This is a genomic window from Gluconacetobacter tumulisoli, from assembly GCF_014174155.1.
Classification (GTDB): Bacteria; Pseudomonadota; Alphaproteobacteria; order Acetobacterales; family Acetobacteraceae; genus Gluconacetobacter; species Gluconacetobacter tumulisoli.
Genome location: NZ_JABEQM010000003.1, coordinates 1 through 422,137, shown reverse-complemented (window position 1 = coordinate 422,137; position 422,137 = coordinate 1). Strand labels below are relative to the sequence as shown.

Annotated in this window: 350 protein-coding genes, 1 pseudogene, 1 CRISPR repeat array and 2 riboswitches; of the genes and pseudogenes, 156 read left to right on the top strand and 195 right to left on the bottom strand. The window is 64.7% G+C overall.

What is annotated here, in order from left to right:
* The 7 genes from HLH28_RS06020 to HLH28_RS05990 form a co-directional block, all read right to left on the bottom strand.
* Nucleotides 1–1,887 (bottom strand): tetratricopeptide repeat protein (locus tag HLH28_RS06020; protein ID WP_182955954.1); only part of this gene is annotated, 1,887 nt, incomplete at its 3' end.
* A gap of 278 nt (nucleotides 1,888–2,165) precedes the next feature.
* The gene (locus tag HLH28_RS06015; protein WP_182955951.1) at nucleotides 2,166–3,008 is read right to left on the bottom strand and encodes a hypothetical protein; all 843 of its coding nucleotides are present in this window, start codon (nucleotides 3,006–3,008) and stop codon (nucleotides 2,166–2,168) included.
* 382 nt (nucleotides 3,009–3,390) lie between these two features.
* Nucleotides 3,391–4,374 (bottom strand): ADP-glyceromanno-heptose 6-epimerase, encoded by a 984-nt coding sequence (gene rfaD / locus HLH28_RS06010; protein ID WP_182955948.1) that lies wholly within the window; start codon nucleotides 4,372–4,374, stop codon nucleotides 3,391–3,393.
* A gap of 46 nt (nucleotides 4,375–4,420) precedes the next feature.
* Entirely contained in the window at nucleotides 4,421–5,590 is a 1,170-nt protein-coding gene (locus HLH28_RS06005; protein WP_182955945.1) for an AGE family epimerase/isomerase, read from the bottom strand.
* 68 nt (nucleotides 5,591–5,658) lie between these two features.
* A complete protein-coding gene (gene rfaE2, locus HLH28_RS06000) occupies nucleotides 5,659–7,215 on the bottom strand; it encodes a D-glycero-beta-D-manno-heptose 1-phosphate adenylyltransferase (protein WP_182955942.1) in 1,557 nt (518 codons plus the stop codon).
* A gap of 84 nt (nucleotides 7,216–7,299) precedes the next feature.
* Nucleotides 7,300–8,352: an HAD family hydrolase gene (locus tag HLH28_RS18015; RefSeq protein ID WP_246395708.1), complete on the bottom strand. Its 1,053-nt coding sequence runs from the start codon at nucleotides 8,350–8,352 to the stop codon at nucleotides 7,300–7,302.
* Nucleotides 8,353–8,528: 176 nt separating this feature from the next.
* Nucleotides 8,529–9,833 carry a UDP-glucose dehydrogenase family protein gene (locus HLH28_RS05990; protein WP_182955939.1) on the bottom strand — a complete coding sequence of 435 codons (1,305 nt, stop codon included), beginning with the start codon at nucleotides 9,831–9,833 and terminating at the stop codon, nucleotides 8,529–8,531.
* A 558-nt stretch (nucleotides 9,834–10,391) separates the two neighbouring features.
* On the opposite strand from HLH28_RS05990, the gene HLH28_RS05985 reads away from it, so the two are divergent.
* The gene (locus HLH28_RS05985) at nucleotides 10,392–12,179 is read left to right on the top strand and encodes an ATP-binding protein (protein WP_182955936.1); all 1,788 of its coding nucleotides are present in this window, start codon (nucleotides 10,392–10,394) and stop codon (nucleotides 12,177–12,179) included.
* Nucleotides 12,180–12,554: 375 nt separating this feature from the next.
* Here the strand turns inward: HLH28_RS05985 and HLH28_RS05980 are convergent, their stop codons facing one another.
* Nucleotides 12,555–14,753 carry a glycosyltransferase gene (locus HLH28_RS05980; protein WP_182955933.1) on the bottom strand — a complete coding sequence of 733 codons (2,199 nt, stop codon included), beginning with the start codon at nucleotides 14,751–14,753 and terminating at the stop codon, nucleotides 12,555–12,557.
* 63 nt (nucleotides 14,754–14,816) lie between these two features.
* A complete protein-coding gene (locus HLH28_RS05975) occupies nucleotides 14,817–19,112 on the bottom strand; it encodes a tetratricopeptide repeat protein (RefSeq protein WP_182955930.1) in 4,296 nt (1,431 codons plus the stop codon).
* Nucleotides 19,113–19,778: 666 nt separating this feature from the next.
* Between HLH28_RS05975 and HLH28_RS05970 the strand changes: the two genes are divergently transcribed.
* The 8 genes from HLH28_RS05970 to HLH28_RS05935 all read left to right on the top strand — a co-directional run bounded on the left by HLH28_RS05970 (nucleotide 19,779) and on the right by HLH28_RS05935 (nucleotide 37,896).
* The gene (locus tag HLH28_RS05970; RefSeq protein ID WP_182956088.1) at nucleotides 19,779–21,311 is read left to right on the top strand and encodes an LTA synthase family protein; all 1,533 of its coding nucleotides are present in this window, start codon (nucleotides 19,779–19,781) and stop codon (nucleotides 21,309–21,311) included.
* Between the two features lie 154 nt (nucleotides 21,312–21,465).
* Nucleotides 21,466–22,809 (top strand): glycosyltransferase family 4 protein, encoded by a 1,344-nt coding sequence (locus HLH28_RS05965; RefSeq protein ID WP_182955927.1) that lies wholly within the window; start codon nucleotides 21,466–21,468, stop codon nucleotides 22,807–22,809.
* A gap of 12 nt (nucleotides 22,810–22,821) precedes the next feature.
* Nucleotides 22,822–23,970, top strand: coding sequence for a polysaccharide pyruvyl transferase family protein (locus HLH28_RS05960; RefSeq protein ID WP_182955924.1), 1,149 nt, complete (start codon nucleotides 22,822–22,824; stop codon nucleotides 23,968–23,970).
* Nucleotides 23,967–26,096, top strand: coding sequence for a polysaccharide pyruvyl transferase family protein (locus HLH28_RS05955; RefSeq protein WP_182955921.1), 2,130 nt, complete (start codon nucleotides 23,967–23,969; stop codon nucleotides 26,094–26,096). The genes HLH28_RS05960 and HLH28_RS05955 overlap by 4 nt, the downstream gene beginning before the upstream one ends.
* Entirely contained in the window at nucleotides 26,097–27,416 is a 1,320-nt protein-coding gene (locus HLH28_RS05950; protein WP_182955916.1) for a glycosyltransferase family 4 protein, read from the top strand.
* Nucleotides 27,400–34,611 (top strand): type I polyketide synthase, encoded by a 7,212-nt coding sequence (locus HLH28_RS05945; protein ID WP_182955913.1) that lies wholly within the window; start codon nucleotides 27,400–27,402, stop codon nucleotides 34,609–34,611. The genes HLH28_RS05950 and HLH28_RS05945 overlap by 17 nt, the downstream gene beginning before the upstream one ends.
* A complete protein-coding gene (locus tag HLH28_RS05940) occupies nucleotides 34,608–35,894 on the top strand; it encodes an aminotransferase class I/II-fold pyridoxal phosphate-dependent enzyme (protein ID WP_182955911.1) in 1,287 nt (428 codons plus the stop codon). The genes HLH28_RS05945 and HLH28_RS05940 overlap by 4 nt, the downstream gene beginning before the upstream one ends.
* Before the next feature lie 94 nt (nucleotides 35,895–35,988).
* On the top strand, nucleotides 35,989–37,896 hold the full coding sequence (locus HLH28_RS05935) for a hypothetical protein (RefSeq protein ID WP_182955908.1): 1,908 nt from the start codon (nucleotides 35,989–35,991) through the stop codon (nucleotides 37,894–37,896).
* Here HLH28_RS05935 and HLH28_RS05930 read toward each other — a convergent pair.
* Nucleotides 37,880–39,091 carry a hypothetical protein gene (locus tag HLH28_RS05930; RefSeq protein WP_182955905.1) on the bottom strand — a complete coding sequence of 404 codons (1,212 nt, stop codon included), beginning with the start codon at nucleotides 39,089–39,091 and terminating at the stop codon, nucleotides 37,880–37,882. The two genes, HLH28_RS05935 and HLH28_RS05930, sit on opposite strands and share 17 nt — an antisense overlap.
* Nucleotides 39,092–39,208: 117 nt before the next feature.
* On the opposite strand from HLH28_RS05930, the gene HLH28_RS05925 reads away from it, so the two are divergent.
* A complete protein-coding gene (locus HLH28_RS05925) occupies nucleotides 39,209–40,393 on the top strand; it encodes a capsular biosynthesis protein (RefSeq protein ID WP_182955902.1) in 1,185 nt (394 codons plus the stop codon).
* A gap of 94 nt (nucleotides 40,394–40,487) precedes the next feature.
* On the opposite strand, the gene HLH28_RS05920 is transcribed toward HLH28_RS05925, so the two are convergent.
* The 7 genes from HLH28_RS05920 to HLH28_RS05895 all read right to left on the bottom strand — a co-directional run bounded on the left by HLH28_RS05920 (nucleotide 40,488) and on the right by HLH28_RS05895 (nucleotide 46,309).
* Nucleotides 40,488–41,708, bottom strand: a complete 1,221-nt coding sequence (locus tag HLH28_RS05920) for a hypothetical protein (RefSeq protein ID WP_182955899.1) — start codon at nucleotides 41,706–41,708, stop codon at nucleotides 40,488–40,490.
* Between the two features lie 15 nt (nucleotides 41,709–41,723).
* Complete coding sequence (locus HLH28_RS05915) at nucleotides 41,724–42,386, bottom strand: ATP-binding cassette domain-containing protein (RefSeq protein WP_182955896.1); 663 nt, start codon at nucleotides 42,384–42,386, stop codon at nucleotides 41,724–41,726.
* Complete coding sequence (locus tag HLH28_RS05910; RefSeq protein ID WP_182955893.1) at nucleotides 42,383–43,177, bottom strand: ABC transporter permease; 795 nt, start codon at nucleotides 43,175–43,177, stop codon at nucleotides 42,383–42,385. The genes HLH28_RS05915 and HLH28_RS05910 overlap by 4 nt, the downstream gene beginning before the upstream one ends.
* A gap of 122 nt (nucleotides 43,178–43,299) precedes the next feature.
* A complete protein-coding gene (locus HLH28_RS05905) occupies nucleotides 43,300–44,496 on the bottom strand; it encodes a polysaccharide biosynthesis/export family protein (protein WP_182955890.1) in 1,197 nt (398 codons plus the stop codon).
* A gap of 390 nt (nucleotides 44,497–44,886) precedes the next feature.
* A complete protein-coding gene (locus HLH28_RS18010; RefSeq protein WP_246395707.1) occupies nucleotides 44,887–45,267 on the bottom strand; it encodes a hypothetical protein in 381 nt (126 codons plus the stop codon).
* Between the two features lie 26 nt (nucleotides 45,268–45,293).
* Nucleotides 45,294–45,566 carry a hypothetical protein gene (locus HLH28_RS18005; RefSeq protein WP_246395706.1) on the bottom strand — a complete coding sequence of 91 codons (273 nt, stop codon included), beginning with the start codon at nucleotides 45,564–45,566 and terminating at the stop codon, nucleotides 45,294–45,296.
* 542 nt (nucleotides 45,567–46,108) lie between these two features.
* A complete protein-coding gene (locus tag HLH28_RS05895; protein ID WP_182955887.1) occupies nucleotides 46,109–46,309 on the bottom strand; it encodes a hypothetical protein in 201 nt (66 codons plus the stop codon).
* A gap of 141 nt (nucleotides 46,310–46,450) precedes the next feature.
* Here HLH28_RS05895 and gloA2 point away from each other — a divergent pair, with 141 nt between their 5' ends.
* The gene (gene gloA2 / locus HLH28_RS05890; protein WP_182955884.1) at nucleotides 46,451–46,834 is read left to right on the top strand and encodes an SMU1112c/YaeR family gloxylase I-like metalloprotein; all 384 of its coding nucleotides are present in this window, start codon (nucleotides 46,451–46,453) and stop codon (nucleotides 46,832–46,834) included.
* A gap of 14 nt (nucleotides 46,835–46,848) precedes the next feature.
* Here gloA2 and HLH28_RS05885 read toward each other — a convergent pair whose 3' ends face one another.
* Nucleotides 46,849–47,508, bottom strand: a complete 660-nt coding sequence (locus HLH28_RS05885; protein ID WP_182955881.1) for a helix-turn-helix domain-containing protein — start codon at nucleotides 47,506–47,508, stop codon at nucleotides 46,849–46,851.
* Between the two features lie 246 nt (nucleotides 47,509–47,754).
* On the opposite strand from HLH28_RS05885, the gene HLH28_RS05880 reads away from it, so the two are divergent.
* Nucleotides 47,755–49,077: an ammonium transporter gene (locus HLH28_RS05880; RefSeq protein ID WP_182955878.1), complete on the top strand. Its 1,323-nt coding sequence runs from the start codon at nucleotides 47,755–47,757 to the stop codon at nucleotides 49,075–49,077.
* A 49-nt stretch (nucleotides 49,078–49,126) separates the two neighbouring features.
* Here HLH28_RS05880 and HLH28_RS05875 read toward each other — a convergent pair whose 3' ends face one another.
* The gene (locus HLH28_RS05875; RefSeq protein ID WP_182955875.1) at nucleotides 49,127–50,134 is read right to left on the bottom strand and encodes a helix-turn-helix transcriptional regulator; all 1,008 of its coding nucleotides are present in this window, start codon (nucleotides 50,132–50,134) and stop codon (nucleotides 49,127–49,129) included.
* A 740-nt stretch (nucleotides 50,135–50,874) separates the two neighbouring features.
* Between HLH28_RS05875 and HLH28_RS05870 the strand changes: the two genes are divergently transcribed.
* The 3 genes from HLH28_RS05870 to HLH28_RS05860 all read left to right on the top strand — a co-directional run bounded on the left by HLH28_RS05870 (nucleotide 50,875) and on the right by HLH28_RS05860 (nucleotide 54,952).
* Nucleotides 50,875–53,208, top strand: coding sequence for a TonB-dependent receptor (locus HLH28_RS05870; protein WP_182955871.1), 2,334 nt, complete (start codon nucleotides 50,875–50,877; stop codon nucleotides 53,206–53,208).
* Between the two features lie 217 nt (nucleotides 53,209–53,425).
* Nucleotides 53,426–54,577, top strand: coding sequence for an acyl-CoA dehydrogenase family protein (locus HLH28_RS05865; RefSeq protein ID WP_182955868.1), 1,152 nt, complete (start codon nucleotides 53,426–53,428; stop codon nucleotides 54,575–54,577).
* 87 nt (nucleotides 54,578–54,664) lie between these two features.
* Entirely contained in the window at nucleotides 54,665–54,952 is a 288-nt protein-coding gene (locus HLH28_RS05860) for a DUF1330 domain-containing protein (RefSeq protein WP_182955865.1), read from the top strand.
* A 22-nt stretch (nucleotides 54,953–54,974) separates the two neighbouring features.
* Here HLH28_RS05860 and HLH28_RS05855 read toward each other — a convergent pair whose 3' ends face one another.
* Nucleotides 54,975–55,955: a DMT family transporter gene (locus HLH28_RS05855; RefSeq protein ID WP_182955862.1), complete on the bottom strand. Its 981-nt coding sequence runs from the start codon at nucleotides 55,953–55,955 to the stop codon at nucleotides 54,975–54,977.
* 205 nt (nucleotides 55,956–56,160) lie between these two features.
* Here HLH28_RS05855 and HLH28_RS05850 point away from each other — a divergent pair, with 205 nt between their 5' ends.
* The gene (locus tag HLH28_RS05850) at nucleotides 56,161–56,661 is read left to right on the top strand and encodes an L-2-amino-thiazoline-4-carboxylic acid hydrolase (protein WP_182955859.1); all 501 of its coding nucleotides are present in this window, start codon (nucleotides 56,161–56,163) and stop codon (nucleotides 56,659–56,661) included.
* 13 nt (nucleotides 56,662–56,674) lie between these two features.
* Here the strand turns inward: HLH28_RS05850 and HLH28_RS05845 are convergent, their stop codons facing one another.
* From HLH28_RS05845 to HLH28_RS05835, 3 genes are all read right to left on the bottom strand, one after another.
* Nucleotides 56,675–56,890 (bottom strand): hypothetical protein, encoded by a 216-nt coding sequence (locus tag HLH28_RS05845; RefSeq protein WP_182955856.1) that lies wholly within the window; start codon nucleotides 56,888–56,890, stop codon nucleotides 56,675–56,677.
* A gap of 122 nt (nucleotides 56,891–57,012) precedes the next feature.
* Nucleotides 57,013–57,969, bottom strand: a complete 957-nt coding sequence (locus tag HLH28_RS05840; protein ID WP_220789943.1) for a CHAD domain-containing protein — start codon at nucleotides 57,967–57,969, stop codon at nucleotides 57,013–57,015.
* Between the two features lie 127 nt (nucleotides 57,970–58,096).
* Nucleotides 58,097–59,011, bottom strand: a complete 915-nt coding sequence (locus HLH28_RS05835) for a LysR family transcriptional regulator (RefSeq protein WP_182955853.1) — start codon at nucleotides 59,009–59,011, stop codon at nucleotides 58,097–58,099.
* Nucleotides 59,012–59,159: 148 nt separating this feature from the next.
* Between HLH28_RS05835 and HLH28_RS05830 the strand changes: the two genes are divergently transcribed.
* A complete protein-coding gene (locus tag HLH28_RS05830; RefSeq protein ID WP_182955849.1) occupies nucleotides 59,160–60,266 on the top strand; it encodes an alkene reductase in 1,107 nt (368 codons plus the stop codon).
* Nucleotides 60,263–61,162 carry an NAD-dependent epimerase/dehydratase family protein gene (locus HLH28_RS05825; RefSeq protein ID WP_246395705.1) on the top strand — a complete coding sequence of 300 codons (900 nt, stop codon included), beginning with the start codon at nucleotides 60,263–60,265 and terminating at the stop codon, nucleotides 61,160–61,162. The genes HLH28_RS05830 and HLH28_RS05825 overlap by 4 nt, the downstream gene beginning before the upstream one ends.
* Nucleotides 61,163–61,300: 138 nt before the next feature.
* Here the strand turns inward: HLH28_RS05825 and HLH28_RS05820 are convergent, their stop codons facing one another.
* The 3 genes from HLH28_RS05820 to HLH28_RS05810 form a co-directional block, all read right to left on the bottom strand.
* Nucleotides 61,301–61,717 carry a tautomerase family protein gene (locus HLH28_RS05820; RefSeq protein ID WP_182955846.1) on the bottom strand — a complete coding sequence of 139 codons (417 nt, stop codon included), beginning with the start codon at nucleotides 61,715–61,717 and terminating at the stop codon, nucleotides 61,301–61,303.
* 39 nt (nucleotides 61,718–61,756) lie between these two features.
* Nucleotides 61,757–63,106 carry an aspartate aminotransferase family protein gene (locus HLH28_RS05815; protein ID WP_182955842.1) on the bottom strand — a complete coding sequence of 450 codons (1,350 nt, stop codon included), beginning with the start codon at nucleotides 63,104–63,106 and terminating at the stop codon, nucleotides 61,757–61,759.
* Nucleotides 63,107–63,285: 179 nt separating this feature from the next.
* A complete protein-coding gene (locus HLH28_RS05810; RefSeq protein ID WP_182955838.1) occupies nucleotides 63,286–63,729 on the bottom strand; it encodes an Lrp/AsnC family transcriptional regulator in 444 nt (147 codons plus the stop codon).
* A gap of 135 nt (nucleotides 63,730–63,864) precedes the next feature.
* On the opposite strand from HLH28_RS05810, the gene alr reads away from it, so the two are divergent.
* The 3 genes from alr to HLH28_RS05795 all read left to right on the top strand — a co-directional run bounded on the left by alr (nucleotide 63,865) and on the right by HLH28_RS05795 (nucleotide 67,862).
* Nucleotides 63,865–65,013 carry an alanine racemase gene (gene alr / locus HLH28_RS05805; RefSeq protein WP_182955835.1) on the top strand — a complete coding sequence of 383 codons (1,149 nt, stop codon included), beginning with the start codon at nucleotides 63,865–63,867 and terminating at the stop codon, nucleotides 65,011–65,013.
* Between the two features lie 46 nt (nucleotides 65,014–65,059).
* Nucleotides 65,060–66,316 carry a D-amino acid dehydrogenase gene (locus tag HLH28_RS05800; RefSeq protein WP_182955832.1) on the top strand — a complete coding sequence of 419 codons (1,257 nt, stop codon included), beginning with the start codon at nucleotides 65,060–65,062 and terminating at the stop codon, nucleotides 66,314–66,316.
* 112 nt (nucleotides 66,317–66,428) lie between these two features.
* Nucleotides 66,429–67,862, top strand: coding sequence for an aminotransferase-like domain-containing protein (locus tag HLH28_RS05795; protein WP_182955828.1), 1,434 nt, complete (start codon nucleotides 66,429–66,431; stop codon nucleotides 67,860–67,862).
* 204 nt (nucleotides 67,863–68,066) lie between these two features.
* Nucleotides 68,067–68,583: a CRISPR direct-repeat array (repeat unit 29 nt; unit sequence CGGTTCATCCCCGCGCATGCGGGGAACAC).
* Nucleotides 68,584–68,655: 72 nt separating this feature from the next.
* On the opposite strand, the gene cas2e is transcribed toward HLH28_RS05795, so the two are convergent.
* The 8 genes from cas2e to cas3 all read right to left on the bottom strand — a co-directional run bounded on the left by cas2e (nucleotide 68,656) and on the right by cas3 (nucleotide 77,750).
* Nucleotides 68,656–68,997: a type I-E CRISPR-associated endoribonuclease Cas2e gene (gene cas2e / locus HLH28_RS05790; protein WP_182955825.1), complete on the bottom strand. Its 342-nt coding sequence runs from the start codon at nucleotides 68,995–68,997 to the stop codon at nucleotides 68,656–68,658.
* On the bottom strand, nucleotides 68,978–69,937 hold the full coding sequence (cas1e, locus tag HLH28_RS05785) for a type I-E CRISPR-associated endonuclease Cas1e (protein ID WP_182955822.1): 960 nt from the start codon (nucleotides 69,935–69,937) through the stop codon (nucleotides 68,978–68,980). Before cas1e ends, cas2e begins: the two co-directional genes overlap by 20 nt.
* A gap of 13 nt (nucleotides 69,938–69,950) precedes the next feature.
* Complete coding sequence (gene cas6e / locus HLH28_RS05780) at nucleotides 69,951–70,637, bottom strand: type I-E CRISPR-associated protein Cas6/Cse3/CasE (protein ID WP_182955819.1); 687 nt, start codon at nucleotides 70,635–70,637, stop codon at nucleotides 69,951–69,953.
* Nucleotides 70,634–71,416, bottom strand: a complete 783-nt coding sequence (gene cas5e, locus HLH28_RS05775) for a type I-E CRISPR-associated protein Cas5/CasD (RefSeq protein WP_182955816.1) — start codon at nucleotides 71,414–71,416, stop codon at nucleotides 70,634–70,636. Before cas5e ends, cas6e begins: the two co-directional genes overlap by 4 nt.
* 8 nt (nucleotides 71,417–71,424) lie before the next feature.
* Nucleotides 71,425–72,483: a type I-E CRISPR-associated protein Cas7/Cse4/CasC gene (gene cas7e / locus HLH28_RS05770; RefSeq protein ID WP_182955813.1), complete on the bottom strand. Its 1,059-nt coding sequence runs from the start codon at nucleotides 72,481–72,483 to the stop codon at nucleotides 71,425–71,427.
* A complete protein-coding gene (gene casB / locus HLH28_RS05765) occupies nucleotides 72,480–73,073 on the bottom strand; it encodes a type I-E CRISPR-associated protein Cse2/CasB (protein WP_182955810.1) in 594 nt (197 codons plus the stop codon). Before casB ends, cas7e begins: the two co-directional genes overlap by 4 nt.
* A complete protein-coding gene (gene casA, locus HLH28_RS05760; RefSeq protein WP_182955807.1) occupies nucleotides 73,070–74,725 on the bottom strand; it encodes a type I-E CRISPR-associated protein Cse1/CasA in 1,656 nt (551 codons plus the stop codon). Before casA ends, casB begins: the two co-directional genes overlap by 4 nt.
* Nucleotides 74,726–74,855: 130 nt before the next feature.
* Nucleotides 74,856–77,750, bottom strand: coding sequence for a CRISPR-associated helicase Cas3' (gene cas3, locus HLH28_RS05755; protein ID WP_338029666.1), 2,895 nt, complete (start codon nucleotides 77,748–77,750; stop codon nucleotides 74,856–74,858).
* A 204-nt stretch (nucleotides 77,751–77,954) separates the two neighbouring features.
* Here cas3 and HLH28_RS05750 point away from each other — a divergent pair, with 204 nt between their 5' ends.
* Nucleotides 77,955–78,398: a DUF1810 domain-containing protein gene (locus HLH28_RS05750; protein ID WP_182955804.1), complete on the top strand. Its 444-nt coding sequence runs from the start codon at nucleotides 77,955–77,957 to the stop codon at nucleotides 78,396–78,398.
* Between the two features lie 14 nt (nucleotides 78,399–78,412).
* Here the strand turns inward: HLH28_RS05750 and HLH28_RS05745 are convergent, their stop codons facing one another.
* Nucleotides 78,413–79,573, bottom strand: a complete 1,161-nt coding sequence (locus tag HLH28_RS05745; protein ID WP_182955801.1) for an FAD-dependent monooxygenase — start codon at nucleotides 79,571–79,573, stop codon at nucleotides 78,413–78,415.
* Between the two features lie 66 nt (nucleotides 79,574–79,639).
* Nucleotides 79,640–80,917 (bottom strand): MgtC/SapB family protein, encoded by a 1,278-nt coding sequence (locus HLH28_RS05740; RefSeq protein WP_182955798.1) that lies wholly within the window; start codon nucleotides 80,915–80,917, stop codon nucleotides 79,640–79,642.
* A 106-nt stretch (nucleotides 80,918–81,023) separates the two neighbouring features.
* A riboswitch (SAM-I-IV-variant riboswitch) is annotated at nucleotides 81,024–81,129 on the top strand.
* A 57-nt stretch (nucleotides 81,130–81,186) separates the two neighbouring features.
* On the opposite strand from HLH28_RS05740, the gene HLH28_RS05735 reads away from it, so the two are divergent.
* The 4 genes from HLH28_RS05735 to HLH28_RS05720 all read left to right on the top strand — a co-directional run bounded on the left by HLH28_RS05735 (nucleotide 81,187) and on the right by HLH28_RS05720 (nucleotide 84,701).
* Nucleotides 81,187–82,260, top strand: a complete 1,074-nt coding sequence (locus HLH28_RS05735; RefSeq protein ID WP_182955794.1) for a threonine aldolase family protein — start codon at nucleotides 81,187–81,189, stop codon at nucleotides 82,258–82,260.
* A 5-nt stretch (nucleotides 82,261–82,265) separates the two neighbouring features.
* Complete coding sequence (locus tag HLH28_RS05730; protein WP_182955790.1) at nucleotides 82,266–82,889, top strand: LysE family translocator; 624 nt, start codon at nucleotides 82,266–82,268, stop codon at nucleotides 82,887–82,889.
* A gap of 100 nt (nucleotides 82,890–82,989) precedes the next feature.
* Complete coding sequence (locus HLH28_RS05725; protein ID WP_182955787.1) at nucleotides 82,990–84,234, top strand: aconitase X; 1,245 nt, start codon at nucleotides 82,990–82,992, stop codon at nucleotides 84,232–84,234.
* On the top strand, nucleotides 84,231–84,701 hold the full coding sequence (locus tag HLH28_RS05720; RefSeq protein WP_182955784.1) for an aconitase X swivel domain-containing protein: 471 nt from the start codon (nucleotides 84,231–84,233) through the stop codon (nucleotides 84,699–84,701). Before HLH28_RS05725 ends, HLH28_RS05720 begins: the two co-directional genes overlap by 4 nt.
* On the opposite strand, the gene HLH28_RS05715 is transcribed toward HLH28_RS05720, so the two are convergent.
* From HLH28_RS05715 to HLH28_RS05675, 9 genes are all read right to left on the bottom strand, one after another.
* Complete coding sequence (locus HLH28_RS05715) at nucleotides 84,661–86,478, bottom strand: ABC transporter ATP-binding protein/permease (protein ID WP_182955781.1); 1,818 nt, start codon at nucleotides 86,476–86,478, stop codon at nucleotides 84,661–84,663. The two genes, HLH28_RS05720 and HLH28_RS05715, sit on opposite strands and share 41 nt — an antisense overlap.
* Complete coding sequence (locus HLH28_RS05710) at nucleotides 86,475–87,350, bottom strand: extracellular solute-binding protein (RefSeq protein WP_182955778.1); 876 nt, start codon at nucleotides 87,348–87,350, stop codon at nucleotides 86,475–86,477. Before HLH28_RS05710 ends, HLH28_RS05715 begins: the two co-directional genes overlap by 4 nt.
* A 9-nt stretch (nucleotides 87,351–87,359) precedes the next feature.
* Entirely contained in the window at nucleotides 87,360–87,872 is a 513-nt protein-coding gene (locus tag HLH28_RS05705) for a molybdopterin-dependent oxidoreductase (RefSeq protein ID WP_182955768.1), read from the bottom strand.
* Nucleotides 87,873–87,878: 6 nt separating this feature from the next.
* Entirely contained in the window at nucleotides 87,879–88,085 is a 207-nt protein-coding gene (locus HLH28_RS05700; RefSeq protein WP_182955765.1) for a TOBE domain-containing protein, read from the bottom strand.
* A gap of 70 nt (nucleotides 88,086–88,155) precedes the next feature.
* Nucleotides 88,156–88,782 carry a TRIC cation channel family protein gene (locus HLH28_RS05695; protein WP_182955761.1) on the bottom strand — a complete coding sequence of 209 codons (627 nt, stop codon included), beginning with the start codon at nucleotides 88,780–88,782 and terminating at the stop codon, nucleotides 88,156–88,158.
* A 20-nt stretch (nucleotides 88,783–88,802) separates the two neighbouring features.
* The gene (locus tag HLH28_RS05690) at nucleotides 88,803–89,369 is read right to left on the bottom strand and encodes a TIGR00645 family protein (protein ID WP_182955757.1); all 567 of its coding nucleotides are present in this window, start codon (nucleotides 89,367–89,369) and stop codon (nucleotides 88,803–88,805) included.
* Nucleotides 89,370–89,463: 94 nt separating this feature from the next.
* Entirely contained in the window at nucleotides 89,464–91,425 is a 1,962-nt protein-coding gene (locus HLH28_RS05685) for a M61 family metallopeptidase (RefSeq protein ID WP_408869821.1), read from the bottom strand.
* 154 nt (nucleotides 91,426–91,579) lie between these two features.
* Complete coding sequence (locus HLH28_RS05680; RefSeq protein WP_182955751.1) at nucleotides 91,580–92,782, bottom strand: MFS transporter; 1,203 nt, start codon at nucleotides 92,780–92,782, stop codon at nucleotides 91,580–91,582.
* A 3-nt stretch (nucleotides 92,783–92,785) separates the two neighbouring features.
* On the bottom strand, nucleotides 92,786–93,886 hold the full coding sequence (locus tag HLH28_RS05675; RefSeq protein ID WP_182955749.1) for an alkene reductase: 1,101 nt from the start codon (nucleotides 93,884–93,886) through the stop codon (nucleotides 92,786–92,788).
* 451 nt (nucleotides 93,887–94,337) lie between these two features.
* Between HLH28_RS05675 and HLH28_RS05670 the strand changes: the two genes are divergently transcribed.
* The 4 genes from HLH28_RS05670 to HLH28_RS05655 all read left to right on the top strand — a co-directional run bounded on the left by HLH28_RS05670 (nucleotide 94,338) and on the right by HLH28_RS05655 (nucleotide 101,281).
* Nucleotides 94,338–95,240, top strand: coding sequence for a fatty acid desaturase (locus HLH28_RS05670; protein ID WP_182955744.1), 903 nt, complete (start codon nucleotides 94,338–94,340; stop codon nucleotides 95,238–95,240).
* A 341-nt stretch (nucleotides 95,241–95,581) separates the two neighbouring features.
* Complete coding sequence (locus HLH28_RS05665) at nucleotides 95,582–96,712, top strand: efflux RND transporter periplasmic adaptor subunit (RefSeq protein ID WP_246395703.1); 1,131 nt, start codon at nucleotides 95,582–95,584, stop codon at nucleotides 96,710–96,712.
* A complete protein-coding gene (locus tag HLH28_RS05660; RefSeq protein WP_182956074.1) occupies nucleotides 96,705–99,797 on the top strand; it encodes an efflux RND transporter permease subunit in 3,093 nt (1,030 codons plus the stop codon). The genes HLH28_RS05665 and HLH28_RS05660 overlap by 8 nt, the downstream gene beginning before the upstream one ends.
* Complete coding sequence (locus HLH28_RS05655) at nucleotides 99,794–101,281, top strand: efflux transporter outer membrane subunit (protein WP_220789941.1); 1,488 nt, start codon at nucleotides 99,794–99,796, stop codon at nucleotides 101,279–101,281. Before HLH28_RS05660 ends, HLH28_RS05655 begins: the two co-directional genes overlap by 4 nt.
* Nucleotides 101,282–101,288: 7 nt before the next feature.
* On the opposite strand, the gene HLH28_RS05650 is transcribed toward HLH28_RS05655, so the two are convergent.
* The 5 genes from HLH28_RS05650 to HLH28_RS05630 all read right to left on the bottom strand — a co-directional run bounded on the left by HLH28_RS05650 (nucleotide 101,289) and on the right by HLH28_RS05630 (nucleotide 105,965).
* Complete coding sequence (locus HLH28_RS05650; protein ID WP_182955738.1) at nucleotides 101,289–101,774, bottom strand: hypothetical protein; 486 nt, start codon at nucleotides 101,772–101,774, stop codon at nucleotides 101,289–101,291.
* Nucleotide 101,775: 1 nt separating this feature from the next.
* On the bottom strand, nucleotides 101,776–102,639 hold the full coding sequence (locus HLH28_RS05645) for an SDR family NAD(P)-dependent oxidoreductase (RefSeq protein ID WP_182955734.1): 864 nt from the start codon (nucleotides 102,637–102,639) through the stop codon (nucleotides 101,776–101,778).
* Nucleotides 102,640–102,677: 38 nt separating this feature from the next.
* Nucleotides 102,678–103,484, bottom strand: coding sequence for a dienelactone hydrolase family protein (locus HLH28_RS05640; RefSeq protein WP_246395702.1), 807 nt, complete (start codon nucleotides 103,482–103,484; stop codon nucleotides 102,678–102,680).
* Between the two features lie 72 nt (nucleotides 103,485–103,556).
* Nucleotides 103,557–104,993 (bottom strand): amino acid permease, encoded by a 1,437-nt coding sequence (locus tag HLH28_RS05635; RefSeq protein ID WP_182955731.1) that lies wholly within the window; start codon nucleotides 104,991–104,993, stop codon nucleotides 103,557–103,559.
* 66 nt (nucleotides 104,994–105,059) lie between these two features.
* Entirely contained in the window at nucleotides 105,060–105,965 is a 906-nt protein-coding gene (locus HLH28_RS05630) for a LysR family transcriptional regulator (protein ID WP_246395701.1), read from the bottom strand.
* A gap of 113 nt (nucleotides 105,966–106,078) precedes the next feature.
* On the opposite strand from HLH28_RS05630, the gene HLH28_RS05625 reads away from it, so the two are divergent.
* Nucleotides 106,079–106,957 carry an SDR family oxidoreductase gene (locus HLH28_RS05625; RefSeq protein ID WP_182955728.1) on the top strand — a complete coding sequence of 293 codons (879 nt, stop codon included), beginning with the start codon at nucleotides 106,079–106,081 and terminating at the stop codon, nucleotides 106,955–106,957.
* 80 nt (nucleotides 106,958–107,037) lie between these two features.
* On the opposite strand, the gene acs is transcribed toward HLH28_RS05625, so the two are convergent.
* Both acs and HLH28_RS05615 read right to left on the bottom strand, forming a co-directional pair.
* Nucleotides 107,038–108,978, bottom strand: a complete 1,941-nt coding sequence (acs, locus tag HLH28_RS05620) for an acetate--CoA ligase (protein ID WP_182955725.1) — start codon at nucleotides 108,976–108,978, stop codon at nucleotides 107,038–107,040.
* A 113-nt stretch (nucleotides 108,979–109,091) separates the two neighbouring features.
* Nucleotides 109,092–110,540, bottom strand: coding sequence for a helix-turn-helix domain-containing protein (locus HLH28_RS05615; protein ID WP_182955722.1), 1,449 nt, complete (start codon nucleotides 110,538–110,540; stop codon nucleotides 109,092–109,094).
* A 144-nt stretch (nucleotides 110,541–110,684) separates the two neighbouring features.
* Here HLH28_RS05615 and HLH28_RS18495 point away from each other — a divergent pair, with 144 nt between their 5' ends.
* A complete protein-coding gene (locus tag HLH28_RS18495) occupies nucleotides 110,685–111,041 on the top strand; it encodes a hypothetical protein (RefSeq protein ID WP_456305439.1) in 357 nt (118 codons plus the stop codon).
* 53 nt (nucleotides 111,042–111,094) lie between these two features.
* Nucleotides 111,095–113,308, top strand: a complete 2,214-nt coding sequence (locus HLH28_RS05605) for a malate synthase G (RefSeq protein WP_182955719.1) — start codon at nucleotides 111,095–111,097, stop codon at nucleotides 113,306–113,308.
* A 140-nt stretch (nucleotides 113,309–113,448) separates the two neighbouring features.
* Here the strand turns inward: HLH28_RS05605 and HLH28_RS05600 are convergent, their stop codons facing one another.
* The 8 genes from HLH28_RS05600 to HLH28_RS05565 form a co-directional block, all read right to left on the bottom strand.
* On the bottom strand, nucleotides 113,449–114,243 hold the full coding sequence (locus tag HLH28_RS05600) for an ABC transporter permease (protein ID WP_182955690.1): 795 nt from the start codon (nucleotides 114,241–114,243) through the stop codon (nucleotides 113,449–113,451).
* Complete coding sequence (locus HLH28_RS05595) at nucleotides 114,240–114,875, bottom strand: ABC transporter ATP-binding protein (RefSeq protein WP_338029665.1); 636 nt, start codon at nucleotides 114,873–114,875, stop codon at nucleotides 114,240–114,242. The genes HLH28_RS05600 and HLH28_RS05595 overlap by 4 nt, the downstream gene beginning before the upstream one ends.
* Before the next feature lie 268 nt (nucleotides 114,876–115,143).
* Entirely contained in the window at nucleotides 115,144–116,409 is a 1,266-nt protein-coding gene (locus tag HLH28_RS05590) for a discoidin domain-containing protein (RefSeq protein ID WP_182955688.1), read from the bottom strand.
* A 120-nt stretch (nucleotides 116,410–116,529) separates the two neighbouring features.
* A complete protein-coding gene (locus HLH28_RS05585; protein ID WP_246395718.1) occupies nucleotides 116,530–117,177 on the bottom strand; it encodes a methyltransferase domain-containing protein in 648 nt (215 codons plus the stop codon).
* 660 nt (nucleotides 117,178–117,837) lie between these two features.
* Nucleotides 117,838–118,341: an HD domain-containing protein gene (locus HLH28_RS05580; protein ID WP_182955682.1), complete on the bottom strand. Its 504-nt coding sequence runs from the start codon at nucleotides 118,339–118,341 to the stop codon at nucleotides 117,838–117,840.
* A gap of 175 nt (nucleotides 118,342–118,516) precedes the next feature.
* Nucleotides 118,517–119,026: a RidA family protein gene (locus tag HLH28_RS05575; RefSeq protein ID WP_182955678.1), complete on the bottom strand. Its 510-nt coding sequence runs from the start codon at nucleotides 119,024–119,026 to the stop codon at nucleotides 118,517–118,519.
* Between the two features lie 4 nt (nucleotides 119,027–119,030).
* Complete coding sequence (locus tag HLH28_RS05570) at nucleotides 119,031–119,450, bottom strand: c-type cytochrome (protein WP_182955675.1); 420 nt, start codon at nucleotides 119,448–119,450, stop codon at nucleotides 119,031–119,033.
* Nucleotides 119,450–121,051, bottom strand: a complete 1,602-nt coding sequence (locus tag HLH28_RS05565) for a flavin monoamine oxidase family protein (RefSeq protein WP_182955673.1) — start codon at nucleotides 121,049–121,051, stop codon at nucleotides 119,450–119,452. Before HLH28_RS05565 ends, HLH28_RS05570 begins: the two co-directional genes overlap by 1 nt.
* 346 nt (nucleotides 121,052–121,397) lie before the next feature.
* On the opposite strand from HLH28_RS05565, the gene HLH28_RS05560 reads away from it, so the two are divergent.
* Nucleotides 121,398–123,965: a TonB-dependent receptor plug domain-containing protein gene (locus HLH28_RS05560; protein WP_182955670.1), complete on the top strand. Its 2,568-nt coding sequence runs from the start codon at nucleotides 121,398–121,400 to the stop codon at nucleotides 123,963–123,965.
* A 243-nt stretch (nucleotides 123,966–124,208) separates the two neighbouring features.
* Here the strand turns inward: HLH28_RS05560 and HLH28_RS05555 are convergent, their stop codons facing one another.
* Complete coding sequence (locus tag HLH28_RS05555; RefSeq protein ID WP_182955667.1) at nucleotides 124,209–125,642, bottom strand: M20 family metallopeptidase; 1,434 nt, start codon at nucleotides 125,640–125,642, stop codon at nucleotides 124,209–124,211.
* A gap of 113 nt (nucleotides 125,643–125,755) precedes the next feature.
* Nucleotides 125,756–127,054 carry an MFS transporter gene (locus HLH28_RS05550; protein WP_182955664.1) on the bottom strand — a complete coding sequence of 433 codons (1,299 nt, stop codon included), beginning with the start codon at nucleotides 127,052–127,054 and terminating at the stop codon, nucleotides 125,756–125,758.
* Nucleotides 127,055–127,132: 78 nt separating this feature from the next.
* Here HLH28_RS05550 and HLH28_RS05545 point away from each other — a divergent pair, with 78 nt between their 5' ends.
* A complete protein-coding gene (locus HLH28_RS05545) occupies nucleotides 127,133–127,738 on the top strand; it encodes a TetR/AcrR family transcriptional regulator (RefSeq protein WP_338029664.1) in 606 nt (201 codons plus the stop codon).
* Nucleotides 127,739–127,760: 22 nt separating this feature from the next.
* On the opposite strand, the gene HLH28_RS05540 is transcribed toward HLH28_RS05545, so the two are convergent.
* Nucleotides 127,761–128,525, bottom strand: a complete 765-nt coding sequence (locus tag HLH28_RS05540; RefSeq protein WP_182955661.1) for a class I SAM-dependent methyltransferase — start codon at nucleotides 128,523–128,525, stop codon at nucleotides 127,761–127,763.
* Nucleotides 128,526–128,631: 106 nt separating this feature from the next.
* Between HLH28_RS05540 and HLH28_RS05535 the strand changes: the two genes are divergently transcribed.
* Nucleotides 128,632–129,423: a helix-turn-helix transcriptional regulator gene (locus HLH28_RS05535; RefSeq protein ID WP_182955658.1), complete on the top strand. Its 792-nt coding sequence runs from the start codon at nucleotides 128,632–128,634 to the stop codon at nucleotides 129,421–129,423.
* 3 nt (nucleotides 129,424–129,426) lie between these two features.
* Here the strand turns inward: HLH28_RS05535 and HLH28_RS05530 are convergent, their stop codons facing one another.
* A complete protein-coding gene (locus tag HLH28_RS05530) occupies nucleotides 129,427–130,326 on the bottom strand; it encodes a DMT family transporter (RefSeq protein WP_182955655.1) in 900 nt (299 codons plus the stop codon).
* 98 nt (nucleotides 130,327–130,424) lie between these two features.
* On the opposite strand from HLH28_RS05530, the gene HLH28_RS05525 reads away from it, so the two are divergent.
* Nucleotides 130,425–131,285 (top strand): LysR substrate-binding domain-containing protein, encoded by an 861-nt coding sequence (locus tag HLH28_RS05525; RefSeq protein WP_182955653.1) that lies wholly within the window; start codon nucleotides 130,425–130,427, stop codon nucleotides 131,283–131,285.
* 199 nt (nucleotides 131,286–131,484) lie between these two features.
* On the opposite strand, the gene HLH28_RS05520 is transcribed toward HLH28_RS05525, so the two are convergent.
* The gene (locus tag HLH28_RS05520; protein ID WP_182955650.1) at nucleotides 131,485–132,288 is read right to left on the bottom strand and encodes an aldolase; all 804 of its coding nucleotides are present in this window, start codon (nucleotides 132,286–132,288) and stop codon (nucleotides 131,485–131,487) included.
* Nucleotides 132,289–132,357: 69 nt separating this feature from the next.
* Here HLH28_RS05520 and HLH28_RS05515 point away from each other — a divergent pair, with 69 nt between their 5' ends.
* A complete protein-coding gene (locus HLH28_RS05515; RefSeq protein ID WP_338029663.1) occupies nucleotides 132,358–133,812 on the top strand; it encodes an aspartate aminotransferase family protein in 1,455 nt (484 codons plus the stop codon).
* The gene (locus HLH28_RS05510; protein WP_182955648.1) at nucleotides 133,809–134,846 is read left to right on the top strand and encodes a C45 family autoproteolytic acyltransferase/hydolase; all 1,038 of its coding nucleotides are present in this window, start codon (nucleotides 133,809–133,811) and stop codon (nucleotides 134,844–134,846) included. The genes HLH28_RS05515 and HLH28_RS05510 overlap by 4 nt, the downstream gene beginning before the upstream one ends.
* Before the next feature lie 405 nt (nucleotides 134,847–135,251).
* Here the strand turns inward: HLH28_RS05510 and hutG are convergent, their stop codons facing one another.
* Together hutG and HLH28_RS05500 are read right to left on the bottom strand one after the other, a co-directional pair.
* On the bottom strand, nucleotides 135,252–136,061 hold the full coding sequence (gene hutG, locus HLH28_RS05505; protein ID WP_182955645.1) for an N-formylglutamate deformylase: 810 nt from the start codon (nucleotides 136,059–136,061) through the stop codon (nucleotides 135,252–135,254).
* A gap of 60 nt (nucleotides 136,062–136,121) precedes the next feature.
* Nucleotides 136,122–137,504: a formimidoylglutamate deiminase gene (locus HLH28_RS05500; protein WP_246395699.1), complete on the bottom strand. Its 1,383-nt coding sequence runs from the start codon at nucleotides 137,502–137,504 to the stop codon at nucleotides 136,122–136,124.
* A gap of 124 nt (nucleotides 137,505–137,628) precedes the next feature.
* On the opposite strand from HLH28_RS05500, the gene hutI reads away from it, so the two are divergent.
* The 3 genes from hutI to hutU all read left to right on the top strand — a co-directional run bounded on the left by hutI (nucleotide 137,629) and on the right by hutU (nucleotide 141,571).
* Nucleotides 137,629–138,885, top strand: coding sequence for an imidazolonepropionase (hutI, locus tag HLH28_RS05495; protein WP_182955643.1), 1,257 nt, complete (start codon nucleotides 137,629–137,631; stop codon nucleotides 138,883–138,885).
* A gap of 34 nt (nucleotides 138,886–138,919) precedes the next feature.
* Nucleotides 138,920–139,636, top strand: a complete 717-nt coding sequence (gene hutC, locus HLH28_RS05490) for a histidine utilization repressor (protein ID WP_182955641.1) — start codon at nucleotides 138,920–138,922, stop codon at nucleotides 139,634–139,636.
* 255 nt (nucleotides 139,637–139,891) lie between these two features.
* The gene (hutU, locus tag HLH28_RS05485) at nucleotides 139,892–141,571 is read left to right on the top strand and encodes a urocanate hydratase (RefSeq protein ID WP_182955639.1); all 1,680 of its coding nucleotides are present in this window, start codon (nucleotides 139,892–139,894) and stop codon (nucleotides 141,569–141,571) included.
* A gap of 121 nt (nucleotides 141,572–141,692) precedes the next feature.
* Here hutU and HLH28_RS05480 read toward each other — a convergent pair whose 3' ends face one another.
* The 3 genes from HLH28_RS05480 to HLH28_RS05470 form a co-directional block, all read right to left on the bottom strand.
* The gene (locus HLH28_RS05480; RefSeq protein ID WP_182955637.1) at nucleotides 141,693–142,661 is read right to left on the bottom strand and encodes a glycosyltransferase family 2 protein; all 969 of its coding nucleotides are present in this window, start codon (nucleotides 142,659–142,661) and stop codon (nucleotides 141,693–141,695) included.
* A 32-nt stretch (nucleotides 142,662–142,693) separates the two neighbouring features.
* Complete coding sequence (locus HLH28_RS18380; RefSeq protein ID WP_338029662.1) at nucleotides 142,694–144,559, bottom strand: DUF4422 domain-containing protein; 1,866 nt, start codon at nucleotides 144,557–144,559, stop codon at nucleotides 142,694–142,696.
* Nucleotides 144,560–144,701: 142 nt separating this feature from the next.
* Nucleotides 144,702–146,114 (bottom strand): glucosyltransferase domain-containing protein, encoded by a 1,413-nt coding sequence (locus HLH28_RS05470; protein ID WP_182955632.1) that lies wholly within the window; start codon nucleotides 146,112–146,114, stop codon nucleotides 144,702–144,704.
* A gap of 237 nt (nucleotides 146,115–146,351) precedes the next feature.
* Here HLH28_RS05470 and HLH28_RS05465 point away from each other — a divergent pair, with 237 nt between their 5' ends.
* Nucleotides 146,352–148,004: a phospholipase C gene (locus tag HLH28_RS05465; RefSeq protein WP_182955628.1), complete on the top strand. Its 1,653-nt coding sequence runs from the start codon at nucleotides 146,352–146,354 to the stop codon at nucleotides 148,002–148,004.
* Nucleotides 148,005–148,074: 70 nt separating this feature from the next.
* Nucleotides 148,075–148,428: a RidA family protein gene (locus HLH28_RS05460; RefSeq protein WP_182955625.1), complete on the top strand. Its 354-nt coding sequence runs from the start codon at nucleotides 148,075–148,077 to the stop codon at nucleotides 148,426–148,428.
* Between the two features lie 7 nt (nucleotides 148,429–148,435).
* Here HLH28_RS05460 and HLH28_RS05455 read toward each other — a convergent pair whose 3' ends face one another.
* Entirely contained in the window at nucleotides 148,436–149,380 is a 945-nt protein-coding gene (locus HLH28_RS05455) for a LysR family transcriptional regulator (protein WP_182955622.1), read from the bottom strand.
* Nucleotides 149,381–149,499: 119 nt separating this feature from the next.
* Between HLH28_RS05455 and HLH28_RS05450 the strand changes: the two genes are divergently transcribed.
* The gene (locus HLH28_RS05450) at nucleotides 149,500–150,273 is read left to right on the top strand and encodes an SDR family oxidoreductase (RefSeq protein ID WP_182955619.1); all 774 of its coding nucleotides are present in this window, start codon (nucleotides 149,500–149,502) and stop codon (nucleotides 150,271–150,273) included.
* Between the two features lie 15 nt (nucleotides 150,274–150,288).
* On the opposite strand, the gene HLH28_RS05445 is transcribed toward HLH28_RS05450, so the two are convergent.
* The 10 genes from HLH28_RS05445 to HLH28_RS05400 form a co-directional block, all read right to left on the bottom strand.
* Nucleotides 150,289–152,040, bottom strand: coding sequence for a glycoside hydrolase family 32 protein (locus HLH28_RS05445; protein ID WP_246395698.1), 1,752 nt, complete (start codon nucleotides 152,038–152,040; stop codon nucleotides 150,289–150,291).
* Nucleotides 152,041–152,124: 84 nt separating this feature from the next.
* The gene (locus tag HLH28_RS05440; RefSeq protein ID WP_182955615.1) at nucleotides 152,125–152,928 is read right to left on the bottom strand and encodes an alpha/beta fold hydrolase; all 804 of its coding nucleotides are present in this window, start codon (nucleotides 152,926–152,928) and stop codon (nucleotides 152,125–152,127) included.
* A gap of 14 nt (nucleotides 152,929–152,942) precedes the next feature.
* A complete protein-coding gene (locus HLH28_RS05435) occupies nucleotides 152,943–153,695 on the bottom strand; it encodes a maleate cis-trans isomerase family protein (RefSeq protein ID WP_275943711.1) in 753 nt (250 codons plus the stop codon).
* Between the two features lie 32 nt (nucleotides 153,696–153,727).
* The gene (locus tag HLH28_RS05430) at nucleotides 153,728–154,372 is read right to left on the bottom strand and encodes an isochorismatase family protein (RefSeq protein WP_408869819.1); all 645 of its coding nucleotides are present in this window, start codon (nucleotides 154,370–154,372) and stop codon (nucleotides 153,728–153,730) included.
* The gene (locus HLH28_RS05425) at nucleotides 154,369–155,418 is read right to left on the bottom strand and encodes a 2,5-dihydroxypyridine 5,6-dioxygenase (RefSeq protein ID WP_182955612.1); all 1,050 of its coding nucleotides are present in this window, start codon (nucleotides 155,416–155,418) and stop codon (nucleotides 154,369–154,371) included. The genes HLH28_RS05430 and HLH28_RS05425 overlap by 4 nt, the downstream gene beginning before the upstream one ends.
* Nucleotides 155,419–155,422: 4 nt before the next feature.
* A complete protein-coding gene (locus HLH28_RS05420; RefSeq protein WP_182955609.1) occupies nucleotides 155,423–156,736 on the bottom strand; it encodes a solute carrier family 23 protein in 1,314 nt (437 codons plus the stop codon).
* Nucleotides 156,733–160,362 (bottom strand): molybdopterin cofactor-binding domain-containing protein, encoded by a 3,630-nt coding sequence (locus HLH28_RS05415; RefSeq protein WP_182955606.1) that lies wholly within the window; start codon nucleotides 160,360–160,362, stop codon nucleotides 156,733–156,735. Before HLH28_RS05415 ends, HLH28_RS05420 begins: the two co-directional genes overlap by 4 nt.
* A gap of 8 nt (nucleotides 160,363–160,370) precedes the next feature.
* Entirely contained in the window at nucleotides 160,371–160,859 is a 489-nt protein-coding gene (locus HLH28_RS05410; RefSeq protein ID WP_182955602.1) for a (2Fe-2S)-binding protein, read from the bottom strand.
* A gap of 24 nt (nucleotides 160,860–160,883) precedes the next feature.
* Nucleotides 160,884–162,011, bottom strand: coding sequence for an FAD-dependent monooxygenase (locus tag HLH28_RS05405; protein WP_182955599.1), 1,128 nt, complete (start codon nucleotides 162,009–162,011; stop codon nucleotides 160,884–160,886).
* A 109-nt stretch (nucleotides 162,012–162,120) separates the two neighbouring features.
* Nucleotides 162,121–163,470: an MFS transporter gene (locus tag HLH28_RS05400; RefSeq protein ID WP_182955595.1), complete on the bottom strand. Its 1,350-nt coding sequence runs from the start codon at nucleotides 163,468–163,470 to the stop codon at nucleotides 162,121–162,123.
* 218 nt (nucleotides 163,471–163,688) lie between these two features.
* Here HLH28_RS05400 and HLH28_RS05395 point away from each other — a divergent pair, with 218 nt between their 5' ends.
* Complete coding sequence (locus HLH28_RS05395) at nucleotides 163,689–164,165, top strand: MarR family winged helix-turn-helix transcriptional regulator (protein ID WP_182955592.1); 477 nt, start codon at nucleotides 163,689–163,691, stop codon at nucleotides 164,163–164,165.
* 159 nt (nucleotides 164,166–164,324) lie between these two features.
* Here the strand turns inward: HLH28_RS05395 and HLH28_RS05390 are convergent, their stop codons facing one another.
* The 3 genes from HLH28_RS05390 to HLH28_RS05380 form a co-directional block, all read right to left on the bottom strand.
* A complete protein-coding gene (locus tag HLH28_RS05390) occupies nucleotides 164,325–165,419 on the bottom strand; it encodes a branched-chain amino acid aminotransferase (RefSeq protein WP_182955589.1) in 1,095 nt (364 codons plus the stop codon).
* Nucleotides 165,420–165,584: 165 nt separating this feature from the next.
* Nucleotides 165,585–166,409: a nitroreductase family protein gene (locus HLH28_RS05385; RefSeq protein WP_182955586.1), complete on the bottom strand. Its 825-nt coding sequence runs from the start codon at nucleotides 166,407–166,409 to the stop codon at nucleotides 165,585–165,587.
* 7 nt (nucleotides 166,410–166,416) lie between these two features.
* Nucleotides 166,417–167,859, bottom strand: a complete 1,443-nt coding sequence (locus HLH28_RS05380) for an NAD-dependent succinate-semialdehyde dehydrogenase (protein ID WP_338029661.1) — start codon at nucleotides 167,857–167,859, stop codon at nucleotides 166,417–166,419.
* A gap of 172 nt (nucleotides 167,860–168,031) precedes the next feature.
* Between HLH28_RS05380 and acuR the strand changes: the two genes are divergently transcribed.
* The 3 genes from acuR to HLH28_RS05365 all read left to right on the top strand — a co-directional run bounded on the left by acuR (nucleotide 168,032) and on the right by HLH28_RS05365 (nucleotide 169,939).
* Nucleotides 168,032–168,721 (top strand): acrylate utilization transcriptional regulator AcuR, encoded by a 690-nt coding sequence (gene acuR / locus HLH28_RS05375; RefSeq protein WP_182955580.1) that lies wholly within the window; start codon nucleotides 168,032–168,034, stop codon nucleotides 168,719–168,721.
* A 2-nt stretch (nucleotides 168,722–168,723) separates the two neighbouring features.
* Nucleotides 168,724–169,701: an acrylyl-CoA reductase (NADPH) gene (gene acuI, locus HLH28_RS05370; protein WP_182955577.1), complete on the top strand. Its 978-nt coding sequence runs from the start codon at nucleotides 168,724–168,726 to the stop codon at nucleotides 169,699–169,701.
* An 85-nt stretch (nucleotides 169,702–169,786) separates the two neighbouring features.
* Complete coding sequence (locus HLH28_RS05365; protein WP_182955575.1) at nucleotides 169,787–169,939, top strand: hypothetical protein; 153 nt, start codon at nucleotides 169,787–169,789, stop codon at nucleotides 169,937–169,939.
* Nucleotides 169,940–170,056: 117 nt separating this feature from the next.
* Here the strand turns inward: HLH28_RS05365 and HLH28_RS05360 are convergent, their stop codons facing one another.
* From HLH28_RS05360 to HLH28_RS05340, 5 genes are all read right to left on the bottom strand, one after another.
* Nucleotides 170,057–171,289 carry an acyltransferase family protein gene (locus tag HLH28_RS05360; protein ID WP_182955571.1) on the bottom strand — a complete coding sequence of 411 codons (1,233 nt, stop codon included), beginning with the start codon at nucleotides 171,287–171,289 and terminating at the stop codon, nucleotides 170,057–170,059.
* Between the two features lie 94 nt (nucleotides 171,290–171,383).
* Entirely contained in the window at nucleotides 171,384–172,865 is a 1,482-nt protein-coding gene (locus tag HLH28_RS05355; RefSeq protein ID WP_246395697.1) for a hypothetical protein, read from the bottom strand.
* Between the two features lie 58 nt (nucleotides 172,866–172,923).
* Nucleotides 172,924–174,123: a glycosyltransferase gene (locus HLH28_RS05350; protein WP_182955568.1), complete on the bottom strand. Its 1,200-nt coding sequence runs from the start codon at nucleotides 174,121–174,123 to the stop codon at nucleotides 172,924–172,926.
* Between the two features lie 137 nt (nucleotides 174,124–174,260).
* Nucleotides 174,261–174,845 carry a polysaccharide biosynthesis/export family protein gene (locus tag HLH28_RS05345; RefSeq protein WP_246395696.1) on the bottom strand — a complete coding sequence of 195 codons (585 nt, stop codon included), beginning with the start codon at nucleotides 174,843–174,845 and terminating at the stop codon, nucleotides 174,261–174,263.
* Nucleotides 174,846–174,871: 26 nt separating this feature from the next.
* Nucleotides 174,872–176,107, bottom strand: coding sequence for an outer membrane beta-barrel protein (locus tag HLH28_RS05340; protein WP_338029660.1), 1,236 nt, complete (start codon nucleotides 176,105–176,107; stop codon nucleotides 174,872–174,874).
* Between the two features lie 611 nt (nucleotides 176,108–176,718).
* Here HLH28_RS05340 and wbaP point away from each other — a divergent pair.
* From wbaP to HLH28_RS05255, 17 genes are all read left to right on the top strand, one after another.
* Nucleotides 176,719–178,056 carry an undecaprenyl-phosphate galactose phosphotransferase WbaP gene (gene wbaP / locus HLH28_RS18000; RefSeq protein ID WP_246395695.1) on the top strand — a complete coding sequence of 446 codons (1,338 nt, stop codon included), beginning with the start codon at nucleotides 176,719–176,721 and terminating at the stop codon, nucleotides 178,054–178,056.
* A gap of 76 nt (nucleotides 178,057–178,132) precedes the next feature.
* On the top strand, nucleotides 178,133–180,355 hold the full coding sequence (locus HLH28_RS05330; protein WP_182955561.1) for a GumC family protein: 2,223 nt from the start codon (nucleotides 178,133–178,135) through the stop codon (nucleotides 180,353–180,355).
* A 21-nt stretch (nucleotides 180,356–180,376) separates the two neighbouring features.
* A complete protein-coding gene (locus HLH28_RS05325) occupies nucleotides 180,377–180,859 on the top strand; it encodes a hypothetical protein (RefSeq protein ID WP_246395694.1) in 483 nt (160 codons plus the stop codon).
* A gap of 20 nt (nucleotides 180,860–180,879) precedes the next feature.
* On the top strand, nucleotides 180,880–182,073 hold the full coding sequence (locus HLH28_RS05320) for a glycosyltransferase family 4 protein (protein WP_246395693.1): 1,194 nt from the start codon (nucleotides 180,880–180,882) through the stop codon (nucleotides 182,071–182,073).
* Nucleotides 182,070–182,960, top strand: coding sequence for a glycosyltransferase family 2 protein (locus tag HLH28_RS05315; RefSeq protein ID WP_246395692.1), 891 nt, complete (start codon nucleotides 182,070–182,072; stop codon nucleotides 182,958–182,960). The genes HLH28_RS05320 and HLH28_RS05315 overlap by 4 nt, the downstream gene beginning before the upstream one ends.
* A 25-nt stretch (nucleotides 182,961–182,985) precedes the next feature.
* Nucleotides 182,986–183,837: a glycosyltransferase family 2 protein gene (locus tag HLH28_RS05310; RefSeq protein ID WP_182955558.1), complete on the top strand. Its 852-nt coding sequence runs from the start codon at nucleotides 182,986–182,988 to the stop codon at nucleotides 183,835–183,837.
* A 47-nt stretch (nucleotides 183,838–183,884) separates the two neighbouring features.
* Nucleotides 183,885–184,949 carry an acyltransferase family protein gene (locus HLH28_RS05305; RefSeq protein WP_182955555.1) on the top strand — a complete coding sequence of 355 codons (1,065 nt, stop codon included), beginning with the start codon at nucleotides 183,885–183,887 and terminating at the stop codon, nucleotides 184,947–184,949.
* Between the two features lie 250 nt (nucleotides 184,950–185,199).
* Entirely contained in the window at nucleotides 185,200–186,657 is a 1,458-nt protein-coding gene (locus tag HLH28_RS05300) for a flippase (RefSeq protein WP_246395691.1), read from the top strand.
* Nucleotides 186,658–186,737: 80 nt separating this feature from the next.
* The gene (locus HLH28_RS05295) at nucleotides 186,738–187,583 is read left to right on the top strand and encodes an SGNH/GDSL hydrolase family protein (RefSeq protein ID WP_246395690.1); all 846 of its coding nucleotides are present in this window, start codon (nucleotides 186,738–186,740) and stop codon (nucleotides 187,581–187,583) included.
* A gap of 2 nt (nucleotides 187,584–187,585) precedes the next feature.
* The gene (locus tag HLH28_RS05290; RefSeq protein ID WP_182955550.1) at nucleotides 187,586–188,638 is read left to right on the top strand and encodes a glycosyltransferase family A protein; all 1,053 of its coding nucleotides are present in this window, start codon (nucleotides 187,586–187,588) and stop codon (nucleotides 188,636–188,638) included.
* On the top strand, nucleotides 188,635–189,495 hold the full coding sequence (locus tag HLH28_RS05285; protein WP_182955547.1) for an SGNH/GDSL hydrolase family protein: 861 nt from the start codon (nucleotides 188,635–188,637) through the stop codon (nucleotides 189,493–189,495). The genes HLH28_RS05290 and HLH28_RS05285 overlap by 4 nt, the downstream gene beginning before the upstream one ends.
* A complete protein-coding gene (locus HLH28_RS05280; protein ID WP_182955545.1) occupies nucleotides 189,492–190,427 on the top strand; it encodes a thiamine pyrophosphate-dependent dehydrogenase E1 component subunit alpha in 936 nt (311 codons plus the stop codon). The genes HLH28_RS05285 and HLH28_RS05280 overlap by 4 nt, the downstream gene beginning before the upstream one ends.
* Nucleotides 190,417–191,406 carry an alpha-ketoacid dehydrogenase subunit beta gene (locus tag HLH28_RS05275; protein ID WP_182955542.1) on the top strand — a complete coding sequence of 330 codons (990 nt, stop codon included), beginning with the start codon at nucleotides 190,417–190,419 and terminating at the stop codon, nucleotides 191,404–191,406. Before HLH28_RS05280 ends, HLH28_RS05275 begins: the two co-directional genes overlap by 11 nt.
* A 28-nt stretch (nucleotides 191,407–191,434) precedes the next feature.
* A complete protein-coding gene (locus HLH28_RS05270) occupies nucleotides 191,435–191,740 on the top strand; it encodes a lipoyl domain-containing protein (RefSeq protein ID WP_182955539.1) in 306 nt (101 codons plus the stop codon).
* 418 nt (nucleotides 191,741–192,158) lie between these two features.
* The gene (locus tag HLH28_RS05265; protein WP_182955537.1) at nucleotides 192,159–193,598 is read left to right on the top strand and encodes a UbiA family prenyltransferase; all 1,440 of its coding nucleotides are present in this window, start codon (nucleotides 192,159–192,161) and stop codon (nucleotides 193,596–193,598) included.
* A gap of 1 nt (nucleotide 193,599) precedes the next feature.
* A complete protein-coding gene (locus tag HLH28_RS05260; protein WP_182955532.1) occupies nucleotides 193,600–195,321 on the top strand; it encodes a DUF6798 domain-containing protein in 1,722 nt (573 codons plus the stop codon).
* Nucleotides 195,318–195,698: a DMT family transporter gene (locus tag HLH28_RS05255; RefSeq protein ID WP_182955529.1), complete on the top strand. Its 381-nt coding sequence runs from the start codon at nucleotides 195,318–195,320 to the stop codon at nucleotides 195,696–195,698. The genes HLH28_RS05260 and HLH28_RS05255 overlap by 4 nt, the downstream gene beginning before the upstream one ends.
* Before the next feature lie 110 nt (nucleotides 195,699–195,808).
* Here the strand turns inward: HLH28_RS05255 and HLH28_RS18375 are convergent, their stop codons facing one another.
* Nucleotides 195,809–196,270 (bottom strand): hypothetical protein, encoded by a 462-nt coding sequence (locus HLH28_RS18375; RefSeq protein WP_338029659.1) that lies wholly within the window; start codon nucleotides 196,268–196,270, stop codon nucleotides 195,809–195,811.
* Between the two features lie 36 nt (nucleotides 196,271–196,306).
* On the opposite strand from HLH28_RS18375, the gene HLH28_RS18370 reads away from it, so the two are divergent.
* The 3 genes from HLH28_RS18370 to HLH28_RS05240 all read left to right on the top strand — a co-directional run bounded on the left by HLH28_RS18370 (nucleotide 196,307) and on the right by HLH28_RS05240 (nucleotide 198,958).
* Complete coding sequence (locus HLH28_RS18370; protein WP_338029658.1) at nucleotides 196,307–197,011, top strand: transglutaminase-like domain-containing protein; 705 nt, start codon at nucleotides 196,307–196,309, stop codon at nucleotides 197,009–197,011.
* A 208-nt stretch (nucleotides 197,012–197,219) separates the two neighbouring features.
* Nucleotides 197,220–197,588 (top strand): hypothetical protein, encoded by a 369-nt coding sequence (locus tag HLH28_RS05245; RefSeq protein ID WP_182955524.1) that lies wholly within the window; start codon nucleotides 197,220–197,222, stop codon nucleotides 197,586–197,588.
* Entirely contained in the window at nucleotides 197,585–198,958 is a 1,374-nt protein-coding gene (locus tag HLH28_RS05240) for an SGNH/GDSL hydrolase family protein (RefSeq protein WP_182955522.1), read from the top strand. The genes HLH28_RS05245 and HLH28_RS05240 overlap by 4 nt, the downstream gene beginning before the upstream one ends.
* Nucleotides 198,959–199,006: 48 nt before the next feature.
* On the opposite strand, the gene HLH28_RS05235 is transcribed toward HLH28_RS05240, so the two are convergent.
* The 3 genes from HLH28_RS05235 to HLH28_RS05225 all read right to left on the bottom strand — a co-directional run bounded on the left by HLH28_RS05235 (nucleotide 199,007) and on the right by HLH28_RS05225 (nucleotide 201,525).
* Entirely contained in the window at nucleotides 199,007–200,443 is a 1,437-nt protein-coding gene (locus tag HLH28_RS05235; protein ID WP_182955520.1) for a sodium:solute symporter family protein, read from the bottom strand.
* 79 nt (nucleotides 200,444–200,522) lie between these two features.
* Nucleotides 200,523–200,780: a DUF3311 domain-containing protein gene (locus tag HLH28_RS05230; RefSeq protein ID WP_182955518.1), complete on the bottom strand. Its 258-nt coding sequence runs from the start codon at nucleotides 200,778–200,780 to the stop codon at nucleotides 200,523–200,525.
* Between the two features lie 31 nt (nucleotides 200,781–200,811).
* Complete coding sequence (locus HLH28_RS05225; protein WP_182955516.1) at nucleotides 200,812–201,525, bottom strand: GntR family transcriptional regulator; 714 nt, start codon at nucleotides 201,523–201,525, stop codon at nucleotides 200,812–200,814.
* A 169-nt stretch (nucleotides 201,526–201,694) separates the two neighbouring features.
* Here HLH28_RS05225 and HLH28_RS05220 point away from each other — a divergent pair, with 169 nt between their 5' ends.
* A complete protein-coding gene (locus tag HLH28_RS05220; RefSeq protein WP_182955514.1) occupies nucleotides 201,695–202,894 on the top strand; it encodes an FAD-dependent monooxygenase in 1,200 nt (399 codons plus the stop codon).
* 11 nt (nucleotides 202,895–202,905) lie between these two features.
* A complete protein-coding gene (locus tag HLH28_RS05215) occupies nucleotides 202,906–203,949 on the top strand; it encodes an aromatic ring-hydroxylating oxygenase subunit alpha (RefSeq protein WP_182955511.1) in 1,044 nt (347 codons plus the stop codon).
* 78 nt (nucleotides 203,950–204,027) lie between these two features.
* On the opposite strand, the gene HLH28_RS05210 is transcribed toward HLH28_RS05215, so the two are convergent.
* Both HLH28_RS05210 and HLH28_RS05205 read right to left on the bottom strand, forming a co-directional pair.
* Nucleotides 204,028–204,738: an NUDIX domain-containing protein gene (locus HLH28_RS05210; protein WP_182955509.1), complete on the bottom strand. Its 711-nt coding sequence runs from the start codon at nucleotides 204,736–204,738 to the stop codon at nucleotides 204,028–204,030.
* Between the two features lie 139 nt (nucleotides 204,739–204,877).
* A complete protein-coding gene (locus HLH28_RS05205) occupies nucleotides 204,878–205,885 on the bottom strand; it encodes an NAD-dependent epimerase/dehydratase family protein (RefSeq protein ID WP_182955506.1) in 1,008 nt (335 codons plus the stop codon).
* A gap of 293 nt (nucleotides 205,886–206,178) precedes the next feature.
* Between HLH28_RS05205 and HLH28_RS05200 the strand changes: the two genes are divergently transcribed.
* The 3 genes from HLH28_RS05200 to HLH28_RS05190 all read left to right on the top strand — a co-directional run bounded on the left by HLH28_RS05200 (nucleotide 206,179) and on the right by HLH28_RS05190 (nucleotide 208,273).
* A complete protein-coding gene (locus tag HLH28_RS05200) occupies nucleotides 206,179–207,051 on the top strand; it encodes a dimethylarginine dimethylaminohydrolase family protein (protein ID WP_182955504.1) in 873 nt (290 codons plus the stop codon).
* Nucleotides 207,052–207,140: 89 nt separating this feature from the next.
* Nucleotides 207,141–207,878 (top strand): ferric reductase-like transmembrane domain-containing protein, encoded by a 738-nt coding sequence (locus HLH28_RS05195; protein ID WP_182955501.1) that lies wholly within the window; start codon nucleotides 207,141–207,143, stop codon nucleotides 207,876–207,878.
* Nucleotides 207,875–208,273: a cytochrome c3 family protein gene (locus tag HLH28_RS05190; protein ID WP_182955497.1), complete on the top strand. Its 399-nt coding sequence runs from the start codon at nucleotides 207,875–207,877 to the stop codon at nucleotides 208,271–208,273. Before HLH28_RS05195 ends, HLH28_RS05190 begins: the two co-directional genes overlap by 4 nt.
* 11 nt (nucleotides 208,274–208,284) lie before the next feature.
* Here HLH28_RS05190 and HLH28_RS05185 read toward each other — a convergent pair whose 3' ends face one another.
* The 4 genes from HLH28_RS05185 to HLH28_RS05170 form a co-directional block, all read right to left on the bottom strand.
* Nucleotides 208,285–209,580: an MFS transporter gene (locus HLH28_RS05185; RefSeq protein ID WP_182955493.1), complete on the bottom strand. Its 1,296-nt coding sequence runs from the start codon at nucleotides 209,578–209,580 to the stop codon at nucleotides 208,285–208,287.
* A gap of 63 nt (nucleotides 209,581–209,643) precedes the next feature.
* Nucleotides 209,644–211,335, bottom strand: a complete 1,692-nt coding sequence (locus HLH28_RS05180) for an alpha-keto acid decarboxylase family protein (protein WP_182955490.1) — start codon at nucleotides 211,333–211,335, stop codon at nucleotides 209,644–209,646.
* A gap of 513 nt (nucleotides 211,336–211,848) precedes the next feature.
* Nucleotides 211,849–212,181 carry a hypothetical protein gene (locus HLH28_RS05175; RefSeq protein WP_182955488.1) on the bottom strand — a complete coding sequence of 111 codons (333 nt, stop codon included), beginning with the start codon at nucleotides 212,179–212,181 and terminating at the stop codon, nucleotides 211,849–211,851.
* A 69-nt stretch (nucleotides 212,182–212,250) separates the two neighbouring features.
* Nucleotides 212,251–212,736 (bottom strand): GlcG/HbpS family heme-binding protein, encoded by a 486-nt coding sequence (locus HLH28_RS05170; protein WP_182955486.1) that lies wholly within the window; start codon nucleotides 212,734–212,736, stop codon nucleotides 212,251–212,253.
* A gap of 1,605 nt (nucleotides 212,737–214,341) precedes the next feature.
* On the opposite strand from HLH28_RS05170, the gene HLH28_RS05165 reads away from it, so the two are divergent.
* Entirely contained in the window at nucleotides 214,342–215,013 is a 672-nt protein-coding gene (locus HLH28_RS05165) for a flavin reductase family protein (protein ID WP_182955483.1), read from the top strand.
* A 199-nt stretch (nucleotides 215,014–215,212) separates the two neighbouring features.
* A complete protein-coding gene (locus tag HLH28_RS05160; RefSeq protein WP_246395689.1) occupies nucleotides 215,213–215,947 on the top strand; it encodes a TetR family transcriptional regulator in 735 nt (244 codons plus the stop codon).
* Between the two features lie 16 nt (nucleotides 215,948–215,963).
* On the opposite strand, the gene HLH28_RS05155 is transcribed toward HLH28_RS05160, so the two are convergent.
* Both HLH28_RS05155 and exaC read right to left on the bottom strand, forming a co-directional pair.
* On the bottom strand, nucleotides 215,964–217,247 hold the full coding sequence (locus HLH28_RS05155; protein ID WP_182955480.1) for an NAD(P)/FAD-dependent oxidoreductase: 1,284 nt from the start codon (nucleotides 217,245–217,247) through the stop codon (nucleotides 215,964–215,966).
* 71 nt (nucleotides 217,248–217,318) lie between these two features.
* The gene (gene exaC / locus HLH28_RS05150; RefSeq protein WP_182955477.1) at nucleotides 217,319–218,821 is read right to left on the bottom strand and encodes an acetaldehyde dehydrogenase ExaC; all 1,503 of its coding nucleotides are present in this window, start codon (nucleotides 218,819–218,821) and stop codon (nucleotides 217,319–217,321) included.
* 401 nt (nucleotides 218,822–219,222) lie between these two features.
* On the opposite strand from exaC, the gene HLH28_RS05145 reads away from it, so the two are divergent.
* A complete protein-coding gene (locus HLH28_RS05145; protein WP_182956019.1) occupies nucleotides 219,223–221,748 on the top strand; it encodes an excinuclease ABC subunit UvrA in 2,526 nt (841 codons plus the stop codon).
* A 41-nt stretch (nucleotides 221,749–221,789) separates the two neighbouring features.
* On the opposite strand, the gene HLH28_RS05140 is transcribed toward HLH28_RS05145, so the two are convergent.
* The gene (locus tag HLH28_RS05140; protein WP_182955474.1) at nucleotides 221,790–222,269 is read right to left on the bottom strand and encodes a YaiI/YqxD family protein; all 480 of its coding nucleotides are present in this window, start codon (nucleotides 222,267–222,269) and stop codon (nucleotides 221,790–221,792) included.
* 164 nt (nucleotides 222,270–222,433) lie between these two features.
* On the opposite strand from HLH28_RS05140, the gene HLH28_RS05135 reads away from it, so the two are divergent.
* The 8 genes from HLH28_RS05135 to HLH28_RS05100 all read left to right on the top strand — a co-directional run bounded on the left by HLH28_RS05135 (nucleotide 222,434) and on the right by HLH28_RS05100 (nucleotide 232,447).
* Nucleotides 222,434–222,847 carry a VOC family protein gene (locus tag HLH28_RS05135; protein ID WP_182955471.1) on the top strand — a complete coding sequence of 138 codons (414 nt, stop codon included), beginning with the start codon at nucleotides 222,434–222,436 and terminating at the stop codon, nucleotides 222,845–222,847.
* 96 nt (nucleotides 222,848–222,943) lie between these two features.
* The gene (locus HLH28_RS05130; RefSeq protein ID WP_182955468.1) at nucleotides 222,944–224,302 is read left to right on the top strand and encodes an MFS transporter; all 1,359 of its coding nucleotides are present in this window, start codon (nucleotides 222,944–222,946) and stop codon (nucleotides 224,300–224,302) included.
* A gap of 154 nt (nucleotides 224,303–224,456) precedes the next feature.
* Nucleotides 224,457–224,870 (top strand): hypothetical protein, encoded by a 414-nt coding sequence (locus HLH28_RS05125; protein WP_182955465.1) that lies wholly within the window; start codon nucleotides 224,457–224,459, stop codon nucleotides 224,868–224,870.
* Nucleotides 224,871–224,926: 56 nt separating this feature from the next.
* Nucleotides 224,927–226,636 (top strand): adenine deaminase, encoded by a 1,710-nt coding sequence (gene ade, locus HLH28_RS05120; RefSeq protein ID WP_182955462.1) that lies wholly within the window; start codon nucleotides 224,927–224,929, stop codon nucleotides 226,634–226,636.
* 258 nt (nucleotides 226,637–226,894) lie between these two features.
* A complete protein-coding gene (locus tag HLH28_RS05115; RefSeq protein WP_246395687.1) occupies nucleotides 226,895–228,595 on the top strand; it encodes an alginate export family protein in 1,701 nt (566 codons plus the stop codon).
* 306 nt (nucleotides 228,596–228,901) lie between these two features.
* Nucleotides 228,902–229,957 (top strand): NAD(P)-dependent alcohol dehydrogenase, encoded by a 1,056-nt coding sequence (locus tag HLH28_RS05110; protein WP_182955456.1) that lies wholly within the window; start codon nucleotides 228,902–228,904, stop codon nucleotides 229,955–229,957.
* Between the two features lie 169 nt (nucleotides 229,958–230,126).
* On the top strand, nucleotides 230,127–231,272 hold the full coding sequence (locus HLH28_RS05105) for an acyltransferase family protein (protein WP_182955453.1): 1,146 nt from the start codon (nucleotides 230,127–230,129) through the stop codon (nucleotides 231,270–231,272).
* A gap of 308 nt (nucleotides 231,273–231,580) precedes the next feature.
* A complete protein-coding gene (locus HLH28_RS05100) occupies nucleotides 231,581–232,447 on the top strand; it encodes a 2OG-Fe(II) oxygenase (RefSeq protein WP_182955447.1) in 867 nt (288 codons plus the stop codon).
* Nucleotides 232,448–232,458: 11 nt separating this feature from the next.
* On the opposite strand, the gene HLH28_RS05095 is transcribed toward HLH28_RS05100, so the two are convergent.
* From HLH28_RS05095 to HLH28_RS05075, 5 genes are all read right to left on the bottom strand, one after another.
* Nucleotides 232,459–233,991, bottom strand: coding sequence for a lipopolysaccharide biosynthesis protein (locus tag HLH28_RS05095; RefSeq protein WP_182955444.1), 1,533 nt, complete (start codon nucleotides 233,989–233,991; stop codon nucleotides 232,459–232,461).
* 61 nt (nucleotides 233,992–234,052) lie between these two features.
* Nucleotides 234,053–235,207 (bottom strand): glycosyltransferase family 2 protein, encoded by a 1,155-nt coding sequence (locus tag HLH28_RS05090; RefSeq protein ID WP_182955441.1) that lies wholly within the window; start codon nucleotides 235,205–235,207, stop codon nucleotides 234,053–234,055.
* A gap of 79 nt (nucleotides 235,208–235,286) precedes the next feature.
* A complete protein-coding gene (locus tag HLH28_RS05085) occupies nucleotides 235,287–236,285 on the bottom strand; it encodes a glycoside hydrolase family 5 protein (protein WP_182955438.1) in 999 nt (332 codons plus the stop codon).
* Nucleotides 236,286–236,306: 21 nt separating this feature from the next.
* Nucleotides 236,307–237,614: a polysaccharide polymerase gene (locus HLH28_RS05080; RefSeq protein ID WP_246395686.1), complete on the bottom strand. Its 1,308-nt coding sequence runs from the start codon at nucleotides 237,612–237,614 to the stop codon at nucleotides 236,307–236,309.
* On the bottom strand, nucleotides 237,611–238,804 hold the full coding sequence (locus HLH28_RS05075; RefSeq protein WP_182955435.1) for an acyltransferase family protein: 1,194 nt from the start codon (nucleotides 238,802–238,804) through the stop codon (nucleotides 237,611–237,613). The genes HLH28_RS05080 and HLH28_RS05075 overlap by 4 nt, the downstream gene beginning before the upstream one ends.
* Nucleotides 238,805–239,311: 507 nt before the next feature.
* Here HLH28_RS05075 and HLH28_RS05070 point away from each other — a divergent pair.
* The 10 genes from HLH28_RS05070 (at nucleotide 239,312) to HLH28_RS05025 (ending at nucleotide 252,321) form a co-directional block, all read left to right on the top strand.
* Nucleotides 239,312–240,418, top strand: a complete 1,107-nt coding sequence (locus tag HLH28_RS05070; RefSeq protein ID WP_182955432.1) for a GumK N-terminal domain-containing glycosyltransferase — start codon at nucleotides 239,312–239,314, stop codon at nucleotides 240,416–240,418.
* A 58-nt stretch (nucleotides 240,419–240,476) separates the two neighbouring features.
* Nucleotides 240,477–241,661, top strand: a complete 1,185-nt coding sequence (locus HLH28_RS05065; RefSeq protein WP_182955429.1) for a glycosyltransferase — start codon at nucleotides 240,477–240,479, stop codon at nucleotides 241,659–241,661.
* Nucleotides 241,658–242,674: a glycosyltransferase family 2 protein gene (locus HLH28_RS05060; RefSeq protein ID WP_182955426.1), complete on the top strand. Its 1,017-nt coding sequence runs from the start codon at nucleotides 241,658–241,660 to the stop codon at nucleotides 242,672–242,674. The genes HLH28_RS05065 and HLH28_RS05060 overlap by 4 nt, the downstream gene beginning before the upstream one ends.
* A 12-nt stretch (nucleotides 242,675–242,686) precedes the next feature.
* Nucleotides 242,687–244,012, top strand: a complete 1,326-nt coding sequence (locus HLH28_RS05055) for a UDP-glucose dehydrogenase family protein (protein WP_182955423.1) — start codon at nucleotides 242,687–242,689, stop codon at nucleotides 244,010–244,012.
* A 467-nt stretch (nucleotides 244,013–244,479) separates the two neighbouring features.
* Nucleotides 244,480–245,988 carry an exopolysaccharide biosynthesis polyprenyl glycosylphosphotransferase gene (locus tag HLH28_RS05050; RefSeq protein WP_182955420.1) on the top strand — a complete coding sequence of 503 codons (1,509 nt, stop codon included), beginning with the start codon at nucleotides 244,480–244,482 and terminating at the stop codon, nucleotides 245,986–245,988.
* On the top strand, nucleotides 245,978–246,838 hold the full coding sequence (locus HLH28_RS05045; protein WP_182955417.1) for a WecB/TagA/CpsF family glycosyltransferase: 861 nt from the start codon (nucleotides 245,978–245,980) through the stop codon (nucleotides 246,836–246,838). Before HLH28_RS05050 ends, HLH28_RS05045 begins: the two co-directional genes overlap by 11 nt.
* Nucleotides 246,839–246,898: 60 nt before the next feature.
* Entirely contained in the window at nucleotides 246,899–249,067 is a 2,169-nt protein-coding gene (locus tag HLH28_RS05040; protein WP_246395685.1) for a GumC family protein, read from the top strand.
* A gap of 50 nt (nucleotides 249,068–249,117) precedes the next feature.
* On the top strand, nucleotides 249,118–250,311 hold the full coding sequence (locus tag HLH28_RS05035) for a glycosyltransferase family 4 protein (RefSeq protein ID WP_182955411.1): 1,194 nt from the start codon (nucleotides 249,118–249,120) through the stop codon (nucleotides 250,309–250,311).
* 56 nt (nucleotides 250,312–250,367) lie between these two features.
* A complete protein-coding gene (locus HLH28_RS05030) occupies nucleotides 250,368–251,663 on the top strand; it encodes an outer membrane beta-barrel protein (protein WP_246395684.1) in 1,296 nt (431 codons plus the stop codon).
* A 55-nt stretch (nucleotides 251,664–251,718) separates the two neighbouring features.
* Nucleotides 251,719–252,321, top strand: coding sequence for a polysaccharide biosynthesis/export family protein (locus tag HLH28_RS05025; RefSeq protein WP_246395683.1), 603 nt, complete (start codon nucleotides 251,719–251,721; stop codon nucleotides 252,319–252,321).
* A gap of 31 nt (nucleotides 252,322–252,352) precedes the next feature.
* Here the strand turns inward: HLH28_RS05025 and HLH28_RS05020 are convergent, their stop codons facing one another.
* From HLH28_RS05020 to metE, 3 genes are all read right to left on the bottom strand, one after another.
* A complete protein-coding gene (locus HLH28_RS05020; protein ID WP_182955402.1) occupies nucleotides 252,353–253,945 on the bottom strand; it encodes an amino acid permease in 1,593 nt (530 codons plus the stop codon).
* Nucleotides 253,946–254,051: 106 nt separating this feature from the next.
* Nucleotides 254,052–255,242, bottom strand: a complete 1,191-nt coding sequence (locus HLH28_RS05015) for an aminotransferase-like domain-containing protein (RefSeq protein WP_182955399.1) — start codon at nucleotides 255,240–255,242, stop codon at nucleotides 254,052–254,054.
* A gap of 176 nt (nucleotides 255,243–255,418) precedes the next feature.
* On the bottom strand, nucleotides 255,419–257,761 hold the full coding sequence (metE, locus tag HLH28_RS05010; protein ID WP_182955395.1) for a 5-methyltetrahydropteroyltriglutamate--homocysteine S-methyltransferase: 2,343 nt from the start codon (nucleotides 257,759–257,761) through the stop codon (nucleotides 255,419–255,421).
* 110 nt (nucleotides 257,762–257,871) lie between these two features.
* Nucleotides 257,872–258,073, bottom strand: a riboswitch (cobalamin riboswitch).
* A gap of 65 nt (nucleotides 258,074–258,138) precedes the next feature.
* Here metE and HLH28_RS05005 point away from each other — a divergent pair.
* The 3 genes from HLH28_RS05005 (at nucleotide 258,139) to HLH28_RS04995 (ending at nucleotide 260,307) form a co-directional block, all read left to right on the top strand.
* Nucleotides 258,139–259,074: an ArsR/SmtB family transcription factor gene (locus tag HLH28_RS05005; RefSeq protein ID WP_182955392.1), complete on the top strand. Its 936-nt coding sequence runs from the start codon at nucleotides 258,139–258,141 to the stop codon at nucleotides 259,072–259,074.
* A 25-nt stretch (nucleotides 259,075–259,099) separates the two neighbouring features.
* The gene (gene metF / locus HLH28_RS05000) at nucleotides 259,100–259,993 is read left to right on the top strand and encodes a methylenetetrahydrofolate reductase [NAD(P)H] (protein ID WP_182955389.1); all 894 of its coding nucleotides are present in this window, start codon (nucleotides 259,100–259,102) and stop codon (nucleotides 259,991–259,993) included.
* 122 nt (nucleotides 259,994–260,115) lie between these two features.
* On the top strand, nucleotides 260,116–260,307 hold the full coding sequence (locus tag HLH28_RS04995; protein WP_182955387.1) for a hypothetical protein: 192 nt from the start codon (nucleotides 260,116–260,118) through the stop codon (nucleotides 260,305–260,307).
* Between the two features lie 93 nt (nucleotides 260,308–260,400).
* On the opposite strand, the gene HLH28_RS04990 is transcribed toward HLH28_RS04995, so the two are convergent.
* Both HLH28_RS04990 and HLH28_RS04985 read right to left on the bottom strand, forming a co-directional pair.
* Complete coding sequence (locus tag HLH28_RS04990) at nucleotides 260,401–261,105, bottom strand: DUF2459 domain-containing protein (protein WP_246395682.1); 705 nt, start codon at nucleotides 261,103–261,105, stop codon at nucleotides 260,401–260,403.
* Nucleotides 261,106–261,399: 294 nt separating this feature from the next.
* The gene (locus tag HLH28_RS04985) at nucleotides 261,400–262,416 is read right to left on the bottom strand and encodes a zinc-binding alcohol dehydrogenase family protein (RefSeq protein ID WP_182955383.1); all 1,017 of its coding nucleotides are present in this window, start codon (nucleotides 262,414–262,416) and stop codon (nucleotides 261,400–261,402) included.
* A gap of 98 nt (nucleotides 262,417–262,514) precedes the next feature.
* On the opposite strand from HLH28_RS04985, the gene HLH28_RS04980 reads away from it, so the two are divergent.
* The 3 genes from HLH28_RS04980 to aroE all read left to right on the top strand — a co-directional run bounded on the left by HLH28_RS04980 (nucleotide 262,515) and on the right by aroE (nucleotide 264,869).
* Nucleotides 262,515–262,874, top strand: coding sequence for a winged helix-turn-helix transcriptional regulator (locus HLH28_RS04980; protein ID WP_182955381.1), 360 nt, complete (start codon nucleotides 262,515–262,517; stop codon nucleotides 262,872–262,874).
* Nucleotides 262,823–263,899 (top strand): LacI family DNA-binding transcriptional regulator, encoded by a 1,077-nt coding sequence (locus HLH28_RS04975; protein ID WP_408869820.1) that lies wholly within the window; start codon nucleotides 262,823–262,825, stop codon nucleotides 263,897–263,899. Before HLH28_RS04980 ends, HLH28_RS04975 begins: the two co-directional genes overlap by 52 nt.
* A 109-nt stretch (nucleotides 263,900–264,008) precedes the next feature.
* The gene (gene aroE, locus HLH28_RS04970; RefSeq protein WP_182955378.1) at nucleotides 264,009–264,869 is read left to right on the top strand and encodes a shikimate dehydrogenase; all 861 of its coding nucleotides are present in this window, start codon (nucleotides 264,009–264,011) and stop codon (nucleotides 264,867–264,869) included.
* Here aroE and HLH28_RS04965 read toward each other — a convergent pair.
* The 8 genes from HLH28_RS04965 to HLH28_RS04930 form a co-directional block, all read right to left on the bottom strand.
* Entirely contained in the window at nucleotides 264,839–266,305 is a 1,467-nt protein-coding gene (locus HLH28_RS04965; protein ID WP_182955376.1) for an FAD/NAD(P)-binding protein, read from the bottom strand. The genes aroE and HLH28_RS04965 overlap by 31 nt on opposite strands.
* A 38-nt stretch (nucleotides 266,306–266,343) precedes the next feature.
* Nucleotides 266,344–267,309 (bottom strand): aliphatic sulfonate ABC transporter substrate-binding protein, encoded by a 966-nt coding sequence (locus tag HLH28_RS04960; RefSeq protein ID WP_220789937.1) that lies wholly within the window; start codon nucleotides 267,307–267,309, stop codon nucleotides 266,344–266,346.
* Nucleotides 267,306–268,685, bottom strand: a complete 1,380-nt coding sequence (locus HLH28_RS04955) for an LLM class flavin-dependent oxidoreductase (protein WP_182955372.1) — start codon at nucleotides 268,683–268,685, stop codon at nucleotides 267,306–267,308. Before HLH28_RS04955 ends, HLH28_RS04960 begins: the two co-directional genes overlap by 4 nt.
* A 23-nt stretch (nucleotides 268,686–268,708) precedes the next feature.
* On the bottom strand, nucleotides 268,709–271,024 hold the full coding sequence (locus tag HLH28_RS04950) for a TonB-dependent receptor family protein (protein ID WP_408869818.1): 2,316 nt from the start codon (nucleotides 271,022–271,024) through the stop codon (nucleotides 268,709–268,711).
* Nucleotides 271,025–271,145: 121 nt separating this feature from the next.
* Nucleotides 271,146–271,670 (bottom strand): flavin reductase, encoded by a 525-nt coding sequence (locus HLH28_RS04945; protein WP_182955369.1) that lies wholly within the window; start codon nucleotides 271,668–271,670, stop codon nucleotides 271,146–271,148.
* A 22-nt stretch (nucleotides 271,671–271,692) separates the two neighbouring features.
* A complete protein-coding gene (gene ssuD, locus HLH28_RS04940) occupies nucleotides 271,693–272,871 on the bottom strand; it encodes an FMNH2-dependent alkanesulfonate monooxygenase (protein WP_182955367.1) in 1,179 nt (392 codons plus the stop codon).
* A gap of 1 nt (nucleotide 272,872) precedes the next feature.
* On the bottom strand, nucleotides 272,873–274,315 hold the full coding sequence (locus tag HLH28_RS04935; RefSeq protein ID WP_246395681.1) for an LLM class flavin-dependent oxidoreductase: 1,443 nt from the start codon (nucleotides 274,313–274,315) through the stop codon (nucleotides 272,873–272,875).
* The gene (locus tag HLH28_RS04930; RefSeq protein ID WP_182955364.1) at nucleotides 274,312–275,562 is read right to left on the bottom strand and encodes an acyl-CoA dehydrogenase family protein; all 1,251 of its coding nucleotides are present in this window, start codon (nucleotides 275,560–275,562) and stop codon (nucleotides 274,312–274,314) included. The genes HLH28_RS04935 and HLH28_RS04930 overlap by 4 nt, the downstream gene beginning before the upstream one ends.
* A 397-nt stretch (nucleotides 275,563–275,959) precedes the next feature.
* Between HLH28_RS04930 and HLH28_RS04925 the strand changes: the two genes are divergently transcribed.
* The 6 genes from HLH28_RS04925 to HLH28_RS04900 all read left to right on the top strand — a co-directional run bounded on the left by HLH28_RS04925 (nucleotide 275,960) and on the right by HLH28_RS04900 (nucleotide 282,762).
* Nucleotides 275,960–277,654, top strand: coding sequence for an ABC transporter substrate-binding protein (locus HLH28_RS04925; RefSeq protein WP_182955361.1), 1,695 nt, complete (start codon nucleotides 275,960–275,962; stop codon nucleotides 277,652–277,654).
* Nucleotides 277,651–278,634: an ABC transporter permease gene (locus HLH28_RS04920; protein ID WP_182955359.1), complete on the top strand. Its 984-nt coding sequence runs from the start codon at nucleotides 277,651–277,653 to the stop codon at nucleotides 278,632–278,634. The genes HLH28_RS04925 and HLH28_RS04920 overlap by 4 nt, the downstream gene beginning before the upstream one ends.
* Complete coding sequence (locus tag HLH28_RS04915; RefSeq protein ID WP_182955356.1) at nucleotides 278,631–279,491, top strand: ABC transporter permease; 861 nt, start codon at nucleotides 278,631–278,633, stop codon at nucleotides 279,489–279,491. Before HLH28_RS04920 ends, HLH28_RS04915 begins: the two co-directional genes overlap by 4 nt.
* Nucleotides 279,488–281,143, top strand: coding sequence for a dipeptide ABC transporter ATP-binding protein (locus HLH28_RS04910; RefSeq protein WP_182955354.1), 1,656 nt, complete (start codon nucleotides 279,488–279,490; stop codon nucleotides 281,141–281,143). The genes HLH28_RS04915 and HLH28_RS04910 overlap by 4 nt, the downstream gene beginning before the upstream one ends.
* A gap of 79 nt (nucleotides 281,144–281,222) precedes the next feature.
* Nucleotides 281,223–282,200, top strand: coding sequence for an aldo/keto reductase (locus tag HLH28_RS04905; protein WP_182955351.1), 978 nt, complete (start codon nucleotides 281,223–281,225; stop codon nucleotides 282,198–282,200).
* A 13-nt stretch (nucleotides 282,201–282,213) separates the two neighbouring features.
* Nucleotides 282,214–282,762 (top strand): GNAT family N-acetyltransferase, encoded by a 549-nt coding sequence (locus tag HLH28_RS04900; protein WP_182955348.1) that lies wholly within the window; start codon nucleotides 282,214–282,216, stop codon nucleotides 282,760–282,762.
* A 19-nt stretch (nucleotides 282,763–282,781) separates the two neighbouring features.
* On the opposite strand, the gene HLH28_RS04895 is transcribed toward HLH28_RS04900, so the two are convergent.
* Complete coding sequence (locus HLH28_RS04895) at nucleotides 282,782–284,974, bottom strand: beta-N-acetylhexosaminidase (protein ID WP_246395680.1); 2,193 nt, start codon at nucleotides 284,972–284,974, stop codon at nucleotides 282,782–282,784.
* A 98-nt stretch (nucleotides 284,975–285,072) separates the two neighbouring features.
* Entirely contained in the window at nucleotides 285,073–286,215 is a 1,143-nt protein-coding gene (locus tag HLH28_RS04890) for an ROK family transcriptional regulator (RefSeq protein ID WP_182955346.1), read from the bottom strand.
* 162 nt (nucleotides 286,216–286,377) lie between these two features.
* Here HLH28_RS04890 and gluP point away from each other — a divergent pair, with 162 nt between their 5' ends.
* Nucleotides 286,378–287,697: a glucose/galactose MFS transporter gene (gene gluP, locus HLH28_RS04885; RefSeq protein WP_182955343.1), complete on the top strand. Its 1,320-nt coding sequence runs from the start codon at nucleotides 286,378–286,380 to the stop codon at nucleotides 287,695–287,697.
* Between the two features lie 35 nt (nucleotides 287,698–287,732).
* Here gluP and HLH28_RS04880 read toward each other — a convergent pair whose 3' ends face one another.
* Nucleotides 287,733–288,839, bottom strand: coding sequence for an N-acetylglucosamine-6-phosphate deacetylase (locus HLH28_RS04880; RefSeq protein ID WP_182955340.1), 1,107 nt, complete (start codon nucleotides 288,837–288,839; stop codon nucleotides 287,733–287,735).
* Nucleotides 288,836–289,642: a DeoR/GlpR family DNA-binding transcription regulator gene (locus tag HLH28_RS04875; protein WP_220789936.1), complete on the bottom strand. Its 807-nt coding sequence runs from the start codon at nucleotides 289,640–289,642 to the stop codon at nucleotides 288,836–288,838. The genes HLH28_RS04880 and HLH28_RS04875 overlap by 4 nt, the downstream gene beginning before the upstream one ends.
* Nucleotides 289,643–289,844: 202 nt before the next feature.
* Between HLH28_RS04875 and nagB the strand changes: the two genes are divergently transcribed.
* Both nagB and ybaL read left to right on the top strand, forming a co-directional pair.
* Nucleotides 289,845–290,636 carry a glucosamine-6-phosphate deaminase gene (gene nagB / locus HLH28_RS04870; RefSeq protein WP_182955336.1) on the top strand — a complete coding sequence of 264 codons (792 nt, stop codon included), beginning with the start codon at nucleotides 289,845–289,847 and terminating at the stop codon, nucleotides 290,634–290,636.
* A 78-nt stretch (nucleotides 290,637–290,714) separates the two neighbouring features.
* Nucleotides 290,715–292,517: a YbaL family putative K(+) efflux transporter gene (gene ybaL / locus HLH28_RS04865; protein WP_182955334.1), complete on the top strand. Its 1,803-nt coding sequence runs from the start codon at nucleotides 290,715–290,717 to the stop codon at nucleotides 292,515–292,517.
* A gap of 16 nt (nucleotides 292,518–292,533) precedes the next feature.
* Here ybaL and HLH28_RS04860 read toward each other — a convergent pair whose 3' ends face one another.
* The 5 genes from HLH28_RS04860 to HLH28_RS04840 form a co-directional block, all read right to left on the bottom strand.
* Nucleotides 292,534–293,949, bottom strand: coding sequence for a M20 family metallopeptidase (locus HLH28_RS04860; protein ID WP_182955331.1), 1,416 nt, complete (start codon nucleotides 293,947–293,949; stop codon nucleotides 292,534–292,536).
* A 40-nt stretch (nucleotides 293,950–293,989) separates the two neighbouring features.
* Complete coding sequence (locus HLH28_RS04855) at nucleotides 293,990–296,323, bottom strand: TonB-dependent receptor (protein WP_246395679.1); 2,334 nt, start codon at nucleotides 296,321–296,323, stop codon at nucleotides 293,990–293,992.
* Nucleotides 296,324–296,462: 139 nt separating this feature from the next.
* Complete coding sequence (locus HLH28_RS04850; protein ID WP_338029657.1) at nucleotides 296,463–297,638, bottom strand: M20 aminoacylase family protein; 1,176 nt, start codon at nucleotides 297,636–297,638, stop codon at nucleotides 296,463–296,465.
* 18 nt (nucleotides 297,639–297,656) lie between these two features.
* Nucleotides 297,657–299,084, bottom strand: coding sequence for an amidohydrolase (locus HLH28_RS04845; RefSeq protein ID WP_182955992.1), 1,428 nt, complete (start codon nucleotides 299,082–299,084; stop codon nucleotides 297,657–297,659).
* A 47-nt stretch (nucleotides 299,085–299,131) separates the two neighbouring features.
* Nucleotides 299,132–300,460, bottom strand: coding sequence for an MFS transporter (locus HLH28_RS04840; protein WP_182955327.1), 1,329 nt, complete (start codon nucleotides 300,458–300,460; stop codon nucleotides 299,132–299,134).
* A gap of 252 nt (nucleotides 300,461–300,712) precedes the next feature.
* On the opposite strand from HLH28_RS04840, the gene HLH28_RS04835 reads away from it, so the two are divergent.
* Together HLH28_RS04835 and HLH28_RS04830 are read left to right on the top strand one after the other, a co-directional pair.
* A complete protein-coding gene (locus HLH28_RS04835; RefSeq protein WP_182955324.1) occupies nucleotides 300,713–301,639 on the top strand; it encodes a LysR family transcriptional regulator in 927 nt (308 codons plus the stop codon).
* Between the two features lie 15 nt (nucleotides 301,640–301,654).
* Entirely contained in the window at nucleotides 301,655–302,560 is a 906-nt protein-coding gene (locus HLH28_RS04830; RefSeq protein ID WP_182955320.1) for a LysR family transcriptional regulator, read from the top strand.
* Between the two features lie 43 nt (nucleotides 302,561–302,603).
* Here HLH28_RS04830 and HLH28_RS04825 read toward each other — a convergent pair whose 3' ends face one another.
* Both HLH28_RS04825 and HLH28_RS04820 read right to left on the bottom strand, forming a co-directional pair.
* Nucleotides 302,604–302,834, bottom strand: a complete 231-nt coding sequence (locus HLH28_RS04825) for a hypothetical protein (RefSeq protein ID WP_182955317.1) — start codon at nucleotides 302,832–302,834, stop codon at nucleotides 302,604–302,606.
* Nucleotides 302,835–302,893: 59 nt separating this feature from the next.
* A complete protein-coding gene (locus tag HLH28_RS04820) occupies nucleotides 302,894–303,094 on the bottom strand; it encodes a hypothetical protein (RefSeq protein WP_182955315.1) in 201 nt (66 codons plus the stop codon).
* A 355-nt stretch (nucleotides 303,095–303,449) separates the two neighbouring features.
* Between HLH28_RS04820 and HLH28_RS04815 the strand changes: the two genes are divergently transcribed.
* From HLH28_RS04815 to HLH28_RS04805, 3 genes are all read left to right on the top strand, one after another.
* Nucleotides 303,450–304,049, top strand: coding sequence for a TetR family transcriptional regulator (locus HLH28_RS04815; RefSeq protein WP_182955312.1), 600 nt, complete (start codon nucleotides 303,450–303,452; stop codon nucleotides 304,047–304,049).
* Between the two features lie 100 nt (nucleotides 304,050–304,149).
* Nucleotides 304,150–305,205, top strand: a complete 1,056-nt coding sequence (locus tag HLH28_RS04810) for an alkene reductase (protein WP_182955310.1) — start codon at nucleotides 304,150–304,152, stop codon at nucleotides 305,203–305,205.
* Between the two features lie 135 nt (nucleotides 305,206–305,340).
* Nucleotides 305,341–307,473, top strand: a complete 2,133-nt coding sequence (locus tag HLH28_RS04805; RefSeq protein WP_182955307.1) for a M3 family metallopeptidase — start codon at nucleotides 305,341–305,343, stop codon at nucleotides 307,471–307,473.
* A gap of 66 nt (nucleotides 307,474–307,539) precedes the next feature.
* Here the strand turns inward: HLH28_RS04805 and HLH28_RS04800 are convergent, their stop codons facing one another.
* From HLH28_RS04800 to HLH28_RS04750, 11 genes are all read right to left on the bottom strand, one after another.
* On the bottom strand, nucleotides 307,540–308,013 hold the full coding sequence (locus HLH28_RS04800) for a nuclear transport factor 2 family protein (RefSeq protein WP_182955304.1): 474 nt from the start codon (nucleotides 308,011–308,013) through the stop codon (nucleotides 307,540–307,542).
* Nucleotides 308,014–308,025: 12 nt separating this feature from the next.
* On the bottom strand, nucleotides 308,026–309,819 hold the full coding sequence (locus HLH28_RS04795; RefSeq protein WP_182955302.1) for an AMP-binding protein: 1,794 nt from the start codon (nucleotides 309,817–309,819) through the stop codon (nucleotides 308,026–308,028).
* A 123-nt stretch (nucleotides 309,820–309,942) separates the two neighbouring features.
* Entirely contained in the window at nucleotides 309,943–311,214 is a 1,272-nt protein-coding gene (locus tag HLH28_RS04790) for an MSMEG_0569 family flavin-dependent oxidoreductase (protein WP_182955299.1), read from the bottom strand.
* Between the two features lie 17 nt (nucleotides 311,215–311,231).
* Nucleotides 311,232–311,528, bottom strand: coding sequence for an MSMEG_0570 family nitrogen starvation response protein (locus tag HLH28_RS04785; protein WP_182955296.1), 297 nt, complete (start codon nucleotides 311,526–311,528; stop codon nucleotides 311,232–311,234).
* Nucleotides 311,521–312,666 (bottom strand): MSMEG_0565 family glycosyltransferase, encoded by a 1,146-nt coding sequence (locus tag HLH28_RS04780; RefSeq protein ID WP_182955294.1) that lies wholly within the window; start codon nucleotides 312,664–312,666, stop codon nucleotides 311,521–311,523. The genes HLH28_RS04785 and HLH28_RS04780 overlap by 8 nt, the downstream gene beginning before the upstream one ends.
* A complete protein-coding gene (locus tag HLH28_RS04775; protein WP_182955291.1) occupies nucleotides 312,663–313,637 on the bottom strand; it encodes a sll0787 family AIR synthase-like protein in 975 nt (324 codons plus the stop codon). Before HLH28_RS04775 ends, HLH28_RS04780 begins: the two co-directional genes overlap by 4 nt.
* The gene (locus HLH28_RS04770; RefSeq protein ID WP_182955288.1) at nucleotides 313,634–314,191 is read right to left on the bottom strand and encodes an MSMEG_0567/Sll0786 family nitrogen starvation N-acetyltransferase; all 558 of its coding nucleotides are present in this window, start codon (nucleotides 314,189–314,191) and stop codon (nucleotides 313,634–313,636) included. Before HLH28_RS04770 ends, HLH28_RS04775 begins: the two co-directional genes overlap by 4 nt.
* 3 nt (nucleotides 314,192–314,194) lie before the next feature.
* Nucleotides 314,195–315,304, bottom strand: a complete 1,110-nt coding sequence (locus HLH28_RS04765; protein WP_182955286.1) for an MSMEG_0568 family radical SAM protein — start codon at nucleotides 315,302–315,304, stop codon at nucleotides 314,195–314,197.
* A gap of 4 nt (nucleotides 315,305–315,308) precedes the next feature.
* Complete coding sequence (locus HLH28_RS04760; RefSeq protein ID WP_182955283.1) at nucleotides 315,309–316,286, bottom strand: Nit6803 family nitrilase; 978 nt, start codon at nucleotides 316,284–316,286, stop codon at nucleotides 315,309–315,311.
* Nucleotides 316,287–316,308: 22 nt separating this feature from the next.
* Complete coding sequence (locus tag HLH28_RS04755) at nucleotides 316,309–316,791, bottom strand: MSMEG_0572/Sll0783 family nitrogen starvation response protein (RefSeq protein ID WP_182955281.1); 483 nt, start codon at nucleotides 316,789–316,791, stop codon at nucleotides 316,309–316,311.
* Nucleotides 316,792–317,110: 319 nt separating this feature from the next.
* Nucleotides 317,111–318,511, bottom strand: coding sequence for an aminotransferase-like domain-containing protein (locus HLH28_RS04750; protein WP_182955278.1), 1,401 nt, complete (start codon nucleotides 318,509–318,511; stop codon nucleotides 317,111–317,113).
* Nucleotides 318,512–318,879: 368 nt separating this feature from the next.
* On the opposite strand from HLH28_RS04750, the gene HLH28_RS04745 reads away from it, so the two are divergent.
* Genes HLH28_RS04745 through HLH28_RS04735 form a run of 3 tightly spaced genes read left to right on the top strand, consistent with a single transcriptional unit; the run spans nucleotide 318,880 to nucleotide 321,447 of the window.
* A complete protein-coding gene (locus tag HLH28_RS04745; RefSeq protein WP_182955275.1) occupies nucleotides 318,880–320,277 on the top strand; it encodes a cytochrome ubiquinol oxidase subunit I in 1,398 nt (465 codons plus the stop codon).
* 25 nt (nucleotides 320,278–320,302) lie between these two features.
* Nucleotides 320,303–321,316, top strand: a complete 1,014-nt coding sequence (gene cydB, locus HLH28_RS04740) for a cytochrome d ubiquinol oxidase subunit II (RefSeq protein ID WP_182955271.1) — start codon at nucleotides 320,303–320,305, stop codon at nucleotides 321,314–321,316.
* Nucleotides 321,316–321,447: a DUF2474 family protein gene (locus HLH28_RS04735; protein WP_182955269.1), complete on the top strand. Its 132-nt coding sequence runs from the start codon at nucleotides 321,316–321,318 to the stop codon at nucleotides 321,445–321,447. The genes cydB and HLH28_RS04735 overlap by 1 nt, the downstream gene beginning before the upstream one ends.
* Before the next feature lie 85 nt (nucleotides 321,448–321,532).
* Here HLH28_RS04735 and HLH28_RS04730 read toward each other — a convergent pair whose 3' ends face one another.
* Nucleotides 321,533–322,168, bottom strand: coding sequence for a TetR/AcrR family transcriptional regulator (locus HLH28_RS04730; protein ID WP_182955266.1), 636 nt, complete (start codon nucleotides 322,166–322,168; stop codon nucleotides 321,533–321,535).
* A gap of 70 nt (nucleotides 322,169–322,238) precedes the next feature.
* Between HLH28_RS04730 and HLH28_RS04725 the strand changes: the two genes are divergently transcribed.
* Together HLH28_RS04725 and HLH28_RS04720 are read left to right on the top strand one after the other, a co-directional pair.
* On the top strand, nucleotides 322,239–322,814 hold the full coding sequence (locus tag HLH28_RS04725) for a hydrolase (protein ID WP_182955263.1): 576 nt from the start codon (nucleotides 322,239–322,241) through the stop codon (nucleotides 322,812–322,814).
* An 8-nt stretch (nucleotides 322,815–322,822) separates the two neighbouring features.
* Entirely contained in the window at nucleotides 322,823–323,911 is a 1,089-nt protein-coding gene (locus tag HLH28_RS04720) for an AbrB family transcriptional regulator (RefSeq protein ID WP_182955261.1), read from the top strand.
* A gap of 9 nt (nucleotides 323,912–323,920) precedes the next feature.
* On the opposite strand, the gene HLH28_RS04715 is transcribed toward HLH28_RS04720, so the two are convergent.
* On the bottom strand, nucleotides 323,921–325,231 hold the full coding sequence (locus tag HLH28_RS04715) for an NRAMP family divalent metal transporter (protein ID WP_182955258.1): 1,311 nt from the start codon (nucleotides 325,229–325,231) through the stop codon (nucleotides 323,921–323,923).
* Nucleotides 325,232–325,535: 304 nt separating this feature from the next.
* Between HLH28_RS04715 and HLH28_RS04710 the strand changes: the two genes are divergently transcribed.
* The gene (locus HLH28_RS04710; RefSeq protein ID WP_182955256.1) at nucleotides 325,536–325,928 is read left to right on the top strand and encodes a DUF1488 family protein; all 393 of its coding nucleotides are present in this window, start codon (nucleotides 325,536–325,538) and stop codon (nucleotides 325,926–325,928) included.
* Nucleotides 325,929–326,043: 115 nt separating this feature from the next.
* Nucleotides 326,044–326,931 (top strand): slipin family protein, encoded by an 888-nt coding sequence (locus HLH28_RS04705; RefSeq protein WP_182955254.1) that lies wholly within the window; start codon nucleotides 326,044–326,046, stop codon nucleotides 326,929–326,931.
* A gap of 57 nt (nucleotides 326,932–326,988) precedes the next feature.
* On the opposite strand, the gene HLH28_RS04700 is transcribed toward HLH28_RS04705, so the two are convergent.
* Both HLH28_RS04700 and HLH28_RS04695 read right to left on the bottom strand, forming a co-directional pair.
* Complete coding sequence (locus HLH28_RS04700; protein ID WP_182955252.1) at nucleotides 326,989–329,379, bottom strand: glycoside hydrolase family 15 protein; 2,391 nt, start codon at nucleotides 329,377–329,379, stop codon at nucleotides 326,989–326,991.
* 327 nt (nucleotides 329,380–329,706) lie between these two features.
* A complete protein-coding gene (locus HLH28_RS04695; protein ID WP_182955250.1) occupies nucleotides 329,707–330,072 on the bottom strand; it encodes a hypothetical protein in 366 nt (121 codons plus the stop codon).
* Nucleotides 330,073–330,083: 11 nt separating this feature from the next.
* On the opposite strand from HLH28_RS04695, the gene HLH28_RS04690 reads away from it, so the two are divergent.
* From HLH28_RS04690 to HLH28_RS04670, 5 genes are all read left to right on the top strand, one after another.
* Nucleotides 330,084–330,449 (top strand): hypothetical protein, encoded by a 366-nt coding sequence (locus tag HLH28_RS04690; protein ID WP_182955248.1) that lies wholly within the window; start codon nucleotides 330,084–330,086, stop codon nucleotides 330,447–330,449.
* Between the two features lie 34 nt (nucleotides 330,450–330,483).
* The gene (locus HLH28_RS04685) at nucleotides 330,484–331,440 is read left to right on the top strand and encodes a D-2-hydroxyacid dehydrogenase family protein (RefSeq protein ID WP_182955245.1); all 957 of its coding nucleotides are present in this window, start codon (nucleotides 330,484–330,486) and stop codon (nucleotides 331,438–331,440) included.
* 6 nt (nucleotides 331,441–331,446) lie between these two features.
* A complete protein-coding gene (locus HLH28_RS04680; protein ID WP_182955243.1) occupies nucleotides 331,447–332,004 on the top strand; it encodes a flavin reductase family protein in 558 nt (185 codons plus the stop codon).
* A gap of 56 nt (nucleotides 332,005–332,060) precedes the next feature.
* Nucleotides 332,061–332,957 (top strand): fructose bisphosphate aldolase, encoded by an 897-nt coding sequence (locus HLH28_RS04675; RefSeq protein WP_182955240.1) that lies wholly within the window; start codon nucleotides 332,061–332,063, stop codon nucleotides 332,955–332,957.
* A 285-nt stretch (nucleotides 332,958–333,242) separates the two neighbouring features.
* Nucleotides 333,243–335,480: a S9 family peptidase gene (locus HLH28_RS04670; protein WP_246395678.1), complete on the top strand. Its 2,238-nt coding sequence runs from the start codon at nucleotides 333,243–333,245 to the stop codon at nucleotides 335,478–335,480.
* 13 nt (nucleotides 335,481–335,493) lie between these two features.
* Here HLH28_RS04670 and HLH28_RS04665 read toward each other — a convergent pair whose 3' ends face one another.
* The 26 genes from HLH28_RS04665 to HLH28_RS04540 form a co-directional block, all read right to left on the bottom strand.
* On the bottom strand, nucleotides 335,494–336,072 hold the full coding sequence (locus HLH28_RS04665) for a DNA-3-methyladenine glycosylase I (RefSeq protein WP_182955238.1): 579 nt from the start codon (nucleotides 336,070–336,072) through the stop codon (nucleotides 335,494–335,496).
* Nucleotides 336,073–336,155: 83 nt separating this feature from the next.
* Nucleotides 336,156–336,707, bottom strand: coding sequence for a DUF4232 domain-containing protein (locus HLH28_RS04660; RefSeq protein ID WP_182955235.1), 552 nt, complete (start codon nucleotides 336,705–336,707; stop codon nucleotides 336,156–336,158).
* A 19-nt stretch (nucleotides 336,708–336,726) separates the two neighbouring features.
* Nucleotides 336,727–337,194: a hypothetical protein gene (locus HLH28_RS04655; RefSeq protein WP_182955232.1), complete on the bottom strand. Its 468-nt coding sequence runs from the start codon at nucleotides 337,192–337,194 to the stop codon at nucleotides 336,727–336,729.
* 72 nt (nucleotides 337,195–337,266) lie between these two features.
* A complete protein-coding gene (locus HLH28_RS04650; protein ID WP_182956093.1) occupies nucleotides 337,267–337,608 on the bottom strand; it encodes a hypothetical protein in 342 nt (113 codons plus the stop codon).
* An 83-nt stretch (nucleotides 337,609–337,691) separates the two neighbouring features.
* Nucleotides 337,692–338,504: a copper resistance protein B gene (locus HLH28_RS04645; protein WP_182955230.1), complete on the bottom strand. Its 813-nt coding sequence runs from the start codon at nucleotides 338,502–338,504 to the stop codon at nucleotides 337,692–337,694.
* Entirely contained in the window at nucleotides 338,501–340,279 is a 1,779-nt protein-coding gene (locus HLH28_RS04640) for a copper resistance system multicopper oxidase (RefSeq protein WP_182955227.1), read from the bottom strand. Before HLH28_RS04640 ends, HLH28_RS04645 begins: the two co-directional genes overlap by 4 nt.
* A gap of 76 nt (nucleotides 340,280–340,355) precedes the next feature.
* Entirely contained in the window at nucleotides 340,356–340,769 is a 414-nt protein-coding gene (locus tag HLH28_RS04635; RefSeq protein WP_182955225.1) for a hypothetical protein, read from the bottom strand.
* A 197-nt stretch (nucleotides 340,770–340,966) separates the two neighbouring features.
* Nucleotides 340,967–341,257: a hypothetical protein gene (locus HLH28_RS04630; protein WP_182955222.1), complete on the bottom strand. Its 291-nt coding sequence runs from the start codon at nucleotides 341,255–341,257 to the stop codon at nucleotides 340,967–340,969.
* A complete protein-coding gene (locus HLH28_RS04625) occupies nucleotides 341,257–341,904 on the bottom strand; it encodes a cytochrome c oxidase subunit 3 (RefSeq protein ID WP_182955220.1) in 648 nt (215 codons plus the stop codon). Before HLH28_RS04625 ends, HLH28_RS04630 begins: the two co-directional genes overlap by 1 nt.
* Entirely contained in the window at nucleotides 341,897–343,552 is a 1,656-nt protein-coding gene (locus HLH28_RS04620) for a cytochrome c oxidase subunit I (RefSeq protein WP_182955218.1), read from the bottom strand. The genes HLH28_RS04625 and HLH28_RS04620 overlap by 8 nt, the downstream gene beginning before the upstream one ends.
* Nucleotides 343,553–343,557: 5 nt before the next feature.
* Nucleotides 343,558–344,550, bottom strand: a complete 993-nt coding sequence (coxB, locus tag HLH28_RS04615; protein WP_182955216.1) for a cytochrome c oxidase subunit II — start codon at nucleotides 344,548–344,550, stop codon at nucleotides 343,558–343,560.
* Nucleotides 344,547–345,347 (bottom strand): SCO family protein, encoded by an 801-nt coding sequence (locus HLH28_RS04610; RefSeq protein WP_246395677.1) that lies wholly within the window; start codon nucleotides 345,345–345,347, stop codon nucleotides 344,547–344,549. The genes coxB and HLH28_RS04610 overlap by 4 nt, the downstream gene beginning before the upstream one ends.
* Nucleotides 345,344–345,709 carry a hypothetical protein gene (locus HLH28_RS04605; RefSeq protein WP_182955213.1) on the bottom strand — a complete coding sequence of 122 codons (366 nt, stop codon included), beginning with the start codon at nucleotides 345,707–345,709 and terminating at the stop codon, nucleotides 345,344–345,346. Before HLH28_RS04605 ends, HLH28_RS04610 begins: the two co-directional genes overlap by 4 nt.
* Nucleotides 345,702–346,760, bottom strand: a complete 1,059-nt coding sequence (locus HLH28_RS04600) for a hypothetical protein (RefSeq protein ID WP_182955211.1) — start codon at nucleotides 346,758–346,760, stop codon at nucleotides 345,702–345,704. Before HLH28_RS04600 ends, HLH28_RS04605 begins: the two co-directional genes overlap by 8 nt.
* Nucleotides 346,757–347,272: a c-type cytochrome gene (locus HLH28_RS04595; protein WP_182955208.1), complete on the bottom strand. Its 516-nt coding sequence runs from the start codon at nucleotides 347,270–347,272 to the stop codon at nucleotides 346,757–346,759. Before HLH28_RS04595 ends, HLH28_RS04600 begins: the two co-directional genes overlap by 4 nt.
* Nucleotides 347,269–347,757, bottom strand: a complete 489-nt coding sequence (locus HLH28_RS04590) for a DUF3341 domain-containing protein (RefSeq protein ID WP_182955205.1) — start codon at nucleotides 347,755–347,757, stop codon at nucleotides 347,269–347,271. Before HLH28_RS04590 ends, HLH28_RS04595 begins: the two co-directional genes overlap by 4 nt.
* Nucleotides 347,754–349,100 (bottom strand): NrfD/PsrC family molybdoenzyme membrane anchor subunit, encoded by a 1,347-nt coding sequence (gene nrfD, locus HLH28_RS04585; RefSeq protein WP_182955201.1) that lies wholly within the window; start codon nucleotides 349,098–349,100, stop codon nucleotides 347,754–347,756. The genes HLH28_RS04590 and nrfD overlap by 4 nt, the downstream gene beginning before the upstream one ends.
* Entirely contained in the window at nucleotides 349,097–351,970 is a 2,874-nt protein-coding gene (locus HLH28_RS04580; protein ID WP_182955197.1) for a 4Fe-4S dicluster domain-containing protein, read from the bottom strand. Before HLH28_RS04580 ends, nrfD begins: the two co-directional genes overlap by 4 nt.
* Nucleotides 351,958–352,551, bottom strand: coding sequence for a cytochrome c3 family protein (locus tag HLH28_RS04575; protein WP_338029656.1), 594 nt, complete (start codon nucleotides 352,549–352,551; stop codon nucleotides 351,958–351,960). The genes HLH28_RS04580 and HLH28_RS04575 overlap by 13 nt, the downstream gene beginning before the upstream one ends.
* Nucleotides 352,552–352,779: 228 nt before the next feature.
* Nucleotides 352,780–354,087: an MFS transporter gene (locus HLH28_RS04570; protein WP_338029655.1), complete on the bottom strand. Its 1,308-nt coding sequence runs from the start codon at nucleotides 354,085–354,087 to the stop codon at nucleotides 352,780–352,782.
* Nucleotides 354,088–354,308: 221 nt separating this feature from the next.
* Nucleotides 354,309–355,238: an electron transfer flavoprotein subunit alpha/FixB family protein gene (locus HLH28_RS04565; RefSeq protein WP_182955189.1), complete on the bottom strand. Its 930-nt coding sequence runs from the start codon at nucleotides 355,236–355,238 to the stop codon at nucleotides 354,309–354,311.
* Nucleotides 355,239–355,263: 25 nt separating this feature from the next.
* Entirely contained in the window at nucleotides 355,264–356,013 is a 750-nt protein-coding gene (locus HLH28_RS04560) for an electron transfer flavoprotein subunit beta/FixA family protein (protein ID WP_182955187.1), read from the bottom strand.
* 108 nt (nucleotides 356,014–356,121) lie between these two features.
* The gene (locus HLH28_RS04555; RefSeq protein WP_182955184.1) at nucleotides 356,122–357,270 is read right to left on the bottom strand and encodes a dihydrodipicolinate synthase family protein; all 1,149 of its coding nucleotides are present in this window, start codon (nucleotides 357,268–357,270) and stop codon (nucleotides 356,122–356,124) included.
* 242 nt (nucleotides 357,271–357,512) lie between these two features.
* On the bottom strand, nucleotides 357,513–358,658 hold the full coding sequence (locus tag HLH28_RS04550; RefSeq protein WP_182955180.1) for an acyl-CoA dehydrogenase family protein: 1,146 nt from the start codon (nucleotides 358,656–358,658) through the stop codon (nucleotides 357,513–357,515).
* Between the two features lie 182 nt (nucleotides 358,659–358,840).
* The gene (locus HLH28_RS04545; RefSeq protein ID WP_182955177.1) at nucleotides 358,841–359,629 is read right to left on the bottom strand and encodes an enoyl-CoA hydratase/isomerase family protein; all 789 of its coding nucleotides are present in this window, start codon (nucleotides 359,627–359,629) and stop codon (nucleotides 358,841–358,843) included.
* Nucleotides 359,626–361,215 (bottom strand): acyl CoA:acetate/3-ketoacid CoA transferase, encoded by a 1,590-nt coding sequence (locus tag HLH28_RS04540; RefSeq protein WP_182955174.1) that lies wholly within the window; start codon nucleotides 361,213–361,215, stop codon nucleotides 359,626–359,628. The genes HLH28_RS04545 and HLH28_RS04540 overlap by 4 nt, the downstream gene beginning before the upstream one ends.
* Nucleotides 361,216–362,018: 803 nt before the next feature.
* Between HLH28_RS04540 and HLH28_RS04535 the strand changes: the two genes are divergently transcribed.
* From HLH28_RS04535 to HLH28_RS04520, 4 genes are all read left to right on the top strand, one after another.
* Nucleotides 362,019–362,798 (top strand): TetR/AcrR family transcriptional regulator, encoded by a 780-nt coding sequence (locus HLH28_RS04535; RefSeq protein WP_338029654.1) that lies wholly within the window; start codon nucleotides 362,019–362,021, stop codon nucleotides 362,796–362,798.
* Between the two features lie 499 nt (nucleotides 362,799–363,297).
* Nucleotides 363,298–365,754, top strand: coding sequence for a membrane-bound PQQ-dependent dehydrogenase, glucose/quinate/shikimate family (locus tag HLH28_RS04530; protein WP_182955170.1), 2,457 nt, complete (start codon nucleotides 363,298–363,300; stop codon nucleotides 365,752–365,754).
* Between the two features lie 78 nt (nucleotides 365,755–365,832).
* A complete protein-coding gene (locus HLH28_RS04525; RefSeq protein WP_182955167.1) occupies nucleotides 365,833–366,723 on the top strand; it encodes a transporter in 891 nt (296 codons plus the stop codon).
* 185 nt (nucleotides 366,724–366,908) lie between these two features.
* The gene (locus tag HLH28_RS04520; protein WP_182955164.1) at nucleotides 366,909–367,859 is read left to right on the top strand and encodes a helix-turn-helix domain-containing protein; all 951 of its coding nucleotides are present in this window, start codon (nucleotides 366,909–366,911) and stop codon (nucleotides 367,857–367,859) included.
* A gap of 190 nt (nucleotides 367,860–368,049) precedes the next feature.
* Here the strand turns inward: HLH28_RS04520 and HLH28_RS04515 are convergent, their stop codons facing one another.
* Nucleotides 368,050–370,782 carry a TonB-dependent receptor plug domain-containing protein gene (locus HLH28_RS04515; protein ID WP_182955162.1) on the bottom strand — a complete coding sequence of 911 codons (2,733 nt, stop codon included), beginning with the start codon at nucleotides 370,780–370,782 and terminating at the stop codon, nucleotides 368,050–368,052.
* A 533-nt stretch (nucleotides 370,783–371,315) separates the two neighbouring features.
* Here HLH28_RS04515 and HLH28_RS04510 point away from each other — a divergent pair.
* Nucleotides 371,316–372,251, top strand: coding sequence for a LysR substrate-binding domain-containing protein (locus HLH28_RS04510; RefSeq protein ID WP_182955983.1), 936 nt, complete (start codon nucleotides 371,316–371,318; stop codon nucleotides 372,249–372,251).
* Nucleotides 372,252–372,259: 8 nt separating this feature from the next.
* On the opposite strand, the gene HLH28_RS04505 is transcribed toward HLH28_RS04510, so the two are convergent.
* The gene (locus tag HLH28_RS04505) at nucleotides 372,260–373,759 is read right to left on the bottom strand and encodes an aspartate ammonia-lyase (protein ID WP_246395676.1); all 1,500 of its coding nucleotides are present in this window, start codon (nucleotides 373,757–373,759) and stop codon (nucleotides 372,260–372,262) included.
* Nucleotides 373,760–373,998: 239 nt separating this feature from the next.
* Between HLH28_RS04505 and HLH28_RS04500 the strand changes: the two genes are divergently transcribed.
* On the top strand, nucleotides 373,999–375,201 hold the full coding sequence (locus tag HLH28_RS04500) for a pyridoxal phosphate-dependent aminotransferase (protein WP_182955159.1): 1,203 nt from the start codon (nucleotides 373,999–374,001) through the stop codon (nucleotides 375,199–375,201).
* A 64-nt stretch (nucleotides 375,202–375,265) separates the two neighbouring features.
* Here the strand turns inward: HLH28_RS04500 and HLH28_RS04495 are convergent, their stop codons facing one another.
* From HLH28_RS04495 to HLH28_RS04480, 4 genes are read right to left on the bottom strand one after another with little or no spacing between them, the layout of a single operon-like run.
* Entirely contained in the window at nucleotides 375,266–375,727 is a 462-nt protein-coding gene (locus HLH28_RS04495) for an acetyl-CoA carboxylase biotin carboxyl carrier protein (RefSeq protein ID WP_338029653.1), read from the bottom strand.
* A complete protein-coding gene (accC, locus tag HLH28_RS04490; RefSeq protein ID WP_182955152.1) occupies nucleotides 375,724–377,091 on the bottom strand; it encodes an acetyl-CoA carboxylase biotin carboxylase subunit in 1,368 nt (455 codons plus the stop codon). The genes HLH28_RS04495 and accC overlap by 4 nt, the downstream gene beginning before the upstream one ends.
* Nucleotides 377,088–377,522, bottom strand: coding sequence for a biotin/lipoyl-containing protein (locus tag HLH28_RS04485; protein WP_182955150.1), 435 nt, complete (start codon nucleotides 377,520–377,522; stop codon nucleotides 377,088–377,090). Before HLH28_RS04485 ends, accC begins: the two co-directional genes overlap by 4 nt.
* 5 nt (nucleotides 377,523–377,527) lie before the next feature.
* On the bottom strand, nucleotides 377,528–378,283 hold the full coding sequence (locus tag HLH28_RS04480; RefSeq protein ID WP_182955147.1) for an SDR family oxidoreductase: 756 nt from the start codon (nucleotides 378,281–378,283) through the stop codon (nucleotides 377,528–377,530).
* Between the two features lie 411 nt (nucleotides 378,284–378,694).
* Between HLH28_RS04480 and pxpB the strand changes: the two genes are divergently transcribed.
* The 5 genes from pxpB (at nucleotide 378,695) to HLH28_RS04455 (ending at nucleotide 383,498) form a co-directional block, all read left to right on the top strand.
* Complete coding sequence (gene pxpB, locus HLH28_RS04475; protein ID WP_182955977.1) at nucleotides 378,695–379,327, top strand: 5-oxoprolinase subunit PxpB; 633 nt, start codon at nucleotides 378,695–378,697, stop codon at nucleotides 379,325–379,327.
* Entirely contained in the window at nucleotides 379,324–380,331 is a 1,008-nt protein-coding gene (locus tag HLH28_RS04470; RefSeq protein ID WP_182955145.1) for a 5-oxoprolinase/urea amidolyase family protein, read from the top strand. Before pxpB ends, HLH28_RS04470 begins: the two co-directional genes overlap by 4 nt.
* Nucleotides 380,328–381,095, top strand: coding sequence for a LamB/YcsF family protein (locus HLH28_RS04465; RefSeq protein ID WP_182955142.1), 768 nt, complete (start codon nucleotides 380,328–380,330; stop codon nucleotides 381,093–381,095). Before HLH28_RS04470 ends, HLH28_RS04465 begins: the two co-directional genes overlap by 4 nt.
* A gap of 172 nt (nucleotides 381,096–381,267) precedes the next feature.
* Nucleotides 381,268–382,191 (top strand): DMT family transporter, encoded by a 924-nt coding sequence (locus tag HLH28_RS04460; RefSeq protein ID WP_182955139.1) that lies wholly within the window; start codon nucleotides 381,268–381,270, stop codon nucleotides 382,189–382,191.
* A gap of 62 nt (nucleotides 382,192–382,253) precedes the next feature.
* Nucleotides 382,254–383,498 carry an MFS transporter gene (locus HLH28_RS04455; protein ID WP_182955974.1) on the top strand — a complete coding sequence of 415 codons (1,245 nt, stop codon included), beginning with the start codon at nucleotides 382,254–382,256 and terminating at the stop codon, nucleotides 383,496–383,498.
* Nucleotides 383,499–383,523: 25 nt separating this feature from the next.
* Here the strand turns inward: HLH28_RS04455 and HLH28_RS04450 are convergent, their stop codons facing one another.
* From HLH28_RS04450 to HLH28_RS04440, 3 genes and pseudogenes are all read right to left on the bottom strand, one after another.
* Nucleotides 383,524–384,273, bottom strand: a complete 750-nt coding sequence (locus tag HLH28_RS04450; RefSeq protein WP_182955137.1) for an ABC transporter ATP-binding protein — start codon at nucleotides 384,271–384,273, stop codon at nucleotides 383,524–383,526.
* On the bottom strand, nucleotides 384,270–385,109 hold the full coding sequence (locus HLH28_RS04445; protein WP_182955134.1) for an ABC transporter permease: 840 nt from the start codon (nucleotides 385,107–385,109) through the stop codon (nucleotides 384,270–384,272). Before HLH28_RS04445 ends, HLH28_RS04450 begins: the two co-directional genes overlap by 4 nt.
* Before the next feature lie 668 nt (nucleotides 385,110–385,777).
* Nucleotides 385,778–386,175 (bottom strand): annotated as a pseudogene (locus tag HLH28_RS04440) (purine nucleoside permease); the annotation flags it as partial.
* Nucleotides 386,176–386,392: 217 nt separating this feature from the next.
* Between HLH28_RS04440 and HLH28_RS04435 the strand changes: the two are divergent.
* From HLH28_RS04435 to HLH28_RS04410, 6 genes are all read left to right on the top strand, one after another.
* A complete protein-coding gene (locus HLH28_RS04435; protein WP_182955131.1) occupies nucleotides 386,393–386,665 on the top strand; it encodes a YtcA family lipoprotein in 273 nt (90 codons plus the stop codon).
* 17 nt (nucleotides 386,666–386,682) lie between these two features.
* A complete protein-coding gene (mdtN, locus tag HLH28_RS04430; RefSeq protein ID WP_408869817.1) occupies nucleotides 386,683–387,717 on the top strand; it encodes a multidrug transporter subunit MdtN in 1,035 nt (344 codons plus the stop codon).
* Nucleotides 387,698–389,485 carry an FUSC family protein gene (locus HLH28_RS04425; protein ID WP_182955126.1) on the top strand — a complete coding sequence of 596 codons (1,788 nt, stop codon included), beginning with the start codon at nucleotides 387,698–387,700 and terminating at the stop codon, nucleotides 389,483–389,485. The genes mdtN and HLH28_RS04425 overlap by 20 nt, the downstream gene beginning before the upstream one ends.
* Entirely contained in the window at nucleotides 389,482–391,050 is a 1,569-nt protein-coding gene (locus tag HLH28_RS04420) for a TolC family protein (RefSeq protein WP_246395675.1), read from the top strand. The genes HLH28_RS04425 and HLH28_RS04420 overlap by 4 nt, the downstream gene beginning before the upstream one ends.
* A gap of 174 nt (nucleotides 391,051–391,224) precedes the next feature.
* Nucleotides 391,225–392,262, top strand: a complete 1,038-nt coding sequence (locus HLH28_RS04415) for a Dyp-type peroxidase (RefSeq protein WP_182955123.1) — start codon at nucleotides 391,225–391,227, stop codon at nucleotides 392,260–392,262.
* 1 nt (nucleotide 392,263) lies between these two features.
* The gene (locus HLH28_RS04410; RefSeq protein WP_182955120.1) at nucleotides 392,264–393,073 is read left to right on the top strand and encodes a family 1 encapsulin nanocompartment shell protein; all 810 of its coding nucleotides are present in this window, start codon (nucleotides 392,264–392,266) and stop codon (nucleotides 393,071–393,073) included.
* Between the two features lie 234 nt (nucleotides 393,074–393,307).
* Here HLH28_RS04410 and HLH28_RS04405 read toward each other — a convergent pair whose 3' ends face one another.
* The 10 genes from HLH28_RS04405 to HLH28_RS04360 all read right to left on the bottom strand — a co-directional run bounded on the left by HLH28_RS04405 (nucleotide 393,308) and on the right by HLH28_RS04360 (nucleotide 404,138).
* Nucleotides 393,308–394,666, bottom strand: a complete 1,359-nt coding sequence (locus tag HLH28_RS04405) for an inorganic phosphate transporter (protein ID WP_182955117.1) — start codon at nucleotides 394,664–394,666, stop codon at nucleotides 393,308–393,310.
* Between the two features lie 429 nt (nucleotides 394,667–395,095).
* On the bottom strand, nucleotides 395,096–396,043 hold the full coding sequence (locus HLH28_RS04400; protein ID WP_246395674.1) for a metallophosphoesterase family protein: 948 nt from the start codon (nucleotides 396,041–396,043) through the stop codon (nucleotides 395,096–395,098).
* Nucleotides 396,044–396,081: 38 nt separating this feature from the next.
* The gene (locus tag HLH28_RS04395; protein WP_338029652.1) at nucleotides 396,082–398,616 is read right to left on the bottom strand and encodes a TonB-dependent receptor; all 2,535 of its coding nucleotides are present in this window, start codon (nucleotides 398,614–398,616) and stop codon (nucleotides 396,082–396,084) included.
* A 115-nt stretch (nucleotides 398,617–398,731) separates the two neighbouring features.
* Nucleotides 398,732–399,706, bottom strand: coding sequence for a DUF4880 domain-containing protein (locus tag HLH28_RS04390; protein WP_182955114.1), 975 nt, complete (start codon nucleotides 399,704–399,706; stop codon nucleotides 398,732–398,734).
* Nucleotides 399,675–400,238 (bottom strand): RNA polymerase sigma factor, encoded by a 564-nt coding sequence (locus HLH28_RS04385; protein WP_182955111.1) that lies wholly within the window; start codon nucleotides 400,236–400,238, stop codon nucleotides 399,675–399,677. The genes HLH28_RS04390 and HLH28_RS04385 overlap by 32 nt, the downstream gene beginning before the upstream one ends.
* A 168-nt stretch (nucleotides 400,239–400,406) precedes the next feature.
* Complete coding sequence (locus HLH28_RS04380; RefSeq protein ID WP_182955106.1) at nucleotides 400,407–401,582, bottom strand: thioredoxin family protein; 1,176 nt, start codon at nucleotides 401,580–401,582, stop codon at nucleotides 400,407–400,409.
* Entirely contained in the window at nucleotides 401,579–402,616 is a 1,038-nt protein-coding gene (locus HLH28_RS04375; RefSeq protein WP_182955103.1) for an alpha/beta hydrolase, read from the bottom strand. Before HLH28_RS04375 ends, HLH28_RS04380 begins: the two co-directional genes overlap by 4 nt.
* Nucleotides 402,617–402,634: 18 nt before the next feature.
* Entirely contained in the window at nucleotides 402,635–403,105 is a 471-nt protein-coding gene (locus HLH28_RS04370; RefSeq protein ID WP_246395673.1) for a DUF6130 family protein, read from the bottom strand.
* 18 nt (nucleotides 403,106–403,123) lie between these two features.
* The gene (locus HLH28_RS04365; protein WP_182955099.1) at nucleotides 403,124–403,648 is read right to left on the bottom strand and encodes a DUF1097 domain-containing protein; all 525 of its coding nucleotides are present in this window, start codon (nucleotides 403,646–403,648) and stop codon (nucleotides 403,124–403,126) included.
* 70 nt (nucleotides 403,649–403,718) lie between these two features.
* The gene (locus HLH28_RS04360; RefSeq protein WP_182955097.1) at nucleotides 403,719–404,138 is read right to left on the bottom strand and encodes an organic hydroperoxide resistance protein; all 420 of its coding nucleotides are present in this window, start codon (nucleotides 404,136–404,138) and stop codon (nucleotides 403,719–403,721) included.
* Between the two features lie 211 nt (nucleotides 404,139–404,349).
* Between HLH28_RS04360 and HLH28_RS04355 the strand changes: the two genes are divergently transcribed.
* Genes HLH28_RS04355 through HLH28_RS04345 form a run of 3 tightly spaced genes read left to right on the top strand, consistent with a single transcriptional unit; the run spans nucleotide 404,350 to nucleotide 406,247 of the window.
* On the top strand, nucleotides 404,350–404,811 hold the full coding sequence (locus HLH28_RS04355) for a MarR family winged helix-turn-helix transcriptional regulator (protein WP_182955094.1): 462 nt from the start codon (nucleotides 404,350–404,352) through the stop codon (nucleotides 404,809–404,811).
* 59 nt (nucleotides 404,812–404,870) lie between these two features.
* Nucleotides 404,871–405,437 carry a TetR/AcrR family transcriptional regulator gene (locus HLH28_RS18465; RefSeq protein WP_182955091.1) on the top strand — a complete coding sequence of 189 codons (567 nt, stop codon included), beginning with the start codon at nucleotides 404,871–404,873 and terminating at the stop codon, nucleotides 405,435–405,437.
* A 39-nt stretch (nucleotides 405,438–405,476) separates the two neighbouring features.
* A complete protein-coding gene (locus HLH28_RS04345) occupies nucleotides 405,477–406,247 on the top strand; it encodes an SDR family NAD(P)-dependent oxidoreductase (protein ID WP_408869816.1) in 771 nt (256 codons plus the stop codon).
* A 125-nt stretch (nucleotides 406,248–406,372) separates the two neighbouring features.
* On the opposite strand, the gene HLH28_RS04340 is transcribed toward HLH28_RS04345, so the two are convergent.
* Nucleotides 406,373–406,858, bottom strand: a complete 486-nt coding sequence (locus HLH28_RS04340) for a MarR family winged helix-turn-helix transcriptional regulator (RefSeq protein WP_182955085.1) — start codon at nucleotides 406,856–406,858, stop codon at nucleotides 406,373–406,375.
* Nucleotides 406,859–407,056: 198 nt separating this feature from the next.
* Between HLH28_RS04340 and HLH28_RS04335 the strand changes: the two genes are divergently transcribed.
* Nucleotides 407,057–407,485, top strand: a complete 429-nt coding sequence (locus HLH28_RS04335; protein WP_182955082.1) for an organic hydroperoxide resistance protein — start codon at nucleotides 407,057–407,059, stop codon at nucleotides 407,483–407,485.
* Nucleotides 407,486–407,558: 73 nt separating this feature from the next.
* Complete coding sequence (locus HLH28_RS04330; RefSeq protein WP_182955079.1) at nucleotides 407,559–407,945, top strand: MAPEG family protein; 387 nt, start codon at nucleotides 407,559–407,561, stop codon at nucleotides 407,943–407,945.
* 206 nt (nucleotides 407,946–408,151) lie between these two features.
* On the opposite strand, the gene HLH28_RS04325 is transcribed toward HLH28_RS04330, so the two are convergent.
* Nucleotides 408,152–408,778 (bottom strand): TetR/AcrR family transcriptional regulator, encoded by a 627-nt coding sequence (locus HLH28_RS04325; RefSeq protein WP_182955077.1) that lies wholly within the window; start codon nucleotides 408,776–408,778, stop codon nucleotides 408,152–408,154.
* A 146-nt stretch (nucleotides 408,779–408,924) separates the two neighbouring features.
* On the opposite strand from HLH28_RS04325, the gene HLH28_RS04320 reads away from it, so the two are divergent.
* The 6 genes from HLH28_RS04320 to HLH28_RS04295 all read left to right on the top strand — a co-directional run bounded on the left by HLH28_RS04320 (nucleotide 408,925) and on the right by HLH28_RS04295 (nucleotide 418,988).
* Nucleotides 408,925–409,671: a glucose 1-dehydrogenase gene (locus tag HLH28_RS04320; RefSeq protein WP_182955075.1), complete on the top strand. Its 747-nt coding sequence runs from the start codon at nucleotides 408,925–408,927 to the stop codon at nucleotides 409,669–409,671.
* 89 nt (nucleotides 409,672–409,760) lie between these two features.
* Nucleotides 409,761–410,471 (top strand): SDR family NAD(P)-dependent oxidoreductase, encoded by a 711-nt coding sequence (locus HLH28_RS04315; protein WP_182955073.1) that lies wholly within the window; start codon nucleotides 409,761–409,763, stop codon nucleotides 410,469–410,471.
* A gap of 276 nt (nucleotides 410,472–410,747) precedes the next feature.
* Nucleotides 410,748–415,568: an ATP-dependent helicase gene (locus HLH28_RS04310; RefSeq protein WP_182955060.1), complete on the top strand. Its 4,821-nt coding sequence runs from the start codon at nucleotides 410,748–410,750 to the stop codon at nucleotides 415,566–415,568.
* Nucleotides 415,569–416,158: 590 nt separating this feature from the next.
* The gene (locus tag HLH28_RS04305; RefSeq protein ID WP_182955045.1) at nucleotides 416,159–416,767 is read left to right on the top strand and encodes a cysteine hydrolase family protein; all 609 of its coding nucleotides are present in this window, start codon (nucleotides 416,159–416,161) and stop codon (nucleotides 416,765–416,767) included.
* A gap of 888 nt (nucleotides 416,768–417,655) precedes the next feature.
* Nucleotides 417,656–418,393, top strand: a complete 738-nt coding sequence (locus HLH28_RS04300) for a hypothetical protein (protein WP_220789933.1) — start codon at nucleotides 417,656–417,658, stop codon at nucleotides 418,391–418,393.
* Between the two features lie 67 nt (nucleotides 418,394–418,460).
* Complete coding sequence (locus HLH28_RS04295; protein WP_182955011.1) at nucleotides 418,461–418,988, top strand: DUF4142 domain-containing protein; 528 nt, start codon at nucleotides 418,461–418,463, stop codon at nucleotides 418,986–418,988.
* Between the two features lie 238 nt (nucleotides 418,989–419,226).
* Here HLH28_RS04295 and HLH28_RS04290 read toward each other — a convergent pair whose 3' ends face one another.
* Nucleotides 419,227–419,571 (bottom strand): hypothetical protein, encoded by a 345-nt coding sequence (locus tag HLH28_RS04290; protein WP_182955007.1) that lies wholly within the window; start codon nucleotides 419,569–419,571, stop codon nucleotides 419,227–419,229.
* A 142-nt stretch (nucleotides 419,572–419,713) separates the two neighbouring features.
* Nucleotides 419,714–420,904: a Gfo/Idh/MocA family protein gene (locus tag HLH28_RS04285; RefSeq protein ID WP_338029651.1), complete on the bottom strand. Its 1,191-nt coding sequence runs from the start codon at nucleotides 420,902–420,904 to the stop codon at nucleotides 419,714–419,716.
* Nucleotides 420,905–421,001: 97 nt separating this feature from the next.
* Between HLH28_RS04285 and HLH28_RS04280 the strand changes: the two genes are divergently transcribed.
* Nucleotides 421,002–422,057, top strand: a complete 1,056-nt coding sequence (locus HLH28_RS04280) for an SDR family oxidoreductase (RefSeq protein ID WP_182955003.1) — start codon at nucleotides 421,002–421,004, stop codon at nucleotides 422,055–422,057.
* Nucleotides 422,058–422,137 lie beyond the last annotated feature (80 nt).

Here is a 422,137-nt window from a genome sequence, read left to right as displayed (position 1 = left end):
ATAGACGCGCGCCATGCCGCGCAGGAACTGCTCGCCCCCGCCATAGAGTTCGAAGCCGTGGCGCGACACCAGGAAGACCTTGTCCCTTCCCTCGAGCACCGGCGCCGGCAAACGGCGCATGATCCCTTGGGGATTGACGACAAGGGTTCGTATCATGGTCCCATTTTCGTCGATCAGGGACCGGACAGGGCGCCCTTCGATCTCTGCCATATCGATGAAAAAAAGCAGCAGATCACGACGCATCACCGTCAGTTCGGACTGTCCCGCAGCGTCGGTAAAGATGACGCGGCCGTAGATTTTTTCCAGTGGCCGAAGCGTCGCCTCGATAGTCGGGCCCGCCAAGCGCGCCAACACGGAAGAGGCAACCACGGCGGGCTCGATCGCCATCCACGGCGCCTCGGAAAGCTGCGCCAATTGCGCCTCTACCGTATCATGCTGGGCGGTGATTACCCGTGCGCCCTGGATGGAGGCAGGGAAGCGGTCCGGCGCGGCGATCCAATATTCGTGCAGCCCTTCTTCTGCCTTAGCCATTACCGCGCGCAACTCGAGCACGTCGTCGACTTCCCCAAGAAACGCAATCGCCACATGTACCGGGGGTATTTCGTCGCTCATTTCGCGCACGAGATTAACGATCTGCGTCGCCTTGAGATTTTTGGGCTCCACTACCAACGCTGCCTCGGCATCAGCCTTTGCTGCATCGAAATGATTCAGAGCTAAATTCATGCGCGCGCGATCGATGCGGTAGTTGACGCGCTCTGGGTCGAGTGAAACGGCATGCCCGATATGTTCGACAGCCCGAGCGACATCACTAGCACGGAGCGCAAGTTGCGCTAAGCGGTAATGGGCCTGATGCAATTCGGGCTTGTCTTGCAACGCCTTCTCAAATGCCTCACGTGCCCGATCCGGCGCCCCGGTTTCCATGCAGACCCGGCCGTATTCAAAATGCACATCAGGGTTTTCCGGATGTAATGCAATCAGCTTATCGGCCATGTCCTTTGCTGGACCGAACTTACGTGCCATCATCGCTTGGCGGATAAACTCGAGCGATGCCTGAAAATCATCAGGATTTACAGCAAGAACTCGCCCGAACAGTTCCATGGCGGCCAGACGATCGCCTGTGCGCGCGGTGGCGCGCGCAAGTTCACGCAATAGTTCAGCAGACTCACCACACTTTTTGATCCCTTCGCCCAGCGTGACCAATGCCTCGACATTACGTCGAGCCGTGGATAGCGCATTCGCCAGTTCACGGTAGCTACGCGGATTATCCGGCTGGATACTCAGCACTGTCCGCAATAACTCAGCGGCGTTCTCAGCATCCCCTTGCTTTAGACGCAGTCGACTATATTCGCGCAATGCATCGACCCGAGAGGGTTCAAGTTCCAAGGTCTTATTAAATGCATCTTCCGCTTCGATAAAATTACCAGAACGTAGAAATGCGGTACCGAGCAAATGCAATCTTGCCGATGTAGGCGGCGATAATATGAGAGCCTTCCTTAGAAAGAAAATTGCATCATCAAAACGCTCAAGTTTAACAAAAACCGCAGCAAGTTTTTGAAAATCACCGGCATCACTCGAAAGTTCGGCGATGGCATGCCACTGGTAAATAGCTTCGTCATAACGACGCTGAGCATTCAGCAGATTAGCCAACTCTCGACGCAGACCTAAATTATTTTTATCTTGCAGCAAACCCTTTGTGAACTGCCACTCCGCCTCGTCAAATCGATTTTGACGAATGGCAATGCGACCGGCAACCAACTTCAGAAGAGGTGGACCGTCTGCACTATAATCGCTTTCGGTGATAACTTCTGCAGCATCAGCAACGCAGCCAGATCGAAGAAATGCCTGCGCTTTCGAGATACGACCAGAAAGATCCGAATTAGAATTCACAGGTAAACGCCCTTTTTATTTCATTTGAAAAGACAAAATTCATACCATGCACCCACCTTGACAATACAGACCCCAAAAAATGCAATTTCTGCAAATCATTATCCGGAGGCAGGTCTACTACTGCCTCTGGATTTCTCGTCTTTAAATTAGGGTCACAACATCTTCCAGACCACGAGAGAGCTGCGCTAGGATTCTACTGAAGTCTCCTTGGATTAAGATTTCAAAGTTTTCAAATCAGTCAAGAAAATGACGCAGGAAAAATATCATACCAAGTCATTTCAAACGCTTTCCATTTCTCTTTCAGGTATTTCGTATCCAAATTGATCCTTCAGGATCTTCGCAGCGTCATCCTTAGCCATGACGTCTCGATGTCTAAGTGTCCGGATTTCTCCATCCTTTCTAGCCATCTGAGTACTCTCAATATGGTTCATCATGTAAACGACCGCAGGAAAAGGCACAGCGACGGGGCTTTTTCCTTTCTGTTGAGCCAGTTCCTCCCTAATAGAATGCCTCACAAACTGACCAAAATGAGAATTTAAATCATTTTCATCCGTTGGGTAATCGTCCTTTTTAAAATGCCCAACAAAGCAGGATCCACACGAGCCGTGAAAATTACCCGTCTGCAGCGCCAATTCACAATTTACTGTATCAAAACGGTATCCATCCCGAATGCCGTAACCAGATTTATTATCATCCTGCAAAACATAACGCACAAGAGATTTGTGCACGAGATCATCTGCATCCAAAAACATAACGTAGGATTCTTCAACATTTTGTTGAAGAATCCATGACCCAATAAGGCGAATTTTGGCGTATTTGTCTCTATCTCCAAATTTTCTATCCTTCTGAGGAGGAAAATTTACAGGAAGATAGATAAACCGAGGATCATTAAAATACGGAGTTTCTGGTCTATCCTGACAAGCAAGAACGACAAGAAAATTTTTCTCGTCAGATCGAAAAATTGATTGCAATGTATCGTTCAATTTTCGAACAACATTATTCCAGTCGACTGAGGAGGCCTTCGGCTTCAGTGGAACTGCAAAAATGAACGGATTTTTCATTTGTGATAACTTTCCATTGACTATGAAAATATAATTCAAGTCACCGAACTGCTGCAGCACAATACCTTCCAACAGTAGCGCGCCGCCATCCGATTTGGACTTGAATGAATTTAACAAGAACCTCAAACACCCAACTTATACGCTAGTCGCACATTTACTCCTTTCAAAGACAGACCGTTTAGATTAGCCATAAGCCCAAAAGCTGCTGACCATGTAGTTCCAGACCATTATTATACCTATAGAAATCTCGACGATGCGCAGAATGACAAGCACTTGGATGAGCTAGCCCGCTTTTGGGATCTTTCAATTTGCGTCCATTGTGCGCATACACAACCTAGCCGAATATCTTTCCTCTTTTTCCATCATCGGTCTACCTTTCGCCAATAACCCTCAAAGATTCGGCAGCCGTCCAAATTTTTGATCCAACCTTTATTCCCACTCTTCACCGATATGGATCACTCGTATCGAGATGATTGCGCACGAAATGCTCGATCGCATCCTCCAGCTTGGTGCCGGGCTTGTTATAGCCGGCAGCGCGAAGGCGCGTATCATCGGCCTCGGTAAAGTACTGGTACCGCGGCCGCATTGCTTCCGGCATGTCGATGAAGCGGATACGGTGTTCCAGTCCCAGCGTATCAAAAATTGCCCCGACCAGGTCGAGGAAGCTGCGTGCCTGGCCGCTGCCGAGGTTATAGAGCGCCACGCCCTGCGGCTGATCCAGAAGCCATAAGATGATGCTCGTGATGTCCGCCACATACACGAAGTCGCGCAACTGTTCCCCATCCTTGTAATCCGGACGGTGGGAGCGGAAGAGGTCGATCGTCTCACCAGACTTGATCTTGTCGAAATATTTCGATGCAAGGCTCATCATCGGTCCCTTGTGGTGTTCATTGGGACCAAAAACGTTGAAGAATTTGAGGCCGATGCAAAGAGGAGGAAGAGTTTGCCCGCTCTCCAGCCGTGTCGCAACCACCTGATCGAACAGATGCTTGCTCCAGCCATAGAGATTCAGCGGTCGCAACGTCTGCAGATGGGCCAGTGACAGATCGTCATTGAAGCCTTGCGTGCCGTCGCCGTACGTCGCCGCAGACGAGGCGTAGATCAGCTTGACACCCCGCGCCGTGCACCAATCAAGAAGTGCCAAGGAGAAACGAAAATTATTCTCCATCACCTCATCGCCATCCTGGGCGAGGGTGGAGGAATTGGCCCCCATGTGGATAATCGCTTCGATATCGTCGCGCTGGCCGAGCCACGCTATAAGCTCATGCGGCGGCACGATATCCTGTACCACGCGCTTGCGAAGGTTCTGCCACTTTCCCTCGCTTCCCAGCGTGTCACAAACGACCACATCCATCCGCCCCACATCATTGAGTGCGGCAACAATGTTGGAACCGATGAAGCCGGCCCCCCCCGTCACGACGATCACGTGCGATTCTCTCCCTGAATCAAAATTGAAAATATACCAACTGCCATCATGATGGTACCGCCAGCGCACGGCGCGCAACCGTGATTGCGGCGGTCAGATGGTAAAGACTGGAAGCCGGGGCTGGATCGTCCCCCCATTCCCCGTTCGCATGCCGCCGTTCCATCCACAAGCCGCTGGGGGCTGGTGTCAGATAACTCTCCAATATGCGATAGGCATCCAAAATCTTCGCTTCGGTCGCGTCGGGGCGCAGAATCTCGGCCTTCAGGCGTTCGGTCTGTGGCCAGAGGCGCTGGCCGCCTGCGCGTAGCGAACCGTCGCTCCAGAGTTCGTCCACCAAGGCACCACTCGCCGGATCAAGACCGTAACGGTCGATAAAGCCTGTCAGCCCGGCCACGGCCTCCGGAACGCCGGCTAGTGGCGGTCGGTTGGCCAGCGCACGCCGGCGCGTGTGCCAGACCAGCAGCCAGACCCATTCCGCGTGATGCCCGGGCTCGACCACGAATCCCGTCCTCTCTCGGCGGGGGACCAGATCTTCATCGAAATATTCGGGCAATGCGCCTTCCGCCGGCTGCCAGAGATGGTCGAGGAATAGCCGGGCAATATCATCGGCCCGATCCAGGAACGGATCATCCCCGAAACTCTCGGCCGCCGCCAGACAGGCTTCGAAGAGATGCATATGGGGATTCTGCCGCCGGGGAAGACTGATAGGCAGGCCCTCATGATAACCAGCGACAGGGTGAAGGAGTGCCTTCCGCAGATAGGAATCAAGCGCCAGCGCTTCTTTCCGTAGGTCATCAGACGGTATCGCCCGCATAGCGCTCGCCAGCGCTAGCAGCACGAAGGCATGGTCATAAAGATCATGCCTTGCATCGATTACCCGACCGGAGAGGTCGAAGCGCCAATAATACCCCCCCGCCGGATCCACAGCAAAGCGGCGCAGATAATTCAAGCCGGCCTCGACTGCCTCCACAGCCTCGGCCACACCCGCGATCACGGCTTCGCTGAAGACGTAAATCTGGCGAGTGACTACTCGTAATCGACGGAAATCCGCCGTGCAGTGCCACTCATCGAGCGTCAGATGCTCATGGAAGCCCAAAGGCCGTCCATCCGAAGCCCGATCGAGGCCCCTCCTCAGCCAGAAAGGCCACGCAACGTCCCGCAACCAGTTGAATAACCGATTATCGGACGCCTGTAGCAATGGCGAAAAGACCGTCATTCGTGCCACCCGTCCATTGCAACAACGTTTTCCCTCATCGGCCCTGCAAAGCTATCCTCCCAGAAGGTTTACTCTGCGACGTTCATCGGCAGATCCACGCTTACTTTCGGCACGACGCTCCCGGTCCCTATACCACCCGGCGCGTCAGCGTCTATTGCGCTCATTCGACGTATCATCGCCGTCGTGCTGGTATTGGGAAGGTAATCTATCAGTTCGACCCGGCCACCATAGGATTCCACAAGGTCTCGTCCCACCACCGTCTCGGGTTTATAGTCTCCACCCTTCAACAGCACGTTGGGACGAAGCTGGGAGATAAGTTCAAGAGGCGTGTCCTCCCCGAAGAGAATCACGGCATCAATCGCTTCGAGCGCTGCGGCAACCGTCATACGTGCCGTTTCGTTCTGCACCGGTCGGCTCATCCCCTTCAACCGTTGCACGGACGCGTCGGTATTCAGCGCCAGCACCAAGCGATCGACACGATTGCGCGCCTCGGTAAGAGTAAAAATATGACCGGGATGCAGCAGGTCGAAACAGCCATTGGTAAAGCCGACGACAAGCCCTTCCTCCTGCCAGGCGGCTACCTGATCGCGCAGGGTACGGACGCCCGTAAAGATCTTCGGGCTGACATGATGCTCATGCCGTTGCAGGAGAAGTTCGCCCAACTCCTCCACGCTTGCGGAAGCCGTACCAGACTTGGCAACGACCACTCCTGCCGCCGCATTGGCAATGCGCGTCGCGCCGCCGAGGTCCGCGCCGGCGGCCAGCGCCATGGCGAAGGCCGCTACCAGCGTATCACCCGCCCCTGAAACATCGATAACCCGTCGTGCGAGGGTTGGGAAACGCGCTTGCGTCATCCCCTTTTCAATAAGTTGCACCCCTCCCTGGCTGCGCTTCACGCAGATGGCAGCGACGCCCGAACGTTCGGCGATCTCAGCAGCCGCCCTCTCCACCTCGGCATCGTCCTGCGGAATGACACGATCAAGCGCCACGCCGACTTCGTGCAGATTGGGCGCGATCACCGTGGCACCACGATAGCGGCTGAAATCGCGCCCTTTGGGATCGACGACAACGGGGATCCCGCGGGCCTGCGCCGCCGCGGTCACTGCCGCCATCAGGGGCGGCTGGAGCACACCCTTCAAATAGTCGGAAAAGATCACCACATCTGTTTCCGGCAAAGCAGCCAATGCCCGCCGCGTAATTTCTTCCAACTCCTGCCCCGAAGCCGGCACCGCATGTTCCCAATCGAGCCGCAGCAGATGCGTATTATATTGCGGATTAATGAAACGGGTCTTGATCGTTGTGGAGCGGCCCGGATCGCAGACAAGATCGGCGACGATATTCGGAAAGCGGGCAATCTCGTCCCGGAGTTCCTGGGCAACGGCATCATCGCCGCAGACGCCCAGCAAACGGCATTTTCCTCCGAGGCCTGCGACATTGACGGCCACATTTGCCGCCCCCCCCAACATTTGCTCTTGCCGGCGCGCAGCCAGAACCAGAGAGGGCGCCTCGGGCGAGACACGTTCCGTGCTGCCATAAATAAAGCGGTCCAGCATGACATCGCCTATGACAAGAAGGCGACGATCCGACATAGCCAGCAGGATGTCGGCAATGGGCGTCGTGGTCATGCGTCTCATTCTCCCGGACGATTATCCGTTTTCACTGTATTTAAACCAATTTTAGCATTTTACATATACGTTACATCGTAACGGTTATGCACTAAATTGCGCCATCCCGCTCGGAATTTTGCCTTGCTCGATCAGGGCGACAATGAACTGATCCAGATTTCCGGGCCAAAAAAGATAACCGGGGAGGCCGGCTGCGGCGGCAGCCTGCATATCCGTCGCGCGGTCGCCGATCATGAAAGAGCCCTCGCGCTGCACGGGCCACCGCTCCATCAAATCGATGATCATACCGGGCCCGGGCTTGCGGCGCCTACAGACACGACGGAAGGCTTCAATTGCGGCTTCCGGATGATGGGGACAATATTCCCATGAATCGATATGGGCACCATTTGCCGCCATTTGCGCGGCCATCCAGCCGTGCAGGCGATGCACTGCATCTTCGGAGTAATAGCCTCTGGCTACGCCAGCCTGATTTGTGACGACAAAAACAAAATACCCGATCTCGTTAAGCCGCCGAACGGCGTCATGAGCACCTGGCATCCATTGAACCCGCCCTGGATCATGCGGATAGCCGTCGTCCACAATCAGTACGCCGTCTCGGTCAAGGAAAGCCGCCGGGCGCGACCAGGGAAGCAGATCATCGATTTGCCGTTGCATCCCCGAAGCACGCAGATGTGGAATATCCAGCGCCAATAGCGCCGGCCCGAGAGACTGCGTCGAAGAGCCGAGAAGACTTAACAGGGAACGACTGAGAGAAGCGACGCCGTCCCAAGCATATCGCGAGGACTCGACCAAAATCGCTCCCGGTTCATTCCCGACCATGAGAGACAGCGCCAGCAAATTAACATCGGACATGCGACACCCGTCGATCAACAGAAACGACGGCTCTAATGCCGCTTCAACGGCATGCAGAAGACCCACACTACCAGACGCCGCTTCGGCAGTAAGCAGGCGTATAGTCTTCGGCATACCTTGCGGAATGGGTCTCCCCTGCGGCACAACGACCAGACAGTCCGTGATACCGTATCGGTAAGCTTCGCCCGCAAGTGCTGCCAGGAATTGATCCGCTGCCTGATCGGACCGTGCCGTCGCAAGCAGGACGGCCTGGCAGGGAAAGGTGGTGGGCAGAACGAGGGACATTGTCTAAATTCTATCCAAACCAGAAATATTTCGATAATAAACAGTGCCCACAGAAAACGGTCTCATATCGTTCTCAAACCCCAGAGAACACGAATAAATCACTCCCCAAAGCAGGAGACTTTTGCCTTTTAGACAAAGATTTCACCCTCCATTTCCTGCCTTGACGAGCACAAGCATCACATACGACCGATGGATGAATATTGGAATCCACACTCGCGCATCAGGACCGGATCGAAAACATTTCTAAGATCACACAGAACGGTGCCGGCCATGGCAAGCTTGAGCTTTTTTGGATCAATCGCGCGAAACTCGTTCCATTCCGTCAGCAATACGACCGCATCGGCACCATGGGCCGCGCCTATCGCCGTCTCGACGAAGCTCACTGCGTCAGGCAATACCTGCCGCGCATAATGCGGCTGCGGATCATAAGCCTGCACCTTGGCTCCGGCCTCCAGAAGCTTCGGTATAATGACCAATGAGGGCGCATCGCGCATGTCGTCTGTCTCGGGCTTGAACGTGACCCCCAAGATCGCAACTACCTTGCCTTTCGCGTCCCCACCTAACGCTGAGATCACACGATCGGCCATTGCGGCCTTGCGCGCCTCGTTCGCCACGACAGCCTGTTCTACGATCGTTACGGGTGCCCCCAGCTCCTGCGCCGTGCGCGCCAATGCCAGCGTGTCTTTCGGGAAGCAGGAGCCACCATAACCCGGACCGGCGTGAAGGAATTTTCTGCCGATTCGTCCATCCAGGCCCATGCCGCGGGCCACGTCATGGACATCCGCCCCTGCCTTTTCGCACAGATCGGCCATCTGGTTGATGAACGTAATCTTCACCGCCAGGAAGGAATTGGCGGCGTATTTAATCAACTCCGCACTCTCGATCGAAGTTGCAACGATCGGCGTTTCAATCAGATAAAGCGGCCGATAGAGCCGCTTGAGCTGGGCAAACGCCCGCTCATTTTCCGCGCCGATCACCACACGATCAGGTCGCATGAAGTCCCCGATAGCACTTCCTTCGCGCAAAAATTCCGGATTGGACGCCACGTCGATCGCCAGATCCGGCCGCGCCTCACGCACAATGGCCTGAACCTCTCGCCCGGTTCCCACCGGCACGGTTGACTTCGTCACCAACACCAAAGGCCCGGTCGCCGCTTCGGCCACCTGACGCGCCGCAGCGTAAACATAGCTCAGATCCGCATGGCCATCACCACGGCGCGTTGGCGTGCCCACTGCCAGGAAAACCGCATCGGCGCCCGCCACGGCACTTTTCAGGTCAGTCGTGAATGTCAGCCGCCCGTCGGACACATTCTCCGCGACCAAATTATCAAGACCAGGCTCGTAAATCGGCATACGCCCCTGCTTCAGAGCCTCGATCTTGGCCGGCTCGACGTCCACCACGACAACGTCGGTTCCGAATGCCGCAAAACATGCCCCTGACACCAGCCCGACGTAACCGGCACCAATCATTGTGACTTTCATACCTTCAGGCACTCCCAATCCGAGCAACGAGACATAGTCGCCCCATCTCGGCACCTATTAGCGTTTCCTTAACGATAATATAGTCCGTCCCGAACACCTAGACATTTCGCTACCCGGATAGACAATATTTCGTAACGGATCATATTCACGAAAGCTTAACTGGGGCCATCGGCATATGGAGGCCGAACCATCGTACTGAGCAAGGTCATCACCATTTCACCGCAAGGCCGTCTAGCGCAGGATTAATCCTCCAACCGACCCGCTTCAGTCATCTCCACTTTTAGGCGGAACCGGATCCCATCAACTTAGCGAATGCTCCCGTGTCCAGGTATCACTTTCACTCATTTCCCGCTTGCTGAAGGCAGCAGGATCAGGCTGCCGCAACGACGGATATGCAATTGAATTAGGTTATGCTAAGGAATGGGTCGTCGGAACGACGATGCTTGGTTCGAAATCGCAGCACTATCTCCACATGTCGGTCGACATTTTTCCCTCTTTTTACGACCGTACTGATGGATGCGCCCCGACAAGGGGATCCATGGTCAAGACGGAGTCATAATGTCTGATACCTTTACCGTTTCAGCCCTTCGGGTCGCCAATGAGTCTTTCCTCGTGGCCAGCATGATCGAACGCTGTCCCAAGACCATGATGATACGAGAACTCGTGGTAAATGGTATCGAAGCGGCAGCAAATGCGCCAGCGGGGCAACGCAAGATTCACATTGATGCCCAACGCATCAATGACGCGACGAAACTTTGCATCTGGAATACCGGCCCGGGCCTCAGCCCCGAGGAATTGCTGCGCATCACCGACCTGGCCTCGTCTCTCAGGAAGGAGAACAGTCTCGATAAAAACTTCGGCATGGGTGCCAAGGTTGCCTCACTCCCGTCCAATCGCTACGGATTGCGTTACCGTTCTTGCAAGGCCGGCCGGGTCAGCGAAGTCATGCTGGGCCAACGGAATGGTGTCTATGGCAGATTGCGCCAAGGATCTGACGGACAAGAGGTCATCGACGTCAGCGACCAGGTCAGGGCGGAAGGCCTCTACGATCTGGATCAGGACTGGACAGAAGTACTCCTTCTCGGCAATTCGGCGGAACAGAACACGGTCCTGAGCCCCTACGACGAATCACCTCGTGTCGGAGCAGACTGGCTTCCGCGCTATCTGGAACAGCGGTTTTTTCGGTTGCCGGCCCGGATCGACGTCCTCCTCTCTCCCGATGTGACAGCTCGCCGCGGAACGTTTCGTCTCCGGGGAATGGTAGATCGCTTGGCAGGTTTCCAGCGCATCGAAAGCGTCACGACGCCGAATAATATCATCCTGCATTACGGCTTTCATGCTCCATCCGGTGTCGCGCCCGGTACGTCGGGCAACGGCCAGAGCGCGATCGTTCATCGCGGGGAGATGTACGACGTAACGTCCCGAAAGAGCTGGGCTCGGGAAGCACCGATCTTCGGCATTCCCTTTGGCGCGGCTTTCATCTCGGTCTTCGTCGAACTGCCTGACGACTATCCGGTATGGCCGGAGGCCTATCGACAGTTCCTGCGCTTCCGTGGCGGTGATCAGAAACAAGTCTTCATGGTCGCCTTTGCCCCCGTCGTCCGTACCTTCATGCCGGATTGGCTGAAGCAACTCATCCAGTCGCTGGGTCCACAGCAGGCTGAATATCTTGACGAAATCAACGACGAACTACGCGATCTGTTAGCTGAGCTCGAGGTACCCCCTTCGAACCAGGGGCAGCCAGCAGGCTACGATCCGGCCCCTCCTCCCTCCCCGCCGAAGCCATCCAAGCCGACGACGGACAGGGCCAATCAGCCGTCCCGTGAGTTGCCTCTTGAGCAACCCCCGCGTGAACAGCCTCCCCGCCCTCGCGAGGATGAGCCAGAGAAGCCGCGTCCCAGGACGTATGAGCGGCCGCCTGAAATCATTGGCCTACGGGACGAAGCTCTGATTGCCGAGCGCGGCCTGAACGGCCGCGCCGCGAAATATTTCCCGCAAAGCCATCAGCTCTTCCTTAACCTGACCTATCCGGCAGTCGCCGATCTGGCCGAACGTCTTGCTCAAGGGGCTGCAATGGAAGACCCCACACAGGACGAGGAAGCACTACGTCTTGCCGCCATTGAGGTCGCCGAATGGTGTATTACTCGAAAAATCTCGCGCGCGCTTGTCTATAGCCTGGCAAAGCGAGGTGCGGGCTGGCATCCTGAAGAAGTAAATAGGGCCCAGTCGCCGGAATGTCTTACTCTGGTTGCCGATGACTGGCACAATATGCTGGACATTGGACAGCGACGACTTGCCACAACTTTGCCAACCTATGTCGCTACGTCCATGACACAAGTAGGATAGCCATTACGAAATGCGTCCGCCGGAAGGGGGACGCTGCAGCATCGACAGAAAAATGAAGGATCGTTTCCGGGGTATCGCATGACGATACCCCGGAAACCGCTTGAGCTGATAAAAAAAGCACTCGCCCGATTGTACTGGCGATAGATCCAGTAGACGAACACGAAACAATGGTGGTATTTCTGTCATCACCGTTGTCGTCGAGTAAGTGTCCATTTTTCTGTAGAATTTGGCTGCCTGCTCACCTTATATTTCCTACATAAAATATTTACTCTTCGTTAAGATTAAATGTAAATTATTACAATATAAATTTTTAAATTTCCTAAAGAATATTTTTATTCTGCCACAAACTAAAATAATTGAAGTGATAATTTTCAATTACTTTTTATATTCTCTTATATTCGCAATTATTTTTTCCATGGTAGGAAATGTCAGAAGACTGAATGGTCTCGCCGTACGAACCCAAGACGGCCCTACACTTGACTCGTTCTCCATGCCCTGCCCCCAGCGATCTTTCATAACCGCCAGTTCAGCCCGCGCTCGCGCGCTTCGTTCACCATCAAGGTGATCCAGTCCCCTGCTTTTGGATTCAAAGTGCCGAAGCATAATGTGTGGCGTCCAGACAATCTTGAAGCCCGCCTTGCGAACCCTGAGACATAGATCGATATCAGACTGGCCTACCGGAAGGTGCCGTTCGTCGAATTCTCCAATTGCGCGAAACAGCTCGCATCGCATAGCCATAAACGCGCCCGTTACGGCGCTGGCCGTTCGCGTGACCTGCCACCGAGATCCAGGCCCCGGTGTTCCCCATGCTTCGTGCAGACCGTCATGGGTACTATTTCCGTACCATCCCATCAGCACACCCGCGTGCTGAATGGTATCGTCGGGATAGAGCAGCAACGCCCCGACGAGGCCAACATCAGGGCGCGCCAGCAACCCGCGGACCCGGTCGTCCCATCCTTGCGTCAGCATCGTCATGTCGTCATTGGCGAAGACGACCAGTGGTGTGTCCACATGACGGACAGCCAGGTTGTTCAGACGCGACCAGTTGAACGGTTCATCGATCCGCACGACCGTCGTGTCCTCCGACCGTGCAAGGACATCCAGGCCATCGACCGCATCCAGCGTCTCACTTCCATTGTCGACGATGACGAAGCGCAGGGCTTCTGGCCTTTCGGCCAGTCGTCGCAGGCTGCCGACCATGCCAGCCAGATCGTCGACATTGTCACGCGTGGCCAGGACGACCGTCCGCTTCTCCGGCATATCCGGCACGCGCCACATCACGCCCAGGGGCAAGGCCTCCCTCGCGTTTTCCGTTCCCATAATAGCATCAACAAAGCCATGAGCGCGCGCATGCAGCGTAACTGCCATCGCGTGATTATCCGGGCGAGGCTTGCATGCGCTTCGCCGAAACAATGCAAGCGGTATATGCCCCACCCGCCCCGCGCGCGTCAGATCCAGCAGCAACAACGATCGAAGCGTTTCCAAGGGAACCGCGTCACAGCGATTGCACACGCCGAGGAATGCCTCGCGCCGGACGATGACCGTCTGCCCTTCGCTTCCCATATCGAGACACCAGTCGTAATCCGGCATCTGTCGCAAACAGGGGGTCAGACCGTCCACATCTACGGATGCGTCGCCGGTCGTGAATTCCTCGTCACAGATCCAGGCATCGACCTGCGATGCAAGGGAGCTTGCCGCCTTTACCCAGGCGAGGGCCTGCGGATCGGCAATCGCACCCTTTGCCAGCAGGACCACCCATTCCGTCCCCTCCCCCATCACGATGTCCCGCAACTGGATCGTGATATCATCGGCATGATCCAGCCTGACGCATGCCAGACGGTCGAAAGACGGAGCCATGCGCGCAACGACACGCAATGCCTCGCTCTCCACCCCGATGGCGTGGACATAAAATGCTTCGTCAGCCTGATCGACCAGACCACGCATCTGGCGCCACATGGTTTCAGCTTCGACGCCATCGCACATCATAAACAGACTAACCGATATGTCCCGATCATCGATCGCAGGCGGCGGTGGCGGCCGAAAGTGCGCGCGGAAACGATCATACAGTGCCGGCGGCCAAGCCGTCAGAGAGGAAAGCGCTGGCAATTGCGCCGCAATACGATCCAGGGAAGCGCGCAAATGGGCGACCTCATCCGCGATCCGGAATACAAGGCCCATCTCATGTTCGGCGTGCCGGTTCTCGAACGACTGTCGGACATATCGATCGATGCCCAGGGACGCCAATTCCCGCATCGCGTCGGTATGACTCGCGGCAACGACCAGCGCGGCCTCATAAGCAATGATTGCAGCAGATCGCCGGCCCAGGCGCTTCAGAAGATGGCCCAGTTGCAGATGACCGTCGCCCATGTCGGGACGCAGCGCAACGGCCTGGCGATACGCGCGCTCGGCGGAGGCAAACCGCTCCTGTTCCTTCAAGACATGACCGTACTGTATCCAGATGTGCGCCAATGAAGGATCGGCCTTCAGTGCTTCGGCATAGGCCCGCTCGGCCGTCGGCCAGTCGCGTAGACGATTGGCCGCATCGCCTCGCGCGATTGCATCCGCCTCCGTCACGTCCCTCTTCCCCACATCGCGTCACCCCGGCCGGCGTCCACCTGCATTGCGACCGTCATGCTGTCAAATCGCCTCTGGAGCACGGAACACCAGACTTTCCGCCGCGCGGCGTTCCATCGCCGAGCCATAGACCTGCTGGTATCGCAACGACATGATAAAAGCCGTCTCCTCTTTCGCAGCCGTTTCCTGCCAGTGCGCGACAGCCCGATATCTCTTATCGATACCTTGCCTGTCGAACAGATCCGAGATGATCGCCGCATACAGCGTATCAAGGTCATCATTGGAGTAGACCCATCCCGCACCGCTCTCGCGCACGCGCCCGGCAACGGTCGGATAATCCAGGACGATGACCGGCAGGCCGACCGCCCAGAGCTCGGTCAGCGTATGGCACCATGTCTCGTCCCAGATCGAGAAGACGGCCCCGACATCCGGCGCGATTTTTTCCGCGAGGACGGCAAATTCCTCCCGATGATACGGTCCATGCACAATCAGTCGCGGATGATCGGACAGGAATTGATGCCGTCCCATGATATGAAATTCCAGGCGGCCGGCCGTATCGCGCTCCAGCAAGCCCATGATGACGTCACGTCCCTTGGCCTGATTGATGTTCCCCGGCACCAATATGCGCACACGCTCATCCCGCCCCTCACGGGGGCACACGACCGACGAAAACGCCGGAAAATCCCGCCCGTGCGGAATGACGTGAAAGCGTTCCTTCGGCAGTGCGGGCAAACCGCGCAGGATCGTGTCCCGCGCATGAGGCGATGTCGTGACAAACGCGTCGCAATCAGCCAAGGCCGCCGCGTACCGGTCGCGCCAATATCGTACCCATCCATTCTTCAATCGCGGCATCATATCCTGGGGCCAAAGTTCGACGGCGCAATCGCCCTCTCCAGAACCGCATTGCCCGCCGCAATACGCACCGCTGTCATCCAGAAGCTTGATGCTGGGGCAGACGACGTGGAAATCATGCAGCGACATCACGACCGCAGCCCCGGAACGACGGGCCAGGCGGGGCAATGTCAGGCTGTGCCATCCCATGTGACGGATATGCACGATATCGAATTCATATAAATCGAGCCATCCTCCTACGATGCGGTCATAATCGAAGGACACGTGGGTGATCGGCTCCACAGGTTCGACCAATTCGTGACGCGCAACGACCGCAAGCCCGTTACCATCCAGGCGCGATAGGGTCACGACACGCGCATCGCAGACCAGAACCCAGCACGCCCATTGTGCCGACAGGGCTTTCATCAAATCCTGATTGGTGTGCGGCGTCCCGCCGCTGAGCGTGGAGAGAACGAAAAGCGCATGCTTGCGCCCTCCCTCCAGGGCCAATTCCGATTGCGCCTGCCGCGCCCGGAAGCGGGCCAGAGTCAGGCGGGGATCGGTACCAAATCGCGATATCAGCCTGGCATATTCCGGATAGCGGCGATCGACGACTGCCCGTCCTGCCTCCAGCAGGCTATCCTTTTCGTTGCCGAAGCTCCGCCCCCGCTCGTGGAAAACATAGGTCCGATCGTCAATGACATGACGCCAACCGGCGCGCACCGCCCGCATGCAAAACTCGTTTTCTTCCCCATATCCCCGAGGGAAAGCCATTTCATCGAAAAGCCCAACGGAATCGAACAGCGCGCGGCGTACATACAGGCAAAAGCCGTTCCCGGTGGGAACGGAAACGGAGCCGGAAACATTTGAAGAACCGCGACGAAACGCGCGAGCAAACTCTTCTTCCGAGATACCAGGCGGCAGGCAATTATCGTTGCCGACATCAGGTGCAGAAAAAGCTCCAGCGCGGTCCGACATGGCCGTCACGGTGCCGATACCGTTATCCTGCGCGACTGCGCTCAGCAGGCCTTCCAGCCATCGGGGCGTAACCCTCGCATCGGAATTGAGCAGAACCACATCATCACGGGCCGCATAGGCGATGCCGCGGTTCACGGAATAGGTAAAGCCCCGATTCCGCTCGTTTCGGAGAACCGTAACGTTGTCCATTGCCTCGACGCGACGCAGTAGGTCGATGATGCGTCCATCGGTGCTGGCATCGTCGATCAGGATCAGCCGGGCCGGCGCTGTCGTGTAGGTAAATAGCCGTTTCACGCACTCCGCAACGTCGTCAAACGCATTGTGAATCGGAACGATTATGGACACCGTTCGACCAGGATCCCACCGCACAGGCGTCCGGCGGGGCACCTGTGTCGCCGCCGCAATCCGCACCGCGTGCGACCGCCCGCCGTCTGGCAGGCCGATCGACAGCTCAACCGGCCCCCTATCGAACAGTTCGGGAGCGAACATGATTTGAAAGCCCCCCCGTCCTCCCGTTACTCCCGCCTGTCGCAGATCCGCGCGCGATATCGTATTGAGGGTCCTGGCGTAATGCACGCTCCCTATAAGAATATCGATCTCGACGGTCGTGTCGGGCGCATCGGGGAGGACGACCCATCCCCTCACCCCTCTCTCATCCGCACGTTCGATACGATACGTGTACACGCTCGGCCGCTCGCTGGCGTGTGCCGTGCTGGCGGCCGCAGAAGCAGGCGATACGACCTGGATGATATCGGCCGAACCACCAATTACGATTTCCCCGACCCCCCTCTCTTCAAGGGTCCGGATTTCCTCCCGGATATGCGGTTGATCCGACAACGCCACCAGCTTGCGAAAGGCTGCAATGGCCTCGTCACGCCGTCCCAGACTCTTGAGAAGAAAGCCCAGATGCAGCCATGGGTCTGCGTCCTGCTCATCAAGCGCGCACGCTGCCCGATAGGCCGCCACAGCTGCGTCCCTCTGGCCGCCCTCTTTCAAGCAATGGCCGTATTGAACCCAGATATGTCCCAGTTGCGGTTGCCGATCAAGAGCGCGACGATAGCAAGTTCCGGCGTCTTCCCATTGCTGTGCCGCACGATGACGATCCGCTATCGAGATCCAGTCCGTGCCTTCGTCCTCGTCGGATCCGCCCTCTACGCGCCGCTCTTCCGAACCATCGACGTCACCGACATCGCCATCCTCGGCCTGAGCCAAAGCGGCCTCCAGTCCCCGGATCTCGTCATCGACATCGAACAGGCCTGCCTCCTGAAGCGTCTCGAATAGCTCCAGCGCGTCTCCCAATTTGCCTTGCATTTTAAATAGGTGGGCTAGATGCAGTCCCGCATCGCCATCCGGGTCCAGCGACCTCGCCTTGCGATAGGCCAGTTCCGCCTGCAGAATCCGTCCGACCTCCTTTAGACAATGACCGAGTTGCGTCCAGATGGGCGCACGTCCGGGCTCACGCGCCAGCGCCGCATTGTAAGCCTGTGCCGCGTCCTCCCATTCACCGGCATCGCGGAGTTCGTTGCCTCTACGGATATATGCGGCCGCCGTGTCATTTTCGACGGCCGGCGGCAATTCGTCAGGCGACTTCGTGACGGATGAGTCTGCACTCTCCTCCATCCTCTGACGGATATACGCGATGTCCGCTCCGACATCGTACGCACCAGATGCATGCAAACGCTCGAACAGCTGCAATGCGTCGGCAAATTGCTCCTCAGATTTCAGAAGATGCGCCAGATGGAGCTCGGTCTCCTGATTATCTGGTTCATGCGCCAAGGCCTGTCGATAGGCAGCCGCAGCATCGACAGCACAGCCACTTTCCTTTAGAGCATGGCCAAGCTGCACCCATATAGCCGGCTGCTCCGCCTCAGCCGACAAAGCCGCACGATAGGCTATCGCAGCATCTTCCCACCAACCAGCGCCGCGGGCGCGATTTCCTTTGGCTACAAAATCTGCCGCAACAAGGTCATCATTCTCTTCTGCAACTACGGATTGCAATGAAAGAAGCGTTTCGAGATAAGAAATTTCAGATTCAACAGAATATAGACCATTCCGGTCTATAATATAAAATAGATCAATCGCTTCTCTGAACTTTCCAATATTTTTTAACAGATGCGCCAAATGCACCATCGTTTCGAATTCATTTTCATCTATTCGGATAACTTCCCGATAGACACGCTCGGCAGCCTCCAGATTGCCACTTTCCTTTAACGCATGGGCAAGCTGGATTCTGATATCGTTTCGCTCCGGATCACGAGCCACAGCAACCGCATAGGCTTCCGCCGCCACATGCCATGCGCCATCCGCTGCAAGCCGGTCTCCCTGAATGACTGGGTCCAACTCCAGATCCAGCGCCTCCGTGACATCGGAAAATGCGCCTCCCTGGGTGGGCAGACCAAAAGCATAATTTATATCGGATGCAACATAATCGCTTTCCGAGACAAGGTCGAACGTAACCATCCCTCGATCCGTTCCTTCAGGGATGCGGGAAACAGTACCTTCCACAGACGTCACGTCATCATCCCGACGCATCCGGGCCGCCTCGTCCATTTCAATGCATTCCCCTGAACATAGCCCGAGATGATCTGACCACCATCTCCAACGTTTTCTCATCACGCATGACACACGTGAGGCCCGTATGCCAATGGCATTGCAAATGCATGCCGTGATTTTCTTCAGCCACAGCGAACCAAAATCAAAGCGACAAAGCCAATGGATGCCAAATTACGGAAGCCCCCCAGCTTCTCGGCAACCGCAGACAATAAACTAAATTATTTTTTATTCATCGGTCGACATCCTACAAACAGCCGATTTGATATATGAGATTCTTTTTCAGGGGCGACTTCGGACATTAGAAAAGACATGATTTGTCACAAAATGACGCACTACATCTTGATAGGTTGTTCCTATATCGTAGAGGGAACAATTATGAATATTGTTATGAACAGAGGTCCATCTGCAGATAGCCCGCCCCCAGAAAATTCAGTCTTGTCTACTTTATATGTGTTAACTTTTTATCCGATATGCCAAATATAATGACACGAATATTACTTCTTAAAATTAGAGAAAAATAATGCAGACCAATTCCAGGCGCTGTAAATCAATCGCAATTTTCTCAATTGTTCTTCAGGCGTTTTAACTTCGTTAAATTTGACCATAGCCTCCCGAACAGCCCTATGATCCTCGCGAATAGCCGGGCAGAAAGATATCGTGGTCATGATAGAAACGTGGGAGATCCTCGCAACAGCCATCCTGATCATCGTCGCGGTGCTTCTGCTGAGGATTGCTGCCACCCGGATTCGACGCCCATTTCATTGCGATCTTCCCGATTTGGCCGTTGGCCTCACATTATGGCTCTCAACGTCGCTGATAACATTACGCCCCACTTCTTCGGCGCTTTTGTGGACCACGCTGGCGGCTGGCCTGGCGCTAGCCGATCATACCAAACGAAAGATCTTACGCGAACCAGTGGTTTTCGCCGATGCTGCTGAACTACTGCAGATCTTTACCCATCCCAGATTTTATTTACCATTCGTTCATCCGGTCCTGTTTTATGGAATCGGATCCATTCTAGTATCCAGTACTGCAATATTATTTTCTTTCGAAAATCCGATTTTTACTGGAGATGCCATTGGGCTGCGCCTGATAGGATTACTGCTGATCGTCTTGCCGGCACTCGGCTATTTTTGGCGGCCATCTTTGAATGTGATGGCCTATTGCATGCGTCGCCTTCGTCCGACAGAAAACCCGGTCATCGATGCCGAGCAACTCGGGTTGCTTGCCAGTTTTGCCGTTCATACGGTTCTTTCCCGGGAAGAACGGCCCAAACGCCGGGCACAAGCCACGTTCGGAATCGTTACTGTACCACCCTGTGCGCCACCTGTAGTCGTCGTGCAAGCCGAGTCTTTTTGCGACCCGAGGCGCTGGTACTCCGGCCTTCCTCCCATTCTGCCCGAATATACGGCCTGCACGCAACGCGCCTGGCGGCACGGACGACTGGGGGTCCCTGCATGGGGAGCGAATACGATTCGAAGCGAGTTCGCCTGCCTCAGCGGCCTTTCGTCCACGGACCTCGGCCTCGATCGGTTCAATCCATATCATTCGTTCGCGCGCAGGCGGGTGGACACGCTGGCCTGGCGCCTGAGAGAGGCCGGCTATGCGACAGTTTGCGTACACCCTTATGCCCGCAGTTTCTATGCACGCAACAAGGTCATGCCCCAACTCGGCTTCGAATATTTCATCGGCGTCGAGGAATTCACGGCGTCCCGCGGGACATTCGTCACTGACGAAGCCCTCGCGGACTGGATCAACCGCTTCATGCTGCGTGAAGCAAGACCTGTATTCCTCTTCGCGATTTCCGTCGCCAATCACGGCCCCTGGAACGGCCGCACGACAAGCGAATGCGGGGCGGAGATGGCAGGCTATCTCGACGGATTAAGTCGGACGGACCGCATGATCGGCATGCTTTCCCAGGCCTCATGGCTTCAGGACCGCGATGGAATTCTGGCCATCTACGGCGACCATCAACCAAGCCTTTCCTGCCTTTCACAGACTATCTGTGGGACAGATACGGCGACCGACTACTGCATCCTGGACGCAACGATCTCCCACGGAATGCGGCACGATATCGATGTACATCATCTTGGACACGACATATCGCACCGCCTCGCCGAACGCGCCTCTATCCAAGAAAATCTGGGACGAGCCGCTTCTTGCGCCACCGATCGGCTGGCGTTCGCTCATGTCTAAAGAGGTACAAACCCGTTCATATATCGATAAATTAATCCTCTCGATAACGCATTTTTTTGGATTGATGATTTTGCCGCCAGGGTTGCACTTGATGTGGACATCAACAATCAGTTGAGCGATAATCTTGCATATGCGCCCTTTGAAGAATTCGGGAATGAGAGCAGAATCAAAAAATTACCTGATATTTGACTGCACACGCCTGTTCTTGCGCACATTAAATAATACCCCCACTGGAATTGATCGGGTCGAGATGGCCTACGCGCAGCATCTCGACACCCATTATCGTCATTGCACCCGCTATCTCGTTACGTTGAACGGCTATCCGCAGATTATTCCTACGCCGGTCATGCGAAAATTCATCACCGCGACACAAGCGGTCTGGAATGATGCTCCGGTCGCCGAATCGGCCAATGCCATCGAACGCCTGTCCAATTTCCTGGACGTTCCCGAAACGGTCCTGCGGGACGGCAATCGGCAGGAGGGGGAGCGGCGCGGTAGATCCGCCCAGCGCAAACTCAGCGCAGCGCATATATTATTCCGCTCAGCCCTGGGACAGATACGCCCACGTAGAATCTGGGCTTTTAACCGAGGCTTGCGTCGGTCGATCTATATCAACGTATCGCATGAAAATCTGGACAACGTTCATATCGCACGATGGCTGGAACGCGGGGGCGTCAGCGGGTCGATCTTCATGGTCCACGACCTTATTCCGATCACCCACCCGGAATATGTGATACCGGGCGCTCCGAAGCGCCATATCCGCCGTCTCGAAACGATTGCACGAAACGCTTCATGCATTTTGGCCAACTCCCGCTATACCAAAGACGTCCTGACCACCTATTTGACCGAACAGAATTTGACGATCCCGCACGCGCGGATCGCGCCTCTGGGTGTTGAGGACGTTTTTGGCAGGCGATATGAGCAGGCTGCCGAAGTGCCGCCTTATTTCGTCTGTGTCGGCACAGTGGAACCAAGGAAAAATCACACTTTTCTGCTGCAGGTCTGGGCGCGTTTGGTCGACGAAATGGGCCAGTCGGCGCCCAAGCTGGTGATTGTCGGACGCCGTGGGTGGGAAAATGAGAATACCGTCGACCTGCTGGAGCGGGCGCCGAACATACGCAGCCATGTAATCGAATCTGCCAATCTGCCAGACCCGGTTTTGAGTCGCTTGATCGTGAATTCGCGCGGCACCCTGTTTCCCTCATACGTTGAGGGATATGGACTGCCCGTGGCCGAATCCCTGGCGCTTGGAACGCCAGCGATCTGTTCAAATATCGACGTGCTACACGAGATCGGTGGTAAACTCATCGAACGCTTGGATCCTCTGGATGGCCCAGCATGGATCGAAGCCATCAAGGAATACACGCACATTCAGGCCCCCCGCGCCCAACTGATGCGGACGCGCATCGCGCATTATCGGGCGCTACGCTGGGCGGACCATATGCGCATTTTCGACAATGCGGTGGCCGACCTCTTCAAGGCAGCTCTCGCTGCCTAATGGTAAGGACATATGTCAATATCGAAATTTCCGCTGTCTTTTGATGCGCTCCGCAAAAACATTGCCGCCGGCCTGGAGAACATCGCGCATCTCGTAGCGGGCGCCGACAACGGCAACCAGTCCACAGCAACTGCACGAGAGATCCAGGCTGTCGTGTCTTCCGGTGCCATCTCCTTATGCTGGGCCGCGGCTACCCCCTCGCAGAATTATGTGAATTTGGGCGATGCTCTTAGTCCCGTGATCGTCGCAGCGCTTTCCGGTCTTCCCGTCAGGCATATGGCATCCCGATCGGTTGAAGATCGCATGAGCGCTATCGGGACCATCGGGCAGTCTCTTGTCGGCGGCCGGATTGATGTCTGGGGTACAGGCTGCTCCAACTTCGCCAATCCCTTGGCCACGGGCACCGAAAAACGTCCATACACCCTGCCACCCGACACCATCCTGAAGGTCCATGCGACCCGCGGACCGATTTCCTGGCGCCTGCTGACGGGCACGGAACCGGGCCCCGAAGCCGTTTTCGGCGATCCCGGCTGGTTGCTGCCCCGATTCTACCGCCCCTCTCTCTCGAAGACCGCGGAACTGGGGGTTATCCTACACCTCTCCGAATTGGCGGATCGCGCCTTCGAAGTCCACCCGAAGCCCAATTTGCTGCGCTACGCTGTTCCTCCTCAGTTCGAGGGCAAGGTGCGATTGATCAACACGATCACACCGATCAGCGCCGAGGGTCTACGTGCGAATCTTGACGAGATCCTGTCCTGCAAGCGAATCGTCTCGACCAGCCTGCATGGCCTCGTTTTTGCCGAAACCTACGGGATCCCCTGTCTCTATCTGCAGGCGCGCCGCGGCCCCGTCGGGTTGACGAAGGTAACCATCGGAGAGGATGACGGCATGAATTTGCGTATGAGTGATTTTTATGCCGGCTTGGGGGAAGAGGCGGTCTATCTCTACAACCAGCCGCGTCTGGCCGAGACCGACTGGGACGCAGTCATAGCCGCAATAGATAGTACGTGGCAACCCAAGACCTTGGACGAGAACCGACTGATCTCGGCATTTCCTGGCCGGTTGGCACCGATTGCCACGAGCGACATTTTCGCGCATTCCTTGGTTTCAAACCTTCCATTCCAGCCTATCCACGAAGCACAGGTCGCGGTCGATTCATGAACCTCATTTCGCCGGATTTCGAAGCCCTGATCACCGAACGCGACGCGATCCCACTGTCCTGGGCGGGCAGTACGACGAAAATGGACTATCTCAATTTCGGCGACGCCCTCAGCCCGGTGATGGTAGCGCTCTGTAGTGGGCGGAACATCCAGCGCGTTCCCTCCCGATCACAGACCCCCCGTATGGCGGCCGTCGGAACGATCGGACACGGGCTGAGCGGAGGAGACGTACAAGTATGGGGGACGGGTTGTTCCCCTTACGCAAACCCTCAAGCTCCGGCGGCGGAAAGGATACCTTATACACCGCCCCAGGATACGAATCTGGTTGTATCCGCCACGCGAGGACCGGTGTCATGGCAATTGCTGACCCAGGAGAAGCCGGCGCAGGACGCGACGTTCGGCGACCCCGTGTGGATGCTGCCCCGCTTCTATCCCAACACCGTGCCGAAACGCTGGGATATCGGGGTCATCCTCCATCTGTCGGAACTGGCCGATCGCGACCTCGAGGCGCATCCGCTCCCGAACTATATCCGCTATGTCGTGCCGGAAGACGAACGCTCCAGCGTCCGGCTGATCAATACCGTCACCGCCATCAGTGCAGCTGGGCTGCGCGATAAGCTTGATGAAATCCTGGCCTGCCGGCGGATTGTCTCGACCAGTCTCCACGGGATGGTCATCGCCGAGAGCTACGGCATTCCCTGCCTGTATTTCCCTCCCCATGGAAGCGCCCCGGGCCTGGGCCGGGTCGAACCCACGGTAAGTTCCGGACTCGATCTCCGTATTGTCGATCTTTATCAGGGACTTGGTGTCACCAGCCTGCCCGTCTATGTGCAGGATCGAAAGTCCCCTACCGACTGGTCGGCTCTGGCGCGGGCAATCGACATATCCTGGTCCCCTGTCACCCTGGACGAGGACGCGCTTCTTCGCGCACTGCCTGTACCGGCAAATCCGATTCAGGCACGTCCCGATGAAACCATTTTTGAACATCCACTCATCGCTTCGTTGAAATTTCAGCACGATGTCAGCGAACTGAATCGTCAGGACCGCATCTCCTTCCGGCAGTTCCAGAAATCTGTACGTCCGAATCAGGCGGTGGACTGTTCTGCTCCTTCGTTCCAGATAGCTGCCGACGCTCCCGTTCATTCCTCGCCCGGATTGCAGGCTGTGGTCGACGAAACGGGAGGCGTGCCCTTGTCCTGGGCCATGCCGACTGCCCCGCATCCATACCCCAATCTCGGGGACGCATTGAGTGCGGTCATGGTTGGAACCATGGCCGGCCAGCCGATCATTCCCCGGCATTTCGACGCCGTTCAGGAACGGCTGGCCGCCGTGGGGACCATCGCGCATGGTCTGCGTAATGGCCGCGTCCATTTGTGGGGCGTCGGACTGGACGGCAGTCGCTTTCACGAATTGCCGCCCAACACCGAATTTGTGGTCCACGCGACACGCGGCCCCCATACCGCTGCCCTACTGCGCGAAAAAGGCATTTTCGTGCCAGATGTCTACGGCGACCCGGTCTGGTTCCTTCCGAAGCTGCTTCCTCGCAAGCCGGTTTCCCCACGTTGGGAACTCGGGGTCATCGTCCATATTTCCGAACTGAATGGATCATCACCTGAGTCACTGGTGAAGGAAACTTACCTGCGATACGCCATTCCGGAAGAGTTCCAAAATTCCATCAAAATCATCAATACCTTCACGGATAGATCCACAGAAGGTCTGATGAACAGGATCGACGAGATCCTGTCCTGCCGGCGGATCGCCTCGACCAGCTTTCACGGCCTGCTGATCGCGGATACCTATGACATTCCCGGCGTCTGGTTCGGCACGCAGGGCACGGGTCCGGTCATTATCGACGCCAGCGATCCGCAAGCCCTCATGGACCATCGTTTCCGCGATTTCTATTGCGGTTGCCGCACCACCAGCCGTCCGGTCTATCGCACGGAACGGCATGCGCCGACCGACTGGAACGCCCTGATCAAATGGATCGATACCGCCTGGACCCCTGTCGAATTCGATTCGGCCCCTCTCTTCGATTCATTTCCTCTCGCCCACGCCGTGTCGATGCAGGACAAGGTCTGGAAAATCGATTATCGAACATTGACCAGCCTTGTCCCGGGGGCAGCCTGAATGGCGCAGAAAAGAATTCTTTTTGACGGATATAATCTTGGTCTCGAAACCGGCACCGGTGTTGCGACATATGCGCGCAACCTGACCTATTGCGCGCATGACCTGGGTTATGGCGTCGACGTGCTGTACGGTACGCGCGCCGCGCCGGGCAAATCCGCGCTGCTGCGGGAAATTGCGTTCTTCGACCCCCATGTGGGCAATCCCCCCCGCTGGCTGGAATGGTCCCGCTGGGCCAAGCAACTGACCACATCATGGATGGGCCTGAAGGCAAAGGCCGTCCCCATGACAGGGGCGGTCATTCCGACTCATTTCCGGTCGCGCATGCCGTATGCGGATCGTTTCTGGAACATCGCCGACCTCTGGGGACGGGCCGATCGTCATGAATATCTGTTCGGCACGCCGATGCGCACACGCATCCCGCAAAAGCCGGACCTGATGCACTGGACCTACCCGATCGCGACGACGATGCCGGGCGTCAAGAATATTTACACGCTGCACGACCTTGTTCCCTTGCGTCTTCCCTTCACGACGCTCGACAATAAGCGCCGGTATTTCAACCGTGTCCGAAGAATCGTCCGGAAGGCCGACCATATCGTCACGGTTTCGGAAACGTCGCGCCAGGACATCATCAATCTGCTGGGCGTTCCGGAAGACCGGGTGACGAATACGTTCCAGGCAGTGGACATCCCGGCGAAATATGCCAACAAGACCGAGGAAACCGTCAGCCAGGAGGTCGAGGGCACATACAACCTCAAATACAAGAACTACATGCTCTTTTTCGGTGCAATCGAGCCCAAGAAAAATATCGGCCGCATGATCGAGGCCTACCTGTCCAGCAAGATCGATACCCCCCTTGTCATCGTCGGCAAGCTGGCATGGAAGGCCGAACAGGAACTGCGGCTGCTCAATGACGATACGATTCGCTACCTCGAACATATCGACAATCAGACATTTTCCCGCCATCGCATCCTGCGCATCGACTATGCCACATTTCCGCTGCTGGTCAGCCTGATCCGGGGCGCCCGCGCGGTGCTGTTTCCCTCTCTCTATGAAGGTTTTGGCCTGCCGGTGCTGGAGGCCATGATGCTCGGTACGCCTGTCCTGACATCGAACAGCGGCGCCTTGGCCGAGGTCGCCGGTGATGCGGCACTTCTATGCGACCCCTACGATGTTCGCCAGATGGCGGACGGCATCCGAAAGCTGGATTCGGATGCGGAATTGCGCAGCGAACTCGCGCAGCGTGGTCTGAAGCAGGCAGCTCTTTTCTCGGCCGATCGCTATCGCGCACGCATGAGCGAGCTTTATGATCGCGTCATCTGAATTCCCTCATGCTCTGCCGGTCCCTCCCCCGACCAGCGGCGTGGTCGACCTGAGCGGAGACCCGATCGCAATCGTCGGTGCAGCCTGCCGCCTGCCAGGCGCGCGCGACCTGCGGGAATTATGGTCGCTGTTATCCGAGGGGCGAGAGGCCGTTCGTCCTCTCCCCGAAAACCGCTTTCCATTGCGCGATTACTGGCATCCCCGCCGCGGTGAACCGGGCAAGTTCTATGCCACGCGCGCCGGCACGCTGGACGACGTCGAAACGTTTGATGCGGCTTTTTTCGGCATTTCCGCGCGCGAAGCACGGCAGATGGATCCGCAACAGCGCCTGCTGCTCGAACTGGCGTGGGAGGCGCTGGAGGATGCCGGCGCCGTGCCGTCCGACCTGACTGCGGCCGGCGTCTATGTCGGCGCATCCGGTCCCGAATATGCCAATATGCGCCTGGGTGATCCGGCATCGACGGATGCCTATTTCATGCCGGGCAACACGCTCAGCATCTTTTCGAACCGCATTTCCTATTTGCTCAATCTGCATGGGCCGAGCATGACCGTGGATACGGCGTGTTCGTCTTCGCTTTTTGCGCTCCATCTCGCCTGCGAGGATCTGCGTCACGGGCGCGCGCCGGCGGCGCTGGTCGGCGGGGTCAACCTGCTGCTGTCGCCCTATCCCTTCATCGGGTTTTGCAGCGCCGGCATGCTGTCACCCACCGGCCACTGTCACGCCTTCGATGCCGCAGCGGATGGTTATGTCCGTGCCGAAGGCGGGGTTATGCTGCTGCTCAAGCCCCTGTCGACGGCACGGCGCGACGGCGATGCCATCCATGCCGTACTGATGGGCACGGGGATCAATTCGGACGGCCGCACGCACGGAATGGCCTTTCCGGGTCTGGCCTCCCAGACCGCTCTGCTGCGCACGCTCTATGGTCAGGCCGGGATAGATCCGCGGCAATTGGCGTTTATCGAAGCGCATGGCACCGGGACCGCAGCGGGCGATCCCGTCGAAACGGCGGCGCTCGGCACCGTTCTGGGACGGGGACGTTCCTCCCCCCTGCCGATCGGATCGATCAAGACCAATATCGGCCATCTGGAACCGGCGTCCGGCCTGGCAAGCGTGCTGAAGGCCATGCTGGCCTTCCGGTACCGCCAATTGCCGGCGTCCCTGCATTACCGTACCCCGAATCCAAATATCGACTTCGGTACGCTCAATCTCGCCGTCGCCTCGGCACCGGTCGGACTGGGCAGCGGACAGCTTGTCGCCGGGGTCAACAATTTCGGATTCGGGGGAGCCAACGCGCACGTCATCCTCGCCACCGCCCCCGCCGACAGCCGCCCCGAGACCCTGCCGACCGACAAGCGCCGCAGCGACGACCGGCCGCCGATCCTGCTGTCCGCCCGCTCGGAAGGGGCATTGCGCGCCTTGGCCGCACAATGGGCCGCGACATCATGGGACGATTCGGCCGTGCGGGGCCTCGCGCGCAGGCGGGTGCATCACCCGCATCGCGTCGGCATCCTGCCGAGCGACGATGCGACGATGCGCGAAGCCCTGCTTGCCTGTGCGCAGGGTCAGCCCCATGCGGCGGCGGTGGAAGGCCGCGCGATCTCCGATGCACGGACGGTTTTCGTCTTTTCAGGCAATGGCTCCCAATTTCCCGGCATGGGACAGGACCTGCTGGAATGCAGCATCGATTTCCAGGACGGTGTCACGGCGGCCGATACGGCACTGACGCCGTATCTCGGATGGTCCGTCCTTGCCGCCATGCGGACTGCCGACTGGTCGCTGGAGCGCGCCGAATCTGCCCAACCGATGCTTTTCGCGTTTCAGGTCGGCCTGTTGCAGGCGCTGCGGCGTCAAGGCGTGCAGGCCGATACGGTGATCGGGCATAGCGTGGGCGAAATCGCCGCCGCCTATTGCGCCGGGGCTGTCGACCTGGCCGAGGCTGCCCGCATCGTTGTGCTGCGCAGCCGCCACCAGGAAATCGCAGCGGGCGGCGGCATGGCCGTCCTGAATTGCAGCGCTGACGACGCGGCAGCCCTGATCGCGGATATCGGCGTCCATATGGCCATTGCCGCGATCAATGCTCCACATTCGGTCACGCTCGCCGGGGATGATTCGGCACTCCGGGCTGTCGAAGCGGCCGCATCTGATCGATCCCTGGTCTTCCAGCGCCTTGCCATCGGCTATGCTTTCCATAGTCCGGAAATGGACCCGATCGAACGGCCGTTACTGGAGGCACTGGGCTCCATCAAGTCCGTCATGCCAGCGCGAGAGATCATTTCCACTGTCACGGGCGACACGATTACCGCCGCGCTGGACGGGACATATTGGTGGCGCAACGTGCGTCAGCCGGTCCTGTTCGCCACGGCCGTGCGACATCTCGCCGAGCGCGGCAACTGCATTTTCGTCGAGATTGGTCCTCGCCCGGTCCTGCAGCATTATCTGCGCGAGATCGTACGTGGCTGCGAGACGCAGGCCCGAATCCTGCCGACAGTCCGCAAGAGGTCGCCGGCGGACCCTTTCCCGCGGATCGGGCTGGCCTGCCATGCCGCCGGGACCGATATCCAATCGGCCCCGCATTTCGCCGGACCGGCCCGTGTGCGCGACCTGCCCGGCACGCAATGGCAGAAAGAGCGGCATTGGTACGAACCAACCGACAGTGCCGTCCTGACATTATGGAATCAGCAGGACGGTCATCCCCTGTTGGGAACGCGGGGGCAGACCCAGCCAAACGAATGGGTCGCGCATCTCGACACGACCATCCATCCCTGGCTGGCGGATCATGTCGTAGGCGACACCGCCGTGCTCGCCGCCGCCTGCATGATCGAATTCGCCTTCGCCGCCGGGCGAATAGCGCTACCCGCCGCATCACTCCTCGAATTGCAGGATTTCCATATCCTGCGTCCGGTGGTGCTGGACGCGGCACAATTGCGCGAAATCCGTGTCCGTCTGGATAGCAGCAACCTTGTCACCATCGACAGCCGGCCACGACTGGCGCATGCGGCCTGGGTCCATCATGCCTCTGGCCGGCTGACCGCCGCCCCTGCCGAACCGACAACGTTTCCACCAGCCGCCATCACGGGAAGCCTGGCGGGTGACATACTCTATGCACAGGCTGCCGCGGCAGGACTGAATTACGGTCCCAGCTTCCGGCGGGTGGAGCGGATAACGCTTGGCGGTCCCCGTTCGGCGGAAGCCCGCCTGACGGAAGGAACGGTGATACCGGGCCTTACCATCGACCCGGCCGCCCTGGACGGCACGTTCCAGACCCTGATCGCACTTGCCATCGGACAAGTGGACCCGACCGAAGGCGGCGCACCGTTGCCGCAGCGATTCGGACGAATCCGTCTGGACCTCGATGCAGACGCCCCGGCCGTTGGCCAGGTACATACCGTCACGTCCGGGCCACGCGAGACCAAGGCCAATATCGCGCTGCTGGACGCGACGGGCCGGCCGATCCTGTCGGCCGAATCGTGCTGGTTCGCCAGAATGCCAGGCGAAAGCCCGCTGCCGGTTTCCGAACGCAGCTTCCACGAACATTGGGTTCACGCCCCCCTGATCCAGGCCAGTTGGCCGGACAGCCGCTTTCTGGCGATGCGACCGGTCCTGATGGGTCAACCCGCCGGATCCGACGCGGACCAGGATGCCGCCCTGCTGGCATGGGCATTCCTTCGAAGCAGCGGCGTGGAGGCCCTGCGGCGGGCCGGACCGGCACCAGAATCGAATTCCGCACTTATCCAAACCATCCGGTCGTTGCTACAGGATGCCGAGGATGAGGTGGATTTCGCTTCCCTGCCGGATTCCACCAGCATATGGCAGACCTTGTTTCTCGACCCGGGCGATTGGCTGGCATCGTCCCTGCTGCTGGCCTGGATGGGCGATCGAATCGGCCAGGCTTTCGCATCGTCGGACGAGTCGGCCAATGAACTGCAAGCCATTCCAGCCGCGCCCCTGAAACAATTGCTGGCGGGCCGATCGGCGGTCCTCGCCGCGCGCCTGCTGGGCGATGCCATCCTGGCATTCGCCGAAGACTGGCCCCGCGACCGCCCGCTGCGCATTCTGGAAATCCATTCCGACCGTGGCGTACTGGCCCGCCATTTGATGCCGAGACTGACGGCTGTATGTCCCGGGGTCACCTACACCGTCCTGGAAGGCGACGATAAACGCCTGGCGCATCTCCGGACCTCTCTGCTGACGCGCTTGCCCGGCATATCGATCGTCCAGGATACCGCGCCCCGGTCCCATGATCTCGTCGTCACCTTTGCCTGTGGTTTACGAGGCATCGGCCCTGCCACAGTCCTGGACAGCATGAACGCGCTTGTGCCGGGGGGTGTCCTGCTGGCCGTGGAGACCGCAGCAACACCCACATGGGCGATTCTGCAAGCCCTATCTCCGGGCGAAGTGGCAGGAATCGAGGCCTGGCGGGGCCTGCCGCACCGCCTGCGGGCGGCAGTCGAGGGACAGCCTACCCGGTCGCCGTTCCCGATCGCCCTGCTGGCGGCGTGCCCTGCCGAGGAGGAGGTCGTTGCCGGAAACGGAAATCCAGACCCGGAAGACGACGGCAGGACAATCGCCTCTCGTATCGCTCCGCGGATCGTCATGGCGCCTCCGGCTGCCGTCCCGGACGAAACCGGGCAGGTTGCCCACGCCCTGTTGACTCTGGCAGCCGAGGCCAGACGGGCGGCAGCGGACGGCACCGCGCTCGTTGTCGTCACCCGTGGCGAGGACACCGATCCGGTCGAGGCGGCGCGCGCCGCGTTTGCTCGCGTGATCGCCAACGAATATCCTGCCCTTGCCTGCCGCCGGATCGAATTGTCGCCCGACCTGTCGGATCCCGAAGCCGAATCCTGCCTCGATGCGGAGCTGGGCGCGACCGACGGCGAGTCGGAATTACGCTGGACCGCCGAGGGACGTTTCGTCCGGCGCCTGCGCGAGGGTGTGCCGGCCTTCCGGACCGTTTCATCGGCAACCCTGTGCCTGCGTCAGCCTGTGCCAGGCCCCCTCAACCGGCTGCGCTGGACGAAGACCAGGAGCGAGCCGCCAGGACCGCACGACGTCGCGATCCGCGTCATGGCCAGCGGCCTGAATTATCGCGACGTACTGTCGGCGATCGGCATGCTGCCCGAGGAATTGCTGCTGGACGGTTTCGCCGGGGCGACGCTGGGCATGGAATGCGCCGGCATCGTCGAAGCCGTAGGCGACGCGGTCGAAGGTGTGTCGGTCGGGGATCGCGTCATGGCATTGGCGGCATCCGCGCATGCCACGCACGTCGTAACGGACGCGCGCAGCGTCCTGCCTCTGCCCCCCGCACTGTCGTTCGCCGCGGGGGCGACGATCCCGGTTGCGTTCCTGACCGTCATCTATGCCCTGGAAACCGTCGGATCGCTCCGCCCGGGCGAAACGGTGCTCATCCACGGTGCGGCTGGCGGGGTAGGTCTGGCAGCGGTGCAATACGCCGCCCATGTCGGGGCACGGGTAATCGCCACGGCCGGATCGCCGGCGAAACGCGCGGCCCTGCGCCGTTTGGGCATCGAAATGGTGCTCGACAGCCGCTCGTTGCGGTTCAGTGCCGAAATCGAGGCCGCGACCGGCGGGGAAGGCGTCGACGTCGTGCTGAACGCGCTCAGCGGTGATGCAATGGAACGCAGCCTCGCACTGCTCCGGCCATTCGGACGTTTCCTGGAACTGGGCAAGCGCGATTTCCTGGCCAATACGCGGGTGGGCCTGGGACCGCTGCGCCGCAATGTCAGCTATCACGCGATCGACGTCGACGCGCTGGTGCGCCATCGCCCGGCCCTGGTGCGTACGCTGATGCAGACGTTGCACGATCTGGTCGCCCAGGGTGCGCTCGCCCCGCTCCCCCACACCTGCTTCCCGTTCGGCGAAGCGGACGAGGCATTCGCCTTGATGCGGACGTCCGCCCATGTCGGCAAGATCGTCCTGACGACCGACGACGTGACAGTGCCGCCGCGCATGGTCGTTCCGACAGACCGGACCGTCCTGATCAGCGGCGGCACGACCGGTTTCGGCGGCCAGATGGCACGCTGGCTGGTGTCGGCCGGTGCACGGCACATCGTTCTGATCAGCCGACGCGGTACCGGGACACCCGAAGCCGAAGTCTTGCGCAACGTCCTGCTGCAGGGCGGCGCCAAAACCGTGGATATACGTGCCTGCGATGTCGGCGATGTCGGCCAACTGTCGACCCTGCTTGCGGATGTTCGGGCAACCCTGCCACCGATCGGGGCGGTCGTGCACGCCGCCACGGTGGTCGCCGACGGGCTGATCACCTCGATTACGCCGCAACATATTCAGGACTCCCTGCACGCAAAGCTCGGTGGGGCCCTGGCGCTGGATTCGCTGACGCGCGAGGACCCGATTTCGCTTTTCCTCGTCTTCTCCTCCGCCACGATCACGCTCGGCGCGCCGGGCCAGGGTGCCTATGTCGCGGCGAACGCGGCCGTCGAGGCCCTGGTCCGGCGGCGACGAGCCGAAGGCCTGCCGGGCTGCGCGGTCCGTTGGGGGCCGATCGCCGATGCAGGATTGCTGGAACGGAACGCGACGGCCCGCGAGGCATTGAGCCGGCGGCTGGGCGCGCGCGCCATGCGCGCCAGGCTCGCGCTCGACGCCCTGCCGGACCTGCTGGCCTCCGGCGAGCCTACCCCTGTCCTGGCCGAACTCGACTGGCAGGCGACCAGCGGCACGCTGCCGATCATGGCCGAACCTCTGTTCGCCGCCGTGGCGCGCCGTCCGCATGGCGATGGGGAGACGACGGACCTGCGCGCGATGCTGGCGGGACTGGACGAGACGGAACGACAAGGTGTCATTGTCGACCTGATCCTCGACGAACTGACGCGCATCATGCAGACCGAGCGCGCGGCTCTGCCGCTCGACCAGCCCCTGACCGATCTCGGCATGGATTCGCTCACTGCCGTGGAACTGGCGCTGGGGCTGGAACGTCGCCTCGCCGTCACCCTGCCGGGCTTCGCATGGCAGGAAATGACCGTGCAGCGCGTTGCCCGTCAGGTCGCCGGCCTGATCCAGGGGGCGCCGGCCGCGGCGGCAACCGATGCCATGGCGGACCGGCACCTCTCCGAAACGCAGATCGAGGCATTGGCCGCGGCGACGGACCGGCGCCCGGAGCCCCCGGCCATGGCACCATCGTCCCAGGCCACGCTGCTCCAGACGGAAGTCGCCCGATGACCCTGCCGAAATTTGGCCTCCGCCTGTCGGAGCGCGCCAAGCTTCTGGCAACGCTGTCGGGCAGCAAGCAACCGACACAGTCGGCAAGAAGCTGGTCGCTGCCCGGTGCGGAGGAGATGGACATCATGGCCCGGGGGGCGGCGGCGCTGGGAATCGCTGATCCGTTCTTCCGCGTGCATGACGCTATCGCCGGCGCACAGAGTGCCATCGCGGGTCGGGATTACATCAATTTCTCATCCTACGATTATCTCGGCCTTAACGGACGCCCGGAAATCGCCGCCCGCGTGGCTGGCGCGGTCGAACGATACGGTACGACCGTTTCGGCAAGCCGCATGGTCTCGGGCGAGCGACCGATCCACCGGGAACTGGAAGGCGCGTTGGCCGAGTGGCACGGTGCCGAAGATGCCGTGGTCATGGTGTCGGGTCACGCCACCAACGTCACGACGATCGCACAGATCATGCAGCCGGGCGACCTGATCGTCCATGACTCCCTCGCGCATAACAGCCTGATCCAGGGGGCGATCCTGTCGGGCGCGCGCCGGGTATCGTTTGCGCACAATGCAGTCGATGCGGCGCGGGAACAATTATGGATGCACCGCCGGGCCCACAAGCGCGCCTTGCTGGTCCTGGAGGGGCATTACAGCATGGATGGCGATGTACCCGACCTCGCGGCGTTTATCGCCCTTGCGCGGGAATTCGACTGTCTGACCCTGGTGGACGAAGCACATGCGACCGGCGTCTTGGGCGCCACCGGGCGCGGCATCGCCGAGCATGCGGGCATCGACCCCCGCGATGTGGATTTATGGATGGGTACGATGAGCAAGAGCCTCGTATCCTGTGGCGGTTACATCGCCGGCAGCGCCGACATCATACGCTATCTGAAACGGGCGGCGCCGGGATTCGTCTATTCGGTCGGCGTATCGCCACCGACGGCCGCCGCTGCCTTGGGAGCCCTGGACCTCATCCGCCAGGAACCATGGCGCCTGGAACGGCTGGCGGCGAATGCGACGCTTCTGCTGACCTGCCTGCGAGAGGCCGGCTTCGACACCGGCACATCCGACGGACATGGCATCGTCCCTCTGGTGACCGGCAGTTCCCTGACCGCCGGGCGGCTGGCCCAGGCCGTGTTCGAACGCGGCATCAACGTGCAGCCGATCATTCACCCGGCCGTGCCGGAACGCGCGGCACGGCTCCGCTTTTTCGTCAGCGCGTCTCATACGGAAGCGCAATTGCGTGATACCGTCATGATCCTGCGTCAGGAAATGGACCGCCTGTCAGCATGATCCCGACATCGCATCTGTCTTGTCGCTCCATGAACGCGTGCCCACAGCACTGCCCTTTTTCACCTTGTGATATGTCCTTGCCGGCGAAAGCGCGATGATCTTCCTCCTGAAACGTAATCTCGCTTCTCTGGATGCCGAGGCAGAACGTCTGCTCTCCCGCCAGACCGCCCGCAATCCGTTACGCCCGCAGATCGGCGACCTGATTGCGCGCTATCAGGTGGTCGTGGACCAACCGGCCTGCACCGACCGGGCCTTGATCGCCATGGCGAAACTGCATGAATCCCTGGCCGATCCCGTCGCGGCGCTGCAGGCGCTGTGCCGCGTTACGGAAGGCGCATCCCCCGCCTACCGGAAAAAGGCAGCGACACAGGCGCTACCTGTCGTACGCCTGCTGCGCACCAGGAAATACAGGATCCAGAAAAAAGATTCCGCTGTGCAATCCAGTCTGGAGAGCAGCATAGGGACCATCATCGCGCGGACCCAGGACCTGGAAATCTCCCGGCGGATCGAAGTTCATTTTTTACTCTTCCGGGGTGAGGCACGCGCTGCTCTCGAGCGAGCCTTCCATCTGGCGCTGACGTCCAAGGCTGGCCTCACGGACTTCATGACGGTCGCAAAAGTCATTTTCCATCGCGGAGACGCCGAAAAATATATCGACGACCTTGCCCGGATGATGCAGCAACTCGCCCCCGCCCTGCGCAAGGCAAAAAGCGGCACGTTCCTGATCGATGTCCGGATCGGCCAGCGGGGGGTGATCATCAGGAATGGATGCGCCGTCCCCTTGTCACTCGACGGGGTCATGGACGCTCTGGCCACGGCATCTCCTGCGGACATCCTCGCCCTCGTGTCGGAAAAACCGCCATTCCTGTTCCGGTATCCGGATTGCGAACCGATCAAGCAGGCAATCCTCGACCGTTTCCTTCCGATGGCCAAAGGCGCCGGTGCGGTCAAGAAATGTCTGGAAAAGATGGCCCAGAGCGAAACCTTCTGGCGCGATCCCCTTTTCCGCGACCGTATCCTGGCCGACCTGCTCCACCGCCTCGGCAGGAATACGGGTCCGGAAGCCGAACTCACCCGAGGCAGTATTGCCTTGATACGCGGTGAGCTGGAAAACGCACGGATACATTTCGCGCGAAGTGTCCAGAAGAACACGTCCTTCGAGGAAGGCGGCGCAACCAGCTTCTTCCTGGACCTGACCGCAAAGGACGAAAAAGAATTCACACAGGTCGCAGTTGATTTCAGTGACGTCGAACGGGCTCCGATTGCCTATGTCTGTTGCGCCGACCTTCCCTATTTCGCCCGCTATGCTCGCAAATATGTCGCCTCGCTCCGCGATGCCGGGAATGGCACCCGCATTCATTTCCATCTCTCGGCCCCCTCGCACACCATCGCCCGGAACAGCGTGACCGAGCATCTTGGGGATTTTGACAATATCTCTGTCTCATCCGAACTTTCAAAACTGCATGTCCCGACCTACTACGCCAGCATGCGTTTCCTTCGGGCGGCGGATTTTCTTGCTCATGTCGCCGATCGCGTCTTCCTGACCGACATCGACGTCGCGTTCCACTCGACGCCTGCCGCCTTTACCCACGCTCCCATCTGGAACGACACCGATCTCGGACTGCGGATCTATGACAAGGTCCGTGTCCTGCGACAGGCAGTGGCCCCGGGGCGCGAATTGTTCCGCTATCCCCGCCTCGTGCCGTGGGCGCAGGTCAACGCGGCCTGCGTGGCGCTTCTGAATACACCCCGAGGCCGTGCGGCAGCCGACACCATCTCGCGCGCCATGCATCGCCATCTGGGCCGCGCCTTGTCCGAAAGGGACACGGCTTGGTGGATCGACCAGAACATGCTTTTCCTGGCCCTGCTGGAACTGAAGGCGGACCCCGGCATGCGCGTCGTGAATATCGAGGATATCGGCCTGCCGTTCGGATCTTTTTCCTACGCCGGTAGCATCACCATGCCCGGTGGCCACCCGCTGCTTGTCACTTCGCGCTCTTGAACTGATCGATAAATCCCTGTCCGAACGTTTCTGCGTTCACGAGGTGGGACGGAACATAGTCGGGCACCTGATGGATGTTGGTAAAATCATGACAGCCGGTCATGTACCACCAATGCGTATCGGTCCCGCCTGAACGCGTCCGGGTCGTGATCTGCTGCTTGAAGACCTTCAGAACCGGGTCGTCAATGACCGGTCCAATGACGAGATCCGGCGTCACCTGTCCTTCGACCGTAGCCGGCATCGAGCAAGCCGCCTGCGCATAGGCGGTCCTGGCCAGATGCATTACATCCTTGCGGTTATCGTCCCGCGCCCAGCTTTCCCAACGGGTAGCGTACCCCAATTCACGCGTCAGATAGATATGCTCGGACCCGACGGACTCACCCGGCGCCTGGTCCGTATCGTTCGTCCGCGCGAAGCCCATATGCAGCAGCGTATCGATCGGTCGGGTCGGCTTGTCACGGGTGCCGAAGACAAAACTCATATGTTTCCAGGCCTGGAACGTTTCCGACAACTTGAAACCGGGATCGGACGGCGGAAAATTTGCGGGAGAGAAGGCATCGTTGTCGAACGACATGGTATGGCGCGGAAACACGTGCCACCCCGTCGCCCCGAGGGGCGGCAGGGTAGCGGGAAATGACCATGTTCCAACGAAACGGCTAACCCCTTGCCGCGCCGGATTGCGATATCCGGAACCGACGGTCAGATACCAGTGCTTGTGATGGAACGCCCCGACCAGGCTGGCCAGGCTGTCGGTCACAGTCAAAAGGGTCAGGGTGTCACGGGAATCGAACTGTCCATAGTCACAGGCGTCACCATGCGGAGGATAGTCGGTCCATCCGACAATCAATGGATAAGAATTACCGGTCTCGTCCGATGCCTTCACTGCAAGGGGAAAGGCATAACGCCGTGACAGGCCAAGGGCACGGCATCCTTTCGCATCGGGTGAGATGGGATAATCGGAATGCACTACCGAGACGTGATCGTCCGGACGCATATCCCGCTGGTGCGCCAATGGGCAGGACAGAGGGGACTCGGCCGTCGGGCGCCCGGCCGGATCTACACAGACGTTGGACACGACATAATCATAGATCGACGGCGGCCCCCCTGATGGGCCAGCCCAGGCGACGATCGGTCGACACGTACCGAAAACCGCAACGACCAGAATTCCGCAAAAAAGAGGATGACGATATTTCATATGAGATCTTCCATGGGATGCCGGACACCGCAAGAATTGGGGCGTTCACATTATCGCCCGAAATCCAGATATCGTTGACAGCATTTCCTGAAACGGTAAACAGGATCGGTGCGTATCTTGTTTCTTCAGGGCAACGCGACTCCTTTCTTTCCAATGTTGGGAGCAGAATTATCGCGCCGCGGCCACGATGTCATACATGTGGCATTCAATGCTGGCGATCATCTGTTCTGGCACGCGGGGCGGCCCCGCATTTTCCGGGGCCGCATGGCAGCCTGGACAGACTATTTCGCTGCGTTGCTCCAGACAGAATGTCCCGATGCCATTGTCCTCTTCGGGCAGTGGCGCGATGTCCATCGCCACGCCATAGCCTGCGGCACCGCCAAGGGCATCCCGGTATGGATTTTTGACGAAGGATATATCCGGCCCGGCTGGATCCGGATGGAACGTGCCATGCCGGAAAATGGATCGTCTCTTCCGAATCGAGCCCCCGACATTCTGGATGCGGCTCATACCCTACCCGACTTGACCCAGCCCGGCCCGTTCCGGTCCAGTTTCTTGCGTCGGGCTGCCTTCGACGTCCTCTACCATGTCGTCCGCTTGGCCGGATGGGCTGCCTACCCGTACCATCGCTTCCATGCGCCGATCAGTCCTTTCATGGAATATGGCGGTTATCTGCGAAAATTTCTGTTCACTGCCCTGACACGCAGACAACGCAAGGCCAAGGATGCCCCGACCCGAGATCATCGGCCATACATTCTTTTTCCCATGCAGTTGGATGGCGATTTTCAGGTCCGCCTCTGTTCCCGTTTCCAAGGTAATTTTCCGGCCATCGCAGAAACACTGACGTCCTTCAGTGCCCATGCGCCGGCAGACCTCCACCTGATCTTCAAACTGCATCCGCTCGATAATGGCCTCTTCAACTGGCGAAAAGCCATCATGACGCAGGCAGCGGCGCTCGGTGTCTCGGATCGCGTCCACTACGTTGAATCTGAAATGCTCGACGAACTCGTCATGAACGCGTCCGGAATTGTCACGATCAACAGCACGGTTGGGCTATTTGCCCTGGAACGTGGCCGTCCAGTCAAGACATTAGGATCCGCGATTTACGACATTGCTGGCCTGTCCTGCCAGAACGACCTCGATCATTTCTGGCAGGAGAGACACGGACCGAACCCGCTCCTGTTGTCGGCGTTCCGCAAACTTGTGCTGAACCGAGCCTCTGCCCCAGGTGATTATTTCAGTACGGAGGGCCTGCAACAAGCTGTCCGCGCGGCCGCCACACGTATTGAAATCCCAGATTAAGCCTATAATTGCCAAGAGAAACACAAAACCCGGCAATCTGAAGAAAAAATGCCGGGTGACAGATAACCAAAGGCTGCTAGATCACTCAACCGGCTTAGGTCAGGTGATCCTTCAGCGCCGCAACCACAATACGCACCGTCAGCCAGGCGCAGAAGGACAGAACGAGAATGATCGCCAGATCCTTCCAGCGCTGAGGATATTGCGCCTCTTCCGGAGCACGCGGCGGCACGACATTGACGATATAAAGCATCTGACGTTTTATGGTGAACAATTCGGTGTCGAGTGTTGACAACGCCGAAACATATTCCTGCTGGGCAATGGATTGCGCGGTGGTCAGGGTCGAGAACCCGGCGATGGTCCGGGCCAGCGCATCATTATGTCCGGTCAACCGAGTCTGTTGCCGGTCGATTTCCTGCTCCAAGGCAGTTAACTGGTTGCGCAGAGGGCCGACTTGCCCTACCGGTTCCCCCAACTTGCCAACCGCCGCGATCTGCGCCCGCAGCGAGGCGGCCTGTCCAACCAGTGTCATGATCACATTGTTATAGGATGTCGAGGAGAGGGCAGGATCAATGACGTCATTGGCAAGCCGGAAATTCATCAGCGCCTCGCTGGCCTGATCCCATTCCCGCTTCTTTTCCACGACCTGCTGCCGCGCTACGGCTAGATAATCCTGGGCCGCCTGATCATTGAACCTGTTTACCAGATGTTCGCTGGCATGAGTCAGGGCATTGGCGATGGCCAGGGATGTTTCAGGCGTAAAGGCATAGGTCGAGAGCAGGATTTGTCCCTGAAAATCATCATAATAGACATGTACATGCCGCAAATAATAACGATATGCCCAGCGAAAGCTGGCATGGGGCGACAGGCGATGGAGCCAGTCCACCCCGGGTTGGGACATCAATTTGCGGAAACCAATTTCCCGCTCGACCTGCCGAAAAGCTTCTTCCGACTGGATATATTGTACGACCGCATAGGATTCATCGATTGCACGCGTGGTCGGCGTTGCACTGCTCCCGCCCCCACCTCCACCCATCAGGGCGGCCATCGCGCCCCCTCCTCCCCCCGATGAACCGGAAGACTGGCCAAAAAGCGGCACCCTGACCATGACGATGGAATTGGTCGCGTAGACATTGGAACTGAACACGAACAGATACAGCGCCCCCACCAGGGTCGGTACGCACAAGATGATTGCCGAAATGATAATGGACCGGATGCGCTGACGGCGCCGCTGCTGAACAGTCGGATGCACGTACGGACGTACGGCACGAACCTCGAACTCGAAATCGTCCTCGTCTTCATTGAGTCTTTCGAGCACGTCGATCCCCTGTTCCTACTTCGCGTCGTCAAGAGCCTTGAAGGCCCGAATTGCCTGGGTTGTCCGATCGAAGGAGAGAAGCTGTCCATCATGAAGCACATATGCGCGTTCACAATGCTTCTTGATCGCCGCGGGGCTCCTGCTCACCAGAATGACCGTCCGTTCCGACGCCGTCGCAGCCAGGTAACCGGTCATTTTTTCCCGAAACGCATTATCGCCGATCACGATGGCTTCATCCGCCAAGTAATAATCGAACCTGAGACATAAGCCAAGACAATAAACCAAACGTGATTGAATATCACGAGAAAGCGTATTCAACCTGAGGTCCATCACATCGTGTAAATCGGCCAAATCCGCCACGTCACGCATCAATCCATGGACCGACGCGCTATAGAGCATGGCGATGAACCGGATATTAGCACGCACCGTCATGGTCGGAAGCAGCGGCCGATGGGACGACAGAACCCAGGAAACGCTTCCATGACAGGTCAATTTTCCTGCCTGCGGAGTTAGATTGCCGGCTAAAAGATTGATCAGCGTAGTCTTTCCTGCTTCCCGCTGTCCAAGAATACCGACGATTCCCCCATTGCGTTCGAACGAACCGCATAGATTGACCAGTACATCCCGCCGCGCCCTGCCCTTTCGGAACGATACACTGACATCCTCAAGGAGGATCATGCCGGGACCTTCTTCGCCTCGATTGCGTTTCTCAAGGCCCGTTCGACCATCAGTCCCAGCAATAGGCTTCCGCCTATCCAACCTGTGACATAGGTCAGACTCGTCCAGTTTTCCTGATAAGATGGGAAATAGGCCTCCCGCGCCATATCATTGAGATGCAGATTGGGAATCCAGATCGCATAAGGGCGCAAATTGGGTGGAAGGTCCGGATAAAGAAAAAAAGTCCCATCGATCAGGGACAAAATCCTCATCGCACCGATCATGACGACGGTCCGAAGAAAAGGAAGATAGTGGAACGGGCCGGCGAGTACCAAACCGCAACCAATACCAAAAATTCCATTTGCAACGAGAATCAGAATGACCTCGGTCCAATTTCCGACTGGGCCGGAGTAACCAAACAATTGCAGGAGCCAGAAAGTCACCACTGCAAGTCCGATATAAAGTAGCATATTGACCGCACCGCGCGCCAGCGCCACGTCCAGAGGCGTCACCTGCGAAAATGCCCGATAGGAACCTGCCGAAAGAGCGGTAGGTATTTGCGAAATACCGGTCCGGAAAAGCCAGAAATTATATATGCCCACGCAAACAAAAGGCAAAACCGGCAGCCCGTGCTGCACTTCCACTCCAGCATAGAGCCGCATCAATGAAAAAACGACGATATGGACTGCAATCGAACCAATTTCTTCAAGAAGCCCCAGCGACCGCCGTCCGAACCGGACCAAGGCTTCACGATACATGACAGCTTTAAGAACATCCAGTTGCCGCCACGCACCGAACACCAGTTCATTCATGCGAAACTTCCCCGTTGCGGACCGACATGAACCATAAATCGAAGCGACAATACGATTTCAACCGGACAGTCCGCAACGCCAGCAAGCATGTGCCTGCCAGTCCAGGCAGCCATCCCCTGCGGTCACATACCGCCCCCGAAAGTGGCCCCTCTGGAACCGGCCTGTGTCAGGGTTCCCAGCAGGTTGAAGACCTTCATCCACTGGACGAGGCGTGCGTCGGAGGTAAACAGAAGGTCTCCGGACCGCAACTGAAATTTCATCGCCATGAAGTAGCCGGTCGGCTTGCTCATGTCGAACGCATAGACCACCGGAACCTGATCCGTCCCGGCAACCGGCAGAGGTCGATCCAATGTCCGCAGAATCGAAGGTGCTTCATACCGGAACAGATAGACCCCGCGCGGGTCGGCCTGAGCGTCCAGAAGTCCGCCTCCATGAGCCAATCCATCCGCCACGCTGGAGCCACGCTCTCCGAGCGAATATTCGGATATGGTACGAGCCGCACCGAACACCTGATACATTCGCGGCTTGAAAACCAGATTGATCAGGTCACCCCGGTCCACATGAATGTCATTGGCCGGTATCCGAACGATATCCTCCATTGGAACGGAAACCGTTCGGCCGTGCCGGGTCAGTTCAACCAGAATATCGGTCGGCAGGCTGGTCGGACCGCCAGCAGCGGTGATCACCTGCAGGATCGTCTCAGACGCAGGTGTCAGGGGAAAGCGTCCAGGCGTCTTCACTGCCCCCATGACCGTCGCCAGGTTGGACACGTTGCTGATGACGGCGACGATGACCTGTGGATCCGTCAATTTTTCCTTCAACCGCGAAAGCAGCAAATTCTGCGCTTCGGTCACGGTCAGGCCACCGACATGCACCCGGCCGGCATAGGGAAACGTGATGTATCCACCCTCATCGACCGCCAGGCCGGAAATAAAGGTACTGGGAGGCGCCCCCGGAGCCGACGGTCCCGAACCGCCTCCCTGGGGCATTCCCAACGTCTGACTCTGGGAAAACACACCCAATGGCCCGACCTGATAGATCGCGACCTGCAACAGGTCGCCGGGTCCCAGTGTCAGAAAAGCGGGGCGATCTTCATGGAGCGCCGCCAGTTTCGTGTTGCCGGAAGGCGTGCCGACCAGGTTCAGAACCTGCTGGTCGACCGGCACCAGCGCGAACCTGAAACCGGTCTTCTCTTCGGCGCCACTTTTGACGTCCGATACCATTGGGCCGCCATTGGGCAACACCGAACATCCCGCCTGCATGGCAACGGCAAACAGGGCCACGCCGAGGCGTACACCAAAACGATCGCGCGCACTCATGCTGCGTATGGCCCGAACAGTTATTGCGCTTCGCCCAGAAAGGGCCACCAAATGATTGACCAGCGCAGTTTTTCCACCATTTTGACCAAACACTATTCGATACATTTCTATATATGCATAAGTTACGCCGGAACCGTATCGCGCCCCCTCGGATTTGTCCAGCATGCGATCATGTTTGACTTAAACCAACCATGCGATATTTTCCGTCCAAATAAATAAATACTATTCAATAATAAATTTCTACCAATTTGTATATTTACAAATAGTTTTTCATTATTTTTATAAATTATCTTGAATTCGTCAAAATGACTGCTCACACTCTCCCGTATTTGACCTCCAGCCAACTCAGCGCCCTTCAGTTGCATGAAAGCGTGTATAATAGACGATAATTCATCCATTGGGCACCGCGTCAATGATATCGACGAAACGATGATTGTATAGAACATGGTCAAAGCCATAGGCAGTACGTGCAAATACCGCCTGGCCGGACACCTCATTCGGTACCTCGATGGTCACGACGATCTCTGCCTCCTCCGCCCGCAATTGCTCGAACTCCAGCCCATTGAGCGGACTATGTTCATCCAGGACATGCAGCGGCGAGAAGGCAAGCACAAACCGGGAATGTGCGATTGTGTGAGTGGCAATGGATCGAACTGCCGCGCCAGCCGACCATTCGGCTGCACGATCAGGCGCGCCAAGGACATTTCCGCCTCGACTGGCAGAATTGGCTGAGACGCCGATTCGCGATCCGGACGCTGAGATGGGGAACATGGTTTTCGTTACGGATCAGAGCCCGATCACTGAAGATCACCCGCGCTCTGGAGCGGGAAAACCGCGCGAAGACAAGGCCGGTGACCACTGCGTTCAGGATCATTCCCCCCAGCAATTCGAACGACACGATGACATGCCCGACCGGGCCGACCGGCGGTCGACAGGGTCGGGATGCTGAAGAAGGATTCCCAAAAAGCGTGAGGATGCGTTCCCGCCACCTGTCCGGGAACGATCATGTACAGCAGCGCGAAATCGACATTGATCAGAATATAGAGCGCCAACGAAACCCAGAAAAACATGCTCCAGAGAACCGGTCAGCGCATGACGATACAGATTGGAACACGCCCGGTCGGCATGACCGATGCGAACGATATTGTCGTGCCCCCTGTCTTCCAGGGTGATGATGAAACAGGTGGAGAACAGGCTTCGACACATACGCCGCGAATGGCACCGCCTTTGGTCCATCCGCCTCAGCGGATTCCGATGGAACCGTATTCTGACCCATTGCCGGACGGCCCTGCAGCCCTCGCTTTTCGCACAGGATGCGCGAAAAGCGTGCGGTGCGTATCGGGAAAATCCACCGAGGTCTCATGCGCCGGGGCGATATCAGCGGCACCGGGAACATCCGGCCATCATCTCCTCGCGCCGACCGGTCAGTGGGTCACGGCCAGGGTGATGTATCCCACAGCAAGAAGAAACAATATCGCGGACTGAACCCATGTCGCCATGATGAGCTTCCCCCGTTCTTTTTTGGGGACACTACACGACGGAAGGCCGAACCGGTGATGTCATAATATGACTTGCGCGCCCCACGGATCACGAACGGATGAGACCTGCCGTCCTACCGGTCGAGGTCGATTTCAACCACGTTCTCGTCGGCATGCAGGCGTCGTATTTCGTCGCAGGCTGCGATCCAGTGCCGGGCCATGCGCGCATCTCCCGCCTGCCGGGCCTCGTCCAGATGAGTCTGCGCGATCGCAAGGGCATCGGACCCGTAGCGATTATATAGGTCGGCCGCGACCGCTTCCGGCGTGCTGGTCATGACGTCCTCCGAGGCTTGGCGGGCAGTACCGCCCTTTAGCTGGAATCTGGGGTCGAACTGCCACTCCGCAAGAGGCCGTCTGTCCCGACGCCGCCGGCCATGGCATGGATGGGCGATCACCGATATCGGAACCTTTTCCCCATGATCGATGCCATCCACCACGCCGCCATCATCTGCTCGGATTATGAACGATCGAAGGATTTTTATACGCGTATCCTCGGGCTGCCGATCATCCGGGAAACCTATCGTGCCGAACGTGGGTCCTGGAAATGCGACCTGGCCGTGGGTGCCACCCAGATCGAACTCTTTTCATTCCCCGCCCCCCCGCCCCGGGTATCACGGCCCGAAGCCTGCGGCCTGCGGCATCTGGCCTTCGCGGTAGCCGACCTGCCAGCGACGGTCCGCCACCTGCAGCAGGCGGGTATCGAGGTCGAGCCTATCCGAACGGACGCGTTGACCGGGCGCGACTTCACCTTCTTCGCCGATCCGGACGACTTGCCGCTGGAACTGTATCAGGCCGGATAGGTCGCGCCGATCGCCTACTCCGCCGAACGGGGATAGGCGATGATCGAGAGATAGGTCATCGGCTTCTCCAGCAGCTTTTCCGGCCCGTGCGGGGCCCCGCTGTCGAACAGCAATGTATCGCCGGGCCCCATCTCGTAGGTATCCGTGCCATGGCGGTATACGACCCGGCCGGACAGCATGTAGATCAGCTCCACTCCACTATGCCGGAAATTGGTATAAGGCTGGGCTTCCTCATGCAGGGTGATCAGATAGGGCTCCATCACCAGGGCGCCCCCCAGAAGATGACCCAGCAACTGGTACTCATGGCCCGCCTTGGTGCCCCGCCGTTCGATCACCACCCCCTGGCCCGAGCGGACATAGGAACAGTCGCGCTGCTCCTCGAATGTCGAAAAAAGCTGACTGAGCGGCACGTTCAGCGCGCGGCAGACCGCCTGCAATGTCGACAGCGACGGCGAAATCTGGCCGTTTTCGATCTTCGACAGCATGCTCAGCGAGATGCCGGCGGTATGGGCCACATCCCCCCCGCGCAGGTCCGCCTGCCGGCGCAGCAGCCGGATCTGGCTTCCCAGCGATTCCTCCAGCGTCATCTCCCTGACCGGGGCAGCGGAGGATCCCGTCGCCAGTTCCTCGATATCGGGGCGGTCGGCGGCGGAGCCGGGATGGGATGGAGACATGGGGCGGACATTCCTTTCTGCCGGCAAGCCCGGGCAGTATAGGCCGACCTGTCGCCACAAGGAAATGTCATGCATGACCCTGGCGCACCCACGCGACATAACGCAAGTCGGACCCCCGGGCCGGAACAGAATGGCAGACGCGGCCTTGTCAACGCGCGGCACACCATGAATGATGCGAAACGAATTCATGGCCGTCCCCATGACGCGGACAGGCAGGCCACCATTCCGACGGGTAAGCTGGGGTCTATGACAATCGTACGTGTTCCTTCTCGCCTATCCTGGCTTTGCGCGCTTTTCCTCTGTCTTGCCCCGTTTTCCGCCGCATCGGCGGCCGAAGGCGGCCCGCCGCTCTCCGGCGGCGATACGGCCTGGATCCTGGTGTCATCGGTCTTCACCTCGCTGATGCTGCTGCCCGGCCTGGCCCTGTTCTATGGCGGCATGGTGCGCAAGAAAAACGTGCTGGCCATTGCCGTGCAGTGCGCGGCGGGCTGCGCGCTGGTGTCGCTGATCTGGGTCATATGTGGCTACAGCCTCGTCTTCTCGCCCGGGACGCCGATCCTGGGCGGGTTTGGTCAGCTCTTCCTGGCAGGCGTTTCACTGAATTCCGTGTCGCCCGGCGCGCCGACGATCCCGGAATATCTCTATGTGATGTTCGAACTGACCTTCGCGACGATCACCCCCCTGATCGTGCTGGGCGCCACGGCGGACCGGATGAAATTCACCGCCGCCATGCTGTTCGTGGTGCTGTGGGTCCTGCTGATCTACTGCCCGATCGCCCACATGGTCTGGGGTCCCGACGGCCTGCTGGCGCAAAGCGGCGAGCTGGATTTCGCCGGCGGGACGGTGGTGCATGTCACCAGCGGCACCTCGGCGCTGCTGGCCTGCCTTGCACTGGGCAAGCGCATGGGCCTGGGGTCCGAGAACATGGCCCCGCACAATATCCTGCTGACAATGATCGGCGGGTCGCTGCTGTGGATGGGCTGGTTCTGCTTCAATGGCGGATCGGCGCTGTCGGCCGGCCCGACCGCGGCGCTGGCCATCCTGAACAGCCAGGTCGCGGCTTCCGCCGCACTGGTGTCGTGGACCCTGGCCGAATGGAAATTGCACGGTAAGCCCAGCCTGCTCGGTGCACTGTCGGGCGCGATTTCGGGCCTGGTCGTCATCACCCCGGCCTGCGGCTTCGTCACCGTCTCCGGCGCCCTGGCCATGGGCCTGATCGGTGGGGTGGTCTGCCTGTGGGCCGTCAACTGGCCCAAGCACCGCTTCAAATATGACGATGCGCTGGATGTCTGGGCCATTCACGGCATCGGTGGCATCGCGGGCGCGTTCCTGACGGGCGTGTTCGCCACCCGTGCCATAGGCGGCCCCGACCATTCCGGCCTGCTGGACGGCAATTGGCACCAGTTGCTGGTCCAGTCGAAAGCGATCGGCCTGATTGCCTTGTGGACAATCGTGGCGACCGCTCTGATCCTGGTCATCGTCAAACGGGTATGCGGCTTGCGTGTCTCGCCGGATGTGGAGCTTGAGGGCCTCGATATCGCCCTGCATGGCGAAATGCTGCACGACTGAAAGAGTGCTCTGCAAGGCGTTCCGCGAGCCGTCCGACCTTCCGGCGTCCTCAGCCGTCCGGATGCAGGACGGGTCGGAACAGGGCGACCAGCGCCCGTTCGGATGAGACCTGGGCTTTGCGGTAGAGGCGCATGCGGTGGTTCTTCACCGTCCCCTTCCCCACACGCAGCGCCTGGGCGATTTCGCCAGTGCAGAGACCCTGCAGGATCAGGGACAGAATCTCTCGTTCTCGCGGAGTCAGATGACGCATCAATTCCGACGTGGGTGCAGGCGATGCATCCTGCGCACCGGCCCGTTCCAGGACATACAGCCGTCCGCTCCGCTCTATCGAAAAATCGGCGTCGAACGGTTCTACCCGCGCACCCCTTCCTGATGGGTCGGATATGCGGCACGACATGGGTTGGGCCGTGTCCCGGGCGGGCCGAACCAGGCGATCCGCTTCGTATCCCGCATGGCCGGCCGCCTGCCGCAGGCTGACGAACAATCGACCGACATGGGCGCGATGCAGCCCTTCCAGCACCGGAAAAACCCGTCGCGCGACCTCGATTTCCGCCGGGGCGAAGGATTCGCCGCTGCGTTGAAGGAACAGGGTCACCGATGCCCCCGACAGCGCCGGCAGCACGACCGCCAGTTCGTCGGCGAACCCGGCATCCGTCTGGAACAGGGTCGTGTAGATGTCGGATTTCACCGATGCGTCCAGGGTCTGCAACGTCACAACCCCGGAATGGGGACGGCGCTGCCACTGCCGCCAGAAAGGGTCGAAATCGCGATAGGCATCTGTATAATCGGCCCGCACGGCGGCCGGCACTCCCGCCGTATACAGGACGTCGGGTCGGGCCGCCGACGAATAGGAAATGATCCAGGACGATTGATGCGGGATCAGGGTCTCGACAAGGGACAGCAGGCGCTCGTGGAAATCGCCCACCCCGATCGACGCCGCCACCATGCCGACCTGCCGGAGCCATCCCGGATGGAAGGGGCTGTCGACCGGCGGAAATGCCCCGTCCGCCACCATAATGCCGACACCCGGCCTCTGGCCGCCTGCTCCCTCGCGCATCCGGACCCTCCTCGTCGCCATCCCGGCACGAACCACACGCGAAACCGGCCGCAAGTTTAGGCCGCCGAATGACCGCCGGGCAATGGAAAAGAGAATTTCTTTCCCCCTGGGAAATGGCTGGGGCGTCCGATCCGCTGGACGGACTCCGGCCCGGACGACGTCGCGGCTGACCGCGACAGTCCAGCGTGACGGCCCCGGATCGATCAGATGGGCCTTGGCCGGTCCAAGAGAATTGGATACGTAATTTAGATAACATCCATACCCATATCGCCGATATAACCGGTCGCCGATGCCTCCGGCACCGCACTGCCGATCAGGCCCGCGAATCATTCCGCTGCTCGCAAAACGGCAACGATCCGTTCCTTTTTTTATCCTTGAGGCAGGCTCGACGGAGGATTATGTTCCGATTCCGGACCGTTCCAGAAAATACTTTCGGACAGGACAGCGCAGATCACGAAATCATAAAGCAACTGGAATAAAATAAATATCATTCCGATATTATATCTATTGGTCGACGCTACTCCCATTGCAAAATACCGAACCTTCATTGGTTCCCTGCTTTGCACGGGTGCGCCAGTCTGCAAGGCGCCATCTCCCGGTCCACGGATCGTGATTGCAATCAATCATCGGCGACAAAAAGGTTCCCGCCTGTTAGGCGGGGCCATATCCAAGTAACGACATGACGCGAGTCAGGACAAATTCGTGCCGCGACTGGTGGAAAGAATGAAGGGTAACAGAGAATGACGCGCTATTATCGGAAGCCGGGGCTGCGGAGCCGGCTGCAAGCCATGTCCTGCCTGGCAGGCGTGGTTTGCATTGCGGCGTGGCCGGAACGTCCGGCGGCCGCAGCGACGACTCCGGCGCCCACCACCCTGCCCCATCCGGCCTCCACCGCCGCGCGTCATCCCGTACCCTCCGCAGCCCCCACCCCGCGCCCGCAGACGACCACGCCGCGAACGGCGGAAGACATCTCGGTCGTTTCGTCCCGCCAGGCCCTGAATGGCGGCGGCGGCATGATGCGATTGGAAACGGCGCCGCACACGGTGCAGACCGTCGCCAAGGAATATATCGAGATGCGCGCGCCCACCAGCACCGCGCTCGACCTGATCAAGAACCTGCCGAGCGTGAGCGTGTCGACCCCCGACACCGCCGGCATGCAGGGCGGCATGATCGAGGTCCGGGGCCTGACCGACCTCGACATGGGCCTGATGATCGACGGCGCGCCGGCGGCAGCGGCGAAATACATGGCCGAGGACATCGACTCCGAAAACCTGGAGGAGGTCAACGTGACGCCCGGCAGTTCGGCGACCGACATACCGGTCATGTCGGCGGCCGGCGGCGTGATGGACGAGCGTTCGCACACCGCGTCGCATAAATTCGGCGGCCTGATGGATTTCTCCTACGGGACGAACAATCTGTCGCGCGAGTTCCTTCGCCTGGAATCCGGCGATATCGGCAACAGCGGCGTGCGCAGCTATATCTCGTTCTCTCATACGCACAACCGCGCCTGGATGGGCGCCGGCGCCAACGATCGGCAGCATCTGGATTTCGGCATACAAAAGGATTGGGAAAACGGCTCGACCGCCAAGGTCTTCCTGTCGTGGAACAATGAAAATTTCATCATCGACAATTATCCGACCGCGCAGGAGTTCTATACCTACAAGCATACCGGAACCGGATACGGCCGCACCACCGACCGGAGCAGCGACAATTACTGGAAAAACAGCACCGACCACTGGAACCAGGTCTTCCTGACCGCGCCGGTCCATCTGGTGCTGCCCGCGCGCTTCAGCTTCGACCTCCAACCCTATTTCAGCTTCGGCCAGGGCTGGGACGCGTCCCCGGGCAATCCGATCGACAACGGCGCGGGCGGCCCGTACACCGGTCCCAACCTGACCGATTTCTTCCTCCAGAACTCGACGCGCCAGGTGGGTGCGGTGACGAATCTGGGATACCGGATCGATTCGCACAATGATTTCTCGGCCGGATATTGGTACGAGAACACCTACACGCTCCAGTCCTATCCCAGCGGCCTGACGAACGCGGATGGCACCCCGCCGAGCCCCTGGCAGCTTTACAAGACCACGGCGCCCTACGGGCAGGATGCTGGCTACGAGCTCCATTCGCTGTTCGTGCAGGACAACGCGAAATATTTGCACGACAAGCTGGTGATCCATGCCGGCTTCAAGTTCGTGATGGCCAACAGCTGGACCGCGGACCCTTACAGCCGATACAGCACCAACGCGACCGAGCCGCTGCCACAGCTGTCCATCGGCTATACGTTCAACGAGCATCACCAGATCTATGTCAACGCCGAGGGCGATTATCGCCAGCCCAGTGCCGTCGACATGGGATGGCTGCCCACCAGCCCGAATTTCCTGAAGAACCAGTATTCCATCAAGGAAGAGTTGGGATACCGGTATCACGACCAATACATCATCGCCGACGTGGCGCTGTTCAACTACAACGTCACGAACCGTATCGTGAACCAGTATGTGGGCATGAACAGCTTCTCGCCCTTCTCGATCGGCAACCAGACCATGCGCGGCTTCGACGTGATGGTGTCGGGCCGTTCCATCCACGGCTTCAGCCCCTATGCGTCGGTCGAATATCTCAACGCCACGCAGGACAGCAACGTGCTCGACCCTTATACGAACACGATGCTCCATTCAAAGGGCACGCAGGCGGTCATGGCGCCGCATGTGATGGCGAACTTCGGATTGACCTACACCTACAAGGGTTTCTTCGCGAACGGGAACGTCCATTACACGGGCGCCCAGTCGGTCAGCGTGGCCGGGGACCAGCGCATGCCGGGCTATGTGACGGACACGCTGTCTCTGGGGTATCATTTCGCGCCCTTCCTGTTCGCCAAGTCGCCGACCTTCCGGCTGAACTTCACGAACCTGACCGGATCCATCGTCCGCACCGGCGCGATGGGCGTGGTCTACAGTGCCAAGGACCTCAACGCCCACCCCGTCTGGAGCGGAAACCTCGCCCCCTATGCCGGCTACGGCAACTCCTTCATGGTGGAACCGCGCTTCAGCATGACCGGGACGATCTCGACCGCGTTCTGATCGAACCGGGCCAGTCGGGAGCGGACGGGTCAGGCGGCATCGGCCGCGTCCCCTCCGTCCCATGGTTCCTGCAGGGCAAAGACCCGTCCCGCTTCCCGGCAGGGCGGGTCTTTGCCTGTACGGCCGGCGATCGCCCGTGAATCGTCATCACAACTTGATGATGGGCCGACGGGGCCGTAACGTCGGCCTCCACACCGAAGGCACGACGATGGATGGCATGCACCCGCGGCTTCCCTACACGCCCGACCTGCTGCGGAACCTGACCGAACGGTTCGCCGCACGGGCCGCCGCCTATGACCGGTCCGGCGAGATCGCGACCGACAATCTGGACGATCTGCGCCAGGCCGGGCTGCTGGCCCTGACGGTGCCGTCCCGCCATGGCGGTCACGAACTGGGCCTGCGCCAGGTTGCAGAGGTGATCGGGACGATCGCCCAGGGCGATCCGTCCACGGCGCTGATCCTGTCTATGCAATATCTGCAGCATGCCGCGATCGCCCAGTCCGGTCGCTGGCCGGAAGACGTGCACCGCCTGGTCTCGACGGCGGCAGTGCGCGAGGGCGCATTGCTGAACGCCTTGCGCGTCGAACCGGAACTGGGCACCCCGGCCCGGGGCGGCATCCCGGCGACGGTGCTGCATCACGACGGCACGACATGGCGCCTGAACGGCAGCAAGATCTATTCCACCGGCTCCACCGCGCTGCGCTGGGGTATCGCCTGGGTCAGCACGCGCGAGGACACGCCCCGGATCGGCCAGGCGTTGGTGCCGCTGGACGCGCCGGGGGTGCGGATCGAGCGGACATGGCACCAGATGGGCATGCGCGCGACCGGCAGCCACACCATCGTCTTCGACAATGTCGCGCTGCCGGCCGACCATCTGGTGGATCTGCGTCCGCCCCAGGACTGGACCCGGCGCGATGGCGGTGCCGAAACCGGCCATGCATTCGTCATCGGCGCCCTGTATGACGGCGTGGCCCGTGCCGCGCGGGACTGGCTGATATCCTTCCTGCATGCCCGTATTCCCGCCAATCTGGGCCAGCCGCTGGCCACCCTGCCGCGTTTTCACAGCCTGCTGGGCGAAATCGACGGGCTGTTGATGAGCAATCGCGCCCTGCTAGCCGATGCCATCGACCGGCATGAAGGGGGCGCCCTGTCGACGATCGACGCCAATCTGGTCAAGCACCTGACGACCGAAAACGCGATCCACGCGGTAGAACAGGCCGTCGCCGCCATCGGCAATCCGGCATTGAGCCAGGACAATCCGCTGGAACGCCATTACCGCAACGTGCTGTGCGCGCGGATCCACACGCCGCAGGCCGACGTGGCGCTGGCCGCCGCCGGCCGGGCCGCCCTGGCACCCTCGCCCCGATAACGAGGCCCCTTTTGGAAAACCCGCACGTCGTGCCAGTCTCGATCCCAGAGCCGCCGGCAAAGGCGGCCCCACCAGGAGGTTCGGGACATGTCCGCCTACATCGTCTTCACCCGCGAAAACACCACGGATCAGGCCGAACTCGACGCCTACATGAAGGCGGTCGCCCCCACCTTCGAGGGCCATCCGGTCCGGATTCTTGCCGCCTACGGCACCCAGGACGTCCTGGAAGGCACGGCGCCGGAAGGGGTCGTGATCGTGGAATTCCCCACCATGGCCGAAGCCCGCGCCTGGTACGACAGCCCGGCCTACCAGGCCGTCGCACAACGCCGGCACCGCGGATCGGCCTATCGCGTCGTCATCGTCCAGGGCACGTAAGGGGCGCGGCGGGGACCCAGCATCACGTCACCGCCGGGATGCGACCCGCCGCCAGCCGCTTGCGCTTGCCGGCGTACAGCAGCCCATACATGCCGGCGACGATCACGCCCAGGGCCGCGAGTTGATAGGGCCGCACCGGCACCTGCATGAACACCGCGCCGATCAGCATCGTCAGGGCGGGCGCCGGAATGGTGATCGAACTGGCGACCGATACATCGACATGCCGGACCGCATGGAACCAGGCCAGCAATTCCAGGTAGTAGATCGCCCCCAGCAGCAGGGCGAGTGCCTCAAAGCGCGGCGACATGACGTCCCGCAACCCCGCCTGCGCACCACCCGCCGCCAGCCACAGCACGAACAGGAAGCAGGTCGAGATCAACAGGCGGGAGAAAGTGACCTGCGCCGGCGTGATGGCGCTGCGGTCCAAGATTTCCTTCAACGCGACGTGCGCCACGCTCCATAACAGGGGGGTGCCCAGCGCCACCAGGAACCACAGGGACAGGCCCTCGATCCGGAAGGTGCCGTTGGTGGCCAGATACACCAGCGCCAGGATCATCAGCAGCGTGAAGAACAGCTCCAGGCTGCTCTTGCGCTTGCCCAGGAAGATGATCTCCCACAGCATCGAGAACAGCGGATAGGCCTGCAGCGCAATGGCGGTGGAGACCTCGCCCGCCTTGCCGACCGACAGCACGAACACATAGGTCGACAGGCCGAACATCATGCCGGTGCCCAGGGTCACGACATGCATCCAGCCGCGTGGAACGGTGGTCCTGATGCGGCCCAGGATCACGTCGGCGGCCTGCCCCTTGCGCCACACCAGCGGCAGAGAGCAGACCAGTTGCCAGAACGACATCAGCAACGCGAAGCTCAACGCGTCGGACCCGGCCGGACGGCTGCCCGAGATGATGGGCATGACCCCCACGATGGCCAGGCAGATGAAGGCGAACCCGATTCCCAGCGCTTCGCGCCTGTGGGCTTCGTGCCCGTGTGCCTGCTGCGACATGATTTTCCGCCTGCGCTACGATACGGCGCGGTGTTCCGCGTCGCGAAACGGCCCGCCCGACATCCGGATAGCGAAACGTTTTCACCTCGATAATATTGACCGCGCCGCACGACAATCGGAACATCGCCAGAACCGAAATATTGGGCCTGTTGCCGGACAGGCATGCACCGGGTGCGGGACACGGACCGGCGGAGCACAGGACGCCATGTCGACACAGCAGACCATGCCCATCATCGAACGCCGACGAATCGAGGCCGATATCCTGCGCTGCGTCCATGACGTGCTCGCAGCGTCCCACGGGGCGGAGGTCGCGCGCGACACGATCCGCGATGCGGTGACGCGCTCGGCCGTGGACCAGGGGGCGTCCTTCCGCGCGGCGCTGGGCCACATGCCGGACCTTGCCGATTTCGCCGAGGCCCTGCGCCTGTGGACGGCCGAAGGCGCGCTGGAACTGACGGTGCATGTCGCGCGGGCCGACATTCTGGAATTCGACGTCACCCGCTGCCGCTATGCCGAGATGTATCGCGCGATGGGTCTGGGCGAACTGGGGCCGCTGCTGTCCTGCAATCGCGACGGACAATTCTGCGCCGGCTATAATCCCGACATCGTCTTCACCCGGACCCAGACGATCATGGAAGGCGCATCCCACTGCGACTTCCGCTATCGTCTGGCGCCCGCCGAACCGCAGGCGCCATCAGGCGCCTGACGGCACCGGCCCGTCAGCTCGCGGCGGAGGCAAGGCCCGAAGTCACCCGGCGGCGGCGGAACTGTCCGGTGGCGATGTTCCGTGCCTCCTGGAAGGACGACATGATCTGGCCGTTCAGGGGACGCAGCCATTCATGAATGGCGCGAAACACCCGTGCGCCATCGCGCCGGGTCTGGATAAGGACCCCCACGAAGACGCCGTCGATCTCGACGATCTCGGATTTGAACATGACGCAGGTCCCTTCGTTCACGGCGATATGCCAACGGAAGACGTGCGTGCAAGAGCACAGGCCGGGCCCACAGGCAACGACAGCTGCAAGAACAGTTCGTGACAGTTCCATGACAGCCGGGGTCAGGCCCGCCAGAACACCGACTGGCGCCTGAATTTGCGCCACCGGGAATAGGTCCTGTCCTGCGTGGCGGCCTGGCGGCAGCACAGGAAGCCCGCCACGGCACCCAGCGTATGCTGGATGTCCGGTCCCGGTGCGGACTCGCCGATCCGCGACAGCAGGGCCCGGGTCGTCAGCACGTCGCTGTCCATGCCCAGCACGTCCTGCAGGCGTGACAGACGACGGATGTAGGGGGCCGCCCCGGTGCCGGGGGCGTGCAGGGACTCGAAGAATTCGGCGGTATAGCGCAGTTTCTTCAGGGTCAGGCGCAACCTGTGGCGCTCTTCGGCCGTCAGCAGCGCGAGGTCCCGCCCCTGACGGTTCGCCTTGCGGTGCAGGCGCGTCAGGTGACGTGCGGCGAAATCAGCGGCCGGTTCGTCCAGTGTTTCCTGGACCGCCGCCGGCAGGGGCGTGATCCATACCGCCCCGTCGATCATCTGTTCCAGCAGGTACAGGAACTGGCGGGCCTCGGCCCCATCCAGCGCCGCCCGCGCCTCCCCGGCCGCCCCTTCCCGCAGCGGAACCGCCAGCGGGCCCAGGACGCCCGGCGCATCGACCCCGACATGCGCCAGTGCGCCCAGGCCCGGCAGCGTCGTGTTCATGAAGACGTCCCAGTTGCGCGCACCGTTCAACGCATGGGCCAGTGTCCGGGCATGGCCCGACGCGCCGTCCAGCACCACATTGGGACTGTCACGCCGCAACAGGCCGGTCAGGGCACGAAAGCGCCGCAACGCCACGCGGACCTGATGGACCCCCTCGGAATTGCGCCCGTCCAGGGCGGCATCCAGATTGGCGGTCAGATGGGCATGGATCGCGCCGAGGATCGTGCATGCCGCCGTCCGGATCGTATCCCCATGACCCAGCACGATCGGTCCGGCCTTCCGGCTGTCGGGGATTGCGGACATCAATGTGTCGGGCATGACCCTGTTCCGTTTCCAGTGAGCCCACGGGCGTTCATGGTAACGGCAGGCGGCCGCGTTACCTATTGCCGATTGCGCGAACCGGCCCGGAGCCGCCGTCAGGACACGCACGCGTGGCCGTGCCGCATCAGGTCACGGCGGCATCGCGCAGGAAGGCCTGCATCCGGGGCACCATGAAATCCAGGAACAGGCGAATGCGCTGCGGCATGCGCTGGCCCCCCAAATACAGGGCGTGGACGTCTTCCGTTTCTTCCGGTCCGGCCTCCATCAGGACCTCCACCAGCCGGCCGGCCCGGATGTCGCGATGGACATGGAAATCGGCCAGGCGGCCCAGGCCCACACCCGCCAGCACCATGCGATGGACGGTCTCGCCGTTATTCGCAAGCAACGTGCCGCCGACGCTGCGGTCGACCAGGCGCCCTCCGTCGCGCAGCGGCCAGACCGGGACGGCGCGGCGGAAATTGAAGCCCAGGCAATTATGCGCCGGCAGATCCTCGATCGTGCGCGGTGTCCCGCGACGCGCCAGGTATTCCGGCGAGGCCACGATCATGCGCCGCGCGGTCCCGAGCTTGCGGGCCACCAGGCCCGAATCCCCCAGGGGCCCGACCCGGAACGCGATGTCGGTCCGATCCAGGTAAAGATCCACGATCTCGTCCGACAGCGACAGATCGACCACGATGTTGGGATAGGTCCGCCAGAATTCCGGCAGGAACGGTTCGATCCCCCGCACGCCGAATCCCACCGAGGCATTGATCCGCACCGTGCCGCCGGCATTGCGCGCCCCGTGGGCCAGTTCGCCCTCGATCGCATCCAGTTCGGACAGCAGGGCCACGCTGCGTTCGTAATAGAGCCGCCCCTCGTCGGTCAGGGACAGCCGCCGGGTCGATCGTTCCACCAGCCGGACGCCCAGCCGGTCCTCGATCCGGGCGACGAGCTTGCTGACGGTGGATGGGGTCATCAGCATCTGCCGCGCCGCCTCGGAAAAACTGCCGGCCTCGACCACCCGGGTGAAGACCATCATCTCGCCGGCCCGGTTATCCATCTACCCATCCGATCTGTGAAACATCCTCATAAATGATGTGCCCTTTCGCCGAATTATCAAGCATCGCCATGCGGACCAGATTTCGCGGACCACGCCACCCGGATGACAGGCAGAACTCCTGCTATCGTCCTGCAAGGAACCCGTTTCGATGGATCGTCTCTTCCAGCCGTTCCGCATGGCCGGCCATACGCTGCGCAACCGCATCGCGATGGCGCCGATGACCCGTGCGCGGACGCCCGACGGCGTGCCGGATGACCTGACCGCCCTCTATTACGCGCAACGCGCCACGGCGGGCCTGCTGGTTACCGAAGGCACGCCGATCTCGGCGACCGCCGAAGGCTTCCTGTGCATTCCCGGCCTGTACCGCGCGGAGCAGGTCGCGGGCTGGCGCAAGGTCACCGATGCCGTCCATGGCGCGGGCGGCGTGATCTTCACCCAGTTGTGGCACGTCGGGCGGGTCAGCCACGTCAGCAACCAGCCCGGCGGTGTCGCACCGGTCAGTTCGACGGCGCGGATCGCCCGCGACAGCCAGGCCTGGGGGATGACGGAAGACGGCGTGCCGGGCGCGGTCGATGTGTCGCGGCCCCGTGCGCTTTCGACCGACGAAGTGCGCGGCGTGATCGCCGATTTCGCGCAGGCGGCCGCCAATGCCCTCGCGGCCGGGTTCGACGGGGTCGAACTGCACGGCGCGAACGGCTACCTGATCGAGCAGTTCCTGAACCCGACCGTCAATGACCGCACCGACGCCTATCGCGGCGACACGCTGCAAGGGCGCACCCGCTTCGTGCTGGACGCGATCGACGCCGTCATCGCCCGCATCGGCGCCGAACGGACCGCCATCCGCCTTTCTCCCTATGGCGGGCTGTTCGACATGCAGCCTTATCCCGAGATCGAGGACACCTATCTGTTCCTGGCGGACGAATTCAGCAGGCGCGGCCTCGCCTATGTCCATCTGATGGACCAGAAATCACGCGGCAGCGTGGCCATCCCGCCCGATTTCCTCGGCCGGTTCCGGGCGCGTTACACGGGCGTGCTGATCCTGGCCGGGGGCATGACCCGCGACCGCGCCGCAACATTGACCGCCGAGGGGCTGATCGACATCGCCGCCTTCGGCGAGCCGTTCATCGCCAATCCCGACCTGGTGGCGCGGCTGGAACAGGGCTGGCCGCTGCGCTCCGCCGACCGCGGCCTGCATTACGGCGGCGGCGCGCGTGGCTACACCGACTATCCCACCTACCAGCAGGAAAGTGCATGACCATGAAGATCTTCGTTACCGGTGCCAGCGGCTATATCGGCGGGTCGGTCGCCGTCCTGCTGGGCGACAGGGGCCATGAGGTCCGTGGCCTGGTCCGTTCGCCGGACAAGGCGGCGGGCGTGGCGGCCCACGGCATCACCCCCGTCATGGGCACGCTGGACGACGCGGCCCTGCTGGCGGCAGAGGCCCGCGCCGCCGATGCCGTCATCAACGCCGCCGACAGCGACCATCAGGGCGCGGTCCTGGCGTTGCTGGCCGGGCTGGCGGGCACGGGCAGGCCCTTCATCCATACCAGCGGCACCAGCCTGGTCGGCGACGAGGCCATGGGCGAGCCATCGGACGCGATTTTCACCGAAGACACGCCCGTTACGCCCGAACCCGACAAGGAACACCGCGTCGCGCTCAACCGGCTGATCGTCGACGCCGCCCCCGGCGTGCGCACGATCGTGCTGTGCAACAGCCTGATCTATGGCAACACGCTGGGTGCACCGGCGCAGAGCGTGCAGATCCCGCCCCTGGTGGGGCAGGCGAAGGAAAGCGGCGTCGCCCGCTATATCGGGCGCGGGCTGAACATCTGGTCGAACGTCCATATCGCCGACATGGCGGATCTGTACCTGCTGGCGCTGGAAAAGGCCCCGGCCGGCAGTTTCTATTATGTCGAGAACGGCGAGGAATCGTTCGGCGCGCTGGTGGGTGCCATCGCCCGTGCGCTGGGCCTGGGGCCGGCGCAGTCCTGGCCGGCGGCGGAGGCCGTGGCCCGCTGGGGCCGTGAACTGGCGGTCTTCGCCCTGGGGTCGAACAGCCGCGTCCGCGCGGGCAAGGCCCGGCGCGAACTGGGCTGGGCGCCGACACGGCATTCGGTCACCGACTGGATCGAGGCCGACATGCCGCGCTGACCCAAGGCAAGGGCGTTGCCCTTGACCCACCAAAGGGCATAGCCCTTTGGAAACCCACGACTTTGTAAGAGAAAGGGATGCAAGGGCCTGGGCCCTTGCCGGGTTCGGGCGGAGCCCGACCTTCCCTGTTGGCTGGTATCAGGGGGCCGCCGGCTTGGCCGGGCCGGGCAGTTCCCCGGTCAGGAACTGCGCGCGGCCATGGCCGAAGGACCAGTGGGCGTCTTGGTTCTCGACCACCGAGATCATGACGTCGGACGGCGCGATGCCGCACGCCTGCTGCAACCGTTCGACCAGCAGGCGATAGAACAGGGCGTTCTTCTCGTCCCCGCGCGGGCGGCTGAACATCTGCACCAGCACCACGTCGCGGGTGCGGGGGATATCAAGTCCCGTATCCTCGACGATCATGCGCAAAGGCTTGTGTTCGGACACGATCTGGTAGCGATCGCCGGCCGGTACCTGGAAGGCCTCCAGCATCGCCGCGTGGGCCGCGTCCAGCAACGTCTTGATCTCGGCGTCGGAGCGGCCTTCGATCAGGTGAAAATGCAGCAAGGGCATGGATTTTCTTTCTTTTGGTCCAACGTGGAACAGGTGCGGTCAGTCGGCGGCCTGGATCAGCCGCCGCACGCCGTCGACCATGGCGTAAATCTGCTCCGGCGTGGAAATGAACGGAGGGCCGAAGGCGATGGTGTCGCCGGTGCAGCGCAGCAGCAGCCCCGATTCCAGCCCCTTCTCGAAGATCGACAGTCCCCGTGCGCCGGGTGCGCCGTCGACCGGCACGACGTCCACCGCCGCCGTCAGGCCGATATTGCGGATGTCAGAGACGAGGTTGAGTCCGCGCAGCGTGTGCACCGCTTCCTCCAGCACCGGTTCCAGGGCGCGCACGCGCTCCAGCACCGCGTCCTCCTCCATCACGTCCAGCACGGCATGGGCCACCGCCGCCGCCAGCGGATGGCCGGAATAGGTGTAGCCATGGCAGAACTCGATGGCGTTTTCCGGACCGGTCATGAAACTGTTGTAGATCTCGTCGCTGACGATCACGCCGCCCATCGGCACCACGCCGTTGGTGATCGCCTTGGCGAAGACGATCATGTCGGGCGTCACGCCGAAACGTTCGGCCGCGAAATTCGCGCCCAGGCGGCCGAAACCGGTGATGACCTCGTCGAAGATCAGCAGGATGCCATGCCGGGTGCAGATCTCGCGCAGGCGCTGCAGATAGCCGACCGGCGGCACGATGACGCCGGACGACCCCTGCACCGGCTCGACGATGACCGCCGCGATGGTCGACGCGTCATGCAGGGCGACCAGGCGCTCCAGGTCGTCCGCCCGGTCGGCGCCCCAGTTCGGCTGCCCGCGTGAAAACGCCATGTGGACGGGATCGTGGGTATGGCGCAGGTGATCGACGCCCGGGATCATGGCGGTGGCGAACATCTTGCGATTCGGCACGATACCGCCGACGGACATGCCGCCGAATCCGACGCCGTGATATCCCTTTTCCCGCCCGATCATGCGGAAGCGGTTTCCCTCGCCGCGCAGGCGGTGATAGCCAAGCGCGATCTTCAGCGCCGTATCGACGGATTCCGATCCCGAATTGGCGAAGAAGACATGGTTCAACCCCTGTGGCGCCCGCTCGGCGATCCGCCCGGCCAGGCGGACGGTGACGGGGTTGGTCACCTGGAAGGCCGTGCAGTAATCCAGCGTTTCGGCCTGGGTCTTCAGCGCCTCGACGATCCGGGGATGACCGTGGCCCAGCGGGGTGCACCACAGGCCCGACAGCGTGTCGAACAGTTCCTCGCCCGCCTCGGTATAATAATAGGGGCCCTTCGCACGCGCCATGATGCGCCGCACGGGGTTGGCCTTCATCCGGCGGTTGGCGGAAAACGGAAGCCAGTACGCCCCGTCCGTCACGGCGGCCGGGCAGTCGAAATCGTCGGAAAGCTGCGTCATTGTGCGATCCCGTATCCTGATACCAGGTGACGCGCGCCGTCCCGGTCCGGATGTCCGAAATCGATACGCGCCCGACCAGTATCAGGCGTCGTTTCGTATCCGCATATATACAGTTCGCGGCGTTCCGCACGAACCTGTACCGGTCCGTGAACCTGTACAGGTTCCGGGGCCGGCCGGCGCTATTTCCGTACGACCGACCGGATCGAAAAATTGCTCTGGATCTGCGCGACGCCAGGCATGCGCGACAGTTCTTCCTTGTGGATGCGTTCGTAATCGGCGGCGTCGCGCGCCACCACGCGCAGCAGGTAATCCGCATCGCCCGTCATCAGATAGCATTCGCGCACGTCGGGACATTCGCGAACCCGGGCCTCGAACCGGCGCAGGCACTCCTCGGTCTGGCGCTCCAGGGTGATCTGCACGATCACGGTGGTCGCGCCGTGATGCGACCGTTCGTCGATGATCGCGCGATATCCGCGGATCACCCCCTCCTGTTCCAGTTGCCGCACCCGGCGCAGGCAGGCGGACGGCGACAGGCCGACCTTCTGCGCCAGGTCGGCATTGGTCATTCGCCCGTCCTGACCCAGATGCCGCAGAATCGCCTCGGTCACCTTGTCAGAAATCATGAGGCCACATTCCACCATCCCGTCGCATGATGATGCGATATTCGGTCCCTGCGCGGCATATCATGCGATTGATCGGCAGGAAATGCCGTCCCCTCTCCGGTAAGATCGGACCAGTCCCCCGAACCGGAGCGCCGCATGCCCGTTCCTTGCGCTATCGAGACAGGCTGGCCCCGCGCGCGGGCCGGTGCCGTCCTGACCATCGACCTTGCGGCCATCCGCGCCAATTACCGCCTGCTGCGTGCCCGGGCCGGGGGGGCGGAATGCGCCGCGGTGGTCAAGGCCGACGCCTACGGGCTGGGCGCGGCACAGGTGGCCCCGACGCTGGAGGAAGAAGGGGCACGTACCTTCTTCGTCGCCCATATCGACGAGGGCATCGCCCTGCGCCGCCATGTCTCGCCCGGTGCGCGGATCATCGTCCTGCACGGCGCCCTGCCCCAGACCGAGGACGAGTTCGTCCGGCACGACCTGGTGCCGGTCATCAACGATATCGACCAGCTGCGCCGCTGGCGCGCGCAGGCGGCCATGCTGGCGCGCCCGCTGCCGGCGGTCCTGCAACTGGATACCGGCATGTCCCGCTTCGGCCTGGCCGAGCGCGACGTCCACGCCATTGCCGACGATCCCGACGCCCTGCGCGGAATGGACGTGCGCCTGGTCATGAGCCACCTGGCCTGCGCCGACGATCCGGCCGACCCGGCCAGCGGCCGGCAGCGCGTGCGGCTGCTGCATCTGCGGGGATACCTGCCCCGCGCGCCGGCCAGCCTGTCGGCCTCGTCGGGCATTTTCCTGGGCCCGGACTTTCATTTCGACCTGGTCCGTCCCGGCGCCGCCCTCTACGGCGTGGCGCCCAACGCGACGCGTCCCCATCCGCTGCATCCGGTGGTGCGGCTCCAGGCCCGGATCCTGCAGACGCGCACGATCGGCCCCGACGACGGGGTGGGGTACGGGCTGACCTACCGTCCGGTGTCGCCGCGACGGATCGCGACCATCGCCACCGGCTATGCCGACGGGTTCATGCGCAGCGGCGCGCAGGACGGCTGCGCGTGGCTGGATGGCGTGCGCCTGCCGGTGCTGGGCCGGATTTCGATGGATTCGATGACCGTCGACGTCACCAACGCGCCCGAACGGCTGATCCATCCGGGTGCCATGGTGGACCTGCTGGACGCCCGGCGCGGCGTCGACGACGTGGCGCGTGCCGCCGGCACCATCGGCTACGAAATCCTGACCGCGCTGGGTCACCGCTATCACCGCGCCTACGTCGCGGAACCCGCCCCGGCCAGCTTCTGACATCCCACTGAAACGGCCGTTCCGCGGCCCCGAAAAACGGACAGACATGAAAATCATCATTCTCGGCAGCGGCGTCGTGGGCGTGACGTCCGCCTGGTACCTGGCCCAGGCCGGCCACGAGGTCACGGTCGTCGACCGCCAGCCGGGCCCCGGACTGGAAACCAGCTTCGCCAATGCCGGACAGGTCTCGCCCGGCTATTCGTCGCCGTGGGCGGGGCCGGGCGTGCCGCTGAAGGCCATCCGCTGGCTGATGATGAAGAACCGGCCCTTCGTCTTCTGGCCGATGCCGGATCCGAAACAATGGCGCTGGATGGCGCAGATGCTGGAAAACTGCACCACCGCCGCGTACGATCGCAACAAGGGGCGCATGGTGCGCCTGGCGGAATACAGCCGCGATGTCCTGCGCGACCTGCGGACCGCCACCGGCATCACCTATGACGACCGGCAGCAGGGCACGCTGCAGGTCTTCCGCACGCAGAAGCAGCTGGACCACATCGCCGACGACACCCGCGTCCTGGATCAGTACGGCGTCCCCTACGACGTCCTCGACGCGGCGGGCTGCATCCGGGCGGAACCGGGGCTGGCGCAGGCCCAGGGCAAGATCGTCGGCGGCCTGCGCCTGCCGGGGGACGAAACCGGGGATGCGTTCCAGTTCACGCAGCGCCTGGCCGCACTGGCAGTCCGGCAGGGCGTGACGTTCCTGTACAACACCGCGATCCGGTCGCTGCAGCGCGACGGCACGCGCATCTCGGCGGTCGTTACCGACAAGGGCACGCTCCAGGCCGACGCCTACGTGCTGTCGCTGGGCAGCTTCTCGCCCGCGATGGTGCGGGCGCTGGGGCTGGACCTGCCGATCTATCCGATCAAGGGCTATTCCATCACCGCCCCGATCGTCGATGCGGCGCGCGCGCCGGTGTCCACCGTGATGGACGAGACGTTCAAGATCGCCATCACCCGGCTGGGCAACCGCATCCGCGTGGGCGGCACGGCCGAACTGGCCGGTTTCAGCACGTCGCTGCGCGCCCCGCGCCGCGCGACCCTGGAACATTCGCTGACGGACCTGTTCGCGGGCGCGGGCGACGTGCCGGCCGCCACCTTCTGGACCGGCCTGCGACCGATGACGCCGGACGGCACGCCGATCATCGGCCGGACGGATATCGGCAATCTGTTCCTCAATACCGGCCACGGCACGCTGGGCTGGACCATGGCCTGCGGATCGGGCCAGGTCCTGGCCGACATAATGTCGGGCCGCGCGCCCGACATCGCGCATGAGGACCTGGCCCTGGCCCGCTACCGGGCCTGACCAACAGGCGGGGCCTGCCGGCCCCGCCTGCATTGCCATCCGCGTCGCCCGGATCTAGACGGGAACGATTCTTTTCATTCCGACCGTACCAGAACCGGGCCACGCCTTCGCGATGGTTTTTCCCTTTCCCTTCCGCATCGACCCCACGCATGCGCGTCCGCTGGTCACCCAGATCGTCCAGGCGCTGGCCGGACGGATCGGCGACGGCAGTCTGGCGCCGGGCAGCCGCCTGCCCTCGGTCCGGCGGCTGGCGGCGCAATGCGGGGTCAGCACCCTGACGGTGTCCAACGCCTATAACCGCCTGGTCGCCGACGGCGCGCTGGAGGCCCGGCCCGCGCGCGGGTATTTCGTGGCGACGCGTCCCCGCGACTGCCCCCGCGATCGGACGCGCGACGTGCCGGCGCCGGTCGCGACCTCGGTCGATTCCCTGTGGCTGCTGCAACGGGCGTACGAGGAAAACTCCCCGCTGCTGAAGGCCGGCGGCGGATGGCTGCCCGAGGAGTATCTGTTCACCGACGCGATCCGCCACGCGCTGGCCGTCCAGGCCCGCCGGCCGGACCCGGCGATCATGCGCTACGGCAATCCCTACGGGCATCCCGGGCTGCGCCAGAGCGTCCGCCTGCTGCTGGCCCAGCAGCAGGTCGCATGCGACGAGAACGCGATCGTCCTGACGCACGGCGCCAGCCAGGCGCTGGAACTGGCCATCCGCTGCGTGATCCGGCCCGGCGACACGGTGCTGGTGGACGATCCGGGCTACAGCAACCTCTACCCTACCCTGCAATCGCTGGGCGCACGGATCGTCGGCATCCCGCGCCTGCAGGACGGACCCTGCCTGGAACATCTGGACCGGCTGGCGCACCGCCATGCCGCGCGACTGTTCGTCACCAACACGCGGCTGCACAATCCCACGGGCACCAGCTATTCCGCGCCGATCGCGCATCAGGCGCTGATGCTGGCGGAACGGCATGATTTCCTGATCGTCGAGGACGACATCTTCGCTGGCCTGGCGCCCGAGGACACCGTCACCCTGGCCCGGCTGGACCAGTTGCGGCGGGTCATCCACGTCAGCAGCTTTTCCAAGACGATCTCGCCCGGCCTGCGGGTGGGATTCCTGGCCTGCCGGCCCGACCTGGCGCAGCATGTCCTGCGCCTGAAGATGGCCGGCAGCCTGACCAGCTCCGGCCTGGGCGAAAGCATCGTCCACACGATCCTGACCGAAGGCCGCTACCGCCTGCATCTGGCCCGCGTGCGCGACAGGCTGGCGGTGGCGCGGAAATCGCTGTACGACGCGCTGGACGACGCCGGTCTGGACCTGTTCTGCCGGCCGGAGGGCGGCATGTTCGTCTGGGCGGCGCCCCGCCGGCCGATGAACATGCGCGCCCTGGCCGAACGGGCGGCGGCACGGGACATCATGCTGGCCCCCGGCTGCCTGTTTCGCCCCGACCAGGACGAATCGCCCTGGATGCGCCTGAACGTCATCCACGCCAACGACCCGCGCCTGTTCAGCTTCCTGCACGAGGCGATGCAGAACCTGGATGCCCCCTGACCGCCGCACCACAGCGTTATCTGGTAGTGGCCTAACCGCGTTCGCAGAGCGGCTATCCGTCAGACGGCCATATCCATCAGAACGATCCCGGTATCTTCAGGCTGCGCCCCGCGACACATCGGCTTGGAAAATAGCCGCACTGAGGCGCTCATCCCAGACACGTAGGGAATACTTGAAGCACTGGAACATGTTCGCCGCCTCGATCGGTCCATCCCCGCGCATGCGGGGAACACCCCGCACACCAGACCGGCGCGATCGGGGGCGCCGGTTCATCCCCGCGCATGCGGGGAACACGCGTACCGCATAATTCGGATCCTGCATCACTGCGGTTCATCCCCGCGCATGCGGGGAACACCACGACGGGGCAATTGTGCGCACCTACTGCATCGGTTCATCCCCGCGCATGCGGGGAACACGACGACAGGGTCAGGACGGATGCCGTCGCCGGCGGTTCATCCCCGCGCATGCGGGGAACACTCTGGACCAAGCTGCCTGTGGCGCAGCGGTATCGGTTCATCCCCGCGCATGCGGGGAACACGCGGGGCGACTAGGCCATGGTGGATCTCGCCTCGGTTCATCCCCGCGCATGCGGGGAACACTTTGACCGGGACTTGTGTCCCTGATGGTAGTACGGTTCATCCCCGCGCATGCGGGGAACACGCCGTCTGTGGGGTCTAAATGAGTGCTGTTCCCGGTTCATCCCCGCGCATGCGGGGAACACACTTCCCAGAGAGGTTTGGTATTAAAAGACTATTTTGTTGTCAAAGATTCTACCGATCGAAAGCCTGTTTTATCAACCACGACCTCGCCCGCGTGGAGGTATGACGGCCATGGGCCCAGGCTGTGCCGGAAGGGCGGCTTCCGGCCCGAAGGAGACCAGCCGGAATCCGTCAAAGTCAACAGGGACACGCCGGTTCCGGCCACATGTATCGAACGCAAACCCGGCATCGTTCGGGGCGGCCCAGGCGATGACGGCGTTTCCGTCCTCGATATAAGCGCATACCTGTCCCCAGATCATCTCGCGGACGCGCCGGCCGTAATTGCCGACATAGACGCCGGCACGCACCTCCAGAAGCCAGACTGCCAGCCGCCCGCGCAGGCGTGGGGGCGCGTTCTCAACCACGATGACCAGCATCGCCCAATCCTTTCCGGTCTTCGAACGCCACGGGCATGGCCTCATCCTGTGCTGGTGGCATGTCCAAGCCCCCCGCGGCCAGGACCTCCTCGATCAGCGGGATAAGCCGTGCCAGGATGTTCGTGCGCCGGAACTGGTCACGGCATCGGTGACGAACGGCAGCCACCGGGTTCGAGATCCGTTGCCCGTCCAGCGGGCGCTCGCGCTGAACGGCCGCCGCCACCCGGAAGGCTTCGGGCACGACGGTCTCAAATTTCACGATGTCCGCAATATCATATACGAAGCTCTGGGGCTTTCCCGTATGCAGGAAACCTATGGCCGGGGCATAGCCCGCCGCCAGGACCGCCGCTTCCGTAATCCCGTAAAGGGCGGCCGTGGCCGCTGACAGACAGCGATTGACCAGGTTGGCGGTATCCCATTCATGTGGATCGTAGCGTCGTCCATCCCACTGCGCGCCATGCGTGCTGGCCAACAGGCGATAGGTTTCACGCACCCGCGCGCCCTCTATCCCCCTCAACTGATCGACCGAGCGCCGTTCAGGGGCATCCTCGCCAAAGCGAAGCGCATACATCCTGCGGACAATCTTCAGTCGCGCGGCGTCATCCAGCGCCAGCCGCGCCTGAAGCAGAAGCCTGTCGGCCCTTGCACCCCCCGGCTGTCCCGAAGCATAGAGCCTGACACCCGCTTCCCCCACCCAGATCAGCAGCGTCCCGGCGCGCGCCGCCAGCGCCGCCGCCGCATGACTGACGCGCGTTCCGGGCTCCAGCATGAGGCAGACAAGGCCGCCGATGGGGATGTGCGACCGGATGCCGTTCTGGTCGACCAGAACGAAGGCGCCGTCGAGCACGTCAAGCTGTCCCTTCTCCACAAAAAGAACCGAGGACCGTTCTTTCAACGGAATCGGCCGTGGTGGGGGCAGGCCCGGTATAGAGTGGGACATGACTGCCCTCCGTTCAGATCGCCCGCCGGATGAGCATCAGCCCACAGCCAAAGGCCCGAGCGCGACCGAATCCCTGCATGATCGCGCCAAGAAACGTTTCGGGCACCGTGACGCGCAGTTCCCCCGTCAGTTCGACCACTCCGAACGACATCATGCCACGGCCGCCGGAACGCGGAATTCGCCACACGTCGCACCCCTCTACCGCCACCGGAGCCGTCAGCGCGAAGCCTGCGCGCGCACCCTGCCGCCCGGTCCATGAGTCCAGAGCGCTCGCCACCATTCCCTCGCGCGCTTCTACCCGTTCATGCCGGGGCAGGCGATGGAGCGCGTCCATGACCACGTCATGACGCTGGCTGCGCGCCCGTTCGGGCGCCTTCCGGTCAACCGTGGCATTCGCCCGCAAGAGGAAACGCAGCCGGTCCCCCGCTTCTAGGGCAGGCTCGAAAGGTCGGGTCTCGATGTCGAAGAGAGAATGGGCGTCGATTGGTTCGCGGGCCGACAGCACCATGAAATGCCCAGCTTCCACCTGCCGCCACAGGAAATCGCGCCGCCGCTCCGGCGCATCGCCAAAGAGGGTCCAGAGCAGATGATGGGCCACGCCATGCCGGGGTCCTTCTCCATCGGGGACAAGAAGCTGGGCCAGAGCCTGCACCGGCGCATCGCGCCGCAGCGTGACGCGGGAGAGAAAGCCGCCGTTCACGCCGTGAGTCCCTCGCCATATGCCAGCACGGCCTCTTCGCGCAGTCCGAACTGCCATCGCGTGCGCGAGAGCGGCTGGTCCCGCCGTATCTCGCGATGCAGGAGGGTGCAGCCGTCCCCATGTTCAGCCACGTCGGCCTCGTCGAGAACCAGCAGTGGACTTCCGCCCCGCGACGGCCCAACAAGCTGCTCGCGAAAGGCGCGGCGCCGCACATGAAGGCGTGCCTCGGGCCCGTTCCGGTGACGCTCCAGCAGCACAGCCGCGGCGGCGGAGCCGCCCGTTATGCAAGGCGCCAGAGGCAGCCCCGCGGGACAGGCGCGACGCCCGAGGGAAGGCGTGAAAACCGGCTCGTTCATGGCCGCCTGCATCGCCTGCAATGTCCAGCGGGCGCGCTCCCGCCGTGGCCATAGGGCGCCGAGATGCCACGTCCCCGTGCGGTAATCGCGGCGGGACAGGATGGTCGCCAGATCGCCCGGCGACGCGGCCAGTTCCTCGGCCCGGGTCGCCGGACGCCAGTTGCGCCGCGCCGGAGCCGCCTGCGTGGTGTGATAATCCGTCAACAGCCTTCCTGGTGCATGGCACAGGATGGCCACCCCATACTCCGAGGCCAGCGCCGCCTGCGCCTGCTCGTCATTGCGGGTCAGGCCGAGGCAGGCTGCCACGAGCCCCAGCACGGCCGAGCGCGCCGGACGGTCCCAGCCGTCACGCCGCTCGCCGACCGCGATCGCGCCGAAGGACGCCATTGGCGCCACCATGGCGAATGTCAGGAACTGCCCCATGGCTGCGCTCAGGACCGGCAGAATGCCGCGATGTCGGCAAGGGTCATACTGTCCTTCCGGCCGACTTCCAGTTCACCTTCCGTGTCGCTGGCCCGGCCGTAGACCCGCGCCAGCTCATTGCGGAAGTCCGTCAGGGCCGCGATCGAGCCTGCCATCAGGTCGGGGCCGGCAACCGGCCTTGCGAACGCTCCTGCTAGGGTGCGCGGCTGGGCGTTGCCCTTCTCGGCCAGAATGTACTGCGCCCGGGCAAGGGCGGCAAAGCTGTTCTGCTTGCCGGAGGGCGCGACCGTCGCCGCCGCCGCGGCCAGCGCGCCCAGGGCCGCTTCCATCACGCCGCTTTCGCTGTCTCCGCCAAGGTTCTTCCGAAGCAGGTCGCGATTCACGCAGAGATAGAGATAGAATACACCCGACCCGAACCCGGCCTCGCCCAGAAAGCCGGCCCCGGCATCCTCGTCCGGGCGTTTCAAATCGTCAATCGCCGTATAGTAATCGTCCTCGACCGTGACGCGATGTGTCGTGATGGCGTGCGCGACCTGCACCGCCGCCTCCCGGTTATAGGACGGCTCGCTGGCCAGCATCCGGCCGAACAGGGCGATGTCGGCCGCCGTATCCGTCCGATGCAGCAGCGCGTCCTTCTCTTTTGCCGGGTCGATCTTCTCCCCTGCGGCCAGCCGGTCCGCCATCGCCAGCGCGGCGTCGCGCTCGGCGGGCGAAATGAAGACAAGCTGTTCGGTAGAACAGGCGTTGCTGTCCTTCTCCGCCTTCACCTTGCCGTAGACGCCGGCGATCGCGCGGGCAATCCCGATCGATTTTTTTTCGTCCACGCCCTTGCCCAGAAGATGCTGCCGGATCTCGTCCCCCAGGCGCTGGGTGCGCTGGCCCATATGCCCGGCAAGCGCCGAGGAAAAGATGTCCGACGTACGCCAGGCCCGCTTAAGCGCCTGCGACGAGATCCGCAGGCGCGTCACACCCCCGACCGTCGCCGTCTTGGGGTTGCCCGTGTCATCACGGTTGACGTTGGACGGCGGATAGAAGGTCAAGAGATGCAGTTGCAGAAATCGGCTCACGACTGACGTTCCTTCTCGGATTCCATGGACTCTCCGGCAGTCACCCCGTTGCCCGGCTCTCCCGCGTTCCAGTATTCGTACACCCAGCGCACGCGGATTCGCTCCGCCGCCGCATGGTCCCACATGCCTTCCCGGGGCCACGCAAGGACCGATCTCGCGAGATCGGAAACATTCACGTTGCTACCGGAAAGAATCACGAGGCGACGGAATGCCCTGAGGCATTCGTCGAACCCGTCGGCGTCCAGCACCCTGCGGAACCGGACCGGTTTGCACAACGCCGTCTTCGCGTCCGTTGCATCGACAGGTCCGACCTGCCGCGCCACGGGCTGCGAGGCATCGTCCGAGCGAACATGCGCCAGAACCGCCGCGACCAGCGCTACACGGGCCAAGTCATCCTCATGCCGCGCGCCGCAGCGCCGCGCGAGCGCCTGCACCGCCGGCTCGAACAGTGCATCCGCCACGCACCCACAGCGTCGCAGCCGCGCCAGCGTCGCGCGGTCGCCCGGTTTTCCGCGTCCGGGGTCCGGCCGCAATTCACGCCACCAGTCCCTGGCCTTTTCGGCAAAGGCGTTGCGGTCTGGCCCCGTCATTGCCGCTTTGTCCTTGCGGCTGCTTTCCGCGCCACCGGAACCGGAATTTTCAGAACCGCCATGATCGAACCGCCTTCCTTTCCGCCGCCGGAAACGGCCACTCGAAGCCGCCGTCGCGCCAGCGCCGATCGCTGCGCCTGGGTCGCCCCGGTATCCGGGGCCAAAACCACCGACGCGTCGAACAGCGCCATGGCCGCCCGGCCGATCTTGTGCAGCCAGTCTTTCCGCAGGCCGATATCGTCCCCGTCGGTCAGGCGCGCCGCCTGGTGGAGGAGGTCGAAGAACGCCCATTCCGTCCGCGTCCAGAACTGTTCGCGCACATTGGCAAGCAGCGTCGCATCCAGCGAAACCGTCCCCTTGCCGAACAGCGCATCCCGCACGCAGCCGCGAAGCACGGCCGTCATCTGATCTGCCGCCGCGACACAGTCACGCGCCAGCGTATCCAGCACCTCCTGCCGTGCCGGATCGGCGGCGCCCGGCAGGGGCATTTCGCTTTCCACGAAACCGCGGGCCTTCATGTTATCCATGTCGTAGCCGGCCGCCAGAAGCCGGGGCCGAGGCGACTCCGCGATATCGCGGGCACGCGCGTCGCGCCATGTCAGCACCGCGCTGGCGGGAAGCCGCTGCCCGTCGACGTTGTTCACGACAAGCCCGGTCCAGTGGCGGTATCCGATGCCGCCGGGCTGCGGGTGAACGCTGAGCCATTCGGCATCCGTCTTCTGTCGATACCGCGGCGTAAGCGGATGGATCACGGCGCCCTCGCCATAAGGCATGCCGGTCCATCCGGCGTAGCTGGCCCCATAGGGACGCTGCCGCCAGCCGGGCACCAGAACGTCATCCGGCCGCCCCGTCAGGTCACACACACCGTCTTCTGCCGCCTCGAAATCAAGACGGATGCGACGTGGCATGCCCCACCAGCACTGCAAAGGATGGGCATTGTGGCCGAGGCGTACGCTGGTTCCGTCCTTGCCTGACCCGATCGTTGGCGCAAGCCAGGGAAACACGCGCGGCAGATCGGCGTCCCGTACCGGAGATCCGACGGGGGTGTTCGCCCAGACGATTTCCCACAGATTCGCCCCCTCACGCGGAAGGACCAGCGTGACCAGCGGCCCACCGCCCCGCAACCCTGTCATGTTTCCCGCGCCGCCGCTGGGTGCCCACGATTGAAGGGTGAACAGGGCCATGGCCGCTGCCGGACGCCCGAGCGCCGTGACGTGCCCGCGATGCACGAACAGGTCCGCGTTCTTCTTTACAGTACTGTCGCCGGGCGCATTGATCAGCAGCCGTTCCACGGGCTCCTGACCGCTCTGCAACTCTTGCAGATCCTGAAGGAAGCGCGGCCCCGGCCCGTCGAGCCAGAAGGCGTCCGCCACGCGACCGAAGGCTTCGTCCAGCGCCTCTACCGAGGGCGGCTCTTCCCAGCTTTCGCACCAGGCGTCCTCGTCCTTCGGGGGAAAGGCGGTGGCCAGCAATCCGATCAGGAACTCCATAGAGGCAATCCGGAAATCCGGCCGCGACCAGTCGAGCGCCACGACCGGATCGTCAGCCGTGCCCTCCACGATCTGTGCCGGGCGGATGGAAGCAACAGCGCCGGATTTTCGGCGGACGGGCAACCATGGATCGGTGATGAGATTGAGATGATGCGAAGTCATTGCCTATGTGTAGAATTTAAAAATTTCATACGATATCGCATACGAGTGCATGTTCTTTTGTCATAAGAAAATGACTATCGCCTGTTCCGCGACTCTGACAACGACATCAGAATCGGAGTATTATCCAGTTTTACTGATCGCGGAATATCTCAAGACCATAAATCTGATCATACCCGATTATAATTTCCTGATTCGTTTCTGTCCGCCCGGTGCCCCGCCAGCCTGTCTCCATTTCCTGAAGCACCAGCAACAGGACCTGATCTTCCGCCTCGCGCTCCCAACGTGACCACCCTGCCCGGGCGGCCATTACTGCCGCCTCAAGGCCAGCGGGAGGCGGACAACTGGCCAGGCGGTAGCGCGCCACCGACACCTCGGACAGTGCCCATGCCCGATGGCGTTCGCTTTCGCAGGCAAGGCTGCCGTCGGCCCTGGCAGCCCAGGGCAGCAGCCTCTCATCCTGCATCACTGCAAGCCGCACGGTTACGTACGGCACGTCCTCCAGTCGGGTCGGCGTTCTCGCCTCCCGTTCCCACAGAGCCGTGGCCGCGGCGTATCCCGCATCAAACGACAATACGTTCCGGTCCGCAGCGGCGCCGGCGGCATAGGCTTTTCCCATGGCGTCCGTGCTGCCTGCCATCAACCCTTCCGGAACGGCGTCGGGAGCATCGGCATCGTCAGTTTCCTCGATCAGGGCGCGAAGGCCGGTAGGGCTTTCGATCCGCCCACGCCTGAACAGCACCCGCGCCGTCCGCCAGAGCAATGCCGGATCGCGATACACCGCAGCCGTTCCCGGCAATACGCGCTGTATCCAACGGGGATCGGGATCGGCGACCGGCTCGGGCGAAATGACCAGCAATTCCTCCTGATCGACCGGTCGGGCAGTGCGCCGATGACGGCGCAGCCGTCCGGCCCGCTGGATCAGCTGGTCCATAGGGGCGAGGTCGGTACAGAGCACATCGAAATCCAGATCGAGGCTCTGCTCGATGACCTGGGATGCTACCAGCACGGCAGAACGCTCCGTCCCCTCGCCTTCCTTTCCGAACCGCGCGAGCACGTCCCGCTCGATCATCAGCCGATCCACCATGGCAAAACGTGCGTGAAAGACCAGCGCCTCCACTCCCTGGGCACGAAGCGACCGGGCCGTTGCGATTACCTCGTCCACCGTGTTGCGGATCCACGCTACCGCGGCACCGGTGGCCGCTGCCTCGGTCACCGCGCCCGTGGCCGCGTCGGCATCGGCAAGGCGCCGGACGGCGATGCTCCGCGCCAGACCCGGCCTGGGCGCGCAGGGACGTTCCTCGACTCCGCTCTTGCCGACGAGGGTAACCAGCGGATAGGCCGTGCCGGACAAGGGTATGGGGCCCGAAACACCCAGCCCCTTGCGGAACGCCTCGGTCAGTTCCTGCCGGACCCGGTGCGTCAGCGTGGCCGACAGCAGGATCACCGATCCGCCCATCGCCGCGTGAAAATGAAGCAGCGCGACCATTTCACGCCGCATGTACGGGTCGAATGCATGACATTCGTCCACGATCAGGATCTTCCCCGCCAGGCCGGCCTGCCGCACCGTCGCGAAACGCACGGGCAGCACGGCCATCAGCGCCTGATCGATCGTGCCGATTCCCACCTGCGCCATCAGGGCCCGTCGCGATTCGCTCCCGAGCCATGCCGCGCAGTAGGCCTCGGCCGTCTCATCCATGGACCGGGCCGCCAAATGCGCGTCCGCCCCGTCGTCGGGGACCAGCGCCGCGACAAACCGTTCGTCAAGCCGGGCACGTCCATGCGCCAGCGCCAGCGACGGGCGCGCCGAGGGCTGGAAAAGCCGGCGATAGGCCATGGCAAGCCGGTCATACATGGCGTTTGCCGTGGCCATTGTCGGCAGTGCGACGAACAATCCGGAGCCGCGCCCGTGGGCCATCAACCTATGGGCCAGGACCAGCGCGGCCTCGGTCTTGCCGCTGCCGGTCATGTCCTCGATGACCGCGAGTACCGGTCCGGACGGCAGCGCCGTGCCTTCGAGCAGGGCCTGAACCGGCGACGGCTCGCGGATATGATCGAAGAGACGCAGGGCGCCGGCAAACGGCGCCAGCGCCATTGGCCCCAGGCCGGCCCGAAATATGGCCGCCTGCGCGCGGGGCAACGCATGGTTCCAGAAATATCCCGACGGATCACGCACGTCTTCCGGTTGCACGTAAGGAAACCATTCCCGTCTCGAGCCGATCCAGTCTGCATGGATCGTGATGCCCGCCAGCACCCATTCGAGCCGTCTGAGGATATCATGTCCGGGGCGTGGGATCGGCGGCGGTCGGAACACATCCAACAGGATGGCCACGACCCTCTGTGCGTGCCCGATCGTGTCTGGCGTCAGAACACCCTTGTCGACAATCGATGCCGGTTGTCCGTGATGACCGGCGACGGCACGCAGAATCTGCAATTTCAGACTGGGCAGCCAACGTTTTCCGTCTGACCCGTTCCCAAACAGCGGGGCAAGTACGCCATCCACCAGCAGGTCCATAAGCGCCAGCCCTGCCGCATCGTGACGACATTGAACGTGCTCCGCGCGGAAAGGCCCCAGGACGGCCTCTGGCCAGCATGTCTCCACCATTGCCTGAAAGGCCGGTATGAGCTTCCCGATATCATGCAGCGCGACCAGCAGGCCGAGCTGGCGCCGATCGAGACCGCAATTCCCGCTTCCCGGCAGAAGCATGGCCACGGCGGCAACATCCAGCATATGCGCCAGGAGCGGATGCATGAAGGGGCCGCCCGTCGTACCCTCATCTGGAAAGGGACGAGCTTTTCCCCAGAAGAATTCCAGTCCATCCGGATGCATACCTGCGACCATTCCTCTTCGGATTAACCGCCCAGATGCGTCGGAGGTAACCAACGGTTCCTGCACGGTCACCGGGATCATTCCAGGATGATATGGAATATTCAAAATCAGAAAACGTAGCCTGTATCCGATTTCTGTTTTTGGGTTAACCACGCCGAACATCTTTCTCCACCGGCCCCTGGTCTTCTGACCACCCACGCAAACGACCCGTGCCTGTTTCGCTTCCTGCGTGGGGCGATGCAGTATCCGGATGCCGGTTACCCGCTCCCCCGACCGCCACGCCGGGGCGAGCTTGTTTCAACCCCTTTCCCCCAGCAACATCTTGTCCTCGACCAGTCTGAAAACGACATGGCAGGGGCCGGGCGCACACCGGCGACCCACCGGGACAGGAGACGAGACGACATGACAGCCGATCCGTTCGATCCCGACCGCTTCCTCGCGGCCCAGGCACCGGTCATGGCCGACGTGCAGCGCGAATTGTCCGCCGGGTGCAAGCGCACCCACTGGATGTGGTTCGTCTTTCCGCAACTGGCCGGACTGGGCCACAGCGACATGGCGCGGCGGTATGCCCTGGCATCTCTGGACGATGCCCGCGCCTATCTCGCCCATCCGGTTCTGGGGCCGAGGCTTCGGGACTGCGTCACGCGTGTGAACCAGACCACCGGGCGTTCGGCGCATGAGATCTTCGGATCGCCCGACGACCGGAAATTCCAATCGTCCATGACCCTGTTCCATCGGGCGGGACCCGGGGAAGCCGCCTACGGCGATGCCCTGCAGCGCTATTACGGCGGCCGGGAAGACGAACGGACCATCGCCTTGCTGGCCGGCAACTCCCCTTCGGCATAGCCCGGACCGCCCCGTCAGCGCCGATCGAGTTCGGCCAGCTTCCCGGCGATCCGTTCTGGCATGCCCGGCAGCCGTCCCACCACGCCGATGACCAGATTGCGCAGCAGGCGCATCGGCATCGATCGCGCCGTCGCGACGCGCGTCATCCGGTCCGTCATGGTCACGACTTCCCGCGCGATCCGCAGGCGACGGGCCGCCCATGTATCCAGGTCGCCCTCGTCGCCGTCATGCACCGCCCGGGCCAGCGATGCCGCAAGGCTTATCGCGTCCTGAAGGCCGGTGTTCATCCCCTGTCCGCCCGCCGGACTGTGCACATGCGCTGCATCGCCGCACAGCAGAACCCGCCCCTTGCGCATGACGGTCGCGACACGGTGCTGGATATGGAAACGCGACCCCCAGACGACATCGGTCACGCGCATCGTCTCCCCTGTCGGCCCGCGCGCGGACAGCAGGGCCTGCATATAGGCCACATCCGGCACATCGGGCGCATCGGCGACCGTGGCGACGATCCGGAAGCGATCGCCCGGCAGCGGCACGACGACGACCAGCCCATCGGGGGACAGGAACAGGCTGACCTCCTCCCGGTCCAGCGGCCAACTCATGTGGACGTCCGCCAGGGCAAATTCCTCGGCATAGGCGCCCCCGACAAATCCGATCCCGGCCTGCTGGCGTACCAGGCTGTGCACCCCGTCGCAGCCGACCACCCATTGCGCCCGGACGGTCCGCACCCCGCCGTCCATGCTGGCATCGACCTCGATCCCGTCCGCCACCGGCCGGATCGCTGTCACGTCCACTGGCCGCAGGGCGGTGCCGCCGCATTCCACCAGCCGGGACAGCAGGATCGCCTCGGTCCGGTTCTGCGGGCATGTCAAGGCGAAGGGATAGGTCGTCTTGGTCACGCCCAGGTCGATTTCCATCAGAACCCGGTCATGCTCGCGCACCCGGAACAGCGGGATCTTCAGCCCCTCGCGCAGCAGCAGAGGCGTGGCCCCGATATCCTCCAGCATTTCCAGCGACCGGGCGTGGACCACGGCGGCCCGCGATGTGTTCGCCCCTTCCGCCTGCCGGTCCAGCAGGCAGGCCGACACCCCCGACCGGCACAGGGCGGCGGCCAAGGCCAGGCCCACCGGGCCCGCGCCGACGATCAGGACATCGATGTGATCCGGAATATCCATCGTGCCACCCCCTTCGTGCGGGGTGAAAGCGATCCAGCAGCCTCCGGGTTGCCCGACGCTCCGGTTTCACCCTCCGCCGGCGCCCGGGACCAGGCCGCCGAGCATCAGCGCCGCCCCGATCCCCGCCGCCCCCAGCAGGACCAGCAGGCATGCCGGCAACGCACCATGCCGCCACCCGGCGAAAGCCAGCGTATAGACGGCCTTCAGCACGTTGTTCGACGATGCCGCGATCAGGATGGCCAGCACCGCGGCGGCGATCGGCATGCCCGGCGCGCCGCCCTGCGCCAGGCCCAGTACGAACGGATCGATGTCACTGACCCCCACGACGGCGGCCAGGGCATACAGGCCCGCCACCCCGAAACGGGCGCGCGCCCATCCGGTCGCGAGCGAGATCGCGACGAACAGCGCCGCGAAGACCAGCGCCGCCGTCAGGGCCAACGGATTGGACGGATCGCGCGGCGCCGCCTGCGCCGCCGCCGGGTCCGGTGCGCCGCACCGATATACGATGGCGGCGACCAGCCCCCCGCAGGCGGCGAGCCCGATCGCCAGCGGCGCCAGACGCAGCGCCAGCGGCCAGTCGAACACGCCCACGATGACCGTCAGGCGCAGGTACATGATCGCGGTGGTCAGGACGATTCCGGCCTGCGTCTGACGCCAGTCGGATGCGACGCCCCCCAGGCGACGCGCCAGCACGATCGTCGTCGCGGTCGAGGAATAGAGACCGCCGAGCAACGCCACCCACACCCCCGCCCCCTTCGGCGCGACGTAGCGTTGCAGCAGGTAGCTGGCATAGGACACCGTGCACACCGCCAGCACCGCCAGCCAGACCTGGTGCGGCGTCAGGTTGGTCAGGCGGGTGACCGGAACGTCCGGCAGCAGCGGCATCACCAGGCCCGTCAGGATCAGGAACTTGCCGGCGGTCACGATCTCGTCCAGGCCCACGCGCCGGGCCAGCGCGTGCAGCCAGTCGCGGCCCGTCAGCAGCAGCACCGCGCCCACCGTCCCCCCGACCGCGACCCAGCGCGGACCGGCCATGACCACCGCGCCCAGCAGATAGACCAGCAGATTGCACACCAGCACGACGATGCCGTTATCGCCGCCGGTCCGCAGGCGCGTCGCATAGAACAGCGCCAGCCACGCGCCCACCACCAGAAGACCGATACAGAACGGAACCGGATTGCCGGGGGTCAGCCAGAACAGCAGCGCCCCGCACAGCGCCAGCAGCGGAAAGGTCCGGATGCCGCCGGGCCGCGTGCCGGTATCGTCGCGATGGAATTCCTCGAACGCCAGGCCGAAGAAGAAGCCCAGGCCCAGAGTGGCCAGAAGATCCGCGACCAGTTTCATCCAGGCCCCCTCCTGCACGGGCAGAAGGGAACCATGCCGCCGCCCTTCGCACAACGCAGGGTTTCCGATATCGGATTGTCGCAGGCTGGGCCATGCGCTATCAGACGTCACGCATCCAGAGTCGGGCCGTCGCCCGACACCAACCTGCATCCGAGCAAGGTGGCGTTCCCGCACGGGAAGATGTGGCCGATCCGGCAACCAACGGACAGGAGCCGCACGTCATTTCGTTCGCGATGGACCGAACCGGACGACGAAAGGCCCACGATCCGATGCCCCACACACAGCAGCAGTTCGCCAGCGACAATTACGCAGGCATCTGTCCCGAAGCCATGCGCGCGATGGATGAGGCGAATCGCGGATCGGCCCAGGCTTACGGCGACGACCCGTGGACGATGCGCGCGGCGGACGCCTTCCGCGCGACGTTCGAGACCGATTGCGAACTGTTTTTCGTCTTCAACGGCACGGCCGCCAATTCGCTGGCCCTGGCGGCGCTGTGCCAGTCCTATGAAAGCATCATCGCGTCCGAGACCGCCCATGTGGAAACCGACGAGTGCGGGGCGCCGGAATTCTTTTCCAACGGCGCGAAGATCCTGGTGGCGCGCGGCGAAAGCGGAAAGCTGACCCCCGAGGCCATCCGCGCGTTCGCATTGGGCCGCACCGACATCCATTTCCCGCGCCCGCGCGCCGTCACCATCACGCAACCGACGGAAACCGGGCAGGTCTACAGCCTGGAGGAGATCCGCGACATCGCCCGGACCTGCCGGGAACTGGGCCTGAGGCTGCATATGGACGGCGCGCGCTTCGCCAATGCGATCGAAAGCCTGGGGTGCAGCCCGGCCGACATGACCTGGCGCGCCGGCGTGGACGTGCTGAGCTTCGGCGGCACCAAGAACGGCATGGCGATCGGCGAGGCCGTGCTGTTCTTCAACCGCGCATTGGCCAACGGGTTCGATTACCGCTGCAAGCAGGCAGGACAGCTTGCCTCCAAGATGCGCTTCCTGTCCGCCCCGTGGGCCGTGATGTTCGAAACCGGTGCGTGGCGCGCCAATGCGGCCCACGCCAATGCCTGCGCGCGGCATTTCGCCGACCAGGTCGCCGGACTGCCGGGCGTCGACATCCTGTTCCCGGTCCAGGCCAACGCGGTATTCCTGAAGCTTCCGCCCGAGATTACGGCGGCGCTGCATGAACGGGGCTGGATCTTCTACAGCTTCATCGGCGACAGCGCGCGGTTCATGTTCGCCTGGGATTCCGACCGGACGCGGATCGATGCGCTGGTGCGCGACCTGCGCGACGTCACGGGGGCGGACGCCGCCGGGACAAACCTGTCGTACGCACGAACCTGATCGTCATGACGCTCCAGGGGTGGCTGCTCTATCTGAACGCCGTATTCCTGCTGTCGGCCATTCCGGGGCCGAACATGACGCACATCATGACGTTCAGCATCCGGCACGGCCTGCGCAAATGCATCCACAGCATGGCCGGATGCCTTCTGGCGCTGGTCGTGCTGCTGAGCGCGTCCGCAGCGGGGCTGAGCGCGGTGCTGATGGCATCGCCCACACTGTTCAGCATCCTGAAATATGCCGGCGCGTTCTACCTGATCCAGCTCGGCCTGCGGGCGTGGCTGGACAGGACGGCGGACAGGCAGGACGTCGACGGGCAGGCCGTCCTGTCGGTCCGCGCGTCACTGGCCGCGTCGTTCCTGGTCGGCATCAGCAACCCCAAGGCGATCATCTTCGCGGCGTCCTTCCTGCCGCAATTCGTCAACCCCTCGGCGCCGCAACCCGCGCAATACGCCATTCTGATCGCGACCTCGGCCGCGACCGAAACGCTGTGGTTCCTGATCTACGCCACCGGCGGCGCGCGGCTGTCCGCCGTGCTGACCCGTCCGGCATGGCGGCGGCGCGTGCAGCGGGCCAGCGGTTCGCTGTTCATCCTGTTCGGCGGGATCCTGCTGCTGCACGACCGGCGATAGGTCCGTTTTGAAAATGCCACCGTCGGCCTATGATGATGGCGTCCAACCCCCCGATGACAGGACCGGCCATGCCCCTTCCGCGCGTCGATCGCGTGACCTCGTGATCCTGTCGCTGGACGACGACGACCGCGCCCTGCTGGACGGGGGGCATGGGCCGGGCGCGAAGGCGGCCATGGAACTGCTGCTGCGTTATGCCCGCGTGGTCGATGCCGAATCGTTCGTGCCGATCGCCTCGGCCCATATCGACGGCTGCCTCTATCACGGACCGTCGGGGCTGGATTTCGTCAACCGGTTCCGGGCGCTGGGGGCGCGGGTGCGGGTTCCGACAACGATGAACGTCGCGGCCGTGGACGTCACGCAACCGCCCCTGCACCGGGGCGATCCGGCCCTGATCGCCGAACAATCGGACCTGACGGCGGGCTATGTCGCGCTGGGCTGCATGCCGACGCTGACCTGCGCGCCCTATCAGCGGATCATCCGTCCCCGATTCGGCGAACAAGTGGCCTGGGCGGAATCGAACGCCATCGTCTTCGCCAATTCCGTGCTGGGCGCACGGACCGACCGGTATGGCGATTTCGCCGACCTGTGCGCCGCGCTGACCGGGCGCGTGCCCCGTTCGGGATTGCATCTGGATGCCCGGCGAATCCCGCGCCTGTCGCTGCATATGTCCACGATCGCGTCGGCCGGCCTGCCGCGCGACCTGTATTTCGCCACCGTGGGCTATGTGACCGGCACCCGGGCGGGAAGCCTCGTGCCGGTCCTGTCCGGCCTGCCGGCCGACACGACCGAGGATGACCTGAAGGCGCTGGGCGCCGCCGCCGCATCCTCGGGGTCCGTGGCCCTGTTCCATGCGACCGGCATCACGCCGGAGGCCCCGTCGCCGAATGCGCTGGCCGCGCTGGACCTGCCGACCCTTCGCGTCGACGCCACCGAACTGCACGCCGCCTTCGCCCGATTGTGCCCGGTCGCGCCGAGGGACCCGGTGGCGGCGGTCTGCCTGGGCACGCCGCATTTCTCGTGGCGGGAGTTCCAGGACCTGGCGGCCTGCATCCGCGATGCCGGCGGCCCGGCACGCGTGCCGGTCTTCGTCTCAACCGCGCGCGAGATCGCCGAGGCCGTGCGCGCCGACGCGATGGCCGCGTCCTTCGACGCCTTCGGCGTGACGCTGGTGGTCGATACCTGCACCTACCTGGCTCCGGTCGCGCCGGATGCGCCGGGGGTGATCCTGACCAATTCCGCCAAATGGGCGCATTACGGCCCCGGCAATCTGGGACGACGGGCCGGGTTGCTGGACATGGCGCGCTGCATCACCTCGGCCGTCGCGGGCGTGGTGGTGTCGTCATGATCCAGGGTGGATCCGCCGATAGCCGTACCGTGGTCGAGGGGCTCGCCGAAGGGCCGGTCGTCTTCCTGGCGGTGCCGCTCAGCCTGTGGGGCGGCCTGGACCTGGATCGCGGGACCATCTGCGACACCACCCATCCGGATGTCGGCCGCACCCTTGCCGGCGCGGTGCTGGTCATGCCGCAGGCGCGGGGGTCGTCCTCGTCCTCCAGCGCGTTGGTCGAGGCCGCGCGCCGCGGCCTGGCACCCCGGGCGATCGTCCTGGGGGCGCCCGACCCCATCCTGACCATCGGCGCGCTGGTCGCCGATTTCCTCTATGGCCTGCATATTCCGGTCGTGACCGCCTCGCCCGCCGATCTGGACCGGCTGCGGCACGCGGCCTACGCCATCGTCGACGCGGGACCGGGCGGGGCAAGGATCACGGTCCCGATCAGGCCGGCCAGACCTGAAGCGCCATGGGATCGATCGTGACCCGGCATGGCCCGGTGTCCGGGCAGGACGGATCGGCGACGACATCCAGGACCGCATCCCCCAGCAGCAGGCGGACGGATCGCTGCCCATCGCGGATCGCGGCACGATGCAGGATCGTCGCCGCGTAATCCCCCCGGTCGTCCAGCCGGACCTGATGCGGCCGTACCGCCCAGCGCACGCGCGCGCCGGGCGAAAGGGGCGCGCCCGCGACCCGCAGCGCGACGCCGCCGCCGATATCGATCCGCGCGGGTGACAGCACATGTCCCGCGCCAATCGTCCGCGCCCCCAGCAAGCCTGCGGCGACCTCCCCCCCGGGGCGGGAGAAGACCTCATCCACCGGACCCGCCCGGATGACGCCCCCCCCGTCCAGCAGCAGCAATTCGTCGGCCAGCAGCATCGCCTCGACCGGGTCGTGCGTGACCAGGATCATCGTCGCCCGAATCCCGCCCTGCACGGCCAGGACATCCCGCCGCAGCCGGGCGCGCAACGGCGCATCCAGCGCCGAGAACGGTTCGTCCAGCAGCACGAGGTCGGCCGACGGCCGGGACAGCGCCCGTGCCAGCGCCACGCGCTGCCGCTGCCCCGGCGACAATTCGTGCGGGTAGCGCCCGGCCAACTCCGCCAGCCCGAATGCAGCCATCCAGTGCGCCACCAGCGCCGGGTCGCTGTCCACGGCGAAACGCACCTGCTCCTCCACCGTCAGATGCGGCGGCAGGGCGTATCCCTGCGGAACATAGGCGATGCCCCGCGCCTCGGGCGGCAGGGCGGCCAGGTCGCGCCCATCGCACCGGACGACCGAGCCCGCCCCGCGCTCCAGCCCCGCGATGGTCCGCAGGCTCATGGACTTCCCCGACCCGGAGGCGCCGAGGATGGCCAGCCGCCGGGCCTGCGTGCGGTACTCCACCCGCAAGGTGAAGCCTTCCAGCTTCTGACGCAGGTCCAACACCAGTATCCGACCCGGCCCCACCACCGCCGGACCGGCGGCGACAGGCGGCAGGACATCGCGCAACGGCCCGTACCGGCGGCGTCGCGGTACCGCGACGGCCTGCCCCAGGACCAGGACGATCGCAGCCACCGCCAGCGTCGGCGCCAGCACCGGCAGCATGGCCGGCAGCCCCGCGCCCCCGAAGGCGACATAGGTGAAGACCGGCAGGGAATATGGGTGGTAGGCGACCATCATCGTCGCCCCGAATTCGCCGAACGCGCGCAGCCATGCCAGCAGCAGCCCCGCCAGGATGGCGCGGCGGGCCAGCGGCAGGCCGATGCGACGGAACACAGCACCGGGGCCGTGCCCCAGGGTGGCCGCGACCTCTTCCAGCGCGGGGTCGATCGCAGCGAAGGCCGACCGGGCGGCGACGATCAGGAACGGTGCCGCGACGAAGGCCTCGGCCAGCACGATTCCGGCGAAGGATTCGGTCAGCGCGCCATGCGTCAGCCCGCCCAGAAGCCCCCCATACCCCAGCAGGAACAGCAGCAGGATGCCGCTGGCCAGCGGCGGCAGGGCCAGGGGCAATTGCACCACGCCCCCCAGTACCGCCACCCGCCATCCGCGCCCGCGCGCCAGGACATAGCCCAGGGGAATGCCCGCCACCGCGATCAGCACGGTCGCGGCCGTCGCGCTGGCCACGGACACGCACGCCGCGTGCACCAGGGCCGCCCGGTCGACGCCGCGCCAATCCGCATCGCCCATCCGCGACAGGCCCGCCGCGAACGGCGCCAGCAGATACAGGGTCAGGACGCCGCCCAGGATCCGGATCGCCCCGGGCGTACGCCTCATTTCCCGGGGGCGAGGACGGGACGCAGCAGGTCCGGCACGGCGGCGGCATCACCGGTCAGGGTCGGCCCCACCGTATCCAGCCCATGCCGGCGCAGGATCGCACGCCCCTCCGGCCCCAGCAGGAAGGCGACGAACCGCCCGGCCCCCGTCGGGTTCGGCGCATCGCGCAGGATCGTGATCGTATAACGCGCTGCCGCCACGATGTCCGCCGGCAGGGCGACGGCGGGGATATGCAGGTCGGCGACTTCCGTGGCGTAGAAGAAACCGACATCGACCTGCCCCGATTGCAGGCGGCCGACCAGGCTTTCCTCCGGCCGGACCTGCTGCGGATTATCGGGCGCGCCCAGCACCCGGGACGCCAGCCCAGGCAGGCGGTACGCGGCCTCCGCCCGTTGCATCACCTGCACCGTCAAGGCCCCCTTCGGGTCCAGGACGGGATCTGTGCGGCCGATGCGGATTCCAGGCTCCCGCAGGACCTCGTACCACGGGCGGGTCTTCAGGTCGGCGGCGAAACGGCTGTGCGGGTCATAACCGATCATCAGGGGCGAGCGGGCGAATTCGACATACCAGCGGACCCGGTCGCCATGCCCGCCGCCCAGCGTGTCGTTCAGCTTCGGGCTGGCGCTGATGAAGATATCGGCGCGACGCAGCCCGTCGCGGATCTGGTTCGCCAACGCCCCCGATCCGCCGGCATAGCCCATGAAGACGCCCTCGCCCCGCGCATCGAAGGCCGGGCCGATGCCCTTTTCCATCAGGGTCAGCAGGGACCCCGCATAAAGCACGCTGACCGGTTCCGCCGCCTCGGAACGGCCTGCCGCCACGGCCGGCAGCCCGCCCAATATCGCACCCAGCAGGAACGAACGCCTGTGCATCGCCCGCCCCTATCGCGCCGTGCCGTCCGGCACGGCGACAATCGAAATCCGTGTCAGGTCGTGCACCCCGCGGGCGCCGCGCCGGTCACCCGGTACCACGACGCGCAGATGGGCCGGGTCGATATCCGTGCCATCCATGCGTTCGGCGAGAATGACCTGCTTGCCCTCGAAATCCGGCGCGATTTCGCCTACCGCCAGGACCGCGCGATACTGGTCCGCGCCTTCCAGCAGGATCGCGCGTCCCGCCAGTTCGCGCGGCGTGCCGCCGACCGCCCCGACATGCGACAGGACCGTCCACAGCAGCGGCCCTTCGAACAGATGCGGCGCGGTCTGCCCCTTGCCGGGCGGCATCGTGACCCGCACGGCCGGCAATGCGGCCAGTTCCGACATGCCCAGGCGATGTTCGTCCCCCGCCGCGTCACGGATGACGGGGCCGGGTGCGTCCGCGCGGGCGGGCGGGGACGCCAGGGCGACGGGCAGGAACAAGGCGGCGGCGACCGCCACGCGCACGACCGGACGCATGGCCGCCTATTTCCCGATCATGACGTCGGATGCCTTGATGACGGCGATGGCCGCATCGCCCGCCTTCAGCCCCAGATCGTCGATCGCCTCGTTCGTGATCGACGATGTGATCAGGATTCCACACCCCACGTCGATCTGGACACGGCCGGTGGTCTGCCCCTTCTCCACGACCACGATCGTTCCGGTGATCTGGTTTCTGGCGCTCAGCTTCATGGGATCGTCGGTCTCCATATCCGTGGAATGTAACATTCGGAGACAACATAGAGCGACGATGAGGGTTTTGTCAGTCCATTCCGCCGGGCAGGCGCCAGCCATAATGCAGGGCCGCCATCCGCAGGCAGAAGCAGGCAGCCGCCCCGGCGCAGGCGACCGGGGCCGCCGGCAGGGCCCGCCATCGTCCGGCAACCACGACCGACGCCCCCGCCAGCGCCGCCGTGGCATAGATATCCGACACCAGGATCAGCGGCACCCGTGCCAGCAGCACATCGCGCATCACGCCGCCGCCCACGCCGGTGATCATCCCCATCAGGGCCGCCGCCAGCGGCCCGATCCCGTGGGACAGGGCCTTCTCCGCCCCGGCCACGGCAAACAGCGACAGGCCCGCCGCATCCAGCACCGCCAGCAGATGACCGCCGGGTGCGAGATGCAGCACGCGGCGGCACGCGAACACGCCCAGGCCGGTCAGGAAGGCCAGCACCGGATAACGCCAGTCACGAATCGCGCTGGGCGGCGCGGCGCCGATCAGCACGTCGCGGATCATCCCGCCGCCCAGTGCCACGACGAATGCCACGACCATGACCCCGAACAGGTCCAGCCCGCGCGTCATCGCCGCCATCGCGCCTTCGGCGGCGAACACCACCGTTCCCGCCAGGTCGGCAAACAGGATGACGGTACCCAGCCGTGCCCGCACGGAAGGCAGTGGCCGGGACCTTAATGATCCGTGGCGGACGCCGGGTGCGTCCCGCCCGGCTCCATCAGGCGGTCCATCACCGCCAGCAGCACGCCGGAGGCGACGAAGGCCAGATGGATCCCGACCGTCCAGGCCAGCGCGCGGTCCGTCATCGTATCGACCCGAATGAAATCGGCCAGCAGATGGATCCCCGACATCGCGACGATGGATGCCATCAGCTTCAGCTTGATATCGCCGAAGGTGACATGTCCGATCCAGCTCGGAAAATCGGGATGGTCGCGGATATCCAGCCGCGACACGAAATTCTCGTAGCCCGCGAACATCACGATCAGCAGCAGATTCGCCAGCATCACCAGATCGATCAGATCCAGGATCCCGACGAACACGTCGTCGAATTGCAGGACGAACACCCGGGCCAGAAGCCCCCAGGCCAGCTGGAAGAACTTGACCGGGATCACGATCAGGCCAACCGCCAGGCCCAGATAGAGCGGGGCGGCCAGCCAGCGGGAGGTGAAGAAGGCACGCTCGGCGACATGTTCCGGGCGTGACAGGGTGACCCGCGTGTCGGGTCCGTCCGTTTTGGTCATGCACGGACCCTACACACCGACCCCGTCCCTGTCATTTATTTCTCCCGCGCGGATGGCCTCCCGCGCGGGGCTTCCTGTCCTGTTCCCGCCGGGCTCAGTGACGGGGCGCCAGGATGGCCGCCAGCATGTCCGGCGTGCCGGCGATCCGCTCCAGATGCGGGTAGCGCAGGCCGCCATGATACGGGATCGACAGCGTCAGGTAGCGATCCCCCGCCTTCATCAGAAGCGTCAGCGGCGCCGCGTCCCTGGCCTGCGCCGCGACGATCGCATCCTTCAGCACGTCGGGGTCGTAGGCCTCGCCATTGACCGCGACAAGCTGCTCGTCCCGCGTCATGTCCGCCTGCCAGGCCGGGCTGCCCCATTCGACATTCGTCACGCTGCCGCCCTTACCCACCACGAACCCGAGCGAGTAGCTGAAATCCGTCACATGTCGCATCGCGGCGTACGACGTCAGGTAATCGTTCGGCTTGTCGGTATAGACCAGGCGGTAGCCCGCGCGCGCGAACCCGTCCAGCGGCGCATGCGTCGACGTCCGGTCCAGGCGCTGATGCAGGAAAGCGGCCCAGTCGTAAGGCTGGATGTCGTTCAGCGCATGCACGATATCGTCGAAACTGTAGGTCCTGGTCACGAAGCTGCCGTTGTCCGTGCCGAAGAAATGACGCGCGAAATCGTCCAGCGACCGCTTGTCGCCCGACAACTTGCGGATCAGCGTGTCGGCATCCAGCCAGACCAGCTGCCCTTCCGAATAATAATCCTCGCTCCGCTGCCAGCTTCTCCATGACAGGGGAGAGCGCCGGGCGATGACCGGATCGTTCGTCGTGTCCTGGAGCGGACGCCAGGTCCGTCCCTGCCGCGTGTCGTACATCGCCGCGACCTCGGCCAGTGCCTCGACCACCTGCGGGGCGGTCATCAGGCCGGAACGCGCGGCCAGGACGTATCCCCAGTACTGGGTCTGGCCTTCATAGACCCACAGGCCCGATCCCCGCTGCGGCGTGTTGAAATTCGGTGCCCACAAATCGGCGGGACGGCGGAACTTGCCGTTCCACGAATGGGTATATTCATGCGCCAGCAGGTCGCGCGCCGCGAAGGTCTTGTCCCAGTCGGTGAAATAGCCGCGCGGGCCGCTGTTCTCGCTCGACCGGTGATGTTCCAGGCCGATGCGGCCCAGTTCGTTAGTCAGGGCCAGCAGGAAATCGTAATGGTCGTAATGGTGCGCGCCATAAAGCAAGCCGGCCTGCGTCACCAGCGCCTGATGCGCCTTGATCTGCGCGTCGGTCGCCGCCAGTTCCGCAGGCTTGTCGGCCACCAGGTTCAGCGTCACCGGCACCGCGGCACCGGGCGCCAGGTCGATGCGGCGGAAATACCGTCCCGCGAACAGCGGCGAATCCACCAGTGTGTTGAACGGCACGGGATCGAACGCAACGAGCTTGCCGCCGCCATGGGCGCGCAACGCCGTGCCGTACTGCCAGCCCTCGGGCAGGCGCAGGTCGGCCTGGACCGTGATCTGCCGCGTGAAATATCCCGCCGGATACAGCGCCAGCGAATTCCACTGGACATTGAGCATGTCCGGCGTCATGACCACGCGCCCTTCCTCGGGCGATACCGGGGACAACAGCTGGAAGCGGACATCCAGGGCATGCGCGCCCTTGGGCACCTTCACGTGGAAGGCACTGACCGTCACCGTGTCGCGCACCCATTCGACCGGTGTCCCCCCGGCCTGCACCGTCAGGCCGCCGAACTGGTCGATCGTGCCCGTCGGTGAATGATCGCCCGGCAGCCACATCGGATAAAGCAGCGTCAGGTCCCCGCCCGTCGCCGCCAGGGCGGCGGGCACCGGCACCGTCTCGTGAACGGTGAAGATATGACGCGCCAGGTCCGTCGCATCGACCATCAGCCTGATCGTCCCGTCGAACGGCACGTCGCGCGGCGCGGGAATGGACTCGGGCAATGCCAGTTGCCCGGGCGGGGGGACCTCGGCATGGGCGGTCCGGCCGAATGCCGGCGCGGCTGCCAGCGCGGTGGTCAGGGACAGGGCAAGAAAGCGTTTCTGGAACAGACTCAACGGGGTGCACCTTCTCGGGCTGATCGGTTGCAGGACGCGGCACGGCTGGCCGCCTCGATCATCGTTCCTCCGAAATGGCATGGAACGATCCGTCCTGTCACGACGCCCCCTGATCCGGTCGCGTGGCCTGTTCCGGCCTGACGATGCGTTATGCCGGGTCCGCAATCCCCTGCGCGCGGCGCGCCCGGCCCCCTATCCATGCCAGTGGCGCCTGTGCCGCGACGACGCCGATCACGCCGGCCCAGGGCGTCAGGCCCAGATGCCCGTGCGCCACCAGCATGCCGCCGACCGTCTCGCCCAGTGAAATCCCCAGGTTGAACGAGGAGATATTGAGGCCGGAGGCGAAATCCACCGCCTGCGGGGCGTCGCGTTCCGCCGTTTCCAGCATGGCGGCCTGCACGCCGGGCGACATGCCGAACGCCAGCACGCCCCAGGCGAACAGCATGACGACCATGGGCAGCGGATGAGACAGCACCAGGCCGATGACCGCCAGAACCATCCCCAGCAACGCGAACAGCAGCCGCAATGCCGGACGCCAGCCCAACGACGCCGCGAACCGGCCGCCGGCCAGGTTGCCCACCAGGGTCGCGGCGCCGAACACCACCAGCAGCACACCGGCCATCGTCGGGGAAAAGCCGGTCATTCCGGTCAGGATCGGCGTGATGAAGGTAAAGGCCGCGAAGCTGGACCCGAATCCCAGGATGGTCACCAGCATCATCGCCAGGATCGACGGCTGCCCCAACGCCGCAAGCTGGGTGGAGATCCGCCCGACACGCGGCGCGGGCATCGGCGGCAGCCACCATGCCGTCGCCATCAGGGCCAGCGCCGCCAGGCCCGCGACCGCGAAGAACGGCAGGCGCCACCCCAGCCCGTTCCCCAGGACGCTGCCCAGCGGCACGCCGATCACCATCGCCAGGGTCAGGCCGGAGAACATGATGGCGATCGCCCGGCTGGCCTGGCCGCGCGGCGCCAGCGCCGCGGCGACGGTCGCGCCGATGGCGAAGAAACTGCCATGCGCCACGGCGGTGACGATCCGCCCGATCAGCAGCGACGCATAATCGACCGACATCGCCGACAGCAGATTGCCCGCCAGGAATACCGCGACCAGCGCCAGCAGCACCGGCTTGCGCGGAAAGCGCGCCAGCGTCAGCACGACCAGGGGCGTTCCCACGGCCAGCGCCAGCGCATACAGCCCGACCAGCCCGCCCGCCCGGTCCAGCGATACCTTCAGGTCGTCCGCGATGGCGGGCAGGATGCCCACCACCACGAATTCGGCGACCCCGATGGCGAAGGACGTGACGGCCAGCGCCAGCACGCCCCGATGAACGCGCCGCGTTCCGTTGTCAGTCATGAATCAGCCCGCGACCGGATAATCGACATAACCCCTGCCCGCCCCGCCGAAGAACCGGCTGGCATCCGGTTCCGCCAGCCCCAGGCCGGTTTCCAGGCGCGCCGGCAGGTCGGGATTGGCGATGAACGGACGCCCGAAGCCGATCAGGTCGGCCCATCCCCGGCGCAGGGCGTCCTCGGCACGGGCTGCGGTGTATTTGCCCGCATAGACCAGGGTGCCCCCATAGACGATCCGAAGCGCTTCCTTGAAGGCCGGCGGCATGTCGGGCGCGTCATCCCAATCGGCCTCGGCGACATGAAGGTAGGCGACGCCGATCTCGTCCAGCACCCGGGCGGCAGCCAGGTAGGTCGCCTGCGGGGTGTCGTCCACCGCGCCCTGCAAGGTGGTCAGCGGCGCCAGCCGCACGCCGATGCGGTCCTTGCCCACGATTTCGGCCACGGCCTCCGTCACCTCGCGCAGGAAACGCAGGCGGTTCGACAATGACCCGCCATAGGCGTCGGTCCGGGCGTTGGCCCGCGAATCGATGAACTGGTTGATCAGGTAGCCGTTGGCGGCATGCAGTTCGACCCCGTCGAAACCGGCCTCCAGCGCGTTGCGCGCCGCCTGCGCGAAATCCCGCACGACATCCGCGATTTCGGCCACGGTCAGGGCCCGGGGGGTGGAATGCTGCACCATCCCGCCGACGCCGGCCTCGGGCCCGCGCCGATCGGGATCGATGAAAACCTTCACCCCTTCGGCCACCAGGGCCGAGGACGAGACCGGCGCCGCCCCGCCCGGCTGCAACGCGACATGCGATACCCGCCCGACATGCCAGAGCTGGGCGAAGATCCGCCCGCCCTGCGCATGGACCGCGTCGGTCACCAGCCGCCAGCCGGCAATCTGCGCGGGACTATAGATCCCCGGCGTCCAGGCATAGCCCTGGCCCTGCGGGCTGACCTGCGTCCCCTCGCTGACGATCAGGCCCGCCGACGCGCGCTGGGCATAGTACTCCGCCATCAGCACGGTCGCGACGTCGCCCTGCCCCGCGCGGGACCGCGTCATCGGCGGCATGACGATGCGGTTGGGAAGATCCAGGAGACCCAGTCGATATGGCGTGAACAGCATGCGATGATCCTTCGGGGAGGCGGCGCCGAGCGACGCCTGGCTAATGCCGTGGATACCGCGTCAGGCCCGTCCCGCGAACCATGCGGGCCGGCACAGGATCTTGGAAACAGAGGAACAGGTGACACGGCCCCCCCCGGCCGGACGACGGCTGGGAGCGGACAGGGAATGGCATCTCAATTTTTAATGAAATTTTCATGACAAATAACACATCGAAACAATGATAGGGATTTTTTATTAAATTATGACAACAATGAATAATAACTTGAAATATTTTTTGACAATCTTTACTCGATGATCCTCGAAAGCGTCGTGTTTTCGTGGAGCCACCGTGACATCTAATCATACCTCTCTGAAATCCATAAAATATTTTCAGAAATCCTGTAATTTTCGCAGTTTTTTTCAGATGTTCACGACTATTTTTCTTCTTTTATTGTGTTATGCGCTGATTTACGTGGGGATTTACCACGGATATTACAGTGCCCTGCTGCTGGCGCCGCTGGCGTCCGGCCTGTCGGTCAGGACGTTCGTTCTGCAGCATGATTTCGGGCACGGGTCGCTCTTTCGCGCGGCCTGGGCCAATAACTGGGCCGGCCGGCTATGCTCGGTGCTGACGCTTACCCCCTACGATCATTGGCGGCGTCACCACGGGATCCATCATGGGTCGTGGAACAACATCGCCAACCGGGGCAAGATGTCGAACATCTACTCCGACTGCATCACCGTGGCGGAATATCGCGCCATGTCGACGAGGCAGAAACTGTCCTACCGCATCGCCAACCAGCCCTTCCTGTCGATGTTCATCATGCCGCCCATCATCTTCTTCCTGGTGTACCGCTATCCGTTCGACACTCCGAAAGGCTGGTGGCGCGAGCGCCTGGGCGTCCACCTGACCAACCTGACGATCCTGCTGATCTACGCCGCCATCGGCCACGCGGTCGGATATGCGACCATGCTGATGGTCTCGCTCCTGGTGATCTATCCGGCCAGCGTCTTCGGCATCTGGCTCTTCCTCGTGCAGCACAAGTTCGAGGGCGTGCACTGGGAGGCTGATGCCAACTGGAATTCCTTCGACGCGGCGCTGACCGGCTGCTCGCTGTTCAAGCTCCCGCGTGTGCTGCAATGGTTTTCCGCGTCGATCGGCTATCATCACGTGCATCACGCCGCCCCGGGCATCCCCAATTACCGGCTGGAGGAATGCCATCACGCCAACCCGGTCTTCCATGATGTGAAGACGCTGGGCCTGCGCGACAGCTGGGCCGAGGTCTGGAGCCACCGGCTGTGGGACGAGGACGCCGGCAGGATGGTCGATTTCCATACGCTCGGCGCCCCGCGGCCGGCCTCCTCGGGCGCCTGACGCAACGTCGGGGGCGGCGTGCAGGATGGCCGCCCGGCCGCCGCCCTCCCTCGCCATGGACACCCACGGCCGTGACCGCTATTGGCAGCGCGCGCTACCTTGCGCGTGCCTGGACGCACGTCGCCCCTGACCGGGGGAAGGCGGCGCGTTTATTTGCACGCGCCGCGACGAAACAGTATGAGACCCCAGACAGAAAATAACCGACCCGATACACCGGGCATGTAACGCACTCTCGGGATTTCGACCGGCCAGACCCCGGGCATTTACTTATCAGCATGCAGGCCGGCAGCCCCAGGGCCAGCGCCGGGACTGCCGGACCGCCAGATCATCAGACCATGCCCATGACATTCTATCCACATAAGGGGTGGCGCATCCTGCCCCCCCTGATCGCGATCCTGGCCGCGATCGTCCCTCCCGGTTCCCGCATGCAGGCCCATGCGGCCGACATGGGGACCGCGATGGTCCGCAACGATCACGGCCGGCTGACCGTGGCGGACAATTCCCCCCTCCAGCACCAGTTGACCGTGGAGGCGGTGACGGCGGCCACCCCGCGGCGGCACCTGGAGGTCCCCGGCACAGTTGCGGCCGAACCCGCACGCACCGTGGCGATGCTGGCCCCGCTGGCCGGCCATATCACCACCCTGAACGTCGCGCCCGGCGACCATGTGGCGCGCGGGCAGGTCCTGGCGGAACTGCTGTCCGGCGACATGGCGCAGGCCACCACCGACGAGACGAAGGCCCGCGCCGCGCTCGACCTCGCGCGCCGGGCGCTGGCGCGCGCGCAGGGCGTGGCCCAGGCAGGGGGGGCCGCCACCCGCGACGTGGAAGCGGCGCGCAGCACCCTGCAGCAGGACCAGGCCGAGGAAGACCGCGCCCAGGCCCGCCTGACCGCGCTTGGCGGCCAGGCGGGGGCCGACGGGGTCATGAAACTGGTGTCGCCGGTCGATGGAACGGTCGCGTCGGTGAACGTCGCGGCCGGCGGAAACGTGACCGACCTGACCGCCCCCCTGCTGACGGTCGAGGATTTGTCCGAAATCTGGGTCGTCGCCAGCGTGCCCGAGGACGAAATTCCGCTGGTCCAGCCGGGACAGCAGGCGTCGATCACCCTCGCCGCCTGGCCGGACCAGGTGCTGCACGGACGGATCGACGCGATCGAGCCCGTGTTGCGCGCCGACACCAGGACCATGCAGGCGCGGATCGTCCTGCCCAATCCCGATGGCGCGCTGAAACCCAACATGTTCGCGACCGTCGCCATCCAGGCCACGCAGGTACCCGGCGTCACCGTGCCGCAATCCGCCCTTCTGATGAACAATGACGAGGTCACGGTCTTCGTCGAGGTCGCGCCGTGGACCTTCGTCCGGCGCGCCATCACCATCATCTACGACGATGGCGCGCGTTGCCGCGTGCTGGCCGGGCTGAAGGAAGGCGAGCGGGTGATCACCCGGGGCGCGGTGCTGCTGAATGATGATTGATCGTGTCATCGCGATCTGCCTGCGGGAACGGCGGATCGTCTTCGTCGCGGTGGCGATCCTGACCCTGTGGGGGATGTGGGCGTGGCGGCGGCTTCCGGTCGAGGCCTATCCCGACCTGGGCGCCGTCACCGTGCAGGTCACGACGCAGGTGCCCGGACTGGCCGCCGAGGAAATCGAGCAGCAGATCACCACGCCGCTGGAACGGCAGCTGGCCAGCACGCCCGGCCTGGTGGACAGCCGGTCCAGCAGCACGTTCGGCCTGTCGCTGATCACGCTGATCTTCCGTGACGGCGTCGACGTCTATTTCGCCCGCCAGCGCGTGACGGAACAGATGGCCCAGGCCACGCTACCGGCCGGCGCCACGCCGACCCTGGGTCCCGTGACCAGCCCGTCGGGCGAGATCTATCGCTATACGCTGGAATCGGACCGGCAGAACCTGATGCAACTGTCCGATATCCAGAAATGGATCGTCATGCCCGCGCTGACCCAGATCCCGGGGGTGGCGGGGGTCAATAATTTCGGCGGATTCACCAAGGAATACCAGCTTGTCCTCGATCCGGACGCCCTGCGACGCTATGGCGTCGGGGTGAACGACGTCCTGGCCGCCATTCGCAACAACAATGCCAATGCCGGCGGCGGACGGGTGGCGCGCGGGGAACAATCCTACATCGTGCGCGGCGTCGGCATGGTCCATACGCTGGACGACATGGGCGCCATCGCGGTGACCCAGCATGACGGCGTCCCGATCCTGCTGCGCGACCTGGGACGGATGCAGATGGGCCACCAGGTGCGCGAGGGCATCCTGGGCAAGGACGCGAACCCGGACACGCTGCAGGGCATCGTGACCATGCTGACCGGGGAAAACCCGTCCCTGGTCCTCCGGCACCTGCACGCCCGGGTCGACGATCTGCAAAGGCAGCTTGCCCCCATGGGCGTGCGGATCGTGCCCTATATCGACCGCGACCACCTGGTCCACGCCACGACCGAGAAGGTGCTGCATACGGTATCCGAAGGGGTCGGGCTGGTCTTCGTGATCCTGGTCCTGTTCCTGGGCAGTCCGCGCTGCGCGCTGGTGGCGGCGGTGACCGTCCCGCTGGCACTGGCCACCGTCTTCGTCATCATGAACATGCTGGGCATGGCGGCGAACCTCTTCTCGCTCGGCGCGATCGATTTCGGTGTCATCGTCGACGGCGCGATCGTGGTGACGGAGGCCATCCTGCTGATCCGCGAGGAGCGTCCCGGCCACACCCTGACCCAGGGCGACGTGCTGGGCGTCACCAACCATATCGGCAAGGCGATCGTCTTCTCCACCCTGATCATCGTCATCGCCTACAGCCCCCTTTTCGCGTTCGAGGGGGCCGAGGGCCGCCTGTTCCGCCCGATGGCCTTCACCGTCAGCTTCGCGCTGCTGGGCGCGCTGGCCAGCGCCACCATGCTGACGCCGGCACTGGCCTACCTGGCCATGCGCCGTCCCCATCGGCTGTTCCATAACGTGCCGCTGGAAAAGCTGCGCCAGGCCTACCGCCACTGGCTGGGCCGCATGGTCGACCGGCCGCGCCTGGCCTACGCCATCGGCCTGGTCGCCTTCGGGCTGGTCCTGGTGCTGGGGGCGACGACCGGCCGCGAATTCCTGCCCGACCTGGACGAAGGCGCGCTGTGGCTACAGATCCAGCTGCCATCGGGCCTGTCGCTGGACGCCGCCAGCCGGATGGCCGCCGGAATCCGCGACGTGATCGGCTCCTATCCGGAAACGAAATACGTGGTCACGCAGCTGGGCCGCAACGATTCCGGTACCGATCCCTGGACGCCGTCGCATATCGAGGCCCCCGTCGGCCTGACCGCCTACGATACCTGGCCGCATGGCGAGACGAAGGCCGAGTTCGTCGCCCGCCTGCATGATCGCCTGGCACAGATCCCCGGCATCAGCTTCGGCATAAGCCAGCCGATCGCCGATGGCATGAACGATCTGGTGGGCGGCGCGCACAGTCCGCTGGTCCTGCGCGTCTATGGCCAGGATTTTCGTGAATTGCGGCATATCGGCAACCAGATCGTCGATGTGCTGCACGCCGTTCCGGGCACGGTCGACGCCTCGATCTTCCAGGAACCGGAAATCCCGGAACTGGACATCACCGCCGATCGTGCGGCCGCCGCGCGATACGGTGTCAGCGTGTCCGACATCATGGCCGTCGTCCAGAACGCCATCGGCGATGCCCCGATCTCGCAACTCTATGTCGGCGACCGGTCCTACAACATGACGATCCGCGCCCCGGCCGGTGCGATCAGCAATCTTCAGACGCTGAACCAGCTGCCCTTGACCGGGCTGAACGGCGCGCAGATCCCGCTGGGCCTGGTCGCCCACGTCAGCCTGCAGACCGGCGAAGGCAACATCGCGCACGAGATGAACCACCGCCAGATCACCATCCGTGTCGATAACGGCCGTCGGCCGCTGTCGCAGTACCTGTCCGACGCCCAGGCGCGGATCGACGCGCAGGTGCATTTCGATCCCACCCAGTACCATCTGGAATGGGCAGGGACCTTCCAGCAGGAACAGCGCGCGCAGGCCCGGCTGGCCGTGGCGCTGGCGGTCATGTTCGCGGTGATGCTGCTTCTGCTGTTCGGCGCGTTCCGCAAGATGCGACAGGCGGTTCTGGTCCTGGGGGTGGTTCCCCTGGCGACGCTCGGCGGCCTGGTGGCGCTGCATGTGCGCGGCGAGACACTGAATGTCGCCACCGCCGTCGGCTTCATCGCACTGTTCGGCGTGGCGATCCAGAATGGCATCATCATGGTGTCGAACATCAATCGCCTGCGCGGAGGGGGCATGGACCTGCGCGAGGCCGTTCTGGAAGGCGCCGGCGAACGGTTCCGTCCCGTACTGATGACTGCGACTGTGGCCAGCGCCGGCATGCTGCCGGCCGCATTGGCCACGGGTGTCGGCACGGACGTGCAGCGCGGCCTGGCCACCGTGGTCGTCGGGGGGCTGGGGATCGCCACGATCCTGACCCTGTTCATCCTGCCGACCTATTATTGCGAAATGGAGGCCTGGTGCGCCCGGCGCGACGCGGCCCGGGGAAGGATCCCGTCATGATGGCATCCTCCGTCCGTACCTGGCCGATGCTGCTCTGCGGCGTGCTGGCCATCGGCGGCTGTGCGGTCGGGCCGGATTTCAGGCGACCGGCGATCCCCGCGCCCACGCAGTACGGCCAGGCCGGGCAACCGTCAGCCACACCGGCCTCGGCCGGAGCGGACGGCGCGGCCCAGCTCTTCCGCCCGGGCCAGGACATTCCGGCGCAATGGTGGACGCTGTTCCACTCCCCGGCGCTGGACCGGCTGGTCCGCCACGCCCTGGCCCACAGCCCGACTCTGGAGGCCGCCCGCGATGCGCTGCGCGCCGCGCAGGAAAACCGGCTGGCCCAGGAAAGCCCGCTCTACCCCAGCATCAGCGCCAGCTACAACCCGGCGCGCTTCAAGACGTCGCGCACGTACTCACCTGTCCCGGGGAACAATACCTATCTGTATACCGTCCATACCGCGCAATTGAGCATTTCCTACATGCCGGATATCTGGGGCGGCGTACGACGGGGCGTGGAGGCCGCATCGGCCCAGCGCGATGCCCAGCGCTACCAGTTGGAAGCCGCGTACCTGACCCTGACCAGTTCGGTGGTGCAGGCCGCGATCGACTATGCCGCCGTGAAGGCGCAGATCGACACGACACAGGCATTGATCGTCAGCCAGCAGGCCGTCCTGTCGTCCAGCATCCGCCAGCAGGCCCTGGGCCAGTTGGCGGATGCCGACGTCGCCGCGCAGCGCGCCCTGCTGGCGCAGGACCAGGCCACCCTGCCCCCGCTGCAACAGCAGCTGGCGCAGCAGCACGACCTGATCGCCGCCCTGGCCGGGGACATGCCCGACGACCCGACGCCCGAATTCACACTGGACGGGTTCACGCTGCCCCGCGACCTGCCCGTCAGCCTGCCCGCGCGGCTGATCGAGCAGCGGCCCGATATCCGGGTATCGGAAGCCAACTGGCACACGGCCTGCGCGCAGGTCGGCGTGGCGGTGGCCAACCGGCTGCCCAATATCCAGCTGGGGGCCACGCCGGGGGTCGCCGCCGCCTCGATCGCCCAGATGGCGGTGCCGGGTTATGGTCAGTGGATGATCGCCGGCACGCTGACCCAGCCCCTGTTCGACGGCGGCCTGCTGCGGCACCAGGAACATGCCGCCCGCGCCCAGTATGACGCGGCGGCCGCGCAATATCGCGCCACCGTCGTCAGCGCGGTCCAGGACGTCGCCGACAGCCTGAATGCCATCCGGACCGACGCCACTGCCCTCGCCGCGAACGCCGACGCCGAAGACGCCGCCGCCCGCAGCCTCGCGGTCGCCCGGTCCCGCTTCACGCTGGGCGACGCCAGCCAGGTCATGATGCTGACCGCGCAACAAACCGAATTCCAGGCCCGCCTGGCCGTGGTACAGGCCCGATCCGCCCGCCTGTCCGACACGGTCGGGCTATTCCAGGCCCTGGGCGGGGGATGGTGGAACCGGACGGACGATCACGCCCCTCCGTCGAAAGGCTGACGGACCCTCAGCACACCAGGACACGCCCGACCTCGCGGCATGTCGCCTGCGGAACGCCTTGCGGGTTCTGGATGGTCCAGGCCCCCGGCCCCAGCGGCTGCGCGTGATACAGGCCGCGCGTGGCCGCGGTCTCCCGGTCGATATCTTCCCGCAGGGCCTGTTCCTGCCGTCGCCGGTCCAGGTCCCCGGCCGATCCGGGCGACCCGACCGGCTGCTGCCCCAGTTGATCAAGGCGGGCGCGATCCCGTTCGACCTGCTCCAGGCCGCGTTGCCGGGCCGCGAATTGCCGCTGCTGGATTTCGGTCTGCAACTGCAGGCGCATCTGCGCCTGCGCGGCCGGGTTGGGCGCGCAACCGACCGGCCCGGGGCCACATCCCGCCTGGGCCCGGGCGATCGGCACCTGCGCCGGGCCACCGGCCAGCGCGATCACGGCAATGACGGCGATGACGGCGCGCAATGTCCGCACGCGGCGCACGGGGGGTGTCCCTGCCATCTCACTCTCCGTCGGCGGGGCCCCGCAGGAACGCCGCGAAACGATCGGCATAATCCGGATGCCAGCGCGACAGCGGCGGCTGATTCTCGACGATATCGCTGGCGGCCCAGAGCATCCGGCGCTCATCCACCGCGCGCGTGACCTCATTGTCGGGGCAGAGGATGTAGAAATCGCCCTGCGCCAGCCCCCGCATCATGAAATCGACCGTCTGTTCCGGCGTCCAGGCCCCCGCAGGTTTTTCGGTCCGGCCATTGGCCGTCAGCGGCGTGAAAACGAAGCCCGGGATCAGCAGGTGGGCGGAAATCCGGCATCCCGGCCGATTGCGCAGATCGTGCTGCACTGCCTCGGCGAACGCCTTTACCCCCGCCTTGGCGACGTTATAGGCCGGATCGCCCGGCGGGGTCGTGATCCCCTGCTTGGATCCCGTGACGATCACCAATCCGGGATGTCCATCCGCAATCATGCCCGGAAGGACCGCCTGCACCGTGCGGATCACCCCGTACAGGTTGGTGTCCAGGATCCGGTCCCAGGCACCGTCGGGTCCCATGATGTCGCTGCCCGGCTGCACCGCCGCATTGGCCATCAGGATATCGATCCGGCCGAAGGCATCGCGGGCCTCGGCCTCGAGGATCTGCATCTCGTGGCGCAGCGTCACGTCGCACCGCACCCCGCGCACCGCGCCGCGCCCGCGGGGTGATGCGGCCGCGACCTCTTCCACCGCGCGGGCCAGTCCCTCGGCATTCACGTCCGCGACGACGACCGAAAGCCCCTGGGCGGCAAAGGCCCGGCAGGCGGCCAGCCCGATCCCCGAGGCACCGCCGGTCACGACAGCGACATGGGATGGCTGGATACAGACATGGCTCATGCTCTCATCCTCCGTCGCCGGCCGGGAACCGGCCCGGATCAGGGTCCGCGGGCGAAACGCACGGCCAGCCACTGCCGCATCAGGGCATAAGACCGCGCGGCGGCTCCGGCGTCGTAGCGGCACATGCCCGTCGGGGCGGTCGCCTCGGTTTCGGTGAAACAATGTACCGCATGGCCGATCACCACGAACTGCCAGTCCGTGGGCGTCTGCCGCATCTCGTCCAGGAAGGCGCCGAAATCGGGTGATGTCATCGCATCGTCGGCGCCGTTCATCACCAGAACGTCCGCCCGGATCCGCCGGGCCAGCGCCGGGTCATCCGTCGTCAGGTTCCCGTGGAAGGAAACGACCGCCTTCACGTCCGCCCCGCTGCGCGCCAGGTCCAGTACGGCGGCCCCGCCGAAGCAGAAGCCGATGGCGGCCAGGCGGGACAGGTCGATCGGCGCCGTCGCGGCCTGGGACCGCAATTCATCCAGCGCGCGCCGGATCCGGGTGCGCATCAGCACGCGATCGGACAGAAGGGGTTTCACCACCGCCCCGGCCTGCATGTCATTGGCGGGGCGGACCGCCGCCCCATACATGTCGGTCAGCAGGATGACGTAATTCCGGCCCGCGATCATTTTAGCCTTGTCGATGGCGATCGCATTCACGCCATACCAGTTAGGCACCATGACCAGGCCCGGGCGCCTTGCCGCCACCGCGTCGTCATAGACCAAGACGCTGTGGAAGCGCGTCCCGTCCAGCGTCCAGTCCACCGGCCTTGCGACCATCCGCGCCCATGCCGGCGGGGCGGCCAGGATGCAGAGCACAAGGACGACGAGCCGGATCATGCGGGTGGAACACGTCATGGAACAATCCCGAAACCGCCCGTGCCCGCGTTCCCGCCGGACCGGGCCTGTGCGGCCTTTGACAGAAGCGCCTCAGATCCGCCGCGGTTCCAGCACCGTGCCCGTCACGGGATCGACGGCCCGGCGGGGCAGGTCGCCCCCGGACCGCCGCTGGACGGCATGGCGCCGGATGCCGTACAGCGCCAGCACGAAGCCGGCGCAGCCCAGGCTGGACAGGGCGGTCATCCTCTGCCCGTCATCCAGCAGCATGGCGCTGTAGATGCCGCCCATCCCCGCCACGACGAGGTAGTTGATCCAGGGAAAGAACGGCAGCGTCGAAAATGCGAACCGATGACCCGCCCTTTCCAGCCTGCCGCGCACCGCAAGATGCGCGGTGACGATCAGCATGTAGACCAGCAGGATCACCGCCCCGCTGGCGCCCAGCAGGAAGGCGAAGATCGTATCCGGCGCCAGGATGGACGAAAACGCGACCAGCAGGCCGGACACGCTGCTGACGATGACGGCCCGCGTCGGCACCCCGCGCGCCGCCAGCCCGCCGAACCAGCGCGGGGCGTCCCCCGCCGCCGCCAGCCCCAGCAGGACCCGCGAGGTGATGTAGATGCTGGAATTGAGGCAGGAAAAGATCGCGCTGAACACCACCAGCTGAATGATCATCCCCGCGCCGGGGACGCCCATCGCCACCATCGCCGTCACGAACGGCGAATGTCCCGGCACGATATCCGTCCACGGCACCGAACAGAGGATCAGCCCGATCGAGCTGACATAGAACAGCGAGATCCTCAATGCGGTGGACCGGGTGACCCGGGCGATATTGGCCTCGGCGTTTTCGGTCTCGGCGGCCGCGACGGTCGCCGTTTCCGACCCCATCATCGAGAACAGGATCGTGGGAATCATGCCCACGACCGCCAGCGCGCCATGCGGCATCGGGCCGCCATGCGCCGTCAGGTTCGCCAGCACGTGGGGGGCATGGCCCAGCCCGTGCAGGACGAACAGCAGGCCCGTCGCGATGAACCCCACGACGCAGACCAGCTTGACCGCCGCCAGCCAGAATTCACATTCGCCGAACAGATCCACCGAAACCATGTTGATCAGCTTGACCAGCAGCACCAGCATGACCGCCAGCATCCAGACCGGCAACGACACCCAGTCCTGCAGCAGGATCGCCCCCGCGATCGCCTCGCTGCCGATGACGATGACCCAGTAGAACCAGTAGAGCCAGCCGCTGAGAAACCCCGCCCATTCGCCATTGCCCAGCCGGATATAGTCGATGAACGATCCCCGTCCCGGCACGGCCAGCAGCATCTCGCCCAGCGCGCGCAGCACGACCATGACCAGGGCCCCGGTCGCCATGTAGCCCAGCAGCACGGCCGGGCCGGCCCCCGCCACGGCCACGCTGCTGCCCACGAACAGACCCGCCCCAACGATGCCGCCGAACGCGATCATCGAGACATGACGAGTCTTGAGCCTGCCCGGACCGGCCGATCCGGGCTGCCGTGAAATTCCGGCCATATGCTCGCCCCCTGTCGATTGCCGCAAGAACGTTACGGTACTGCGTCAATCGGTTCAACAACCGTGTCAGCGGGCCGCCCGACCGGATATCCACAGCGCCAGTTCCTGTTCCAGCACGTTCAGGAATGCCCGCGCCCGGGCGCCCACAAGACGACGGGAGCTCTGCAACGCCCATATTTCGACCGGCGCCCCCGCCGCGGTCCCGTAACAGGCCAGCCGCCCTGCGGCGACATCCCCTGCCACCAGCAATCCGGGCAGCAGCGCGACCCCAGCGCCCTCCCGCACCGCACTGTGGATCATCAGAAGCGATGAAAGGCGCAGGACGGGACGCGGCACGACCGGGACGACCTGTCCGTCCCCGGTCACGATCTGCCACACGACATCCCCCGACGTGCTCGCAGGAAGCACGCCCGGAATATCCGGCCCGTCGCCGGACAGGCTCGGGAACACCGCCCGGGCGAGTTCGGGCGCCGCCACAAGCAGTCGGTCATCGCGCAGCACCCTGCGGCCGACCAGATGGTCGGCAGGTGCAGGATTGATGCGGATCACGAAATCATAGCCTTCCTCGATGGGATCGACGACCCGGTCCTCGGCGACCAGCTCCAGCTGCACCTCCGGATAGGCCCGGGCGAACCGTGCCGCGATGCGTCCCAATGCGACATGGGCAAGAACCACCGGCGCGCTGACGCGTAGACGCCCCTGCGGGACCGAGGCGGCCGACACGACGGCCTGCCCCGCCTCCGCGATCTCGGCGAGCAATCCCGCGGTGCGGGCATGGAGCGCCTGCCCTTCGTCGGTCAGGCGCAGGGTATGGGTGCCCCGTTCGATCAGCCGCACGCCGAGACCCTGTTCCAGTTCCGTGACCTTGCGCGACAAGGTCGCCTTGGGCCGCCCCGTGGCGCGGCTGGCACGACCAAAGCCCCCATGAGAGGCAACGAGGTTGAAATCGGCAAGCGCATGCAGATCCATCATGTGTTCCATTCGTGGGACGGGTTGTCCCGATCATGCCGGCTTTCGCCAGATCATGGAACATCTAGGTTTTCTCGAGGCCGCAAGACGGCGACCGGTTGCGAGGAGTTTCCGACATGACGATTCTGATCACCGGGGGCACGGGCACGATCGGCTCGCAGGTCCTGGCGTCCCTGAACGGACAGGATGCGGATATCCGTGCCCTGACACGTACGCCCGAAAAGGCGAAGCTTCCCCCCGGCGTCCGACCGGTCGGGGGCGACCTGTCCGACATCGATGCCGTCCGCGCGGCACTGGCCGGGGTCAGCACGCTGTTCCTGCTGGTGCCGAATGTCGCTGACGAATTGACGCAGGCCATTCTCACGCTGAATGCGGCACGCGAGGCCGGCGTGAAAGGCATCGTCTATCTCTCGGTCTTCAAGGGGGAAACCTATGCCGACGTGCCGCATTTCGTGGGCAAGCATACGGTCGAGCGGATGATCGCCGCTTGCGATCTGCCCGCCACGGTGTTGCGGCCAGCCTATTTCATCCAGAATGACATGCAGCAGAAGGACGCGCTGCTGACCCATGGCACCTATGGCGTTCCCGTCGGCGCCAGGGGCATTTCCATGGTGGATACGCGCGATATCGGTGAAGCCGCCGCGAAGGAACTTCTGCGCCGCGACCGCAGCGCAACGCCTCTCCCGCGCGAGACATATGATCTGGTGGGACCGGATTGCCTGGATGGCGAGGCCATCGCTGCGATCTGGAGCGAGGCCCTGGGCAAGACCGTCCAATATGGTGGCGACGATCTGGATAGCCTGGAACAGCGTGTCCGGGCATTCGCGCCCGCCTGGCTGGCCTATGACCTGAAACTCATGTTCCGGCGTTACCAGCAGGACGGTGCCCCGGCCGACGGGACGCAGGTCGCCCGGCTCACGACATTGCTGGGCCGCCCCCCGCGCCCCTATCGCGATTTTGCGGCTGACAGCGCGCAGCAGTGGCGCGCGGCCTGACACGCCACGGGAACGGGATGACGGCAAGCGCCGCGCCCGTCCCCTCCTTTTCTTTCGGATGACAGGGCGTCTCCGATGTCTCAGCCCTGGCGCGCGACATCCATGATCAGGCGCTCCACGATCGTGGCATCGGCCAGCGTCGACAGGTCGCCCAGCGCATCCAGTTCGTTGCAGGCGATCTTGCGCAGCAATCGCCGGACGATCTTGCCCGATCGCGTCTTGGGCAGGTCCGGCACGATATAGACCCGTTCGGGCGCGGCATACCGTCCGATCCCCCGGCTGATGACCTGGGCGGCCTCCTGCGCCAGGCCCCCGTCGGGGCCGCCGCGCGGCACCACGAAGACGACCAGCCCCTGGCCCTTCAGATCGTGGGGCACGCCCACCGCGGCGCATTCGGCGAAACGATGGTCGGTCGCGATCACGTCTTCGACCTCCGCCGTGCCGATGCGATGGCCTGATACGTTGATGACGTCATCGATGCGGCCGGTAATCCAGTAATAGCCGTCCGCATCCCGGCGCGCCCCGTCGCCGGAAAAATAATACCCCTCGTGGAACGAGAAATAGGTCTGGCGAAAGCGCGCATGGTCGCCCCAGATGGTCCGGGCCTGCCCAGGCCACGACCGGGCGATGCACAGGCATCCCTCGCCTTCACCCGCGACGACGCGCCCCTTCTCGTCCAGCAGGACGCAGTCCACGCCCGGCAGCGGCAACGTCGCCGAACCGGGTTTCTGCGGCACGGCCGCCGGGACCGGGGCGATCAGGATGCCGCCGGTTTCGGTCTGCCACCACGTATCGACGACCGGGCAGCGTCCCCGGCCGACCGCTTCGTGGAACCACAGCCAGGCATCGGCGCTGATCGGCTCGCCCACGCTGCCCAGCAGGCGCAGGCTGGACAGGGAATGCCGGGCGACGACATCGTCGCCCTCGCGCATCAGGGCGCGGATCGCCGTGGGCGCGGTATAGAACGTGGTAACCTTGTGCGTATCGATCACCTGCCACCATTGGCCCGGCGCGGGATGGGACGGCAGCCCCTCGAACAGGACCACGGTCCCGCCATTCGCCAGGGGTCCGTACACGACGTATGTGTGGCCGGTGATCCAGCTGATATCCGCCGTGCACCAGAAGACGTCGCCCGGACGATGGTCGAAGACCAGGGCATGGGTATAGGCCGCCCACACCATGTAGCCGCCCGTGGTATGGACCATGCCCTTGGGCTTCCCCGTGCTGCCGGACGTATACAGGACGAACAGCGGGGCCTCGGCCTCCATGACGGCAGGCGCGCATTCGGGCGACGCCGCCGCCAGCAGGGGCGCCAGCGCCAGGTCGCGTCCGGCCTGCATCGATGTCTCGATACCGGTCACGGCCAGGACCAGGACATGGCGCACCGCATGTCCCGTGGCGCGGTCCAGCGCCTCGTCCATCGTCGGCTTCAGGGGAATGCGCTTGCCGCCCCGGCGTCCCTCGTCCGCGGTCAGGACGACGACGGCGCCGCTGTTCACCAGGCGGTCCGCCAGCCCTTCGGCCGAGAAGCCCCCGAACAGGACGACGTGAACGGCGCCCATCCGCGCGCAGGCCAGCATCGCGACGACGCCTTCGACCACCATCGGCAAATGGATCGCCACCCGGTCGCCGCGTCCGACGCCCAGCCCGCGCAGCACGTTGGCCATCCGGCAGACCCGTTCATGCAGCGCCCGATAGGTCAGCCGTTCGACCTGCCCCTCATCCTGCCCCTGCCAGATCAGCGCCACCTGCTCGCCCCGCTCGGCCAGATGGCGATCCAGGCAGGCGACGCTGGCATTGAGCCTGCCGTCCGCGAACCAGTTGATCGGGACCTCGCCTTCGAACGACGAGGAGGATGCGATGGTCGGAAACGACGCCCATTCGATGCGCCCTGCCTGTTCCAGCCAGAATTGTTCCGAATGATGCAGCGCATCATCCTTCATCTGCCGCAGGCGGCTGGAATCGACGGTGGCGCGCGCCGCGAAGGACAGGGGGGCGGGGAAAATAGATGATTCTGACACGGCTTCTTCAATCCGTATGGGTTGATCGGTATGAAATCCGATTTCTTGGGGGTCTTTCCGACGACGAATATAGCGGCTTCACCCCCATGACACGAGCCCTATTCCCGCCGCCGTTATCGGGACGGCGTGCCCCCCGGATCGGCGGGCGCGGGGGCGAAAGTGAACGGAAGCGAATCCCGCCGATTGATGTCCGGCGCCAGGCGGTGGTGCAAGGGCGGGAACGCGCGCGACCGGCATTCGGTCCAGTCGCACAGATGGCACGAAATCCCGACAGGTATGGCTGGCGCCTGAAGATTCAGGCGATCGGAATAGACAATTTCGCCGGCCCGGGTGATGTCGCATCCCATGGCAACGGCATGCACCGGGCGAATATCATTCCATCCGGTTGAAATGCCCGTGACCGTGCGCGCGAAGCACAGGAAGGTCCGGCCGTCGGTGAACTGCGCCACCTGCGCCTGCGTGACGCCCGGCGTGGAAAAGCATGTATTGGCGTTCCACTGGGGACAGGAATTGCCCTGGCGGGGCACCGGGAAGCCGCAGGCGGAAAAACTCTTGGTGATATTGCCCGCCGGGTCGGTCCGCACGAAGAAAAACGGCACGCCGCGTTCCCCGGGCTTCTGCAGGGTCGACAGCCGCTGCGCCGCCTGCTGGTACGATACGCCGAACCGGGCGGACAGGATATCGAGGTCGTAGCGCAGCGCGGTCGCGGCCGACAGGAAGGCGGAGTACGGCATCAGCAGCGCGGCGGCGGCATAGTTCACCAGGCCGATCTGGATGACCAGGCGTGCCTCCTCGCTGCTGGGCGCGATCTCGTGCAGCAGGCGCTCCATGCTGTCGCGCCCCTCGATCAGCATCAGCTGGAACGCCAGCTGGAATCCGCGGCTCTCTCGCGGCAGCAGATCCGACAGCAGCAGCAGCCGACTGTCGGGATCGTAGCGCCGGAACGCGCCGTCCAGGGCCGCGATCCGCACCACGATTCCATGATGCTGGCGCAGCCGCGTCGCGATCATATGGTTGCTTTCCGACGGCGGCAGCGCGTCGGCGTCGGGCAGGCGCGCCCCGTGCGCCATGTCGGTGCGGACCCGTTCGGCGGCTTCTTCCAGGTCGGGAAAGTAATTCAGGCGTTCGTCATAGACCAGGCGCGCCTCTTCCTGCGGCAGGATCACGCGCGTGCCCGTCGGCAGCATCAGGCGCGTCGCGTCGTGATGGGCCGCACGGAACGCCTGATGCAGCGTCAGGACCGCCCGTGCGACCTCCGGCTGCGCCGCCAGGGCGGCGATTTCCTGCGCCGGCACCCCATGCGCCCCCAGCAGCGGGTCGGACAGGGCCTCGTGCAGCAGGCCTTCCAGCCTCTGCTCGTCGATGCCCGACAGGGTCTCGATCGACACGTCCAGCGCCCGCGTCAGCTTGATCAGCAGTGACGCCGTCACGCTGCGCTGGTCATGTTCGATCAGGTTGAGGTAGCTGGACGATATGCCCAGCCGCACGGCCAGTCCCTGCTGGGACAGCGACCGTTCGATCCGAAGCCGCCGGACGATGCGGCCGATGCGCGTGGGGGCCATGAAATTTCCTTCGTTTTACAAATACACAAAACGAATTGTAAATCCATTTACAGCATTCACCTTCGGTCGTCCCCTTTTATATGGCACATATTGATGCCCTCCCCTTAACTCATCGGACAAGACGATCGAAGAAGGGAGTCGTCAATGTCCGTCGAATCTGTGTCCGTCGAATCCATCGAAACCTTCGTGAATGATCCGGAGCGCTTCGCCGGAATCCAACGCGATCATGACGCCCGCGATGTGGCGCGGTTGTCCGGTTCGGTCGACATCTGCCCTATGCTGGCCGGCTTCCACAGCCTGAACTATTCGATGTTCAAGCTGGCGCACGGCTACGCGAAACGCGACATGGCGGCCTGTTCCGAATTGCAGGAAGCCGAATTCGGCGCCGTCGCGGCCGTGGCGAGGGACGGACATACCTCCATCGCGGCCATGGCTTACTCCACGGAAACCGACCAGTTCCACGCCAAATTACCGTTCGGCAAGAACACAACACCCGTCTGAGATTTTCCAGGTCGAAAATTCCCGCTCTGGAACAAGATATTGGAGGAAACACCATGTCCCGTCGTACGATCGGCCAGTTACGCATCGACTACGCCCTCGACGATTTCGTCACGCACGAAGTCCTGCCCGGGACGGGTGTGGACGCCACCCGCTTCTGGACCGGATTTTCCGAAATCGTCGCCACGTTCACGCCGAAGATCCTGAATGCACTGGCGCGACGCCGCCTGATGCAGCAGGCGGTGGATCATGTCCTGACATCGCCCGGGCATGACCCGGGCGACATCGGCGCCCAGATCCGGATCCTTCGCGATATCGGATATATCGCGAAGGAACCACCTCATTTCTCGATCACCACCACGAACGTGGATGACGAGATCGCACGGATCGCCGGTCCGCAGCTTGTGGTTCCGGTCACGAACGCCCGCTATGCCCTGAATGCCGCCAACGCACGGTGGGGCAGCCTGTACGATGCGCTCTACGGCACGGACGCCGAGCCGTACACGGGCGGCCGCGTCCCCGGCGCCACCTTCGACACCGGGCGCGGAGACCTTGTGATCCGGCGGATCCGGCTGCTGCTTGACGAAATCATGCCCCTGGCACGCGGCAACCACGCGGACGTGACGCGCTATCACGTCGCGGACGGCCGGCTTGTCGCCGATTTCGGGGACGGTACCGCCCCCACCGGGCTGCGAGTCCTGGCACAGTTCGCCGGATTCTCGGGTCCGGCCGAGGCACCGCGCATCGTGCTGCTGCGCAACAACGGGCTGCATATCGAGCTGCGCTTCGACCCGACATCGGCGATCGGCAGCCGCGACCGCGCCGGCATATCCGACGTCATCGCCGAATCCGCCCTCAGCACCATCATCGATTGCGAGGACAGCGTCGCGGCCGTGGATGTCGAGGACAAGATCCTCGTCTATCGCAACTGGCTGGGCCTGATGCAGGGCACGCTCGCGACCTCGTTCCGCAAGGACGGCCGCCTGCTGGAACGGCGCCTGGCCCCCGACCGCCATTATACCGCGCCCGACGGCACGACGCTGGCCCTGCCCGGACGCAGCCTGATGCTGATCCGCAACGTGGGCCATCACATGTTCACCGACGCGGTCGTGGACCAGGCAGATCATCCGGTGCCCGAAGGGGTGCTGGACGCGGCGATCACGGCCGCGATCGGCCTGCACGACCTGCGGGGCGGGTCGCGGACGACCAACAGCCGGGCGGGATCGATCTATATCGTCAAGCCCAAGATGCACGGGCCGGAGGAAGTCGCCCTGTCGAACGCCCTGTTCGCGCGGGTCGAACGCCTGCTGGACCTGGCGCCGAACACCATCAAGATGGGCATCATGGACGAGGAGCGGCGCACCAGCGCCAACCTGGCCGCCTGCATCCATGCCGCCCGCGAACGGGTGGTGTTCATCAATACCGGCTTCCTGGACCGGACAGGGGACGAAATCCATTACTGCATGCAGGCCGGCCCGGTCGTGCGCAAGGCCGACATGCGCGCCGAACCCTGGATGACGGCCTACGAGCAGCGCAACGTGGCCATCGGCCTAGCCTGCGGCCTGAAGGGAGGGGCCCAGATCGGCAAGGGCATGTGGGCGATGCCCGACCGCATGGCCGACATGATGGCGCAGAAATCGGCCCATCCCCGTGCCGGCGCCAATACGGCGTGGGTGCCCTCGCCCACCGCGGCGACGCTGCATGCGCTGCACTATCATTTCGTCGACGTCGCCGCGGTCCAGACACGGCTGGAAACGGTACCGCCCGCGGCGCTCGAACAATTGCTGACCCTGCCGCTCGCCCGGACGCCCGACTGGTCCGCCGCCGAGATCCGCGAGGAACTGGACAACAACCTGCAGGGCATCCTCGGCTATGTCGTGCGCTGGGTGGATATGGGCATCGGCTGTTCGAAAGTGCCGGACCTGCACGATGTCGGCCTGATGGAGGATCGGGCGACCCTGCGCATTTCCTCGCAGCACGTGGCGAACTGGCTGCGTCACGCCGTCATCTCGGAAGACGATGTGCGGACGTCGATGATGCGCATGTCCGCGGTGGTCGACGACCAGAACCGGGACGAGCCCGGCTATCGTCCCCTGTCCCACTACACGACGGGGCCGGCCTTCCGCGCCGCCTCCGACCTGGTCTTCAAGGGCGCCGTGCAACCCAACGGCTATACCGAGGCCACATTGCATCGCTGGCGGCGGGCGGCAAAGGATGCCGCCCCCCGCACCCGGCAGACGACGCCCGAACTGGACAAGGCGACGCTATAGGACAACGGTCGCGATCACAGAGGCTGGATGCCGGCCAGGATCGCGACCGTCCGTGTGGCAAGGCCGGTCGGGCGGCCTTGCCACGCATGGAAACTGCCGACGACTTCCTGCGCCGCACCTCCTGCCGCGTCTGGCTGGGGTCAGTCGCGCAGGCGGTCCAGCCGCAATCGGCCGCGCGCATCCGTCAGGCGTGCCGCCGTCAGGCCCGCCGACAGCGTGGCGCCGATCATGTTTCCGCTGACGATCAGGCTCATCAGCACGATCTGGTATTTGGAGGCCTCCAGCGGATTCATCCCGGCCAGAATCTGTCCCGTCATGATCCCGGGCAGGGTAATGACGCCAGCCGCCGCCATCTGGTTCAGGGTCGGGATCAGGGCGGTGCGGATGGCCTGGCGGATCAGGCTGTTCATGGCCTCGGCCCGGGTGGCGCCCAGGATGATCCGCGCCTCGATGGCGATGCGTTCGCGCGCGATGGCCGACAGCAGCGTGTTCATCGACAGGCTGGTCGCGTTCATGACGTTGCCCAGCAGCAGGCCGGTCATCGGGATGGCGACGCGCGCCTGGTACCAGGGATGCGGCTGCAGCGCCGTCAGCAGCCCGATCAGCACGACGATTACCGTGCCGAAAATCGTGGCGCCCCCGCTGATTCCGAAATGCCAGGACGGGGCCAGACGCACCTGCTGGCGCGATCCGGCCTCGTACGAGGCCGCCGCGAACATGAAGGCCAGCACCAGCAGCGTCAGCCACACCGACGACCTGCCGAACACGAACAGCAGGACGCTGCCGGTCAGGACCAGCTGGGCCGTCATCCGCACTGCCGCAATCACCAGCGTGCGATGGATATCCAGCGACAGCACGACGGACAGCAGCGCGCAGATGCCGACCAGGCCGCCGGCCAGCAGCAGGTCGGACGTCGTCAGCAGGATCGGCGTCATGCCGCGTCCTCGGTGAAACGACCGGACGTCATGTAACGGCGACGGTCCGCCATGCGATCGGCCTGCGCCTGATCATGCGAAACCAGGACGAGCGCCAGCCCCTGCGCCTTCAGGTCGCGCAGCAGGGCTTCGACTTTCCGGGTCGTCGCATCGTCCAGCGCGGAACACGGCTCGTCCAGCAACAGCACACACGGACCCCGCAGCAGCCCACGGACCAACGCCAGACGCTGCCGTTCGCCGGTCGACAGGCGATGGACAGGGGTCCGCAGAACGCTCTCGCGCAGGCCGAGCCTGTCCAGCAGCGCGCGGGTCGCGGTATCGTCGGACACATGATCGAGCACGATGTCGGACCACCAGCCCGGTTCGGCAGGCAGGTAAAGCACCCGCCGCCGCCATTGATGCGCCGGCATGTCGGCGCAGGCGACGCCGTCCAGCGCAACGAGACCCTGATGCGGGTCAAGGTCGGCGATCATCCGCAGCAGGACCGACTTGCCGGCACCCGACATGCCAGCGACGACCAGGCATTCCCCCCGCGGCACGTCGACCGTGAACGGCCCGGCATGCGCGTTCCGCAGCCCCCGCACCGACAGGCCGGCGGAGGACAGGGAAAGAGAGGGAGATTTATCCGACACTCTGCTGTAACCACCAGGATCTGTGCCGGGATGGCGTCATCGGCGGCATTCGGGATACCGCTCGACGATCAGGAACGCTTGCTCCGGCGGGAGAGATGCTCTCCAGCCTGTAGACCGACCCGTCGAGGAACGGAAGACGCCGCCATGCCCCGCCGGACCTTGCGACGCGACAGCTGGAGGACAATGCACCCCCGGCCCGGATCTGGACGACGCGGCATCCGGCCACTTGCGGCCGACCATCGAGACGGTAGGTGGTAGGCCGCCTCAATCAGTTCCGACGCAACCCGGCGCGGTTTCTGATCAACCGGCCTATCGTGGTGAAACGGCGCCCCGTAAACGCGTCTTCGTTCCACTCATGGCTGAACTGAGGCTGCGGGACGCGCCACGATGGCCCGTAAATGGCTTCCAGGTAGCGGAACGGATTGGCCGGAATCGGAACGATGCAGTCGCATAATTTGACCGGAATCGTGGGAAACACGTCCGCGATCGGGCATCCCCCCACCGGTCCGGGATAGAACAACACTCGGTCATTCGAATAAAGGCTGACAAAGACGTCCAGGGTCTTGTCGCCCCGCGCCGCGACCCAGCGATGCGAGAAGAAATCCCCGTCGAGCCGGAATCCCCGTTCGGCCAGGAACGCGCTGACCGCCCGCGTGGCCGTCGGTATATCAGCAAAAGCTGCCTGGTCCATCGCAATGACTACATCGACATCGTCGTCATGCGGCATCAGATCGCCGGAACGGATATAGGACAGCACGGCCCCGTACCCGATCATGACGTGAGGGGACAGGTCCTTCAGGGCGGCCACGAGCGCCAGGGCATCCTCGACATATTGCTTTTTTTCATCCGCGCTCCAGTAGCGGAACGTCCGGATCATGCCATGCGCGGTGATTTCCTGCTGGAACCGGTACAGCAGCTTGCTGTTGACGACGTCGCCCAGGACGCCGCGTTCCTCGTCGCTGATCGACAGGGTGTCGAAAAACCCATGCTCGATGATCGCTCCGGACAGGAACACACGCAGGGTCTGCCAATATAGGCGGAAGGCCCGGCCCTGCCCGGGCGACGCCGCATTCGCGATCTGCTGCTCCACCAGAACGTTCACCGCGTCGATGACGGCCCGGTGGTCGTATATCGTCCGCCAGTCCTGGCCGTCCTCGGATCCTTCGACCGTCAGGGACCAGTTGCGGCATGCCCAGACATCGGCCCGGTTCCGGATCAGGATACTTTCGACATCGGTCAGGCGCTGCAGATCGATCTGCACCCAGGGCGTGGTATCCTTGTCCCCCGTATGCAGGCCGTCCCCTCCGACAATCGGAAAGTACAGCAGCGACCGGGCACGGGCCTGCAAGGCCTGCTTCTGCTCCGCCGGGGATCTGCCGGTCATGCCGTAGAGGGAACTTGCCGTGACCTGGCGGACCTGCAGGTCCAGCGCCCCGTTCCGGTCCCGGACCTCGACATGGATCACATGCAGAGGGCCTGTGCCATGGACCCTCAGGCGCAGGAAACGCACCGGCCCCGCCCCACCGACAATCAAGGGGGATCCGTCGGATCCACCGAAAAACAGCGTAGGGGCAGCCGCGTTGATAAAGTCCGCGATGTGGGCCAGGGAGCGGGAAAACGTCCCGGCGGCCGTCCCGTCAGGCAAACCCGCCATTCAGCGCGCCAGGATCACACGGGCGACATGGGCGTCGTCGGATTTATATTTGGCGAAACCGAATCCTTCGGTCAGGTACTCCGTCCTGAACCCGAAGCGCGCGGCGTTCTGCACGAATTCAGGGGGATTGAGGTACCGCCGGAAATGGTCCGGGGTTTCCTTCGGCAGGCTCTTGTCTCGTACGGTCCGGAACTCCACCGCCACGGACACATCCCGCAGGGTGGAAATCGCCCGGCAGACCTCCAGGAACGCGTCCTCTCCGGTCTGGTCGATGGCGTGCAGGAAAAAGCGGGCATAGACAACGCCCCGGCCTTCGATTCCGTTATCCGTGAGAACCCTGCGGATATCCTCAGCCGTTCCTGCACCATCGATCCGGCATTGCAGGGCCAGCGGCCCCGCCATGTCTCCGCACTTGTCCTGGATCGATTCGATTGCCGCCGCACTGGCATCCACTGCGACGACGCGATAGCCCTGCTTGCAGAAGAAAAAAGCATCTCGACCATTTCCACACCCGATATCAACAATAAAATCGGCGTCTGGAAATTCGGAAGCGACGAAAACCGAAAATTGAGACGGCAGCATAGGGACGTCGTCAGACGCGTAATACCTGTTCCAGTGCGTGTCATGATTTTTACTGATCTGATTCATGGGCACGTTACTCTCACGGGAACGTCATGGATAAAGATGATTATTCCGCCAGACATGCTGGATCAATCTATTTTACTCTAACAAAAATTTCATAAAAGTTTCATATCGTTTTGTTACGAATCGTTCCGACGCTGCAATACGACCCGGAACCGGTGTCGCCCTCCCCCCTGTCCGGCGGTATCCCGCTGAAAAGCAAAAAACCGGCATCACGCCGGTTCATCCCATCATGCGTTCTTGTGATGGCGGCCTGGGACCGTCCTGCAGCACTATTGCGCGTGCCGGATCGCGTCGCCGGCCATCCTGGCCGCCCTGGCTCCGGACCCGATCGCTCTGGGATCGGGTCCGGAACGACATCGTCACGACGACGAGGGCGGTGCGTTGTAGGAACGCGGTGTGCCCAGGGGCACGGTTTCGAAACACAGGGAATCCGCGACCAGCGGATAACCTGTGGGTGTGCACGTTCGATCGCGATCCTGCGAGAGGGACGAGCGATCCGGCTTGACGCTTTCATCTGTTTGCATGACGAGACCTCCCGTTGAGGATAGAAACGTCAACATCGTCCGGCGAAGAAAGTTGCGCATGTTCGATGGAACGTCGCCGTCACGCCTCCGGCACCGGCGGGAAGGCTCACCGCCGTGGTCATGCCATCAACATGGCCCGTCAGGCCACGACGAGCGCCGCCTGCATGTACAGCCCCGCGTCGCCCTTGCCCAGCACCCGCAGCAACTCCAGCTTTTCATGGAGATGATATTCCGCCTGTTCGGCTTCGTACCGGGCGATCAGCTCGGCATTGTCCATCAGGCTGGCGATGCTGATCGTCTGCGCCTCGGCCGACGCCCGGGCCAAATGGTCCCGATTCAGCCCCAGGCACAACGCCCGCGCGCCCTCCTCGGGGGGAATGACATCCGTGACCATGTCCACCAGGGTCGCGATCTCGGCGCCGAAGACGGCCTCGATTTCCGCCAGGGTGACGTTCGTATCCTCGACCACGTCATGCAGCCACGCCGCCGCCACGACTTCGTCGCGCGCGCCGGTGCTGGCAACCAGTTCGGCAACACGCCGCGGATGCACGATAAAGGGTTCGTTTGTATATTTCCGGCGCTGGCCGACACCGGCATGTGCCGCCGTCGCGAAGGCGGCAGCGCGCGAAACAAGATCCGTCACCCGACGGTCTCCCCGACGATTGTCCCGGCGCCTTAATGCATCACGCCTGCATAAGGTTGCTTGCCGCCCAACATAATTCGCTGTTCGCGATTGAATGTGCCGGGGTCGCCGATCGTTCGGCCCTGTCCGGCAGGATACGCCTGCCGGACAGGGCCGAAACCGCTCGCGGGGCGGATTACGGGGTGCGAACCGCCGTAACCTCGATTTCCACAAGCCAGCCCGGGTTCGCCAGGTGCGCGACCTCGAACGCCGAGCGGGTCGGCAGGTTGGGCTGCGACGGCGTGCCGAAGAACTGGGTATAGGCCTTCATCATGCCCGCGAAATCGATCTTCCCCAGCTTGGGATCGGCCACCATGTAGATATGCATCTGCACGACGTCGCCCAGGGTCAGTTTCAGCTTCGCCAGTTCGCCCTGGATGCGCACCAGCGACGCACGGACCTGGGTTTCGGTGTCGCCATAGGCGGCCAGCGTATTGGGCTTGGCCGACTTGTCGGCCGGGGGGGCGCCCATGCCGCTCAGATAGATGGTGGTGGCCCCGGGGGGCACCTCGATCGCCGTGGCGATGGGAAAATGGCTCGCCGGATCGGAATGGCGCACGACCCCTTCGGCCCGGGCCGACGACAACGCCGCCGTGCCCAGAAGCACCGCCAGGGCGGTCATGCGTACGGTCTTCAACGTCGTCATGTTCTTATTCCTGTTCCGGGGTGATGGTCGGACGCTGCGCGGCGACGTCCTCGGGCTTGAGGGTGTCGGTGTAGTGATTGCCGAAATGAGTGCGGATATGGTTCACCACGTCCGCTACCTGTGCATCCGTCAGCAGCCCGGCGAAGGACGGCATGCCGCCGAACCCGTTCAGGATGACGTAGGCAGGATAATCCGGGCTGGCCAGCTTGGCGTTGCCGGCCAGGGCGGGAAAGCGCGCCCCCGATCCCATCGCGCCACGGCCGTCGGGCATGTGGCAGCCCTGGCAGACGTGCTGGTAGACTGCCGCCCCGTCGGCAAGCGGCTGCAGATGGCCGGCGACGGCGCTGGCGCTGTCCGCGCGGGCCTGCGTGGCAAGGGTCGTGCCGGCGACGAGTCCGGCGAGCAGAAGGAAAGCGGGACGCATCAGGCAGCTCCCAGCGCGCGTTTGTGCAGACGGGTGACGGCGTCGAGCGAGGACAGGATCGCACCTTCCTGCCAGCAGCCGATATAAGAGGCATGTTCGCCGGCCAGGACGATGCGGTTGTCCACAGCGCACAACGTCTTGTAGTGCGTCTTGCGGCTCTGCTCGGTCCACATCGAGCAGCATCCCAGCGTCCAGGGCATCCGGCTCCAGGACACGGCCACGCCGTTGCGGAATTCCTTGCGATAGTTCGGATGGATCACCGACCCCTGCGTCAGGCCGTGCTCGATTCGCTCGGCCGGAGTCATGCCCGCGAAATCGTAGGCGGCGGGACCGAACATGTAGCCGCCCAGTAGGACCGCCGGCCCCCGCGAGAAATAGCCGTGGCTGGGATAGGAGATCTGGCTGATCGGCTGGTCGGTGAAGCTGATGCCGCCATAGATCTGGTCGTCTTCCTCCCAGAACCGGCGGTTGAACTCCATGCCCAGCTTGACGGACGAGGCATAGGGCACGGCGGCGATCGCGGCCTTCAGCGGGCCGCTGACCTGGATATCCAGCTGCGACAGCACCGACAGGGGAATGGTGCAGACGCAATAATCCGCGCTTTCCTGACGGACGGCGCCGCCATTGGCCATGTCGTTATACGTGACCTGAACGCCATGATCGTCCTGGTGGATGGACGATACCTTGCAGTTCAGGGTGATCAGGTCATGGACCTGACGGGTGAAGCCCTTGCCGATCTGGTCCATGCCCCCCACGGGCTGGAACATGGTCGTCTGCATGTCCAGCCGTTCATGGAACGCCAGCCATTGCCACAGGCCGGACCGCATCACCTCGTCGCGGGCGAACAGGTCCGAGGGGATCGGCGCGCCGTCGACGCCGCCGCCCTGCGGCTTGGCGAAACCCCGGCGCAGCGAACTGACGATGCCCTTGCGGTACGCACCGTCGGCCTCCAGCCCGGCCCAGCCGCGCATCGCCGCCGCGACATGCGCGCGCTCGTCGGCCGAGACGGCGTCATCCAGCCTGTGCTGGTTGATGGCCTTGGACAGCAGCTCCGCCGTGTAACCCATGAAGTCGCTGGCATAGTCGCGATAGCGGACCGGCTTGCCGCCGAAATTGTCCGACGAATGCAACCACGAATTGTGGTTCAGCTCGACGAACGGTTCCAGCTCCACGCCGAACTCGCGACAATAATGCAACAATCCCTGGTGGTGATAGGGAATGCGCCACGGACCCGGATTGATGTAGTTGCCAGGGGCGAACTGAACCTTCTGGGTGGCGCCGCCCAGTTCCGTCAGCGTGTCGCCTCCGCGCAACGAAATGTTGCGGCCGCCGCTGCGATTCTGGAATTCGAGGATCCGGACCTGATAGCCGGCCTTGCGCAGTTCGTAGGCGGCCAGCATGCCGGCCAGGCCGGCGCCGAGCACCAGCACCCGCGTGCCGCGCTTCGCCCCCGTCAGGGCCGGCGCGCCGCGAAAATCGGTGCCGGCCGCATGGCCGAGGCTGGTCATCGCCTGATAGAGGGCCGCGCTGCCGCCCATGATACCGATTCGGGTCAGCATCTGGCGGCGCGTGGCCGCCGGACGCTGGAAAGCGTTTGTCATCAAGCTTCCCCAGGATGAAGTGACGCAGGTCGAATGGCGATCCGTGCGAGAGGAACGGTAGTTACAGGGAGATGTCGCGCCGGAGCAATCATCCGATCACAGGATCGTAATGGTTTTTTCCCTCGCGGCCCATTCCGCCGGCCCCCCGATGGCCCGAACGGCCATCATATATCTGCGTCTATCTGCGTCCGGGAGAACCGTCCCCAGGTGGTCCACCACACCTACTGTCATCAAAATGCAACAGATCGAGACGAAAGCGTCACGGTCCCCAATTCGTCTATTACCGGAACGTTACGACCCAACTAAGGTTACGAGGGTTTTATCAAATCATGAACGGGTCATCTATATGAGCTTACGACGACGCCTTGTTGCCGCAACCATGATTTCGGCCATCGGTTGCCTCGGCACCGCGGGCGCCCGCGCGGCAACGGTCCCCCACAAGACCACGCGCCATGCGTCGAAGCCCGCCGCCGCCGTCGCACAGAAGGCCCCAGCGGCCACCATGGCCGCGCCCGCCAGTCCTGCCGTCGTTCCGGCAGTTGCCCCGGTCGTCCCCGCTTATCGCGCGCCGCCGGCCGACGCGGGCGAGGCCGTGATCGTCACCGGCACGCACGCGTTCCATCGCCGCGCCCGCGATTCCACGGCGCCCATCAGCATCCTGACCGCCCAGACCCTGATGCGCTCGGGCCAGGTCAACCTGGCCGACGCCATCGTGCGCACCGATCCGTCCATCACGACCCAGGCCATGGGCGCCGACGCGGGGGCGCTGACCTCCTCGATCCGCATGCGCGGCCTGAACCCGAACGAGGTGCTGGTGCTCGTCGACGGCAAGCGCCGCCACACCACCGCCAACATCTATGCCGACCAGGGACCGCAGCAGGGCTCCACCCCGGTCGATCTGAACATGATCCCGGCCAATGCGATCGACCATATCGAGGTCCTGCGTGATGGCGCGGCGGCCATGTATGGTTCGGATGCGATCGCCGGCGTGGTCAACATCATTCTCAAGAAGACCGCCCACGGCCTCAACATCAGCGGCCAGACCGGCGCGAACGCCTATAACGGCGATGGCTGGCAGGAACAGGTCGGCATCGACGGCGGCTTCAGCTTCGGCGACGACGGCTATGTCCATATCAGCGGGCAGCAGATGCACGCCGACCACATGGTCCCGTACTCGGCCGACGTGCGTACGATCCAGGGGAACCCGGAGTACAAGGGGTACGTGGTGCCTCATGATTCCAACAAGATCATGAGCACGCCCGAGGAAACGCGCGAAAATCTGAGCATCGAATTCGGCAAGACGCTGACCGAAGGCGTGCAGGGCTACGGCCTGATCACCTACGCCCATCGTCATTCCGAAGCGTATGAGAATTACCGCCTGCCGAACGTGGCGCCCTCCATCTGGCCGGCCGGTTTCTCGCCGCTCGAGACGATCGACGAGAATGATTATGCGGCGACCCTCGGCCTCAAGGGCGACAATTTCTTCGGCTTCGGCTGGGATCTGAGCACCACCTACGGCGCGGACGACGATTCGATCGGCAACAAGAACACTGCCAACCCGAATATGATCGCGCAGGAGGGCTGGTCGCCGAACAAGGCGAATGCCGAATCCTACACGCTGATGCAGTGGACCAACAATCTGGACATGCGGCGTAATTTCAACATCGGTCATGTCGTGCCGATGACGCTGGCATTCGGCGCGGAACACCGGCTCGAGCAATATACCATCCTTCCCGGCAACCCGGCCTCGTACATGTACGGCGGCACCCAGGGTTATGCGGGTCTGATGCCGGAAAACTCGGGCAAGTGGGGCCGCGACGTCTGGGCGGGCTATCTGGACGGCGACTTCCATCCCCTGAAGCACTGGGACCTCGATTTCGCCGGCCGGTTCGAGCATTACACCGATTTCGGCAACACCGAGAACGGCAAGGTCTCGACCCGCTACGACATCACGAAGCGCATCGCGATCCGCGCCACCATCAGCAACGGCTTCCGCGCGCCCACCCTGCCGGAAGAGCATTTCAGCGCGTTGAACGTGTCGCCGACCGGGGCCACCGGGCTGCTGGCCACCGAAGGCGCCGCCGCCAAGGCCCTGGGCGCACAGCCGCTGAAGCCGGAACGTTCGACCAGCGTCGAAGGCGGGTTCGTCCTCGAACCGGTGGACGGCTTCCATATTTCGGCTGACGTGTATCAGATCAATATCCGTGACCGTATTTTCGGCGGCGGCACCGCGAACGGTTCGGAGGCGATCGACGCGATCGCGATGACGGGCGCGACCCTGCCCGCGGGCATCACTTCCGCCGACGTGTCGGCCAACTATTTCGCCAATGTCGGCAGCACCCGCACGCAGGGCCTGGACATCATGGGGGATTATATCTTCCATCTGAACCAGTACGGAACCCTGGACACCAGCCTGGCGCTGAACCTCAACCGTACGCGCATGACGCACATCAACAATGCCTCGGATGGCAGTTCCTATATGAACGACCAGACGATCGGGTATCTGACCACGGGTTCGCCGCGCAGCAAGATCATCCTGAACGCGTACTACACCGTCGGGAACTGGGACGTGAATATCCGCGAGACCCGGTACGGCGAAACCACGTCGATGATGCAGTTCCAGGACCAGACGCCGGCCAACCTGACCTGCCCGGACGGCTCGCCGATGCAGTATTCCATCACGTGCTTCCAGCAGTTCAAGAACACGCCGGTCTGGATGACCGACCTGGAAATCGGCTATCGCCTCAACCGGCACTGGCATTTTGCTGTGGGCGGCAACAACCTCTTCAACCAGCGCCCGCGCATGCTCACGCCCTACACCAACTATCTGGGCGCCAACCAGTACGACCAGAACTCCTCGAGCATCCCCATCACGGGCGGCTATTACTACGGCCGTATCAACGCCTCCTTCTAACTCCCGACATCCGGGACAGATCCACGGGCGGATCGTCTATCGGTCCGCCTGACCATGGATTACCCGGACTGCCTGCAAACCCCGCCAGAGATGGCGGGGTTTGTTTTTTTGAAGGGACGTGCTGTCGGCCCCTTCCGACCCGGACTATTTGGCCGGGTCGCATGGATCCCCCAGGCGACTACAAGGCAGGTCGCTTTATCCGGCTTCCCTCGCGCGCCCTTCGGCTGATCGGGGGCCACCGATTCACTCGGCGGCCTGATCCGGGTAAAGGACCGGGGGCTGGACCTCCGGCGGGATCGGGCTGACATACGGCCGCTGCCGCAGCTTCGCGGCATGGTCCTGCTTCGCACGCTCCAGCAGGGCCGGGTCCGACAACAGGTCGGTCGCGGTCGCTGCCATGATCTTGGCGACATGGACCATGCCCTTGTGGGCCAGCGCGGACGTGCCCTGCGCCGTCATCTGCCAGGAATGAAGTGCCGTACCGATGGCGCAGGTCGCCCCCAGCGCCTGAACGGTCGGCACCGTCCAACTGACGTCGCCGACATCGGTCGATCCCAGGATCACCGGGCCGGCCGCCGTCGGATAGGGCAGGATCATGTCGCACAACGCCGTATCGCGATCGACCGGCAGGCCCACCTGCCGGAAGGCCGAGGCGATGTCCTGTTCGGTAAAGGTCGCCTGCATCTCGCGCGCGAAGGCCTGGTCGGCAGCATCGAAGGGCGGCGGCCCCAGACGTTCGAGGTTGGCCTGCATCGCGGCCTCCAGCGGCGGATTGCCCAGCAAATTCGCCATGCCGCTGATAACCGCGCAGGTGACAGTGGTTTCCGTCATCATCGCGGCCCCCTCGGCCACCCGGCGCACGCGCTCGGCCAGCGCCAGCATGTCCTCCAGTTCCGCTGCCCGAACGGTATATCGGATGACGGTTCGGGCCTGCACCACGTTCGGCGCGACACCGCCCGCATCCTGATAGGCATAATGGATGCGTGAAGTCGGCAGCATATGTTCGCGCAGGTAATTGACGCCGATATTCATCAGCTCCGCCGCATCCAGCGCCGACCGGCCCAGGTGCGGGGCGGCGGCGGCATGTGCGGCACGGCCGGTGAAGGTGAAATCCAGCCGCACATTGGCCAGCGCCGCCGGCGGAAAGATGGTGGCGAAACAGAACGGATGCCAGGAAATCGCGGCGTCGACATCATCGAACACCCCGGCGCGGACCATGAATCCCTTGCCCGCGCCACCCTCCTCGGCCGGGCAGCCGTAATAGCGGACGCGGCCCGGCGTCCCGGTGGCGGCCAGCCAGTTCTTGACCGCCGTCGCGGCCAGCAGCGATGCGGAGCCCAGCAGATTATGCCCGCACGCATGGCCGTTTCCGTCGCCCGGCAAGGGACGGTGTTCGGTGATGCCGGCCTGCTGGCTCAGGCCCGGCAGGGCGTCATATTCGCCCAGGATGGCGATGACCGGACCGCCCTCCCCAGCCTCGCCCATGATCGCCGTCGGCAGGCCGGCGACGTCGCGGGTCACGCGGAAGCCCTCATTCTCCAGCGTCGCGCCATGCAGGGCGACCGACCGGAATTCGCCGAAATTCAGTTCCGGGACCGCCCAGACCGCATCGCTGAGCGCGATAAGCGGGTCCTTCCGTGCCTCGACGAAATCCCATATTTCATTGCTGTTGCGCATCGCCTGCCCCGGATCTGAAGACGTGGTGTTCCCACCCTGTTTTCATCCCGGGCGGCGTGGAAGATCAAGCCGTGGATACGCGCCCCAGGCCATCACGGCCGGAGTGAGCGCATTCAGGTCGCAGCCGAGGCCGGCTCGCCCCCGCCGGCGGGAACGCGCCTGCCGATCCCCATCGCCAGCAGCGCCGCGACCAGGCCCGTCAGCCCGGCCATGATCAGCATCTGTTCATAGGTTCCCGTCCGTTCCCGCAGCATCCCGGCAATATAGGCGGCGCAGGCGGCACCGACCTGGTGGCCGAAGAAGACCCAGCCGAACACGATGGGGGCCAGGCGTTCGCCGAATGCCGCGTTGGTCAGGCGCAATGTCGGGGGCACCGTAGCAATCCAATCCAGACCGTAGAACACGCCGAACACCATCAGGGCGGTCGGTGAAAAATCGCAGAATGGCAGGAAGATCAGCGAGACCCCGCGCAGCCCGTAATAAACGCACAGCAGCCGGCGCGCATCGAACCGGTCGGTCAGCCAGCCCGACAGGGTCGTGCCCACCAGGTCGAACAGCCCCATGGTGGCCAGCAGCCCCGCCGCCGGGACCTCGGCGATGCCGTGATCGGCGCAGATGGCGATGAAATGCGTGCCGATCAGCCCGTTGGTGGTGAAGCCGCAGACGAAGAACGTCAGGAACAGCAGCCAGAAATCCAGGCGCCCCGCCGCCCATGCCAGGGTGCCCAGCGCCACCGCCACCGGATGGCCATGTGCCGGCGCCGGCGGGACGTAGCCCGGCCCGGCGCCGTAGGGCACCAGGCCGCGATCGGCCGGCCGTTCCGGCAGCAGCGCCGCCACCAGCGGGATCAGCACCACGCATGCGGCGCAGACCGCCATCACCACGGCCTGCCATCCCCGGTTCTGGGCCAGTGCCGCCAGCAGCGGCAGGAACAGCAGCGAACCGGTGGCCGTGCTGGCCGCCAGGATGCCCATCATCAGACCCCGGCGCGCGACGAACCAGCGATTGACCACCGTCGCCCCCAGAACCATCGCGACCGACCCGGTCCCCAATCCGGTCAGCACACCCCAGGTGGCAAAGAACTGCCACGGCCGGGTCATCCACAGCGACGCGCCCGTGGCGGCCGCCATCACCGCCAGCGCGCCCAGCAGGGTCCGCCGGATGCCGACCCCCTGCATCAGCGCCGCCGAGAACGGCCCCATCAGCCCGTACAGGAAAATCCCGACCGCCGCCGAAAACGAGATATCCTCGCGCGTCCAGCCCAGCGCATGCTGCAACGGCATCATCAGCACACCGGGCGTGGCCCGCAGCGCCGCCGACATCAGCAACGCGACGAACGTGACCGCCAATACGACGAAGACGTAGCGGGGATGGGCGGGAACATCCCTGCCCGCGGGAGAGGATATGCGCATGTGGCCGACCGATGGGTTATTGTGCTATAAATAGATACGTACCGTTCAGTAACATTGTCAATCGCGAGCTTGCCGATCGTGTCCTCTGGAACCGAGTCCCCTGCCCCGCCACGCCGCCGTGCGGCGGAGAAAATCCGCGATGCCGCGCGTGACCTGTTCTACAGCCACGGCATCCGCGCCGTAGGCGTGGACGAGATCGTGCAGAACGCCGGGGTGACGAAGCCCAGCCTCTATCGGGCCTTCGGCTCGAAGGACGACCTGGCCGCCGCCTATCTGTGCGATTACCAGGAGGAATTCTGGCGGCGCTTCGAAATGACGGCCGACCGCCACCCGGACAATGTCCGTGCCCAGGTCCTGGATTATTTCAGCGGCCTGGCCGACCGTGCGTCGCGGGCGGAGTATCGCGGCTGCGGCCTGACCAACGCGGTGGTGGAATATCCCGACCGGGCCCATCCCGTCCGCCAGGTGGCCGGCAGCCTGAAGGAGGAAGTCCGGCAGCGCCTGACCGTCATGTCCCAGGCCATGAACGCGCGCGACCCCGCCCTGCTGGCCGACGGCCTGCTTCTGCTGATGGAAGGGACCTACATCGCCGCCCAGATCTTCGGGCCCGGTGGGCCGGCCGGCAATGTCGCCATCCTTGCCCGACAGGTCATCGACGCCAATTGTCCACCCGACCAGGACTGACTTCCCCCGGGATATCGGACATTCAGGCAGGCGCGACCGTTATCGTGACGGTGTCGAGCGTGAAGCTGCCATCGTTTTCGACCGCGAAGGCCGCGCGCACGGTCGCCGGGGCCTCGATTTGCAGGGACCGGATGGCGGCTGCCCGTTCGGCCGGGGTGCGGGTCCGGGCGATCCAGTCGGCGAACTCCATCCGCAGCCGGTGCGATGTCATCCGCCGCACCGCGAACCCGGCCCGCCCCAGCACCGCGATCCATTCCGCCACGCGATAATCGCGCACGTGCGACGGGTCCCGCAGCAGTTCCATCGTCTGCAACCAGCTGTCGCACAGCGGGTCCGCCGGGGCAACGACGTCGGCGAAGACGGCGATGCCGCCCGACGCCAGCACCCGACGCGCCTCACGCATTCCGGCCTCCATGTCGGACCAGTGATGGGCAGTGAACCGGCACAGCACGGCGTCGAACGCACCGTCCGCGAACGGCAGGGATTCGGCCGCCGCGCGGCGCGTCACGATATTGTCCAGGCCGCGCTGTCGCGCGGTGTGCGCCACGACCTCCAGCATTTCCGGGGTGACGTCGCAGGCCACGACCTCATCAACGTGCGGGGCAGCGCGATAGGCGACATGACCGCCGCCGCACCCCAGATCCAGGACGCGGCGCAAGTCCCGGCCCGCGACCACCCGCTCGATCTCGTCCAGATCCGCGCCGGCGCCGTGGACCGCGCTGCTGACATAGTTGGCCGCGCGCGCACCGTAATGGCGCGCCGCGAAATGATCCTGTTCGTCTGCCATATGTCCATCCCCCTATCGGCCGCCCCTTCGGGCCGGTAACGGCAAGGTGCCCGGTTCCGAACACGGGTATAAGATGTCAATTTATCCTGGTATAAAACATGCCACCATGCCGATTCCCCCTGACCAGCGGCCGATCCTCGGCGCCTTCCTGCGGGCCCGGCGCGAGGCGTTGCCACCCGAACGGGCCGGTTTGATACGCGCCTCCGTCCGCCGGCGCACCCCCGGCCTGCGGCGCGAGGAAGTGGCGCATCTCTGCGGCATCAGCACCACCTGGTACACCTGGGCGGAACAGGGACGCGACATCGCCCTGTCTGCCGCGACGCTCGGCCGCCTGGCCGATGCGTTGCACCTGTCGCCGGCCGAACGTGCCTATCTGTTCGAACTCACGCGCCAGAAGGACCCGCGTCCCCCCGGGGCAGCGGAGGCAGGATCCCTGCCGGCCGAGCTGGGCCGCCTGCCCGACCTGATGGACGCACCCGCCTATCTTCTGGACCGGCTATGGTGCGTGCGGGCTGCGAATGCCCGGGCACGTCATCTGTTCGCCGGCTGGTTGTCGGGGCCGGAGCCAAACCTGCTGCGCTACGTCTTCCTCGACCCCGCTGCCCGAACGTTCCTGCAGGATTGGGATGACCGCGCGCGCCGGATCCTGGCCGAATTCCGCGCCGATACGGCGCGTCTGGCTGACGACCCGGCCCTGGAGCGCGTCATTGCGGCCTTGCTGCGGAACAGTCCCGATTTCGCGCGGTTCTGGACCGGACATGCGGTGCTGTCGCGCACGGGCGGCCCGCGACGGTTCATGCACCCGCAGGATGGCCCGCTGGTCCACGACCAGATCACGCTGATTCCTGCCGGCCATCCGGACTACAAGCTGGTGATGCTGCCGCCCTGCGACGGGTAAATTCTATCCGGCGCGGGAATAGCCGCGCGGCCATCCCACCCGCCAGCCCAGCCGCGACCCCAGCGTCGCCACCGCGATCACCAGCGCGCCGGTGATCTGCGCCGCCGTCAGCCGATGGCCGTAGACCATCCAGTCGCTCAGGATCGCCACCAGGGGATAGATGAAGGACAGCGTAGCGATCGCCGAGGTCGTCAGCCGGGAATAGGACGCATACATCAGCACGTAGCACAGGCCGGTATGAATCGCCCCCAGCCCCAGCAGCCACCCCCAGGATGCGGCGGCCGGCATCGGATGGGACAGGTCGACCAGCGGCGCCAGCAGCACGATGCCGGTCGCGGTCTGCCAGAACACGGTGATTTCCGGCCGCTGATGCCCCATGCCCTTGGAAATCAGGGTCGTCATCGCATACAGCATCGCCGCCACCAGGGTGATCGCGGTGCCGGCCGCCCAGCCCGCCTCCCCATGTCCCCCGGACGACAGCAGGCCGCTGGCCAGCACCACGCCGCCGAACGCGGCCAGCATCCAGACCAGCTGGTCACGGGTAATCGCCTCACCCAGGAACAGGCGTCCCGCCAGCACCACGAAGAATGGCGAGGCGTTATAGACGATCGTGGCCGTCGCGATCGACGTCAGGCGATAGGCGGTGAACAGCGTGATCCAGTTCAGGACCACCAGCACCCCGCACAGGATCGCCATCCCTACGCCCCGCCAGGCCAGATCACGGAAATAGCCGCGAAACAGGCACCACGCCCCCATGAACGCCGCGCCGAACACACACCGCCAGAACACGACGTCGATCGGGCCGAGCCCGCTCTGCACCACGAACACGCCGATGGTGCCGGAGAGCAGCATGGCGAAGGCCAGCTTCAGTGCGGGATGACCGTGATGGTCGCGAAGGATCATGACGAAAACCTGTCGTGGCGGACGGCCGCACAGTGGACGGCTTCTTCCGTTCAATCAAACGAATAGAACTGAACGCTGCCATCCGTTATGCTGATGGCATGTCTCATCCGCTCGATCTTGATCTTCTCCGCAGTTTCGTGACCGTCGTGGAATGTCGCAGCCTGTCGGCGGCCGCCCCACGGATCGGACGCAGCCAGTCCGCCGTCAGCATGCAGATCCAGCGGCTGGAGGAAAGCGTTGGGCGGCCGCTGCTGGTCCGCCATCCCCGTTCCGTCGTCCCCACGCCGGCCGGCGCGGATTTCCTGGTCCAGGCACGGCGGTTGCTGCATGTATCGGACGAGGTCTGGGCCAGCGTGACCCAGCCCGAGGAACGCGGTTGCGTCCGGCTGGGCGTCCCGGACGATTATGCGGGTTTCCTGCTGCCCCCCATCCTGTCGCATGTCGCGGCGCATCATCCCCTGGTCACCGTCGAGCTGGTCTGCGAACCATCGGTGCGGCTGGTGCCGGCCATCGCGGCCGGGCGGATCGACCTGGCGATCGTCACCCGCCTGCCCGAACAACCCTATCCGGTCCTGCGACGCGAACCGCTGGTCTGGGTGGCATCCCGCGCGCATGAAGCCTGGACGCGCAATCCTCTGCCGGTCGCGCTGTTCGAACCCGGATGCGCCGCGCGGTCGGGCGTGCTGCAGGCGCTAGGCGAGGCCGGCCGCCCCTATCGCTGCGCCTGCTTCAGTGCGGGCCTGCCGGGGCTGGTCGCCGCCGTTCAGGCCGGCCTCGCGGTCGCGGCCCTCGCGCGATGCAGCGTGCCGCCGTCCGTCGACATCATCGGCGAGGCCGAGGCCCTGCCGCCACTGGACCATCTGGAATTCAGCCTGCTGCGCAGCCACGCGGCCACGGGTGCCGCGGTGGAATGCATGGATGATTTCCTACGTGCCAACCTGGCGCTGATCGCCCTCTAGCCGTCCGTCTGAATCCGGTCCGGCGCGCGAAAGCGCCCTGAAAAAGCATGTATCTGTCGTGGGTTTCCCGCATCGAAGCGGTGCGGCCTCATGAGCCGTCCACCGCGCAGCGCAGGGAGTGCGCATCGGATCGCCGTCGGACCGGGTTTCCAAACGGCCCCAGCCAAACGCCCCCCAGACGGTGTTCCGCGCCGCATTCTCACGACCGGTAGGACGGATCCTCGGCGTCCAGAACGCGCCGCACCGATGCAAGGTGCAGCCGCGCGGAATCCGGGTCCCCCTCGCGCATCTGACGCACCGTCGCCTCGGCGATCGCAGGGTCGACGGGCAGCAGGGGTCGTCCGGTCGCCATGGCCAGGCACTGCACCTGGCAGGCCCGTTCCAGATAATACAAATCGTCCCAGGCCTCGGCGATCGTCGGGCCCAGCACCATCACGCCGTGATGCCGCATGAAGACGATGTCAGCCGCGCCGATGGCCGCCGCGATGCGATCGCCTTCTGCCGCGTCCAGCGCCAGCCCGTTATACTGTCGATCCACCGCGACGCGGCCATAGAATTTCAGGGCGGTCTGCCCGGCGAACAGCAGGGGATCCCCTTCGGTCATCGTCAGGGCGGTGGCGTAGGGCATGTGGGTGTGCAACGCCACCCGCGCACGCGGCACCTGGTGATGGATACGGGCATGGATATGAAACGCCGTCGCCTCGGGCTGGCCCGCACCGGCGACGACATTGCCGTCGAAATCGCAAATCAGGAGGCTGGAGGCCGTGAGTTCGCGAAAGGCATAGCCATGGGGATTGACGATGAACAGATCGTCATACCCCGGAACAAGGGCCGAGAAATGGTTGCAGATCCCTTCTTCCAGCCCCAGGCGGGCCGCCATGCGGAAGCACGCGGCCAGATCGGCCCGCGCCTGCCATACGATCTCGGCCTCCAGATCCGGCCGGTTATGGCCGGCCGATGGGCCGGAGGAACCATCCCCGTGGGGAAGGAGCGGATGGGCCATATATCGTACCTCATGCCTCGGGACGGCGGGTTCGGCCGTCGGACCGATTGTTGCACAACCGGATGAAGCGTGCCAAGAATCGGCCATGCCCACCCCGTCCCCGGTGCTGCGCCGAATGACCGCATTCGCCGGCGGCTTGCCAACGCGATGGCCGACCATGACCCGTTTCCTGCCTCGCGGGCGCGCCGCATGACCCGCCTGCTGTATCGCACGACGCGCGCCACCCTGCCCGTCGCCGTCGGCGGACAGGGAATCGAACTGATCGACAGCGAAGGACGGCGCTATATCGACGCCTCGGGCGGGGCCGCCGTTTCCTGCCTTGGTCACCAGCATCCCGACGTGCTGGCCGCGCTGCATGCGCAGCTCGACCGCCTGGCCTATGCCCATACCGGGTTCTTCACTTCGGAACCGGCCGAGCAACTGGCCGAACGGCTGATCGCGGACGCCCCGCCGGGTCTGGATCGCGTCTATCTGGTCAGCGGCGGGTCCGAGGCGATCGAAGCCGCCGTGAAAATGGCCCGCCAGTATATGGTGGAGACCGGGCAGCCACAGCGCCGCCACGTCATCGCCAGGCGGCAGAGCTATCACGGCAACACGCTGGGCGCACTGGCCGCCGGGGGCAATGCGGGCCGCCGCGCGGCCTTCCAGCCGCTGCTGATCGACACCCATCATATCGATCCCTGCTACGCCTATCGCCTGCGCGAACCCGGCGAGAGCGACGCGGCCTACGCCGCGCGCGCCGCCCAGGCGCTGGAAGATCGGATCCTGGAACTCGGCCCCGACCAGGTCATGGCCTTCGTCGCCGAAACCGTCGTCGGCGCGACGGCCGGCGCGGTTCCCCCCGTCGGGGATTACCTGAAACGCATCCGCGAGATCTGCGACCGGTACGGCGTGCTGCTGATCCTGGACGAGGTCATGTGCGGCATGGGCCGGTGCGGCACGCTGCATGCCTGCGAGCAGGACGGCGTGTCGCCCGACCTGATGACGATCGCCAAGGGGCTGGGCGGCGGGTACCAGCCGATCGGCGCGGTCCTGCTGTCGGGCCGGATCTTCGATGCGTTCGCCGGCGGGTCCGGCGCATTCATGCATGGCCACACCTATATGGGCCACCCGATGGCCGCGGCCGCCGGCCTGGCGGTTCAGGATATCCTTCGTCGCGACGGGCTGCTGGCCAACGTGGCGGCGATGGGCGAGACCCTGCAGCAACGCCTGGTCGAACGGCTGGGCGACAGCCGGCATGTCGGCGACATCCGGGGACGCGGCCTGTTCCGCGCGGTCGAACTGGTGGCCGACCGCGCGACCCGCGCACCCTTCGACCCGTCCCTGAAACTGCATGCCCGCATCAAGCAGGAGGCGATGGCGCGCGGCCTGATGGTCTATCCATCCGGCGGCACGATGGACGGAACGCGCGGCGACCATGTGCTGCTGGCCCCGCCCTTCATCGTCACGCCCGACGATATCGACAGCATCGTCGACCGGCTGGGCGCCGCCATCGACGCGGCGCTGGCCACACTGCCGTCATGACGGCGACCCATGCCGCGCTGCGGGCGCTGACGGTCCGCGGAAGCCCTTACGACATCGGCGCGGGAATGGGCCGGTTCGGGCGGGACATCGTGCATGCCCACCTGATCCGCACCACCGGCTGGACGCATGTGACCGCCTATCGCGACGACCAGCGCGTCAGGCACATGCGCGATCAGGTGGAGCGGCTGTTCCCCCGCCAGTTCGCCGAATTGCAGGGCATGGCCCACGGGCTGGACGTGCCGTTCGCCGACCTGTTCGCCTGGAACTGTCGCGGCGACATCTGGGCGATGGCGCCGGAAGGCTGCACGACCGTGATGCTGCCCGGCCCGCCGATCACCATCGCGCATAACGAGGACGGAGATCCTGCCTTCCGGGGACATTGCGCCTGGGTGCGGGTGGAACCGGCGGACGGGATCGCCTTTTCGTCGTTCCTCTATCCGGCCTCGCTGCCCGGACATGCCTTCGCGCTGAATGATGCCGGGCTGGTCGTGACGGTGAACAATATCCGCTTCCGGGCCGTCGCCACGGGCGTGCCCCGCATGGTACTGGCGCGGGCGATGCTGGATTGCACCGGCCTGGACCAGGCCATCGACCTGCTGCGCCATGCGGAACGGGCGGGCGGCTATCATCTGGCGATGGCCCAGGCGGGCGATCCGCGATTGGTGAGCATCGAATTCTCGGCCCATGGCTGCTCCGTCCAGCCTGTCACGGCGCCGGCGGTCCATGCCAACCACGCCATCCATCCCGACGACCGTCACATCCCGCAAATCGTCACCGATTCCTCGGCCAGTCGGCAGTCGCGAGGGGACGATCTGGTAAAATCCGGCCTGGCGGCACGCGATCCGCTGGCGGTGTTGCGCGACCGGGCCGGTCCGGGCCTGCCGATCCGCCGCGACGACCCCGCCGACCCGGACGAGGAAAATACGCTGGCCACCGTCCAGTTCATGGTAACGGAGGACGGGGTCGCAGGGCAGATCCACGACACCATGTCCGGCCCCGCCCGCTTCATCTTCGACATGCCGCGACGGGCATAGGGACAGGACCGCCTGTCGCCGTATACCGGCCTCAACGAGTCGGGGATCGACCTGCCGCACAGCGTCGAATATTTCCTGTCTCCGTTCGCCGAGCAGGGGCCTGGTGCCGCATATCACGCTGCGCAGCCCGTCGCAGGAAACCGTTCGGTCCTTCGTCAGAGAAAGGCTGCTGGGCTATTCCGTGCTGACCGCCCGGCCGGCCATCCCAATCTGCCAGAATGGGCGGCGGATCGCGTTTCGTCCCTGCACGGCGTGACGCCGCAGCACATCTGCCTGGCCTTGCCGGACGGCAGCGGCCAGGGCTTGCTGGCGGAAAGGCTGGTCCCGCTGGTCCGCGACATCGCCCGTGGGGCCGACGCCCCGGATACCCGCGTCACAGGCCGCAGAGGGTGACGGACTGCGCGATTATGCCGAACCCTCGGGCCGCCAGGCGATGACGATGTCCAGGAAGCCGTCGATGACCGAACGCAGCCGTGCCTCTTTCGCCGGATCGGCCGGCCATGGGGCATCCTCGCTGGCCAGGTAGGCGCTCTGCGCGATTTCCAGCTGGATGGCGTGGATATGCCCGGACGGCTGCCCGTAGTGGCGGGTCGTGTATCCGCCCTGGAACCGCCCATTCAGCACATGGGTGTAACCCGTCAGGCCTGCGGCATGACGAATCAGCCGGTCGGTCAGTCCCGCGTCGCACGACCGGCCGCCATGGGTGCCCAGATTCAGGTCGGGCAGCACGCCCTCGAACAGACGCGGACATTCGGACCGGATGGAATGCCCGTCCCACAGCACGGCCCAGCCCCAGATATCGCGCAGACGCGCCAGTTCCGCCGTCACCGCGTCATGGTACGGGGCCCAGAACAGGCGGGTTCGTTCCGCCAGGGACGCAGCGTCGGGTTCCTGGCCGGGAACGTAGAGGGGATCACCGTCGAAGGACAGCAGCGGCGCCAGCCCCGTGCTGGGCCGGCCGGGATAGAGCGCCGCATCGTCCGCGCCGCGATTGAGGTCGACGACATAGCGGGAATAGTTCGCCCGCAGCACCCCCGCCCCGCGCGTCAGCGCGCCGGCATACAGACGGTCCACGTACCAGTCGGTATCGGGCAGCATCCGGCCGCGCGGGGTCAACCGCGCCTCCATCCCCGCCGGCAGGGCGGTTCCGGTGTGCGGCAGGGTCACCAGCACGGGCGAACTGCCCGGCGTGAACGAAAAGACGGGTGCGGTCATCGATGCTTCATCCCTTGTCATGATCCCTTGTCATGTCCCGCCGTGGCCTCTCCCTGACGGTCAGTCCGCCAGCACGGCCGTCACGGTGGTGCGAAACGCCTGTGTCAGCCGGTCATGATCCGCGTGCCGGCCGTCGCGCACACGCCAGGCGCCGGCGCACATCACGTCGCGCACCGGCAGGCGCGGGCTGGCGAACAGCGCCGCGTCCAGGATCGCGTCCCCTTTCAGTCCGGGCAATGGCAGGCGATCGGCATCCAGCACGCACAGATCGGCGCGTGCGCCCGGCGCCAGCCCCCATGCCGGAAGCCCACACGCCTGCGCCCCGCCCTGCAGCGCCGCGCGATAAAGATACCCGCCGACCGATCCCGTCCGTCCCGACGGCAGGGACACGCAACGCTGCTGCCGGCCCAGCCGCTGGCCATATTCCAGCAGGCGCAGTTCCTCGCCCGGGCTGATCAGGACATTGCTGTCGGTACCGATGCCGAACCGGCCCCCCGCATCCAGGAAATCGCGCAACGGAAACAGGCCGTCCCCCAGGTCGGCCTCGGTGATCGGGCACAGGCCCGCCACCGCGCCGGACGCGGCCATCCGCGCGGTTTCATCCGCGTCGAGATGGGTGGCATGCACCAGGCACCACCGCGCATCGACTGGAATTTCGTCCATCAGGAACGCCACCGGCCGGCGTCCGGTGGCAGACAGGCTGTCGGCGACCTCGCGCTGCTGTTCGGCCACATGGATGTGGATCGGCCCGTCATGCCCGGGTTCGGCCAGCGCGCGGCGCATGGCGTCGGCCGTCACCGCGCGCAGCGAATGGAAACCCAGCCCCACCGTCACCAGCGGATCGCCCGCCGATGCGCGCCGCAGGTCGGCGGCGATGGCGCCGATCATCTCGACATCGGTGGCGAAGCGCCGCTGGTCGGATTGCAGCGGTGCCGCGTTGAAGCCCGCCTGCGCATAGAGGGTCGGCAGGATGGTGATCCCCATTCCCACCCCCTGCGCCGCCGCCAGCAGGCGCAGCGACATCTCCGCCTTCCGGTCGTAGGGCGTGCCGTCCGGCGCATGGTGCAGATAATGGAATTCGGCGACCTGCGTGTACCCGGCGCACAACATTTCCATATACAGAAATGCCGCGACGATTTCCATCTGGTCGGGCGACAGCCGCAGCGCCAGGCGGTACATCAGCGTACGCCACGTCCAGAACGTGTCGGTGGGATTCTGGCGCGTTTCCGTCATCCCGGCCATGGCGCGCTGAAAGGCATGGGAATGCAGGCTGGGCATCGGCGGGATCACGATGTCGGTCCGCCAGTCCGCGCCTTTCGGGTCGCCCCCGGGCTCGACCACTGCAATGCGCCCGGCGTCCGTCACGATACGGACATTGTCGTGCCAGCCGCCGGGCAGCAGCGCCTGCCCGGCAAACCCTACCGTCGTCCGATCCATTGTCATCGAAATCGACCCGCCCCGCCTGCCATGTCCGTTATCCGTTTCGGATGGATGCCAGATATGCCATAGACGTATATACATATCTGAACATGTTTCAACGCCCGACCGAATCGTAAGGACAACGATAATGTGGGACACGCTGTGGATCGACATGCATCTGGCCACGATGGTCGCGCGGCCGGACGATGCGTACGGGCGGATCGCGGATGGTGCCATCGCGGCGCAGGACGGACGGATCGTCTGGGTCGGTCCGCGCGACGCCCTGCCCGGCCGGCCGCAGGACCTGGCGCGCGACGTCATCGGTTGCGACGGCGCATGGGCGACGCCGGGACTGGTCGATCCGCACACGCACATCGTCTATGCCGGCGACCGCAGCGGCGAGTTCGAGGAACGGCTGAATGGCGTATCCTATGAAGCCATCGCCCGGCGCGGCGGGGGAATCCTGTCCACGGTGCAGGCGACGCGCAACGCCAGCGCCGACGAATTGCTGTCCCTGGCGCTGGATCGCACGCGGCGCCTGATCGCAGGCGGGGTCACGACGGTCGAAATCAAGTCCGGCTACGGCCTGACCCTGGATGACGAGTTGAAGCAGCTGCGGGTGGCCCGCGCGGTGGCGCGGCATTTGCCGGTGCGCGTGCATACGACCTTCCTGGGCGCGCATGCCGTGCCGCCGGAATTCGCCGGCCGGCGGGAGGCCTATGTCGACCATCTGCTGGACACCGTCCTTCCGGCCGTCGCGGCCGAGGGGCTGGCCGACAGCATCGACGCCTTCTGCGAAGGGATCGCCTTCCAGCCCGACGAAGTCGCCCGCCTGTTCGACGCCGCCCAGGCGCTGGGCCTGCCGGTGCGGCTGCACGCTGACCAGCTGTCCGACCTGGGCGGCGCCGCGCTGGCCGCGCGCTACCGCGCGTTGTCGGCCGACCATGTGGAATATGCCAGCGAGGACGGCGTCCGCGCCATGGCTGCCGCCGGGACGGTGGCGATGCTGCTGCCCGGCGCGTTCTATTTCGTGCGGGAAAAGACCGTGCCGCCGGTCGAGCTGTTCCGCCGCCATGGGGTGCCGATGGGCCTGGCCACGGACTGCAATCCCGGTACCTCGCCGGCGCTGGACCTGACGACGATGATGAACATGGCCTGCACCCTGTTCCGGATGACGCCGGCCGAGGCCCTGGCCGGCGTCACGCATGTGGGTGCCCGGGCGCTGGGCCTGCAGGACGAGGCCGGACGCCTGGCCGCCGGCCTGTCGGCCGACATCGCATTCTGGCCGGTCGGCGGCCCGCACGAACTGTCCTACTGGATCGGAGGCGTGCGTCCGCTGGGCCGGGTGTTCCAGGGCCGGCCCGACGCGGCGCCTGCGCTCGCAAACCGGCATGGGCCGGTCTAATCAGACCGGCGCCGAATTTCAGGAGAGACGCCCCATGTCCGACACCATCCGCCCGCCGACCCGGTACGGACAGGTCAAGCAATATATCCTGGACCGGATCCAGAGCGGCGAATGGGAGGTCGGGTGCCGGCTGCCGTCCGAAAGCGCGTTCGTCGAGACGCTGGGCGTATCGCGCATGACGGTCCATCGCGCGCTGCGAGAACTGACCAGCGAGGGCGTGGTGACGCGGGCGCAGGGCGTGGGCACGTTCGTCTCCGCCCCCTCGACCGGGGCGGAACTGCTGGAGCTGCGCGATATCGCCGACGATATCGTCGCCAGCGGCCATATCCATCGATCGCGCATCGTCTCCCTGGACACGATCCGCGCGGACATGGATCTGGCGATCGCCTTCGACCAGCGGCCGGGGACGCGGCTGTTCCATTCCGTCATCGTCCATTACGAGGACGATATCCCCCTGCAGGTCGAGGAACGCTTCGTCTCTCCGCATTTCGCGCCGGACTATCTAGACCAGGATTTCTCGATCGCCCATCCGCACCGGCACCTGTACCGCATCGCCGGTCCGGAGGAGGTCGAGCACGTGGTCTTCGCCATCACGCCCACCGCGCACATCTGCGACCTGCTGGAACTGGATGCGCCCGAGGCCTGCCTGCAACTGGTGCGCCGGACCTGGGTGGACAGCCGCGTCGTGATGAAGGGCATCTTCACCTATCCCGGCAGCCGCTACAGCCTTGGTGGACGCTACCGCCCCTGAGACGGGCTTGAAATCCGCCCTTTCGGGGATCGCCTGTCGGGGATCCGGCGCGCCTTTCCCGCGCTTCGCGGCGGGCGGCCTCCTCAAGGCCGTTCCGCTCCGATGCTCGGAAAATCACGCGGGGCGTGCCGTTGCTCGGCATTCTGCCCTGCCGGCGCAATCGGGCGACTGGTCCGATGCCGTTACGAATTGCGTTGACAGGCGGTGCGGGTCGCCGCTACCACTTGCCTATACAAGTACAGTCAAGGTGCAGCCATGACCGAACAACCATCCCCGAACGACCGCATCGTCCGCGCCGCCACCGGCACGTCGCGTTCCGCCAGAAGCTGGCAGACCGAGGCCCCCCTGCGCATGCTGATGAACAATCTGGACCCGGACGTTGCCGAACGGCCGTCCGACCTGGTGGTATATGGCGGCATCGGCCGCGCCGCCCGCAACTGGGCGTGCTACGACAGGATCGTCGAATGCCTGCGTGACCTGGGCGATGATCAGACCCTGCTGGTGCAATCGGGCAAGCCGGTCGGCGTCTTTCGCACCCATGCCGATGCGCCGCGCGTCCTGATCGCCAATTCCAACATCGTTCCGCACTGGGCCAACTGGGACAAGTTCAACGAACTCGACCGGCTGGGCCTGATGATGTACGGGCAGATGACGGCCGGTTCGTGGATTTATATCGGATCGCAGGGCATCGTGCAGGGCACGTACGAAACGTTTGTCGAGATGGGACGCCAGTCCTACGGCGGTTCGCTGAAGGGCAAATGGATCCTGACGGGCGGCCTGGGCGGCATGAGCGGCGCGCAGCCCCTGGCCGCCGTCATGGCCGGGGCCTCGATGCTGGCGGTGGAATGCCAGCCCAGCCGGATCGAGAAACGCCTGCAGACCGGCTACCTGGACCGCAAGGCCGACACGCTGGACGAGGCGCTGGAGATCATCCACGCCGCCTGCGCGCGCGGCGAGGCCGTGTCGGTCGGCCTGCTGGGCAACGCGGCGGACATCTTCCCCGAACTGGTCCGGCGCGGCATCCGTCCGGACGCGGTGACCGACCAGACCTCGGCGCATGATCCGCTGAACGGCTACCTGCCCGCGGGCTGGACGCTGGAACAGGCCGAGCGGATGCGCGTCACCGACCCCGCTGCGGTCGAGGCAGCGGCGAAGGCCTCGATGCGCCTGCATGTCGCGGCCATGGTGGCCTTCCACCGCATGGGCATCCCGACCTTCGATTACGGCAACAACATCCGCCAGATGGCCTTCGAGGCAGGGCAGGAAGATGCGTTCGCCTTCCCCGGCTTCGTCCCGGCCTATATCCGCCCCCTCTTCTGCCGTGGTGTCGGGCCGTTCCGCTGGGCGGCCCTGTCCGGCGACCCCGAGGATATCTACCGCACCGACCAGAAGGTGAAGGAATTGCTGCCCGACGATGTCCACCTGCACAACTGGCTGGACATGGCGCGGGACAAGATCCAGTTCCAGGGCCTGCCATCGCGCATCTGCTGGGTCGGGCTGGGCGATCGCCACCGTCTGGGCATGGCGTTCAACGAGATGGTGGCCAGCGGCGAACTGAAGGCCCCGATCGTGATCGGCCGCGACCATCTGGACAGCGGGTCGGTCGCCAGCCCGAACCGTGAGACCGAATCCATGCGCGACGGCAGCGACGCGGTGTCCGACTGGCCGCTGCTGAACGCGCTGCTGAACACGGCATCCGGGGCGACCTGGGTCTCGCTGCATCATGGCGGCGGCGTGGGCATGGGCTTTTCGCAGCATGCCGGCATGGTCATCGTCGCCGACGGCACGCCCGAGGCCGCGCGCCGCCTGGAACGCGTGCTGTGGAACGACCCGGCCACCGGCGTGATGCGCCATGCCGACGCCGGTTACGACATCGCGGTCGACTGCGCGCGCGAACAGGGGCTGGATCTGCCGATGATCACGCGGCAGCAGTAATCTTCAACTCCGACGGCCCCGGGGCCGTCGGATTGACCACCTTAGCCGGGAATTATCGACCGCCCTACTTCCGACCGAAGATGTTCAGCGGAAGGCCGCAAGAACCGTACGGCATCGGGCATCACAGGGCATTATGGGGACCACCGACGTGCTTCTCCACAAAGAACTTCGGGCGCCCCTTCGTTTCCATGTAAATTTTACCGACATATTCGCCGATAATACCGAGGGAGAGCATCTGCACGCCCCCCATGAAGAAAATCGCGATCATGACCGATGTCCAGCCTTCCACCGTCTTGCCGGTATATTTCAGCAGGATCGAATAAAAGGTTGCCACCATCGACAGCGCCGATATCGACAAGCCCAGGGTCGCGATGATCCGCAACGGCGTAATGGTCAGGGACGTGATTCCCTCCAGCGCCAGGGCCAGCATCTTTTTCAGCGGATATTTCGATTCCCCGGCTGCGCGCTCGGCCCGATCATAATAGACGGAAGACGTGTGGAAACCGATCAGCGGGACCAGGCCACGAAGGTAGATATTCTGCTCCCGGTAAGAGAGCAACGCCGCGCAGGCCCGCCGACTGAGAAGTCGGAAATCGGCATGGTTGAAAACCTGCTGCACCCCCATCAGTTCCATAAGCCTATAAAAGCCTTGGGCCGTGAAACGCTTGAAGCCGCTATCCGCGTCGCGTGACCTGCGCACGCCATACACGACGTCACTTCCGGCGAGGTATGCCTTCACCATGTCCTGTATGACTGAAATATCATCCTGAAGATCAGCATCTATACTGACGATGATGTCGGCGTCCGCCGCCGTAAGCCCTGCCATCAGGGCGGCCTGGTGGCCCTTGTTCCGTGACAGTTTCACGCCCTGCACATGTCCGTTGCCACGGCAGGCGCCTTCAATCTGCCGCCAGCTGTCGTCTTTGCTGCCATCATCGACAAACAATATATAGCTGCTGTCTGCGATCAGCCCGTTGCCGGCCAAGTCGGCCACGACCGCCGACAGTTCACGCAGACATAACGGAAAGACTTCCGATTCATTATAGCATGGCACGACAATGGCCAGTTTCGGAGTCGCCTGCTTCGTCATCTCAGCATGAATCCAGACACATCTTCACCGATTCAGTATCGAACTTTCTGCGCGACATTATATATCTTCCTCAATGTGGATCGCCGCTTCGACCCCAGTGGGGCAATCGGATTTGCAACGGCGCGTGCGATGTCGCGCAACCCGACGGTGAACGACCCGTGATGCACGACGGTCTCCGAGGTCGCTTTCATGTTCCGCATCAGGACAAATTCGTACCACGGGGTTTCTCGCATCACCGTCCAGAAATCGGTCGCAAAATCGATCAACGGAAAGGACCAGGGCTTTTTTTCACCCGCATAATGAATGATGTAAGGTGCCTTTCGCGCATCCATATAAATTTTCCGGATGCTGGAAGGCAAATTGGCGAAAAACGTATGGACATCACCATTGCCATGGTAGACGTTCCACTTCATGTCCAGGTAATGGACGTTACCCTGATAGAGCTTGTTCAGGATATCCTGGTCCAGGAACCAGTATCGCCGACCCGTTGCCAGGATCTGCCTCACCTTGTCGGCATAACCTGCGGGCGTCCGGGCAATGTCAAAGATCAGCACGCCTGCCTGGAAATAGCCGGCCGGATCCGGCAATCCGACATAGCCGCGGACATAGGTATCAGCATCCTGCCCACCGCATTCGGCCATCGCGGGAATCCGCAGCTTGCGAAAACCGATCATGACGCAGTCGCGCACCGCGCCGATCGCCTGCCCCTGCAGGTCGGTCGCCAGCAGCTGCGCGACGTCATGCTTTACGATCATGTCCGCGTCGAGATAGAGAACCCGTTCGTAAGCCGAGAACATCAACGGAATATAGAGACGGAAATACGTCTCTTTCGAAAAATGCATATGGGTGTTCAGGACGAATTTATCGAACAGAAACCCGACGCTGAAAAAGCGGATCGACAGATTGGTTCTTCCGGCCACGAGGCCGGTCAGAAGCGCCTTGCTTTCCGCCGATATATTTTCGTTGATGACGACGATATCGTAATTGGACGAGGCTGACGCCGTATCGATAAGGGATTTGATGCAGGCCCCGCCATACGGGACGAACGCCTCGTTGAACGACATGACGACCGGCACCGCCGCGCTGTCGAAAAACGGCCTGATCGTCGTCAGCGTATTTTCGATGAATGTTCCCTGCGCTTCCTTTACGCCGTCCGGCCCATGATCGTGGACATATTTTTCCACGAATATATTCATAAGCCACTCAGAAATATATCCGAATACGCGATCCTCCTGGATCGAATATTCAGAAAGATCAATTCGCTTTTCCAGTTCGAATAGGATATCGAACAGCCATGCGCAGTACTGGTCGAATATGCTCCGTCTCATGACGAACATATTGGTGAAATATCCGGCCTGGCTTTCGTTTACTTTCCAGGCAAACGGCGCATAGGACGGATATTTATCCTTCAGGATCTCGATCGCGAGATCATAGTCCGCGATGTTGTGGTGACTGCCATTGCCGTAATGGTCCCGCATCGTGCGCGACCCGGCGTTCTCCACATTCCATAACCGGGGAAGGATGATGTCCTTGTTCCCGATGAAGAATGCGGCCCCCGCGTCCGTCAGATTGTTCGCGTCCACATATTCCGCATCCAGAGCCGGATAGACTACCCGGCCCCACTGATCCTCGACACGCTCGACCAGTGAAAAATCCAGATGACGACGGTAGTGGAACAGGCCGACATAATCCTGCCCGGACGTGTTCTTCCAGATCCAATACAGTGCCGTCAGTTCACAGAAACTGTGGTTCCTTTCGGATATATTGTCGCCCGTTCCATCGGTTACCGGGTATATATCCTCTCCGGATAATGTTTTTCCGACCTGAATCGGAATAAAACACGACCCGGAAAGCATGTCGGCTTCCTTGTGGGCAGCAATATATATTTCAATCCTCACCGAAACCTCAACAATTATAAAATTTCCTCGTCATCTTTTACCCTAGCATATCCTTCAAAGTCATAACAACGGTGACCAAATCCGTCGCCGCGTCCATGGTCCAGCCGTCGGAAAAATCTGTACCCTCATGGGCGGCAGCGCTCTACAGGCAGGCAAGGATGCCGTTATCCTTCTGCCGATGAAGATAGCCGGCCACGGGAAAATGGACGGAACCATCGCATTGCGCGCGCATGTCTGGTGTGGGGTCGCTGATCGGCCACTCGACATGACCGGCCTCGTACAGCAGTCCCTTGATCGACCAGCCGACCCTGAAGCTCGATCGCCCATAATATGACGGATGCACGACGACGGAGAGCGAAGACGGCTGCTGATTTTTTTCAAACACCCGTATGTCCTTGATCAGGGACCAGGCAACGTTCATGTCCCATCGATTTTCCTTGATCTGATCTATCAGGAAAGAATTCGATTCCATCATCGAATGCACGGACAGCAGGCCCAGGAACAGCGCCGTCCCCCGAACGAAAATGCCCGCAGTCCCGGCCGTCCAGAGGACCCAGAAGCCGATCACGAAATAGACCCCCAGCAAGGTCCGTGGCGTCGGATCCCAGGATGAAAGAACAGAAATCGGCAGCAGCACCACAACGTATGATGCCAGCGACGCCAGGAAGACCATTACGGTCACCTGACGATTTCTTGCTTGGGCCATTCCCGCCAGAAACAGAAGATACATCGAGATGAGGATCTTCGCGGAAATATGGATAGTATTGATGTCGAAAGAAAATTTCGTAACATCGTAAATATCGTGAAGCCGCGTTCCGATCCCCGACAGGCCGAGCAACGATCCTCTCTGGTCCCAGTTATTCACGCCTGCGATGTTCTTGGTCGCCGCAAACAGGACCATATACAGGACAACCGCACAAAATGGGGCCGAATAGGCTTTGACCAGATATGGCAGACCGATTACCTCGCCCTCATATTTTCTCCTGACCACCAGAAAGGACACATACAGGAATATGATGACGATGATGACCTGGTAACACCCCAAAGAAAAACAGAACAAAGCGGATGCCACAGGAATATCTATCCCCCATCGATCCCCCGACATATATTTTTGATGAAAATATATACCAAGGCAAAGAAATGATAATCCAACCGCAAGATCAAACTCGACCTGTCGGTAATTCAGCAAGGTCGCCATAAACGGACTGGCCGCGATATACAGGCCGGCGGCCCCCACCAGTCGTATATCGAAGGTTCCCGGAACACATAGCTTCAGCAGATAGGCGATCAGAAACGCGTAAAGTAGCAGAACCATCAGCGAGAAGCCGAAACCGACATTGAACATCGTCAGATGCGACATGTTCAGTGCATGGATCAGCACCCCTTCGGTAAATCTTCCCTGGCTGAAATAAAGCGCCGCCGGAAGATAAGAATTTCCGGTCAAGAAATCGTCAGGCGTATATCCCGGAATCAGGATCTGACCAAAGCTGAATATGGTCATAGCAAAAATACATAAAAAGACAGAAATAAATCGTCTTTCAATCAAACTTTCCATCTACACTCATTCCTTCGGTCCGCGAGACGACGCGTCCGCCAATTCCTACTCCAGGCTTCCCTCGTAACACTATGTTTCATTGCAAGGTTGCCGAAAGACTATCAAAAGATGGCTAAAAATTCGCTCGATCGGCGGCAGACTGCCGCGTGGCGGTCAGGAACCCGTTTTGCATCGGACATCTCCCCACCCTATAAATACTGCTTTGGAAGGCGAAACGGGGATCGGGATGACCTGTCGATGAGAAATGAAACTTCGTTTTTCCGGGCGCTGATGCTGTCCGCGTCACTGCTGGTCCCGCTTGGCACGGCCGCACATGCGGCGGCGCCCCACGCGGCCGAGACCGCGACGCCGATCCGCCACCTGATCGTCCTGTATGACGAAAACGTTTCGTTCGACCATTATTTCGCCACCTACCCGCATGCAGCCAACCCGCCGGGCGAGCCGGCCTTCGTCGCACGGCCGGATACGCCGGTGGCCAACACGCTGGCGGCCGCGGGCCTGCTGACGTCCAACCCCAATGCCGGCCCGATCAACGGTCGCAACGCCGCCCTGCCCTTCCGGCTCGACCGGACCCAGGCCGCCACCGCCGACCAGAACCATGCCTATACTGCCGAACAGATGGCCTATGACGGCGGCAAGGCCGACCTGTTTCCCCTTTACACCGGGCGCGGCACGCCGGGAGGGGTGGCGGCGTTCGCCACCCGTGGGCAGGTCATGGGCTATTACGACGGCAACACCGTCGCCGCCCTCTGGCGCTATGCCCAGCGATTCGCCATGAGCGACGCCACCTATACCGACACGTACGGCCCCTCGACCCCCGGCGCGCTGGAAGTCGTGTCCGGCCAGACCAACGGCATGCAGATCGTCGCGACCACGCAGAAGCCTGCGACACGGCAGATTTCCTCGCCCTATATCGCCGATGGACAGGGCGGCTGGACGATGATCAACGACATTGATCCCGCCCATGACGTCTGTTCGGTGCCGGGCGACCAGGTCCTGATGCGCGGACGCAATATCGGCGACCTGCTGAATGCCGCCGACATTTCGTGGGGCGGATTCATGGGCGGGTTCGACCTCGGCCTCCATAATCCCGACGGGTCCACGGGATGCCAGCGCGCCACGCCCTCGCCCGTGGTCGGTGACACGATCGTCGACTACATCCCCCATCACAACTGGTTCCAGTATTATCCCAGCACCGCCAATCCCACCCATGCCCGCCCGGCGTCCACCGACGCCATCGGCCATACGTTCGATGCCGACGGTACCACGCGCGATCCGGCGAACCACGAATATGATCTGCATGATTTCTTCGCCGTCCTCCGCGCCGGGCACCTGCCTGCGGTGTCCTTCCTGAAACTGCCGGCCTATCAGGATGGCCATGCCGGCTATTCCGATCCGCTGGACGAGCAGCACGGCATGGTGGACATCATCAACGCCGTGCAGCATCGGCCGGAATGGAAGGATACCGCCATCATCATCGCGTGGGACGATTCGGACGGCTGGTACGATCACGCCTTCACGCCCACCACCCGCGCCTCATCCGACGCCGAGACCGACCAGTTGAACGGGCCGGGCAGGTGCGGCACCGGCCCCCGGCCCGCCGGCGTCGACGGCAAGCCGGTTAACGGGCGCTGCGGTCCCGGCACGCGCATTCCGCTGATCGTCGTCTCGCCCTGGGCGCGGACCAACCATGTCGGCCATACCCTGCTCACTCAGAGTTCGATCACCCGGTTCATCGAGGACAACTGGCTGGGGGGTGCCCGACTGGGCGGCGGCTCGTTCGATGCCGATGCCGCGGACCTGTCCGGCCTGTTCGACTTTACGCAGCCGCCGCGCCTTGATCCGCTTTATCTCGATCCCCGGACCGGCGCACCGCAACAACGGTATTGAGCAGGTCCCGGACCGGGTCGGCCTGTCGTCCCGATCCTCCCTTATCCACCCGCATGAGGAAGCCAATCCGATGTCCACCATCACCCGCCTGCAGCCCGAGGCCCGCCTGACCGGCGCGGTCGTCCATAACGGGCTGGTCTACCTCGCCGGCCAGGTGGCCGACGACGCCACCCTGGACGTCGAAGGCCAGATGGCCGACATCCTGCGCCAGGTCGACGCCCTGCTGGCCGAAGCCGGGACGGACAAGAGCCGCCTGATCACGGTCCAGATCTTCCTGGCGGACATGGGCGACATGGGCGGCATGAACCGGGCATGGGACGCCTGGCTGGACCGTGGCAACAAGCCCGCCCGCGCGACCGTCGAAGCCCGCCTGGCCGACCCTCACTGGCGCGTGGAACTGACAGGCATCGCCGCGCTGCCCTGATCACCGGTCATCCCCCATCCACAACCGCCGGACGGGATGACGCGCCGTCCGGCATGTCGATCACGCGTGCCGCCAGCAAATCGGTCATCCAGTCGGTAAATACCGCCAGCCGCCGCGTGCGCAGACCGCGATGCGGGAATACCAGGCTGACCGGCATCGGCGCCGCACGCGCATCGGGCAGCACCTCGACCAGCGCGCCCGTTTCCAGATGGGCGCGCACGTCATAGAGCGGTACCTGGATCAATCCCAGCCCCGACAGGCAACAGGCAATATAGGCTTCGGCGCAATTGACCGTGACCCGGCTGGGAAGGACCACCTGCGCGCCATCGTTGCCCGCGACCTCCCATTTTTCGGTCCGGCCCGTCGAGGAAACCGTATAGCCGACGGCCATGTGCCGGATCAGGTCGTCGGTCGCGCACGGGACGCCGTACCGCGCCAGATAATCCGGACTGGCGCAATTGACCAATGTCAGTTCCCCGATCCTGCGCGCGACCAGGCCCGAATCGTCCAGGGCGCCGACCCGGACGGCGCAATCGATCCCTTCCCGAACCAGGTCGACCGCCCGATCGGTGGAGCCCATGTCCAGGTCGATCCCCGGATACTGATCGAGGAATTTCGGCAGGGCCGGGGCAATCACCAACCGCCCCAGCCGCGCCGGCACATTGATCCGCAACCGGCCGCTCGGGGGCGCCCCGTCGCGGCGGAACAGCGTTTCGGCCTCGTCGTACTCCTGCAGCAGACGCAGGCAGCGATCGTGGAACGCCCGCCCGTCCTCGGTCAGTGCCATGCGGCGGGTCGTGCGGTGAATCAGGCGCGTACCCAGCAGCGTCTCCAGCGTCCGGACGGACGTGGACACCGTCGAGCGCGGAAGATGCAGGGTCTGGGCGGCCTGCGTGAAATGCCCGCATTCGACGACGCGGGCGAAAATCCTGAACAGGTCGATCCGGTCCATCGCATCTCTCCCCTGCGATTGTTCGCAATCGGCGACGGATCATGTCAAGGCAGGCGGCTTTATCCCGCAATCCGGACCACCCATTCTCTTTTCGATCACGGGGACAAGGAAACAGGACCATGACCAGCCATACCATCCAGGGCAAAACCGTCCTGATCGCGGGCGGCGCCAAGAATCTGGGCGGGCTGGTGGCCCGCGACCTGGCGGCACGCGGCGCGCGGGCGGTGGCCATCCATTACAACAGCGCCGCCAGCCGTGACGCGGCGGACGAGACCGTGGCGGCCATCCGCGCCGCCGGGGCCGAGGCCGCCGCCTTCCAGGCCGACCTGACCACCGCCGGAGCGATGGAAACGCTGTTCGCCGACGCGATCCGGGCCTTCGGCCGACCGGATATCGCCATCAACACCGTGGGCAAGGTCCTGAAGAAGCCGATCGTCGACACCGACGAGGCCGAGTACGACGCCATGGCCGCGATCAACGCCAAGAGCGCCTTCTTCTTCCTGCGCGAGGCCGGGCGCCACGTGAATGACGGCGGCAAGGTGCTGACGCTGGTGACCTCGCTGCTGGGGGCCTACACGCCATTTTACGCGACCTATGCCGGGACCAAGGCATCGGTCGAGCATTTCACCCGCGCCGCGTCGAAGGAATTCGGAACGCGCGGCATTTCGGTCAACGCGGTGGGTCCCGGTCCGATGGATACCCCGTTCTTCTACCCCGCCGAGGGCGCCGACGCCGTAGCCTACCACAAGGCCGCGGCCGCATTGTCGGCGTTCTCCCCCACCGGCCTGACGGACATCGCCGACATCGTGCCGATCATCCGCCACCTGGTCTCGGACGGCTGGTGGATGACGGGCCAGACGATCCTGGTCAATGGCGGCTACACGACCAAATAATTCCCGCCCCGGCCGTCACGTGGACGAGGGTGACGGCCCGGGTGCCGAGACCGGCGGAGGCGGCACGCGGTTCATCGCGCGTGCCAGGGGATAGATATGCAGGTCGCGGACGGTCGCCCCCGCGCCGCTGGTTTCCATCCGCAGGCGATCCAGCGCCGCCGTCGGAAAGATCAGGGCGGTACCGACATCCATCCCGTCGTTCAGGAACAGCTCGACCGAACAGGCATCCAGCACGATCCGGAACGACACCTTGCGCGTGTCCGGGGTCACCGCGACCGAAAACGATTCCGTAAAGAAGGGCTGGGAAAATCCGTGCAGTCCCTCGCGATCCAACCAGACCTGACCGGAAAACGCGTCGAAGCCGATCGACAGGAGGTCGTCATTGGCATTGGCGAACCCGATGATGAAGCGCCCGCTGCGTCCCTTGTCCCCCGGCGGCAGGCCTGACGGGCGCGGATCGACCTCGACGCTCAGCACGATATCCAGCGCCGCATTGGCCGGCAGCGGCAGTTCCACGCCGTGACCGGCCTCCAGCCGTCCGACCGTGGCCTCGATTTCGGGGCCGCGCAGGGCCTCCAGCCCTTCGGGCGCCTGGACGACCCGCAGGCGCGATGCCGCATCCCGTCGCAGGCGCATGCGCCGCGGCAGCGACATCACGCCCCGCCACGACCGCGTCGGCGTTTCCTCGCAATATTGCCAGTTGCCCATCCAGCCAATCGCGACCGGATCGCCCGAAGGGACGTTTTCATAGAATTGCAGGGCGTAGAAATCCTTGGCGAAGTCGATCAGCGTGACCACCGGTTCGTCGGGGACGAAACGCGTCCCGTCGAAGGTGCCGACGAAATACTGCGTGGCGCTGCCTCCCTGCGGTGCGCCGGGATTGATCGACACGAACAACACCCAGCGCGTCCCCCCACCCTCGACCGGCAATTCCACCAGGTTCGGGCACTCATAATCAACGCCCGGCAATCCCGCCGGCCCGAACCGGCTGATTTCGGTCCAGTGCAGCAGGTCCGGCGATGCGTAGAAGATGATCCGGTGCTGGCGGGCCAGGGCCACGACCATGATCCACCGCCCGGTTTCGCGATGAAAGACCACCTTGGGATCGCGGAAGGAATTGCTGCCGACATCCAGGACCGGATTGCCCGCATATTCCGTGAAACTCGTCCCGCCATCGCTGCTCCATGCGAGGTTCTGGGTCTGCGCTTTCGCCGTGGCGCGGGTAAACAGGACGACGATGCCACCCGTTCCGGCCGGAAACAGGCCTGAACTGTCATGGGCGTCGAGGACGGCGCTGCCGGTGAAGGCCTCGCCGGCTTCGGTCATGTCCAGCGCGATCGGCCGGTCTTCCCAATGCATCAGGTCGGTGCTGACCGCATGCCCCCAATGGACCTGTCCGGCATAGGGCGCGAACGGATCGTACTGATAATACAGGTGCCAGTACCGGCCGTCATGCAGCAGGCCGTTCGGATCGTTCATGAAGCCCGTCGCGGGCGTGAAATGGACCGATGGCCGATAGAGGGTCTCGTCCGTCGCACGGGCCGCCGTCGGCGCGTTGCCGCCCGGACGATCCGCCGGCGCCGGATGCGACGTCTCGGGCTCTTCCCTGCCGCGCCGCAGGGGACTGCCGCCCTGCGGCGCCGGTTCCGCGCGGGCGCGGGACGTCATCCAGCAGCTGATCCCGGCCAGTACCGATGCGGCGAATCCTCGTCTCATGATCATGATGAACGTGTTGTCCTGCCTGGCCGGGTCGGCACGTCGTGCCATCGGCCCCCGTCATAGGGGCACGGCGTGGCAGATCAAAGCCGAAAAGGCAGGCACAAACGGCGGGGGCTTACCCTGCCATCCGGATCAGGAGGACAGGAAACCGGCCACCGCGTCGCAGAACCCGTCCAGATTATCCCACGGGATCATGTGGCCGGCATCGGGGATGCGGGTGGTGACGATCGAGGGTAGCAGACCGCGAATCTCGTCCTCGTCCTCCGGCAAAATGACGTCGCCGAGTGCGGCGCTCATCAGCAGCGTGCGGGGCGTCAGATAAGGGATGTCCTGGTGCACGTCCTCGGTATGGAATTTTTCGAACGTGATGCGCGTCGCCAGTTCGTCGCAGGTGTGCAGCCATTCGGCACGCAGGCGACGCTGCTCCTCGGTCCAGGTGGGGCAATAGCGGCGCATGGCCTTGGCATCCATGCCGCGCCGGGCCTCGCGGATCGAATCCGCATACCATTCGATCCGCGCCGGATAGGCCCGGCGGCCCGGGCCGCTGACCGGCGGGTCGACCAGGACCAGCGACGCGATGCCGCTGGCATCCTGCCGCGCCATGCGAATGGCGATCCGCGCGCCCATCGAATGGCCCAGCACCACATATTCCGTCAGCCCCAGGGCGGTGACGAATCCCCGTACGTCGGCGGCATAGGCATCCAGGTCGTAGGCCAGGTCCGGCCCACCCTCGGACAGGCCGCGCCCGCGCACATCCAGGACGTAGACATCGTGCGTCATCGCCAGCCGTTCGGCGACGAAGCCCCAGGTGATGGCCGGGCTGGTGATTCCCGGAACCAGCACCAGCGGCATGCCCTTGCCGCCATAGCGCAGATAATGCTGGCGAATGGAATTGGCGTGGACGTTCGCCCCGTACAGGAAGGTGCTCTCGGTCATGATCTCGTCCTCCATCAATAGGCGCCGGACAGCAGGGCGCCCGCCCCCGGCGCAACCCGTTCCAGCCCAAGCGCCCCCAGCATCGACCATGTGGTGGCGACCGCCGCCGTGATGACCGGCTTGCCGGTCAGGGCCTCGACCTTCGCCACCACGGGCAGCGAGGGCATCTGGACGCAGGCCGACAGCACGATGGCGTCGGCATCCGCGTAGTTCAGTCCGGCCACGATATCGGGCAGGCGCTCGGGATCGTGGGCCGCGACAGCCATGTTGTCGGGAATTTCCAGCGCCACATGATCGATGACGTCATAGCCTTCGCTGGCCAGGTACTCGACGACCAGCCTGGTCAGCGGCTTCATGTAGGGCGCCACGACGACGATCCTCCTGGCGCCGATCGCCTTCAGCCCCTCGACCAGCGCCCCGGCGCTGGTCACCACCGGGGCCGGGGCGCCGTTTTCCACGGTGCGCTGATGCAGGCGGGCTTCCGACCGGCGATGATAACCAATGCCCATCGACATGATGGCGACCAGGCAGGCATAGCCCAGCACGTCGACATGCGCGTCGCTGAGTTCCAGGGCGCAGCGGTCGGATTCCCCATCCATCGCCGCCAGTTCGTCGTGGCTGACGGTCTTCATGCGCATGCGGCTGGAATGGAACAGGAAACGTTCCGGCCGAACCAGCTGGCGCGCCGCCAGCATGGCGGGAATTTCCGTCTCCATCGTGATGTTCGAACTCGGGACGATCTGCCCGATGCGATAGTGCGATTTCATCTGGGATCCTGCAACGATGGGGGCACCGGAAGTCACTGGTTGGACAGGCGGGACAGCAGGGTTTCGTACGCCATGACGTCCCCGCATTTCTGCGCCATGTCGAACAGGTTCGCCTCGTGCGGGCCGATCGCACGGTCGCCGACGCAGTCGGAGACGACGATCGGGCGGAAGCTCAGCGACATGGCGTCGATCACGCTGGCGCGGACGCAGCCGCTGGTGACGCAGCCCGCGACGACCAGCGTCTGTACGCCGCGATGCGCGTACCACGATGCCAGCGGCGTGCCGGAAAACGCCGACGGCACGGTCTTGCGCACTACATACTCGCCTGCCACGGGGGCCAGTTCGGGCACGATGGCGCTGGCGGGATTGGTCTCGGTCAGGCCCAGCATGCTGGGCACCTTGGCCGAGAAGACATTGGCGTCCGACCCGTCATCGGCAAAGACGATGCGCGTATGCGCGACCGGCCAGCCCAGGCGGCGGGCCGTGGCCAGCAGCGGACCGGTCTGCGCGATGGCCTGCGGAATATTGCCGCCGCCGAACGCCGCCGGATCGGCGAACCCGTTGACGAAATCGACGATCAGCAGGCCGACCTGCCCCACGATTCCCAGTTCGCGGCCGAAGCCCTGACGCTGGTACAGCGCGTTATCCGTCTCGCCCGTCATGGCTGCGTCGGTCATTGCCCGCCCTCCGTTCCGTTCACCAGTTTGCCGTTTCGCACCACCGCGTCGCCATCCAGCATGACGGTGCAGTTGCGCATGGGAATATCGATATGACAGGCGGTGTCGCGCGTGCCCCCGGCCTCGTTGTTCGGGCCGGTCGACCACAGGAAATTGCCGGCGCAGGCACGCGAATCCATGCCGATCGTCGCCTCGCGGTCGTACAGGCCCAGCACCGACCAGTGCGCGCGTTCCTGCAATCCCCAGCCAACATGGGAAATCGCGTAGACTTCCGGATCATTGAAGGATTCCATGTATCCTTTCAGAAGATCGGCATCGAGGCCGCCCTCGATCTCCGTCACGTAGCCATCGCGGATCGTGAAGACGACCGGTTCCTGCACATAGGATTTCTGCGGCAGCAGGATGTCCCCGCGATCCAGTACGATCCGGCCCTGGGCCGTGCCCTCGTTCGACCAGGTCGCCAGGAAGCCGCTGGGCCAATGATCCCATCGGCCGGGCCGTTCGCAGAAGCCGTACTCCTCCAGGATCGGATAATCACCCAGGGCAAAGCGGACATCGGTTCCGGCCGCCGAGGTCACGCGCATCTCGCGCGCCGCGCGCAGCACCTTCGACGCGGCCAGGACCTTCTGCCGATCTTCCTCGGTGGGCACCATGCGCAGCAGGATCTCGGGCGGCTCGACCGCCAGCAGGATGCGCCCGCCGGCCGCCAGGATTTCGTGCTGCTCGGCCGAGAACAGCAGGGTCATCAGATCCAGCACCAGGTCGCTGGCCTTCAGCAGTTCCAGCGCCGCGCGGTTGCCGGTCAGCGGCGTCGTGCCGACGAAGGCCAGCGGATCACGCGACAGCGACGTGCCGCCATTGACCGGCAGCAGGTCCAGCCGGTTGACGATGGCCCCCCTGGCCCGCGCGGCCAGGATCGCCGTGCGCATCGTCTGCGCGTTCGTGTCGCTGGAGGTCAGGACCGTCACCGTCTGCCCGGCCTGCACCCCCGACAGGGCCAGGACCTGGCTCCAGGCCTCCACAAGTTCGAAGTCGCTTACAGGCATCGTGTTACTCCCTGCCGGAAGACAAGGCGGCGGCATCGCGCGCGCGGCCCCACCCCAGAAATTGGTACAGGCCGATCGCGGCCACGGTCGCGGTGGTGATTCCGCCCAGCGTGACGCCGCCCACGGACACGGTCAGGTTGCCCGCCCCCGCCACCAGGGTCACGCCAACGGTGAACAGATTGCGCGGATCGGTGAAATCGACGGCATGATCGACCCAGATCCGGACCATGGTCGCCGCGATCAGGCCGAATACGGCGATAGCCAGGCCACCCAGCACCGGGTCGGGGATCGCCCGCAGCACGGCCCCGAAGCGCGGCGAAAACCCCAGCAGAATGGCGAACAGCGCCGCAACGACGAAGATCAGCGTCGAATAGACGCGCGAGATCGCCATGACGCCGATATTCTCGACATAGGTCGTCACGCCGGTGCCCCCGCCGCCGCCCGCCAGCATCGTCGCCAGACCGTCACCCAGAAAGGTCCGCCCGGCCATGCGCGTGAACGACTGGCCGGTGATCGCGCCCAGCGCCTTCAGATGCCCCAGATTTTCCGCCACCAGCACGATCGCGACCGGGGCAATGGCCAGCATGGCGTGGGGCTGGAAGCGTGGCGTGCGCAGCGGGGGCAGGCCGAACCATGCGGCGGCACGCACCGGGGCGAAATCGACCGGCGACGCCAGGCCCAGCCCATTGGCCGCCAGCACATAGACCAGGCAGGACAACGCCATCGCGCACAAAATCGACAGGCGGCGCAGCAGCGGCGGCGCATAGACAGCGAACGCCGCGACGGCCAGCAGGGTGAACAGGCCCGTCACGGTCGCGACCGGCGATCCGCTGACCCCGTGGGCGGCCATGGGCGCCAGGTTGAGGCCGATCGCAGCCCCCACCGCCCCCGTCACCACCGGCGGCATCAGCCGTTCGATCCACCCGGTCCCGGTCGCACATACCAGCAGCCCCAGCAGCGCGTAGACCGCCCCCGCTGCGACAATGCCGCCTGCCGCCAGGGGAATATCCGGGTTCGGTCCGTGCCCGACATAACACGTCACCGACGCCACCAGGGCGATGAAGGAAAAGCTGGATCCCAGATAGCTGGGCACCCGTCCGCCCGTCACGACGAAGAACAGCAGGGTCCCCAGCCCCGAAAACAGGATCGCCACGTTCGGGTCGAATCCCATCAGCAACGGGCCGAGGATGGTCGATCCGGCCATCGCCAGCACATGCTGCAGGCCCATCATCACGGTCTGGCCCCATGCCAGGCGCTCGTCGGGCGCGACGACGCCCTGGCCGTCCACCCGACGCCAGGTCGGCAGCAGGCGGCTCATGGCAGCACCGGATGGGAGGCAGCGTGGGACGGGGCGGCGCGCAGCCGGGCCACCGTCGCCTCGACCCCGTCCCAGGCCGGGCGGCCGGGGGCGAAGGTCGCGCGGATATGGCGCACCAGATCGACGATCTGCCCGTCGGCCAGGCTGTCGCGGAAGGCGGGCATCGCCCCCACGCCCGGCGTGGCGGGATGCGCGATTCCGTCCAGGATCACATGGATCAGATTATCCGGCCGGTCGGCGGCGACATTGGTATTCAGCGCCAGCGACGGACGGGCGCCGAACATGTGCGCCGCCTGTCCCTCGTGGCAGGACGAACAACTGCCGCCATAGACCCGCGCGCCCTGCCCGGCCCAGGCCGCGTCGGCCTGCCGCACGGCAGCCGCGTCCTCGATGCGTTCGGCCAGATCCCCGGCAGCCAAATCCCCTGTCTCGCGCGTGTCGAACGAGGCGACATAGGTCGCGATCGCCCGCACATCGGCCTCGGGCATCCGGGCCATCTCGGCCACCACGGGCGCCATCGGCCCCGCCGCCGGTCCGTGCCGCTCGGAAAAGCCGGTGCGCAGATAGGTGAACAGATCGTCCGCCGTCCACGGCACCGGCGCGCGCGACAGCGCACTCAACGCCGGCGCATCCCAGCCCTCGGCCTCGCCGCCGCCCAGATAGGCCCGTTTCCACCGCTCCGCCCCCAGGGCGTTGCGCGGGGTGTGGCAGGCGCCGCAATGGCCCAGCCCCTCGGCCAGATAGGCGCCGCGATTCCATTCCGCCGAACGGGCGGGGTCGGGCGCGAACGGCCGGGGATCGTGATACAGCACGTTCCACCCCGCCATCATCGGCCGGATATTGTAGGGGAAGGCCAGCTTCGTTTCCGGCACCACGTTCCGCACCGGCTGCTGCGCCATCAGATAGGCGTACAGCGCCTCCATGTCCGGTTCGGTAATTTTGGCAAACGCGGTATAGGGAAAGGCCGGATACAGATGCCGGCCGTCGCGGCCGATTCCTTCGCGCATGGCGCGGGCGAAGGCGGGATAGGACCAGCGGCCGATGCCGGTCTCCTCGTCGGGCGTAATGTTGGTCGTGCGGATGATGCCGAACGGCGTGTCCAGTTCCAGCCCGCCGGCATTGGCGATCCCGCCGGGCGCGGTGTGGCACACGGCGCAATCGCCGGCCGCGGCCAGCGCGCGGCCCCGCGCGATGGTCGCGGCCGAAAACCGGCCCGGATCCGAACGGGCGATCGGCGCGATTTCCGGCCGCCACGGCGACGCCGTCACCGCCAGCCCGCCGAGGGTCGAACAGAGCGTCCCCAGCGCCGCCAATCCCGTCCAGAGGCGCTGGCGCGCCAATGCGGGCAGGGGCGCGGGCCGCGCGGCCAACGGTTGCGGCAGAGGCTCGGGTTCCGGTTCGGGCAGTGCGCCCAGCGCCGCATCCAGCCCGGCACGGATGCGGTCCGGCGTGAAGGGCAGTTCGCGAAAGCGCACCCCGGTCGCGTCATGCAGCGCATTGGCGATGGCGGCGGCGCTGGGAACCGATGCCGATTCCCCGACACCCAGCGGCGGCTGGTCCTGCCGGTCCAGCATCAGCACGTCGATGTCCGGCACCTCGGGGAAGGTAATCAGCGGATAGCCGCCCCATTCCCGGCTGGCGACGCCGCAGCCGTCGAACGACACTTCCTCGCGCAGGGCGCGGCTGGTGGACTGGATGACGTTGCCGTGGATCTGGTGTCGCACCCCGGCGGGGTTGACCATCATCCCGGAATCCTGGCCGACGACGACGCGCGCCACCGTGACCTGGCCGGTCCGGCGATCGACCTCGACATCCGCCACCCAGGCCGCCCAGGCCGCCGGCACCCCCGGAAAAGTGCCGTGGACATATTGGGCATAGGCCACCCCGCGCCCACGCAGCACCCGTTTGCCCGGATCGATCCGGCGCGGTGCGGTGCGCGGTACCCAGTCCGCCCGCCGCGCCACGGCGCGCAGCAATGCGGCGGCACGCCCGTCCTTCATGTAGCGCAGGCGATATTCCACCGGATCGACCCCGGCGGCGGCGGCCAGTTCGTCGACATAGCATTCATGGGCGAAGCTGTTGGGCATCGCCGACACGCCGCGAAACCACGACGCCCGCGCGATCGGCGGCATGTCATGCACCGTGACCCGCGCATTGTCGTACGCATAGGGCGGGATGCAGGTCCGGTCGCCCATCTGCACGACCGACGGCAGGGCGGCCGGGACGATGCCGGTCAGCACCAGCCCCAGCAGCGGGGACACGTTCGAGGGATAGCGCGTGGAAAAATCATACGCTGCCGGCGTGCCGTCGGGATTGACGCCGCCGCGCACCTGCATCAGCTGCGCGGCGCCCTTGGGTTCCCAGACATGTTCCTGTTCGCGGCTAAGCTGCACCCGCACGGGGCGCCCGACCGCACGCGACAGCAGCATCGCGTCGCCGCAGACATCGTCGGCGCAGTTGCGGCCATAGCAGCCGGCGGCCTCGTGCCGGACGATGGAAATCCTGTCCTCGGGCAAATCGGCCAGCAGGGCGATATCCGCGCGCAGCATGTGCGGATTCTGCGTCCCGGACCAGATCGTCAGCCCATCCGCCCGCCAGTCCGCCACCGCGCAGGACGGGCCGATCGAGGCGTGCATCTGGTACGGCCACAGATAGGTCCGGTCCATCCGGCCCGCCAGCCCGTCCAGCGCCGCGTCGACATCGCCCCGGTCCAGCAGGCGGCGCGGCGTCGCCGGGTTGGCCAGCAACGCGCCTTCCAGATCGGACAGGTCCGGCAGGTCGGGCACGTCCCAGACGACATGCAGCAGGCGCGCGGCCTCGGCGGCCTGTTCCTCGCGCTCAGCCACGACGCCGACGAAATCGCCGATGACGACCACGTCGACCATGCCCGGCAGATGCGCCACCGACGCGCGGTCCACCCGCCGCAGGCTGCATCCGACGAACGGCCCGTGATCGAACCCGCCATAGGGCGGACGGACCACCCGTCCGTGCAACATGCCCGCGACGCGCACATCGTGCACATAGACCGCGCGGCCGGTCACCTTGTCGGGGATGTCGACACGGGGCACCGTCCGTCCCACCACCCGATAGCGATCGGGCGACTTGACCGGGATGTCCTCGTCCAGCCGCATCCGCAGGGCCTGCCCGTCCAGCAGCATGCCGTAGGTCAGGGCGGCATTGTCGGGCAGCGGCAGGTCGCTGACGACCAGCCCGTCCCGCAGGTCCAGCTCCGCCGCCGGGCGGCCGGTCCGGTCGGCGGCCAGGTCCAGCAGCACGGCGCGCGCGTGGGCGGCGGCCTTGCGCAGAGGGATGGCGGACACCTGGATGGTCTCGCTGGCGATCGTCGCCCCCTGGTTCGGGGTCTCGCCGGTATGGCCCAGCACCATGGTGACGTCGCCGAACGGCACGTCGAGTTCCTCGGCCACGATCTGGGCCAGGGCGGTGCGGATGCCGGTGCCCAGGTCGACATGCCCGCAATATCCGGTCACGCCACCCGTCGCATGCACGACGACGAAGATCTCGTCTGGCAGGCTCTCGATGGACACTGCCCGCGCCACAAGGCCGCCCGGCGCCCGGGCGGGACGGACGATGGCAAGGAATCCGCCGGAATGGGCGATGTCGTCCATGGCCGCCCTCACCCGCCCGCCGCCACGCGGACCGGCAGGCCGCAGGCCCGGCGCGCCGCGTTCAGGATTTCCATATGCGTGCCGCAGCGGCACAGATTATACCGCAACGCGTCGCGGATCTCGGCCTCGGTCGGGGTCGGGTTGGCGTTCAGCAGCGCCCGCACGGTCATGACCATGCCGTTCAGGCAATAGCCGCACTGCGCCGCCTGCTCGGTAATGAAGGCGTCCTGCACCGGGTCGGGCACGCCGTCCACGACCAGACCTTCCAGCGTCGTGACCGGCCAGTGGCGGGCGACGTCGACCGGCACGCTGCACGATCGCGCGGCCCGCCCCGCGATCAGCACCGTGCAGGCCCCGCATTCCCCAAGGCCGCAGCCGTATTTGGGTCCGTTCAGCCCCAGGTCGTTGCGCAGCACGTACAATAATGGCGTGCCGGGATCGACATGCACGGCGTGCCGCGTCCCGTTGACCATGATCTCGACCGCGCCGTCCGCCATGCCTGCCCTCCCCGGCCCGCGCCGTCAGCCCCGCAGGTCGACGCCGTAGATGTCGTAGCCGTAGACCCAGAACGGATCCTCGTCGGCCCGCAGCCAGGTGTTCGCGTTGGAAACCTGCTGCACCCGCGACGCGCGCTCGATCCGGTGGGTGCGATAGGCCTCGAACGTGGCGCCCAGGTCCGCGGTGCCCAGTTCCGACAGGCAGCGGGTCAGCATCGCCGCGTCCTCGATCGCCATCGCGGCGCCCTGCGCCATGTGCGGCTTCATCGGGTGGCAGGCATCGCCCAGCAGGACGATGCGCCCCTTGTGCCACAGCGGCAGCGGATTGCGGGTGAAGAGCGGCCATTTCGTGATCGTGTCGGCCGCCTCGATATAGGCCTGCACCAGCGGGTGATAGCCCTTGAAGGACGCCTGCATCTCCTCGCGCGTGCTGGGCACCCAGGCCACGCCGCGCGGCCAGCTTTCAGCGGGCTCGCCGGTCACGAAGTAGAATTCGCTGCAGTTCCTGTCGAGGAAATACGCCATCATGTGACGGTCCGCGGACCACCATTTCACGCACGGCTCGACATCCAGGCCGGACAGCCTCGATGCCGGGATGATCGCCCGATGCCCGACCCAACCGGTGAACAGCGGGTCTTCCGGACCCAGCAGCTTTTCGCGCACCCGCGAATTCAGCCCGTCGGCGCCCACCACTATATCTACCGTGTCGACCGATCCGTCCTCGAACGACAGGACGACGCCGGCTGCCGTTTCCTCCAGATCCACCAGCTTCTTGCCGAAGCGGATCAGGGCGGGATCGACCGCGCCGATCATGATTTCATGCACGTCGCCCCGATGGATGGTGATGTAGGTCGCGGCATAGCGGTCGTGCTCGGCATTCAGCGGAATGCGCGACAGGTAGGCGCCGTCATCCCAGTTCCGGCTGAACCAGTAATCGGGATGGCACGAAACTTCCTCGATCTTCTGCTCCAGCCCCAGGCGCCGCATGGTCTTCATCACGTTCGGCCCGAACTGGATCCCGGCCCCGAGGCGCGAGAAGGACGGCGCCTGCTCGTACAGCGTGACGTCGAACCCCGCGCGCTGCAGCAGGCCGGCCGCCGCCGTCCCGCCAAGCCCTGCCCCGATGATCCCGATCCGCAACGCTTCAGCCATTGTTCCACATCCTGTTCACATTCGAGCCGCAGGGCCGATGCCCCGATTCATTTACAGTGTATACGCGATATTTCGGTCCGGCAAGAAATTTGGTGCCTCGGGCCTCGCGTCACGCCGTGGGGCGTTTCCCGCCGCGATCGACCACCGACCGGGGGATCAGGAACAGGCTCAGCGCCGCGCACGCCATCGCCAGGGCGAAGACATCCAGCGCCAGGTCGGGGCTGTGGGTGCGTTCGATGGTCCAGCCGATCAGGGCCGTCGCGAAAAATCCCGCCAGGTTGGCGAAGGAACATGCGATCGCAAGGCCCGCCGCGGCGGCCGGCCCCGTCAGGAAATTGGCGGGAATGCACCAGAAGGGCGGCAGGGCCCCCAGGATCGCCCCGTTGGCCAGCGCGATCAGCGTCACCGACAGGATCAGGCTGCCCTCCGCCAGCGTGCTGCAGGCCAGCAATGCGGCCCCCGTCACGATCGGCAGCACGATATGCAGCCGGCGCTCACCCGACCGGTCGGAATGCCATCCATTCAGGATCATGCAGCAGACCGCCACCAGGTGTGGAACAATCGTGATCCAGCCGATGGTCATCGGATTGCCGATTCCGTGCCCCTTCAGGAACGAGGGAAACCAGAACGCCACCGTATACAGGCCCAGAAGCACCGACCCGTCGATCAGGCCCAGGTGCCAGACCCGGATGTCGCGAAAGGCGGCCCACAACTGCGATGCCGCATGATCGTCGTGGGCGTCCTGCAACCGCCCGCGCAGAAAATGCCGCTCCGCCCCGCTCAGCCACTGCGAGCGCTCGATGCTGTCGGGCAGGAACAGCAGGGCCCACAGGCCCAGCAGGATGGGCGGCAGGGCCTCGATCGCGAACAGCCAGCGCCAGCCCGCGATCCCGCCCACGCCCGAGGCATGCGCCAGGATGAAGCCCGACAGCGGCGCCCCCAGCACGCTGGACAGCGGAATGCCGACCATGAACAGCGCCGTGACCCGCGCCCGCCGGTCCGGCGGGAACCACTGGCTGAGATAGAGCAGCGCGCCCGGCATGAACCCGGCCTCGGCAACGCCCAGCAACAGGCGCAGCACGTAGAAGGACATCGGCGTATGGACCAGGCACATGGCCCCGGACAGCAGGCCCCAGGTCAGCATGATGCGGGCCAGCCAGAATCGTGCGCCCACGCGTTGCAGCAGGATGTTGCTGGGCACCTCGCACAGCACGTAGCCGATGAAGAACAAGCCGGCGCCCAGGCCGTACGCAGCCTCGCCCAGGCCCAGGTCGGACGCCATCCGCAGCTTGGCGAAACCGACATTCACCCGGTCGACATAGGCCGCGAGGAAGCCGAGGCACAGGAAAGGCGCGATCCGCCAGGCAACCCGACGATACAGCGCGGCGACAGGGTCGCCCGCCACGCCGCCGCGCGCGAGGCCGCCATCAAGATCGAGGGAGAGATCGGAACCCGTCATTACGCGCACCCGGCCGTTCGAGATCGTTCGGATATAGCGTATGCATTATGTGTCGGGCCGACCAGACATTTCGATCCAAAATCGTTCCGCATGGGGAACCGCGATCGCGAAACAGATTACACGTTACCCGGTATCGGCTTTTTGCATGACAGGACCAAGTCACGTATGGTCCTTGTCCGACAGGCCCCCGCGACAGGGCCAGAACGGAAAGAGACAGCATGACGGCGGCGACCAGGAACACGAATTCAGGCAAGCCGCGCAAACCCGTGCCCCCCGCCCCCTACGACCTGTCCGCCCAGATCGGTCATCTGCTGCGCCGCGCCTACCAGCGGCATACCGCGATCTTCCAGGAAACGATTCCCGACGACAGGCTGACCGCCGTGCAGTTCGCGGTCCTGGTGGCCATCCGTGACGAACAGCCCGCCCCGCTGATCCATATCGGCCGCACGACCGCCATCGACCACGCGACGCTGCGCGGCATCGTGGCGCGCCTGAAGGAACGGCATCTGGTGGACATCCATAACGACACCGCGGACCGGCGGCAGCGCATCGTGTCCCTGACCCCGCAGGGCGAGGAACTGGTTCGCACCCATGTGCCCGAGGCCTTGCATATCAGCGAGCTGACCCTGGCCCCGCTGAACGAATGCGAACGGATCGCGGCGGTGCATATCCTGCGCAAACTCGCCGGGATTTGAGTTCCTCTACGGCGACAGGCCTCAGGGCGCCGCCCTGAAACCCGCCAAAGGGCGTCGCCCTTCGGAAAAACCCGGCATTTATCCGCGATCGGGTCCAGGACCTCGAAGGCAGGTGGATTCGGGCACTGCCCGCCCCGCGGCCGCGGCCGGCGGTGCGGGTCAGTCGACCCGCTGCACCCAGCCGTGCGGGTCGGGAAGCTGGCCGCGCTGGATGCCGATCAGGGCGGAGCGCAGGCTTTCCGTCACCGGGTCGGCGCCATTGCCGCTGCCGATCACGATTTCACCCCTCTGGCCGCGCAGGCGGCCGACCGGCGTCACGACCGCCGCCGTCCCGCAGGCGAAGACTTCCTTCAGCCGGCCGCTGGCGGCGTCGGCATAGCACTGATCGATGCTGTACGGTTCCTCGCGCACCGCAAGGCCGCGGTCACGCGCCAGCGTCAGGATCGCGTCGCGGGTGATGCCAGGCAGGATGGTCCCGCCCAGGGGCGGCGTCACCAGCGAGCCGTCGTCCATCACGAAGAAGATGTTCATGCCGCCCATCTCCTCCACCCAGCGATGTTCGACGGCGTCCAGGAACACCACCTGGTCGCAGCCCTGGGCCTTGGCCTCGCGCTGCGCCAGCAGGCTGGCGGCGTAGTTGCCGCCGCACTTGGCCGCCCCGGTGCCGCCAGGCGCCGCGCGGGTATAATCCTCGGACACCCAGACGGACACCGCGCCGCCGCTGAAATAGGACCCGACCGGCGAGGCGATGACGATGAACAGATATTCCGACGACGGCTTCACGCCCAGGAACGCCTCGTTCGCGATCATGAACGGACGCAGGTACAGGCTGGCGTTCGCGCCTTCGGGGATCCAGTCGCGGTCGACGCGCACAAGCTGGCGCACCGCCTCCAGGAACAGGGCGTCGGGGATGGGGGCCATCGCCATGCGTTCGGCCGACTGGTGGAAACGGCGGGCGTTGGCATCGGGGCGGAACATGACCACGCCACCATCGGCGGCACGGTAGGCCTTCATCCCCTCGAAGATTTCCTGCGCATAATGCAGGACGGCAGCGGCGGGATCGAGCGGGATCGGCGCCCGGGCCTTGATGGTCGGGTTATGCCAGCCCTGGCCTTCCTTGTATCGGACGACCGCCATGTGATCGGTGAAGACCCGGCCGAATCCCGGATCGGCCAGCAGGGCCGCACGCTGCGCGGCCGGAACCGGCGCGGGATGCGGAGAAAGCGTGAAATGAAAATTATCGGCGCTATCCATGATCTTGCTCTTTCACCACCACATCGGCGCGATCCTCTGCGCGCCGGCCCCTGACAGGCATGCGCGGCCCCATCGGACGGGCCGCGTCGATCGGCCAGAGTCCCCAGATCGCGCCACACGTCAAGCCCGCCCGCCCGCGGGACAGGGCGGCCCTGACAAGCGGCGTCAGCGCAGCGGAAAGCCCAGCGCCGCCAGCGCATCGCGCAGCCGGTCGCGGCCGCTGAGCGATTCCGGCCCGGCCACCCGGCGGACCACGGCGTCGGACCAGGCACGCGGCGCCAGCCCCTGTTCGCGCTGGAACGCGGCGTCGCTTTGGTCATAGGCCGCGATGCCCGCGGCCTCGTCCACCATGCCGTAGCGTTCGCGATGCAGGACCACCGATTGCGGCAGGCGCGGCTTGATGGCGGCCGGCCGGTCGGAATCGGGATGGCCGACGCACATGCCGAACACGGCCATGGACCGCTGCGGCAGTTCCAGTTCCCGGGCCACCTGTTCGGGATGGTTGCGCAGGCCGCCGATATAGACGATCCCCAGCCCCTGCGATTCGAAGGTCGCGGCCGCGTTCTGCGCCGCCAGGGCCGCGTCCACGACCCCCACGACGAACGTTTCCAGATAATCCAGCCCGTCGGTGGCATGGGCGTGGGCCACCCCCAGCCGCGACAGGCGCGACAGATCCACCAGCCAGGCCAGGAACAGGGGCGCCTGCGTGATATGCGCCTGGCCGCCGGCCAGCGCCGCCAGACGGGCACGCCGGGCCGGATCCTCGACCGCCACCACGCTCCAGGCCTGGAGGTTGGAGGAGGTCGAGGCCGATTGCGCGGCCGCCACCGCGGCCTCCAGCGCGCCGTCGGGCAGCGGGTCGGGACGATAGGCGCGGACCGAGCGATGCGACAGCAGCTGGCGCAGGACGTCGTCCCCGGACCGTCCGCCGGCCGGCGGGTCGGTCCGGTAACGCGCCCGCCACAGGTCGGCGATCACATCATCGGCCATGCCGGGCTCATGCATATTCGCGCATCGTGAAGAAACGCGTGTCCAGATAGGCTTCCAGCGCCTCGCTGCCGCCTTCCGACCCGTATCCGGAATCGCCGATTCCGCCGAACGGGACCTCCGGGAAGGCCAGGCCCAGATGGTTGACCGTCAGCATGCCGGTCCGCACCTCGTCGCGCAGACGCGCCGCCGTGCGGCCCGACCCGGTGAAGGCATAGGCGGCCAGCCCGTACGGCAGCCGGTTCGCCTCGGTCACCACGTCGTCCAGCGTGTCGAACGGGCACATCAGCGCCACCGGGCCGAACGGCTCCTCGTTCATGATCCGCATCCCGTCCGTCATGCCGGAGAGGACGGTCGGCGCGAAGAAATAGCCCGAATTGCCGACGCGATGGCCGCCAGTGACGATTTCCGCTCCCTTGGTCGTGGCGTCGGCGATCAGCGATTCCATGGCGTCGATGCGCCGGACATTGGCCATGGGCCCCATGGTTGTGCCGGGTTCCAGACCATCACCGACCTTGTGGGCGGCGGCCAGCGTCGCAAACCGTTCGACGAAACGGCCGAAGACCGGGCGTTCGACCAGAAAACGTGTCGGCGAGACGCAGACCTGCCCGGCATTGCGGAATTTGGCCGCCGCCAGCGTGGTCGCCGCCTGGTCGACATCGGCATCGGCGCAGACAATCGCCGGCCCGTGGCCGCCCAGTTCCATGGTCGCACGCTTCATGTGCGATCCCGCCAGCGCCGCCAGCATCTTGCCCACGGCGGTCGACCCGGTGAACGTCACCTTGCGGATGGCGGGATGGGCGATCAGCGTTTCGGAAATCTCGGACGGCGTGCCGTAGACCAGACCGATCACCCCCGGGGGGACGCCCGCGTCGGCGAAAGCGCGGATCAGTTCGGCCGGCGAGGCCGGCGTTTCCTCGGCCGCCTTGACGATGATGGAGCAGCCGGTCGCCAGGGCCGCGCCGACCTTGCGCACCACCTGGTTGACCGGGAAATTCCACGGCGAGAACGCGGCGACTGGGCCGACCGGCGTGCGGATCACCGCCTGGGTCACGCCCGTGGTGCGCGACGGGATCAGGCGGCCATAGGCGCGGCGGCCTTCCTCGGCCAGCCAGTCGATGGTGTCCGCGGCAGCCAGCAGTTCGACCCGCGCCTCGGCCAGCGGCTTGCCCTGCTCCATGGTCATGATCGGGGCGATGGCGTCGACGCGGGCGCGCAGCAGGTTCGCGGCCTCGCGCATGATCTTGTAGCGGTCGAACACCGACATGCGGCCCCAGACCGCAAAACCGCGCTCGGCCGCCGCCGCCGCCGCCGCCAGTTCCGGCTGGCCCGCATGGGCGACACGCCCGATCACCTGTTCGGTCGCGGGGTTCACCACGTCGATGAAGCGGTTGTCCCCCGACGCTGTCCACTGTCCGTCGATGAACAGCAGGGTATCCGGATAGTGGGGCACGACAGGCTCTCCATAACTGCGAGTGAGAAGGCAGGCTACCGGCATCGCGGGCCGGGGCGAAACCCTGCCCGAACGGCCCGCCCGGGTCAAAGCCTGAACGCGACAGCTGAACGCGGCCTGGCTCACGCGAATGGTACTGGTTTTTAAAAGACGATCGGTCTAATAAATCGGCATGTCTGCCGCTCCTGCCCGCCTTGTCGCACCACAGCCTCCGCGCCGGCGCGGGCGTCCGCCGCGCGCGCCGGGCGACGGCGATGACGTGCGTGGCCTGCTGATCCGTACGGGCATCGCACTGCTGACCGAAAAGGGATACGTGGCCACCGGCCTGGACGAGATCCTGCGGATCGCCGGCGTGCCCAAGGGATCATTCTACCATTATTTCGACAGCAAGGAATCGTTCGGCCTGCGGCTGATCGACGGATATGCCGCCTATTTCGACCGGCGGCTGGAGCGGTTCCTGAACGACGACGCCCGCGCGCCGCTGGACCGGCTGCGGGCGATGATCGACGATGCCTGCGCCGGCATGGCCCGGCATGCCTATCGGCGGGGCTGCCTGGTGGGCAATCTGGGCCAGGAAATGGGCGCGTTGCCGGAATCGTTCCGCCAGCGCCTGCAGGATGTCCTGCTGGGCTGGCAGGATCGCACGGCGCGCTGCCTGCGCGTGGCCCGCGACGCGGGGGACATCGCCCCCGGATCGTCCTGCGCGGATCTGGCCGCCTTCTTCTGGATCGGATGGGAAGGCGCGGTGCTGCGCGCGAAGCTGGAACGCGGGCCCATGCCGCTGCGTCTGTTCGAGAAGGTTTTCCTTGCCGGCCTGCGTGCCCCGGACGCCAGGCCGCACCACCACGCACCAGGAGAATGACCATGTTCAGGGCGATCTTGATCGAGAAGGACGCCGACGGCTATCACGCGGCGCTACGGTCGCTCGAACCCGCGCGCCTGCCGGACTGCGACGTCAGGGTGCGTGTCGAATATTCCTCGCTCAACTACAAGGACGCGCTGGCGATCACCGGCCGTGGACCGGTCGTCCGCAGTTTCCCGATGGTGCCGGGCATCGACCTGGCGGGGATCGTCACAGAATCCGGCCATCCGGACTATCGCGCCGGCGACCGCGTGGTGCTGAACGGCTGGGGCGTGGGCGAAAGCCATTGGGGCGGCCTGGCCCAACAGGCCGCGGTGCGGGGCGACTGGCTGGTGCCGCTTCCCGATGCCTTCACCACGCGTCAGGCCATGGCCATCGGAACCGCCGGCTATACGGCCATGTTGTGCATCATGGCGCTGGAACGCCACGGCATCAGCCCCGCATCGGGGGACATCGTCGTCACCGGGGCATCCGGCGGCGTCGGCAGCGTGGCGGTATCGCTGCTCTCGCGCCTGGGCTACCGCGTCGTGGCGGTCACCGGCCGGCCGGAGGAAGAGGACTACCTGCGGTCCCTGGGCGCCGCCGAGATCGTGGGACGCGACAGCCTGTCGCATCCCGGCCGCCCCCTGGAACGGGCGCGCTGGGCCGGGGCGGTGGATGTCGCGGGCGGTCAGATCCTGGCCAGCGTCTGCGCGGCGATGCAGTATCGGGGTGTCGTCACCGCCTGCGGCCTGGCAGGCGGCATGGCATTTCCCGCCACCGTCGCCCCGTTCATCCTGCGCGGCGTGACCCTTGTGGGCGTGGACAGCGTGATGTGCCCGCGCGCCGAACGGGTGGAGGCGTGGCGCCGCCTGGCCCAGGACCTGAACCCCACGGAACTGGAAACGATGACGCAGGAGATCGCCCTGTCGGACGTCATCCCCGCCGCCCGTGATCTCCTGGAAGGCCGGATCCGCGGACGGATCGTGGTCGCCCTCTGAGCGGCGCCGTCCGGTACCATCGGCCGACGCGCGCTCTTCCCGAATTAACAGTGTTCAATATCTTCTTGATTGATATAAAACGGAAATGGCAAAATCCGGCAAGCAGCACATCGCAGCACCCATCCGTTCTCCGACGACCGAAACGGACGGCCTGCGCCCGGCACGGGGACTGGTCCGCGCCGTCATGATCGGTGTGGGCCTGTGGATCCTCATCATCCTGGGCTTCGTGATATTCTGAATATTCCGGGATTCTACCGGACAAATGCTCGACCGGCCCGCCGCGCTCCAGACGCCTGGGACGTGGAGCGGCCATCCGGGCCGGGGACACCGCGCGCCCGGATGGCAGGGGTGGACTTCATTTCGCCGGCTGCGGGACCGCGTGCCCTGGCATGTGCAGGCGCGAACGGGTCAGCCGGCGGCCCAGCGCAATCGCCGGTTCCTCGATCCATCTGAAACACAGCGCCGCGACCGCCAAGCTCAGGATGATCGACAGGCCCAGAATGGCAGGTATCGGCAGACGTCCGTGCAGCAGATGGACCATGGCCATCAGCACGGGCATATGCGCCAGGTACAGGCTGTACGATATGGTTCCCAGCCACTGAAAGGGCCGCAGGACCAGAATGCGCGCGCCATGATGGCTGTGAATGGCCAGCATGATCACGGCCACCGATCCCCCCCCGACCGTGACCAGCCAGGCGAGTTTCTTGACCATGCCGACCGTCGTTTCCGGTCCGATGCTGGGAATGCCCAGCAGCACCACCACCAGCCACATCCCGCATTGCCGCACGGCGATCAGCAGCATGACCAGCGGCCCGACCGCGGCATACCGCCGCACGACAGGAATGGCCTGGTAGGCGTTCCACAGCCTCTCGCGCTCCTCATGCAGGATGATGCCCAGGGCGAACAGGGGCATGTATTCCAGGGTAAAGAGCAGGCTGCCCCCGAAGGACAGCGGGACGCTCTCGCCCATGATGGACATCGTGGCGCTGGACAGCAGATAGACGATCGCGACGGCTGCGACGCCCATCGCCCGATAACGGGTCAGAAGCATGTAAAGGAACGGAAAAATCAGCGAAATCCGCATTTCGATGACCAGGGACCACATGGGCGGATCGAGACTCTGCAGGCGTGGGGTTCCGATCATCGCCAGGTGGCCCAGCAGAATGCCGATCGACGGACTGTCCGACCACTGCCCGCCGGAGAACCAGGCGCTGGCTTCGGGCACGGCGCCCGGCCTGACCATCCCCCAGGCCAGGGCGGACAAAAGGATGATCGCGACGAACGGAACATAGATGCGGCAGATGCGCCGGATGACGAAACGTCCGTACCCGCCGGACCGCTGACCCGACTGCGAAATCGACAGGACATACCCGCTGAGTACGAAAAACAGGCCGACACAGCCCGGCCCGGCGACCAGCAGATGCAACGGCGTATAATGCAGCAGGAACCCGGGACGAAACACGCGCCAGATCGACGCGGGCTCCGTCATGTCGTGCCATGGCTCCGGCATGGTCAGCCAACTGTGGTAAAGAAGGACGATGAAGGCCGCCATGCCGCGCACGGCATCGAGCTCTATATTGCGTCTCAAATCAGCCTCCACTCCTAAATATTTCTTTTAAATGTCTTTGAATATTATTTTATATGAAATATATTATTCGTTATTGCATCGTCCCAACGCCGCTTCAAGTGCAAACGACCAACGCACCCGGATCCCCTTCCCTTTCCGCCAGTTCCGCATGGGCCGGCATTGTCGCTCCGGTGACGGGAACCCGCTGTCCGCGCACGCCGCCGTTCGCACGGACCCATACCCGGATACGGGCGGTCGCGGCGATCACAAGCCCCATCATCAGGTAGAAATCCGGCGCCCCGATCGTGGGGCCGGCCATGCAGGCGGCGATCAGCCGTCCGGCCAGCGCCGCCAGGCCGCCATCGATGACCAGGCTCTCGGGACAGGCGGGGACCAGGCGTCGCGCGGTCATGGACTCCCGCACGAGGCGCCAGTCGAAGATCAGCAGTCCGACCATGCCGACGATACCGATCGATGACAGCAGGCCCGGGATCAGGCTGGACGCACGGACACTGCCCCATCCCGCGCCCAGTCCGTAGGTCTGCGGCACCACGGACAGCGCATCGGTGTCGGCCATCGACCGTTCCTGATAGGATTGGGAATCACGCTTGGTTTCGGTCGATTCGACAACGAACTGGGCGGCGGGCACGACATGCGGGGCCACGGTCACAAGGACCAGCAGCCCGCACCCCGCGATCGCGGCGCCGATGACGGCAAGACGCACGACACGTCCCGCCAGCCGGATGGATCCGGTGGCCAGGGCCGCCGCGGGAAGCAGCAGCAATCCCACCGCCATCGTGGCGAAACCCGTGGTCGACGTCGTGCACAGAAGGGCGATCGATGCGAACGGGATCAGCAGGCGCGCCATCGGCAGCCGATATCCCTGCAGTACGACCCAGAGGATCGAGTACAATATCCCTGCCAGATAGGTCGCGCAGGCCGAGGGTTCGGTGAATGATCCGTTGATGCGGGGAACCGGGCCGGCCATCTGCCCATTCAGGATGCTCCATCCCGGGTTGGAATACAGGAGCGTCTCCGGAAACGGTACGCCGGCCAGGCGATGCGCCAGTTGCCAGAAGCAGATCGCGCAGACCACCCAACCGCTGAAAAGATAAGCGCGATACAGCCGGTCGATGCGGATATCCCCCCGGGTCAGGAATCCTGCCGCCAACACCATCAGCGTGACATTGATCAGCAGATACATATCCTGGGACACGTTGCCGAAACTGGGCGCCAGCAGGACCTGATGGCCGGTACCGTCGCCTTTCTGCGGCCAGACGAGGACGCTGTTCATGAACAGCCGGGGCATCACGATAGATCCCATGACCGTCCAGACGGTGGTCAGCACGAACGGCAGGCAGAGCCACCATGCGATCCGGTCACCGGGATAGCGCACCCCCAGCATGCGCTGCAGCAGCGCATAGGAAATGAAGGCCATTCCCGGCACCAGGGGCGGCTGCACCCCCATGCCGCCCAGGATCAGCGCCGCGGCCGCCGGAAAGGCACCGGCCACCATCAGGATCTCCAGCAGCCTGTCCGGCCGCATCCACAATGCGAGGCAAAGCGGGAAAAGGAGCAAGCCGGCGAAAGGAACCATGGCGGCGGCCTCCGATCATGAAAAAGGCCCCATGAAGAGGGACTGGGTTACACCATGGTCAATCGGTGTTGCGGCTCGCCGTTTGCGCCGGGATGGATCGGGTGTCATCCGACAAGACCCGCTCCACCACCTCGCGCATCGAATCGCGGAATGCCTCTTCGGAAAAGCGCAGGGCATTCGCCCGGCATATTTCCGGTGTCATCAGGGGGGCCAGCACCGCGAACCGTTCCACCGCATCGACAATGGCGTCCGACGTCTGGCGATCGAACAGCAGGCCCGTCGGGCCGCCGGCGTCCTCCACGCCGCGCACGATATCCAGCGCCCCCCCACGCCCGAACGCGATCAGGGGCGTGCCGCACGCCTGGGCTTCCACCATCGCGATGCCGAAATCCTCTTCCGCCGCGAAGACGAACGCGCGCGCGCCCTGCATCAGCTCCAGCAATTCGTCATGCGGCACCTTGCCGCGCATCGTGATGTTCGGCGCACCCGCCGCCAGGGCTGCGATGCGGTCCCGCTCCGGACCGTCCCCCACCACGATCAGCGTGCGATGCGGCATCCGCACGAAGGCCTCGACCACCAGGTCGACACGCTTGTACGGTACAAGACGGGATACCACGACAAAGGCGTCGCGCTGGCGCTGCGCCACCTGGAAGCGTGAAATGTCGACCGGGGGATAGACGACGGCCGCCTCGCGCCGGTACACCTTGCGGATCCGGCGACGAATGTAGTGGGAATTGGCAACGAACATGTCGACGCCGCTGGCCGATCGCACGTCCCAGTTCCTGAGCCGATGCAGCAGCCAGCGCGCGAACAGGCCCTTCAGCCCGCGCTCCATTCCCCCCTGCCGCAGATAGGCGGCCTGCATGTCCCAGGCATAGCGCATGGGCGAGTGCACGTAGCTGACATGGATCTGGTCGGGACCGGTAATGACCCCCTTGGCCACGGCATGGTTACTGGAAATGATCAGGTCGAATCCCGAAAGGTCGAGTTGTTCCACCGCGATGGGCATCAGGCCGAGATAATTCCGGAACAGCTTCCGCGCGAAGGGCAGCCGCTGGATGAAGCTGGTCGTGACCTTGCGCCCGCCAAGCATCCCCCGCTCGGACGCCGGCATGAAATCGACGATAGCGAACAGTTCCGCCTGCGGAAAGATAAGCAGAAGCTGCTCGACCACCCGCTCGGACCCGGCAAAATGCTCCAGCCATTCATGGACGATCGCGACCTTCACGACAGGCGCGACGTTTGGATCAGGCTGCATGACCGTCACGATACACCCCCATGTCACGACCGATCATGTGGCTTTCCGGCACCTGCCGCTGCACCATGCAGATCGCACACATGATGGGTCACATGCCCAAACCGCAAAAATACCGTCATGCCGCTCCGGGACGACGGTCAGAAATGGCGTTCATAGATCTTGATGACGTCGCCGGGCTTCACATAATCCTGCGGCGCCATGCGTCCCACCACCGTATGATCACCTTCCTGACGCACGACATAGGCCCTTTGTTCCAGGGCCCGATAAGTAAATCCGCCCGCAGCGGCGACCGCGGTCAGCATCGTCATGAAAGGCTGATAGGGATACTGGCCGGGACGCGCCACCTCGCCCAGCAGGGACACCAGCCTGTAGGACGTGACCTCGACCGAGACATGGGGCTCGCGCACCATGCGCGCCTTCTCCAGCGCGGTCGTGATCTCGGCCGCGAACTGGGCCGTCGTCAGCCCTTCGGCCTGCAGCGCACCGGTCAGGGGAAAGGCGATCTTCCCGTTGCTGTCGACCCGGAAGTCCGATGTCAGCTGGTCCTGCCCATAGGTGATGACCCTGATCTCGTCATCGACGCCCAGCTTGTACTGGTTCGGATCGTAGGCCGGCAGGGGCTGAAGATCGGATCCAGCCGAGCACCCGGCCAGGATCGCGGCCATGCCGAGAAGGACGGTCTGGCCGGCGAACCGATGGCGCATGAAGCAGGTCATCAGCATTCTTCGTGTGCTCCCGTTTATGAGGGCTAGAGCGAGAAGCGCAGGCCGAGCATGACGGTATGGTCGGGGAAACTCCCCGCCCCCACCGTATGCTGGCTGGAAAAGTTGTAATTGAACGTCCAGCTGATATGACGGTTCATCAGCCAGTTTGCCCCGACCCCGACGCTGTAGAGCGCCTGGTTCGCGCCGACCTGGGTCAGGACGGTATTGTTCAGGGCCTCCGGCGTCCGGGGATAATCCGCCTTCTGAAGGGCGGCATGGGCCATCAGCACGATATTACGGCTATAGGCGTGGCGCACCCCGATGTCGGCCGACGTATAGCTGAAACCCACGACATTTTCGAAGGCGCTGTCCTCGATTCCATGGCGCACCGTCAGCGTCGCCATCGTCAGTCGCGTCGGGCTCCACCCCAGTTCGGCCTCCGCCATCGGGGACGAGATATGGCCGAACACGGACGAACGGTACTGCCTGGTCTGATATCCGACCAGCGCCCGGAAACGAAGCGGTCCGGACAGGCCGAAATCCATGCCCACCATTCCCGACGCACCGTTCGAATCGCGGGTGGGAAGTCCCATGTTGCCGCTCATGTACCGGATCTCGGTTCCCTGCAGCATAACCAGGATCTGCCGGCCCTGTGCCAGTTCGTACCGTCCCGTAATGCCCTCGGTAATCACCGCGCGGTTACGGTAGCTCTGGTCGATCTGCATCGGCGACGGATCGATCCGCCCGAAATGAAAGCGGCTGAGCTGGGCTTCGGGAATGAAGCTGAAACGGCCATGGGTCGTGGCCGTGTAGCTTATCCGGGCAGTATCATACTGGTACGGCACGGGTTGACTCAGGCCCAGGGCACCAAGATCCACGGGCGTCTGGACAAGCGACAGATGCGTGTACGCCACACCCAGCTGGTCATGGCCGAAATCGTGCGTTCCACCTGCGGCGACCGTCCAGTTGGTGCGGTTCTGGATCGGTTGGGAGATAAATCGAAAATCGTCGACGCTCATGTCGGCGTGAACCTGATCGCGCTGCCACCGGGCCACGGCCGACGCCCTGCCACTGGAGGTAACGACGGCACTGCCGCGGCCGTTCGCCAGGCGATCGGCATTGTTGTCATACCCGACGCTTTCGGTGCCGGAAGCATCGAGCTGGACAGGCCCGTAGCGCAGCCCCTGCGGCGCATAATGTTCCAGCGTCCGCACCTGCTCCGGCTCGGTCGTCAGGTCGCCGAATCCCGTTCCCAAGGGTGGAAAATATGCGTCGATCACCTGTGCGGATGCGATATCCGGCAGGAACAAAGGGACAACGACGATCAGACCCAGACTGACAGGTAAGGTTGTTCGCACCGGAAGCCTTGCAATGTGACGGTTTTTGGCAGAGGTCGATGTGCCTCGACGATTTCCAGAATTATGTTTTTTATTAGAAACGCAGTATCTATCTAGAGAAAACGCATCCCTCTTAGCCAGCTTTATTTGCAATGCCACCGCCTCCCGATACCATCACATTATCGTGTTTCTTCATTCGGCCAGGTTCTTTATTTTATTACGAGTTACCGTGAAACTTTGGCGTATATCCCGCGTATAGCGCACTCTGATCACGCGACATATATTGACACGACGCGGAATATTAAAAAATCATATTTATTTACGAATTTTTTACCACGTAATTTATTTTGTCTCCGTTTTTTTGACGATTTGTATTTTATTTTCATATTTCAATACGGGGATGTATTATGACTACGCAGATTTCCAGCATAGTTATTGGAATGCCGAACGCTGCTGGCCGGACGGAAGACAGCAACATTCTTGCCGCCGACCCCCCTCAGCCGCTTATTCCATCACATGTCCCGTCTTTTCGTTATTTGTCGATATATGCTCTGATGCTTGGCGACGTCATGGCGTTCTCCATCGCCACCGCCACCGTTCACGTGATGTCCGGATTGCACGCGGCGCCCGCCGATCCCATGGCGGGCACCAGGGGGCTCTGGCTGTCCATCTTCATGTTCGCCGGCCTGACAGTTTATTTTTCCAAGAAGGGCCATTACCGCGACCGCCTTCCGTTCCTGAGCGAGGTGCCGCAGATCATCGCGGCAACCCTCGCCGTGATGGTGGCGACATCGGGGATATGGTTCCCCCTGTGGCCGGCCGGAGCGGCCCTTCCGCTGATCGAACAATGGACACTGTTTTCCATTCTGGCGATCTCCTTCCGCCAGACCACCAAACATATCCTGCATTTCTTTGGGATATGGCAATTGCCGGTTCTGCTGGTCGGAAACCCGGACACATGCGCCCGCGCCGTCGAAGCCTTTTCCAGCGAGCGGCTGCCCGGCCTGCGATCGGTCGGCTGCGTCTCGTCGGATACGCTGCTGCGCGTGGCCCCGGCCCATCTGACGCGCGTCCTGCTGACACGCTATGGCGCGGCACGGCTGGTCCTGGCGGTCGACGCCAACGACGATACCGGGCGCGCGGTCATTTCCCGGGTCACGCGCGGACGGGTTCCGTTCTCGCTGGTGCCGCAGATGGCCGGCGTTCCCCTCGATCATGAACGTCTTTGCTATTTCAGCCACGATACCATGATGCTGACCTTCCGCAGCAGCCTGGACCAGCCCTTCCATCGGGCGACGAAAATCGCGTTCGACGTTACCGTGGCATCCGTTCTCCTGCTGCTGACGCTGCCGCTCTTTGTCATGCTCTACGTGCTGGTGCGACTCGACGGGGGATCTGCGACGTTCGGCCATCTTCGCATCGGGCGGAACGGGCGCACCTTCCGATGCCTCAAATTCCGTTCGATGGCGCAGAATGCGGACCATATCCTGGCCGACCTGCTGGCGCGCGACCCCCAGGCGGCGGCGGAATGGGCGGCATCGCGCAAGCTGACGAACGATCCACGGATCACGACGATCGGCCGTTTCCTGCGCAAGACCAGCCTGGATGAACTGCCGCAGCTCCTGAACGTGCTTCGCCTGGAAATGAGCCTCGTCGGCCCCCGGCCGATCGTCGAGGCCGAACAGGATCATTACGGCGACGACATAGAATACTACCAGGCGATCCGCCCCGGCATTACCGGCCTGTGGCAGGTCAGCGGCCGCAGCGACACGTCCTATCCCCGGCGGGTACAGCTGGACAATTGGTATGTCCGGAACTGGAGCCTGTGGAACGACGTCGTCATCCTGGCCAAGACCGTGCCCGCCGTCCTGTTCCAGAACGGGGCCCGCTAGGACCAGCCCTCGCACGACGCCTCGACACCCGGATCCATTGCCATCTCCCCTTTGCCCTGACGCGAGAGATCATGCCATGAACCAGCTCCAGCTAGCGTCTCTGAGTGGCCTGCCGGCAGACCATTCCGCCAGCCAGCAGGCATCCCCCACGCAGGTTTTCGGCGCTGTCGGCCGTCATCGCCTTACGGTCGCCCTGATTACCCTGGGAATCAGCCTTCCAGCCGGGTTCGCCATCAAGCAGATGAAGCCGTACTACACGGCATCCTCCGTCCTGATGGTCGGCACGCGTCAGACGCCGTTCCGTGACCTGCAGGCCACCACCTCGGGTGCAGACGTCGATACGGTGGCGATCAATACCCAGGTCGGCATCCTGCGCAGCACCTCGATCGCGACTGCCGTGGCAAGCCAGCTTCACCTGGTGGACGATCCGGAATTCCGCGATGCGCTCACCCACGTTCCTCTCAAGGCGAGGATCATGAACACCGTGTTCACGATCATCGGCCAGCCGCCCCCGCCGGCGAAACCCATGACGCCGGCCCAGCGCCTCCAGGCCACGGCCATGATGCTGGCCAACAAGGTGACCGTCCTCAATGACGGGCGATCCTACATCATCACGATCACGGCCAAGACCGCCGATCCAATCTCCAGCGCACGGATCGCCAATGCCTATGCCGACGTCTATTTCGATTTCCGGCGCCAGATGAAGGTCGCGGCGACGTGGCGGGCGAACGCCCTGCTGGACGAACAGATCGTGCCCCTGCGCGAACGGCTGCGCAAGGCGGAGCAGGCGGTCGAGGCCTTCCGCGAACATAACGGGCTGATTTCGGCACGGATGGAACAGCAGCCCGGCCCGGGCGGCGGCGGCGCGGACATGTCGACCGTCGCGGACCAGCAGCTCATGCACATGAACCAGGAACTGACCGTCGCGCAGGGAATTCTGGAGGAAAAGCGCTCGCGCTACATGGAAGTCCGCGAAGCCGCGCGGAACGGCACGCTGGGCAATCTTCCCGAAGTCGTGGCGGCCCCGCTGATCCAGCAGCTCCAGACGCAGCACGCCCAGCTGAGCAGCCACGTCGCCACCCTCAGCCAGTCCTATCTGGACGGCAATCCCGAGCTGAAGGCGGCGCAGGCGGGCGAGGCACAGGTCCAGCGCCAGATCGGCATGGCCACCGCCAGGATCGCCGACAGCATCGCCAAGGACGTCAGCGCCGCCGAGGCCCGCGTCGCGGCGCTGAGCCGCGCCGTGGACGCCTTGCAGCGCCAGGTCACCAGCGAAAACCAGGCGAATGTCGGCCTGCGCCAGCTTGAAAGCGAGGCCAATGCCGCGCGCGTCGTCTATCAGGACTATCTGGGCCGGTTCGCCCAGACATCGACGCAGGCGCAGTTGCAGGAACCGGAAGCCGACCTGATTTCGCGTGCCGAGACCCCCCTGGGCTTCGCCGGACCGCCGCGCCTGCAATACATGGCCATTACCTTCCTGTTTTCGCTGATGCTCGGCACGGGGGCGGCCCTGGTGATCGACCGGATCCGCAACGGCATCCGCAGTACGTCCCAGCTGGACTCGGTGCCCGGCCTGTTCACCCTGGGCCTCGTCCCGGCGTTGAGCGGCGGCCTGGCACGGCATTACCGTTCCGGAGGGGCATCCTCGGCCTATGTCGAGACGATCGAAGCCATCCGCAGCATCCTGTGCTTCGGCCACAGCCGCTTCCGGGCGAAGGTGGTGCTCGTCACGTCGGCCAGCCCCGGGGAAGGCAAGACGACCTTCGCCGTGTCCCTGGCGGCCAATACGGGCCGGGACCTGCAGCGCGCGCTGGTCATCGATTGCGACACGCGCAACCCCTCGGCGCTGGCGGTCGTGGGCAGGTCCGACCGTCCGGGCGACAATACCCTTCCGCTCAACCCCGCGTCGGGCGGCCTGACCCGCGACGTGCTGCCGGGGGTGGACATCCTGACCCTTCGGCCCCGGAACGAACGCAATTGCGCGATGGTCTCGCCGCTGGAACTCAGCCGGATCCTGGCGCAGTTCTCGCCGCACTACGACATGATCATCCTGGATACGCCCCCCGTCCTGGCTTTCCCCGACGCCGCCGTCCTGGCGCAGCAGACCGACGGCGTCGTGATGGTCGTCAAATGGGGACTGACGGCACCGTCGGCGCTGGCCGAAGGCATGCGGATCCTGCACGCCTACGACGCCCGCGTTCTGGGCGGCGTGCTGACGCAGGTGCCCTCACGCGGGCTCGAAGGGTCCGAGAGGCGCCAGCTCGGCATCTACAGCCAGTACGGCCTGCTGACATCCTAGGCCAGGAGGCATCGGGCGGCGATGAGCACGACCAGACAGGCACCCGACTACGGCAGGCCGGAGGCATCCATGCAGTCCGCTTCCCCCTTCAGGCGCCGCGCGACGATACCCGGCCTGGCGGCGCACCGCGGGACGGTGCTGTGCGGCCTTGCCCTGCTTGCCGCCGTGACCTGCCGTCCCGCCGTCGCACAGGACGACCCGGGCCCGGACCTGGCCGCGCAGCCGATGCGGCCGCCCACGGTCATCTGGTGCAGCGTCCCGAGCGGGGACGCCCTGTATGTCAGCGGCGTGACCCGGCTGAGCTCGGGGTCCTTCATGGCGGCCCGGGCATATAGCGGACGGTTCGGCAGGACGGTCAACGCGCGCTACGGCCTGCATCTGAATCTGGAAGGCAACTATTGCCGCCAGTCCGGGAACCGGGCGACTGCGGCCACCGCCCGTGCAGCCCAGATCGGACGTATGGCCGCACGAAACCTGGCGATTGTCAGCGTCGGGGTTTTCTGACCTGTCGGAAAGGACATTACATGGCGATGAATGACGCCGGCCAGCCCATACGCGCCTTCGTGCAACTCAGCTACGGCTATGGGGCCACGACATGGCATGCGCGGTGGCAGGAGGGACGCATCCTCGGCCTGAATGAGGAATACGCATACGGCTATCTGCGCGCCTCCGAACCCGGTTTCACCGTCACCCAGTCCGAAGACGCGCCGGAAGGGGTTCCCGGCCGCCTCGTCCGCTATTCCGTACGCCTGCTGCTGGGCTTCGATTTCATTCATGCCTGGCGAAACCGTGCCGCCATCTTCGCAAGCGACGTCGTCTGGACCCATACCGAATCCCAGTCCCTGGCGGTTCAGTTGCTGCTGCGCCTCTTTCCGCGGCGCCGGCATCCCCGGACGATCGCGCAAAGCGTCTGGCTGATCGATCGCTGGTCGACGGAATCGCGGAAAAATCGCTTCGTGTTCCGCAATCTCCTGTCCCGGGCTGATATCCTGACCTTCCTGTCCCCCTGCAACATGGCCCAGGCGGCAAGTCTGTTTCCCGACCAGCGCGTGGTGCTGATGGAATTCGGCATCAGGATCGACGAGATGATTGCCCGCCCCCCGCACAGTCCGGCACCGGGCACGCCGGTCCGCGTCCTGTCCCTGGGCAATGACCGGCACCGCGACTGGACCACGCTGCTGCAGGCGACGTCGGACCTTCCCTGCCAGGTCACCGTCGCGACCACCGACCGTGCGGCACGCCGGACGCTTGCCACGGCGGCACATGTGACGCTGGCGACGCTGTCGAACAATACGGAGCTGTTCGATCTGTACGACCAGGCGGACCTGGTCGTCGTGCCGGTCGGTCCCAACCAGCATGCGTCGGGCATCACGGCCATTCAGGAAGCGACGGCGCGCGGGGTGCCGGTCATCGCCACCGACGTGGGGGGGCTGCGCCATTATTTCGGCGACGACGCGATCCGCTATGTGCCGGTCGGCGACGCACCGGCCCTGGCGCGCGCCATCACCGAACTGGCGGCGGATCCGGCCGCCCAGGCCACGATGGTCGCCCATGCGCAGCAACGGATGCGCGACAGCCTGAATTCCCGCGCCTACGTCGCGCGGCATGTCGCGCTTTCGCGCGATCTCCTGTCGTCGGCGCGCGTTCGCGCCGCGTCATCCCCTTCCCCGGTGCCGCACAGGCATCCGACCGTCTACCCGCAAGCCGGAACCGTATGATGAAGACCTCCCTGACCGTCACGATTGCCATCGCCAGTTGCGGACGTCCCGCCATTCTGCGCAAAACCGTCGAGGAACTGCGGAACCAGAGCTATCCCGCACAGCGGATCGTCGTCTGCACGGCACGTGCGTCCGACGCAGCGGGATTGATCGAGGCCGACGACCTCGCTCTGCGGCACGGGCCGATGGGCGCCCCCCACCAACGCAATGTCCTGCTGGACAACGCCAATGACACCGACCTGATCGTCTTCTTCGACGACGATTTCATTCCGGACCGGGATTACCTGCTCCATTGCGTCCAGGCGTTCCAGAGCGATCCGACCATTTCCGCCGCAACCGGGCGGGTCCTTGCCGACGGCGCCAAGGGACCGGGCATTTCGGCCGATACCGCCCTGGCGATGCTGGCCGACCCCAGGATCAACGACACCCCGAACCTGCCGCCGGTCGAGACCGTGTGGAGCAGCTATGGCTGCAACATGGCCTTCCGCATGTCCGAAATCAGGCGCCATGGCATCCGCTTCGACGAACGCCTGCCGCTTTATGCCTGGTACGAGGATATCGATTTTTCCCGGCGCCTGGGACGGCATGGCCGCATCGTCAAGGTCAATCGCGCCAAGGGCATTCACATGGGCACGAAGACCGGACGCACCCCCGGCCGGCGCCTGGGATATTCGCAGGTCGCAAATCCGATCTACCTCTCCCGCAAGGGCTCGTTTCCCTGGGACCACACGTTGCGCAGCGTGGGACGCAATATCGCGATGAACCTGGTCTTCAGCCTGCGGCCGGAACCCTATGTCGATCGCCGGGGACGCCTCATCGGCAATGGCCTTGCCCTTGCGGACATCCTGCGCGGCCGCATTACCCCGGAACGCATACTGACCTTGTAGACACCCCATTTCCGGACGATACGCCATGCGCTTTTCCCTCATCGTGCCGACCCTGGGGCGCACCGACGAAGTTCGGGCTCTTCTGCTGTCCCTGACCCGGCAGGCCGTTCGATCGTTCGAAATCATTATCGTGGACCAGAACGAGGACAGCCGTCTCGATCCCGTCATTGCAGAATTCGCCGGCCATCTGACCATCCTTCACCTGCGCAGCGCGGTGCGCCTGTGCAACCACGCCCGAAACCTGGGGGCACGGCATGCGACCGGCGACATCATCACCTTCCCCGACGACGATTGCGAATACACCCCGGACGTCCTGATGCAGGTCGACCAGTTTTTCCGGAACGATCCCGGAATCGGCTTCCTCACGGGGTCGGTCATCCTGCCGGGCGGCATTCCGGGGCGGTCGGGCCGATGGCTGAAACATGACAGCGACATCGACACCCAGACCGTCTGGACCTGCCTGATCGAGTTCAACCTGTTCATCCGCCGCACCATTTTCGATGCCGTCGGCGGATTTGACGAAACGCTCGGGCCGGGAACGCGCTTCGGATCCGGCGAGGGACAGGACCTCGCCCTGCGCATGCTGTCGCACGGCAAGTCCGGGCACTACATCCACCGGCTGCGGATCATTCATCCCGACAAGCCGGTGGCCCTGAATGTGTCGCGGGCATTCCCGTACGGACTCGGCATGGGGCGCGTCATGCGCAAGAATCGCTGCGACCTGCCGACAGTGGCCCGCTTCCTGCTGCGGCCGATCGGCGGAGCCCTGGTCAATTTCGCAAAATTCGATTTTCCGATCGCCAGATATTACGTCATGACATTTTTCGGCCGGCTTGCCGGATACCGTGCGCCGTCGCCAGCGGGCGCCGCACCATAATCCCTTTCGACGCAGATATCACACAGACCGGAAGATCGAGCTCCAGCATGTCCCACCCTCCCACTCGCCGTCTGTACGCTTTCGACGCGATGCGCGGGGTCGCCGCAATTCTGGTCATGCTGTATCACGCCGGCCGCGTCGGCCCGTCACCGTCCGCCCATGGATATGTTGCCGTCGACCTGTTCTTCGCCCTTAGCGGCGCGGTCATCGACCAGTCCTACAGGCATCGGCTCGAAACCACCCTTTCGACCCGGGAATTCGTCGAAAAGAGAATCATCCGCCTCTATCCGATCTTCCTGATCGGACTGGTGCTGGGCATCATAAAATCCGTCGGGAACCTGTGGCTTCAGAATCAGCCGGACCTGACGGTGGAGAGCATGACCATTTCGTTTCTGTTCAACCTGTTCATGCTCCCCTCCCCCTTGAATATAGCTGAAATATTCCCGCTGAACGGCTCGCAATGGTCGATGTTCTTCGAACTGATGGTCAATATATTATACGCGACGATCCTGTTCAGGCTGCCCACCAGAAGCATCGTGTCGATTGCCTTCCTTGCCGGCGTGGGCATCGTCGCCACGGCGCTCCAGTTCGGCACGCTGAATATCGGTTGGGCCTGGCCAACGTTTTCCGGCGGCATATTCAGGTCGATCTACGCCTTCAGCGCAGGCGTCCTGATCAACCGGCTGATCAGGACGCGGCGTATCGGGACCCATATCGCGTTCATCCCGATGATATTGATCGTCGTGATGTGCTGCACGCCCTTCCGGCAGGGCCTGGGACAGACACTCGACATCGTCTACGCGCTTCTTCTGTGTCCCACATTGGTGGCATGCGGGCGGGCATTCGAAATTCCGTCCCGCTTTCATCGCCTGGCCGCCTTCCTGGGGGACATCTCCTATCCGCTATATGGCATACATTTCCCGCTGATCTTCATCTGCACGTATCTTTTGCGAAAGATCGGCCTTACCGGGACGGAAAACCTTCTGGTCTTTTCCGTTCTCGTCACCGCCGCATCTCCGTTCGTGGAAAAATATTACGATGCGCCGCTGCGCCTGCGTCTCAGCAAGATGACAAAAATCAGGGAAAGCGCCCCGCCCCGCATCCTGTCGTGACATCCGGCCGGCCCCAGGACACGCAATCCCCTCAAGGAGTTCCATGATGCGACGCCTTTTCTCGACAGGCCTTTCCATCGAACTGACGCGCTGGCGGGGAAGCGGTCCACCACTATTTCGACCCTGATTGTCTACGACGGGCACCGAACTTGTCAGAACTGGATGATGTTTCATGGCTTCCTCGAGGCTTCCCGGAACTTTTGCCGCCCTGACCCCTTCCCGGCATCTCGTGTCCAACGCGGGCTGGAACATGCTTGGACGCATTGGACCGGTGGGCGTCGCGCTGCTTGTGACGCCTCGGCTGATCGACATGCTTGGACTGGCCCGATGGGGGGTCCTGACGATCGCGCTGACCCTGATCGGCACGTTCGGCATATTCGATTTCGGGCTGGGACGCGCCCTGACGCGGGCCGTGGCGGAGCGCGTTTCCGACGGTCGCCATCAGGAAAGCGCCGACCTGACGATCACCGGCGTCCTGACACTCGGCCTTTTCGGCCTGGTCAGCGGTCTCGTCGCGGCGGCCGGGGTCGCCGTCTGGGTTCACCACGGCCTGAAGATCCCGGCCGACCTGCAGACCCAAACCCTGCTGGCGATGTGGGTACTCTGTGCCACCGCCCCACTGGTCATGACCAATGCGGCAATGTGGGGCGTCATTTCCGCCTACCAGGCATTCCGTCCGGCCAACCTGATCAACATCCCCATTTCGGTCATGTACTATGTCGGTCCCCTGCTGGTCCTTCTGGTCTGGGACAGCCTGATCGGGGTGATGATGACGCTGGCGCTCTGCCGCCTGGCGATGACCATCGCCTATGGCTGCCTGTGCCTGCGCGTCATGCCGCAATTGCGCCATGCGCGCCCGTCATTCGGGCTCCTGCGACCGCTTTTCCGGATCGGGGGGTGGATGACGGTCTCCAACCTGACATTCCCCATCCTGTCCTACATGGACCGGTTCATGATCGCGTCCGTCCTGTCCAGTGCGGTGACCAGCTATTACACCACCCCCTTCGACGTCGTCGCCCGATTGTCCATGATCACCATCGCCGTGACCGGAAGCGCCTTTCCCGCCATGGCCGCATCCTGGCGCAACGACGCCGCCACGACCATCACGCTGTATCGTACCAGCGTCCTGACAGTCGCGACGCTGCTGTTCCCGCTCTGCTTGCTCAGCGCGCTCTTCAGCCATGACATCCTGTCCTTCTGGGTCGGGGACGATTTTGCCAGGAACAGCTCGACATTGATGAAATTCCTGAGCCTTGGCGTATTCTTTTTCGGCATCGACGGGGTCGCCGCCGGGTTTATCGACAGCATCGGCCGCCCGGATTTCAACGCCACGCTGTCGATCGTGGAGGTCGCCCTCTACATTCCTCTCCTCCTGCTGCTCCTCCATTTCTTCGGCGTGACCGGCGCCGCCGTCGCCTGGGCGTGCCGCAGCCTTCTGGACTGCATGATCCGCATCCGGGCCGGTGTCCGGTTTTACCCCGCGCTGGGCGGAACGGTTCGATATATCGCGCCGATGTCGGCAGTCGCTCTGCTTGCCCTTATGGCGGCATTGTTCGAGAACGGCGCCGCGATCGCCGTGCTGATGCTGGCGATCTCCATCGTGTCGTTCTACATCGTCGTCTGGACGGGGAGCCTGACCAGTTCGGAACGATCCTCGCTGCTCGCCTCGTTCCGACGGATCACCACGGCACGCAGCAGGACCGCATGAGGATCGAACATGCGGTTACCGGCATCCGATACCGGATCAAAAGGCGAAGCATGCCTTATTACTTTTGATAACCCGATCTTTTGACAAAAACAGATAATTTGAATCTTCCTCACAAGAAGCGAGAAGCCATGAAGCGGCTCACCCTCTTCGCCAAAGGCAATGTCGATGTCCATGATGCCCTGCATTCCTGCCGGATCGGTGGCACGGTACAATGGAACGGCATCAATGAGATCCTGCGCGGGTCCTATCCCGGCCTGTCGATGCGGCTTCGCCATGAAACCCTGACACGTTCCGACGCCGTTCTATCCGCAACCGGTACCGTTCCGGCCTCCATGGCGGGGCGTGACCTGCCGCTGGGCAATTATCCGACGACGAGCCAATTCAGCTCAGCACTTTTCACAACACCTGCCGATGCCGTCTTCCTGTCGATCCTTCCGGACGTGGCAACCGAACTCGTGCGCCATCGGACAGAGGGATATTTCCTGTATCCTGCCGACGCCGCCACCTGGACGGACGCCGACCGGCGATGGCTTCGATCCGAATTCGCGCCGACCGGATTTCTGACCGTTGAGCAGTCGATGGAAAATTTTACGAAAATTATCGAAAAACTGCGCCAGGAACGAGACGTTCCGATACTGATCCATAATCTGTCGTCGGTCATCCCGGGCGACGGGGTCCATTGCTATCTGGGCCTGGACGAAACATTTTCGACACGCGTACGACGTTTCAACCTTGCCCTCGTGGAACTTTCCGAAGCGACCGGCATATCCATTGTGGACGTGGACACCATCATTGCCCGTCATGGCGCGGACAGGATGAAACTCGATACATTTCATTTAACGCCCGAAGGGTACAGGCGCGTCGCGGAGGAAGCCGTCCGCGTGCTCGCCGACCTGGGCGTATTCGACACTGCCAGGGAGGCATGAACATGCAGGCGACCGTCGTGATCCGCTCCATGAACGAGGCAGACCGTCTGCGTCTGACCCTGACGTCCCTGGCCTGTCAAACCGAAGCCGCCGAGGTCGTGGTCGTCAACGACGGATCGACCGACCACACGGCAACCGTCATCGCCGAGGCCCCCCTCAACCTCGATCTCGTGGCCGTCCACCATGCGAAGCCCGCCGGCCGCTCGGCCGCCGCGAACGCCGGGGCCGCGCAGGCCAGCGGGGATATCCTGATCTTCCTGGACGGCGATACCCTGGCAGGGCCCGACCTGGTCGCCCGGCACCTGCAATGCCACCGCCTGCGTCCGAACCTGATTGTCCGCGGCGAGAATTTTCACCTGAGGTGCACGCGGCCATTCCGCGACCCCGAGGCCGGCACGCCCCAGCCCGGCCACGAAGATCGGGTGGCCCGCATGTCCCCTGCCGAACTGGACCGGGCCCGGGTCACACGCACGCAGATCTGGACCCGGTTCGACGAAATCGACGCCCGTGCGCAGCCCGGGGTCTATCCGGGATATGGGCCACGCAAGCTCTATGAACTGGAAATGGAAGCCCTGAGAACCGAGGAGGATTGCGATGTCCTGTGGGCTGCGGCCGCCGGCGCCAACCAGTCGGTTGTCCGCGAGGCGTTCCTGGAATCCGGCGGTTTTCATCCCGACCTCACGATCAACGAACATCGCGAACTGGCTCTGCGGCTCTGCCGGGCCGGCGGGAAAATGGCGGCGAGTACCGCCCGCAGCTATCACATGATCCATCGCAGCGGCTGGCGCGACCCCCTGGAAGACAAGAACTGGGAAGATATCTTCTATACGGCCCATCCCCGCGCCGACGTGGCGCTGCTGCCGCTGCTCTGGCAGAGCCTCAGCGACGAGAAGACCATTCTCGAGACTTCCCGGATCCTTTCTCTGCCGCAACTGGCGAGCATCGCCGCGGAATATGAGGGCCTGGAAGGCCGTGACGCGGTACGCGCGGCCTATCTGGCGACATGCGCCGCACCGTCCCACGCCCGCCATGCCGATCAGGGGGTCTTCCGATGACACGGATTTCCGTTGCGTTCTTCACCTCCCGGGCCGAACAGACCGCCGCGGCCAGGGCTGCCCACCTGCTGCAGGCCGGGCTTGGCGACGTGGGGGCGACATTGGCCTGTTCCACCGCGGTGGATTTCGACAGCCTGCGGGCAGCGCCACCCGGCACGATCCGCATCGCCTCGCTGACGCCGGAGCTGGACCAGCTGGATACCCCCTGGAGCGAGGTCGAACAACGGCTTCGCCGAGACTATGCCGCCTTGTGCGATGGCGGCGACCCGGTCCTTGTCGCTACCATCTTCCGCCACATCCCAGGACAATGGGACCCCGATCGCGCCGAGGCGACCTTGATACGCATCCGGCGGCTGAACCTGCTGGCGACGGAGCTGTCACGCGCATATGGCGTCTTCGTCGTCGATCTGGACAGGATCTTCAGCGATGTCGGCGCCATCCGGGTACAGACGGATTACGGCATGGGTGGTCACGCGGCCGCCGAACTGGCGGGCCACGCCCTGGCGCTGGGCATCGTGGAAAATGCCCTGGACGCCGCCTTGCCGTTCGAAGCCCAGGAACGCGTCAAGCAGACGATCACCGCCAGCCAGCCCGCCCTGCGGCCCGCGCCGGACCTCGTTCCCGGCAATCTGATGACCATGGGCAGGGGCCGGCGGCGGCAGGTCGTCTCCACCATCACGGATTCGGTCCAGGATAACCATGTCGGCTGGCTGATCCGACAGGTCCTGAAGGGGCAGATCCCGCCGGGCCAGGCGATGGACAAGCTTATTCATGCGGTCCGGCGGAGGGGAGTGCAGGAAAGCCTCGGCCTCCTGACGTCGGGCATGATCAGATTGATGGGACTGAAACCGCAATGACCCATATCGATCCCGTGGGCGCCCTGCGCGCCATGCTGATGATCCGCGCGTTCGAGGACGCCCTGGCCCGCCGGAAGGAGCACGGTTTCCAGTTGCTGTCGTCGGGCGAGGAGGCCGTTGCCGTCGGGCTGGTCTCGGCGCTGGGGACGGGCGACCAGTTGCTGACCGGGGGACGGTCGATCGGTCCGGCGCTGGCCCGCGGCGTCGCACCGGAACGGGTCATGGCGGAACTGCTGGGAAAATCCGGCGGCATGAACCAGGGCCGTGCCGGACGCGGCCACATGTCCGACCCGCAGGCGGGCTTTTTCGGCGCGCATGCCGTCGTCGGCGGCAATATCAGCATCGCCGCCGGGGTGGCCATGGCCAGGCAGCTGGACGGCGATGGCGGCATCGTCGCCATCCTGTTCGGCGACGGGGCCTGCGGCGCTGGCGCGCTGCACGAGACCCTGAACATGGCAGCCCAATGGAAACTGCCGATCCTGTTCGTCTGCAACAACAACCAGCTTTCCGTATCGACCGCCCGCGACGCGGCGTTGGCGGTTGCCAACCTGTCGGACCTGGGCGCGACGTTCGGAATGTGGGCCCGCACGGTCGACGGACTGGACGTACAGGGCGTCGCAGCGGCGGCACACGACGCGGTGCGCCATGTCCGCGACGGCCTGGGACCGGCCTTCCTGGAGTGCACGTCCATTCGCCTGCGGTCGCATTCCACGACGGCCCGGGAAACCCGCAGTCGCGCCGAACTGGCCGAACTGCAGACCCATTGCCCGATACGGCGCCATGCCGCCGCCCTGCAGGCGGACGGCACCCTGGACGACGCGCAGCTGGAGCAGATGCGCCAGGACGCGGCGACGGACATCGCTCATGCCATGGCCTACGCCGAGGCATCGCCCTACCCGACGGCACAGGAGGCTCTGCGGCATGTTGTATGAACAGAAACCCGCCATGGCCCGGATGTTTTTCCGCGAAGCCGTGACACGTGCCGTCCGCGAGGAAATGACGCTGGACCCCCATGTCCTGATTCTCGGCCAGGACGTCGGCGCCTTCGGCGGCTCCTATCGGGAATTCGATGGGCTTTACAAGATATTCGGCCCGGATCGCATACGCGACACGCCGGTCGCCGAGGCCGCGACCATTGGAATCGCCGCCGGCGCCGCGGCGGCGGGCTATCGTCCGTTGGTCAGCATCACCTACATGGATTTCCTGATGCTCGGCTTCGACGCCCTGATCAATTACGCGGCCAAGCTCCGCTACAAGACGGCGGGCGGCCTGTCCGCGCCGATGGTGGTCAAGACCACGGCGGGTGCCCAGGGACAAGGCGTCGCCCATTCCCAATGCATCGAGGCATGGCTGATGAGCGTGCCGGGCCTGCGGGTCGTCGCTCCCTCGACGCCCGCCGATGCCTACGGCCTGATGAAGACGGCTTTGCGGTGCGACGGGCCGGTGGTCTATATCGACCACAAACGGTTGTTCCCGACACCCGGCGACACGCCGGTTACGGAAACCCTCGTTCCGTTCGGCAAGGCCTGCATACGACGCGACGGATCCGACGTGACCGTCGTCAGCCACGGCTACATGATGCGCGTCGCGCTCGACGCCGCGCAGATCGTCGCGCAGGACGGCATATCCTGCGATGTCATCGACCTGCGCAGTCTCGCACCGCTGGATATCGATACCGTCGCGGGTTCCGTCGAACGGACCGGCCGATTGCTGACCCTTGAAGAGGGCCAGGTCGTTTGCGGCGTCGGGACCGAGGTCGCAATCCAGACGTTCGAACGCACCGGCCCGAAACCGTGGACCCGCATTGGCGCCCTTCCCGCCCCGGTATCGTCGAATCCGGTGCTGGAGGCCGCCTGCATTCCCGACGCCCCCCGCGTGGCGGACGCCATCCGCGCGCTTCTGGCGCGTTGATCTCACACAAAAAACAAGGAGGATAATAATGATCTATCAATTGTCAGTTCCCGCCGCAGTACCGGGCGTCGAGGAAATCCGTATCCTGGAATGGCACGGCGACGTGGGATCGACATTTGCACCGGGTGACCTGATCGTCGAACTGGAAACCCACAAGGCGGTGGTCGAGGTCCGTGCCGGTCAGGCCGGAATTTTGCGCGAAATACGCGCCGAACCCGGGGACTGGTGCGCCGTCGGCCAGCGCCTGGCGCTCTTCTCGGACAGCGCGGATAAGCCGTTGCCTGACGGCGACGCGGCGGCAACCGATATCCTGGTCGATTTCGAGGTGACATAGCCGACCCGCCATCTGAGCCCGCCATTCCCTTTGCGTTCATACCGAAATGTAACGGCAAGCATATGGAGGTCGCCACGTGCCGGCATCTCCATCTCATTTCATGCTTGCCGTCTATTTCACCCGCGTTTTTATATCGACATCGCCGCAAACCCTCGGATGGCACATGGCAGGCATCGACCGTGAACGGCGACGGCGTCGAGAAACGGTCCGATGAATTTGCCGCTGCACACAAGGGCATCACGAACGAACGATCTGTCAGAAATGTAAGTTTTTGTAACATCCGACAGGAACCAACCGGACAGAACGCCGTTAGAAACAAGCTGCATTTTAGCGCAGAGTATTTTTTGATATAAAAATCATCTATATTCTTATTATATAGAATATTTTCATTTAATATTTAATACACCTTGAGGCGCACATGAATTTAGCAGTGTCCCTGGGTCAAACCCATTCGCATCCGTTGGTTGTCGATCTGGACGGCACGCTCATAGCGTCGGATCTTCTCATAGAATCCTTTTTCAACTGCGTCGGGCGAAATCCGGCGACCCTGCCCCTCCTGCTTCTCTCCTTATGTCGCGGCCGGTCCCATTTGAAACAGGAGGTCGCGTCGCGCGCCGAAATCGATGCCTCGACGCTGCCTTACCATCAGGCCGTCCTGAACCTGATCGACGAAGCCCGGATGGAGGGTCGGCCGGTCTATCTCGCCACAGCCTCGAACGAGCGCCTTGCACATGCGGTGGCTGACCATCTGGGCAATTTCGACGGGCTGTTCGCCAGCAACAAGCACCACAATCTCGCGGGCGACAACAAGGCGCGCGTCCTGGTCGACGCATTCGGCGACCAGGGCTTCGACTATGTCGGCAACCATCGCCATGATCTGGCGATCTGGCGTCATGCCCGCCGCCGCCATGCCATCGGGCTCGACGGCCGGTCGCTCAGGAAGCTGAACGAGCTGGAAAATGTCGATATAATCGAAAAGCCGGGTCACACGATAAAAATATGGGCGCGTGCCCTTCGCGTCCATCAATACGCGAAAAACGTGCTGGTGTTTCTGCCGGCACTTGCCGCACACGCTTTCCACATCGGAACGCTGGCCGCCAGCTGCGCCGCGTTCCTTGCCTTCTGCGTCACCGCGTCCGCCATATATCTGCTGAATGATATGGTCGACCTGGGCGACGACCGTCTGCACCCCTCCAAAAGACGACGTCCATTGGCAAGTGGGGCCCTGTCGCTCCATTCCGCCCTGTCGGCTATTCCGATACTGGGCCTTTGCGCCATTGCCGCCTGTCTTGTCCTGCCATGGGTGTTTTCGATCACACTGGCGGGCTACGTTGCCCTGACGACGGGCTATTCCTTCTGGCTCAAGCGCAAGATGCTTGGAGACGTCGTCGGTCTTGCACTTTTATACACGGCCAGGCTGATCGGGGGCGCGGCCGCGACAGGCATCTTCCTGTCCGAATGGATCCTGGCATTCTCGCTCTTCGTATTCACCTCTCTTGCCCTGATCAAGAGATATACCGAACTTCTCGTTCGACTGGACGGCAATCTTCCGGAATCGAGCAGCCGGGCATACCGCAAGGACGATCTCGTGATCCTGGCGGCCCTGGCCGCGGCCTGCGGGACCAATGCCGTGACGGTCTTCACCCTGTATATTACCTCCGATTCCGTCAGGGCCATGTATAGTCACCCGTACATTCTCTGGGTCCTGTCGCCCATTCTCCTGTTCATCCTAGCACGGGCCCTTCTGGTCGCCCATCGACGCCAGATGCACGACGATCCGGTCATCTGGGCCTTGCGCGACAGAACCTGCCGCTATGCCGTCGGATGCTCGATCCTCGTCGTCCTGGCCTCGATCTGACATGACGGCGTCCGCCATCCCCCCGAGTGCCGCACTCCTGCGCGCACGGCGCATCCCACAATGGGGCGTCGCGTGCGCGATCGTCTCGTTCGGCGCGTTCTTTTCGGTGGCGTTGTCCGGGCACGTCGGCGGCCAATTGAATAATATCTATCACCTTCCTATCCTGGCCGGTCTTTATAACGAACCGCAATTCGCGAACGACCTGTTTATACAGAGCCTGCGCTACTATTCGTCCGGCTTCTGGCAATTGCTGTCCGACCGCGTGCACGGGCAGGACGTCTACGCGATTCTGTTCATATTCCAGATCCTGTCGCGCATGCTTCTGTTCTCCGGATTTCTGGCATGGGCCAGCCTTCTCGGTATCGAAAGCACGAAGGAACAGGCGACATTCACGGTGCTCCTCGCCTTGTCCTCGACGTTGCGCGATTTCGCCGACGCGGGTGCCGGGGGGCTTCTGATCAACACCTTCACGCAGTCCGAACTGGCAAATGGAACGACCCTGCTGGCCCTGGCCTGGGCCGCGCGGGGACGGGTCGCCGCCGCGTTCGCAATGAATGGCGTGACGTTCTTCATCAACGCCTTCATCGCCGTCTGGACCGCGGTTCCCCTTGCATTCATTCTCTGGTCCCAGTGGCGACGGGGAAAATGGACATGGTCGTCGCTCCTGCTGCAAGGGGGGGCAGGCCTTGCCATCTCCGCGCTTCTGGCAGCGCCCGTCATCCGCAATATCCTGGCCAATCCCTACGCCGGAACGCCGCTCGATTTCGACTATATCGCTTATCTTATATCGTTCTTTCCCGATCATTTCCTGATATGGACCACCGTCTTTCGGGAGGTCTGCCTTCTGGCGAGCATTTTCTGCTGCGGCCTGATCGCCGCGCAGATGCTGCGGGTGCCCGGTTCGTTTCTGACAGCCGCATTGTGGGGGGCCGCCGCCGTCTGGATCGTCGGCGTCTTTCTTCCTTTCGCGACCCATGCGCGCATGCTGCTGAACCTCCATCTGCTGCGATCGGGGACCACGGTACATCTGCTGGCGGCGGCTGCAATCGCTGGCCTGTCGACCCGCTGGATCCTTTCCCGAAACGAAACGGATCGTCTCGTCTGGGCGCCGCTGCTTATCCTGCTGTCCTGCACGGCCAAGATCCTGATGCCGGTGGTCATTCCGATATTGCTGGTGCGGCGGACATGGCCGCTCTCGGCCGGTTCGTGGCGCACCTACGCGGCACCGGCCCTGCTGGTGCCTGTCGTTCTGTTCAACGGAATGCGGATCTATCACGCCCTGGCGTCCGACCGCGCCTATGTCGACCGGCGAAATGACTGGCAGGCCCTGGGTGAATGGGCCCGCGTCCATACGGCATCGGATGCCCTGTTTCTCGTCCCCCCTGGGATCTTGCGGGATACGGGCATGTTTCCCCGAACCAGTGCGGACCAGGAGCAACTGTTCGAGGGAGCCATCGTATTCCCGTATTTTTCTCACCGGCAGACATGGGTATTTTCCCAGGCGGGGGCGGCCGTCATGTGGGCGCCCGCCTATTTCCGGACATGGCAGGCCCGGATGACGGAGGTGAGAACATTGAGGAATTTGCCCCAACGCCTGTCCTATGCCGCGGATCATGGCATTGCCTATGTGGTCGATGACTGCACGCAAATCGATCCGCATCCCCAGGCAACCCGATTTGGCCGCCTGTGTCTTTTCACCGTGCCGGGAGCCCCTGCGCCATGACATTCGGAACCGTTGGTCTTGTACTTGTCAGCGTGCTGCTGTCCTCTTCCGCCCAGATCCTGCTGAAGACGGGCATGTCCGACCGGGCGGTCCAGGCCGCGATCGCGAACAGGGCCGGCCTGTGGGAAGCGATGTCGGTAATCGCGCTGAATGTGCCGGTCGTCCTGGGATTGCTGGCCTTCGGTCTGAGCGCCGTCGTCTGGCTTCTGGTCCTGGCGCGTATCGACGTCTCCCAGGCCTATCCCTGCGTCGCATTCGGTATCGTACTGACCGTCCTCGCCGGGATCATCTTTCTTGGCGAGAATATCCATCCGATGCGGATCGTTGGGTTGGTGGTGATCGTGTCCGGTGTCGTCCTGATGGCCCGCGCCACGTAGGGCGCTCCCGATGTCTCCGCCATTCCACAGGCATCGCGACCGGTCATTCGCCTGATTTATCGATGCATCGACAGATAATATTCCGAACCTGAAATACGATCGCCCGGAGATCATCGATGGCAACAGCCTTGACATTCGAAGACCGATACAGAACCGTCGATGAAGATCGCGTTCTGGACACGCTGCTTCTGCTGGGCTGGGCGTTTTGCGACGATACCGATCATGCCCGGACCACTGCGCAGGAGGCCCTGGACCGCTGGATCGAATGCGGCCTTGGCGTCCGTCTCGACCCGACGGGCCGGCGTTTTTTCGACCCCGTCGAGGTCGTGCATTCCCTTAAGCATGCCGGAACTGTCGGCCGCGATGATTTCTGGCAGAATCATTATGTGACGACCAGCCGCCAACTGGTCGGTGACCTGGCCGCGAAGGCGGATGGGCCGGTAACGCTCAGCCTTCGGCGGACCTACAATTTCCGGAATACCTCGCCGGGCAGAGCAAAACGTCTGAGATTGGCCCTGCCGCTCCGTGACCGATGCGATTTTCTCGATATCCGTCCCCATGGTCCCGATCACGGGGCAACCTGCGTCCTGGGGGATGGACGCCTGGACGTGCAGGTGCAGCCCGCGGCAGGGGAAGATGTCACCATCGGGGCCGAGATCTGCTTCCGTCCACGACCCGCCTCGGACGCTGCGAATCCACCCGATCGCGATCTTTACCTGCGCCCGGATGAAGGATTGATCAAGCTTTCCGATCCGATCGCGGCCCTTGCCCGCCGACTGGGCGGAGATGCCGCGCCGGACATCGCGGTGCGGGCCTTCTGGGATTTCATGATCGACGAGTTCCTTTCCGGTCCGGTACATTATGACCAGATCGGGATAGACGCACCCCTTGACTGGGTCCTCGAAGCCAGGTGCTGCGATTGCCAGCTTGGATCGGCATTTTTTGTCGCGCTATGCCGCGCGCATGGCATCCCGGCCCGGCTGGTCAGCGGACATTTCCTCTATCGGCGCTCGCCGACGCTGCACTATTGGTCGGAGGTCTGGCTCGACAACCAGGGATGGGCGTCGTTTGATTTCATGAGCTGGGATCTGTCGATGGGTGGTCAGGATCCAGCCTGGCGCGACCATTTCTTCGGGCGGGTGGACGCTCGCATGATCACCCAATGCTTGCCCCGGGCCTTTACCGGGTCTGTCGGCGTGACGATCCCGCCGACCTGGCGCATCCTGCAAACCTCCCGGGGCGATGGCGTCGATATCAGCCTGATCGGCCCGGACGGAACCTCCATCTATAACGACCATGTCGCCGTCAGCTGAGATCGCGGTCCGATTTCAGGTTTCGTGCACGGATGCCGGCATCGATTCCTTTGTAAACTGAATTGTAGTTAAGGATTTTTTAAGATTTTCGGAAACCCCGCGGATATCGGGATCGTTATACGGGTCGTCGCCCCAAACATCGCCTCATTTGATCATATTTCATTTCATCAATTTGTTATTTCATAATTTTTATACATTGGGACTGACAATGCTTTACGAATTCAAGATGCCCGTCATCGTTCCGCAGATGTCCGGCGCCACCATAGAATGCCTGTACAGTGCCCGGGATGATGCGCTCCGACTGGGAAGCAAGCTCATGGATCTGAGCGTGGACCTCAGCAGCGCGTTCGCCCAGGAATGCCCGCCCGTGTCGTTCTATCGTCTGGTCCTGCGCGAGGCCGTCTATCTCCGACAGATCGATGTTCAGCCGGGGCAGCATTGCGCCCTCGGCGAACGGATCGCGCTGTTCAGCACCGATCCCACCGAACCGATCGATCAGGACGCGACACGCCAGGTACGCTGCACCATCGCGGGTATCATCCATCACGACGGGATGTGGACGGGAAGCCATTCATGAACGGAATTCCCTTGCGGTTCGGTCCGCTGATGTCGGACGGCTACACCATCGTACGGTCCGGATTGCGCTGGCTGCGCGAAACGGGTCAGTTCTGCCGTGCCGGCCAACCCATTGCCTATTGCAATATCAGCCTGGAACCGTCCAGCGTGCGCGTCGGCCGCAACCACGCGGTTGCCGACGAGCTGGAATTGCAAGTGGTCTTCGCCCCCCGCGTCAGCGGTCGATTGACCATCCATCCGGAAATGACCCGCGGCGGCTATCTGAGCATTCGCGGGGTAGATGCCTGGAAACCGGACACGGTCCTGGGACTGATCGAACCCGATCAACCGGTCGACGAGAGCGACCCGGGACGCCTGCGCCTCCTCGTGGTAGCCGGGCGGCGCATGACCGCGTTGGCCGACGTGCATTCGGGGCTGCTGCCGGGCTGGAACGGCCGCACTCGCGGCTGGTGGTGCGAGGACGGCGAAACTCCCGCCACGCTTCTCAGCCTGGGCCTGTGTGACGCCACGGGCGTCATCCTCGGCGAACAATGCGCGTTCCTGGAAATGTTCGAAGCCGCCTCGGACGCGATGCAGTTCGTTTTCATTCCAGATCATCCGGTCGCGCCCTGCGCGCCCGTCCTGCTCGACCAACTGAGCCGGACGCCGGCCCAGTTCGAGGCGATTGCAGAGGATTTGCGCCGCTTTCTCGGTAATTCCACCGTACCGCCGACGGCCGACGACTGGATGTTCGCCGGCGCCCTGTTGGCCGTGCTGCGGAACACGCCGCTGAAAGACAATTACAACATCATCTCCTCCACCGGGACCCAGCGCCTGGGGCCGGCGGACGCCGTGCTGCTTTCCCTCAGTGCCGAGCCGCAATCGATCCTGCGCCACCGCACGCTCGGGTACCATATCCACGTCATGCGTCACCATCAGGCCGCCGCCGGCCCCGCCATTCAGGCCTGGCTGACCAGCGCCTTCGAGCCGGTTAAGCGATCCATCGACGCCATTCGCCGGGACTACGAGAAACTGATCGACACGCTCGCCCGCACCACCGGGGGCCGGATCCTCGTCCTGAACCGCATGTCGACGTCCGGCTACGAGGATATATCAAGCTACATGGCCTTCGACGCGCCCATGAGCGACACCCTGTCGAACATCGCGGCCAAGGAGCTGAACCTGATGCTCCATGACATTGCCGAGACGCGCGAACTGGCCATCATCGACGTCGATGCCCTGGCCGCCGAACTGGGCGCCGGCCAGCACCTTCCGGACGGTATCCACCAGAGCGGACAGATGCAGGTCGTCCTGCGCCAGCAGATTCTCCAGGCCGTATCCGACATGCGCGTCACCGCGCCGGATGTCCGGGCTGCCGGACGCGATCACTGAGAGACTGGCCACCCGACAGGATGGGTCGCCACCCGGTCACGCCGTCTGCTACGAACGCCCGCCCGCCGACGCCTGCGCCTCGTCCCGCCGCAGGAACGGCAGGATCGGCACCAGCTTCCGGTTGGGCAGCAGGCGGCTGCCGCCCCACAGGATGGCGGCATTCGCCACCAGGCCGACCAGGCCCGGATTGATCCCGCCCAGATCGGCATCGCCCAGATACAGCCCGACCGACAACAGGTCGCCCGCCACCAATCCCGCGACCAGGGCCGCCGGACTGATGGCCCGCGCCATCAGGATGGCAAATATCCCCGGCGCCGCCTGCGTGACGCCGAAATAATACATGGTGTTGAACTTGATCATCAGTCCCGATGCATGCGCCGCGCTGACGATCGAGAACAGCAGATAGACCGCGATCACGATCTGCGCGCCGTACCGCTGCTGGCGATCCGACAGACCATGCAGCAGATTGTGCGACACCAGCGGACCGATGGCCAGGCAGATTCCCGCCAGCACGACCAGCGCCGACAGCGCGCACGCCGCCGCCACGAGCCCGTCCACCCATCCCGGCAGCAGGGCCAGGGACACCGCCATGAAGGCGTCGTTGGGCGCGTGCAGCGGCATTCCCGACCGCCGGGCATAATCCGCGACCCAGTACAGGAACGGGAACATCAGCATGTAGAGCGGCATCAGGATCTGGTTGCGCCGCACGATCCGTCGCGACCGGCCGGTGAACAGAAAGGCGATCGTCTGGGGCGCGACGCAGAAGCCGACGGCCTGCAGCACGACCGTGGACATGGCGAACGCCTCCTCGCGCCCTGTCGGACGGATCCGCGCGATATCCTGCCCTGCCTGCCGGACATCCGGCAGATGGCCCGAGGCCAGCAACGCCGCGATACCAGCCGCCACGACGGCGACGATCATCATGACGTCCTTCAGGATCGACACATAGGCCGGCGCCCGGATCCCCGAGAGCGCGACCCAGAAGAAGGCCGTCACCGCGGCCACCGTCGTGATGACGATTGTCGGAACCGGCCAGCCGAATCCCTGCAGCACGGCCAGCAGTCCGGTGAATTGCAGGTCGCCGAACGGAATCAGGAACAGGATGGCATTCAGCGTCATCGCGATCTCGACCGCGCGACTGCCGAAATGATGCCGGAACAGGTCGGCCATGGTGATGGCGTTGTGGTCGCGTCCCGCCTGCCAGATCCAGGGATTGAGGAAATAGCCGACAGGATAGGCCAGGACGATATAGCTGAGGAACCAGATGACGAAGGCGGTACCGTGACTGAACGTCCCGGCCGGAAATCCCAGTACGCTGCCGATGCTGTAGGTCTCGCCCACCGCCAGGAAGAACAGCAGCACGCCACCGAACTGCCCGGAGGCAACGAAGAAATCCCGCGTTCCCTGGTGATGATGTCCCCGCCGGGAATACAGCGCGATCGCCAGCGACAACAGGATCACGAGGCAAAACGTCACTGTCGCCATGAAGGGGCTTTCTTTCCGTTGGTCTGTCGATTTTTCGATTTCGTATCCGCGGCCGCCGCGACCGGCTGGCGCGCGGTCGTCAGGCGGCTTCGTCCGCCTGGCGACGGTCATGCAGGAACCAGACCGCGGACAGGCAGACGCTGGTCAGGATGAACCAGACGAACAGCCAGAACACCACCGTGGGAAATCCCAGCACCGTTCCGTCCACGCGGTCCAGCACCGGCAACGCCAGGTCGACCGCGACGAAGGGGATGCCCACCCCAACCAGAATTCTCCAGACCGGGGCATGGACATTCCGCCCTCCCCGCGCGTCGGTGTGCTGCGGCCCTTCCGTCATCGTATCATGTTCCCCTGTCGTCCCATGCAGGTCAACCCGCGCCGGGCGCATCGTGGTCCGTCGCGCCGAACCATCCTGCGACCGGCCGGCCCAGGACGAGGTCAGACACGTCCTCCAGGTGCCGGCGCATCGAAACGAACGCCCCGTCGACGTCGCCGGCGATCACGGCCGCGATGATGGCCTCGTGGTGGCGGGCGGCTTCCGGGCCCAGGGGATTGGCGGTATTGGTGGCATGACGGATCCGATACACATGCCACATCGTCGTCCTGTGGGCATTCAGCACGGCCTCGTTGCCCGCGGCCTCGACGATGGTCTGGTGGAAACGGTCGTTCGCCTTGTAGTATTCCTCACGGGATCCCTGGCGCGATGCGGATTCCATTTCGCGCTGGATCGCCAGGATACGCCGTATGGTTTCGGGATCGCGCCGGCCGGCGACACGTGCGGCGGCAATCGCCTCCAGCCCCGCCAGCAGGTCGAAGCGATCATGCAGGTCCGGCGGACTGATCGGTGTCACGACCGCGCCGACCCCGGCGGCCATCGTCACCAGGCCTTCGGTTTCCAGGATCCGCAATGCCTCGCGCAGCGGCGTACGCGAAATGCCCAGCCGGGCGCAGATATCGCTTTCCGACAGCCGTTCGCCGGGCGGCAGGGTGCGATTGATGATGGCGTCGCGCAGAACCGGAAGCACCAGTTCCAGCAGCGGCCGCCGTGCCGCGACGCCCGGCTTGTCCTGTCTGTCCCGCATGCCGCCTCATGATTCCCATCCACATGCAATCTAGGGGGTGCGCCGGCGGGGACGCAAGACGGTTCGTTCCGGAAGGGGAATAGTGTTGACGTCGCCGCCAGGCGCATGCTTCGATCCTGACGCAACGTAGAGTCCCCTATTTCGTATACGATATTATAGGAGGTCGTACATGCGGGTCGGCATCATCGGTGGCGGAATCGGCGGCACGGCCCTGGCGCTGGCGCTGCTGCAACGGGGGATCGACGTTCATCTGTTCGAACGCGCCCCCGCCTTTGGCGAGGTCGGCGCGGGCATCCAGGTGACGCCCAACGCGGTGAAGGTCATCCGCGCGATGGGACTGATGGATGCCTTGCGGGCCATCAGCTTCACGCCGCAAGCCCTGGTGGGACGCAACTGGAAGACGGCACGGGAAATGTGGCGCACCCCGCTGGCCGACGATTGCCCCAGCCTGTACGGCGCCCCCTTCTTCCATGTCCACCGCGCGGACCTGCACGCGCTGTTTGCCGCGCGCATCCCGGCCGAACGGGTCACGTTCGCGCGCGCGTGCAGCAGCGTTGCGCGCACCCCGACCGGCGCCGTCGCCTCCTTCACCGACGGCGGCACGTTCGAGGCCGATCTGATCGTCGGCGCCGATGGCATCCAATCCGCCGTGCGCGCCTCCCTGTTCGGTACCGCGCAGGCCCGCTTCACCGGCAACATGTGCTATCGCGCCGTCGTGCCGTTCGACACGCAGCCACTGGATTACGTGTCCCCCGATTCATCGTTCTGGCTGGGGCCGCACGCCCATGTCGTGACCTATTACGTGTGTGGCGGCCGCGCCGTGAACATCGTCGCCGTGACCGAAACCGCATCCTGGATCGAGGAATCGTGGAACGTGCCCAGTTCCCGCGATGAATTGCTGGCCGCGTTCGCGGGATGGCATCCCAACCTGCTGCGCCTGTTCGGACAGGCGGACAGCGTCTTCAAATGGGGCCTGTTCGACCGCGACCCGATGCCGCACTGGTCGGACGGCGCGATCACCCTGCTGGGCGACGCCGCCCATCCGATGCTACCCTTCCTGTCGCAGGGGGCGGGCATGGCGATCGAGGATGCATTCGTCCTGGCATCCTGCCTGGCTGCCGGTGCCACGGTCGCGGATGCGCTATCGGCGTATGAGGCGCAGCGCCTGCCGCGCACCCGGCGCGTGCAGCTGGAATCGCGGGAACGGGGGCGGACCTATCACCTGTCCTCACCGCTGGCCCTCTGGCGACGTGACATGACGTATCGGCTGCGCAGCCTGATCAATCCGCATCGGTCCGGGATCAAGGCCAACTGGATCTACGAACACGATGCGACCCTCCCGCCCGAACCGGCGGCGTCGGCCGCCTGAGGAAGCCCGTCATGTCCGATACCCCCATGTCCGTGCCCGGCCTGTGCGACGATCCGGCCATGCTGGACGAATGGTATCCCGTGGCGCGCAGCCGCGAGATCGTTGCCGGCACGATCGCACCCACCACCCTGCTGGGCCGCGACCTGATCGTCTGGCGCGACGCGGCGGGGACGGTCCATGTCTGGGACGATTTGTGCATCCATCGCGGCGCGCGTCTGTCCAAGGGCTGGATCAAGGACGACACGGTCGTCTGTCCCTATCACGGCTGGCGTTTCGACGGGCAGGCGCGCTGCGTCCATATTCCCGTGGCGCCCGACCAGCCGATCCCGCCCAAGGCCCGGGCCTTTCCGGTACGCGCGCAGGAACAGGACGGGCTGATCTGGGCAACGCTGGGCAACCCCGCCCATCCGATTCCGGCCTTTCCCGCCCGCGACCTGCCGGGCTTCAGGACCTTCCATGCCGGACCCTATACCTATCGCGCAAATGGATTCCGGGCCGTCGAGAATTTCGTCGACGCCACACATTTTCCCTTCGTCCATGCCGGCCTGAACGGCGTGCCGGACGCGCCCGACATCATCGCCGATTACGACGTGACCCAGACCGCCGATGGCCTGGTGTCCTCCGAGATCAGCGTGTTCCAACCCGTCGGCGATTTCCGCAAGATCCCGGTACAGGCAGGGTATACCTATTATTGCCTGCGCCCGCTGGTCGCCGCCTTTTCCAAGCGCGTGACCATCGTCGATCCGGCACAGGCACATCTGGGATCGCCGGACGACCGGTTCGTGACAATGTTCACCGTTCAGCCGGTGAACGAGGTCACGTCGATCGCCCGCGTGATCTTCGCGATCAATTTCGCCCCCGACCTGACCGAACTCGACATGCTGCCGCGCCAGGACGTCGTCTACAACCAGGACCGCGACATCGTGGAAACCCAGCGACCGGAGCGCATCCCCGTCGACCTGCGCGCCGAGATGCACCACCGGTCGGACCGGATGGGCGTCGCCTATCGCCGCTGGCTGCGCGAACTGGGCATCACCTACGGCGTCATTGCCTGAGAGGCGGGTTTAAACTTCGCCTCGCCGCGACCCGACGTGCGGTTCCCGGCCTGCCCGTCAGATGGGGCGAACGGCCCGTCATGTCCCGACGCGGGCTATCCGGTCGCGATACATGTAGAACGACAGCAGCGTCTTGGCATCGGTCCGGCCGATGCGCGGAATGTCATCCAGACCGACCACCCGCACCCGGATCGATTCATGTTCGTCCGCGTTGCCCGTTCGGCGGCCGTCCAGGGCGCGAACCGCGGCATCATCCAGTTCCAGGACCGCATAGTACAGGGTGATCGCCTCATCGCAGCCCCCCGGCGACAGCCAGACGGTCGCAAGCTCCACCAGCATGTCCTGGCGCAACGCCAGGTCGGCGCCGATCTCCTCGGACAATTCGCGCAGCGCCGTACTGGCCAAAGTCCCACCATCCAGCATTCCCGCCGGAAGCGACAGCAGGTCGGGGCATGCGGCCGGCAACCGGGCCTCGCATGTCAGGACGGTCCGGTCCGGATGGCCGGCATGGCGCAGGATCAGCAGGACCGACACCGAATCGCCGCGCAGCAGAACCGTGCCCGGCACCTGCCGCCCATCATGCCAGGCGTCCGCCTGGACCAGGATGAACCCGACCCGGCGGCCGAAAAACGTCACGCTGTCCACCGTGACCCGCCGCAGGTCGAAACGGGCCGCGGCCATCGCCAGCCACCGCCGGAAATGCGGGGCCGCGCGAACCTGCGCATGGCAGTCCGCCGGGATCTCCGGGGCGAAGACGATGGGGACCGGGCCGTCCTCTATCGCGTCCATCGGCCCCCCTTTACCGCCGGCCGGCGTGACGATTCGCGGTGACTCGCGATTCCAGCAGCGAAAAAGGAGGTTATCCGATCATGCCCCCCAGTACCGCCCACAGGATTGTCCCCAATTCTGTGGATAAGATCCCGCCAGGTCATCGCCCGTCAGAGGCCTGGTACCATTCGCGGTACCACGCGACGAAGGCGTCCACCCCGGCTTGCAGGGGCGTGACGGAATGGAAGCCGGTCAGGCGTTCCAGCACCGTGCAATCCGCCCAGGTGCGCGGCACGTCGCCCGGCTGCATCGGCATGCTGTTGCGGATCGCCGTGCGCCCCGTCGCGCGTTCGACGGCGGCGATGAACTCCCGCAGGCCGACCGGACCACCGCCGCCGACATTCACCACGCGATAGGGTGCCACCGGACTGGCGCCGCGCCCGTCCTGGGTCGCCAGGACCGGCGGAAGAGGCAGCAGGCGACAGACGGCCTCGACCAGATCGTCGACATAGGTGAAGTCGCGCTCCATGTCCCCGCCGTTGTAGACGTCGATCGGCAGGCCGGCGAGGATGTTGCGGGTAAAGCGGAACAGCGCCATGTCCGGCCGCCCCCACGGGCCATAGACGGTAAAGAACCGGCAGGCGGTGATCGGCAGCCCGTGCAGGTAGGCGTAGGAATGGCCGATCTCCTCGCACGCCTTCTTGGTCGCGGCATAGAGGCTCAACGGCTGGTTGCAGGGCTGGTCTTCGGTAAAGGGAACGTCGGGACCGGCCCCATAGACCGACGAGGTCGAGGCCAGGATGAAATGCCGGACCGACAGGTCCTTCACCTGCTCCAGCAGGTTCTGGGTCCCCACCACGTTCGCGCTGACATAGGCGCCCGGATTCTCCATGCTGTAGCGCACCCCTGCCTGCGCCGCCAGGTGGATCACGATGTCCGGCCGGGCCGCACGGCAGGCCCGGGCCAGCGCCTCGGCCTCTTCCAGCATGAATTCATGGCAGGTGAACCCCGGCCGCGCGCGCAGGCGGGCATGCCGTGCCTGTTTCAGGGTGACGTCATAATAGCTGGTCATGCCGTCGATGCCCGTGACATCGTGCCCCTGATCCAGCAGCCTGAGCGCCAGATGAAAGCCGATGAACCCGGCCGTCCCGGTAATGAGAATACGCAATAAAACCTCCAGCGACCGCCGGCGGCGATCCTCCGGCACCAGCCCATACAGACCGGCGTGGACAATGAGAAGTGTCCCGACCGCCGGGCACGTTCCAGGGTCTGGACGAAAGATATGAATGCCGAATGAAAAATAAGTTTGTTTTCAATGGATTGATTTCAGATATCCCCAATGTCGCCGGACGGTTGAACGGAGCGCAAAGTTCACTTGCATCCCCCGGTATCGGATACCGCGACGGCCGCCCGTATGATACCGATGAGACATCAGGATTTTCCGGCAAGGATTCCAGCGATATGAGCAGCAATCAGTGGTTCATCGACAGCGAGACCGGGCATCTGGACGACGTCCTGCTCTGCCCGCCGACCTACTACGACTGGATCCCCAGCAACGACATCGCGATCCTGAGCCTGGAGAACGGTCGCAAGCCTGAAACGCACGCGGTGCGCAAACAGTTCGACGAACTGGTGGACGCGCTGCGCGGCGCGGACGTCGCCTGCCATTTCCTGACGCCCCAGCCCGGCCTGCCCTACCAGGTCTATACCCGCGACAGTTCCCAGACGACGCCGTTCGGCACCGTCGTCACCAGCCTGTTCCGCCAGGAACGCAAGGGGGAGAAGGCTCTGATCGACTCCTTCTATGGCGAAGGGGAGATCTGGAAGACCGCGACCCGCGGCCATGTCGAAGGCGGCGACATCCACGTCATCAGCCCCGGCCTGCTGGCAGTGGGCGTCACCGGCACCCGGACCGACACCGCGGGGGCCGAGGAATTCACCGGCTGGTTCGACGAGGCCGGATGGCAGACCCGCATGATCCGCTTTTCGGACCATTTCCTCCATCTCGACGTCGTCTTCTCGATGGTGGCGGAAAATTTGGCCCTGGTCGCCCCCGATGCCCTGGCGGACGAGGATCTGGACTGGTTCCGCGCGCAGGGCATCCGCCTGCTGCCCGTGACCTACAAGGAAGCGATGCGGGACATGGCGTGCAACGTGCTGGCCCTGGGCGACGGGCGCGTCGTCAGTCCCCGCCATTCCACCCGCGTCAACGAGATGCTGCGCGCCGAGGGACTGACGGTGCTGGATCCGGAACTCGACCAGTTTTCTCAGGGGGGCGGAAGCATTCACTGCATGACCATGCCGCTGCGCCGTCGCCCGCTGGTCAAGGCCTGAGAGCCCATTCAGACAGGCACTGACAAACCGTTTCAAACGGTTATCCGGCCTGTCCCGCCTTCCGCCCGGACCGTAGGACGGACCGGTCGATGAAGGCCGAGATCGTCGTCCTGACCGCCGGGCTTGTGGGCGTGGTCCTGACCCTGACGGCTCTGTTCCTGCTGGCGTCACCGCCGCCGGGTGTGAGTCTGGCGTGGGATATGGCGGACACGGCAGGCTTCGCAGCCTTTATCCTGCTGCTCGGCCTGTTCGTGATGAACGGACGGCCCACGGCCTGGCCGAACTGCGACGGCAAGTTTTTCATGGTGCTGCATCGGGGGCTGGGCGCTGGCGCGCTGGCCATGCTGGGCTTGCATGTCCTGCCGCCACTCTGGATCGCGCCGTTGCTGGTCGACGATGTGCTGCCGTCGGGCCCGTGGCCGATGCTGGCGGGGGTGGCGGCCGCGTGCCTGATGCTGGCGGCGGCGCTGTCAGGTCTGCACGGGGTGCGCCGCATCGTATGGCGGACGGCACGGCGGTTCCGGATCGGCCATTCCGTCATCGCCACCGGCACGCTGCCGCTGTCGGCCTTCCACGTGGCCGGCGCCGGGCTGCATGTGAACACCGGGTGGAAAATCGCGCTATGCGTGGCGCTGACCGTCGGGGCGGCCGCATGGACGCCGTCGCGATGGCTGCTGCGGCCGGACCGGAACCACGCCATCCCCGGCCGAAGGCGATGGCGGAACATGTCCATCCACGCCCGGGCCATCGTCGCCCTGATGCTGGCGACAAGCGTCCTGTCGGCCTGGCTCTACGCCCTGGCCACCCCGCATGGCGGCCCCGGATGACGGGATGGCGCGGTCCGGGCCGCATGGTCGGCGCGCTGCTCGGGGTCGTACTTCTGGCGGCGGCAGGATGGGCGATCGACCGGCTGCACGTGCACGCCGTAATGGCCCATCCGGCATTGCCGCTGCGTTTCGCACATACCGATCACACGGCGATCAACTGCATTGCCTGCCACCATAATTATGCGCAATCACGGATGGCGCACCTGCCGCGGCAGGAATGCATCGCCTGCCACAAGACCGAACCCGGAACCGTCACCCGCGTCGAGACGACGTTCCATCAATTCTGCGAATCCTGCCATATCCGCACGCGCGAACAGGGCCGTCCCGGCGGCCCCATCCGCCTGTGCCAGGGCTGTCACGCCCCGCGCCCCCCAGCCAAGGGCCCCGAGGACTGACGGGTTCGCGCCTATCCTTCCGGGTTCACCTTCCATCCCGTCTCGCGCAGGCAGAACGCCAGGCCGATCGCCACCGCGACGCCGGCGATCAGCGGCAGGAACGCATGCTGGATCGTCGGCATGGACACCTGTTCGTCCTTGCCCATCAGCGCCGAGACGACGGGCGACATGATGCCGGTCGTCAGGAACACCATGAAATTCATGACCCCCGCCGCCGTGCCCTTCAGTTGCGGAGGGTTGATTTCCTTCATGCTGGAAAACGGAATCATCGCCGCCCCGGACGCGATGCCCATGACCAGCGCCACCGAATAGCGGGGCATGACCCCGACGGGGACATAGACGGCCATCAGGCAGGCTGCCAGCAACACCCCCGCCCCCGCGATCAGTACCGGCCGCCGCCGTCCGATCCGGTCCGAGACATATCCCAGCAGCGGGCATCCGATGACCCAGCCGATCGGCACCATCGAGACATCCGACGCCGCAAAGGCCGTCGACGTGCCCTCACCTGCATGCAGCATCAGGACGCCCCACACCAGCGCCCCGATCGTCGTGGGAACGAACAGCAATCCGCCGATGGCTCCGGCGATCCAGCTCTGCCGATTGGCGAAGACCACGCGAAAGGGCGCGACCAGGCTGCCGGTCGACAGCGGGCCGTGATGGGCGCGGCTGTCGCCGCGCTCGCGCGGCATCACCACCCAGGTGGCGACCGCGAGCATGGCACCGATGGCGGCAAAGCCCAGCCAGATATGCTGCCACGCCACATGGATGCTGCCCGCCGGATCGATCAGCAGATGCACCGGCTTGGACCCGAAGGCCGCGCCGGCCATGCCCAGACATTGCGTCAGCCCGACGAACAGCGCCAGCATCCGGGGCGGCAGGTAGCGCGCCGCGACATAGGACGAACCGATGAAGGCGAAGATCGCACCCATCGCCTGCAGGACGAAGCCACCCATCCCCGCCGCCTCGTCCCCCTTGGCGAAGACCAGGCAGCCCACCGATACCACCGCGATACCCGCCGGAATGGTGGCGTGCGCCCCGTAGCGGTCCAGCAGGACGCCCGCCACCAGAGCCATCAGGGCGTACGCGACGTAATAGGCCGCGATCATCGCACCGATATGATTGCCACCCCAGGCCTGTGCCAATTGTTCCTGCATCACGCCGGGCGCCGAGCGCACGGCGTACTGGTAGAAATAGAACGCCGCGCACAGGAACCAGGCCAGCACATAAAGCGGCCGCAGGGCGGACGGGGTCTTCCGATCGGCCTGCTGCGGCAGCGCAGCCGGAAAACGGGCGGATATTACGGACATATGCATATCATCCCGTGATGGTACCCCCGCGCCGGAATGGCGCGGACCGGCGCCTGCCTTCCGCTATTTCACCGGTGGACGGGCATTCGCCGTCGCCACCTGGCGTCCCCACGAAATCAGTTCGCTGGTACAGTCGTCACGGTCGATGACGCATTCGATCAGCGTCGGGCCGGCGTGATTGTCCAGCGCCGCCCGCACGGCCTCGGCCATTTCGGCGCCCGTGGTCGCACGGAAGCCGCGTCCCCGTCCCTCGCCGGCGTTGAAGACGTTGATCAAGCCGGCATAGTCCCAGTTCTTGATGTTGTTGTAAGGGCCGTCGTGGATTTCGACCTCGATCGTGTAGCCATGGTTGTTCACCAGGAACACGATCACCGGCAATCCGCGACGCACCATCTGGGCGACCTCCTGCGCGGTCAGCTGGAACGACCCGTCGCCCACCATGGTGATGATGCGGCGCGCCGGTTCCGCCACGGCGTAGCCAAACGTCGCGGGTACCGACCACCCGATATGGCCCCACTGCATTTCGAATTCGACGCGCGCCCCCTGCGGCAGCTTCATGCGCATGGCGTTGAACCAGGAATCCCCTGTCTCCGCCAGCAGGGTCGTCTCGGGCGTCAGCAGCGCGCCGATCTGCCGCGCCATTTCGGCACGCGTCAGCCTGGCGGCGGGGGCCGCGCTATCCACCGGCGCGAGTGCGCCGACGATACGACGGTATTCCGTCATCGTGGCCCCCTTTTTCGGCTGGCCCGCCAGGCGCGCCGCCAGGGCCGTCAGCAGGTCCTTCAGGTGCAGCCCGTCGAAGGCCTGCCCCTCCAGCGTCACGGCACCGATATCGGCCTGCACGACGTTCGCCCCGCGGGGCCATGCGGTCCAGCCCACGGTGGAATAATCATTGAACACGCAGCCCAGGCACAGGATGCCGTCGGCCCAGTCGAAGATTTCGCGCGCGCCGGGGCTGCTGGCCTCGCCCCAATAGGTGCCGATATAGTTCGGATGGGTCTCGGGGAAGAAGCTCTTGGCGGCGGCCATCGTCGCCACCGCACATCCCAGCGCGTCGGCCAGCGCCACCGTCGCGGCCCCACCGTTTGCCGCACGCAGCTTGCTGCCGACCAGGATCGCAACCTTGTCCCGCTTTTTCAGGAATGTCGCGATCGCCTCGACCGCTGCCTCCAGCGTCGCGGCATCGCTCGGCACGTCCGACAGCACGGCGCTGGCCGGTCCGGGACGCGCGCAGGCCGCGCCGGAGATGTTGCATGCGATTTCGATATAGGCGGGCTTGCGCTCGCGCAGGGCGGTGCGGATCGCATGATCGATCTTCGCCGGCGCCTCGTCGGCCGAGATGATCGAGACCGCGGCACAGGTGATGCGGCGCGCCATCTCGATCTGATAGGAATAATCGGGCGTGCCGATCGTATGGTGCAGGATGTGCCCGCTGCCATGGTCGTTCGAATTCGGTGCGCCGGAAATCAGGATCAGCGGCAGGTTTTCCGCATACGCGCCGCCGACCGCGTTGAACGCGGAAATCGCGCCGACGCTGAACGTCACGATCGCGGCCCCTGCCCCTTTCGCCCGCGCATATCCCTCGGCGCTATAGCCGCAATTCAGTTCGTTGCAGCAATAGACCTGCTCCATCCCGTCGATTTTCAGCAACTGGTCGAGCAGGACGAGGTTGTAATCCCCAGCAACGGCGAAATGATGGTCGAGGCCGATCTGCTTCAGCCGGTCGCCCAGATACATCCCCACGGTATATGTCATTCTTGCGCTTCCTGTCCTGTCGGCGACCACCATCCGCCCGCCGGGCCCTCTCGCCGCCTCAGGCGAATGCAGCGTTGTCCGGCATGCATATCATTCGATCCAATACGGGTCCGAAACCCGGAACACTCCAGGCTTGACGCCGATATTGCGTTCATGATCGCGGTCGGATCCCATCTCATCCCGCTGCAGGATCGTGGATCCGGACAAGCCCACGGCACAAGGCCAGTCGCTGCATGGGACGTCTTCCTTTCCGTTATAACAACCGGATGTCCCACCATCGCCATGGACCGTCCGGAACCTGTCGGGCCCGTACGAACCGGCACCCCGAAAGAACCGGATGCCCCGTCACGGCAGCAACCGGCTTCTATCGCGATCCTGTTTTCAATAGATGTCCGGCGGGAACGCCGCGTTGATGTGAATCAATCGGCGCGGATTTTGACAAAACCGCGATGACGGCGTCCGTCGCCAGTTGGTCGCAACCGGGCCGTCGCAGGTACGTCCCGGTACGCGGCATCAGCCGGGATCCGCCCCGTTCTCCACCTCGCGCAGCAGGTGGATATAGCGTCCGGCGTCAAAGCGGGGCTTGATGAACATCCGGCGTACTGCCGTCATTCCAGTGTGGGTAAAATAGGCCCGCGGCGGCCCCTCTTCGGCCACGACCCGCAATAATCCGCGCGCCACCAGGTCGCGGATCGATGCCGGGATGCGCGGCTGGCCGGTGCGCGGTCCGCTTTTCCAAATCGGCAGGATGATTCCGTCCGACAGGGATGGATTGTGTCCGGAATAGGTGCCGAAGGCCCATCGGATGAAGCGCTCCTCGGCCCGGGTCAGGGTGGTCTCTCCCATTTCATTCGCTCGCGTTCTTGTTTTTGTGTTTTTATGTTTCTACGCGTTATCCAGCCCTGTGGGCCGGCGCTACTTCACCCCAGCCAGGGCCGCCAGCGCAACCTGTTCGTCATGTTCGGGCGTATCAAGCGACACGCCGATCCCGCCGACGAGCTGACCATCAATGACGATCGGCTCGCCCCCCTTCATCATGACATAGCCCTGCGCCGTCACCAGCGCTGGTCGCGGTCCGTCAATCGCGCCCTCCAGAATTGCGGTCGGACGGTGAAACATCACCGCCGTGCGGGCCTTTCCCGGTGCCAGATCGACACTGGCCCGCATATAGGCATTGTCCATGCGCGTCAGCGCCATCAACTGTCCGGCATCGTCGACGACGGCGACGACACCGGGCCAGCCGTTACGCGCGGCCTCCCGCACCCCTGCCTGCAGCAGACGTTCGGCCAGCGCCAGGGTCATCACCGGCCGCGAGGTCAGGCCTGGCGTCGCCGCCACGATCACCCCGGGGCTCGCGACCAGCGCGAGCCCCAGGAAGAACGCGGGTATGTAGCGTGTCATCGTGCCGATCATCATCCTCCCCCTGCTTCATCCGTCCTGCGGTAAGGCCCCATCGTCATGATGGTGACGGGTCAACGGTGTCCCTGCTTTCCGGCGTCGGTCCGCTGTCGATCGTCCTGCGGATCCGCGCGATGTCCTGCACGCCAACCGGCGTGCATGGTTCCCCCCGCTTGTCCGGATGAAGGTCGCGACATCCGCCGCGGCGCGATCGTCCAGCCGCCATCCCAGCCTCGCCGACGCCATTCTCCGGAAGAAACGATCCGTTCTGGCGGTACGGCACGCCAGAACCTCGACGCCATGCCGCGTTTTCCACGACAGATCCTGGTACAGCTTGCCACCGGTCGAATACGACAGTTCCCGTTCCCTTTCGCGTATCGTGCACGGCCGGAGGCCGCGACAGTGGTCATCGTTCACATCTTCCTCTCGCGGGAAGACCGCATATAAGTGAAATCATTATTTCAATCTCGTATATTTATTTATATTGGAGATCGAAAGGCGTGAAATATCCAAATATGGCAGAATTATATTTCAAATTTACATTAACAACGGGACCACTCCACTTTTCGTTTCCTGTGGAAGTCGTTTTGTTATAACAAAAAAGGTGACGATAACTCCCTTTTATTCAAAATAATACTGCTATCAATCATTATATCTTCTGGACAAAAAATATCCTCGACAAATGAAAATGGCCACACATCTTTTGTTCACATAAAAGTCAACAATATTTGTCGTTTTAAAACTGAAGTCTACTCGGTATATCCGCTTCGATTTCGGCATATATACCTAATTTTCCTATTACAAATCATGACAAAACGTGGAAGAAGACGCCCGGAATCGCTTCCAGAACCCGCTCCCTCGTCTCAGTTCGTGTAACTTCCGGCGCCAATTACGTTCACGTAAAAGTCATGTAAATCGCGGAGTGTGCGACATGCCCTATAATAATAAGAAAAAAACATGAAATGTAGCGTATTGGCGATGTCGCGCTTTTTTCACATATCAGAATCGCAAAAATGAATATCCTCCATCTTCCCGTCGCGCTCTCGATGTGAACATCCGGCGGACCCGCCTCTGCCACCGTACCCCGGATTACGTCGACCAAAATCACGCTGGGCCGGATTTTGCGTCTCCTCGTCCCGCCACCGCCCTGCCGAATGGACAGGCAATCGTGTCGCCTCATGGGGATGCATCGTCCCCCGTTGAATCGAATTGGACCCGCTCTTCCGGAGCGGCACGGTACCCTTCCTGCGCACGAAGTTTATATCGGCGGATCCTTCCCTGCTTCTGCCATCTCGGCCGCGGTATCGGATCGGCGTGCTGTATTCCTGCTGCCACGTCCGAGACCGCTTGCATGATGGCAAGGCGATCCGCGGCAGGCCAGCGTGGCCCCGGGCACGACGATGCTGATGCGGCAAACCAATGCACCGGTGATTGAGGCCTATACGGCTTCGCCCCGATCCATCCCGGCGAAACGTCGCCGCCCCCGGGCACCGCGTAGGCGGGCCTGAAGGTGATCGCCACGTTGCAGTAATCGCGCCCTCGACGACGGAATGTTCCTTGCCCATATCTGTCGGCCCGGGAAACGACCGGGCATCAGGGGGCAGGATCATGGTGGACGACGACTTCCATTATTACGAACCGCGCGACGGGCACGGCCTGCGGCACGATCCGTTTTCCGCCATCGTCGGGCCGCGCCCGATCGGATGGATATCCAGCCGATCGGCCCAGGGCCGTGCCAATCTGGCACCCTACAGTTTCTTCAATGCTTTCAACTACCGCCCGCCGATCATCGGCTTCGCCAGTGTGGGCTGGAAGGACACGGTCGCCAACATCCGTGACACCGGCGAATTCGTATGGAACCTCGTCACCCGCTGCATGGCGTCCCGGATGAACCTGACCTCCGCCGCCGTGACGCAGGACGAATTCGCCCTGGCCGGCCTGGCGCAGGCGCCCGCACGACTGGTCGGTGCGCCGCGCGTGCGGTCCAGTCCGGTGAATTTCGAATGTCGGCTGACGCAATTATTCCCCCTGCGCGACCAGCGGGGCGTCGAGCTCGAGACCTGGATGATCATGGGCGAGGTCGTCGCGGTACATATCGACCGGGCCATGCTGGTCGACGGGGTATATGACACCGCCCGCGCCCACCCGATCCTGCGCGCGGGTGGCCTGGGCCGCTATGCCGGGATCACCGAGGCGGCGATGTTCGATATGAACCGTCCCACCGACGACGACGATGTGGCGGCAATGGTGCGCGCCCTGGATGCCACGCCCGACACCTGAACCCGCATGCGGATCGGACGCTCCATGATCCGCGTTGCGCGCCGACCTTACACGCTGTCCGGTCTGGGGCCACCGATTTTTCACAATACGGACTGGCGTAACGACCGCCGCAGGCATCGCGTCGAATCCCCATGCACAGTATCAGGTTTTTTTGAAACCGAGGGTGTCGAAAAGAGTATTTTGAGTTATCCTGGCGTCCTTGGGTCAAAGCACCCGTCATGACCGGCTTTTTCCTATATTCGGCCAGCCGCTCCCCATTCTGAAAGCGACCCTCATTTTGCCGTCTTCTTCTTCCGTCCAGTCCCGACACCGCGCCGTGGCGTATTCCACAGACCAGCGGAAATCCTGTTTGCCCTCACGGCGTGAACAGCGACGTCATGAAACGAGGGAGGCCCTGATCGCCGCGGCGATGAGGCTGCTTTCGGAAAAGGGCTTCAACGAAACCACGGTCGACGAGATTGCCGAGGTCGCGGGGATCTCGCGCCGCACGCTTTTCCGGTATTTTCCGACCAAGGCAGACATTGTCACCGCATGGACGCAGCAGATGACGGACGTCCTGACGACGAGCGTGCATCATTGCCCGACCGATTTCACGCCTCGGGACATCATCCGCAGTGCCCTGGAAGCCGTGATCCCGAAAATCGCGGCAACCCGTGAGGAAGCGTTTTCCTCCGTCTACCTCATCGAACGTACACCCGCACTCCTGCCCGTCAGTTTGCGCAAATATGCCCAATGGGAGGACAGCCTAGCGGACGCTCTCGTTATCCGCCTTCCGGCCTCGCCCGACAGGAAACTCGCGGCCCGTGTCGCCGCGCGCTCGGGCATTGCGGCGTTCCGAACGGCGGTCGACGAATGGATCCGGCTGAAAGGGCGCCGTGATCTGGGTGTCCTGCTGGGAAAAATCATGCTGCTGCAGAGCGAGACCCTGTCCTGAAAAACGCCAGGATCCGTCAGTCCAGACGCACGGAAGGCCGCACCTTGGTGTCGACCCAGTCGGCAAGACAGGACAGCATGCCACGAAGAAGACCGTAGAGTTCCACCTGGTGCTGGCGATAGAGCATAAGGTGGCCCAGCCGCGCGGACAATCCACGAAATATTCCACCGCCGAAGACCGCGCCGCCCGGCAGCGTGCCCCAGCCATTATAGTTGCCCAGCGCGATAATAGCGCCCTTGTTCCGGAAAATGCAGGACGGGACAGCGCGTTTGCCCCGCATCCACGCGGGAAGAGTGCGCGCCAGATGATGGGCCTGCTGCCGTGCGACCTGCGCCGTCGGAGGAAGCGGGTCGTCGGCAATGAACGAGCAATCCCCCATGGCGAAAATCCGTTCGTCATCGACCGATTGCAGGTTGGGCTTGACCAGAATCTGACCGGACCGGCTGAGGGAAAGGTTACCAAATCCCCTGGTGACATCGGGTGCCTTCACGCCCGCCGCCCAGACACGCAATTTTGCGGGAATATGCGTGCCATCTTTCAGGGAAAATCCCGCCTCGTCGGCCGCGGAGACCATGGCGGACGTGCGGACCTCAACGCCGATCCGGGCCAGTTCACGCTGCGCCGCTTCCGACACGCTTTCCGGAAAAGCTGGAAGAATGCGGGGACCGGCTTCCAGCAGGGTAATCCTGAGCCTTGGCGGCGTCTTGCCGAAGGAATGCAACCCGACGATGTCCAGCGCCTTGTGCAGCTCGGCCGCAAGCTGCGTGCCCGTGGCGCCGCCGCCCACGATGGCAATATCCAGCTCGTCGTTCGTGGCGAACGCACGGAGAAGTTCCATGCGGAATTTTTCATTGAAACCGTTGGCTTCGACAAGATTGTCGATGAACAGGCAATGCGCCGTGACACCGTCTGTCCGAAAATCATTGGCGCAACTCCCGATTGACAGGATCAGCGCATCATATTCGACCGTCCGGCTGTCCAGAACCACGGCACCGTCGGAGGAATGGAAAGGACTGAGAACGACCTCCCTCTTTTCCCGGTCGATCGAGCTTACCTCTCCGGGCCAGAATTCGAAATGATGGCTGCTGGCCTGCGCCATGAAGCTGATGCGGTCATTTTCATTCTGGGCCGTCCCCGCCGCGAAGCAATGCAGCATGGGCTTCCAGACGTGGGAAAAGCTTTTGTCGATCAAGGTAATCCGGGCTTCCCCGGTTTTTCCCAGCGCGTCCCCCAGCCGGGTGGCCAGGGCAAGCCCGGCGACGCCGCCGCCCACGATCAGGATTTCAGATTTTGCCGCCATTACGCCTCAGGGTCCGCCGCGCTGGATGGAAGTGAACGGGGCGGGATGCCGCGCACCCCGTCCCCCCGGGATCAGAAGAAGCCGAGCTTCTTTTCGCTGTAGCTGACGAGCAGGTTCTTGGTCTGCTGGTAATGTTCCAGGACCATTTTGTGCGTCTCGCGCCCGATGCCCGATTTCTTGTAGCCGCCGAAGGCGGCATGGGCCGGATAGGCGTGATAGCAGTTGATCCAGACGCGTCCGGCCTCGATGCCGCGCCCCATGCGGTAGCATGTGTTGGCATCCCGCGACCAGACACCCGAGCCCAGGCCGAACGGCGTATCGTTGGCGAGAGCCAGGGCCTCCTCCTCGGTCTTGAACGTCGTCACGGCCAGGACCGGACCGAAAATTTCCTCTTGGAAGATGCGCATCTTGTTATCGCCGCGAAAGATCGTCGGCTGGACGTAGCATCCCTCCTTCAAGGCTGCGCCGAGGTCGGGCGTGCAGCCACCCGTCAGAAGCTCCGCGCCTTCGTCCTTGCCGATCCCGATATAGTCGAGGATCTTGCGCTGCTGCATCGGTGAATTCTGGGCGCCCATCATGGTCTCGGGATCCAGCGGGTTGCCCTGGCGAATGGCCTTCACCCGATGCATGGCCCGTTCGATGAAGCGCTCATAGATCGATTCCTGAATCAGCGCCCGACTTGGGCAGGAACAGACCTGTCCCTGGTTGAGGGCGAACATCGTAAACCCCTCGAGCGCCTTGTCGAAATAATCGTCATCACGGTCCATGACGTCGGCGAAGAAGATATTCGGCGACTTGCCGCCGAGTTCCAGCGTGGAGGGGATGAGATTCTCGGCCGCGGCGTGGGCGATCATCTTGCCGGTCGGCGTGGAACCGGTGAATGCGATCTTGGCGATACGCGGACTGGTCGACAACGCGGCCCCCACATCGCGTCCAAGGCCATTGACGATATTGAGGGTGCCGGCCGGGAAAAGATCACCGATCAGTTCCATCAGCAGGAGAATGCTGGCCGGGGTCGTCTCCGCCGGTTTCATGACGACGCAGTTGCCGGCCGCCAGGGCCGGCGCCAGCTTCCATGATCCCATCAGCAGCGGAAAATTCCAGGGGATGATCTGGCCGACGACGCCGAGCGGTTCGTGGAAATGATAGGCGACCGTCGTATCCGTGATTTCGCTGAGAGCGCCCTCCTGGGCCCGGATACATCCGGCGAAATAGCGAAAATGGTCTATCGCGAGGGGAACGTCCGCATTGAGCGTCTCGCGAATGGGCTTGCCGTTGTCCCAGGTTTCGGCCCGCGCGAGCAGATCGAGATTGGCCTCCATGCGGTCCGCCGCCTTCAGCAGGATCAGGGACCGCTCGGCCGGCGAGGTACGGGACCAGGATTTGAAGGCCTTATGGGCCGCGTCCACGGCCAGTTCGATATCTTCGGCCGTGGATTGCGGAACCTCGCAGAGCGTCCTGCCATCAACAGGCGACGTGTTCTTCAGGTACTGGCCCTTCACGGGCGCCGTCCATTCGCCGCCGATATAATTTTCGTAACGGCTTTTGAAAGGTGGTTCTTGGGTGAACGACACGATCCCTCTCCCTTGTTTTATGGCTGGCTATTGGCCTGGCAAAAAGGACCGGCTCGAAACAGGACCAATGCGGCCTTGGTTGTCTATGTTTATCGGTATATAGTGAGACCTGCGAACACAAGGAGCCGAGCAATCACATCCATGTGAAAAACGACACTAAGTGTCAGTTTTATGAATAAAATATATCGCCGTAACAATATATTAGATGAATATCCGGTCGACATCACAGCTCGATCAGGCGACATTCCCCAATCCCGCCGGGGCGGCGTGGCGCGAAGGCTGTCGTCACCCTCGATCATGCCGGGTGGGTCCATGTCGGTTCCGATCATCGTCAGGGCGCGGTTATGGTCTAAACCGTCCCCTGGACCAGACGACCGGAAGATTGCGCCGATATGCCCGACATGACCCCCGACCCGACACGCGACGCCCCCCCTCCCACGGATGCCGTGCGCGTCCGTGGTGCGCGGGAACATAATCTGCGCGATGTCAGTCTGGACCTGCCGCGCGACAGGCTGGTGGTATTCACCGGGGTGTCGGGTTCCGGCAAATCGTCGCTGGCCTTCGGCACGTTGTATGCCGAGGCCCAGCGTCGCTATCTGGAATCGGTTTCCCCCTACGCGCGGCGGCTGTTCCAGCAGATGCCCGTTCCCGACGTCGATTCCATCGATGGCCTGCCGCCCGCCGTGGCGTTGCAGCAGCAGCGCGGCGGCAGCACCAGCCGGTCGTCGGTCGGCAGCATCACCACGCTGTCGAACCTGCTGCGGATGCTGTATTCCCGCGCCGGGACCTATCCGCCCGATCTGGCGCTGCTGGAGGCCGAGTGCTTTTCCCCCAATACGCCGATGGGGGCCTGCCCACGCTGCCACGGGCTGGGGCGGATTCACGACGTCACCGAGCGCACGCTGGTGCCCGACGACAGCCTGTCGATCCGCGATCGCGCCGTCGCCGCCTGGCCGACCGCGTGGCAGGGCCAGAATCTGCGCGACATCCTGATCACCCTGGGCATCGACGTGGATTGTCCCTGGCGCGACCTGCCCCGCGACACCCGCGACTGGATCCTCTTCACCGACGAAACGCCGACCGTCCCGGTCTACCCCGGGCTGGACCGTGACGCCGTGCGGCGTGCGATCGCCCGCAATATCGAGCCATCCTATAATGGCACCTTTACCGGCGCCCGACGCTATGTGACGCAGACCTTCGCGAAATCGCAGAGTGCGGCAATGCGCAAGCGCGCCGAATCCTTCATGGTCGCGACCGACTGCCCGTCCTGCCACGGCCAGCGGCTGAACCCCGATGCGCTGCGCGTCACCTTCGCCGGGCTGAACATTGCGCAACTCGCCGCCCTGCCGCTGGCACGGATCGCGGACCTGCTGGTGCCCGCATCGGTGGCGACCGGCATCGGGGCGACAGACATTGCGGCCCGGCGCATCGCCGCCGACCTGATCGGGCGCATCGGCGTGCTGCTGGACCTGGGGCTGGGCTACCTGCAACTCGATCGCGGGGTGCAGACCCTGTCGCCCGGGGAATACCAGCGCCTGCGGCTGGGCACGCAGATTCGGTCCAGCCTGTTCGGCGTCGCCTATGTGCTGGACGAACCGTCGTCGGGCCTGCACCCCGCCGACACCCAGGCGCTGCTGGCGGCGCTGGACGGATTGCGCGGCGCCGGCAATTCGCTGTTCGTCGTCGAGCATAATCTGGACGTCGTCCGCCGCGCGGACTGGATCGTCGACGTCGGCCCCGACGCCGGCGAGCGCGGGGGCGAGATCCTGTACAGCGGCCCGCCGGACGGCCTGCGCGACGTGGCCCGGTCGCGGACGGGACCCTATCTGTTCGCGCCCCCCGCCCCGATCGCCCGCACGCCCCGCGAACCGGCCGGGTGGCTGCTGCTGGCGGACGTGACATGGAACAATCTGGCCGGGCTGGAGGTCGCCTTCCCCCTGGGCGCGTTCACAACCGTCACCGGCATATCCGGATCAGGCAAGTCCAGCCTGGTGGGCCAGGCGCTGGTCGGCATCGTCGCCCGCGCGCTGGGCCAGGCGCTGCCGGCCGAAACGCCCGACGGCGCGCAGGACGGTCCGGCCCCCGCCCCCCGCGAACCGCAGGGCCGCGTCGTCAATGGACTGGGGGCCGGCGGGTTGGCCGGGGTGCGGCGGCTGGTTGTGATCGACCAGAAGCCGATCGGCCGGACGCCGCGATCGAACCTGGCGACCTATACCGGCCTGTTCGATACGGTACGCAAGCTGTTCGCCGACACCGACCTTGCACGCAGCCGCCGCTATGACGCCGGGCGGTTTTCCTTCAACCTGCCCAAGGGGCGCTGTCCGACCTGCGAGGGCGAAGGCTCGGTGATGGTGGAGCTTCTGTTCCTGCCCAGCGTCTACGCCCCCTGCCCGACCTGCCATGGCGCACGCTACCGGCCCGAAGTGCTGGAGGTCACGTATCGCGGCCATTCGATTGCCGACATCCTGGGCCTGAACGTGGACGGCGCCTATGCATTGTTCGCCGATCATCCGGCGCTGGAGGTCAGCCTGGAGACGCTGCGCCGGGGTGGACTGGGCTATCTGCGGCTGGGCCAGCCGGCAACGGAACTGTCGGGCGGAGAGGCCCAGCGCATCAAGCTGGCCACCGAATTGCAGAAGCAGCGGCGCGGCCACACGCTGTACGTCCTGGATGAACCGACAACCGGGCTGCATCCATCGGACGTGGACCGGCTGATGGCCCATCTGGACAGCCTGGTCGCCGCTGGCCACACCGTCATCGTGGCCGAGCACGACATGCGCGTCGCCGCCGCCGGCGACTGGATCATCGATCTGGGTCCCGGGGCGGGTGACGCCGGCGGACGGATCGTCGCCGCCGGACGCCCGACCGACATCGCCCAGGCCCCGGACAGCCGGACCGCGCCGTTCCTGCGCCGGGTGACGGGCTGACAGGGCGCGGGCCGAAGGCAGCGGCCTCGGCGCCCTTGTCCCTACCCTTCCGGCGGTCGCCGGACGGCGACGGGCCGCCGCCGCAGGCGGACGATGACCGTATCCAGCGCCGAAAGGAAGGCGGACCGGTCGGCCTTGCCGAAGGGCCGATTATGCGTCGTCACGGTTCCCGTCGAGCGCAGGTCGTCCATTAGGTTGCGCATCGCCAGGGTCATACCGATCGAATCCGCGTCGAACAGACGCCCCTTCGGGTCCAGCGTCGCGACCTGTCCGGCGACGCAGCGCGCGGCCAGCGGAATGTCGGCGGTCACGACGATATCCGCCGGCCCGACGTGGTCCACGATCCAGTCGTCCGCGACGTCGGGGCCATGATCGACCACCACCCGTTCGATCAGCGGGGTGTCCGGCACCGCGATCATCCGATTGGACACCACGAACACCCTGATCCCGTAGCGCAGGGCGACACGATAGGTCTCGTCCTTGACCGGACAAGCGTCCGCGTCGATGAAAATGCGGGTCATCCGCCCCCTTTCTCTATCCGGCGCCAATCCTAGCGTGGCCCTGCCGCGCGGCAAGGGCACGGTCTCGGGCCGGAAATCTTGCGGATACGGCGGTGTCTGCGTCAGGATCCGTCCGCGCCGCACGGCGCGATCCCGCATCGGGACAAACAGGAAAGGCCGCCGGCATGAAGATCAACGCCTATGTCTTCGCCTTCAACGGACGATGCCCGGAGGCCTTCGCCTTCTACCACGCCGCGCTGGGCGGCAAGATCACGGCCATGGTGCCGTTCGCCGACACGCCGATGGCCGGCAGCATACCCGCCGACCAGCACGACCGCATCTGCCATGCCACACTGACGGTGGGCGATCAGGTCCTGATGGGATCGGACGGCATGCCGGACAGGACCGTGACACCGGCCGGGTTCTCCATTTCGGTCACCGCCGATACGGCGGAAGAGGTCGGACGGATCTTCACCGCCCTGTCGGACGGCGGCAGCGTCACCATGCCGGTCCAGCAGACCTTCTGGGCGCCGCAATTCGGCATGCTGGTCGACCGGTTCGGCGTGTCGTGGATGGTGGGATGCGACGCGGCCCCCTGAAAGTCCGCCGCGGGCACGGTCGGGAAGGAGGCTTGCAATTCCGGTCCGCTTCGTGGTGGATGCACATCCCGCGTAACGAACCATGGACCCCGCGTAATGTCCTCGACCGTCGTCGCGCAGCGCCCCGCCGGGCTGAGCGGCAGGGAATTGCGCACCCTGGCCCTCGCCGCCCTCGGCGGGGCGCTGGAATTCTATGATTTCGTGATCTTCGCCTATTTCGCGAAGATCATCGCCCAGCATTTCTTCCCCGCCGCGCAGCCCGACTGGCTGCGCCAGACCGAGACATTCGGCCTGTTCGGGGCCGGCTACCTGGCACGGCCGCTGGGCGGCGTGATCATGGCGCATTTCGGCGACACGCTGGGCCGCAAGAAGATGTTCGCCTTCAGCGTCCTGCTGATGGCGGTGCCGACCCTGCTGATGGGCCTGCTGCCCGGCTTCGGCATGCTGGGGGTCGGCGCGCCGCTGGCGCTGCTGGTGCTGCGCATGTTGCAGGGCGCCGCGATCGGGGGTGAGGCTCCGGGCGGATGGGTCTTCGTCGCCGAACATGCCGGCGCGGGCCGCATCGGGCTGGCCTGCGGCCTGCTGACCGGCGGGCTGACGGCGGGCATGCTGATCGGATCGCTGGTCGCGCTGGCGCTGAACGCAGCGCTGCCGCCCGCGACCGTGGCCGACTGGGGGTGGCGGATCCCGTTCCTGCTGGGCGGAGTCTTCGGCCTGATCGCGATGATCCTGCGCCGCTGGCTGGAGGAAACGCCGGTCTTCGCCGAAATGCATGCGCGGGCCGAACTGGCCCGGCGGCTGCCGCTGGCCACCATCCTGGGCGAGCATCGCCTGGCGGTCATCCTGTCGATGGTGGCAACATGGACGCTGACGGCGGCGATCGTGGTCCTGCTGCTGATGATGCCGGCGCTGTTGCAGACGCTGCACGGATTTTCGTCGTCCGCGACCCTGTACGCCAGCCTGGTCGCCACGCTGGCCATCACCGTGGGCGCGGTGCTGGTCGGCGCGGGCACCGACCGGTGGGGACTGCGCGCCATGGTTTCGCCGGTGGTGGGCCTGCTGATCGTGGGCGCATGGGGCCTGTACGACGTGGCCCCCGCCCATCCCGGCTGGCTGCTGCCGCTGGCCGCCCTGGCCGGGTTCGGCGGCAGCTACGTCAGCCTGGTGCCCGTCGCAATGGTCGGCGCCTTTCCGGCCCCGGTCCGTTTTTCCGGCCTGTCGTTTTCCTACAATCTGTCCTACGCGGTCTTCGGCGGCCTGACGCCGGCATTCGTTTCGGCCCTGGTGACCCGCAGCACGGTCGCGCCGGCCCTGTATGTCGGGGGAACGGCCCTGGCGGGCGCGATCGCCCTGTGGGCCATGCCGGGACAGGGCGGCATCGCCCCCGGCGACATAACGCGTGACACGGCCGTTCCTGTTCCCGACGATGGCACGGAACATCTGTCCGGGGCGTGACGCCCCCGCATGCATCGTGCGCAGTGCGTAGTGCGTCCTGCGCGACCGCGGCGACGGTGAATGCCTGCCTTTCGATGGCGGGATATGGCGGGATGGCTACGCACCTGATAGGTCCGACGGCGGGACAGGCCGCAGCAGCAGGACGAACAGGGCAATGACCACGGGCAGGACGCTCATCAACGGGATCAACGACCGGGTCGCGATCCGGCTGACGGTGATCTTCGGCAGTATCTGGTGTGTCTACGCGTTCCTGTTCTTCTCGCTGCTGCCGCTGGCCGCACCGGCGTGGCAGAATACGCTGCTGTATGTCAGCAACTGCATCCAGCTTGTGGCGCTGCCGGCCCTGATGGTCGGCAACGCCATCCTGTCGCGCAGTTCGGACGAACGGGCGGCGGCCGACCATGCGGCCCTGGTCGAAATCCTGGATGATGTCCGCGCCGAATTGGCCGACCTGCGCCAGATCACGCACGGCATCGACGCCCGTACCACCGACGACCCGACGCCCGAAAACGTGTCGATCAACCAGACCGTCATCGCATTGGACGCGGCCTCCCTCCCCGGCCATTGAAGCATTCCGGGGCGTATGCGATGGACGCAGCGCCCCCCGTTGTGCTTAAGGATGTCATGAGCACGATATCGCATGACGTCCTCGCCCGCCGGATCCGCCAGGGAAGCGGGCAGGAGACACCCGACCTGGTGGTCCGGAACGTCCGGCTGTTCGACCTGGTGACCGGGGACCTGATCCCGACCGACATCGCGATCTGCGGCGACACCATCGTGGGCACGCTGGGCTGCCATGACGGGACCACCGTCATCGAAGGCCATGGCCGGATCGTCGTTCCGGGCTTCATCGACACGCACCTGCACATCGAATCCTCGCTGGTCACGCCGTTCGAATTCGAACGCTGCGTCCTGCCGCACGGCGTCACCACCGCGATCTGCGACCCGCACGAGATGGCGAACGTGCTGGGCGTCACGGCGCTGCGCTATTTCCTGGATGCCGCCACGCGGATGGTCATGGACCTGCGCGTCAACTTGTCGAGCTGCGTGCCGTCGACCGCGCTGGAAACCTCGGGCGCCGTGCTGCGGGCGGACGCGCTGACGCCGTTCATGGACCATCCCAAGGTGATCGGGCTGGCCGAATTCATGAACATGCCCGGCGTCCTGTCCTGCGAGGACGATTGCATGGACAAGCTGGTGGCCTTCGCAGGCCGGCATATCGATGGGCATGCCCCGCTGATGACCGGCCAGCGGCTGAACGGATACCTGTCCGCCGGTATCTCCACCGACCACGAGGCCACCCGCGCGGACGAGGCCCTGGAAAAGATCCGCAAGGGCATGACCGTGCTGATCCGCGAGGGATCGGTCTGCAAGGACCTGGCGGCGCTGGCGCCGCTGCTGACGGTCGCGACGTCGCCGTTCCTGGCCTTCTGCACCGACGACCGCAATCCGCTGGAAATCGCGCACGAAGGCCATGTCGACTTCATGATCCGCAGCGCCATCGCCCGTGGCGTGCCGCCCCTCGCCGCCTATCGCGCGGCCAGCCTGTCGGCAGCGCGGGCGTTCGGGCTGACCGATCGCGGGATGCTGGCCCCGGGCAAGCGGGCCGACATCGTCTTCCTCGACGATCTGGAGGGCTGCGTGGTGTCGGACGTGCTGGCCGGCGGCCGGCCGATCGGCCCGGCACTGGCGGCGCGGCCGGTCGTCGACGCCCCGGGGCGGAACAGCGTGCACCTGCGCCGGCCGGTTACGCCGGCCGATTTCGCGGTCCCCGGCGACGGCCGGGACACCCCGGTGATCGGCATCATTCCCGGACAGATCATAACCGATTTCCTGACAATCGACCTCGGCTGCCGTAACGGGACGGTGCTGGCGCGTCCCGATCTGGACGTGGCCAAGGTTGCGGTCGTCGCGCGGCACGGGCTGAACGACAATATGGGCCGGGGCTTCGTGCGCGGGTTCGGGCTGCGGCGCGGGGCGCTGGCATCCTCGGTCGGGCACGATGCCCATAATATCTGCGTCGTCGGCGTCGATGACGACGACATGGCGGCCGCCGCGAACCGCCTGGCCGAGATCGGCGGCGGCTTCGTGATCGTCGAGAACGGGCAGGTGCGCGAGGAACTGCCCCTGCCGATCGCTGGCCTGATGAGCGACGCGCCGTTCGAAATCGTGCGCGACCAGCTGATCGCCCTGCGCGCGGCGACCCGCGCGATGGGCGTGACGCTGGAAGAACCCTTCCTGCACCTGGCTTTCCTGCCGTTGCCGGTGGTCCCGCGCCTGAAGATCACCGATCACGGCCTGGTCGATGTGGAGCGGATGATTGTCATCGGCTGATCGCCCGACGAACCCATCCTTTCGGGGCCTGTCAATCGGGATCTACTGGAAAAAAACGGCTGCCGGCAAGGAAAGCAGGAGAACACGCAAATTCGAAGTGACGAACCGCGACTAATGTTCCACAACACATACAGGACAGGGTTGTAGTCATAGCATAACTGTGATCGGCCCCAAGATCAAAAACAAGACAAAGACCCGATCATGCGTGCGTTCGCCAAATTCTCTACATACTGCTCCTTCCGAAATTGTCGGTTGGGTATGTTGCCCGTCACTGTCGGCATTGCATTCACCTTGCCGGCGCATGCTGCGCCGGCCGCCGCCGACAGTACCGGCACGCATATCCAGCTTTCACCGGCCAGGACCGCCGGGACACCTGCCGCCGGACCGACCGTGGCCGACGCCGCCGTCCCGCACGCGCCGGCGCCCAACATGCTGCCCCCGCTGACCAGCCGGCCGGAACTGTATGGAAATCCGCAGTTGCTGGAGCTGCATCCGCTGCCCCCAGCGCAGTTGCACCAGGGACCGTGGGGCGTCTTCAACACCAATACCGCCGCGGCGGCGGGATTCGGCACCGTGGGATATTACGCCGTATCGCGCTGGGCCGAGGTCTGGTCGGGCCTGCGGCATAATCAAAACCGCATCGATTGGGCCGATCCCCTGAAATACATTCCGTTCAATGAATCCGGATCGATCTACCTGACATTGAGCGGCAATTTCCGCCATCACGGCTTCTACGACCAGTTCGCACAGTTCGGCGCAGTGAAGCGGTCGCCCTCCTACCGGTCGAACCTGCGCTTCAACCTGGGTGCCGACCTTCATCTGGGCGAGCATGTCCGCCTCTATGGCGAACTGATGAACGGCGAAGCCGGCGGCATGAATTATTACGGCTATACCGGCCGCTGGCGGTCGAAGCTGGATGCGCAGCAGGCTTTCGTCGAGGTCCGGGGCAGGCTGCTGGGGGCGACGACAGGCATCATGGTCGGACGCATGACGTTCCTGGATGTCCCGCCTTACGTATCGGGCGGCAGTGTCTATCCCACCATCCCCTATTCCTGGAACGGCATCCGGGGCTATGCGTTCTGGAAGCGATTCCGGGTCGACCTGTTCGACCTGACACTCACGAACGACAATCCGTATCTTCCCTTCCATGATCAGGTTGGATACCGATCGCGCCTGTTCGGCGCCTATACTTCCTACGCGGTGCCGCAATTCACCTTCCTGGGAAAGAAAAGCCAGGTCTTCGTGGATACGTTCTACCTGGGCTACCTCCTGGCCAGCAGCCCGATCCCCAGGCAGGACGGCGCGACGTTCGGCAGCCAGGCAGGCTCGACCCGGCGCGACACACCGGGCATGCGGATCTGGGGCAATGCGGGACCGATCGAATTTTCGGCGGGCGGAATGTGGCAGGGCGGCTATTTCAACGCTGCGAAGAACGGACCCGCTCGCCCGGTGTCGGCCTACAGCTTCAACGCCTCGCTGTCCTGGCGCTTTGCCAAATGGTGGGGCAAGCCGTCGATCGGCGTGCAGGCCGATGACGCGTCGGGCGGCGACGCCCGCCGGGGCGCGACCGCAAGCTGGGGCAATTTCCTGTCGCCCTGGGTACCCAGCGCCTATTACCTCGATATCAGCACCGATCTGGGCCTGTCGAATATCATCGATATCGGACCACTGATCACCCTGACCACCAGCCCGAATACCAACCTGATGCTGAAGGCACCCGTCGTGTGGCGCAACAGCGTCAACGACGCGGTCTATACCTCCAGCAACACCTTCTATTCCTACCGTCCGCGCGGCGGGGCCTATACCGCGACCATCCCGCAGGGCAGCTTCACCTGGCGCGCCACGCGGCATATCACCCTCAGCCTCGATGGCGAATATCTGTTCGCCTCGCGCGCATTCACACGCGGCGGCGCGACCTCGGGGGCTTACGTGCAGTCCAACCTCGATTTCACGTTCTGACGCGGGATACGAAGACCCGCTGAACGCACAGGCGCGTTTCGGGGGCCGGCACCACACGCAGGCGCAACCGACCGACATGATCGGCACGACCGCGATCGTGCTGTCCGCACAGGACCCGCACGCGCTGGACAGGCCGGCGCGCTGCCCACAGAATATACCGACCGGATGCTGGAACGCCGGGGCGCCCAACGTGGCGCCCTCCCCAGCCGTGCATCTGCCACGCCGCAGGACGGGACCCGACCGATCAGGACCCGACCGATCGTCCTGCGGATCCATCCCCTGACGACCAGGAAGGAGCCTCCCGCCATGTTCGCATGTACAGGTTACGCCGCCACCGCCGCCGATGCGCCCCTCGCCCCTTTCGGGTTCGAGCGACGCGATACCGGGCCCGAGGACGTCCGCATCGACATCCTGTTCTGCGGGGTATGCCATTCCGACCTGCACCAGGCCCGCAACGAATGGCGCAACACGATCTATCCATGCGTCCCGGGTCACGAGATCGTCGGCCGCGTGACGGAAACGGGCGCGTCGGTCACCCGCTTCAGGGCCGGTGACCTGGTGGGCGTCGGCTGCCTGGTCGATTCCTGCCGCACCTGCCAGAGCTGCCGCGACGGGTTCGAGCAATATTGCGAAAACGGATTCGTCGGCACCTATAACGGCCAGGACCTCCATGGACGCGGCATCACCTTCGGCGGCTATTCCCGCGCCATCGTGGTCGACCAGGCCTTCGTCCTGAAAGTGCCGGGTCACCTGGATCTCGCCGCAGTGGCGCCGTTGCTGTGCGCCGGCATCACGACCTATTCGCCGCTGCGCCACTGGAAGGTCGGGCCGGGCCAGCGCGTCGGCATCGTCGGCCTGGGTGGTCTGGGCCACATGGGGGTCAAGTTCGCCCGCGCCTTCGGGGCGGAAGTCGTCCTGTTCACCACTTCCGCCAGCAAGATCGAGGACGGGCTTCGCCTCGGCGCGCACGAGGTTGTGCTGTCGCGCGACCCGGACGCCATGGCGCGCGAGGCCGGACGCTTCGATTTCATCCTGGATGCGGTCGCCGCCAACCACGACATCAACGCCTACCTGAACCTTCTGAAGCGCGACGGCACCCTGGTGCAGGTCGGCGCGCCCGAAGACCCCCTGCCGGTTTCGGTGTTCGGCCTGCTGATGAAACGCCGCAGCTTCGCCGGCTCGCTGATCGGCGGCATTCCCGAAACCCAGGAGATGCTGGATTTCTGCGGCGAACACGGCATCGCCGCCGATATCGAGATGATCCGCATGGATCAGATCGAAACCGCCTACGAACGGATGCTGCGGTCCGACGTGAAATACCGCTTCGTCATCGACATGGCGACCTTGCCGGCAGGCGCGTAGTCCTGGAGGCGGGTCGACCACCACAGACCCGCCCCTTCTTCCACACCCGTTCCACGGCATGGAAGAAATATCGGAACGATTCCCCGATCCGATCATTATGGTCCTGTCAGGCCCGGCGGGATGCGATATCCTGAAGTCCTTGCAGCATGACGTAGGACGGAGCCCCAGCATGCGGACGCCCCACCCCGCCCACGCCGATCGAGACGCACCGAACCGCAGGGCCGGGAATGTCGCACCCCCCTCGCCCGATCATCTGCGCGGCCGCAATACGATCGTCTCGATCCAATATCTCCGGGCCATGGCGGCGATCGGTGTCGTGCTGTTTCATCAGTTCCAAAATATCTTTCCCGACGTTAGATTTTTCCAGCACGGCGTAGACCTGTTCTTCGTCATCAGCGGATTCATCATGATCGCGCTGACCGATGGACGCGATATAGGGCCGCGACATTTCTACCTGGACCGCATCGCGCGCATCGTCCCGCCTTACTGGGCCGCCACGGCCCTGACGATTCTGCTGGCGGCCGGAGGCATCTTCACGCCCTCGGTCACCGATCGGAGTCCCGGCCACCTGCTGGCCTCGCTGCTGTTCATTCCCGCCTGGGGACCAGGCGGTCATATCTGGCCGACGCTCTATCTGGGCTGGACGTTGCAGTACGAGGTCTTTTTCTATCTGGTTTTCGGCGCCCTCCTGATGCTGGACGGTTCACGGCGCCTCGGCGTCGTGGCCGTCCTGTTTGGTACTCTCGTCATGCTGGGCGCCACGTGGCCGCCCCGTACACCGGCCCTGACGATCTATACCTCCCCCCTGCTTCTTGAATTTCTTGCCGGCATGGTACTGGGACGCCTTTACGGCATCCGGCTGAACCGGATGCCGGGCCGATGGATTGCCGGCGCTACGGCCGCCCTGACGATCGGCTTTCTTCTTCTCATCCCGTTCCACCATGACCTGCTGTTCGGCGCGGGGGCGATCGTCATCGCATCGGCGGCTCTTTCCCTCGAACGCGCGGGATATATGCCGCGCAGCCGCATCCTGCTGGAATTGGGCGCGGCGTCCTATGCGATATATCTGTTTCAACAGATTGCATTCGACATGACCGGCAAAATTGTCGGCAAGGCGGCCAGCCTGTCGGGATTGCCCGTTCTGACGACAACCCTGCTGCACCCGGCCAACGTGCTGGCCGCGTTGCTTCTGGGCGTAATGATGCACAGGTACCTGGAAAAACCCCTGACAGAGCAGGCCCGGATTTTCCTGAACCTGAAAACGCGTGGCGCCGCCCACCGAATGGTCGAGGGCAACACCGCCGGCAGGCTATAGAATCATCGCAGGATACAGCGTGGCGGCATGTGCGCCATGCTGCGGCCAGAAAGACGCCTCCAGCGTTCAGATCCTCGCCTCAGATACGAACTGCGCCGGATATGCAACCGAATGCTTTACATCATTTTGTAATATGAGATAGCGTTCACACCGTTCAGCCCATGGTCACGGTCCCGTTTTAAACCGGAGATGCCATGTCAGAGCGAAAACGGAAACCCGCGCCTGTTTCACCCATTTCCCGCCCGGGCTTTTCGACATCGGCCTGTCATTCATTCTCCTCGTCCCACACCTGTGATGAGCGATTTAATATGGGTCCGACCATTTCTGGCGATACACCGTCCATCACGGGGTCATTGCCCCCCTTCACCGTCCGTGCGCTCGGCCTGAAGGAATCGGCCGAACGATTGCGGGGCCGCTATCAGTCGGCACACCCATTCCCCCACCTGATCATCGACGACCTGTTTCCGGAAAATTGGCTGTTGCCGATACTGGACGCGTATCGCCATCGCAGCGATTGGCAATGGCAATGCTATGATACGGCCCTGCAGAAGAAGACCGCTACGGTTCCGAATTCAGACCTTCCATCCCATGTACAGAGATATTTCGATTTTGTTTACTCCGGTCCGTTTCTTCGTCTGCTGACCAGCCTGACGGGTATCGAAAACCTCCTGCCTGATCCATCCCTTTTCGGGGGCGGCATGCACGTGGTGTCGGGCGGCGGACATTTCGACCTTCATATCGATTTCCAGAAACATCCCCAGACCAGCCTGACCAATCGCCTCGCGATGCTGACGTATCTCAATCCGGATTGGGACACCCAAAATGGGGGAAATCTGGAACTCTGGACGGTGCGGCCATCCGCGCGCGCGGTGGAAATCGCGCCCCATTTCGGACGAACCGTGCTGATGGAGCAGTCGAAAATAGCGGCTCACGGGCATCCGACCCATATCAAGCCCGGCCTCGAACGTAAGGCGCTGATTGCCTATTTCTACACCAACGATGCAACGGCGGACATGAAATCAACGACTGTCTATGTTTCACGACCGGGCCAGTCGGCAAGCGCCCGCTTGCAGATCGCGCTGCATAATACCCTGCCGACCCCGATCGTACGGCTGTTGCAGAAAGTCCGGCGCAGGGTACGGGCCCGCATGACGCATCGTTCCCGCGGGCGCTGAATACGCCGCAATCAGCCGCCCGACGCCACAGCCTGCGGGGCGGCGAGCCTGACCCGACGGAATTTTCCGATAATCCCCCCAAAACGATCGCACAACTGATCGAAGACATCCCGCCTCAGGACATAGAGAATGACGGGATATAATCCCGTCCCGACACCACCGATCACGATGATTCTGGCCAGATCATACGTCCGGATCACCGGCATCACAGAGATCAGATAGCCGCCGCCAATCGCCAGAGCGGATACCAGAAACGGCATGATATAGAGTTCGAGGACCCGGCCGACCGCAACACCGCACCGGCGCAGAATCAACAGCGAACATAGCGGTGGGTACGTGAAGTAATAGATCGCCACCGCCACCGCCACGCCGAACGCGCTGCCCAGCAGCCCCCCTGCGATCGCCATGCCGAAGAAGATCGGCGCCGAGATCAGGGCGAAGATCAGTCCGGCGCGGAACTCGCGCCGCGCGCTCAACAGTGATCCGGTGATCCACGACACCGCGTCGAAGGGCAGGCCCATGCTCAGGATCTGGACGTAGGGCACCGCCTTGATCCAGCGTTCGCCGAACAGGATATGCAGCCCCGGCCCCGCGAGGGCGGCCTGCATGAAGCAGAACGGCACGACCATATAGGCCAGCAGGCGGCATGCCTTCAGCGCGGCCTCGGTCTGGCGGGGCGGGTCGCCCCGCAACTGGGCGAAGGCCGGCAGCAGGACGTTGATGAAATTCCCCGCCAGCATGCGGACGGGTTGCGCCGAGAACCGGAAGGCGAAGAAATACAGGCCGACCACGGAATGCGAGGCGATGAGCCCCAGCACGATATAATCCCCCTGATTGACGATTTCGATGATCGTCCGCGTCGCGAAGACGGTCGTGCTGCTGCCCAGTATGTATTGCAGTTGCACCTTCCGGAACATCCGGCCGATACGCGGCGGTGCCTTCCACCAGAACAGCGCCGCCTTGATGACCGCAAGTGCCGGGATCGGGATGGCAAAGCTGTATGCCCCGCAACCCAGCCACGCCAGAAGGATCGTGCCCAGTTGCAACGCGAAGATTTCGAACGTGTTGTATGCGGCCAGGAACCGGAAGTTCATGTCGGCGCGGATCCTGACCGAGGGCACGGTGGCCAGCGTCTTGATCGGCGTCGCGACGGCCAGGGCCGCGATCAGCCCCACCAGTTCGGGGGAATGATACCAGCGTGCGGCGAACGGCGCCGCGGCCAGCATGCCTACCATGCCCAGCATGCCCAGCGACAGGCAGATCCAGAAGGCGGGCGCGGTCCAGAGCATGATCGCCTTCTGGCGTTGCAGCAGGACATCATCTACTCCGAAGCTGACCAAGGCGTTGGCGATCCCGAACACGGTATAGGCCAGGCCGATCACACCGAAATCGGCGGGCGTCAGCAGCCATGCCAGCGCCAGTTGCGAAACGAAGCCGATTCCCCGCGCCGCAACGCTTTGCACGAGCAACCAGAGGAAGCCGCTGGTGGCCGCCTTGCCCAGACCGCCCTGCCTGCCAGCGGGCCGTTCCGCTTGTGCCGTCATGAAACCCCCAATAACTCTTCAGGATTGATGCGATCCGTCCCGGCTCGCGCGATGGTCGGCATCAGGCCGGCTGGACGCGTCCGGCCGCCCGCTTGACGGCATCTCGCAGTCCCGCCGGCAACACCAGGCGGAACGAGATACGCCCCAGCAAGACGGGATAGCGGGCCGGCGACACCAGCTTCGCCGCATCGCGAAGGCGGCCATGGATCGCCAGGCGCGTCGCGGTTGCCATCAGCAGGTCCGCGATCTCCGCCCGATTTTCGACCGTAATGGGGGCATGCGGATCCCGCACTGCGCGGCGAATGAAATCACAGTCGGCGCTGTCCGGCTCATAAGGCCGATAGAGGGCCAGCGCCACCAGCTTCATCCCCAGCGCCAGGGCCAGCCATGACCGCTCGCCGCCCGTCAGGCCCGCGCATCCGGACTGGAAGAAATCATCCAGCGTGACCGACGCCTCGCGCTGACGCATCGTGTCGGGCGTGAAGACCAGGTCGGGCTGCCCGGCCCGCCGTCGCCGCGCCGACAGGGCGGCCATCTGAGACCAGAATGCCAGCGACCGGCCGTTACGGATGGACCGGCTCGAGATACTGCCGGCATGCACGCGATAGGACCCGAAATTCTGGTCGATGTTCCGCAATGGCCCGATTTCGGACAGGCGCCAGTACAGGTCGCTGTCCTCGGCGACCGCCAGGCTGCGGTAACCGCCGACCCGGTCGAACGCCGAGCGCCGCATCAGCAGGAACGGCTGCGGCAGATAAGGCTCCCGCGCAGGCGCCCAGGCCGGATCGGCCGCATCCACGGATGCCAGGCGCACCCGCCCGCTTGTCGGCCGGCCATCTACGTCGATATGTATCCCCCCGCCCGACACGGCAACGCAGTCCGGATGCTCCTCCAGGTACCGCACCTGTCGCTCCAGACGATCGGAGGCGGCCAGGTCATCGGCATCGTGCCGCGCGATGAACGGCGCGCCGCATGCCCCCAGCCCGTGGGACAGCGCCGCGACGATCCCCTGGTTGGCCTGTGTCAGGACCGTGATCCGCGGGTCGTCGCGGGCCATCCCGGCCAATATCTCGCCCGTCCTGTCCGTGGATCCGTCATCGACGACCACGATCCGGATGTTCCGGATGGTCTGGCCGCGAAGGCTGTCGATCGACGACCGGATCGTGCTCTGCGCATTATAGGCCGGGACCAGAACGTCGATAATCGGGTCCGTCATCGCAACATGCCTCCCTCTCGTTCATCCCACGGCAGACGATAGGCCGGCCCTCCCGACCGACGCGGTCCATGGCGCACGCCTATCGACCGGAAAGATATTTCTGCAGCACCGTCATCTGCGGCCGATCCGTTCCGTTCTTGGGTTCCAGCGTATACATGTATTCGCCCCAGAGCGGTCCCGCCGCCCAATAGGTCCATCCGGTCCACACATCCGCGTTCGCCGCCAGGTAGGATACGACCCGATCCAGGTCCTGCAGGCATGCGTCGCTGCGGCCGACCCCGAATTCCCCCAGGAAACCCTTGTGCCCGGTCTGATGCAGCCATGCGGTGAACGGCGCCAGGCGGCCGATGACCTGGCTTGCAGGAATGCAGTCGGGACTGCGCCCCGAGCTGTCGGCATCGAAATATTCATGGACCTCATACAGCAGGGCGTGCGCCGGATCCTGCAGCGATTTCAAGGCCTGTCCGTTCACCGTGGCGAAATTATGCGCCGCATCCCATGAAATTCCCGAGACAAGGATGGGATTTTTCGCCCCCGTCCCCCTGATGCCCAGGATGGCCTGCTGCTGGATATCGCGCCAGGCGTCGGCCGAATGCAGTTGCGGTTCGTTCATCAGGCCGAACATGACGCCCGAATTTCCGCCGAATGCAGTGGCCATGCGGGCCCAGAAATCCCGAAAATCGCCGGATGTCACCGGGTCCGTGCCGATCGGCACGCCACGATAACGGCCGTAATCATGCACATCGACAATGACTTTCGCGCCAGACTGGTTCGCCTCCGCGATGAAATCGCGCAGTCGCCCCAGATAGGCGGGGTCCAGATTACCCTGCCGCACCGGCTGCAACCGTTCCCAGAGCACCGAGATCCTGAAGATATTCATCCCCTTTTCCCGGAAATACGTGACCTCGCCGGGTTTGGGAAACACATAATCATAGCCGTACCGGCCGGGAATCTTGTTCGAGGAATAGGCCGCCCCCGCCAGATTCACCCCCTTGAATTCCTGCGCCAAGCCCTGGGCAGGCACAGCCACGGGCAACAGCAGGGCAGCGGCGCAGCGCAGATATGTCAGGATACGCATGGCATTTCCCATATATAAGGATCAGGCCGCAACCTCGGTCGCCGCAGACATGATCGGACGGGCCGCAGGGTGGCGCGGGCGTGCGAACACGCCATCCGATGCATCAGGCCCGGTCTCGGTCGTTCCATACAGGAACCACAGCAGGGCCGCCGTCTTGATCGTGAAAACCGATGCCCCGATGCAGAGCGACGTCGCGAAATAGACCGACATCATCGCCCTCATGATCTCGCCCTCGCGTGAGCGTGCGGGGCGGAACGCGAACAGGCCGAGATAGAACAGGGTCAGTATCGCCCCCAGATTGTTAAGGACGTAGGCATAACCGGTGTCCGACGTATAGACCTGCGACGGCGCCATCCCGAACCATTGGCCGATATGCCAGTAATCCAGCAACCGACCGGAAAAGATCAGCCGGCCGGACAGATCGTCCTTCAGGATGGCCGGCAGCACCCCCGGCAGTTCATGAAGCGAACCGACGAGTGTCAGGGCCGTCGCGACCAGCACGGGCAGCAGGAACGTCACGAGCGCGACCCTGCACAAGGGCGTCAGCCGCAGCAGCAGCATCAATGCGCAGCATCCCGACGCAAAGCGGGAGTCGGCCAGGACAAAACACAGGGCCGCCAGGATGTACAATACGACGTACCGTCGGCCAGGCTGGTTTTTCGAAACGCTGAGACACCATGCGAACACGACGGCGGAAAAATTTCCCAGCGAATCAGGTTCCAGAAAAATGGACGAGACCCGATGCGGCCCGAAGACGGATTCAAAAAAGGTCCGGCCCGCACCTGCGCCGCGATTGCCGCTGAGAAACAGGTTGGTATTGCTGTAATTCACCGTGTCGCTGGAAATAACGCCCTTCTGGACGTAGTAGTCCCAGATATTGAAGGCCTGGGCGAAGGCCTGGGTAAATACCAGCTCGACGAACCCGACGGCCAGCACCAGAACCATCAGGATCCAGATCGTCGAGCGGGCCGTCCGTTCCGACGCCATCCGACCCAGTTGATAGAAAATATACATGATTCCGAAATCATGCAGGATCTTGAAGCTGATCGCCGGATTGACCAGCTTCGCGCCCGCCAGGAAGCCGAACGTCACCGCCATGATCCAGAGTGCGTGCCGGTCGATCCGGTTCCGGATCATGTAGAATCCGACAGCCATGATCGTGAGTTCCACCGCCGCGATATGGGCGTTTCCGACATGCATCCAGCCGCGGGTCGCAACGAAACACAACGCCAGGTTGAACATGGCCCCGGCGACCACGAGATATTTTCCACCCTGCGAATCCGCCGGCGCCGCCAGAACACGACTGGGTGCCGCATAGGCGATCGTCATGATTCGCGCTCCATGCCGGTGGCCGGTGTCGTCCGCCGCGCGGCATCGTTTCGCCAGGCGACCACAGGCGCCGCGGAAGGTTCGATGCGGCGCGCCAGCCTGCGTCCGATATTATGCAGCGGCAGTTCCACTATTTTGTAGGTCAGGCTGGACACCGCCACCGTCACCCCGACCGTCAGCACCGCCAGCACGCTCTGGCTCCATCCCGGATGGGCCAGCAGGGGCCGAAGGCCCATCCAGCGCTGCATCAGGTCGAAGACAACCAGAAGAATGGGCAGATGGAGCAGATATATGCTGTAGGACAGTTCGCCGACCCAGACGACCGTTCGGTTGGTCAGCACGCCGAAGGACCGGCCCGATGCATACAGGTCACGCACGATGACGAACGCGGCCAGGGTTTCGATCACGTCATAGACCTGTTCCGGCATGGCGTGACCGCCCAGCGCCAGACGGTCGTACATCAGCACCAGCGTCGCCGCCACGGGAATCAGCGCCGAGGATGCCCAGCCGATCCGCGGCATCAGCGGGATCAGCGCCCCCAGCGCGAACGCCAGGCCGAAATTCAGCCCGATCTCCGACGGCATGGGAACCAGCGCCAGGGCGAACAGCGCTGCCAGCGCCCAGCCCCGCAGTCGCCGGGCCCGCATCAGCAGCAGGATACCGGGAAAGAGGATCGAGAAGATCAGCTCGACCCGCAGCGACCACATCGGGCCGTTATAACGGGTATAGGCCCCCACCAGCGCCAGCCCGACATGCGACAGCGAGATCGTGGAGCCGAGATTGCGCGCCAGCCAGTCCACATAGACCCCGACATCCATCGAGGCCCGTACATATGTTGTAATAACAACCGAGAAAAACACCGAAACCCAGAGTAACGGATAGATGCGAAACGCCCGTTTTACATAGAAGCCCGCAATGGCCTGCCGGTCGAACGTGATGACCCGACGCAAGGACAGCGACAGGACGCAACCGCTGAGGACGAAGAACAGCAACACGGCCGCCTGGGCGTTGAACGCATAGGTGACCAGGTCGCGGATCCAGTGCCGATGCGGCGACGACGGAAGCGGATCATAACGGATGACCTGGATGACATGCCCGACCAGGACGACCAGGCATGCCACTCCACGGATGGAGGTAAGCTGCTGAAGATACGATTTTTCCAACCGTGCTTCAAACAGGGGGTCCGACATCCGACCGTCCTTCCGCCAGAGAAAATCCGTTCACCCGCTGGCTGGCCGATGCCGAAGGCCCGGCGTCGCGCCACGTTATGCAACGGGTCCCGCCCGCCGGAAAAAATGTGGAAATATCGATCTTTCTTAAAAACATCGTGCAGAATGCAACCCGACGGACGCCGCAATCCGGCGCCGTCTTTCATTCGGCCGGGTCCAGCCTTATCCTCATCCTGCCGGGCGTAGCAAGTACAACATCGCATCGCCGGGGAAATTTCCCGAGAATCCGCAATCCAGCATGACCGCCCCATCCGGTCCATCAATTCGTCAAAAAAAAGCCTCATTTGCCCCGGGATAACGGATGACTCTTTTCGATGTGCGGGATTCGATTTTCTTGCGTTTCCATCATTCATCCCTTAAACGTTACCGAATTATGCGCTTCCGATGCCAAGCGCCCTGTTTCCTATCTGAACAGATACTGCGTCCTTTCCGACGCGGCCCGTAAAGAAGAAGAGGCAGCCCGAGCGCATGGCGAATTCACTTGTCATATCCGTGCATGATTATCGGTCCCGCCGAAAGGCGAGCGTCCATTTCATCACGGCCGAACTGGCCAAGCGCGGGACGGCCCGTTTTTTTTCCATCGGCCTCAGCCGGTTGTCGGAACATCGCGGCGATACACGCACCGACTTGGCCCCGCGAGCCAATCGGGTGGAAATCGTTGATGGTGTCGCGTGTTTCCTGTGGCGGACCACCTGGCATCCGTTCAATCTGCGCCGTCCCGCCCTGGCCCGGGTCGAGGAATCGATGTTCTGGCTCTATCGCAGGCTCATTCCGCGGATTCCGCGGCAATGGCTGCGCGAGGCCGATACGATCTTCATTGAATCCGGCATGGCCCCGGTCTTCATCGAGGATGCGCGGCGCCTGAACCCGACCGCCAGGATCGTCTACCTGGCATCCGACGATTTGGACGTCGTCGATTGCGCCGAGACCATCAAGCGTCGGTTCCGGGCCAATTTCGACAGCATCGACACTGTTCGACTGCCCTCGCGGCTGCTGCGGGACGGAATGCCGCACGACCGCTCCTCGGTCTTCGTGCCGCACGGGATCGACCGATCGATCGCCCTGAAGCGCTACGCCGACCCCTACGGCACACGCCGCAGTTGCGTCTCGGTCGGGTCCATGTTGTTCGACCCTGCGTTTTTTTCGATCGCGGCGGCGGCGTTCCCGGAAATCGATTTCCACATCATCGGGGCCGGCAAGGCCGCGGCGGGACTGTCCGCCCCGAACATCGTCGTCCATGACGAAATGCCGTTCGAACAGACCTTGCCCTTCGTCCAGCACGCCGCCTTCGGCGTGGCGCCGTACCTGGACCGGCAGACACCGCGCTACCTGATCGACACATCGTTGAAACTGCGGCAATTCGGGCTGTTCGGCATACCCGCGGTCTGCCCCGAATTCGCCCTTGGCGACCAGCCGGGGCGATATGGCTACGTGCCGGGCGACCCGGCATCGATCAGGCGGGCGGTGGATGCCGCCCTGGCGCACGACACCCCGATCAACACGCCCATGCTGGGCTGGGATGAGGTCGTGGACCGCATCATGACCCCCGACGCCTATTCCGACACCAGGATCTGATCCTGCCCGCCGCCCCCGTCCGACCCATCGGTCCGACCACGACAGGAAGGAATGAAGGATGCTCCAGAAGATCGGAAACCTGACGGACTGTCCCACCGTGGGTATCTATCGGACGGAGATCCTGCCGCTGTCCGAAACCTTCGTGCGGGACCAGTCCCTGGCGCTGCAGCGATGGAATCCGGTCATGATCGGCGAACGCCTGGTCGACCGGCTGCCGCTGGAGGGACTGACGGCCAGGGCGCGCTATGTCGGTCCGGCGACGATGCCCCAGCGGGCCCGCAGTCTGCTGGCCCGCACGCTGGACATGCCCCCCCCGGGCCTGACCCGGATCGCGCGCCGCGTGCGGCCGTCCCTGATCCATGCCCATTTCGGCTTCGACGGGGTCGAGGCCTGGCACCTGGCCCATTCGCTGTCGGTGCCGCTGCTGGTGACGCTGCATGGGGCCGATATCACGACCCACATGGACTGGTTCGCGGCCGGCCGATCGGGACGGCGCTGGAAGACATATCCCCGCCGCCTCGAACGCCTGGCGTCCCGGCCGGAGGTCAGTTTCGTCGCCGTCTCCGATCATATCCGCGATGCCGCGATCGCGGTGGGCCTGCCGGCGGAGCGGATCCATATCCGCCATATCGGCATCGATCCCGCGCGCTTTACCCCGCAGGACCCCTCTCCGGGCCGTCGGCCGCCGCTGATCCTGTTCCTGGGGCGGCTGGTGGAAAAGAAGGGTTGCCGGTTCCTGATCGAGGCCTTTCGCCGGATCGGGAACATCCTGCCGGCGGCGCGGCTGATCGTCGCGGGCGACGGCCCCGAACGCGCGTCGCTGGAGGCGCAGGCCGCGACGATCAGCAACGTGGCCTTCACCGGCGCGGTGTCCCGCGACAGGGTGCAGGACCTGATGCACCAGGCCCGGATCTTCTGCCTGCCCAGCATCACGGCGACCAGCGGCGACGCCGAGGGACTGCCCCTGGTCCTGCTGGAGGCCCAGGCCAGCGGCGTCCCCGTCGTCACCTCGGCCCGGGGTGGCGTGACCGAAGGGATCATCGACGGCCAGACGGGCTATGCCTTCGCCGAGGGCGATGTCGATGCCCTTACGGACCGGCTGATGGCGGTGCTGACCGATGACGCCCTGGCCGACCGCCTGGGTGCCGCCGGCAGCCGCTTCGTGCGCCAGCGGCACGACATCAGGGCCTGCACCGACGCGCTCGAGGATCTGTACGACCGCCTGGCGGCGCCACGCCCATGACCGACGCGATCGCCATTACCGTCATCCTGCCGGTCTTCAACGCCGCATCGTTCGTCGAACGGGCGATCGCCTCGGTGCTGGCCCAGAGCCTGCCCGCCGCCGAGATCCTGGTCGTGGACGATTGTTCGACCGATGCGACGCGCGAGGTCGTGTCGGCGCTGGCCGAACGCCACCCGACCATCCGCCTGCTGCGCATGGCGGCGAATGGCGGCCCATCGGCGGCGCGCAACATGGGCATCGCGCAGGCGACGGGCGACTGGATCGCGATCCTCGACGCCGACGATGCCTATGACCCCGACCGGCTGGCGGCGCTGGCGGGCCTCGTCGCCCGCGACCCGGCAGCCGACATCGTGGCGGACGACCTGCTCTATTACGACGCCGCCGCCGCCCGGACGACCGGCCGCGCCATCGGCCCGCAGGCCATGCCCGCCGGCCCCGTCACCATCGAAACCTATCTGGCCCACAACCTGGCCGACGGGCGGGGCCCCGACTGGGGCCTGCTGAAGCCGATGATCCGGCGCGCCTTCCTGGTTTCCTCGCACGTTCGCTACGCGGCCACGCAACGCCATGGCGAGGATTTCATCTTCATGGTGAACCTGCTTCTGCACGGGGCACGCTTCCGGGTCCTCGACGCCGCGCATTATCTCTACACACAGCGCGAAGGGGCCGTCAGCCGCAAGACGTCGGACATGACGCGGACCACCATCGCCTATGGCGCATTGGCGCGGGCAGCCCTCGACCTGGCCGGGCATCCGGCAATACGGGCGACCCCCGGCCTGTCGGCCCTGCTGCTGCGCCGTGCGGAAGGCCTGTCGAGGCTGGACGACGCGCATTTCTTTTCGCAGGCGATCCGCCGCGGGGCCGTCGGTGCCCTGGCGGCGCGTGCGATACGCCGGCCGTCCTTTGTCCCGCGCATGGGATGGCAGGTCGGGCGCGCGCTGCGCCGTCGCGTCGCACTCTGGCGCCGACATGACTGCGCAGGCACGGCCCGGCGGGACGAACAACATCTCTGACAGGAGTGGATCATGCAGATCGCGATGATTGGTGGCGGCTATGTCGGACTGGTGTCGGGGGCCTGCTTCGCCGAATTCGGAACCGACGTGGCCATCGTCGAAACCGATCCCGGCCGGCTGGCGGCTTTGCGCGAGGGCCGGATCCCCATCTACGAACCGGGCCTGGACAAGCTGGTCGCCGACAATGTCGCCGCCGGGCGCCTGACCTTCGGTGACGACATCGAAAAGGCCGTCCAGGACGCCGAGGCGATCTTCATCGCGGTCGGCACACCGACCCGGCGCGGCGACGGCCATGCCGACCTGCGTTACGTCTATGCGGCGGCCGAGCAGATCGCGAAGAGCATGAACGACTACGCCGTGGTGGTCACGAAATCGACCGTCCCGGTCGGAACCGGCCGACAGGTGTCCGACCTGATCCGCCGCGTCCGGCCGGACCTGGATTTCGACGTCGCGTCCAATCCGGAATTCCTGCGCGAAGGCAATGCAATCGGCGATTTCATGCGCCCCGATCGCGTCATCATCGGCACCGACACCACCCGGCCCGGCGGGGGCGAGCGCGCGCGCGAGGTCCTGCGCCGCCTCTACCGGCCGCTCTACCTGATCGAGGCCCCGATCCTGTTCACCGGCCTGGAAACCGCGGAACTGGCGAAATATGCGGCCAATTCCTTCCTGGCGATGAAGGTCACCTTCATCAACGAAATCGCGGATCTGTGCGAGAAGGTCGGCGCCGAGGTGCACGACATCGCGCGCGGCATCGGCCTGGACAACCGTATCGGCCGGAAATTCCTCCATCCTGGCCCGGGATTCGGCGGTTCGTGCTTTCCCAAGGACACGCTGGCCCTGGTCCATATCGCACAGGATGCGGGATCACCGATGCGTCTGATCGAAACGACGGTGGACATCAACGACGCACGCAAGACGCGCATGGCCGACCGCGTCGTCGCGGCCTGCGGCGGCAGCGTGTCCGGCCTGACGATCGGCGTCCTGGGCCTGACCTTCAAGCCGGAAACCGACGACATGCGCGAGGCATCTTCGATTCCCATCCTGCACCGCCTGGCCGCGGCCGGGGCCGGGCTGCGCGCCTTCGATCCGGCGGGCATGACCCCTGCCCGCCCGCTGCTGCCCGAGGCCACGCAATATTGCGCTGACGCGCAGGAGGCGGCGACCGGCGCGGACGCGCTGCTCGTCCTGACGGAATGGAACGAATTCAGGGCCCTGTCCCCCGCCAGGCTGCGCGACGTGATGAAAGGCGACGTTGTCGTCGATCTGCGCAACATATGGGACCCGCAGGCCATGAGGGCGCATGGCTTCCGCTACAGTTCCGTGGGCCGTCCATAAGGAACCGGAGCGGGCAGGGTACGACGGCTGCATTTCAATCCGTGCCCGGCGCCGGCTCCGGAATTTTTATCATAAAAAAGGTGGACAGGACCGCAATTCGATCCCTATCCTTGTGTCACCTCAACATGTTCCAATTACAGCCTCGGTTTTGAGGGCGGACATGTGGTGATGGTCTTGAAGATATTGAGTCTTCGGTTCGGAACAGGGTTCCGGACATTTAAGTATTTTCCATAAATCCTTTGTATATTATGGAATTTGATAATATCCCGTCAATCCATGACCGACCGCGATACGCGGCATCGGCTCAGAAAGGATGCCTGGAAAGTTCGTCATTTCGATGTGCCATACGTAAAGCTTCATGACTTTTTTGAAACTCTTGTCTTAAAAATGACGTTTTTCAGCCATTGATTCCGGAGCCATCAGAACGGTCGTCGTCGACGGCATCTTGCCCCCTGGGAGGTCCTCGCATGAGCGAATCATACGGCCAGCTGCAGGGCACGATCAGCCTGTCGAACGAAAGCCTTCTGGAGGAACCACGGCCATCGGGAACGGCCGACACCGGGCCGTACCGGTCGTACCCCTACTATCACCCTGTCATGGCCGGTGTGACCACCAGCATGGACGCTTTCGGCGTCCTTGGCGCGACCGTCCTGTGCGCGCATGTCGAGCCGACCATCCTGATGGAGAACTGGCATGTGGCGCTGCCCCTGGCCGACCTGATGTCGGCGCTCGGGTTCCTGATGATCCCCAAGAAGCGCTCCTTGCTCTATATTCCGGATATTCTCCAGGTTTCGGCCCAGGTTCGATATCTTGCGCGTCCGCTCGTGATCGGTGCGCTGCTGCATTTCATCGTTCTGTACATGCTGCATCGGCCGACGGCACAGGCGATCGAGCTGTCACTGGTCTGGATCGGGATCTGCGCCGCAACCTTGGCCGTGCTGCGCGGCGGCGAAATCCTGATCCTGCATCATCCCTCGGTCACGCGGCACCTGGCCCGGAACATCGCCGTGATCGGCAGCGACGAGGTCGCGCTCAAGGTGGCGGCCCGCGTCACGGAAGAGGCCGGGCCGACCTACCGGATGGTGGGCGTCTTCGACGACCATGACACCGCCCTGGACCCCACCGTAACGGACGGCACCCTGGATGACCTGATCGTGCGCAGCCGCGAATCCCGGCTGCATGCCATCATCCTTGCCATCCCCCCCAGCTCCGACCCCGTCGACCACGTCGCCGAAATCAGCTGGCGGCTGCGCAGCGTGCTGTCGGATGTCTATGTGATGCCCAATCTGGTGCACGGCATCGACGTCCTGCTCCCCATCGAACGGCTGGGTCCTTTCGCCCTGCTGGTATTGCAGCGCCGGCCGCTGTCGGATTGGCAGATCGTCCGCAAGACGATGCTGGACGTGGTTGCGGGCGCCATCGCCCTCGCCCTGCTGACGCCGCTGATGTGCATGATCGCAATCGCCATCAAGGCGACCTCGCCGGGGCCGGTATTCTTCAGGCAGCCCAGGCTGGGCTACAACAATCGCAATTTCATGGTGTTCAAGTTCCGCACCATGCATGCGAACATGTCCGACATGATGGCGGCGAAACAGACGTCCCGCGACGATCCGCGCGTCACGCGGATCGGCAAATGGCTGCGGAAGCTGAGCCTGGACGAACTGCCGCAGCTTCTGAACGTCCTGCGCGGCGAGATGTCGCTGGTCGGCCCCCGTCCCCATGCCCCGCATACCCGTGCCGACGGCATGCTGCTGGACGATGCATTGGCGGAATATGTCATCCGCCATCAGGTCAAGCCGGGAATCACCGGCTGGGCGCAGGTCAATGGCGCGCGCGGCGAACTGGTGACATTGGATGACCTGCGCCGGCGCGTGGAATACGACCTGGAATATATGCAGAAATGGTCTCTGCGTTTCGACCTGAAGATCCTGGCCCTGACCGTCCTGCGCGAGGTTTTCAGCAAACATGCATTCTGATGTGATCTCCCCCGCGGCGGACGGCGCGGTCGTGCCCGAATCGTCCGTGCATCCGGCCGCCCGCGATGTGTCCCTGCCGTTCGATGCGCTGCGCATCATGGGGCTGCGCCTTCTGGACATTCCGCGCGATGCGCTGGCCGAAATCGTCACGCGGGCCGCGCGGCGCGGCGCCAGGATGCTGGTCGTGAACGCCAACGCGCATTGCGTCGTCCTGTCGCAGCGCGAACGCTGGCTGCGCGACCTGTTCGACAAGGCGGATATCGCATTCTGCGACGGGGCCGGCGTCCAGTTGGCGGCGGCATTCCTGATCGGCCGGCGGCCGCACCGCACCACCCCGCCGGAATGGATCGGCCCGGTCCTGGAACGGCTGGGCGGTGACGCATCGCTGTTCTGGCTGGGCGGATCGCAGGAGGCCGCGAACAACGCCGCGCGTACCTACGAGCAACGCTACGGCGTCCGCACGGCGGGCGTGCATCACGGATTTTTCGATGCCCGCCCCGGATCCATGGAATCCGAGGACATCGTCCGGCAGATCAATGCCACGCACCCGACCCTGCTGCTGGTCAATATGGGAATGCCACGGCAGGAACGCTGGCTTTACGATCACTGGGACCGGCTGCCGCCGACCATCGCGATCACGGCGGGGGCGCTGGTCGATCACGCGGCCGGCCGCGTCCGCAGGCCCCCGCGATGGGTCGCAAACATGGGCCTGGAATGGCTGGTCAGGCTGGTGCGCGAACCACGACGGCTGTGGCGTCGTTACCTTCTGGGGCTGCCGGTCTTCGGCCTGTATGTCCTGCGTTGGAAAATCCGTCCCGAGCGGCCGCAGCCCGACGGGACGAAGGCCTGACGCCTTTCCGTGCCGACCCGGCCCCGCACGCCCTTCTTTCCGTAAATGATCGAGTCCCGCATGAACGATCCCCTGTCGACGATCACCATGAGCCAGCGCGACGGCAGGACCATCATCCTGCACGGCCTGCGATTGCTGCGCCGCTATCACCGCCTGTTCCTGGCTGTCGGGATCGGAACCTTCGTCGTGGGGTGCGGGGCGACGCTGTCGCTCAAGCGGTCGTTCGTGGCCACCGCCACGGTCGTCGTCTCGCCGACCAGCAGCGATCCGGTGGGCAATCGCGGCGCACAGCAGGCCGAGGGACTGAGCGACGATGAACTGGCGACGCAGGCGGGACTGCTGCAATCGCGCGACGTCGCCGCCGCCGTACTGCGCGACCTGCCGCCACCGGCCAGCCGGGGCGGCTTCAGCCTGAAAAACATGCTGTGCACCCATGGCCTGCACCTGGCCTGCCCGAAGGCGGTCAGGGCGGATCCCGCCGCCCAGGCCCAGGCGCAGGTGGACAGGCTGCTGGCCGCCGTCACGATCGCGCCGGGCCCCCGGTCGCGCATCATCAGCATCACCGTGAACGCCGATGACGGCCAGCGCGCCGCCGACCTGGCGAATGCGTTCGTCGTCGAGTACCAGAAGATCGCCCTGGACCGGCAGCGCGCGGACCTGAACCGCACGGCGGCCTGGGTGGATGGCCGCACCATGCAACTGCGCGAACGGTGGCTGGAGGCCGCGACGAAGGCCAGCGCCTTCAACGCCACGCACAAGCTGTCCAATACCGGCGACGGCGCGGGCAACGGGCCGCTGATCGAACGCGAGATGTCGGAAACCGCCATCAGCCTGACGCAGGCCCAGGGCCGCCTGGCGGCGGCGGAGGCCCGATCCGATGCCCTGGCCCGCGCCACCGCGCGCGGCGAGGCCCGGGGGCTGGTCACGCTGACCCAGCAGCCGATCCTGGTAGCGACCGCGAACACGCTGCTGCAGCTGGAAAGCACGCGGATGCAGAAGGCCGCCGCCCTGGGGCCACACCATCCCGACCTGGCCGGCCTGGACCAGCAGATCGCAACCACGCGCGCCAGCCTGGCCGCCGAGACACGCGCCGCCCTGGATTCGATCAACGAGGACGCAGTCTCCGCCCGTGCCGAGGTCGGCCAGCTGACCCACGATTTGGACCGGTTGCGCCAGGAGGCCAGCGGCCAGGGTTCGCCCCAGGCGGAATATCGCATGCTGACGCAGGAGGCCCAGAGCGCGCGGGACGTGTACGAGGCCTTCCTGGAACGGTCGAAGGAACTGGTCGACCGGGTGGACCTGCTGCAACCGCCGGTTGCCTTCGTGTCGCACGCCGCCGCCCCGGACACGCCGACCTTCCCGAACAGGAAGAAGCTGCTGATGGGCGTCGTCGTGCTGTCCCTGGTGGCGGCGGCCGGGGCGGTGTTCCTGCGCGACCTGTTTTCGTCCGGATTCGGCGAGGTCGAGCAACTGCGCGCGCTGGTCGGGCTGCCGCTGCTGACCGCCATTCCCTGGATCGCCGGGCGCGACCGCCGGTCCGTGCGGCGCCATGTCCTGGACAACCCGTTTTCCCCGGCCAGCGAGGCCGTGCGCAGCCTGCTGGCGCAATTGTCGCTGTCCGCGCCCAAGACCGCCCGGGGACGGGTCGTCGTCGTCGCCTCGGCCTCGGCCGGCGAGGGCAAGAGTTCGCTGGCGGCCTGGCTGGCGGGCCTGGCCCGTACGGGCGGACAGCCGGTGCTGATCATCGACGGCGATCATCGCGAAGGCACGCCCGGCCGCTCGCCCCTTTGTCCCGGCCTGACCGAACTGCTGTCGGGCGAGGCATCGGTGGGCGAGGTGGTCCGCCCGGACCCCGAAACCGGCGTCGATTTCCTGCCTGCCGGCGCGCCCAAGCTGTTTCCCTTCGACACCACGGAAATCGCCCGCCTGCGCGACATGCTGAAGGAACTCGGCCGGTCCTACAGCCTGATCGTCATCGACAGCCCGCCGCTGCTGGCCATGCCGGACGGGCTGGTCTACGGCGCGCTGGCCGACCAGACCGTCTTCGTCTGCCGCTGGCTCCACACCTCGCGCAGTGCCGTCCTGTCCTCCATCGAGCGCCTGCGGTCCTACGGCGCCCATGTCTCGGGCGTCGTCGTCTCGATGGCCGAGGAGCACGCGGCGACCCATCCAGGGACACGATACGGTCGCCAGGATACGCGGCGCATCGCCCTGCATTACGATAGCTGAGGGATTGGTCCGAACCGCGTTCCGTTGGCGATTCCATTGAGAGGCTGGCATTGAAAATTCTGCATATCGTCCGCCAGTTCAGCCCGTCCGTCGGCGGGCTGGAGGATTCGGTCCTGAGCCTGGCGCGGATCCAGCGGGAAAGGCTGGGCATCGACGCCCGGGTCCTGACGCTGGACCGAATCTTCGGCCAGCCGGACCGCCTGGCGCCGACGGAAATCGTGCAGGGCGTCCCGGTCCGTCGCATCCCCTGGCGCGGATCGACCCGCTATCCGATCGCGCCGGCCGTCTTCCGCCACCTGGGCGATGCCGACCTGGTGCATGTCCACGCGATCGATTTCTTCTTCGACGCCCTGGCGTTGACGCGATGGCTGCATCGCCGGCCGCTGGTGGCGTCGACGCATGGTGGCTTCTTCCACACGCAGGCGCTGCATACGATCAAGGCGCTGTGGTTCGGGTCCGTCACCCGCGCCTCGGTCCGTGCCTATGATCGCATCGTGGCCTGCAGCCACAGCGACGCCCTGATGTTCGACAGGATCGCGCGCGGCAGGCTGACGACAATCGAGAACGGCATCAACCAGGACAAATTCCGCAACGCGGCCTCGGGCGCCCCGACGCGGACGATCATCAGCTTCGGCCGCTTTTCCCGACACAAGCAGATCGACCTGCTGTTTCCCCTGCTGGCGCGCCTGCGTGCGGGCGGTCCCGATGCGGCCGGGGCGGATTGGCGCCTGATCGTGGCCGGCCGCCCCGCCGACCAGACCGAGCATGAACTGGCCGCCGCGGCCCGGGCGGCCGGGGTGAGTGACGCCGTCCGTTTCGTCATCGCCCCGACGGATACGGAATTGCGCGCCCTGCTGGGCCAGGCCAGCTATTACGGCTGCCTGTCGCGGCACGAGGGTTTCGGGCTGGCCGCCGTCGAGGCCCTGTCGGCCGGGCTGATCCCGATCGTCAGCGACATCGTGCCGTTCCGCCGCCTGGTCGCGCAAACCGGCATCGGCATCGTGGGGTCCGCCGACGACCTGGACGGGATCGCACGGGACGTTCTGGCCGCCCGTGCCCAGGGCGACGACCATGTGCGCGCGGTGCGCGACCAGGCCGTCGCCGCGGCGGCGGCCTATGACTGGAACGATGTCGCCCGGCGTTATGCCGATCTGTATCGCGACGTCCTGTCCGGCGCCGGAAAAGATCCGGCGCCGGTCCAGGCGATGCCCGTCGACGCGGCGCAGCGGGGCACCCCGTCCTGATGATCGGGATACCGGCGGGAAGACACCGATATCGATTCCGTCTGGCCGTCCTGGCGATGGCGACGGCCGTATCCTGCGTCGTCGTCGGGGCACGATCGGCGCGGGCACAATTGATCTCGCAATATTTTCCGGTCGATCTTCCCGGCTATACCGCCCCGGACCAGGCCGATACGGTCACCATGCGGCAGCTGCTGCAACACCAGCCGGCCGGCATCCATGTCGGCAGTTTCATCGTCCGGCCGTCAGCATCGTTCAACGCCGGGTACAACACCAATACCCTGGCCACCCCGCACACCCAGAGCGCCGAACTGGACAGCAATGGCGGCCTGCGCGTCAATTCGGACTGGAGCCGCCATGCCCTGGGCCTGTTCGCCAGTGTGGGCGACCGGCGCTTTCCGAATATCCCGATCGCGAATTATACGAACTGGACGACGGGGGCGGGGGGGTCGCTGTCCCTGGGCCACGACACACTGTCGGCGGGCTATACGCATTACATGCTGCACCTGAATTCCATGGATCTGGGGAATTTCGGCGTATCGCGCCCGGTGCCCTACGCCGCCGACGATTACCGCCTGACCTATACCAAGCTGTTCGGACGCTTCAGCCTGATCCCCTCGGCGATCTACCAGGATTTTTCGTTCGGCAAGGCGACGGGGGGCGGCATAGACACCGATTACGGCAGCCTGAGCCACCATCTGGAAACCGGCATGCTGACATCGCGGTTCGAACTGTCGACCGGCAACGCCGCCGTGCTGATCCTGCGCGGGTCGGCGGCACAGTTCGCGGCGACGCAGGGGGAGGCGCCGAATGATTATGTCGACGGGGCGGCCTTCGCCGGCCTGGACCTCAACACGGATTCGGTTATCCGCTATCGCCTGCTCGCCGGTGGCGAGACCCGTCATTTCACCCGCAATTCAGCCCCCGCCGTGACCACCCCGACATTCGAGATCGATACGACCTGGACCCCCACCCTGCTGGATACGGTCAGCGTGTTCTTCTATCGCCGCATCATTGATCCGGCCTCGCCCTTCGCGCGGAACCAGACGGTGACGGACGGGCGCATCCAGATCGACCACGAACTGCGCCGGAACATCGTACTCCGGGGGTTCACCGAAGGCGGCATGAGCGTCACCGGGCAGACCGTGGCCGGCACGCGGTCGCGCACCCAGACCCTGTTCAAGTTCGGAGCGTCGATCAACTGGACGGTGAATCGCTACCTGACCGCCAACCTGTCCTTCAGCCATGTCAGCAACTACTCCCACGGCGGCCAGGCGCCCGATCCGCTGTTCAGCGGGCGGAAATCGACCTTCGCCAGCAACTATGTCGCCATCGGGTTCAATTTCGCAGAATAGCCTGTGCCGGGATTCCCTGGTGCGGGCCGCACACCATCATGACCGGAGGTTGAAGATGACCGCGCATAAAGATCGCCCCTGCCCGGCCCCATCGCCGCGTCGCGCCCGCTGGCTCGCCGCCGGGGCGCTGGCGATCCTGCTGTCGGGATGCGCCGGCCAGCTTCCGCTCCTGCCGCCGCCCTCCCCCGGCGCGTACCGTCTGGGCGCCGGCGACCAGTTGCGGGTGCTGACCTACAACGACTTGCAGCTCAGCAACAGTTTCACGGTCGGCGACAATGGCCAGATCGCCTTTCCCCTGCTCGGCTCGCTTCAGGCATCGGGCCTGACGACCCATGAACTGCAGGCGCTGATCGTGGACCAGCTGACCAGCAAGGGCATCCTGAACCACCCCAGCGTCTCGGTGGAGGTCACGCAGTACCGGCCGATCTTCGTGCTGGGCGAGGTCGCCCATCCCGGCCAGTATCCCTACATGCCCGGCATGACCATGCTCAGCGCCGTGGCGCTGGCCGGCGGCTATACCTACCGCGCGGTGACCGACCATGCCGGCGACGTCCGCAGCGACGCGGGCGGATCCGGCCGGACGATCGAGGGCCGGGTGCGACGCGATTCCCTGCTGCAACCCGGCGACGTCATCACCGTCTACGAACGGTATTTCTGACGAAAATGATCTCTGACGCCCAGCCCGGGCGTCAGTGTCCGCCGAACGCCGGCAGGTCGTCGTCTTCCGTGATCACCGACAGGTCGGGCGTGTCCATCGCGCTGCGCACGCCCCATTCGCAGAACAGCACCGACACCGCGGCCACCACCGCCAGGTCCCAGCCATAGGGGATCCAGCCCAGCCCACCGAACGGCCGGCTGCCGACATAGGACAGGGCGGCGATCGTCGGCAGGTAGACCATGAACCAGACCGCATGGCGGCAGGCGATGCGATGGCGGTCCCAGCCGTCATGACGACGGAACCAAGCATAGACCGGCAGGAACATCAGCAGCAGCAGGATGATGTCGCCGCTGAGCGGCCAGCGCGCCCAATACAGCAGCAGCGACGAGAATACGAACGCCAGCGTGCCGGTGAGCCGCATCGCCGGCACCCGGACCGGACGCGCATGCTCCGGCATGGTCCGCCGCAGCGACACCGCCGAAATCGGAATCATCAGGTAGGAAATGATCGTGCAGACGGAAATGACCGACGCCAGAATGCCCCAGCCCCGAAAGCAATAGAGAAACACGAACGACACGCCCAGGTTGAACCACAGGGCCGGGCGCGGCACGCCATACAGCGGATGGATACGCCCCAGCACCGCCGGCATCGTCCCGTTGCGCTGCATGCCCAGCGTCATGCGCGCGCTGGTCGCCATATCGGTCACACCCGTTCCGCTGGGGGAGACGAAGGCGTCGAAATACAGTGCCATCGCCAGCCAGTTGAGGTTGAAGGCAATGGCCAGTTCCGCGAACGGCGAGGAAAACGCGAGGCCCGCCCACCCCCCGGCCCCGGGCCGGACCGCGCCGAGATAGGCAAATTGCAACAGCAGGTACACGATCGTCGCGATCCCGACCGATCCCAGGACCGCGAAGGGAATGGTCCGGCCCGGATCGCGGGCCTCGCCCGCCAGGTTCAGCGGGCTCTGGAATCCGTTGAAGGCGAAGACGACGCCCGAGGTCGAAACCGCCGTCAGGATCCCCGACAGGCCATAGGGCATGAACCCGCCGAGATCGCTGCCGACCAGATTGCCGGCATGGAAGCTGCTGGTCATCAGGGCGACGGCCGTGGTGGTGGGCACGATGATCTTGAACACCGTCACCAGCACGTTGAAACGGGCGAACAGCCGTACCCCCCATAAGTTGAGCAGGAAATACACCGTCACCAGGACCGCCGCCACGGCCAGGCCGGACGACGTCAGTTCCCCGCCCTGATAGAGCTGCCGTGCCCAGGGATAGGACCACGAGCTCATGTACTGGACCGAGGCCTCGGCCTCGATCGGGACCACGCTGACGATCGCGATCCAGTTGGCGCAGGCCGCCATGAAGCCGATCAACGGCCCATGCGTGACATTGGAGTACCGCACCATCCCGCCCGCCACCGGGAACATCGCGCCCAGCTCGGTGGCGACGCCGGCGATGACTAGGGCGATGAATGCGCCCAGCAGCCAGGCCAGGCTCGCGGCCGGGCCGGCCGTCGCGGCCGCGCGCTGGGCGCCGAACAGCCAGCCCGACCCGATCATGGCGCTGAGCCCGGTGAACAGCAGTTGCCAGGGCCCGAGGGCGCGATTCAGATGGGGTGACACGGCGGGCTACTCCTTGGGGATCGGGCGGATGGGCGAACGATGGCACCATTCCGAATCCGGATCGATTTCATTACGATATTCCGCCGGCCCGGTCACTGGCCACGGGTCATCCCAGGACCTCGGTCAGCAGCTCGCCCAGTGTCGTCATGCCGCGGACGATCGTATCCTCGTCCTGCGTCGAATAGCTGATCCGGGCATGGTTGGGCCGGCCGGCAACCGGGAAGAAACTCTCCCCGGGCACATAGGCGACCTTCGCACGCGGCAGCATCGTCCCGGCCATGAAGCGGGCCGCATCGAACCCGGCCGGGAAGGTCAGCCAGGTGAACATGCCGCCCTGCGGCCGGGTGAAGGCGACCTGCGGCGGGAAGCGGGTTTCGATCGTACGCAGCATCACGTCGCGCTTGCGCCGATAGGTCCGGCGGATCCGATCGACATGCGCATCGAGGTCGTATTCGTCCAGGAAGCGCGACACGACCTCCATGGCCAGCGTCCCGCATTGCGTGTCGGCCGCCAGCTTGAGCAGGCCCAGCCGCTGGATCAGCACGTCATCGGCGATGGCCCAGCCCAGCCGCAGCCCCGGTGCCAGCAGCTTGGAAAAACTGCCCAGGTGAATGACGCGCCCGTCCTCGTCCAGGCTCTTGAGCGTCGGAGGCGCTTCGCCCTCGAAGCGCAGCGCGCGATAAGGCGTGTCCTCCAGCACCAGCAGGTCGAATTCCCGCGCCAGTTCCAGCAGCCGGCGGCGACGCCGCAGGCTCATGGTCACGCCGGTCGGATTCTGGAAATCGGGAACGGTGTAGATGAATTTCGCGCGTGGTCCGGCCTGCAGGACGCGCAGCAGGTCGTCGGTATCCATGCCTTCCGCGTCCATCCGGACGGCGCGATAGTGCGGTTCGTAGGGATCGAAGGCGACCAGCGCGCCCAGGAAAGTCGGATCCTCGGTGATGACCACATCGCCCGGATCGAGCATCATCTTCGCCACCAAATCCAGGCCCTGCTGACCCCCGTTCAGGATCAGAACCTGGTCGGCGTCGCACGCGATCCCGTCGCGGCGCGCCCGTTCCGCGATCTGGGCCCGCAGCGGCGCGATGCCGTTGGAGACGGTATATTGCAGCGCTGTGGCGCCCCGGGCCTCCAGCACGTCCCGGAACAGGCGGGACAACACGTCCGTGGGAAACAGGGTGGCGTCGGGATACCCCCCGCCGAACGACGTCACCTCGGGATCGGCGCCCAGGCGCAGCAGTTCGCGGATGGCCGACGGCCCGACACGCTGCATCCGGCTGGCAAACTGGAACGTCATGGACCCCACCCCGCGCGGCAATCCAACGACCCCGGGGGTCATCCCCCCGGGGTCGGGATCATATTGCCCCATCAAAACGGACCGAGATCCGTTTCACGAGGACGCGCCTTATAGGATCCTTTCCCCGGTGGCTACCCTGCAGGAAGGGCTGGACGGGGACGAGGGACCCGACCGGATCAGGCCCGCAGCAGACGCGCGGCGGCGACCATGTTCGCGATCGCGGGCTGGACCTCGGACCATTTGCGGGTCTTCAGGCCGCAATCGGGATTGACCCACAGCTGGTCGACAGCCAGCCGCCCGGCCGCCGCCGACAGCAGGGCAACCATTTCCCCGACGGCGGGCTCGCGCGGGGAATGGATGTCGTAGACGCCCGGCCCGACGTCCGCCGGATAGCGATGATCGACGAACGCATCGAGCAATTCCATCTTCGACCGTGCGGTCTCGATGGAAATGACGTCGGCGTCCATCGCCCCGATCGCGGCGATGATGTCATTGAACTCGGAATAGCACATGTGGGTATGGATCTGCGTTGCATCCGCCACCCCGGACGCCGCGATGCGGAAGCACGTCACCGCCCAGTCCAGGTAGGATTGCCAGTCGCCCCGGCGCAACGGCAGTCCCTCGCGCAGGGCCGCCTCGTCGATCTGGATGATCGGCGCGCCGGCGGCCTCCAGGTCCATGACCTCGTCGCGGATGGCGAAGGCGATCTGCCGGCAGGTGGCGCTGCGCGGCTGGTCGTCCCGCACGAAGGACCAGTTCAGGATCGTGACCGGTCCGGTCAGCATGCCCTTCATCGGCCGGACGGTCAGCGATTGCGCATAGCGCCACCAGGCGACCGTCATCGGTTCCGGACGCGACACGTCGCCATAGATGATCGGCGGCCGGACATAGCGCGATCCATAGGACTGGACCCATGCATGACGGGTGAAGGCGAAGCCCGACAGACGCTCGCCGAAATATTGCACCATGTCGTTGCGTTCGAATTCGCCATGGACCAGGACATCCAGCCCGACCTCCTCCTGCCAGTCCACCGCCCGGGCGGTTTCCGCCCGCAGGAACGCCTCGTAGGCCACCGCGTCCATGTCGCCTCGGGCGTGCTCGGCCCGGGCCTTGCGGATGTCCGGCGTCTGGGGGAACGAGCCGATGGTCGTCGTCGGATAGGCCGGCAGGTTCAGCTTCGCACGCTGGCACGCCCGCCTCGCGTCGAGGGCCGATGCCCGGTTGACCAGGGTCGCGTCTGCCTGCGTCACCCGCGCCTGGACCGCCGGATCATTGATCTTGGCCGACACCCGGCGTGACGCCACGGCGGCCGACGACGCATCCAGGATGTCGCGCACGCTGTCCCGCCCCTCGTTCAGCGCCCGGGCCAGAACGGCCAGTTCCGCCACCTTCTGCACCGCGAAGGCCAGCCAGGACTTCACGTCGGGGTCCAGCGCGGTTTCGCGCTCCAGGTCGATCGGCGCATGCAGCAGCGCGCAGGACGGCGCCAGCTGGATGGCTCGGCCCGAGGCTGCGACCGGCGCGATGCGGTCCAGGATCGCATTCAGATCCGCCTTCCAGATGTTACGGCCGTCGATCACGCCCAGCGACAGGACAAGGTCCGGGCGCGCCGTCGCCAGCACCGCATCCAACTGGTCCGGTGCGCGCACCAGGTCGAGATGCAGCCCATGAACCGGCAGCGCCAGCGCCGTCGCCAGATTGTCGTCCAGCGCGCCAAAATAGGTCGCCAGCATGACGCGCAGCCCCGGCACGCCGGCAGTCAGCACGTCATAGGCGCGGGCGAAGGCCGCGCGCGCCGCGTCGGACAGATCGAGGACAAGGCAGGGCTCGTCGATCTGCACCCAGCCCGCTCCGGCGTCCCGTAGCGCGGTCAGGAGTTCCGCATAGACGGGCAGCAGCCGGTCCAGCAGCGCCAGCGGATCGAAATCGCCCCCGCGTGCCTTGCCCAGCAGCAGGTAGCTGACCGGTCCCAGAAGGACGGGACGGGTGTCGATCCCCTGGGACCGGGCCTCGCGGTATTCATCAAGCGCCTTGGTCGAGGACAGGCGGAAAACCTGGTCCTCGGCAAATTCCGGCACCAGGTAATGATAGTTCGTATCGAACCATTTGGTCATCTCGGCGGCGGGAACGCCGTCACCCTGCGCGCCGCCGTGCGTGCACCCGCCATGCGCGCAACCGTCGGCGGCCTCCCCCACCGCGCCCCGTCCCTGGGTGCCGCGCGCCATGGCGAAATAGGTGGCGGCGTCGACCGGCCCGCCCGTCCAGCCATAGATCGCCGGAATGGCGCCGACCGTGGCGGTCATGTCCAGCACATGGTCGTACAGCGAAAAATCGTTGGACGGGATCACGTCGGCGCCCTGGTCCCGCTGGCAGGCCCAGTTTCCCGCGCGCAGGGCGGCGGCAGCGGCCTGAAGAGCCCCCGCGTCGGTCCGGCCCGCCCAATGGCTTTCGAGTGCCGATTTCAGTTCACGCCGGGGGCCGATCCGGGGAAAGCCCAAGGTGGCGACGGTAACGGTCATGATAGCCTCTGCAAGGTTGGACGAGGCTGCCGGACAGGCGCGCGCCACCATTCGTGCCGGAACCAGGTTCGGCACGGGGCAGCATGCGACCCGCCCGGACACCCCGCCGGAGGATTCCACTGGCCATGGCAGGTCTCCTGGCTCGCGGGTCAGCATCCCGGTCCGGCCTTCCCGGGGCGCAGAGACCCCCAGTGGCACAGATGGACCGGCACTCGCCGCTTACAGTTGCGGGGGCAGCGCCGGCATCGCACCGGCTTCCCTCTTAGCTCCACGCCGCATGCGACGCGCAGAACCATGACACGGCCGATTAAGAGCGTGCGTGGAAACAGAGTCAATATAATTTGCACATATAAGGATATCGTTATATGTAACCTGCCATGCACCGTCCGCTGCTCATCTTCCAGGCCCTGGCCGACCCGACCCGCCTGCGCATCCTGGCACTGCTGCGGTCGATGGAGCTGTCGGTCGGCGAAATCGCCCAGGTACTGGGACAGAGCCAGCCGCGCGTTTCCCGACACGTGAAGATCCTGGTCAATGCCGGTCTGGCCGAGCGGCGCAAGGAAGGCAGCTGGGTCTTCCTGACCCTGGGGCCGGCGCGCGACCTGGTGCCGGTGTTCGCGGCGATCGACCAGTGGACACGGGACGGCGACCCGGACGCCGACGCCGACATCGCCCGGCTGAAGGCGGTGCGGGCGGTGCGGGCCAGCGCCGCCGAGGATTATTTCGAGACACATGCGGCGGATTGGGACGCGATCCGCTCGCTCCACGTCGCCGAGGGCGATGTCGAGGCCGCGATCGAACGGGTTCTGGCACCCGAACGGATCGGCCGGCTGGTGGATATCGGTACCGGCACCGGCCGGATGATGGAATTCCTGGGCCGCAAGGCGGACTCCGCCATCGGCTTCGACCGCAGCCCGGCGATGCTGCGGCTGGCACGTACCAAGCTGGCCGAGGCCGGGCTGGACCGCGCCGAATTGCGGCAAGGGGACATGTACGCCCTGCCCATGCCCGCCGGATCGGCGGATGTCGCAATCATGCACCAGGTCCTGCATTACGCGCAGCATCCCGCCGCCGCGATCGCCGAGGCCGCGCGCCTGCTGGATGCCGGCGGCCGCCTGCTGATCGTCGATTTCGCGGCCCATGACCGCGAGGATCTGCGTGACCGGGATGCCCATGTCCGCCTGGGATTCGCCGACGACCAGATGGCGGCGTGGTTCCAGGCCGCCGGCCTGTCCTTCGCGCCGCCCACGCATCTTGACGGCGAACTGACGGTCAAGCTGTGGCTGGGCCGCCGCATCCCCGCGAAAATCTAGAGCTTTTCTTCAAGGAGCCGGCTGCATGCCATTTCCCCTCACCGCCGTGCGTCCCCTGTCGCATGCCCCCGCCCCGGATCCGGTCGGGATATCGTTCGAATTCTTTCCGCCCAAGACGGCAAAGGCGGAAGACGGCCTGCGGCAGGCGGTCGACGCCCTGGTCCCGCAGGCGCCCCGGTTCCTGTCGGTCACCTATGGCGCGGGCGGGTCGACACGCGACCGCACGCTGGCCACGGTCGCGGCCCTGGTGCGCGACACGTCCGTGCCTGTGGCGGCGCACCTGACCTGTGTCGACGCGACCCGGCAGGAAGTTGACGAGGTGGCGCGGACCTACTGGGCGACCGGCATACGCCACATCGTGGCCCTGCGTGGCGACCCGGCGACGGCCGGCAGCCGATTCGTACCGCATCCGGATGGATACGAGAACGCAGCGGCACTGGTGGCGGGATTGCGGCGGATCGCACCGTTCGAGATCTCGGTCGCGGCGTACCCTGAAACCCATCCGGACGCCGCAAGTCCACGGGCGGACCTGGACAATCTGAAGGCCAAGATCGACGCCGGCGCCACCCGGGCGATCACGCAATTCTTCTTCGAGGCCGAAACCTTCCTGCGTTTTCGCGACAAGGCCGCCGCCGCCGGCATCGACGCCGAAATCCTGCCCGGCATCCTGCCGGTGGCCAACATCGCACAGGCCTATAAATTCGCCGGCATGTGCGGCGCGCATGTCCCGGACTGGATGCGCCGCCTGTTCGACGGCCTGGACGACCAGCCCGCGACACGCGCACTGGTCACCACGGCGGTGGCCGCCGAATTATGCCGCCGGTTGCGCGCAGGGGGCGTGTCGCAGTTTCATTTCTATACCCTCAACCGCGCGGAGGCCTGCCAGGCGCTGTGCCGGCTGCTGGCCAGCCCGCAATAACACTGCGCCGCATCGCAAAAATCTTCCATTCGCGGCAACTGTCACGGGCGCCGGGCGATGATCTTTTATCCGGGACGCAGGCCTGTGTTCCGGCACCATCCCCATCAGGAAGACGTCCCGCAATGTGGATCGACAACGCGCAGCGGTTTCTGTGCCCTCTTTCCGTCGTGGCCTGCATCGCCATCGTGCCGCTGGCCGCCTGCAGCTCCGCCAGCGGCGACGGGGACGATGGTCCCCGCAACCACAAGGTCGTCGTCGTCCCGCGGGGAACCGACGTCGTCTGTCCCGACGGCACCCATCCCCCCTGCCCCTGAAGCTGGTGTAAAATTCGCCCTGCTGGTGATCCGACGCGCTTTTCCGCGCGTCGGTGCTCGGGGCCGTCAACGCAGCATCGCTGCGCGATCCTCTCACTCGACAGAACAGATTCTACACCGATCTCTGAAAAGCAGGGTCAAGGCATGGCGCGCGTCGTCGGACGCGGAACACATCCGACGTTCGGCGCGCGCGCCGCGGGCCATGACCTGCCCCGCAAACACCACCCCCCTGGCCGAGATCGGCACCTGTGCCGCCCGCAGGGCATCGGCGACCCAGCCATTGCAGGTATGCATCAAATTATAGGGGCTGCGCGCCGCGTAGAACAGGCTGTCCGGATGATGCCGCACGGCAATCAGCCGCGGGCTGCCGGCACGGACGGCCAGATCGTTCCAGATGAAGGCGGACAGGCGCCGCACGCCCTCGTCCGAGATCGGAAGGACGATGATCCTTTCCGCATCATAGGCATCCGGCGGCGTCGTGGTCAGGCCGATCGCCTGGATGACGGCAGGGCCGGGAAACGGCCCGATCAGATACTCCTGCACGCTTGACGCCGGCGCGGTGAAGAACGTCTTCTTGCCATAGCTGAACATGATCGTCGCAGCCCCGGGAAAGATCCCGCGATAGACCCCCAGCGGCCCATCCAGCGCCCGGGCCGGAATCCCGATTTCCGTATGCCATCCCCGGTCGACCAGGTACACCGGTGTCGCCCCCTCCGGCCAGGACGCGCAATACGGGGCGACAGGGGCACATGCGCCCGGAAGGACGAGAAAAATACCAGCCAGAACGACGAATTTCATTTTTGGCATGACCTCCGCCGAACGCCGCCTCCGGGCCGCCGCTCCGGCGTCATCTCACCACGTGCAGAATTTCGTCGCAACCGACATACGGCGGCGCCGGGCAACGGATCCCGAAAACCCGTTCCCTGCCCTGCGATGTGTCGCTGAGGCAGCCATCCGGCGGCATCGCCCCGCGCTGTCGGGGAAACGCGCGGCGACGGCACGCACATCCGGGCGGCAGCCGCCGGACGCCCCGGCCTGGTCGTCACCCCCGATCCCGGTCTGTCATGATCGATCTTCCTTGCCCCCGACCCGTCAGGCGAAACCTTCCAGCACGATCTTGCCGCGTGCCCGGCCGCTTTCGATCAGCGCGTGCGCCCGACGCAGATTGGCGGCCGTGATCGGGCCGGCCTGTTCCGACAGGGTGGTGCGCAGGGTGCCGGCATCCACCAGCCGCGCGACCTCGTCCAGGATCGCGCCCTGGGCCGCCATGTCCGCGGTCCGGAACATCGAACGGGTGAACATCAATTCCCAGTGCACCGAGAGACTCTTGCCCTTGAACGGCAGGATGTCGAGCGCCGGCGGATCATCGATCAGGCCCATGTGGCCCTGCGGCGCCAGCAATTCCACGATATCCGCCAGGTGCCGGTCGGTCTGGGTGGTGGAAAAGACGAATCCCGGCGCCCCCGTCGGCAGCGCCGCCACCTGCGACGCCAGGGGATGCGTGTGATCGATCACGTGATGCGCGCCCAGTCCGGACACCCAGGATGCCGTTTCCGGCCGTGACGCGGTGGCGATCACCGCAAGGTCGGTCAGCCCGCGCACCAGCTGGATCGCCATCGACCCGACACCCCCGGCCCCGCCGACGATCAGGATCGCGGGTGTCACGCCCGGCACGGGCCTGCGGATATCCAGGCGGTCGAACAGCATTTCCCACGCAGTCAGCGCCGTCAGCGGCAGGGCGGCCGCCTGCGCCCAGCCCAGCGAACGCGGCTTGCGGCCGACGATCCGTTCGTCCACCGAATGGAATTCGGCGTTCGTGCCCTGTCGCCCCAGCGCCCCGGCATAGAAGACCTCGTCCCCCACGGCGAAGCGCGTCGCCTCCGGCCCGACCGCGACGACCACTCCGGCCGCGTCCCAGCCCAGCACCTTCCATGCCCCGGCCGCCGGTTCGGCGCGCAGGCGCACCTTGGTGTCGACCGGATTGACCGACACCGCGCGGACCGCGACGAGAATGTCGTGGCCCGCGACGTCGGGCCGGGGCAGTTCGATATCGACCAGGGCATCGTCGGCCGTGATCGGGCGGGATTTCTGATAGCCAACGGCACGCATGGCGGGGCCCCTTCTTGTCCTGAATCCAGATGCGCCCTTATGCTTTTCCGGCGCAAGAACGCACATTCCGCACCCATAGTATGGGAAATGATACTGCCATGCCCCGCACCCGCCATGCCCGCCTCGACTGCTCGCCCGGCTGCGCGGTCGAGGCCACGCTGCAATTCATCGACGGAAAATGGAAGGGCGTGATCCTGTTCCATCTGTTCGAACGCACCATGCGCTTCAGCGAACTGCGCCGCCGCCTGGCCAGTGTCACGCAACGCATGCTGACGGCGCAGCTGCGCGAACTGGAACGCGACGGGCTGGTCGCCCGCACGATCCATCCTGAAATCCCACCCCGGGTGGAATACAGCCTGACCGAACGCGGACGCACGCTGCATCCGGTCATCATGGTCCTCAAGGACTGGGGCGACATGCATGCCCTCCCGGCGCCCGCCCCCTCGGCGGCCGCCTGACCGGCAGGAGGCCGACCATTCGCCCGGTATCATCCGTCGACGTCGCGAAGCTCGCCGGCGTCTCGCAATCCGCGGTATCGCGCACCTTCTCGCCGGACGGCAGCGTGTCCGCCGCCACGCGCGAAAAGGTGCTGGCCGCCGCCGCCGCACTGGGGTACCGGCCCAATCGCATTCCCGCCATCATGCTGTCGGGCCGGTCACACATGGTCGGGGTGGTCGTCGGCGGGCTCGACAACCCGTTTTATGCCACCGTCCTGGACCGCTTCGCCGTCGCCCTGCGCGAGATCGGGCTGCAGGTCCTGCTGGTCCAGGTCGCAGATTCCGTGGCCCTGGACGATGCGCTGGACCAGTTGGCAGGATATCGGGTCGATGCCGCCGTCACGGCCCTTGCGGTCGGCACCCAGCGGGCCGCCGACGCGCTGTCCGCTCTGCGGATTCCCATCATCTGTTTCAATTCCCGCCTGACCTCGCCATGGATTTCCACGGTGCAGTCGGACAACCGGACGGCGGGCCGGGACGCCGCCGACCTGCTGGCGGATCGCGGCGTCCGGCGACCCGCCTGGATGGCCGGACCCCGCGCAAACGCGGCGTCGCAGGAACGGGGCCGGGGCTTCGCGGAACGGCTGGCGGCCCGTGGGCTGCCGTCCCCCACGCTGCTGCGCGGCGACGACACCTACCAGGGGGGCCAGGATGCCGTCCGCCGCCTGCTGTCGACGTCTCCGCCGCCGGACGGGCTGTTCTGCGGCAACGACCTGATGGCCTGCGGGGCGATCGACGCCCTGCGGCAGGCAGGCGGCCTGTCGATCCCCCGCGACGTGCGGGTCGTGGGATATGACGACATCCCCCAGGCATCATGGCAGAGCTACGACCTGACATCGTTCGACCAGCAGGTGGAGCGGATGGTGGCGGCCACCCTGGACCTGCTGGCCGGGGCCCTCGCCGGGCCGCCGGGACCGACGGGGGGCCGGACGGTGCGCATTCCCGTGCGGCTGGTCCCGCGGGGCAGCACCCGCCAGGGTGGGTGACTTTCTTGCATAGCTATGCAATGCTGACGCCTGGCCGAAGACGGGCAGGCCGTCCGCGCCCTCTCCCGCACCGGCATTCGACGATCCGCGTTTTCAGGAGGTCTTCATCATGTCGTCCCAAACGTTCCTTGCCGCGCTGACGGGTTCCTTCTCCACCCCCTGCGCCGACAACCCGACCGTCGCGATGATCGAGGCCGCGTATCGGCACCACGACATGAACGCCCGCTACATCAATTGCGACGTGAAGGCCGATGGCCTGGCCGACGCCGTCCGGGGCGCCGTGGCCATGGGCTGGGCCGGGTTCAACTGCTCCATCCCCCACAAGGTCGCTGTGCTGGCGCATCTGGATACGCTGGCGGATTCGGCCGCCATCATCGGGGCGGTCAATTGCGTGGTCATCCGCGACGGCCGGCTGACCGGCGAAAACACCGACGGCAAGGGCTTCCTGGAATCCCTCTCCAGCGTCACGGACCCGAAGGGCAAGAGCTTCTGCCTGCTCGGCGCCGGGGGTGCTGCGCGCGCGATCGCCGTGGAACTGGCCCTGGCGGGGGCCCGTCACCTGACGATCGTCAACCGCGACCCCGCACGCGGCCAGGACATCGCGACGCTGATCAACGACAGGACGGCGGCCGAGGCCACGTTCCTGCCCTGGACCGAAAGGTTCGCGATCCCGCAGGACATCGACGTGCTGATCAATGCGACATCCGTCGGGCTCGGCGATGCCGAGGCCATGCCCGACATCGATCCGGACAGCCTGCGCGACGGGATGGTCGTCGCCGACGTCATTCCCAACCCGCCCCGCACGGCGCTGCTGCGCGCGGCCCATGACCGCGGCTGCACCACGCTGGACGGACTGGGCATGCTGGTGAACCAGGGGGTGATCAGCATCAGGCTCTGGTTCGGGCAGGACGTGGACGCTGCGGTCATGGCCCGCCAGCTTCAGGACATCTTCGGCGTCGCCAAGGCGTAAGGCGGTTCCTCCCCCTCGCCTATGCGCTGGGGACCGACGGCCTCCCGGATGGTGGCGGCGACCATCTGGGCGTTGACCGTGACCTCCGGCAGGCCCATCAGTTCGCCGAACGTCCCCCGCGACAGCGGCCCGGCGACCAGCAGCGTCGGATGGGCCCGGCCGGACGACACGGCGTGGCCCGCGCGGTCCGTGTGCAGCCCCAACCCGGCCGGATCGCGCTCCAGATAGCCCTGGCGCGCCAGGTCGGCCAGGAAAGGCTGGGACGACAGGATGCGGGCATGGTCCGGCCCGGTCGTCGTCACGATCGCGTCGACCGTCATCCGCCGCTCCGCTTCGCCGCGGGGCCGGATGGCGACGTCGAACGACCCGGCACGCCGCGCCGCGCCCGTCAGGCGACCCGCCTCGATGCGCAGCATTCCGGCGGCGATGCGACGGTCCAGCACCCGTTCGGCCTGCGGGGCAATGCGAAAGCGCCGCACATCCCAGAACGGCCGCAGATGCCGGACCAGGCGCCGTTGCTCGGCCGGGTTCAGGGCGGCCCAGATCGGCCCGGCCTGGCGGCGCAACGCGTTGAAGATCGTCTGCCAGGGCTGGTCCGGATTGTCGCGCAGGGTGCGGCGCACCCGGCGCAACAGTCCCCGGGCGGAACCTTCAGCGCCGGTCGAAAAATCCCCCCAGGCCGTGGCATTGTCGCTCAGATCCCCATGCGACCGCTGCCCCCGGCGCGACAGGGCGGTGATCGGCCCCCGATGCCCCGCGGCGTCAAGGGTGGACACCACGTCGGCCATGCTCAGGCCGGTCCCCACGATCAGCACCCGATCGTCCGTGCCGATGGCATCCAGCGCGCCGACCGCCCAGGGATCGGCGATGAACATGGTCCCGCCCGACGCTTTAGCCTCCACGGCCAGGTCCGCCAGGCACGCAGGCGGGGCGGGCGGCGGGTGGGAGGTCGCGATGACCACGATATCGGCAGAGGTCCGGCGACCGTCATCCGTGTCGATCCGCCACCCTCCGGCCTCGTCCGGCCGTACCGCCGTCACCCGGGCGCGCCGGTGTTCCACCCGCCCTTCGGCAAGCCGTGGGGCCAGCCGCGCCGCGATGTAACGTCCGAAGACCGACCGAGCGGGATAGACCGCCCCGTTCGGCAAGCGGGCCTCCGGATCACCCTCCAGCACCCCGTCCCGCTCCAGCCACGCCCGGAAATCGTCCGGTTCGTCGGTCGACAGGCTCATCCGCGCGGCGGGGACGTTGATGCGGTGATTCGGATCCTGCGCGCCATAGGCGACCCCCGCCCCCAGGGTCGGGCGCGGTTCGAAGACGACGACCGGCGCTGCCACCGTTCCCGTACCGGTGCCGGCGCCCGTCAGGTGATAGGCGACGGCCGCGCCGGTAAAGCCGCCGCCGATGATCGCGACGCGGTGGGATCGACTGGTCATGGGGTTCTTTCGGTTCAAGGTGCGGTTCAACGGGACATTCAGCCGGTCCACATCGCGTCGCGGACCTTCACCCGCGCCGGCAGCAATCCGTTGCCGGACAGCAGGTCGGCGATGGCCTGCTGCTCGGCCGCCACGCCGTCGTCCATCGGCGACACGGCCAGCGGCAGCCGGGCGACCGCGACGCGGATCACGTCGGGTGGCAGGCCGGTATCGGATGCAATGGCCGCAACCAGGTCCGGCTGGTGTGTCCGCGCCCAGTCGTGGGACCGGGACAGGGCCTGCAACACTGCCCGGACCGCCGGCGGATCGGCTTCGGCGAAGGCGCGGGACGCCAGCAGGAACTGCCGGTTGCCCGTCAGCCCGTCGGCATCGGCCAGGACACGCGCCCCGCCGGTTGCCTGCTCGGCCGCCAGATAAGGGTCCCAGATCGCCCAGGCATCGATCCGCCCCATGTCGAACGCCGCGCGCGCCGAAGCGGGGACCAGATTGACGACATGAACGTCGCGGATCGTCAGGCCGGCCTTCGCCAGGGCCGCCAGCACCAGGTAATGAACGTTGGAACCCCGATTGAAAGCGATGCTGCGCCCCTTCAGGTCGGCGACCTGGGTGATCGGACCCGAAGCGCGCACCAGGATCGCCTCGCCCTGGGGTGCGCGGGCGCCATGGCCGACATAGACCAGCCGATCGGGCCATGCCGCCTGCGCAAACACTGGCGGCGCATCGCCGGTTTCGGCGAAATCGATGGCGCCGGCGGCCAGGGCCTGCAACATCTGCGGTCCCGCCACGAATTCCGACCAGACGACGTCATGGCCCAGCGGGGCCAGCACCTGCTCCAGCAGGCCGGAATGCTTCAGCACGATCAGCGTGCCATAGCGCTGATAGCCGACCCGGACGGTCCGGGCCGCGGCGCGGGCGCCATGCCCCACGGCCAGCAGGGACAATCCGGCGGCCAGAACCGCGCGGCGCCCCGCAAGGCCCGTGCGGGCCATCGAATGATTCGTCACGGCATCTCCTCTGTCGCCCTGCACCGGACACGGCTGCCCGGATGGTCGTTCCCCAGCCTGTCGCCCCGGCCGAACACTTTTTCGCGCAGCGTACCGGGCCGGTACGCCCGTTTGTAGATCCCACGACGCTGCAGGACGGGCACGATCAGGTCCACGACATCGCCAAAGCTTTCCGGCGTTACGGCATAGGCCAGGTTGAACCCGTCCACCCCGGTCCGCACGACCCGGTCTTCCAGCAGATCGGCGATCCGTTCCGGGCCGCCGACGATGGTCGTCCCCATTCCGCCGATCGCCGCATGTTCGGCCAGTTCGCGCACGGTCCACGCCTTTTTCGGATCCTGCACCGTCAACGCATCCACCGCGGAATGGATCGCGTCGTTGCGGATATGGCGCACCGGGTCGTCGGGGGCGTAGCGCGAGAAATCGATTCCCGTCCAGCCCGACAGCAGGGTCAGCGCGCCCTCCAGGCTGACGTAACGCCGGTAATCCTCCCATTTCGCCTGTGCCTCGGCATCCGTGCGGCCGGTCACGATCGTCAGCAGCGAGAAGATCAGAGGATCGCCGTCATGCCGCCCCAGCGCACGCGCCCGCCGACGCAGGTCGGCGATGCCCCCGGCCACGATATCCGCCGACGGGCTGGCCAGGAAAACGCATTCCGCATGCCGGGACGCGAAATCCCGCCCCCGGGTCGAGGCCCCGGCCTGGTACAGCATCGGCGTCCGCTGCGCCGAGGGTTCGCACAGGTGAATGGCGTCCAGGCTGAAATGCGCGCCGTCATGGACGATCCGATGCACCCTGTCGGGGTCGATGAAGATCCCCCGTTCGACATCCCGCAGGATCGCCCCGTCCTGCCAGCTTTCCTCCCACAGGCGATAGACGACCTGCATATATTCGTCGGCGATCTCGTACCGGGTGTCGTAGGCGGCCTGGCCGCCCTTCCCCGCGCCCTTCGCCGCGCTGTTCAGGTAGCCGGTGACGATGTTCCACCCGATCCGCCCGTCGGTCAGATGGTCCAGCGTCGACATCCGCCGCGCGAAGGGGTACGGATGTTCATACGACAGGGTGCAGGTCAGGCCGAAGCCCAGATGCGCGGTCGCCGCCGCCATGGCCGGCACCAGCATCGCCGGATCATTGACGGGCACCTGGGCGGCGTTCCGCAACGCGGCGCGTGGATCGCCCCCATACACGTCGTAGACCCCCAGCACATCCGCCAGGAACAGCCCGTCGAACAGCCCGCGTTCCAGCAGGCGCGCCAGGTCGGTCCAGTATCCCAGCGTCCGATAGGCGGCCGACCGGTCGCGGGGATGCCGCCACAGCCCGCTGGCCTGGTGCGAGACGCAGTTCATGTCGAAGGCGTTCAGCCGGATTTCGGCCATGACCGAAATTCCCCCGATCCCGGTCAGTCGAAACCGACCGAAACCCCGGCGAACACGCCCAGCCCGTCGCCCGGCTGCATGACCGCAAGCTCCTTGCCGGCCGCGATATACCCCGGAACGACGATGGCGGCGTAATGGGTGTTCGCAAGATTGTTGACGCTGAGGAAGACCTGCCGATGCTTGCCGGGCCAGTCATACCCGACATTCAGATTGTAGATATGGTACGAGGGCGCGAAATAGGTTTCGTCATAGGACGCACCGACCTTGGACGAGACCTGGGCATTGAACCCGGCATAGAAACCGGCCTTCGTATCCAGGTGGATTTCTCCCTGGTAGAAATGTTCGGGAATGCCCGGCAAGCGGTTATGGCCGAAGGTCGCATCGTGGCGGAAACGGAAATCCTGCCAAGTATAGGCCTGGCGCAGCGACAGCGTGTTGCCCGCCCACCGATACAGGGTCGTCTCCAGCGAGGCCTCGACCCCCTGGTGGGTCGTGGGCGACGCATTGCCGTAGATCGTCGCGCCCACCGCCTGCGATTGCGGCGTCATGACCGACAGCAATTCGTTACGGACGTCCGAATGGTAATAGGTCAGGCTCCAGCGATTTTGCAGCGCATGGCCGGTCGTGCCGATCTCGTACGTCGTGGCGGTCTGGTTGCGCAGCTTGCCGGCCCCCGAATTCATGCCGGCCTGCGGGGTGCCGGCCGGGAAATATGGCCCGGCATAATTCAGGTTCCAGTCATTGGGCGGTTGCAGGCTGCGGCTGACATTGCCGTACAGATCGACATGCGGGGTGATGACATACCGAAACCCGCCGCGCGGCACGAAATTGACCGATGATTCGGCGAAGTTCGTCCCCGCCGCCGTTGCGGGAAAGGGCACGCCCGACGATTTCTGCACGAAGGCGAGCGCACTGGCTGTGGTCAGCCAGAAATTGTCGAACAGTTCGGTATTGTTCCGAATATGGAAATAATTTTCGGTCCCGCCATAGGTGACGTGACGCAGCATCTGGCCGATCGGCAGGCCGACCAGGTTGGCGGTCTGCACCCGCACCCGGTTGCTCTGCCACGCTTCCAGGTCGGTCGTGGTCATGAACCCGAACTGCGTGTCGCTCTTGTGTCCCGCCAGCACGTCATGGCGCTTGTAGTTCAGGACGCCGGCCACGGTCTTGTAGCCCCAGACCTGGGAATTCTTCTGCGTCTCGATATCGATCGGCGCGTCCTGGTAATTGAATCCCAGCTCCAGCTTCGACCGGTCGTCCAGGTCGATGGTCGTCATGTTGCCGTAATATTTGCTGCCCGGCTGGATGCGGATCGATCCCCATGCCTGGTACGGCGCCTGCGCCTGCTTGGGGTTTTCCAGGATCTGGCTGCGCGTCAGATATCCGGGATAGCCGTTTTCCGTCTGCCGGTAGCGGAAGAAGAACCGGGTCGACACCCGATCGTTGAACCGGTAGCCGAAATTGGCGTTGACGCCGAAGCTGTTGGCCCTGGTCTGCGCCTGGTACCCGGCGCGATAGGAATTGGTCACGCTGATATAGTAATCGGCCTTGCCGATGACCTTGCCGGAACTGATCTGTTCCTTGTGATATCCGAAACTTCCGGCCTCGACCCGCGCCTGGTAGGTCTGCGCGTCATATCCCGTCTGGGTCACGTAATTGATGGCGCCCCCCAGTTGCAGCCCGCCATAATCGAACGCGTTGGCGCCGCGCAGGACTTCGGTATAGCGAAGGCCCAGGGGCTCGAACAATTCATAGGGCGTGCCGGCCGGCGTCGTGACCGGCAGGCCGTCGAACATCATCAGGATGCCGGAACGGAAATAATTGGTGCCGACCTGGATCCCGGATCCGCGGATCGACAGCCGCAGCCCGTCACCCCCGCCCGAGGATTGGGCGAACACGCCGGGCTGGAAGGCCAACGCGTCGGCATTGGTGAAATTCCGCCCTTTCAACACCTGCCTGGCATCGATGACGGTCGCCGCCCCCGGCAGGGATTCCAGCTGCACGCGGGCCGTATCGGCGGGCGACAGCCGATGCGTCGCCACGACGATGTCCTCGCCACGGCTGGCGGCAACCGCCTGGATCTTCGTCTTCGGTGACGGGGTGATCGCATGCCGGACGGGCGTCGCGGGACGCGCGGCGGTGTCGGCCCGGGCCTCCGCCATCACCAGGGTCGCCGGCAACAGCGCCAGCGCCGACGGGCCAAGCAGCAGATGCGCGCGACGGGGCAGCAGATTCATGAAGAGCGGGGCCGGGAAAAGGCCGGAATAGGACAGGCGGCGCATCGGAATGGACTTCCATGGGCAGGGTGCGAAGAGAGGCAGGTCAAAATAAACCGTCATTAATGATGAATATTTTTCATTTCTAGAAAAAATTCCAGTAATTCGAGATAGTTCATTTTAATTACCATTTTTATCGTGAAATAGAGGCGCCAGGATGTCTCCACATCATGCCGGCGGGACGTCAGTCCCCGGCCGGCACGCTGTTGTAGCGACGGCCGAACCAGACCAGCCCGTCAGCGGCGTCGTCCGGCAGATGGACATCGACCACCCGTGCGAACACGACCGTATGGGTTCCGGCCTCGACCGTGTGGTCGATGGTACAATCGAACGTCACCAGCGCGTCCTCCAGTACCGGCGCGCCGGTCGCACCCTGCCGCCAGTTTGCCCCGGCGAAACGATCCTCCATCGTCTTCGACCGGCTGCCGAAGCCCGACGACAGCCCGTGCTGCGCGCCGTTCAGGACATTCACCGCAAGCACCCCGTGGTCCAGGATATGCGGATGCGCGCCGGTTGCGCGGTTGATGCAGACCAGCAGCGTCGGCGGCGCGTCCGATACGCTGCACACCGCCGAAGCCGTGAAGCCGTGCCGGCCGCGCGGGCCATCGGTGGTCACGATCGTTACCGCGCCGGCCAGCAGGGCCATGCCGTCGCGGAACCGCTCCGGGGCCAGTACCGTCGGCGAAGGAGGAAGGACGATCTCGTTCATGTCCATGGTCCTGCCGCGACCGTCAGGCCGCACGATGGTCCGGGCGCGGACCGGGGCGATGATCGCCGGCAATCGTCTCGCCGAACGGGCCCATGTTGCTGATCGTCGCCATGGGGCGCACCGGATGCGCGGTCGGCAGCAGCGGCAGGACCAGTTCGCCGAACTGATATGCTTCCTCCAGGTGCGGATAGCCCGAAAAGATGAACGTATCGACGCCCAGCCTGCGATATTCGTCTATCCGTTCCGCCACCGTCGCCGGATCGCCCACCAGCGCGGTCCCGGCACCGCCGCGTACCAGCCCGACGCCCGCCCACAGATTGGGGCTGACCTCCAGCCGGTCGCGCCGCCCGCCATGCAGGGCGCTCATGCGCGCCTGGCCCACGGAATCCATCCGCGCGAAAACCTTCTGCGCCTCGGAAATGGTCGCATCGTCCAGATGGCTGATCAGGCGATCGGCCTCGGCCCAGGCGGCCTGGGTGGTTTCGCGCACGATGACATGCAGGCGGATGCCGAACGACAGTTCGCGCCCCCGCGCCTTCGCCTTCCGGCGGGCATGGGCGATCTTCTCCGCCACCTGCGCCGGCGGTTCGCCCCAGGTCAGGTACTTGTCGATATGCCGGGCCGCCACATCGACACCGGCCTCGGACGACCCGCCGAAATAGAGCGGCGGCCCGTTTTCCTGGAAGGACGGGAACAGCAGGCGCCCGTCCTCGATCCGGAAATGAGGCCCGACATGATTGACCGTCTCGCCGCGCAGCAGGGCGCGATAGATCTCCAGGAACTCGTCCGTGATCTGATAGCGTTCGGCGTGATCGGCGAAGAATCCATCGCCGCCATTTTCCTTCGGGTCGCCGCCGGTCACGATGTTGATCAGCAGGCGGCCGCTGGAAATCCTGTCCAGGGTTGCGGTCATGCGGGCCGACAGGGTCGGCGATTGCAGGCCGGGACGCACGGCTATCAGGAAACGCAGGCGCTCGGTCGACGGCACCAGGGCCGACGCGATCACCCAGCTGTCCTCGCAGCTTCGCCCGGTCGGAATCAGCACGCCGTAGAACCCCAACGAATCAGCCGCGCGCGCCACCTGCTGCAGATAGGGCAGATCAACTGGACGACCGCCCTTCTGGGTGCCCAGGTAACGGGAATCGCCATGGGTCGGCAGGAACCACAGCGCGTTGATCTTGTCGGGAACCGCAACACTCATGTCAGGATGCCTTGATGGAAGAAAGGTCGGGAAACAGCGGTGGGGTCGGGGTCGCCAGCGCGGCCGGGTCGCGATAGCGCGCGGCGGCGTGGTACGACGGCAGGTGCGCGCGCCCCGCGCCGAACAGCCTCTCGCGCAGGGTCTCGCCATCTGTATAGGCGGTGCGATAGCGTCCCCGGCGCTGCAGTTCGGGAACGATCAGGTTGATGAAATCCCGTGCTGTATCGAACGAGTGGTACTGGCGCAGGTTGATCCCGTCGATCCCGTCCACGTCCAGCCAGCTTTCGATCGCGTCCGCCACGCGGCCGGGCGTGCCGGCGACGAAATATCGTCCCTCATCGAAACGTGCGATCTGTTCCAATGCGCTGCCGACGGTCTGCCCGGGATGGAAACGTCGTCCCATGTTGCCGAACCGGGCGCCCTCGCGCGCCAGCACGCTTTCGATCGTGTCGTTCGGGTCGTAGCGCCGCAGGTCGATCTCGGACTGGGCGTGAATCAGCGCGCCCTCCACGCTGTAGAAATGCCGGTAATCCCGCAGCTTGGCCTGCGCCTGCGCGTCGGTGGTCGCGGTAATGATGCCGGCCTGGACGATGAAGCGGATATCGTCCGGGCGACGGCCATGCGCCTGCGCGCGCCGCCGGGTGGCCGCGATGTTGCGCCGGACATCCTCGGTCGTCTGGCCGCCGATGAACACGACCTCCGCATGGCGGGCGGCATATTCCAGACCGGCAGGCGATCCGGTGGCCTGGAACAGGACCGGTGTGCGCTGGGCCGTCGGCTGCACCAGATGCGGCCCGGCGACACGAAAATATGCGCCGTGATGGTCGATGGTGCGGACCCGGTCCGGGTCGGTATGGATGTCGCGCGCCCGATCGGCGACGACCGCATCGCCGTCCCAGCTTCCTTCCCATAATTTATAGAGCACATCGATATATTCGTCCGCGATGACATAGCGTTCGTCATGCGGGACTTCATCGTCCAGGCCGAAATTGCGCGCGGCGCTGCGCAGGTACGACGTCACGATGTTCCACCCGACGCGCCCGCCCGTCAGCAGGTCCAGGGTCGACATGCGGCGCGCAAAGGCGAAAGGCGGTTCGTAGGTCGTCGAGAACGTCACCCCGAACCCCAGATTCCGCGTTACCGCCGCCATCGCAGGCACCAGCATCAGCGGATCGAGGTTGGGGATCTGCACCCCCTGCCGCAGGGCCGCCGCCGTCCCGTCGCCGAACCGGTCGTACGTCCCGACCACGTCCGCCAGGAAGATGGCGTCGAACAACCCTTCTTCGGCCAGTTGCGCGACCTCGGTCCAGTATGACAATTCACCGAAGCGATGGCGGTTGTTGCCGGGCGCGCGCCACATGCCATGGACGATATGGCCGACGCACGCCATTTCGAACAGGTTGACATGCAACTGCTTGCGGCCGGGGGCGATCCGCGGACTCATGCCCTCGGCTCCTGCGCCTGGCGGGCGGCGGCGGCACGCCAGGCGGAATCCAGCGGCGTGCCGTTCAGGACCAGGTCGCCCAGGGCCCGTTCACGCTGGATCGCCGGATTATGCGCCGCCAGCACCCGCGCGTTGCGCCAGTGCCGATCCAGCGCCAGGGTGGCGCTGGTGGCCGACGCACCGCCGACCTCGAACAACAGGGTTGCCGCCTCCAGCGTCTGTTCCAGGACGATCTGCTGGGCCAGGAAGGCATCGCGTTCCGCCTGGGCATACAGGTCATGGTCATCGACGCCCGCCGTCCAGGCCGGCGACGCCGCGTCCAGCGTACGGACGGCGGCATCGACCAGCGCGGCGGTGGAATAGGACAGCGCGGACAGCCGGCCGACGACCCGCTGCACCAGCGGATCGTGACGCTGGCTGACCTTGCCCGGCACGCCGAAGGTACGGGTGCGCGGCCGCACGAAGGCCCCCGCATCGCGCACGACCGCGCGGGCGATCCCCGCCAGCGTGGCCAGGTGGAACAACTGGTAATAGGCCGTCAGATATCCGCTGGTCGGGAAGGATCCGAACGATGTGCGAAGCAGGATGTCGACATCCGGCACGCGCACCCCGTCGAACTGCGTTGTGCCGCTGCCGGTCAGGCGCTGGCCGAACCCATCCCAATCGTCCCGGCGCGTCACCCCGGCGGCGGTGGCCGGAACCGCGAGTTGCACCCGGTCGTCGCCGTCGGCGGCTACGGCGACGATCCAGTCGGCATACAACGTGCCGGTGGCATAATATTTGACGCCGTCCAGCCGCCAATCCTGTCCGTCGCGGGACAGGATTGTGCTGGTGCCGGTGCTGTCGGACTGTTCGGCCATCGCCGCGCCGAACAGCGCGCCGCCGGATACCAGGTCGAACCAGCGTCCCGCCCGATCGGCATCCCGATCATGCAGGCGCCCCTCGACAAAGGCGAAATGGGCGCGGACAATCTGCGGCAGGTTGGGATCCGCCTCGGCCAGGTCCACCAGCAGACGGAACAGCTGCGTCAAACCGATACCGGCGCCGCCGTGCCGCACAGGCACCCGCAACGCCCCGAACCCGGCTTCGCGCAGCCACTGGACCGGTTCATAGGCCAGCGCGCGGTCACGTTCGCGCGCCACGGCACCTGCCGCAATCCGGTCGAAAACCGGGCGCAGCCGATCCCCCACGGTCCCCACCGGGGAAACCTGGCCATTCTCCGGCACGTCTCTCGACAACGAATTCATGGTCGGTGCGCTTTCCGTCTCAAATAACGATTTTATAATGTTATTAATTCGTTCATACGGACATTATCAACGATTCAACGCGAGTCAACCGGATAAGACAATCCCACTAAATTGTGTGTTATTTTCAACCGGGAATCTGACAACATATTGTTATATCGTGTCTTATTGTGTGACCTGACGCGACCCGAGCGCCGCCACGCCCCCGATCGGGCGGGAACCGTCGCGCGCGCCTGCCCTTGCAAACAATCGCCCTACCCTGGCCTTCCGACGACGACAGGCATCGCAATTCGGCGAGCACGAATCCCCCTTGCGCCGATAAAATAACATGAATACGATAAATTGAGTGTTATATTTTTAACATACACTTTATATTAGTTAAATTAACCCGGGACACTCAATGCCGACCAGCGCTACCCGTCTCGCGCCGCAGACCCCGCCATCCGGCCGCCGCGCCCCACGGACGGTCCGGTACGCCACGATCCTGACGGCAGCGGCCCTGGTTGCGGGAACCGGCGGATGCCGGCGCCACGCCCCCCGGCAGGACGCGCAGACGCCGGTCCAGGGGGGCACGCTGGTCTATGCCACCGACCGCGAACCGATCTGCCTGGACCCGCATGTGCAGGGCGACATGCCGCAGGTCTTCGTCGCCGGACAATATCTGGATTCACTCGTCGCCATGGACCGGTCGGGAAAGATCCTGCCCTGGCTCGCGACCGACTGGACGGTCTCGGATAACGGGCGGACCTATGTTTTCCACCTGCGCCACGACGTGACGTTCACCGACGGCACGCCCTTCACGGCGGCGGCGGTCCGGGCGAACCTCGATCACGTGGTCGACCCGCATACGCAATCCAGCACGGCGGGCGGCTATATCCGGCAATATGCAGGCACCGACGTGCCTGACGACTACACCGCGATCGTGCATCTCAAGACACCCTATGCCGCGTTCCTCGAGGTCCTGGCCCAGGGATTCCTGGGCATCGAATCCCCCAGGGCGCTGGCCCGCCCGCGTGACGAGAACTGCCAGTCGCCCGTCGGCTCCGGCCCCTTTCGCATCGTCAGCTGGGACCGGCAGAACGAGATCGTCATGGTCCGCAACCCGGCCTATCACTGGGGGCCGCCCACCGCGCTGCATGCCGGCCCGGCCCGGCTGGACCGGATCGAATGGCGCTTCATCCCCGAACCATCCGTCCGCTTCGCCGCGTTGCAGGCCGGCGAGGTCGACGTGATAGATTCCCTCCCGCCCGAGGCCGAAACCCCGGCGCTGCGCAATCCGGACCTGCGCCTGCTGGTCGCGGACCGACCGGGCAACCCGACCAACGGCACGCTGAACATCCGCCGCGCGCCGTTCGACGACATCCGCGTGCGCGAGGCCTTCATCCGCTCGGCCGACATCGATGGCGCGCTGGCCAGCGTCTATTTCCATCATTACCGCCGCGCCGGCGGCCCGCTCAGCCCCTCGACCCCGTTCTACAGCGCGGATTTCGAGCATCACGCCGATTACGATCCCGACCGGGCCCGCGTGCTGCTGGACGCGGCCGGATGGACGGGACGGAACGCGGAGGGGATCCGCACCCGCAACGGCGCGCCGCTGGTCGTCCATGTGCCGCTGAAGGCATCGCTTTCGGCATCCGAACGCACATTGTGGGAACAGGTGCAGGCGACCGCGCGGCAGACCGGCTTCGACCTCCGGCTGGAAAACGCCGACGATACCACCGTCAATGAGCGCGAGGGACGATGGGATTACGATGTCCGCATCGGTTACTGGAACACGAATACCGCCGATGTCCTGCGGATCGTCTTTTCCAGCGCGTTCCTGGGCGCAGCCGGCGTCGCCGGACATCACCAGAACGAATCCGGGTTCAGCGATCCGGCCTTCGACACCGTGGTGAACGACGCGCTGCTGACCACCGACACCGACCGCCGGCGCGCCCTCTACTATCGGGCGCAGGCGATCGCGGCGTCGCAGTTCCTGCAGGTGACCACCTATCCGCAGAGCACCCGCCTGGCGATCTCCAGCGCGGTGCATGACGTCCGGCTGGAACCGTCGCTGAACGTCACCAGCCTCTATGATTCATGGGTGACACGATGACCGGACCGATTGTTTCGCCGGAACGGCCCGCGCGGGGGCGCATCTGCCTTCTGGCCCGAAGGGCCGCGCTGCGCGTGGGGGGCGGGGTGCTGGTCCTGTTCGCCGCCGCCACCCTGACCTTCGCCGCGCTGCACCTGACGCCGGGCGACCCCGTCACCGCGATCCTGGGCGGCCCGTCGGCGGATCCCACGCCCGAAACCATTGCCGCCGCACGACGGGAATACGGCCTGGACCGCCCGCTGCCCGTCCAGTACGGCCTGTATATCGCCCGGCTGGCGCAGGGGAACCTGGGCCAGTCCTTTTCGCAGCACATGCCCGTCCTGGCGGTTCTGCGCACGCAGGCGCCCCCGACGCTGGAACTGATGCTGGCCGCATTGGCCCTGGCGTGGATCCTGGCCCTGGCCTCGGTGCTGCTGACCGCGCGCAGGGGGCCGGCCGGCGCCGTGGCCTCGGTCATCGAGACGATCGGCGCCGGCCTGCCGCAATTCTGGCTGGGCATCCTGCTGCTGTGGGCGCTGGCGTTCGAATTGCGGCTATTTCCCCCGGCGGGCAATGCCGGGCCGCTGTCGCTGGTCCTGCCGGCCTTGTCGCTGGCGATCCCGCTGGGCGGCTTCATCGCGCAGGTGACGCGGGAATCGTTCGACCTGGCGCTGGACCAGCCCTTCATCTTGTCCGCGCGCGCCCGGGGCCTGGGGGACCGGGCGGTGCGGCTGCGCCACGCGCTGCGCCATGCCCTGCTGCCGGGCATCAGCCTGTCCGCCTGGGCGATCGGCGCGCTGGTCGGCAACGCCGTGCCCATCGAGACCATCTTCTCGCGCAAGGGCCTGGGGCGGGAATTGTTCCTGGCCGTCGCGACCCACGACATGCCGCTGGTGACGGGCATCGTCCTGTTCATCGCCGTCATCTACATCCTGGCCGGGCTTGCGGCCGATACGCTCTACGTCCTCGTCGACCCCCGCATGAAGGCGCCCCGGTCATGACCAGCATTCCTTTTGCGGGCAGGCGCCCGCCCGCCCTGTCCTGGCGGTTGCCGATCCGCCATGCCGGCGTGGCGCTGGCCCTGTTGTACCTGGTCCTGCTGACGGGCGCGGCCATCGTCCCGCACGCCTTTACCCACGCCGACCCGCTGGCCATCGCCCCGCGCGACGCCTTTCACCCGCCGGGCTGGCAGCATCCGTTCGGGACCGACCAGTCCGGCCGCGACATCCTGACGCGGGTGATCTATGGCGCGCGGCAATCGCTGCTGCTGGGCGGCGGCGCGATCACGCTGTCCCTGTCGATCGCCATCGTGCTGGCGCTGGTCGGCGGACTGGGTGGCCCGATGGCCGCGCAGGGCGTCCGCTGGCTGCTGGACGTGCTGTTCGCCTTCCCGACCCTGGTCCTGGCGCTGCTGTTCACCGCGACCCTGGGCACCGGCGTGGGCCCTCTGATCGTCGCCGTCGGGGTCGGCAGCGCGGCGGGCTATGCCCGCATGGTGTTCGGGCAGGTGCTGTCGGTCCGGCGCGCAGGCTATGTCGAGGCCGCACGGGCGCTGGGCCATGGCCCGCTTCGCATTATCCGCCGGCATATCCTGCCCAACGCGTTCCGGCCGCTGGTGGTGACGGCGACCATGGGCGTCGGGCAGACCATCGTCTGGTCGGCGGCGCTCTCGTTCCTCGGGCTGGGCGCCCCGCCCCCCGCTGCCGAATGGGGCACGATGCTGTCGATGGGCCGCGATTTCGTCGCCGAAGCCTGGTGGATGACCCTCTTTCCCGGCCTGGCGATCGTCCTGACCATGCTGTCCACCACCACCGCCGGCCGTGCCCTGCAACGTCGGATCGAAGGCCGCGCGGCATGACCGTCCCGCCACGCGACGACGCGACGCTGGTCGTCGAACGCCTGTCGGTCGCCTTCCCCGGCCGGGGGGGCGACGAGGTCGCGGTCCGCGACATCTCGTTCACCCTGCGGCCGGGCCGTGTGGTGGCGCTGGTCGGGGAATCCGGATCGGGCAAGAGCGTCACCGCGCGTACCCTGATCGGCCTGGCCGGCCCGAACGCGCGGATTTCCGCATCGCGCCTGTCGCTGGGCGGCCGCGACCTGCTGTCCCTCCCGCCACGGGCCTGGCGCGACCTGCGCGGACGGGATATCGGCATGGTCCTGCAGGATGCGCTGGTGGCGCTCGATCCGCTGCGGCCGGTCGGACATGAAATCGCCGAGGCCCTGGCGGCCCATGGCTGGGGCACGCGCGACAGCCGGCGTCGCCGCGTGCAGGACCTGCTGGGCCAGGTCGGCATTCCCGACCCCGCCCTGCGCGCGCGCCAGCGGTCGGACGAACTGTCGGGCGGGCTGCGGCAACGCGCCCTGATCGCCAGCGCCATCGCGATGGACCCGCCGCTGCTGATCGCGGACGAACCCACGACCGCCCTGGACCCGTCGGTACAGGCGCAGATCCTGGATCTTCTCGCCACGCTGCGGGACCGGGGCACCGGCCTGCTGATCATCAGCCACGACCTGGGCTTCGTCGCCCGCCTGGCGGACGAAATCGTGGTCCTGCGCCATGGCGGGGTCGTGGAACAGGGCGACACGCGGCGGATCCTGGCCCACCCCGACCATCCCTACACCCGCGCCCTGCTGGACGCCGCCCCCGGCCGGCAGCCCAGGCGGCCTGCGCCCCCGGCCACCGGCGACAGGGCCCCGCCCCTGCTGACGGCGCACGGCCTGTCGATCACGATGCGCGGCCCCGACCATGTCGACCGCCGCATCGTCGAGGACGTCGGCTTCGCGCTGCACCCCGGCCGGACCCTTGGGCTGATCGGCGAATCCGGGTCGGGAAAGACCACCACCGCCCGCATGGTCATGGGTTTCGCGCGTCCCGATTCCGGCGACATCGCCTTCCTGGACGCTCCGTGGGTGACCACCGGCCGGCACCCGGTTGCGGAACGCGAACGGCGGGCCCGCCGGCACGCCATGGCGATGATCTACCAGGATCCGCTGGGTTCGTTCGACCCGCGCTGGACCGTGCGCGAGATCCTGTCCGACGCGCTGACGGCGGGCGGTCAGCCAGGAACGACGCACGACCACGCCATCACGGCCCTGCTGGAACGCGTGCGGCTGCCGGCCGCACTGGCCGGCCGCCTGCCCCGGACCCTGTCGGGCGGCCAGCGGCAGCGCGTGGCGATCGCCCGCGCCGTGGCGGTGCGCCCCGCCGTGATCGTGTGCGACGAACCGGTCTCGGCGCTCGACGTCTCGGTCCAGGCGCAGGTGCTGGGACTTCTGGACGAATTGCAGCGGGACCTGGGCGTGGCCTATCTGTTCATCTCCCACGACCTGGGGGTCATCCGGCAGATGTGCGACGACGTGCTGGTCATGCGCCACGGCCGCATCGTCGAGGCCGGACCGGCCGGCGAAGTCCTGTCCGCGCCACGCCACCCCTTCACCCGGACGCTGGTCGCGGCCGCCGATCATCTGTCGGCGCTTCCCCCATCGGCCCCCCGCATCGGCGCGTCATGATTGACACGGAGCAGGCCGTTCTGCTGCCTTTCCGCCAGCCACACATCCGCCGACAGGCCCGACGCAAGGGAATCCCACCATGGATTATACAAGACTGGGCCGCAGCGGCCTCCAGGTCTCGCGCATCTGCCTGGGATGCATGACCTATGGCATCCCGGACCGCGGCAACCATTCCTGGACCCTGGACGAGGAGGCCAGCCGCCCCCTGATCCGCCAGGCGCTGGAGGCCGGGATCACCTTCCTGGACACCGCCAACAGCTATTCCGACGGCACGTCCGAGGAAATCGTCGGCCGGGCCATCCGCGATTTCGCCCGCCGGGACGAGATCGTGCTGGCGACCAAGGTCTTCTTCCCCGTGCGCAGCGGGCCGAACGGATCCGGCCTGTCGCGCCGCGCCATCCTGGCCGAGATCGACAACAGCCTGCGCCGCCTGGGCACCGACTATGTCGATCTGTACCAGATCCATCGCTGGGATCCGCACACGCCGATCGAGGAAACGATGGAGGCCCTGCACGATGTCGTAAAGGCCGGCAAGGCGCGCTACATCGGCGCATCGTCGATGTTCGCCTGGCAGTTCGCCAAGGCCATCTATACCGCCCGCCTGAACGGATGGACCGAATTCGTGTCCATGCAGGACCATCTGAACCTGCTGAACCGCGAGGAAGAGCGCGAAATGCTGCCCTTCTGCCGCGACCAGGGGATCGGTGTCCTGCCCTGGAGCCCGCTGGCACGCGGCCTGCTGGCCAGGGACTGGCGCGACAGCACCGTCCGCCAGGAAACCGACAAGGTCACGCGCGCCCTCTATACCGCGACGGTCGAGGCCGACCGGGCGACGATCGACGCGGTCGGCCGGATCGCACAGGCCCGCGGCGTGCCGCGCGCACAGGTCGCCATGGCGTGGCTGCTGCAACAGCCCGGGGTTACCGCGCCGATCGTCGGCGCGTCGAAGCCCGGCCATCTGGACGACGCGCTGGCCGCCCTGTCCCTGACCCTGGACGACGCGGAGATTGCGGCGCTGGAGGCCCCGTACGTCCCCCATCCGGTCGTTGGATTCTAAGCGACCGATCCCCATGACGGACACGACACCCCTCCCCGCCGTACGGCCGGCGACGATCGCGGACCTGCCCGCCATCACCGCGATCTACGCCTGGCACGTGCGACACGGCACCGCATCGTTCGAGACTGAGGCTCCCGACCTGGCCGACATGACGCGGCGCCACAACAGCGTGGTATCGGCGGGCTACCCCTACCTGGTGGCCGAACACGCGGGTACCGTCGTCGGATACGCCTATGCGGGGCCGTACCATACGCGCGCCGCCTATCGCGATACGGTCGAGGATTCGATCTACCTGCATCCGGACATGACCGGCCGGGGGATCGGCGGGGCATTGCTGGCCGCCCTGCTGGACGCATGCACGGCGCGCGGCTTCCGCCAGATGGTGGCGGTGGTCGGCGACAGCGACAATCTGCCGTCCGTGCGGCTGCATGAACGCCACGGCTTTCGCAACGCCGGCACGTTGCACGCCGTCGGATACAAGCATGGGCGCTGGCTGGATATCGTCCTGCTGCAACGCCCGCTGGGCGACGGCGACGCCACGCCGCCGTCCCGCGGGGCCTGATACCGCCAGGCGGCGAGCTTCAGTCCAGGCCCGCCAGGGCACGGACGCCCGGCGTGATGTCCTGAAGCAGGTCCGCCGGCGGCTGGGGCGCCGCACGGCTGACGACCATGTTGGCCGATGCCGCCACCGCCTGGTCCTGCCGGGCCAGCAGGGCGCTGGTCGCAGCCCGCCACTGCGTGTCTTTCCGTCCCGCCAGGGCGTCCAGCCCGGCCTGCGCCAGGGCCTTCAGTTCCTGCGAGGCCGGACGGGCCTCTTCCAGGATCGGGTGACCCGCCGATACCGCCTGGAATGCCACGTCATTGTCGCGCCAGCGCGTCAGCATGGTCTCCAGCACCGGGCGGACCGAACGGTCGCCGGCCACGTAACGATGTGCCAGATCGTCGAACCGCTCGGCCGCCAGGCTGTCGGGCGCGGCGATGTCGCTGGGCGTGTTCATCCGCTGTTCGGGCGCAATTTTCGTTCCGTGGAACACCAGATGATTATGGCCGTAATTCCTGATCGGGCTGGTCGCATCGGCCAGGGCCAGCACCGGCCCCGCATCGCCGGGCGACAGCCGCGCGGCCATGCGGTAGCGATTGGCCTGCGCCTGCAGCCCTGTCACGCATAATTCGTCCTGCACCACGGCCAGCCGGCGATACATGTCGCGCACGTCGCGCACCGACGCCGGCGACCAGAACCGTTCGGCGATGGCGGCGGACCGCGGCCACAGCCGGGCGTCCAGCATTTCGTCGGTCACGACCTCCGTCCAGAGCGGGGCCTCGCCCCCCATCACCAGCCTGTCCTGGACCGGGGTCATCGTCGCCGACGGATCGAGCTTGAGGGCATCGGCCATGGCGCCCAGTTTCGGGCGGAGCTTTTCCGCCAGTTCCGGCGCCAGCCCGCTGGCCCGTGGATCCAGCGGGTCGACCAGGTAATGTTCCGACGCGGGCAGCAGAAAATCGAGGTAATAACCCGCCGAGACTACTACCGGATGCCCCGCCCGCGTGGCGGACGCAATGAATTTCGACCCCCGCCACGCCTCGACGACGACGTTGTCGGGAATCGGCGCCTCCGAGACCTCGTCCCATCCCATCATGATCTTGCCCTGGTCCTGAAGGATCTTCTGGATCCGGGCGGTGAACCTGGCCTGCAATTGCTGCGTGGTGGCGAAGCCATGCTGCGTCATGAAGGCGGCGATCGCGGGATTCTTCGTCCATTGCGTGGGCGAGACCTCGTCGCCGCCGGCATGGAAATAGCGATCGGGGAACAGACGCCCCATTTCGCCATACAGACGGCGAAGGAAACGATAGCTTTCTTCCAGCGTCGGGTTGATCGCCGCCACATTGACCTGATGGCGGTCGCCGGGCACCGGGGCCTGCGACGCCAGTTCGGGATAGGCCAGCAGCAGCGCGAACGAATGGCCCGGCGTGTCGAATTCCGGAACGATGCGGATTCCCCGGTCCGCCGCATAGGCGACCAGGTCGCGGATCTGGTCCTGCGTGTAGTACTGGCCATGGGACGCCACACGCGTCAGCCTGGGAAAGACGCGGCTTTCGACGCGGAAGCCCTGGCCGTCGCTCAGATGCAGGTGCAGGACATCCAGCTTCACCATCTCCATGGCGTCGATCTGGCGTTTCAGGGTCTCGATCGTCATGAAATGACGCGAGACATCGATCATGACGCCGCGCCACGCGAAGCGCGGCGCATCGTCGATCCGCGCATAGGCGATGGACGGCTGCTGCGGCCCGGCCTGCACCAATTGCAGCAGCGTGGCAAGGCCATGCAGCACGCCCGCAGGGCCGTCCGCCACAAGGTCGATTCCGTTTGCGTCGACCGTCAGCCTGTACTGCTCGCGCGCCGCAATGCTCAGATAGCCCGGATCGGAACCGACACGGATATGCAGGGGGATCGCCCCCCCTCCCGGCGCGTCGGGGGCCGGCGCCGGAATGCCGCCCAGCGCCGCCAGACGCGCGGTGAAGCGCCCGACCGCCCGGTCCAGCAGCGCCGTCCGCGTGCCCTCCCAGACCACCGACAGGCCGGCAGGAATCGGCAGGCTGCCCGTATCGAACTGGGCGGACGCGGGTTGCGGCATCAGGGCCGGCGCCGCCTGTGCCATGCCGGCCGCGGACAGCAGGGCCGCCATCGCGACGCCCACGCCCCGCGCGGCGCGGCCCAGATACGCGCACGTGCGGCCGCGCGTCGGACGGCGCGTCCGAACGTCGTTTCCCGTCATCGGGCTCTCCTTGTCTTCCCTGTTTTCATATGGATTGTTCGAAAGCATGAACGGGCCGGCAGAACATCCCCTCGCGGCGCGCGGTTTCAAAGGGGCTCTCACCGGTCCAGGCCGAACAGGAATTGCTGTGCCGCCAGGCTGGCCGCACCGCTGGCAAAGCCGTCCTTCTGCGCGTCACGCAGATAGAGCGTCGCCTGCCCATCCGGCCGGCGCATGACGTGGGCCTCGACCGTCTGCTGGACCATTGCGCCGAACACCTCCCCTTTCAGGGCGGTGTCGAGCATGATGACCACGTGGCTGGGATCGAACATCTGAATCAGCTGCGCGATCGCAATTCCCAGCGCCGACGCCGCACGATGCAGAATGGCCAGGGCCTCCGGCCGGCCGGTCTGGGCCATCTGCGCCAGTTCGGCGATATCGGACGGCAGGCCCGCCTGGCGCGCCGCCGCCCGGATGGCCTGCAGGGTCGCCACCGTCTCCAGGCATCCCCGCTTGCCGCACCGGCAGGGCAACGCGCCGATGGTCCCGCCGTCCAGGACGACCGGCGCATGCGAAATTTCACCCGCGCCGCCGTTATGGCCGCGATGCAGCCGCCCGTCGACGATATGCGCGCATCCGATGCCGTCGCCGACCGCGATCATGCTGAAATCGGGACAATCCCGCATGATGCCGAACAGCTGCTCACCCAGGATCAGGGCATTGGCATCGTTTTCGATATAGGCAGGAATATCGCACAAAGTCGCCAGATAGCCGACGATGTCGACATTGCTCCACCCCAGCGCCGTCGAATACAGGCAGGTGGTGCGGTCGCGCGATACGAATCCCGGCAGGGCGATGCCGATTCCCGATATCGGCCCGACCGGCTGCCCTGCGCGGGACAACAGGGTCGGCAAGGCCTCGACCAGTTCGGTCAGGCATTGTTCGTGCCCGCGGCGTCGGGGCAGTTCCATCCGCGCGCGGGGCGCACCGTGCAGGTCGGTCAGCAGCAGGATGGTCGGGTCGGCCTGCAGGGAAATGCCGACGAAGCTGGCGGCGTTTGCTTCCAGCCCCAGCAGGACCGAGGGCCTGCCCTGCCCGAACACCAGTTCGCGTTCGCCAAGGATTCCCCGTCCGATCAATTCCTTGGTCAGCATGGAAATGCTGGCCTTGCTCAGGCCAGTAACCCCCGCAAGATCGGTGCGGCTCATGGTGCCGGAGCGGCTGATCGCGGTCAGGATCTGGTACTGTGCCGGTGTAAACATGGATGTGCGAGCCCGTCCTGTCGTCGGCACTTATTTCGATTGATAAACTATAAAACTGTCAATAGCGTATTTTTTTGACAAAACGAATCCGTCATTCGTGACGGATACAGAACAGGCATGCATCATGCCCTCGACCACGCAGAACCGAAAGAACGACCACCCATGCCCGCTCGATTCAAAAGTCCCGCCGGCCCCTATGGCTGGCTGCCCATCGTGATGCTGGGCAGCCTGTTTTTCATGATCGGCTTCGTCACCTGGCTGAACGGGCCGCTGATCTCGTTCGTGCAGGTTGCATTCGACATCAGCGACGTCAGCGCCTTCCTGATCCCGCTGGTGTTCTACCTGTCCTATTTCCTGTTCCCGGTGCCGGCGTCGTTCATCACCGCCAGGACGGGCCTGAAGAAAGGGCTGGCGCTGGCCCTGGTGGTCATGGCGGCGGGCGTGGCCCTGTTCGGCCAGTTCATCAGCCTGCGCTGGTATCCCGGGGCACTGGGCGGGCTGGTGGTACTGGGCGCTGGGCTGTCGCTGCTGCAGATCACGATCAATCCCTATGTCAGCGTCCTCGGCCCGATCGAGAACGCGGCCCAGCGCATCGCAATCATGGGCGTGTGCAACAAATTCGCCGGCATCGTCGCGCCGATCGCCCTTGCGGTCCTTGTCATGCGCGACATCGGCGGGGTCGCGAACCGGATTCGCGCCACGACCGATCCCATCGCGCGTGACCGCATCCTCGACGGCTTCACCCATGCCGTGTACCTGCCCTATCTGGGCATGGCGCTGGTCCTGCTGCTGGCGTCGGCCTGGGTCCTGCGCTCCTCCCTGCCGGACATCGATCTGGAGGCAACCGCCGCAGCCGGGACGACCGCCGGCGCCCCCCTGTCCGCATCATGCCAGGCCGCCCCGCCGCGGGCGCGCCTGCTGTTCGGCGTGCTGGGCATGTTCCTGTACGTGGGCGTCGAAGTCATGGCGGGCGATGCCATCGGCACCTACGGCCGGGGCTTCGGCCTGCCGCTGGATACGACCAAATTCTTCACCGCACTGACGCTGGCGGCCATGATGGTCGGCTATGTCGGCGGGCTGCTGTTCGTGCCGCGCCTGCTGTCGCAGGAACGCTGCCTGGTCGTGTCGGCGGCAACTGGCATCGTCCTGACGGTCTGCGCCTTCCTGACCAGCGGATATGCCTCCGTCGCCTGCGTGGCGCTGCTGGGCCTGGCGAATGCCATGATCCTGCCGACCCTGTTTCCGATTTCCATCCGCGGCATGGGCAATGCCACGGGGCGGGCTTCGGCCTACCTGGTCATGGCGTTCTCGGGCGGGGCCGTCCTGCCGCAGATCTTCGTGGCCCTGAAGCAGTTCCACGATTTCCAGGCCGTCTTCGCCGGCATCATGATCCCCGCCTATCTCTATATCCTGCTGTTCGGGCTGCATGTCCTGAAGGATCACGGGGCGCGGCAGGCCATGGCCCCGCTGGTGCCGCAATAACGCGCCCGACCGGGGTCCGCCCCGACCGGACGATCCTATCGCCGGCGCACGCCTTCGACCCAGACTTCCTCGACCTCGAACGCATCGTTCATCACGACGAAATCGGCGCGCAGGCCCGGCCGCAGGGCCCCGCGATCGTCCAGGCCCAGATAGCGGGCGGCATTCCCGCTGACCAGGGCGGCCGCGTCGGTGATCGTCGTCCCGGCCCGCACGGCATTGCGCAGGGCGACATCCAAGGTCAGGACGCTGCCGGCCAGCACGCCGTCGGGCAGGCGTGCGATCCCGTCCCGGATCATCACGTCCTGCCCGCCCAGCTGGCTGGGCCCGTCGCCCAGGCCGGTGGCACGCATCGCGTCGGTGACGAACAGCAGGCGGTCGCCCATCACCCGATGCGCCAGCCTGAAGCTGCCGGGATGGACGTGATGGGTGTCGAAGATCAGTTCGGCAAAGCTTGCATCGCTGCAGAACAGCGCCGCCGCCGGTCCGGGCCGACGGCCCTCGATCCCGCCCATGGCATTGAACAGATGGGTCGCGCCGACCGTCCCGCCCGCCGCGCAGACCCGGCAGATTGCCTGCTCGGTCTGTTCGAAGCTGGCGGTGGTATGGCCGATGCTGACGCGCACGCCCGCCGCGGCGAAGGCCGCGATGGCCGTGTCGGCATGGTCCAGTTCGGGCGCCAGCGTCACCACCCGCACGATCCCGACCTCCAGCGCCGCGCGCACATGCGCGGGATCCGGCGCGATGGCGAAGGGCGGCTGCGCGCCCAGGCGATGCGGGCTGACGAACGGCCCTTCCAGATGGGCGCCGTGAATGGCCGGCCCGTCCGCGACCCCGTCGCACCTGACCTCCGCCACCGCCCGCAGCGCGTCCATGACGTCCGGCCAAGGACGGGTGATGGTGGTCGGCAGGATCGTGGTTGTCCCGTGCGCCATGTGGAAGCGGGACAGGCGGCGGATCGCCGCCGCGCCGTCCATCGTGTCGGCGCCGTCGCCGCCATGTACATGCGCATCGACAAAGCCCGGCAGGATGTAGCGGCCCTCCGCCCCGCCGCGTTCGTCGATCGACCGGATCACCCCGTCGAACGACAGCGTGCCGTCGACGACCCTGTCCGACAGGACAAGGCGGCCCTGAAGATCGGTCATCGTCGGTTCTCCTCCGCCGGACGGGATGCGGCCGCCGCAACCAGATGCAGGGCCAGGTTCATCTGCCGCAGACGCTGCGTCCAGTCCGCGGACAGGCCAGTATCGGTATGGACCTGTCCGATCTGGTCCAACGTTCCGACGCGATAGGTGGAATGGCATCCGAACTTGCTGCTGTCGGCCAGCAGGATGCGCTCGCCGGACCGCGCCAGCATGGCGGCGTTCAAGGCCGCCTCGTCGCTGTCGGGGGTCGCGATCGCGCCGTCGGGCTGGATGGCACTGGCCCCGAGATAGAGCCGGTCGAACCACAGCCCCTCGATCGCCTGACGCGCCAGCGGCCCCACGACGCACCTGTTTTCATGCCGCAGGCGACCGCCCAGCAGGACCAGCTGGATGTCCTCCACCCCCGTCAGGGTGTCCGCGATGGCGATGCTGTTGGAAAAGATCGTCAGCTTCATCGGGGTCAGGCGCAGCCGCCGCGCCAGTTGCAGGACCGTCGTCCCAGCATCGAGGAAGACCGTCGATCCCGGACGCAGCCCTGCGAAGGCGGCATCGGCAATGGCCCGCTTGGCCTCCAGCCCCCGGTTCTCCCGGGTCGCGAACCCGGCCTCGAACCCTGCGGATTCCGCGATCGCGGCCCCGCCATGGGTCCGCACGACGACCCCTTGCTCCTCCAGCCGTTGCAAGTCCCGCCGGATGGTCGCCAGCGAGGCGTTCACCACCCGGGCCAGATCGTGGATCCCCGTCGTCCCATGCCGGTAGAGATGATGCCGGATCTGCGTCAGGCGGTCGGGCAGCACGTCCATCCTCCGTTCCGGGGCGGTGCGCCGCCGGATGAAAGGCCTATCCATCGTGAAACCCGGCGCGCAAGTCAACCGGAGCATATGATCGATTATGATCGTTTTGTCAGTTTTTATGCTTGCATATGATCTTGTTTTGCCGCCATGACGACCTCACGGGCGAGATCGCCCCTTATCCATGGATGCAACGGTCTGGGAGCATGCAGGCATGAAATTGGTGGTGCGGAACGATGATCGGGCCGTCGCGGCAATGACGGCCCGCCTGATCGCCGACCTGGTCAAGGCCCGGCCGGACTGCGTTCTGGGGCTGGCCACCGGCCGCACGATGGAACGGGTGTATGGCGAACTGGTCGGGATCAGCGCCGCGGAGGGCCTCGATTTCTCGCGCTGCCGCACGTTCAACCTGGACGAATATATCGGCCTGCCACCGGGCAGCGTCCATTCGTACCGGACCTACATGAACGAACATCTGTTCTCGCGCATCGACATCCCCATCGGGAATACGATGCTGCCGGACGGATCGGCCGCCGATCTGGTGGCCGAGGCCGCCCGGTACGAGGACGCCATCCGCCGGGCCGGCGGCATCGACCTGCAACTGGTCGGCATCGGCGAGACGGGGCATATCGGTTTCAACGAACCCCTCTCCCCCTTCACGTCGCGCACCCGCGACATCACGCTGGCGCCCGGCACCCGGCGGCAGAACGCCGCCCTGTTCGACGGCGATATCGACGCCGTCCCGCAACGCGCATTGACGATGGGCGTCGGCACGATCCTGGAGGCCCGGCGGATCGTGCTTGTCGCCACGGGGTCCGCCAAGGCCAGCATCCTGGCGCAGGCGGTCGAAGGGCCGGTCACGTCCATGATCAGCGCGACCGCCCTGCACTTCCACCAGGACACCCTGGCCATCGTTGACGAGGACGTCGCCCGGCACCTGGGCCATCGCGATTATTACGACAGCATCTTCGCAACCGATCCCGAATTCGCCCCCTTTCGCGCATGATCCCATGCCGGCCACGATCATGACGCGACAACTACCGGCGGGGTCCGTTCGTTAGACCGAAACGAAGGAGCACCGATCATGACCCACGCCAGCCCGCTGATCACCATCCTGGTCACCGGGCTGACCCTGGCGTTCTTCCTCGGGGTGCTGGCCAACCGGCTGGGGATCTCGGTCCTGGTCGGCTATCTGCTGGCGGGCGTCCTGGTCGGGCCGTTCACGCCGGGCTTCGTCGCCGACCAGGAACTGGCGCTGCAACTGGCCGAAATCGGCGTGATCCTCCTGATGTTCGGGGTGGGGCTGCATTTCTCGGTCAAGGATCTACTGGCGGTCCGCGCGGTCGCGCTGCCGGGCACCCTGCTTCAGGTCGTGCTGTCGACCGGCCTGGGGGGCGGACTGGCGCTGCTGATGGGGTGGCCCCCCGCCGCCGCGCTGGTTTTCGGGCTGGCATTGAGCGTGGCCAGCACGGTGGTGCTGCTGCGCGCCCTGGACGAACAGCGGCTGATGGATACCGAACGGGGGCACCTGGCGATCGGCTGGCTGGTGATCCAGGACCTGATGACGGTCCTGGCGCTGGTATTGCTGCCGGTGGTCGCCCCGTTGCTGAAAGGGGGCGGGGCGCAATCGGATGGCCATTCCCCCGGCCTGGCCGAACTGGCGCTGACCCTGGCGGTGACGCTGGGCAAGGTCGCGGCCTTCGTCGGGCTGATGCTGCTGGTCGGGCGCAGGGTCATCCCGGCGGCATTGCATTACGTGGCCCGCACCGGTTCGCGCGAATTGTTCCGGCTGGCATTGCTGGCCGTGGCGCTGGGCGTCGCCTACATGGCATCGGAACTGTTCGGCGTATCTTTCGCGCTGGGGGCATTCGTGGCCGGCATGGTCCTGAGCGAATCCGCGCTGAGCCAGCACGCCGCCGAGGAAACGCTGCCGTTGCGGGACGCCTTCGCGGTGCTGTTCTTCATTTCGGTCGGCATGCTGTTCGATCCCGCGACCCTGGTGCGCGACCCGGCGCCGCTGCTGGGTACGCTGGCGGTCGTCTTCGTGGGCACGCCGGCGGTGGTCTTCCTGACCCTGCGCGCCCTGCGCCAGACATGGAGCACGGCGCTGACCATCGCGGCCGGCCTGTCGCAGATCGGCGAATTCTCGTTTATCCTCGCGGCGCTCGGGATCGATCTGGGCCTGCTGGACGGACGGGCGCGCAGCCTGATCCTGGGGGTGTCGATCCTGTCGATCCTGCTGAACCCCCTGGCATTCCTGGTGGTGTCCCTGCTGAAACCCTGGGCCGGCCGGCGCGACGCGGCAGCGGTCCCGCCGCAGGGCGGTGGAACGGCGCTGGCTACCATCCGGCCGGTCACCACGTTGGAAGGGCACGCGGTAGTGGTCGGCTACGGACGGGTCGGCGCGCTGGTCACCGACGGGCTGCTGCATGCCGGCTGGCCATTGCTGGTGATCGAAACCGGGGATGCGCTGATCCAGCCCCTGCGCGACCGCGGGATCGAGGTCATCCTGGGCAACGCCGCCGACCCGGCCGTCCTGGGCGCGGCCAACGTGCAGGCAGCGCACCTGCTGGTGGTCGCCATTCCCGAGATCTTCGAGGCCGGCCAGGTCGTGGAACAGGCCCGCGCCGCCAACCCGTCGCTGGAGATCATCGCCCGCGCGCATTTCGACAGCGCGGTCGAGCATCTGCGGGAACTGGGGGCCAGCACCGTCATCATGGGCGAACGCGAAATCGCCCACGCGATGCTGGAAGTGGCCACCCGCGAGGACGCGGATCCCCGCGACGACCGCGCGCACGGCCCGGCGGCGGGAAGGGCCGCGCCGGATATCGAGCCCGCCCCCTGCCCCACGCAGCCCCCCCAGCCCGCCTCATCGGGCCTCCCGTGACTGTGGCCGCCGTCCGTCAGGCGGCCGGCAGCGGCGGCGCGACGTCGTCGGGAATGGGGCAGATATATGGGGTCCGGGCGATCTGTTCGGCGTGAAGCCGCGTCGCCGCCGCACGCAGTTCGTCGTCGCGCAGCACGTCGATCGCCGTGGCGGCCATGACCTTGGCGACATGGACCATGCCCTTGTGGGCCAGCGGCGACTTGCCCTGTGCCGTCAGCTGCCATGAATGCAGGGGCGTCCCGATGGCGCAGGTCGCCCCCAGCGCCTGGACCGTCGGCACCGTCCAGCTGACATCGCCGACGTCGGTCGAACCCAGCATCGTCCGCCGCATCCGCGCGATCGGAAAGATCTCGTCGCACAGCGGACGATCGTCATCGGGCGCCAGGCCCATCATCGCCTTCGCCGCCAGGATGTCGTCACGCGTCAGGGTCGCCTGCATCGCACGGGCGAACGTCCGGTCGGCCTCGTCGAAATCCGGCGGGCCGATCCGCTCCAGATTCGCCTGCATCGCCCGTTCCAGGGGCGCGTTGCCCAGCAGGTTGGCCATCCCGCTGACGACCTGGGACGACACCGTCGTTTCGGTCATCAGCGCCGCGCCCTCGGCGACGGCGCGCACCCGGTCGGCCAGCGCCAGCATGTCCGACAGCTCGGTCGCCCGCACGACATAGCGGACCACCGCCCGGGCCTGCACCACGTTCGGCGCGACCCCGCCGGCATCCAGGTAGGCGTAATGAATGCGCGCGGTGGGAAGCATGTGTTCCCGCAGGTAATTGACCCCCAGATTCATCAGTTCCACCGCGTCCAGCGCCGAACGCCCCAGATGGGGCGCCGCCGCGGCGTGGGATGCCCGCCCGACGAAGGTGAAATCGATGGTGAGGTTGGCCAGCGAGGACGCGGGAAAGACCCCGGCGAAACTGGACGGGTGCCACGATATGGCGATATCGACGTCGTCGAAGACGCCGGCGCGCACCATGAATCCCTTGCCCGCGCCGCCCTCTTCCGCCGGGCAGCCGTAATAGCGGACACGCCCCGCGATCCTGCTGTCCGCCAGCCAGTCCTTCACGGCCGCGGCCGCCAGCGCCGCGGCCGAACCCAGCAGGTTGTGGCCGCATCCATGCCCGTTGCCGCTGCCGGCCAGCGGACGATGCGCTGTCTCGCCCGCCGCCTGGCTCAGGCCGGGCAACGCGTCATATTCGCCCAGGATGGCGATGACCGGACCGCCCTCGCCGGCCTCCCCCATCACCGAGGTCGGCAGGCCGGCCAGGTTCCGGGTGACGCGGAAACCTTCCTCGCGCAATGCCTGCTCGTGCAGCGCCGACGACCGGTCTTCGCAATAATTCAGCTCCGGCACGTCCCATACGGCATCGCTCAGGGCGATGAACCGCTCCTTCCTCGCCTCGACGACATCCCATATCGCGTCGCTGTTCTGCATGGCTCTTCCCCTTCCGTTCGACCAGATTACGGGTGCGCGATCAGAAATTCACACCGAAACGGCCACCGATGAAGCGCGGCGGGCCCGGGATCCAGAAATAAGTCGTGGTCGCCATGCCCCCGGTGGTGAAATAATCGCGATTCAGCAGGTTGGACGCATAGACCGTGGCGGACCACGGGCCCTTCGTGGGTCGGAACGTCATGTGCGCCCCCAGCAGGAAATAGGCCGGCAGATGATAGCCCGGCTGCCCGAGGCCGCCCGGGGCCATCGCCTGGGTGTCGCGATACATCCAGTCCAGCCCGCCTTCCCATTCATAGGACGGCAGCGGGTTGAACCGATAATCCGCCGAACCGTTCAGGGTCAGTTTCGGAATCCCGGAATCCGTACCGTCATAGGTATCATACAGCGGCGACCACACACCGGTCTGCGCATACTGGGCACTGGTCGCGGCGACGCTGACATTCTGGAACTTGGTGTATTTTCCGCGTTCATATCCGAAATTCTGCGTCAGGTAGACATGGCGCAGCGGATGGATCTCCGTGCTGAACTCGATCCCCCAGATGTCGGATTTCGGAACATTGACGAAACGGCCAAGCGGTCCGTAGCTGGGCACCACATAATACCCCAGGATCTGCTGGTCGTGATAGCCGTAATAGAACGCCGAGGCGTTCAGGCGGAACCGGTTGGGCACGATATCCGCCTTGAACCCGGCCTCGTACGCCATCACCGTCTCGGGCTTCATCGGCGCCAGCTGGGCCTGCACGACGGTGTTGTTCGCGGTGAACCCACCCGGCTTGAATCCCTTGCTGACCTTGAAATAGAACATCAGATCCTTCGTGGCCTGCCACTGGGCGCCCAGGACGCCGCTGAACTGGTTCGCGGCCGCCCCGGAATTGGCGAAATTCGCCACCACCGTCGTCGGCTGATACGCATTGCCACTGGCGAAATGGATGGTCGACAGATTGACCAGTTGCCGGTCGTCCGCCTCGTGGCTGATGCCGCCGAACAGGGTGACATGGTATGGCAGCCGATAGGACAGATGCGCGAACTGGTTGAACGTCTGCTGGTTCTGGTGGAACGGCGTTTCCGAGACATAGCCGCGCTTGGGAACGTAGCCGGTGAAATCGAACCACATCTGCTGATAGACGCGCACGCGATTGTAATACGCGCCCACCACCCATTGCAGCGGATCGCTGGCCCGCTTGGACGCCAGCCGCAATTCCTGCGAGAAGGAATTGGCGTTGATATTGCGATAGGTATCTCCTGTCGGCGCGGAGGTCGCGTCCGCGTCGGTAAATTCCCCTTCCCGCACGGTTTCGTAGGCACTGATGCTCTGCAGCGATGCGAAACCCAGGTCGCGCGACATCTTCAGGTCCGCGCCCCAGATCGTATTGTGCTCGCTGGGCTTCAGGTCCGGCGACCGGCCGATCAGCTTCGCGAAACCGGGCTGGATGTCCCACTCCGCCTGCTGGTAGGGCAAGGTCGGTATGAATTGCGATGACAGGAAGTTCAGCGCCGGCTTTCCGGTCACGACCTCCGAATTGTCCTGCAGCCAGTGCCCGGTCAGCATGATGTCCGTCTTGCTGTCGGGCGTCCATTTCACCTTGGCGCGCAGGGCCCCCTCGTCGGCGTCGCCCAGATGCGCGTGGGTCTGGGGATTATACTGCCAGCCGCCGCCATGCATCGTCTGGCCGGCGATCCGGAACGACAGCCCCCTGGCGATCGGCCCTGAAATGAACAGGTCGGTCCGGCTGCGGGCATAGCTTGCGATATCCTGGGTCACCCCGCCATGCCATGTGCTGGTCGGGTCGGCGGTGTGGATCAGGATCTCGCCGCCGCTGTCGGCCTGACCGTGCTCGAAACCCACCGGACCGGGATTGACGTCGACCCCGGCCAGGTCGAACATCATGCCCGACGCCATCGTCGACAATGGATACGCCACGTCGTCGATATAGGTCATGATCGATTGCGTGTTGTTCTGGGTCAGATCCTGCATGCCGACGCCACGAACGTAGAAATTCGTCGTCGCCCCGCCATTTTCGCTCTGGATCGTGACGTTCGGCGCCAGATTCTGCAAATCCGTCAGGCCGACCACACCCTTGCGGATGATCGTCTCGGCCGTCATGTGGGTCGCGGAATCCGCCTGGGTCTGCGCCGCCTGGAAATGAAAGGCGCGCCGGACATCGTTGACGACCACGTCCTCGCTGCCCGATGCCGCGACCGCCTGAACCACCGGCACGCGATGTCCACCCGCATAAACGGCGGCCGTCCCCTTCGCCGCCTGAATCGGACGACGGCTGCCGGCGACCGGATCCGCCATGCCCGCCGTCGAGAGCACCGACGTGCCCAGAAGGGCGGCGAGTCCGGCCGACATACGCCGTCGGCATCGGAGGGGATGATTTTTCCAGGACATAAGATATATTCCTTTTTCAGTGATCTGTCAGTCAGATTTTTTATTTCGATATCATAATAATATAGGTCGCGCGTATCCGCCTGCGCGGACCTGCCCCTGTTCAGCCGGGGGGCTGCATCACGCGTTCCACCACCCTGGCGAGGGCGGAGGCGCCATAGGCGATGGCCTCGTCGTTGAAATCGTAGTCGGGGTGATGCAGCGGGGCGGAATCGCCATTGCCGATACAGATATACGCCCCGCGAACCGCCTCCAGCATGAAGCTGAAATCCTCCGATCCCATGACCGGCGCCATGGCGCGGTCAACCGTGATCTCGCCGCCGATATCCTGGGCGGCGTCGGCAAACTCCCTGGCGCACTCTTCATCATTCACCGTCGGGGCGAACCGCACGCCGAAGCTGAGTTCGGCCGTGGCGCCGAAGGCCATGGCGACACCGGATGCGACCGTCGCCATGCGCTCCTTGATCCGCGCCAGCAGCGCGGGGTCGAACGCCCGCAATGTCCCGCCAATCCGCGCGACCTGTGGAATGACGTTGTGGGCGTCGCCGCCGACGATTTTCGTGACGCTGAGCACGGCGGTGTCCCGTGGCGCCACGTTGCGCGCGACGATCGATTGCAGCGCCGTCACGATGTGGCACGCCGTCAGGACCGGGTCGACCGATTCCTCGGGCCGGGCGCCATGTGCGCCTCGCCCTGTCACGACGATGTCGAAGAAGCCACCCCCCGCCATCACCGGGCCGGAATTGATGGCGAAGCTGCCGACCGGATAGCCCGGCCAGTTATGCATCCCGAAGATACGGTCGCAGGGAAACCGCGTCAGCAGCCCGTCCTCCAGCATCGCCTCGGCGCCGCCCCGTCCTTCTTCGGCCGGCTGGAAGATGAAATTCACCGTCCCGTCGAAATCCCTGGTTTCCGCAAGATATTTCGCGGCACCCAGCAGCATCGTGGTATGGCCGTCATGCCCGCAGGCATGCATGCGGCCCGCGGTCCCGCTGCTATATGGGCGATTGCCGGTCTCCTGCATCGCCAGGGCGTCCATATCCGCGCGCAGCCCTACCGAGGCCGGGCCGTCGCCCGCGCGCAGCACGCCAACGACGCCGGTCCCTCCAACCCCGCGATGCACGGCGATTCCCCATTCCGCAAGCTTGTCCGCGACCTTCTGGGACGTCCGGAATTCCTCCATGCCCAGTTCCGGATGGGCATGCAGGTCCTGGCGGAACGCGGCCAGCTCTCCCTGATAGGTCCGGATCTTCTCCAGAACCGAATACTCGTTTCGCACTCTCGGCTCTCCTGCCTCTTACAACGATTCCATGCGTTTTCGAATCGGCGGCACCACGTCGTCGGGCATGGGACACACGTAGGGATGCCGGGCCAGCCGGTCCCGATGGGCCTGCGTGGCCGCCTGCAGCAACGCGTTGTCCCGAATGACCTCGATCGCCGTCCCGGCCATGACCTTGGCGGTATGGATCATGCCCTTGTGGGCCGCCGGGGCCTTGCCCTGCGCGGTCAGCTGCCAGGAATGAAACGGCGTCCCGATGGCGCAGGTCGCACCCCGGGCCTGCACCGTCGGTACCGCCCAGCTGACATCCCCCACATCCGTCGACCCGGACGTCCCGTCGCCTTCGGCGCAGGGCGGCGCGATCAGGTCGCACAGCACCGCGTCCGGCCGGTAGGGAATTCCCATGCGGGTATAGGCCGCGCGGATATCCGCCTCGGTCAGGGTCTTGCGGATCTCCGCCGCGAATGCGCGGTCGGCATCGTCGAAGACCGGCGGCCCCAGACGTTCGAAATGCCGGTGCATCGCGGCCTCCAGCGGGGCATTTCCCATCAGGTTCGACACCGCGCTGACCACCCGGGTCGTCACCGATGTGCCCGTCATCAGGGCGGCGCCGTCGGCGATCCTGCGCACCCTGTTCACCAGGGGCGTCAGTTCCGACAAATCCTCGGCCCGGACCAGGTAGCGGACCACCACCCGCGACTGCACGACGTTCGGCGCGACCCCGCCCGCGTCGAGATAGGCGGAATGCACCCGCGCGCCCGACGGCATGTGTTCGCGCATGTAGTTCACGCCGGCACTCATCAGTTCGGCCGCGTCCAGCGCCGACCGCCCCAGGTACGGGGCCGCCGCCGCATGGGACGCCCGGCCGGAAAACGTGAAATCGATGCGCGTGTTGGCCAGCGACAGCGGGGCGTTGACCCCGGAAAATGACGCGGGATGCCAGGAGATGGCGACATCGACATCGTCGAAGACACCCGCGCGCACCATGAATGTCTTCGCCGCCCCGCCTTCCTCGGCCGGGCAGCCGTAATAGCGAACGCGCCCCGCAATGCCATTGGCCCGCAGCCAGTCCTTGACCGCCGTCGCGGCCAGCAGCGCCGACGCGCCCAGCAGGTTGTGACCGCAGGCATGGCCATGGCCGGGCCCCGGCACCGGGCGGTGTTCTGCGACGCCTGCCTCCTGGCTCAGCCCGGGCAGGGCGTCATATTCCCCGAGGATGGCAATCACCGGGCCACCCTCGCCGGCCTCGCCCATCACGGCGGTCGGGATGCCCGCGATGTCGGACGTGATGCGAAACCCCTCGGCCTCCAGCATCGCGGTGTGTGCGTCGACGGCCGTGAATTCGTCATAGGCCAGTTCGGGCGCATCCCAAACCCGGTCGGACAGCGCGCAGAACGCGGCGGCCTTGTCGTCGACGGCCTGCCAGATCCCCTCGCTATTGCGCATGTTCATGTGTTCCATCCTGATGCCGGGTCCGATGTCACCCGGTCCGTTCAGCTTGTCACCCGTGCCGCATCCGGCGCGTCCGCGCCGGCCTCGCCGCCCGGATTGTCGAAAACCCGCATCATCCGTCCGGACAGCAGCGGCACCACGGACACGAAAGACAGGGCGATGATGTAGAAGAGCCAGGACATCGGGCTACCGGTCACGCCGATCAGCGCGGTGAAGACAAGCTGCGCCGTGCCGCCGAAGATCGTGACCGCCAGCGCATAGGACAGACCGGTCCCCAGCGTCCGGACCTCCATGGGAAACAGCCCGGCCAGGATGACGATGGCCGCGCCGCTGCCGATTCCATGCGCCATCATCAGCAGCGCCAGAACCACCAGGAACACCGCCGGCCGCGGGTCATGCATCACGACCATGAACCCGGGATAGAGTGCCGCCGCCATCACCAGCCGGGCCGCGACCACGACGGGACGCGCGCCATGGCGATCTGCCAGCCAGCCGCCGGCCAGCGCGCAGACCAGCCCGACGACCCCCAGCACCAGATTGATGGTGCGCGCGAATTCTGCCGAGAAATGCAGCGTGCGAATGGCGTAGGTCGTCCCGTAGAGAAAGAAATATTGCGAGACGGTCGCCCCGGCGATCATCAGCACCGCCGCGCCGACCCGCCCGGGCATGTCGCGCACCAGCCGGCGCATCACCGCCCCCGCGCCGTCGAGGGTGACCGAACTTTCCAATGTCTCGTCGACGGAATGACGGATCCAGTATCCGGCCGGCGCGATCAGCACCCCCAGCAGGAAGGGAATGCGCCATCCCCAGGATTCGACCGCCGCCGGCGGCATCGACAGGCCCAGGATCAGACCCAGCAGGCCGGACAGGAACGTCCCGCCCTGCTGGCTGGCGATCTGCCAGCTGCCGGCCAGGCCGATCCGGCGCGCGCTGGCGCTCTCGACCAGGAAGGCCGTCGCCGGCCCCATTTCACCGCCCGTCGAAAACCCCTGTACCAGACGGGCGACGACAAGCAGAAGCGGCGCCAGGATCCCGATCCGGTCATAGCCCGGCAGGACGGCGATCATCAGGCTGCCCAGCGCCATCATCCAGATCGTCATGGTCATCGCCGCCTTGCGGCCCCGGCGGTCGGAATGGATACCGATGATCACGGCCCCCAGCGGGCGCGCCAGGAATCCCAGCCCGAAGGTCGCCACCGACAGCAGCAAGCCGACGAAGGAGTCGCCGACCGGAAAGAACACCCGCGCGATCGTCGTCGCATAGGCCGCATAGACCGTGAAATCGTAGAATTCCAGCGCGTTGCCGACGGTCGCCGCCGCGATGTTCCGCGTGGCCCTGCTTTGCTTCGATATCGCAACCGTGTTGGTCATATCCTGCCCCGATCGAAATGAATCAAGAATTTAAAAAAGCCCGAGAAGACAGATCAGATCGCGATTTTTTCTAGGAATATTCATTCGACCAGATCCTGTGGCGCATGAATTTTTCCTGTCCGTCATCGTAACGTCGCATTTCCGGTTCATTCCAGAGAAATAAGGTTTATGGTATTCAACCATATGTTGAATCCGCGGGCACACCCCTTTTCGGCCCCGCAATTCCCGGACTGCGGCACGAGACCTGACGCGATGCGGAACCTGACCCTGAAACATTTCCGACTGCTTGCGGCCCTGGCCGAAACCGGCAGCAGGAAGGCCGCCAGCGAACGGCTGCATGTCTCGATCGGCGCCGTCTCCAAATCCTTTGCGGAGCTGGAAATGCTGGTAGGCGACCACCTGCTGGCACTACGGGACGGCAAGCTGTCCGTGACCGAAAAGGGGGCGCTGATGGTCGCGGCAGGCCTGCGCATCCAGGATGAACTGAACGCGCTGGAGGTCGCCTTCAGCGACACGCGTAGCGGACTGAGCGACAGGGTGACCATCGGCTATGCCACCACGGGACTGCGGCCGTTCCTGCGCGACCTGCTGATCGAGACGAAACGGCGGCACCCGCTGCTGACGGTGTCCGCCGCGCGCGGCGTGCGCCCGTCGCTGCTGCGGCAGTTGCGTTCCGGCATGATCGACATGTTCGTGGGCAGCATCGCCGGCCTGGCGCAGGAACAGGATCTGGGCAACCTGCCGCTGTGCCACGACGAATATCTGGTGCTGTCCGGCATCGACGACCCGATCACCGACCGGCAGGCCCGGGACTGGAAATTCCTGACCGCGCGCCCCTGGCTGCTGCCCGGTCGAGACATGGCGAACCACACCTATTTCGCGAATTTCCTGCGGCAGATGGACATGCCCATGCCGCTGGACGTCATCGAAACCGACGGGTTGTTCTTCGAACGCGGGGACCTGGACAGGTATCGCCTGATCCTGACGACCGCGCACGCGGCGGCGGCCTGCCAGATCGAGGAACGGTTCCGCCGGCTGGACGTCGTCCTGCCGCAGACCCGCCTGCCCTCCGGCCTGGCCTGGAGCGGCGCGCCCCGTCCCCGCCCGTCGGTCCAGGCCGTGATCGACATCGCCCGGTCGATCGCGTCACAGCCGGGCCCTCTCTACGCATTCGCCTGACGACTGGAGAAACCCATGAAATCGGCTGGTCCGTCCCTGACCCTGCGCCAGCTGCGCCTGCTGCGCGCCACCCATGACACCGGGTCCATGCGGGGGGCGAGCCGGGTCCTGGGCATCTCCTTCGCCGCCGTGTCCAAGGCGCTGAAGGACATCGAGCAGACGCTGGGCTTCCCGCCGTTCCAGAAGACGCGCGGGCGCCTGCTGCCGACCTCACGGGGCAGCCGCTATATCGCGGCGGCCGTCCGGATCGACGAGGAAATGTCCAGCCTGGACCGGGACGTCGCCACCATTACCCGGACGGTGCCCGAACGCATCTCGATCGGCTACGCGACCATCGCCCTGCAACCCTTCCTGCGCCGCGTCATCCTGGAGGCCAAGCGCCAGCATCCCCACGTCACCTTCAGCGCCTGCCGCGACAACCGCATCGCCCTGGTACGCGGCCTTCACGCCGGCATCTTCGATTTCTTCCTGGGCAGCCTGTCCGGCTTCGACCCGGCCACGGTCGAGACGATCCCCGTCCTCAAGGATCCCTACGTCGTGCTGGCATCCCTGGACGATCCCATTACCGAGGCCCAGGCCATGGATTGGACATATCTGCTGGCGCGGCCCTGGATCCTGCCCTGCACCGGACTGCTGAACCGCGTCCATTTCGACGCCTTCCTCCAGGAAAACGACCTGGCGCTTCCGCATGACATCCTGGAGACCGACGGCCAGATCTCGGCCATCGTCCCGTCGGATACGCTGCGTCTGGTCTTCACGACCGAATGGGCCACCAAGGCCCGGGGGCTATGGCGCTTCTATCGGAAACTTCCTGTGGAATTCCCCGGATTCAACGATGTTTCCGGCGTGGCGTGGATCCGGAACGGCCCTGCCCGGCCCAGCCGCACCGACACGATCGCCATCATGCGATCGATGCCGTGACGACGATCCGGCGTTCCCATCGGCGACGGTCGCGCAGCCTGCCCTAGAACGCGAACAGGCAGGCCGTCGCCTCGGACAGGTCGCGCAATGTCAGCCCGCCGGTCCAGGCGGCCTGGACCAGCCACGCGGCGAGGCCCATTGCCGCGACGCCTGCCGCGGCCCCCGACACCGTCATCGCGACAGGCGTCCGGCCCCCCGCCCGATCATGCGCCGGCCGGACCGGCGAGGCACACCGCGCGACCATGCGGCCCCGGGGTGATTGAACATGGGTCATATCGCGATTTCCCGTACGGCCCGGTACGTCCGGACGCCGCACCTCTGCCCGTCTCGGCGTCAGCTCGCGGCCGGCCGCGCCCGGCTGCACTGGAACTGCTGCGCGACCCGCCGGGTCAGCGCGGCCAGGTCCGGCAGGGTTTCGTTATGAAGGGACCGCACGCTGTCATGCGCGGCGTAGAAGCGTCGCGCCGGTCCATCCAGCAGGATGGCGGCGCCAAGGAAAATTCCGTCGATTTCGATGATCGTGGAGGTCTGCATGATCTTCTGCCCTGGATATCCCGCACACCGGCGGGCGTCGCCGGCAGGTTCGCTCCCGGCATGTCAATACGGGACGTGCGGTACGTCCCGGCGTCCGCAGCGCATCGCGCTACATCGTTGCCAGCCCCACATTCGCCGCATCATCGACAGTCCCCTTCGATACCCCGACAACCCATAGCACGATCAGCATCATACGATCGGATCTCTACCGGTCGACATAAAACATCATTCAATAGTGCTAATTACATTTACGCACCAGATATGAAAAATTTATCCTCCCTTTTGTGAAACCCGCCGTGGAACGAGCGCTGCATCCCTCTAGACGACCGGTCTAATCAGATGTAGCGTGCCCGGGGTGAACACATCTCCCGCCCCGCAAGACGTTCGGCAGCATATTCTGGACACGGCCCGGCCGATCCTGGGCTGCAAGGGATTTTCCGCCGTCGGACTGACCGAGATCCTGTGCGCCGCCGGCGTGCCCAAGGGATCGTTCTATCATTATTTCGCTTCCAAGGAGGCGTTCGGCGAAGCCCTGCTGGAGCAGTATTTCACGACCGGCCTGGTACAAATCGATGCGATCCTGTCCGACCCGAACGGGAGCGCGGCGGAACGCCTGATGCGCTACTGGCAGGGCTGGCGCGACAGGCATGCCGGCGGCGATGCCTGTGGCCAATGCCTGGCAGTCAAGCTGGGAGCGGAAGTCTGCGACCTGTCGGAAGGCATGCGCGCGATTCTGGAATACGGCACCCGCCAGATCGTGGCCCGGGTTGGGCGGGGTATCGCGGCGGGGGGCGATGACGGTTCCCTGCCACCGGTGGACGATCCCCGGCATCTGGCGATGGTCCTGTACCAGTTATGGCTGGGCGCGACGCTGCTGGCCAAATTCACCCGCAACAGTCAGCCGTTCGACGAGGCGCTGGCGACCACGCGGATCCTGCTGGCCCTGCCCCCCTGACACCCCGCCCCCGACACCAGCGTGAAGCGGCATATCGGCCGCCATCCATTCAAGACGACCGGTCTACTCTATCTGATCCACCCTGTGTAAGGACACCATCATGCCAACCCTGTTCGACCCGTTGACCATCGGCGACCTGATCCTGCCCAACCGCGTCGTCATGGCGCCGCTGACGCGCCTGCGTGCGGGGGATACCCATATCCCGAACGCGCTGATGGCCGATTATTACGTGCAGCGCGCTTCGGCGGGCCTGATCCTGTCGGAAGCGACACCGGTCTCCCCACAGGGCGTCGGCTACCGCGGCGTGCCGGGAATCTGGAGCGTCGAGCAGGTCGCGGGCTGGCGGCAGGTCACGCAGGCCGTGCATCGGGCCGGTGGGCGGATCTTCATGCAGTTGTGGCATGTCGGGCGCATTTCCGACCCCTCCCTGCTGGGCGGCGACCTGCCCGTGGCACCCAGCGCCATCGCCCCCCGGGGTCACGTCAGCCTCCTGCGGCCGGAACGGCCCTTCGTCACCCCCCGCGCGCTGGGCATCGGGGAAATCCCGGGAATCGTCGAGGCGTTTCGGCAGGGCGCGGCGCATGCGCGGCAGGCCGGCTTCGACGGGGTCGAGATCCACGGCGCCAATGGCTACCTGCTGGACCAGTTCCTGCAGGACAGCACCAACCACCGCACAGACCGTTATGGCGGATCGATCGAAAACCGGGCCCGCCTGCTGCTGGAGGTCACGGACGCGGCGATTTCGGTCTGGGGGGGCGGACGCGTCGGCGTGCATCTGGCGCCGCGCTGCGATGCCCATTCCATGGGGGACTCGAACCCCGCCGCGACCTTCGGCCATGTCGCGACCGAACTGGGCCGGCGCCGGATCGCGTTCCTGTGCGCGCGCGAATCCGTCGGGCCGGACAGCCTGGGCCCGCGCCTGAAGGCCGCGTTCGGCGGCCCCTATATCGCGAATGAAGGCTTCACCGGCGCATCGGCCCAGGCGGCGCTGGACGCGGGCTGGGCCGATGCGGCCGCGTTCGGCAAGCCTTTCATCGCCAATCCCGACCTGCCCGCGCGCCTGCGCGACGACGCACCGCTGACCCCGGCCGATCCCGCGACATTCTACGGCTCCGGCCCCGGGGGATATGTCGATTATCCCGCCCTGTCCCGATAGGGCGCCACATCGGCCATTCCGGACACGGGTGGTTTTTTGCCCTTCCTTCGGCCATGCTGCCGCCGCCCGGGCGGTTCGGGGTACATCAGGTTCCCCGAACCGCCCAGCGGGGAAACACCGCAGAAGGAAAAATGAATGAACCGCGCCGTCTGGCTTCGTACTGCCGCCATCGTCACCTGCCTGGCCGGCTGGTCCACCGCGCCCGCGCCGTCCCGGGCCGCCGCCAATCCCTTCCTGGCCACCAGCACGCTGCCGTTTCAGGCCCCCCGGTTCGACCTGATCCATGACAGCGACTATCAGCCCGCCTTCCTGCTGGGCATGAAGGCGCAGCGGGCCGAAATCCGGGCAATCGCCGCCAACCCCGCCGCGCCGACCTTCGACAATACGATCGTGGCGATGGAACGATCCGGACGGATGCTCGACCGCGTGTCCGAGACCTTCTACGGGGTCTACCAGGCCAATACGAATCCGACGCTGGACAAGGCGCAGGCCGCCATCGCCCCCCTGCTGGCGCAGCATCAGGACGCGATCTATCTCGATCCCGAACTGTTCGCGCGCGTGCAGGCGATCTACGCCACCCGTGCGACCCTGAAGCTGGATCCCGAGCAGGCCCAATTGCTGGAAATCTATCACCAGCAATTCGTCCATGCCGGCGCCCAGCTGCCCGACAGGGACAAGGCCACGCTGCGGCGCCTGAATACGCGCCTGTCGACGCTGGAGACCGTCTTCCAGCAAAAATTGCTGACCGCGACCAAGGCCGGCGCGCTGGTGGTGTCGGACAAGACGGCGCTGGCCGGGCTGGATACCGCCGCCATCGCCGCCGCGGCGTCGGCCGCGCACGATCGCGGGCTGGCCGGCAAATGGGTCCTGCCGCTGCAGAACACGACGCAGCAGCCGGCGTTGCAGACGCTGGAAAATCGCGACACCCGCAAGGCGCTGTTCACCAACGGATGGCTGCGCGCGGAACGCGGCGACGCCGGCGACACGCGCGCCACCATCGCGGAACTGGCGCAGTTGCGCGCGCAGAAGGCGGCGCTGCTGGGATATCCGGACTATGCGTCCTATGTCCTGTACGACCAGATGGCCCGGACACCGGATGCCGTGCAGCATTTCATCGCCCAGCTGGTCCCCGCGACCCTGGCCGAGCAGAAGCGCGAGGTCGCGGATATTCAGTCCGCCATCCGGAAGGACGGCAAGGATTTCCAGCCCGAACCCTGGGACTGGCAGCTCTATGCCGAACAGGTGCGCAAGGCGCAGTACGATCTCGACCAGGATCAGGTGAAGCCGTATTTCGAACTCGACACTGTCCTGCGCGACGGCGTGTTCTTCGCCGCCAACCAGCTCTATGGAATTTCGTTCAAGGAACGGAAGGACATTCCCGTCTACAATCCGGATATCCGGGTGTTCGAGGTCTCGGACAAGGACGGGTCGCCGCTGGCACTGATCTATTTCGATTATTTCAAGCGCGACAACAAGAACGGTGGCGCGTGGATGTCCAACTTCGTCGGGCAGTCCCATCTGCTGGGCACGAAGCCGGTCGTCTATAATGTCGCCAACTTCACCAAGCCGGCACCGGGCCAGCCCGCGCTGATCAGCTTCGAGGACGTCACGACGATGTTCCACGAATTCGGTCACGCATTGCATGGCATGTTCGCCGACCAGACCTATCCGACCCTGTCCGGCACGGCGGTCGCGCGCGACTTCGTCGAATTTCCGTCGCAGTTCAACGAACATTGGGCGCTGGATCCGACCGTCTTCGCGCATTACGCAAAGCATTACCAGACCGGCGCGCCCATGCCCCAGGTCCTGGTCGACAAGATCAAGAAGGCCGCGCGTTTCAACCAGGGCTATGCGCTGGGCGAAATCATCACCGCCGCCAAGCTGGACATGGACTGGCACATGATCAAGCCCGGCACGCCGCGCCAGGACGTCGACTGGTTCGAAGCCGCGTCGATGGACCGCATGGGCCTCGATACGAAGGACGTGCCCACGCGATATCGATCCAGCTATTTCCTGCATATCTGGGCGAATGGCTATGCGGCCGGATATTATGCCTATCTGTGGACCGAAATGCTGGACGACGCGGCCTTCGCCTGGTTCCGTGCCCATGGTGGCCTGACCCGCGAAAACGGGCAGAGATTCCGCGACATGATCCTCTCGCGCGGGCATACGCAGGATTACGGGCCGATGTTCCGCGCCTTCTACGGCAAGGATCCCGACATCACCCCGATGCTGCGCCATCGCGGACTGATCCCCGGCGACGAATGACGCGCTCCGGCAAGGGCCTTGGCCCTTGCCGGCTTCCTGCGATCCCGGGTCTTGTAATCCCGGGACCTACAGTCCCAGGTCCGACAGGCCCGGATGATCGGCCGGACGCGGCCCTGCGCGGTCCCAGAAGAATTTGCGCTCGTCGTCGCGGATCGGCAGGTCGTTGATGCAGGCGAAGCGCCGGCGCATCAGTCCGTTCGCCTCGAATTCCCAGTTTTCGTTGCCGTAGGACCGGAACCAGTTTCCGGCCGCATCATGCCATTCATAGGCGAAGCGGACGGCCAACCGGTTGTCGGTGAAGGCCCAAAGCTCCTTGACCAGCCGATATTCCAGTTCCGCCTGCCATTTACGGGTCAGGAAGGCGATGATCGCCGAACGGCCCTGGATGAATTCCGACCGGTTCCGCCAGAAACTGTCGGGCGTGTAGACCAGCGACACGCGATGCGGGTCGCAACTGTTCCAGCCATCCTCGGCGCCGCGCACCTTGCGGATCGCGGTCTCGGCCGTAAAGGGCGGCACGGGGAGACGGGTTTCGGACATGCGGTCTTCCTCCTACAGGGCGTGGATGGCCCGGGCTTCGACACGTGGCGGCCCGTCGCGCAACGCCCGGCGGACGATCTTGCCAGAACGCGTGCGCGGCAGGCTGTCGACGAAGACGACGTCCCGCAAACCGGTGAACGGGCCGACCTGCCGGCGCACCAGGGCCACCAATTCCGCACCCAGCCCCGGAACCGTCGCGGCCGGGACCGAGGGCACGACATAGGCCACCGGAATTTCGCCCCGCAGCCCGCTGGGCACCCCCACCACCGCGCATTCGCCCACCATGGGATGGGCCGCGATCGCGTCTTCCAACTGGCCGCTGGCGATGCGCCGGCCGGCGACCTTGATGACGTCGTCCACCCGCGCCGTCAGCCGGACCGTACCGTCCACTTCCAGCGCGCCGACATCGAACGTCCGATAGAATTGCCGGGTGCGGTCCAGGTACCGTGCCGGAAACGCCCCCCCGCCGCGCCAGATCCCCGACAGGCATCCCGGCGGCAGGGGCAGGCGCAGCATAAATTCACCTTCCCGCGCCGGCATCCCGTCGGCGGCACCGACATGCAGGTCGAAACCCGGTCCCGGCCGCGCGGTCAGGTCCGCGTCCCGAAGGCCGAGACAGGGCCCCGCGATGCTCCATCCCGTTTCCGTCTGCCACCAATGGTCCAGGACCGGCCGGCCGAGGCCCTGCTCCGCCCAGGCCAGCAGGTCCGGGTCCGACCGTTCCCCCGCCACGAACACCGCCGCCAGGTCCGGGCCGCCGGACAGCGGGCCGTCGGCCGCCTGCCGACGCATCAGGCGTAGGCTGGTCGGCGTGGTAAACAGAATCCGCACGCGATGCCGGGCGCAGAGCGGCAGGATGGTCCGCGCATCCAGCGGTCCTTCGGCAAACAGGCTGGTGCAGCCGGCAAGCAGCGGCGCATAGACCGCATAGGAATGCCCGACCACCCAGCCCAGGTCGGACGTGGTGAAGAACACCTGACCTGGCGCCATGCCATAGATCAGTTCCATCGACAGGGTCAGCGCCACCGCATGACCCCCATTGTCGCGCACGACCCCCTTGGGCGAACCGGTCGTACCCGAGGTATGCAGAATATAAAGTGGATCCTCGGCCCGCACCGCGACCGGGTCGGCCGGGGCGTGATGTTCCAGCGCGTGGAAATCATGGTCGCGACCGGGCCGCAGCGTGACCGGACAGGCCGGGCGCCGCAGAACCACGCAGGCCGACGGACGATGGGCCGCCAGCGCCAGGGCTTCCTCCAGCAACGGCATGTGGGGCACCATGGTTCGCCCCTGGAACCCGCATGTCGCGGAAATCACGACCTTGGGCGTGGTGTCGTCGATCCGCGCCGCCAGTTCCCGCGCGGCATAGCCCCCGAAGACGACGACATGGATGGCGCCCAGGCGGGCGCAGGCCAGCATGGCGATCACGGTTTCGGGCAGGCTGGGCATGGAGACCAGGACACGGTCCCCTTTCCCGACACCCAGGTCGCGTAGTCCGCCCGCGAACCCCGCAACCCGTGCACGCAGCGTCGCATAGGTCAGGGTTTCAGTCGCCCCGACCGCCTCCCCATGCCAGATCAGGGCGTCTCGGTCCCCATGGCCGGCATCGACATGGCGATCGACAGCGTTGTAGCAGCTGTTCAGCCACCCGCCGGCGAACCAGTCATGCCATCCGTCGGCGCGCCGCGTGGCGGCTCCCTCGGGATGGCGCGTCCAGGCGATATTGCGCGCCGCCGACAGCCAGAACCCGTCGGGATCGGCGCGATACGCCGCCATCATGTCGCGGTGGGTTGTCCAGGGAAACATGATCGGTTCCAATGCGTGTTGCGCCAGCAATCGGGCTTCGCCCGAACCGCCAGGGCCTGAGGCCCTGGACCCCGATCATGGATCAACAGATCGGTTTCAGAGGCCGGTGGTCTCTGGCGGGTTTCAGACCAGGGCCCCGAGGCGGGCCGACGACGCATCGGCGACCGGCACCGGACGCCCGACGATCCTGCCCGCCAGATAGGCCGCATCGCGGGAAATGCCGGAAAACCGTGCCGATCCCCATGTGTGCTGCCAGGGCAGGCCCAGGAACGCCAGGCCGGGCTGTTCCGTCTCGCCCCGATGCCAGACCGGCTGCCCCCGCCCGTTGAACACCGGCACGTCGATCCAGCGATAATCGGGCCGAAAGCCGATGCACCAGATGATGCTGGTGATGCCCGCCGCCTTCAGGTCCAGCGACGCATTTCCCCCGTCCGGCGTCCAGACCGGCACATAGGGCGCCTCCGTCGGCGCCGTGATGCCCTCGCGGGCGATATAGGCGTCGATCGACGCCTTGATGTTCGCATTGGTCCGGTCGGCGTCGTCCAGGTTTTCAGCCAGGTCGTTTCCGAAACATGCGACATCGTCACGAATGTTCTTCAGGCTGCCGTGCAGGTCGACACCTTCAAGGGCGAACTGGCGCAGATCCAGATCGTGGCCGCCATTGCGGCCGGTGACGTAATGGTTCGTCTTGTCCCGCGCCCCGTCGCGCAACGGATGCCGGTCGACGGTGAGGTCGTAGAATTTCATGTCGGCAAGCCAGTCGACCACGTCGCGCGCCCGATAGAAACGCGAGACCCGCGGCGCGTTGCCGACGCACAGATGCACCTTGCGTCCCGCCAGATGCAGATCCTCGACGATCTGCGCGCCCGACTGCCCGCTGCCGACGACCAGCACCGCGCCCTCGGGCAGGGCGTGCGGATTGCGATAGGCCTGGGAATGTATTTGCGTAATCGCCGGATCGATGGCGCTGGCATATCCGGGAATGACCGCCTCGCCATAGGCGCCGGTCGCGATCACGACGTGCGCGGCCACATAGACGCCATCGGTCGTTTCCACCCGATAGCCCCCGTCCGCACGGCTGACGTCGGTCACGCGCACGCCGCACCGCAGCGGCGGATCGAAGGATTTCACGAAGCCCTGCACGTACTCCACGATTTCCTGCTTGACCATGAAGCCGTGCGGATCGTCACCCCGGTAGGGGTGGCCCGGCAGGTCGCATTGCCAGTTGGGCGTCACCAGCGAAAAACTGTCCCAGCGTTCGTCTTCCCAGGCATGGCAGGCGGTCCTGGCCTCCAGCACCACATGGGCCACGTCCAGGCGGCAGAGATACCAGCTGAGCGACAGGCCCGCCTGTCCGCCGCCCACGATCACCACGGGGCATTTCGTTTCTGTCATGATGGAGTCTCCTGCTGTCAGGATGAATGTTGATCGAATCCCACGACATGAATCCGCGCGCCGGGCGCCTCCGCGAAGGCGGCGCATCGGCGCTCGATCTCGTCCAGTTGCGCCAGCGCACGGCTGCAGGGGAAACCGTACCGGGCCTGCACCCGTGCGCTGGCCTCGGTGAGGGCCGCACGACTGCGGGCCAGGAAGTCCGGCACGCGATAGGATTGCCCGCACGCCAGATGGTCGGCGACGACCAGCGACGGCGAATAGCACCGGCTTTCCGCACCGTCCGGCCATCGGACGTGAAACAGCATTTCAGGCATCGACGGCGGCCTTTCGGGACAGGCGGTCATAGGCGGGGTGATGCGCGGCGGCGACGGTCGCCCAGGTGAAGCGGCCGGCGATCTCCGGCCCCCGCGCGCGAAACGTCCGCCGCGTTCCGGCCTCCAGCGCGCGGCCGATGGCCCCGTGCAGGCCATCGGCGTCGCCGGGGCCGCACCACAGGGCGTCGTCGGCCCGCAGATGTTCGCTGAACGGCGCCTGGCGCGGCAGCACGACGGGAATGCCGCAGGCCAGGGCTTCCAGCGGGCAGAGGCCGAACCCTTCGCTCACCGACGGATAGGCCAGGACATGTGCTGCGCGGTACAGCGCCGGCATGGCATCGTCGGCGATCACTCCGGCCAGAGTCACCCAGCCGGCCCCGCCGGCGGTCCGCACCCGCGCGTCGAAGGCGGCGCGATAGGCCCCATGGTCCAGCAGCGTCGCGCCACCCGCGATCACCAGATGCAGGCGCGGCCAGTCGCTCCGCAACGCCAGGCAGGCATCGAACAGGGCGATGGTGTTCTTGCGTGCCTCCACCCCGCCCACGGCCAGCACGATGACGGCGTCCTCGTCCAGCCCCAATGCGCGGCGGATTCCGTCGTCATGGCCATCGGCATAGGACGCGTACCGCCGGGTATCGACGCCATTGCCGACGACCTCGACGTCGCGTCCATAGCGATCGCGCAGCGCGACCCGCCACATGTCGCTGACGCACAGTACTTCCGTCGCCGCGCGGACACCCCGGTCCTGCCGTGCCGCCAGGCGCGCATCGTCGAACCGGTCCAGGTGATGCACCGTCCGGACGAAGCCCGGCAGCGCCCCCTCGGCGACCAGGTCGGCCAGCGCGTTCGCGCCGATCGGATCCTGCGCGTGGACGATATCCAGCCGCAGTCCCCGCACGGCGTCGCGGATCTCGACGATCCGCCGTTCGACCATCGACGCGACGTCGGCCGCGGGCCGCGCGGGGATGCAGATCACCGGGCAGGCAGGCTGGCGAAAAAAACCGCTCCCCGCGACGTCCGGCGCGATCAGGGTGACATCGTCGCCTGCCGCGCACAGGGCCTCGGCCAGGTGCATGGCATGCACGACGCCGCCGCGCGGATTGGTGGAATGCGCCACGATGCCGATCCGCCGCGTCATGGCGCGCATCCCATCAGGGGCGCATGCGCCAGGTCCCAGACCGTCTCGCGCACCCCGTCCCGGATCAGGTCGAGGTGCGTCCCGTCCTGGCAGGTGCCGATGGCCGACGCCGCGATGCCGCGCGCGGCGAAGCGGGCCAGGACGGCGGGCACGTCGTCCGGTCGCGCGGTCAGCAGGAAACCATAGCTGGGGAAAGCCGCCAGCCACCGCCCCATGTCCACGCCCGGCGGCGCGGGAAGGACGCCAAGGTCTATGGTGATGCCGATGCGCGAGCATTCGGCCAGCATCAGGGCCGTGCCGACCAGGCCGGCCATGCTGATATCCTTGGCGGCGCGGCTCAGCCCGTCCTCGGCGATGCCGGGCAGGATATCCAGGTCCCCGCGCAGGCGCCCGGCCGCCTCCGTGCCGCACAGCGCGGAACTGGCATCCCAGAACGGGTGCGGATCGTGCCAGCGGCCGCGCAGGTCGATGGCCGCGACCAGCACCTCGCCGGGGCGGGCGTCGAAGCTGGTCAGCAGGCGGCGGGCACGGCCCAGGATGGCGACCGACAGGGCCTGCTGGCCGGCGCGCAGATTGGTATGCCCGCCCAGCACCGGGATGCCGTAGGTGCGCGCGCCATCGGCCAGCCCTTGCAGGATCGGCGCCGCCTGGTCGCCATCCCGGCTCCACAGCGCGTCGACCACGGCGATGGGCCGGCCGCCCATCGCCGCCACGTCGCCGGCATTGACCATGACGCCGCAATAGCCCGCGAACCAGGGCATGGACTGCACGAACCCGTCCTGGAACCCTTCGGTGGCGAACAGCAGGAAGCCGTCGCCATCCGGAATGGCGGCGCAATCATCCCCAAGGCGCGGCGCCCCGTCGGCGGGAAGCCCCAGGCGTGCCACGACCCCGGCGATGTCGTGCTTGCCCGCCAGCGCCTGCCCCTCGCGGATCTGGCGGGCCAGTGCCGCGAGGTCGGGGACCGTCATGCCCGCCTCCGCGCCGCGCGCTGCGGCCGCAGCAGCCAGGTCTGCTCGCATCCATGGGGCAGGTACTGCGCCAGGTCGGCCTCCATCACATGGTGCGGCAGGCCGTGCAGGGCGATCTCCTCCAGGCTATGCCAGTGCAGGCGTCGGAAGAACGGCACGTTCTGCGCCTGCACCTGCGCCAGGAAGCGCGTGGCGCCCAGCCCGTGCGCGGTGCAGACGGCCATGCGGATCAGCTCGCCGCCGATGCGGCCCAGCCGCCGATGGTCCGCATGCACCGCCAGCCGCGACCCGCGCCACAAGCCCGGTTCCGATTCATGGATCCGCACCGCGCCCACCACCTGTTCGGGCATGCCCGCGACGCAGCAGGCGGCGACGATGGGGATCGCGACATCGTCGACCGCGTCGCGATCGTCGGTCGCAAAGACGCGCTGTTCCTGGCAGAAGACCGCCCGCCGCAGGGCGAAATGCCCCGCCCGCTCCCAGCGCGTGCGCGCCAGCCGGACGATATATTCGCTGGGCGCGAAAGGCGGGGCGTCGAACCGGTCGCTTTCCATCGCTCAATCCTCGTAGGCGGACAGCGAGGAACAGGCGCCGCATCGGCCGCACCCCGCCTTGATCGCGGAAGACCGCATGTCCGCGGCGCGCAGCATGCGGCCCAGCGGGGCCAGCACCGCGCGCATGAAATCCGGCGTCGGCGCCGGGTGATGTTCCAGCGGGGTGCCGGAAATCGGCACGAACGGAACGACGAACGGATAGACGCCAAGCGCGATCAGCCGTTCGGCCAGCGCCAGGATCTGCTCCGCCGTGTCGCCCAGCCCGGCGAGGATGTAGGTGTTCACCTGCCCGCGTCCGAAGACCGGCACGGCCTCGGCGAAGGCGTCCATGTAACGATCGACGCTGACGGTCGCCTTGCCCGGCATGATCCGCGCCCGCACGTCCTGGGTCGCGGCTTCCAGATGCATGCCCAGGCTGGCGGCCCCGGCCGCGCGCAGGCGGGCAAACCAGGCATGGTCGCGCGGTGGTTCGCATTGCACCTGAATGGGCAGGTCAACCGCCGCCCTGATCGCCGCCGTACTGTCCGCCAGGACCGCGGCACCGCGATCGACCGCGTTGGGCGTGCCGGTCGTCAGCACCATGTCCCGCACGCCGTCCAGTTCGACGGCCGCGCGTGCGACCTCGGCCAGGTGCTGCGGCGTCTTGTAGGCAATGGTACGGCCGGCCTCCAGCGACTGGCCGATGGCGCAGAACTGGCACGACGTGCGCCGGTCGGCATAGCGGATGCAGGTCTGGTGCACCGTGGTCGCCAGCGTATCCCGCCCGTGCAACAAGGCAATTTTCCAATAGGGAATGCCGTCCGCCGTCTGCAGGCCATAGAAACGCGGCGGCGTCGGAAAGCGGATAGTGCCGACCGGCCGGCCCTCGTGCCGCAACACGCTCGCCCCCCGCGCGTCGGGCGGATCGGCCAGGAAGGGCGAGCGACGCGCACCCATCGTGTAGATCGGCACCATGACGGTCTGGCCGGCGATTGTCACCGCCCTGTGGTCCGACGGACCGGCGCCCCCCTTGCGGACGACGGCGTCGCCGCTGCCGGCGAATTGCAGACCCAGCGATTGAAGGTCGGTGATCAACCGGCGGCTGTCCGTCGGCGCGGCGGCGGGGATCGGCATCGTCTTATGTCCTGTCGTGAAGACTGTCGGGTTCCACCGCCTCGGGCGGGTCGTCCCGGTACTGGACCGTCCGCGCCGGACGGCGGTCGTGCAGCAGGCTCAACAATTCGGGACGCGCGTAATGACCGACCGAATCCATCATCCGCTTGCGCTTGGTGATCAGGCCGAAATCGAGGTCGGCCAGCACCAGTCCTTCGCCCTCGCACAGGGGTTCCGCCAGCAATTTTCCTTCCGGCGAGACGATCGCGGTGAAGCAGCCGCCGCGCAGCGGGCCTTCCAGCGCCGGGTCGCCGGCGATGTCAGAAATCTGCCCGTCGGACAGCCACCCCGTCGCATTGATGACGAAACATCCCGATTCCAGCGCATGATGTCGGATCGTCACCTCCATCTGGTCGGCGAAGACCTGTCCCACCAGCGATCCGGGAAACTGCGCGCAATGGATTTCCTCATGCTGGGTCATCAGCGCGTAGCGGGCCAGCGGGTTGTAATGCTCCCAGCAGGCCAGCGCACCGATCCGTCCGGCGGCACTGTCCACCACCTTCAGGCCGGCGCCGTCGCCTTGCCCCCAGACCATGCGTTCGTGATAGGTCGGCGTGATCTTGCGCCGTTTCAGGATCAGCTCGCCCGTCGCGTCGAAGACCAGCTGCGTGTTGTACAGCGTGCCGCAATCGCGTTCGTTGACGCCCAGCACGACGACCATCCCGGCCGCCCGTGCCGCGGCGCCCACCATCTCGGTCACCGGGCCGGGCACGACGACCGCGCGGTCGTACAGCGCCAGGTGCTCCGCCCCCATCCGGAACGCCGGACGGATGAACGAGAAATAGGGATAGTACGGCACGATGGTTTCGGGAAAGACGATGATCTGCACGCCCTGCCGTGCGGCGTCCGCGATGGTGCGGCAGATTTTCTCGGCGGTGCCCAGCCCCGTCTCGTCGAAGACGGGGGCGATCTGCGCCGCCGCCGCCCGGATCATGCGGTTCATCGTCCCCTCCCGCGCCCCAGGTTCAGACCGTCCAGGTATCGAGGATGAAGGCGTTGTCCCGCCGCGCCAGCAGGATAAGGTCCAGCACGTCCTGCGGGTTGATCGGCGTGATGCCCGGGATCAGCGACTGCTCGCCATGGCCGTACAGCGCCTGCAGGGCAAAGCGGCAGGCATAGACCTTGCCGCCTTCTTCAAGGATCTTCACGATCTGTCGGTTGGCGTTCATATGGCCGGGAAAGGCCTCGTCCCCCAGCCGGGGAAAGCCGCGCTGCACGCCTAGCGTCACGCCGGGACCATACAACAGCACCGACGTGTCGAACCCCTTGCGGATCAGGCGCGTCGCCTGCAACAGGTTGACGAAGCCGATCGAGCCTTCGAACGCGACGGTATGAAAGGTGACCAGTGCCTTCTCGCCCGGCTGGGCCTTTACGTCCTCGAAGACCTTGTTTTCGTAATCGACGAAGACGTCACCGTTCTTGTGCGGGGCATGTTCGACCTTGGGCATCGGGATTCTCCTGCCAGGGCACGGCACCGGGCCGTGACCGTATGAACTGACAGGAGGAGTCGTGACATACAATCACGACAATCCTCAAGAGTCGTATCCGGACGAAACTGCATACAAAACCATACAATTTTCCCATGCCGGGCGGAACACCGCCATTCATCCCCCGACATTTCTTCGGCCGCCCCCATGCAATGCCGACAGCATCCCCCCAAACCACCGAAAACGCGGATGTTTTTCGCCGACGCGAAAAAACGAATAATGTCCATATTGTCGGTGCATGGGCGAACAGACCGGGCCGAACAGCCCTGAAGCAGGCCGGTCAGACGATATCGGTGTAGCCCGGCGAGCGCTTGTGCTGCAGCACCGAGACGACGCCATGCAGCGACGCCTCCAGACTGTCGAGGGTCGGGGCGCTGCCCAGCGCGATCCGCACGCGTTGCGCAGGTTCGCCCTCGACGGTGAAGACGGTGCTGGGCACCAGCCCCAGCCCCTGGCGACGCGCGTAGGACACGAAATCCACGCTGCCCCACCAGTCCGGCAGCTTCAGCCAGACATGCGGGCCGTCGGGGTGCATGCAGTGCCCGTCGCCCAGGATCGCACGCGCCGCCGCCTGGCGCAGGCGCAACTCCGTGCGGATGGCCTGCACGATCGCCTGGGCCTGGCCGTCCTGCATCCAGCGCGCGACCAGGCTGGTCATCAGGCCCGAACAGGTCAGGGAAATCGCCCGGACTGCCGAACTCATACGCTGGACCGCGTCCTGCGGGGCGACCAGGAACGCCAGCCGCAGGCCAGGCGACAGCACCTTCGCCAGGGTCGAGACGTAGAAGACACGCGACGGGTCCAGCGCCGCCAGCGCCGGCGGCGGCTGATCCAGCAGCAGGCTGTAGGGGTCGTCCTCCAGGATCTGGACGTTATGGGCCTTCGCAACCGCCAGGATGGCCTCGCGCCGCACCAGCGACATGGTGGCGGTGGTCGGGTTCTGGATGGTGGGCGTGCAGTAGATCATGCGCGGCCGATGCTGGCGGCAGGCCCGGTCCAGCAGGTCTGGCACCATCCCCTCCCGGTCGCTGTCCACCCCCGCCAGCAGCAGCCCGAACTGGGCCGCCAGCGTGCGGATGCCGGGATAGGTGAAGCGATCGGTCACGATCACGTCGCCCGGTGCCGCCAGGGTCGAGACCACGGCGCTCATCGCGCTCTGCGCCCCGGGCACCACCAGGATCTCGTCCGCCGGGCGCGCGCCCAGCATCGGCTTCATCCAGCCGGCGCCCAGTTGCCGTTCCTCGCTGGTGCCGCCGGTCACGCGGTAGGACAGCAGGGCGTGCAGATCCTGCCGGCGCAGAATGCGGCTGATATCGTTCTGGATCAGTTGTTGCAGCGACGGGTTCTCGGGGATCGGCGGCAGGTTCATGGTCAGGTCGACCACTGCGCGTCCGGCATTGCGCCAGCGCGTCTCGGTCGCGCCGACGCGCACGAACGTCCCCCGCCCGACCGTCGCCTCGATCAGGCCGCGCCGCCGGGCCTCGGCGAAGGCGCGCGTGACGGTCGTAAGGTCCGTGCCCAGCGCCTTGGCCACGGCCCGCTGCGGCGGCAGCCGGTCGCCCTCGTGGATTTCGTCCCGGCGGATGGAGTCCGCCAGCGCCTCGACGATCGACAGGTAGAGGGGGCCGGCATTGCGGTCGATATACTGCTTCCAGCCAGGCATCAGGTCAGCGGCGGACATTCGGTTCTCGGGTCTGTTGCACGGTCGTGATACTGACAATTCGTCAACATATCCATACAATTAACCCGCTTCCGCCCAATCCAGCCATACCCTGCACACAACCCGTCCATGTCGGACGGTATCTGCCTGCCGGGTCCCTGCGCCGCAGCTGTCCTTATCCGGGCGGCGATATGGGAAATCCGCGTCCGGCGAGGCATCCTCCGTGGTTCCGCCACGTTCCACCCAGGCGACGGGGGTTCGCACGCCCCCTCTTGACCCATACATTTTGCGGACATATGGGTTCATTGTTTTTATTTTGTATGGATATTGTTCCGGCATTGCCTGGCACGCCATCTCGACATCCGGCCCGCGGCAAGGAGGCACCCATCATGTTCGGCCTGAGCGCATTGGAACTGGCGCGCATCCAGTTCGGCTTCACGGTTTCCTTCCACATCATCTTTCCGGCCATCACCATCGGCCTGGCCAGCTACATGACGTTTCTCGAGGCGCTGTGGCTGTGGAAAAAGGACCCGGTCTATCTTCAGCTCTGCCGCTACTGGTCGCAGATCTTCGCGGTCAATTTCGCCATGGGCGTGGTGTCCGGCCTGGTGATGGCCTACGAATTCGGCACGAACTGGAGCTATTTTTCAGCCCGGGCGGGCACCGTGACCGGCCCCCTGCTGACCTACGAAGTCCTGACGGCCTTCTTCCTCGAGGCAGGGTTCCTGGGTGTGGCCCTGTTCGGCTGGGACAAGGTGGGCAAGGGACTGCATCTGTTTGCCACCGTCATGGTCGCGCTGGGCACGCTGATTTCCGCCACCTGGATCCTGGTGTCGAACAGCTGGATGCAGACGCCGGTAGGATACAGGATCGTCGATGGGCGGGTGATCCCGGTCGACTGGCTGCAGATCCTCTTCAACCCCTCGGTGCCCTACCGCTTCACGCATATGGTGCTGGCCGCCTTCCTGGCGACGGCGCTGTTCGTCGGCGCCACGGCGGCGTGGCACCTGCTGCGCGGCGAACGCACGCCCGCCGTCAAGCGTATGATGTCCATGGCGATGTGGATGATCCTGATCGTCGCCCCGATCCAGATCGAGGCCGGCGACCAGCATGGGCTGAACACGCTGGAACACCAGCCCGCCAAGATCGCGGCCATCGAAGGCCATTGGGACAATGACGAGGACCAGGTACCGCTGATCCTGTTCGGCCTGCCGGACATGGCGGCCGAAAAAACCCGCTACCAGATCGCCGTGCCGCATGTGGGCAGCCTGATCCTGACCCATTCCTGGAACGGCAGGATTCCGGCCCTGAAGGATTTCCCGGCCGAGGATCGCCCCAACTCCACCATCATCTTCTGGACGTTCCGCGTCATGGTCGGGCTGGGCATCGCGATGCTGCTGCTGGGCGTGGCCGCGGCGTTCGCGCGGTGGCGCGGGCGGCTGTACGATTTCCGGCCGCTGCTGACCTTCGCGCTGGTCATGGGGCCGGCGGGGCTGATCGCCATCCTGGCCGGCTGGCTCACCACCGAAATCGGCCGCCAGCCCTGGGTCGTCTATGGCGTGCTGCGGACCCGCGACGCGGTGTCGAACCATTCGGTCCCGGTGCTGACGGCGTCGCTGCTGACCTTCGTCGTGCTGTATGTGTGCATCTTCGGCACCGGCGTCCTGTACATGCTGCGCCTGGCCGCCAAGCCGCCCGAAGCCGTTCCCAGCCACGACCACGACCTGCGCCCCGACGAGCGCCCTGCCCGCCCGATGTCCGCCGCGCCGAATCTTGGCGACCTGTAACCTTCAGCCCCAAGGAACCAGAGTCATGGGTATCGATCTTCCGCTGGTCTGGGCGATCATCATTGCCTTCGGGGTGCTGATGTATGTCGTGATGGACGGCTTCGACCTGGGCATCGGCCTGCTGTTCCCCTTCATCCCCGACCGGACGGAACGGGACACGATGATCAACACCATCGCCCCCGTATGGGACGGGAACGAGACCTGGCTGGCGCTGGGGGGCGCCGGATTGATGGCGGCGTTTCCGCTGGTCTATTCCGTCGTGCTCAGCGCCTTCTACATTCCGCTGCTGCTGATGCTGGGCGGCCTGATCTTCCGCGGTGTCGCCTTCGAATTCCGCTTCAAGGCCGACGAGGCCCATCGTCCCTTCTGGGACAAGGCGTTCGCCGGCGGGTCGATCCTGGCCACCCTCTGCCAGGGCTGGGTACTGGGCGGGTTGATCAACGGCCTGCACGTCACCGGGCCATCCTACGACGGGGGCGCCTTCGACTGGGTGTCACCCTTCAGCCTGTTCACCGGCATGGCCCTGCTCGCGGCCTATGCGCTGCTGGGCGCGACATGGCTGATGTTCAAGACCGAGGGGGCGCTCCATGACCGGATGCGGGCCTTGGCGAAACCGCTGACACTGGCCCTTCTGGCCTGCATCGCCATCGTCAGCATCTGGACGCCCCTGTTGCACCAGGCCATCGCCGACCGCTGGTTCACCATGCCGAACATGGCGATCCTGGCCGTGGTGCCGGTGCTGGTCATCGCGATCGCCGCCGTACTGCTGCGCAGCCTTGGCAACGCACGCGGCAATCACACCGTGCCGTTCCTGATGTCGCTGGGCCTGATGCTGCTCGGCTATGTCGGGCTGGGGATCAGCCTTTGGCCGAATATCATCCCGCCGGCGCTGACGCTGCGCGATGCGGCGGCGCCCCCCGAAAGCATGGGCTTCGCGCTGGTCGGTGCGCTGTTCGTGATTCCGTTCATCCTGATCTACACCGCCTGGGCCTATTACGTGTTCCGCGGCAAGGTCCGTCACGGGGAAGGATATCATTGATGCGCATTCCCTTCCGGCCCCGCACCCAGCTTGGATGGATGGTCGCCCTGTGGCTGGCCGGCGTGGCCACCATGGGGGTCTTCGCCGGCGCCATGCACCTGGTCATGGCGGCCGTCGGCCTGACGCCCTGAACTGCATTCCGCGGGCGATCCGACGTGTGTCTTCGAACACGGAAGGCGCGCGTCGGATCGCCGCCGGCCCGCATTTTCAACATTTTCAAACAGGCACCCAGCGCCCGGCGTCCCGGACATACAGCCGCGCCGCCCTACGTAGTTCGGCCAGCAGCGGCGCGCCGGTGGTCCGCTCCTCCTCCGTCAGGGCCGGGACCGTCTTCAGCAGATGCTGAAGCAGCGTCGCGACGGTCGCCGCACGGTCCGGCGGCAGCTCCGGCATCGCCGAGCACAGGATCCCGGCAATCCGGCCCCGGATGAAATCCCGCAGGAATCCACGGCGATAGGGGCCGTCGCGCCGGGCCTCCACCAGGATTACGGCCGCCGCGCGTTCCGCCTGCAACTCCAAAGCCATGTCGATCAGTGCATCGGCCAGCCCGTCCGGCTCCATCTGCCCGGCCATGGCCGCGATCCGGTCCAGCCGTTCGTTCAGCCGCGCGAAATAATCGCCCAGCAGCGCATCGGCCAGGACCTCCTTGGTGGGGAAGAAACGATACAGCGAACCGATGGCGGTGCCGGACCGCGCGGCGATCTCGGTCATCGTCGTGCCGTCGAACCCCTTGTCGTGGAACAAATCGGACGCCGCCTCCAGGATGGCCGCAACCCGCATCCGCCCGCGCGGGCGTTTGGGCGCGACCGGTTCGGCCGATATCATCGGCGATGTTGCCTTTTGCGAGGACATCCTCAATTATCCATTTGCGAGCCAATCCTCGCATATCATGTCCCGCTTTTCCTGTCATGGAGGCATGCCGATGCCCGCCCTCGACCCCTGTACCACCGCCCTTGTCCTGATCGACCTCCAGAACGGCATCATCGGCCTGCCGCTCGCCCCACGCACGGGGACCGAGGTTCTGAAGGCCAGCCGCCATCTGGCCGCGCGCTTCCGCCAGGCCGGCGCCCCCGTCGTGCTGGTCCGCGTCGCATTCTCGGCCGATTTTCGCGATGCCCCGCCCCAGAACGTGGATGCGCCCACGCCCCGCGCCGCCCTGGAAAACCTGCCCCCGGACTGGAGCACCCTGGCCGAGGGGCTGGCCCAGCCTACGGACATCGTCGTCACGAAACGCCAATGGGGCGCCTTCCACGGCACCGAACTGGACCTGCAACTGCGCCGGCGGGGCATCCGTACGATCGTCCTGGGCGGCATCGCTACCAATTTCGGTGTGGAATCCACCCTGCGCCAGGCCTGGGAACTGGGTTATGACGTGGTGGTGCCCGAAGATACCTGCGCCAGCCCCTCGTCCGACCTGCATGACATGGCGATCCGTCATATCTTCCCGCGCCTGTCCCGCGTGACGGACGCGGCGTCGGTCACGCTGGCCGGGGCCTGACCGTCCACGTGTCCCGGCCCTCCCCCTCTGTCCGGCCACCCGCCACATGGCCGCTGCCTGCGCAATGGGGGGCGTTGCTGGCGCTGTCCGGCACGCTGGTCCTGGTGCTGGAAGGGCTGCATATCCCGGCGGCGCTGCTGCTGGGCCCGATGGGGGCAGCAATCGCGCTGTCCGTCCTGGAGGGTACGGTACGGGTGCCGCACTGGCCCTTCACGCTGGCGCAGGGCGTGATCGGATGCATGATCGCCAGGACCCTGCAACCCGCGATCCTGCACGAGGCCCTGCGGGACTGGCCGCTGTTCCTGGGCGGCGTGATCTCGGTCATGCTGGCCAGCGTCGTGCTGGGATGCCTGCTGACACGCTGGCGGGTGCTGCCGGGCACGACGGCGCTGTGGGGGTCATCGCCCGGCGCGGCCAGCGTCATGGTCCTGATGGCCGGCGCGTTCGGCGCGGACATGAGGCTGGTTGCGTTCATGCAGTATCTGCGGGTCATGTGCGTGGCGCTATGCGCGTCGCTGGTCGCGCGGCTATGGGGGGCCGGCGGCGGCCACCCGCCCGCGATCGACTGGTTCCCGGCGACGCCTCTTCTGCCGTTCGGCGAAACGCTGGCGCTGGTCGGCGGCGGCGTCGCCCTGGCGCGGCGGCTGCCCATCCCCGCCGGGCCGCTGCTGGTCCCGCTGGTGGCAGGGACCATCCTGCAGGACACGAACGCGATGTCCCTGACCCTGCCGCCGTGGCTGCTGGCCGCGTCCTATACCCTGGTGGGCTGGAGCATCGGGCTGCGCTTCACCCGCGCCATCCTGCTGCATGCGGCCCGCGCCGCCCCGCGCGTGCTGGCGGCGATCGCCGCCCTGATCGCCCTGTGCGGCGGCATGGCCGCCCTCCTGGTCCGCCTGGCCCATATCGATCCGCTGACCGCCTATCTGGCCACCAGCCCGGGCGGCGCGGATTCGGTCGCCATCATCGCCGTGTCCAGCCATGTGGACGTGCCGTTCGTCATGGCCATGCAGATGGTGCGCTTCGTGGTGGTGCTGCTGGCCATGCCCGCGATCACCCGCCTCCTGGCCCGGCGGATGACCGACCGGCGACCGACCTGATCGGCGCGGTCAGAACGCCGTGACGAACATCGCGACGACGATGGCCGCCATCACCCCGGTCGCCAGCCAGCCCAGCACCCGCAGGATCCCCCGGATCGCGAATGGCCCCATGATGTCGCGCCGCGACGCCAGCAGCATCATCACGATCATGACCGGCACCGACGTCACGCCGTTGATCACCGCGCTCCAGTACAAGGCCCTGATCGGGTTGATCGGAGTAAAATTCAGGATCATGCCGATCAATGTCGCGATGACCAGCACGGCGTAGAAGGCCTGGGCCTCCTTGGGCCGCCGGGCGAGACCCATGGGCCAGCGCCGCATCTCCCCCACCGCATAGGCGGCGGATCCGGCCAGCACCGGCACCGCCAGCAGTCCGGTGCCGACGATGCCCAGCGTGAAAATCTCCGACGCCAGGCGGCCCGCCAGCGGACTCAGCGCCTCGGCGGCCTGCGCCGATGTCTCGATGCTCAGGATCCCGCGCGGGTGCAGGGTGGCCGCCGTGGTCATGATGATCGCCAGTGCCACGAGGTTCGAAAACCCCATGCCCACCAGCGTGTCGATCTCGATGCGATGCAGCGCGCGCCTGCCCTGCGACGGCGCGTCATACAGGTCGGTGCGCAGGGGATAGACATGCATGTCCTCCACCTCCTCCGACGCCTGCCAGAAGAACAGATAGGGGCTGATGGTGGTTCCCAGGACCGCAACCACCGCCACGATCGCGTCGCGGTCCCAGGGGCCGCCGGGCCAGACCAGGCCACGCGCGCACGCGCGCCAATCGATATGAACGAACGCCAGGGTCCCGAAATAGGCGAACAGCGCCAGCGTCAGCCACTTCAGTACGGCGACATAGCGCGTATATTCAAGGAACAACTGCATCGAAATGCAGATCGCCGCCATCAGAACGACATACAGCACCCGGGGTGCCGGCAGCAGCAGGGTCAGCGCATCCGCCATCGCCCCCAGGTCGGCGCCAAGATTGATGATATTGGCCGCCAGCAGCATCAGGACCACCGACGCCAGCAGCCAGGACGGATGATGCAATCGCAGGACCCCGGCGATGCCATGCCCCGTCGTGCGGCCGATGCGCGCGCTGATGATCTGGATCGCTACCATCAGCGGATAGGACATCACCATCGTCCAGCCCAGGGCATAGCCGTATCGCGCGCCGACCTGCGAATAGGTGGCGATGCCGCTGGGGTCGTCGTCCGACGCACCGGTGATCAGGCCGGGGCCCAGAACCCTGAACAGGTTCGGGCGGCTGGTGCCGACGACCGGGCTGGGCTGTTCCGGATCCTCGTCGCGAAGGTCTGATGACGTCATGAACGGGACATGGCTGGCGTTCTCCGTACCCGGCGCAGGCCGGTGACAGGGTTGGTCAGACCACCGACCCTGTCCGAAATATAGACACGGATTCAATTTTTTGATTGCCGTTTTTATAAAATTCGCATCGCCACCCTGTCCGTGGTAATGTCGGCAACGTCTTCCGATTACCATCGGTTGCTGACACAGGAACGCGTCATGGCCAAGGAACGCCCCGCGTCTCCCGACGAATAAGACGCCTTTTCAGTTTGTCGTCTGCAAAGCGACGTGACGGGCGCATTTTATTTTCATCAGGGGAACGGCGATGACTACTTCACAGGACGCGAACCAGGTGCCTGACGACCGATTCATCCGTTTCGAGGTCCAGGACGGCAGCCGCCGCGTCGGCTGCATGGTCTCGGGCGAAGCGCTGGAGGCCGCGGCCGGGCTGGCCCTTCCATCGACATCGCTGTCGCGGCGGCGGTCCTTCGACCGCTTTCGCACATTGATCAACGCCGCCGCCAAACTGAAGCTCGCCGGGACCGCACAGCGGCAGGATGGCTGCCTTATCCTGGAAAGCGAGGATTTGCGGCGCGTTCCGCCCGAGGCCGGCGTGCCACTTTTCGGCAGCTTTTTCCGCGACAACAGCCGGGCGGCGCGCGTCCTGCCGGACGAATGCGGGGCGCTTGCGGCCGCCGCATCGGACGATAGGGCCTGACGGAACCGGCGCCGGGCGGCGACGTTCGTACTTCCGTCCCGTCCGGGATCGCGGTGAGGACCATCCGGTCAACGGACAGAGCCTTCATGCGGCCCCTCGGCCGGAAGCAACGGCGATGAACCCGATCACATTGGTTATCGTGGCGGCCCTCATACTTGCCGGCCTGTGGGCTGGCGGAATCGTGACGCCCGAAGCCGGCAACATCAGCCCCCTGTATGCCCTGCCTTTCCTGGGCGCGGCCGCTCTTGTCGGCCTGTCCCTCAAGATGGCCAATACATGGCAGAAATTCGTCGTGCTGCGCGCGGGCAAGCTCCAGGGCGTTCGCGGTCCCGGGCTGTTTTTCATCATTCCCGTCATCGACCGGATCGTGGCCGTCATCGACGAGCGCATCCAGACGACGGGATTCAATGCGGAACAGGCGCTGACCCGGGATACGGTTCCGGTCAATGTGGATGCGGTGATCTTCTGGCATGTGCACGATGCGCAGGCCGCCGCGCTGAAGATCACCAATTATCGCGAAGCGATCGACCGGGTGGCCCAGACCTCTCTGCGCGAGACCATCGGATCATCGATGCTGGCAACCCTGCTGTCGGACCGCACGGCGTCGAACGAACGGCTCCGGGCTGAAATCAGTGCCAAAACCGCCCATTGGGGGGTCGCGGTGATGTCGGTCGAGGTGCGCGACGTCGCAATTCCCGTCGCCCTTCAGGACGCGATGTCGCGCCAGGCACAGGCAGAACGTGAAAAGCAGGCGCGCATCATCCTGGGATCGGCGGAGGCCGAGGTGGCGAGCCTGTTCGTGGCGGCGGCGGACAGCTATGCGGAACATCCCGCGGCGCTCCAGCTTCGCGCGATGAACATCATCTATGAAACCACCAAGGAGCGGGGCTCCACGATCCTGATTCCGACCTCGATGATCGACAGCATGAACCCGGCTTCCGCGATAAACCTGGCGGCTCTTGCGTCCCGCCCCGACGACCGGCCGGCCCAGCCGCCCCCTTGAAGCCCGTCAAAGGGGCGACTTCGAAAGATTCCTTTCGATAACACGTTTCTTGAACGCCTATCCCTGGACGGCGATCTCGAAATCCTGCCCGCGCCATGTTCCGTCCGGGCGCCGCCACGTGAAGACGACGCGCGAACCGGCCGGGACCTGTGCCGTCGGCAGTTCGGCCGCAAACAGGCCCAGCCCCGTATCCTCGGCCAGGGTGTCGGTCGTGTGCCGCCAGTCGTCGACGCTCCAGTGAATCATCGCCGCCTCGCACAGTTCGACCCGGATGTTCTGGCCCGCCGGCATGCGGGTCCGTCGCCAGGATTCCCGCCAGTCCCGCAATCGCGGTCCCCGTTTTTCCACAAGGTAGCGCAGCACCGTCTGCGGCGGCAGGTCGAAGACCGCCTCGTCACGCAGGCTGCGCAGCAGCTTGATATATTCGGCATGCGCCCAGACCAGGGGCATCGCCGAACCGCTCGGCTGGCCGCGAATCAGCCCTCGCCAGGAAATATCGTCCGCGTCCCACACCTGTTCGGGCAACAGGCCGCCACGGCTGGCGCAGCCCTCCATGGTGCTGCGCAGCCGGGCAGCCTCGCCCAAATCCCCGGCCAGGATCGCATAATGCGCCCGCTCGCCGGTCAGCAGGGGCCACGCGCGCCCCCGGCCCACACCGTCGAACGGCCTGCCGTCGTCGTGCTCGCCATATCCGTCGCGATTATAGCGATGCCAGGCCGGACCCTGCGGCAGATCCACGCGGGTCAGGTGATCGACCACCTTGATCGTGTCGAGGATGCGCGGATCGTTCGCGGCCCGTAATCCGAACCGCACCAGCGCCAGCGCGTCGGCGCCGACCAGTTCGTCGGCGGGGATGGATGTCTCGTTCGACGGCCTGTTCCGCACCGTGACACGCGCATGCCGGGGTACGCGCGACAAATCCCTGTCCCCCTCGGGCGCGATCCGCAGGTAATAGCCCGATACCCCCAGCGCATCCGCAAGATCGGTGCCGCAGACATGGATCCAGGCGTCGATGTCGGCATTCCACGCATCGGCCGTGTCGCGCAGGAAACCGGCGATGCGCGTTTCGCCCAGCCGCTGGGCCAGTTCGGCGGCGACCAGCAGGCCGGCAATCTCCACCGCCAGGGTCGCCGGAGTGTATCCCGCGTTTTCCTCCCACCGATCCTGTTCGGTCGCGGGGCCGTTGCGGACGATGAACCCCGCCGCCGCCCGCACCATCGGCCAGAAGCGGACAAGTTCCTGCTCCGGCACCGCGCCGGAGCGAAAGGCGAGATCGAGCAGCAGGATCGGATACGCCGTCTCGTCCATCTGCAATCCGCCCCAATAGGCGGTGCCATCGAGCCAGCAATTCTGCAGCCAGTGGCCGTCCGGTTCCTGGACCGCGCGCAGGTAATCCAGCGTCCGCCGCGCATCGGCCACGGCACCACAGGCCAGCAGGGCCCCCGCCGTTTCCACCAGGTCGCGCGCCCAGACCAGATGATACCCTCCCATGTCGTCGTCGCCCTTGCTGGTCCCCCAGGGGATCGACAGGCTGGCGATCGTGCCGCCGGGAAAGCGCGGGCTTTCATGGGTCCGCAGGACCGCCGTGCTGATCCGGTAGAAATTATGCGGGGTCGCGCCATGCAGCGGGTCCAGCGGTTCGAGGCCGGCCTGCCAGCGGCGCCAGGCGGTCGCGTAATCCGCCTCGGCCCGGTCGTAGCCCCGTGCCAGGCTCGACGCAGCCTGGAATGCGGCCTCCTCCGGCTTCCGGCCGAACCCGATTGCCAGAAGCACCGGCCGATCCGCGTCGATTTCCGCGACGAGGGCGACGTTCCCGTCAGCGGCACGATCGTGGATATCGGCCAGATACCCATGCCGGCGCAGGATCTGCCATCCATCCGACGTGCCGACGAACCCCACGCTGCGCATCTTGAACCCGCTGTCGCAGGCAAGGGCCAGCGTCGTGCCGTCCCCCGACGCGAACAGCATGTCGGCACCCTTGTATGTGCCCAGCCAGCCGGTATTGTCCGCCCCGCCATTGACCAGGTGCGGCGCGAGCAGGACGAACAGCCGCAATCCCGATATTCCGTTCCCGGGTTTCAGCGAAATCCGCTGCAGTACCGCGGAGTGCAGGGGATCGGAAACGATCTGCTTGTGAATTGTAAAACGCCCGGCCCGACACCGATTGACCAGGGTATGCAGCGGCACGCCATCCGCCGCCCTGCGTACCTCGCTTTCCATGTCGCGTTTCTCCTCGACGAACAGGCCGCCGGGAACGCCATCGGTGACGATCAGCCCGCAGTCGCGCGTGCAGGCCTGGTCGACACGGGGATAGTAGATTTCGTTCAGGATCCCGTGACTGAGCGTGAACCAGACTTCGCTGCGCGCGTCCAGGGCGGTCCCCACGCCGTCCTTCGCACTGGAGGTCCATCGGGGTTGAATGCCAGGATGGCCAGGCGCATCACTCAATTAACTGCTCCCGCCGGCTGGGCTCGGCATACGTACTTGGGGACTGGCTCGGTGCGAAGACCCATGCACCGAACGCGACGATGTGGATCGGCCCCCTTGGAAGCGGACCGTCCGCAGCCTTAACGCCCGATCCTGCGTCTGGGTGCCCCGCACGACCAATTCTTCGTTCGTCAGGACGATTCAGCAGCGCACGTTTCCGAAGGGACGGACCCCGAATCACCTGCTCCCTGGAAGGGCCGGAACAACGCCATTACCTGAAATGCCTCATGATAATGCCGGGTATTCCAGTCCCGTTCCAGCAGCACCCTCGCGGGCCCATCCTGCAATTCAGGCGGCGATCGCCACGAGAACCGCCCAGACCACCACCAGGAGAATCAGAACCACCAGTCCGATTTCATCCCAATTCGAAAAGCTGCCACGACGTTCCCATCCGGATGGCGAGGGCTGCTTCATAAAGCCCGACATGCTGCATCCTGTCGCACGCAATGATTTGACATAGGGCATGTGGTCGAAATCCGGCCTTGTTGAAGACCTGTCAGGTGGCATCATGCGAAAAATATCGTAGACGAAAGGAAAGAAGGATAAAAATCGCGCAGCCTGCAATCGGGACGATTGGCGACGGAGTTCGGTGTAGAACCACAAGGCCAATCGTATATTAACAAACAAATCGTGACCGGCCCGCTGGAACGTCATGATGATTTATCGTGGACTGGGAGCGGGCCGAATGGTTATTGTGCTTTTCTTGCCAGCGAACCAGAAAACACAGCGCGGTATCGTCCCGGGATGGTGCGAACGCGCCCATTGGGATGGGAACCGAAGCGATGCGTGATGCTGACCGTTGCGCGAAAATGCGCTCGTCGGATTGCGACAAGTCGGATCGCGGGATTCCCCCTGACTGCGCCCGGATGATCGCGCTGAATCTCTGCCCCGTCGAAAATCCGGACCTGCAGGTCGTGGATGCCCGGTCGCGCACCTGGGATCACTGGTTATGGCCGGTCATTTCCATGACGGCCCTGCTGATCGCCCTTGTCGCCTCGGCCGATGACCTGCTCCACCATATGACGCCGTGACGTCGCGCCTGGCCGTGCCGTCGGAGTCCGCCCGATGAAGACATGCGTCATCCTGGATGACTATCAGGGCGTGGCCCGGCGCATGGCCGACTGGAGCATCCTGTCCGGCCGCCTGGAACTCGTAACCCTGCATCATCATATCGCGGACGAGCAGGCGTTGGTCACCGCCCTGGCGGATGCCGAAATCGTCGTCATCATGCGAGAGCGCACGCCGTTCCCGGCGCGGCTGTTCGCGCAACTGCCGGCATTGCGGCTGCTGGTCACCAGCGGTATGCGCAATGCGGCGATCGACCTGCAGGCCGCGGCCGCCCACGGCGTCACGGTCTGCGGGACGGGCAGCGGGTCCGAGGCGCCGGTCGAGCTGACGTGGGCCCTGATCTTCGGCCTGGCCCGGCATCTGATGACCGAGAATGCCGCCCTGCGGCAGGGCGGCCCGTGGCAGAGCACGATCGGCACCGAGCTGTACGGCCGGCGGCTTGGGCTTCTGGGCCTGGGCAAGATCGGGACGCGCGTCGGGATGATCGGCCGGGCGTTCGGCATGAAGGTCACGGCCTGGAGCCCGAACCTGACGCCGGAGCGCACCGACGCCGCAGGCGTGGCGCTGGCGGCCTCGAAGGAGGAATTGCTCGAAACCAGCGATTTCGTCTCGATCCACCTTGTGCTGGGCGAAGGGACGCGCGGCCTGCTGGGCGTGCCCGAGCTTGCGCGGATGCCTGCGCATGCCTTTCTGATCAATACATCGCGCGCCGCCATCGTCGACCAGCCGGCGCTGATCGCCGCGCTGGAACACAACCGGATCGCCGGCGCGGGGCTGGACGTGTTCGATCACGAACCCCTGCCCGCCGACCATCCCTTCCGGCGCCTGCCCAACGTGCTGGCAACGCCGCACCTGGGCTATGTCACCGATAGCAATTACCATACTTATTTTTCCGAGACGGTGGACGACATCGCGGCGTGGCTGGCCGGCACGCCCGTGCGCGTCCTGTCGTGATCGGACATGAAGACCTATCCCGCCTCGAAAGCCTATCGCCTGCTGGAACCCGGCCCGGTGGTCCTGGTCACGACGCGGGACGCGTCCGGCCGCGCCAACATCATGACGATGGGCTTTCACATGATGGTGCAGCATGACGGCCCCCCATTGATCGGGGCCTGCATCGGCCCGTGGGATTTCAGCTACGCCGCGCTGCGCGAGACGGGCGAATGCGTCATCGCCATACCCACCGTCGATTTGGCGGAGACAATGGTCGACATCGGCAATTGCTCGGGCCGGGACGTCGACAAGTTTGCCCGCTTCCGGCTGACCGAGGCGCCGGCCAGGACGGTCCGGGCGCCGCTGATCGCGGAATGTCTGGGCAATATCGAATGCCGGGTGGCCGACACCGCGCTGGTGGATGCCTATGGGCTATGGATCCTGGAGGCCGTCCAGGCCTGGACCGATCCCGATCGCAGGGAACGACGGACATTGCATCACAACGGGGACGGGACATTCACGGTTGACGGCAAGGTCATCACCCTTCAGGACCGAATGGTGCTGTGGAAACAGTTTCAGGATTGAATTTCTTCATTCGACCCTCGAACATGCGTCACGGGCCCATAAAAGGATGAAAAGTCATGTCCATTGACCGTATGAAAGCGCAAATGTCTGAAAAGGCCGGCTTTATCGCCGCTCTGGACCAGAGCGGGGGGTCGACGCCCGGTGCGTTGCGCCATTACGGCATTCCGGAAACCGCCTATGACGGCGACGCCGAGATGTTCAGGCTGATGCATGAAATGCGCGTGCGCATCATCACGGCCCCGTCATTCAGCGGGGAAAAGGTCATCGCCGCCATCCTGTTCGAACGCACGATGGACGGGCTGGTCGAGGAGAAGCCGGTTCCCAGCTTCCTGTGGGAAGACCGCGGCGTGGTGCCGTTCCTGAAGGTCGACAAGGGGCTGGAACCCGAAAAGGGCGGCGTCAGCCTGATGAAGCCGATCCCGGGCCTGGACGAATTGCTGGCACGGGCCGTGAAGCTGGGCATCTACGGCACCAAGGAACGCTCGGTCATCAACCTGCCGGACCGCGAGGGCATCGCCGCCATCGCAAAGCAGCAGTTCGATCTGGCCCGGCAGATTTCCGCGCACGGGCTGATGCCGATCCTGGAGCCGGAAGTCCTGATCAAGAGCCCCGACAAGGCCGGTGCCGAAGCGATCCTGCTGGAAGAACTGACCAAGGGCCTGGATGCCCTGCCGGAAGGCGAGCAGGTCATGCTCAAGCTCACCATTCCCGATGTGCCCGACCTGTATCGGGACCTGATGACCCATCCGCGCGTGCAGCGCATCGTCGCCCTGTCCGGCGGCTATCCGCTGGACGAGGCCTGCGCGCGCCTGGCAGCCAATCACGGCATGATCGCCAGCTTCTCCCGCGCGCTGGTCGGGGACCTGAAATATTCCATGAGCGACGCCGAATTCGACGCGACGCTGGCGCAGGCGATCGACAAGATCTATCGCGCCTCCACCATCAAGAACTGACGAATCGCCTCGGCGCCCCCCCGGTCGCGGCTGGTCCGGCTGTCATGTCCCTGGCATTCCTGCGCGAATGTCCGGGATCGACAGGGCACCCCGTCTTGCCATGTCAATAAGCCAACTCCTACCATTCCATCCCCTGTCGTAACGCTCCGTCCCTGTCGGATCGACCGCGTCGGGGGCGTCGTCCGCACTATGGGATATGGAATGATCGACTTTGCCCGGGAAGGACGCGGCGCCTTCCCCTCCCCTGCCGCGACCGTCCGACAGCGGATGGCAGGACCGGGTCCGTTGGCCCGCCTTCTGCTGGGCCTTCCCATCCTGCTCCTGCCGGCGATCGGGCATGCCGCCTCCACGCGGCCCTCTCCGGATCTGGCATCCCAGGGCGGTCAGTGCTATGCGGACCTCGCCGCCACGCGGAGCTTCACGCTGGGCCTGCCCCGCCACGCCCAGCCGACGCCGGACGGAAAATCGGTCCTGTACCTGCGCAGCGCCGCCCGGGACACGACCCTGCACCTCTGGCGCTTCGATCTGGCTGCGGGGACCGAAACCGAACTTGCCCGTCCCGCCGACGGGCCCGAAAATCTGTCGGTCGAGGAAAAGGCCCGGCGCGAGCGTGCGCGGATGACCCTGACCGGAATCACCGATTTCGCATTGTCGGGCGACGGTCGAACCGCCCTGGTCACCCAGGCCGACCGGCTGGCGCAGGTGGATATCGGCACGGGACGCGTGACCGACCTTCCCGGGCGCGGCTGGATCGCCCCCCGGTTCTCGCCGGACGGCACGCATGTCGCGGCGGTGCGCGACAACGACCTTTATGTCATCCAGCCGGGCACCGGCGGCACGGTCCGGCTGACCCATGGCGGGACCGATACCCTGACCCACGGCCTGGCCGAATTCGCCGCGGCCGAGGAACTGAGCCGGCCCGACGGGCTCTGGTGGTCGCCCGACGGCCAGGCGCTGCTCTATGAGGAAGCCGACCTGTCGGGCGTCGAGCGCCATTTCATCGCCGATCCCCAGTATCCGGCCGCCCCGCCTGTCGAATTCCGCTATCCACGCGCCGGCACGGCGAACGCTCGCGTCCGTCTCGGCCTCGTCGCGCGCACCGGCGGCCCGACACGCTGGGTGGCCTGGGACAGCGCTGCCTTCCCCTATCTGGCCCGCGTCGTCTGGCCGAAAGGACACGGCCCGCTGACGCTGGTCGTGCTCAACCGCGCACAGACCGAGGAACGACTGCTGCGCGTCGATGTCGCCACCGGACGCACGACCCTCCTGCTGCGCGAGAGCGATCCGGCCTGGATCAACATCACCCCTGCCGGCGAAGGGCGCGGGCACGCCCTGCCGCACTGGCTGCCCGACGGCAGCGGCTTCCTGTGGGCGGCGGAGCGGGACGGGAAATGGCGCCTGGAACTGCGGCATGCCGATGGGACGCTGGATCACGCCGTGACACCGCCCGACCTGCCCTTCGTCTCGCTGAACGATGTCGATCCCGGTGCCGGCACGGTGACGGTGACCGCCAATCCCGACCGGACGCAGACGGCACTCTATCGCCTGGGCCTGCGTGGCGGCGCGGCCACGCCGGTTGGCACCGAACCCGGATTGCACGCGGCCCGGTTTGCCGACGGCGGGCATGCGATCTTCGTGGACAGCATCATGGCGGCGGACGGCGGCGCGACCACGCTGGTTCGCGACCGGGACGGACATACGCTTGCCACCGTGCCCAGCGTGGCACAGACCCCCACCCTTTCGCCGCACATCCAATATACCCGGGCGGGGTCGCGCGACATGGACGCGATGATCGTCCGCCCCGCCGACTTCCGGCCGGGCAGCATCTATCCGGTCGTTCTGTCGGTCTATGCCGGCCCCGGATACAAGGAGGTGTTGCAGGCGCCGCGCCTGTACCTGGAAAGCCAATGTTTGGCCAATCACGGATTCATCGTCGTCAGTCTGGACGGACGGGGAACGCCCGGGCGCGATCGTGATTGGGAACGCGCTATCAAAGGCGACCTGATCGACTTGCCGTTGCAGGATCAGGTCGACGGCCTGACAGGCCTGGGCCAGCATTTTCCCGAAATGGACATGGCACGGATCGGCGTGCATGGCTGGTCGTTCGGTGGCTATTTCACCGCAATGGCGACGATCCGCCGGCCGGATATCTTCAAGACCGGCGTCGCCGGGGCACCTCCGGCCGATTTCGCCGATTACGACACGGCCTATACCGAACGTTATCTCGGCACGCCGCAGGACGACCCGAACGGCTACCGGGCCAGCAACGTCCTGACCTATGCCGGGAACCTGTCGCGGCCCCTGCTGATCATGCACGGCCTGACCGACGACAATGTGTATTTCGAAAACACGATGAAGCTGACCCAGGCGTTCATCACCGCCGGCCGGCCGTACAGCCTGCTGCTGCTGCCCGGCACCCATCTGCTGACCGACCCGCGCCTGCGGGGCCGCGTCTCCGTCGCGCGGGAGGCGTTTCTTGCCACCACCCTCGGAAAACCGACGCCGGCCGATACGATGCGCTGAACGCCCGCTCCGCCTAGCGGGCCGCGTGATGGCGGAAGCAGGCCGGATCGTGATCGTCGACCATGCCGACGGCCTGCATCCAGGCATAGACGATCACCGGTCCGACAAACTTGAATCCCCGTGCCTTCAGGACTTTCGACATCGCCAGCGACTGGGGCGACTGCGCCAGCACCTGCCCGGTGGTGTTGCGCACCGGGGCATCCGGAACCATGCTCCAGGCGAAATCGGAAAATGCCTCGCCGCCGTCACGCATGGCGAGATAGGCCCGCGCATTGCCGATCGTCGCCTCGATCTTGGCGCGCGCCCGGATGATCCCCGGATCGGCCATCAGGCGCTCGACATCGGCTGCATCGAACCGTGCGACGATCTCGGGGTCGAAGCCCCGGAACGCGCGACGGAAGCCCTCGCGGCGACGCAGCACGATCAGCCAGGACAGGCCCGCCTGAAAGCCTTCCAGCACCAGCATCTCCCACAACGCCCGGCTGTCGCGGACCGGAACGCCCCATTCCGCGTCATGATAGGCACGCAGCAGCGGATCGGTCTCGGCCCAGCGGCAGCGGGTCAGGGACGTAACGGAATCAGCATCAGGCATACCCCGGCATAGCACGCCACGCCCCTGAGCCCTCTTGAAAATGCGCGTCGCATTGCCGCCAGAATGCATTTCCAAAGGGGCTTTCAGCGATGTCCGTCTTTACCCTGTCCCCACAGGGTCGGGTCGGGCTGCAGGGGCGCCTGGTCGAAATAACGCGTCGTACGCGCCGGCGCGCACATCGATCGTCCGAAATGCTGCCGCAATGAACCGCCGGGCACCTCCAGCACGGTTGTCTCCGGCGTCACGCAATTATGGCCGTCATCGAAGACGTCACCGGATACCCAATGCAGCCGCGCCGTCAGCTCGGCACCCGGCGCCACCGCGACGGGCGGCAGGACGGGGCCGGGATGCATGCCGGGCGGCGGACGACGTCCGACCGTCAGAGGGACGTGACCCTTGCCTTCGAACCACACGACAGGCCATGCCGCCAGGACGCAGGCCGCGGGGCCGAGATTGCGGATCACCAGCAACGTTCCGCTCTGCGACATTCCATCGAACTGGCCGTTCTCGTCATCGAGGCCCAGGGACAGTTGCGCGGCGGTGCAGCCGGGAAACGGATCGGGCACGGAACCGCCGGCAGACGCCGCGTCCGCCGTGCGCACGCCGCCCCACAGGAACACCAGCGCCCAAATCATCGTGGGCCGCCGGCGGCCCCTATGGACCGGGCGGAACATCGGCACCCGGCTGGACCTCGAACCGCAGCACCCGGCCCGTCACCGGATCCAGGTGGCAGGCCCATGTGAACGCCGTCCAGCGTATCGGCCCTGCGGCCTGCAAAAACTGGCCGCGTCCCTGGACAAGGGCCGTGCTGACGACACTCTGACTGCCGGGCCGATCGTCCTGGAGAAAAAAGCGATGCGCGGAACTTCCCAGCCGGACCAGAACCGGCCGCGCCGCGTCCTGGCACAGATAGGTCGTCATCAGCCATGCCGTGCCCTGCGCGCGGACGGCGGCGCGTTCCCCCGGATCCCGGATGGACAGGAGGTGGCGTGTGATGATCTCTCGTTCCATCGGCGAGGGCGTCACGCCGGCCGCGTCGTCCGCACGGGCGGCAACGAGCGCGGGAGCCGTAGCCAGCAGGCAGCCGGACACTACGACCCGCATCACCGGAAACAGACGCATTTCCTTTCCTCCCCGCCGCGCCAGGCCAGCCTGGCGCCCCCGGCTGGCCCGATGACGTCATGATGCGCTCGATCAGCGTTCATGGACGGCATCGGGCATGCCCTGTGGCCCCATCGGCATCTTCATGCCGTCCCCGTTGCCATCGCATCCCGTTTTCGACATGTCCATGCCCTTCATCTTCATGCAATTTCCCGTCTTTCCTTCCATCGTCATCCCGTTCATGCCGGATGACGGCGTGCTTTTCGTCTTCGCGTCTCTCTGCGTCCTGTCGTGGTTCATTCCCGACATGCCCTCCATGCCGGCCATTCCCTGCATTCCGGACATGTCCGGATCATTTTGCGTCCCGGCATGCGCCGCCGATGCCGTCAGCAGCAATGCGGTGAACAGGACGCGTTTGACCATCATGGCGAACATCGATGTCTTCCTCGTGACGACGTGTTGACGGCAACGGGCCACGATCGTGCGGCCCGCGATGATTTCGTTTCGAATCAGGGGGATCAGAACCATGTCCTGATTCCGAATGTGAAATTCACGTCATGGACCCGTTCGCCCCGCGCGCGCGCCATGCTGGCGGCCTGATCGAACGTGCCGCTGTAGGTCACGCCGATATAGGGGGCGAATTTTCGGTGCCATTCATATCGCAGCCGCAGGCCGGTATCGATATCCGACAGACCGCGGCCGGTTCTGCGCGCCCTGTCGGATGCCGAGTAGAGATTCAGTTCGACCTGCGGCTGCAGGATCAGGCGATTGGTCAGCAGGACATCATATGACCCTTGCAAGCGTCCGGCGGCGCCACGGTCGCTGAAATAGGCCGTAGCCTCCAGATCAAAGAAATAGAGCGCCAGTCCCTCGACACCCACCGCCCCCCAGGCCCGCGTGGGCCCGTTGTCGATATCCAGGCGCGTGCCGCCCTGCACATCGAAATACCGGCTGATGGCGCGATCGTAGAGGATTTCGTGATCCCCATCCCCGAACCTGCCGTTCGTGCCGACGGTACCTTCGGATTTCAGCCACAGCTTGTCATAGTCGGTGCCGAACCACGCCTGCCCGTCATAACGGAACTGACCGCCATCGACGCCGTTCCGCGCCTCGAACTCATCCAGCAGCGCATGCAGGTACGTATTGTGGTCCATGACCGGCGGCATGCCGTTGACATAGGCCACCGGCGTGGCGGCCGGCCCCGGCCCCATCCGCATGACCTGCGTGTTCCCGCCCGGATTCATCCCGCCTGACTGCGCATGTCCGGGGACGGGCACCAGGCCGGCCAGCATGGCCGCGAGGACCGCGCCGCCCGCGCACCGCCGGATCATGCCACCACCACCGTGCGGAACATGCCGACTTCCATGTGATAGAGCAGATGGCAATGATACGCCCACAACCCCGGTTCGTCGGCCGTCACCAGATAACTCAGCCGCTCGCCGGGCTTGACGATGATCGTGTGCTTGTAGGGCCGGTACTCGCCTTGCCCGTTTTCCAGTTCGCTCCACAATCCATGCAGGTGGATCGGATGTTCCATCATCGTGTCATTGATCAGGACGAAGCGCACCCGTTCGCCCAAGGTCAGGCGAATCGGCTCCGCCTCCGAGAATTTCCTGCCGTCGAACCCCCAGATGAAGCGTTCCATGTTGCCGGTCAGGTGCAGGATGATCTCACGCGACGGCGGGCGCGGATCCGCGCCCGGGATCGTGGCCCGCAGGTCGGCATAGGTCAGGACGCGGCGGCCGTTATTCTCCAGCCCGGCACCGGGTTCGGCCAGACGGTCGATCGGCATCATGGCGACGCTCTGGACCTCGACGCCCGGCCTCGGCGTCGTTCCAGGCGATGGCAGGGCCGCCGGCATGTCCATGCCGCCCATCGGCATGTCCTTCACGCCCGCCGGTGTCCCTCCTTGCGGATCGGCCGGGGGGGCGGGCCTGTCCATCCCCGCCATCCTGCCGCCCGTCATGCTGCCCATGCCCATGTCCGTCATGGTGCGTAGCGGACGCGGATCCATCGGCGGAACCGGCCCGGTCAGGCCGGGACGCGTGGCCAGCGTGCCGCGCGCATAGCCGGTGCGATCCTCGGCCTGTGCGAAGACGGTGTACGGCCCGTCGGCGGCGGGTTCGACAATCACATCGTAGGTTTCCGCCGGCCCGATGCGGAATTCATCGACCGGCACGGGCTCCACGTCATTCCCGTCGGCCTGCACCACGGTCATCTTCAGGCCGGGAATGCGCACGTCGAACAGCGTCATCGACGATCCGTTGATAAAGCGCAGGCGGACGATTTCGCCCGGACGAAACAGCCCGGTCCAGTTGGCGGCGGGGGACTGGCCGTTGATCAGGTAGGTGTAGATGATGCCCGAGACATCCAGAATGTCGGTCGGCGCCATGTTCATGGCACCCCATTGCAGGCGGTCCCGAATGGTCTCAGCCAGGCCCTGCCTCCGGGCATCGCGAAGGAAGGTGCCCACCGTGCGCTGGCGGAAATTATAATAATCGCTCTGGAACTTGAGGTTGGAGACGATGTCCTCCGGATCGACATCGGTCCAGTCGGACAGCAGCATGACGTATTCGCGGTCGAAGCGCTGCGCGTAGCCATCCTTCGGGTCGATGATCAGGCCGCCATACAGGCCCGTCTGTTCCTGGAACCCCGAATGGCTGTGGTACCAATAGGTGCCGCTCTGATGCAGGCGAAAGCGATAGGTAAAGGTCTCGCCGGGCGCGATGCCACCAAAACTGAGGCCGGGCACGCCATCCATACCGGCAGGCGTGCGAATGCCATGCCAGTGGATCGAACTGGGCTCGCGCAGTCGGTTGGTGACGTTCAGTTCGACCGTATCGCCCTGACGCCAGCGCAGGATCGGCGCGGGCGTGGAACCGTTCACGCCCACCGCACGCATGCGCGCGCCGGTGACATTGACCGGCACCGGACCGATGGCGAGGTCGAAACGGGTACCGGGCGTGGGATCGGGCTGACCCGACGCAGGCGGACAGGCAAAGGCCCTGCCGCCCGAAGCCGCCAGCGCCGCGCCCCACAGGCCCGTCCCGGCAACGAAACGGCGGCGCGTGATCGCGCCCCGTCCCGCAAGGGATCGTGTTGACATTGATTTTGTACCACCAAGCAGAAACGACGGGCCCGGTCATATGCGAATGACCGGCCCCGGGACTGTCAGACCGGAATCAAGCCGTCTGTCTGGGTGGCGGCAGATCGGGCGCAAAGGCTACGCCCGCGACGCGGGCGGCCGGATGCAGACCGAACAGTACCGTCGCGCGGACCGGATTTTGCACGCGGGTCATGAATGGCGGCACAATCCAGTTGGCCATGCAGGCCCCCTGGAGGCAGCAATCGCCAGCCCGATGGCAGGGATGGTGATGGTGGCCATGGCCACCCTGCGACGCGTCCACATGCATATGGGCCATGGCGGATGCCATGGCCATGCCGGACATCGGCGGCATCGGCGCCGGATTCCCCACGGACATTGGCTGCCGAACGGTTCCCGCATGGCCGGACACGGCAAACGGCAATATCAGCCCCACCTGCAACAGCAGGCAGGCCAGAAGCCGTCCCAACCGTGTCGCGCCGATCCTGTGCACGCCTACCCCGTCATCCTGCCGCCCCAATGGGCGAAGCCGGACCGAACATCCACGCAATGACGATCGTCGTCCACCCTTTTCTGGATGCCGCGAACCTGACTTTCTACAGGGTCGGACCGCCCCGCACGGGGTCGCGGGTCCTCGTATGACGTGGGCGGTGCCGGAACCGATCGCACCGATCACCACCGCTGGGGGCCTTATCGCACGGCAGGGGCGTACGGGGCCGTATCGTGGACCGGGACAGTCGTGCGGGTAAAACTGTCCAGGCTGCCCAGCGCCAGCAGGATGGCTAGCCAGAACAGGCCGCCCAGCGCGAAGATGATCGCAAGCGGCGGTGCCCGCAGGATCTGCATGAAACCCAGCACGATGACCAGCACCATCAGGACGGCCAGTACGCAGACAACCGCGCCCAGGCCCGCCCGCGCGGCCACCAGTTCCGCCGCAAGCAGCAACACCAGCATCGTCCAGCACGTCGCGATCCGCGCCATCACGCCCGCCCCAGTAGATAGAGCAGCGGAAACAGCAGCATCCAGACCAGGTCGACGAAGCTCCAGTACAATCCGACGATGTCCACGGGCGTGTTCCACGCGGGGCCGAAGATCCCGTGCCGGGCCTTGCGGCAAATCCACAGGATCAGTCCGATTCCGACCACCATGTGCATGCCATGCAGGAAGGTCGCCAGGAAATAGAAGCTGTAGAACAGTTCGGCCGCCCCGGCATCCGGGCCATGAAGGGCGAAATCCGGCCCGGGAAACAGATGCTCCCTGAATTCCAGCGCCCATTCCACCCCTTTCAGCACCAGGAAGGCCACGCCCAGCGCCGCAGCGCCGAGACCGGCACGGACCACCCTGCGGTTGTCGCCGCGCTTCCCGGCTTCGACGGCCATCGTATAGACCGCGCCGCTCGTGATCAGGATCATGGTGTTGACGCCCCCGATCACGAGGTTCGTGTGCCGCACGCCCTCGGCCCACCCGGCGGAACGGGTGTGCGAATAGATCAGGCAGACCAGGAACAGCCCTCCGAACAGCAGGGCCTCGCTGGCCAGGAACAGCCACATGCCGGCGATCGCGCTTTCATCGCGATGAAGCGGCGTTTCATAGGGGGAATGGTGGTCGAGTACCGGGCTGTCAGGCATGCGGCGCCCCCTCGTCCACCCTGGCGGCATCAGCCCGGCCATCCCGTGCAGCATAATCATACGCGTCGGTGGTCACGACCGGCGTTTCGGCGAAATTCTCGACCGGCGGCGGTGACGCGGTCTGCCATTCCAGGCCGGTCGCGCCCCACGGATTGTCGGGCGCCTGCGCGCCCCGAAACAGCGACCAGGTGAAATAGATCAGCGGCAGCAGATAGGCGACGGCCAGGATGCCGGCCCCGGCCGAAGACAGGACGTTCAGGACCTGGAACTGCGCGGGATAGGTGGCATAGCGGCGGGGCATGCCCTCGTACCCCAGGATGAACTGGGGAAAGAAGGTCAGGTTGAAGCCGAAGAAGATCAGGGCGGCGGCCACGCGTCCCCAGATCTCGGGATACATCCGGCCGGTGATCTTGGGCCACCAGTAATGCAGCCCCCCGAAATAGGCCGACACCATGCCGCCGACCATGATGTAGTGGAAATGGGCCACCACGAAATAGGTCTGCGTCAGGTGCACGTCGCTGGCCAGCGAGGCCAGGAACAGCCCGGTCAGCCCCCCCACGGTGAACAGCCCGATAAATCCCATCGCATACAGCATCGGGGCGTCCAGCCGGATGGACCCGCCATGCATCGTACCCAGCCAGTTGAAGACCTTGATGGCGGACGGGACCGAGACGAAGAAGCTGAACATCGAAAAGACGATGGCGGAATAGAGCGACGTCCCGGCCACGAACATGTGGTGCCCCCAGACGATGAAGCCGATCGCCGCGATCGACACCGACGACCACGCCACGAACCGGTAGCCGAACACCGGCTTGTGGCTGAACGTGCTGACGATCTCGCTAACCACCCCCATGCCGGGCAGGATCATGATGTAGACGGCGGGGTGGGAGTAGAACCAGAACAGCTGCTGGAACAGCAGCGGATCGCCGCCCAGCGTCGGGTCGAACACGCCGACCCGGAACAGATGTTCGAAGGCCAGCAGCAGCAGCGTGATCGCCAGCACCGGCGTCGCCAGGACGAAGATGACGCTGGTGGCATACAGCGCCCACAGCATCAGCGGCAGCCGGTACCAGGTCATCCCCGGCGCGCGCAGCTGATGGATGCTGACGATGAAGTTCACGCCCGTCGCGATCGACGAAAAGCCGTTGAGGAACACGCCCAGCACCACCGGCAGCACCCGGCCCTGGGTATATTCGGACGAGAGCGGGGTATAGAAGGTCCAGCCTGTTTCCAGCCCGCCCCGGAACAGCCCGTAGACCACCAGCAGGCCCGATGCCACGAACAGGTACCAGCTGAGAAGATTGAGGCGCGGAAACGCCAGGTCGCGGGCGCCAAGCATCAGTGGAACAAGGAAATTGCCCAGCGTGACGGGAATCGAGGGCACCAGGAACAGCCAGACCATCACCACGCCATGCATGGTGAACATCCTGTTGTAGGTCGCATCGGACAGGATGGCGCCGGTGGGTTCCAGCAATTGCAGCCGCACCAGTGCCGCCCCGATGCTGCCCAGTACAAAAAACGCCGTGATCGACCCCAGGTACAGCAGGCCGATCCTCTTGTGATCCCGCGTCAGCAGCCACGATCGCAGCGTGCCGTCCTGCCAGAGATAGCTCCGTTGCTGCACAGCGGGGGATGGCGTTCCCGACATCGCGTTCAGTTCCCTGCACCTGCGGCGTTGGACGACGATCCCGCGTCCTGGGGGATGGAAGGCGAAAGGGTCTGCAGATAGGCGACCAGTGCCGCCAGGTCGTCCTCGGCCAGTACGCCGCGAAAGGACGGCATCTCGGTGGCATAGGATGCACCGGACCGGCGGGGTGGATCGACGATGGCATCGTGCAGGAACGCGGCGTCCGCCACCACCGCATGTCCGTCGGCCAGCGTCACCCGGCTGCCGTACAGCCCGACCACCGACGGCGCCCGGCTGGTGTCCGTCGCGTCGGGGGCATAGCGGCTGGAAGCATGGCAGCCGCTGCAGCCGTTGCGGATGAACAGCGCCTCGCCCGTCTGGACCAGGCTGCCGGTGGCCGGCGTGCTGTTCAGCCAGCCGGCATAATCCGCGGCATTCAGGATCGTCAGCATTCCGGTCATGCGCGAATGCGCCAGTCCGCAGAACTGCGTGCAGTAGAACCGGAACGATCCGGTCCGGTCCGCGGTGAACCACAGGCTCTGATACCGTCCGGGCAGCACGTCGTGCTTGATGCGCAGGACCGGGATCGAAAAATCATGGATCACGTCTTCCGACGTCAGCAGCAATTGAACCGGCCGGCCCACCGGCACGTGCAATGCATTGATTTCGCGCTGCCCGCCCGGATACTGAACCTTCCACATCCATTGCTTGCCGGTGACGTAGATCTGGATCGCCCCGGCCGGGGGACGGAAGCCGACGACGTAAAGCTGCGTGGCCCACAGGAACAGGCCGAAGAAGATCGCCAGCGTCGCCGACGTCCACGCGATCTCGAACCCCCAGCTCTTGTGCCTTGCCGCCACATGGTCGGCGACCGTGGTGCGGCCCGCGCGGAAACGCAGCACGTTCAGCAGCATCAGCCCGAACACCAGCCCCAGGACCGCCAGGCTGATGATCACCAGACCCGTCAGCAGGATATCGATCCGCATGGCGTGGGCCGAGGCTTCGGGCAGCCAGGTCATCGCCCCCTCCGCCAATGGGCCATGCCCAGCAGGCTGCCCACCGCCAGCACCGTCATCACCGCGCCCAGCCGCAGCAGCTTCTCGACCGCAAGGGTATATCGGCCGGTCGTGGCATCGTAATGGAAGCACAGCAGCAGCACCGGCGAGGCCGCCACGCTCTGCCCCACCGCGGCATGCGCCAGGGCCTGCCGCACGTCGCCGGGACGGTAGCCGACCCCCAGCACATAGCCCGAGACCACGCCGCCCGGCGTCGCGAAGACCAGCCCCATCGGATGCAGATACTGCTTCAGCGCCGGATCGTACCGCGCATGGAATCCCACCGCGTCGGCCAGCCGGCGGATCGCCCCCGCCTCGCCGACCAGGAAGTGCCACCCCCGTTCGGCGCCCGCCGTCGCATGACGGGCCAGATCGTCCTGCCGGGCCTGCCGGGCCAGTGCGACGGTTTCGGCCGGATCGATGCTGACGACGATCAGCGCGTAGTCGGCGGGCGTCTTCAGCCCGCCCGCCGACAAGGCATGCAGCAGATCCTCGCGTTCCAGCCCGCACAAATTGGGACAGTCGTAATACCCGATCGTCAGGATGGCCGGATGGCCGTCGATGAACGCGCCCAGCGGCAGGGTCCGCCCCGCCGTATCCGTGAAGCGCGCATCCAGCGGCAGGGGCGCCCCGGGGTGCTGGGTGAAGGCCAGGTCCTGCATCGGACCGGCCCGCGCCGGACCTGTGGCCGGCGACGCCAATACCGCCGAAACCGCGAGCGCCGCGACGGCACGGCACCCGATCCTCGTCCCGCGCCTCATCGCCCGGCCGTCCCGGCCGCGGGCCAGCCCGCAATGCCGTCTCGTGCCACCTGGCGGATCGCCTGGTCGATCGGCACATGCGCGATGCCGCCCGCGCGATCCACCCAGCCGAAACTGTTCAACCGCGCCAAGTCCGCCGCCCGGAAGGCCGCCATGTCGGCGGGCGGATCGCTTTGCAATCGGGGTTCGGCCATGCGGGGCAACGGACCGCGCAATTCGCTGTCCAGCGATCGCTGCGGGAACATGAAGTCGGCCAGCACCGCCAGCACCACCACCGCCAGGCCTACCGCCAGGCCACCCACGGCGAGCGGACGCAGGCTGACATCCCGGGGTTCGTGACGGGGGCGGGGATAATCAGGCATGGGCGCCCCCCGGCGTCATATCCCCCGGGGCCATGCCCGCGCGAACCATCGAGCGGATGCCCAACGCCACCCCGGCCGCCGCGAAGACCAGAAGCGACGCCCCTGTCAGCATCACCGACACCGATGCCCGCCCCGGCAGGACCAGCCAGAGATTGCGCATGATTTCCATGACCACCAGCACGCCCGCCGCACCCAGGATGACCGGGCGTTTCGTCTGCAACGGGGCCAGCATCAGCAGAACGAAGGGCAGCAGAAAATGCAGCAGTACGATCCCGGCGGCGACCGCCCCCCACCCGCCATGCAGGCGACGGCCGTACCAGGCGGCCTCGATTGGCAGGTTGGACTGCCAGACGATCAGGAACTGCATGAAATCCAGATAGGCCCACACCACCGTCAGCCCCAGCAGCAGCCGGGCCAGGTCGCGCATCGCCTCCCGGTCGGGCCGCGGGCCACCCTCCAGCAGGGCCAGCAGCAGGCCCAGCGCCAGCGCCAGCAGCCCGGCCCCCGCGGATGCGATCAGCCCATAGGCACTGGAGCTGAAGCGCGGGTCCAGCGATTCCGTCAGGTCGATGGCCGCGAAACTGAAGGTCAGGGCCAGCAGGATCAGCCCCGCCGGCGCGATCCGCGCCAACCCCCGCCCCCGGAGGCACAACGCCCCCAGGCCGCCCCAGACCACCGCATAGACCGCGATCCGCGCTAGCGCGAACGGGGCGTTCAGATAGAACCGGTTGGCATTCCACGCCACATCCCCCGCGTGCAGCCAGGGATAGAGGTCCCCTGCCCCGGCCAGCAGGATCGCCAGTGCCGGCACCCCCAGCGGCAGCGTAGCCACGCCCGCGCGCAGGGCAGGGCGAAGGATTTCGCCCCATCGCCCCCCCGTCAGCGCATGCACCAGGATCAGCGCCATGCTGCCCAGCGGCCAGCCCAGCCAGGCGGCGCATGCGGCCAGCCATGGGCCGTAAACCGCATGGGGCCTCCACACCAGGCCGCCCAGCACGCCCAGCCCGGCCAGCACGGCGACGCCCCATGCCATTCCTTCGGTACGGGTCATGGCGCGGCCCGCTGTTCGGGGGTCAGGTCCGCAAGCATCATGTGCTGGCTGCGCTGCAATGCGCGCACATAGGCGACCACGGCCCAGCGATCGTCCGGCGCGATCCTCTGGGCAAAGCCGTACATAACGCCCCATCCGCCCGTGACGACATCGTACAGGCGTTGCGGGGGGGCGGACATCAGGTCGGCCGTCGCAAGTGGCGGCGGCGCGGGGAAGCCACGCTGCACGATCATGCCGCGCCCGTTGCCCGTCTCGGCATGGCAGGGGGCGCAGAAGACGTGATATTCGGTGTGACCGCGTTCCAGCAGCGCGATCGTCACCGGGGGAATCGGACGGGACGTGTCTCCGGGCTGCCCATACTGCACGACGCCGGACGGGATGTCGGCCGGCGCGGTCTCGCGGCTGGCATAGGGATTCTGCTTGTTCTGCCGGGTCATGTCGTCACAGCCCGCGGCCGGCACCAGCAGCAGTACGGTCCCGATCCAGACGATCGCAGGTGCCGGCCGCATCATTCCGCCACCTCCTCGATCCCGATCGGGGCGTGGCGGGACAGCACGTCACGCGCCCGCGCACCGTCGGCCGGTCGCACGACGAGGACGTAGCCGCCCTGCATCGCCGCGCGCATGCCGGCCGACTCGTCGACCGGATCGTACAGGCGCGGCATCCGGGCCAGGACCAGATATCCGGCGATCCCTGTCACCACCGCGCCCAGCACCGCCAGTTCGAAGGTCGTGGGAATATAGGACGGCCAGGACAGGTCCGGCCGCCCGCCGACATTCTGCGGATAGCTGATTGTCGTGGCATAGGCCTGCATCAGGAAGCCGCCCAGCCCGCCGGCGATCCCGCCGCACAGCATCGCCGCCGGCAGGATGGAACCGCCGGCGGCGTCCTGCGGCTCCATCGCCATGTAGGTCTCGACCGCGCCGGGATCGCTGCGCCGGACGTCGGAGGCGGCCTCCATCATCCCCGCTTCGGTGGCGAAGGTGACGACGATCATCGCATCCCCCGCAACATCGCCCGCATTTCGGCCATCGCGATCACCGGCATCAGCCGCACGATCAGCAGGAAGGCGGTCAGGAACAGGCCGATCGTCCCGAACAACAGGCTCCATTCCCATATCGTGGGGGTGTATTGTCCCCAGGCCGAGGGCAATTGCGTGCGCGCCAGGCTGGTGACGATGATCTGGAACCGTTCCAGCCACATGCCGGTCAGCACGCCCAGGGCGATCAGCCACACCAGCGGCTGCGTCAGCCGCAGCGACTGCCACCACAGCAGTTGCGGGAACACGATATTGAGGACGATGGTCCCCCAATAGACCGGGGCATACAGGCCGAAGGCACGCAGCATGAACATCGTCCGGTCCGCCGCGTCCGGCCCGTAGAACGTGGCGAACGCATCCATGACATAGGCGTAGCCCACGCACAGGCTGCTGGTCAGAAGCAGACGCCCCAGCACGTCGATATGCCGTTCCGTCACATAGGGATGCAGGCCCAGCAGCGACCGCAGCGGCAGGAGGGCCAGCAGCACGACGGCAAAGCCCGACAGGGCCGCGCCGAACACGAAGAATGGCGGAAACTGCGTGGAATGCCAGCCCGTGGCGGCGCTGCCCGCGAAATCCATGCCCACGATGCTGTGCACCGAAACCACCAGCGGCGCCATCAGCGCGGCCATCACGGCATAGACCGACCGGTAATGCTGCCACTGCCGGCCGGATCCGCGAAAACCCAGCGCCAGCACGCCGTAGAACACGCGCCGTCCCTGCCCCCGCGCCCGGTCGCGCAAGGTCGCGAGATCCGGTAGCAGCCCGAAATACCAGAACAGGATCGACGCCAGGACGTAGGTCAGGATCGCGAAGAAATCCCACACCAGCGGGCTGCGGAACTGCGCCCACAGCCCCATGGTGTTCGGGTAGGGGAACAGCCAGTAGAAGAACCACGGCCGCCCCAGATGCAGGATCGGAAAGATCGCGGCACACAGGGCCGCACACAGCGTCAGGCTTTCCGCCAGGCGGTTCAGCGCCGTGCGCCATTCCACCCCCAGCAGGAAGAAGAGCGCGGAGATGAACGTGCCGCCCGAGGCAATGGCGATCCACCAGACGTAATTGAGGATATCCAGCCCCCAGGCCACCGGCCAGTCGATGCCCCAGATCCCCAGGCCGGCATAGAACAGCCACATCACCGCGACCACGCCCAGACCCAGCAGCCCCAGCGACAGCCCGAAGGCCAGCCACCACCACACCGGCGTCCACGCGGGCGCGCCCTCGCGCAGCGCCACCGCACAGATCCGCTCGGTCAGCGACTGGGCGGTTTCATCCGGTGCGATGACGGGCAGGCTGGTCACAGCGCGATCGCCGGATTGCGGTTGCGGATGCGGCCCTCATACGTCACGCGCGGATGCGTGCCCTGTTCGGGCAGCGCGACATAGGTCAGCGGACTCACCTTGCGATGGCTGACGGCGGCATCGGGGTCGTTGATGTCGCCGAATGTGATGGCCTGCGTGGGACAGGCGGCCTGGCAGGCCGTCACCACCTGTTCCGGCACGCCGTCCCGGTCGGCCGCGATGCGCGCCTGCGCGATCCGCTGGACGCAGAAGGTGCATTTCTCCATCACGCCGCGCGCGCGGACCGAAACGTCCGGATTGCGGCTGATCGGCGGCCGGCGTTCCTGTTCGGCGAAGGCGAAGTAATTGAATCGCCTGACCTTGTAAGGACAATTGTTGGAACAGAATTTCGTGCCGACGCATCGGTTGTAGACCATCACGTTCAGGCCCTCCGAATCATGCATCGTGGCACCGACCGGACAGACCGTTTCGCAAGGCGCCTGTTCGCAATGCATGCAGAGCATCGGCTGGAAGAACGTGTCCGGGGCGTCCTGCGTTCCTTCATAGGTCCTGTCGATCCGCAGCCAATGCATCTCGCGCTGGCGCAGCACCTCGGAACGCCCCACCACCGGCACGTTGTTCTCCGCCTGGCAGGCGGTCATGCACGCGTTGCAGCCGATGCAGGCATTCAGGTCGATGCTCATCCCCCAGGCCACCGGGGCGTCCGGCTTACGCCGGTACAAGGCGGCGGCCGGTACGGGTTCGTCCTGTCGCGCGTTTCCAAGAAAGGCCGGATCGCGCCGGAACTGCGCCAGCGTGCCATGGCGCACGATGTCGGACGGCGCATCGGCGATCACGGTGGCATGGTGTTCGGTGCAGGCGACGACCCCGGCGCGGCCGGTGGCCACCATGCGCACCAGGGCGGACTCGTCACGTAACGGGTACAGATCCGTGCCGACCGCGTTTCCGGTCTCGCCGGCATGCCGCCGGCCGGATCCCAGGAACCCCACGATACAGCCCGGCGCCTGCCCGGGCTGCACCCAGACAGGCAGTTCGACGCGGCGCGCCCCGACCATCAGGGCTACAGTATCCCCGTTCCGCAGGCCCCGGGCCTGCGCCAGGTCCGGCGGTATCAGCAGCGGATTGCCCCATACCGTCTTGCTCAACGGCCGTGGAAGTTCCTGCAACCAGGGGTTGTTCGCCTCGCGTCCATCCCACAGGTGCGGATCGGGACGCAGCAGCAGGGTCAGGTCGGCCGATCCGCCGGACGTGTGGCGAACCGGAACGAACGGTCCGCCAGGCGGCACGATCGCCGCATCGATGCGCGCAGCGGCGGTGGCCGGCACGACGCCGGCCGCCAGGGCGGCGCGCCAGTCGCGTTCTGGTCCCAGCCGGTCCCGCCACGTCGCGCGCACCTGGTCGCGCGCGGACCGGACGGCCTCTCCGGCACAGGCCCGCAGCAGGGTCACGGCGCTCACCCCGCCATAGAGCGGCATGGCCTGGGGCTGCAGGATCGTCGCCGTGCCGTCATCGGCGCGGGCATCGCCCCATTCCTCGAACCCATGGGCCAGCGGGATATGCCACCGGGCGGCCATTGCCGTTTCGTGCGGCCGGTCCGCCAGGGCGACGCTGAGCGGCACGCGGCGCAGCGCCTCGGCAAAACGCGGTACCTGATAGACCGGATTGACGTCCAGGATCAGAAGCGCCCGAACCCGCCCGTTTTCCATGTCGTCCATCAGGTCCGACAGGGACGATTGCGTTGACGCAGGGCCATATTCGGGCGGTTCGAAGACGCCGAATGCCTGTCCTCGGCCGCCCAGCGCCTCGTTCATCGCATGGATGGCGGCATGGCTCTCCGGCCCATGATCGGGGCCGAGATGGATCAGCGCCCGGCCGGGATGCGCACGCAGGTCGGCCACGACCGCCTCCAGCCATGGCGGACCGCCGGACGGCGCCTCGTTACGCAGGATGCGCGCGCCCAGTCGCCCGATGATCTCGTCACACCCGGCCGGAGTGGCGATGAAACGATGATCCGCGGCAATCCCGGTCAGGCTGGGCGTCGGTTCCACCGCATACAGGCGGTTCATCGGCCCGCGCACGGGATTGCGGCGCGCGGCGAAGGCCCGGGCATGCCGCAGATGGCCGGGCGCGCTGTCCAGCATGTCGCTGTCCACGGCCAGCATGACGTCCACTTGCCGCAGGTCCGGGATCACCATCGCGGGAAGGCCATAGGCCAGGGCCGCGCCCTGCCGCACCGCATCCCGTCCGATGGCGTCCCATTGATGCCACACGGCGCCGGGATGTGCCGCCAGCACCGCATCGATCGCCGCCCCCAGGGTCGGCGAGCCCACCGTTCCGGTCAGGATGCGCAGGCCCGGCGTCCCCGACGCCGCCCCTTGCGCGCGCAGGGCCTGCAAGGCGGTCGTCACCTCCTGCCACGAGGCGGGCATGCCGTCCTGCAGCGGCCCGCTGGCCCGGTCGGGATCATAGAAATCCTGGATGGCGGCCTGGGCGAAGATATCGGTGGCCCCCAGGCTGGCCGGATGCGCGGGATTGCCCTCCACCTTGATGGGCCGCCCCATCTGGTGGGTGACGAGAATGCCGTGGGCATATCCGTCCCGGACATGAGCACTGGCATAGATGTTGGGCACACCGGGAATCACCCCCGGTGCCGCCCGGACCGCCGATACGAAACCGCGATCCGGCGTTCCGGGATCGCATCCGGCCAGCCCGCCGCCGGCCAACGCCAGCGCCAGCAATTTCAACGTCCTGCGCCGGTCCAGAGGATGGGACAGCGCCTGTTCCAGGACGGGAAAACGCCGGATCCATTCCTGCGCATCATCCGGCACATGGCCAGCCGGATCATCCGGCAACCTGTCTAACGGTGGCATATCGAGCACTCCGTCAGATTGCGGCCACCGATATGATACGCGCGCATCAGGTCGGCAGGATGCGGCGTCGCGCCGTCCGGATGCCAGTCCATGTCATAGACGTTCGCCAGCGGCCGCAAGTTCGGTCCCGGGTCGCGATGGCAGTCCAGGCAGAACTGCATCGTCAGTGTCCTCGCTTTGTACGTCAGGGGCATGCGCGCCACGTTTCCGTGGCAGTTCTCGCAGCCCACGCCTTTGGATACATGGATGCTGTGATTGAAATAGACGTAATCCGGCAGGTCCGTCACACGCGCCCAGACGATCGGCCTGTTATCCGCCAGGCTGTTCCGGACCTCCGCCAGAAGGGCGGCGTTGGTCCAGATCTGGGAATGACACGTCATGCACGTGAAGGTTGGCGGCAGGCTGGCCTGCGCGCTGTGCTCCACGCTGCTGTGGCAGAACCGACAATCGATGCCCAGTCCCGCAACATGATGCTGGTGGCTGAAGGGTACCGGCTGCTGGATCGCCCAGCCGACATGCCGGACATAATCCGACCGCGGCCATGCAAACCACCAGAGGCATCCGCCGACAATAACGCCCACGGCCCCGATTATCGTTACGGTGACAATGACATTGGCACGTGGACTGAATACCGCCGCCATCGACCGTGTTCCACCCGCATCGTTTCCCCCTCGAACGCAGGCGGGGCGGAAAACGATCCCATCACGTCGGTGTGAGCACAGGGCCACGACACGCGGCACAGTTGCACGAATGGAAAACGCCGTTCGGATCGACCGAAGATTATCGCACGGCCTTGCCGCCGCTTCCGATCACTCGGTTCTCCACTGCCGCAGATCTTTCGGCAACGGAGGCTCCGATCCATGACGTGCGTCGGTCCCGCGTTGTGACGGACGGCCTGCCCCCATAAGCTGCATGACAAGCCATGCAACGAGATAAGCGCCCCCACATAACACGAAAAGAAGATGATAGCCTGCCTCGACCATCCCGCGCGCCTTGTAATGATCCAGTAGCACGCCGACAAGCAACGGAAACAGCAAGCCCCCGAGCGAGCCCGCCATGCCACCGATACCGGTGACGGATCCGACCATCTGGCGCGGGAAATTGTCCGTTGCGGTGGTCAACAGATTCGCCGACCACCCTTGGTGCGCGGCGGCGGCGAGGCTCAATGCCGCCACCATCACCCAGATGCTGGACGATCCGGCGACGAAGGCAAGCGGCAGCACCAGCAACGCCATGGCCAGCATGGTGGCCTGACGCGCCGCCTGAACCCGCCATCCCCGCGAAACCAGCAGCGAGGACAGGTACCCACCCGAGACGCTGCCGACAGACGTCGCAAGATAGACGATCATCAAAGGTAAACCGAGCCGTTTGAAATTCAATCCGAACCGATCCACGAAATAGGACGGAAGCCAGAACAGCATGAACCACCAGACCGGGTCCGTCAGAAACTTGCCGATCAACAGGATCCAGGTCCGCCTGACAGCGAGCAGACCGATCCATGATATGGTTTCCTCCCGTACGTCATCGCTGTCATCCTGGCTCATGAACAGCCGGCCGCGCGCGTCGAGACCGTAATCGGCCGGCGACCGGTAAAGAACCTGCCAGGCCAGGAGCCATACCAGGCCGGTCAGCGCGGTGATCAGAAAGGCCGGACGCCAGCCGTAGGTCACGGCAAGCCATGGAACGACAGCCGGGGCCGCGATCGCGCCGGTGCTTGTGCCCGCCGTCAGAATTCCAACGGCCAACGCTCGTTCCCGCTTGGGAAACCATTCCGACACGGCCTTGAGGGCGGCCGGAAAATTGCCCGATTCACCGACGCCGAGCAGCACGCGGACCGCACCAAATCCGAGGGTAGACCCCACCATTGCATGGGCCGCGGATGCCACGCTCCAGAGGGCCATGCAGAGCGCATAGCCCAGCTTGGTCCCCAGCCGGTCGATGGCGCGGCCGGCAAAGATAATTCCTCCAGCGTACGATGCCTGGAAAATGACCACAAGATACCCGTAATCCTTTTCGGTCCAGCCGAACTCCTTTTCAAGGAGAGGTTTCAGGAGCCCCAGCACCTGACGATCGAGGTAATTGATCGTCGTGGCGAGAAAAAGCAGGGCGCAGATCACCCATCTATAATTACGCCCCATGACGGGCCTCCGGTCGATCGTTATTATTATATATTATTTGGACCACCGAACTTTTATCGAACCACCATGATGGCATCGGGAATACACAGCAGAGAAATCGAGCACCCCGGCACCCACATCCCACTGCAATGACGTCCTATTCCGTATCGCGTCCTCCGGCAGTTCGTTGACGAACGATTTCGCAGCCCCTGTTCACTGCGTCAAAGCGCTTTCCGGAGTTCGGGAAGAATCTCGAAGATATCGCCGACGAGCCCGTAATCGGCAATGTGAAAAATCGGCGCATCCTCATCCTTGTTGATTGCTACGATAATCTTGCTGTCCTTCATCCCCGCGACATGCTGGATGGCGCCCGAGATGCCGCAGGCGATGTAGAGATCCGGCGCGACCACCTTGCCGGTCTGGCCCACCTGCCAATCATTCGGCGCATAGCCCGCATCCACTGCCGCACGGCTTGCGCCGATCGCGGCACCCAGCTTGTCGGCTACCGGAACGATGAATTCCTGGAATTTTTGTGCCGAGCCGAGCGCGCGGCCACCCGCGACAATGGTTTTCGCCGAAGTGAGTTTCGGCCGATCCGACGAAGACAATTCGTCTGCAAGATGTCGCGACAATCCTGGGCCCGGTATGGCCGCAAGTGTCTGCACCTCGGCCGAACCTTCCTCGGTCGCCGACGCAAAGGATGCCGTGCGCACGGTGATCACCTTTTTGGATTCATCGCTCTGTACTGTCTGGAACGCGTTGCCGGCATAGATCGGACGCCTGAAAATATTTGGCGCAATCACCGCAACGATATCCGAGATCTGCGCGACATCAAGCAACGCCGCCACCCGCGGCGCCACGCTCTTCCCGACCGACGTCGCCGCGACGACAATCGTATCATACATCGGCGCCAGCGACACGATCAGGGCAGACAGCGGCTCGGCCAGCTTGTGGCCCAGATCGTCGCCGTCGACGAGCAGCACCTTCGAGACGCCTGTCAACCGCGCAGCCGCATCCGCCACCTGTTCGACGCCCGACCCTGCGACCAGCACATGGACGTCTCCACCGATCTGGCGCGCCGCCGACAATGCCTTGGCGGTCTGATCGGAAAGGACGGTATTGTCGTGATCCGCCAGAAGTAGAATGGTCATTCCGATATCTCCCTCTTCCCTGACGCTAGATCAGGCCAGCATGGGTCTTCAGTTTCTCGACAAGTTCAGCGACAGATTTCACCTTGATACCCGCCTTGCGTACCTCCGGCTCCTCGGTCTTCAGCACCTTCAGGCGCGGCGTGGTGTCGACGCCGAAATCCGCCGGTGTCTTTCTTTCCAGGGGCTTCTTCTTCGCCTTCATGATGTTCGGCAGCGACGCGTAGCGCGGCGAATTCAGGCGCAGGTCCGTCGTCACCACCGCAGGCAAAGTGACCCCGATCACCTGCAGGCCGCCATCGACCTCGCGCGTCACGATCGCCGCGCCTTCGGCGATTTCCAGCTTCGAGGCGAAAGTGGCCTGCGGCCAGCCCAGAAGCGCCGACAGCATCTGCCCCGTCTGGTTGGAATCGTCGTCGATCGCCTGCTTGCCGGCGATAATCAGGCCAGGCCGTTCCGCTTCCGCGACGCCCTTGAGAATTTTGGCAACTGCCAGAGGCTCGGTCTTGTCCTCCGTTTCAACCAGGATCGCCCGATCCGCGCCCATGGCCAATGCCGTCCGCAGTACGTCCTCCACCTTGGCGGGGCCGATTGACACCACGATGACTTCCGAGGCGACTCCCGCCTCCTTCAGCCGAAGCGCCTCCTCCACCGAAATCTCGTCGAACGGATTCATCGACATCTTCACATTGGCAACATCGACACCGGAACCGTCCGATTTGACACGGATCTTGACGTTATGATCAACAACGCGTTTGACAGGAACAAGAACCTTCATCGTTGATATTCCATTTTCCAGGACGCCCCAGGCGTCAGAAAGGCAATCGGCGTCGCGCCTGGCACGAGGTCGAAGGGGTCTGGAGACACATCGCGCATCTGCGCCCCCTCACACCCCATAGAGCCGAAGAAGGGACTTCATGCGTGCGACGGCCAGATCACCGTCACAAAGCAGGCCGCAGCCATCCGCCAGACGGAACACATCACAGAAATAGGGCAGCGGGCGCATCGCCTGATGACCGTTCAGCATGATGAAATGATCCTGGAAACCGTTGAGCCAGGACATGAACACCACGCCGGTCTTGTAATATTGCGTCGGTGCACGGAAAATCGCGCGTGCCAGCGGCACGGTCGGATCGAGGATGTCGTGGAAGCCACGTCTGTCGCCTTCGGCAAGGCAGGTCAAGGCAGCGGCGGCGGCTGGCGCCAACGGGTCGAAGATGCCCAGAAGAGCGTGGGAGAAACCGGCCTCGTCACCGTCGATCAGCTCGGGATAATTGAAATCGTCGCCCGTGTACATCTTCACGCCCAGCGGCAGGCGGCGCCGCATGCGGATCTCCTTCTCCTTGTCCAGAAGGGAGATTTTTATGCCTTCGATTTTGTCCTTGTTTTCCTCGATGATATCCAGACAGGTCCTCATCGCGCTCTCAAATACATCGCTTCCCCAATAGCCGCTCAGCGCCTGGTCGAACATGTCGCCCAGCCAATGGAGAATGACCGGCCTGTCGCACGCCGATAGTGCGGCGCGATAGATCGCGATGTAATCGTCCGGTCCGCTCGCCACCCGGACAAGAGCTCGGCTCGCCATCAGGATGATCCTGCCGCCAAGCGCCTGGATTGCCGCGATCTGATCGCAATAGGCACGCCGCACATCGTCAAGCGACCGTACTTCATGGAGGTCGAGATGGTCCGTGCCCGCCCCGCTGAAGACGAGCGCGTCCGGAAGCTCCTCGCGCGTCCGACGAATGAGTTCCAGCGCGCCGGCCCAATCCAGGCCCATGCCGCGCTGGGCCGTATCCATTGCCTCGGCGATACCCAGACCGAGATCGGCCAGATGATGCCTGAAAGCCATGGTCGCCTTCCAGTCCACCGCCGGCGGTCCCCCTGGATCGCGCGAGGTGAACGGATCGGCGACGACGTGAGCGGCCGAAAAGACGCTCCGATTAAAGCCGTGGGAAGGACAGGTCGCGTGGAGCGGCGTTCCCTTGAGACTGTAATCGACCAGACGCCCCTGCTGGTCCGGAAGGGAAATTTTCATCACTGGCCCCCTTTAAGATCGCGAAAGAAGAAGGCAGGCATTCGCAGACAGGACCTGGTCCGTCACAGGAGGAAGCTTTCCCGTTGCCAGTGTGCGGACAATTCCTCTGATGTCCTCCGGCCGGCCAAGGCGCGGAAAGCGCGCAAGCCCCTCATCGGCCGTCCGATCCGGCACGCACGTGACAGCGAGCCGGATGCCCCCGTGCGCCCCGATCACAAGGGCCATCTGTCGAACGTGCCCTTTCATCCGCGCGCACCCTGCTTGATGAGCTGGCGGGCAACGATCATGCGCTGAATCTGGTTGGTGCCTTCGTAAATCTGGGTGATCTTGGCATCCCGGTAGAGCCGCTCGACCTCGAAGCCGCGGATATAGCCGCTGCCGCCGAATACCTGCACGGCGTCCGCGGTTCGTGCCACCGCCATGTCACTGGCGAACCATTTGGCCATAGAGCACGCTTTCGTGGCTTCGTCGCCCCGGTCGATCTTCATGGCGGCGCTGCGGACCAGAAGACGCGCCGCCTCGACGTCCCGCGCCATCTCCGCCAGAAGCCACTGCACACCTTGGAACTCGACGATGGCGTTACCGAACTGCCTGCGCTGCTGGGCATAATCCAGCGCGGCCTCCAGGCCTGCCTGTCCGATCCCCACCGCAAGCGAGGCGATGCCGACCCTGCCCTTGTCGAGCACGCTCATCATCATATGAAAACCACGCCCTTCCTCACCCAGCAGCGCATCCGCCGGAAGCACGACATCGGTGAAGGTCAAGGCGCCGACCTGACTCGCCCGCTGACCCATCTTGTGTTCTTTCGGACCCCGCTCGACGCCTTTCTGGTTCAGGTCAACGATGAAGATGCTCATGCCGCGGTGACCGGCATTTTTGTCCGTCCGCGCCAGGACAAACCCGACATCGGCGACGGGCGCATTGTGAATCCAGATCTTGCCGCCATTCAGCTTCCAGCCGGTCCCGTTCCGCTCGGCAAATGTCCGCAGGCCGGACAGGTCGCTGCCGGCCTCCGGTTCGGTCAGGCAGTAAGCGACCCGGGTTTCGGCCGTCATGATCGTCGACAGAAACCGCGTGCGCTGCTCCTGCGTGCCATGACGCACCAGCAGCGTCGTGATCAATTCGACGAGGCCGCACTGGTCGGCGACCGAGGCATAGCCCCGCGACAATTCCTCCATCACGACGGAATAGGCGAGCGTATCCAGGCCCGGCCCCCCCATTTCCTCCGGCACGCCGATACCGAAGAGGCCGAGCGCGCCCATTTCCTTGTAGATTTCGGCGGGAAAGCGCTCCTGCTCGTCGAGTTCCACCGCGACCGGTCGGATCACCTCGTCGGCGAACTGCCGTGCCGTCTCGCGGACCTGCTCATGGATATCACTGAGAAACATGATTCCCTCAATATGTATGTATCTAGTTAGATACTAAATTTGGTTGGAGCGTTCGTTGTCAAGAACATGGCTATAATCGACAGGTTCCACGAACTCCCCGCCCGGACAGCGAAAACCGGTCCTATCCGCCTGCCGTCATATCCGCTGCCCTTTCGGAAAAGGTTCCCATCCCGGCTTGTGTGTCAGGCCCCTTTGAACGTCGGCTTTCGCTTGCCGCGAAAGGCGGCAACCCCCTCGGCCAGGTCTGCGGTGAATGCAGCACACATGCCCGCGGCGATTTCGGGAACGCGCTCGCACTCTTCGCCTTCGGCGGCGTTGATGAGCATCTTCACAAGTTCCGTCGCCACCGGTGCACGTGATCGAACAGCCGCGCCCAACTCATGTGCCTTTGCAATCCCCGCGCCTGTCTCGACGACAATATCGGCGATCCCCGCGGTCAATGCCTGCTCCGCATCGAGGATTTCGCCGAACAATGCCATCCTCCGGACCACGGACGCCCCGAACCGGCGTACGGCACGTTGCGTCCCCGACCATCCCGGTATGACGCCCAACCCCGTCTCGGGAAAACCGACACGGGCGTGCCTCTCCATGACGCGAAGATCGGCGACGGCTGCGAGCTCCAGTCCTCCGCCGAAGGCGTGGCCGTTCAGCACCGCAATCAGCGGTTGGCGAAGGCGCGCCAGCGCGTCGAAGGCATCGTGACCTTGTCGAATCCAGCTACGCCCGAATGCGACGGCCGAAAGTTCGCTCCAGGCGGCAATGTCGCCACCCGAGCAGAAGGCCTTTTCTCCGGAACCGACCAGAATGGCGACGCGCACCTCCGGGTTGCCTTCTATCTCGCGGCATGCGGCGGCGAGATCCCGTATCGCCACGTCGTCGAGCGCGTTAAGCTTATTCGGCCGATCAATGCGTATCACGACCGTCTCATCTTCAAATGAGAGATGAATGCGTCGATCCTCGGGGGCAGTCATGATGCAACCCTCTTTTCTTTGCACGCTGAGGATACTTCCGGATAAAACAGATCTTCATCCATGATCCGCAGATCCGGCGAAACATGCAGGGGTGTTTCCGCCTGTTCCAGGACATCTTTCCGCAGGTCGATCCCCGGCGCGATTTCCGTCACCACCAGGCCGGCAGGCGTCAGCTTCATGACACAGCGTTCGGTGACGTAAGTCACGTCCTGCCCCTGCTCGACAGCGCGCCGGCCCGAAAAGGAAACCTGCTCTACCTGGTCGACGATCTTGGCGATCCGCCCTTCCCGCTCGATGATCAGTTTTCCGTCCGCTATGCTGAACTTCGCGCCGGCATTGAAATATCCGGAAAAGATGATCTTGCGCGCGCGGGAGGTGATGTCCACAAATCCACCCGCGCCGGCGGTCACATGCGGCCGGGCGGAAAGTTTCGAAACATTGACCGAACCGTTCCTGTCAATCTGCAAAAATGACAGAAGCGAGGCATCGAAGCCCGCCGCCTGGAAATAGGCGAACTGATGCGGCGATGCGACAATCGCTTCCGCGTTCGCTGAACAGCCGAATTTGAAGTCGAGAAGAGGAACTCCCCCCACCGCGCCCTGCTCGATAACCCAGGTCACCTCGCCATGCCGCCCTTCCTCCAGCAGGATACGCGGCACGTTCGCAGAAATGCCGAAACCGATATTGACGGCCCAGCCGGCCTGGAGTTCCCGGGCGACGCGTCGCGCCATGATCTTGGCGACCCCGAACTCGGGAATCTCGAAACTGTCCAGCGGGCGGAAGATTTCACCGGAAATCGCCGGATCGTAGGGCGTCGCCGTCGTCTGGAACTGCTCCGGCGCCTCGACGATGTAGTCGACGAGCATGCCGGGCACACGCACGTCATGGGGACGCAGCGTTCCCGCCTGTGCAATGCTCTGGACCTGCGCGATCACGATCCCCCCGCTATTGTGGCCGGCCAACGCAAGTTCCATGGCGCCCAGATAGGCGCCCTCATGCTCGAATGTCAGGTTGCCCCGTTCGTCGGCGGCGCTGGCGCGAATGATGGCGACATCGGGTCGGATGGACGGAAAATAAAGCCACTCCTCACCCGCGAACTCCACCTTCCTGACGAGAGGCTTCTCGCGCGCCGCGGCATTCATCGCGCAGCCTTCCTGGGCCGGATCCACGAACGTATCAAGCCCGACCTTGGTGAGCACGCCGGGACGCATCGCAGCACCTTCCCGCAAGATATCGAACACGATGCCGCTTGGAACATTATAGGCCGAGATTTCGTTTCGGCCGAGCATTTGCCAGATTAGCGGGGGTTCGGCGGAAGATGGCCCCGATGGATAGGAGCCGCCGATGATGGTTGAAATCAGTCCCGCTTGCGCCAGGTGATCGACCCCTTTTGTCCCGAACATGTCTCCGGCGGCAATGGGATGGATCATCGTCAATCCGCGCGGGGATCCCTCCTCCCTGAAGCGTGCACCAAGTGCGGCCAGGACCGCATCCGGACAGCACAGGCCACTCGACGAATTGACCGCGACGATCGCACCATTTTTTATGAATGCGACGGCATCGGAAGCGCTTCTGATTTTCGACATCAATTTCCTCCCATCCGTATTCGTAACTGTCCAGATCATTCATTTAGGCTTCGATCCATGTAATGGCGGATGACAACGCGCTCTGTGCCAACACCACCCGTCATAAGGCGGGCCGATACTGCGAAATCTTCCGCCACATCCCAACGGCCCCATGTCTCATGATGCCGGCATGTCGAATCCCCTCGCCAACGGCGCCGGTTAACCAGGCCGGCGAAGCCGATCGGGAGATTGATAAAGGGATAGCGATCGCGTTTTCCGGCTTCCCGGAAAAGGACGTGCCTATCCGGATTGTCTCCGAAGCCATCTGCCGGAGCGCCTGTCGATATCGTCCCCCCGTGGACGGGGCCTGCCGAAATCGCGGGGCCGTGAGGGGCATGTCTGGGCGGGATTGATATTATTCATTATTTTTTCCTTCGAGTCCCCTGCGGGACTCTGTTCCCAATCCGCATATTAAGTAACTGGACGGTTATTTCAAGCACTCAAATTGCCCTGTCCGCTCCGGCGGGCCGCACATCCATGGGAGCGACGAAAAAGCCGCTTTTGGCTGCTTCCCCTATGTCTACGCCTTCCCGGGAAGCCTTACGGCCATGTTTAAGCCCCTGAAAGACCGCAGTTGATGCCTCCGTATGTCAGTTCGTCATCTGCCGATGGCGTACCTCCATCGCGCATCATTTCACCAGCAATTGATACCAAGACGAAAATCCGCCCGCCGCGCCCGCGGCAGGGAGCACGGCGAATCCGGGCGACACATGATCGCGAGGTAAGTATCTTGTTACTGCATTATCACTAGGTTAGAGAATGAGGTGCTGCACATTCAGCTGGTGGTGGAACACAAACCTCGGGCCGATCTGGGTCGATGTTTAGACTACGGAGCAACCATGCCCAGGATACCGACCTCCGACAGCAGCGCTGTCACAGCGAAGAAGACGAAGACCGCTGCCAAAGTCCAGCCCGTTCGCGTACGCGATGCTGAAGCAACGCAGAAACGCATATTGGCGGCAGCGAAGAAGGAGTTCGCAAAAAATGGCCTGGGAGGCGCGCGGGTCGACATTATCGCAGAGCAGGCGAAATCCAACAAGCGCATGATTTACCATTATTTCGAAAACAAAGAGGCTCTCTTCAAAAGAGTTCTTGAAGATGCCTATGTTGATATTCGTACAGCGGAGCAGGAACTGGAGCTTGGTCACCTCAATCCAAAAACTGCACTCGAAACGCTAATTCGCTTTACCTGGAATTACTATTTAGCCAACCCTGCCTTTCTCACCTTGGTGAATAGCGAAAACCTGCACAAGGCCAAGCATCTGAAGAAATCCGATATAATTCCGGTTATCAGCAGAAGCCTTGTCAGTATGCTGGAAACGATTTTGCGACGCGGTGAAGAGCAAGGCATTTTTCGACAGGGCGTTGACGCCGTTCAGCTTAATATTACGATTGCAGCTATTGGCTATTACTACCTGACAAACCGGTTCACGGGCTCCATCATTTTCGAGTGCGACCTGATGGCGCCGGACAAGCTTCAGGAGCGTCTCGATTTCAATATCGAGACAATCCTGCGCGTGGTCTGCAAGCAGAATGATTCCTGATGGAATATTTCCGCGCGGCTTGCCCGACATGGGCAAAATTGCCCAGAAGAGACTGACCAGGACCGCATCGCACCCCTGACCGACCATCACGCCGAACGTGCCATAGATGGTGTGTGGCGTCCGGACATGCGTCTGGTGGTCCGGCGGGCCCGGGATTTTCGCTTGGTCCCTCCACGATGGACAGATTGACCTGACGAGCGATGCCGCCGGATGCACTCGATACGCGGGCGCTCCCGGACAAAGGGCCTGGCTGCTCGCTGGCTTCGATCTCAGCCGTCCGCGCACGGCCCGAGACCCTTATGGACTGGGAACCAGCCGTCACCTGTCTCACGGCTGAGACAATTGGCTCGTCCAGAAACAAACCTGTGTGAGCAACTCCGTGTGACGCATGGCGCTGGCCGTGGGCTGCATGCTGATCAGGGGAGCCGGCCGCCGGAGACAGCAAAAGAATGCTGTCACGCGCTGTGCGGCCCATGAAAACTTTAGAGAGAAATGCGGCATGCGAGAACGTAACGGGGGGTTGTTGTCCATCATAACCTCTGTCTTGCTGGCCCTGACCGGGCTTTTTCTTTTTTTCGGTGGCGCGCAGCTGCTGTTTCTGGGCGGTTCGTGGTTCTATGTTCTGACGGGTGCCGTCATGCTCGGCGTGGCGGTCTGCGGGTTCAGGATGCCGAAGCTGGCCAGCCGTATCTATGCCGGCTTCCTGCTGCTTGCGACCCTCTGGGCGCTGGTCGAGGTCGGGTTCGACATCTGGGGCCTTGAGGTGCGTCTTCTGACGCTGGTGGGCATTGGCGTCTGGATGCTGCTTCCGTGGGTCTGGCGGTCCGGCCCGGGCTGGCTTGCGGACAAGCGGGAACTGCTTGGCGCGGTCGGAATTTCCTGTCTGGTGCTGCTGGTCAGCTGCTTCAGCTCCTATTCGATCAACGGGACTGTCCCCGCGGACCGGATGGCGGCGCAGGGGCAGCCGGACCCGGCATCCGATGGCGTTGCCGATGCCGACTGGTCGGCCTACGGGCGCACGGTGGGGGGCGATCGGTATTCGCCTCTCGGCCAGATCACGCCGGCGAATATCGGCACGCTGAAACGTGCCTGGCTGACGCGGACGGGCGATGTCCAGCAGGTTGGCGAGGGCACGGTCGCGGGTCCCGACCAGGGGCACGAATTCAATCTCGAGGTCACGCCGATCAAGGTTGGCAACACGCTCTACATGTGCACGCCGCACAGCCGGGTGATGGCGCTCGATGCCGCCACCGGCAAGGTGAAATGGAATTTCGACCCCCATCCCGCGATGGCGGACCTGGCGAAGAACGTCTATCTCGCCTGCCGCGGCGTGACATATTACCGCATCCCCGATGAAATCCAGACGAGCTGCCGGACGCGCATCTATTCGCCCGTGGCGGACGTGCGCATGGTTGCGCTGGACGCCGAGACCGGGAAGCCGTGCGAGGATTTCGGCGATCATGGCTTCATCTCCATGCGCCAGTATCTCGGCCACGTGCCGCATGGCTTTCACTTCATCACCTCGCCGCCCATGGTGGCCAAGAACCGCCTGATCACGGGCGGCTGGATTTTCGACAATCAGGCCAATTTCGAACCTTCCGGCGCCATCCGCGCGTTCGACGCGACGACGGGCGAGATTGCATGGGCATGGGATGCCGGTCATACGCCCGAGACCTGGAAGCCGGGCCCGGACGACGTGCTGACGGGCGACACGCCGAATGCGTGGGGCGTCTACACGGCGGACCCGGCGCTCGGCATGGTCTATATCCCGACGGGCAATTCCCCGCCGGACAATTGGGGTGGCTCGCGCCGTCCGTTCGACGATGCGACATCCTCCGCGACGATCGCGCTTGATATCGTGACGGGTGAACGCCGCTGGACGTATCAGACGGTCCATCACGATCTGTGGGACATGGATATTCCATCCGGCCCTTCCATGGTGGAACTGCCCGGCCCGAACGGGGAGAGCGTGCCGGCACTGGTGCAGAGCACGAAGCGTGGCGAATTCTTCGTTCTGGATCGCCGCACCGGGCAGCCGGTTCCGGGATATCCCGTCGAGGAACGACTCGTTCCGACGGCGGGGCATGCGCCCGACGACCGTGTCTCTCCGACGCAGCCCTATCCGGCGGCGATGCCCAGCCTGACGCCCCCCGATCTCAAGGAGAGCGACATGTGGGGGGCGACGCTGCTGGATCAGATGATCTGCCGCATCGAATATCGCCAGTCCGCATACGAAGGACAGTTCACCCCCCCGCATGTCGGCAAGACGACAATCGTCTATCCGGCATTCTATGGTATCGTCGACTGGCAGGGCATCACGATCGATCCGCAGAGAAAGATCATGCTGGCCAACGCGAGCTATCTGCCCTTCCGCATCAAGCTGGACAAGCGCCAGACACTGGAGGGGTCGGGGACGCTGCCGAAATGGAACGGCCAGGGTGAGGAACCCGCGGCCAAGGGGGACGCGCTTTCGGTCTCTCCGGATTACGGCACGCCGTATATCGCCTTCACCAATCCCTGGCTGAACCCGCTGCAGATTCCCTGCAAGGGGCCGGTGTGGGGCACGATGACGGCGATCGACCTCGTGACGAAGAAGATCGTCTGGCAGCACCCTGTCGGGACGACCCGTGACACGGGGCCTTTCCGGACACACAACAACCTGCCTCTGCCGACCGGAATGTACAACATCGGCGGCAGCATCGTGACCAAGGGTGGCGTCGTGTTCATGGGGGCCACGGCGGACGATTACCTGCGGGCTTTCGACCTGGCGACCGGCAAGGTCATCTGGAACGACCGTCTGCCGGCGGGCGGACAGGCGACGCCGATGTCCTATGAAATCGGCGGCAAGCAGTATGTGCTGATCGCGGCCGGTGGACATGGCGGCCTGGGCACCAGAAGCGGCGACTACATCATCGCCTATACGCTCGACGGCGCGCAGGGCACGCCGGCGCAATAACGACCACGACCTTCAGCGGGCACCCGGCTGGCGCTTCGGCGCAGGCCGGGTGCCCGCGCCTTTCGACGGAATCCTCCCATGCATCGGACGGAACAGCCGGAATGGCTTCATGCCATCGCGCGCCTCACCATTGCCTCTGTCGCGCTGCTTGGTGCGAAGACGGCACGTGCGGCGGATGTCACCCTCGGCATCATCGGACCACATGAATATGACCTGCCCGTCGATTTCACGCCGTTCAACGTGCTGGTCCAGTACGGCGACGGCAATGCGGCGGGAAATTCCTACAACAGCCTGGGGCAGCGAACCCCTGCCGGGGGAAGTCACACCTGGTCGGGCCTGACGAAATATGTCCATTTCCGCAGCTTCGATGCGATCCCGCACGTCGGCTTCGCTTTCGAGCTGATCCAGGCCGAAAGCTACTCTCTTGCGAACGGGACGAATTATGGCGGCCTTGGGCCGACCATCGTCGGCCCGGCAGCCTGGTTCAAGCCGAACAGCCACAGCACGCTCGGCATCCAGACCTTCATGCAGACACCCGTCGGCACGCGCGACGCGACCTCTCCGAACTACTGGTCGAATATTTCGAGCCTGATTTTCGATTATGAATGGAAATATTTCAGCTTCGACGGCGATGCCGGGACCGTCGTCGGGTCGACAAAGCACATCAAGGGCCAGCACAGCTATTCGCCGGGTGTCATATTCTACACCAATCTGCGGTTCAGCTGGAAAGCCACCCCGTTGGTCGAGCCCTTCCTTGCACTGGACTGGCAGAACGTGAACGGCACATACGACCGGACGGCAAGGCAATATCTGAATGATTCCAACAGCCGTGAGGTGGCACTCGGCACGGGGATCATGTTCAACATCTCCAAGCATCTGTCCTTCACCACACGCTATTCGCATTCCGTCGACGGTCGGAATATTCCCGAAAGCAACGCGTATTACGTGAAGTTCGTCTACCTGTGGTGACAACAGCGGGAGCGGGAGGGGCGTCCCGTTCTCGCCACGCACCCGGCAGGCGTTCACGCCGAAACGTGACACAAAATGCGTATGACGGCATATCAGATGCTGTATAAGTGAGCTGCCTTTCCGGGCCGGACGACCACGACGGAAACGGAAAGGCGGTGTGGCTGATGCGCAGACGGTGAGCGAAAATGAAAGCGGCTGGCGGCAAGGACGTGGCCTTTCGCCCTTCGGGGCCTGTTCCAAAAATACCGGGCGCAGGCGAAGTTGCAAAATCCTGGCAGCGCTGTTCGGGGTCCTATCAGCTTGATCCCTCGCAGGGATGGACGGCCGACGTGCTGTCCGGGGCAGAATTCCGCCATGTCAGCGGGCGGTCCGCGATTTTCCTCAGAACGGCAATGCCCGAGATGAGGCAGGTCTTCGATCTGGTGCAGGGGCTGGGCCTGATGGTTCTGCTGGCCGACCCGGACGCCATGATCCTCGCACGCTGTATTGACGAGGCCCATCTGCCGGTCTGTCGGCGGCTGCAGTTGCGCGAAGGGGCGCTCTGGCACGAAGAGGTGGCCGGAACGAACGGGATCGGAACGGCGGTCCAGGATTGCTGTCCGGTCTTTCTTGGCGAGGGCGAGCACTGGCGGTTCTGCTTTTCGCTTCTGGCGAGTTATGCGGTACCGATCTTCGATGCGCAGGGCCGTGTGGCGGGGGCAATCAATCTTGCCGCGTTCAACGGGGACACCACACGGCCCGTGGCATCGCTCGTGCTGGATACGCTGTTGCAGGCCGGACGGCGCATCGAGGAACAGCTTTTTCGCGAACGTCATGGAAGCGATCGGGTTCTGACCCTTGGCGTGGCAAAGGGATGCTCGGCACCGCTTGTCGCGATCAACAATGATGGCGAGGTGACGGGTGCGACGTACGCGGCGCGGGCACTGACAGGCTGGACGGACGACATGATCGACACGCATCCGAACCTGCTGACCGGTCTGGAAACGCGTGGCGAGATCAGTTTCCAGAAGGCGGAGGAGAATGTCATCCGCTCGGCCCTGGTGCTCTCGCAGGGCAATGCGAGTGTAACGGCGCGCAGTCTGGGAATCAGCCGCGCGACGTTGTATCGCAAGATGAAGGCGATGGGAATCAGGTGAGTCCGACAAGGTCGGATATCCGGTCTGTCCGACCGCTCGCCTGCGGTCGAGAATGTTGCCGCAGCATCACCTTCCGGCAGGCACCGTGGCGCGTTCACTCCGGCGCGCCGCTGCCTGAAAGCGACGCGCCGATGACCGCCAGTTCGTAACCCCGCCCACAATCAACCACTGATCGAGACGGGATCCGATCTTAGAACGTAACATCCACGCGGCCGTAATAATATCCGCCCGTCATGGGAATGCCCGCTGCATAGGTGTCGTAGATATTCGTGCCGTTATAGCGTGTCGATTGCGGAATCTGGCGGGGACGGATGTTGAAGATGTTGTTTGCGCCCAACGCCACATGCCAGTTGGGATTGATGCGATATCCGACCTGGAGATCGGTCAGCCACCTCGGCGAGCCCTTGAACTGGTAAAAGCACTTCGTGGAATACTGCTTGGCCGAGCCGTCGGGGCAGGTACCTGTCGCCCAATCCTGGTAGGTCAGCAGGCTGGTGGTCTCGCCATAGCGGCTTTGCCGGACATTGATGTCGAAATTGCCGATCGTCCAAAGCGCATTGAGGATCAGCTTGCTGCGCGGATATTCCGTCGTGAACTGTGAAATCGCCTGCGCGTTGAGAAGCGGCGCACCGGTCGCGCCGCTGGCGATGTGCCCCACGCGGGTCCGGTTCAGGTCCAGCGCCGCCGTCAGGGCCAGGTTGCCATAGCGCTGCAGGTGAAGAATATAATCGGCCTTGATGTCCAGCCCCTGGGTGCGGGTGCTCGCGCCATTGGTGATGTAGTTGGCCGTCACGTTTTGTGCCGGAATGGTTGACGGCACCGCAAAGCCAAACGATTCCAGCGCGCTGACCGCGGCCGCCCCGTTATAGGAGCTGCTGCTGACGAGACGGTCCCGGATGGCGATCTGGTAGGCGTCGACCTCGACATGGAATCCGTCGATCGGTTCCAGCACAAAGCCGCCCGAGAGATTCCAGGATCGTTCGGGTTTCAGCGGTGTTGCGCCGAGTTCACGCGCAGCGGCCGAATCGGCCGGCAAAAGCCCCCCGGCGGCGGTCGGCTGCAGACTGGCCGAACTGTAATGCTGCTCCGCGAGCGTCGGAGCGCGGAAGCCGTTGCTGATCGTTCCACGGATGGCAATGCGCCGCGTGAAATCATATCGCGTCGAAATCTTTCCGTTCTCGGTATTTCCGGAATCCGTATAGTGCTCGAACCGTCCGGCCAGGTCGATATCCCAGTGCGGAAGCGGTTTGATATCCGTGTCGATATAACCGGCCCAGATGTCGCGGTTCCATGATCCGGCATTGCTGGGCGTCAACCCGACGATGGCCTGGGGTCCACCAACCTGGTAAGACGCCGGTTCTCCCGGGGTGAGTTCGTACATTTCCAGGCGATGCTCTGCACCGAATGCCAGGTTGAGCGGCATGTGGAAAGGCAGGGTCAGCCCGCGGCGGAAGTCCAGCTTGTTATCCCACTGGGCCGACGTGAAGCCTTTCAGGAAGAAGTTGGTCTTGGCGTAGCCACAACCGTCCCCCGACGCATACGGAGACGTCGGATCGACCGAAGCCGGGACGCAGGTGGATTTCAGCATCCCCAGATTGACATTGTTGGTCGTCGACAGGTTGACCTGATCGGCGCCGTACGTGGTACTCAGATTCCAGTCGAAGCCCAGGAAATTGCTCCCCTTCAGCCCGAGCGTGGCCGCGTAGTCATTCTCTTCGCCCACATCGAGGGGCTCGAAGCCGTACGGGTAGACCGAAGGCAGCACGGTGGGCAGACGATATTGCTCGAACGCCTGCGAATGACGGTGGGCATATGTAATCATGCCGTATCCGTCGATATTTTCGGACAGGGGTTTACCAAACGTCAGCGCAAGGGACTCCCGGGTTTCCTCGGGAACGTTGGTGACCTGATTCGAATAAAGAGGAATCTTCATGCTTCCCGTATATGCGCCCGCCGTATACGCGCCGGGAGGTGCCTGGTCTTCGATGAATCTGTGATCTATCGCCCGAATGACGGAATCATCCCGGTGCATGAACTGCCCGGACAAATGCATGTACCCATCGTTGCCGAGCTTGAACCCGCCATCGGCGTCGAGCTGGGCCGTCCATCCATCACCATTATAGGCATTGGCGCCGGTGGTGGCGCTGACATGCAGCCCCGAGGCCTTCTTCTTCGTAATGATGTTGATCACGCCGGCAATGGCGTCGGATCCATAAAGCGCCGCGGCACCGTCTTCCAGTACCTCGATATGGTCGATTGCGGCAGCGGGAATCGTGTTCAGGTCAACAGGCGTGGAGCCGAAATTCACCCCTGCCCCTGTGCTGATATTCGCGGTCGTATGACGACGAATACCGTCGACCAGCACCAGGACATGGTTGGGATTGAGTCCACGCATACGGATGGACGAGGTCAGGGCATCGGCGTTCTGGCCCATCGCCTGGATGTTGATGGAAGGATAGGTACGTGCCAGGGCCTCGGCCAGATTCGGCAGCCCCGTACGTGCGAGTGTCGCCGCCGTGACGACCGAAATCGGGCTCGAACTCTGACGCGCGTGACGATTGGGCGCCCGTGTTCCCGTCACGATGACCTGCTCGTCCGCGTCGGATTTGTGCTTCGGTTGAACACCGCCGCGCCCCCTGCCCGTCGCGGTGGAACGAGCGGATTTCTTCGCACCGCCGGATCCCTGGATGTGCACGTTCCCATCGTCTGCACGAGCAGCCGTCGCCAGAGGAAGCGTTACGGTCGCGGTTGCGAACAGGCCAAATGCCGCCAGACACGCCACCGGCCGCAAGGCCGTGCCCGCCTTCCACCCCGACGCGGACACGAATTTCGATTTCCCGTTTTTCTTCAACGGGAGTTCTACTGGAAGAGCGACGTCGACATTGCCATGTGACCGCGACTCCCGGGAATGCTGAATCAACATTTTCGTCCTCTTCACCTGTATTGACTCAGGAATGATCCCGAGATGGAACGATACGTTCAGTCCTCTGCCGACGGCACGATCTCGCCGCTCCGGCAATGCTTTCGATTGCGGAAAATCCAGGACAGAATTATCGACTGCTTCGTTACAAATTACGCTACATTCGGGAATATGGCAGCATAATTAAATTGTATGGCTCGGAGGGGGACACCCGGGAAATCCCATGGAAACGTCGGCACCACGCCCTTGATATTACGAAGTCGAAAAGTTACGTCTCCCGTATCGAATATCGCCATGCAGCGACACAGCGATCCACACGCATCCCGCCCCGACATCACTGACCTGGTCGGCCCCGAAGGGACGGCCGACCTTTCCGGCCCAAGGGATATTCCAGCAGGAGAGCCACGACCCGGACCGCAGCAGACCATCATGGGTCGGCTTTGAGGCCGGCACGTCCAGCCGCTCATTCATTGACGAATTGAGTGGAAGTGCCTATTATCTAGGCAATACCCCCTTGCGGCAAGATGGAGCTTCAGTTGGACATAAGGCGGCTGCAGGCATTTGTAAAAATAATAGACCTCGGCAGCATCTCGCGTGCCGCCGATCTCCTCAATATTGCCCAGCCCGCACTCAGTCAGCAATTGGCAGCGCTTGAAAGTGCCTTCAAGCAGAAGCTCGTCATCAGAAGCAAGAGTGGGGTCACCCCGACGACGGCCGGCCTGGAATTGTATCGGCATGCGCAGATCCTGATCAAGCAGCTCGACAGGGCCATGGTCGAAATCGGCGCCGGCGTCGGGCCGCTTGTTGGCAAGGTATCGGTCGGTCTTTCGCCATACAGTGCCGGGTCGACACTCTCCGTCGACCTGCTGCAGCGCGTGCGGTCGCGCCTTCCCGGGATCACTCTCCATTTAACCGAGAGCTTTGACGATATATACAGTGAACTGATCATGACCGGCCGCCTGGATATGGCCGTCATTCATGGCGCCGGTCCGATCAAGGGGGTCATTTTCACACCGTTGATGAAGGAAGACTTCTTTCTTCTTGCCCCCATATCTCTGGAATTTCCCCAAGATTCGGCAGGCGCGGTTCAACTGGCGGACATCGTCGACATTCCTCTTCTGGTTCCCCCCAAGCATAATTTCGTCCGACATCGCATTGACATGGCGTTCCTGCGCAAGCAGCTCAAGCCCAATATCGTTGCGGAGATCGAAGCTCTGCTCACGTTGCAGGAATCAATAGCCGAAGGCATCGGCAGCACGATTCTTCCATGGTCCGTCGCCAGCCGAATTGTCGTGCCGGATAAATCCAGAATTTATCCTTTGCGCAACCCGGTGATCCAGGAAGATGTGTCTCTCTGTATTCCCGAAACGGTTCCCGAAACCGAAGCCTCGGTGGCGGTCCGGGAACATCTGATCGATTTGGCCAGGGCAATGGCGACCTCACGGAACTGGCCGGGAACGCAGGCGTCCTAGCGGCCCGTTCAGCCGACATGTCCGCCGAGATTGGGTTGGGTCAGTGCCTCATGCCGCAGGATTTCCATAAGTCTTTCCTGGGACAGAAGATCTTCTTCGCGCACCAGGTCAGTGATCTTCCTGTGTTCCACAAGCGCTCGCTTGGCCAGCGTCGAACAGATATCGTACCCGAGCACCGGCACAAGCGCCGTCACCGCGCCGATACTGTTTTCGGACAAATACCTGCACCTGTCGATATCAGCCTCGATTCCCGAAATACAGCGCGACTGAAGTGTATCGACAGCAGATGTCAGCAGTTTCATTGAAGACAGAAGACAATAGCCGATCATCGGCTCGAACGGGTTAAGCTGAAGCTGCCCGCCATCCGCGCACATCGTGATCGTCACGTCATGACCGGCGACGAGATAGGCTACCTGATTCACCATTTCGGGTATAACCGGATTGACCTTGCCGGGCATGATCGAAGACCCGGCCTGAACCGCGGGCAGCACGATCTCGCCCAGTCCGGCACGCGGTCCGCTCGACAGCAATCTCAGGTCGCTCGAAATCTTGGACAGTTTGAGGGCCAGCCTTTTCAACGTCCCGGAAAACAGCGTGAAAGCCCCAACGTCGGACGTTGCATCGATAAGATCCGGGGCAGAAACGATGGGACGGCCGGTCAATCGGGCCAGTTCGGCCGTGACCACCCGCCTGTAACGTGGATCGGTATTCAGCCCGGTACCAATAGCCGTCCCCCCGAGATTGACCTGGAGAAATGCGGCCGACTGGTCCCTCAGGCTTCGGATTTCCGCCTCGATCGCGCTTTTGAACGCGCCGAACTCCTGGCCCAGTGTCATCGGCACGGCGTCACGCAGCTGAGTACGACCGACCTTGAGGATGGAAGCGAACGCCGTCGCCTTGGCGCCCAGGCCCGCCACAAGCCCGGTCAGGGCGGTGACCAGGGGGTCGACGGCAAGGAGCGCCGCCAGCCTGAGCGCGGTCGGATAGGCATCATTGGTCGACTGCGCCATGTTGACGTGGTCGTTGGGATGCAGGGCAGCATAATCGCCCCGTGACCTGCCGGAAATCTCGAGCGCGACGTTCGCGATGACCTCGTTCGCATTCATGTTGGTGGATGTTCCCGCCCCACCCTGCATGGCATCCACGACGAAATGGTCGCGGTAGCGTCCATCGTTCAATATCTCGATACACGCCGCCTCGATGGCGGTTGCACGCTCGGCATCCAGATACCCCAGCGCGCGATTTGCGCGTGCAGCCGCCTGCTTGACGATCACCAGCGCCTGGACGAGCTCTTCGAATGCCCCGATCGGCGTACCGCTGACCCGAAAATTCTCGATTGCCCGCTGGGTATGCACGCCCCAGAGGGCATCGGCGGGAATCTCGACTTTTCCCAGGAGATCACGCTCGACCCGACAGCTTGGCCGACACGCCTTTCCATCCGTCGCCCCTTCGGCGAGGCCGGAGGACAGGCGATCGCTGACGTCACTACCCTGCATCATGTCGGCCATTGTGAATCCTGGGATCAGAAAATGGGACGATCGACGTCGAGCCGGCTTTCGACTGGTCCGTATCGCCGACCAACGCCGCCCCGACCGTCTCTGTACTGTAATATTAAGGCCGTCCTCCACCTCCATATAATTGTTGTATGGGGCCAGACTATTTTCGTCGGTATCTAAGCGAATACGAAACGATCTAGGTTAAGCCAAACCCAGATAATATCGTGCTATCGAGACTGGAGAAACCATCGATGCCTGGCTTTGCAGACCGACTGAACGGGATTGCGATCTCCGCTTCCGCAGCCATGACGGACAAGGCGTCTGCGCTCAAGGCACAAGGCATGAAGATCGTCAGCCTTTCGTCGGGGGAACCCGACTTCCCGACCCCTGGCCACGTCGTCGAGGCGGCCATCGTCGCCGCGCGTGGCGGGGATACCAAATACCCGCCCCAGGACGGCAAGCCGGCCCTGAAGAAGGCGGTCCAGGCCAAGTTCCAGCGGGATAACAACCTTCATTACGGATTGGACGAAATCCTGGTCGCGAATGGCGCGAAGCAGATCATCTACAATGCCATGATGGCCACCTGCAATCCGGGTGACGAGGTGGTGCTGCCGACGCCGTACTGGATCAGCTATGCCGACATCGCCCGATTGGGTGGCGCCCGCATCGTGCAGGTGCCCTGCCCTGCCGGCAATGATTTCCGCCTGTCGGCCAGGGACCTGGAGGCGGCGATCACGCCGAAGACCAAATGGCTGGTGCTGAATTTCCCCAACAATCCGACGGGCGCCTGCTGCCCCCGCAAGGATCTGGAGGACATCGCGGCTGTCATGATGAAACATCCTCATGTGTGGATCCTGACGGACGATATCTATGAGCACCTCATCTACGATGATTTTGAATTCTGCACGCTGGCGGAAATCGAGCCGCGCCTGAAGGATCGGGTCCTGACGGTCAACGGCGTGTCCAAAGCCTATGCCATGACCGGATGGCGCGTGGGCTTCTGTGGCGGCCCAAGGGAACTGATCGCCGCCATGAACAATATGCAGGGCCAGGCCACCAGCGGCATCAACACCATCGCCCAGGCCGCCGCCATCGCGGCACTTGAAGGGCCGCAGGACTATCTCAATGACCGGGCGCAGGAGTATCAGGCGCGGCGCGACCTCGTCGTCGGCCTTCTGAACGCGATTCCCGGCCTGCGATGCCACACGCCGCAAGGGGCCTTCTATGTCTATCCCGAAATCGGCGCCTGCCTGGGAAAGACCACGAAGGGCGGTCGCCGGATCGAGAGCGACACCGACTTCGTCATGGCGCTTCTGGAAGAGCAACAGGTCGCGACCGTGCAGGGAGCGGCCTACGGGATGAGCCCCTTCTTCCGCATTTCATATGCGACGGATACGGACACCCTGCGCGAGGGTTGCCGGCGTATCGCCGAATTCGTGTCTTCGTTGACGTAAGACCGAAAAGCGCCGGGGGAAGAGGTACTTCCCCCGGCTCTGCCCGCCGGGATCCGTTCCCCGGCTAAACGCCCCCGGGTCTGATCTTCAAGATTTCGGCGCCATATCCGACCAGGTCGCCCGCTCGCCCGACAATTTCCACGATCTCGCCGTCAACGGGCGCCGTGACCGGAACCTGAAGGGTTTCAAGGGTCAGAAGTGCCACGATATCGCCCTTATGGACAGTCGATCCAACAGGCGCGAACGCGTCTTCGCCGGGTGGACGCACCAGGCATAGCCGCCCGAAGAACGGTGCCTTCGCGGCAACCAGTTCGACCGCCGCGGGTTGCGGCACCGGCTGCGCGATCACGCCCTGCCCCACCGGCAGCGACACTGGCGCGACGGAGATCCGCAACCGGCCGCCCACGCAGCTTGAGAGTTCCACGGACTCCACTCCCGCCTCGGCCAGCCACGTCGCGATCTGGCCGATTTCCTCTATGTCCGGGAGCGTATCCAGGTCGGGAATCACTTTCGATGGTCCGGTCACGACGTCGTCCTTTCCGCCAGCCATCGCTCGAGATAATGAATGTCGACGCCCCCCTCCTGGAAGCGGGGATCTGCCAGCACATCCTGATGCAGGCGCAGATTGGTGGAAACGCCCTCCACGCGCATCTCCGCCAGCGCGACGCGAAGGCGGGCGATAGCCTCCTCCCGCGACGCGCCGTGGCCGATGATTTTGCCGATCAGCGAATCGTAATAGGGCTGGACCGTATAACCGTCGACAACATGCGTATCGACCCTGATCCCCGGGCCACCCGGCAGATCCCAGCGCGAGATCGTCCCCGGCGACGGCATGAACGAAAACGGGTCCTCGGCGTTGATCCGGCACTCGATCGCATGACCGTGGGTGACGATTTCCTCCTGCCTGATCGCCAGCGCCTCGCCTTGCGCGATCTTCAACTGCGCGCAGACGATATCGATGCCGGTCGTCGCTTCGGTGATCGGATGTTCCACCTGCACGCGCGTATTCATCTCGATAAACGCGAAAATACCGTCCTCGTACAGGAACTCGAACGTCCCGGCGCCGCGATATCCGATCTTGCGGCAGGCCTCGGCACACCGGGCACCAATCTGGGCAATGACGGCAGGTGGGATTCCAGGCGCGGGCGCCTCTTCCAGCACTTTCTGGTGGCGCCTCTGAAGCGAACAGTCGCGCGCCCCCAGCCACAAGGCCGTTCCGTGGGTGTCGCAGAGTACCTGGATCTCGATGTGACGCGGCTTCTGCATGAAGCGCTCGAGGTAGAGGGTGGGATTGCCGAAAGCCTGCTGCGCCTCCTTCGCCGTCAGCGTCACGGCCTCGGCAAGGTCCTTGGCGTCCCACACGACGCGCATGCCGCGTCCACCGCCCCCGCCCGATGCCTTCACGATCACCGGAAAGCCGACCTCCGCGGCCAGGGCCTGAACCTCGTCCATCGAAGCGGGCAACGGTCCGTCAGACCCCGGCACACAGGGAACGCCCGCATCCCGCATGGCGCGCTTCGCCGTGATCTTGTCCCCCATCAGGCGAATGGACGCGCCGGTCGGACCGATGAACGTCAGGCCCGCGGCTTCGACGGCGTCTGCGAAATCGGCATTTTCGGACAAAAATCCATATCCCGGATGAATGGCCGACGCCCCGGTAACCCTGGCAGCCAGCAGCAGCGCATCGGTGTCCAGGTAGCTCCGGCCCGCGGGCGCGGGGCCGATGCATAAAGCGACATCCGCCTCGCGCACATGGCGGCTCTCGGCGTCCGCCTCCGAATGAACTGCGACCGTTTCCAGCCCGAGCTGCCGGCACGCGCGCTGGATACGCAGGGCGATTTCGCCGCGATTGGCAATCAGGACCCTGTCGAAACGCTTCCTGTCGCTCATTTCAGACGAAACAGGGGCAAGCCTGCCTCCACTTCCGCGCCATCCTGAACCAGGATATCCACGATCCGACCCGACAGCGTTGCCTTGACCGCATTGAATACCTTCATTGCCTCGACAATCCCCACCTGCTGGCCGGCCTCTATGTCCTGCCCGACCTTCACATAGGGAGGCGTCCCCGGTGACGGAGAAAGATGGAAAACGCCATAGGTGGGGGCCGTGATGATTCGTGTGTCTTCCGCCGGTGCGGCAGCCGGCTGTTCCGGGATGATCGCCCCCGCCCGATCCACTGGCCGGTTCACGACGATCGGCGCGGAGCCGTCTGCCTTTCCACGGCTTATCCTGATCAGTTGGCCGCCTTCCTCGATCTCCAGTTCGTTGATTGGAGCATGCGCGAAGAGATCGATCAGGCGTTTGAGACGCAGGATGTCCACTGGCGTCACGCCGGATCAGCTGATTTCTTCGCGAAGTTGAGACCACCGACCACCTGCATGGTCGGCAGCACTTCCATGAAGCTGACGTTCATGCGCTGCGGCGCCAGCACCGCAAAGGCAACCGAATTGGCGATGTCCACCGGAAGAAGGGACTCGTACTCGTCGAAAAACCTGCGCTTTGCCTCTTCCATGTCACCGATCAATCGACCGAAGACTTCAGTCTCCACCCGCGCCGGAGAAATTTCGGTAACGCGCACGTGCGACCCATAAAGATCGCACCGCAGTTGCTGCGACAGCGAATGCACGCCGGCCTTCGTCGCATGGTAAATCGTGTTGCCACCGGCAAACGCGTAATGGCCGGCGATCGAGCTGATATTGATGACATGGCCGCGATCGCGCCGGATCATGCCCGGGACGACCAGGTGCGTCAGTTGCAGGACGGCGCGCAGATTCACGTCGACCAGGGCGTCGATGTCGTCCGCAGTCGTGTTGACGATATTGCCCGTGCGGGATTGGCCAGCGTTATTGACCAGAATATCGATGTCGATCGAGCTGGAAAGTGCAGCCATGGCATCACGATCGGACACGCTCATGGCATGGGGGATGCAGCCCGTCTCATCGGCCAGCCGCGCCAGCCGGTCCTTGTCGCGAGCAACGGCATGCACCTCGATCCCGGCTTCCCGCAGGCGCCCGACGATTGCCGCACCGATTCCAGACGACGCCCCGGTGACCAGAGCGGTACGATACGGCTGGTTGCTCATCTGTTTGGATCCCGATCCTGCAAAGAAAAGATTGCCGCTCGACGCAGGTCATCGTGCGTCGAACAGACATTATTCGCTTGATGCTAGTATCGTAACAAACGGATCGCCAAGAGCAGTTCGATCTTGCGTCATAAGATAATGCGATAGAAGAGGTTACCGGCTTGATCCATAAGATTATCCGATAGCCTCACAGCAAAAATGGCTCTGGCGACCGTTCCGGGAACCGTCATAGTTTCAGTCATCGAATTGGAGAGTCCGGGCATATATCGTTGCGATATCGGTCTCAGATCCGGGCCTTTCACACCTTCGGGGCGTGAACGAACATCGTGCTGGAGACGGCCTAAGGTGAACAGGGATACGACGCACAATCCGGGCCTTGATGCCGACACATGCGACCAGCCTGTCGTCAGCATGATCGGAACGCGGGCAATGCTGTTTGAGGCGCCGGGTGAATTCACGCTCGCCCAGCAACGCCGAATATGGGCGTTGATGGAGGCAGCCCGCGATCGTGGCGACGTCCAGGAACTGATCCCCGGCGTCACGAACCTGATGCTGATATTTTCCACCCCGCCGGAGCGGCCGCAGAACGTGGCCGACTGGCTCCGGCACGCATGGGGGACATTGCCCGAACGGCATATCCAGGGACGGCTCTTTGAGGTCGGCGTGCGCTATGGCGGGCCATTGGGGGAGGACCTTGCCCATGTCGCCGCCCATACCGGCCTCTCGCCGTCGGACGTCATTTCCATCCACCATGCCGGCGAATACACTGTCTGCGCGCTGGGAAGCGCACCCGGGTTCGGATATCTGCACGGCCTCGACCCGCGCATCGCCACGCCCCGCAAGGCGGTTCCTTCCCTGAAGATGCTGGCGGGCACGGTAACAATCGGCGGCATGCAGGCCGGGATTTCCGCCCTGACGGGGCCAAACGGATGGAATTCCATCGGGTTTGCCGAACTCGCCCTGTTCGACCCGCAGAGGGATCCGCCCGCACTGTTTTCGATCGGGGACCGAATCCGATTCTATCCGGAAAGTATCGAACTGTGATTACGGTCCTCGAAAGCGCGGCGCTGAATACGGTGCAGGACCTGGGACGCTTCGGCTATCGCCAGCTCGGCGTGGGAACGTCCGGCGCCATGGATCCCCTGGCCCTTCAGGTCGGTAATATTCTGCTGGATAATCGGCCGGGCGACGCAGGTATCGAGATCCAGACCTATCCTTTCGTCATACGTTTCGAATCTGCCGGCAGCTTCAGCGTGACGGGCGTCGACGCCGTTCTGGACCTCGACGGGCATCCCGTCCTGCCGTGGTCCGTCGAACACGCGACGGCCGGGCAGGTTCTCACGGTCGGCCCCCCGCGTCGCGGCGCCCGCGCGTATATATGCGTCGCGGGTGGGGTGGATGTCCCTATGGTGCTGGGCTCGCGCAGCACCCAGTTGCGCGGCGGATTCGGCGGCCTGTCGGGCAGGCCGCTCGAAGCAGGCGATGTCCTGAAAATCGCCGGCGGCCCCGCCCTGTCGGGATATGGGGCGCTGCCCCCCGCCGTAGCCCTCAGCCGCCCATGCGATGGCGGCGAAGGCAACGTCGTGACGCTGCGCGCCATTCCCGCCACGGACTATCACCTCTTCACCAGCCCGGCGCGCGACCGGTTCTGGCAGGCGGAATGGCGCATCACGCCGCAGAGCGATCGCGTGGGATATCGCCTCAAGGGCGAACCCCTGACGCTGCAGCGCCCGGTCGAACTGCGCTCGTATGGCATTGTCCCCGGGATCGTCCAGGTCCCCCCGGCCGGCGAGCCCATCGTGCAGATGGCGGATGCCAATACCGCCGGGGGCTACCCCCGGATCGCGGGTATCATCGAAGCGGATCTCTGGCGCCTTGCCCAGGCACGCATCGGCACGCGGATACGCTTCGCGCAATGCGACCATCACCAGGGGGTTGCCGCCATGCGGCCGATCACATCCTATCTCGACGACCTCCGCATGATGGTCGACCTTTACCGCGGATCCGCCCGACGGCGCGCCCCCCATGCATCCGGAACCAAGCCATGAAAATCGATCTCAATTCCGATATGGGCGAAGGCTTCGGCCGCTGGAGCATCGCCGATGATGACGGGCTGATGCGCGTCGTCTCATCGGCCAATATCGCGTGCGGTTTCCATGCCGGCGATTACGCCATCATGGACCGCACGGTTCGGGCCGCGAAGGAAAGAGGGGTCGGCATCGGGGCGCACCCCGGCCTGCCGGATCTCATCGGCTTCGGCCGCAGAACGATGGCGGTATCCGATGCCGACATGGAGGCCATGCTGGCCTATCAGATCGGCGCCCTGCAGGCGGTCGCGGCGCGGCACGAACACCGCGTGACGCATGTCAGCTATCACGCCGCCTTTGGCACCATGGCCAACGCGGACGAAGGACTTGCCCTGCGGCTGGCCCGCACCATCGCCGCACTGGACCGCGACCTGACCGTGTTCTCGATGCCGGGTCAGCTTACGGAACGCGCGGCGGAAAAGGCCGGCCTGCGTGTGCTGACACTCTTCCTCGCCGATCGTGCCTACAGGGCCGATGGAAGCTTGGTGCCCCGTGGGCAACCGGGCGCCGTCATCCATGACCTGGCCGACGTCCGCGCGCGCGTGCGCCGATTCCTGGAGGACGGGTCGGTCACGACCATCGACGGATCCCGCCTGCCGGTGAAGGCGCGTTCGATCCTGGTGCACAGCGACACACCCGGATCGCTGGATCTTGCACGCGCCATCCGCGCTGAAATCGAAGCGACCGGCGCGGAACTGACGCCTGCCCATCACCTCGTGGACTGATGCCCGGCAGGCATAAGAATTCCCTATCCGGGCGCAGCGAAGTTTTATGACCGAAACGGAAGTTTCGAGCATTACATTATCGTGACGGCCCATCGGCGCGACGCCGGGGCCCGTTGTCAGCCGGTCATGAGGTGCACACGCGTCTGTGTCGTGCTTTGAGGTGAAAATCGCTATGAAGCACGATCTGAAACGCGGGGCACTCTTACTGGCATCGGCCACATTGTTCACGGCAATGCTGAATGCCCTCCAGAAACTGACGGGTTCGCAGCTTCCTGCACTTGAAATCATCTTCTTCCGGAACCTGTTTTCCCTGCCGTTCGTCATGATGATCGCCGCGCGAACGAAGATGACGCTGAAAACGCATCATTTCGGCGGTCACCTGCTGCGCTCGGTCGTCGGCCTGGCCAGCATGATCATGGTCGTGGTCACGGTCACGAGGATTCCTCTCGCGGAACAGCAGGTGCTCTCCTACACGCAGCCGCTCTTCCTCGTCCTGCTGTCGATTCCCCTGCTTCATGAAAATCCGTCACGTCATCGCTGGATTGCGGTTTCGATCGGCTTCTCCGGGGTCATCGTCGTTGCTTTGGGAAAGGGCCTTCTGCATTCGGGACCGGATTCCGTCCCCAGCTGGGCCTATTTCCTGGCCCTTGCGCAAGGCGCGGTCGGGGCGTTGACGACCATGCAGATCCGGCAATTGTCGGCAACCGAGTCGAGTACGACCATCGCCCTGTGGCAGGCCATCCTGATGACGGCCGCCACGGCCCTGCCGCTGCCTTTCATCTGGACCACGCCCCATATGACCGATGGCCTGTGCCTTGTCGCAGTGGGTGCCTTCGCCGGTATCGCGCAGGTCCTGCAAACAGAAGCCTTCGCCTCGGCCCAGGTGTCCGCCATCGGCCCCTTTGCCTATTCGGGTCTCCTCTGGGCCTCGGTCATCGGCTGGTTCGGATTTGGCGAAATTCCCGGCATTGCGATGCTGGCCGGAGGGCTGCTGATCATCGGCTCGGGCATATGGATGCTGCGTCATGACCGGCCGGAAACACGGCCGTCGGCCGCCAGTGGAATGATGGTTCCCACCAACGTCAAAGGAACGTAGCCATGTCTGGTGAACGGACCAGCCCCGAGGGGCCATGCGGCATCGCATCTGGAGAGGCGGCCATGGGCGTTCCGGCGCACGGCAAAGTTCCCTCCCGCTATGTGTTCTTCCTGCTTGTCTTCCTGATGTACGTCATCAGCTACGGCGACCGCGCGGCCCTGTCGATCGCCCTTCCCGCCCTGGGGAAGGAATTCACCCTGACGCCGGTCGAGATGGGCTGGGTGTCTTCAAGTTTCCTGTGGTCATATTTTCTGCTGAACCTGCCATCGACGATCGTGCTCGACCTCGTCGGCGCCCGTCTTGTCGGTACCGTCGCCGTCGCCCTCTGGTCCTGCGCGATGCTGCTGGGCGGCATGGTCCAGAACATCTCGCAATTCCTGATGACCCGCGTGCTTCTCGGCGTTGGAGAGGCACCGACATTCGGCGTCGGGGCGACAGTGGTCAGGAACTGGGCCCTTCCGAAAGAGCGCGGATCTGTCATGACCGTCCTGCTGACCGGCATGCAGCTGGGCCTGGCGGGCGGCACGATCGCGGGCGCGTATCTGATTGCGGCGTTCGGATGGCGCTGCGAGTTTATCGCGCTGGGCCTGATCGGCCTGGCCTGGGCCGCGGCGTGGTGGCTGGTGTACCGCAACCCCAGTGACGGCGCGCACCAGCCCAAAAGGACCCCCATATCGATCCGGGAGGTGCAGGCCCTCTTCCGGTCGCCTTCCTTTATTGGAATCCTTGTCGTGCAATGCACGCAAAATTACCTCAACTTCCTGGTCATGTCGTGGATGCCGCTCTACCTGATTCACGAGTTGCATATCGACGTGACCGGGTCGGGAACCAGCACGGCCCTGTGCTATCTGTCCGCCGCCGCCGGCGCGGTAATCGTAGGACGCATTGCCGAACGCATCGTGTTTCGGAACAGCCTGCACCCCCCACGCCGACGGTTCATCGTCGCGGCCTGCCTCACCGGGGCCGCGTCAATCGGGCTGCTGCCCCATTTTCACACCATGGCGCCCATTCTCCTGGTTCTTTCGATCTCGCTGTGCGGCCTGATTGCGGCCAATGGCGCCAATACCGCGTTATTGACCGACCTTGTCGAAGATGGACGGAAGATCGGCGCGGTAACCGGCGTCACCCTGACATTCAGCAATTCGCTCGGACTTCTTGCCCCGATCGTCACCGGCTATATCGTGTCTTACACAGGACGCTTCGACGTCGCATGGTATATGTGCAGCGCGGCCCTGGTGGTCGCCGGCCTGCTGTCGATCGCCACGGTACGCCGGTCGATTGCCATGAATGCGGGTGGCGACGCCTAGCCGGATTCCGGCCTTTCATTTTGCATTATCCATCATGCACGCCCAGCGATTCGAGCAATATGCCCCGCAGATGCTCGAACCGGGGGTCGGCGTGACGGCGGGGACGATCCATCGGGATCGGCACATCCGTACGGATGCGGCCACGTTCCAGGACCACGGCGCGGTCCGCCAGCAGCAGGGCCTCATCGACGTCATGCGTGACCAGCAGGACCGCGCAACGATGACGGATCCACAGGTCCGAAACCAGGCGCTGCATCTTCAGGCGCGTCAGCGCGTCCAGCGCGGCAAATGGTTCGTCCAGCATCAGGAACGCGGGTTCGCGGACCAACGCACGGGCCAGCGCCGCGCGCTGGGCTTCGCCACCCGATAGCGTCAATGGCCAGGCGTCGACCCGATGCCCCAGCCCGACCTCCTCCAGCACCGCAACCGCGCGATCGCGACGATCCGCCCCGTCCTGGCCCAGCACCGTATTCTGCCAGACGCGTTTCCACGGCAGCAGACGGCTCTCCTGGAAGACGACGGAAACCTCGCGGGGGCGGACGACCGATCCTTCGGTCACCGGGTCGAGACCTGCGAGCGTACGCAGCAGGGTCGATTTTCCCGATCCGCTGTGACCGAGCAGCGCCACGAACTCGCCGGGCGCAATGGCAAGATCCAGACGATCGAGCACCGCCGGGCCGTCGCCGAACCTGCGCGTCAAACCATGCACGACAACGGCCGCGTCATCCCGCGCCGGCGCGGGTACCTCCTGCGTCACCTGGACGACCGTGTTCATGTCGACCTCCCGATCCGATGGGACGGCCGCCAGGAGAGAAGCGTATTTTCCAGAAAGCGCACGATCTGATCGGACGCAAGGCCGAGCAGGCCATAGATGACCAGGCCCACCAGAATGATGTCGGTACGCAGGAAATCCTCGGCATCCATCATCATGTGACCGATTCCGCTATCGGCGTTCACCTGCTCCGCCACCACGAGCATCAGCCACGAGATCCCGACGGCAAACCGCAGCCCCACCAGAAGGTCCGGAAGCGCCCCGGGCAGGATCACGTCACGGATCGTGCGCGCGCGCGAAAGGCCGAGCGTCCGGGCCATTTCCAGCAACTTCGGGTCGATGGACCGGATCCCCTTATGCAGGTTGAGATAGATCGGGAAGCTCGACCCGAGCGCCACAAGCGCGATCTTGGGCGTTTCGCCGATACCGAACCAGAGGATGAAAAGCGGCACCAGCGCCAGCGCCGGCAGGGTACGCAGGATCTGCAACGGCGCGTCCACGATATCCTCGCCTAGACGCGACAGGCCCGAGACCAGGGCCAGACTCACCCCCGCGACGAATGCGATCCCCAGGCCGAAGCCGGCACGCGCCAGGGAGACCGCGAGATTGGTCGGCAAGGTACCGTCCCGCGTCAACGCCCAGCCCGTTGCGACGATCTGGGCCGGGGACGCCACCAGCCGCGTGGACAGGAGACCCACAGAACATGCGGCCTGCCAGAACAGGACGAGAAGGAAGGGAGAGGCATAACGCGTGAGGATGCCGAGCCTTGGTCGCCAGGCGGATCGCGGGACTGCCCTGACCGCCACCGGGGAGGCGGTCCGAATGAGAGTTCCTGACATGCGTGCCCCTCCTTCCTTCATAGGGTTGTGCGCGGTAGTTTCGCCTGATTTATCTCTCTTGTCAGGTAAATATTATTCATACCACAATTTGTCGTGATTTTATTGTATGCTCTCCCGTCCCCTCGCTTCCACCCGGAACCGCCCTGGGCACCCGGCGGCAATCGTGCCGCCTGGCGATCGCCGCGATGCCCTGTTCGTCCATATTGCGGAGGTCCGCGCGATGTCGGTAGCGGCCTCGTCGATGCGGTCCGCGCGAAGGAGGGCACCGGCTGGCTGGTCGCCCGCCATGTCCTGCGGCCCGAAGCCCTGCCGGTCTCATTTCGGACTTCAACGTGACCCTGGTCACGCCCGTCACGGCTATCAGCGGTTCACCTGCTGGCGCGGCGGCTTCGCTCAATCCGCTCGCGCTCGCCGCAGAAATATTCCTTGTGACACGGAATTTTCAAACAAAGCGGGGTCAGGGGCCGATGGCCCCTTTCGGGTTCGGGCAACGCCCGCATGCTCGTGTCAGAGCGGTGATGCCGCCGGGACACGATCGCGATAACGCGCTCAATGGCCGAGGACTTCCGCAATTACCGGCACACCGACCCGTTCATTATTGTCGAACGCGACCGCCTGGTCCGGCCCCTCGTCCCCCATGGACTGGGTCACGTCGATCCTCGGCGGCGGTCGGGGCACGATGCGCCGATCGCATACAGCCCATAGGACCAGTCCTTCGGGATCGTGCGGTCGTCGATTTCCCGCAACGCGTCGCCGTCGACCACCCAGCATGCCCAGGCGACGCAGCCAACCGAGGCGGCGTTCGGACTGACACCCGAAATTCCGGTGAACAGCCAATAGGTGTGATAAAATCGAAGAAAGGATCGAGAACAAATGCCGCGAGGTCGGTCACGCCGTGACGCAGGACGACCCATGCAGCCCCGTCTTGTTGCGCCGGACAACATCGGGCGCTCTCCGAACCGGTACCTTCTCGTCAAGATGCTCCCGCTCCACCCGGTTCTGATACTCGCCCCGGCGCATCGCCGCGATCCGCGCCGTTCTCCCAATTGGCAACGACGAACTTCACCTCCTCCGCCGCGCCCGATTATTTTTATTCATGCGACAATCCGCTTCCTTTTCTTGGTGGACCGCCCTTTTACCCTATGCGGGATGCCGCGACCTTCAATGATTTTCCCATCGAAGAGGGCAAGGAAAAGCGTTGCAACGGAAGATGGACCTGGGACAGCCGGCACGATAGAGTAACGAAGGTTCATCATGCTTGTTCGGGATCCTGCCATAATTTCATGAGGACGTATCCCGCCCTTCTCTCGCGCACGGCGCCTTTCCTCCTGCTCGGCGGCTGCGCCGTGCGGGGCGCCCCGTCGTTCCCGCTGGCAGGGGCCTATTTCCCGGACTGGATGCTCTGCGCGATGGTGGGCATCGTCGTCGCGGTGGGCCTCCGGGTCATCTTTGTACAGATCGGTGTCGATACGATCCTGAGCCTCCGGGTGTTCACCTATGTCTCGCTCGGCGTAATCGCTGCCCTTCTTGTCTGGCAGATCTGGTTCGGGCCATAGCGATGCGAAGGATCAAAATGTCCGGCAAGACGCCTGTCGGCCTCCTCATCGCCGCGGTCTGCATCGTGGCCGCCACCGTCCTCGGCATCCATGTCGCGAATGAGGACAGCGCCCATCCCTCCTCCGACAGCGGATCGATCGACGCCGAAATCGTGCACATGGCCTCGACCGTCGGCGGGCGGCTGGTCGATCTGCGCGTTCGGGTCAACCAGGAGGTCCGCAGGGGCGAGGTGCTCTACCGGCTCGATCCCGAGCCGTACGACCTGACCGTCCGGCAAGCGCAGGCCAATCTGGCACTGGCCCAGGCGGAAGTCGAAAACCAGCGGCGGCTGGTCGCGGTCAAGACGGCTTCCGCAGCCGTGGCGCAAGCCCAGACCGTACGCGCGCGAACCAACCGAGATCTCGCCGCCCGCACGGTCGAACGCCTCTCGCCCCTCGCCGGACACGCCTATATCCCGTTGCAGCAATATGACCAGGCCCGCGTCGCCCTGCACGATGCAGAGATATCGCTGGAACAGGCGCAGCAGCAGGAAGTCGCGGCGCAGACCGCCATTGGTGACCTGAAAAGCGCATTGGCCACACAGGATGCGGCCTCGGCGGCGCTCGATCATGCCCGCTACGAATTGCGGCAGACGGTCGTGGTCGCTCCAACGGATGGCTACGTCACGAGCCTGTACGTCAAGCCGGGTGAAATTCTCGCCCCTTCGCAAGTGCTGTTCACATTGGTCGCCAATGATGCATGGTTCGCGAACGCCAATATCCGCGAGGTCGACCTCCGCCCCATCCGGCCAGGAGACTGCGCAACCGTCTATTCGATGATCGACCGGCACGCGGCGATACACGGTCATGTGGACAGCATCGGCTGGGGGGTCCTGTCCGCCGATTCCGCGGGTCTTCCACGCGCCCTTCCCCTCGTGCCGCGCGAAATGGACTGGGTACATGTGGCGCAGCGTTTTCCGGTGCGGGTAAGGCTCGATCAGGCTGATCCGGCCCTGCTGCGCCTCGGCGCCACCGCCACTGTCGAGATCCGGCATGGCGCGGCCTGCCGCTAGCCCCCAACGTCCCGCGCTGGCACGCATATGGCGGCTGGCATGCGACCCGGCGCCGGGACGTCTGCGCTATGCGCTGTGCATGGCGGCGGCATGCACCGCAACCGTCCTGGCGGGAGAGATCTGGCAGGTTCCCGACATCGCCGTGCCGGCCCTGGTCACGATGGCGCTCTGGCAGAAGGACCGCGTGACCAATGTCATCGCGGGCATTGCCGTGAATGTCCTGATCCTTGTCATTCTTGTCGTGCTTTACGGGCTGATCCGCCTGACGCTCGATCATCCGATGGCCATCGTCGTCAGCGTGGCGGTATTGTCTTTCTGTTTCTTCTTCCTCGGGTCGGCCAGCAAGCTCAAGCCCGTTGCCTACATGCTGGGCCTGATCACCGTCTATGGGCTGATCGCCGTCGATGAGGTTCCGGTGGGCGAGATCGCCACCCGCGCCCTGCTTTACACCGATCTGTTCCTCGCCATCCCGGGCCTGGTCATGATCGGGCTCGGGCTGCTCATCTGCCCGTCGCCCAAGACCGTGCTGGGTCAGGCCATTGCGGGCCGCCTGCGCATGGCCGTGGCGTTGTTGCGCCATCCCGACGACGCGACGCGCGAACGCGCCCGCGACATGCTGCATCAGGGCGGCGCGGGCATGATGGCGAACGTGAAGATGGCGATGCTGGAACGGATCTGGACTTCACGCGACCTCGCCTGCCTCAAGCAGGCGGCCTATTCCAGCATCGGCGTCCTGGCCCTGGCCGACGCAGCGGTGCGAGAAGGCGGGCAGCCGGGGCCGGCGCCCCTGATCGAGACGTTGGAGCGCATGGCGGCGATATTCGAGGCGGGCGACTACCCCGCCGATATCGTCCCCCCCGCCGTGCCATCCAATGAACCGGCCCTTGCCGAAATGGCCGCCCTGATCGCAATTTTCACGACCCCGACATCCCAGGAACAATCCTCCGGAGGGAAGAAGCGGGGTGGCTTCTTTTTTCCCGACGCCTTCACGAACCCCGACCATGTCCGCTTCGCCGTGAAAGGCACGGCCGCGGTGATGACCAGTTATTTCATCTTCAAGATCCTCGACTGGCCCGGCATCCATACCTGCATCATCACCTGTTTCATCGTGGCCCAGCCGACAATGGGCGAGATGATTTCCAAACTGACGCTGCGGATCAGCGGCGCGCTGATGGGGGCCGCACTGGGTATCGGTTCCATCATCGTGCTGATGCCGCACCTGAACGATATCGCAGCATTCCTGGTGCTGATCTTCACGGGCGCGCTGATCGCCGCATGGATCAAGACCGGCGACGAACGCATCGCCTATGCCGGGCTTCAGATCGGGCTGGCCTTCTTCCTGACGGATCTCAAGGATTACGGCCCGACCACCGACATGACCGTCGCGCGCGACCGCGTGGTCGGTATCATGCTCGGCAATCTCGTCACCTATGCGATGTTCACCAGCTTCTGGCCCACCAGCGCCCATGACAAGGTCGCGGATGCCTTGCGCCGGGTCGTCAGGGCGCTAGCGGCGCAGTGCGAAAGCCTCACGCCGCAGGTACGCCTGGCTCGTACGGCCGAGACATTCAATGCGATCTCGGCCAGCGCGCGCATGCTTGAATTCGCGGCCACCGAACCCGTCCACATGCGCGCCGAGGCGGAAAAAATGTCTCAATACGGCACCGTCCTGCGCGACGCGTCGGCGCTTGCGGAGGATCTGCTGCGTCCCGAACCCGGCGCCGAGGCACGGGCCCGTCTCGGCCGACTGGAAAGGCTCGTCTCATGATCCGTTCCGGCCCCCTCGCGGCTGTGGGGATCGCGATGCTCGGCCTCGCGGGGTGCGCGACGCAATCTCTGCATTCGGCACCCGATCGGCCTGATGTACCCTGGCACCCGAATGTCTCGGCATCCGGCGAGATCGTTCCCGGCGCATGCTGTGCGCGCGGGCTCGCATTGCCGCCGGGCTACACCCTTCCATCGAACAGGCACATTCATGTGCGGCCGCCTCCACCGGAGCTGGCGACCGCGCATGTCTATTCACTGGCCGAACTGATCGACGTGGCGCAATCCAGCAATCCGCTCACGCGCCGGGCCTGGAATATGGCGCGCGACGCCGCGCTGGCCGTCGGCATCGCGCGCAGCACGTACCTGCCGCACCTGACGGCCACCGTCGTGGGCGGCTACAATTACCGGAGCAGCAATGGCCTCAATGCAGCCATCGGCAATCTGGACTTCAACGGCGCCGGCAACCGAACCTCGGGCACCGGCGAGGTGCAGACACTGGGTGTGGAATGGCTGCTGTTCGATTTCGGCAAGCGCGAGGCACTCATCGATTCCGCCCGGGAAAGTCAGCTTGCGACCAATATTCTCTTTACCGGCGCGCATCAGAAACTGATCTATTCCGTCACGCTCGCCTTCTATACCCATGCCGCGGCGACCGCACGTGTCACTCTCCTCCAGCAGGCGCTGGACGATGCGCGCAAGGTCCAGGATGCCACGGACATGCGATTGCGCCACGGCGAGGGCACCGTCGTGGACGCAACCCAGGCGCGGCAGGCGACCGCGCAGGCCGAACTGCGGCTGGTCCAGGCCGAGGGCGGCGCGGAGAACACCTATCTCGACCTCATGACGGCGATCGGCATCCCACCCGATACGCATGTGCGGATGCAGGATATTTCGGACCGGCCACTCAGCCTTGCCGACGCGCGTCTGACCGACGACATGGTCCAGCGCGCCGTCGCGCGCCGCCCGGACGTGCTGGCCGCCTACGCCGCCACCCGCGCGTCGCGCAGCGCGGTCGCGGCGGCGCGGGCGGAGTTCCTGCCCAAGGTTTTCGTCGCCGGCAACGTGGCGTACGCGACGGGACACCTGGCCCTATCCTCCGTGCCCGGCGTCGGCGCGGATGCCTCGCCGACACTCAACCTCTCGTCGAATAATTTCAGCAGCGTGGTCCTGGGCGGCATCAGCGTGCCGATCTTCGATGGCGGCATGCGGGCCGCCACGCTCAGGCAGGCCAGGAACCAGTCCGATAGTGCCGAGGCAACCCTGCACCAGACCGTGGACGAGGCCGTGAAGCAGATGGTCGTCGCCGAGAACGGCGTGCATACGAGCCTGAGCGCCTATGCCGCGTCCGGCCGGCTGCAAACGGCGGCGCAAACCAGCTTCGATGCCGCATTGTCCGCCTTCCACAACGGCATGGGCTCCGTCACCCAGGCCACGCTGGCACAAAGCGGACTGATCGACGCACAGCTGCAACGATCGGATGCCTATTACGCGGCCCTGATTGCCGCCTCCAGCCTCGCTTTCGCGGCGGGCGCATTGGGGGATGCATCCGCCGCCGAAACGCCATGACCGCCGACTGTCTAAACGGACGGGACAGCCGTCATGCCAGGGAACGACGGAGCCTCGATTATTGGGGCCCTTTCGATTTCAGGTCGACATGTCTAGAATCCCGATCTGATCGCAAACCTATGCCGCGCCGGGTTTGTCACGTGTTTTTTCATGGCGCCGTGCAGGGAGTAAGGCGTGCCTCCAGCTACACCACAACCCGTCGATACCAGACTGACAAGCGCCGCGATTTTCCTGACACTTACCCTGCATCCCGGCCCTGGACACGGCGCCACGGTGCGTGACCTGTGCGGCGATCTTTCCTCGCTCGTTCGCGGTGTCGGGTTCCGCATCCCCGACGGCCGGCTGTCCTGCGTCATGGGCATTGGCTCGGACGCCTGGGAGGGTCTATTCGGCGGCCCCAAGCCAAAGGACCTTCATCCCTTCCGCGCCATAGAGGGCGTCCATCACGCCCCGTCCACGCCCGGCGATCTGCTTTTTCATATCCGTGCGGCCCGCATGGACCTCTGCTTCGAGCTCGCGGCCCATATCGTCTCCCGCCTGGAAGGCGTCGCAGGCGTGGCCGACGAGGTGCACGGCTTCAAATATTTCGACGAGCGCGACCTGCTGGGTTTCGTTGACGGCACGGAAAATCCGGCGACCCAGGACGCTGCCGCCGCCACGATCATAGGGGACGAAGATCCTGCCTTCGCCGGCGGCAGCTATGTCATCACGCAGAAATACCTGCACGACCTGAAAAAATGGAATGCCATCCCGGTCGAGCAGCAGGAGCGGATCATCGGGCGGAAGAAGCTGTCGGACATCGAACTGGCCGATGCCGCCAAGCCCAGCTACGCCCATAATGTCCTCACGAACATCGAGGAGAACGGGCAGCAGCTTCAGATCGTCCGTGACAACATGCCCTTCGGCGAGATCGGCAAGGGCGAATTCGGCACGTATTTCATAGGCTACGCAAAATCGCCCGCCCGCATCGAACGGATGCTGGACAACATGTTCATCGGCAACCCGCCCGGCAATTACGACCGCCTCCTCGACGTCAGCCGCGCCGTGACGGGATCGCTGTTTTTCATCCCGACCGCCGATTTCCTGGACGCGGCACCCACGAACGTCGGCTCCGCGGCAGCCATGGAGGGCCAGGACGAGGCGCAGGACGCCACCCCGGCCCCCACGGCGAACGGCTCACTCGGTATCGGGTCATTGAAGGAAGAAGTCTGATATGAATAATCTGCATCGGGAACTTGCCCCCATCTCGGACGCCGCCTGGGCGGACATCGAAGAAGAGGCGTCCCGTACCCTCAAACGCTATCTTGCCGGCCGCCGCGTCGTGGACGTGCCGGAGGCAAAAGGCGTCGGCTTCTCCGCCATTGCCACGGGTCACACCGCGCGGATCGATAGCCCCGCGGACGGGGTCCGGGCCCTTCGGCGCGAGGTCCTGCCGCTGGTGGAACTACGCGTCCCCTTTTCTCTCAGCCGGGAGGCCATCGACGACGTCGAGCGCGGGGCTCTGGATTCGGACTGGCAGCCGGTGAAGGACGCCGCGAAGAAAATTGCCTACGCCGAGGATCGCGCCGTATTCGACGGATACGCCGCCGCCGGCATCCAGGGCATCCGCGAAGGAACATCCAACCGGACATTTTCTCTTCCGGCCTCCGCGAAAGACTATCCCTCCGTCATCGCCGACGCGCTCAATGAACTGCGTCTCGCCGGCGTGAATGGCCCCTATGCCGTTATCTTCGGCGCCAGCGCCTATGCCGCCGTCAGTGGCGGAAACGAAGATGGCTATCCGGTCCTGCGGCACATCGAGCGCCTCATCGACGGCAGGATCATCTGCGCGCCAGCCATTGAAGGCGCTTACGTTCTGTCGACCCGTGGCGGCGATTTCGAACTGGATATCGGTCAAGATTTCTCGATCGGCTACAGCAGCCACTCCTCCTCCACCGTGGAATTGTACCTTCAGGAGAGCTTCACCTTCCGCGTGCTGACAGGGGAAGCCTCCGTCGCGATCCTGCATGCGTCAGGGGAGTAAAACAGAGGCATCCTCCGATGCCGGGACAGGAGGCCGGCCGGAATAGGCCGCCTGGGCCGCGCCAGGTCTCGTTTGACGCGCACCTGAAGACAGGTGGCCTGCGCTGTCTTCTCGGCCGGCCCGTCGGCCCGGATCACGCCGCGCCCGAGAGGGTGAAGCCGGCGGGAGACGGACCGTGCATGATGCCGTTGTCGGCAGGTTCGGCCTTTAATCAGGCCGAACCCGTCCGGGCGGTCATCCCATGTTCATCACGTAGAACAGGCCGGCCGCGATGGCGATCGTCACCGGCAGGGTGAAGATCCAGGCCAGGGCGATCTTGGCCAGCATGCCGCGATTGATGCCCGAGCCCGAGCCCAGCATCGTCCCGGCAATGCCGGCGGTGATGATGTGGGTAGTGCTGACCGGCAGCCCCGTATAGCCGGCGGTAGCGATCAGCCCCGCGCCCACCAGTTCGGCCGAAGCCCCCTGGGCCGGGGTCAGATGGGTATTGCCGATCTTTTCCCCCAGCGTATGGACGATACGCTTGTAGCCCACCATCGTGCCGATCCCCAGACACAGCGCGCTGAGCAGACGGACCCACCAGGGCGCGTACTCCACCGTGGGGCGGAACTGGTTGCCGATGGCTTTCGCCGTCTTCCTGTCCTCGGCCGAGGCCGCCGGATTGGCGGCAACGGCCTTCAGGCCGGCCACCACCTCGTAGATATCGGCACGCAGTTGCGACGGCACCACCGCATCCGGCTTCGTCTGCTGCAGGCGGCCAGCGGCGGCCAGAGCCTCGCCCCGCAATCCGTCATGGTCGTATGTGTCGAGCAGGGGGGCCACGATCGCCGCGCGTTCGGCCACATGCGACACGTCCGGCGCGGCGCCCGGATTGAGTGCGAAAGTCGCCGGCAGGATGCCGATGATCGTCAGCATGATCAGGCCGATGCTTTTCTGGCCGTCATTGCTGCCGTGCGAGAAACTGACGCCGGTGCAGGTCAGGATCAGCAGACCGCGCACCCAGCCGTGCGGCGGCTTCTCGCCCTTGGGCGGGCTGTACAGGTCGGGATCCTTCACCAGATGCTTCAGGATGAAATAGAGCCCCCCGGCACCGACCAGTCCGAGGATGGGTGAAATCGCCAGCGCGCGCAGCACCTTCCAGATCTGCGACCAGTCGACGCTGTTGCCCAGATCGCGCGTGTGCAGCAGTGCATCGCCGATCGCCACCCCGATCAGGGCCCCGATGACGCAATGGGAACTGGAATTCGGGATACCGAACCACCACGTGAACAGGTTCCACGCCAGTGCCGTGCCGAACAGCGCCATCAGCATCGGGACCGCCGGATCGCCATTGGGCGGCGACAGCACATCCGCCGGCAACAGCTCCACCAGGCCATAAGCCACGCTGATGCCACCCAGAATGACGCCAACGAAATTCATCAGACCCGACCAGATGACCGCGGTCCTGGGCTTGAGCGAGTTGGTGTAGATCACGGTCGCCACCGCATTGGCCGTATCATGAAATCCGTTCACGAACTCAAAGACGCAGACCAGCAGAAAGCAGATGACAAGAGCGAGAATGGACAACGCTGAAAAGGGGGCAAAATGCAGCATGGGAAACACACCGGTTTTGTTTCAGCCTGCTCATAGCCGAAAGATTTGGAATTTTTTATCCCACAAACATAGATTTCATAAAATCTTAATGACTCTCGAATCCAGAAGACCCAAATAACTTCTGAAAAACATTACGACATTCAGAACAAATTCTATTATATTCCATTCTATAACTCAGCTTTTCCAAATGACTCACCTATCAATATTCAGATATGCTGTGCAGCCTCGAAAGGAAGCTGGCTGTCGATCGCAGGCGAGACACCTCGCCCGCGATCGGATGGCAGCAGGCTGGTTCGTCCGGACTGCCACCCGCCCGACGGTATCCCGTTCGAACATATCGAACCCACCTTCCCTCAACGCGTCACAGATCCGGTCGCAATCGGCTCGATTGTCGCATTCGACCACGAACGACCGGAAAGCGGCGAAATGTCACGTATTCTTCGGATCTACGCTGCGAAAGCCGTAGGTCCTGTATTCGGTCGAAACGGTGTTGCCGTCCACGTGAACGACCATATATCCCTCGGGCGTTCCCAGATGCGTGCCGTGCCACCAATTGCCGCTCACGGCGCCCCCGGTAATAAAGGGAATGCCCCCATGCTCCACCCGCTCCAGAACATGCGTATGACCCTGGAGAACCGCCAGCACGTTATGTGAGACGAGGAGCTGCACGATTTCGCGCGTGTTGACCGTGCTCAACGCCTGATGCTTGAAGAGAGAGGGACTTTCATCGGCATAGGTGTAAAAGGCCGTCACGATCGGAATATGCGTCGCCACGATGAGTGGCGTTCCGGGGACGATGGCAGAGAGATAGGCCCTGAGCCAGGAGACCTGCTCCGCGCTGATCCGTCCCTCATAATCCCGGTCCGGGGTGATGGTGACAGAGTCGAGAACGATGAAATGCACCCCTTTATGCACGAAGGCATAATATGTCTCGCCAAAAGCCTTGCGGAAATAGTTCTTGCCGAACTCGGGATCCCCCGTGGCACAACCGCTACTGGCATAAACGCCAAAGCAATCATGGTTGCCGACCGTATGATAGACCTTCTTGCCAAGCATCTGCTCGGTCATCTCGTACAGGTCGAGCAGCTTGCCCGCCCGCTCATGCGTGACATTCATGGCATCAAATACATGATCGCCGCCCTGAAGGACAAAATCGGCGACCTCACCCGACGCCTGGCGGAAGCACATCCTGCAGCCCTTCTGCGCATCGAGTTCGGGCTGCAAATGAGTATCCGTGATGAAGAGAAACGAAAATTTCTCTCGTGACCCCGTGTCCGCATCAGTTGCGAATGCAGGCGCCATTCCCAGCAACGACGAGCCAAGCACAGCCGAAGCCGAGAGCATCGCCTCACGCCTGCGAATGATCGTATTCCCCATGACAAATCCTTCCGAAAGCATGAATCGACTTCGGTCGATTAGAAAAAATGTTTGCTGAGCGTGAAGAACACCTGCCGCGGCGGCGCGGCCTGGAGCGTCTGGTAGGTCCCGCCAGGGTCGGAATTGACGAACCCCGTCGTACCGATGCTCGAGATATAGCGTTTATCGAAAAGATTCACCACATTCACCTGAGCCTCCAGATTGTTCAACCAGCCCTGGCGGTGGAAACGGTATCCGGCGGCGAGGTTGAAGACGACTCTTCCTTTGATCGGGGAATCATTGAGGTAGGTATAGAAGCGGCGACTCTGATACTGCCCGCTGACCTGTCCCCAGATCGTACCGTCGTCATAGGCCAGCTTGATATTGCCAATGTTGCGCGGCGCCGCCACGACCTGCTTGCCTTTGATCGGCACGACGACGGCGCTTCCGGGCACGGCCACATTGTCATCATAATGCGCGTCGTTATACGACCAGGTTCCATACAACGACCAGTTGCGGGCGAAACGCCAGTTTGCAGCGCTTTCGACACCACGCGATGTTACTCCACCCACGTTTTCAAGAACGTTCTGGTTTCCCACGACCACGGAACTCAACGACGAGGCAAGCAAACGATTGGCGAAATTGACATAATATCCGGTGAGGGAGAACTGCAGCACCGCATTGTGAAACCGGTATCCCACCTCTTCCGTGTTGGTCGTCTCCGGCTTCAAATTCCCGCGCACATAGTCAAAACCTGCCTGCGTGGTTGAGAATGGGCCGGTCGACGCCGACGCGGTATAGGCCGCCATGTTCCGGGTGAAATCGGCAAAGACTTCGTTGTGACTATCGAATGTATAAAGTACGCCGGCCTGCGGAAGAAAGCCGTTGGACGCCGATATCGACGCGTTGATCGGGTTGCTGCTGGAGATGGTGCGGGCCGAGCTGTCGGAAACGAGTGACTTGAAGCCTGCGTTCACACGCAGTTTCGGCGTCACGCGCCAGGTATCACCGATGTGGAACTGATAGACCTTGGTGCGGAATACATATTGCCACTGCACGTCGAACGGATCGTCGTAGAATCTCTCGAAATCGTCGGGCGCGACGCCGGCCTGCAGCGGGTAGAGCTTTGCGGCCTGGCTGAACAGATTATGCTCGAACCAGAAGCCCGCCTCGATGCGATGACGCCGAAACCTGTAGGCAAGGCTGGTCGTGACGCCCTCGCGATGCATATTATATTCGGTTGTGGACACGGACAGGGGCGATCCCCCGAACTCGGCCGGGGTGGGGTCGTAGGGATCCGCCCAGGTTCCGGGACCACGATCGAGATGTCCGTACACCGTGGTCGCACCGCTGAGACGGGATGAGATGTCGTAATCCAGCCGTCCGTACCCCAGAACGTCCTGGCGGACGCCACCGCCCCGATAGTAAGTATCGTCCGCGCTCTGATAGGGAGCGGGAATCGACGTACCATTCTGGACCGCGCGGGCAATCTGTTCGGCCAGGGCGTAATTTCTGCTGATATCGTCGTGATTATAGCCAAATCGGCCGATCAGGGACTTCGACAGGTCGAGATAATCGTCCTCTCGTCTGTCATCAAGGTCGAGATAGGTCGTCGCCCTCACCGAACTGCCGAGCGGCTGGATATATTTGATGTTGAGCTGCTGCTGCTTTTGCTGCCCCCACCCCTTCCATTTATCCGCGAACTGGTAGTCATAGCTGATGAACGCCTTGCCGCCACCGGGCAGGATGCCCGTGTTCACGCGCGCAAAGGTTCGCCACATGTTCGAGCTGCCGACCGAACCGGCGACATCCACCCCATAGTGATCCGTGGGGTCGATCGACGTGAACTGGATCGTTCCACCCAGATTGCTGGTCGAAGCCGTACCGAGCGCCCCTGCCCCTTGCGCCAGGGTGACGGGACCGTTGTTCTCGTTTTCAAGGGCCCGGCCGATGCTCAGCCCGTTGTTATTGCGATATTGCATGTTGCCAAGGGGCACGCCATCAAGCGTGTATCCCAACTGATCCGTAATAAACCCGCGGACCGTTATCTGCTGGGCCCACTCATAGGCGCCCAGCGGGTCGGACGACTGGAAATTCACGCCCGGCAATTCCGACAATGTCGTCAAAGGCGACGTTCCCGGGACCGATTTGCGCAACTCCGCCCGCGACAGGATCTGGACCTGGCGGGAATGCCCGGCACCCAGCACGATGACGCTTTCGGAGGCGCCGGTATCCGCCCTGCGCTGGCCCGTGTGCGGTGTCGCGGCGGCATCAGGCGCGTGTACGGCGCTTTCGATCAAAATGGTCCCGTCAGGTTGATGCTGGCCCTGCAGTCCGGTACCGAGCAACAGGGCCGAGAGCGCCGCCTCGGGCTCCAGGACGCCTTTTACCGGATGAGCAATCACGCCATTGGCTGTGGCCGCTTTCAATACGATCCTCACATTGGCCTGGCGGCCGTAGGCAAGAATCGCATCCGCGACAGGCTGACGTGGCAGATTGAATTCCGTGGGACGGGCCTGCGCTGCGGAGAGAAACGGCAAGGACGTGCCGAGACACGAACAGAGAATGAGGACCTGGCGATATGTCGGTTTCACGGCAATCCGCTTCCTGATTGAATGAGCGTTTCAACGGAAGGATGCGCAGGGGACCGGAATCCGCCACGACGCCCATCAGAAAGATTGTGAAAAATTCATGACATACCATATGATTTCAAAATATATCTATTTTCTCCGGCGATTCGACATGTTCCGCCCCCAGGATCGCGCAGACCGCGCGCACGAATCCGGACGGATCGCTCAGGCGAAACACACCGACCAGACGTTGCGCGGACAGCGCGGCGCCATGCACGACAATGCGACGATGATTGTAGAGATTTAGAATTGCGACAGCCTCGGCCAAGGTTTCCGTTCGCAATTCAAGGGTGTCACGGCTCCAGGCCGTACGACGATACATTTCGTCGGCAGACAGCGTCCCCGTGCGTGGCAGCATGCCGTCGCCTGTGCGCATCCACTGGCCTGTTCCGAGAGTCCATTCCTGCGATCCGGCATCGGTGCGTACCGCGCCGGCCAGGACAAGTATCTCGGTAACGCGGGCCGATTGCTGAACCACGAAAGATGCGGCCCCGGGAAAAATCAACGTCTGTCCGGCCTTCATCACGGGTGTGCTCGATCGAACGGCAGTCCAGTCACCCCAAACCCGCCCGCACAGCAATCGCGCTTCAAGCGGACGCCCCTCCTCCACGTAGCCCATCAATAAAGTATCGCGATCGAGAATAAGCCGCCCGCCCGGCATGGGCACCGGCGCGGAGGTGCCAATCGTCGTGCGCCAGACATGTTCATGCCCCTGCGAACGGCGTGGCACCACCAGGGCAGCACACGCCGCGGCTGCCGCAAAGCGCATCATCTGCCGCCGCCCTTGGGGCGGGCGCATGGCAGGCGCAATTGCGGGAGGGGGCGGAGGTGGCGCGTGAAGCGCGCGGGCGCGATCCAGCGACAGCCAGATCGCCTGCGCCCTGATAAACGCACCCCGATGCCGCATGTCCGAGGCCAGCCACGCGTCAAGGGCCGCCTGCTCTTCGGCAGGCAATGCGCCCCGGTCGAGGCGCGCGACCCAGCCGAATGCTATATCGTCCGGATGATCCGGGGCCATGGCGTCACCGGATGGATCGGCGACCTGCCTTTTCACGATCGGCCATCTCATTTTGGGCCGGTCGGCTCCGGCCAAACGCGCGTCCCAGCAATCTCAGCGCACGGGCAAGCTGCTTTTCCACCACGTTTTCCGAAATGCCCAAATGACGCGCGACCTGCTTCTGCGACCATCCTTCGACCCTCCTCAACACCAGGACTTCGCGGCATTTTGTCGGCAACTCCGCCATCGTCGCATGAAGCCGCTTCAGGTCCTGCCGGGCACCGACGATCTCTTCGACCGACGGTGCATCTTCCATGATGCTTTGGGCGTCGAAATCCGCCAGTGCGACGATCGAAATAATTTTGGCACGGCGATAATGCTGCAGGGCCAGGTTGCGCGCGACTGTGAACAGATAAGCCCGCGGGGACTGGATATGCACGACATCCGCGTCGATCAGGATCGCGTAGGTTTCCTGGACGACATCATCGACCTCAATGCCCGAGAGACCGCGAAGCCACATACGCAAATGAGGTTCATGCGGGAGAATGTGTTTTGCAATCCATTCCAGCCGATCCGCCTGCACGACCATGTCCACGGTACCTCAACGTCCATGCGATCCCCGCGGCGTGCGTAGCAGCTTCGTCGGTTCAGAAATGTGACATCTTTATGACGAGAGGATTCAGCCCGTCCTCCCATGGATCATGTCCCGGAGGTCGTGCAGATCGACGGCGGCGAAATCGACCGGCCCGAGCGCGAACTAACCGAACGTAAATGAATAGGCGGCAACGCCCGGATCCAGAAAGCGTATCTGGAACGTCCGCTCCCTGACGGCACCTGACTGTCGCACGAGTTGATAGAGCCGCGTCTCCGTGACGATGCCCTTGCCGGCGGTGTCGATATCACTGCCATGGTCGGCACCGGGCGGGACACCATCAATGAGAACCTGGAACCTCACGGGCTTCCCACCGGCGGCAGGGCCGAGAACGAGGTGCAGATCGCGCGCGCGGAACCTGTAGGTGATTGCACCTCCCGGTCCGTCGAGGGTCGCGTGCTCGGCGCCGACGGTCCAGTTGCCGAGCAAACTCCACTGGTTGAGGCCAGGATTTCCGGACGCATATGTTGCCGACCTGTCGCGGCGAATGTTCCGGGGAGACGCGAAACCGGTTTCTTTCTCATAGCCGATATAGGTCTCCTCCGAACGAATGTCCCCCATATCGGCGGCGGCCTCCGCCCCCCGGGCATGAGGAACGACCAGGGCCGTGTCAGTCTTCGCCTGTGCCCCGGCTTCGGCCAGAAGCTGCCGGATGACACGTTCGGACGTGTCGTACTCGCCCTCGCCGAACTGATGATGACGGATCCGTCCCTGGGCATCGATGAAATACAGGGCGGGCCAGTATTCATTATCGAATGCCCGCCAGATCGCGCGATTGCTGTCGACGGCAATGGGATAGGTCATTCCAAACCGCTCCGCCGCCCGACGGATATTGACGATATCGGTCTCGAAGCTGAACTCCGGCGTGTGAACGCCGATGACGACAAGCCCCTGGTTCCGGTATTTTTCGGCCCATGCCCGGATATAAGGCTCCGCGCGGATACAGTTGATGCAGGAATAGGCCCAGAAATCCACAAGAACGACTTTGCCGCGCAGGTGTCGTGTGTCGAGCGGCGGCGAATTGAGCCATGCCACGGCGCCGTCGAGCGAGGGCATCACGCCCTCGACCGGCAGGGAAGGCAATGCCGAAACGGGTACCACCTCGCCGCCCTGGTTTTCGGCGGCTGTCTCGGCCAGCGCGCAGCGGCCGGTGCCGGCCTCGCTCGCCAGGAGCGCCAGCGAGGCCATGAGCCCGATCCGACGCCGCGCCCTGGAATAAAACATGCCTGTCATGGCGTATTCTTTCGCATACGGTTGTTCAGATATCGTGCGGATCGTCATGACACGACCGCACGGACGGCATCCGCGAAGGCGGCCGGCGCCTCCTGCGGCAGGTTATGACCGATTCCGCCACGGATCAGGCGATGTTCGTATCGCCCGGCGAAGCGCCCCCGATAGGTTTCCGGCGCCGGATGCGGCGCGCCGTTGGCATCACCTTCCATCGTGATGGCGGGCACGGTGATGGACGGAAACGCCGCAAGCCGCTTTTCCAGCGCGTCATAGTGACGCTCTCCGTCCGCCAGCCCAAGACGCCAGCGGTAATTATGGATCACGACGGCAACATGGTCGGGATTGTCGAAAGCCCTGGCCGAGCGGTCGTAGGTCGTGTCGTCGAAATGCCATTGTGGCGACGCAAGCTGCCAGATCAGCCGGTTGAAGTCCTTCGTGTTGCGGGCATAGCCCTGGCGTCCGCGCTCGGTTGCGAAATAGAACTGATACCACCAGGAGAGTTCGGCCTTCGGCGGCAGAGGTGCCGCGTTGGCCTGCTGGCTGCCGATCAGATAGCCGCTGACCGAGACGAGCCCCGTGCAGCGCTCCGGCCAGAGGGCGGCGACGATGTCGGCAGTGCGGGCACCCCAGTCGAACCCGGCGAAGATCGCCTTGCGGATGCCCAGGGCGTCCATCAGCGCGATGGCGTCGGTCGCGAGCACCGCCTGCTGAGCGTTACGCGGCGTGGCCGCCGAGCGGAACAACGTCGTGCCGTATCCGCGCAGATACGGAACCACCACCCGGTAGCCGCCTGCCGCGAGCATCGGCGCGACCTCGGCAAAACTGTGGATGTCATAGGGCCAGCCATGCAGCAGCATGACGACCGGACCATTCGCCGGTCCCATTTCGACATAGCCGACGGATAAAGGTCCCGCATCGATCTGTCGTGGCGCCGGCAGGACGGATGCGACTGCCGGCCGGCTCCCCGATGGTGTCGCCGCCTGCACGGGGCGACCAAACAGGCCGAGATCGAACGCGGCGGTGGAAAGGGCCGCAAAGCCGAGAAAACGACGTCGGCCCGGATCGCGAAAATGAATGTGGGTCATGGGGATGACTCCCGAACGCTAATGGCTGGAAGGCGTGTTCGCGGCGGTCGCCGGCACGACGAAATGGACGATCTGGCGATCCAGCGGATGGTGGTTCGCATCCGCCAGCGTGACGAGGACCTGGTGCGGCCCGGGGGGCAGGCCGACAAGGATCAGCGGCTCGCCGCTCGCGTCCGCCCAATGCCAGGGGGCGTTGTCGAGCGAGACGTGGAGATGACCGATCCGCGGCGTCACCTCCGTCGCCTTGGGCCCGAACACGGGCTCGATCCGAAGATTCTCCGCCCGGTACTGGATGAAGACCTGCCCACGGGCCAGCGGCGCCGGCAGGGGCGGATCGACGATCAGCCGGGCCGGTGGCTGGGGTGCATTCAACGGCACCACGCCCGCGGGGCCGAGATAGTCCGCTGCGGTCTGGCCGACGGCCGCCTCGGCAGGGATCAGCAGGGCCGCCATCAGGACCAGCCCCATACAGTCGCGCGTGAACATCATTCATCTCCGCTCGGATCGTCAGGACAGTGCGACAGACGCGGTGGGACGCGGGGAAGCCGGGCCACGTGTCACACGGTGCTCCAGCCAGACGGCCCCCGCGCAGGAGGCGGCACCGATCGCACCCGCGGCGGCGAGGATGGCGAACGTCGCGACGGACGGCGCAAATCCCGAATAGAAGAAGCTCGTCAGTCCCAGGAAATAGGCCAGGGAGTTGTCGAACGGCGCCATCGTTCGCAGGCTGAGCACGAGGATGACGACCCCCGAGACCGCCAGCGGCGTCGCTGCGGCCCCCAGGCTGGGTGTCAGGGCGGCGATGACCAGTGCCGTACCGATGCCGAACAGCAGCCCGAACAGGAACGAGGCAAAGCGGGCGCTGCCACCGCGCAGCGAGGGACCGCCCAGCGCATAGGCAATCCAGCCGAGGAACATGGCCGACGCCGGCAGCATCGCGTGCAGCGTCCCGAATGTGGACAGGCCCGCCACGGCCGCGACGGCGACCGAGACGACGTGGAAACGGGGTGAGGTGAAGGAGAAAACGGTCATGGCGGGGACTCCGGGAAGAACGGCGGACCGGCACGGATCCGCGGGAAAGTCAGGAAACGCATTGGGTGGGTCAGGCGATTTCGATCGCGACGTCGATGTTTCCGCGTGTGGCCTTGGAATACGGGCAGGTCTGGTGCGCCGCATCGACGATGGCGCGCGCGATGTGCGCGTCGAGATCCGGAAGATTCACGGTCAGCCGTGCCTGCAGGGCGAAGCCGGAATCGTCCTTCGTCAGATCGATTTCCGCCTCCACGGACACGTCCGCCGGCAACGCGACAGCCTGCGCACGGGCGGCGAGGCGTATCGCGCCGATGAAACAGGCGGACCAGCCAGCCGCGAACAGTTGTTCGGGATTGGTCCCCTGTCCGCCCGAACCGGGCGGCGACAGGCGGATGTCGAGATGGCCGTCGTCACTGCGGGCGGCACCGTCTCGGCCGCCGGTGGCGTGGATGTGGCCTGTGTAGAGCACTGTTTTCATCTGGCTGTTCATGCTTCTCACTCCATTCGTATCCGATAACATCGGATGCGATGTTAATAGGCTTAGCGGGGCGGTGAGTCAAGTATTCCGATTTAATCGCATCCGATTTATATGGGCAGGAAACCTGTCCTCAGAGGCGAGAGTCCGACACACGTTAAATCTTCCGATTTAATCGCATACGAGTTATACGGGATCAAATGGACCTTCCCAGGAGAAACGCCCGATGGATGCCCCGGTGCCGAGGCCGAACTATCCGCAACTCGCTGATTTCATGTGCTTTGCAGTCTATTCCACAAATCTGGCCTATGGTCGCGCCTACAAGGCGATCCTGGAGGAACTGGGCGTCACCTATACCCAATGGATCGCGATCGTGGCCCTGTGGGAGGAAGATCACCAGACCGTGGGCGGATTGGGCGAGAAGCTCTTCCTCGAATCCAACACTCTGACGCCCATCCTGAAGAAGCTCGAGACCCTCGGTTACCTCCACCGGGGACGAGACCCGAAGGACGAACGGCAGGTCATCGTCAGCCTGACCGACGCCGGGCGGGCCCTGCGCCAGAAGGGCGCACAGAAAACCCTGGTCAAGGCGACGGGTCTGGAACCGGATGAATTCCGTGCGCTGCAAAAGGCCATTGTCAAACTGCGCACCAACCTGATCCGGCATGCGGCGGAGCCAACGGATTGATCCGCGGGAAGCTCATCCACATTATTGACTGATCATTCCAAATCCCCTAGAGACAGTCCATGGCACGACCGCAGGAATTCGATCGGGATCAGGTTCTGGACGCGGCAATCGCCGTCTTCCGGCAGCATGGCTTCGAGGGAAGCTCGGCGACCGCGCTTGTCACCGCCATGGGGATCGGACGGCAGAGCCTGTACAATAGCTTTGGTGACAAATGGCAGCTCTATCGCGATGCGATGCACCGTTACGCGACGGGGGAGGTCGAGGCGCATCTGGCCGCATTGCGTAGCGGCGTCCGCGCCATTGACGGCATACAGCGCTTCCTGCAGCGCGTGGTCGAAACGGCGCAGGAAATGTGCCTGGGGGTCAGCAGCATTTGCGAATTCGGAACCTCGCACGCCGACCTGTTGGACATCCATGAACGGTTCGGCAAGGTGTTGAACGCCGCCCTGTGCGAACGGATTCGTCGGGCGCAGGCGGACGGCGATGTCTCGCCGGATATGAAACCCGATGATGCGGCTGCGTTCCTGATGTCCACCATCGCAGGAATCCGGGTCTCGGCCCGGGCCGGCACCGACCCGAAGATACTCGCCGCCGTCGCCCGAACGGCGCTGAGGGGTATCCGGTAAAAAATTTCGCCAATTATGGAATGAATATTCAAAAAAGGAATGATAATGATGAACAGTCAGGATAATGAAAGATCCGGAACACCGTCTGCACGACGGAAAGTCGCCATGGTCTTTGGCGGATCGCGCGGCATCGGGGCCGGCATCGCCCGGCAATTGGCGCGGGATGGATTTGCCGTCGGCCTGACCTATGTCTCCCGGCCCGACCAGGCCGGCGAGACGGTTGCGGCAATCGTGGCCGAGGGCGGCATCGCCATGGCTGTTCACGCAGACAGCGCGGATCCAGCCGCATTGCATGCGGCGGTCGACCAGGTCGTCTCACACTATGGTCGTCTGGACGTTGCCGCCGTGAATGCGGGCGTATTGCGGCTGGCCACGCTCGAAACATTCGGCCTGGACGATCTCGATCTTTCCCTGAACGTCAATGTCCGTGGCGTCGTGCTCGCCGTCCAGGCCGCAATCGCCCGGATGCATGATGGCGGGCGCATCATCACCATCGGCAGCATTGCCGCAATCCGGCCGATCGGGCCGGGAAGCAGCATCTACGCGATGACGAAGGCAGCGGTCGCCGCGTTCGTAAAGGGCGCGGCGCTCGACCTCGCCCCACGCGGGATCACGATCAACAACATCCAGCCCGGCCCCATCGAAACCGACATGACGGACGGCATGACGGATCATCTCGTCGCTCGTATGCCTCTTCGTCGAATGGGCCGCCCGGAGGACGTGTCGGCGCTCGCCTCATACCTCGCCAGCCCGGCCTCCTCCTTCATGACGGGAAGCAGCCTGACAATCGATGGCGGCTTCATCCTCTAGAATGCAGAGGGGCGACACGAGAGGCGAACGCCACGCAATGCGAACCGATCACGATGTAGCACCCGAAAACCGCACCCGTGCCAAGATGCCTCGGCCTGCAACATGAGGAAGGGCCTGTCCCGTGCTCAATCTCGTCCGGTTTGGGTGATTGCGCGGCCGGCCCCCGATCCACCGCCCTGCGCCGCCTGTTCCAACTGGTTGCGCAGGGCATCGATATCCGTCTTCAGTCGCATCAGTTGTTCCGGCGTTCGCCCCGTTGCCTCCAGGATACAGGCCGGGATCGATGCCGCTTCCGCCTCCAGCGCCCTGCCCTGCGGCGTCAACGTCACCCTGACCTGGCGTTCGTCCCGCGTGTCGCGTGTTCGTTGCAGCAAACCGGCCACCTCCAGCCGCTTGATCAGCGGCGTCAGGGTGCTGCTCTCAAGCGCGAGTTTCTCCCCGATCTGCCCGACCAGCATCCCGTCCTGGCCCCAGAGCACCGTCATCACCAGATATTGCGGATAGGTCAGGCCGATCGCGTCCAGCAGCGGCTTGTAGACGCGGTTGAAGGCATGGCTGGTGGAATAAAGCGCGAAGCACAGGAAATGCTCCAATGTCGGGGCGCCGGGCATGACGGATCTCCTTCGAACCCTTTCCTTTAGATCGCGCACGATTTTATCGTCAACGCATATCTGACAGGGCAGCCATGCAGGATTACATATATCAGACGATTTAGTCGCGTGCGATTAAATATCCATCGAAAGCGAACGGAACCGGATCCTCCGGCCCCCGCTTCCGGGGAACGCCACCTCGCCAAAAGGATCGAAGCCATGTCCGTGAATGTTCTCTACCGCACCTCCGCCCGCGCCACCGGTGGCCGCGACGGCCGCGCCACCACCCTGGACGGCGCGCTGGACGTCAAGCTGACCACCCCCAAGGAACTGGGCGGTCCGGGCGGCGAAGGCAACAATCCCGAGCAATTGTTCGCCACCGGCTATGCCGCCTGCTTCCTGGGGGCCATGAAATTCGTGGCGTCGCAGGGGGGCACCGCCAAGGTGCCCACGGACGCCACCGTGACTTCCACCGTCGGCATCGGCCCGCGTTCGGAAGGCGGGTTCGGGCTGGAGATCGCCCTGGCCATCGCGCTGCCGGGCGTCGAACGCACCGCCGCCGAGGAACTGGTCGCGAAAGCCCATCAGGTCTGCCCCTATTCCAACGCCACGCGCGGCAACATCGACGTGAAGCTTTCCGTCGTCTGACCGCGTTGCTCTCATCGGCCCGTCAGGGGCCGGTGAGACGCCTCGTTTTTTCCTCGTGCAAGGGTTCCGCGCCATGACCTCCGAACTCTGGGCCCTGCTGTGGTCCGCCATCCTCTGCCTTGTGCTGCCCGCGCTGTACGGACCGCTCTATTCCCGCCAGATCGGGCAGGCCGGCGTGATCGGCAACCGCGAAGACGTCCCCCCGCCAACGGGGGCTGCGGGCCGGGGCCTGCGTGCGCATCGCAACCTGATCGAGAATCTGGTGCCCTTCGCCATTGCCGTGCTGGTCGCACGCGCCGCCGGCATTTCCAACGGCATGACCGTGCTGGGCGCATGGCTGTTCCTGGGGGCGCGGGTCGTGCATGCCGCGAGCTACATTGCCGGCATTACGGGTCTCCGCACGCTGGCCTGGATCGTAGGCGCGGTCGGCATCGTGCTGATCATCGTACAGATTTTCTGATCGCACTTACGGCTGGCATTATTCCCGGCCCGATTGGGACGATCGACAAGATGCTGACGAACTTACCCGCTCGACATGCGAAGGGGCCCGGCGGCACGGCATAGCGCAGACGCGTGGGCGCGATGACGTTCAGCCCGATCACCGCCTCCATCTCGTCGCTGAAGCCGCGTCCTGAACCTGGGCGCGTCACCGGTCGGCGGGGGCCCTTACCGCCCCGCCGGCCAGGCCTGCATCCCGATCCGTCCGATCTCCAGCAGCTTTTCCCGCGAGGCGCCGTCGCGCGCCTGCACCGCCATCCCGCGTGCCAGCGAACTGAAGAAGGCGGCCAGCCCGTCGACATCCGTATCCGCCGGCAGGTCGCCGTCCGCCACGCCCTGGCGCAGCCGGTCCGCCATCGCGGCCTCGGACAGCGCACGCTGCCGGGCCATCAGGTCGCGCAGGCGCGCCTGCCCCGGTGCGCATTGCGTGCCGGACACCGAGATCATGCACCCCGCCGGCAGGTCCGCGCGCGTGAATTCGGTGGCCGCAGCGGTCATCAGCCGCTGGAAAATCGTCCGCGTGTCGGCCTTTCCATGCAGGATGTCCAGAAACCACGCGCCGGTGGCCTTCAGATAGGCATCGGTCGCTTCCTGGTACAGCTGCTCCTTGCTGCCGAACGCGTTGTAGAAGCTCGATGGGCTGATTCCCATCGCCGCGGTCAGGTCGTCGAAGCTGGTGCCCTCGTAGCCCCGGTCCCAGAACAGGCGCATGGCCGCGCACAGCGCCTGTGCGCGATCGAAGGACGGCGGCCGACCGCGGCCGCGCCGTTCGCCGTCGATTTTTTTTGGTGCCATCGCTCCATAAATCCTTGAACGCGAAATCACGCCTCATACATATCGCATATTGGAGCGGTCGCTCCAAATTTTAAGTCATCCGTTTCCGCAACCCGGGCGCCAGGGCCGCGCTTCGCTCTCAGCCCGAGCAAACAGGGACATTACCAATGAGCAAGCTTTCCGGAAAAGTCGCGATCGTCACCGGCGCCTCCAAGGGGATCGGCGCCGGCATTGCCAAGGCGCTGGCGGCCGAAGGCGCCGCCGTGATCGTCAATTACGCCTCCAGCAAGTCGGGGGCCGATGATGTGGTGGCCGCGATCGCCGGCGCGGGCGGCAAGGCCGTCGCGGTGAAAGGCGACGTGTCGCGCAAAGCCGATGCCCAGGCCTTGGTCGATGCCGCGATCAATCAGTTCGGCCGGCTGGATATCCTGGTCAACAATTCCGGCATCTATGAATTCGCCTCGATCGAGGAGATTACCGAGGAGCATTTCCATCGGCAGTTCAACGTCAACGTGCTGGGCACGCTGCTGACGACGCAGGCTGCGGTCGGTCATCTGGGCGCGGGCGGCAGCATCATCAATATCAGTTCGGTCGTCTCGCGCATCACGCCGCCCAACTCGGCGGTCTATACCGGGACGAAGGGCGCGGTCGACGCCATCACCGGCTCTCTGGCGCGCGAGCTCGGGCCGAAGCAGATCCGGGTCAACGCCATCAATCCCGGCTTGGTCGAGACCGAAGGCACCCAGAGCGCGAACGTCGTCGGCTCGGACATGGAGCAGGCCATCGTTGCACAGACGCCGCTGGGCCGGACAGGACAGGTGCAGGATATCGCGCCGCTTGCGGTCTTCCTGGCCTCCGACGACGCCCGCTGGCTGACCGGCGAAACGCTGATTGCCTCGGGCGGCCTGCGCTAGGGATCCGCACGCGGCCTGGCCTGGTGCGCCAGCGTCGGGCCGCGCTTGCGGCCCGCCACCAGCGGGCTTGACCGGAAGGGGATCGACAGATGAGCCATCGTGACTACGGGACCGCCCTTGTCGTCGGTGCGGGCGCGGGGATCAGCGCCTCGCTCGCGCGGCTGTTCGCACGCCAGGGCGTGCGGGTGGCCCTGGCCGCACGCGACGCGGCGAAGCTCCGTCCGCTGACTGACGAAACCGGGGCCCGCGCCTTCGCGGCCGACGCAGGCGACCCGCAGCAGGTGGCGCGCCTGTTCGCCGAAGTGACGGCAGAACAGGGAGAACCGGACGTTGTCGTCTACAACGCCAGCGGCAGGTTGCGGGGCGCACTGACCGAACTCGACCCCAACGAGGTCGAGCGCTCGTTCCGTACGTCCGTGTTCGGCGGCTTTCTGGTCGGCCAGGAAGCGACGCGCCGGTTTCTTGCGCGGCCCGTTGAACAACGCGGGACGATCCTGTTCACGGGGGCGTCGGCCAGCATCAAGGGCTATCCGCATTCCGCACCCTTTGCCATGGGCAAGTTCGCCCTGCGCGGACTCGCCCAGAGCATGGCGCGGGAACTGGCGCCGCAGAACATCCATGTGGCGCATGTCGTGATCGACGGCGTGGTGCGCGGCCCGGGGCGGCCCGAACCCGTCGACAGGCCGGACTCGCTGCTCGACCCCGACGCGATCGCAGAAACCTACTGGCAGATCCTCCAGCAGCCCCGCAGTGCCTGGAGCTGGGAAATCGAATTGCGTCCCTGGGTGGAGACGTTCTGAGAAGCCTTTTTGAAATTCGGCGTGATGGATTTTCAAGAAGGCTGGCGCATGATTCAAGCTAGAGATGTGGATCACAGCAGACCGAGCCCGCATGTCGGCCCTTGCACGCAAAACGAACCGTTATCCCTCTGATCCGACAGGCGAGGAATGGGAGCCCATGGCGCCCCTTCTGCCTCCGGAAAACCGGTGGGGACGAAGGAGATCGACCGATTTCCAAACGGATTCCCAGCGGAGCAAGGGGCTGCCGTGGAAAAGCCGAAAGAACCGACCCGCGGGATGACGCCTCCGACGAAAGCTCCGAACGCCGCCCCGCTGGCAAGGTTCGCCCCCGCGACCCGCGCGTGGTTCGAAGCGGCGTTCGCGTCTCCGACCGCGGTGCAGGCGGCAGCCTGGGCGGCCATCGGCGCCGGGGAAAACGCGCTGGTGATCGCGCCGACCGGTTCGGGCAAGACCCTGGCCGCCTTCCTGCATGCGATCGACCGGCTGTTCCGCGAGCGCGAGGCGGAAGCCGCCGCGGATACCGCACCCGCATCCGCGAAGTCCGAGGCAAAGCCGGCGACACGCGTTCTCTACATCTCGCCGATCAAGGCGCTCGGCGCCGACGTGCAGCGCAACCTGCGCATGCCGCTCCAGGGCGTCGGGGTGGAGCGGAAGCGGCGCGGTGACGCACCCGTCGAAATCGCCGTGGGCATGCGTACCGGCGATACGCCTTCGGCCGAACGGACCGGGCTGCTGCGCCGTCCCCCCGACATTCTCATCACCACGCCTGAATCGCTCTATCTGATGCTGACCTCCAAGGCGCGCGAGACGTTGCGGGGCGTGCATGCCGTGATCGTCGACGAAGTTCATGCGGTGGCGGGCACCAAGCGCGGTGCGCATCTGGCGCTGAGCCTGGAACGTCTGGACGCGCTGCTGCCGACGCCGGCCCAGCGGATCGGGCTGTCGGCGACCGTGCGTCCGGCCGATCGGGTGGCGCAATTCCTGGGCGGAGCGCAGCCGGTCACGATCGTCAATCCGCCCTCCAGCCGCCGGCTCGACCTGAAGATCGTGGTCCCGGTCGAGGACATGAGCAACCTGGCGGCCTCCGGCGTCCAGCCCGGCGACGGGGAACGGAGTACGCGGGCGGGTTCGATCTGGCCGCATGTCGAGGCCAGCATTCTCGACAGGATCCTGGCCCAGCGCGCGACGATCGTTTTCGCCAATTCGCGCGGACTTGCCGAAAAGCTTACGGCAAGGCTCAACGAACTCTACGCCGAGCGGTTCATGCAGGACGCGTCGCACGCCGAATCACCCGTTCATTACGCATCGGTCTCCGGCAGCACCGAAAAGCGGTCGACGGGCGCGCCGCCGCTGCTCGCGCGGTCCCACCACGGCTCGGTCTCGAAGGAGCAGCGCCGAGAGATCGAAAGCGCCCTCAAATCCGGCGAACTCCGCTGTGTCGTCGCGACGTCGAGCCTGGAACTCGGCATCGACATGGGGCTGGTCGATCTGGTGATCCAGGTCGCGGCCCCCCCTTCGGTGGCGAGCGGCCTGCAACGGGTTGGGCGCGCCGGCCACCAGGTCGGCGGTGCCTCGTCCGGGCTGGTCTATCCCCGCACGCGGCGCGATCTGGTCGATGCCACCGTGACCGTCGAATCCATGCGCGCCGGCCGCATCGAGGCGATCGACCTGCCGCGTAACCCGCTCGACGTACTGGCACAGCAGACGGTGGCGGCGGTCGCCGTCTCGCCCGTGGACGTCGAGGATTGGTATGCGACGGTACGGCGCGCGGCGCCTTTCCAGGTCCTGCCACGCGGCGCGTTCGATGCGACGCTCGACATGCTTGCCGGGCGCTATCCGTCCGACGATTTCGCGGCCTTTCGCCCGCGCCTGGTCTGGAACCGCGAGACCGGGGTCCTGACCCCACGTCCCGGCGCCTTGCAGCTTGCCGTCACCAGCGGCGGCACCATTCCCGACCGGGGACTATTCGCCGTCGTCCTCCCCGAAGGCGAGGAACGGGCCGGATCGCGCCGCGTGGGCGAACTCGATGAGGAAATGGTCTACGAATCCCGGGTGAACGACATCATCACACTCGGCACGACGTCCTGGCGCATCGAACAGATCACCAACGACCAGGTCATCGTGACGCCGGCGCCGGGCCGTTCCGCCCGGCTGCCTTTCTGGCACGGCGACGGCGTGCGGCGGCCCGCCGAACTGGGGGAAGTGATCGGCGCCTTCCTCGCCGCGCTCGACGCCGGAACGCGGGAAGAGGCCGAGAACGACGATACCGTCCCCCGGCCGGAGACGAGGCTGCGGGCCGCCGGGCTCGATACGAATGCGATCACCAACATGCGCGCACTGATCGACGCGCAGCGTGCGGCGACCGGCGTGCTGCCGACGGATCGGACCCTGGTGGTCGAGCGCTGCCGCGACGAGGCCGGCGACTGGCGGGTCATCCTGCACTCGCCCTATGGGCGCCGCGTGCATGATCCCTGGGCGCTGGCGATCGCGGCGCGCGTCCGACGCCGTTTCGGGGTCGACCCTTCCGTGGTGGCCAGTGACGACGGCATCGTCGCCCGCCTGCCCGACACCGCCGGACAGATGCCGGGCGCAGAACTGTTCATCTTCGACCCGGACAAACTCAGAGGCATCGTGACGGAGGCCGTGGGCGGCTCGGCGCTGTTCGCTGCCCGCTTTCGGGAATGCGCCGCCCGCGCGCTGCTTCTGCCACGACGTGCGCCCGGCCATCGCTCCCCGCTGTGGCAACAGCGGCTGCGCGCCGGCCAGTTGCTGGAAATCGTGCGGGACCATCCGGATTTTCCGGTCCTGATCGAGACCGCCCGCGAATGCCTGCGGGACGTCTACGACCTCGCAGCACTCGACAGTCTGGCGCGCCGCCTCGCGGACGGCGCCATCCGGATCGTGGAGGTGACAACCGAAATTCCGTCGCCCTTCGCGGCGGACCTGCTGTTCGGTTACGTCGCGGAATTCATGTATGCGACCGACGCACCGATCGCCGAACGACGCGCCTCCGTTCTGTCCCTGGATAGTGGGCTGCTCGCCGACCTTCTCGGCGAGGCCGATCTCGGGACGCTTCTCGATCCCGCTGTCGTAGAGCAGGTCGAGAGCGAATTGCAGCGTCTGGCACCCGCTTATCGGGCGAAGGGACAGGAGGGCGTGGCCGATCTGGTACGCGAACTCGGCCCGTTATCGGCGGACGAGGTCGCGCAACGCCTTGCGGACGGCGACGCCAGCGCCTGTCTCGCCGCACTCGCGGCCGAATGCCGCGTCATCCGGATAGCGATCGCGGGCAGTCCGTGCTGGGCCGCCGTCGAGGACGCCGCCCGGCTGCGCGACGCGCTCGGCGTGACGTTGCCGGCCGGCCTGCCCGACATTTTCCTGCAGCCGGTTGCCGACCCGCTCCGCGACCTGGTCGCGCGGTACGCGCGCACCCATGGGCCTTTCACGACGAACGAGGTCGCGGTCCGTTTCGGCCTCGGCGTCGCGATCGCCGACGCGGCGCTGGAACGACTGCGCGGGCAGGGCAAGCTGCTCAAGGGAAATTTCGGCGTCGAGCGGCGTCTGGAAGCGCGGGATGCGTCCGCCGGTGCCGATCCCTTGGTGCGTAATCCCCTGGCGCGCCACGAATGGATGGCGGACGACGTGTTCCGGCGCCTGCGGCTGCGCTCCCTGCAGGCCGCGCGCGAAGCGACCCGCCCAGCGGGCAGGGACGCCTATGTACGCCTGCTGCTGGAGCGCCACGGCCTTCTCGCCGAATCCATTGGCGGGGCCGCGCTTCATTCCGTGAGCACGACCGGGGGAACGCTTGCAGGCATCGACGGCGTCGCCCGCGTCGTCGAGCAACTCGCCGGCGTGCCGTTGCCGGCCTCATTGTGGGAGAACCAGATCCTGCGTGCCCGCGTGCACAACTACACCCCGGCCATGCTGGACGAGCTGATCACCACCGGCGCGGTGCTGTGGTGCGGCCATGGCAAGCTCGGCGGGGAAGACGGTCTGGTCTCCCTGCACCCGCGGGAATTCGCCGCTGAAACCCTGCCGCCCCGACCGGACGCGGATGGCATGGCGGCCCTGTCGCCGGTCCAGCAAGCGATCCTCGACGTTCTCGCCGATGGCGGAGCCTATTTCGCACGCCAGCTTGCGACGCTGGCGCCTGCCCGGCTGGCGGAGGGACCGGCCGGGACCTGGGATGGTGGTCCCTTGCTGTCGGCGTCCGACCTCGATGCGGCGCTCTGGGACCTCGCCTGGTCCGGATATGTCACCAGCGACAGCTGGTCGCCGTTGCGCGCGCGCGCAGGCTCAGGCGCACGCACGCCGCACCGTCCCCGCCCGATTCCCCTGTCGCGCCGGCACCGGGGGTTTCGGGGAATGCCCTCGCTCGCGCGACCGAGGATGCCCGGCACGTCTTCACCCGGCGGGCGCGGCGATCCGACCCTGGCGGGCCGCTGGTCGCTGCTTACCCGCGAACCGGCCAGCGACACCGTCCGCGCGCTGGCGCTGGTCGAGGGGCTGCTTGACCGATACGGCATCGTCACGCGCGGCGCGGCCGTCGCGGAAGACGTGCCGGGCGGCTTCCCCGCGCTCCAGCCGATTTTCCGGAGCATGGAGGATGCCGGACAGATCTTGCGTGGTCGCTTCGTCGAAGGGCTGGGGGCCGCCCAATTCGCCGAACGCGCGACCGTCGACCGGCTCCGCGAACTGGCGAACGCGCGGTCTGCCGATCCCGTGCCGGCAGCACTGTCGGCTAGCGACCCGGCCAACCCCTTCGGCACGATTCTGCCGTGGCCGCCGCACCGATCCACGATCCGCCCGACGCGCCGTGGCGGCGCGTTCGTCGTGATCGCGGGCGAACGCCTCGTGCTCTATCTTACGCAGGGCGGGCGTACCCTGCTGACTTATGTCGATGCGGATGATCCCGCCCTCGCCGACATGCTCCGCGGCGGCGTTGCCGCGCTCGCCACCGCGCTCCGGCGCGAGAAGCACCTGATGTTCACGCTTGAAATGGTTGACGACCGTCCCGTGAGGATGACGAGGCTGGATGCCGCCCTGCGCGCCTGCGGTTTCTCGATGGTGCCGAAGGGCCTGAGCTGGCATCAATAACGCGGCGACGACCGGATCTGTCCCGCATATACGAGTTCTTATCACACCTGTTCCGGGATTTGGCATCAATGGGGGTTTGATGCCTGCCGGACCTGGAACCTGTGCTTTCAGGCGAGGGTCCCGCCAAAACCTTGCGTCTTTCGAAGCACAGAACGACGCCGCTCATCAGCAGGACGATCGTGCCGAGGTCGAAAACAACCCATATCGCTTTCAGCGGCCCTGCCCTGCAGTCACCGAAATGCAGAGGGCGCGAACATTCCAACTCCCTGAGGTACCACGGCATCGACACGACAGCCGTTACCTCGCCAGTCCGCGCATCCACCAGGATCGGTGTGAACAATCTGCTGACCAAAGGGTCGTTCTCTTCGACCATATGAAATCGTGATAGGGCGTTTCGAAACGTGAACCGGTTGGCTTCCGGGCAATCCTCACGCCGGCTGTACCCAAAACGGGGCGGCCTCCGTAGCAGCGGTGAAGACCTGATTTAAGGACGAAGAGCAGAATCGGGTCAACAAGCGGCCATATGCAACATTTCACGCTGGCATCCGTTAAAACTCGACGACGTGCTCACAAGCAATTTCCGGAGGGGGATGATGCCAAACGCAATCCGCTATGGGCCTCTGGGCAAGCATTGCGTCCATATCTGTGTCGATATGCAACGCCTGTTCGCGGAAAAGACGGATTGGCATACGCCCTGGATGGAGCGTGTCTGTCCGACCGCAGCACGGATCGTCGCGCACGCCTCGGCCAGCACCATCTTCACTCGCTTCATTCCCGCAATGAATGCCGGCGAAGGACAGGGAACGTGGCGTCGCTATTATCAGCGCTGGGCATCCATGACGATCGAAAATCTTGGCATGGAAATGATCGAATTAATGCCAGAACTTGCGCGTTTCGTACCTCCGGCGAAAGTGTTCGACAAACATGTCTATTCGCCGTGGATGGATGGTACCCTCCACTCCCACCTGCAGGTTCGCGGAGCCGATACCCTCATCATCACCGGCGGCGAGACCGATATCTGCGTACTCGCGACCATTCTTGGCGCGATCGATCATGGCTATCGAACCGTCGTAGTTACGGATGCGCTTTGCAGTTCTTCAGATGCAGCCCACGAGGCATCGATGCACGTCTATCATACGCGATATGGTCAGCAGGTCGAAACGGCAACGGCCGATCTCGTGCTAGACGCCTGGCGATAAAGGGCAGAAAGCGCCCCTGGCGCAACTTCGCGGCGATTGCCAACGTGACCGGCGTAGGCAGAACCACCGCATCGACGCCCATGCCAAAAAGGCCCCGCCCCGCGCTGCGCACATGACACACGTCATCCGGACCGATGACCATACGCCGGAGCCGACCAGGACAGGCCCCGATCCGTACCGGCATTTCACGCCCGCCCGAAGATTTACGGGCGAAATGACCGGCTGACGATATCTCCCCAGCGTCACCGATCGGTGAGAGTCAGGTCGGTTGGTGGAACCATCGAATTTCACATCCCCGCCGCCCAACGTCACGTCGACAGTTTTTCGTTCAGGAAAGCGGTGCGTCATAGCGACCGGTGCCGGTCGAACCGCTCTGGCATCGCCTTCCTCCATCAGGGGCATCCCAGGGCGACCTTCGCAGGCGAACATCCCCCAGCATTCGCCATATCCTGACGAAAACATCTGAACCGTAGCGCCAGGTCAATACTGATCACGGCCTTCCCGCTGGAAGCCGTATCTGCACCTACACCTACGCGTCTTTTCGCGAAAGGTTGCCGCGACCCGATCTCGCTCAAGACTGAAGCGTGAACCGCTCTTTCCGGAAACTTGGCGACACTGTCTTCCTCTGTCGGGGGGCCTCTGGCTTGGGGCGAACTTCAGGGAAGGCAGCACGTTGGAGAAATTCCAACAGAAGGATCATATCATGCCAATTCTGCTGTGGCTTCTTGGCATTCCCATTCCGATCATCATTCTCCTTCTTTTGCTCTATCATTGAGAGAGTCCGCCATGCCCATATTGAGGGATGACATGGCTGCAATATCCCCACGCGTGGGGATATCGTGGGCAGCCGTTCTTGGTGGTGCCATCGTCGCGACGGCGGTGGCCATCATGTTGATGTCGCTTGGCTCGGGTCTTGGCCTCGCGTGGGTTTCACCTGTTTCCGACAACAACCCGTCCGGAATGACCTTTACCGTGGTGACCGCGATCTGGCTGATCGTGGTCCAGTGGGTTTCCTCGTTCTTCGGAGGATATCTGGCCGGTCGGCTGCGCCCGGCTGCGGGTGACGTTCATCGCCGCGAGGTCACGTTCCGCGATACCGCGGCCGGCTTCATCGCCTGGGCGGTCGCGGCCGTGCTCGTGGTCGGACTGGCGGGCTCAAGCGCGTGGTCGGTGGCCGGGGGCATCGGAAAAAGTGCCACTGCGACGGTCGCCGGCCTGGGGGCAGGCGCCCTCAGCCATTCTGCATCGAGTCCGAGCGACTACATGCTTGATACCCTGTTTCGTACCACCCAACCGGACACATCGTCCTCCAGTCAGGACGTGAAATCCGAAGCCGGACGCATCCTGGCAACCGCTGCCACCGGCGAAATCACGCCGGCGGACCATGATTACCTGGCCCAGCTGGTCGCAACCCGAACGGGCATTTCGCCCGAGGACGCCGGAAAACGGGTGGATCAGGCGGTCGCCGCCGAGAGGGACGCCGTGGCAAAAGCCAGGCATATCGCCGACGTCACCCGTAAAGCCGTCTCTTCGTTCGCGCTCTATACGTTCTTTTCCATGCTGATCGGGGCATTCATATCCTGTGTTTCCGGCGCGATCGGCGGCCGCCGCAGGGACGCTTTCTAATACGGCACCTGATTTTACAACGGAATGGACGACAGCGCATGCCTCGTCCTGTCTGGAGAATTTCGCCATGAAAAGAATAACAATATTGGTTGCGGCTTTATGCCTGTCGGCATCCGCAGAGGCGCAATCCCTACCCGAACGAACGGGAATGAATTCCATGACGGGCACCGCACCGTCGACAGCTGATTTCGTCAAAATTGCAACAATTAGTGATCTTTTTGAAATCGGATCCAGCGAACTGGCCCTGCAGAATCAGAATCAGGCTATAACGACCTTCGCCACGCGGATGGTCGAGGACCATAAGAAAACATCTGCGGCCCTTAAGGATCTTGTAAGCAGCAGCAATCTTCAAGCCGCGCAGCCCACGACAATGGACGAAAGCCATCAGAAGCTGCTCGATAGTCTGAAGAAACTTCATGGTGACCTCTTTGTTCGGCAATACCGCAAAGACCAGATTTCAGGCCATGAGGACGCTGTCTCCCTTTTCCGCCGCTATGCGCAGGGCGGCGAGAATGCTGCGTTGAAAAACTGGGCCACCCAGACGTTACCCACTCTCGAAGACCACCTCAAAATGGCCAGGTCGTTACCGGAGTAGGATTCTTCCTTCAGGCTGCACGGCATAAATTGCAACGCATGCAACTGGATATGTCAGCGCCAGCAGAGACGACGATGGAACGTCAGAAGGAAGATGAAAAGCGGCCGATCCGGCACAGCGCAGGAAGTCGGCAGGAAGTCGGCCGCTCTCATCGATTGACGTCTGAACCAACGGTTGCCGCCACGCTTCCGGCAGGTAGTTGAACGATCTGTGGCTTCCCATGCGCGCCATGTAGCCGTCATCGCCGGCGGTCTGGCGGCTGATGGGCGCCAGCAGGGGCGAGAACAGGGCGCCCGCGCTGCCGGCCGGAAAGTGGACGCGGGCGGATCTGCCAGACGTCGGGAAACAAGGCTGCGATCGTGACCGACAGCGCCGTCACGACACGGCAGCCCGCCAGGATCGCCCGGCGAGAGGACAGGGTATCGAGCGCCCAGCCTCCCAGCAGACGCAGCGTTACCGTCCCTGCCCCGCCGGCCGCGATCGCCGTGCCGATATCGGCCGCCGGCCATCCGTACGCCGCGAGAAGGCCGGTCAGGAAAGCACCCAGATTGTCCTGCACGTCGGCCATCAGGAAGCTGAGCACGTCCGGGATGACCCGTCCTGACGGCGGCCATTTTCCGTCCCGTGGCGGGTCACGAGCCCCCTTCTTCGTCTGCCTTCCGACCACGCCCTGCCGGCCGCTGTCGGAGTCCCATCGGGTCGTTCTGCCTCACGGGCAAACGGGCTCAGGCAGATTGCGGCGTCACGCCGATCAATTCGCTGTCCTCCGGCTCCTCCACCGGCGGCAGCCGCATGACCTGTCGATCAGACACGCCCGGCAAGGCCTCTATAGGCGCCAGAACCTGCGTCTGTCCGCTGCGCAAGGATTCTTCCACGGCGGCCAGCACCCGGACGTCGCGCAACCCTTCCTCGCCATCGGGCTCGGGATCGCGATCATTGAGGATGCAGTCCGAGAAATAGAACGTCTCGCCACCGAACTGTTCGACCGGCTCATGCCGACGAACATCTTCCTGTCCGTCGATCTTCGTCGCGTAGGTAATGCCGACGGAGGGTCCGAACATGAAGCACGGCCCCGCCTGGACGCTTCCCTTATGTCCGACGAGCGTGAAAGTCTCGACTGGCGCGCTGGCATAACTGACTATGAAATGCGCCAGCTTTCCGCTCGCAAAACGCAATGTGACCGAGACCGTATCGTCAAAATTGAAGCCACGGCCCGGCGTCCGCGTGCCGGCCGCATGGACCTGCACCGGCTCCTCTCCGAACAGGTTGCGGACGGCATTCAGCGGATAGGTGCCCATATCGGGCACTGGCCCGGACCAGTAGCCGGAATGACCACGATGGTTCGCCTCGGCAAAATCCTGTCCGAACGTCGAGTTAAAAGCAAGCAGAGAACCGAAATCACCCTTCCTGCAACGGGAAATCAGCTCCACGGTGCCGGGCTCGCAATGCAGGCGATAGGCGATCATCAACTTGCCGCCCCCCTTGCGCCGGGCCGCAAGGATCGCCTTGCAATCCTCCACGCTGGTCGCCATCGGCTTTTCCAGCAGCAGATGCAGGCCCGCTTCCAGCACGGGAACCGCGTATCGTCGATGCAACGCGTTGGGCGTCGCCAGATAGACGGCATCGACCTCCCCCGACGCGATCAATGCGGGTACCTCGTCATAATGCCAGACCCGGACGCCGTATCGGGCTTCCAGCGCCTTCGCCTTCTCCATGTTCCCCGTTACCAGGGCCTTCAGGACCGAATTATCCGCCCTCGCAAGTCCCGGCAGGAAAGCCTGCTGGGAAATCTGGCCACACCCGATGACGGCGTAGCGAATCCTTGTTTCGTTGGCTGACCGTGTCATGCCACTTCCTCCAACAATTTTCGGATAGGGCGGTGAACGCCTCCGATCGCCGTCGGTTGCTGATGGCACGGCACATCGGTCCCTCACCGCGGCCTGTCTTCCGCCGCGCGGGACCTGCCCGCGACACATCCGCGACGGGGCGGCCCATCCCGAAAGGATCCGACACATGTCTGAATTTCCATCGGCAAACGTGGTGGTGACGGGGGCGTCCAGCGGTATCGGCCAGGCGGTGGCGGAAACCCTCGCCCGCCCAGGTGCAACCCTGGTATTGGCAGCCCGCAATGCTGACGCCCTGAATGCCGTGGCAAGGCGATGCCGCGAAGCCGGGGCCCGGGTCACTGTCGTGCCGACCGACGTGACCGACGCCGCCGCCGTGCAGAAACTGGCGGAACAGGCCCGCCTGGCCGCCGGAAGCATCGACATGTGGGTCAGCAATGCCGGCGTCGGCGCGGTCGGCAGGTTTCACGAGGTTCCTGTCAAGGCGCATGAACAGGTCGTGCGGACCAACCTGCTGGGCCACATGAACGATGCCCATGCGATTCTGCCGATTTTCCTGGACCAGGGGTTCGGCACGTTCGTCAATGTGATTTCGGTCGGTGGATTCGCTGCCGCGCCCTATGCTGCCGCGTACAGCGCCAGCAAGTTCGGCCTGCGGGGATTTTCCGAGGCCCTGCGCGGAGAATTGTCCGGGCATCCGCATATCCATGTCTGCGACGTCTATCCCAGCTTTGTCGACACGCCTGGCATTTCACATGGCGCAAACTACACCGGGCGTCGCCTGTCGGCGCCGCCGCCGCTGCTGGATGCACGACGAGTGGCCGCCGCGATCGTGAATCTTCTGGCGCATCCCAGGGATACCGTCATGGTCGGGTCCGGTGCCTGGGGTGGCCGGTTTGCCCATATGCTGGCGCCGGCCATGACGGCGCGGATCATGAACCGTGTGTTGACACGGTATTTCGCGACCGCCGATACGGCGGCAAAGACTGATGGAAATCTGTTTGCTCCGCCCCTCAAAGAGGGAGAGATCGACGGCGGTCTTCGGTCATGGCCGCAAGGCAGGGCCGGCAGGCAGGCGCTGGCCGTGATGACGATCCTGACGGTTCTGGGACTGGCCGCCTTCTTTCGCCGGGGCGGCCATGCATCGGCGGCGATGCGCACCCCGACACCCGAAGGCCCACTGGCCGACCCCGGCGGGAGAAACCCGCGTGGTTCTGCCGCGTAGACAGCACTGCCCCGCCGTGAAATGTCCGCCGAGGCGCAACGGCATTGCGGCCCCGGCCGCTTTTCATGCAAGACATGAAA

Bases quoted from the DNA above. Each gene is read 5' to 3' on its own strand.
- cas5e (WP_182955816.1), bottom strand. From the start codon at position 71,416: ATGGGGCAGTTCCTGACATTCGCCATGGTGGCGCCAATGGCGTCCTTC.
- HLH28_RS05935 (WP_182955908.1), top strand. From the start codon at position 35,989: ATGATCTTCCTCCTGAAACGTAATCTCGCTTCTCTGGATGCCGAGGCA.
- HLH28_RS05750 (WP_182955804.1), top strand. From the start codon at position 77,955: ATGACAGCCGATCCGTTCGATCCCGACCGCTTCCTCGCGGCCCAGGCA.
- HLH28_RS05390 (WP_182955589.1), bottom strand. From the start codon at position 165,419: ATGGATAGCGCCGATAATTTTCATTTCACGCTTTCTCCGCATCCCGCG.
- HLH28_RS05430 (WP_408869819.1), bottom strand. From the start codon at position 154,372: ATGACCGACGCAGCCATGACGGGCGAGACGGATAACGCGCTGTACCAG.
- HLH28_RS05735 (WP_182955794.1), top strand. From the start codon at position 81,187: ATGCCCCACACACAGCAGCAGTTCGCCAGCGACAATTACGCAGGCATC.
- HLH28_RS05535 (WP_182955658.1), top strand. From the start codon at position 128,632: ATGCCGATTCCCCCTGACCAGCGGCCGATCCTCGGCGCCTTCCTGCGG.
- HLH28_RS04525 (WP_182955167.1), top strand. From the start codon at position 365,833: ATGCATCGGACGGAACAGCCGGAATGGCTTCATGCCATCGCGCGCCTC.
- HLH28_RS04875 (WP_220789936.1), bottom strand. From the start codon at position 289,642: ATGGACGTGCTGCCCGACCGCCTGACGCAGATCCGGCATCATCTCTAC.
- HLH28_RS04540 (WP_182955174.1), bottom strand. From the start codon at position 361,215: ATGTCGAAAATCAGAAGCGCTTCCGATGCCGTCGCATTCATAAAAAAT.
- HLH28_RS05070 (WP_182955432.1), top strand. From the start codon at position 239,312: ATGGCGAATTCACTTGTCATATCCGTGCATGATTATCGGTCCCGCCGA.
- HLH28_RS05645 (WP_182955734.1), bottom strand. From the start codon at position 102,639: ATGAGCCATGTCTGTATCCAGCCATCCCATGTCGCTGTCGTGACCGGC.
- HLH28_RS05050 (WP_182955420.1), top strand. From the start codon at position 244,480: ATGAGCGAATCATACGGCCAGCTGCAGGGCACGATCAGCCTGTCGAAC.
- HLH28_RS04595 (WP_182955208.1), bottom strand. From the start codon at position 347,272: ATGATGCGGCCGGCACCTGCGATCGTCTGGATCGGGACCGTACTGCTG.
- HLH28_RS05030 (WP_246395684.1), top strand. From the start codon at position 250,368: ATGGCGACGGCCGTATCCTGCGTCGTCGTCGGGGCACGATCGGCGCGG.
- HLH28_RS04900 (WP_182955348.1), top strand. From the start codon at position 282,214: ATGACGGACACGACACCCCTCCCCGCCGTACGGCCGGCGACGATCGCG.
- HLH28_RS05730 (WP_182955790.1), top strand. From the start codon at position 82,266: ATGACGCTCCAGGGGTGGCTGCTCTATCTGAACGCCGTATTCCTGCTG.
- HLH28_RS05895 (WP_182955887.1), bottom strand. From the start codon at position 46,309: ATGACCAGCACGCCGGAAGCGGTCGCGGCCGACCTATATAATCGCTAC.
- HLH28_RS05835 (WP_182955853.1), bottom strand. From the start codon at position 59,011: ATGGATAACCGGGCCGGCGAGATGATGGTCTTCACCCGGGTGGTCGAG.
- HLH28_RS05325 (WP_246395694.1), top strand. From the start codon at position 180,377: ATGAGCACGACCAGACAGGCACCCGACTACGGCAGGCCGGAGGCATCC.
- HLH28_RS05865 (WP_182955868.1), top strand. From the start codon at position 53,426: ATGCACCCGCGGCTTCCCTACACGCCCGACCTGCTGCGGAACCTGACC.
- HLH28_RS05625 (WP_182955728.1), top strand. From the start codon at position 106,079: ATGACGATTCTGATCACCGGGGGCACGGGCACGATCGGCTCGCAGGTC.
- HLH28_RS05450 (WP_182955619.1), top strand. From the start codon at position 149,500: ATGACCAGCCATACCATCCAGGGCAAAACCGTCCTGATCGCGGGCGGC.
- HLH28_RS05985 (WP_182955936.1), top strand. From the start codon at position 10,392: ATGTCTGATACCTTTACCGTTTCAGCCCTTCGGGTCGCCAATGAGTCT.
- HLH28_RS06005 (WP_182955945.1), bottom strand. From the start codon at position 5,590: ATGACGGTCTTTTCGCCATTGCTACAGGCGTCCGATAATCGGTTATTC.
- HLH28_RS04515 (WP_182955162.1), bottom strand. From the start codon at position 370,782: ATGTTGATTCAGCATTCCCGGGAGTCGCGGTCACATGGCAATGTCGAC.
- HLH28_RS04360 (WP_182955097.1), bottom strand. From the start codon at position 404,138: ATGAACAGCCAGATGAAAACAGTGCTCTACACAGGCCACATCCACGCC.
- HLH28_RS05570 (WP_182955675.1), bottom strand. From the start codon at position 119,450: ATGCGTCCCGCTTTCCTTCTGCTCGCCGGACTCGTCGCCGGCACGACC.
- HLH28_RS05135 (WP_182955471.1), top strand. From the start codon at position 222,434: ATGAAGATCAACGCCTATGTCTTCGCCTTCAACGGACGATGCCCGGAG.
- HLH28_RS05140 (WP_182955474.1), bottom strand. From the start codon at position 222,269: ATGACCCGCATTTTCATCGACGCGGACGCTTGTCCGGTCAAGGACGAG.
- HLH28_RS05960 (WP_182955924.1), top strand. From the start codon at position 22,822: ATGTCAATATCGAAATTTCCGCTGTCTTTTGATGCGCTCCGCAAAAAC.
- HLH28_RS05555 (WP_182955667.1), bottom strand. From the start codon at position 125,642: ATGCGCAACAGCAATGAAATATGGGATTTCGTCGAGGCACGGAAGGAC.
- HLH28_RS18015 (WP_246395708.1), bottom strand. From the start codon at position 8,352: ATGTCCCTCGTTCTGCCCACCACCTTTCCCTGCCAGGCCGTCCTGCTT.
- HLH28_RS05745 (WP_182955801.1), bottom strand. From the start codon at position 79,573: ATGGATATTCCGGATCACATCGATGTCCTGATCGTCGGCGCGGGCCCG.
- pxpB (WP_182955977.1), top strand. From the start codon at position 378,695: ATGATCGGAACGCGGGCAATGCTGTTTGAGGCGCCGGGTGAATTCACG.
- HLH28_RS04800 (WP_182955304.1), bottom strand. From the start codon at position 308,013: ATGTCCGAAACCCGTCTCCCCGTGCCGCCCTTTACGGCCGAGACCGCG.
- HLH28_RS05300 (WP_246395691.1), top strand. From the start codon at position 185,200: ATGCTTGGACGCATTGGACCGGTGGGCGTCGCGCTGCTTGTGACGCCT.
- HLH28_RS05550 (WP_182955664.1), bottom strand. From the start codon at position 127,054: ATGCGCATATCCTCTCCCGCGGGCAGGGATGTTCCCGCCCATCCCCGC.
- HLH28_RS05165 (WP_182955483.1), top strand. From the start codon at position 214,342: ATGGTGGACGACGACTTCCATTATTACGAACCGCGCGACGGGCACGGC.
- HLH28_RS04580 (WP_182955197.1), bottom strand. From the start codon at position 351,970: ATGCCACCGTTAGACAGGTTGCCGGATGATCCGGCTGGCCATGTGCCG.
- HLH28_RS05885 (WP_182955881.1), bottom strand. From the start codon at position 47,508: ATGTCTCCATCCCATCCCGGCTCCGCCGCCGACCGCCCCGATATCGAG.
- HLH28_RS05815 (WP_182955842.1), bottom strand. From the start codon at position 63,106: ATGACGCAGCTTTCCGACGATTTCGACTGCCCGGCCGCCGTGACGGAC.
- ssuD (WP_182955367.1), bottom strand. From the start codon at position 272,871: ATGAGTGTTGCGGTTCCCGACAAGATCAACGCGCTGTGGTTCCTGCCG.
- wbaP (WP_246395695.1), top strand. From the start codon at position 176,719: ATGCTTGGCGACGTCATGGCGTTCTCCATCGCCACCGCCACCGTTCAC.
- HLH28_RS05480 (WP_182955637.1), bottom strand. From the start codon at position 142,661: ATGACGAAGCAGGCGACTCCGAAACTGGCCATTGTCGTGCCATGCTAT.
- HLH28_RS04370 (WP_246395673.1), bottom strand. From the start codon at position 403,105: ATGATGTTCACGCGCGACTGTATGGGGCTGGTCCTGATGGCGGCCCTG.
- HLH28_RS05005 (WP_182955392.1), top strand. From the start codon at position 258,139: ATGCACCGTCCGCTGCTCATCTTCCAGGCCCTGGCCGACCCGACCCGC.
- HLH28_RS04780 (WP_182955294.1), bottom strand. From the start codon at position 312,666: ATGACGCGGCGGATCGGCATCGTGGCGCATTCCACCAATCCGCGCGGC.
- HLH28_RS05385 (WP_182955586.1), bottom strand. From the start codon at position 166,409: ATGGCCGATGATGTGATCGCCGACCTGTGGCGGGCGCGTTACCGGACC.
- HLH28_RS05090 (WP_182955441.1), bottom strand. From the start codon at position 235,207: ATGACGGACCCGATTATCGACGTTCTGGTCCCGGCCTATAATGCGCAG.
- HLH28_RS05130 (WP_182955468.1), top strand. From the start codon at position 222,944: ATGTCCTCGACCGTCGTCGCGCAGCGCCCCGCCGGGCTGAGCGGCAGG.
- HLH28_RS05225 (WP_182955516.1), bottom strand. From the start codon at position 201,525: ATGCGGGACAGACAGGACAAGCCGGGCGTCGCGGCACGGCGGCCGCTG.
- HLH28_RS05235 (WP_182955520.1), bottom strand. From the start codon at position 200,443: ATGGCGACAGTGACGTTTTGCCTCGTGATCCTGTTGTCGCTGGCGATC.
- HLH28_RS04625 (WP_182955220.1), bottom strand. From the start codon at position 341,904: ATGCCTGACAGCCCGGTACTCGACCACCATTCCCCCTATGAAACGCCG.
- HLH28_RS04310 (WP_182955060.1), top strand. From the start codon at position 410,748: ATGACGCCTCCGACGAAAGCTCCGAACGCCGCCCCGCTGGCAAGGTTC.
- HLH28_RS05940 (WP_182955911.1), top strand. From the start codon at position 34,608: ATGACCCTGCCGAAATTTGGCCTCCGCCTGTCGGAGCGCGCCAAGCTT.
- HLH28_RS04385 (WP_182955111.1), bottom strand. From the start codon at position 400,238: ATGGTCGTGCAGGCGGATCGGCTGGAATGGATTGCAAAACACATTCTC.
- HLH28_RS04785 (WP_182955296.1), bottom strand. From the start codon at position 311,528: ATGCCTGAAATGCTGTTTCACGTCCGATGGCCGGACGGTGCGGAAAGC.
- HLH28_RS04810 (WP_182955310.1), top strand. From the start codon at position 304,150: ATGCCAACCCTGTTCGACCCGTTGACCATCGGCGACCTGATCCTGCCC.
- HLH28_RS05025 (WP_246395683.1), top strand. From the start codon at position 251,719: ATGACCGCGCATAAAGATCGCCCCTGCCCGGCCCCATCGCCGCGTCGC.
- nagB (WP_182955336.1), top strand. From the start codon at position 289,845: ATGAAATTGGTGGTGCGGAACGATGATCGGGCCGTCGCGGCAATGACG.
- HLH28_RS04790 (WP_182955299.1), bottom strand. From the start codon at position 311,214: ATGACAGAAACGAAATGCCCCGTGGTGATCGTGGGCGGCGGACAGGCG.
- HLH28_RS04280 (WP_182955003.1), top strand. From the start codon at position 421,002: ATGTCTGAATTTCCATCGGCAAACGTGGTGGTGACGGGGGCGTCCAGC.
- HLH28_RS05860 (WP_182955865.1), top strand. From the start codon at position 54,665: ATGTCCGCCTACATCGTCTTCACCCGCGAAAACACCACGGATCAGGCC.
- HLH28_RS04930 (WP_182955364.1), bottom strand. From the start codon at position 275,562: ATGAATTCGTTGTCGAGAGACGTGCCGGAGAATGGCCAGGTTTCCCCG.
- HLH28_RS05405 (WP_182955599.1), bottom strand. From the start codon at position 162,011: ATGGCTGAAGCGTTGCGGATCGGGATCATCGGGGCAGGGCTTGGCGGG.
- ade (WP_182955462.1), top strand. From the start codon at position 224,927: ATGAGCACGATATCGCATGACGTCCTCGCCCGCCGGATCCGCCAGGGA.
- HLH28_RS18010 (WP_246395707.1), bottom strand. From the start codon at position 45,267: ATGTTCCCCATCTCAGCGTCCGGATCGCGAATCGGCGTCTCAGCCAAT.
- HLH28_RS05180 (WP_182955490.1), bottom strand. From the start codon at position 211,335: ATGACATATACCGTGGGGATGTATCTGGGCGACCGGCTGAAGCAGATC.
- HLH28_RS05680 (WP_182955751.1), bottom strand. From the start codon at position 92,782: ATGACTGACAACGGAACGCGGCGCGTTCATCGGGGCGTGCTGGCGCTG.
- mdtN (WP_408869817.1), top strand. From the start codon at position 386,683: ATGTCCGGCAAGACGCCTGTCGGCCTCCTCATCGCCGCGGTCTGCATC.
- HLH28_RS04340 (WP_182955085.1), bottom strand. From the start codon at position 406,858: ATGCCCGGCGCCCCGACATTGGAGCATTTCCTGTGCTTCGCGCTTTAT.
- HLH28_RS05425 (WP_182955612.1), bottom strand. From the start codon at position 155,418: ATGCCTGTAAGCGACTTCGAACTTGTGGAGGCCTGGAGCCAGGTCCTG.
- HLH28_RS05690 (WP_182955757.1), bottom strand. From the start codon at position 89,369: ATGACCAAAACGGACGGACCCGACACGCGGGTCACCCTGTCACGCCCG.
- HLH28_RS04805 (WP_182955307.1), top strand. From the start codon at position 305,341: ATGAACCGCGCCGTCTGGCTTCGTACTGCCGCCATCGTCACCTGCCTG.
- HLH28_RS05420 (WP_182955609.1), bottom strand. From the start codon at position 156,736: ATGAGCCGCCTGCTGCCGACCTGGCGTCGGGTGGACGGCCAGGGCGTC.
- HLH28_RS05950 (WP_182955916.1), top strand. From the start codon at position 26,097: ATGGCGCAGAAAAGAATTCTTTTTGACGGATATAATCTTGGTCTCGAA.
- HLH28_RS04950 (WP_408869818.1), bottom strand. From the start codon at position 271,024: ATGACGGTTTATTTTGACCTGCCTCTCTTCGCACCCTGCCCATGGAAG.
- HLH28_RS05530 (WP_182955655.1), bottom strand. From the start codon at position 130,326: ATGATCCTTCGCGACCATCACGGTCATCCCGCACTGAAGCTGGCCTTC.
- HLH28_RS04985 (WP_182955383.1), bottom strand. From the start codon at position 262,416: ATGCGTGCCGTTGGCTATCAGAAATCCCGCCCGATCACGGCCGACGAT.
- HLH28_RS04320 (WP_182955075.1), top strand. From the start codon at position 408,925: ATGAGCAAGCTTTCCGGAAAAGTCGCGATCGTCACCGGCGCCTCCAAG.
- HLH28_RS05305 (WP_182955555.1), top strand. From the start codon at position 183,885: ATGTCCCACCCTCCCACTCGCCGTCTGTACGCTTTCGACGCGATGCGC.
- HLH28_RS04770 (WP_182955288.1), bottom strand. From the start codon at position 314,191: ATGGAAAGCGACCGGTTCGACGCCCCGCCTTTCGCGCCCAGCGAATAT.
- HLH28_RS05215 (WP_182955511.1), top strand. From the start codon at position 202,906: ATGTCCGATACCCCCATGTCCGTGCCCGGCCTGTGCGACGATCCGGCC.
- HLH28_RS04705 (WP_182955254.1), top strand. From the start codon at position 326,044: ATGAACCCGATCACATTGGTTATCGTGGCGGCCCTCATACTTGCCGGC.
- HLH28_RS04715 (WP_182955258.1), bottom strand. From the start codon at position 325,231: ATGACGTCATCAGACCTTCGCGACGAGGATCCGGAACAGCCCAGCCCG.
- alr (WP_182955835.1), top strand. From the start codon at position 63,865: ATGCCCGTTCCTTGCGCTATCGAGACAGGCTGGCCCCGCGCGCGGGCC.
- HLH28_RS05800 (WP_182955832.1), top strand. From the start codon at position 65,060: ATGAAAATCATCATTCTCGGCAGCGGCGTCGTGGGCGTGACGTCCGCC.
- HLH28_RS05210 (WP_182955509.1), bottom strand. From the start codon at position 204,738: ATGGACGCGATAGAGGACGGCCCGGTCCCCATCGTCTTCGCCCCGGAG.
- HLH28_RS04835 (WP_182955324.1), top strand. From the start codon at position 300,713: ATGCGGAACCTGACCCTGAAACATTTCCGACTGCTTGCGGCCCTGGCC.
- HLH28_RS05660 (WP_182956074.1), top strand. From the start codon at position 96,705: ATGATTGATCGTGTCATCGCGATCTGCCTGCGGGAACGGCGGATCGTC.
- HLH28_RS05355 (WP_246395697.1), bottom strand. From the start codon at position 172,865: ATGGTTCCTTTCGCCGGCTTGCTCCTTTTCCCGCTTTGCCTCGCATTG.
- HLH28_RS04530 (WP_182955170.1), top strand. From the start codon at position 363,298: ATGCGAGAACGTAACGGGGGGTTGTTGTCCATCATAACCTCTGTCTTG.
- HLH28_RS04620 (WP_182955218.1), bottom strand. From the start codon at position 343,552: ATGTCGGGAACGCCATCCCCCGCTGTGCAGCAACGGAGCTATCTCTGG.
- HLH28_RS04735 (WP_182955269.1), top strand. From the start codon at position 321,316: ATGCGCATTCCCTTCCGGCCCCGCACCCAGCTTGGATGGATGGTCGCC.
- hutI (WP_182955643.1), top strand. From the start codon at position 137,629: ATGTGGGACACGCTGTGGATCGACATGCATCTGGCCACGATGGTCGCG.
- HLH28_RS04880 (WP_182955340.1), bottom strand. From the start codon at position 288,839: ATGACCGATCTTCAGGGCCGCCTTGTCCTGTCGGACAGGGTCGTCGAC.
- HLH28_RS05525 (WP_182955653.1), top strand. From the start codon at position 130,425: ATGTCTCATCCGCTCGATCTTGATCTTCTCCGCAGTTTCGTGACCGTC.
- HLH28_RS05095 (WP_182955444.1), bottom strand. From the start codon at position 233,991: ATGACGGCACAAGCGGAACGGCCCGCTGGCAGGCAGGGCGGTCTGGGC.
- HLH28_RS05175 (WP_182955488.1), bottom strand. From the start codon at position 212,181: ATGGGAGAGACCACCCTGACCCGGGCCGAGGAGCGCTTCATCCGATGG.
- cas1e (WP_182955822.1), bottom strand. From the start codon at position 69,937: ATGTCCCACTCTATACCGGGCCTGCCCCCACCACGGCCGATTCCGTTG.
- HLH28_RS05930 (WP_182955905.1), bottom strand. From the start codon at position 39,091: ATGAAATATCGTCATCCTCTTTTTTGCGGAATTCTGGTCGTTGCGGTT.
- gluP (WP_182955343.1), top strand. From the start codon at position 286,378: ATGCCCGCTCGATTCAAAAGTCCCGCCGGCCCCTATGGCTGGCTGCCC.
- HLH28_RS05345 (WP_246395696.1), bottom strand. From the start codon at position 174,845: ATGCTGATGACCTGCTTCATGCGCCATCGGTTCGCCGGCCAGACCGTC.
- HLH28_RS05820 (WP_182955846.1), bottom strand. From the start codon at position 61,717: ATGCCCTTGCTGCATTTTCACCTGATCGAAGGCCGCTCCGACGCCGAG.
- HLH28_RS05080 (WP_246395686.1), bottom strand. From the start codon at position 237,614: ATGACGATCGCCTATGCGGCACCCAGTCGTGTTCTGGCGGCGCCGGCG.
- HLH28_RS05320 (WP_246395693.1), top strand. From the start codon at position 180,880: ATGGCGATGAATGACGCCGGCCAGCCCATACGCGCCTTCGTGCAACTC.
- HLH28_RS04325 (WP_182955077.1), bottom strand. From the start codon at position 408,778: ATGGCACCAAAAAAAATCGACGGCGAACGGCGCGGCCGCGGTCGGCCG.
- HLH28_RS04945 (WP_182955369.1), bottom strand. From the start codon at position 271,670: ATGAACGAGATCGTCCTTCCTCCTTCGCCGACGGTACTGGCCCCGGAG.
- HLH28_RS05880 (WP_182955878.1), top strand. From the start codon at position 47,755: ATGACAATCGTACGTGTTCCTTCTCGCCTATCCTGGCTTTGCGCGCTT.
- HLH28_RS05850 (WP_182955859.1), top strand. From the start codon at position 56,161: ATGTCGACACAGCAGACCATGCCCATCATCGAACGCCGACGAATCGAG.
- HLH28_RS04600 (WP_182955211.1), bottom strand. From the start codon at position 346,760: ATGACCCGTACCGAAGGAATGGCATGGGGCGTCGCCGTGCTGGCCGGG.
- HLH28_RS05740 (WP_182955798.1), bottom strand. From the start codon at position 80,917: ATGAAACTGGTCGCGGATCTTCTGGCCACTCTGGGCCTGGGCTTCTTC.
- HLH28_RS04355 (WP_182955094.1), top strand. From the start codon at position 404,350: ATGGATGCCCCGGTGCCGAGGCCGAACTATCCGCAACTCGCTGATTTC.
- HLH28_RS05220 (WP_182955514.1), top strand. From the start codon at position 201,695: ATGCGGGTCGGCATCATCGGTGGCGGAATCGGCGGCACGGCCCTGGCG.
- HLH28_RS05285 (WP_182955547.1), top strand. From the start codon at position 188,635: ATGACACGGATTTCCGTTGCGTTCTTCACCTCCCGGGCCGAACAGACC.
- HLH28_RS05085 (WP_182955438.1), bottom strand. From the start codon at position 236,285: ATGCGTATCCTGACATATCTGCGCTGCGCCGCTGCCCTGCTGTTGCCC.
- HLH28_RS05705 (WP_182955768.1), bottom strand. From the start codon at position 87,872: ATGCGTCCGGTCGTGCGCGTGGCGGTCGCCGCCGCCTTGTTCCTGCCC.
- HLH28_RS05280 (WP_182955545.1), top strand. From the start codon at position 189,492: ATGACCCATATCGATCCCGTGGGCGCCCTGCGCGCCATGCTGATGATC.
- HLH28_RS04500 (WP_182955159.1), top strand. From the start codon at position 373,999: ATGCCTGGCTTTGCAGACCGACTGAACGGGATTGCGATCTCCGCTTCC.
- HLH28_RS04505 (WP_246395676.1), bottom strand. From the start codon at position 373,759: ATGGCCGACATGATGCAGGGTAGTGACGTCAGCGATCGCCTGTCCTCC.
- hutU (WP_182955639.1), top strand. From the start codon at position 139,892: ATGACCGAACAACCATCCCCGAACGACCGCATCGTCCGCGCCGCCACC.
- HLH28_RS05675 (WP_182955749.1), bottom strand. From the start codon at position 93,886: ATGCTGTTCACGCCATATCGACTGGGTCTCCTGGATCTTCCCAACCGC.
- HLH28_RS05650 (WP_182955738.1), bottom strand. From the start codon at position 101,774: ATGGCAGGGACACCCCCCGTGCGCCGCGTGCGGACATTGCGCGCCGTC.
- HLH28_RS05170 (WP_182955486.1), bottom strand. From the start codon at position 212,736: ATGACACGCTACATACCCGCGTTCTTCCTGGGGCTCGCGCTGGTCGCG.
- HLH28_RS05510 (WP_182955648.1), top strand. From the start codon at position 133,809: ATGACGGCGACCCATGCCGCGCTGCGGGCGCTGACGGTCCGCGGAAGC.
- HLH28_RS05240 (WP_182955522.1), top strand. From the start codon at position 197,585: ATGAACGGAATTCCCTTGCGGTTCGGTCCGCTGATGTCGGACGGCTAC.
- HLH28_RS05855 (WP_182955862.1), bottom strand. From the start codon at position 55,955: ATGTCGCAGCAGGCACACGGGCACGAAGCCCACAGGCGCGAAGCGCTG.
- HLH28_RS04450 (WP_182955137.1), bottom strand. From the start codon at position 384,273: ATGAACACGGTCGTCCAGGTGACGCAGGAGGTACCCGCGCCGGCGCGG.
- HLH28_RS04745 (WP_182955275.1), top strand. From the start codon at position 318,880: ATGTTCGGCCTGAGCGCATTGGAACTGGCGCGCATCCAGTTCGGCTTC.
- acuR (WP_182955580.1), top strand. From the start codon at position 168,032: ATGTCTGCCGCTCCTGCCCGCCTTGTCGCACCACAGCCTCCGCGCCGG.
- HLH28_RS05585 (WP_246395718.1), bottom strand. From the start codon at position 117,177: ATGAATCAGATCAGTAAAAATCATGACACGCACTGGAACAGGTATTAC.
- HLH28_RS05275 (WP_182955542.1), top strand. From the start codon at position 190,417: ATGTTGTATGAACAGAAACCCGCCATGGCCCGGATGTTTTTCCGCGAA.
- cas2e (WP_182955825.1), bottom strand. From the start codon at position 68,997: ATGCTGGTCATCGTGGTTGAGAACGCGCCCCCACGCCTGCGCGGGCGG.
- HLH28_RS05110 (WP_182955456.1), top strand. From the start codon at position 228,902: ATGTTCGCATGTACAGGTTACGCCGCCACCGCCGCCGATGCGCCCCTC.
- HLH28_RS04895 (WP_246395680.1), bottom strand. From the start codon at position 284,974: ATGACGGGAAACGACGTTCGGACGCGCCGTCCGACGCGCGGCCGCACG.
- HLH28_RS04665 (WP_182955238.1), bottom strand. From the start codon at position 336,072: ATGCCTGATGCTGATTCCGTTACGTCCCTGACCCGCTGCCGCTGGGCC.
- HLH28_RS04840 (WP_182955327.1), bottom strand. From the start codon at position 300,460: ATGACCAACACGGTTGCGATATCGAAGCAAAGCAGGGCCACGCGGAAC.
- HLH28_RS04605 (WP_182955213.1), bottom strand. From the start codon at position 345,709: ATGCCTGATTATCCCCGCCCCCGTCACGAACCCCGGGATGTCAGCCTG.
- HLH28_RS04675 (WP_182955240.1), top strand. From the start codon at position 332,061: ATGTCCATTGACCGTATGAAAGCGCAAATGTCTGAAAAGGCCGGCTTT.
- HLH28_RS04995 (WP_182955387.1), top strand. From the start codon at position 260,116: ATGTGGATCGACAACGCGCAGCGGTTTCTGTGCCCTCTTTCCGTCGTG.
- accC (WP_182955152.1), bottom strand. From the start codon at position 377,091: ATGAGCGACAGGAAGCGTTTCGACAGGGTCCTGATTGCCAATCGCGGC.
- metE (WP_182955395.1), bottom strand. From the start codon at position 257,761: ATGACCGTTACCGTCGCCACCTTGGGCTTTCCCCGGATCGGCCCCCGG.
- HLH28_RS04910 (WP_182955354.1), top strand. From the start codon at position 279,488: ATGACCGTCCCGCCACGCGACGACGCGACGCTGGTCGTCGAACGCCTG.
- HLH28_RS05270 (WP_182955539.1), top strand. From the start codon at position 191,435: ATGATCTATCAATTGTCAGTTCCCGCCGCAGTACCGGGCGTCGAGGAA.
- HLH28_RS04520 (WP_182955164.1), top strand. From the start codon at position 366,909: ATGAAAGCGGCTGGCGGCAAGGACGTGGCCTTTCGCCCTTCGGGGCCT.
- HLH28_RS05830 (WP_182955849.1), top strand. From the start codon at position 59,160: ATGGATCGTCTCTTCCAGCCGTTCCGCATGGCCGGCCATACGCTGCGC.
- HLH28_RS05455 (WP_182955622.1), bottom strand. From the start codon at position 149,380: ATGGACCGGATCGACCTGTTCAGGATTTTCGCCCGCGTCGTCGAATGC.
- HLH28_RS05310 (WP_182955558.1), top strand. From the start codon at position 182,986: ATGCGCTTTTCCCTCATCGTGCCGACCCTGGGGCGCACCGACGAAGTT.
- HLH28_RS05565 (WP_182955673.1), bottom strand. From the start codon at position 121,051: ATGACAAACGCTTTCCAGCGTCCGGCGGCCACGCGCCGCCAGATGCTG.
- HLH28_RS04545 (WP_182955177.1), bottom strand. From the start codon at position 359,629: ATGACTGCCCCCGAGGATCGACGCATTCATCTCTCATTTGAAGATGAG.
- casB (WP_182955810.1), bottom strand. From the start codon at position 73,073: ATGACGGGGCCAGACCGCAACGCCTTTGCCGAAAAGGCCAGGGACTGG.
- HLH28_RS05520 (WP_182955650.1), bottom strand. From the start codon at position 132,288: ATGGCCCATCCGCTCCTTCCCCACGGGGATGGTTCCTCCGGCCCATCG.
- HLH28_RS05615 (WP_182955722.1), bottom strand. From the start codon at position 110,540: ATGGCCCCCACGCGCATCGGCCGCATCGTCCGGCGGCTTCGGATCGAA.
- HLH28_RS04550 (WP_182955180.1), bottom strand. From the start codon at position 358,658: ATGTTTCTCAGTGATATCCATGAGCAGGTCCGCGAGACGGCACGGCAG.
- HLH28_RS04300 (WP_220789933.1), top strand. From the start codon at position 417,656: ATGTTGATGTCGCTTGGCTCGGGTCTTGGCCTCGCGTGGGTTTCACCT.
- HLH28_RS04925 (WP_182955361.1), top strand. From the start codon at position 275,960: ATGCCGACCAGCGCTACCCGTCTCGCGCCGCAGACCCCGCCATCCGGC.
- HLH28_RS05155 (WP_182955480.1), bottom strand. From the start codon at position 217,247: ATGGCGGCAAAATCTGAAATCCTGATCGTGGGCGGCGGCGTCGCCGGG.
- HLH28_RS05445 (WP_246395698.1), bottom strand. From the start codon at position 152,040: ATGGCACGACGTGCCGACCCGGCCAGGCAGGACAACACGTTCATCATG.
- HLH28_RS05265 (WP_182955537.1), top strand. From the start codon at position 192,159: ATGAATTTAGCAGTGTCCCTGGGTCAAACCCATTCGCATCCGTTGGTT.
- HLH28_RS18465 (WP_182955091.1), top strand. From the start codon at position 404,871: ATGGCACGACCGCAGGAATTCGATCGGGATCAGGTTCTGGACGCGGCA.
- coxB (WP_182955216.1), bottom strand. From the start codon at position 344,550: ATGACCTGGCTGCCCGAAGCCTCGGCCCACGCCATGCGGATCGATATC.
- HLH28_RS04795 (WP_182955302.1), bottom strand. From the start codon at position 309,819: ATGTTTCCCTGGACAACCCACCGCGACATGATGGCGGCGTATCGCGCC.
- HLH28_RS05540 (WP_182955661.1), bottom strand. From the start codon at position 128,525: ATGGCAGACGAACAGGATCATTTCGCGGCGCGCCATTACGGTGCGCGC.
- HLH28_RS05710 (WP_182955778.1), bottom strand. From the start codon at position 87,350: ATGCACAGGCGTTCGTTCCTGCTGGGTGCGATATTGGGCGGGCTGCCG.
- HLH28_RS04775 (WP_182955291.1), bottom strand. From the start codon at position 313,637: ATGACGGTCCCCGACCTCGCGGCACTGGCCCGCCAGATCCGCGAGGGG.
- HLH28_RS05245 (WP_182955524.1), top strand. From the start codon at position 197,220: ATGCTTTACGAATTCAAGATGCCCGTCATCGTTCCGCAGATGTCCGGC.
- HLH28_RS05875 (WP_182955875.1), bottom strand. From the start codon at position 50,134: ATGCGCGAGGGAGCAGGCGGCCAGAGGCCGGGTGTCGGCATTATGGTG.
- HLH28_RS05100 (WP_182955447.1), top strand. From the start codon at position 231,581: ATGGGTCCGACCATTTCTGGCGATACACCGTCCATCACGGGGTCATTG.
- HLH28_RS05655 (WP_220789941.1), top strand. From the start codon at position 99,794: ATGATGGCATCCTCCGTCCGTACCTGGCCGATGCTGCTCTGCGGCGTG.
- HLH28_RS04655 (WP_182955232.1), bottom strand. From the start codon at position 337,194: ATGCGTCTGTTTCCGGTGATGCGGGTCGTAGTGTCCGGCTGCCTGCTG.
- HLH28_RS05415 (WP_182955606.1), bottom strand. From the start codon at position 160,362: ATGGACGACATCGCCCATTCCGGCGGATTCCTTGCCATCGTCCGTCCC.
- HLH28_RS04420 (WP_246395675.1), top strand. From the start codon at position 389,482: ATGATCCGTTCCGGCCCCCTCGCGGCTGTGGGGATCGCGATGCTCGGC.
- metF (WP_182955389.1), top strand. From the start codon at position 259,100: ATGCCATTTCCCCTCACCGCCGTGCGTCCCCTGTCGCATGCCCCCGCC.
- HLH28_RS04755 (WP_182955281.1), bottom strand. From the start codon at position 316,791: ATGCCCAAGGTCGAACATGCCCCGCACAAGAACGGTGACGTCTTCGTC.
- HLH28_RS05460 (WP_182955625.1), top strand. From the start codon at position 148,075: ATGTCCACCATCACCCGCCTGCAGCCCGAGGCCCGCCTGACCGGCGCG.
- HLH28_RS04445 (WP_182955134.1), bottom strand. From the start codon at position 385,109: ATGTCAGGAACTCTCATTCGGACCGCCTCCCCGGTGGCGGTCAGGGCA.
- HLH28_RS04680 (WP_182955243.1), top strand. From the start codon at position 331,447: ATGAAGACCTATCCCGCCTCGAAAGCCTATCGCCTGCTGGAACCCGGC.
- HLH28_RS05330 (WP_182955561.1), top strand. From the start codon at position 178,133: ATGAACCAGCTCCAGCTAGCGTCTCTGAGTGGCCTGCCGGCAGACCAT.
- HLH28_RS04405 (WP_182955117.1), bottom strand. From the start codon at position 394,666: ATGCTGCATTTTGCCCCCTTTTCAGCGTTGTCCATTCTCGCTCTTGTC.
- HLH28_RS04650 (WP_182956093.1), bottom strand. From the start codon at position 337,608: ATGTTCGCCATGATGGTCAAACGCGTCCTGTTCACCGCATTGCTGCTG.
- HLH28_RS04465 (WP_182955142.1), top strand. From the start codon at position 380,328: ATGAAAATCGATCTCAATTCCGATATGGGCGAAGGCTTCGGCCGCTGG.
- HLH28_RS04425 (WP_182955126.1), top strand. From the start codon at position 387,698: ATGGCGCGGCCTGCCGCTAGCCCCCAACGTCCCGCGCTGGCACGCATA.
- HLH28_RS05040 (WP_246395685.1), top strand. From the start codon at position 246,899: ATGAACGATCCCCTGTCGACGATCACCATGAGCCAGCGCGACGGCAGG.
- HLH28_RS04305 (WP_182955045.1), top strand. From the start codon at position 416,159: ATGATGCCAAACGCAATCCGCTATGGGCCTCTGGGCAAGCATTGCGTC.
- HLH28_RS05015 (WP_182955399.1), bottom strand. From the start codon at position 255,242: ATGACGTTCCAGTTTGCCAGCCGGATGCAGCGTGTCGGGCCGTCGGCC.
- HLH28_RS05045 (WP_182955417.1), top strand. From the start codon at position 245,978: ATGCATTCTGATGTGATCTCCCCCGCGGCGGACGGCGCGGTCGTGCCC.
- ybaL (WP_182955334.1), top strand. From the start codon at position 290,715: ATGACCCACGCCAGCCCGCTGATCACCATCCTGGTCACCGGGCTGACC.
- HLH28_RS05965 (WP_182955927.1), top strand. From the start codon at position 21,466: ATGAGAGCAGAATCAAAAAATTACCTGATATTTGACTGCACACGCCTG.
- gloA2 (WP_182955884.1), top strand. From the start codon at position 46,451: ATGATCGATGCCATCCACCACGCCGCCATCATCTGCTCGGATTATGAA.
- HLH28_RS04765 (WP_182955286.1), bottom strand. From the start codon at position 315,304: ATGCCGATCCCCGCCGCCGCGCCGACGGACAGCCGCCGGTTGATCACC.
- HLH28_RS04935 (WP_246395681.1), bottom strand. From the start codon at position 274,315: ATGAGTCCGCGGATCGCCCCCGGCCGCAAGCAGTTGCATGTCAACCTG.
- HLH28_RS04455 (WP_182955974.1), top strand. From the start codon at position 382,254: ATGGGCGTTCCGGCGCACGGCAAAGTTCCCTCCCGCTATGTGTTCTTC.
- HLH28_RS04640 (WP_182955227.1), bottom strand. From the start codon at position 340,279: ATGTCAACACGATCCCTTGCGGGACGGGGCGCGATCACGCGCCGCCGT.
- HLH28_RS05315 (WP_246395692.1), top strand. From the start codon at position 182,070: ATGATGAAGACCTCCCTGACCGTCACGATTGCCATCGCCAGTTGCGGA.
- HLH28_RS04980 (WP_182955381.1), top strand. From the start codon at position 262,515: ATGCCCCGCACCCGCCATGCCCGCCTCGACTGCTCGCCCGGCTGCGCG.
- HLH28_RS05910 (WP_182955893.1), bottom strand. From the start codon at position 43,177: ATGAATGAACTGGTGTTCGGTGCGTGGCGGCAACTGGATGTTCTTAAA.
- HLH28_RS04830 (WP_182955320.1), top strand. From the start codon at position 301,655: ATGAAATCGGCTGGTCCGTCCCTGACCCTGCGCCAGCTGCGCCTGCTG.
- HLH28_RS05200 (WP_182955504.1), top strand. From the start codon at position 206,179: ATGAGCAGCAATCAGTGGTTCATCGACAGCGAGACCGGGCATCTGGAC.
- HLH28_RS05065 (WP_182955429.1), top strand. From the start codon at position 240,477: ATGCTCCAGAAGATCGGAAACCTGACGGACTGTCCCACCGTGGGTATC.
- HLH28_RS04660 (WP_182955235.1), bottom strand. From the start codon at position 336,707: ATGATTTGGGCGCTGGTGTTCCTGTGGGGCGGCGTGCGCACGGCGGAC.
- HLH28_RS04965 (WP_182955376.1), bottom strand. From the start codon at position 266,305: ATGACCAGTCGATCCCACCGCGTCGCGATCATCGGCGGCGGCTTTACC.
- HLH28_RS04915 (WP_182955356.1), top strand. From the start codon at position 278,631: ATGACCAGCATTCCTTTTGCGGGCAGGCGCCCGCCCGCCCTGTCCTGG.
- HLH28_RS05400 (WP_182955595.1), bottom strand. From the start codon at position 163,470: ATGACGGGTTCCGATCTCTCCCTCGATCTTGATGGCGGCCTCGCGCGC.
- HLH28_RS05975 (WP_182955930.1), bottom strand. From the start codon at position 19,112: ATGGACGAGGCGGCCCGGATGCGTCGGGATGATGACGTGACGTCTGTG.
- HLH28_RS05970 (WP_182956088.1), top strand. From the start codon at position 19,779: ATGATAGAAACGTGGGAGATCCTCGCAACAGCCATCCTGATCATCGTC.
- HLH28_RS04560 (WP_182955187.1), bottom strand. From the start codon at position 356,013: ATGAAGGTTCTTGTTCCTGTCAAACGCGTTGTTGATCATAACGTCAAG.
- HLH28_RS04685 (WP_182955245.1), top strand. From the start codon at position 330,484: ATGAAGACATGCGTCATCCTGGATGACTATCAGGGCGTGGCCCGGCGC.
- HLH28_RS05115 (WP_246395687.1), top strand. From the start codon at position 226,895: ATGTTGCCCGTCACTGTCGGCATTGCATTCACCTTGCCGGCGCATGCT.
- HLH28_RS05955 (WP_182955921.1), top strand. From the start codon at position 23,967: ATGAACCTCATTTCGCCGGATTTCGAAGCCCTGATCACCGAACGCGAC.
- HLH28_RS04555 (WP_182955184.1), bottom strand. From the start codon at position 357,270: ATGAAAATTTCCCTTCCGGACCAGCAGGGGCGTCTGGTCGATTACAGT.
- HLH28_RS04855 (WP_246395679.1), bottom strand. From the start codon at position 296,323: ATGTCGGCCGGACTCGCCGCCCTTCTGGGCACGTCGGTGCTCTCGACG.
- HLH28_RS05075 (WP_182955435.1), bottom strand. From the start codon at position 238,804: ATGTCGGACCCCCTGTTTGAAGCACGGTTGGAAAAATCGTATCTTCAG.
- HLH28_RS04905 (WP_182955351.1), top strand. From the start codon at position 281,223: ATGGATTATACAAGACTGGGCCGCAGCGGCCTCCAGGTCTCGCGCATC.
- HLH28_RS04410 (WP_182955120.1), top strand. From the start codon at position 392,264: ATGAATAATCTGCATCGGGAACTTGCCCCCATCTCGGACGCCGCCTGG.
- HLH28_RS05990 (WP_182955939.1), bottom strand. From the start codon at position 9,833: ATGAAAGTCACAATGATTGGTGCCGGTTACGTCGGGCTGGTGTCAGGG.
- HLH28_RS05665 (WP_246395703.1), top strand. From the start codon at position 95,582: ATGACATTCTATCCACATAAGGGGTGGCGCATCCTGCCCCCCCTGATC.
- HLH28_RS04890 (WP_182955346.1), bottom strand. From the start codon at position 286,215: ATGTTTACACCGGCACAGTACCAGATCCTGACCGCGATCAGCCGCTCC.
- HLH28_RS05720 (WP_182955784.1), top strand. From the start codon at position 84,231: ATGATCCAGGGTGGATCCGCCGATAGCCGTACCGTGGTCGAGGGGCTC.
- HLH28_RS05945 (WP_182955913.1), top strand. From the start codon at position 27,400: ATGATCGCGTCATCTGAATTCCCTCATGCTCTGCCGGTCCCTCCCCCG.
- HLH28_RS05060 (WP_182955426.1), top strand. From the start codon at position 241,658: ATGACCGACGCGATCGCCATTACCGTCATCCTGCCGGTCTTCAACGCC.
- HLH28_RS05395 (WP_182955592.1), top strand. From the start codon at position 163,689: ATGACGGCGGCGACCAGGAACACGAATTCAGGCAAGCCGCGCAAACCC.
- HLH28_RS04750 (WP_182955278.1), bottom strand. From the start codon at position 318,511: ATGTCCGCCGCTGACCTGATGCCTGGCTGGAAGCAGTATATCGACCGC.
- HLH28_RS05630 (WP_246395701.1), bottom strand. From the start codon at position 105,965: ATGATGGATCTGCATGCGCTTGCCGATTTCAACCTCGTTGCCTCTCAT.
- HLH28_RS04695 (WP_182955250.1), bottom strand. From the start codon at position 330,072: ATGACGTTCCAGCGGGCCGGTCACGATTTGTTTGTTAATATACGATTG.
- HLH28_RS05290 (WP_182955550.1), top strand. From the start codon at position 187,586: ATGCAGGCGACCGTCGTGATCCGCTCCATGAACGAGGCAGACCGTCTG.
- aroE (WP_182955378.1), top strand. From the start codon at position 264,009: ATGTCGTCCCAAACGTTCCTTGCCGCGCTGACGGGTTCCTTCTCCACC.
- HLH28_RS05470 (WP_182955632.1), bottom strand. From the start codon at position 146,114: ATGGAAAGTTTGATTGAAAGACGATTTATTTCTGTCTTTTTATGTATT.
- cydB (WP_182955271.1), top strand. From the start codon at position 320,303: ATGGGTATCGATCTTCCGCTGGTCTGGGCGATCATCATTGCCTTCGGG.
- HLH28_RS05195 (WP_182955501.1), top strand. From the start codon at position 207,141: ATGAAGGCCGAGATCGTCGTCCTGACCGCCGGGCTTGTGGGCGTGGTC.
- HLH28_RS04380 (WP_182955106.1), bottom strand. From the start codon at position 401,582: ATGACGATCCGCACGATATCTGAACAACCGTATGCGAAAGAATACGCC.
- HLH28_RS05810 (WP_182955838.1), bottom strand. From the start codon at position 63,729: ATGATTTCTGACAAGGTGACCGAGGCGATTCTGCGGCATCTGGGTCAG.
- hutC (WP_182955641.1), top strand. From the start codon at position 138,920: ATGTCCGACACCATCCGCCCGCCGACCCGGTACGGACAGGTCAAGCAA.
- HLH28_RS05145 (WP_182956019.1), top strand. From the start codon at position 219,223: ATGACCCCCGACCCGACACGCGACGCCCCCCCTCCCACGGATGCCGTG.
- HLH28_RS05560 (WP_182955670.1), top strand. From the start codon at position 121,398: ATGAGCTTACGACGACGCCTTGTTGCCGCAACCATGATTTCGGCCATC.
- HLH28_RS05230 (WP_182955518.1), bottom strand. From the start codon at position 200,780: ATGACGGAAGGGCCGCAGCACACCGACGCGCGGGGAGGGCGGAATGTC.
- HLH28_RS04295 (WP_182955011.1), top strand. From the start codon at position 418,461: ATGAAAAGAATAACAATATTGGTTGCGGCTTTATGCCTGTCGGCATCC.
- HLH28_RS05465 (WP_182955628.1), top strand. From the start codon at position 146,352: ATGAGAAATGAAACTTCGTTTTTCCGGGCGCTGATGCTGTCCGCGTCA.
- HLH28_RS04400 (WP_246395674.1), bottom strand. From the start codon at position 396,043: ATGGGGAATACGATCATTCGCAGGCGTGAGGCGATGCTCTCGGCTTCG.
- HLH28_RS04630 (WP_182955222.1), bottom strand. From the start codon at position 341,257: ATGGCGCGGATCGCGACGTGCTGGACGATGCTGGTGTTGCTGCTTGCG.
- HLH28_RS05870 (WP_182955871.1), top strand. From the start codon at position 50,875: ATGACGCGCTATTATCGGAAGCCGGGGCTGCGGAGCCGGCTGCAAGCC.
- HLH28_RS05365 (WP_182955575.1), top strand. From the start codon at position 169,787: ATGGCAAAATCCGGCAAGCAGCACATCGCAGCACCCATCCGTTCTCCG.
- HLH28_RS04330 (WP_182955079.1), top strand. From the start codon at position 407,559: ATGACCTCCGAACTCTGGGCCCTGCTGTGGTCCGCCATCCTCTGCCTT.
- HLH28_RS04365 (WP_182955099.1), bottom strand. From the start codon at position 403,648: ATGACCGTTTTCTCCTTCACCTCACCCCGTTTCCACGTCGTCTCGGTC.
- HLH28_RS04825 (WP_182955317.1), bottom strand. From the start codon at position 302,834: ATGACCCATGTTCAATCACCCCGGGGCCGCATGGTCGCGCGGTGTGCC.
- HLH28_RS04845 (WP_182955992.1), bottom strand. From the start codon at position 299,084: ATGCGCAATAGCGAGGGGATCTGGCAGGCCGTCGACGACAAGGCCGCC.
- HLH28_RS04730 (WP_182955266.1), bottom strand. From the start codon at position 322,168: ATGTCCTCGCAAAAGGCAACATCGCCGATGATATCGGCCGAACCGGTC.
- HLH28_RS05915 (WP_182955896.1), bottom strand. From the start codon at position 42,386: ATGATCCTCCTTGAGGATGTCAGTGTATCGTTCCGAAAGGGCAGGGCG.
- HLH28_RS05840 (WP_220789943.1), bottom strand. From the start codon at position 57,969: ATGCCCGACACATTGATGTCCGCAATCCCCGACAGCCGGAAGGCCGGA.
- HLH28_RS18495 (WP_456305439.1), top strand. From the start codon at position 110,685: ATGTCCGTCGAATCTGTGTCCGTCGAATCCATCGAAACCTTCGTGAAT.
- casA (WP_182955807.1), bottom strand. From the start codon at position 74,725: ATGACTTCGCATCATCTCAATCTCATCACCGATCCATGGTTGCCCGTC.
- HLH28_RS05905 (WP_182955890.1), bottom strand. From the start codon at position 44,496: ATGAGTGCGCGCGATCGTTTTGGTGTACGCCTCGGCGTGGCCCTGTTT.
- HLH28_RS05260 (WP_182955532.1), top strand. From the start codon at position 193,600: ATGACGGCGTCCGCCATCCCCCCGAGTGCCGCACTCCTGCGCGCACGG.
- HLH28_RS05640 (WP_246395702.1), bottom strand. From the start codon at position 103,484: ATGACGTGTTCCACCCGCATGATCCGGCTCGTCGTCCTTGTGCTCTGC.
- HLH28_RS05435 (WP_275943711.1), bottom strand. From the start codon at position 153,695: ATGAAATCGCACTATCGCATCGGGCAGATCGTCCCGAGTTCGAACATC.
- hutG (WP_182955645.1), bottom strand. From the start codon at position 136,061: ATGACCGCACCCGTCTTTTCGTTCACGCCGGGCAGTTCGCCCGTGCTG.
- HLH28_RS04990 (WP_246395682.1), bottom strand. From the start codon at position 261,105: ATGAAATTCGTCGTTCTGGCTGGTATTTTTCTCGTCCTTCCGGGCGCA.
- acuI (WP_182955577.1), top strand. From the start codon at position 168,724: ATGTTCAGGGCGATCTTGATCGAGAAGGACGCCGACGGCTATCACGCG.
- HLH28_RS18005 (WP_246395706.1), bottom strand. From the start codon at position 45,566: ATGTTTTTCTGGGTTTCGTTGGCGCTCTATATTCTGATCAATGTCGAT.
- HLH28_RS04435 (WP_182955131.1), top strand. From the start codon at position 386,393: ATGAGGACGTATCCCGCCCTTCTCTCGCGCACGGCGCCTTTCCTCCTG.
- HLH28_RS05190 (WP_182955497.1), top strand. From the start codon at position 207,875: ATGACGGGATGGCGCGGTCCGGGCCGCATGGTCGGCGCGCTGCTCGGG.
- HLH28_RS04460 (WP_182955139.1), top strand. From the start codon at position 381,268: ATGAAGCACGATCTGAAACGCGGGGCACTCTTACTGGCATCGGCCACA.
- HLH28_RS04315 (WP_182955073.1), top strand. From the start codon at position 409,761: ATGAGCCATCGTGACTACGGGACCGCCCTTGTCGTCGGTGCGGGCGCG.
- HLH28_RS05715 (WP_182955781.1), bottom strand. From the start codon at position 86,478: ATGAGGCGTACGCCCGGGGCGATCCGGATCCTGGGCGGCGTCCTGACC.
- HLH28_RS05605 (WP_182955719.1), top strand. From the start codon at position 111,095: ATGTCCCGTCGTACGATCGGCCAGTTACGCATCGACTACGCCCTCGAC.
- HLH28_RS04590 (WP_182955205.1), bottom strand. From the start codon at position 347,757: ATGATCGTCGTCACCTTCGCCACCGAAGCGGGGATGATGGAGGCCGCC.
- HLH28_RS05845 (WP_182955856.1), bottom strand. From the start codon at position 56,890: ATGTTCAAATCCGAGATCGTCGAGATCGACGGCGTCTTCGTGGGGGTC.
- HLH28_RS05700 (WP_182955765.1), bottom strand. From the start codon at position 88,085: ATGAAGCTGAGCGCCAGAAACCAGATCACCGGAACGATCGTGGTCGTG.
- HLH28_RS05440 (WP_182955615.1), bottom strand. From the start codon at position 152,928: ATGACCGAGAGCACCTTCCTGTACGGGGCGAACGTCCACGCCAATTCC.
- HLH28_RS04955 (WP_182955372.1), bottom strand. From the start codon at position 268,685: ATGGCCGAAATCCGGCTGAACGCCTTCGACATGAACTGCGTCTCGCAC.
- HLH28_RS04610 (WP_246395677.1), bottom strand. From the start codon at position 345,347: ATGAGGCGCGGGACGAGGATCGGGTGCCGTGCCGTCGCGGCGCTCGCG.
- HLH28_RS04645 (WP_182955230.1), bottom strand. From the start codon at position 338,504: ATGATCCGGCGGTGCGCGGGCGGCGCGGTCCTCGCGGCCATGCTGGCC.
- rfaE2 (WP_182955942.1), bottom strand. From the start codon at position 7,215: ATGACCACGACGCCCATTGCCGACATCCTGCTGGCTATGTCGGATCGT.
- HLH28_RS05410 (WP_182955602.1), bottom strand. From the start codon at position 160,859: ATGGCGGACGGCGCGGTCGAGATCATGGTCAACGGGACGCGGCACGCC.
- HLH28_RS04345 (WP_408869816.1), top strand. From the start codon at position 405,477: ATGATAATGATGAACAGTCAGGATAATGAAAGATCCGGAACACCGTCT.
- HLH28_RS04820 (WP_182955315.1), bottom strand. From the start codon at position 303,094: ATGCAGACCTCCACGATCATCGAAATCGACGGAATTTTCCTTGGCGCC.
- HLH28_RS04920 (WP_182955359.1), top strand. From the start codon at position 277,651: ATGACCGGACCGATTGTTTCGCCGGAACGGCCCGCGCGGGGGCGCATC.
- HLH28_RS05600 (WP_182955690.1), bottom strand. From the start codon at position 114,243: ATGACGCCGATCCTGCTGACGACGTCCGACCTGCTGCTGGCCGGCGGC.
- HLH28_RS04710 (WP_182955256.1), top strand. From the start codon at position 325,536: ATGACTACTTCACAGGACGCGAACCAGGTGCCTGACGACCGATTCATC.
- HLH28_RS05825 (WP_246395705.1), top strand. From the start codon at position 60,263: ATGACCATGAAGATCTTCGTTACCGGTGCCAGCGGCTATATCGGCGGG.
- HLH28_RS05575 (WP_182955678.1), bottom strand. From the start codon at position 119,026: ATGACGACGTTGAAGACCGTACGCATGACCGCCCTGGCGGTGCTTCTG.
- HLH28_RS05255 (WP_182955529.1), top strand. From the start codon at position 195,318: ATGACATTCGGAACCGTTGGTCTTGTACTTGTCAGCGTGCTGCTGTCC.
- HLH28_RS05500 (WP_246395699.1), bottom strand. From the start codon at position 137,504: ATGACAATGGATCGGACGACGGTAGGGTTTGCCGGGCAGGCGCTGCTG.
- HLH28_RS04860 (WP_182955331.1), bottom strand. From the start codon at position 293,949: ATGCAGAACAGCGACGCGATATGGGATGTCGTCGAGGCGAGGAAGGAG.
- HLH28_RS05635 (WP_182955731.1), bottom strand. From the start codon at position 104,993: ATGGCCGGAATTTCACGGCAGCCCGGATCGGCCGGTCCGGGCAGGCTC.
- HLH28_RS05055 (WP_182955423.1), top strand. From the start codon at position 242,687: ATGCAGATCGCGATGATTGGTGGCGGCTATGTCGGACTGGTGTCGGGG.
- HLH28_RS05795 (WP_182955828.1), top strand. From the start codon at position 66,429: ATGGTTTTTCCCTTTCCCTTCCGCATCGACCCCACGCATGCGCGTCCG.
- HLH28_RS04725 (WP_182955263.1), top strand. From the start codon at position 322,239: ATGCCCGCCCTCGACCCCTGTACCACCGCCCTTGTCCTGATCGACCTC.
- HLH28_RS05185 (WP_182955493.1), bottom strand. From the start codon at position 209,580: ATGTCCGTAATATCCGCCCGTTTTCCGGCTGCGCTGCCGCAGCAGGCC.
- HLH28_RS05105 (WP_182955453.1), top strand. From the start codon at position 230,127: ATGCGGACGCCCCACCCCGCCCACGCCGATCGAGACGCACCGAACCGC.
- HLH28_RS04335 (WP_182955082.1), top strand. From the start codon at position 407,057: ATGTCCGTGAATGTTCTCTACCGCACCTCCGCCCGCGCCACCGGTGGC.
- HLH28_RS04375 (WP_182955103.1), bottom strand. From the start codon at position 402,616: ATGACCCACATTCATTTTCGCGATCCGGGCCGACGTCGTTTTCTCGGC.
- HLH28_RS04565 (WP_182955189.1), bottom strand. From the start codon at position 355,238: ATGACCATTCTACTTCTGGCGGATCACGACAATACCGTCCTTTCCGAT.
- HLH28_RS04480 (WP_182955147.1), bottom strand. From the start codon at position 378,283: ATGAGCAACCAGCCGTATCGTACCGCTCTGGTCACCGGGGCGTCGTCT.
- HLH28_RS05350 (WP_182955568.1), bottom strand. From the start codon at position 174,123: ATGCAGCCTGATCCAAACGTCGCGCCTGTCGTGAAGGTCGCGATCGTC.
- HLH28_RS04760 (WP_182955283.1), bottom strand. From the start codon at position 316,286: ATGAACCGCATGATCCGGGCGGCGGCGGCGCAGATCGCCCCCGTCTTC.
- HLH28_RS05125 (WP_182955465.1), top strand. From the start codon at position 224,457: ATGACCACGGGCAGGACGCTCATCAACGGGATCAACGACCGGGTCGCG.